A 450,341-nucleotide genomic window follows, 5' to 3' on the forward strand; every position below is an offset into this window, starting at 1 on the left:
GAGCGTGCCGACCATGGGGTCGCCGGCCATGCCCGCGGAGACCTGCTCGAGCACCTCGTAGATGTACCAGTGCTGCACGACGAGCTGCGTGTAGTCGTCGAGCGTGCCGGTGCCCTTCATGAGGTCGGTCATGAAGCCGGCGCCTTCGCTCTGTCCGTGGCTGGCCCACGTACGTTCACGAAGGGCCTGCGAGAAGGGGATCGATTCGGCCACGGAAACTCCAGTTAGGTAAGGATGCCCTAACCATAGCGGAGTGACCCGCGCCCACCGCAAGGGTGTTCCGGCTCTTGGACCGAACGGATGCCCGTGGCTAGTGGGGCCGCGGCTCCAGGCCCAGCTCGGCGCACGCGCGGTCGTAGATGACGACGATCTCGCGGCGAATCTCGGCGCGCTCGCTGATGGTGGTCGTCCATGGCACGCCGAGGGGATGCTCCTCGCCGCCCACGGTGTACGTCCAGCGGCCCTCGTGTTCGCTGAGATCGACCATGGTCGCGGACTCCGCGGCGCGGTCGCCGAAGGCTCGCGCGATGAGGAGGTTGTCGTCTCGGTGGTCATCGTTCATGTGATGCAGCACGGCGGCGACCACCTCGGGGGAGAAGCTTGGCATGAACGCTACGGTACTCGTTCGCCCTGAGTGCCAAGATGAGTTATGCCCATCACCCCTGACACCAAAGACTGGACCTGGGTGCTCTCGCGCCCCTGCGCCGAATGCGGCTTCGACGCTACATCCTTCGCGGCCGCTGACGTGCCCACCATCATCCGCGACAACGCTCGGGCGTGGCCCGACCTGCTCGATCGACCCGATGTCACACAGCGACCGGATGACTCGACCTGGTCGCCGCTCGAATATGGCGCTCACGTGCGCGACATCTATCGGCTCTTCCACGAGCGCCTGCGACTCATGCTCGCCGAGCACGACCCGCAGTTCGCGGACTGGAGTTCGGATGATGCGGCGCTCGCCGGCCGCTACAGCGAACAGGATCCGAAGACGGTCGCGCGGGAGATCGTTGAGGCCGGGGAGTCGATCGCCGACGCCTACGACGAACTCGCGGATGAGCAGTGGAGCCGCCCCGGGCGGCGCAGCAACGGGTCACTCTTCACGGTGGAGACCCTCGGCAAATACATGCTGCACGACGTGGTGCACCACGCACACGACGTGCGCCGCTAAGTGCCTGCACAATTCAGGAGTCTTGGCATCCGAGGTCCTGAGTTGGGAAAGCCAAGTCCTGAGTTGGGAAGGCTCAGGCTCGGGCGAGTTCCGCGCGGAGCGGCCAGTTCTGGTTGTCGAGGATGAACTGGGCACACGCGCCCGTGCGCGAGTTCACGACGATGGGTGCCATGAGGTTTGTCGTGGTGGTGCCGTCGGTGCCGGGGTTCGCGACGACGAGCACGAGCGCATCATCCGGTGACAGCAGCCCGAGGCTCGCCACCTGCTGGTCGCTGAGTTCCGGCGTGTAGGCGGGCAGGTAGGCGCCAGCGTCGAGCACGTAGAGGCGCAGTGCGCTTTCCGCCGCGGGGCGGAGCGTGAACAGCCCGACGGCACCCTTCACCTCGTCGAGCACGAAGTCGACGTGCGGTGCGAAACCGGGGGGCGGGACGACGAAGGTGAGGGTGGCGGTCATCGCAGGAAGTCCATCAGGGTCGGTTGGAGCACTCGGGCGGTCACCGCGAGCGCGGACTGGTAGGAGACCTCCTGCATCTGGAGGTCGAGCACAGCCTTGGCGAGGTCGATGTCCTCGATGCCGGAGCGCTGCGTCTCGAGCGAGACGGACTGCAGCAGGTTTGTCTCTTCGGCGCGCATCATCTGGGCGTGCCGGGTTCCGATCGTGGCACGGTGCCCCTTCATGACTTCGAGTCTCGCATCGATCTCACCAAGCTTCGGCCCGATGTTGGTGCCGGCACGAAGGTCGGTGACGATGGAGTCGACGAGGGCGAAGACGGATGCGCCCGCGCTGCCGAAGATCGCGCCGCCATCGGCATCCACCCGCACGGTCGTCTCCGAGTCGATACGTCGCTCGACTGTGCTGCCATCTGCGCCCGCGAAGGCGTAGGGGGTCGCCGTGTCGGCACCCTGGAAGGCGTGGCCAGCATCCGAATTGCCGGCGAAGATGTTGCGGCCCAGGTAGGAGGTGTTCGCCTGGGCGAGGAGGTCGTCGCGGAGGCTCTCGAGCTCGACCGCGATGGCTTCCTTCGCGGTGGGCGACATGGCGCCGTCGTTGGCTCCCTGCACGGTGAGGTCGCGCACGCGGTCCATGAGCCCGGCGACGTTGGTGAGGGTCGAGTCGACCGTCGTGAGCCAGCCGAGGCCGTCGCTGATGTTGCGCTTGTACTGGTCGTTGGCCCGCTGTTCCGCGCGCACCTGGAGTGAATTGGCGGCGCCGATGGGGTCGTCGGATGGCGCGTTGATGCGCTTGAGGGAGGTGGCGCGGTCGCGCATCTCGGCGAGCCCACCCATGACACCTTGCAGGTTCTGCTGGGCGGAGCGCATGAGCGCCGTGCTTGTGACTCTTGTGATCACGGTCTACCTCCCGACCACGCCGGTGCGGTTGATGAGGGTGTCGAGCATCTCGTCGACGGCGGTCATGACGCGCGCGGCGCCCTGGTAGGCCACCTGGTAGGTGAGCATGTTGATGTTCTCCTCGTCCATGTCGACGGCGGAGGCCGAGAGCTGGGCGCCGACTGCGGCATCCGCGCTGATGTCGGCGAGGGCGGACTGCTGGGCGGCCGTGCGGGAGGCGACGCCGATGCCGGTCACGATCGACGACCAGAGCGCATCCGGACCTTCGGGGTCGAGACCGACCTGGGCGATCGCGTCGGCGATCGTGCCGTCGTAGGCACCGGCGCCCGGGGTGCTGGAGGCGATGCCGTTCATGTCGGTCGGAATCACCGTCAGTCCGCGGGCGGCGGGAAGCCCGGCACTGAAGTCGAAGAAGTTGCCGCCGGACACGCCCTGATTGGTCTCGCCCGTCGTGTGGATTGCGTTGACCTTGTCAGCGAGGGCCTGCGCGAAGACGTTCAGCGCCTCGGCCGCCTCGGCGAAGGTGCCGCCCGTGCCGTTGCCGTCGATTGGGGCGAGGATGGCGACGGACGCCGCCAGCTCGCCACCATCGAGGGCGATCGCCGCTCCCGGCCGGTGTGCCCATTCGAGCTGCACGGCGCTTGTGAGCCCGTCCTGCATCCGGAGCCCGCCCGCGACGGCGACGGGTCGGAAGCTGTCGCCTGAGACGATCGCGTTGCCGCCGACAAGCACCTCGACGGTGCCGTCTGCGGTCTCGCGTGCGGTTCCACCGGCGAGGCTCGCGATCGTGGCGGTGAGGGTGCTGCGCTTGTCGAGCAGTTCGTTGACGGAGCCGCCCGCCGCGATGGCGGAACGGATGCGGCCGTTGAGGTCGGCGACCTGCTGGGCCGCCGAGTTGAGCTCCGACACCATGCCGTCGGTGCGGGCACGCATGCCGGCCCACTCGTTCTCGATGTCGGTGTAGGCCTTGCCGATGCGGGAGGTCAGCACGCCGGCCTGCTCGAGCAGCACGCCAGCGGATGCGGGTTCGCCCGCGCGGTTGGAGACGTCCTGCCAGGCGGCCCAGAACTCCGAGAGCTGGGCCGAGATGCCGTTCTCGCCGGGCTCCTGCAGGATGCCCTCGATGTTTGAAAGTGCGCGTGCGTTGAGGTTCCAGAACCCAGCGGATGCCGCGGAGGAGCGCACCTTGGAGTCGACGAAGAGGTCGCCGAGGCGGGCGATGCCCTCAACCGAGACGCCCTGGCCGACGCGCGTGCCGTGGGAGAGCGGGCCGGTCTGGGCGACGCCGCCGATGGATGAGGTCGTCAGGCGCTGGCGCGTGTAGCCCTCCGTGTTGACGTTGGCAATGTTCTGGCCGACGACGTCGAGGCCCTGCCGGGCGGCGTTGAGTGCGGTGTAGGCGGTGTTCAGCCCGCTGAAGGTGCTCATGGTCAGAATCTCTCGTCGATCAGGCGGGCACTGCCGGTGTCGATGGCCTCGCCCGTGGAGCCATAGGTGCCGGTGTCGCCGCCGAGGTTGGCGAGGGTCTCCTGTGTCGACCGCAGGGCGGAGCGCAGGAACTGCTCGTTGATGTCACGCAACTGGCCGATCTGGGCAGTCAGTTCCGCGAGGGCGGTGAGGTGGTTTGCGAAGATCTCGGCCCAGGGCCCGTCGACGGGGGCAGCTGCGACGAGGTCGCGGAGCGTGGCATCCGCCCCTGTACCCCACTGCTCGGCGAGCTCGGCGACCTCAACCGTGCGGGTGAGGCCGAGGGCGCGGAGGCGCTCGAGCACCTGCTCGACCTCACGCGTGGCATGGGGAAGCCAGCGGGTCTTGCCGGTCGTGAGCAGCAGCTGCTCCTCCTCGAGCTTGAAGAGCAGGAGTTCGAGGAGCTCACGCTCGCGCCACAGGGTGGCGGAGACTTCGTTTGCTCCCACGGTGCTCTCCGTTCATCTGGTCTCGGGTGTCGCCACGGTGGACTGTCGGCACCGGGGCCGCTCCGGTAAGGCGAATCATCCGGAAATTTCTGTACCCCGGCTGAAAACCCGGCGTACCCCAGTTGTGGGGATGTGCTCCCCCCTAGGGGGGACAAGGCGCTAACTGAATAAGCCGAACCGGCTTCCGTGGCCTCGCGTTCCCTCCATAGAGTCTCCACTGTCGCTCGGGTCAGACCCGGGAGACACCAACCGAGTTCGAGGCGCGCAGGGTCCCGAAGCCCCGCGTCATCCGAGTCTCCTTCCCGGTTGAGACGTGGCCCGTCACCTCGCTTACCCGCGAACGCAAATGCAAGAAACCGAACCAAACGGGGGTACAGCTGTGGACAGAGCCACACGCAATGCACTGGTGGTGGAGAACCTGCCGCTCGTCGGCTACCTCGTCTCCGAGCTGTGCGCCCGCGCCACTCACCTCTCCCGCGACGACCTGGCATCGGCCGGCGCCATCGGCCTCATCACGGCCGCCGAATCCTTCAAGCCCGAGCTCGGGATCCCCTTCGGCGCCTACGCCCGCAAGCGCATCCTCGGTGCCTTCTCCGACGAGCTGCGCTCGGAGGACTGGGCGAGCCGCGGCACCCGCAAGCGCATCAAGGAGACCCTCGCGGTCGAGGAGCAGCTCACGGCGGCCCTCGGTCGCCGCCCCTCCGCAGACGAGGTCGCCAACTCGCTCGGTGTCACCCGCGACGAGGCGCAGCAGGCGATGGCGGATGCCTCACGCCACGTCACGACGCTCGATGACGTCACCTCTGACCAGCTTGTCGCCGAGACCGTGCTGCCGGAGGAGCAGCTGCTCGAGAACGAGCGCACCGTCTTCGTGCGCTCGGCCGTCGATGTGCTGCCCGAGAAGATGCGCCACATCATCACGGCGATCTACTTCGAGGACCGCACGGTCAAGGAGGTGGCCGAGGAGCTCGGCATCACCCACTCGGCCGTGTCGCAGCAGCGCTCGGAGGCGATCCGCCTGCTGAGGGACGGGATGAACACGCACTTCGCAGACGACGAGAGCGAGCACGAGCCGCAGTCGCGCATCTCGGCCGCAAGCCGCAGCGCCTACCTTGCGCGCCTCGCCGACCAGGCCTTCAGCGGCATGTCGCGGGCGGCCCTCCCGGCCCCCCAGCTTCTGAATTCAGAAATCGCCTAACGGATGCCACGAGGCAGCCGATAGCTAGAGTTACCGGCCCATGGATGGGCCGGCGAACACCACCCACATCACGGAGGAAAACACCATGGGTATGCAGATCAACACCAACGTTGCGGCGCTCAACGCGTACCGCAACCTGTCCAACACGCAGAACGACCTCTCGAAGTCGCTTGAGAAGCTCTCCAGTGGCCTCCGGATCAACCGTGCTGCAGACGACGCGGCTGGCCTCGCAATCTCCGAGGGCCTGCGCTCGCAGGTCGGCGGACTCAAGGTTGCAGCCCGCAACGCTCAGGACGGCATCTCGGTCATCCAGACCGCGGAGGGCGCCCTGACCGAGGCACACTCCATCCTGCAGCGCATGCGTGACCTCGCGGTGCAGGCTGGTAACGACTCGAACAACGCGGAGTCACGCAAGGCGATCGAGACCGAGGTGACCGCGCTGGTTTCCGAGCTCGACCGCATCGGTAAGGGCACCAACTTCAACGGCATCAACCTGCTCGATGGCAGCGAGTCCAGCCTCAAGTTCCAGGTCGGCGCCGATGGCGATGCGAACAGCCGGATCTCGGTGGACCTGAGCGGCGCGAACGTCGAGAGCATCGCGAACGAACTCTCAACCGGTGCTCTGGCCGTCGGCGGCACGAGGTTCGACATCGCGGATGCCTCGGCTGTCACGGGCACGCTCACCTTCTCGGCCACTAAGGGCGGCGAGGTCACCGAGGTCACGACTGGCGCCCTCGCTGGCGGATACACCAGTGTCGAGGCTGTCGCCTCTGCCCTGCGTAACGACGCTGCGTTCTCGGCAAACTTCTCGGTCACGGTCGAGAAGGACGCGAACGGTGCTGGAACGGGCATCATCGTCAAGGCCAACAACGGTGGCGACCTTGTTGCTGCGGACAACGCGACGGTCGGCACGGGCCTCGCCGCGGGCGCGCAGGTCGCGACCGGTATGGTCGGCCTGCAGTTCGGCACGGCCGATGAGGCTCAGGCGTCGATCAACGCGATCGACGAGAAGATCACGGCTATCTCGACCGCGCGCTCGAACCTCGGTGCGCAGCAGAACCGCTTCGAGTCGGCAATCAACTCGCTCAATGTCTCAAGCGAGAACCTCGCCGCTGCCGAGTCGCGCATCCGCGACACGGACATGGCGTCGGAGATGGTCAACTACACCCGCGCGAACATCCTGTCGCAGGCTGGTACCGCCATGCTCGCGCAGGCGAACCAGTCCAACCAGGGCGTTCTCCAGCTCCTCGGCTAAGCCACGGAGTAGCTAGACCACACCTGGTGGTGCTCGCGCGCGGAACTGGACCTCTTCGCGCGGGTACCCCAGGTGTCTTCCACATCCAGCACCGAAACTTGGGGGAGTGACACATGGGCATCAGCCTTCCTGGCCTTGCCAGCGGCCTCGACAGCGCCACGCTCATCGAGTCCCTCATGCAGCTTGAGGCGATCCCGCAGAGCCTTCTCAGGCGGAAGGCGACCGTCACCTCCAGCACAGTCACGGTGCTGCAGGCGCTCAACCAGAAGTTCGCCTCCCTCGCCGAGACTGCAAAGTCTGCCGCGAAGCCCGACTCCATCGACCTGCACAAGGCCACCGCAAGCGCCGACAGCATCACGGTTAAGGCAGAGAAGGGCGCAGCACCAGGCTCCCTGGATCTCGTCGTCAAGGAGCTCGCCACCAAGCAGACCTCCGTCTCGGATGCCATCACCGGCTGGAGCGGGGACCTCACGCTCGAGAACGCGAGCGGCCCCGTCACCGTCACCGCCGACTCCATCGACGCTCTCGTCACCGCGATCAACGGGTCCGAAGCGGGGGTCACGGCCATGAAGGTCTCGGCAGGGAAGGACGAGTTCGGCGAGAATCTGTACCGCCTACAACTGACGTCCACCGAAACCGGCGCGGACTCCGCCTTCACCGTCACCGGCCTCGGCACGACGGAGACTGCGGCAGCCCACGACGCGGAGGTCGCGCTGTGGGCTGGCACCGATGCCGAGCAGGTCATCACCTCCAAGACGAACACCTTCAGCGACCTGCTCCCAGGCGTCTCCGTCACGGTCGCCAAGAAGTCGGATGACCCGGTCACCGTGACCGTCGTGCGGGACACGGCCGGCGCATCGGCCGTCGCGAAGGGCCTGGTCACCGCGGTGAGCGAGGCGCTCGCCTTCATCGACGTGCGGACCAAGGTCACCAACAGCACCGACGCCGACGGCAACCCCATTGTCTCGGGCGGCTCGCTCACAGGCGACAGCACCGTGCGCTCCGCGCGTCAAAGCCTCGTCTCGGCGATCTCGATGCCGGTGGGCGGAAAGTCTCCGAGCGAGTACGGCATCACCCTCACCAAATCGGGCACGATCGAGTTCGACGCCTCGAAGTTTGAGGCGGCCCTCACCGCGGATCCGGAGACGGTGCAAGCCGCGATCACGGAACTTGCCACACGCGTTGACGCCGCCGCGACCACTGTCTCCGACAAGTACACGGGCACCCTCACGACCAAGATCACGGGCCAGCAGTCGCTCGTCACCAACTACAACGAACAGGTCGCCGCCTGGGACAACCGCCTTGCGACCCGCCGCGCCACCCTCGAGCGTACCTACGCCGCGCTCGAGGTGCGCATGAGCGCCCTCAACTCCCAATCCAGTTGGCTCAGCTCTCAGATCGCCTCCCTCCCGACGTATGAAGGCAGCAAGAAATGACGATGTACGGAATTGACGCCCGCCGTGCCGACTACGCGCGCGAAGCCATCCTCAACGCCTCGCCCGCGCGCCTGCTCACGATGCTCTACGACCGGCTCATCCTCGACCTGCAGCGCGCCGAGATCGCGCAGGACATCGAGGACTGGGATTCGGCGTCGAAGCACCTGCTGCACGCGCAGGACATCCTCGCGGAGCTCACCTCCTCACTCAAGGTCGACGAATGGGACGGCGCCGACGCCCTCCTCGGCGTCTACACCTTCGCGACGAAGGCGCTCATCTTCGCCAACATCCACCGCGACGTCGAGAGCACGCGCGTGTGCATCACACTGCTCGAGCCGCTGCGCCAGACCTGGCACGAGGCGGCCGCGCAGGCGCCCGACACCGCAGCGCCCATCGTCGAACGTGCCGTCGGCGGCACCCTCGGCGTCGCGTGAGCATGGCGATGCCCGACACGAGCTTCAATGCCTGGGTCGACGCGCTCGACGAACTTGAGCGCGAGCTCGAATGGGCCGACGACGTCGTCAGCGGGCGCAGCGCCCAGTGGACCCCGCCGCAGGGCCTCGGCACGATGCCGGCAGAGCTCGTCGACCGGGCCGCCCGCATCCTCGACGCGCAGCGAAACCTCATGACGCGGCTCGACGAGGGACGCCAAGACGTGGGTCGGCACCTCGCCGCGCTGCGGAGTGTGCCTGCGGTGACGGATGCCGCGGCATCCGTCTACCTCGATGTCGCCGGATAACTGAAAAACACCTAACGGCTGCGGCAACGATGCCGATAGCTGAACAAGAGCAGGGATCGCTCGCACCCCAGGCCATGGATCGGCCGGAACCACTCATCCATGAAATGGGATTCACGCAGTGTTTGAATCTGTGACGTCACTTGCCCTCGGCAGCGCCCTCGATGGTCTCTCCGAGCGCCAGCGAGTGATCGCCAACAACATCGCGAACGTCAACACCCCCGGCTACAAGGCCCAGCGGGTGCTTTTCGAGGATGCCCTCGCCAAGTCGGTGCGCCAGGGTGACGGTGCCGTCGCCGCGACCGTCGCCGACTCCCTCGAACCCACCCGCCTCGACGGCAACAACGTGAACCTCGACACCGAGACGCTCTCCAACGTCGACACCCTCCTGCGCTACCAGTTCGCTGCGCGCGCGGTCGAGGGGCAGTTCACGAGCGTGCGCACAGCCCTGAGAACGAACTAGGACAGGGGACACACTCATGACCTTCGACGCAATCGGCATCGCCGGCACGGGACTCACCCTGCACCGCAAGTGGCTCGACGCCGTCTCCGACAACCTCGCCAACGTCAACACGGTGCGCGGCACCGACGACGAGGCGTTTCGCGCGCGGTACGTCGTCGCCCAGGCGGGCGAAGGCGCGACGGGCGTGTACGTGCAGGGTGCCGCCTACGGCGACGCCGAGGGCCGGGTCGTCTACGAGCCCGACCACCCCCTCGCCGACGAGGCCGGCTACGTGCGCTACCCCGAGATCGACATGGCCAGCCAGATGAGCCAGCTCATCATGGCCCAGCGCGGCTACCAGGCGAGTGCCGCGGTCGTCGACCGCGCCAAGGAGGCCTACCAGGCCGCAATCCAGATCGGACGTGCATGATGGCCATCCCCGCGATTCCCGCCCTCGGCGGCAGCGGTGCGTTCAGCATCGGCGAGCACGACCTCTCGATCCGTGGTGCGCTCGCCGCGACATCCGGTGCCGGCTCCGTGCAGTCGACGGATGGCGCGGCCTTCGGTAGCTCCCTCGCGGGGGCGATCGACGGCCTGCAGTCGCTGCAGTCGACCTCGAACGAGCTCGCGATCAAGGCCGTGACGGGTGACCTCAACGACATCCACGACGCCACCATCGCATCCACCCGTGCCGCCGTCACGCTCGAACTCATCGCGGCCGTGCGCAACAAGGGTGTCGACGCCTTCAACGAGATCATGAGGATGCAGGCCTAATGCCCACCCAGGTCACCTCCGCCTTCAAGCGGCTCGTCGCGGGCATTCGCGAATTCACGATCGCGCAGCGCACGCTCGCCCTCATCGGCGTCGCCGTGCTCGTGCTCGGTGCTGCCGGGCTCGGGCTGTGGCTCAGCAAGCCCTCCTACACGCCGCTGTTCACGGGTCTCGCGGCCGGTGACGCGAGCACGATCGTCGAGCAGTTGCAGGCCGACAGTGTGCCCTACGAGCTCACCGCGGGCGGCGCGACCATCCTCGTTCCCGAGGAGCACGTCTACGACCAGCGACTCAAGGCGGCCTCGGCCGGCCTGCCCTCCTCGAGCACTGGCGGCTACTCGCTGCTCGACGACATGGGCGTGACCTCCTCGGAGTTCCAGCAGTCCGTCACCTACAAGCGCGCCCTCGAGGGCGAGCTCGCATCGACGGTCGCCGCCCTCGATGGCGTGCGCACGGCATCCGTTCGTCTCGCGATCCCCGAGGAGACCGTGTTCGTGGCGCAGACGGCGTCGCCCACCGCATCGGTCTTCATCGAGACCGAGCGCGGCGTGAGCCTCAGCAGCGACCAGGTCGAGGCGATCGTGCACCTCACCTCGGCCTCGATCGAGGGCATGAAGGCCACGGATGTCGCGGTCATCGACGCCGCCGGAACCGTGCTGTCTGCCGTGGGCGTCGGCGCATCCGGCTCCACCTCGAAGCAGGCGAGCGACCACGAGGTGCGTGTGCAGGGTGCCGTGCAGGCCATGCTCGACCGCGTCGTCGGCCCCGGCAACGCCAGCGTCGCCGTGGCAGCCGACGTGAGCTACGAGTCCGCGGAACGGCTCGAGGAGTCGTACTCGGCGCCCGAGGAGGTTCCCGCGCTCAACGAGCAGATCGACCGCGAGACCTATACGGGCAGCGGCGACGGCACCCTCCAGGGCGGCGTGCTCGGCCCCGACAACATCGCCGTGCCCGGTGGCGCGGGCGATGGCGCCTACGAGAGCGAGTCGACCAACCGCAACAACGCCGTCAACAAGGTGACCGAGTCGCGCACGATCCCTGCCGGTTCCATCACCCGCCAGACCGTCTCGGTCGCCGTCAACGAGGAGGCCATCGGCGGCCTCACGGTGCCCGCGATCCGCGAGCTCGTCGCGGCTGCCGCCGGCGTCAACGTCGAGCGCGGTGACAACGTCGCGGTCGAGGTCGTGCCCTTCAACGCGACGGGAGCCGCGGCCGCCGCCGAAGCCCTCGCCGCAGCCGAAGCTGCCGCTGCCGCCGACCGCTGGATGGCCCTCGCGACCGTCGCCGTGATCGTCGCCGGCATCGCCCTCCCGGTCGTCATCGGCCTCGTCATGGTCTCCCGCAACCGCCGCCGGGCCCGCGAGGCGGGAGAACTCAAGCAGCTCTCCGACATCCTCGACGGCACGACCGTGCCGATGCAGCTGCAGATGCCGACGGAGCCCGTCGCCCCCATCGCCGCACCGACCGCTCCCGCCGGCCTGCCGAGCGGGGACGAGGAATCCGCACGCCGCCGCGCCGAGATCGAGGCGCTCGCCGCCGCCGACCCCAAGCGCACCGCCGAGTACCTGCGCGGCCTCATGGATGACGTGAGGACGCCATGACCGACGTGCAGACGCTCGGGCTGACCGGCACCCAGAAGGTCGCCGTCGTGCTCATGAACCTTGAGCACAATCGCGCCGCCGAGGTGCTCAAGCAGTTCACCGAGACCGAGGCCGAGGAGATCGTCGCCGAGATCGTGCGCATGAAGCGCGTCGACGCGATGGTCGCCGATCGGGCGCTCACCGAGTTCCACGAGGTTGCGACCCGCGGCACCGCCAATGCGCGCGGTGGCCGTGACATCGCGGTCGGCCTCCTGGAGGCATCCTTCGGTGCGGAGCGCGCGGCGGGCGTCATGAACCGCGTCGCCTCCTCCATGGCGGGCAAGGCCTTCGAGTTCATCGAGGCGGTCGAGCCTGGCCAGATCATCACGCTGCTTGAGGGCGAACTCCCCCAGACCGTCGCCCTCGTGCTCGCGCACCTGCGCCCGGAACAGGCATCCGCCATCCTCTCCGGCCTCGACGATGACGTGCGCACCGAGGTGGCCCACTGCATCGCGACCATGAACAGCGCGACCCCCGAGGCCGTGCGCGTCGTCGCCGACACCCTCAAGTCCCGCGCCGGCGCGGTCGTCTCCACGCGTGACGCCGTCGAGATCGTCGGCGGCGTGCAGCCCCTCGTCGACATCATCAACCGCTCGAGCGTCGCGACCGAGAAGGCGCTGCTCGACGCCCTCGACGAGCGCGACCCCGAACTCGCAGAAGAGGTGCGCTCGCGGATGCTCACCTTCGCCGACATCGTCAAGCTCGAGAAGCGCGACGTGCAGCAGGTGCTGCGCGGCATCGACGCCGCCGTGCTCGCGATCGCCATGAAGGGCAGCCCCGAGACCGTCATCGAGGTCATCCGCTCCAACCTGTCGGAACGCAACCGGGAGATCCTCGACGACGAGACGAAGGCGCTCGGGCCGCTGCGGCTCTCGCAGGTCGAGGAGGCGCGCTCGCAGATCGTGCGCGCCATCCGCGACCTCGAATCGGAGGGCGCCATCACGGTGCAGCGCGCCGAGGAGGAAGACTATGTCTACTGAGGCCGCCTTCTCACCGCTCAGCTTTCCCGCCCTCGGCAGCACCCCGGGACTCGTCGAGGCGCAGGCGCGCACGCGCGGCCACGCCTCCGGCTACGCCGCCGGGATGCGCGCCGCGGAAGAGACCCTGCAGGCGCAGCGTGAGCGTGCCGCCGCCGAGCACGCCGCCCTCATGGCGGCGACCCGCGAACGAGCGGATGCCCTGACGACTCTCCTCAGCAGCGCACTCACGGCCGTCAACGACCGGACGGCCCCCGTGCTCGCCGACGCACAGAACGCCATCGCCGAAGCATCCGTGACCCTCGCCGAGGCGATCATCGGCGTCGAGCTCGCCGACGGGCCCACGAGCGCCCGCGCCGCCATCACGCGCGCCCTCGAGCAGGTCGACCCGGCCGTCGTCATCGCCGTGCGTTTGCACCCCGACACGCTCGCCGCGCTCGACAACCTCGAGGCGGGGCACCTGCCCGAGACCATCAGCTTCATCGCCGACCCCAGCCTCGCCCCCGGCGACGCCGTCGCCGAACTGCCGGACGGTCACCTCGACGCGCGCATCCGCGCCGCCGTCGACCGTGCCCGCACGGCACTCCTGGACGGACCCGCATGAGCAGCCCCGCGCCCGCCGCGGTGAGGGCGCCGCGCTCAACAGCTCCGGGTGGGGTGGCCGCGCCCGCCATACTCGGCGCGCGCCTGAATGAGGCCGTGCGGGCTGGCCGTCCGCAGCGCGTCGGCCGCGTCGCATCCGTCGTCGGCCTCGGCCTCGAGGTCATCGGGGTCGACTGCGCCGTCGGCGACCTCGTCACGATCGGCGACCACACCCCCGTCGAAGCGGAGGTCATCGCGACGACCCGCGACGGTGTGCGCTGCATGCCGTTGGGCCGCCTCACGGGAGTGCAGCCGGGCGCCGCCGCCAGGGCCAAGGGCCGGCCCATGCTCGTGCCCGTCGGCCGTGGCCTCCTCGGCCGTGTCATCGACGGCCTCGGCCGCCCCATCGACGGCAAGGGGCCGATCGACGCGAAGGAGTGGGTTCCCCTCCACAATGACACCCCGCCCGCCATGCAGCGGGCCCGCATCGACACGCCGCTCTCGCTCGGCGTGCGGGTGCTCGACACGCTCACGACGGCGGGCCGCGGCCAGCGGCTCGGCCTGTTCGCCGGTTCCGGCGTCGGCAAGTCGTCGCTGCTCTCCATGATCGCCCGCGGCACCGAGGCCGAGGTCAGTGTCATCGCCCTAGTGGGGGAGCGCGGCCGCGAGGTGCGGGAGTTTCTCGAGGACGACCTCGGCGCGGAGGGTCTCGCCCGCTCGATCGTCGTCGTCTCGACCTCCGACGAGCCCGCCCTCATGCGCCTGCGCGCGGCTTTCGTCGCGACCCGCATCGCGGAGGGCTTCCGCGAGCACGGCGCCGACGTGACGCTCATGATGGACTCCCTCACCCGCGTCGCCATGGCGCAGCGCGAGATCGGGCTCTCCGTCGGCGAACCACCGGCCACGCGCGGCTACCCGCCATCGACCTTCTCCCTGCTCGCGCAACTGCTCGAGCGGGCCGGCACCGCGGCATCCGGCTCGGTCACCGGCATCTACACCGTGCTCGTCGACGGCGACGACCACAACGAGCCCATCGCGGACGCCGCCCGCTCGATCCTCGACGGGCACGTCGTGCTCGACCGCAAGCTCGCCGTCAACGGGCATTTCCCGAGCGTCGACGCCCTCGGGTCCGTCTCGCGCGTCGCCAGCCGCGTGACGACGGATGCCCGTGCCAAAGCCGCGACGACACTCCGCCGTGTGCTCTCCGCCCGCCGCTCCGCCCAGGACCTGCTCGACGTCGGCGCCTACCAGCGCGGCAGCAATCCGCTCGTCGACGCTGCCGTCGACCACGAGGCATCCATCAACGCATTCCTGCAGCAGTCGATGGGCGAACGCGCCACGGCCGAGGAATCGTGGCATCGCCTCGAGCGTCTCGTCGCCGCACTGGGGGTGAGCGCATGAGCAAGGGATTCTCGCTCGCCGGCCTCCTGAGGCTGCGCCACCTGCAGCAGGAACTCGCCGCAGGCGAACTCTCGAGCGCTCGCGGACGCCTCGACGAGAACTCGCTCGGCATCGAGCGTGCCCGCATCGCCCTTGGCGCCACGAGCACCGACGTCACCAGCACGGCCGTGCTCTACGCGGTCGCGGCGGGGCGCGCATCCCTGCGCAGCACCCTCTCCGACCTCACGGCCCTCGATGGCCAACTGCAGGGCGATGCGGATGCCGCGGCCGCCGCCTTCGCCGACGCCCGCGCCCAGACGATCGGGCTCGAGAAGCTCGAGCAGAAGCACGCCGAGGGGGTCGCTGCCGATGAGCTCAAGGCCGAGCAGGACGCCCTCGACGAGCTCGCCTCGACCGCGTGGCACCGCGACACGGAAGGAACCGAGTCATGAGCATGCTGAACCTCCTCGCCGGTGGGGTTGCGCGGGGTGGCGCTGCTTCTCCCTCATCTTCGGGCCCGAGCGACGCCGAGGGCTTCGGCGCCGCCATGCAGAGCGCCGTCGACCTGCTCGGCTCGGGCGTGACATCCGCTGAGACGACGGAATCTGTCGTTCCGGAGGCGCAGGAAGCACAGAATGCGTCCACTCAGGCGCCGACGGATGCTCCGGCGCCCCTATCGCTCGGGTCCGCGGTCCTCGCCCTCGGCGTGCCCGCTGGTGCCACAGTGTCGGGCGGCTCGGCGATCGCCGCGAGTACTTCGAGCACGGATGCCACCGCCATCAGCAGCACGTCCCCGGCCCTGTCTGGCGCGGCTGAGGCCGGAAGCGAGTCGTCTTCGCACCACGCTGCCGCGGCACCTGGCATGACTGCGGCGATGCCGGCCACCCCTGCAGCTGCAGGGGCGACTGCGACTGTCGTGCCTTGGGGTGCTGCCGTGGCATCCGTGGTTCCAACCGCTGGGATCACCGGTGCTGCCGCGTCGGCCGCGTCGACCACGAGCGTCGCCGCCGCTTCCGCGGTTGCGCCTGCCCGGGTCGCCGGCGTCGCCGACACCGACGCGCGCGGCCTCGCCAGAACCGCCACGGTGCTCGCCGACACCGAGACAGCCCCGGGCACCCGCCCGACGACTGCCGGGCAGTCCCCGGTGGCCCACGCTGCCGCCGCAACGTTCACACCGTCCGCCTCGCCGACCCACGCCGCCGCGAGCGCCAGCGCTGAGCCTGCACAACGCGGCCCAGAAGCCGCGAGTGCCGACGCTTTGCGCAGTCTCACGCGAGTCGACGGGGCCGGGGCGGCCGTCGCACCGGGTGCCGCGACATCCGTCAGCCAGGCGAGCCCAGCGCCGGCCCCCGCGCCGACACCCGTGCCCCAGGACTTCTCGGCGCAGCTCGCCCGGCCGATCGCCAACATCCGTAGTGCGGGCGCGGGCGAACACGTCATCACCGTCAACGTGACCCCCGAGAACCTCGGCCCCGTCACGGTGCGCGCCCACCTCGGCGCCGACGGGATGCGCATCGAACTGCTCGCGCCGAGCGAGGCAGGGCGGGAGGCCCTCAAGGCGATCCTCGGCGACCTGCGCCGCGACCTCGCCGGACTCGGCGTTGCCACCCCGTCGCTCAGCACGGGCGGGCAGAGCGGCAACGCCACCCTGAACCTCGGCGACAGTCAGGGCCAGACGCAGGGCGGGCAGGCCCAAGGCGGACAGACACCGGGCGGGCGCGACGGGCAAGGCGCCGCTGCGCGCAACCCGGGCGCCGCCGCTGGCAACCACGGGGATGCGCTGGCATCCGAGACGACCCACGACCGCGGCATCCGCGGCCTCGCCACCGGCATCGACGTGCTGGCCTGAGGCACCGGACCCGAGAAAGAAGGAACAGTATGGCAATCGAACCCGCCGCGGCCGTCACAGCGACGAGCATGTACACCGCCAACGCCGCCACCCGCGCGCCTAAGCAGACGATGGACAGCGAGGTGTTCCTCTCGCTCCTCGTCACGCAGCTGCGCAACCAGGACCCCAGCTCGCCCATGGACACCAACCAGATGATCAGCCAGACCACCCAGCTGGCCTCCATGGAGCAACTCACCACCCTCACAACGCTGAACGAGGAGAACTTCTCGTTGCAGATGCGCATCGCCGCGGCATCCCTTGTCGGCAAGGAGGTCTCCTACGAGAAGGACGGCAAGACCGTGACAGGCATCGCCGACAAGGTCTCCTTCGCCGACTCCGTGCCCACCGTCTCCATCGGTGGCGTCGAGATCGCCCTCGACTCCATCTCCGGCGTGACCACCAAGTCCGCCGCCTGAACTTCACGAACCCACCACTGAAAGGTCAACCACCATGCTTCGCTCGCTCTACTCCGGCATTTCGGGCCTCCGCTCGCACCAGACCATGCTCGACGTGACCGGCAACAACATCGCCAACGTCAACACGACCGCGTTCAAGTCGTCGGCAACCCAGTTCCAGGACACGCTGTCGCAGCTCACGCAGGGCGCCGCGGGCCCGCAGGCGGAGCAGGGCGGCACCAACCCGGCCCAGATCGGCCTCGGCGTGCGCGTCGCCGGCATCTCCACCAACTTCGCGCAGGGATCCGCACAGGCCACCGGCCGCTCGACCGACATGATGATCTCGGGCGACGGCTTCTTTGTTACCCGCTCCGGCGGCGACACCCTCTACACGCGCGCCGGCAACTTCGACATCGACCCCCAGGGCCGCCTCGTCACGCCCGATGGCTCCATCGTGCAGGGCTGGACGGCGCAGAACGGCGTCATCCAGGACGGTGGCGCGATCGGCAACATCAGCCTGCCGCTCGACAGCCTCTCGCCCGCCGTGCCCACGGGGACCGCCACCTTCGGCGGCAACCTGCCCTCCGAGGCCGAGCTCGGCACGACCCTGGTGCGCGACACCGAGATCTTCGACGCTGACGGCAACGCGGCAACGCTCACCTTCACCTTCACCCGCTCCGCCGCCGGGTGGGATGTCTCGGGCGACGGTGGCACCACGACCCTCGGCACTCTCGAGTTCACCGAGGGCGCACTCACCTCCACCGGCAACGTCTTCAACGTCGGTGGCATCGACGTGGACATGACCCAGTTGACCGGCTTCGCTGGCCTGACCACCGCATCCGTCACCAACCAGGACGGCCGCAAGGCCGGAACGCTGCAGTCGTTCACCCTCTCGGCTGACGGCACGCTCGTCGGTTCGTTCAGCAACGGCGCATCCGAGGCCATCGGCCGCATCGCGCTCGCGAACTTCGCCAACCCGGGCGGTCTCGAGAAGGCCGGCAACTCGTCGTACCGCGCGACCTTCAACTCGGGCAACCCCGAGCTGGGCACCGCCGGCAATGGCGCGCTCGGCAAGCTCACTGCCGGCGCGCTCGAGATGTCGAACGTCGACCTCTCGCAGGAGTTCACGAACCTCATCGTCGCGCAGCGCGGCTTCCAGGCGAACGCCCGCATCATCACGACCTCCGACGAGGTGCTGCAGGAGCTCACCAACCTCAAGCGCTAACCCTCGTTCACGGCGCCGTCCTCACCTCCGGGTGGGGGCGGCGCTGTTGCGTTCCAGACGTGAAGACGTCAGTCACCACCTAACGGATGCGCGCCCCCGGCCGACAGTGTCCTGTGCATGCCCAGGATGGGCAGCTGAGTACGAGACCTATGGATGGGCCCGATGATTGTCGTTACGCGTTTGAACGATCGCCAGTTTGCGATCAACCCTGATCTCATCGAGCGCATCCACGCGAGCCCCGACACGACCCTCGTCATGGTCGACGGCGCCAAGTACATCGTGACCGAGTCGATGACCGAGGTCATTGAGCGCATCGCCCTCTACCGGGCCCGCGTCATCGCCCTCGCCCACTCGAACTCCGCGGCCGAGCCTTCCGCCCCCCACCTCGGCATCGTGACGGATGCCGACGCCGACGAGGCCGTCGCCCGCATCTCCGGCCCGAGGAAGATCTGATGGATCTCGCAACCATCATCGGCATCGGGCTCGCTTTCGGTGCCCTCTACGCCATGATCACGATCGAGGGCGCCCATGTGAGCTCCCTCCTGCTGCCGGCTCCCATGATCCTCGTGTTCTTCGCGACGATCGCGATCGGCGTCGCCGGCGGCACGATCAGGGATGCGATCAACTCCTTCAAGGAGGTGCCCGCAGCGTTCAAGGGCGGCGCGACCTACAAGCCGCAGGAGGTCATCGACCAGGTCGTCGGCCTCGCCGAGAAGGCTCGCAGCGAGGGCCTGCTCGCCCTCGAGCAGGAGGCCGAGCAGATCAAGGACCCGTTCCTGAAGGGGGCCCTGCAGAACATCGCCGACGGCACCGATGGCGAGGAACTGCGCATCATGCTCGAGGACGAGATGGAGTCCCGCGCGAGCACCCGGCGCACGGCAGCCAAGTTCTTCGGCGCCCTCGGCGGCTACGCCCCCACGGTCGGCATCATCGGCACCGTCGTCTCGCTGACGCACGTGCTCGAGAACCTTTCGCAGCCCGATGAGCTCGGCCACATGATCGCGGCGGCCTTCGTGGCGACCCTCTGGGGACTGCTGTCGGCGAACTTCATCTGGCTGCCGATCGGCACCCGCATCCGTCGCCTCAACGAGATCGACCAGGAGCGCATGACGCTGCTCATGGAGGGTGTGCTCGCCGTGCAGGCGGGGAGCCAGCCGCGACTGCTGGGCGAGCGGCTCAAGGCCATGGTGCCGGCGGATTCGCTGAAGGGCGCGAAGACGAAGGATGCCAAGGGTGACGCGGGCAAGAAGGCGAAGGCGCCCAAGGCTGCGAAGGCAGACAAGGCGGCAGCATGAGCATGCCGCGGCGCCGCAAGAAGCACGTCGAGCCGGAGCATGAGGGCCCAGACGAGCGCTGGATGGCGTCGTACATGGACATGGTCACGGTGCTCATGTGCCTCTTCATCGTGCTCTTCGCGATGTCGGCGGTCGACCAGGAGAAGTTCAACGCCCTCAAGAACTCGCTCGCGACGGGGTTCGGCCAGGAGGAATCTGAGAACCGGGATGTCTCGACCGGCGTCGTCGTGCCCGCCGATCTCGTCTCGGAGGAGGGTGAGGGGTTCACCGACATCCAACTCGCCCTGGAGGAGGTCGAGGAGCTTGAGGCGCTGCGCGAGCAGATCCGCAGCAATCTCACCGCGAACGGCCTCCAGGACACCGTGTCGTTCACGATCGACGAGCGCGGCCTGACGGTGCGCCTCGTCGGTTCCGAGACCTTCTTCGACACCAACCGCACGGAGCTCGCCCCGACGGCCGTCGGCGTGCTCAACGCGACCGGTCCCGCCATCGCAAAGAGCCGCTACAGCGTCTCCGTCGAGGGACACGCGGATGCCCGGCCCTCCGTCGCACCCTTCCCCACCAACTGGGAGCTCGCGTCCGGCCGGGCCACGACGGTGCTGCGGTACCTCGTCGAGGCAACGGGGGTGCCGGCACAGCGCATCGGATCGGTCGGCTTCGGTGCGGCGCGGCCACTCGTGCCCGAGACATCCGCCGCGGCGCAGGCCACCAACCGCCGCGTCGACATCGTCGTGCTGTCGGCCTTGCCCGAGGCGGTGCGCTCACTCATCCCCTCGATCGTCGCGGAGGGCGCCGGTTGAGCTGATCTCGTGACCTGTTGAGTGTGGTTGCCGCACCACCGAGAACCGGCGACTTACCGTTCCATGGCGCCTGCCGATAGTGCTCCTTGTGACGGTCCAGAAACATGATGGCGCGAGCGTGTCCTCGCGCACCCAGGGCACGGTCGAGGTCTACGACTTCCGCCGCCCCACGACGCTCGTGCGCGAACACTCGCGCGTGCTGGAGCTCGCCTTCGAGACCTTCGCCCGCCAGTGGGGCACGCAGCTCACCGCAAAGGTGCGCGTCTTCTCGCAGGTCACCTGCACGCAGGTGCTGATGTTCACCTACGACGAGTACGCGGCATCCCTCCCGTCGACGACGGCCATGGTGCTCGTGACGGTCGAGGGCGTGACGCCTCGCGCGGTCATCCAGTACCCGACATCCGCTGCCCTCACCTGGGTGAGCTGCATGCTTGGCGGCCGCGGCACGGTCGTGACCGAGGAGCGCCAGTTCACCCAGATCGAGCGTGAGCTGGTCGGCCGCCTCATGGATGACGCGCTCGAAGATCTTCGCTACTCACTCGGCTCGCTGCTCGTGCGCCGCATCGCGGTGGGTGGCTTCCAATACAACTCGCAGTTCGCGCAGGCCGCCGCAACGACGGATCTCATGATCGTCGCGAGCTTCACGATCAAGGTCGGCGAGTCGGTCTCGGCCGCGACGGTCGCAATTCCGGCCGAAGTGCTGCTGCCGCAGCTTGGCGAGGCCAACCCCACGAGCTCGATCGAGGATGCGCCGCGCATCATGCGCGAGCAGGTCGTCTCGACCCCCGTGTCGGTCTCGCTTCGCCTCGAGCCGGCCATGGTGCGGCCCTCAGCCGTGCTCAACCTCGCGGTGGGCGACATCCTGCCGATCCCACACCCTCAGCACCGCCCGCTCGAGGTCGCCGTCGAGGGCACCCCGCTCGCGCGTGCGGCCGTCGGGGCCAACGGTTCACGCCTCGCGTGTGTCGTTGTCGGCACCGACTGAGCCGCCCACCCTTTCGACTTCTTCACCACCACCGCCGGAGAGAACATCATGGCCACCACGACACCCACCCTTCAGTCCGCCGCAGCCGACGCGCTCGTGCAGCACCTGCCGACGACCGGCATTCTCGTGCCGTCGATGCTGCCGAGTGGCGTCTCCGCCGCATCGCGCGCCTCGTCGGCGCTGACGGCGTCGTTCGTCGGCGAGCAGGCGGCCGACCTCGCCCTCGTGCTGCTCGACGCGCAGTCCCTCCAGGAGGCCGCGGGCAGCGACACGGTCGTCTCGAGCGGCGACGTCGTGCGTCCCGCCCTCGAGGCTGCCGCCGAGGTGCTCGGCAGCGGCGTGCTCGGCGACGTGTCGGAGTCGGATGCCTCTGCCCTCTTCTCCGACCGCAACAGCACGGTCTTCGAGCTCACCGCCGACGGTGTCGCGGTCGGCTGGTTCGCGATCCGCATCCGCGAGGGCGGGGCGGTCGTGGGCGCGAGCCGCAAGTCCAACGAGGAGGTCGTCGGAAAGCTCGGGCGCATCAACAATGTCGAGATGGCGCTCACGGTCGAGATCGGCCGCACCCGCATGTCGGTGCGCGACGTGCTCGGCCTCGAGCCGGGCGCCGTCATCGAGCTCGACCGCTCCGCCGGCGCCCCCGCCGACATCCTGCTCAACGGCCGACTGATCGCGCACGGCGAGATCGTCGTGATCGACCAGGACTACGCCGTGCGCATCACCACGATCCTCGACGTCGCCGACGGCCTCAGCTGACATGGATGCTGTCATGATCGGGCTCCGCGTGCTCGTGAGCCTCGGGGCCGTGCTCGCGCTGCTGTGGTGGCTGCATCGCCGGCTCACCGCCGGCCCGCGCGCCCGCGCCGCGTCGCCCGTCTCGGTCGTCGCCAAGCAGGGCATCGGGGCAAAGGCATCCGTCGTCGTCATCGATGTCGAGGGCAGCCGGCTCGTGCTCGGCGTGACCGAGCAATCGGTCAGCGTGCTGCAGTCGGGTGAGACGCCCGCGCCCGCCGTGGAGTTCGCCAAGTCGATGGATGCCGCAACCTCGAGCGGTCCCGCGCCGATCGAGCTCTTCGGGAGCCCGAAGGGTGCCCAGTTCACGCCGGCCCAGTTTGCCCGTCGAGCGGGGTTCGGTTTCTTCAACCCGACTTCGCAGGCTCAGTCGGCGCTGGGGTCGCGCGATCGCTGGCGCGATCGCCTTAGCTCCACCGCGCAGGCCGCGACGACCCTCAGGCGTGCACGGTGAGAGCAGTCCCGCCCACGGCGCTGCGCACGGTCGCGTTCGGCGTCGTTGCCGTCGCCGGCCTCGCGGTCGCGATGAACCTCGGGGCGCAGCCGGCCTACGCCGCCCCCGAGATCAACCCCTTCGACGAGGGCACGCCGGGCGTCTCGGTCGAGATCAACGGCCCCAACGGCACCCCGTCGTCATCGATCGTGACGCTCCTCGGCATCACGCTGCTGTCGGTCGCCCCCGCGATCCTGCTCATGATGACGTCGTTCACCAAGATCTTCGTCGTGCTTGCGATGACGCGAAACGCGCTCTCGCTGCCGAGCATCCCGCCCAACCAGGTGCTCGCCGGCCTCGCGCTCTTCCTCAGCCTGTTCATCATGGCGCCCGTCGTCGGCGAGATGAACGAGGTCGGCGTGCAGCCATACCTCGCGGGGACCATGACGTTCGGGCAGGCGCTGGAGGCGGCATCCGAACCCCTCCGCGCGTTCATGCTGTCGTTCACCCGCGAGGAGGACCTCGCCCTCATGACCCGCGCGGCAGGGCTCGAGAACCCGGAGGACCCGTCGACCGTTGAGCTCACGACGCTCATCCCCGCCTTCATGATCTCGGAGCTGCGTGCGGCCTTCATCATCGGCTTCGTCATCTTCGTGCCGTTCCTCGTGATCGACCTCGTCGTCGCGGCAGCCCTCATGTCGATGGGCATGATGATGCTCCCGCCCGTCATGATCTCGCTGCCCTTCAAGATCCTGCTCTTCGTGCTGGTCGACGGCTGGGGCCTCATCATCACCTCCCTCATCGAGAGTTACCGCTGATGGATGCCGGCGCAGTCCTCGACATCGCGATGCAGGGCCTCTTCGTGGCGGCAAAGCTCGCGGCCCCCATCCTCGTGACGGCACTCGTGGTCGGCTTCGCGATCTCGCTGCTGCAGTCGATCACGCAGATCCAGGAGGTGACCCTCTCGTTCGTGCCCAAGGCCGCGGCGGTCGGCGTCGCCCTCCTCGTGACGGGACACTGGATGATCAGCGAGATCATCGGCTTCACCCACCGCATCTTCGACATGATCCCCGCGCTGCTCGGGGGATGACATGGTGATGCTGGAACTCGCGTGGCTGGAGGCGGTCATGCTGGCCGCGGTGCGCATGACGGCGTTCATCGTCATCGCGCCACCGTTCTCCTACCGTGCGTTTCCCGCCCGGGTGAAGGCCATGCTCGCGGTCGGGCTCGCGCTCGCCGTGTCGCCGCGGGTCACCGCCGACTACGTCTCGCTGGATGACGCGGCCTTCTTCGGCGCGCTTGTGCAGGAGATCATCACGGGGGCGCTGCTCGGATTCCTCGTCTACGTGATCTTCTCGGCCGTGCAGTCGGCGGGAAGCCTCATCGACATGTTCGGTGGCTTCCAGATGGCGCAGGCCTACGACCCCGGCTCGATGGTCAACGGTGCGCAGTTCTCGCGGCTCTTCCACATGTCGGCGCTCGCCCTCATGATGAGCTCGGGCGCACACCTGCTCATCCTCTCCGGTCTCACCCGCTCCTTCACCGCCCTGCCCATCGGCGGCGCGATCGACCTCGCGTCCTCGGCCGAGTCCATCGTGCTCGCGGTCTCCGAAATGTTCCTCGCGGCCGTGCAGATCGCAGGCCCGCTCCTCGTCGTGTTGTTCCTCGCCGACGTCGGGCTCGGGCTCCTCACGCGAGTGGCGCCCGCCCTCAACGCCTTCGCCCTCGGCTTCCCGCTCAAGATCTTCCTCACGCTCACCCTCGCCGTCGTCGTCTTCGCGGCGCTGCCCGGGGTTGTGGCATCCCTCACCGACGGAGCCGTCGACACGCTCATGGGGGTGAGGTAGATGGCCGACGAGCCCGCAGGCGAAAAGACAGAACAAGCGACCGAGAAGCGCATGAAAGATGTGCGCGAGAAGGGTCAGCTCTCCAAGTCGCAGGACCTCACCGCGTGGCTCGGCATCGGAGCCGCCGCCATCATGCTCCCGGCCACCATCGCGCTCGGCTCGACCGCCGCGACGGAGCAGATGTTCGCGGTCGCGCGCGTGGCCAGCGATGCTGATCCACTCGCCGCAGTCGACGCCCTCTGGAGTGGAATGGGCTCAGTGCTCGCAACGCTCGCGCCCATGCTGATCGCCGTGCTCGTGGCCGTCGTCGTCGGCGCCGTCGCGCAGGGCGGTGTGCACCTCAAGAAGTTCAAGCCGAAGATGGAGCAGTTCAACCTCGTCAAGGGCGTGGGGCGCACCTTCGGCACCCAGGCGCTCTGGCAGGGCGCGAAGGCCCTCATGAAGACCGTCGTCGTGGGTCTCGTGCTCTACTTCGTCATCCAGAACCTCATGCCCGTGCTCATGGCATCCGGTGGCAACTCCGTGCACGCCGTGCTCGAAGCCGCCGCCGGGGGCGTCGCCGCAATGCTGCAGTTCGCGATCGTCGCGGGGCTCGCGCTCGCCTTCGCCGACGTCTTCGTGGTCATGAAACGCAACCTGAAGAAGACGCGCATGACCAAGAAAGAGGTCAAGGACGAGCACAAGAACTCCGACGGCGACCCGCTCATCAAGGGCCAGCGCCGTGCACGCCAGCTCGCCATGAGCCGCAACCGGATGATCGCTGCCATCGGTGATGCCGACGTCGTGCTCGTCAACCCCACTCACGTCGCTGTCGCGCTCAAGTACGAGCCGGGCAAGTCCGCGCCCCGGGTCGTCGCGAAGGGCGCGGGCAATATCGCCGCGCGCATCCGTGAGGAAGCCGAGAAGAAGGGCGTGCCCATGGTGCGCGACGTTCCCCTCGCCCGTGCCCTCCATGAGGCGTGCGAGCTCGGCCAGGAGATCCCGGTCGACCACTATGACGCGGTCGCCCGCGTGCTCGCCTTCGTCATGGCGCTCAAGAAGCGCGGCGCTGCCGCGGGCGTCCACAGCATGACGGCGCTCGCCGGCGCCCCCACACGCAACACCATCACCGCCGCGAAAGGCCTCGCATGAAACAGACAATGAAGATGCTCGCCGTGCCGATCGGTGTGGTCGGCATCATCCTGCTCCTCGTTGTGCCCGTGCCGGCGGGGCTGCTCGACATGCTGCTCATCGTGAGCATCCTCTTCGCCCTCGTGATCCTGCTCACGAGCATGTTCGTCAAGAAGCCGCTCGACTTCTCGGTCTTCCCCTCGCTACTGCTCGTCGCGACGCTCTTCCGCCTCGGCCTCAACGTGGCATCCACCCGCCTCGTGCTCGGTGACGGCTACGCCGGCCAGGTCATCGAGGCGTTCGGGCACGTCGCCGTCGGCGGCTCGCTCATCATCGGCGCGGTCGTCTTCCTCATCCTCGTCGTCATCCAGTTCGTCGTCGTCACGAAGGGTGCCGAGCGCGTCGCCGAGGTCGGCGCCCGCTTCACCCTCGACGCCATGCCGGGCAAGCAGATGGCGATCGACGCCGACCTCAATGCGGGACTCATCACGGATGTCGAGGCACGCGAGCGCCGGGCATCCGTCGCCGCCGAGGCCGACTTCTACGGCGCGATGGACGGTGCCTCGAAGTTCGTCAAAGGTGACGCGATCGCCGGCATCGTCATCATCATCATCAACGTCATCGGCGGCATCGCCATCGGCATGGTGCAGCGCGGCATGGAGATCGGCGAGGCCGTCGAGACCTACACGCTCCTGACGATCGGTGACGGGCTCGTCACGCAGATTCCCGCCCTCCTGATGGCGGTCGCGACGGGCATGATCGTGACGCGGGCCAACGCCGAGTCCGACATGGGTTCCACGGCCTCGCAGCAGCTCACACAGTCGACGCCCGCGCTGCGCATCGCGGGCGGTGCGGCCATCATCATGGGGCTCATCCCCGGGATGCCGATCCTCCCCTTCGCGATCGTCGGGATCACGCTCATCATCGCGGCCCAACGGATCAAGGCCTCCGAGAAGGCCAAGGCGCTCGCCGAGGAACAGGCCGCCCTCGCGCCGGCCGCGCCGAAGGCCGAGACGCCGGAGGAACTCATCGAGCAGATGCGGGTGCACGCGCTCGAGATCCTGCTCGCGCCCGACCTCGTCGACCTCGTGACGGGCTCATCCGATGACCTCCTCGCCCGTGTGCGGGCGCTCCGTCGCAAGATTGCCTTCGACCTCGGCGTCGTCGTACCGCCCGTGCGAACCCGCGACAGCGTCGAGCTGCCCTCGGGCACCTACGTCATCCGCATCGCGGGCGTCGAGGCGGGCCGCGGCATCGCGCCGCGCGGCCGCGTGCTCGCCCTCGGCGACACCCTCGACTCGCTGCCCGGCACCAGCACGGTCGAGCCCGTCTTCGGGCTCGCGGGCAAGTGGGTGCCCGCCGAGATGCGGCACAGCGCCGAACTCGCGGGCGCCACCGTGATCGACCGTGTCTCGGTGCTCGTCACGCACCTCTCCTCCCTCGTCACGGGCAATGCAGCCCGCCTCCTCACCCGCGAGGATGTGCGCGTGCTCACGGAGGGCGTCAAGAGCGTCAACCCGTCGGCCGTCGACGAGCTCGTGCCGTCACTTCTCAGCCTCGCGGAGGTGCAGCGCGTGCTGCAGGGCCTTCTCTCGGAGCAGGTCGCCATCAATGACCTTCCCCGCATCTACGAGGCCCTCTCGCTGCGCGCCAAGGTCTCGACCGACCCCGAGGGGCTCATTGAGGCCGCGCGCCATGCCCTCGGCCCCGCGCTCGTGAGCCGTCACCTCGACGGCGCACTGCTTCGGGTCATCATGATCGACCCCGTGCTCGAGCAGTCCATGCTCGAGAGCATGCGCCCCTCCGAGCTCGGCACCCAGTTGCTGCTCGACCAGAACGCGATCGAGAACATCCTGAGCTCCCTCAAAGACACGGTCGCGCGGCTCGAGGCTGCCGGCAACTCGGCCGTGCTGGTGTGCGCGCCGGCCATCCGTCCCGCCGTGCGCCGCCTCGTCTCCGCCCAGTCGAACGGCCTCCCCGTGCTCTCCTACCAGGAGGTCACGACTGCGAATGTCGACATCGAGACTGTGGGGGTGATCCGTGTCTCCGCGCAGATTCCGGCTTGACGGCACCTCGCTCGCCGAGCTGCGGCAGCGCGTCACCGAGGAGCACGGCCCGGATGCGCGCATCATCGCGGCGGAGCAGATCACGACCGGCGGCGTCGCGGGCTTCTTCGCGAGCCGCCGCTTCCAGGTCACGGTCGAGGTTCCCGACGGCCCCACGCCGGCCGCCGATGCTCACGACCTCTCCAGCCGACTGACGGGCATCGCCGCCCTCCTGGAAGAAGCGGATGCCGCGGAGAGCGTTCTCAGCGGCCCGCCCGTCGGCACGGTGCTGCGTGACGATCCGTTCCGTTCCCGTGCCGCGGCGTCGTCCCTGCCCGCACCCGCACCCGATCCCACTCCTGTGACCGCCCCCGAACCCGAGCTCGTCTCCACCTCGACCCGCACCTTCGCCGAGGTGCTGGAAGACCTGCAGGCGGTGACTGACCACGAGCATCCGCCCCTCCCCGGCATGATCACCTCGCGCAGCAGCGGGATCATCGCGCCCATGCCACCCCTCGCCGACGGGGCGGGAGACCTTGTCGCCGTCATCGGCCTGCCCGCCGACGCACTCGCGGTCGCCAGGGCCATGTCGTTCAGCGTGCAGGCCGAGGTCGTCGTGAGCGGCGCGGCCCTCGCGGAGGGGCTTGAGCGCCTCGACGGGCGCCGCGACGCCATCACGGCGCGCGCAAAGGCAGTGCAGCGGGAACGCATCGTCGTCGTCGCCCACGGCATGAGTGCCCACGAGCCGACCCCCGCGCAGGCGCAGGCGCTCGCCGAGCTCAAGCCAGACCAGGTCTGGGTGGCCGTCGACGCGGGACGCAAGCACGAAGACACCGCGCGCTGGGTCAAGGCCGTCGGCGCGGTCGTCACCATCGACGCCGTCGCGGCCATCGGGCGGGACGGCACGAGCACTCCCGACACCGTGCGAGAGCTGGGGATGCCCGTGAGCTGGGTCTACGACGGTTAGGCTGGAACAATGCTGGTCTTGACGCGCAAACCCGGTGAGAAGGTGCTCATCGGCGACGACATCGTCATCACCATCATCGAGAACCGCGGCGACGGCATCCGCATCGGCATCGACGCACCCCGCGGCATCTCCATCCAGCGCGCCGAGATCGTGCAGGCCGTGAGCGACGCCAACGTCGAAGCCACCCACGCTGCCGCCGACGCCGAAGAGCGCCTCAAGGCCGCCCTCGGCATCGTCAGCCCGCCACCCAACGAGGAACCCACGCCGTGAGAGAAGCAGACGTCACCGAGGTCGCCGCAGTCGAGTCGCCTGTCGTGATCGATGTGCGGGAGCCCGACGAGTACCGGGCGCTTCGGGCATCCGGAGTCATCCACATTCCTATGGGTGAGGTCATCGAGCGCCTCGACGAGATCCCCACTGACGACACCGTCTACGTCATCTGCGCGTCGGGCGGGCGCAGCGCTCGCGTCGCCGAATACCTCGAGGCGCAGGGCATCGACGCCGTCAACGTCGCGGGCGGCACCAACGCCTGGGCGCAGGCCGGCCTCCCGACCGAACAGGGCTGACTCTCCCAACTCAGGAGTTGGCTCACCTAACTCAGGAGTTGGCTCACTCAACTCAGGAGTTGCGTTGCTCAATTCAGGAGTTGGCCGCCCAAGTCTCCGTGAGTTCCTGAATTAGGGACGACAACTCCTGAGTTAGGAAAGCCAGATCCTGAATTGTGAAAGGGGCCCCACTCTCTCGCCCCGCGGGGTAACCATGGGGGTGTGGACATCGAGACGGCCGGCGCGGAGCTCTACAGCGTGCCCCTCGGCGAGTTCACCGCGCGCCGCACCGATCTGAGCCGTGAGGCAAAGGCATCCGGCGACAAGGAACTCTCGACGGCGATCGCGGGCCTGCGCAAGCCGACCACTTCGGCGTGGGTCGTCAACATGCTGGCCCGCCACCGGGCGGAGCGCGTTGAGGAGCTCGCCGCGCTCGGCGAGGAACTCCGCGACGCCCAGGACGCCCTCGACGCGCCACGCCTGCGCGAGCTCGGCAAGCAACGCTCGGCGCTCGTGCGTGAGGTCACGCGCGAGGCCGTCGCGGTCGCCGCAGAGCTCGGCACCGAGGCATCCGCTGCCGTCAGTGATGAGGTCGCCCAGACGCTGCAGACCGCCATGATCGACGCGGATGCCGCGGCGCTCGTCTCCTCGGGAACCCTCGTGAAGCCGCTCACCGCCGCCGGCTGGGGCATCGAGGAGGGTGGCGACGTGATCGCGTTCCCGACGGCGAAGCAACGTGCGGGGCGGCGGGCTGCGGACGCGCTCGCGAAGAGCGGCGGGTCGGCGGGGTCGAAGACGGCGAGTGGCGATGCGGCCCGCGGCGACGCGGCCCACGGCGGCAAGGAGGGGTCGGGCGCGGGGAGTGCGTCGGGTCGCGCGGGCTCGAGCTCGAAGGCGAGAGCGGATGCGGCACGCTCGAGTGCCCAGGAGCGCAAGCGGGAGGCCGAGCGCAAGCAGGCCGAACGGCACCTCGCGAAAGCGGAGGAGGCGCTCGCGGAGGCGCGGGCGGAGGCCGAGGAACTCCGAGCTTCAGCGGAGGCGGTGGCCGAGCGGCGGGCGTCCCTGCGGGAGGAGGTACAGGAGCTGACGCGGCAGCTGCGTGAGGCGGAGGGCGAGCTGGCCGACGCCGAGGGGGAGGCCCGCGGCATCCGTCGTTCGCGTGATGAGGTGAAGCGTGCCGTCACGGCGGCCGAGCGGGCCGTCGCGCGTGCCCGGCGGCGGCTCGACTGAGCGCTCCGCCGCGTTCCCGGCGCAGGGACTGCGGCGATCAGCAACACTTTTGGCGAGACACGCCGTCTACTCGCGACGCGCACCGGCGTGTCGCCCCAAAAGTGCATCAGAAACCGCAGCCCACGGAGCACAGCAAGTCCCGCGCCCTACGTCACCTCGCGGTAGTGCGCCAGCAGCTCGCGCGTGAACTCGTCGGGCCGGATCGCCGGCACGACGTGGCTCGCGCCGGGGATCGTCACGAGCCGCGCATTCCGGGCCGCGGCGAGGTAGCGGCGGGCGTGGGCGCGGACGTGGTCCCACTTGCCGTTGATGAAGAGCACGGGTTCCTCGATGCGGCGGAGGCTCTCGATCGGCGTGAACGCGAGCAGCGCGCGGATCGAGTCATCCATCACGTCGAGCGCGACGCCGCCCGAGATGACGTCGTTCGCGCCGGGCTCCGGCACGAACAGCCGCACGGCGAGGTTGTTGAGCGCGAGGCCCCGGTCGGGGAACCTCCCGATCACGGCGGCGATGCCCCGCCAGGTGTGCATGACGATCGGATGCGGCACGGTCGCGCAGGCCGCCGCGAGCAGGCCCGAGACGCGGCCGGGGTTGCACGCGACCCACTCGATGCCGAGGTAGCCGCCGAGCGAGAACCCCACCAGGTAGGGCTTGCCCGGCGTGACCCCCTCTGCCTCGGCGCGCTTGGCGTCGGATGCTTCGGCCTCCGCGATCGCGTCACCGATGCTGCTCAGGGCGCCGTCGAGGGTGAACCGTTCCCCGATGCGCCGCCCGTGCCCCGGCAGGTCGATCGCGAGGGTCGGAATCCCCTCCCGTTCCAGCGCCTCCACCTGGCGCCGCCACAGGCTGTGCGAGGTGCGCAGCCCGTGCACGAGGACGACGGTGGGGCGCATGTGCCGAGTGTATGCGCGCTGGCTTGCACGTGTGCGGTCAGGCCGCGACGTACTCCTGCCGCAGTCGGCCGCCGGTTGCTGTCGCAATGTGGCTGAAGTCACGGTCGGAACTCAGGAGCACGGCGTCGTTGGCAATCGCATAGGCGGCGATAAGGCAGTCGAGGGCGTCCGCTGCTCGCACGAGACCGGCACGCCAGAGCGCCTGTTGCACATCGAGGGCGAGTGAGGTCGACGGATGCTGCGGCGCTTCCAAGAACGCCTCCATGTCGCTCCTCAGATCGTCGTGCTCTGCGGGTGTTCGCGCGGAGTGACAGTACTCGAGTATCTGCGGCGGGCAGGTGATGATCAGCTGCTGTGGGGAGAGTTCGCGTAGACGCGCGGCAATCAGCGGACTGCGGCCGGCCTTCTGCCAGACGCTGTTGTCGACGAGATAGACGGTCACTCGGCTGAGGGAGAATCGATGGGTGCGTCGATTTGCTCGTCGGTGAAGGCACGGGCGATGATGCGCTCGACGGCCGCGGGCTGGCTCCTGACTGCCACAAGAGTGCGGAGCGCGAGGTCGACTGCTTCTCGGTTGCTCGCCGCCCCCGTGAGTGCCTTCGCCCGGCGGAGCTGCTCCGCGTCGATATCTATCGATGTGATGGCCATGGCTCGCCTCCTATATAGGCGAGTATATAGAGTGCTGGGCATGTGAGGAACCGTAGCCTGCTTGCGTGCACCGGTAGTGGCATCCGCTCTTCCGTGTGGATAGCGTGTGGCCACGCTGACGGTGGTGGGGGAACGTTCGCGGCCATGGCGTGCCGTGCTCGGCGGCCCTCGTGCTTAGAAATGCGTCCGCGGCCCCGCGCGATTCCGCCCCGGTGCGAGAATCGTCGTATGACCCTGTACCTGACTGGTGACCCCGCCGCCGACGAACTGCTCGAGCATGACGACCTCGCTCTCTTGCTCGGGATGCTCCTCGACCAGCAGGTGACGATGGAGTCTGCCTTCGCCGGTCCCGCGAAGATCCGCGACCGTATGGGCGTGCTCGATTCCGCAAAGATCGCCGACGCGAACCCCGACGAGTTCGCCGAGCTGTTCAAGCAGAGCCCGGCGGTGCACCGCTTCCCGGGATCGATGGCCGGTCGCGTGCAGGCCGTGTGTGAGGCGGTGCGCGAGGAGTGGGGCGGCGAGGCATCCGCCATCTGGACCCGCGGCGAGCCCGACGGCAAGGAAGTGCTCAAGCGGCTCAAGGCCCTGCCCGGTTTCGGCGAGCAGAAGGCGAAGATCTTCCTCGCGCTGCTGGGCAAGCGGCGCGGGCTGACGGCTGAGGGGTGGCGCGAGGCATCCGCCCCCTACGGCGAGGAGGGCGCGCTCATGTCCGTCGCCGACATCACGAGCCCCGAGACGCTCGCGAAGGTGCGCGAGGCGAAGAAGGCCATGAAGGCGGCGGCGAAGGCGGCGAAGCAGTAACCGTGCACTCCGGCGCGGGCGAACGGCAACTGGCGACGGTCGACGGCGGTGACTGGCGCGCTGTCGACGCCGCGGTGCGCGAGCGCTTCGACGGTGACGGTCCCGCCCTCTATCTCGGCACGGGCGAGCATCCGGAGCTGGTCGCCGCGAGCACGGCCGCGGTCATCGAGACCTCCGGTTCGACGGGCATCCCGAAGCGGGTCGTGCTCAGCGAGGCGGCACTGCGGGCGAGCGCGGATGCCACGGCGCACGCCCTCGGCGGCCCCGGCCAATGGCTGCTCTGCCTGCCCGCCCACTACGTCGCCGGGCTCCAGGTGCTCGTGCGGTCCCACCTCGCGGGGCTTCCCGTGGAGTGGGTGGAACCCGGCTTCGACGCGGAGGCCTTCGCCGCGGCATCCGCTCGCCTGACGGAGGAGCGGCGCTACGTCTCGCTCGTTCCTGCCCAGCTGGCCCGGCTAGTTGAGGCGGGCGAGCAGTCCGAGGCGGTGCGCGCTGCGGTCGCCCGCTTCGACGCGCTGCTGACGGGCGGGCAGGCGATGCCGGCGGCGCTCGCCGACCGTGCCCGCGCGCTCGGCTACGCGGTCGTGCGCTCCTACGGCTCGTCCGAGACGGCGACCGGATGCATCTACGACGGCTACCCCGTCGGTGCGACCCGCACGCGGCTCGTCGACGGCGTGCTCGAGATCGCCTCGCCGACCCTCGCCGACGGCTACCTGGACGCACCGGAACTGACGGATGCGGCCTTCCGCGTCGAGGGCGGCACGCGTTGGTACCGCACGGGCGACCGCGCGCGCATCCACGCCGATGGGCGCGTCGAAGTGCTCGGCCGCGCCGACAACGTGATCGTGTCTGGCGGCATCAACGTGGCGCTCGACCGGGTCGAGACCGCCGTGCGGGAGGTGCCCGGCTTTGAGGGGGCGGTCGTCGTGGGGGTGCCGTCGGAGAAGTGGGGGCATGTTCCCGTGGTTGTCGTGGGTGGAGCGCTCGCGGGTGCCCTCGCCGACGACCAGGGCGCGGGCGACGTGCTCGCGAGCATCCGTCGCCTCGTGCGCGAGTCGATCGGCGTGGCGGCGCAGCCCGAGCGGATCACCGCAATCGAGCGGATGCCGCTGCTCGCGTCTGGCAAGCCCGATCGCCGCGCGGTCACCCGGCTCGTGGCATCCGGCGACTGATCGCCGCGGCCGCCTTAGTCGCCCGGCTTCTGCCGCGGGATCTTCGTGCCGCGAATGGATGCTCGGGCCGTCTCTGGCACGAACAGCAGCGCGACGAGGCCCACGACGCAGGCGCCCATCATGTAGTACGCGGGGATGAGCAGGTCGCCCGTCGCGTCGATTAGGGCCTCGTTCACGAGCGGCGCGGTGCCGCCGAAGAGCGAGGTCGCGACGTTGTAGGTAATCGCGAAGCCCGCGTATCGCACGTGCGTCGGGAACATGGCTGGGAACGTTGCCGAGATCGTTGACAGCTGGATGACATAGAGCAGACCCAGGATGGCGAAGCCGACGAGCGCCCCAGCGAATCCGGTGCCCATCAGCAGGTAGAGGGGGATGGCGCCGAGGAAGAGTCCCACCATGGAGACGAACCAGAGCGGCTTGCGGCCGACCTTGTCGGAGAGTCGCCCCGCGAAGGGGATGACCGCCATCATGGCGAGCTCGCCGATGAGGATGAGCCCGAGCGAGCCGTCCTGGCTGATGCCGATCTGGGTCTCCAGGTAGGTGGGCATGTAGGCGAGGAGCGTGTAGTTCGCGACGTTGAGTGCGATGACCAGCCCAGCCATCGCGAGGAGGGGGCGCCAATACTTGCGCACGAGGTCGCGCAGTTCCGTCGTGGCGTTCGGCTCCTCGGCACCCTCGCTTTCGAGTTCGCGGAACACCGGGGTGTCCTCGACCTTGCTCCGCAGGTAGAGGCCGATGAGGCCCATGGGCGCGGCGATGAGGAACGGGATGCGCCAACCCCACTCCATCATCTGCTCGTCGTTGAGGATGATCTGAAGGAACAGCACGACCGCCGTGCCGAGCACGAAACCGAAGAGGGTGCCGAACTCGAGGAAGCTGCCGAAGAATCCGCGCTACTTGTCGGGCGAATACTCCGCCATGAAGGTCGCCGCGCCGCCGTACTCGCCACCCGTCGAGAAGCCCTGCACCATGCGCAGGAAGACGAGCAGCGCGGGTGCCCACCATCCGATCGCGTCGAATGTCGGCAGGAGCCCGATCGCGAAGGTCGCCCCCGACATGATGATGATCGTGAGGGCGAGCACCGCCTTGCGGCCGAGCCGGTCGCCGAGCGGGCCCCACACGAGCCCGCCGAGCGGTCGAACCAGGAACGAGATCGCGAAGGTCGCGAGCGCCCAGACGGTGCCGCCGGGAAAGAAGTTCGCCGTGATGTAGGTGACCGCGACCGCGTAGACGCCGTAGTCGTACCATTCGGTGGCGTTGCCGATGGCGGATGCCCCGATTGCCCGTCTGATCGTCTGATCGTCTTGCGACCCTCGACCGTCTCCGTCTTCGGTGTCGCGAACTCGCCTGACATGGTTCTCCCTTAAGCGCGTCCGCCGCGTGCTGGCTGGGGGCGGCTCGCGGAAAACGGGTGTAGAACGCGCCTCAGACTGCGCAATCTGCACCGGCGCGGGCGATTCAGTGCAACTTGCGCAGTCTCACGGGCGACGGATGCTGCGGGGTCGGACTTACTGCGAACGCCACCGAAGCCGCGAGTCGGTGCTGGTCGTAGTGCAGACCATTGGCACACCCTTCTTGCTGAGGCCCGTGGAACCCGCCCCCGAGCAGAATGCGCCGGGGTGGACCGTTGCGGGCGCGGGCGCGGGCGCGGGCGCGGGAGCCGGAGCGGGAGCGGGCGCAGGCGCGGGCGCAGGGGCAGGCGCGGGTGCCGGAGCCGGGGCGGGTGCCGGCGCTGGAGCCGGAGCCGGTGCCGGAGCAGGCACGGGAGCGGGCGCCGGCACGACCGCCACGGGGGCGAAGCCGGAGCGCAGTGCGGGCTGGCTCGGGCATCCGCTCAGGATCGACGCGATGGCATCGTGCTCGGCCTGCGTCACCCATAGTCCGTAGTTCGCCTTGACCGACACCTGGCGCGCGACATATTCGCAGCGGAACGTCTTTGCCGCAGGCAGCCAGGTCGCCGCATCGCCGGCGCCCTTCTGAGAGTTCGAGCGCCCGTCGACAGCCAGGAGGTTGAGGGGGTCGTTCGCGAAGGAGATGCGCTGCTGCTGCGTGAGCTGCTGCGCCCCCTTCTGCCAGGCATCCGCGAGCGCGACGACGTGGTCGATCTGCACCATGCTCGAGGTTCCGTTGCCGCGCACGAACGCGACATTCTGGCCCGTGTAGGGGCTGAGCAGGGTGCCCGTCATGACCTTGCACGGCCCCGACTTCGTGATGCCCGTGAGGTCGCGGGCGAGCATGTCGTTGCGGGTGTCGCAGCCGTTGCGGTCGACGTCGAGCCAGCCGTTGCCGAACTTCGCGTCACGGTCGTAGCCCGTCTTGGGTGCGCGGCCCTTGATGGGCAGGGTGTCCAGCAGCGCGAGCGCGGTGTCGGGCAGCGGCTCGGTGCCGATGGCGACGGATGCCTCGCCCTTGGGCTGTACGGCAGTCGCCGGGTCGCTCGGCGACTCGTCGGTGAAGCCGCCCTCGGAGGGTGACGGCGACGGACTCGGGCTGGGGGTCGGACGCGAGCTTTCGGATGCGGCGGGGCTCGCGACATCCGCCGGCTTCGTGGCTGGGGCGGGCGCGATGGCGCTGCCGAGACCCGTGACGAGGATCGCGCCGACCAGCACGAGGGCCGCCGCGGCGCGCGACGGGATCGCCGCCCACGAGCGCCGGCCCATGACGAGCGTGTAGAGGGCGGTGAAGAAGGCGACGAGGCCGAGCATGATGAGCACGCCGTAGAAGCCGGTCGATGCGCCAGCGAGCACGAGCAGCAGCACGACGGCGGCGCCGCCGATCCACGTCGAGAGTGTGGGCTTGGCCCAGCGCAGTGATGACATGTTTCCCCCAGAGTCGTGCCCGTCAACGCTACGGGGTCGCAGGGGAGCGGGTGAGCCCCAGTGCAGGGGCAGAAGTCGCACTCTCGTTGCGTGCGGGATGTCGCGACTCGACGTACCGTCGCACGCATGAGCCCGCAGCATCCGGTCGCCCGCGTCGGCATCTCCGGCTGGCGCTATGTTCCGTGGCGCGGCGACTTCTACCCGAAGGGGCTCGCCCAGCGACGTGAGCTCGAGTACGCCTCGCGCCAGCTCGACACGATCGAGATCAACGGCTCCTTCTATTCGCTGCAGAAACCGCAGTACTACGAGGCGTGGCGCGACGAGACGCCCGAGGGCTTCGTCTTCGCGGTCAAGGGTGGGCGCTTCATCACGCACCTGCTGCGGCTCAAGGGCGCTGAAACCGCGCTCGCCAACTTCTTCGCCTCCGGCGTGCTCGCGCTCGGACCCAAGCTCGGGCCCTTCCTCTGGCAGCTGCCCGAGCGGGTCACTTTCGACGCCGAGGTGCTCGACGCCTTTCTCGCGCAACTGCCCAGGACGACGACGGATGCCGCGGCGCTCGCCGCCCGCCACGACTCCCGCCTCGACGGCCGCGCGTGGCCGCATGACGAGTCCCGCGGCATCCATGACTCCGTGGCCGAGGCGCCCCTGCGGCACGCCCTCGAGGTGCGGAGCCACAGCTTCGACACCCCGGAGTTCTTCGAGATCCTGCGGCGGCACAACGTGGCATCCGTCGTCGCAGACACCGCCGGCAAGTGGCCGCAGCTGTGGGAGCAGACGGCCGACTTCGCCTACGTGCGCCTGCACGGCGAGAGTGAGCTCTACGTCTCGGGCTACGACGAGGCGTCACTCGACCGCTGGGCTTCGCGGGTGTGCGGATGGCTCGGGGAGGGCCGCGACGTGTACGTCTACTTCGACAACGATGCGAAGGTGCGGGCGCCCTACGACGCGATGGCGCTCGCATCCCGTCTCGGTCGCGCATAAAGGCGCGTATCCAGACCACCGACGCGAGAGTGGGCAAACGGTCACTGTGCGAGTCCCGGAAGAGCCATCTGCCCACTCTCGATTGAGGCTTCGCTGCTGACATCGCCGCCGCAGCGGCGTACCCTCGTCGCCATCGAGCAAGGGAGCACGATATGGCCGGAGAGGTGTCATTCATTGAACTCGGTGGGGAAGATCCCGAACGAGGACGCGCCTTCTACTCCGCCCTCTTCGGATGGCAATGGAATGAGGCGCCAAGCGGCGGAACGAGCGCGGATGTCGGCGGTCTCCAGGTAGGCATCCACGGAGGCGACGCCAACGCCAGCCCCTACGTCTTCTTTCGCGTCGACGACATCGTGGAGGCGAGCGCCCGGGTGCGGGAACTCGGAGGCGAGGTGGACCCGACCGAGCTGGGTGGCACTGAGGAGTCGGTCGCCCGTTTCGGCAGGTTCGTGATGTGCCTCGACAGCCAGGGGTGCCGCTTCGGGCTGCACCAGCCACCCGCATAGTTCACCCCGCGAGGGACTCGGCCGTGCGGGTGAGTGCGTCGCGCACCGCGACGATGCCGGGGCTGCGCACGGTCGCCTGCCGCGCCGAGGTGAAGATCGTGCGGTGCGGGTCGCCGTCGAGGGGGAGCAACGTCACCGATCGGGAACGTTCCGTCCACACGAGGTCGGGCAGCAGGGCGACGGCGTTGCCCGACTCGATGAGGCGGATCTGCGCCTGGAGGTCCGCCGTCTCGAAGCGCACATCGGGTTCGAATCCGGCCTGGCGGCAGGCCTGTTCGGCCCAGTGACGTGAGGCCGCGCCGCGGGGTTCCATGACCCAGGCGGAGCTTGCGGCATCCGCTATCGAACGGATGGCTGACGAGGGCGCGACCGCAAGCGAGATGGCGTCGCCCGTGAGGCGCACCCGGTCGAGTTCCGGATGCCGCGGGGCGGCGTGTCCCGGATACTGCTCCGCGATCACGAGGTCGAAGTCGCGGGCCCACGTCTCGGTGAGCGCGGTCTCGGGTTCGCGCTGCGTCATCTCCACGCGCAACTGCGGATGCTCGCGGGCAAGGAGCGTGAGCGCGCGCGGCATGAGGGCCAGCGCCGCCGACTGGAACACCGCCAGCCGCACGACACCGGTCGCCGTCGTGAACGACTGGGCCAGCTCGGACTCGGCGAGCTCGAGTCGCTCGAGCACGGCCGTCGTGTGCTCGACGAGCAGCTCGGCCTGCGGCGTGAGGTGCACGCGCCGGCCGACCTTGCGCAGCAGTTCGACCCCGACTTCGCGCTCGAGTTGCGCGAGCTGCTGCGAGACGGAGGAGGGGCTCTGGTTGAGGGCGGATGCCACCTCCGCGAGTGTGCCGCGGATCGCGAGTTCACGCAGCAGCCGCAGGCGTCTGACGTCGAGCACGAGCCCTCCAGATGATGAAGCAAAAGTTACGAATATCCGTAAGAAAAGATCGCTTTACCTTACTGAATCTCCGGCCGATACTGAACGGCAAGGCCCCCGAGAGAGACAGGATGATCGTGACCATCAGCCAGACGCCCGTGATCCCCGAAATCGACCCCGCGCTCACGGACGAGGTGACGGCCCTCGTGCGCAAGTGGTTGGCCGAGGCATCCGAGATCCCGGTCGACGCCTCCGCCCAGCAGCTTGCCGGCGTGCTGCGCGACCCCAATGGCCTCGAGTTCACGGTCGGCTTCGTCGACGGCGTCGTGCGCCCCGACGACCTCGGGGTGGCCGCGCGGAACCTCAGTGCCGTCGCGCCCAAGGTGCCCGACTTCCTGCCCTGGTACATGCGCGGCGCCGTGCGGCTCGGCGGCATCATGGCGCCCCTGCTCCCCGGCGTCGTCGTGCCGATCGCGCGCGGGGTGCTGCGCCGCATGGTCGGCCACCTCATCATCGACGCCAGCGATTCCCGGCTCGGCGGGGCCATCGCCAAGATCCGCCGGCCGGGCATCCGCCTCAACATGAACCTGCTGGGTGAATACGTGCTCGGCGAGCGCGAGGCGAAGCGGCGACTCGATGGCACGCGCAAGCTCCTCGTCCGCGACGACGTCGACTACGTCTCAATCAAGGTCTCGTCGACGACCGCGCCGCACAACCCTTGGGCCTTCGACGAGGCGGTCGAGCACGTCGTCGAGAAGCTCACCCCGCTCTATCGGCTGGCCGCGAAGGCCACCAGCCCCAAGTTCATCAACCTCGACATGGAGGAGTACAAGGATCTCGACATGACGGTCGCGGTCTTCCAACGCATCCTCGACGACCCGAAGCTGTTGCACCTCGAGGCGGGCATCGTGCTGCAGGCCTACCTGCCGGATGCGATGGATGCCATGATCCGCCTGCAGGAGTGGTCGGCGGCCCGGCGCGCTCGCGGGGGCGCCGCGATCAAGGTGCGGGTCGTCAAGGGCGCGAACCTGCCCATGGAGCGGGTCGAGGCATCCCTCCACGGCTGGCCGCTCGCGACCTGGGGCAGCAAGCAGGAGAGCGACACCAACTACAAGCGCGTCATCAACTACGCCCTCCACCCCGACCGCATCGACAACGTGCGCATCGGCGTTGCGGGACACAACCTCTTCGACCTCGCGTTCTCGTGGCTGCTTGCGAAGCGCCGCGGGCTCGAGCGCGGCATCGAGTTCGAGATGCTGCTCGGCATGGCGCAGGGCCAGGCCGAGGCGGTGCGCCGCGACGTCGGCGGACTCCTCCTCTACACGCCGGTCGTGCATCCGAAGGAGTTCGACGTGGCGATCGCCTACCTGATCCGCCGCTTGGAGGAGGGTGCGAGCCAGGAGAACTTCATGTCGGCCGTGTTCGAGCTCGCCGACAGCGAGGAGCTGTTCGAGCGGGAGCGGCAGCGCTTCCTCGCGTCGCTCGCCAAGCTCGACGACACGGTGCCGCTGCCGAACCGACGGCAGGACCGCCGTGAGACCCCCGCCCTTTCACAACTCAGGAGTGACCTTTCACAATTCAGGAGTCCTGAATTGGGAAAGCCAAGTCCTGAATTGGGTGGGCCAACTCCTGAATTGGGAAAGGGGTTCGAGAACACCCCCGACACCGACTCCTCGCTCGCGGGCAATCGCGAGTGGGGCCGGGCCATCCTGTCGCGTGTGCCCACGAGCACGCTCGGCAACGCGACGGTCGAGGCCAACACGCTGACGACGACGGATGCTGTGGCCCAGGCGATCTCGACGGCACGCGAGCACGGCGCGGCCTGGGGTGCGATGAGTGGCGCGCAGCGGGCCGAGATTCTCCACCGTGCCGCCCTCGCGCTGGAATCCCGCCGCGCCGACCTCATGGAGGTCATGGCATCGGAGGCGGGCAAGACGCTCGACCAGTCCGACCCCGAGGTCTCTGAGGCGATTGACTTCGCGAACTATTACGGCGAGCTGGCGCGTGAGCTCGACGACGTCGACGGTGCCGTCTTCACCGCGACGCGCCTGACCGTGGTGACGCCGCCCTGGAACTTCCCCGTCGCGATCCCGGCCGGCTCGACCCTCGCGGCGCTCGCCGCGGGTTCCGCCGTCATCATCAAGCCCGCGCGCCAGGCGCGTCGCTCTGGCGCCGTCATGGTCGAGGCGCTGTGGGAGGCTGGGGTGCCGCGTGAGGTGCTGCAGTACGTGCAGCTCGACGGCTCGGGCCTGGGCCAGCAGCTCGTCGCCGATGAGCGGGTCGATCGCGTCATCCTGACGGGTGGCTACGAGACGGCGGAACTCTTCCGTTCCTTCCGCAACGACCTGCCGCTGCTTGCCGAGACGAGCGGCAAGAACGCGATCATCGTGACCCCGAGTGCCGACCTCGACCTCGCGGCGAAGGATGTCGCGTACTCGGCCTTCGGCCACGCCGGCCAGAAGTGCTCTGCGGCATCCCTCGTGATCCTCGTCGGCTCGGTCGCGAAGTCGCGGCGCTTCCACGACCAGCTGCTCGACGCCGTGCGCTCGCTGCAGGTCGGCTACCCGGAGGAGGCGACTCCGCGCATGGGCCCCATCATCGTGCCAGCCAAGGACAAGCTGCTCGAGGGGCTCACGGTGCTGCAGCCAGGCGAGCGCTGGGTCGTGAAGCCCAAGCAGCTCGATGACAGCGGGCGGCTGTGGAGCCCGGGGGTGCGGGCGGGGGTCAAGCGCGGCTCCTACTTCCACATGACGGAGTTCTTCGGCCCCATCCTTGGCGTCATGACCGCCGCGACCCTCGAGGAGGCGATCGAGATCCAGAACGAGGTCGAATACGGCCTCACGGCGGGTCTCCACTCGCTCGACCGTGCGGAGCTGGCACTCTGGCTCGACCGCGTTCAGGCCGGCAACCTCTACGTCAACCGCGGCATCACCGGCGCGATCGTGCGCCGCCAGCCCTTCGGCGGCTGGAAGAAGTCGGCCGTCGGTGCCGGCACGAAGGCGGGCGGCCCCAACTACCTGATCGGCCTCGGCAGCTGGGCGCCAAGGCCCGCGACAGCGGATGCCGCCCCCACCGCCGCCGCGAGCTCCCTGCTCGACGCGGCCGGGCTCGAGCATGCGGAGGTGCTGCGTCGCGCCTTCGCGAGTGACTCCGCCGCCTGGAGCAGCGAGTTCGGTGTCGCGAAGGATGTCTCCGGCCTCCTGGCCGAGCGCAACGTCTTCCGCTACTGCCCCACCTCCGTCACGGTGCGTCTCGCGGAGGCGGGATCGCTCACCGACCTGCTTCGCGTCATCGGCGCTGGCCTCACGGCCGGCGCGCCCTTCTCGGTCTCGTCGGCTGTCGCACTGCCCAAACCCGTCGCATCCGTGCTGGCCGATCGCGGCGTCACGGTGACGGTGCAGACGGATGCCGCGTGGCTCGCCTCACTCGCGGGTGTCGAGGGTCGTCGCATCCGCCTGGTCGGAGCCCCCGCGTCATCCGTCGCCGCGGCCACCGATGGGCGCCCCGACATTGCCGTGTACGCGGAACCGGTCACGGAGTCGGGCCGCATCGAGCTGCTGCCGTTTGTGCAGGAGCAGGCGGTGAGCATCACGGCGCACCGCTTCGGCACGCCGAGCAGCTTCTCGCGCGACGTGATCTGAGTGTCGGTGCTAGCGTGTGGGCCGTGATCGACGGACACTCGCCCCAGCACCCCGAGCCCGCTTCGGCCGGCGACTTCGCGTTTGTCGCGGGGCGGCGCAACAGCGCACCGCTCGCGACGGCGGCGCTGACCGTCGCGCTCGTGATCCCCGTGCTGAGGCTCGTGTTCACCGCGATCTCGGCGTCGGTGCTGGCTGCCCGCGACTTTCCCATGGTCTCCGTCGTCGCGGTCGTCGAGGGCATCGTCGTGTTCCTGCTGGCGGTCGCCGCGCTCGTGCTGGGCGCCATCGTGCTCGCCCGCCGTCGCAATGGCCGCGCGAGGGCGGGTGCCGCGATCGGCATCGCGGCCGTCGCGCTCTGGAACATCGTCGTCGGCCTCATCAACGGCGCGCTGCTGGAGGCCTTCCTCGGCTGACGGTCAGCGCTGGAACGTCGCGGCTGCCCGCTGTTAGCGTTGCCGGGTGAGACTCTGGTCGGTGCATCCGCGGTTCCTCGACCGGCAGGCCCTCGTCGCGTGCTGGCGGGAGGGGCTCCTCGCCCAGGCCGTCATCGGCAAGACGAGCGGCGGATACTCGCAGCATCCGCAACTCAGCCGGTTCCGTGCGACGCCCGAGCCGCTCGCGAGCCTGGGTGCCTTCCTCGCGGGGGTTGTCGACGAAGCGGATGCCCGGGGCTACCGTTTCGCCCGCGACAAGATCCTCAGGCATCCGAGCGGCGCTGTGCCGACACTCGACCTCACGGCGGGCCAGCTCGACTACGAATGGCGCCACCTCATGGCGAAGCTGGAGTCGCGGAGCCCCGACCGGGCCGCCGCCTTCGCCGGGGCGGCGCCGGAGCCGCATCCGGTCTTCACGGTCGTGCCGGGCCCCATCGAGCCGTGGGAGCGCGTCACGGCGCCGGAGTGACCTCGAGCTTCTCCTGGCGCACCGGCCACTTACGGAGCGCGACGAGTGCGACGATCGCGATCGCCATGACGATCCACCCCGGGTAGCCGAGCAGCGAGCCCGTGAGGTTGTCGTAGGACGAGCCGGCCGCGAGCAGGAGCACGGGCAGCCCGGCCGCGCCGTTGATGAAGCCGTGCGCGATGCCGGCCGTCCAGACGGTGCCGGAGCGGAGCGTGAGCCAGCCGAGGAGCACCGAGACGAGCGTCGTGAAGACGACCATGAGCAGGAGTGCCACGAACGGGTTCTGGCCGGGATAGTTGTAGCCGAGCAGCACGACGGGGGCGTGCCAGAGCCCCCACACGACGCCGGTGATGAGCACGGCGGGCCACTGGCCGAGCGGGAGCAGGCGTGCCTGCAGGAAGCCGCGCCATCCGATCTCCTCGCCCATCGCGGGGATGGCGTTGACGATCGGGATGAAGAGCAGCGTCACGAGCTGTGTGATGACGATCGCCTGCACTGGCACGCCGAGGTCCATCCCGCCGAGCGCGCCCTGGAGGGTGAGGGCGAAGCCGCTGAACTCAACGAGGTCGAGGCGGATCCAGCCGAAGGCGGCCGCGACGGCCGTCGCCGCGACGACGAAGACGATGGGCCCGAGCCAGGCGAGCAGGATGTAGCCCCACCAGTTGCGGAAGCGGCGACGGGGCCGCAGGGTCGTCTCGCGAAGGAAGCCCTCCGGCGAGCGGGCCACCCTGTGGGCGATGATGGCCGCGATCGCGGGCATGAACATCATCGCGACAAGCACGAGTGTCGCGAAAGGGGAGGCGAGCCCGTCGGGCGAGAACCAGAGTGGCAGGGCGACGAGCCAGGCGCCCACGAAGGCGATGGCGAGGAAGACGGCGACTCCGCGCCGGTCGGTGTGCGACATACGAATGCTCCTTGGTCGGATGCGGCCTGAATGAGGCTACAGGGCAGCGGTCAGCGCGGCGGGGACCCTCAGCGACACCCGCGTGACAGCTCGATCAACTCCTCTGAGGGCCTACCGTAGAGCGACTCGCCGTTGCCCTCCCGCTCGTAGCCCAGGCCGATGGCCCATGCCGTCGCGAACACCTCCGGCTGGCTGTCGAACCCATCGACGAAGAGCGCCATGCACTTGCTCGTGATTGAGTGCCCGACCTCGTGCGCGACGAGGGATGCGACCGAGGGGTTGCTGTGCCACTGGGCGGCGACGCTGTCGCTCAGGGTGATGGTCGAGTAACCCCCATGACCGGTGTTCCACGTGGCGGTGCCGCCGTAACTGCCGTTCGCGCCGTAGCCGTTGACGACGGGAGCCCAGTCGAAGTCGAGCATGACCCCGCCCGCGATCGATCGGGCGAAGGCCTCGACCTCCGCGCGGGCCTGGTACAGGGCGCCCGCCTTCTCCGCCTCCTCCGCGGCGTGCGACGCGGCGAGGATCGCGACGACGCTGGCGTAGGTCGAGACCTCGGCCGGGGCATCCGGACCCCAGCGCGCCTCGCGAAGCGATGCGGTGACCTCGCGGTGGGCGATGCGCGCCAGGTTCGCTGCCGATGCGAACCGCGCCTCGACGGATGCCGCGGCCTCCGGCAGTGCCGCCATGTACGCCTCACCGGCCGCCGTTGCCTCACCCGTCGCGGCCTCGAGTTCCGCCGCGCTCCTGCGCACCTCGGCCGCCCCCTCTCGGAACCCTTCCGCGTGCTCGCGCAGTTCCTCCGTCCCGGAGTCGGGCACCGTTGACGGCACCGGGACCGCGATCTGGTCGTCGCCTTCAAGCTGAAGCGTGAGGGCTTGAACCGCATCGCTCAGCGCGACAAGCGCATCCGGATCACCGTGCTGACCGTCGGCGGCCGCCAGCACGGCGTCCGCAAGCGACCGTGTCTCGTCTGCACGCTGCCACACCGTTTCGAGCGCAGCCGAGGCATCCCGAACCTCACCGGCGGCCGCCGTGTAATCGGCGCGGGCCGCCTCGAGTTGCTGCTGCGCCCACAGCAACGGGATCGCGATCGCCACCGCCGCGATGAGCGCCACCACGGCGAGCCAGATCGCCACGCGCCACCGTGGGCGAGCGACGGGTGGTTCGGCGGTCATGCCAGCACAGTATGCCGCGAGCCGCCGACACTCGGCTGGCGCGTCAGCGGGTCCGCCCGCGCGACGTGATGGCGAGCACCGACCCCGCGATCAGGCCGCCGAGGCCTCCGACCGCGACGTCACTCAGCGTGTCGAGGTACCCCACGTTGACGGTGTCGTCGATGTAGGTGTGGCCCCACCATTCGAGGAACTCCCACACGACCGAGAGCGCGAGGCCCAGCGCGGCACCCACAAGCGCACCGGCGACGACGGATGCCACGGTGGTGCGCCCCTGCGAGGGCGTCAGGCCAGAGGCATCCCACCGTTCCAGCATGATGCGGGCAAGGGCGGCGAGCACCGCGCCGACGGCGAAGTGGGTCGCGAGGTCGATCCACGCGACCTGCGCGTAGAGATCCGCCACGCTGAACCAGGCGGCGGCGAGGAGCACGGCGCAGGTCGCCCCGTCGAGCCCCGCGGGGAGGGCGGCGGCCCGCGCCAGCAGCACGCCGAGGAACACGAGCATCATGACGGCCGTCTCGACCCAACCGATCGCCAGGACCGCAGAGACGACCGAGATCGGCGCCAGTGCGCGGATGATGTCGGCGAGCACTGCGGCGAGCGAGCCGGGGCGCCTCAGAAGCCTGCCCACGAAGTCGAGTTCGAGGGTCGCGGCTCGACGTTCCTGCCTGCTGTGCATGGGTCCCCTCGGCATGCGCGGCGTTAGGCTTGATGCTGGCTTCAGCGCCGCGCGCATTCCTGTGCGTGCCGCGCACGAACAAGACTGCGCGTCACGCACAAACCTACGCGCCCCGGTGGCGGGGCGGCACCCAGGAGTCCCCATGCCCATCGGCGCCAAGGCGATCGACCGTTCGCGTTACCGCGACAACCCCTCCGTGCTGACGGCATTGCGCAGTCCCCGCATCCTCACCCGCGAGGTGCTCGCGGGCCTTGTCGTCGCCCTCGCCCTCATCCCCGAGGCGATCTCCTTCTCGATCATCGCGGGCGTCGACCCGCGCGTCGGGCTCTTCTCCTCCTTCATCATGGCCGTCACGATCGCCTTCGTGGGTGGACGGCCCGCCATGATCACGGCAGCGACCGGCGCCGTGGCGCTCGTCATCGCGCCGATCATGCGCGAGCACGGCTTCGACTACTTCATCGCGACGGTGCTCCTTGCCGGCGTGCTCCAGATCGTGCTCGCGCTGTTCGGCGTCGCGAAGCTCATGCGGTTCATCCCCCGCAGCGTCATGATCGGCTTCGTCAACTCCCTCGCGATCCTGATCTTCATGGCGCAGATCCCGCACCTGGTGGATGTCCCGTGGCTCGTCTACCCCCTCGTCGCGGCCGGCCTCGTGATCCTGTGGCTCATGCCCAAGGTGACCAAGGTCATCCCGGCGCCCCTCGTCGCAATCGTCGTGCTGTCGGTCATCACGGTCGTGTTCGCGCTCAACGTGCCAACCGTGAGCGACCAGGGCGAGCTGCCCGACAGCCTGCCGGAGCTGTTCTTCCCCGACGTGCCGCTCAACTGGGAGACGCTGTCGATCATCGGGCCGGTCGCGCTCGCGATGGCCCTCGTCGGCCTCATGGAATCCCTCATGACCGCGAAGCTCGTCGACGAGATCACCGACACGCACTCCGACAAGACGCGCGAGTCGTGGGGTCAGGGCGTCGCCAACATCGCCTCGGGACTCTTCGGGGGCATGGGTGGCTGCGCCATGATCGGGCAGACCATGATCAACGTGAAGGCGTCGCGCGCCCGCACGCGCATCTCGACCTTCCTCGCAGGCGTCTTCCTGCTCATCCTTGTCGTCGTGCTCGGCGACACGGTCGGCCTGATCCCCATGGCAGCCCTCGTCGCGGTCATGATCCTCGTGTCGGTCGGCACCTTCGACTGGCACAGCATCCGACCGTCCACCCTCAAGCGGATGCCCAAGAGCGAGACCGCCGTCATGCTCGCGACGGTGGTGGTGGTCGTCGCGACCGATAACCTCGCGATTGGCGTAATCGTGGGCGTCGTCGTCGCCATGGTGCTCTTCGCGCGGCGCGTCGCCCACTTCGCGACGGTGACCCGCACGGTCGAGGGCGACACCGCCCACTACCGGGTCATCGGCGAGCTGTTCTTCGCCTCGAGCAACGACCTCACGACGCAGTTCGAGTACACGGATGATCCGGAGCGCGTCGTGATTGACATGTCTGGCTCTCACATCTGGGACGCATCAACGGTCGCCGCTCTCGACTCCATCACGACCAAATATGAGCAGCGCGGCACGCTCGTCGTGATCGAGGGTCTTAACGAGGCGAGCTCGGCGATGCACTCACGTCTTGCGGGAAACCTCGGCGGGGAGTGACTCCCTGGCGCTTGCGCCCGTGCGTGAGCGTGTAGACGCCGATCGTCAGCACCATGAGCGCCGCGAGCCCCAGATACATGCCGTCATAGCCCGTCACGGGCAGCAGTGCCCCGAGGATGACGGGGCCGAAGCCGATTCCGGCGTCGGCCATGATGAAGAAGGTCGAGGTGGCGACGCCCACCCGCTCGGGCGTCGCAGCTGAGATGGCGGCGGCCTGCCCGCCCGGCATGAGCGACCCGAAGCCGATCGCAGACAGCACCGCCCCGACGATCGCGACAGGCAGTGTCGGCGGGATCGCGATGATGACGAGCCCGACGGCAAAGACCGCGAGGGCGGGGTAGAAGACGGCATTGTCACCGAAGCGGTCTTGGATGCGTCCCGCCACAAGCCGCACAACGAACACGATCACGGCGTAGATCGTGAAGAAGGCGCCGACCTCACCCGCGCTCCCTGTGGCATCCGCGTAGTTGAGATAGAAGGCGAGCACGCCAGACCAGCCGAGCCCGCCGAGGAGCATGATGATCGAGATCGGCATGGCCCGCACCTCGAGGAGGTCGGAGGCGCGGATGCGCCAGCGGGTGCGCAGCTCCTCCTCGCTCGGTTCACGCTCGGGTAGACGGATGAACAGGGCCGCCGCAAGCCCCAGGATCGACGCGACCGTGCCCGCCCAGAAGATGCCCTCGTAGCCTCCAGCGCCGATCACGAGGGTACCGATGAGCGGGCCGATGCCTGCCGCGACGGTTGCCGAGATGGAGAAGTAGCCGGAACCCTCGGCCCGTTTTGCGCGCGGGACGAGCATGATCGCGGAGGCGACGATCGCCGTGCTCGCCGCCCCGAACGCGAGCCCGTGCACGAACCGCAGGCCGATGAGCACCGTCAGGTCGGTGACGACGAGGTACAGCCCCGAGAGCACGACGAACGCCGCGAGTCCGAGGATGACGGTGCGGCGGCGACCCACGAGGTCGAGGTATTTGGACGTGAGCAGGCGCGACACGATCGCGCCGATCACGTAGGCGCCCGCTGTGAGGCCCGCGAGGCTGTCGTTCGCCATGAAGCGCTGGATGGCATAGAGCGCCATCGTCGTCATGAGCAGATAGAAGACGGCCGCGAGCGCAAAGTTGATGACGATCGCGAGGATGAAGTCCCGGCTCCAGATGCGGGTCGACGCCGAGCCTTTTGTTTGCATTGCTAAACAGTCTAGGCGCCTTCGGGTGGCGTGAGCAGCAGCTCGACTCGCTCTCGCAGGTACGCCTCGAACTCTGGCGCGGTCGCGACATCCGCCGTCGGGTTCCAGCGCACGAGCAGGCGGCCGTCCGAGATGAGGAGCGGGCCGGATGCCGCGGCCGAGCCCTCTTCGGTGAGCTCGAGCACCCGCGCGCCGAAGTTGACCACGGTGCCTTCGGGGTAGGCGCGATGCGCGGCGGCACGGTGCATCCGCCGCTCCTCGCCCGAGACGGACTGGTAGTTGGAACGGCCGGGTTCGACCGCTCGTGTGGAATGACCGGCGGCGTAGAGCGTGCCGCCAGCGTCGAGCAGGAAGACGCCGAGCCGCCACGCCCGCCCGATGGGTTTCATGCGGGGCGAGAGGGTGATGCCAAGCTTGCGGCGCTGCGGGGTGAACTCGGCGAGGGCCTCATCGGGCACGCCGGCGGAGCTCAGGCGTTCCGCGGCATCCGTCACCGCGCGCCGGGCCGAGTGGAGGGAGTCCATCCTCCAATCCTCGCACCGAGATTCGCCAGCGGTACTGCGGTCCCACCGCAACTACGGAGTTTCGGCGACACGCCGTCGGGTGCGGTCCCTCCGGCAGCGTGTCGGCCAAATCTCCGTAGTTGCGGTGCGCGAGGGCGCCTAGATGATCGGGCGACCTGCGTCGCGCGACTCCTTCCAGTCCTTCAGGAATCCGCGCACGAGCGTGAACAGCACACCCGCAACGATGACGGGCCAGACGAGCATGTAGATGGTGATGGCAGTGACCATGGGGTCCTCCTAGCGGGTCGGGCGAGCGGTGTCGGCGCTGAGGCCGTCGAGCTCGCGGTCGATGTCGTCGAGTTCGGACTCCGGGTCGAAGTCGCCCGTGCGCTCCTTAATGAGGTCGAAGTCGAAGTCCTGCGAGCTCCGGAACGACATGAAGTAGCAGATGATCGTGCTCACGGCGTAGGCGACGAGCGAGCCGCTCAGCACCGTGTAGTCGTGCAGGAACCCGATGACGAAGGGGGCGGATGCCACGGCTGCGACGATGCCAACGATCATGCCGGTCTTCTTGCCGAAGAAGCCGAAGGCCATGATGCCGAGCACGACGCCGATGCCGATGACGCTGAGCACGTCGATGAAGATGCCGTAGGCACCCGTGAGGGAGACCCACTCGAAGCGCACCGCGATGAAGACGAGCAGCGCGGCGAGCACCGAGATCGAGAAGGCCGCGTTCGTCACCTTCTTCCAGTAGAAGCTCGCGATGACGGGGAACACGAGCGCACCCCACAGCGCCCCGACAAAGACGAGCAGGTCGAGGATGTTGAACTGGCTCGTCGCGAAGAAGAGCGCGGTTCCTGTCGCGACGATCATCGTGATGCGACCGACGAGCAGCATCGTCTTGGGGTTCGCCTTGCCCTTGCCGGCGATGTTCTGGCCGTAGACATCCGCCATCATGATCGACGACAGGGCCGCCAGGTCGGAGTCGGCCGTCGACGACAGCGATCCGATGATCATGATGAAGAGGAGGCCGAGCAGCACGGGACCAAGGAAGGTGCTGGCGAGCTGCGGGATGAGGTTGTTGGTGTCGCCACCGACCGGCTCGATGCCGAGGTAGAGGGCCATGACCCCGAGCATGCCGACGCCGATGATGGTGGCGCCGTAACCGACGGTCGCGGTGATGAAGGTGGGCTTGATGAGATCCTCCCGCACGGCGAAGAGGCGCTGCGCGATCGTCTGGTTGCCGATCGCGTAGGCGAGCACCGCGGCGATGTAGGGCGCGCCCTGGTTGAGGAAGGCCTCGGAGGAGAAGAAGTTCGACTGCTCGGGCGTGAGGTTCGACGCGCCCTGCGCGATCATGTCGGTGCCACCAGCCGCGAAGAAGATCGCCGGCACGATGACCACGACGGCGCCGAGCATGGCCACGACCTGCGCGAAGTCGGTGAGCACGGATGCCCGGAAGCCCGACCACAGCGTGTAGAGCAGCACACCGCCCGCCACGAACAGGATGCCCTGGCCGAAGTTGAAGGGCGACAGCATCGAGATGACGGCACCACCGGCAATGAAGTTCGAGGTGAGGCTGATGACGCTGCCGAGCACGTTCGAGCCCGCGAGCATGAGCTGGCTGGAGCGGCCGTGGCGTGCCCGCATGACCTCAGCGAGCGTGTGGGCGCGAGGCGCAACGGCGCGGATGCGACGGCCGAAGGGGTAGATGAAGAGGATCATGAGGGCGCCCCAGAGCCCGTAGTGGATGGGGCCCGAGATGCCGTAGGTGTAGCCGGATGTCGCCGAGGCATACATCGAGGAGGCCCAGATCCAGGTTGCCGTCATGGAGGCGGCCGAGATGCCGAAGCCGATCTTGTTGCCGGCGGTCATGTACCCGTCGGCGTTCTCCCGCTTCCTCCCGATCATGACGGACATGATCATGGTGCCGCCGAAGAACAGAATGAGGAGCGCGATGATCAGCGGTCCCCCCAGTTGCTGCATGTCGGATTCCATCCGAATTCCTCTCTGTAGGCGCGGCGAAGCGTTTTCGGGCTCGCTTCACCGCGTTTTTGCGCGCGCTGAACCCCGGGTGGGGCCTCACACGATCCGCGAGCTCACAGACGATCGGTGATTTGTGGCGCTGCGCCGGCCCTACGCCGGCGCCTTAGGTCAGCCAACCCGGCACCTGCAACATTCGGCGGCATCCCGGTCTGGGACGCTCTGGCACGGACGGCTGGAACCGAGGGACAACGACCTCGAACCTCTCGACCATAGCAAAGTCTCAGCTAACGGTGCTAACTTCGCGGGCTTGCCCGGCGGCATCCGGGCTTGGACAATCGTCGCTATGCCTCAACTCCTGGTCGTGCACCACTCTCCCGGGCGGTCGATGACGGCCCTGCTCGACGCGGCGCTCGAGGGCACCCGCGACGAGCTGGTCGCGGGCGTCGATGTGGTCGTGCGCAATGCGCTCGAAGCCACCGCGGACGACGTGCTCGCCGCCGACGGCTACCTGCTCGGCACGACCGCGAACTTCGGCTACATGAGCGGTGCGCTCAAGCACTTCTTCGACAGCACTTTCCTGCGCATCGGCGGCTCCCTTTCGCCCTCCGGCGAGGCCGACGGCGAATCGCAGGGCGCGACATCCGGGCGCCCCTACGGTCTCTATGTTCACGGCCGTTACGACCAGACGGGGGCGGTGCGCTCGGTGCTTTCGATCACGGGCGCGCTCGGCTGGCGGCAGGCGGCGCGGCCCGTGACCGTCATGGGTGAGGTCACGCCGGATGCCCGGGGCGCCGTCTACGAGCTCGGCGCGACCCTCGCGGCCGTCGTGACGGAGGGGCTCTAGCGCCCACCCCACAAGCCAACTTGATCTAGTTCAACTAGAACAATAGGGTTGGCGCATGCTCATCCGACTGGACCCCGCCTCCGGCGTTGCGCTGTTCGACCAGCTCGCCGGCAACATCCGGGCGTCCATCGTGTCGGGCCGCGTGCGACCGGGCGAGCGCCTCCCCGCCGCCCGCGAGCTCGCCGCATCCCTCGACGTCAACGTGCACACCGTGTTGCGTGCCTACCAGGAGCTGCGCGACGAGGGGCTCATCGAGTTGCGGCGCGGGCGCGGGGCCGTCGTGGTCCACGACCCCCGCGACTACAGCGAGCTCACGGCGGCGATCGAGGCGCTCGTGGCGCAGGCCCGTGCACACGAGGTTCCACCAGCGGCGCTCGCCGCGCTCATCCGAGAGGCCTACCAATGATCGAAACCACAGCGGATGTCACGGCTCGCGCGAGCAGCACGAGGAGCCGCGCGATCACCGTCGGCGCGCTCGTGCCCATCGTCGTCACGGCCCTTGCCGCCATCATCACGGCGAGCTGGATTCCCGAACTGCCAGACCCGGTCGCCGTTCACTGGGCCGGTGACACCCCCGACGGCTACGGGAGCGTGTGGCTGTTCATCCTGATGCCGCTGGGCATCTGCACCCTCTTCGCGTTGTTCGTCGTCGCGATGTCGAGCAAGCCGACGGAAGCCGGCCTCCTCACCGCGAACCAGAAGTTCGTGCTCGTCACGAGTCCGTGGATGGCGGGGCTCCTGTCGGTCGGCCTGGGCGGCACGCTCTGGGTGCAGCGCGGCCTCGATGACGCATCCGAGGCATCCGGCGGTGCGATCTGGATGCTGTGGGGACTCCTCGCGGGCTTCGCGCTGGCCATCCCGGCATGGTTCCTGCTGCGGCCGAGCGACAAGACCGTCGTCTCGGGCGAGCCTCCCGCCGCGATGGACTTCGCGCCGACGGAGCTCGTCTCGTGGTCCCGCACCGCGAAGGTCGGCAGGGGTGCGCGCATCGTCATCGCCTCCGTCTTCGTGATGCAGTTCGTGCTGGCGTTCGTGCTGGCCGCGAACGGCGAACCGGCGTGGACAATACTGCTGATCGTTGTCGCCGCACTGCTCCTGCTCGTCGCCGCGACCTTATATTGGCGCGTCACGGTCGACCGTCGTGGGCTCACCGTGCGGAGCGCACTCGGTTGGCCCAAGACCACGATCCCTGCCGAGGAGATCACGGATGTCGCGGTCGTCGACGTGCAGCCCGTCGCCGAGTTCGGTGGTTGGGGCTGGCGCTGGGGTGCGGATGGCCGCACGGGGGTCGTGCTGCGCACGGGCGAGGGCATCCAGGTGACCCGCGCGAACGGTAAGCGCTTCGTCGTGACGGTCGACGACGCGGCGACGGGTGCAGCGGTGCTGGCGGGCGTGCGCTCGCGCAGCTGAGTCGCCGAAACTCGGCCCACCGCCGCGCCCCGCTGCCCTCTACGCTGAGAGACATGACTTCTTCCGCAGCCCTCGAGATCCGGGGGCTGCGCAAGTCCTTCGGGCAGAACGTCGCGGTCGACGGTGTCGACCTCACGGTGCCGCGCGGCTCCTTCTATGGCCTGGTCGGGCCCAACGGGGCGGGCAAGACGACGACGCTCTCGATGGCGACAGGCCTGCTGCGACCGGATGCCGGCACCATCACGGTGCTCGGCGTCGACGTCTGGCGTGACACCGTCAAGGTCAAGTCGCTCGTGGGCGTGCTGAGTGACGGCGTGGAGCTCTTCGACCGGCTCACCGGCCAGCAGCTGGTGACGTATCACGGCCTGCTCAACGGCATGGACCGCACGACCGTCGCGGAACGCACTAACGACCTGCTCGAGATGCTCGACCTGCAGGGCGCCGGCGGTACCCTCGTGGTCGACTACTCCGCGGGCATGACGAAGAAGATCGCGCTCGCGTGTGCCCTCATCCACGCGCCCCGGCTGCTCGTGCTCGACGAGCCCTTCGAGTCGGTCGACCCGGTCTCGGCGGCGAACATCCGAGACATCCTGCACCAGTTCGTGCGCGGCGGTGGCACCGTCATCGTCTCGAGCCACTCGATGGACCTGGTCGAGCGGATGTGCGACCACGTCGCCGTGATCGGCGCGGGTCGCGTGCTCGCGGCCGGCACGACCGATGAGGTGCGGGCGGGGTCGTCCCTCGAGGATCGCTTCGTCGAGCTCGTCGGTGGGCGACGCCAGCATGAGGGGCCGTCGTGGTTGCACACCTCCTGAGGCTCCGCTTCCGGCTGCTTGCGAACGGGCTCCTGCGGAGTCCGTGGGTGCTCATCTCCGTGATCCTCGGGGCGCTCTGGGGTCTCATGATCCTGGTCGGCGTCGTGATCGGCATGGTCTCGCTGTCGTTCACCGCACCGGATGTCGCGTGGACGGTCGCGGTGCTCGCCGGCTCCGTCACCCTGCTCGGCTGGATCGTGCTGCCGCTCGTGCTCCGCGGCCTCGACCAGTCCCTCAGCGTGAGCAAGCTGCGCAGTTTCCCGATCCCGCCGCAGCGACTCGTGGTGGCCCTCCTGTTCGTTGGACTTCTCGGGATCCCCGGTCTCGTCACCCTCATCGCGGCCCTGTCGACGACGCTCACCTGGCTGCGCGAACCCCTCGCACTCGTTGCCGCACCCTTCGCCGCCGTGCTCGCGGTCGTCACCTGCGTCGCGGCATCCCGCGCTTTCGAATCGGTCGGGGCGGCCCTCGCCGCTGGCCGGCGTTACCGGGAGGTCATGGGGGTGCTCGTCTTCGTGCCGCTCATGTTGATCGGGCCCATCATCGCCTTCGCCGGCACTTCCATCGCCGCCATCTCGGAACAGCTGCCCCGCATCGCGGCCGTGCTCTCGTGGACCCCGCTCGGGGCCGCCTGGTCGATTCCCGGCGACCTCGCCCTCGGTCGTCCCCTCGATGCGCTCGCGAAGCTCGGCATCGCGCTCGCGACCCTGGCCGTGCTCCTGCTGCTCTGGTGGCGCAGTCTCGGCCGGCTGCTCGTTGCGCCGCCCACGGCATCCGGTCGCTCGGGGCGTTCCAAGGGCCTGGGCTTCTTCAACGTGTTCCCGGCGACCCCGACCGGGGCGGTTGCCGCCCGCACGAGCGTCTACTGGATGCGCGACCCCCGCTACGGTGGCTCGCTCATCGTGCTGCCGCTCATCGCGCTGATCGCCGTGTTCCTCGCCTCCACCGGATCGACATGGATGCTCGTGGTGCTCGGCCCCATCGTCGCGGCGACCCTCGCGATCACCCTCTGCGCCGAGGTCTCGTACGACGGCACGGCCTTCGCCGCCCACCTCTCGACGGGCGTGAGCGGCGCCGCGGATCGCGCGGGCCGCGTGATCACCCTCGGCATCCTCGCGGTGCCGCTCGTCGTCGCGGCCACCGCGATCCCGCTCGCGATGCTCGACATGGCGCGCGACATCCCCGCCTTCCTCGGCATCGGCCTCGGCCTGCTGCTGACGGGCTTCGGGGTCTCGAGCGTCGCATCCGCTCGCTTCCTCATGCCCGTGCCCGCGGCGGGCGAGAGTCCTTTCAAGACGCCGCCCGGCACGACCTTCATGGCGCAGCTGTCGATGTTCGTGGCGTGGGCGATCGTGTTCGCGCTCGCGCTGCCGGAGCTTGTCCTGGGCATCATCGCGGCCACGACCGGCAACGCGGTGCTGGGCTTTGTGGCGCTCGCGATCGGTCTCGTGCTGGGCGCGGTGTTCATGCTCGTCGGCATCCGCATGGGCGGGGCCCTGCTCGAGCGCCGCGGCCCGGAACTCCTCGCGAGCCTCAGGAAGGCACGCGGCGCCTGAGCAACGCCACATCGCACCCATGACGCGCGGGTACCCTCTGCCGCATGGACGCCGCTTGGTTTGAGATATTCGTGCCGACCGTACCCGTGTGGGAGCTCGTCATCCGAGGCAGCCTGACCTTCCTTGGCCTGCTCATCCTGTTGCGGCTGGTGGGGCGCCGGGAATCCGGCGGGCTCGGGGTCACAGACCTCCTCGTGGTCGTGCTCCTCGCGGATGCGGCGGGCGCGGGACTGCGCGGTGAGGCGCAGTCCCTCGGCGACAGCGCCGTGATCGTCGGGTCGATCCTCTTCTGGAGCGTCGGAACCGACGCCCTCTCCTACCGCTGGCCCGCGCTCTCACGCATGATCAAGGCACGCCCGCGTGCGCTCATCCGCGACGGGAATCTCGACCGGCGGGTGATGCGGCGCGAGTTCATGACCTTCGACGAACTCATGTCGCAGCTGCGACTGCACGGCGTGACAGACCTGGCGGAGGTTGAGACCGCGTATCTTGAGCCGAACGGCATGGTCAGCATCATCCGACGCGATCATGGCGACATCGAGGAGCCGGCCAAGCCGTCCTACGAATGAGGGCGGGCTCGGCCGGCGTCAGGCGTCAGACGATCTCGTCGACCGAGGCCTGCGTGATCTCCTCGCCGACGATCTCCTGCGTCGACAGCGCGACGGCGGGATCCATGCCGGGAGCGCAGCGGGCAAGCTTCGCGAGGCGCTCCTGCAGCAGCTCGGGCGGCACGGGCGGCGAGTCGACGAGCGCCGTGACGGCGACGTAGGCGCCGCGGGCCGTCTCGAGGTGCTGGTGCAGGGTCTGCGCGATGCGGCCAGCGAGGGGCATCAGGTCGCTCTCCGGCAGGCGCGCCCCGTGCAACAGCACGACGAGGTGGCGAAGCTTCGGGTTTCGGGTCGACAGCGACTCAGCCTTCGCGGTGATGGCCTCGAACTTCTGTCGGGCGGCCTTCTTGCTTTCGACCTCCGTGAGGTCGACGCGGATGAGCGCCCCGCCTCCCGAGATCATCTCCGTGCTGATGCACGGGTCCGCGGTCTTCACCGCGGTCATTGTGGAACCCTGTCTCCACGACATGGATATGCCTTTCTCAACGCCCGTGCAGGCTCGGCGAGCTGCTGCTGGGCTGCGGCGTGCCGTCTGGCTGCGCGCGCGTCACCGGATGGATTCGGATGCTTCGAAGCGTGGGGGCGCGTTCGACGCCCCCATCCGGCCGGGCGGGGAAGCTGAGGAGTTGAGTGGCGATTCGGGTGTTGGCCCTGCGCCGCTGTGTCGGGATCGCATGGGGCCAAGCTCGATCGGGAGGATCGTTGCCATGCAGGTCACCATACTCTTTTGCGGCTGAAACGCGAATGCACCTGTGGAATGGCCCAGACGCGACCAGATGGTTAACCGCGAGTTGCCCACTTCTGTTGCTTCCGGGCATCCGGAAGCGGTCGAAGTGGGCAACTCGGTATCGCGTTGCGAGCTCCGTTACGCGGCCGACCAGCCGCCGTCGCTCGCGAGCACCTGCCCGTTGACGTTCACTCCATCGTCGCTGAGCAGGAAGGTGATGGATGCCGCGAGCTGGTCGCCCTCGGCGGCATCCGGCATGATCGCCATGCCATCGCGCACGCGCTCCTCGCCGAGCTTCGAACCGAAGGTCGCCTCGATGTTGGTGATGACGGGGCCGGGGGCAACGGCGTTGATGCGCAAGCCGCTCGGCCCGTACATGTAGGCGCTCGACTTGGTGAGACCGACGACGGCGTGCTTCGACGCGGTGTAGGCCGCACCGGCGGCGGAACCGCGGAGGGCGGCCTCGGATGCCACATTGACGATCGAGCCCTGCGCGCGCGCAAGCATGCTGGGCACAACGGCGCGCATGAGCTTCATGGTGCCGTCGACGTTGATGCTGAAGACGCGCTTCCAGGTGGCGTCGTCGACCTCGTGCACGGGCGTCATGTTGTCCATGACGCCGGCGACGTTGGCGAGCGCGTCGATTGTGTCGCCCGCCGCCTCGATGATGCGTGCGATTGCGGCATCGTCGGTGATGTCGGCCGTGACGGTGACGATGTCGGCGCCGGGGGTCTCGGCCACGAACTCGTCGAGGCGTTCCTGCGAGATGTCGACCGCGATGACGCGGCCACCCTCGCGGGCGACACGGGATGCCGTCGCGCGCCCGATGCCGGAACCGGCGCCCGTGACGATGACGGTCTTGCCCGTGAAGCGGCCCGTGCTGATGCGCTCGACCCACTCGGGGCGCTCCACCGCAGCCGGCGTCACGCCCTGCTCGGTCGAGGACTCACCCTGCGGGGAAGCGGATGCCGCGGCATCCGTGTTCACGTCGCCCTTCGCCGCCCGCTCGACGAGTTCGTCGAGCAGCTCCTGGCTGAAGCGGCCCTTGCTCAGCTTGACGAGGCGCTTGAGGGCGAGGCGACGCACGGGCTTGAGCACGCCCGCGTCCTGGCCGGCCTGGGTGAGGAGCTCGCGGAAGATCGCGCCGCCGATCGGGTCGTCGAGCCAGGTGCCGACGGAGGAGTCGCCTGTGAGGTGTGCCATGTGTGTCCTTTGCTGTTGGTCTGTAGTGGCGGGTGTGTTGTCTGTGTGCGTCGATCTCGTCAACCGGACAACACTGTCCGGTATTCCTCGTTACGCTAACACCGTGACGGCAAAGGCGAAAGGGAATCGCGGGCCCAGCGCGGGCCCCGAGAACCGCCGCGCCCTCATCGATGCGGCGCGAGAGATCTTCGCGACCGACGGGCTCAACGCCCCGCTCAGCTCGATCGCGCGTCGGGCGGGCGTCGGGCAGGGGAGCCTCTATCGGCACTTTCCCGACCGGCTCGCGCTCGCCGTCGCCGTCTTCGACGACAACATCGTCGACCTCGAGGCCGTCGTCGCCGACCCGGCCACCACACTCGACGACCTGCTCGACCGGGTCATCTCGCAGGCGCTCACCTCCACAACGCTCATCGACATGATGTTCGCCCACCGCGACGACGAGCGTGCGCTCCACCTCCAGGCCCGCGTGCGCGCCCTGCTCGCCGCGATCGTCGAGCGCGAGCAGGATGCCGGTCGCATCCGTGCCGAGGTCGCTGTCGACGACGTGTTGCTCGCGGTGTCGATGCTTGCCGGCCTCCTCGCAGGCACGGAAGCGGATGCTCGTGCCGACGTCGCCCGCCGCGCCTGGGGCATCCTGCACACGGCCTTCGCGCCGTAGCCTGCCCAGGGCTGTATCGAAACTCAGGCGAGCGCTACAGTTCCCGCCCCGCGCGACAGCACTCGCTGTAGCGGCGAGCCAAATTGTGTAGCGCGCCGCCGCCAGCCCTCCCCAGTTCAGCGGGGCACGGACTCGAGCGTGAGGGCGAGCCGCCCCACCTCGGCGGCGCAGGCTTGCGCCCTCGCGATGGCGCTGGGCACGAGCATCCGTTCGAGGCGGCCGATGGGGCAGGCGACCGAGATTGCCGCGAGGGGTGCCCCGCCGGGGGTGAGGATTGCGACACCGATGGCGCCGACCCCGTCTTCGCTCTCTTCGCGATTGACGGCGAAGCCGACCGAGCGCGCCGATCTCAGCTGCCCCATGAGGCGCTCGAAGGCGGCTTCGTCGAGGGCCCGTCCGGACGCCTCCGCGCTCCGGGAACGGTAGAGCGTCCGCACCTTCTCGGCCGGTTCGTGGGCGAGCATCATCTTGCCGCCCGAAGTGCGCAGTGCCGGCACGACACTGCCGGTGCGGTCGCCCACGCGCAGCACCGCCCTCGCCTCGATCGTGTTGAGGAAGCGGATGTCGGTGCCGACCCTGATGAGCAGGTTGACGGTTTCACTCAGCTCGGCACTCAACTGCTCCATGGGTCCCTCGGCGAGGTCGCGCAGCTCGCGGGTCCACGGTGCGGTGATCGCGGGGGCGTCCATCGCCGGTCCCGGCACGTAGCGCCGCTGCTCGTCCTGCGTTGCGAAGCCCCGGTAGACGAGCATGGAGAAGAGCCGGTGTGCGGTGGAGAGCGCGATGTCGAGTTCCGCCGCAGCATCCGTGACGCGAAGGCTGCCGGAGTCGCGCAGGAGCTGCAGGAGCCGAAGCACGTTGTCGACGGATTCGACGACGTAGGCGGGCCGCTCCTGGATGGTGGTTTTCTTCACAGAAGAAGTGTATTGCGGTGAGTTTTCTGCATCCCGAGAGTAGTCGTGGGCCAGCGCCCGCAGACGAAGGATGGGCATCGATGCAGTTCTATTTGAATGGCTATTACGCGGGCGATCCACACGTGCAGCCAGCTCCAGGCGATGCTGCGCGTGACGATGGCGCTGTCGACGTGCTCGTCGTCGGCGGCGGACCGGCGGGGCTCGTGCTCGGGGCGTCGCTCGCCCAGTTCCCCGAGATCACCACGATGCTGATCGACAAACGCCCCGGCCCGCTCGAGCTCGGCCAGGCCGACGGGGTCGCCTGCCGCACGATCGAGATGTTCGAGGCATTCGGTTTCGCGCACCAGGTGCTCGAGGAGTCGTACTGGGTCAACGAGGTCGTCTTCTGGCGACCCGACCCGGCCGATCCCAGCCGCATCGTGCGCAATGGCCGGGTGCGGGATGTCGAAGACGGCCTCTCGGAGATGCCGCACGTCATCCTCAACCAGGCGCGCATCCACGAGTTCCTCACCGACAGCATGGCGAACGGGCCGGCACGCCTCGCGCCGCATTACGGCACCGAACTCGTCAGCCTCGAGCAGGTGCCCGGCGACTCGCACCCCGTGCACGCGACGATTCGGGATGCCGAGGGTGCGACATCCGTTGTTCGCGCCAAGTATGTGGTCGGATGCGACGGCGCGCGCAGCACCGTGCGTCGCTCCTTCGGCGCTGAACTGCGGGGAGACTCCGCGAACCAGGCGTGGGGCGTCATGGACGCGCTGCTGACGACGGACTTTCCCGACATCCGGTTCAAGGCGGTCGTGCAGTCGGCGGAGCACGGCAACATGCTGATCATCCCGCGCGAGGGCGGCTACCTCGTGCGCTTCTACATCGAGCTCGACGAGCTGGCGGAGGGTGAGCGGGCGCGCGACCGCAACATCACGGCCGACGACCTGATCGCGGCAGCGCGTCGCGTGCTCGCGCCGCACGACCTCGACGTCAAGGAAGTCGTGTGGTGGTCGGTCTACGAGATCGGGCAGCGCGTCGCGGAGGCCTTCGACAACTCGGCGCAGACGGGCGGCCTGCCCAACGTGTTCGTGGCGGGCGACGCGTGCCACACGCACAGCCCCAAGGCGGGCCAGGGCATGAACGTGTCGATGCAAGACACCTTCAATCTCGGTTGGAAGCTCGCGGCCGTGCTGCGCGGTCAGGCGCCTGAATCGCTGCTGGGCACCTACGAGGAGGAGCGCCGCGGCGTCGCGCAAGACCTCATCGACTTTGACCGCAAATGGGCCGGCATGATGAGCGCCCAGGCGGGCGCGACAGGGGTCACCCCGGAGGCGCTGCAACAACAGTTCTCTGAGCAGGGTCGCTACACGGCGGGTTTCGGCACCAAGTATGCGCCGTCACTCCTCACGTCGGGTGATGCCCGCGGCCAGCTCGCGACCGGCCTGCCCCTCGGGGAACGCTTCCACTCCTCACCCGTCGTACAGGTGGCCGACGGCAAGCACGTGCAGCTCGGTCATGCCGCGCGCGCGGACGGGCGTTGGCGGCTGTACCTGTTCGGGGATGCCCGCGACATCCGCTCGCCTGAGTCGGCGCTCGCCGCGGCGTGCGGGGTGCTCGCGTCGACGTTGCTGCCCCGGTTCACGCCCGCCGGCGCCGACGTCGATGACGTGTTCGACGTGCGGGGCGTGCTGCAGCAGTCGCACCACGAGGTCGACGTCAGTGACCTGCCCGCGCTGCTCGCTCCGAGCAAGGGTCGCTACGGGCTCACCGACTACGAGAAGGCGTTCACGTCGGTCGTTGGCGGGCCCGACATCTACGACATCCGCGTGATCTCCCGCGACGGATGCATCGTGGTCGTGCGCCCCGACCAGTACGTGGCACACGTGCTGCCGCTTGAGGCGGCGGGTTCTCTCCCCGAGTTCTTCGAAAGGTTCCTGCTGCCGGTGGGGTAGGGCGTCGCGCCGGATGACTGGGTTTCGGGCAGATGAGCATGCCGCGGCACGATCATCTGCCCGAAACCCAGTCATGCGCGGGACCCTGTGGGTTGAACGTGCTCGGGGCACCGAGCCGAGGGCTGAGAAGGGCGCGGGGCACCCGAGTGGGGTGGCGCGCCAACGCAAACTCGGAGTTTTGGCGGACACGCCGTGGGAACGCGGCTCCAGTCCGGCGTGTCGCCGATTCTCCGAGGTTGCGTTGAGGCCGCTGGCCGCGTCGACGACTTTCCGGGCGATGGATGCTGCTCAATCTCGTCGACCACGGCACTCCGCGAGTGGGGATGCTGCGCCGGGCATCGTGGCGCTCGGCTCGGCCGTGCTCACGCTGTTCATCAGCGGACGTCGCACGGATGCCCCGCTCACTGACGCCGAGATCGATGAGGTCGCGGCGGTCGCCGACACGGCGGTGCCCACCGCGTAGGCAGGAGCTGCGGCATCCGTGTCAACAGTGCGGTGGTTTCTCATCAGCGCGCCCGAATATTCGGCCGCGCTGATTGAGAAACACCGCACTGTCGGCGTGGTTGCCTCAGTCGGTGATGACCTTCCCGGTGCTGGCGAGTTCTGCTGCGTGCCTGCCCGCCCGACGGCCGCTGAAGATGCAGTCGGCGAGCGCGAAGCCGCTGATGTAGCTGTTCGAGCACACCCCGACGGCGTTGCGGCCGGCGGCGTACAGCCCTGGAATGAGGCTTCCGTCGGCGCGCTTCACCGTGCCGCTGTCACCGTCGACGACGAGGCCACCGAGCGTCAGGCCGGGGATGGGCGAGAACGGCGAGGCGTCGTCGGAGATGTTAACGCCGTAGAAGGGCGCCTTGGTGACAGGCATGCAGAGTTCGGCTTCCTTGTGGGCGGGGTCGCCCGCTCCTGAGGTGATGCCGGCGTTGTATTCGTCGACGGTGCGACGGAGGCCCGCGGCATCCACCCCCATCTTTGCTGCGAGCGCCTCAAGCGTGCGGGCGCGTTTATGCCCGAGCGTGAAGGTGAAGAGCGCCTGAAGCTTGTGGAAGATCTGGGTCTGCGAAAAGAACTGGCCTCGCGCCTTCTTCCAGTTCGCGGAGTCGTAGACCGCCCAACCTTTGCCGCCGAACTCCCGCATGAGCACGTTGCCGTGGGTGGCGCCGTAGAGGTCTTCGTTCTTGATCCGACGCCCGTCGAGCCCGACCGTGACACCCTCGACGAAGGCGCTGGGCGGTGACAGGAACCGCCACGCCGTCACGTTGCCCATCTTGTCGACGGCACCGCCGGCCGACATACCGAGACGGATGCCACTGCCATCGTCTGCGGGCGTGCCGAGCGGCGAGATCTTGGTGAACTGAGGCGCGTGCTCGGCGATCCACTCCTTGTTGTAGATGAAGCCGCCCGCGGCGAGGATGACGGCGGATGCCCGTGCCGTGCGTTCCTCCGAGCCTTCCCGCCAGATCTTCTCGATCTTGTCGGTGGTGCCCTTCACGAGGTCGGGTGCCCAGTTGCCGATCTTGGCGGTGCGTTTGGTCATCGCGCGGTGCTGTGCGGCTTTCGGATGCTTCTGGTCGAGTACTCGGTAGGTGACGCCCGCGACGGCACCGTTCTCGATGACGAGATCGGTCACCTTCGCGAGGGGCACAAACGTGACGCCCTTGGCTTGAGCGGAGCGGCTGAGGTGTGTCCAGAGGGCCTTGCCTGAGGCGAGTCCCTTGGCGACCGTGCGGTGTCCGCGCGGTGCCGGCTCAGCGGTGAGTCGATAGGGGTGGGCCTTCTCGTTGCCAGAGAAGTAGAGGTAGTGCCGGTCGGTCGGGTAGGAGGTCTTGTAGGGCGCAACGCTCGAGCGGAACTGCGCCCCCTGCTTTTCGAGCCACGGAATCATGGCGGGGCTCTCCTCGCAGAAGCGCCGAAGGGTCGCGTCGTCGACGGCGTCGCCCACCTCTTGTACGAGGTAGTTATAGAGGTTGTCTGGGCTGTCGTTGTAGCCGGCCTCGCGCTGTTGCGCTGTGCCGCCGCCCGCGTAGACGACGCCGCCCGAGAGCGCGCTGGCACCGCCGCCGTAGGCGCGGTCGAGCACGAGCACGCGAGCGCCCCGGTCGGCCGCCTCGATTGCGGCTGCGGCGCCTGCATCGCCGTAGCCGACGACGATCACATCGAACTGTTCAGTCATCGGGGGCTCAGATCGTTTCGCCGGCGTCGGCGAGCAGCACGCTGCCGGTCATGATCATGGAAAGGTCGCTCGCGGCGAAGAGGGCGACACGGGCGATGTCATCCGGAGTTCCCGTGCGGCCGATGAGGCTCTGGTTCATGACATCCATCGGGGGCAGTTCGATGCCGGCCGCTGCGGCCTGCGCCATCATCTCCTGCGCCATGGCGATGTTGCCCTCGGTGGGCACGTAGCTGGGCGCAACCCCGAGCACGCGGATGCCGAGCGGGGCGAAGTCGTTCGCCATCGACTTGGTCATTCCCACGACAGCGTGCTTCGACGCGATGTAGGCGGCCATGCCCGGCCCGGCGACCTGGAAGCCCGCGGTCGACACGATGTTGACGATGACGCCACCCGTGCCGGTCATGCGCTTGGCGGCCTCACGGGAGCCGAGGAACACCCCACGACTGTTGACCGAGAACACCTGCTCCCATACTTCGAGCGGCATCTCGGTCGTGGGCATGGCCGGGAACAGGCCCGCGTTGTTGACCCACACGTTCAGTCCACCCAAGGCGGCGATTGTGTCGTCGGTGCCGGTGATGACGGAGGCCTCGTCCGAGACGTCCATCGCGATGCCGACGGCCTTCACCCCGTACTTGTCGGCCAGCTTCGCAGCGGCCGCGGCGGCGGCATCCGCCTTCAGATCGGCGACGGCCACATTGGCACCGGCTTCAGCGAGACGCTCGGCGATCGCGTAGCCGAGGCCCTGAGCGGCGCCCGTCACGAGGGCGGAGCGGCCCGCGAGCGAGAGAAGTTCGGTGATCGGTCGGTTGGAGACATCGGGGAAGGGAAAGGACATAGCGACCTCCTTGGCGCAGTGAACAGTTATGGCAGGCTATGCCATAAAGGTTGCCGGGACAAGCGTTACCGTGGGGCAATGACGACTCGAACGCCCCGGCGGGGACGCCCACCGCTGGCTGATATCGAGGAACTGCGCGCCCTCGCCCTCACGGAGATCGAGCGCCTCGGCTACGGAGACGTCTCCATGGCGGCGCTCGCCGAGGCCGTCGGGGTGAGCGTTCGCACACTGCACCGTTATTTCCCGGCGAAGGCCGACATCGTCTGGGGTGGCATAGAAAGCTCAATCGAGGCGCTGAAGGAAGCGCTCGACCAGGTTGACGACCACTTCAGCACCATCGACGCGCTCTACTCGGCGGTCCTCGGTGTCTTCGGGCGCGACTCCGGTGATGTCAGCATCCTGCGCGCCCGCCTGCGACTCATCGTGCTCTCCCCTGAGTTGCGCGCGTCGCAGTCCGCCACGTTCGAGGGATGGCGGGAGGCGCTCGTTGACTTCGTCGCGCGCAGGCGGGGGGAGGCCACGCCGAGTCTTGCGGCCTCTGCCGTGGGCGCGGCCGTGCAAACCGCGATCATGGAGGCCCTCTCCTGGTGGGCGGTCGCCGGCGACGATCGCGACGTTGCCGAGTGCCTCGCCGAGGCGCTCGGCGGATTGCGGGAGCTCGGGGCGTAGTCACGCCATGGGCCGCGGCATCCGCTGCGCTAACCGTGCGGTGTTTTCTCATCAGCGCGCCTGAACACTCGGCCGCGCTGATTGAGAAGCGCCGCGCTGTCGGCGTGCGGCTCCGTGGCAGGCTGGCCTCATGACGGGGTGGCTCGACGCGCGACAGGTTCCCCTCTACTTGGGTGCCATGGCGGCGGGGGTCGCGGTCGGGGCGCTGCTCCCCGGCGGCGCGCCGATTCTCGAAGCGGCGACGACCCCCGTGCTCTCGCTGCTGCTGTTTGCCACGTTTCTCGCGGTGCCGCTGGTGGAGATTGCACGCTCGCTCCGTGACATCCGCTTTCTCGGCGTCGTCGTCGGCGTGAACTTCTTGGTCGTGCCGATCGTCGCGTTTGCGCTGTCACGCTTCGTGACGGATGATCGGGGCCTGCTGGTCGGCGTGCTGCTGGTGCTGCTCACCCCCTGCGTCGACTACGTCATCGTCTTCACCGGGCTCGCGGGCGGTGACCGGGCGCGGCTGCTCGCGGCGACCCCGCTGCTGATGCTGCTGCAGTTGCTGCTGCTCCCGGCCTATCTGCTGCTGTTCGCCGGGCCGGACCTCGTGCGGCACATCGACCCTGCGCCGTTCGTGGAAGCGTTCTTGGTGCTAATCGTGCTGCCGCTCGCGGCCGCGGCGCTCGTGCAGGCGGTCGCACGGCGGCACCGGGCCGGGCGGACGGTCGAGGTGTCGATGGCGGCGGCGATGGTGCCGCTCATGATGCTCACCCTCTGCGTCGTGATCGCCTCGCAGGTGGCGGCGCTTGGGCAGGAGGCGGTCACGGCGCTGCGCCTGGTGCCGCTGTATGTCGTGTTCCTCGTGGTGATGATCGTCGTGGGCGTGACGGTGTCTCGGGTCGTGCGACTCGATGCCGCTCGCGCCCGTGCCGCCACCTTCGGCGTGGTCACGCGAAACTCGCTCGTCGTCCTGCCGCTCGCGCTTTCCCTCCCCCCGGCGTTCGCGCTCGCCCCGCTCGCCGTCGTCACGCAAACCCTCGTCGAACTGATCGGGATGGTCGTCATGGTGAGGCTCGTGCCGAAGTTGATCCCCGAGCGCGGGCGCGTGATCGCGCAACGGTAACGAGCGCCACGAACGACGGATGCCCGCCCAGCGACTCGCTGGACGGGCATCCGAATTCCTGCAGCGGGTTACGCCGCGATGGTCTCCTGCGAGACGCGCACAGAACGGAGGGCGTTGGCCCACGCGACGACCTGGCTGACCTGCGTCTGCAGCTCCTCGGCCTTGTTCTCGGCGGGCGTGAAGGAGGGGGCACCCTCGGCCATGCCGGAGAAGTCGGTGAAGAGGGAGAACATGACGTGCTGACGCACGTCGGCCATCTGCAGCTCGCCGAGCACCTGGCGGAGGTGCTCGCCGGCGCGAACGCCGCCCATGGAGCCGTAGCTCACGATGCCGGCGGCCTTGTTGTTCCACTCGGCGTTGACGTAGTCGAGCGCGTTCTTGAGCGCGCCGGGGATCGAGTGGTTGTACTCGCCCGTGACGAAGAGGTAGCCGTCGAACTCACCGATCTTCGAGGCCCAGGCGTTCGCCGCGTCGCCCTGGTAGTTGCCGGCGCCAGCGGGGTAGGCCTCTTCGAGGAGCGGCAGCTTGTAGTCGTGCAGGTCGACGAGCTCGAACTCGACGCCCTCGGCCGCGGCGTTCGCCTCGACCCAGTCGCCCACCATGCGGCCGAGGCGGCCCGGGCGGGTGCTGCCGACGATGATGCCGATCTTGAGGTCTGACATTGAAGTCCCTTCGTGAAAAGCTGTTGGCCACCATTTGGTGACGCGTCAACAATAACTCCTACTGGTTGACGCGTCAACTAAGCGGTACAATTGTCGAATCATGGCCGCAGCATCCGAGATCGACGACAGCGAATGGATGGCGTGGCGTGGCCTGCAGGTCATGCAACGCCAGCTTCACGCTGCCCTCGAGGAGCGACTGCAGGCAGATGCTTCGATCTCGAGCCCCGACTTCGAAGTGCTGTCCACGCTCGCGAGCGCCGAGGGCAACGCCCTGCGCAGCGGCGATATGGCCCTGCTCATGGGCTGGGAGAAGAGTCGCCTCTCACACCAGGTGCGCCGCATGGAATCGCGCGGCCTCATCCGCCGCCGCGAATGCGAGACCGACCTGCGCGGCACCTGGATCGAACTGACGGATGCGGGACGCGACGCCGTCTCCGCAGCCCTGCCCGACCACAGGGCCGCACTGCGCAGCCTCTTCTTCGACCTGCTCAGTGACGACGAGAAGGCGGCGCTCGCCGGGGTTGCCGACAAAGTCATCGGCGCGATGGAGCCTGGCGCGTGCGATCTCGCCGAACGCGTGATGGGGTCCCCGGAGCCAAACGCCGCACGGTGAGCCGCGGCATCCGCTCGTCTGCTGCCGATCGGGTCTGATCCTCGGCCGGGGCATGGAGCGGTGTCTTCGTGCCAACGCAACTTCGGAGATTTGGCGACACGCCGGGCGGGCGGACTCGATCCTGCGGCGTGTCGCCAAATCTCCGAAGTTGCGCTGGGTTGAGGCAGCAGGGCGACTCGGACATCTTCGGATGCTGTCGACGCGTACCTCGATAGCTACCTGAACCTCGGGGAGAGGCGAACGGCTAGACCAATCGCAGGGCGTTGGCCGCGGCCTCCAGCGCCCCCTCGGTGATGGCGTAGTAGGCCCACCGTCCACGCTGTTCGCGGGTGACGAGCCCGGCATCCGTCAGCAGCTTCATGTGGTGCGAGACGGTGCCCTGCGAGAGGCCGACGGGTTCGGTCAGGTCGCAGACGCAGGCCTCGCCGCGCTCGCCGGCGGCGATGAGGGAGAGCAGCCGAATGCGCGTGGGGTCGCCGAGCGCCTTGAAGACGCGGGCGATGCGCTCGGCTTCGTCGACGCTGATGGCTGGCGCTGCGCCGGTGGTGCAGCAGGCGGCATCGGTGACAGTGGCGGGCAGGGTCATGCCACCATCATCCCACGTATTGACATTCTTCGATAGATACCCCACAGTCGTCGTATTGAAGTTTCTCAATCTGAGGAGAGCGGATGTCGCAGCACCCCGTCATCGTCATCGGAGCCGGCCCACAGGGCCTCGCCGCCGCGGCGCACCTGAGCGAGCGCGGCCTCGACGTGATCGTGCTCGAGCGCGGCGCGACGGCCGGGGCTGCCGTAAGGGAGTGGGGTCACGTGCGCATGTTCTCGGCCTGGCCCGAGCTCGTCGATGCGGCGTCGCAAAGGATGCTCGAAGCGACAGGCTGGACGGCCCCCGCGAGCGGCTACCCGACCGGCGCGAAGTGGGCCAGCGAGTACCTCGTTCCCCTCGCGAACGCGCTGGGTGACCGCATCCGTTTCGGAACCCGGGTCACGGGAGTGAGCCGCCTCGGTCGCGACAAGGTCGCCGACCGCGGTCGCGCCGCCCAACCCTTCGTCGTGCACACGGTCGGCCCAGATGGCTCCGAGCAACGGATGCTCGCCCGAGCCGTCATCGACGCGAGCGGCACCTGGCAGCGCCCCGCCCCGGCGGGTGCCGACGGTCTCCCCGCGCTGGGGGAGCCGGGCAATCGCCGCGTCTCCTACCGGATTCCGGATGATGTCTCCGAGTGCGCCGGCCGTCACCTGCTTGTCGTCGGCGCGGGGCACTCGGCCATCCACGCGGTGCTGCGGCTCGCCGAGCTCGCCCGGAAGGCGCCCGGCACACGGGTGACGTGGGCGCTGCGCCGTGGCAGCGCAGGGAATGTCTTCGGCGGCGGTGGCGCCGATGGGCTCCCGGAGCGCGCCGCGCTTGGTGCGCGTGCCCGCGAGCTCGTGGACGCTGGCCTCGTCACCCTCGTGACGGGGTTCCGGGTGGCCGAGTTCCGCACCGCGAGCGACAGCGTGACCGTCGTCTCGGAGGATGGCCGCGAGATCGCGGACGTCGACCACGTCTACGCGCTCACCGGATTCCGCCCAGACACGAGCATCCTCTCGGAGTTGCGCATCGACCTCGACCCGGCGCTCGAGGCGGTCGCGGGCATCGCCGACGAGATCGACCCCAACATCCACTCCTGCGGCACGGTCGCGGCGACGGGCGCGCGGCAGCTCGCCCAGCCCGAACCGGGATTCTTCATCGTGGGCGCCAAGAGCTACGGCCGGGCTCCCACCTTCCTCGCCCTGACGGGCTACGAGCAGGTGCGCAGCGTCGTCGCGCACCTCGCGGGCGACCGGGAGGCCGCCGAACGCAACGAACTCGTGCTGCCCGAGACGGGGGTCTGCGGCGGTTCCGGCGACCTCGGCGAGACGGCGGCGGGCGGATGCTGCGCTCCGGCCACACTCCAGATTGGCCTCCGCCCCGGCGCGCCAGTGGGCGTGAACGCGTGAGCGTCGCGACGCAGCCCTCGCCCGTGGCATCCGCTGCTCGTCGCATGTCGACGCTCGACCGCTGGCTGCCCCTCTGGATCGGCCTCGCGATGGTCGGTGGGGTCGTGCTGGGGCGTTTCGTGCCTGGACTGTCGGAGCTGCTCGCCGCATTCGAGATCGGTGGCATCTCGGTGCCCATTGCCCTCGGCCTACTCGTGATGATGTACCCGGTGCTGGCGAAGGTGCGCTACGACAGGGTGGCTGCCGTCACGGGTGACAAAAGGCTGCTCGTGTCGTCGCTCGTGCTCAACTGGCTCGTCGGCCCCGCCCTCATGTTCGCGCTCGCCTGGCTGCTGCTGCCCGACCTGCCCGACTACCGCACCGGTCTCATCATCGTGGGGCTCGCCCGCTGCATCGCCATGGTCGTCATCTGGAACGACCTCGCCTGCGGAGACCGTGAGGCCGCCGCCGTGCTGGTGGCGATCAACTCGGTGTTCCAGGTGCTCGCGTTCTCGGTGCTGGGCTGGTTCTACCTCGCCGTGCTGCCCGGCTGGCTGGGGCTTAACACGCAGGGGCTCGACATCTCGATGGGCGAGATCGCCGTCAACGTGCTCATCTTCCTCGGCATCCCCCTCCTGGCCGGGTTCGCGTCCCGCTTCATCGGGGAACGCCGCAAGGGCCGCGAATGGTACGAGGCGAAGTTCGTGCCCCGTATCGGCCCGTGGGCGCTGTACGGCCTGCTCTTCACGATCGTGCTGCTCTTCGCGCTGCAGGGTGAGCAGGTCACGTCGCGGCCAGCGGATGTCGCACGCATTGCCCTGCCCCTCCTCGCCTACTTCGCCGTCATGTGGTTCGTGGGGTTGCTCGCGGGTCGCGCACTGAATCTCGGCTACGCGCGCTCGTCCACGCTCGCCTTCACGGCGGCCGGCAACAACTTCGAACTCGCCATCGCGGTCGCCATCGGCACCTTCGGTGCCACCTCCGGCCAGGCGCTCGCCGGGGTTGTCGGGCCACTCATCGAGGTGCCCGTGCTCGTCGGCCTCGTTTATGTGTCGCTCTGGCTCGCCCGCAAATGGTTCAACACCGACCCGTACGCCGTGCCATCCACCGCCTCGTCCACCCAGCAAGGAGCATCCGCATGACCGCAAAGCCCTCCGTCCTCTTCGTCTGCGTGCACAACGCGGGCCGCTCCCAGATGGCCGCGGGCTTCCTGCGCCACCTCGGCGGCGACCGCATCGAGGTGCGCTCCGCCGGGTCGATGCCGGCCGACCAGATCAACCCGACCGCGGTCGAGGCGATGGCGGAACTCGGCATCGACATCGCCGGCGAACAACCCAAGGTGCTGACGACGGATGCCGTACAGGAGTCGGATGTCGTCATCACGATGGGCTGCGGCGATGTCTGCCCCATCTTCCCCGGCAAGCGCTACGAGGACTGGGAGCTCGACGACCCGGCCGGGCAGGGACTGGATGCGGTGCGCCCGATCCGCGACGACATCCGCGCCCGCATCGAGCAGTTGGTGAGTGAGCTGGCCTGATCTGATTTGAACTGGCGGGTCTCCACCGCAACTTCGGAGATTTGGCGACACGCCGAGACGGCCGGTCAGATCCGGCGGCGTGTCGCCGTTTCTCCGTAGTCGCGGTGACCCCGTCGACGTGGCCTGGCGTACGGTCGAACTATGGACCATTCGGCGCAGGGGGTGCAGCTCGAGTTGTACACGTCCAGCTTCTGCGCCGCCTGCCGCCAGACCCGCACGGTGTTGCACCACGTCGAGCGGATGCTTCCGCAACTGTCACTCGTCGAGCGCGACATCGCCGCACACCCCGACCTGGCGGAGCGCGACAGCATCGTGGCGACGCCGACCGTGATCATCCGCTCGCCCGATGGTGCAGAGGTGCGGCGCGCGACGGGCGTGCCCTCGGTCGCGCAGGTGCTGCACGCGGTCGCGCTGGCGACGGATGATCCCCCTCAGGAGCCGGGGAGCCGCGCGTAGCCGAGGCGACCGGCGTGAGCCCCCAGCGCTCCAGGTTTCTGCGTTCCGCGGCTGACGTTTCAGTAGCGCGTGGCCAGAACCTGTAGCGAGCGCTGACCCGCCGCCTTCCGGCGGCGCCCCCAGCCTCACTCCGCCAGCACGACCACCTTGCCGACCGTGTGCCCGGCATCCACATGCCTGAGGGCATCGACCGCTTCGGGCATCCGGCACTCCCGCTCGATCACGGGCGTGAGCGTGCCGTCGGCGACGAGCTGCACGAGCTCGGCAAGCACCGCCTGCTTCGGCATTGCGGTGAGAGATTTCAACTTGCGCGATGACCCGATCGACCGCACGCCCGCCTGCAGGATGCGCCCGATCGGCCCGAGCACGCGACCGCCGGTTCCGGCGACCATTGAGAGCGCGCCGCCCTCACGCAGCAGCCGCTGCAGTGTCGGCAGGGGTGTCGTGCCGACGATGTCGATGATCTGGTCGAAGCTCGCGGCGTCGAAGGTGGCGAGGTCGGCGCCGCGGGAGTCGAAGGTGCGCGTGGCGCCGAGCGACTCGACGAGGGCGCTGTTGCGGGGGCTGCACAGCGCCCACACCTCCGCCCCGCGCAGGGCTGCGAGTTGCACCGCAAAGGTGCCGACGCCGCCGGATGCCCCGATCACGAGCACTCGCGACCCGGTCCGCACTCCGGCGCTCTCGAGTGCCTGCCAGGCGGTGCCGCCCGCGATGGGCAGCGTCGAGGCGAGGGGCGGGGATACCGCGTCCGGCCTCCGCACCAGCCGCTTGGCCGGGGCGATGACGTAGGGGGCGAGGCCGCCGCCCGGGAGTTCGCCGACGACCTCGTCGCCCACACTCCAGCCGTCAACGCCGGGCCCGATCGAGACGACCGTGCCCGCGACATCCATGCCCCGAACGGGCACGCGGGGGCGGCGCAGCCCGAAGACGGCCCGCACCAACATGGGGTCGCCGCGCATGAGGCGGATGTCGCCGGCGTTGATGCTCGTCGCGCGCACCCAGAGCAGCACTTCGCCCTTGCCCGGCGCGGGGACCTGCACCGTTCGGCTCGCGACTGTTTCGGGGCCGCCGTACTGGGACTGTGCCCAGGCGGTCATGGTGGTGGGGGTGGTGGCCTGGGCATTCATTGCTAGTCCTCCGTGCTTGTCGGGTACTGGAATACGTCGTCGAGTCCTACGCCGAAGACGCGGGAGATCTGGAAGGCGAGCTCAAGCGAGGGCGAATACTTGCCCTGCTCAATCGCGATGAGGGTCTGCCGGGTGACGCCGACGCGGCGGGCGAGTTCGGCCTGCGTCATGTCGTCGTTGTCGGCGCGAAGTGCCCGGATGCGGTTGGTCACCCGGGTCGGCTTGCCGCCCATCAGAAGCCCCGCCGGTAGGCGATGAGGCGGGCGAGGCCGCCGAGAAGGGCTGAGAGCAGGAACCCCAGGAAGAGCGCATTGCCTATCCAGAACCGGTGGGCATCGAGCATCACGAGGGCGAGCGCCCCAACCCCGCCGAGCACCAGGAACGCCTGCCCGACCCGGTCGCCGAGCCATCCGATCTCGCGGTCGCGTTGGTCGGAGGCGGATGCGTCGTCGCGGTTCACCATGCCCGCGACGATCCCCCACAGGATGCTCACGGCGATCGACACGACGATGGCGCCGCCGATCGTCCACAGCATGGGCGCGATCCAGCCGATCTCGTCGATGGGTCGCGTCGCGAGCTGTGGCAGCACGATCGCGAAGTACATGATGCCGCCGCCGAGGCTGGCGATCATCTGTGCCCAGGTGTTGCGTTCGATGTAGCCCACGATGCCCTCCGGATGTCTAACTTTCTTTACATCGGACAGCATGCGCCTCTTTGCGGCGCGTGTCAAGAATTTTTTACATGGTCCTCTGCGACCGTGGTCAGCACGTCGTGGGGGAACAGGTGGTCGCGGATGAGTCGCGCCGCCTCGTCACCGTCGCCAGCCGCGATCGCCGCCGCGAGTGCGAGGTGCTCCTGCTTGCTCTTCTCGCGCACGCCGTCATTCGTGCGCACCGCCGCGGCGAGATAGATGGAGGAGATCTGTCGCAGGTTCGTGAGGATGTTCACCAGGAGGGACGCCCGCGCACTCTCGATGACGGCCATGTGGAAGCGACGGTTGGCGTCGAGCCACTCGACCTCCGTCTCTGCGGCGACTGACTCCTCGGCGAGCGCTCTGATCGCTGCCACGTTCTCCGGCGACGCATGGGTCGCGGCGAGCTTCGCCGCGAGGGGCTCGAGCAGCAGCCGGATCTCGTTGACCTCCCGCGCCTCCTTGGGGTCGAGGTTGCGCACGCGGGCCACCCGCTGGGGGTCGACGACGACGAGGCCCTCTGTTGCGAGGTCTCGCATCGCCTCGCGCACGGGGGTGACGCTGACCCGCAGTTGGGCGGCGAGTTCGGTCTGCTTGAGCGGGTGGCCGGGTCGGTAGACGCCGCTCAGGATGTCTTGGCGCAGTCGTTCTCGCACCCAGACGTGGGCGGTGCGGGGTGGGGCTGCGTCGAGCTGCGTCATCGTGCTCCCTCGCTCTTTCTCGAGCCGTTGTCTTCCGTCTAGGCCGAAACACTCTGTTCACGAAACGGCACCAGCGCCGGAAACATTCGCCCTGTTCTATGGGGTCTATAGATTATAGATCCTTCATTGGAGGTCCCGCGTGACTATTGCACCCTCGCCAGCGCTTCCGCCCATGGATGCGATGAGTCCACCGTCCGCCCAGCTTGTCGTCGACGATGTCTCGCGCTACTTCCAGAGCCCGGACGGCTCGCTCGTGGAGGCACTCGTGGGCGCCAACCTTCAGGTGCGCGAGGGCGAGTTCATCTCCCTGATCGGTCCGAGTGGTTGCGGCAAGTCGACGCTCTTCAACCTCATCGCCGGCCTTGACGAGCCCTCCTCCGGGAGCATCGTCGTGGACGGCGTGGAGCGCAACGGCCAGCAGGGGCTCGTCGGGTACATGCTGCAGAAAGACATGCTGCTCCCCTGGCGCACGGTGCTCGACAACGTCGTGCTCGGCCTCGAGATCGGCGGCGTCAAGAAGAAGGAGGCATACGCGATCGCGAAGCCCCTCCTCGAGACCTACGGCCTCGGCAGCTTCATGGACCGCTACCCCAGCCAGCTCTCCGGCGGCATGAAGCAGCGGGCGGCCCTCCTGCGCACGATCCTTTTTAACCGCGACATCATCCTGCTCGACGAGCCCTTCGGTGCTCTTGACGCGCAGACCCGTGAGCACATGCAGGAGTGGCTGCTCGACCTCTGGGACGACTTCCAGAAGACGGTGCTGTTCGTGACGCACGACATCGACGAGGCGATCTACCTGTCCGACCGCGTCTTCGTGATGTCCGCCCGCCCCGGGCGCATCGTCGCGGAGATGCCCATCACGCTGCCGAGGCCCAGGCACAGCTCGATCTCCACGAGTCCCGAGTTCGTCGCGCTGAAGGCCGAGGCGCGCGAGTACCTGAACAGCGCGCACCGTGTCGGCGGCCGCATCGTCGTGGAGGACTGAAGATGACTGAAACAGCGGTCCGGATGCCCAACGCGCCACAGCTGGCGCCCGGCACGGAGCAGGCCCTCAGCAGGCTCTCTGAGCTCCGCAAGGCGCCCGTCCTGGCGGCGCGACGGCGGCGCAGCACCAAGGAACCGGCCTCGTGGTGGGTGAACACCCTGCGCATCGGGGTCGTCGTGGCCGTCTTCGCCCTCTGGGAGATTGGTGCCAGGGCCGGCTGGATCGACACCTTCTTCTGGAGCCAGCCGAGCCGCATCTGGGACACCGCGCTCATCACGATCCAGAACGGCGACCTCTTCGTCAACGCACGATTCACCTTCGGGTCGACGATCGCCGGCTTCCTCATCGGCGTCATCGGAGGTGTGAGCATCGGCCTCTCGTTCTGGTGGTCACGCACCTACGCCCTCGTCGCGGAGCCCATGGTGATCGCCTTCGAGGCCATGCCGAAGCTCGCGCTCGCCCCCATCATCGTGCTGGTCCTCGGCATCGGTATCTCCTCGAAGATCGCCATGGCGACGGCCATCGTGATCGTGATCCAGATCCTGAACACCTACACGGCAGTCCGTGCCGTCGACAAGGACCTGATCACCCTCCTGTACTCGCTCGGCGCATCCAAGTGGCAGGTCTTCCAGAAGGCCGTGTTCCCCTCCGTCATCCCGTGGGTCATCTCGAGCCTCCGCATCGCGATCGGCCTCGCGCTCACGGGTGCGGTCGTCGGCGAGTACATCGGTTCACGGGAAGGCCTCGGGCGCATGATCCAATACGCCGGCTCCACCTACGACATCGCCCTCATCTGGGTTGGCGTGTTCACGCTCGCCCTCCTCTCCGCGCTCCTGTACGTCGTCGTCTCGCTGCTCGAGCGCTGGCTCATCAAGGGCGTCGTGCACAGCAACTGATGCACGCGCGGGCGTGAGCCCCGAAGCATCCGCTCGACTGTCCTGCCCCATCCCGCACCCAACACCCTGCATCCGCGTTCCACGAAAGGAATCACGTGACTCACAAGAAGTTCGCCCTCCCCAGCGTCGGCGCCGCCCTTGCCCTGACCGCCCTCGGCCTCACCGGCTGCACCGCCCCCGCGGGCGGGGCTCCCAGCGCGAACGGTGACGAACACGTCACCCTCACGATCGCGGAGCCGGTGCACGGCGTCGGGTACCTGCCGCTCTACGCCGCCATCGACAGCGGCGCGTTCGAAGACGTCGGCATCACCGTGGAGGTGACCACGCTCACGGGCGGTGGCCACGTCAACTCGGTGCTCTCCGGCGAGGTGTTCGGCTTCATCGGCGGTGTCGAGTCCGGTGCCGTCGCGAACGTGAAGGGCGCCAGCCTCAAGGGCGTCGTCAACGTCGTCAACCGCGGCAACGTCTACTTCGTCGCCCCCGAGGGCGAGGAGCCCGCAGCGGGCGACGATCTCGGCGACTACTTCGCCGGCAAGACCATCGTCGGGGGTCGTCACGGCGGCACCCCCAACGCGATCCTTCGCCACATCCTGATTGAGAACGGCATCGACCCGGATGCCGACACGGTGCTCCAGGAGCTGGAGGACTCCTCCGCCATCCCGGCCGCGATGTCGGCGGGATCCGCTGAGATCGCCGTCGTCGCCGACCCGCAGCTGGGGATGGGCGTCTCGCAGGGACTGTGGTCGGAGCCCTTCCTCAACGTGCCGCAGGAACTCGGCCCCTACGCCTACTCGTCGATCGTCGTGCCCGAGAAGACCATCGATGAGAACCCTGAACTCGTGCAGCGCTTCGTCGACGCGCTCATGAAGGGCCAGGAGCTCATCGAAGGCGACCCCGAGTACGCCTTCGAACTCGCCAAGACCGAGTTCCCCACGCTCGACCCCGAGGTGCTGCAGGCAACGCTCGACCGCACCTACGCCGACCTGCTCTGGGACGGCAGCTGCCTCTCCACCGAGGCGATCGAGACGAACCTCAAGGTCGCGCGCGCCGGCAAGATCCTCGACGACTCCGACGTGCCGCAGTCCTACGACACCGTCGCCACCACGAAGTTCACCGGCGACTGCTGAACCCCAGAAGAGGAGAAACCGACATGACCAGCTACTCCGCAGAGCGATTCGCTCCCGCAACCACCGCCCTGATCGTCGTCGATGTGCAGAACGACTTCTGCCACCCTGAGGGAGTCTCCGCCCGCAAGGGGCACGACGTCTCAGCTGCCGTCGAAATGGTTCCCCGTCTGCAGGCGCTCCTCGACGAGGCGCGGGCCGTCGGTATGCCGATCGTCTTCATCCAGACGACGCACGACCTCAGCGTCGACTCCGAGGTGTGGAACACGCGCATGGGAGACATGGATACGCCTGAGTACGACCCGAACTGCCGCACCGGCACGTGGGGTGCCGAGTTCTACGTCGTCGCGCCGGAGGAGGGGGAGCTCGTCGTCAACAAGCATCGCTACTCCGCATTCGCCGGCACCGACCTCGACATGGTGTTGCGCACGGCCGGGGTCAAGACGATCCTGCTGACGGGGGTCGCGACCAACGTCTGCGTCGAGTCCACGCTGCGCGACGGCCTCTTCCTCGACTACAACGTCGCCCTCGTGCCCGACTGCTGCGCCGCGTACTCGCCGGAGCTGCACCAGGGCACGATCAACAACGTGCGCGGGATGTTCGGGGCGGTGCTCGACTCGGGTGACCTGATCGAGATGTGGCCCCCCGTCGCGGCGGCCGCGCTCATCGCCTGATCACGTGGCACGTCGTCACGGCGCCGGGGCCGCGGTCTTCGCGGCCCTCGGCGTCTTCTACTGGACCGCCCACTCGATGATGCGACCGCTCGTCGGCACGTATGTGCTGAGTCTCGGTGGCACGGAGGTCGATGCGAGCATCGCGCTCGCATCCTTCTCCATCTTCCCCACCGTGCTGGCCGTGCTCATCGGCGGCTTCGTGGACAGCTGGGGCGGCAGGCCGCTGCTGATCGCGGGCGGCTCGCTCATGTTGACTGGCGGCGCCCTCATGGTCATCCCCGACCTGACCACCGTCGTCATCAGCCAGGTGCTCCTCGGCCTGGGAACGCTCTGCGTGTGGGTGAGCCTGCAGGCATCCATCACCAGCGCGACGGGGGGCCTCTCGCGCGACGATCGAGCCCGACGCATCGCGACCTTCACCGTGTTCGTGTCGTTCGGCCAGATGGTGGGCCCGGCGGTTGGCGGCGCGCTGCAGAGTCTCGGCGGCTATGTCGTCGCCTACTCCGCCTACGCAACGCTCTCCCTCGCGCTCCTCATCGTGGCCATCGCCGCGGCGCCCCGCTCGACCGTGCAACGCCAAGGCCGTGGCATCCCGATCATCAGGCCGTACGCCGAGGCCGCCGCCCTCCTGAAGAACCGCCCAGTCGTCATCGCCGTGTTGCTGAGCTTCACGGCCCTCATGCTGCACGACATCCGCTCGGCATGGCAGCCGCTCCTGCTGCACGGTGCCGGGCTGGAGCAGTGGCAGATCGGGCTTGTCATCAGCGCGAGCGCGCTCGCCGGATTCGGGGCTCGCCCGTTCTTCGCCCCCTGGCTGCGGGTGCTCGGAGTGCCGCTCTTCGCAGGCCTCGTGGTGGTCATCGGAGCGACGACGGCCATGCTCGCCACCGTGGCACCGGGGAACATGACCTTCCTCATCGCAATCGGCGTCGTCAACGGGCTCGCCGTCGGGTTCGCCCAGCCGCTCTCGCTGACGCTGCTCTCCGACGAGGTGCCGCCGACGCAGCTGGGAATCGCGTCGGGCCTGCGTTCCGCTGGCAACCAGGCAGCGCTCCTCGCGAGCCCGGCAGCCTTCGGCGCGGTAGCGGCCCTCTCCAGCCTGAGCGTGGCCTTCCTCGTCGTCGGAGGCGCTGCCGCACTCGTCGGGGTCGTGAGCGCCGCCCTCCTCCACTTCCACCGCCCCGCGTCGCCGCCCGACGGCGCACTCGACCTTCCACCGTCCGGAGCCCTCGACGTGCTCGTCGAGGGGCAAGCATCCCTGCAGAAGGAGACACGATGACCGTGGCCAAAGCGCGCATCGCGCACCTCAGCGGCCCGACCGCAACCATCCAGAACACGCCGCCCCTCGTGACCTCGAACAAGGCGCGCTCGCAGCGCGGACTTCCGCTGCTGACCGACGCGGCGGGGGAGCGGTTGCGTTTCGATGCGCTCCGATCCCAGCGGCTGGCCCTGCCGGCAACCGTGTATGTCGAACAGTTCTCGGCGCACCCCTTGGAGGCGGATGCCGCTGAGCTCTACGGCCCGCCGGATGGGTGGGTCGGTACCGACGGTGTCGTGCGCGATGAACCTTCGGCGGAGGGTGACACCCCCGTGTATGCGATCGAGCTCCGCCCCGAAGACGGCTTCTACCCGCTGCCCTATATGGCCGTGCAGGCAGACGGCAGCGCCTGGGAGGAGGAGATGGCGGTGCCGCTCGGTTCGGCATCCGCGGCGCGGCAGGGCTTCTTTCCAGACGGTTCGTGGAGCTTCGAGGAAATCGACCGCCTCGGCATCGAGGAGGGGGGCACCGCGAGCGCGATCTCGTCGCGCGCCACCGTCGACTTCTACCGGGTCGCTCCTCCGGCCGGCTACAGCAAGGGGCTTGCCGCAGCCAAGCGCACCGATGTCGGCGAGGGTGACATCCCAGCGGAGATTCGTGGCCGACACTTCAACGCCTACAAGCCCGTGCACCTCTCCTCGGTGCCGGCACGTCCCGCGCTCGCCAAGATCACGAACGATGTGCAGGCGATCGCGTCATCCGGCGACTACGACGGCCTCATCTGGACCCAGGGGAGCCCACAGGTGGAAGAGACCGCGTACTGGATGAGCCTGCTCATTGACACGACGCTCCCCATTTGTGGCAACTCGGCGCAGCGCCCGCAGGGCCTCATCAGCGCCGACGGGCCCAAGAACATCGTCGATTCGGTCTCCTTCATCGCGTCGGGTCGCTGGGCCGACGCTGATGGCCGCAATCGCTGCGGCGTGGTCGTGATCGAGGAGCAGCAGTACTTCGCGGCGCGGGAGGTCTACAAGTCCGACGCGCGGCCGGGCAACTACCGTGCCACTGGAGGCCACGGCGGCATCATCGGGCAGACAACCCACACCGGTGCCATCCACCTCACCTACCTCCCCGCCTACAAGCACACCTATCTCTCAGAGATGCGCACCACAGTCCTGCCGAGCACGGTCAAGGCCGCAGCTCTGGTCGACGGCTCGCTGCGATTCGTCGAGGTGGAGGTCAAGGATGCCGAGGGTCGCATCACCGAGCACGCCATCCCCTCCGTCTCAATCGTCAAGGAGGGCGGCTACTTCGACGAGGAGTGGGATGCCACGGCTGACGACCTTCCGGTACTGCAGGCGATCATCGAGCAGAAGCTGGCCCTCCGCCGACTCGGGGGTATCGTCACCGAGGGGCTCGTGCCCTACGGACGGCTGCCATCCAAGGCATCCGCAGCACTCCTGGAACGAGCCGTCTTCAGCGGCATCCCCGTGGTCGGTGTCGGCCGCGGAGCCCCCGAGGGCTTTGCCGACCCAACTCCACTCGTGGTCGCCGGGTCGAACCTCACCGCGATCAAGGCGCGCCTGCTGCTCATGGCGGCACTCATGAAGCTCGGCTCCCTGCCCATCGCGAAGGATCCGACAGCCCCGACCGCGGAGGAGCGCGCGGCGACGATCTCGGCGGTCAGGGCCTACCAGGAGCTCTTCGACACGCACTGACCCTCGCGCACCGCCCCTCGCCCGCACCGCTGCTCAGTGAAGTGGAGCAGGCGCCCTGCTGCTCGCCTTCAGCCTTCACGGCCGTGCGGCTCCGCCGCGCTGCAACCACCCGCAAGGCGTAGTCGAAGCGTGACCGGGGCGGGCCATTGCGTGTCGGCCCCGGTCACGTATCGTGTGTACTTACGCGATCGAGGGAGGTCCACATGGCCGAGGGCCTGCGGGAGCGCAAGGTGCGCCTCACTCGACGACGGATAGAGAAAGCTGCCGTCGACTTCGCCTACGAGGGCGGCATCAAGAGTGTCACGGTCGAGCAGATCTGCGACGCGGCGATGGTCTCGCGCAGCACCTTCTTCAACTACTTCTCCTCGCTCGACCAGGCCATCTTCGGGCCGCCCCTCGAATACGATCCAGCGCTCACCGAGCGACTGCTGACGACCCACAGCGACGACCTGGTGGTCGCGGCATCCCTCATCGTGACCGAATCAGTGCGGGGCCAGACGGATGACGCGGTCACACGTCGGCGCCTCGCCCTGTTCGCCCGCGAACCGGGCACGACATCGGCCGTGTCCTGGGCCGCCCACGACAGTCGCGAGCGTCTCGTCGCCGTCATCGCCGCGTGGCTCGACTCCCACCGCGAACTGGCCCGCCTCCCCGATGACGACAGTGAGACGGAGGCGCGACTCATTGTGGCGATGTCGATCACGGTCGGCGACGAGGGAATCCGCGACCTGCAGGAGGTTGACGGCGAGCTCGTCATTGACCCGGCGCCGTACATCCGCGCGCGACGCCGCCTGGCTGCGGTGCTCGCCGACTGAACGCGCGGTCGATGCTCTGCGGAGGCCCTGACTGAGCGGATGACGGGAATCGAACCCGCGCTATCAGCTTGGGAAGCTGAAGTTCTACCATTGAACTACATCCGCATTTCCGGCGAACCGGACGCTCCCATACTAGCGAGTACCCTCGGATCGTGAACGACCTGCTCTTCAGAACTGCGATGGACGCTGACATTCCCGCGATCGTGGAGCTCGTGACCTCCGCCTATCGCGGCGATGCGAGTCGCCAGGGCTGGACCACCGAGGCCGACCTGCTCGAGGGGCAGCGCATCGACCCCGAGGTGCTCGCGGAGGACATCGCGCGGCCCGACAGCGTCGTGCTCTTGGCGGAACGGGACGGCACCCTCGTCGGCTGTGCCCACATCACGCGCGCGGGCGAGCGGGCGGCCTACTTCGGCATGTTTGCCGTGCGGCCAGACGGCCAGGGCGGGGGTCTTGGCAAGCGGATCCTCGCCGAGGCCGAGCGTCGAGCAACGGAACTGTGGGGCGCCACGGCCATGGAGATGACGGTGATCGAGCAGCGTCCCGACCTCATCGCCTTCTACGAGCGACGCGGCTACGGCCGCACGGGGGAGTTCCGCGAGTTCCCCTACGGCGACGAGCGTTTCGGCATCCCGCTCCGCGACGACCTGCGGATGCTCGTGCTCGCCAAACCCCTGCGGTAGCGCCCCGGGCGCCCCGCCCGACGAATGACTGCCTTTCGGACAGATGACTGCGCCGCGGCACGGTCATCTGTCCGAAAGTCGGTCATCTGCGGCCGAGAGGACCGCGCGACCGCGCCCGAGCATCCGTCCAGTAGTCTCGGTTCCATGCTGCTCTCCGACCGCGACATCAACGCTGAACTCGCCTCGGGCCGCATCGGCCTCACCCCCACGGAACCCGAGATGGTGCAGCCCTCGAGCGTCGACGTGCGGCTCGACCGCTACTTTCGCCTCTTCGACAACCACAAGTACCCCTACATCGACCCCGCCGAGGACCAGCCCGAGCTGACCCGCCTGCTCGAGGTCGACGCCGACAAGCCCTTCATCCTGCACCCGGGCGAGTTCGTGCTCGGGTCGACGTATGAGCAGGTCACGCTGCCCGACGACATTGCGGCCCGGCTCGAGGGCAAGAGCTCGCTCGGGCGCCTCGGCCTCCTCACCCACTCGACCGCCGGCTTCGTCGACCCCGGCTTCTCGGGCCACGTCACGCTCGAGCTGAGCAACGTCGCGACCCTGCCGATCAAGCTCTGGCCGGGCATGAAGATCGGGCAGCTCTGCTTCTTCAAGCTCACCTCGCCCGCCGAGCGCCCCTACGGCTCGGGCGCCACGTTCTCGCGCTACCTGGGGCAGCGGGGGCCGACGGCGAGCCGCTCGCACCTGAACTTCCACCGAACGGATGTCTCGGCATCCGACCTCGGACGCGTCGGCGGCTGACGTCCCGCTAAGCCCGCGCGGCCCACAGTGCGAGCCGCGTCATGAGCTCGCGTCGTCCCCCCCCGACTCGTAGGACTTCTCGTCGTGCCCCAGCGTGTCGACCGCGGCACGTGACGCGCCCACCTCGCGCACCCACGCCGCTGGCGCCGTGTCACCCTCGTGGTGGTGCTCGGCAACCGTGTGCCGAGGCCCGAGCTCTTCGAGCGCCAGGTAGCGTTCGTCGAACACGTCGAAGTCGCTGATCGGGGTGCCGTCGGGCAGGGCCAGCCCCGTCACGTGGGCGGTGTCGATCGGGGGATGCCACGAGACGTCCTGCACCCACCTTCCGCCGACCGTGCTCGCCCACTCGGGGTAGTCGGGCATCGACGAGAGCGCGCAGTGCACCGCGAGGATGCCGATGCCCCGCTCGAGCGCTGAGGCGAAGCCGTCGATGGACTGCTGCGGCGTTGTCCCCGGTCCGGACTCGGATGGCCCACCCGCGTTGAGTACGAGCAGCGCGACGCCGTCGAGCCGGGCCATCGCGGCATCCACGTCGTCGTCGATCTCGACGCTGAACCCGGCGGCCGTCAGTACCTCGGCGATCAAGGGCGAGGTGCGGGGGAACGGATGCCACGGGTCGGCGTAGCGACCCGAACCGGATGCGATGAGCGCCTTCATGCCGTCCACCATGCCCCAGAAGGTGTGCGCGCAACAGGAGGGCGGGTTGGCTCAGAGCAGGCGCACGTGTTCGGTCATCGGGCTGTCCACCCCGGAGACGAATGACATCACGGCATCCAGCGTCACGTCGGCCGAGAGGATGCGCCGGTGCCCGAGTCCCTCGGTGAGCACAAGTGTTGACCGGCCCGCGTGGACGGCGTGAAGTTGCTCCGACTGTGACGGCTCGACCACGGTGTCTCCCCGGTCGTGGGTGAGCAGCAGGGGTACCTCCGGCGGTAGCGGATTGAGCAGCGCCGAGTAGCGGTCGACGATTCCCGGGTGGTGTGGGAACACGCGCTGTTCGAAGAGGCGCCTCAGATGCGACTTGGTCTCGGCGCTCAGGCCCAGCATCCGACCGAACTGCTGCAGAAGGTGCGCTGGCTCGGCCACGCCCGCAATTCCGACGACACGATCGGTGACGACGCCATCGACGACGGATGCCACGGCCGAGGGCAGCCCGAAGGAGTGTGCGACGATCGCGCCGAAGCCGCCGTGGCGACGCTCGAGCTGACGGATGGCGTCGCTGTAGTCGAGCACGTGGGTGCGTCGGCCGCGGGAGTCGCCATTGGCGGGGGCGTCGAACGCGACGACGCTGTGCCCTTCGCTCCGCAGTTCCCGGATGAGCGGGGCGAACTGCGACGCCCGTCCGCGCCATCCGTGCACGAGGAGTACTGGGCGCTCGCCGTCGCCCCACGCGTAGGTGGTGACGCGGTGCCCGCGCACGGTGATGGTGCCGCGCCGCGCGGCATCGTGCGTGGCCATGTCCCTGGGGTGCACGGGGAGGCGGGGGCCGACCCGCCGGAACAGCGGCAGTGCAGCGTGGGCGGCGACGCGGGGCGAGAGGGCTTGGATGGCGGCGAAGGCGGTGCGGATGCTCACGGAGACTCCTCAAACAATACGAACGACCGTACATATAAAACAACACGGACGAGCGTACACTTAAACCATGAAAACGGGGAAGTCCGACGGACGGCGACTTCGCGGAGATCGTTCGCGACGCGCGGTGCTGGAGCGCGCGATGCAGATTGCGTCGACGGACGGTCTCGAGGGCCTCTCGATCGCTCGCCTCGCGAGCGAAGTCGAGGCAAGCAAGAGCGGAGTCGCCGCCCTATTCGGGTCCAAAGAGCAACTGCAGCTCACCACGATCGAGGCGGCGCGCGCGCTCTTCATGGACGTGGTGATCGACCCCGTGCGGGCGCACCCAAAGGGCGCGGCCCGCGTCGCTCGGCTCGTGCGCGCCTGGCTCGACTACTCCGAGCAGCGGGTCTTTGATGGCGGATGTTTCTTCCTCGCCGTCTCGGCAGAGTTCGACTCTCATCCCGGCCCTGTGCGAGACGAGATCGCCCGCGCCATCGCCGATCGGGACTCATACTTCATTCGCACGATCGACCATGCCATCGCGGCGGGTGAGCTGCCGAACTGCTCCGACGCCGAGCAGCTTGCCTTCGAGCTGACGGCGCTCGTCGAGACGGCCAACTCTCGATCCCTCATCTCAGGGTCGTCAGCACCCTACGGGCGAGCGGCCCGCGCCGCCGCCACCCGGCTCGAAGCGGCGGGTGCGGAGACGCGGGTCCTGGACCTGCTCTCGACCTAGCTTCGCGCCTCGACCCGCTCCTCGGCCTCGGCGATCGCCTCGGCCGAGTCCTCGACGGGTGCCGGCTCGGCCGCGCTGTGCTGGCGCATCCGTCCGTGGCGGGGCCACCAGAACCAGTCGCCCAGCATGAAGGCGAAGGCGGGCACGATGACGGTGCGCACGAGGAGCGTGTCGATGAGCACGCCGACGCAGACGATGATGCCGATCTGGGTGAGCGTGATGAGGGGCAGCACGCCGAGCACGGCGAAGACGGCGGCGAGCAGGATGCCCGCGCTCGTGATCACCCCGCCCGTCGCGGAGAGCGCCCGCACCATGCCGCGGCGTGTGCCGAGCTTCTCGGCCTCCTCCTTCGCCCTGGTGACGAGGAAGATGTTGTAGTCGACCCCGAGCGCGACGAGGAACAGGAAGCTGAACAGCAGCACCGAGGTGTCGAGTGCGGGGAAGTCGAAGACCGACTGGAAGAGCAGCCACGACGCCCCGACGCTCGCGAAGAACGAGCCGACGACGGTCAGCAGCAGGATGATCGGGGCGAGCAGCGAGCGCAGCAACAGCACGAGCACGACGAACACGACCACGAGGATGAGCGGGATGACGAGCATCTCGTCACGCTCCTGTGCCGCGGCCTGGTCGAGGCTCTCGGCGTCGATGCCGCCCACGAGCGCATCCGCGCCCTCCACGGAGTCGAGCTCGGTGCGGAGCTCCTCGACGAGCGCGAAGGCTTCCTCCGTCTCGGCGGCGACATTGAACTGCACGTTGACCTCGGCGATCTCGTCGTTGGAGTCGACGATGCGGGCGCTGTCGACCCCGTCGATCTCGAGCGCCGCCTCGACGACCTGCTCCGCGGCATCCGCGTTGGCGATCACGATCGCGGGGGAACCGCTGCCCGCCGAGAAGGCCTCGGCGATGATCTCCTGGCCGACGACGGCCTCCGGGGTCGACGTGAAGCGCTCGGTCTGCGCGAGCCCGACCTTGACGCCGGGCACGGCCGTCGCGAGGCCAGCCAGGATCGCGATACCGATGACGGCGACGATCGCGGGACGCTTCGAGACGAGCGTGCCGAGGCGGAACCAGAAGCCCCGCGCGAGACGGTCTTCCGACGTGACCTTGGGCACGTAGGGCCAGAAGAGCCTGCGGTCGAAGAGTACGAGCGCGGCCGGAAGCACGATGAGGGCGAACACCATCGCGACGACGATGCCGGCGGCGCACGCGATGCCGAGGGCACGATTGCCGGTCAGCTCGGCGAAGATCAGGGTCGCGAGGCTGAGGGCGACGGTGCCGCCGGAGGCGAGGATGGCGGGCCCGGCACCCTTGAGGGCGATGCGCATGGCTTCTCGCCGGTCCTCATGGATGCGCAGCTCGTCACGGTATCGGGCGATCAGGAGGAGGGCGTAGTTGGTGCCCGCGCCGAAGACGAGCACCGAGAGGATGCCGGTGATCGAGGCATCCAGTTCTACATCAAGCGCGGAGGCCACCATGTTGGCGATGACGGCCGCGACCGTGTCGGCGAGGCCGACGACCGCGAGGGGCACGAGCCAGAGCCAGGGGCTGCGGTAGGTGACGATCAGCAGGATGGCGACGACGATGACGGTCGTGCCGAGGAGCGTGAAGTTCGCGCCGGCGAAGACGCCCGCGAGGTCGACCGCGAAGCCTTCGCCGCCCGTCATGTAGGCGGCGAGGCCCTCGGGCAGCCCGTCATTGGCCGTCGAGCGGATGTCTGCGGCCCGGTCGGCGCGTTCGCCGACGTCGTCGATCACGTCGAGGGGAACGGGGAGGAGTGCCGCGGTGCCGTCTTCAGAGGCGGTCGCGGGCGGGAGGAACTCGCTCGAGGAGAACTCGATGAGTTCCTGCGAGCGCTCCATGATGGCGGCCATGTCGTCGTCGGTGAGCTCGTCGTCGTCGCGCGTGAACACGATGAGGGCGGAGCTCTCGTCGGCGCCGGGCAGGTCTTCCTGCAGCGCGGCCACCTTCGCCGATTCGGCGCTCTCGGGCAGGCCGGTCGCCGGTGCTCCGCCGTCGCTCTTGGCGCCGAAGGCGAGCAGCGCGGCGCTCGCGAGTGCGGCGACGACGAGCACGATCCATGACGTGCGCGCCGACGTGATGAAGTGCCTGAGTGCCTTCATGGCCTCTTCCCTTGTTGTCTGTGGTTGCGTGATCGGCCTGCGTCATCGGATGCCGAGGAAACTATATACCTAAACGCTTGGATTGCTAGATTATTTAGCAATCTAGAAGATAAGATACCTGCATGAACGCGAGACCCGACTTCGGTTCCGTGCACGAGAGCACGAACCTCCTGCGAGAGGTGATTCAACTCAGTGACGACTTCGAGCGATCACTCGCGCGGGAACTCACGGTCAACCAGACAGACCTGCAGGCCATGGAACACCTCATCCAGTACGGTCCGTCGAGCCCGACCGAACTCGCGCGTGCCCTCGGCATCAGCACCGCGGCATCCACCGTCGTCATCGACCGCCTCACCAAGGTCGGCCACGTCACCCGCGAACGCCACCCCACCGACCGGCGTGCGGTCAGCGTCGTGCCCGCCCGCGAGTCAGTCGCGCGCGCCTTCCAGCACCTCATGCCGATGATCATGGGCATCGACGCCGTCATCCGCGACTACACGCAAGAGGAACAAGACGTCATCACGGACTATCTCAGGAAGGTCGTGCACGTTTACCGTGGGAGCATTCCGTCGGGCGCCGGCCCGGCCGGCATGCCAGGCGAGAGGAGCCCGGATGCGTGACACCGTCGACAGGCACGCGTCACGCCCCAGGCCACTGCTCCACCTGCATCACGAGCCACGGGCTGAACGCGAATGGCGTGGCCCGCACCGCCGCGACGAGCGCCTCGGGGCTCACCCACGCGTGCTCGGCGATCTCGTCGGCGGCCGGGTCGAGCCCGCCCACGATCCTCGCGCGGTAGACGGGGCACACCTCGTTCTCCACGACCCCGGATGCATCAACCGCCCGGTAGCGAAAGTCGGGCAGCACGGGCTCGACCTCGACCACGTTCGCCCCAAGTTCCCTGCCCGCACGGCGCACGATGGCCTCCTCGAAGCCCTCGTCGGGCCCGGGATGTCCGCAGAAGCTGTTCGTCCACACGCCGGGCCAGGTCGCCTTGCCGAGCGCCCGCCGCGTGACGAGCACCTCGCCGGTGTCGTTGTAGAGGTGGCAGGAGAATGCGAGGTGCAGCGGGGTCTCGCTCGTGTGCACGGTGGCCTTCTCCGCAGTGCCGACGCGGGTGCCGTCATCCGCCAGCAACACGACCAGTTCGGGGGAGGCATCCATGCTGCGTAGTCTGCCCCATCCTGATGAGCAGGCGCTCGGAGGCGCCCTTCGCTATCGCGCCGTGGTCGACGCCCTCGAGGAGTTCTTCGATGCCTCCGGCGCTCGCGCTGCTGCGTACGGCCCGCAGTATGTGGAGTTGTGGCGGGAGCTCCGCCGCAATACGACGGGCGGCAAGCTGTTCCGCCCGCGGATGGTCATCGCCGCATTCGACGGCTTCGGCGGCCCGAACGATGACGCCGCCGGCGCCGTGCCCTGGGTCGGTGCCGCATTTGAGCTGCTGCACACCGCCCTGATCGTGCACGACGACGTCATCGACCGCGACTTTGTGCGCCGCGGCAAGCCCAACATCTCGGGCACCTACCGCGACCGGGCCCGTGCCGCGGGAGTGTCGGAGCAGGATGCCGAGCATCGGGGTCTGAGCGCCGCGGTCGTCGCCGGCGACCTCGCTCTCTTCTACGCCTACCGGCTCGTCGATCGCAGCGGCGTCGACGAGGCGCGGCGCGGTCGACTCCTCGACCTCATGGACGAGGCGCTCTTCGCGAGCGCGGCGGGCGAACTCCTCGACCTCGACTACTCGGGTGCGATCCTCATTCCGACGGTCGACAACATCCTGTCGATGGCACGGCTCAAGACGGCGGTCTACTCCTTCGAGGTGCCCCTCAAGGCGGGCGCCGTGCTCGCTGGTGCCCCGGACTCCGTCATCCAGGCGATGGGCGACTTCGGCCGCGAGGTCGGCACGGCCTATCAGATCGTCGACGACCTCCTCGGGGTCTTCGGCGACACCGAGGAGACCGGCAAGTCGAACACGAGCGACCTGCGCGAGGGCAAGCGCACGGTGCTCGTCGCCCACGCGGCGGCGACGGCGGCGTGGGCCGAGATGGCGCCGCTGTTCGGTTCCGCCGAACTGTCGGAGGCGGATGCGCAGGCACTGCGTGCCAAGCTGGAGCAGAGCGGTGCCCGCGCCTACGCCGAGGACCTCCTCGCCCAGCACGTCAACCGTGCCAGGGCGGTGCTGGCCCGCCCCGAAGTGCCGGAGTCGCTGCGCCGTGAGCTCGAACCCGTCATCGACATCGTGCTGAGGAGGGGCCGTTGAGCAACACCTCCCTGCAGCGCCTCGACATCTACACGCGGGTCTGCGAGCGGGCCGCTGCCCTCGTCATCCGCGAGTACTCGACCTCCTTCGGCGCCGCCTCCCGCCTGCTCGAGCCGGCCGTGCGGCGACACGTCGCCAACATCTACGCGCTCGTGCGGGTCGCGGATGAGGTCGTCGACGGGGCATCCGATGACGCGGGGCTGACCCCCGAGCAGGCCGCCGTCGCGCTCGACGAGCTGGAGGCCCAGACCGACCTGGCGCTCGAGCGGGGCTACTGCACCAACCCCATCGTGCACGCCTTCGCCCGCACGGCCCGCGAGGTCGGCTTCGGGCGGGAGCTCACGGCACCCTTCTTCGCCTCCATGCGCGCCGACCTCGAACAGGCCGTGCACGACCCCGAGAGCTTCACGCGCTACGTCTACGGCTCGGCCGAGGTCATCGGGCTCATGTGCCTGCGCGCCTTCCTCGTCGGGCATTCGCGCAGCGATGAGCAGATGCTCGAACTGCAGGCGGGCGCCCGCGCGCTCGGCGCCGCGTTCCAGAAGGTCAACTTCCTCCGCGACCTCGCCGACGACTACCAGGCGCTCGGCCGCAGCTACTTTCCCGACGTGGATGTCGAGACCTTCAGCGAGGACGACAAGACGCGCATCCTGGATGACATCGACTCCGACCTGAGGGTGTCCCGCGCCGCCCTGCCCCTGCTTCCACCAGGCAGCCGCAAGGCTGTGTGCCTCGCGCAGTCGCTCTTCGCCGAGCTCGCCCGACGCCTGCGGGCCACCCCCGCTCGTGACATCCTGGCCGCCCGACTGAGCGTGCCGACCCCCGTCAAGGTGCGCCTGGCCGCGGCCGCCGCAGCGGGACGGATGCCTCGCGCATGAGCTCCTCGTCTGAACCGCAGCGCGTCATCGTCATCGGCGGCGGCATCACGGGGCTCGCGACCGCCGGCCTCCTCGCCCGGGAGGGGCACTCGGTGACGCTGCTCGAGAAGCAGCCCGCCGTCGGCGGCCGCGCTGGCCTCCTCGAGGTTGACGGCTTCCGCTTCGACACGGGCCCCTCCTGGTACCTCATGCCCGAAGTGTTCGACCACTTCTTCCGGCTCATGGGCACTTCCTCCGCCGAGCAGCTCGACCTCGTCAAGCTGGACCCGGGCTACCGCGTCTTCTTCGAAGACGTCGCGGAGCCCATCGCGATCACCTCCTCGCGCTCGGCCAATATCGAACTGTTCGACTCGATCGAGCCGGGGGCGGGGCGGCGCCTCGCCCGCTACCTCGACTCGGCGGCCGACACCTACGAGATGGCCAAGCGGCGCTTCCTCTACTCGACCTTCGAGTCGTTCCGGCCCCTCCTCACGCCAGACGTGCTGGCCCGCCTGCCCAAGCTGGCGCGGCTGCTGCTGCGCTCGCTCGACTCGCACGCGGCATCCGTCACCCGCGACCCGCGCCTGCAGCAGATCCTCGGCTACCCGGCGGTCTTCCTCGGCTCCTCGCCCTTCGATACGCCGAGCATGTACCACCTCATGAGCCACCTCGACATGACCGATGGCGTGTACTACCCGCGCGGCGGATTCACGAAGGTGATCGAGCGGATCGCGGCCGTCGCAGCGGATGCCGGTGCCGAGATCCGCACCTCGGCGCCCGTCGCGCGCATCCTCACCTCGGGTGGTGTCGCGATCGGCGTCGAGCTCGAGAACGGTGAGGTGCTCGACGCCGACCTGGTGGTCTCGACAGCAGACCTGCACCATTCCGAGACTCGCCTGCTGCCGCGCGAACTCCAGACCTACCCCGCCGAGTACTGGGAGAAGCGCGTCGCCGGCCCGGGCGCCATGCTGCTCTACCTCGGCGTCGAGGGCGAGCTGCCGCAACTCGAACACCACACACTGCTCTTCGCGCGGGACTGGCGCGAGAACTTCGATGCGATCTTCGGTGACAATCCCGAGATTCCGGACGTGCCAAGTCTCTACGTCTGCAAGCCCTCCGGTGTGGACCCGGATGTCGCGCCCGCGGGTCACTCGAACGTCTTCGTGCTCGTGCCCATCCCCGCCGACCCCACCTTGACGGAACTCAACGAACTCGGTGACCGCGTGATCGAGCAGATCGCATCGTGGACGGGCATCCCCGACCTTGCCTCCCGCATCGTCGTGCGTCGCACTGTGGGGCCCGCCGACTTCGCGGCCGACCTCAACGTGTGGAAGGGTTCCGCCCTCGGGCCGGCGCACACGCTCAAGCAGAGCGCCTTCTTCCGCGGGGCCAACGTGAGCAAGCATGTGCGCGGGCTCCTCTACGCGGGCAGCTCGAGCATCCCGGGTATCGGCCTGCCGATGTGCCTCATCAGCGCGGAGCTCGTGCTCAAGCGGCTGCGCGGCGACACCTCGACGGAGGCCCTGCCGGAGCCGCCGCCGGTAGAGCCTGTCGAAACGTCGCGGGCAGAGCCTGTCGAAACCGAGGAGCCCTGATGCACCTTGCCTATCTCGCCGCGCTCATCGTCTCGCTCTTCTGCATGACGCTCCTCGACCGCCGCTTCACGCTCTTCTTCTGGCGGGACTGGCGTCGCGCCACCATCGTCATGGCGATCGGCATCGTCTTCTTCGTGATCTGGGACTTCGCGGGCATCAGCCTCGACATCTTCTACCGCGGCAACAGCCCGTGGATGACCGGCATCGAGATCGCCCCCGAGATGCCGATAGAGGAACTCTTCTTCCTCGCGTTGCTCTGCTACGTGACGATGGTCGCGTATGGCGGTTTCGATGCGCTCCTTCGTCGCTACTCAACCCCCCGGGCCAGCGGGTTGAGCAAGCCCGCCAGGACTGTATCGAAGCCCGGGATGGATAGCGCGCGATGACCTACTGGGCGCTCAACGCGGTGTTCCTCGCGGTCGTCGTGCTCGTGGCATCCGCTGCCCTGCTCGCCCGGCGCTCGCCACAGTGGCGCTCGCTCGGCCTCGCGGCCATCGCGGTGCTCGCGTTGACGGCCGTCTTCGACAACGTCATGATCGCGGTCGACCTGTTCGGCTACAACGATGACCGCATCTCGGGTGCCTTCCTGGGGCTCGCGCCCCTGGAGGACTTCGCCTACGCGATCGCGGCGGTCGTGCTGCTGCCGTCGCTGTGGCATCTGCTTGCGCGGCGGGGCGCGCGTGCGAACGCCGAGCCCGCGACATCCGGAGCCACCGCGCCCGAGCGCGCAGCATCCGACACCGCCGCATCCGACGCCGAACGGGGTCGCGCGTGACCGCACTCAAGACGCTCATCCTGTCGTCGCGGCCGCTCAGCTGGATCAACACGGCGTTCCCCTTCGCGGCCGCCTACCTGCTGACGACGCGCGAGGTCGATGCGGTGCTCATCGTCGGCACGATCTACTTCCTCATCCCGTACAACCTCGCCATGTACGGCATCAACGACGTCTTCGACTACGAGTCCGATCTCGCGAACCCGCGCAAGGGTGGCATCGAGGGTGCACTCCTCGATCCGTCGCTGCATACGCCGACGCTGTGGGCCGCGGCGCTCACGAACATCCCGTTCCTGATCTATCTCGTCGCGGTCGGCGGACCCCTCTCCTGGCTCGTGCTCGCGGTCAGCATCTTCGCCGTCATCGCGTACTCGGCGAAGGGCCTCCGCTTCAAGGAACGCCCCATCCTCGACTCCCTGACCTCCAGCACCCACTTCGTCTCGCCCGCGCTCTACGGGCTCGTGCTCGCGGGGGCGGAGTTCACGCCCGCGCTGTGGCTGATCCTGGCCGCGTTCTTCCTCTGGGGGATGGCGAGTCACGCATTCGGTGCAGTGCAAGACGTGATCGCCGATCGGGAGGGAGGAATCGCCTCCATCGCGACCGTCTTCGGCGCCCGCGCCACGACACGGCTCGCCATCTGTCTGTACCTCGCGGCGGGCATCCTGCTGCTCTTCACCGGATGGCCGGGCGCGCTCGCCGCCGTGCTCGCCCTCCCCTACGTGTGGGCGTGCTCACCCTTCTGGAACGTGACGGATGCCACGGCCGAGACCGCCAACCGCGGCTGGCGCAAGTTCCTCGCGCTCAACTTCGCCTGCGGCTTCCTCGTGACGATGCTGCTCATCCTCTGGTGGAACCTCTCGGCGTAGCCTTTCGAGCTTCGGACCCAGTCCAGCCGGCTGTCCCGAGTTCCGGCGAGGCCGGGAGCATACCCAAACAGACATGGGAACCAACGCGAAAAGCATTCGACTAACATGCCCTTTGAACGCAGACTGGGGCACCAGAGGTTAGCGATGACGCTTATCTGCCCCAGAAGGGGTGGGCTGTCATCGGCTGGGAGTCGGAGGAGCAGGTGACAGTGATGAACACGGTGACGGAGGCACGGGTCACGAGTCGCCCAGCCTTGCGCTCACCGAAACTCGTCCAGCTGAAGAAGCAGCGCAGCGTCCTGTTCGGCGTGCTCGGAACCCTGGGGTTCCTTGTGCTCTGGCAGATCGTCGTGCAATTCGAGATGCTGCCCCGCAACTACCTCCCGTCGGCGATCGACGCGCTCGTCACTGCCGGTGGCCTGCTCACTGACGCTCAGTTCCTGGGGCACGTTGGCAGCACTGTGGGGGTCGCCTTTCTCGGCCTAGGCATCGCCTTCCTGATCGCTGTTCCTCTCGGCCTCCTCCTTGGCATCTCCGAGCGGCTGTTTGCCCTGACCTCGACGGTCGTTGAGCTTCTGAGGCCCCTACCGCCCATCGCCTTCGTGCCGCTCATGGTGCTTGTTGCAGGGCAGGGCGTTGAGATGAAGGCCACGATCGTCGCCCTCGGCTGTGTATGGCCGATGCTGACCAACACGATTCATGGAGTGCACTCGACAGAGTCGGTGGCGAAGGCGACCGGCGCATCCTTCGGCTGGGACAAGTGGACCATCATCCGACGTGTCGTATGGCCCTCATCGCTTCCCTCGGTAATCACTGGCGTGCGCATCACGGTATCGATCGCGCTCATCCTCTGTGTTGGCGCCGAATTCATCGGCGGGAGCACGAGGGGCATCGGAAGTTGGCTGCTGCAGCAGAGCATGTTGCCCGGCGGAATGCTCTCGGTCACGGCCGGCGTGCTCATTGCCGGAGCGCTCGGAGTGGTCGTGAATGCCATTGTTGCGCTGCTCGATCGCAAGTACGCGGCCTGGGCGCGTCGAGGGGAAAACTAATGAACATCGACTGGACGTCACCGAAGACGCGAGCACTGCTTGGGTGGGGCGTCGCCGTACTCCTAATCCTGGCCTGGCAGGTGGCCGCGGCGACAAGCGACTCCCTCTACTTCCCACCGCCATCAGAGATCCTGGCCAAGGCGTACGAACTCTGGTTCTCGGCAGGTCTCGGCGCCGGTATCGTCACGGACACTTTCCATCGAGACGTCATGTCGAGCCTGCAGCGCCTGCTGATCGGCCTCTTCTATGCCATCACGATCGGCATCGTCCTCGGCGTTCTCATCGGTCGGATGCGCGTCGTGGCAGAACTCATCGAGCCAATCCTGCATTTCATGCGGGCACTCCCCGGTCCCGTGCTCCTGCCGATGGCCCTCGTGCTGCTCGGCACCGGCGACTCGATGCGCATTGCGCTCATCGCGTTCGGTTCCGTCTGGCCGGTGCTGTTCAACACCTTCAGCGCCGTGAGGCAGGTGCCGGAATCCTTCCTTGACACGGCCATCGTGTCCCGCCGGTCGCGGGTGTCCACCCTGTTCCACGTGATCCTGCCTGCTTCGGCCACCGGCATCTTCGCCGGAGTTCGAGTCGCAACAGGGCTCGGCATCATCCTCCTCGTGGCAGCGGAGCTTGTCGCCGCCGCAGAGGGAATCGGGTTCGGGCTCACCCAGTCGCAGCGCTCCTTCCAGTTCGTAGAGATGTGGGCGTTCATCCTCGCACTCTCCGTGCTTGGGTACCTGGCCAACATCCTGCTGACGCTATTGGAAGGCGTGATCCTCCGCTGGCATCGGCTTTACAAGGCAGTAGTTGCCTGATGGGAGAAAACATCGTGAACCAACCGCTTCTCGCCGTCGATGAGCTTCGGCACCTCTACAAAACAGACGAAGGCGAACAACTCGTACTCGACGGCATCTCCTTCGTCGTGGAACAGGGTGAGTTCGTCTCCATCGTCGGTCCCTCCGGATGCGGAAAGACGACCCTGCTTCGGTCCCTTTCGGGCCTGCTGCAGCCGACGTCGGGCACAGTCGCTCTGAACGGCACCCCGATCAATGGGGTTCCCAAAGGCCTCGCGATGGTGTTCCAGGACTATCGCGGCTCCTTGTTCCCCTGGCGCAAGGTGGGCGCGAACGTCGAGTTTCCATTGCTCGGCGTCGTTTCGAAGGAGGAGCGGGCGAAGCGCGTACGGGAGTCCCTCGCCGCCGTCGGTCTGGAGAAGTCTGCGAACCGATACCCGTGGCAACTCTCCGGCGGGATGCAACAACGCGTCGCAATCGCGCGCGCACTCGCCATGCAGCCGCAGCTCCTGCTGATGGACGAACCGTTCGCCTCGGTGGATGCCCAAACTCGTTCCGAGCTCGAAGACCTGCTTCTGCGGGTCCGCGACCAGTTCGATATGACGATCCTCTTCGTCACGCACGATGTCGACGAGAGCGTCTACCTCAGCAGCCGTGTTCTCTCGCTCAGCAAGGCACCTACCGTCGTGACGTCGAGCGTGCCGATCCCGTTGCCGACGCCGCGAGACCAGATCGGTTCCCGCGAGGATCCCCGCTTCGTGCAGCTCCGAGGCGAAGTTGCTCGACTGATCCGCAGCGCGGCTCCGGGAGGTCTCGTTGAGACCAAGACCGGCACGGTTGCAACCGCCCTCTGACCCCAAGGCAACACCCAAGAGAAAACAAGGAAACCGATGAAACGAGTCACACGCTTCACCGCCATCATGGCCGCCGCCGCTGTCGGCCTGACGCTTTCAGCATGTTCGCCGGAGCAGGAGGCGAGTTCCGATGAGAGCTCGGGCTCGCTCGGCAAGATCACCGTGTCGATCCCGCCCGTTGCTGACTCCCTGCCGGTATTCGTCGCAATTGACAATGGATACTTCGATGACCTGGGGCTCGAGGTTGAGCTCGTCCCTGCCGCCAATGGTGCGACGGCGGTCAACTCCCTCGTCTCCCAGAGCACGGATGTCGCGCTCGTCTCGGTCCCGACCCTCATCTCAGCGAAGGCTGGAGGTCTTCCCGTCACCATTGCTGCCCTGGGTATCGAGGGCGTGGATGACTACGAAGCGGCGATCTATGTGCTCGAGGACTCGCCCATCGACGACCTCGAGGGCTTGATCGGCAAGAAAATGGCGACGCCATCCCTTAAGTCCATCGGCGACATCTTCGCCCGGGGCGAACTTCTCGATGCAAACCAGGACCCCGAGGGCGTGCAGTATGTGGAGCTGCCGCAGTCGAACATGGCCAGCGCGCTGTCAGCGGGTGACGTCGATGCCGCGTTCATAACCGAGCCGACCCTCAGCGAGATTCGCAAGACACTCGAACTGCGACCCCTCGCTGTGCAGAACGGTCCGCAGGGCCTCTTCGCGACGTCAGAGGACACGCTTGACGAGCGTTCCGACGCGATCAAGGCCTTCCGCGAGGCCATCGCGAAGGGCGTCGCCGACATCGAGGAGGATCCCAGCGGGGTCGCGGAGGCAACCATGCCGAACCACACTTCCATGGACGCCAACACCGCAGCCAACATGAAGCTGCCGCGCTACGTGACCGAGTTCGACCCATCTGGCTTCCAGGACATGGTTGACCTGATGCTCGAGGTCAAGCTCATCGAGAAGAAGATCGAAGCGAAAGACTTCTACCGCTCGCTGTAGCCAAGCAACACCGAGCGGCCCCGACCCGACTGATCGGGGCCGCTCGCGTAAGGAGAGCAATGACCAACGTGTCCGTCGTGTCCGCAGCCGAAACCGCATACACGCGGCATCCGGATCCCTACGTCACGACCCACTCTGTCTTGGCGGATGCCGTGCGCCAAGCGGTTTCACAGGCCGGGCTTAGGCTCAGTGACATCGACGGCTTCGGAGTCTCAAGCTTCACGCTCGGGCCGGATCACGCCGTCGACCTCGCTTGGCGACTGGGTCTCCGGCTTACCTGGCTCATGCAGGACACCAATGGTGGAGCCAGCGCCGGCGGCATGTTGCAACACGCCGTGCGCGCGGTCGAAGCCGGGGATGCCACGGCGATCGTGCTTGTGGCGGGAGATCGCATGGACGGGCCGGCCTTCGAGGAGCTCGTGCGGCGGTACAACGTCGCGACGGAGGAGCACCTCTCTCCGCTGCCCATGCCCGGACCGAACGCCGCATTCGCGATGCTCACCCAGCGGCAGATGCAGAAGCACGGCCTCTCCCGCAGCGATTACGGACGGATTGCTGTCGCGCAGCGCGGATGGGCGGCCCTGAACCCCGGTGCGGTCTATCGCAGCCCGCTCGCACTCGAGGATTATCTTGAGGCGCCAATGGTCGCTGATCCGCTCGGCCGCTACGACTGCGTACCGCCGGTCACCGGCGCTGACGCCGTGGTCGTGATGGCGGATGAGCGCGCGAAGGGACGCAAGCGGGCGCGCGTGCTTAGCGTGGCGGCGAGCTACAACTACGACGACCAGTCCGGTGACGGCCTCGTGACTGGGCTCGCGGTGTGCGCGCCGACTGCCTGGCACGATTCGGGGGTCAGCCCCGCCGATGTCGGCGTCGCGAGCCTCTACGACGACTACCCGTCGATGGTGGTCGCGCAGGCGCAGGATCTCGGCCTCTTCGGTGACAAGTCGCCGGTCGACTTCATCAGGGACGACATCATGGAACGAAATTTCCCGTTGAACACGTCTGGCGGTCAGCTCTCCGCCGGGCAGGCGGGCTCTGCGGGCGGGATGCACGGCCTCGTCGAGGTCGTGCGACAACTCAGCGGACAAGCCGGGGACCGCCAGGTTGACGCTCGGATCGGAGTGGTCAGTGGCTACGGCATGGTGCTCTACCGTTACGGTGCGTGCGCGAATGTCGCCGTCCTGGAGGCGGCGTCGTGAGCGTCGTGGTGCAGGAATGCAGCGGATGCAGGCGCAAGTTTTTTCCCCGTCGACTCCTGTGCGGCGACTGCGACTCGGCGGCGTTCCGTGATCTGGTTGTGGCTGACGCCGTCGTCGAGGAATTCACGCACGTTTCCGGGGGTCGGTGTCTCGGCTCAATCCGCTTGCTGGGCGAGATCACCGCGATGGCGGCGCTCATCGGGATTGAGCCCGAGCGTGGCATGTCGATCCCCGTTCGGGCATCCGACGCCGAAGCGTCGTCAGGCTACGCATTCATCCCTGGGATAGCAGCATCCGAAGCATTCGAAAGGACCACACAATGACGCAGCAACCCGCCGGATGGCCCCTCAGGGAGTGCACAATCCCCAGCATGCTGGAGCGACGGGCGATCGAGCACCCGGACCGACCACTCGTGCGGTTCGGCGAGCACCGTCGCACAGTGCGGGAGGTGCGCGACGACGCTGCTCGGGTGGGCGCAATGCTGCTTGCTGAGGGCGTGCAGGCGGGTGACCGGGTTGCTCTCTTGATGGGCAACCGGCGTGAACACCTCGACCTCATCCTCGGATGCGCTTGGATCGGCGCCATTGCGGTTCCCATAAACGTCGCTGCGCGTGGCGTGCAGTTGCACCACATCCTGAAGAACTCCGGTGCTCGTGTGATCGCTATCGAGAGCGAGCTCATGGAGCCGTTGCTCGCGCTGCCTGACCTGGCTGCGCTCACGGATGTGTGGACGCTCGGCACACCCTCGGTCGCGTTGGATGGCGTGCGGGTCCGCGACCTCCCTCGGCGCCCGAACCGGGTGCCACCCGCGGAGGTCCGACCATCTGACACAGCAGTCATCCTCTACACGTCGGGCACCACGGGTGCCGCCAAGGGGGTCATGTGCCCCCAGGCGCAGTTCTTCTGGTGGGGCTATAACGTGTCGACCCAGTTCGAACTCAGCGAGCAGGACGTGCTGCACACGGTTCTTCCGCTCTTCCATACGAATGCGCTCAACGCCTTCTTCCAAGCCCTGTACTCCGGCGCGGAGATCGTCTACGGCCGGCGATTCTCGGCATCCGGATTCTGGGCAGAGGTCACAGAATCCGGAGCAACCTTCACCTACCTCCTCGGCACCATGGTCTCCATCCTGATGGGGCGGCCGCCGAGCGACTCCGACCGGGCGCACTCCGTCGCGGCAGCGCTCGCACCGTCGACCCCGCCTGCTGTCTTGCAGGCGTTCGCTGAGCGCTTCGGTGTCGCTTTGATCGATGGGTACGGTTCAACCGAGACGAATTCGGTGCTCGCCGCGAGTCGGTCTGAGCAGCGTCCCGGCTACATGGGCACCGTACAGCCCGGATTCGTGGCGAGGGTGATCGACCACGAGGGGGACGACGTGCCTCTCGGCGAGCCCGGCCAGTTGGTCCTTCGCAACGAGCAGCCCTACGCGTTCGCGACCGGATACTTCGGTATGGCGGAGAAGACGGTCGAAGCTTGGAGCGACCTCTGGTTTCACACCGGGGACCGAGTCACGGTGGAGGCCGACGGCTGGATGCGGTTCGTGGACCGCATGAATGACCTGATCCGTCGGCGGGGAGAGAACATCTCCTCCGTTGCCGTCGAGGAGGCACTCCGTCTTCATCCGGACGTGTCCGAGGTCGCGGTCTATGCTGTCGATTCCGAGCTTGGAGAAGACGAGGTGATGGCCGCGATAGTGCCCAGGCCGGGTGCGGAGATCGATTTTGCGGAGCTCACGGCATTCTGCGAGCCCAGGCTCGCCTATTTCGCGATCCCGCGATTCTTCTCACTCCTCGAAGCCATGCCACTGACTGAGAACGGAAAGGTGCGCAAGGGACCGTTGCGGGAGGCAGGTGCAGCTGCAGCCCACTGGGACCGCGAGGCTGCAGGCGTTGTCCTGAGTCGTCGATGACGATGGTGGAAGGAGGAGGATCGCACTCCCTCCTTCCACCGATTCCGTTAAGCGTGTCGCACTGTCACGGGAATATTGCCCGATACCGCCCTTGAGTACGGGCATTTCGCGTGGGCGCCCTCGAGCAGACGACCTGCGATTGCCGAGTCCACTCCCGGAAGGTCCGCGACGAGCTCGACCGAGAGGCCGAAGGCCTCACCGTCGTGGGCGATTGTGACGAAAGCCGTGACCGAGGCGTCGACTAGTTTTACCCTCTCCTGGCGCGCGACGGTTGAGAGGGCCGACATGAAGCAGGCGGAGTAGCCCGCCGCAAACAGTTGCTCCGGGTTGGACACGTCCCCGCCGGCGCCGCCGATCTCCTTAGGAATGCCGAGTCGGAGGTCGATGAGGCCGTCATTCGTGCGAACTGCGCCGTTCCGGCCGTTGCCGTCTGTGGTTGCTTGTGCCGTGTACTTCATGAGATTCCTTCGGTGTGGTGTGTAGTGCGGGGGTCAGTTGAGAGGGGCCATGGGGGGAGCGTGCACGATCGCCGCGAGCTCGTCGACCGCCTGACGCGATGCCTTCGCGAAGGTCGATCCGCGGGAAACGGGAGTGCCGAGCTCCTTTGCGATTCCCACGGAGGCTTCCGCCTGCCGCACCGCCAAGAGCGTCGGATTCGCCACCATCGCATCCGGAACATTGAGTTCGTTGTCTCGCGAACTCAGGAGCGCGAAGAGGCCCCCCGCCGACATCACGACGTCGACACCGCTCGCCTCCACCATCGTGCTCGCGAGCCCAACGAACGTCTGCTTGATCGAGGCATACGCCTCAGGATCGTCGAACGCCGCCACGGCGAGATCCGGCGTGATCGTCATCGCCGCGACGTTGACCACTCGGTTTTCCAAGCCGTAGTGACGGATCTGTTCGCGGTGCCAGGGGATATACACGGGGTCGATCGAGATGATGCCGATTCGCCCTCCGAGCATGCAGGCCTGCATCATGCTCGCCTCGCCATGACCTATTACAGGGATGTCCACCGCTGTGCGCGCCTCATACAGGAGCGAGTCCTGGAAATGACCGATCAGCACCGCGTCGAAACCCTCACGCTCTGCCTCGATGACCCCCTGGAGTGAGTTGAGCCCACACCGCAACTCGCTGATTCGCCCCAACTGCGTGTCGGCGGGACGCATTCCGCGCACCTCATACGCGACCCCCGGGCCGGCGATCTCTTTGAGGTACTCGCTGAGGCGCCGCAGGTACGGTGCGTGGCGGTCGGGATCGGTGAAGCTTTGATAGAGGATGCGCATAGGCCTAGCCATCTTTCTGTGAGTGGTCGATCGTCAGCAGGAGCTTGCCGAGATGGCTGGATTCCTCCATGAGGCGGTGAGCCTCCATCGCCTCTGCCAGGTCGAACGTTCGATATGTGGTCGCGCTCGCAGCCCCGGAAGCGAAGAGCGGCCATACGTGTCGGCGGAGTTCGGAAAGAATCCGTGTCTTCTCGTCACGGGGACGCGTCCGCAGGCCTCGTCCGGTGATCGTGAGGTTCCGCTGGAGCAGGGGCTCAAGCGCCACGGATGCTCGAACGCCGCCCTGCAAGCCGATGATCGCCAAGTGGCCACCACGATCGAGGAGACCCAGATTGCGGTCGACGTAGTCGCCGCCCACCATGTCGAGGATCACATCGAAGCTCTGTCCACTTGCCGCGAAGGCCTCGGCGAAGTCCACCTCGCGGTAGTTGACAATGTCGTCGGCGCCAAGCCTCCGGCAGAAGGCCGCCTTCTCGGCGGAACCAACGGTCGCCGAGACGGCTGCGCCGAAGGCTCTCGCCATCTGGATCGCCATCGACCCGATGCCGCTGGAGCCGCCGTGCACCAGCACGCGAATGCCTGACGCCAGCGGGCGCAGGGCGAACACGTTCGACCACACCGTCGCGGCTGCCTCAATGATGCCGGCAGCGTCGAGAAGACTCACTCCTTCGGGAACAGGGAGGACGTGCTCGGCCGGCACGCTCACGTACTCGGCGTAAGCGCCACCAGCCAGTAGGGCGCAGACCTCCGCTCCAAGCAGTCCAGGGTCGACATCCTTGCCGGCGGCGACGATCGTACCGGAACATTCGAGCCCGAGGATCTCCGTCTCTCCGGGGGGAGGGTCGTAGTTTCCCTTGCGCTGCATGACATCGGCCCGGTTGACACCCGCCGCTGACACCTTGATCAGCACGTCCCCGGCGTGCACCAAGGGGATAGGAGCCATGATTATCTCCAACTCGCGGTGTTCGGCCGGGCCGGTGGCGACCACAGCGCGCATCCCGTCGGCCTTGCTTAGTCTGCACGGGTCATTGGGCACTCTCCGAGTCTGGCTGAGGAACCCCGTCGGGGCCTATGCCTCTTTTGGCTCAGTCCATGCCCGCCGAACTATGAGCCACTCGCGCGAGCCGGTGGTGACTACAGCGCGCATCCCGCCGCGTCCCGCCGAGGATGTCGCTACAGTTTCCTCCTCCGGCTACAGAGAAAGCTGTAGCGCCGAGCAAGAAGTTGCAGCGCCGGGCGCAACCCGGAGGTCGCGCGCCTAGTCTGTGTACCCGAGGTTCCGCGCCATCCGCTCAAGCGAGCGCACGGTCGCGCGGTACTCCTCCTCCGTCAGGTCTTGCGCGAGCGAGTTGCGCAGGCCGTCGACGACCTCGCTCAGTCGCGTAAAGGCGACCGTGCCGCGTTCGGTGATCGCGTACTCGCCAGCGTCGACCGTGACCCAGCCGCTCTCGCGCAACTCACCGAGGTGCTCGGTCGCCGACTCGGTCGCGCCGGGTTCCGCGAATGGGGCGATGGCGCGGTCCAGTTGCTCGATCGTGGCGCTGCTCGCCGACAGCATGCTCAGCAACTGCCATTGTCGCCGCGTGACTCCGTGCTCTTCGATGATGGCCGCGAAACGCTCGTCGATCAGGCGGTCGACGAGCTTCAGCCAGTATCCGATCGGTCTCTCAGCCATGCCGACACCCTAGCCACGAGGCATCCGCCCGACAACGGATGTCTCAAGCCAAGCCGCCGGCACGGCGCCACTAAGCCGCCCGCGCCGCGCCACCGCCCCGCGAATGACCGCCTTTCGGACGGATGACTGCGCCGCGGCACGATCACTTGTCCGAAACCCAGTCATGGGGCGGAAAGCGGTGGGAGCGGCGGGCGCCCCCGGGCTGCGGGCACCTTCGAGCTGCCGGCACCCCCGGGCTGTGGGCACACTCGGGGTGCGGGGCACCCCCGGGCTACGAGTACGCGTGAGCCGCGGGCACGCCCGACCTGCCTGCGGGCAGGCCCGAGCAACCCCTAAAACGCGAAGCCGAGTTCCTCCGGGTACGGGCCGAGGCGCACGAGCTGCGCGGCGGCATCCTGCAGGTGCGCGAGTGTGAGCCCCATGGTGCCGGGGCCGAAGCTCACGCGGGCGACGCCGAGTTCGGCGAGACGCTTGAGGGGCACGCCGCCGGGCGTGCCGATGACGGAGATGAGTCCGTTGACCTCGTCGAGGGCGCGCTTGACCAGGTCTTCGTTCTTGAGGCCGAGGAAGAAGATGCAGTCGGCGCCCGCCTCGAGGTAGGCGTTGGCCCGTTCGACGGCCTCGTCCCAGTCGCCACCGGGTGCCGCGAGCGTGTCGACTCGGGCGTTGATGACGATGGGGATGCCCGAGACCGCGCCAGCGGCTCGAGCGGCGGCAACGCGGTCGGCTGCCTCGGCGATGGGGAACTGCGGTGCCTTCTCCGGCCCGACGCTGTCTTCGATGTTGAGGCCCGCCGCGCCCACCTCGATGAGGCGTGAGACGTTCTCCTCGACACCCTTGGCTGTGTCGGAGTAGCCCTTCTCGAAGTCGACCGACACGGGCAGCTCGGTCGCGCCGATGATGGGCTTGAAGGCCTCGAGCGCCTGATCGACCGTCATGCCTTCGCCGTCGGGCAGCCCGCGGGCGAAGGAGATCGAGTGGCTCGCGGTCGCGAGGGCCTTCATGCCCGGCACTTCGCTCACGATCCGTGCGGTGACGACGTCCCAGACGTTGGTGACGATGAGGGGGCTACCGGGCACGTGGAGGGAGCGCAGGAGCTCGGCCTTGACGAAGGTGGGGTTGGTCATGCCCTAAGAGTGGCCCCACTCCGCGACATCCGCCACCCCTGCCCTTTCATAACCCGGCCCTTTCACAACTCAGGACTGGCCTTTCATAACTCAGGAGTCAGGTGCTGTGACGGCCGGCCTCCCAGGTGACTCCTGAGTTGGGAAAGGGGTGAGGTGTTCGTCGAGGAAACCCGCGATGAGCGCCATGACGGATGGCGTCTCGAGTGCCGGGTCTTCGTGCCCCGCGCCACCGACGATGTGGAGGGCGGATGTCGCCCCGAGGCCGACGAGGGCGTCGTGCAGTGCGCGGCTGTGTTCGAGGGGCACGACGGCGTCGCGGTCGCCGTGCAGCAGCAGGTGCGGCGGGGCGTCGCGGTGCGCCCGCCAGCGGGGGCTCGCGGAGCGAAGCGCCGCATCCGCGTCGGCAGCGGATGTCTCGGAGTCGAGCCCGAGGTAGCCGTAGGCGCTCGGCGCCTTGAGGTAGCGCGCCTCGAAGGGCGAGCGTGCGGCGCTCATGACGAGGTCGGTCGGCGGGTACCAGGCGACGACGGCCCCGACACTGCTCGGCTGGTCGAGATGGTCACCGACAGGGCCGCTCTCGTCTGCCGTGAGCGCCGTGAGCGACGCGAGGTGCCCGCCCGCGGATGCTCCCCCGAGCCCGATGCGCGCGGGGTTGATGCCGTGCTCGGCAGCGTTGGCCCGCAGCCACCGCACGGCCGCCTTGACGTCGTGCACTGCGGCCGGGTGGAGGGCGTCGCCGCTGAGCCGGTAGCTGGCGCTCGCGACGACGAATCCGCGCTCGACGAGGGGCAGCATCCGCCCCTCGACGTCGTCACGCTTGTCGCCGACCGACCATCCCCCGCCGTGCAGGTAGATGAACAGCGGATGCTGCGCGGCACCGTCGTCAGGCACGTACAGGTCGAGCGTGACGTCGCGTTGCGGGGTGCTCGCGTAGACGAGGTCGTGCCGTGTCGTCACCATGAAGGCCTCCCGGAGCTAGGTGAGGCGCTCGTGCTTCGGCAGCCGCACGAAGAGCAGCATGATGAGGCCGATCAGCAGCACGAGGCCGATGCCGAGCACACCATAGATGATGCCGCCGAACGCGGCCAGGAAGAGCGACCACGCGAGGGGGGAGAGGAAGCTCGCGACGCGGCCCGTGGTGGCGTAGAGGCCGAAGATCTCGCCCTGCATGCCGGCGGGGGTCACGCGGGTGAGCAGTCCGCGGCTGGCCGCCTGGGCGGGCCCGACGAAGGCGCACAGGATGAGGCCGCAGACCCAGAACACGATCGTGCCGAGGTCGCGGAGGGCGAAGACGGCGACCGTCATGAGCACGAGCCCCACCAGCGTCGCGACGATGAGGCGCTTCGGCCCGATCACGTCGTCGATGCGTCCCGCGAAGATGGTCGAGACCCCGGCGACCAGGTTGGCGGCGACGCCGAAGATCATGACCTCGATTGTGCTGAAGCCGAATCCCTGCGCGGCAAGGATCGCGCCGAAGGCGAAGACGCCCGCGAGGCCGTCGCGGTAGACGGCGGCGGAGAGCAGGAACCAGAACGTCGAGCGGTTGTGCTTGAAGAGCTTGCCCAGGTCTTTCGCGAGCACGACGTAGGCGCCGAAGAACGAGGCCCGCTGGGCATCTGCGTAGGCGGGCGACTCGGGCACGTTCTTGAACATGGGGATCGCGAAGAGGATCGTCCACACGGCGCACACGACCGCGACGAGCTTGAACGCGAGGGCCTGGTCGGTGCCGATGCCGAAGATGAGCGGGATGCACAGCACGAGCGCGAGGATGCCGCCGATGTAGCCGAGGCCCCAGCCGAGCCCCGAGATGCGCCCAACGTTTGCGGGCGTCGAGACTTCGGAGAGCATCGCGTTGTAGCTGACGCCGCCGATCTCGCTCACCACCGCGCCGATCGCGACGGCGAGGGCGCCGAACCAGAAGTACTTGGGGTCAGCCTCGACAAAGAAGAGCGAGAACTGGATGAGCGCGATCGCGATCGTCGCCCCGATGAGCCACTTCTTCTTGTTGCCGCGCGCATCCGCCTGCTGGCCGAGCACAGGCGCGAGCACGAGGATCAGGATGCCCGCGGCGAAGTTCGCCCAGCCCCACCATTCGGCGAGGTCGGTGAGCCCCTGGCAGTAGGCGGTGCCCATGTTGTCGGCGAGGGCGCAGCTGAGCCAACTGCCGTCGGCCTGCTGGCCGGATGCCGCGACATCCGGTTCCAGGAACTGCCGCGAGGTCAGGTAGAGCGACACCCACACGAAGGTGAGGATGACGGTGTTGAAGGGCTGCATGGCCCAGTCCCACATGGCCCAGGAGCGAACGACCTTCTTGGGGACGGGTTCCCCGCGTACTCCGCGGCCGATGGCGCCGAGCGCCTGGGTGTTGGCTGCGGTTGGGGGAGCGGGAACGGCATCCTTGCCTTGATCCGTGGTCATGCGCTCAGGCTAATGGCGTTGGGTGAACTTTCGGTGCCTCCCATGCGGGGGTCGGATGCCGCAAATCTTGAGCCTCATCGACTCAATTCTGAGTTTTCCGACTTGACATGACTCGGCTCAGGTCTAGAATTGAGCGTGCCCGACTCAACTTCGGGCCGCAGACTTTCGAACGACCAACGCACTATAAGGAGAACACGCATGGCTCGTGCAGTAGGAATCGACCTCGGAACCACTAACTCGGTGGTCTCCGTCCTGGAGGGTGGAGAGCCCACCGTCATCGCGAACGCTGAGGGCTTCCGCACGACCCCCTCGGTCGTCGCCTTCACCAAGGACGGCGAGACGCTCGTCGGCGAGACCGCCAAGCGCCAGGCCGTCACCAACGTCGACCGCACGATCGCGTCAGTCAAGCGCCACATGGGCACCGACTGGAACACCGACATCGACGGCAAGAAGTACACGCCGCAGGAGATCTCGGCCCGCATCCTCGCCAAGCTCAAGCGTGACGCCGAGCAGTACCTGGGCGAGCCGGTGACGGATGCCGTCATCACCGTGCCCGCGTACTTCAACGACTCCGAGCGCCAGGCCACCAAGGACGCGGGTGAGATCGCCGGTCTCAACGTGCTCCGCATCATCAACGAGCCCACCGCGGCAGCCCTCGCCTACGGCCTCGACCGCGGCAAGGAAGACGAGCTCATCCTCGTCTTCGACCTCGGTGGCGGAACCTTCGACGTCTCCCTCCTCGAGGTGGGCAAGGACGACGACTTCTCGACCATCCAGGTGCGCGCGACCGCCGGTGACAACCGCCTCGGCGGCGACGACTGGGACTCCCGTGTCGTCGACTACCTCATCAAGCGCTTCAAGGACACGACGGGCGTCGACGTCTCGAACGACAAGATCGCCAAGCAGCGCCTCAAGGAGGCTGCGGAGCAGGCCAAGAAGGAACTCTCGTCGTCGACGAGCGCGAGCATCCAGCTGCCCTACCTGTCGCTGACCGAGAACGGCCCCGCCAACCTCGACGAGACGCTCTCGCGCGCCAAGTTCGAGGAGCTCACCAACGACCTTCTCGAGCGCACCAAGCGCCCCTTCAACGATGTGATCCGCGAGGCCGGCGTCAGCGTCAACGACATCGCACACGTGGTGCTCGTCGGTGGCTCGACCCGCATGCCCGCCGTCACCGACCTGGTGAAGTCGCTGCTGGGTGGCAAGGAGCCCAACAAGGGCGTCAACCCTGACGAGGTCGTCGCCGTCGGCGCGGCCCTGCAGGCTGGCGTGCTGAAGGGTGAGCGCAAGGATGTGCTCCTCATCGACGTGACCCCCCTGAGCCTCGGCATCGAGACCAAGGGCGGCATCATGACGAAGCTCATCGAGCGCAACACGGCCATCCCGACGAAGCGCAGCGAGACCTTCACGACCGCCGACGACAACCAGCCGTCGGTCGCGATCCAGGTCTTCCAGGGTGAGCGCGAGTTCACGCGCGACAACAAGAACCTGGGCACCTTCGAGCTCACGGGCATCGCCCCCGCTCCGCGTGGCGTGCCGCAGGTCGAGGTCACCTTCGACATCGACGCCAACGGCATCGTGCAGGTGCACGCCAAGGACAAGGGCACCGGCAAGGAGCAGTCGATCACCATCACGGGCGGCTCGGCCCTCTCCAAGGAGGACATCGAGCGGATGGTCCGTGAGGGCGAGGAGCACGCGGCAGAAGACAAGAAGCGCCGCGAGGCTGCTGAGGTGCGCAACGCCGCCGAGCAGTTCGTCTACTCGACCGAGAAGCTCATCAAGGAGAACGACGAGAAGCTCTCCGAGGGTGTCAAGACCGAGGTGCAGGCCGACATCGACGCCCTCAAGACCGCGCTCGCGGGCGAGGACGACGACGCCATCAAGACGGCGCTCGACAAGCTCAACGAGAGCCAGCAGAAGATCGGCGAGGAGATCTACGCGGCCGCCCAGGCCGAGGGTGGCTCCGAGCAGCAGCCAGCCGGCGAGTCGACCAGCGGTGACGACGAGGACATCGTCGACGCCGAGGTCGTTGACGAGGACGACAAGAAGTAACCATGGCTGACAAGAATCACGACAAGGACCAGGGCGCGGACGTGCCCGAGCCCGACGTCGGTCGCGAGGATCTCGAGGAGGCCGCTGACGGCCTCCTCGAGGCCGAGGGCCCCGATGTGGAGACCTCGCTCGACGACGCGGACCTCTCGTTCCTCGAGCAGAATGCCAACGACCTCGCGGCGGAGCGTCTCGCCGACCTGCAGCGTCTGCAGGCCGAGTATGCGAACTACCGCAAGCGGGTCGACCGCGACCGTGAGGCCAACCGCCTCCAGGCGGCGCAGGACCTCGTGGCCTCGCTGCTTCCGGTGCTCGACGACCTCGACCTTGCCGAGTCGCACGGAGACCTGCAGGAGGGTGGCCCGTTCACCCTCATCGCGCAGAAGCTCCGCACGACCCTCGAAAGGACCGGTCTCGAGCGGGTTGGCGCAAAGGACGACGAGTTCGACCCCAACCTGCATGAGGCGATCGCACAGATCCCCAACCCCGAGGTCACCGTCATGACGGTGCTCGATGTGCACAAGGTCGGCTACCGCATGGGTGACCGCCTGCTTCGCGCGGCGCAGGTCGCCGTCGCGGTGCCGCAGGACTAGCAGCGGGCTTTGAGCGTCGGGAACCTGCGTCACCGCGACAGTGTGTGCCGCAGGTTCTCGACACTCACCCGCCATGTACTTACGAAAGGAGTCTGATGGCCAGTCAGGACTGGTTGGAGAAGGACTTCTACAAGGTGCTGGGCGTCTCCAAAGACGTCTCGGATGCCGAGCTGAAGAAGACCTATCGCAAGCTCGCGCGCCAGTACCACCCCGACTCCAACCCGGGGGATGCGAAGGCTGAGGCCCGCTTCAAGGAGATCAGCGAGGCCCACGCCGTGCTCGCTGACCCCGAGACGCGCCGCGAGTACGACCAGGTGCGCGCGATGGGCATGGGTGCCCCGCGCTTCACGGCGGGCGGCCGCGGTCAGGCGGGCGGCTTCGAGGACATCTTCGGTGGCATGTTCGGCGGCGGCGCTCCCGGTGGCGCCCCGGGCGGTGCCCGCGGCGGCTACCAGTCGGCAGACTTCAGCGACATCTTCGGCGGGATGTTCGGGGGTGGCGGCTTCAATGGTGGCGGCTTCCGCGGCGCCCAGTCGAAGGGACGGGATGTCACCGCCACGACGACGCTCGACTTTGTCTCGGCCATCAACGGCGACACGGTGCGGCTGCAGGGCGTGGGCGGCAAGCCCATGACCGTGCGCATCCCTGCTGGCGTCAGCGACGGCCAGAAGATCCGGCTCAAAGGCAAGGGCGAGCCGAGCCTCGACGGCGGCCCGGCCGGCGACCTGACCCTCACCGTCACGGTCAAAAAGCATCCGGTGTTCACTCGCGACGGCGACAACCTGCGCGTCGACGTGCCCGTCACCTTCGTCGAGGCCGTGCAGGGCGCCACGATCGAGGTGCCCACCCTGGGCGGCGAACCCGTCAAGCTGAAGGTGCCGCCGGGCACGCCAAGTGGCCGGGTGCTGCGGGTCAAGGGCCGCGGGGTGACCGTGGGCGGAGCATCCGGTGACCTGCTCGCGACCGTGCAGGTCGTGGTTCCCAGCCACCTGACCCCCGATGCCGCGAAGGCCGTCAAGGCGCTCGCGAAGGCCCTGCCCGATGAGAACCCCCGTGATGACCTGATCGCCAGGGCGCGGAAGGGGTGAGCATGGATCCCGCCGCTCCCCTCTTCGCCATCGCCGTCGCGGCGGAGCTGGCGGGCATGCACCCGCAGACGCTGCGGCAGTATGACCGTCTCGGGCTTGTCAGCCCCAAGCGCACGAGCGGCAAGTCGCGTCGGTACTCGATGCGGGATGTCGTGCAGTTGCGTGAGATCGCGGCGCTCGGGGCCGAGGGCGTCAGCCTTGAGGGCATCCGTCGCATCATGTCGCTCGAGAATCGCGTCATGGAGCTCTCGGAGCGGGTGCGTGAACTCGAGACGGCGCTCGCGGACGAGATGCTGAAGCAGTCCGGCCGTCGGGTGTTCGCGGCCGACGAGACCGGTGCCGTCGTCTCGCTGCGCGCGGGGGAGCGCGTGCGCCGCGCCAACCAGGTCGTCGTGTGGCGGCCCCTCGAACGCGGCCAGTCATGACCGGGTTCGCCTTCGAGCGGCTGCGCCGTCGGCCAGACCTTGAAGCGCCCAACCTGTTCGCCTTCGATGCGAGCGACCGGCTGATCCTCGACGAGGCGGCCTCCGACATCGCCGCGCATCCTGATGCTGTCGTCACGATCGGCGACCGGTACGGGGCACTGACGCTCGGGGCCGCGGCGCTGCACGGTGCCACGGCCATCCGCTCGCACCAGGACGCCCTAATCGGCGAGCGCGCCCTCGACGCGAACGCCCACGAGCTGGGACTCGACGGATGCTTCACGCACCACGAACTCGACGCCGAACTGTTCCGTGGCGCCCGCACCGTGCTCATGCAACTCCCCAAGAGTCTCGACCAACTCGACGAGGTCGCCGGGCTGATCGCCGCCCATGCCGACCCGGCCGTCGTCGTCTACGCGGGCGGACGCATCAAGCACCTCACCCCCGCCATGAATGAGGTGCTCGGGCGCCACTTCGGCTCCGTGAACGCGACGCTCGCGCGCCAGAAGTCGCGCGTGCTCGTGGCCCGCGCGCCCCGCGCTGGCGAGAGCGAGTGGCCGAAGCACGAGTTCCACGCCGAGCTCGACCTGTGGGTGTGCGCGCACGGTGGCGCCTTCGCGGGCACGCGGCTCGACATCGGCACGCGCTTCCTGCTGCAGTTCCTCGACCGGGTGAAGGCGGATGCGCGCACGGCCATCGACCTCGGCTGCGGCACGGGCATCCTTGCGGCGGCGCTCAAGCGTTCACGGCCCGAGCTTGAGGTGCTCGCCACCGACCAGTCGGCGGCGGCCGTGGCATCCGCTCGCGCGACCATGGCGGCCAACGAGCTCGACGTCACGGTGATGCGAGACGTGGGGCTTGCTTCGAGGCCGGATGCCTCAGCCGACGTTGTGCTGCTGAACCCGCCATTTCACGCGGGGTCGACCGTGCACTCGGGGCTCGCCCAGGCGCTCTTCGCTGACGCGGCGCGGGTGCTGCGCCCCGGCGGGGAACTGTGGACCGTGTTCAACTCGCACCTCGGCTACCGGCCGGCGCTGCAGCGCACGGTCGGCCCGACGCGGGTTGTCGGTCAGAGCCCGAAGTTCACCGTGACGGTGTCGACGGCTGGCCTTCACCACGACCTCGCGAAACGTGATGTACGTTCAATGTCAAGCGCGACAGGAGACTGAGATCTTGACCGAAGAGCATGGCGAGTCACTGTCGGCTGCCGCCACAAGGGCTCCCTCCCGGCTCAGCTCGCAGCGACTGCTCGTGACGATGCTTGCGGACTACAACTTCGCCCTTGCGGGTGCCGTGCCATCAGCCGCCATCGTCGAACTCCTGGGCGAGTTCGGCATCAGCTCGGCCGGCGCTCGCGTCGCGCTCAGCCGCGTGGCCAAGTCAGGGATGCTCGTGCAGTCGCGTTCGGGTCGCAAGACGGCCTACTCGCTCAGCGAGCACGGGCACGAGGCGCGCGAGAAGCGGCTCAAGGGCTACCTCGATTTCGGCGCCGTCGACCGCGAGTGGGATGGCCGCTGGACCATCGTCGTGTTCTCGATCCCCGAGGAAGACAAGGGCTTGCGCCCGCGGTTCCGGCGAGAGCTGGAGCGCCTTCGCTTCGCCCCACTCACCGACGCCGTGTGGCTGCAGCCCAACGACTGCGGCCGCGAGATCGCCAGCGCCGGCGCAGAGGTGGGAGTCGGGTTGGCCGTGGTGCGTGCCGAGTTCCAGCACACCGAGTACTCGAGGCTCTCGCCCGTCGATGCGTTCGACCTGCCTGCGGTCAGGGCTCGCTATGAGGAGTACCTCGACGAGTTCGGCCCCTGGGTCGAGCGGATGAGGGCGGGACAGATCGCGCCGAACCATGCGCTCGTGCTGCGCACCAACGTGCTGGCGTCGTGGAGTGAGATCGCCCGGACGGATCCAGACCTTCCCGCAGAGCTGCTCCCGGAGGATTGGCCCCGCACCCGCACCCGTGAGCTGTTCTTCGAGCTCTGGGAGGGGCTGGGGCAGATCGCGCTGCATCGCCTTCGTGAGATCGTCGGCCGACACGACAACGGTGCGGCCCAGCGCTTGAGCGTGCGCATCCGCTGACGCTTCACGGGGTGAGGATGCTGGGGAGCTCCTCGCGCAGGTTCTCGGCGTCGGCGATCGACAGGATGCGGTCTGCCAGTGCGCCCGCGCGCTCCGCGCCAGGTGCAGTGATCGAACGGGTGACGCACTCGACGAACTTCTCGCGAAGCCCGGCCATCCCGAGGGGGGAGGTGGGGTTGCCGCGCGGCGTGGGTATGTCCTTGTGGAGGCGACGCCCGTCTCGAAGGATCACGGTGATCTCCCCGTGCGTCATCGATTCGTCACGTGCCTTCGCCGGGTCGGGAACGAAGTCGATGCGGTCAGCGAGTGCCAGTACCTCGGGGTCCGACAGCGCCGCGGGCGTGTAGGAGTCGAAGGTGACATCGCCGTGCACGAGTGCGCTCGCCACGGTGAAGGGCAGGCTGAACTTGGCGTCGATCGCCTCAGAGGGCCGTCGTTTCGAGTCGATGGGCTCGGCAAGCATGATGTTGACGGGCGCGCCGAGGAGCTCCACCCGGTCGATGTCGAGGAGGGGCGCCTGCTCGCGCAGGTCGAGCGCGCCTTCGACGAAGGAATGGGTTCCGCGGCAGCTGGGCCAGGGCTTGAAGCTGACCTGGGTGCCCCAGAAGCTGCTCCCCAACCCGCGCAGCAATGCTTCGCGCTCATACTCCCCGCCGGCGAAGGTGGCGAAGAAGCCCTTCTTGCCCTCAAGCGGGGCGTCGAATCCGGTGATGCCTCGCTCCGCCAGTTCGACGGACCGCACTGCGACGTGAGAGGCGAAGCCGTCGCGCACGGCGCGGACAACGGAATGCGGGCTGTGCTTCACCTCGCCGCTGGCCGTGCTCTGCGAGATGGCGAGTGAGAGCGCGTCGAGGGTCTGCGCGGCGCTGAGCCCCAGCAGGTTGGAAGCGCCGACCGTCGCCCCCAATGCGCCGAGGATGGGCGGCGGGTACCAGCCGCGGTCGCCGATGGCGGTGCCCGCGGCCTGGGCGAGGCGCCCCGACACGTCGCACGCGATCGCCATGGCGCAGATCAGTCGTTCGCCCGAGATTCCGCGCTGCTCGGCCACCGCGAGCAGGGCAGGGATCGACTGGGCGTTGGGATGGATCGGAAGGTTGTCGATCGAGTCCTCGAAGTCGAGAGCGTGGGAGAGGGCACCGTTCGCAAACGCGGCTGATGCAGCGGGCACTCGCTTCCCGGTCCCGAACACCGTGGCGTCCTGCCTGCCTCCCTCGTCGAGCACCAGCTCAGTGAAGCGGCGGGGCCCGCCGGGTTCCGATGTCGCTGCGAGGGACACACCGAGGCCGTCCAGCAGTGAGAGAGTGGCTGCCCGGCGCACATCGGGTTGCAGGTCAGCGTAGGTGAGTGCCGAGGTGATTCCCACGAGTTCGGCGGAGAGAGTGCTCAATGGTGCTCCTTAGGTAGCCCTGGACCGTGGTTGGATCGCGGGCGGATGGTCAATGTATAACAGATTGACAAACGACAGCAATCGCTGGTGATATGTAACTGCTCGTCTGGCGAGCGGGTCCTCAGAGCTGAGGGCAGGATGGCGCGGGAGGAGGCCGAGTGGTCCGGTTCGTGATGCGGCGTGCATTGTTCGCGGTACCCGTCATGCTGGTCGTCACCGTGCTCAGCTTCGTGCTGACGGCATTCGTGCCCGGTGACGCGGCGCGCACCATCCTCGGACCCGATGCCACCGACGAGGAGTATGCGAGGCTCCGCAGCGAGATGCGGCTCGATGACCCTCTCGTGGTGCGCTACATCGTGTGGCTCGGTGCGCTGCTGCGCGGCGACCTCGGCCGATCGCTGCTCAACAACCAGCCTGTCGTGGATGCGCTCAACCAGCGACTGCCCGTCACCCTCAGCCTCATCGTCGTCGCTGCGCTCGTCACGGCGATCATCGGCGTGGCCTTCGGCATCGCGAGCGCGGTCAAGGGAGGCGCCCTCGGCCGTGGGCTCGACATGCTGGCCTCCTTCGGCCAGGCGGTGCCGGACTACTGGTTGGCCCTGCTCCTCGTGATCGTCTTCGCCGTCAACCTCGGCCTCTTTCCCGCGACCGGATGGGTGCCGCCGGGTGAGTCGGTCAGTCGTTGGGCCGAGCGGCTCGTGCTTCCCGTCGTCGCGCTCGCCGCGGGAGGCATCACGGGGATCGCCAAGCAGACGAGGGACTCGATGCTCTCGGTCCTCGCGAGCGAGTACATCCTGTCTCTCAGGGCGGTGGGTGTGCCGATGTCGAGCATCATCTTCAGGCACGCGTTGCGGAACGCCGCGATGCCCGTCCTGACGGTCATGGGCATGATCTTCGTCGGTGCTGTCGGCGGCACGGTGCTGATCGAGAGGGTCTTCGCCCTCCCCGGGCTCGGCGGCCTCGCGGTGTCGTCGACCCTGTACGGCGACATCCCGGTCGTCCAGGGCCTGGTGGTCTACTTCACCGCCATCGTGCTCGTCGTCAACCTGTTGGTCGACATCGCGTATGGCCTGCTCAACCCGAAGGTGAGAGTGAGATGACTCCCAAACCGTCCCCCACGAAGGCCCCGACGCGTCGGGACGTGACCGTGAGCCTCGCGACTGTCACGAATTCCTCGCCGGCCGTGGGTTCCGCGCGGAGCGCCGAGGACCGCGTGCTGTCGTCTCGTCGTAGTCCCGGCACGATCGTGCGTCTCCTCCTTCGCCGTCCCGTTGCTGTGATCTCCCTCCTCTGGATCGCGCTGGTCTCGATCGCCTCCTTCGCCGCGCCCCTCCTGATGCCGCGTGATCCATACGAGACCAACCTCTCGAAGGCATACCAAGGACCGTCGCTCGAGAACCTGCTCGGAACCGACCAGCTCGGTCGCGACCTGCTCAGCAGGCTCATGATCGGCGGTGTCGAGCCGCTGAGCGGCGCGGCTGTCGCGCTGTCGATCGCCGTCGTCGTCGGCGCCACCGCCGGCATCCTCGCGGGCTACCTGGGCGGCGTGTTCGACTGGGTGAGCAGCCGCTGGGTCGAGATCAGCATGGCGATGCCGGGGCTCATCGTGCTGCTCGTCGTCCTGGCCGTCTTCCCGGGCAACACGATGGCGGCCATGGTCGCCTACGGCTTCCTGATCGCCAATCCGGTCTATCGCGTGGTGCGCGCCGCGACGTTCGCCGTCACGCCCGAACTCCACGTCGATGCAGCGAAGTCAGCCGGCCTCGGTGCCCTCCGAATCCTTCGTCGTCACATCCTGCCCCGCATCATGGGCCCGCTCATTGTGCAGGCCACTCTCGTTGCCGGCGTGAGCATCCTGCTCAATACGGGACTCGGCTTCCTCGGCTTCGGGCCGAAGCCTCCCGCCACCTCCTGGGGTGCGCTGATCACGGAGGCATCGCAGCTCATCGTGATCCACCCGTGGATGCTGGTGCCGACGGGATTCGTCATCATCCTCACGGTGCTCGCGCTCCACTCGATAGGCGACACCGTGCGCGACATCACGAACGAACGCTGGGCAGGGATGCCGCGTCGTGCGCGCCGCCGCCAGGTGCCGGCCGAGGCGGCGGTCGTCGACCAGCAGCCTGTGGCGGGACCCGAGGGCTCGGCGCTGCTGGAGGTGCGCGATCTCACCGTCGCCTTCGGCGACGACAGGGTGCGTGTGGTGGAGGGCGTCTCATTCGCGGTCAACGCGGGTGAGATCGTCGGTCTTGTCGGTGAATCCGGATGCGGCAAGAGCGTCACCGGACGGGCTCTGGTTCGCCTCCTGGCCGAGGGAGGCGAGATCGTCGGCGGCAGTATCCGATTCGACGGCAAGGACATCGCGAGCATGAGCGAGCGCGAGGTCAACGCCCTTCGTGGCAGCGAGATCTCGTACATCTCGCAGGATCCGATGATGGCTCTCGACCCGAGCTTCACGATCGGCACCCTGGTGGGCGAAGCCGTGCAGCGGCAGGAGGGGCTGCGAGGCTCGGCGCAGAAGCAGCGGGTGCTCGAGCTGTTGGCCGCGGTCAAGCTACGCGGCCCCGAAGAAACGATGCGCCGTTACCCGCACCAGATCTCTGGCGGCATGGCGCAGCGGGTCATCATCGCACGGGCTCTCGCAGGGCGGCCCCGCCTCCTCATCGCAGACGAGCCGACCACGGCCCTCGATGTCACGGTGCAGGCAGAGATCCTCGACCTGCTGCGGGAGTTCCAGTCGCGTTTCGGGATGGCGATCATCTTCGTCACACACGACTGGGGGGTGGTTGCCGACATCTGCGAGAGAGCCATCGTGATGTACGCGGGCCAGATCGTTGAGGCGGCGCCCATTCTCGACATCTTCGCGGCCCCCAAGCATCCCTACACAGAGGGGCTTGAGGCATCCAACCCGCACCATGCGACGCGAGGCGTGCCGCTGCCAGCCCTGGCAGGATCCGTGCCCGCGCCTCGGGATTGGCCCACCGGGTGCCGCTTCGCGGCCCGGTGTCCCTACGCCACGCCGGACTGCAAGGAGGCGCCCATCCCGCTCCTCAGTCCGGGCCCGGAGCGCCTCAGTAGGTGCATCCATATCGAACGTGTCGGCACGCGCGAAGGAGTGACGAAATGACCGTCCGGGAGCATCTCCTCGATGCGCGTGACCTCCGCGTCGTGTTCAAGGGTCGGAGGGGCAAGCCGCCCGTGGCCGCCCTCGATGGCGTGAGCATCACGATCGGAGACGGCGAGACCCTCGGCCTCGTCGGCGAGTCCGGCTCTGGCAAGTCGACGCTTGGCCGTGCCATCCTCGGCCTCAACCGCGTGCAGTCCGGAAGCATCGCCTTCGACGGCCATGACCTGTTCGAGTGGCGTCGACGGAATGCGCGCGAGGTCGCCGCAGCGCTCCAGGTCGTGTTCCAAGACCCGTACAGTTCGCTTAATCCCACCCAGACGGTGGGCCAGATCCTGGCCGAGCCGCTTCAGGCCCACGGGATGAGGGACAGGTCGGAGTTGGCGCGCCGTGTCTACGAGATGCTCGACCGGGTCGGGCTGGCCTCCGAGTATGTCGACCGGTATCCCCGTCAGTTCTCGGGAGGGCAGCGCCAGCGAATCGCCATCGCGCGGTCGCTCATGCTGGGGCCCAAGCTGATCGTCTGCGACGAGGCGCTGAGCGCGCTGGACCTCTCAGTGCAGGCCCAGGTCGCGAACGTGCTCATGGAGCTCCAGCGCGAACTCGGACTGAGCTATCTCTTCATCGCCCATGACCTCTCGATAGTCCGGTTGATGGCCCACCGCACGGTCGTGATGCGCCACGGCCAGATCGTGGAGCAGGGGCCTACGGACGAGCTCTACTCGGCGCCGAAGCATCCGTATACCCAGGCCCTCCTCGCGGCTGAACCCGTGCCAGACCCTGTGGAGCAGCGACGGCGAAGGCAAGCGCGCGCAGCGCTCGCGCAGCGCGGCCCGATGGCAACCGCATGAACGCGCCCGTCGTCGAGACAACCGGGGGTCGCGTCGAGGGGGTTTCACTGGGAGGGGCACACGCGTTCCTTGGCGTGCCATACGGCGCAAGTCCAGCGGGCGCGAACCGCTTCAAGCCGTCCGTGCCCGTGGCCCCGTGGGGCGGGGTGCGCGCGGCCGCTGAGCCGGGGCCCCTCGCCCTCCAGTCGCGCACGGGCCCGGGAACGCGACCCGACAACCCCGCGCCCATGGACGAGGACTGCCTGTCGCTGAATGTCTGGACGGCATCCCTCACCGGGGCGAAGCCCGTGCTCGTCTGGTTCCACGGGGGAGGATTCTCGGCGGGCCAGGCCATCACGCCGTACTCGCACGGGGCCGCGCTGGCGTCGCGAGGCGATGTCGTGGTTGTCAGCGTGACACATCGCCTCGCCCTCTTGGGATTCCTTAACCTTGAGGAGCTGGGTGGCGATGACTACGCCGGCTCTGGCAATGCCAGCCTGCTCGACCTGCAGCTCGCCCTCGAGTGGGTGCGAGACAACATCTCTCGCTTCGGCGGCGACCCCAATGCGGTGACGATCCACGGCCATTCCGGAGGTGGCGGCAAAGTGGCTGCCCTGGCGTCGATGCCGGGCGCTCGCGGGCTCTTCCGCGCCGCGGTCGTGCACGGAGGCCCGCCCTTCGGGTTCAAGGATCACTCCACGGCAACCCGCACGGCGGAGGAGGCGTTGTCGCTTCTAGGCGTGCGTGCCGATCGATTGGATGCCCTGCAGGACATCCCCGTGGGGCACCTGATGCACGTGCAGGAACAGCTCGCAGGAACGGGAGGCCCAGGCCCGAACGGCATGCGATTCGCTCCCGCCGTGGGCACGCCCGTGCTGCCGGCAGACCCCTACCAAGCATTCGCGGCGGGCGCCGCGAAGGACATCTCGTTCATGACGGGGACCGCCCGCGACGAGGCGAGGGCCGCGATACATGCCTTTCCCCACTACCTGGACGATCCAGACCTGTCCGTCTCGCAGCTCGTGGACCGACTGCGTCCCGGCCTCGACCACCAGGACGACGCCGAGGTCCTCGTCGAGCGCTATCGGGACGTCGATCCGCAGGCCTCGAATACTCAGATCTTCTTCAACGTGCTGAGCGACCAGTTCACGATCAGGACGCGACGACTGGCTCAGATGAAGCGACTCGGCGACGGGCAGGACTCCTGGGTGTACCTCTGCTCGGTCAACCAGGGCACCTCGTACGGCGCCTACCACGGTGTCGAGATGCCGCTCTTCTTCAACAACGCCACGCCGACCACGCCTGGGGCGGCCGCGGCCTCGGAACTGAGCGCGGAGCTCGTGCGATTTGCCAGCGGCGATATGGCCGCGTCTGACGCCTGGCACCCATCCGGAGGCGACATCTCTCGCATCTACGAGATCGACGACACGGGCGGTCGGACAGTCCCCGACCCGCTTGCGAACCGGCTGTCTGTATGGGACGGCATCATCGTCACGCCGCGCACCGACCCGTGGACGACCCTTTGGCTGTAACAGCCATTGACAGACGATCGGGCAATCAATACTGTTCATGCAACGTTGCGATCGTGGTAAGTAGTGAAATGCAAATCCGCGTCGCTCACAGCCATCAAGGGAGATAGCAATGAATCACTCGAAGTCCCGGCGCCGTCGCGTCGGAGCCGCAGTCGCCATGGCCGTGGCCATGGCGCTCGTGGGAGCCGGATGCTCCAGCGACGCCGGCGACGGAGCCGAGGCCGGCGCCGTCAATCTCGCGTACCAGTTCGTGGGCCCGCCCCTTGCAGGCCTTAACCCTGCCAAGACCGGCGGCACGAACTCCTCCGCGATGTTCAATGTGCCTGCGTACAGCTCGCTGCTCTTCCAGCGACCCGACGGGAGCATCGTCGGTGACCTCGCGACCGAGTGGGGCTACCCCGAGGGCGACAACCTGACCTTCAACGTGACTCTCCGCGACGATGCCGAGTTCGCAGACGGCGGTGCGGTGGATGCTGCCGCCGTCAAGAAGTCCCTCGAGTACGTGCGCGACGGAGGGTTCTACCTCAGCCCCCGCTTCGCGAACTTCGAAGACATCCAGATCGTGGATGACTACGAGCTCAGCATCAAGCTGTCGGCTCCCGTTGCGGCGCTGCCGTTCGCGCTCACCCCTGCCGGTGGCGCGGGCTTCATCATCAGCCCGGAAGGTGTCGACAACCCTGACATGCTCGACAACGCGACGGCAGGTTCGGGGCCGTATGTCTACAACCCCGAGCGCAGCATCATCGACACGACGTATGTCTTCGAGCGCAATCCGAACTACTACAACCCGGATGCGGTGAAGGCGGAGACCCTCACCGTCCAGGTGATCACCGACCCCAACACGGCGGTGTCGGCCCTCCAAACCGGCCAGGTGTCAGTGGTCTCAGGCCGAGCGACCACGGCCCCGGCGGCCGAGGCTGCGGGCATGGACGTCTACGCGGTCGGCGGATCAGCCCACGGCATCGGCATCATCGACAGGGAAGGCGCGGTCGTGCCGGCATTCGCCGACGTGCGTGTTCGCCAGGCGATCAACTACGCGATCGACCGTGAGGCACTGACGGAAGCCATGCTGCCCGGCGGCTTCGGCACGCCCACGGAGCAGATCCTGGCTGAGGGCCAGCCCGGATACAACCCGGACCTCGTCGGAAGGTACGCCTACAACCTCGACAAGGCCAAGTCCCTCCTCGCCGAGGCCGGCTACGCCGATGGTTTCGCCTTCGACCTTCTCTGCTCCGAGACGGTCGGCAACTGCCCCGCCGCTGAGGCGGCCGCGGGTGACCTGGCCCGAGTCGGCATCACCGTGACCGTGGAGATGGTGGGAGTCAGCACGAGCGCCTTCGACGAGAAGGCCGCGAGCGGCCAGTACGGCGCAGCAATGCAGCGCCTCCGCACAGTCGCGTCTGAGTTTGCTCCGCTCCTGCTGCCCGACGCCGGCGGTTCCTCGAACCCGTTCGAGTCGGAGGACCCCGAGATCACGCGCCTGTGGGAAGAGGCGCTCGCCGAGACGGATCCCGATGCGCAGGCGGAACTGTGGTCGCAGATGTCGGAGCGGGTGGCGGAACTCGCCTGGTTCGCTCCCCTGTACATCGCGAAGTTCGTCTACTTCGTGGACCCGGACCTCAAGGGCTTCAAGGTGACGAACGAGAACGCCATCTACAGCCCCTTCGACGTCACTGGTGAATACAGCTGGACCAAGTAACCCGGTAACCATGCGATGCCGCCGACCGGGCCTCCGGTCGGCGGCATCGTCATGTGGAGCGAGCGCCTGGCTACCAGTGAGCCTCGGCGAGGTACTCATCGGCATCGGGCCGAAGCACGTAGCCCAGCTCCACGAGTTCATCGAGGCACGCGGCGACGCGCATCCGATACGCGTCCTCGGTGCCGTAGAGGGCGCGTAGCTTGTGCGGAGGGAACGGCTGCTCGCAGCCATTGAGCCAGGCCGCACCGGGGCCGCTGATGGCAGAGATCGTGGAGGTGGGCACATCCACGTGTGGTGTCCGCAGTCCTCCCGTGACATTGCCGTGCTCGTCACGCGCGAGCTTCCCGTCGCGATCGAGGGTGAAGACCGCGCCAGGCGGCGGTTCATGCCCGTCGCGTGCCCAGCGGACGAGTGAGGCCAGCGCGGCCGCCACCACGTGGCTGCTGGGAAAGGTGCTCCAACGCTGGCCCGGCACGAGTTCGCCCGGATGCTGCGGCGGATGATCGCGAGTGTCGGCGTGCGACATCCCGGCCACCTCGTACAGACGGAACCGGTGCGAGTCCGCGCGTCGATGCGTGAACGCCACGGTCTGGCCGGGCAGCAGATGGCTCACGCGCAACTGCTCCATCTCGGACTCTGCGAGCAGCTCGATGATGGGCACGTCGAGATCGGGAAGGGCATCGCCGCCCGAGCACATCGGCAGGTAGCCGTCGAAGACGGGGTGCGTTCCCGACAGGGCTGCGTGATGTGCCATTGCAAAATTGCGGGTGAAGCCTCCCGTCTGGGAGAGCCCGGTCAGAAGAACCGTCGACACGGACCCCACCGGACCTGCGCCGGAACGCAAGGCGTCGGCGAACTGCCCGAGTATCTCGGGTGCCTGCACCGCGGCGGCGAACCATCGTCGCCTGAACTTCTCGGACTCGCGCCGCACATCGTCCATCGTGCGCCCGGTGGCGGCGTCTGTGCCGATGCTGGCCGTGCTCGGGGCATCCGGGCCTGCTCCATCGACAAGGGCGACCGAGGCGTAGCGATCAGCGTCGAACGAACTGAGGATGCCGACCGCGCTGGGCTGGCAGGACACCTCGGCCCATACATGCCCCGCGCGCACGGTCTCGCGCTGGATGACGGGCCAGGCGGAGCGGCCTCCTGCAAAGTGCATCGGCTCGACCACGGCCACGCCGCTCGCGCGGGAGAGGTCAATCGGGTGCCGCAGGAGTGCGCGCACCGTGAATGGCTCGTTCGCGGCGACTCCCGCGAGCAGCAGTTCGGTCTGTGCGTAGCCGGCGTCCATCAGGCGGTCCACGCCCCAGTCGTCGCCACCGAATGCCCGCGACGTGGTCGTCTCGGCGAGGGTCCTGATCTTCATGGCTGGGGTGGCCATGGCTCCTCCAGCCTCCTAGGCGCGTACGAAGTCGAGGGGCACGGAGCGGGTTCCCCATTCGGCCCAGATGGCCATTTCGGGGTCGCCGGCGGCGGTGAAGCTGCTGCTGCGGGCGAGCGCTTCTTCCAGGGTGATGATCATCATCATGCGGGCGAGGGGGGCGCCGGGGCAGCTGTGGGTGCCGCGGCCGAAGGAGATGTGTTTGGCGATGTTGGGGCGGTTCAGCACGAATTTCTCCCCGTCGGGGAAGACGGTCTCGTCGCGGTTGGCCGAGGTGTAGACCAGGGCGATGGGGTCGTCCTTGCGGATCAGCTGCCCCTCGAGCACGACGTCTTCGCGGGCGGTGCGGGCCATGCCGCGGTAGGGGGAGTAGAGGCGCAGGAACTCCTCCACGGCGGCGGGGATCAGGGTGGGTTCTGCCCGGAGGGTCTCTTGCAGGTCGGGGTCGGCGGCGAGGTGGACGAACATGTTGCCGATGAACACGCTGGGGGCGACCATGCCGGTGACGATGAGCTGGCGCACGGTGCCGAGGATCATGGCGTCTGGTAGGGGTTCGCCGTGGGGGCGGGCTGCCAGAAGCGCGGCGGTGAGGTCGTGCTCGGGGTCGTATCCACCGGCCTTGCGGTCGTCGATGATGCCCTGGGCGATCTCGTAGAGGCGGCCGCTGAGGCTCTTGACGACGTCGTGGTTGAGCACCTGGATGGCGTCGACGTAGGTGCCGGTGACCGACTTGATGGTCTGGGAGGTCTCCACGTCGAGGTTGAAGAAGTCGGCGAACACGTAGGCCGGGAACTTGTGGGCGTACTGGGAGCACACATCCGCCCAGCCGGCATCGATCAGCGGGTCCAGCAGGGAGACCGCCGAGGCCCGCACCCGCGGCTCCAGGGCACGCATCTTCGGCGGCGTGAACGACTTGTTGATGATGCGTCGGTACTCGGTGTGCTCCGGCGGGTCCAGGTGCAGCGGCGGGCGCACCCCGGTGAAGGCGAACTTGGGCACCGCGTTCTGCTTCGAGGTCGTGAAGTGCTCAATATCGGTGATCACCTTCAACACGGCGTCATAGCTCAGGGCAGCCCAGAACCCGTCATACTCCTGGCTGCGGGCGACCGGATGCTTCGGCCGCAACTGGTGGAACTCCTCGTGCGCACTCGTGAAGGTCTCACCCGGCCGCACTGGGTCAAAGTCGTGCGCAGTGCGCCGCTGGTCCGATTGCATCGAGGCTGCTGTCGTGTCCATGGCGTAACCGTAACATCTTGCACCTCAAGTGTGACGAGATATGTTATCTATGTGTCGCACCGGTGCGGCGCGGACCTGAGGGGCATACATGATTCGTTTCACAGCAGTTGGCGACGTCGGTCCTGAGCGTAGGGATGTCGACACGCTCTTCGAGAAGGTGGCAGGGTACATACGTGAGGCCGACGTGGCCTTCATGCAGTTGGAGATGACGCTCACTGATCGAGGGCAACGGGTGCCGCAGACCAAGCACACGTCACGGACATCGCCCGAGGCCGCGCACGCGTTCCGACGTGCCGGGTTCACGCACGCGGGGTGGGCCAGCAACCACTCCCTGGACTGGGGTTACGAGGGCTTCTTCGACACGATCGAGGCGCTGGAGGGAGCTGGACTGGTTCCCCTTGGAGTCGGGCGCACCCTGGGCGAGGCCCGCGAGATCCGAGTGGTCGAGGTCGACGGCATTCGAGTCGCGATACTGGCGTACTGCAGCATCCTGCCCGCGGACTATTGGGCGACCCCGAACAGGGCTGGGGTCGCGCCGCTGCGCGCGTTCACGGTGCACGAGCCCGCCGAACCGGACCAGCCGGGCACTCCGCAGCGCATGTTCACCTTCCCGCATCCCGATGACGAGCAAGGCATGGTCGACGACATCGCCCGCGCCCGCGAGCTCGCCGACGCCGTCATCGTCTCCGCGCACTGGGGAATCCACTTCACCCATGCCCAGCTCGCCGACTACCAACGAACCCTCGGCCATGCCGCGATCGACGCCGGCGCAGACCTTGTGATCGGCCACCACGCGCACATCCTGAAGGGAATCGAGGTCTACCGTGGCAAGGCCATCTTCCACAGCCTCGGAAACTTCGCGATTGAGCTGCCGATGGATGAGGAGCACGCGAACCGGCCCAGCTTCCGCCACCTGATGAGCCTGCATCCGGGCTGGGAGCCCGACATCGGTGGCATGTTCAACTTTCCGCCCGACTCCCGCAAGTCGATGGTCGTCAGTTGCGAGATCGATGCATCCGGCGTCTCTGGCCTGCGATTCCGTCCCGTGATGATCGACCGGATGGCTGTTCCCGAGATCCTGCCCTCGAGCGATCCGCGATTCTCCGAGGTGCTCGACTACGTGCGCACCATCACGGCGGATGCCGGGCTCGACACCACCTTCACGGTCGATGGCGACGACATCCTGGTTGATACGGGGGAGCGCCGGATGTAGCTGTCAGCGAACTCGGCCTGGGTGCTCTTGGCTGCGGGGTGCTCTTCCACTAAAGTTGAGTCAAGTCGACTCAATTGGGAGAGAAATGGCCAACATGCAGGGCGCTCCGGCCAGCGACCAGGAGCAAGAGTCCGCCCTCGAGCAGTACGGTGTCGACCTCACCGAGATCGCCCGCACCGGCAAGCTCGACCCCGTCATCGGGCGCGACGCGGAGATTCGCCGCATCAGCCAGGTGCTCACGCGGCGCACCAAGAACAACCCCGTCATCATTGGCGAGCCCGGCGTCGGCAAGACCGCCGTCGTCGAGGGTCTCGCCCAGCGCATCGTCGCGGGTGACGTCGCCGACTCGCTCAAGGACAAGCGACTCGTCTCGATTGACCTCGCCGCCCTTGTCGCCGGCGCGAAGTACCGTGGCGAATTCGAGGAGCGACTCAAGGCCGTGCTCAAGGAGATCAACGACTCCGACGGGCAGGTCATCACGTTCATCGACGAACTCCACACCCTCATGGGTGCTGGCGGCGGCGAGGGATCGGTCGCGGCCTCCAACATGCTCAAGCCCATGCTCGCGCGCGGCGAGCTGCGCCTCATCGGTGCGACGACACTCAACGAGTACCGTGAATACATCGAGAAGGATGCCGCGCTTGAGCGCCGCTTCCAGCAGGTCTACGTCGGCGAGCCATCGGTCGAAGACACCGTCGCGATCCTCCGCGGGCTCAAGGACCGCTACGAGGCACACCACCGCGTCGCGATCGCCGACAATGCCCTCGTCGCGGCGGCCGCCCTCAGCAACCGCTACATCACGGGCCGCCAGCTTCCCGACAAGGCGATCGACCTGATCGATGAAGCCGCGAGCCGCCTCAAGATGGAGATCGACTCCTCGCCCGTCGAGATCGATGAGCTCAAGCGCGCGGTCGACCGCATGCGCATCGAGGAGCTCGCCCTCAAGAAGGAGAAGGATGCGGCATCCAAGGCCCGTCTCGAGAAGCTCCGTGAAGACATGGCCGAGAAGCAGCAGACGCTCCTCGCCCTCGAAGAGCGGTGGCGCAACGAGAAGTCGGCGCTGCAGGATGTCGGTGAACTCAAGAACCAGCTGAGCGACGCCCGCATCAAGCTCGACCTCGCCATGCGCGAGGGCGACTACCAGGCGGCGTCAAAGCTCAACTACGAGGTCATCCCGCGCATCGAGCAGAGCATCGCCGACGCAGAACACGCGGAGGTCAGGGATGACCGCATGGTCAACGACCAGGTCACCGACAGTGACATCGCGGCCGTCGTCGCCGCCTGGACTGGCATCCCCGTCGGGCGCCTTTTGCAGGGCGAGAGCGAGAAGCTCATCCACCTCGAGGCCGAACTCGGCAAGCGCCTTGTGGGCCAGAAGAAGGCGGTCGGCGCGGTGTCGGATGCCGTGCGTCGTTCCCGCGCCGGCATCGCCGACGAGGGGCGGCCGACGGGCTCGTTCCTGTTCCTCGGCCCGACGGGTGTCGGCAAGACGGAGCTCGCGCGGGCCCTCGCCGAGTTCCTCTTCGACGACGAGAAGGCCATGGTGCGCATCGACATGAGCGAGTACGGGGAGAAGTTCTCCGTCTCCCGCCTCGTCGGCGCCCCTCCCGGCTACATCGGCTACGAGCAGGGCGGCCAGCTGACGGAGGCCGTGCGTCGGCGCCCGTACTCGGTGATCCTGCTCGATGAGGTCGAGAAGGCGCATCCGGAGGTCTTCGATGTGCTGCTGCAGGTACTCGACGACGGTCGCCTCACGGATGGCCAGGGTCGCACGGTCGACTTCCGCAACACGATCCTCATCCTCACGTCGAACCTCGGCAGCCACTTCCTGACGGATGCCACCATGACGCCCGAGATGCGTGAGGAAGCCGTGCAGCTCGCGGTGCGCCAGACCTTCAAGCCCGAGTTCGTCAACCGGCTCGACGACATCGTCATCTTCTCGCCGCTCTCGCGCGAAGACCTGTCGGCGATCGTCGAGCTCTACATCGACCGGCTCGTGCGTCGCCTGAGCGACCGCCGCCTCGAACTGGGCGTGACCCCGGATGCCCGTGCCTGGCTCGCCGAGCGCGGCTACGACCCCATCTACGGCGCCCGCCCGCTTCGACGGCTCATGCAGAAGGAGATCGACGACCGCCTCGCCATGGCCATCCTCGCCGGCACGATCAAGGACGGCGACACGGTGCTCGTCTCGCTCGACCGCGAGGGCGACGCCCTCGAGGTGAACCGCGCCGAGCTGGAGTAGCGCGGGCGGCACGCCGCTGGCGCAGGCGGGGCCTCGCTCACGCGGCGGCGAATGCTGCGGCGGACAGCAACACTTTCGGCCGACGCGCCGGGTGTGCGGTCCGTACCGCGGCGTGTCGCCGTAAAACGTTGCTCTTCGCCGCACGCCCCAGCGGGTTGAGTAGGCCCGCCAGGGTCGTATCGAAACCCGGGCCGCTCAGCGATCTGCGAGCAGCTGCTGTTTCACCTCGCGCCGCAGCACCTTCCCGATCATCGACCGCGGCAGCTCGTCGACGGCAACGACGATGCGCGGCACTTTGTAGGCGGTGAGGTGGCGTCGGCAGTGCTCGCGCACGCCGGCCACGTCGAGGGATGCACCTGGTGCGAGCACGACGGCGGCCGCGACATCCTCACCGCCGCTCTTCGAGGGGATGCCGACAGCGGCGGCTTCGGCGATCGACGGATGCGTGAGCAACGCCTCCTCCACCTCGGAGGGTGCGACGTTGAAGCCGCCCGTGATGATGAGTTCCTTCATGCGGTCGACGATCGTGATGTAGCCGTCGTCGGAGACGCTCACGATGTCGCCCGTGCGCAGCCAGCCGCCGGGGAGCAGCACGGCGCGGGTCTCGTCCGGCTTGCGCCAGTAGCCCTGGAAGACCTGCGGGCCGCGAACGAGCAGCTCGCCCTCCGCGACATCCGTCGACGGGTCGGAGGGGTCGACCACCCGGATCTCCGTCGAGGGGAACGGCACCCCGACCGTACCCGGCCGCCGCGTCGGCCCCATGGGGTTGCCGGCCGCAACGGGCGAGGTCTCGGTCATGCCGTAGCCCTCGATGAGCAGGCCGCCGGTCGCCTTCTCCCACGTCTCGACCGTCTCGACCGGCAGGTTCATGGCGCCCGAGATGGCGAAGCGGATGCCGCGCAGGCTCACCCTCTTCTTCGCCGCCGCATCCGCGAGGCGCGCGTAGATGGGCGGCACGGCGGGCAGGAAGGTCGCGGGCGTGCGCTTTATGGCGTCGAGCACGAGCTTCTCGTCGAACTTGGGGAACAGCACGAGCCGGGCCCCGATGCTCATCGCGAAAGTCAGGCACAGTGTCAGGCCATAGGCGTGGAACATCGGCAGCACCCCGTAGACGACCTCGCGCCCCGGCTTCAGGCCCTGCACCCACGCCTCGCCCTGCATGGCGTTGACGCGCAGGTTCGCGTGGGTCAGCACGGCGCCCTTGGGGGTGCCGGTGGTGCCGCTCGTGTACTGCAGCACGGCGGTGTCGCCGAGCGACGGTGCCGGATGCGATCGGCGCAGCGGGCGGGCATCTGTCAGTGTGCTCCATGCCACGGTGCCGGGCACACGCTTGCCGACGGTCAACGAGGAGCGCGACCTGCGGGCGGCGGGAAGGGGCAGCCGCAGCGCGAAGCGGGTCCCGCGCGGCATGGCGCGGGTCACGTCGACCGAGACGACGTGCTCAATGCCCATATCGTCGGGGAAGTCGACGACGGATGCCGCGACCTTGTCCCACACGATGGCGACGCTGGCGCCGTGGTCCTCGAACTGGTGGCGGAGTTCGCGCTGCGTGTAGAGCGGGTTGTGTTCGACGACGACGGCCCCGAGGCGCAGGACGGCGTAGAAGGCGACGATGTGCTGGGGACAGTTCGGCAGCACGAGCGCGACCCGGTCGCCCTTGCGCACGCCGAGCTTGCGCAGGCCGTTCGCGACGCGCTCGACCTGCTCACCGAGTTCGCGGTAGCTCACGCTCGCGCCGAAGAAGTCGAGGGCGGGCCGTCGGCCGTGCCGCTTGATCGTGGCGGCGAGCATCTCGACGAGGGTCTGCGTCGGCGCCGCGACGTCGTGCGGCACGCCCTTCGCGTACGACGACAGCCAGGGGCGGGTGGAGAGATCGCTCACACCCCCATTCTTCTGGGAGTTCCTGGGGTGTTGGCTGTGAGATGAAGGCTCAGCGTGTAACCCGCCGTCACACTCACGCGTCACAATTCGTCGCACCCGTTCCGGAGCTTCATCCGATCTTTAGGTTGGGTTTCTGCACCCACCCAAGACGATCGACACGGGAACAAACGACATGACACTGCGCCCCCAACTGGCCATCGCCGCACTCGCCGCCAGCCTGCTACTGACCTCGTGCGCCGCGGGCACGGCCGCCACCACCGACTCCGACGGCACCCCGAAGGAGGGCGGTGAACTGGTCGTAGCTGTAGGTCCGTGGGAGCCCGCCTGCCTCGACCCGCTGGTGAACTCCATGGCGGGCGTCATCACGTCGCGGCCCTACTCCGATTCCCTCTTCTGGCAGAACGAAGACGGCGAGTTCGAGCCGTGGCTCGCCACCGGTTACGAGGTCAACGACGACGGCACCGTCTACACGCTCGGCATCCGCGAGGGGGTCACCTTCCACGATGGAGCAGCGCTCAATGCCGAGGCCGTCAAGGCCAACTTCGACTACATGGTCGACCCGGCTACGAAGTCGCAGCTCGCCGGCGCCTACCTGAAGCCATACGACCACTCCGTCGTCGTCGATGAGTACACGCTCGAGGTGCACCTCAAGCAGCCGTACAGCGCGTTCATCAACATCCTCGCGCAGAGCTACTTCGCACTGCTCTCGCCCGTGCAGATTACGGAGGCTCCCGAGACGACGTGTGAGGCGCCCATCGGTTCGGGCCCGTTCAAGGTCACGAAGTGGACGAGGGGCCAGAGCATCGAATACGCGCGCAACGACGACTACAACTGGGGTCCTCCCGGTAGCCATGAGGGTGCCGCCTACCTCGAGAAGCTCAAGCTGCTGCTCGTGCCCGAGGACCAGGTGCGCTACAACGCCCTTCTCGCGGGTGAAGTGGATGCCATCGTGCCGACCCCGGCCGAAAATGTCGCCGCGATCGAGGCAAGTGCCGACTTCGAGTACCAGTACCTTGTGCGACCGGGCACGGCGTACTCGCTCCACCTCAACAACTCGCGCGCTCCCTTCGACGATGCGCGGGTGCGGCAGGCGCTCGCCGCATCCTTCGACCGCGAAGAGGTGGTCTCGGCGATCTCGTTCGGCGTGCTGGATGTCTCGGACTTCCTGACCGACAGCACTCCCGACTTCGCGCCCGACCTTACGAAGCAGATCACGCACGACACCGATCTGGCGAACGACCTGCTCGACGACGCTGGATGGACTGAGCGTGACAGCGACGGTTACCGCATAAAGAACGGCGAGCGCCTGAGGGCGGTCGCTCCCATCGTCGGCGAGCGGGCGAGCGAGAAGCGCGCGGTCGAGCTCGTGCAGGCCGAGGCGAAGAAGGTCGGCATCGAGATTGCTATTGACCTCGTCGACGCGACCACCTTCACGAATCGCCACTGGGCGGGCGACTACGACATCTACAGCGGACTGTGGTCGAGCAACACGGCCGACATGCTGTGGCTGCGCTGGTCGTCTGCCAACATCTCGACGCCCGAGGTGTTGGGCCAGAACGCCGCGAAGTTCAGTGATCCCACCTTCGATGCACTCGTCGAGGATGCTCGCAGGTCGACGGATGACACGGAACGCAACGAGCTCTACCGCGAGGCGCAGGAGCGCCTGACTGAACTGGTGCCGAGCATCCCCCTCTATGCGGCTCGGGTCGACACCTCGTACCCGAACTACGTGAAGGGTGTGCACTACGACCGCGCCTACATCCAGCCGGTGTGGTTCGACGTCTGGCTGGACCGCTGATGCTGCGCCAGGTGGTGCTGCGGCTGCTCACGGGAGTCGTGGTCGTGCTCGGGGCCGCCACGGTGACGTTCGCCGCCGTGCGGCTGATCCCCGGCGACATCGCCCTCGCCATCGCGGGCGGCCCGGAGACGCAGCCGACGCCGGAGGTGCTGGAGGTGATTCGGGCGGAGAACGGACTCAATGAGCCGCTCATCACCCAGTACCTCGGCTACCTCGGTCGGCTGCTGACGGGAGACCTCGGTACCTCGTACCGGCTCGGGTCCCCCGTCGCCCAGGCGATCGGCGAGCAGGTCGGGGCGACCCTCCTGCTCGCGGGCGCCGCCCTCCTCGTGGCCGTCGTCATCTCGTTCACCGTCGCGCTCCTCACGGCGGGGCGGTCACGGCGAGCGCGGGGCCTCTCCTCGACACTTGAGCTGCTCTTCGCCTCGACTCCCACCTTCTGGCTCGGGCTCATCCTGCTGAGCGTGTTCTCCTACTGGCTCGGCTGGTTGCCGTCGATCAGCAGCGCGAACCCGCTCTCGCTCATCCTGCCGGCCGTGACGCTCGGGCTGCCGATCGCGGGTCTCCTCACGCAGGTGCTCCGGGGTGCGCTCGAAGATGCCCTTGAGCAGCCGTTCATCGTGAGTGCGCGCGCCCGCGGCCTCGGTGAGACCGGCGTGCGCGTCGGGCATGCGCTACGGCACTCCCTCGTGCCCTATCTGACGATGTCCGGGTTCGTGGTCGGTGCGCTCCTCGGGGGCGCGGTCATCACCGAGACGCTCTTCGCCCGCCAGGGCATCGGGCGCCTGCTCCTCACCTCGGTGCTCAGCAAAGACCTCCCCGTGGTGATCGGCATCGTGCTGCTCAGCGCCGCCGTGTTCACGATCGTCAACCTGGCGGTCGACCTCGTGCACCCCCTGCTCGACCGACGACTGAAGGCGGTGACACTGTGAGGATCGCTGAGAAGCTCGCCCTCCTGGTACTCGCGGTGTTCCTCCTGGCGGCATTCGCCCCCGGAGTGCTTGCACCCTACGACCCCGCGGCAACCGACACCTCCAACATCCTCGGGGCACCGAGCGTGCAGCATCCGTTCGGCACCGATGAGGCGGGCCGGGATGTGCTCAGCCGGGTCATCTTCGGCACCGCCAACTCCCTGCTCCTCGGTTTCGGGGCCGTCGCCATCGCCCTCGTGGGCGGAACAATTGTGGGCCTCTCGGCCGCGCTCCGGCATCGCTGGTCAAACGTCGTGCTCATGCGCTTCGTCGACATCGGCCTTGCGTTCCCCGAGATGCTGTTGGCGCTGCTGGTCATCTCGATCGTGGGCACCGGGCCCGCACCGGCACTCTTCGCCATCGGCCTCGCCACCATCCCGAGCTATGCGCGCCTCATCAGGGCCGAGACGCTCTCGGTGCGTGACTCCACCTATGTGGAGGCGGCCCACGCGCTGGGGCTCACCCGTGCACAGGTGCTGTTGCGCCACGTGCTGCCCAACGCCGTGCGCCCTGTGCTGGTGATCGCCACGATCGGCATCGGCACGGCCACCCTCGCCGGCGCCGCGCTCAGCTTCATCGGCCTCGGCGTCGCACCACCCACGCCCGAATGGGGCTCCATGCTCTCGAGCGCCCGCAACTTCCTCCAGCTCGCCTGGTGGTACGGGGTGTTCCCGGGGCTCGCCATCACAGGTCTTGTCATCAGCACGACGGTGCTGGGGCGTTCGCTGCAGGGACGACTGGAAGGACGACACGCATGACACTGCTCCAGGAGACACTCCAGACGCGAGAGGTGGCGACCCCGGCGGTTGCGGCCCCACTGCTCACGGTGGACGGATTGCGGGTGCGATTCGGTCGCGACACGACCGTCGTCCACGACACCTCCTTCACGATCACGCGGGGCAAGTGCCTCGCGATCGTCGGGGAATCCGGCTCCGGCAAGAGCGTCACCGCGAGGGCCCTCATCGGCCTCGTCGGCGGTGAAGCGACGGTGGAGGCGCGGCGGCTCGAACTCGACGGCGTCGACCTCTCCCGGGCGAGCCAGAGGCAGTGGCGTGACATCCGCGGCAACCGCATTGGTTTCGTGCTGCAGGATGCCCTCGTCTCACTCGACCCCCTTCGCACGGTCGGCGCAGAGGTCGACGAGGCCATCCGCGTGCACGCCCCGGAGCTCACCAAAGCCCAGCGGAGGGAGCGCGTGCTGCACCTGCTCGAGCGGGTGGGCATCCCCGACCCCGAGGCGCGGTCGGCCCAGCTCCCCCACGAACTGTCGGGCGGCCTGCGGCAGCGTGCCCTCATCGCCACGGCGCTCGCCGGTGACCCTGAGCTCCTCATCGCCGACGAGCCGACAACGGCACTGGATGTCACGGTGCAGGCGCAGATCATGGAGCTCTTCGAGAGCCTCAAGGCGGAGGGTCGCGCCCTTCTCGTCATCAGCCACGACCTCGCGGTCGTCGGCAGGCTCGCCGACACGATCGCCGTCATGAACCAGGGGCGCATCGTCGAACAGGGGCCCGCAGAGGACGTGCTGTTCCGCCCCAACGACGACTACACCCGCCTGCTCATCGACTCCGTGCCCGAAGCTCGGCCCGAGCGCGCCGGCACACCGCCCGGTGAGATCGTGGCGGATGTCGCGGGGGTGACCAAGCGCTACCCCTCCGGTGACGGCTCTACTCGCACGGTCGTCGACGACGTGAGCTTTCAGTTGCGGGTGGGTGAGACTCTCGGCATCGTGGGCGAATCCGGATCCGGCAAGACCACCACCTCGCGCATCCTGCTCGGGCTCGTCGAGGCCGACGCCGGCCGGGTCGAGATCGACGGCCGCTCGTGGGACGAGCTGGCCCGCCGCGAACGGGTGGCGCTGCGCCGCAGCATCCAGGTCATCTATCAAGACACCCTGGGCTCCTTCGACCCGCGCTACTCCGTCGAGCGGGTGCTCGAGGAGTCGCTCGGTGTCGCCGGGGTCGAACGCTCGCGCCGGGCCGCAGCGGTCGGGCAATTGCTCGACTCAGTCGGCCTCCCGGCGACCGTGCGTCGTCGGCGGCCGCTCGAACTCTCGGGTGGCCAGCGACAGCGAGTCGCGATCGCCCGAGCGCTCGCACCGCGCCCGCGGGTGCTGGTGTGTGACGAACCCGTGTCGGCGCTCGACGTCTCGGTGCAGGCGCAGGTGCTCGACCTGCTCGCCGACCTCCAGCGCGAGACCGGCGTCGCCTACGTGTTCATCTCGCACGACCTCGGCGTCGTCAGCCACGTCAGCGACCGCGTGCTCGTGATGAAAGACGGCCGGGCCGTCGAGCAGGGGCCTGTGCGCCAGGTGTTCGACAACCCAACACACCCCTATACGACACAACTCATCGCCGCGATCCCGCAACTGCGGGCACCGGCAACGCACAGCTCGACGACACACAGCTCGACCACACACAGCTCGACCACAGGCAGGGAGCAGGCATGACCATCACCGAGCAGCACAGGCCCGCAGCGCATTCGGGGCAGCAGACGCTGGCCGAAGCGCCGAGCGACACCGAGCTCGAGGGCATCTTCGCCCCCGTCTTGGCACAGATCGCAGAGGGCGCGGTGCGGCGCGACCGGGAGCGCGAGTTGCCGTTCGACGCCATCGCCGCCCTCCGTGAGGTGCGCTTCGGCGCCCTCCGGGTGCCGGTGGAGTTCGGTGGCTACGGGGCAAGCGCCAGGCAGTTCCTCTCGCTCCTCATTGACCTTGCGCAGGCCGACCCGAATGTTGCCCACATCTTTCGCGGCCACGTCGCTGTCGTGGAGGAGAAACTCGCCGCTCCGGACAGCGAGGAGCGGGAGCTCTGGCTCCGGCGGCTGGGGCGCGGCGACATCGTCGGCAATGCCATGACGGAGCCGGGCAATGGCGCATTGGGCAAACAGCAGACGACGCTCCTGCCCCACGGCGACCACTACCTGCTGAACGGGCACAAGTTCTACTCGACCGGCAGCATCTTCGCCGACTGGACCGACGCATCCGCGAGCGACGCCGACGGCGAATGGGTCAGCGCACTAGTGAAGCTCGACCAGCCCGGCGTTGAGCTGAGCGACGACTGGGACGGGTTCGGCCAGCGGCTCACGGGCACGGGCACCTCGCGCTTCTCCGACGCCGCGGTCGAGGCGCACGCCGTGCAGGCGCGCGGCGACCGGGTCAGCTACCTCACCGCGGTGTACCAGACCGTGCTGCTCGCGACCCTCGCGGGGATCGCGGGTTCCGTGACCTCCGAGACCGTGGCGATCGTGCGCGAGCGGAAGAGGGTCTACAGCCACGGCAATGCCGACCTCGTGCGGGATGACCCGCAGATCCAGGCCGTCGTGGGGGAGGTCTCGGCGGCCGCCTACGCTGCGCGGTCGCTCGTGCTGGGGCTCTCCCCCGCGATCGAGGAAGCGCTTGACATCACCCGGACGCTGGGGCGCGAGGCCGCGGTCGATGCCTCGAATCGTCTTGACTACGAGGTCTACCGCGTGCAGGTCGTCCTCGCCGATCTGGTACCGGCCTCCGCCACCAAGCTCTTCAACGCCCTCAGCTCCTCCGCGGTGCGCGAGGGGGTCGGTCTTGACCGGCACTGGCGCAACGCCCGCACGATCGTCTCCCACAATCCGGTCATCTACCGCGCTCGCCTTATCGGCGAACTTGAGATCAACGGCACCATCCCCGACCGCGGGCTCGGCATCGGCGTGGCCGCCTCAACCCTCGTCAACGAGCCGACCGCATGAGCACGCCCCTGTTCTTGCCGACCCTCCAGGAGGAGGTGCTCGCGTAACGGTGGGGCGGCGCCGGGTGCCGCCCGCAGCGCTGGTACTGTGGCCGACGATGAGCCACGCACTCGCCGAACGCCGGCGCCAACGCCCCGCGCCCGCCAAGCACTTCGAGGCACACATCCAGGGCCTGCGCGCGGTCGCGGTGCTGCTGGTGGTGCTGTTCCACTTCTGGCCGGGGCGCCTCTCGGGCGGCTACATCGGTGTCGATATCTTCTTCGTCATCTCGGGCTTCCTCATTACGGCGCACCTCGTCCGTGAGCTGACGAACACGGGGCGCATCAGCCTGCCGCAGTTCTGGGCGAGGCGCGCTCGCCGACTGCTGCCGGCATCCCTCGCCGTGCTCGTGTTCTGCTCGGTCGCGACGCTGCTCTGGCTGCCGCTCAGCGGTCTCGGCGACACGGTGCGCGAGATCCTCGCGAGCACGTTCTACTTCGAGAACTGGCTGCTTGCGGCCGACTCGGTCGACTACCTCGCCGCCTCCAACAACGCGACGATGGCGCAGCACTACTGGACCCTCTCGCTCGAGGAACAGTTCTACGTGCTGTGGCCGCTCCTCCTCCTGCTGGGTGTCGGCGCGGGAGCCAAGTTCTTCGCGAGCGGCCAGCGCGCCGCCCTCATCGGCACGATCGTCGTCATCACCGTGCTCTCGCTCGTCTTCTCTGTCGTCTACACGGCGCTCGAGCCGGCACCCGCATACTTCGTCACCTTCACGCGCATGTGGGAGTTCGGGATCGGCGCGATGCTGGCCCTTCTGCCGACCTTGCGACCGCGCAGCGCATGGGCAAACTTCGTGCTCGGCTACGGCGGCCTCTTCGCGATCCTCGTGGCGGGCTACTTCTACGACGCGACGACGCCGTTCCCCGGCTACATGGCACTCGTGCCCGTGCTGGGCGCCGCCGCCGTGATCGCCGCCGGTCGTTCCGAGCGCTGGTGGGAGGCGGGCAGCATCCTGAGCCTGCGCCCCGCCCGCTTCATCGGTGATATCTCCTACTCGCTCTACCTCTGGCACTGGCCGCTCATCGTCATCGCGCCCTACGTGCCCGGTTGGGGTCTGAGCACGGCCCACCGCCTGACACTCTTCGTGCTCTGCTTCGTGCTCGCCTGGCTCACCAAGAAGTTCGTGGAGGATCCGGGCCGCCAGTGGCGCTTCCTCACGAGCCGCCGCCCGCGCGTCACGGCCGCCTTCGCCGTCATCCTCATGGCGATCTCCGCCGCCTTCGCGGGTGTCGCCTACATGGTCAACCAGCCCAAGTACGAGGCCGCGGCGGCCGAACTCCAGGCGATCCGCGAGGACTTCCCCGAGTGCTTCGGCGCCCTCTCGCTCGACGGCTGCGAGAACCCCGAGCTGGCCGGCATGATCGTGCCGAGTCCCGGCTTCGGCAACGCCGACTCCCCCGAGCACGAGGACTGCTTCGTGCAGCTCAACAACTCAGAGCTCGTCGGTTGTGAGTTCGGCAGCGACGAGGCGGATGCCCCGCGCATCGCCCTCATCGGCGACAGCCACGCCTACCAGTACATCGAGGCGATGATCCAGCTCGCCGACGAGCGCGGTTGGGCACTCACGACCTATCTCAAGGGCGCCTGCCCCTGGAATGCAGCCGAGGTGGGCGGGCCGAGCGCCGCCTTCACGGCATCCTGCGTCGCCTGGAAGCAGAACCTCCAGGACGAGCTCGAGTCGGGCGAGTCCTTCGACGCGATCTTCACCGCGGCCCTCGCGACGACCCCCTACCCGGGTTCCGACGCGGATGCGCAGGCCGCCGGCTTCACGGAGGCCTGGGGCTGGGCCGGAGACACCCCCATCGTCACGATTGTCGACAACCCAGACCTGGCCGACGACCCCAACAAGTGCCTGCGCCAGAACGACGCCTCAGCCTGCACCGAGCCGCGCGACAGCGTGTTGGTCGAGCGTGACCCGATCGCGCTGGCGGGAGCCGAGGCATCCGAGCTCCTCGACCTGACCGAGCTCTACTGCGACGACGAGGAGTGCTTCCCCGTTGTGAGCGGCGCCAACGTCTACCGCGACCAGGACCACCTCACCGTGACCTGGACGCTCAGCATGCGCGACCACATCGGCGACGCGATCGAGCGGGCGCTCAGCTCGCGCTAGCCCCGAAGACCGAGCGGATGTCGCGCGCGAAGGCGCCGACGTCGGCCTCCGTCGTGTCCCACGAGGTCATCCAGCGCACCTCACCGCGGGCGGCATCCCAGTCGTAGAAGTGGTGCGTCTCGCGGAGGCGAGCTGCGGCATCCGTCGGCACAATCGCAAAGAGCGCGTTGGCATCGGTCGCCTGCGTGAACTCGACGACGCCCTCGAGCTGCTCGCGAAGTCGCGCCGCCATCGCGTTGGCGTGCTGCGCCGACCGCAGCCAGAGCTCGCCTTCCAGCAGCGCAATGAGCTGGGCCGACACGAAGCGCATCTTCGACGGCAACTGCATCGTGTACTTGCGGATGTAGGGGATGCCGACGGATGCCTCGGGGCTCAGCACCACGACGGCCTCGCCGAACAGCAGCCCGTTCTTGGTGCCGCCGAAGCTCACGACGTCGACGCCCGCATCCGTCGTCAGTGCGCGCAGTGGCACATCGAGGGATGCCGCGGCGTTCGCGAGGCGGGCCCCGTCGAGGTGCACGCGCATCCCGAGGGAGTGGGCATGCTCGCACACGGCGCGCAGCTCTTCCGGCGTGTAGACGGTGCCGAGTTCGGTCGACTGCGTGACGCTCACGACGAGCGGCTGGGCGCGGTGCTCGTCGCCGCGGCCGCCCGCCTGCCGGTCGATCAGTTCGGGGGTGAGCTTGCCGTCGGGGGTGTCGACCGTGAGGAGCTTGATGCCCGAGACCCGCTCGGGGGCGCCGTTCTCGTCGGTGTTGACGTGCGCCGTGCCGGCAGTGATGACGGCACCCCAGCGGGGGAGCATGCTCGTGAGGGCGACCACATTGGCACCCGTGCCGTTGAAGACGGGGAACGCCTCGGCCGTGTCGCCGAAGTGGCGGCGCATGACGCCCTGCAGGTGTGCCGTGTAGGCATCCGCCCCATAGGAACTCTCGTGGCCGCCATTCGCCTCCGCGATCGCGGCGAGCAACTCGGGATGCACCCCCGCGTAGTTGTCGCTGGCAAAGTGACGCTGCTCAGGGTCGTGGAGTCGCATCCGTCAAGTCTGGCAGGTCAGCCCTTCAGCGCCTCCTTGAGCTTCACGCGCGAACCCATGCGCAGCAGCCCGTTCTCGTAGATGCGCGCGCCCAGCATGATGATGAGGGCGGTCGCGCCGAGGAGGATCGCGAGCGAGAGCAGCGGCTCCCACCATTCGGCCCAACCCATGAACACACGCATGGGCATGCCGACGGGTGCCGAGAAGGGCACGTACGACATGATGCCGAGCACGAGCGGGTTGTCGTTGAAGAAGATGACCAAGAAGTAGGGGATCATCACGAGGTAGACGAGCGGCGCGGTCGTGACGCCCATGTCCTCCTGTCGCGACACGAGCGCGGCGGCCGCGGCGAAGAGTGCGGCGAGGAGCACGAAGCCGAAGAGGAAGAACACCACGAACCACACGAGCGACGGCCCCACCTCGGCGAGCAGGATGTCCTGACCGGATGCGAGCATCCCGACACCGGCCGCAGCCGCGATCAGCACGATCTGGCCGAGCGCCAGGATGCTGTTGCCGATGACCTTGCCCGCGAGGAGCGCCTTCGGCGAGACGGTCGCCAGCAGGATCTCCACGATTCGGGTCTGCTTCTCTTCCACGACACTCTGGGCGATGGCCATGCCGAAGGTCATGGCGGAGCTGAGGAACACGAAGCCGAAGGCCAACGCGACGAGGTAGACCAGGAAGCCGTCTGGGCCCTCGCTCTCCTCGAGCAGCACGACCTCTGGCGTGACGCTGAGCAGTTGCAGCACGTCGCTTGGCGCCTCCGTGAGCGCGAGCACCTCGACGCCAGTGGGGGCGTCGGCGGGGATCACGGCCGCCTCGACCTCCTCATCACGCAGCAGTTGCTCGGCTTCGGCGCGTGATGCGACCTCCGTGACCTCCAAGGCTCCGGAGGCCTCGGCCACGGCAACGCCCTGGCCGACCGCCGCGACCCGGGTCAGCGACGGGTTGGCGCTCATGATGCCGCCGACGACGACGGCGGCGACGATGCCCAGCACGAGGATCGCCGTGCTGATGAGGAACGCCTTGCTGCGCAGCCGCATCCGAATCTCCCGGTCGGCGATCAGCCAGGTGGCGCTCGCAAAACCGAGGGGGCGAATGTCGCGGTCTGAGGTTGTCGCGGTCACTGGATGACCTCCTTGAAAATCTGGGAGAGAGACGGATGCTGCGGGGTGAAGTTCTTGACGGGGCCAGCCGCCATCGCAAGCCGCAGCACGCGCTGCGCTGTGTCGGCGGAGTCGGCGTCGAACACGGCGTAGCCGCCATCGAACTCCGCGACCTCGACGCCCGGCTCGTCACGCAGCCAGCCGAGGTCGCCGTCGACCTGCAGCTCGTAGCGGTTGCCGGAGTGCTCGGCGCGCAGGCCCTCGCGGGAGCCGCTCGCGCGGATGCTGCCATCCGCGATCACGACGAGGTCGTCGCAGAGCCGCTCGACGATGTCGAGCTGGTGGGAGGAGAACAGCACCGGGGCGCCCTGTGAGGCGTAGTCCTTCAGCACGTTCAGCACGACCTCGACCGCGATCGGGTCGAGGCCTGAGAAGGGCTCGTCGAGGATGAGCACGCTCGGCTCGTGCACGAGGGCCGCCGCGATCTGCGCGCGCTGCTGGTTGCCGAGCGAGAGGCTCTCGACGGCGTCGTTCGCGCGCTCGCCGAGGCCGAGCCGCTCGAGCAGGCCATCCGTGTTGGCTTTCGCCCGCTCGGTCGAGAGACCGTGCAGCCGGCCCAGGTAGGTGATCTGCTCGGCGACCTTCATCTTGGGGTAGAGGCCGCGCTCCTCCGGCATGTAGCCGAAACGGGTGCGGGCATCCTTGCTGATGGGCTGGCCGTCGAGCGTGACGGTGCCGGAGTCAGGCGTGAGCACGCCCATCATGACGCGCATGGTCGTGGTCTTGCCGGCGCCGTTGCCGCCGACGAAGCCGGTCATGCGGCCGCGCGCGACCGAGAACGAGACGTCGTGCAGCACCCGGCGCTCGCCGAAGGAGCGGGTAATCGAGTTGAGTTCGAGCATGACTCCAAGCTACGGACGCCGCGTGGCCGAGACATCCGCCGCCCGGCTGGTTTCGCCTCTCCCCCGCGCGGATGACCTTTCCCAATTCAGGAGTGGACTCTCCTAATTCAGGAGAGTGCACAGACGATTCGGCCTTCGGCCCTGACCGCCTGGGCACTCTCCTGAATTAGGAAAGCGCTAGCCGGCGAGGCCGTGCTCGTAGGCGAAGATGACCGCCTGGATGCGGTCGCGCAGTCCGAGCTTCATGAGCACCTTCGACACGTGGGTCTTGACGGTCGCCTCGCCGACGTAGAGCCTGCCGGCGATCTCGGAGTTCGAGAGTCCGGCGGCCATGAGCTGCAGCACCTCGAGTTCGCGATCGGTGAGGTCGCGCACGGCCTCGGTGTCGACGGTCTTCGCGGGAGCCGCGGCTGCCGCGGGCGGCTCCGCCGTGAACCTCGAGATGACGCGCCTCGTCACGGTCGGCGAGAGCAGGGCATCCCCGCGGGCGACGATCGTGACGGCGTCGATGAGTTCCTCGGCGCGGGCGTTCTTCAGCAGGAACCCGGATGCCCCGGCCTGCAGCGCCTCGAACAGGTAGTCATCGCGGTCGAAGGTCGTGAGGATGAGCACCCCGGCGGTGACGGATGCGTCGGCCACGAGCATCCGCGTCGCCTCGAGCCCGTCCATCCCCGGCATCTGCACGTCCATGCAGATCACGTCGGGCTGGAGTTCGCGCGCCCGCTCGATCGCGTCGGCGCCGTTGGCGGCTTCGCCGACGACCTCGATGCCGGGCTCGCTCTGCAGGATGGTCTTGAATCCGGCCCGCACGAGGTCCTGGTCGTCGACCAGCAGCACGCGGGTCACGCGGTCGCCCCCGCGAGCACGGGCTGGGGTGCCGCGGTGCCGCCGAGGGGAACGACGGCGCGCACGAGATAGCCGCCACGCGAGCGGGGACCGGTCTCGAGGGTGCCGCCGACGGCGGTGAGACGCTCCCGCATGCCGAGGTGTCCAAGCCCTGAGCCGCGTCCTCGGCTGAGGCCGCGTCCGAGTCCAGTGTCGGTGACCTCCAGTTCGACGCGGTCGCCGAGGTAACGCAGGCGCACCTCCGCTGTCGCCCCGTCGCCCGCGTGTTTGCGCACATTGGTCAGGGCCTCCTGCGCAACGCGGTAGAGCGTGAAGCCGACGATGGTGGTGACGGGGTGCGGTTCCCCGACGATCACAAGCGACGTGGGGGTACCCGCCGCGCGAGTGGACTCGACGAGCTGCTCGAGCTGCTCGAGACCGCGCGTCGAGGAGGCCTCGGCCGCGGCATCCGTCTCTCCCGCCTCGGCGGAGCCGGGATCGCGCAGGGTCGTGAGCAGGCGGTGCAGCTCGTCGACGGCGGAGCGGGCGCTCGACTCGATGACCTCGAGTGACTCGCTCGCCATGGCGGGGTCCCGCTCGAGCACGCGCCGGGCCGCGCCCGCCTGCACACCCATGACGGAGACGTGGTGGGCGACGACATCGTGCAGTTCGCGGGCGATGCGCACGCGGTCGAGCGCGACGGCCTGATGCATGCTGTGCTCCCGCTCCTCGGCCAGCTCGGCCGTGCGGCGCCGCAGCTCGGCGCGCTCCCGGGCGGCCGCCCACATGTGGTTGCCGAAGTACCAGGCGCCACCGAAGTAGAGCACGTTGGTGGCGAAGTTGATGAGCGCGAATGAAGCGAACGCCGAGAAGACGCCCGAGCGCGAGACATCCGGCAGCAGTTCAGGGTCACTGACGGTGATGATGAGGTTGACGGCGACCCAGCCGAACATGAAGACCACGATGAGTAGGCGCACGATGTTGGCGGCCCGGCGACTGCGTGACCATGCGCCGACGCTGTAGATCGCAACGAACATGACGATCTGGCTCACGAGCAGTTCGGGCACCGCGAACTGCTGGCCGAGGTAGAAGGCGATCGCGACGACCACGACGACCGCCTCGGGGTAGCGGCGACGCAGTGCGAGCGGCAGGGTGAGCGCCGCGATGACGATCGCACTGAGCCAGACGGGCGCCGGCTCCTCGAACATGCCGACGCGCGTGTAGAGCATGAGGCTCAGCGTCGCGCCGATCGCCATCGCGAGCGCCCCGAGGGCGTCCCGGCGCACGCCGGCGCTGTCGGGCAGCGGCCGCACCCAGTCGTCAGTCATCCCTCAAGGCTAGCGAGCAGCGGATGCCGCGGCATCCGTCACCCGGACTACGCCGCCCTGCTGACGTTCACAACTCGGGACTTTGCTCTCCTAATTCAGGACCTCCTGAATTGTGAGAGCCAAGTCCTGAATTAGGAGAGGGCCGGGGCTCAGAGGTCGTGCTCGGCGAGCCAGCGCCGCAGCACCCGCACGAATTCCTCTGGCTGCTCGACCGAGGGGAGGTGCGCCGTGTCGGGGAACCGCACCCCATCCGCATTCGGCAGGGCCGACAACTGGTACTCGTAGTTGACGAGCACCTCGCTGAGATCGTGGTCGCCCACCATGACGAGCGCGGGCACCGTCACGTCGACAAGCCGGTCGTAGGCGGGCGGCTCGAGCGGCACGGGCACAGGCTTCTCGAGCACGTGCGCGAGGTTCGGCTGGTTCAGCTGGTAGGCCGCGCGCACGAAGTCGGGGTCGAGCGAGCCCTGGTCACGGCGCACCCCGAGTGCCCAGAGCTCGACCTCGAGGCGGTTCAGCGTCTCCCACTCGGCCTGCTCGAAGGCCACGTCCATGCGGTCGACGACCTCGTCCTCCTCCGCCGTGAGCTCGATGTCGGGAAATCCGCTCACCCCGCCACCGACCGTCACGACGCCGCTCACACGCGACGGGTACTCGACCGCCGTGTCGAGCGCGATCTGGCCGCCGCGCGAGCACCCCACGAGGGTCGCCCGGTCGACCTTGACGTGGTCGAGGAGGGCGATTGCGTCGGCACGGTTCGAGAACTCGACGTCGTCGCTTGTCGTCTCGCCGAAGCCACGGCAGTCGAACCGGATCACATGGTGATCGACGGCGAGCGCGGGCACGACCGGGTCCCACATACGGAGCGTCGCGATGCCGGCATGGATCAGGAGGAGCGCGGGGGCGGCGGGGTCCCCGTCGGTCTCGTAGTGGATCGAGGCGCCGTCAACGTCGAATCGTGCCATACCGAGAGGCTAGGCGTGGGGTCCCGTGAATGCCACCCCTGCGGCTGGCGTCAGTCCTGCGGAATGCGGATGTCGCGCAGTCCCGCGATCACAGCCACCGCAGCATCCCGGTCTCCCACCCTGATGGCGGCGAGGAGCTCACTCTGCAGGCGCGAGAGCCGGGAGACGTCGATTGCCTCCGGCAGGTGCATCGACCCGAGGCGCACCATGTGCACGACGCTCGTGATCGAGCGGGCGAGCACCTCGTTGGTGGTGAGGTGTGCGAGGCGGTCGAAGAAGGCGAAGTTGGCGCGGGCCATGCCGACGAAGTCGCCCGACGCGAGGCTTGCGTTGAACTCGTCGTGGTCGCGCTCCATGCGCTCGGCGAGCTCGGGGTTGGGCTCCGTGATGACCTCGAGGACGAGCGCGGAGTAGAGGGCCACCCACACCGTCATCGCCTTCGCGGTCTGCGGGGGAGTGACGACAGCGACGCGCGTGAAACGGTTCGCGGATGCCTCGATCACTCCGATATCGCGCAAGCGCTGGATCGCTTCGCGCACGGGGGTGCGCGAGACCCCGAACTCGCCTGCGAGCTGGGCGTCGCTGATGCGATCGCCCGGTTCGAGGGTGCCCTCGGAGATGGCACCCAGGAGGTGCGCGTAGATCGTGTTTACGACAGGGCTCGTCGTCACTTCCGCGTCGTCAATCACGGGGCTGATCCTACTCGCCAGCCCGGTGATCGTCGCTGCTTTCCACAATCGCAGCGATCATGCCGGGCACCGTCGAATCCTGCAGTGAGGTGACGTCGCCGAGCGGCCGCCCGTCGATGATGTCGCCCAGCAGTCGCCGCATGATCTTGCCGGAGCGGGTCTTCGGCAGATCGGGCACGATGACGATGTCGCGCGGTTTCGCGACGGGTCCGATCTCGCGCGCGATGTGCGCGCGCAGGATTGCCGCGAGCTCGTCGTGGTCGATCGTGCGGGCGGGCACGACGAAGGCGGCGATGGCCTCGCCGGTCGTGGCATCCGTCGCCTTCGTCACCCCCGCTTCGCCGACGAGCGGATGCGCGACGAGCGACGACTCGATCTCGATCGTCGAGAGGCGGTGGCCCGAGACGTTGATGACGTCGTCGACGCGGCCGAGCACCCACATGTCACCGTCGGCATCCGCTTTGCCGCCGTCGCCGGAGAAGAAGAATCCCTGCTTGGCGAAGCGCGCCCAGTAGGAGTCGAGGTAGCGCTGCGGGTTGCCCCAGACCGTGCGGGCCATGGACGGCCAGGTGCCCTCGACGACAAGGTAGCCGCCGGCACCGGGTGCGACATCCGCACCGTGGTCATCGACGACGCGGGTGCTCAGGCCGGGCAGGGCGCGGCTGACCGAGCCGGGCTTGAGGGTGGTCACGCCGGGGAGCGGCGCCATGATCGCCGAGCCCGTCTCGGACTGCCACCAGGTGTCGACGATGGGGGCCTGCCCCGCACCGATGTTCTCGCGGAACCACACCCACGCCTCCGGGTTGATCGCCTCACCGACCGATCCGAGCAGGCGGATGCTCGACAGGTCATAGCCCGTCAGCCCATCCGGGAACCACGTCATGTAGGTGCGGATGAGCGTCGGCGCCGTGTAGTAGACGGTCACGCCATAGCGTTCGATGATCTCGAAGTGGCGGCCGGGCGCGGGGGTGTCGGGCGTGCCCTCGTACATGACCTGGGTGACGCCGTTCGAGAGCGGACCGTAGATCGCGTAGGTGTGGGCGGTCACCCAGGCGAGGTCAGCCGTGCACCAGTACACGTCGTCGGGCTTGCTGTCGAAGATCGCCCAGTGGCTCCACGAGGTCTGCGCGAGGTAGCCGCCGCTCGTGTGCACGAGGCCCTTGGGCTTTCCCGTCGTGCCGGACGTGTAGATGATGAAGAGCGGATGCTCGGAGTCGAAGTATTCGGGCTCGTGCACCTCGGGCTGCCGGTCGACCACGTCGTGCCACCAGACGTCGCGGCCGGGCGTCCACGGGACATCCGCTTCGGCGCCTTCTATGAAGCCCGTGCGCTTGACGACGAGCACGTGCTCGAGCTGGTTCTCGCCGCTCGCCGCCTCGTCAGACGCCGCCTTGACGGGCACGGCCTTGCCGCGGCGGAACTGCCCGTCGCTTGTGACGAGCAGCTTCGCGCCCGTGTCCTCGATGCGGAACCTGAGCGCCTCCGCGCTGAACCCGCCGAACACGAGCGAATGCACGGCCCCGACGCGGGCGATCGCCAGCGTGATGATGGTCGTCTCGGGGATGACAGGCAGGTAGACGACGACCCGGTCGCCCGGCCCGATGCCGAGTTCCGTCAGTGCGTGTGCGGCCTTTGCGACCTCCCGCTGCAGCTCGGCATACGTGATCGTGCGGGTATCGCCGGGTTCACCCTCGAAGTGATACGCGACCTTGTCGCCGGCACCGGATGCCACGTGCCGGTCGACACAGTTCACGGCGACGTTCAGGCGGCCCCCCGCGAACCACTCGGCCTTCGGCGGCTGGAGCGTGCCGTCCTCGCGAAGCGCGGGTTCCCACGTGTGCGCCGTGTGCCAGGGCTCGTGCCAGTCGAGCCTCGCGGCGGCGGCCTCCCAGAACGCGATCGGGTCGGCCGCGGCATCCGCCCACGCTTCGGCGGAGACATTGGCGCTCGCCGCGATGTGCGCGGGCGCGGGATAGCTGCGGGTCTCAACGAGGAGTTCGCGGATGTTCGTGCTGGTGCTCACGTCCCCAAAGTACGTCTACGGACGATCTCGCTCGAATCGTGTCGTCACACAACGCAACGCGCCGGTGGCCGCCCCCGGCCGCTATCGTCGTGCAATGGCACAGGTACTCGTCTACGCCCATCGCGAGGCTCTTGACGGTCGGCGAGAAGCACTCAGCGACGCGATCCACGGCGCCGTCATGGCCTCTCTCGGCTACCCACCCGAGAAGCGCTTCCACCGCTTCATTGCCCTCGACCGCGAGGACTTCGTGCACCCGGATGACCGGGGCGACGACTACACGATCGTCGAGATCTCCATGTTCGAGGGTCGCTCCGAGGCGGCAAAGCGGGCGCTCATCGCGGAACTCTTCGCACGCATCCAGACGATCGGCATCCAGCCACACAGTCTTGAGATCACGATCAGCGAGACCCCAAGGGTCAATTGGGGCATCCGGGGCCAGAATGCCGCCGACCTCACTCTCGACTACGCGGTGGAGGTGTAGGCCATGTTCGAGCGGATGCCTGTGGCACTGGGCGACCTCGTCTTCGACGTGCGCGTGGCAGGCCCCGAAGACGGCACCCCGGTCATGCTCCTGCACGGCTTTCCCGAGACCTCGCGCAGTTGGACGGCCGTCGCCGAGCAACTCGCCGCCGACGGGCTGCGGGTCATCGCCCCCGACCAGCGCGGCTACTCGCCGGGTGCCCGCCCGGTCGGCGCGCACGAGTACGACATCAAGGAACTCGTCGCCGACGTGCTCGGCCTCATGGAGGCGCTCGGCCTCGACTCGGCGCACCTGGCCGGCCACGACTGGGGTGCCTCCGTCGCCTGGGCGGCCGCGGCGTGGCATCCGGAGCGGGTCCGTTCGCTCGTCGCAGTCTCGGTGCCTCACCCGGTGTCGCTCACCTGGGCGATCGACAACGACCCCGACCAGCAACGCCGCTCGGCCTACATCACGCTGTTCCGCGATCCGGGCAAGGCGGAGAAGACGCTGCTCAAGGCCAACGCGGCGGCCTTCCGGGCGCTCTTCGGCACGCACATCGCCAAGGAGGCGGTTGACGAGTATGTCGCCCACCTCAGCGAGCCGGGGGCACTGCTCGCGGCGCTCAACTGGTACTGCGCGATGACGCGCGAGTTCGGCGAGATCCCCGCCGTCACGGTGCCCACCACCTACCTCTGGAGCACGAGTGACCCCGCGCTCGGCGAGGTGGCCGCCCGGCGCTGCGAGCAGCACGTTGAAGGGGATTACCGCCTGATCGTGCTCGACGGCGTCTCGCACTGGGTGTCGGAGGAGGCGCCCGCCGCGGTGGTCGCCGCGATCCGCAGTCGGGTGGCGGAGGCGCCACCGAATACGCTGCTGGGATGACTTCCCACGTTTTCGACGACGCCGTCGCACTCGAAGCACTTGGCGACGGACGCTTCCGCGGCCACACGCATCCCGCCTACGCCAACATGGTGGGCCCCTTTGGGGGCATCACGGCGGCGACGCTCCTGCGCGCGGTCGAGCAGCATCCGGACGTGTTGGGCGCGCCACTCTCGCTCACGGTCAACTTCGCCGGGCCGGTCGCCGACGGTGAGTTCGAGATCGAGGCAGTGCCCGTGCGCACCAACCGCTCGACCCAACACTGGTCGCTGGCCATCACCCAGGGCGGTGCCATCGCCACGACCGCGACCGCCGTCTTCGGGCAGCGCCGCGAGACCTGGTCAGACAGCGAGACCCCCGCCCCTGGTGCGCCCGCGCCCGAGAGCCTCGAGCAGCAGCGGATGCCCGACATCGTCGTCTGGGCCGGTAACTATGAGATGCGCTTCATCGACGGCATCATGACGCCGGGTGCCCAACAGGAGAGTTCGTCGTCGACCCTGTGGATGCGCGATTCCCCCGCGAGGCCTCTCGACTTCACGTCGCTGGCGGGCCTGTGTGACATCTTCTACCCGCGCATCTACCTGCGCAGCGGCCAGATGACGCCCGCCGGCACCGTGACACTCACCATCTATTTCCACGCGGATGCCGCGGCTCTTGCTGCCCAGGGCGACGACTATCTGCTGGCCACGGCAAAGGGCCACCGCTTCAACAACGGCTTCTTCGACCAGTCGGCCACGATCTGGGGTCACGACGGCCAGCTACTCGCGACCACGCACCAGCTCGTCTACTTCAAGTCCTGAGCGGGCTCACTCCGCGCTCATCTCACGAGCTCGAAGGCTAGGGGATGAGCACGATGCGGATGGGGTTGCCTTCCTTTTCTTCGAGCATCCGGATGGCGTCGTGCGCTGCTGAGAGCGGCACGCGTGCGCTGACCGAGCGGGCGAACTCGACCCTGCCCTGGGCGACGAGGTCTACGAGCTGCTCGACGTGGTGGTCCTCAGAGCCGTAGTGGCCGAGGATGCTCTTGCGCATGTGGGTGAACTTGTTGCTGTTCGCAATCGTGATGGGCGTACCGCTGAGGCCCACGAGCACGAGCTTGCCGCCCACGCCGAGTGAGGAGATCGCCTGGGCGCGCACGGCATCGACGCCCGCGAAGTCGAAGGCGACATCGAGGCCTGTGCCGCGCGTCGCATCCCGCACCTTCTGGCGGAACTCCGGGTCGCTGGGGTCGAGCACGACATCGGCGCCGAACTCCGCGGCGCGGCCGCGGGCCTCCGCGAGGGGGTCGATCGCGATGATGGGCGCGGCGCCCGCGAGGCGCAGCAGCTGCACGGCGTGCGCGCCGAGCCCGCCGACGCCCCACACGCCGACCGCCTGGCCGGGGCGCACCTGCGCCGTGTGGTCGATCGCGCTCCACGGTGTCGACACCGCATCGGGGATGATGGCGGCCTGCTCAAAGGGCATGGCGTTCGGGATCGCGACGAGGTTCTCCTGCGGGGCGACGAGGTACTCGGCCCATCCGCCGTCGTAGTCGACGCCCATCGTGTGCACCTCGGTGCCGCGGCTCATGCCCGCCTTGACGATGACGCGGTCGCCGGGCTGCCACCCCGCGACATCCGCCCCCAAGGTGTCGACCGTGCCCGCGACCTCGTGACCGAGCGTGACGACGTCTCCCTGCAGGAGCGAGGGGTTCAGGATGCCGTCGATCAGGTGCGCGTCGGAGAGGCACACCCCGGCAGCACCCACCTTCACGAGTACCTCGCCCGCGGCAGGGGTGGGCACGGGGATGCGCTCGAGCGCGAACTCCCGGGTCGAGATCGTCAGGCGGCCAGCGAGCATCGTCTTCTCGGTCATGCGCCCATCCTGCCGAGCGGATGCTGCGGGGTGAACCTTTTCTCGGAAACCCACTGCATGGCGCCTCCCGCATGCAGGCCCCTCGTTCGCCCCCACGACTTTCAGAATTCAGGACCGCACACGGGCGACTGGCCGTTCCGGCCTGATCACCGTGCGGTCCTGAATTCTGAAAGCACTCGATGACGAACTGTTTCGCGGCTGCTCGCACTTTGCGTGACGGCGGCGCAGCATGGTGTCCCGAGCGAAAGGCCGAGCCCATGACCCGACAGATCCGTTTCAACGCCTTCGACATGAACTGTGTCGCCCACCAGGCATCCGGCCTGTGGCGTCACCCGCAGGACCGCTCGCGCGACTACAACAAGCTCAGCTACTGGACCGAGCTGGCCAAGCTTCTCGAGCGCGGCCGTTTCGACGGCATCTTCATCGCTGACGTCCTCGGCACCTACGACGTCTACGGCGGCAGCAATGAGGCGCCCATCAAGCACGGCGCGCAGGTTCCCGTCAACGACCCGCTCATGCTCGTCTCGGCGATGGCATCCGTCACGGAGCACCTCGGCTTCGGGGTGACCGCCGGAACGGCCTACGAGCATCCGTACCCCTTCGCGCGCCGCATGACGACCCTTGATCATCTGACGAACGGCCGGGTTGGCTGGAACGTCGTCACGGGCTACCTGCCGAGCGCCGCCCGCAACATGGGGCACGACGACCAGATGGAGCACGACGAGCGCTACGCCCACGCCGACGAATACCTCGAGGTGCTCTACAAGCTGTGGGAGGGCTCCTGGGAGGATGACGCGGTCGTCGTCGACCGCGAGTCCGGCGTGTTCACCGACCCGTCGAAGGTGCACGACATCGGGCACGAGGGCAAGTACTTCACGGTCCCGGGCATCCACATCTCGGAGCCGTCGCCGCAGCGCACTCCCGTGATCTACCAGGCGGGTGCATCGTCGCGCGGCATCGAGTTCGCGGCGGGCAACGCGGAAGCCATCTTCGTGGCGGCACCGCACAAGACCGCCCTCAAGGAGACGGTCGGGTGCATCCGTGACGCCCTCGAGGCCGCCGGTCGCGACCGCCACTCGGCCCGCATCTACACGCTCCTGACCGTCGTGACGGATGCGACGCCCGAAGCCGCGCAGGCGAAATACGAGGAATACCGTTCCTACGCGAGCCCCGAGGGTGCGCTCGTCTTCATGTCGGGATGGATGGGCATCGACCTGTCGCAGTTCGACCTCGACGAGCCCATCGGCAACGTCAAGAGCAACGCGATCCAGTCGAGCCTCGAGAACGTGCGGCGGGCGGGCGAGGACGGTCGCGTGCGCACCCTCCGCGAGCTCGCCCTCGAGAACGCCATTGGCGGACTCGGGCCGACCATCGTCGGTTCGGGCGAGGAGATCGCCGACCAGCTGCAGGAGTGGGTCGAGGAGACGGATGTCGACGGCTTCAACCTCGCCTACGCCGTCACGCCGGGCACCTTCGAGGACATCGTCGAGCACGTGATTCCCGTGCTGCAGGCGCGCGGGCTCTACCCCACGGAGTACGCAGAGGGCACGCTGCGCAACAAGCTCTTCGGGGCGGGCGACTCGCTCCCCGAGTCGCACAAGGGTGCCGGCTACAAGGTGGGGCAGCGGCTGCTCGCGGGGTGAGTGCCCCGGGGTGAGACACTTGACCCGTGGCAGGGGTCTTGGTGGGGTTCGCGATCATCGCGGCGATCATCGCCACTGGCTATGTGCTCGGGCGCATCCGTCTGCTCGGGCCGCACGCGCCGCTCGTGCTCGCGCGTCTCGTGTACTTCGTACTGGCCCCGAGCCTGCTCTTCACGATCCTCGGCACGACCCCGGTCGAGCGGCTCTTCTCCTCGGAACTCGCGATCGCTGCCGGCGCGGCGATCGCCGCGATGACGGCTTTCGCGCTCGTGTCCCGCTTCGCGTGGCGGCGCCCGGCGCCTGAGGTTGTCATCGGCTCGCTGTCGGCGGGCTACGTCAACGCCAACAACATCGGGATTCCGGTCTCGCTGTATGTGCTGGGGGATGCCGCGGCATCCGCGCCCGTCATCCTGTTGCAGCTGCTCATTCTTGCGCCGGTCGGGCTTGCGTTGCTCGACATGACGACATCGGGGCGCCGTTCGTTGCTCGCGACGGTCACGCAACCGCTCAAGAACCCCATCCTCATCGGCTCCGCTGCTGGGGTGATCGTGTCGGTGACGGGCATCGAGATCCCGGCGCCGGTGATGGAACCGTTCCTCATTGTTGGCGCGGCCGCCGTGCCGCTCATGCTCTTGAACTACGGCATCTCGCTGCACGGCCAGCGCATCCTCGAGCCGGGCTCCGGTCGCCGCGATGTGCTCCTCGCGACGAGCATCAAGCTCGCGCTGATGCCGCTCAGCGCGTGGGCACTCGCCCGCTTCGTGTTCGGTCTCGAGGGACACGAGCTCTTCGTCGCGGTTGGACTCGCCGCACTGCCGACCGCGCAGAACGTGTTCAACTACGCGCAACTCTTCGGGCGAGGCGTCATCGTCTCGCGGGACACGATCTTCATCACGACGGTCGGCTCCCTGCCGGTGCTGCTGCTGATCGCGGCCCTGCTGAGCTAGAAGATCATCGGCCGATCGTCGTCATCGCCCGCGATCTCGAGGTCGACGACGACAGGCACGTGGTCGCTGGGGGCGTCACCCTTGCGCTCATCGCGGTGGATCGAGGCATCCGTCACCAGGTCGGCGAACTCCTCGTTGCCGAGGATGAAGTCGATGCGAAGCCCCTCGTTGCGCGGGAACTTGAGCTGCTTGTAGTCCCAATAGGTGTAGCCCTCGGGCACGATCGGCCGCACGACGTCGCTGATGCCGGCCGACTCGAAGGCGAAGAACGCCTCCCGCTCGGCGGGTGAGACGTGCGTCGTCACGCCGACCTGCAGCCCTGGGTCGCCCACGTCGGAGTCGAGCGGCGCAACGTTCCAGTCGCCCATGAGCGCGAGGGGAGTGCCCGGATGCTCCGCCATCCAGGCCTCGGATGCCTCGCGCAACCGCCCCAGCCAGTCCAGCTTGTAGACGTAGTGCGGGTCGGTGAGCGAACGCCCGTTGGGCACGTAGAGGCTCCACAGTCGCACGTCGTCCACCGTGACGCCGAGGGCGCGGGCCTCGAGCGGCTGGTCGGGTCCCTCGTGGCCCTTCAGGAAGCCGGGCTGGCCCGCGAATGAGGTCTCGACATCCGTCATCGGGAGGCGGCTCGCGAAGGCGACGCCGTTCCACTGGTTGAGGCCGTGCGCGATGATCTCGTAACCGGCCTCCTCGAAGGCGGCGACGGGGAACTGCTCCGGCTTGCACTTGATCTCCTGCATGCCCAGCACGTCGATGTCTTCGCGCACGAGCCAGTCGACGACTCGGCCGTATCGGGTGCGGATGGAGTTGACGTTCCAGGTGGCGACACGCATGCCACCACGCTACCGGCCCCGTCGGCATCCCCAATTCAGGATCCAGGCTTTCCCAATTCAGGAGTTTTCTTTCCTAATTCAGGACCATATGCCGCTCTGGGCACATGGTCCTGAATTAGGAAAGTCGCAGGTAGGCGAGCTGGGTGGCGACGGATGACTCGGCGGCGAAGCGCACGGCGGGATCCACGTCGGCATAGACGAGGTCGGTGACGGACGCGACCTCGGCGGATGCGGCATCCGTCGACAGTTGCTGCAGTGCCTCGCGGATCTGCTGCAGCCGTTCGTGCCGGTGCTCGCGCAGCGCCTGGCAGACCGCTACCAGATCGGGAAGCTCCGGGCCGTGGGCCGGCAGCACGGTCACGGGGCCGAGCGCCTCCAGCCGGTCGAGCGAGTCGAGGTAGGCGGCGAGGGAGCCGTCGTCGTTCATGAGCACGGTCGTGCCGCGCCCGAGGATCGTGTCTCCCGTGAGCACGCCGACCTTGCCGTCCGCCTCGACGACGAAGCTGAGCGAGTCGGCCGTGTGGCCGGGCGTCGCGAGCACGCGGATGCTCACCCCGTCCACCTCGATGATCTCGCCGTCGACGAGTGGCTCGGCGTCGTGGCAGTAGGCCGGGTCAAAGGCGCGGACGGGCGCCCCCGTGCGCTCGCGAAGGCCCGGGATGCCGGCCGTGTGGTCGGCGTGGTGGTGCGTGATGAGGATGAGCGCCACGCGGCCCGCCGCCGCGAGCGCGTCGAGATGGCCGGCGTCGTCGGGCCCGGGATCGACCACCACGAGTTCGTCGGGGCGTCCCAGGAGGTAGCTGTTGGTGCCGTCGAGCGTCATCGGGCCGGGATTGGGAGCCAGCACGGGCCTCACGAGGTCGCTGAACTGAGTGTCCATGGCGCGACCCTACAGCGGGAACTCCGTGATGCCGTAGCCAGCCTCCGCCGGAATGATGCTGACGCGCGTGCCGTCGGGGCGCGTCTCGGCGCGGGCGTGGACGGCGAAGCGGGGCCGCTCTGCTGCCTGCCGGAGCGCATCCGTCGCCGTGCCGCTCTCCGCAAGCCGCAACAGGTTCGCGTAGGTGGGGAACATGATGTTCCGCTCGCCCTGCTCCGCGCGCCGGATGAGGGCACTGGGCGCCGCCCACTTGACGTTGACCGCCTCGGTGCCGTCCGCCGTCGCGGTCTGGTTGCGCGGTGCGCGCGCGAGCAGGAAGTGGGTGTCGAAGCGCTTCGGGTTCGTGGGCGGGGTGATCCAGTGCCCGAAGTGCACCACCTTGTCGAGGCGAAGCCGACCCCCCGATTCGCGCACCGTGTCGATGAAGCGGGGCGCCGCAGCATCCGGCTGCTCCACATGGCCGCCGTCAACGTGCTGTGCAAGGAGGAGGCCCGCCTCCTCGAAGGTCTCCCGGATGCCCGCGATACGGATGCCACGCTCGAAGCGATCGAGGTGCTCGGCGCCGGTGAGCAGCGGCAGCCACTCGTCGTCGCCGTCGTCGGGGTCGACGACCCCGCCCGGGAACACGATCGCCGAGGCGAAGGTCGCGCCGGCGTGCCGCTGCACGGTGAGCACCTCGAAGGGATCGTCACGGACGAGCAGGATCGTCGCGGCGAGCCGCAGGGCAGCATCCGTCGAACCGTCTCTCGTCACGACACCAACCTACGGTCTTTCCCAATTCAGGAGGTGCCCTTCACAATTCAGGACCGGGGCAGGCCCGGTCCTGAATTGCGTGAGCGGTCAGCGGCCGGCGAGGAGGTTGACGCCGAGCATCCCGAGCACACCGAAGGCGATGCCCCACAGGATGATCGAGATCGTCTGCCAGAGGATGACGGCGCTGCGCGAGGCGCCCCAGCCGACCATCGCACCCGAGGTGATCTGGCTTGGCAGCACGGTCTGGCCGAGCAGGCTCACGCCGGCGACGCCGAAACGATCGAAGCGATCCTTGAACTTCTGCTTGCGGGGGCTCAGCTCCTTCTCGTCGGAGCCGCGCACGTCGCGGATCTTCTTGAAGAGCAGCACGACGAGCACCATCGAGATCCAGTTGCCGACGACGGCCGCGATGATCGCGACGATGACGGGCACACCCGCCAGCACGCCGACGAGCGCGCCGCCGTAGGACTCGACGAACGGGATGGCGCTGATCAGGATCACCGCCGCCCACTGCCAGAACGGGTGTACGGACTCGGTGAACGCCTGGAGCGCGTCGATCACGGGTGGTGCCTTTCGTTGGGGGTGTGCGTCAACGGTAGCGAGTGGCCCAAGCCCGTGACATCCGCCGTCCGAACGACCCCGTGCGGGGGATCTGTACACATTCCTGCAACACGACGGGAGTAGTGTCTGGCCATGCTGAAACTCGGCCTCAAGGCATCCGCTGAACAGTTCGCACCGCGAGAACTCGTCGAGTTGGGCGTGCTCGCGGAGGAGCACGGCTTCGACAGCGTCACGGTGAGCGACCACTTCCAGCCGTGGCGCCACAAGGGTGGCCATGCGCCGTTCTCCCTCGCATGGATGACCGCCGTGGGCGAGCGCACCGAGCGCATCACGATCGGCACCTCGGTCATGACACCGACGTTCCGCTACAACCCGGCGGTGGTCGCGCAGGCCTTCGCGACCATGGGCTGCCTCTACCCGGACCGCATCTTCCTCGGTGTCGGAACCGGCGAGGCCCTCAACGAGATCGCGACGGGCTTCGATCGCGAGTGGCCCGAGTTCAAGGAACGCTTTGCACGCCTGCGTGAGGCGGTCGACCTCATGCGGCAGCTGTGGGTCGGCGATCGCGTCGACTTCGAGGGCGAGTACTACCGCACGGTTGGCGCCTCCATCTATGACGTGCCGGATGGCGGCATCCCCGTCTATGTCGCGGCGGGCGGCCCCCTCGTGGCTCGCTATGCGGGTCGGGCGGGCGACGGCTTCATCTGCACTTCGGGCAAGGGCATGGAGCTCTACACCGACTCGCTCCTCCCGGCTGTCGCGGAGGGTGCCGCGAAGGCGGGCCGCAGCATGGACGACATCGACCGGATGATCGAGATCAAGCTCTCCTACGACACCGACGCGGATGCTGCGCTGGAGAACACGCGCTTCTGGGCGCCGCTCTCGCTCACGCCCGAGCAGAAGCACTCGATCGATGACCCCATGGAGATGGAGGCGGCGGCGGATGCCCTCCCCATCGAGCAGGTCGCGAAGCGTTGGATCGTCTCGAACGACCCCGAGGAGGTCGTCGAGCAGGTGCGTCCCTACGTTGAGGCGGGACTCAATCACCTCGTGTTCCACGGGCCGGGCCATGACCAGCGCCGCTTCGTCGAGCTCTTCGAGCGTGATCTCGCGCCGCGCATCCGCGATCTCGCTTGAGTATCACGCGAATTCCGGGCACTGAGAGGTCGACTTCATCAACCTGCGCACGATGCAATACTTTGAGCGGCGGCACAGAAACTGTGTACGCAGGGACGCCCACAGCCGAGACATCCCACAGATGATCAGGTGCTGCATCGCGGGACGGGTAGTTTGGTATCCGGAGATGCCCCTGGGGTGACGACGACAAGGAGATATCAGTGAAGATTGCCGTGCTCATCAAGCAGGTGCCTGACACGTATGGCGAGCGCAAGCTGACGCCGGAGGGTCTGGTTGACCGCGACGCTAGTGACGCGATCATCGACGAGATCAGCGAGCGCGCGATCGAGGTGGCGCTGCAGCAGAAGGATGCTGACAAGAGCGTCGAGGTCGTTGTCGTCTCGATGGGTCCGGGTGAGGCGAAGGATGCGCTCCGCAAGGCGCTGTCGATGGGTGCCGACTCGGCGATCCACGTGCTCGATGACGCGCTGGTCGCATCCGACGCGGGTTGGACGGCCACGACGCTGGCGGCCGCCATCCGTCACATCGGCGGCGTCGACCTGGTCGTTGCCGGTGACGCTTCGACCGACGGTCGCGGCGGTGTCGTCCCGGCGATGATCGCCGAGCACCTGGGCATCTCGTGCCTCAACGGTGTCGATGGGCTGACGATCGGCTCCGAAGTGAGCGGTTCGCAGGCGACCGAGTCCGGCACCCGTGCCGTGCACGCTCCGCTGCCGGCGATCGTCTCGATCACTGAGAGCGCCGACGAGGCTCGCTTCCCCAACTTCAAGGGCATCATGACGGCCAAGCGCAAGCCGCTGACCGTGGTCTCCCTCTCCGAGCTCGGTGTGGACCCGTCGTTCCCGGGCCTTGCTCGTTCGGTCGTCGTGAGCACTTCTGAGCGTCCCGCGCGTGCCGCTGGCCGCAAGGTCGTCGACGAGGGCCAGGCCGCCGAAGAGCTCGTCGAATTCCTCGCCGCCCAGCGCCTGATCTAGTCACGACCTCATCTAAGGAGTATGCAGATGTCGAACATCCTCGCTTTCATCGAGGTCTCCACCACTGGCGAGATCCGTGGTTCCGCCCAGATGCTGCTGAAGGCAGCCGCCGACATGGGCACGCCCGTCGCGGTTGTCGCGGTGGCACCCGGCACGGGCGCCGGCCTCGTCGAGCAGCTGGGCAGCCTCGGCGCCCAGCAGGTCTACGTCGCTGAGACGGATGCCGCGACCACGACCGTCGCAGCCGGCCAGGTTGCCGCGCTCGAGGCCGCTGTCGCCGAGTTCAGCCCCACCGCCGTGCTTGCCGCGCACTCGCCCGACGGTCGCGAGATCGCGGGTCGCCTTGCGGTGCGCACCAAGGGAGCGCTCCTCGTTGACGCGGTCGGCGTGAAGGCTGACGGCGACCGTGTCGTCGCGACCCACTCCGTCTTCGGTGGCGCCTACACGGTCGAGGCAACGGTCGAGGGCGGCCTGCCCATCGTCACGCTGCGCCTCGGCGCGATCGACGGCCAGGCTCCTGCCGGCTCGGCGACGGCGCAGACCGCGCAGGTCACGCCCGACACGAGCGTCGCGGCCACGATCGACTCCGTCAACGACGAGACCGTCACCTCCACCCGTCCCGAACTGCGTGGTGCGCAGAAGATCGTCTCGGGTGGTCGCGGCCTCGGCTCGAAGGAGAACTTCGTGCTCGTCGAGCAGCTCGCCGACGCCCTCGGCGCAGCCGTGGGTGCCTCGCGTGCCGCGGTCGACGCCGGCTACGTGCCGCACTCCTACCAGGTTGGCCAGACCGGCATCACGGTCTCCCCGCAGCTCTACATCGCCCTCGGCATCTCGGGCGCGATCCAGCACCGCGCGGGCATGCAGACGGCCAAGACGATCGTCGCGATCAACAAGGACGAGGACTCGCCCATCTTCGAGATCGCCGACTTCGGCATCGTCGGTGACGTCTTCGAGGTCGTTCCGAAGGTCATCGAGGCGATCGAGGCTCGCGGCAAGTGAGTACCTCCACCTCCAAGGCGACGCCGTCCAAGAAGGGCGGGAACCGCAGCAAGTGGTTCCCGCTCGTCTGGGTCATCCCGGTCGCCGTCGTGCTGCTGGCCGCCGCCGTGCTCGGCGCCCAGTGGCTGCGCACCCTGCCTGAGGTCCAGTCGTTCCTCACCGACTACCCCGGCCATGTCGAACGCGACGAGGCCCAGGGCTTCCCCGTGTGGGTGCAGTGGTCGCACCTGTTCAACATCCTGCTGATCGTGCTGATCATCCGCTCCGGATGGCACGTGCGCACGCGGCAGCGCCCGCCGGCACACTGGACCCGCAACAACACGGGTCTGATCAAGACCAAGGGCAAGCCCACCAAGATCAGCCTCGACCTGTGGCTGCACCTGAGCCTCGACGCCCTCTGGGTGATCAACGGCCTAGTGTTCTACATCATGCTGTTCGCCACCGGCCAGTGGCAGCGCATCGTGCCGGCGTCGTGGGAGCACATCCCCAACGCGCTGTCCGCCGCGCTGCAGTACGCGTCGCTGGACTGGCCGCACGAGAACTCGTGGGTGTCGTACAACAGCCTGCAGATCATCGCCTACTTCGTGACGGTCTTCATCGCGGCGCCGCTGGCGATCGCGACGGGCATCCGGATGTCGGGCGCGTGGCCCAAGGATGCGGCGATCAACAAGGTCTACCCGGTCGAGGTCGCCCGCGCCATCCACTTCCCCGTCATGCTCTACTTCGTGGTGTTCATCATCGCCCACGTCACCCTCGTGTTCACGACGGGTGCCCTGCGCAACCTGAACCACATGTTCGGTGGACGCAACGAGGAGTCGTGGTTCGGCTTCGGGATGTTCGCCATCACCATGGTCGTGCTGATCGCACTCTGGTTCGCCGCACGACCGCTCATCCTGCGCCCGATCGCCAACCTCATGGGCAAGGTCAGCAAGTAACCTCTGGAGGTCCCCGCCGTGGCTGTACCCGCGCTTTCCCGCCGCGACCTGGACTTCCTGCTCTACGAATGGCTTGACGTCGAACGTCTCACGGAGCGCCCGCGCTTTGCGGAGCACTCCCGTGAGACGTTCGACGCGGTCCTCGACCTGAGCGCCGACGTGGCGACGAAGCACTTCGCGCCACACAACAAGAAGTCCGATGCCAACGAGCCCGTCATGGCGGAGGACGGCACCGTCACCCTCGTGCCCGAGATCGCCGAGGGCCTCGCGGCCTTCACCGAGTCGGGCCTCTTCGCCGCCTCCTTCGACGAGGAGATCGGCGGCCTCCAGCTGCCCATGTCGGTCATGCGGGCCTGCATGGCCTGGTTCCAGGCGGCGAACGCGAGCACCTCCAACTACGCCTTCCTCACGATCGGCAATGCGCACTGCATCGTCGCCCACGGGTCCGAGGAACAGGTCGACGAGTGGGTGCAGCCCATGCTCGAGGGTCGCTACTTCGGCACCATGGCGCTCTCGGAGCCGCAGGCAGGCTCGTCGCTCGCCGACATCACGACCATGGCGGTGCCCCAGGACGACGGCACCTTCCGCCTCACGGGCACCAAGATGTGGATCTCGGGCGGCGATCACGAGCTGAGCGAGAACATCGTGCACCTCGTGCTCGCGAAGACACCCGGCGCTCCCGCGGGCGTGAAGGGCATCTCGCTCTTCATCGTGCCCAAGTACCTGCACGCATCCGATGGTTCGCTCGGTGAGCGCAACGACGTGGTGCTCGCGGGCCTCAACCACAAGATGGGCCAGCGCGGCACGACCAACACCCTCCTGAACTTCGGGGAGGGCAAGTACACGCCGGGTGGCTCGGGCGGTGCCGTCGGCTACCTGCTCGGGGAGCTGCACAGCGGCCTCGCCTACATGTTCCACATGATGAACGAGGCACGCATCGGGGTCGGGATGCTCGCGACATCCCTCGGCTATGTCGGCTACCGGCAGGCGCTCGACTACGCGAAGGTGCGCACGCAGGGCCGCGGGCTCGGCGTCAAAGACCCGAGCACGCCACCGGTGCCGCTCATCGAGCACGCCGACGTGCGACGGATGCTGCTCGAGCAGAAGGCCTACGTCGAGGGCGGCATGGCGCTGGGCCTCTACTGCTCCACGCTCGTCGATGAGGAGCAGACGGCGGAGAGCGAGGAGGAGCGCACGCAGGCGACCCTGCTGCTCGACATCCTGACGCCGATTGCCAAGAGCTGGCCCTCGCAGTGGGCGCTGCGCGCGAACGAACTCGCCATCCAGGTGCATGGCGGCTACGGCTACACGCGCGACTTCGACGTCGAGCAGTTCTACCGCGACAACCGGCTCAACCCCATCCACGAGGGAACCCACGGCGTGCAGGGCCTCGACCTGCTCGGCCGCAAGGTCACCATGAAGGGCGGGGCGGCACTTGCGCTGCTGCTCGGCCGCATCAACGGGACCGCGGCGCGAGCACTCGAGGCCGGCGGCGAGGCTGCAGAGCAGGGGCGGATGCTGCAGGCCGCCGCCGCCCGCATCCAGCAGAGCACCGAGCGGCTGTGGGGCCAGGGTGACCCGGCCGTCGCGCTCGCCAACTCATCCGTCTACCTCGAAGCGGTCGGGCACGTCGTGGTCGCGTGGCTGTGGCTCGACCAGGCGCTCGCGGCGGGCGACAGGGCTGGCGAGTTCTACGAGGGCAAGCGGCGCGCGGCATCCTTCTTCTTCGCGTGGGAGCTGCCCAAGACGGGCCCGCAGTTCGACCTGCTCGACAGCCTCAACCGCGACACCCTCGACATGGAGCCCGCCTGGTTCTGAGCCAGTAGTCAACCCGCGGGGCGGCGCACCCGCAGCACCGTGTCGGCGATCGCCATCCGCGTGCCCTTCCAGGTCATGGTGCGTTCGAAGACCCCGTTCGTCTCGACGGTCCAGTCGGCTGGGAGCGCCAGCGAGGCGAGCACCTCGTCGGCGGTCGGCGGGATCTCGTGCGCGTGGTCCGGCTCGGTCGAGCCGGGCGGCGGGGCGCCGTGTCCGACGATGAGAAGCCGCCCGCCCGGCGCCACCGCGGCCACCGCGCGGCGGAGGATCTCCTCGCGCGGGAGCTCGACGGGCGAGTGGAGGAACGCCGCCGTCACGAGGTCGAACTCGGCACTCGGATGCCACTGCGCCAGGTCGGCCTGCAGCCACGTCACGCGGTGCGAGAGTCCGCGAAGCTGTGCTTCCTCGGCGGCGACCGCAAGGGCATTGGCGGAGATGTCGATCGCGGTCACGGTCCACCCGTGACTCGCGAGCCACAGGGCGTCGCCGCCTTCGCCGCTGCCGAGTTCGAGGGCGGTGCCGACAGGGAGGCCAGCCACCTCGTGTTCGACGGCGGCGTTCACGCGACCGCTCCACATCCGCCCACTCTCGCCGCGGTGACTGACGTAGCGCTCCTCCCAGAACGCGGCGGGGTCGTGCGCTTGTCGTTTCGTCATGGTTCCAGCGTGCGGCGTGCTAGCTTGACTGGCAACTATCCGTGCTGAATTGGCAAGAAGGGGGCGCCATGGCCGAGAACTCCGTCAAGCTCGTGGGTCCGCGGCTCAAGAGCTGGCGCGAGAAGCGCAGCATGACGCTCGCCGAACTGTCGCGCATCACCGGCATCTCCGCCAGTACGCTGTCGCGGCTCGAGGCAGGCAAGCGCGCGCCCAACCTCGAGCTCGTCGTGCCCATCGCGCGAGCCCTTCGTCTGGAGCTGGACGACATCGTTCCGCAGGCCGCACCCGACCCCCGGGTGGCCCGCACGAAGAAGCGAGTGGGCGAGATCCAGTACGAGACGCTCTCGCCCGAGTCGAGCCCCGTGCAGACCTACAAGGTCACCCTCCCGGCCAATCCGGACGGCGCGACGGCCGTGCCTGATCCGCGGGTGCACGATGGCCACGAGTGGCTCTATGTGCTCTCGGGGAGGCTGCGCCTCGTGCTGGGCGACCAGGAGGTCACGCTCGGCCCGGGCGAGGCCGCGGAGTTCGACACGCGGCTCCCGCACTGGCTCTCGGCGACGGGCGCCGGGCCCGTCGAGATGCTGTCGATCTTCAGCAAGGAGGGCAAGCGCATTCACCTGCGTGCCCGCCCTGCAGCGAAGTAGCCCGGGGGCTGGCAGGATTCACCTATGACTCGCGCGCGCATCGGCTACGCCGCCATGCTGGAACAGTTCGCGCCCTCCGAGGCGGTCGCGCTCGCCGCGCACGCCGAGGCGCACGGCTTCTCGGGAGTCATCGCCGCAGACCACTTCCAGCCGTGGGTTCCCGCGCAGGGCGAGTCGTCCTTCGTGTGGAGCGTGCTCTCGGCCCTCGGTGAGCGCACCGAGGGCAGCTTCGGACCTGTGACCTCGCCGACCTTCCGGATGCACCCCGCCGCCGTGGCGCAGGCATCCGCGACCCTCGCCAGCATGTACCCGGGTCGCCACTGGCTCGGTGTGGGCTCGGGCGAGGCGCTCAACGAGCACGTCGTCGGCCAGTACTGGCCCGAGGCGCCCGAACGCATCGACCGGATGTTCGAGGCTGTCGAGGTCATCGGCAAGCTCTTCGCAGGTTCGCTCGCGGGCCGTGACGTGCGGCACAGCGGCACGCACTTTCGCCTCGAGTCGGCGCGCCTGTGGACCATGCCCGAGGTCGCGCCCCAGGTGCTCGTCGCGACATCCGGACCCGTGACCGCGAAGCGCGCGGGACGGGTCGCCGACGGCATCATCACGACCAATGCGCCGCTCGAGAAGCTCGAGCAGCTGCTGCGCCGCTTCGAGGAGGGGGCCCGCGCGGCCGGCCGGGACGCGACATCCGCCCCGCGTGTGCTGCGCCTGCACCTCAGCTGGGCCGACACCGACGAGCAGGCCATGGCGAACGCCCTGCGGGAGTGGCCCAACGGCGCCATGCGGTTCTCGCAGGCCGATGTGCGGTCGCCCTACGAGTTCGAGCAGCTGGCCAGGCTCGTGCGGCCCGAGCATTTCGAGGGGCGGATGCTCGTGAGCGCCGACCTCGACGCCCACCGTGAGCACATCCAGCGCCACCTCGACCTCGGGTTCACTCACATCCACCTGCACAATGTGGGTCGCAACCAGCGCGAGTGGATCGAGGCCTTCGGGCGCGATGTGCTGCCGAAGCTGGTGGCGTGATGGCGTTGGTTCCAGGCCTCGCGGTCTTCGGCGTGGCGGGCATCCCCGAGGTGCGGCCGGGCGACGACATTGCGGCGCTCATCCTCGCGGCGGGCGCCGAACTGGAGCACGGCGACATCCTCGCCGTGACGAGCAAGGTCGTGTCGAAGGCCGAGGGGCGCGTCGTCGCGGCGGCCGACCGAGAGCAGGCGATCACCGACGAGACCGTGCGCGTGGTGGCATCCCGCGAGCATCCCGGCGGCGTCACCCGCATCGTCGAGAACCGGCAGGGCCTTGTGATGGCGGCGGCCGGCGTCGACTCGAGCAACACGGATGACGGCACCGTGCTGCTGCTCCCCGAGGATCCGGATGCCTCGGCCCGCACACTCTGCGCCGCGCTCCGCCGCGCGACCGGCCTGCGCCTCGGCGTCATCATCACCGACACGGCGGGGCGTCCCTGGCGGCAGGGACAGACCGACATTGCGATCGGTGCGGCGGGGGTGCGGGTCATCGACGACCTGCGGGGCACCACGGATGCCGCGGGGCGTCCGCTCACCGTCACGGCGGCGGCCATCGGGGATGAGGTCGCTGCGGCATCCGATCTCGTCAAGGGCAAGACCAGCGGCATGCCCGTCGCGGTCGTGCGGGGACTCGGCCGCTACGTCGCCGAGCTCGACGCACCGGGCGCGCGCTCCCTGCAGCGGCACGGCGACGCCGACATGTTCAGCCTGGGCACCGCGGAGGCGCGGGCGGAAGGCTTTGCGGCGGGGCGGGCCTCGCTACTCACGCCGCCGTCGTCGGCGTAGCGTGGGGGCATGCCACTCAGCGGAGACTACGAACCCAGCACATCGAAGCGCACCGCCGACCAGGTTGCCCTCTATGAGAGCTCCGGCGGCACGGAGGGCACGACCCTGGGCGGCAGGCCCGTCGTGATCGTCACGTCCGTCGGCGCAAAGTCGGGCAAGCTGCGCAAGATCGCGCTCATGCGGGTCGAACACGAGGGCGAGTATGCGCTCGTCGCATCGATGGGCGGGGCGCCGAAACATCCGGTCTGGTACTACAACCTCGTCAAGGAGCCGCGCATCGAGCTGCAGGACGGCGCCGACCGCGCCGACTACGAGGTGCGGATCGTGGAGGGCGAGGAGAAGGCGGCCTGGTGGGAGCGCTGCGTGGCCGCGTTCCCGCCCTACGCGGAGTACCAGCAGCGCACGGAGCGGGAGATCCCGGTGTTCGTGGCGCGGCGCATCGCGGAGTAGCAAGCTCATGGTTGCCGAACCCGCACATCGTCGGCGGCTCACTACACGTCGTCGGGCGTCGCCTCGTGATGCGGGGCGCCGTGCGTGCGGCGGTCCTCCTTCATCTCGGCCTCGAAGAGGTGCCGTCGGCCGCCAGCGAGCTGGTCACGGGCATCCTTCTCGACCTGTTTGAAGGTGGCGTAGTAGTTGTCGTCGTAGTCCTCGACGATCTGGAAGGTCCAGCGACCGCCGACGACGTTGCGGCCTACGACCTCGCGGTTGATGCGCTCGGCGAGCTCGTCGTGCCCGGCCTTGCGGAGCGCCTCGACCGCGTCGCCGAGGTGCAGGTCGGCCGTGCCGGTCAGCCGGTGGAAGCCATACAGCAGCCCCCGCGCATGCTCGACGACCTCGAGCGCCTCCGACAGTTTGCCGAGTGCCTCGACGGTCGCGTCGTCGAGTCCGTCTGGGCGCTGGTGGGCGGCATCCGGTCCGTCATGCGTCTCACTCATGCCCCGGATGTTGCCCCCGCCGCCCGAGAATTCGCCCAGTTGCGTGAGCCGGTCTTGAGTGAGATCCGACAAGTGCACCTTCCCGACGGCGCGGAAGGTGCATTTGTCGGATCTCACGCGAGGAGAAGGGAGGGGATGCGCGGGCGGCTAGGAGAAGACGATGACCGGGTGGCCTGTGCGCGGGTTGGTCAGCACGTCGCAGTCCACGCCGTAGACGGCGCTGATGGTGGCGGGCTGCAGCACCTCGGCGGGGGTGCCGGCGGCCACGAGGCATCCGTCGTCGAGGAGCAGGATGCGGTCGCAGTGGGCGGCCGCGAGCGTGAGGTCGTGGAGCGCCATGACGGCCGTGACGCCGAGCCCGCGCACCTGCCGCAGGAGCGACAGTTGGGCGTGCACGTCGAGGTGGTTGGTGGGTTCGTCGAGCAGGAGCACGCCCGGCTCCTGGGCGAGGGCCCGGGCGACCTGCACGCGCTGCTGCTGGCCGCCGCTCAGGGTGTGCCAGTGCCGCTCGGCGATGTCGGTCGCGCCCGCGGCCGCGAGGGCGGCGTCGACCGAGGGGGCGTCGGTGGAGCTGAGGAGTCCGCGGCGGTGCGGGATGCGGCCGAGCTGCACGACCTCACGGGCGGTCAGGTCGGTCGAGGGGGTGGCGTTCTGTTCGAGGAGGGCGATGCGGCGGGCGCGCTCGCGGCGCGGGAGGGCGGCGAGGTCGGTTCCGTCGATTGCGACGGTGCCGGCATCCGGGGCCGTGATGCCGCCGATGACCCGCAGGAGGGTGGACTTGCCGGCGCCGTTGGGGCCGAGCAGGCCCGTCACAAGGCCGCTGGGGGCGCTCGCCGTGATGTCGCGAAGCACGGGCCGACCGTCGATCGAGACGGAGACTCCGCTGAGCTCGAGCCCCGCGAGCCGGGTCTGCGTCGTCGTCACGCCCATGTTGCCCCCCTCTTGCGCGCGAAGAGGAGCACGAAGACGGGCACGCCGATGACGGCCGTAATGATGCCGACCGGCAGCTCGCGCGGGTCGAAGACGGTGCGGGCGAGGGTGTCGGCGACGACGAGGAAGAGGGCGCCGGCGACGACCGCGAGTGGGAGCATCCGTACGTGCCCGGGGCCCGTGACGCTGCGCACGACGTGGGGGAGGATGAGGCCGACGAAGCCGATCGCCCCGCTCACGGCCACCATCGCGCCAGTGAGGAGCGCGACGCCCGTGAGCAGCAGCCAGCGGGTGGCCTCGACGTTGATGCCGAGGGATGCGGCGGCCGTGTCGCCGAAGGTGAAGGCATCGAGTCGCGGCGCGGCGAGCACGAGCGCGGTGCCGACGACGGCGAGGGCGATGCCCGAGATTGCGACGGTCGACCAGTCGCTGCCCGCGAGGGACCCGAGCAGCCAGTTGAGGATCTCGCGGTAGGAGTCGCCCTTGGCCGACCAGAAGATGACGAAGGAGGTCGCCGCCCCCGCCAGTTGGGCGATCGCGAGCCCCGCGAGCACGGCGCGCCCCGGCGTGATGGCCCCTCCCGCCCGCGCGATCGCGAGGGACGCGACGAGCGCGAGCAGGGCACCCGCGAAGGCGGCGACGGGCAGCAGGATGCCGAGCCCGAGGATCAGCACGGCCACCGCGCCGAGGGAGGCGCCCGAGGAGAGCCCGAGCAGGTAGGGATCGGCGAGGGGGTTGCGGGTAACGCTCTGCATGACGGCGCCGCTGAGGGCGAGTCCGGCGCCGACCGCCGCGGCGGTCAGCACGCGGGGCAGTCGCAGCTCCCACACGATCGCGTCGGTGAGGGGCGGCACGGCGGCGACAGGCAGTCCCAGGTGCCCGGCGACGCTCGCGAGCACATCACCCACCCGGATGTCGGCGGGCCCGATCGTGATGGCGACACAGCAGACGATGAGCAGGGCCGCGAGCGTGCTGAGGAGCGCGGCCGCGTGGGACACGCGACGGCGGGGGTCGCGCATCCGCTTCTCCGCCGGCGGGCGGGTGTCGAGGGTTACCAGCCGAGCCCCCTGAGCTGTTCGATGGCGGATGCCGCGGCCTCCACATTGCGGATGCCCGCCTCAGTCGCAGCGAACGGCAGCACGACGTAGCGGCCCTCCCGCACGGCCTCGAGGGAGGCGGTCGCGGGATGCCCCTCGAGCACCTCGATCTTGGAATCGGCGGTGTTCCACGCGGAGTCGACGAGCACGATCACGTCGGGGTTGTGGGCGACGACGGTCTCCCAGCTGACGGAACTCCAGGTGTCGTCGAGGGAGGAGAAGATGTTGGAGAGTCCTGCGGCATCCATGATCATCTGCGGCGCGCCGATGCCCGCGCCGACGTAGGGGGTGTCTCGGCCGCTCGAGTACCAGAGCGCGGTGGGGGCGCCATCGACGGGGCGAAGCGCGGCGAGCGCGGCCTGCTGTTCGGCCACGAGCTCGGTCGCGGCGGCCTGGGCGTCGAAGATGCGGCCCGCCTCGGTGATGCTGTCGAAGACCGTCTCGAAGGTCAGCGGTCGCGGCATGTAGCCCTCGCCCTTGCACGCGGGTGGCGCGACGTAGCTCGCGATGCCGAACTGCGCGAGCCGGTCGCGCTCGCCGGCGCCCTCGACGCTGAAGTTCGACTCCCAACCGGCGTAGACGAGGTCGGGCTCGAGGGCGAGCACGGCCTCCTGCCCGGGCACCGAGTCGCTCAGCACCTCGACCTCGGCGCCGTCCGGGAGGGGGCCGTCGAGCGCGGAGGCGCCCACGATCCGCTCTCCCAGGCCAAGCGCGAGCAGCAGCTCGGTCGTGCTCGACTTGATCGTGACGACGCGCTCCGGCGGGCTGTCGAGGGTGAGCTCGAAGCCGCAGTTGTCCACCGTGAGGGGGTAGGCGGCGGCTGGCGCGGGTGCGGCATCCACATCATCCGCAACGGATCCGGCGGTGCATCCCGCGAGCAGGAGGAGCACGGCGGATGCGGCGGCGAGGGTCGCTGGGCGGCTGCGAGTTGTCATGATGGTCGGCCTCGATCGGGAGCGGCCCGGGCGCGGGTGCGCGAGGGCTTCGTGAGGGCACGCCGACGTGGGCGTGCGGGCACGGCATGACGCCGATCGACAGGCCGCCCAATGCCTGGGCGGCTCGACCCGGTCACAGCCGACCGGGGGTCTGCCAGCAGACTACGCCCATCTGGCGCCCGGCGCGCGGTCTGCGGCTGATCTCGGTGCGGCGGTCGCGGCGAGGGCCGCGGCGATCTCGCGCACCTCGCCGCGGATCGCGCCGACGGTGATGCGCAGGTGGGGTTGCTGGTTCTCGTCGACGGCGAGGAAGGGTGTGCCTCCCGCGACCCGGATTCCGGATGCCGCGAGCTGGAGCATCGCCTCATGCTCGTCCTCGACGGCAAGCCAGGTGTTGATGCCGTCAGCGGGGCCGGTGGTCACGCCGAGCTCGCTGAGAGCCTCGGCGAGTTCGTGCTGCCGGGTGGCGTACTCGTCGCGGGCGCGCGCCACCTGAGCGACGCTGCGCTCGTCGACGAGGAGGTCGTGGAGGATGGTCTGCAGCATGCGGCTCGTCCAGCCGGGCCCGAGCATCCGTCGAGCGACGACGCGGTTCACGAGGGCGGCAGACCCGCCGAGCGCCGCGATCCGCAGGTCGGGTCCGTGGGACTTGGAGTAGCTGCGCACGTGCAGCACGCGCTCGGGCAGCCATTGGCCGATGCTGACGTCGTCGGCCGTGCTGATCTGCCCCGAGTGGTCGTCTTCGATCACGATCGTCTTGGCCGCCCGCGGGTCGTCCTGCAGCATCCGGGCGAGCTCTTCGGCGCGCGCGGCGGTCATGGATGCGCCCGTGGGGTTGTGTGCCCTCGGTTGGAGGATGACGGCGGAGGGGCCCTTGGCGAGGGCGGCCGCGAAGGCGCTGGGCTCGAGGCCGTGCTGGTCGACGGGCACGGGCAGGCGCTCGACGCCGAGTTGGTCGAGCAGGTCGTAGAAGGGCGGGAAGGTGGGGTTCTCGATGATGACCCGGTCGCCGAAGCGCACGACCTCGTCGAGGCTGCGGGAGATCGCGTCGAGGGCACCGTTGACGACCGTGATGGCGTCGACGGGATACGGCCACGATTGCTGCAGCACGTCCAGGAGCTCGGGGATGACGGGAAGGTCCTGGTAGCTGGAGGTGACGGCGCGTTCCGAGATGCGGGAGAGCGACGGGCCGAGGGCGGGGAGCAGCTCCGGGTCCGGGATGCCGCGGGAGAGGTCGATCCGCGAGTCGACCCGTCGCCCCGCCATGACCTTGCTGCGCGCGGGCAGCCACTCCTGGGCGCGCTCCGACACGAAGGTGCCGCTGCGTCCCCGCGACACGATGAGGCCCGCGGCGCTGACGGCCTGCCAGGCGTGGCTGACGGTCGCGGGGCTCACCCCGAGGTCGCCGGCGAGCTGGCGCACGGTGGGAAGGCGGGTGCCCGGGGCGAGGCGACCGGAGCTGATGAGCCTGCCGAGCGCGGCCGAGATGCCCGCGGGCGTCGGCTCATCGATCTCGTCGACCAGAGGATTCATGGGTCAACCTTGGCCAATCTCTTGCCCCTAGGGGGATTGCTCGTCAGGATGATTAACGAATGCGTCACTCAGAGAAACACAACAGAAATGTTTACGTCGAAGAATAACAAAACCGGACGACGTGGTCCTGGTTTTTCGACTCAGTAGCTCGGTGCCTGCGTAACTGGTGGGCCCGACCCGTTTCGTGGAGGTTCACCTTGACCGTAGTCCGAGCCGCCATCACCCAGACCACCTGGACTGGCGACAAAAAATCCATGCTCGACAAGCACGAGCAGTTCGCGCGGGATGCCGCGGCCGAGGGAGCGCAGATCATCTGCTTCCAAGAGCTCTTCTACGGCCCGTACTTCGGCATCACCGAGGACAAGAAGTACTACCGCTACGCGGAGCCGGCCGACGGCCCCATCGTGCAGCGCTTCGCGGCCCTCGCCAAGGAGCTGGGTCTCGTCATGGTCCTCCCGATCTATGAGGAAGACATCACGGGCGTCTACTACAACACCGCCGTTGTGGTCGACGCCGACGGCACGATCCTCGGCAAGTACCGCAAGCACCACATCCCGCACTTGGACCGCTTCTGGGAGAAGTTCTACTTCCGCCCCGGCAACCTCGGCTACCCCGTCTTCGACACGGCCGTCGGTAAGGTCGGCGTCTACATCTGCTACGACCGGCACTTCCCAGAGGGATGGCGCGAGCTCGGCCTGAACGGCGCCCACATGGTCTTCAACCCCAACGCCACCAAGCCGGGTCTTTCGAACCGGCTGTGGGAGGTCGAGGGGCCCTGCGCCGCCGTCGCGAACGGATACTTCGTGCTGCAGCCCAACCGGGTCGGCCGTGAGGACAACGAGTACGGCGAGCTCGCCGTCGACTTCTACGGCACGAGCCAGGTCATCGACCCCCGCGGCAACTTCGTCGGGGAAAAGGGCTCGGGCGACTCGGAGGAGCTCATCATCCGTGACCTCGACCTCGACATGGTGCAGCAGATGCGCGACGACTGGCAGTTCTACCGCGACCGCCGACCCGACTCGTACACGAGCATCCCGAAGCCGTAGGGAGACGACCATGAAGACCCTCATCAAGAACGGCACCGTCGTCTCGGCGACCGGCCGCGTGCAGGCCGACGTGCTCATCGACGGCGAGACGATCGTCGCCGTGCTCACACCGGGCTCGACGCTGCTCGGCACCGACCTGGCCGCCAACGTCGACACGGTGATCGACGCGGCGGGCAAATACGTCATCCCCGGCGGGATCGACGCCCACACGCACATGGAGCTTCCGTTCGGCGGCACCGCGGCATCCGACACCTTCGAGACCGGCACCCGCGCTGCCGCGTGGGGCGGCACGACGACGATCATCGACTTCGCGGTGCAGACCTACGGCCAGCGGGTAATGGACGGCCTTGCCACCTGGCATGAGAAGGCGGCGGGCAACTGCGCGATCGACTACGCCTTCCACCAGATCATCGGCGACGTCACCGACGACTCGCTCCAGGCCATGCGGGCGCTCCCCGAGGAGGGCGTCTCGAGCTTCAAGCTCTTCATGGCCTACCCGGGCGTCTTCATGTCGGATGACGCGCAGGTGTTCAAGGCGATGCAGGTCTCCGCCGACACGGGGATGATGACGATGATGCACGCCGAGAATGGCCCCGTCATCGACGTCATGGTCAAGCAGCTGCTTGAGCAGGGCAAGACCGACCCGTACTACCACGGGGTCGCCCGCGCCTGGCAGATGGAGGAGGAGGCGACGCACCGCGCCATCATGCTCGCCAACCTGACGGGCGCACCCCTCTACGTCGTGCACGTCAGCGCGAAGCAGGCGGTCGAGCAGCTGGCGGCGGCGCGGGATGTGGGCCAGAACGTCTTCGGCGAGACCTGCCCGCAGTACCTCTACCTTTCACTCGAAGACCAGCTCGGGGCATCCAGTGACGAATTCGGCGCCTTCGAGGGTGCCAAGTGGGTCTGCTCGACGCCGCTGCGCTCCAAGCATGAGGGGCACCAGCACCACATGTGGCAGAGCCTGCGCACCAACGACATCCAGATGGTCTCGACCGACCACTGCCCCTTCTGCATGAAGGGCCAGAAGGAGCTCGGCCTCGGCGACTTCTCCAAGATCCCCAATGGCATCGGCTCGGTCGAACACCGCATGGACCTGCTCTACCAAGGCGTCGTAGACGGCCAGATCAGCCTCGAACGCTGGGTCGAGATCACCTCGACGACGCCCGCCCGCATGTTCGGGCTCTATGGCAAAAAGGGGGTCATCCAGCCCGGGGCCGACGCCGACATCGTCGTCTACGACCCCAACGGCCACACCTCGATCGGCGTGGGCAAGACCCACCACATGAACATGGACCACTCGGCGTGGGAGGGCTTCGAGATCGACGGCCACGTCGACACCGTGGTCTCCCGTGGCAAGGTCATCGTCGACGAGAGCGGCTACATCGGCACCAAGGGTGACGGTCAGTTCGTCAAGCGCGGCCTGAGCCAGTACCTGATCTGAGGGGCGATCAATGGATTTCGGAGCAGTACTGCAGACCAACCCGCCGTCGGCGCGCACCGTGCAGCTGGCGAAGCTGGCGGAGGCGCACGGCTTCAGCCACGTGTGGACCTTCGACTCGCACCTGCTGTGGCAGGAGCCCTATGTGATCTACAGTCGCATCCTCGCCGAGACCGACAAGGTCATCGTCGGGCCGATGGTGACGAACCCGGCGACCCGCGACTGGACGGTCACGGCATCCACCTACGCGACGCTCAACGAGATGTACGGCAACCGCACGATCTGCGGCATCGGCCGCGGCGACTCGGCAGTGCGGGTCACGAACGGTGCCCCGACGACCCTCAAGACGCTGCGTGAATCGATCCACGTGATCCGGGAGCTCGCCAACAGCCGGCCCGTCGAATACAACGGCGCGACGCTGCAGTTCCCCTGGAGCAAGGGGTCGAAGCTCGACGTGTGGGTCGCCGCGTATGGTCCCCTCGCGCTCAAGCTCACGGGCGAGGTCGGCGACGGCTTCATCCTGCAGATGGCCGACCTCGATGTCGCCGAATGGATGATCAAAACGGTGCGGGATGCCGCCGCCAACGCCGGCCGCGACCCCATGTCGATCAAGTTCTGCGTCGCGGCGCCCATGTACATCACCGACGATGCGGATGCTGCGCGGGCGCACATGCGCGACCAGTGCCGCTGGTTCGGTGGCATGGTGGGCAACCACGTCGCCGACATCGTGGCGAAGTACGGGGAGGGCTCGGCCGTGCCGAAGGCCCTCACCGACTACATCAAGGGCCGGGAGGGTTACGACTACAACGAGCACGGGCGGGCGGGCAACACGCACGCCGACTTCGTGCCCGACGAGATCGTCGACCGCTTCTGCGTGCTAGGCACGGCATCCGATCACATCGAGAAGCTCAAGGCACTCGCGGAGCTCGGTGTCGACCAGTTCGCCGGGTACCTGCAGCATGACAACAAAGAGGAGACGCTGCGGGTCTACGGCGAGACCGTCATCCCCGCGCTCTCCGAGCACATCGTCGCGAAGGCGTAGGGCCGGGAGATGGCCGACGGGCTCAGCCGCACAGGGCAGATCGCGACCCCGGGCCTGCGTCGTCGCCGTGGAGCGCCCGCCCGCGAGCTCGCCCGCTGGGGTGCCGGGGCGCTCGGCATCGTCGTGCTCGTGGGCATCTGGGAGCTCTACAAGCTCCTCGGTCCCGCCGACGGGCTCGTGCTCTTCGGTAACCGCGTGCTGCCGCGCACGAGCGACCTCGCCATGCCGCACAGCTGGGACATGCTCGCCCGGCTGCTCGAACCGGTCACGCGAGCGGACGGCGCGCGGCCGCTCTGGCTCGAGGTCGCCGTCGCGGCGACCCTCACGCTCGGCATCGCCGCGGCGGGCTGGCTCACGGGGCTCGTCGTGGGCGTCGGCCTCGCGCTCGTGATGCAGCGGTGGAAGCTTGCCGAATGGGGCCTGCTGCCCTGGATCATCCTCAGCCAGACCATCCCCCTCATCGCCTTCGCCCCCGTCGTGCGCAGTTGGGGCTCGCGCATCGAGATCGGCGCCTTCGAGTGGCAGGACTGGATGTCGGTGGCGCTCATCGCTTCCTACCTCGCTTTCTTCCCCATCGCTGTCGGCGCGCTCAAGGGCTTGCAGTCGCCCGACACGATCCACGTTGAACTCATGAAGACTTACGCGGCCGGGTGGTGGAAGACCCTCGTGCGCCTACGCCTGCCCGCCGCCGTGCCCTACCTGCTGCCCGCGCTCAGGCTCGGCGCCGCCAACGCCGTCATCGGTGCCGTCGTCGCCGAGGTCTCGACAGGGCTGCAGGGCGGCATCGGGCGCATCCTCATCCAATACGCCGGCCAGGCGAGCGGAGACCCGTCCAAGGCGTGGGGGCCCATCTTCGGGGCCATCGTGCTGGGGCTCGTCGCGGCCGGATCAATCGCACTGCTCGGCGCCATGCTGGGCCGCTACAGGAGAGTGGAGATCAGCGGATGACGCAGATGACCGGTGGTACGGATGCCGTCAGCATCGCGGGGGTCGACAAGGTCTTCGAGACCCGCAGCGGGCAGGTGCAGGCGCTCTCGGGCATCGACCTGACGGTGGCGGCGGGTGAGTTCGTGTCGCTCATCGGCCCCTCCGGCTGCGGCAAGTCCACGCTCATGCGCCTCATCGCCGACCTCGACCAGCCGAGCACGGGCACCGTGTCGGTGTTCGGCAAGCCGGCGAAGGATGCCCGCATCGCCCAGGACTACGGCATCGCCTTCCAGCAGGCCGGCCTGCTGCCGTGGCGCACGGTCGAGGAGAACATCGAGCTGCCCCTCTCCCTCCACGGGGCGCCGAAGGCCGAACGTGCGGCACGCGTCGCCGAGCTCGTCTCCCTCGTGGGCCTCGGGGACTTCGCCGACCGCTACCCCGACCAGCTCTCGGGCGGCATGCAGCAGCGCGTCGCGATCGCCCGGGCGCTGGCGGAGAAGCCGCGCCTGCTGCTCATGGATGAACCCTTCGGCGCCCTCGACGAGATGACGAGAGAACGGATGCAGTCGGAGCTCGTGCGCATCTGCGCCGAGACCGGCGCGGCCGTCGTGTTCGTGACGCACTCCATCCCCGAAGCCGTGTTCCTCTCCGACCGGGTCGTCGTCATGTCGCCCCGGCCGGGTCGCATCCAGGAGATCGTGACGATGCGGCTCGCCGCCACCGCCGACCGCGAAGAGGGTCTGCGCGAGCAGCACGAGTTCTTCGACATGATCACGGCCGTGCGCGAGGCCCTCCACCAGGGCTCGCCGGTCGCCGCGGTGCGTGGAGTGGAGACGCGCTGATGGGCCGGGCCGTGACGATGAACCCGCGGACGGAGGTCGCCGCTCGCACCATCGCGCCCATCGTCGTGGGCCTCGTGGTGCTCGGCGGCTGGCAGCTCGCCGTGACCGTCGGGGGCGTCGACGACTATCTCCTGCCAGCGCCCGCCTCCATCATCGACCAGCTCGTGGAGTTCGCCCCCTCGATGCTCAGCGCCGGGCTCATCACGGGCACCAACGCCCTCATCGGCCTGCTCGTGGGGGCCGTGCTCGGCATCGTGGTCGCCCTCTTCGCGGCATCCGCTCGCCTCGTCGACTGGATGGCCGCGCCCGTCGTCGCGGCGCTCGCCGTCATCCCCATCGTTGCCCTCGCACCCGTGCTCAACACGATGTTCGGTGCCGACTCGCAGTTCGGGCGCCAAGCCATCGCGGCGCTCGCCGTCTTCGTGCCCGTCTTCATCAACACTCTGCGCGGCCTGCGGCAGGCGCTCCCCGTGCACCGCGACCTCATGGCCGTGTACGCCGCGAAACCCGGCCAGGTCATGCGCACCGTGACGCTGCCGACGGCGACGCCCTTCGTCTTCACGGGCATCCGCATCGGCTCCTCGCTCGCCGTCATCTCAGCGCTCGTCGCCGAGTACTTCGGCGGCCCGCGTGGCGGTCTCGGCGGCCTCATCTCCACCTCTGCGGCATCCAGCGCGTACCCGCGTGCCTGGGCCTACGTCATCATCTCCATCGTGCTCGGCCTGGCCTTCTATCTCGTGACGCTCGGCGCTGAGCGACTCGCGGTGCGGAGGCGTAGCTGAACCCGACGTCCTCCCGTCCTCCGGGCGAGATGGCCGACCACACAGGCACCAACGACAGGAAGGCACCGACATGAAACACAGCACACGTCGTGCGGCGAGCATCGCCGCGACAGCACTCGCGGCAGGGCTCGTGCTCTCGGCCTGCTCAGGCACCGGGGGCGACACCGATTCCGACACGGGTGGCGATGAACTCACCGAGGTGAAGCTGCAGCTGCAGTGGCTGCCGCAGGGGCAGTTCGCGGGCTACTTCGCGGCGCAGGAGCAGGGCTTCTTCGAGGAGGCAGGCCTCGACGTCGAGATCATCCCGAGTGGCGGCGACATCGTGCCGCAGGATGCCCTCGCCAACGGTGACGTCGACTACGCGATCGCCTGGGTGCCGAAGGTGCTCGGCTCGATCGGGGCCGGCGCCAATGTGACCAACATCGCGCAGATCTTCCAGCGCTCCGGCACCCTGCAGGTGTCGTGGGCCGACTCCGGCATTGAGTCGGTCGCCGACTTCGAGGGCAAGAAGATCGGCAGCTGGGGCTTCGGCAACGAGTGGGAGATCTTCGCCGCGATGGCGGAGGAGGGCCTCGACTCGACGACCGTCGAGATCATCACGCAGGACTTCAACATGAACGCCTTCCTCTCGGGCGACATCGACGCAGCCCAGGCGATGACCTACAACGAGTACGCGCAACTGCTCGAGGCGGTCAACCCCGACACGGGAGAGCTCTATACGCCGGAGGACTTCACCGTTATCAGCTACGAAGACACGGTCGGCGCGATGCTGCAGGACGCAATCTGGGCCGACACTGAGCGCCTCGAGAGCGACGAGGAGTACCAGGAGACGACCGTCGCCTTCCTCAAGGCGGTCATCAAGGGCTGGGCCTACGCCGCCGACAACCCCGAGGAGGCGTCGGAGATGACCATCAACGCCGGCTCCGGCTGGGGTGCGAGCCACGAACTGTGGATGGTCAACGAGACCAACAAGCTCATCTGGCCGGCAGAGAACGGCATCGGCTACATCGATGAGGCCGCATTCGAGGCCACCGTTGCGGCCGCGCTGAGCGCCACCAACGAGACCGGCGCGAGCCTCATCACCGAGGAACCGCCCGCCACCGCGTGGACCAACGAATACATCGAGCAGGCACTCGCCGAACTCGAGGAGGAGGGGGTCGACGTGAAGGGCGACGACTTCGAGCCCATCGAGGTCGAGCTGCTCGAGGGCGGCGCCTAGCAAGCATCGGCCGGGCGGCCGAGCACACCTCGGCCGCCCGGCCACCAAACGTCAACAGAAAGAAGGCGTGAACCGATGAACGACCGCACCAGCATCCCCAATGAGCGCATCGTCGCGCTCGACCGCGCCCACGTCTTCCACTCCTGGTCTGCGCAGGGCGCCCTTGCGCCGCTCGTCATCTCGGGAGGCTCAGGGACCCGCGCCTGGGATGACGAGGGCACCACCTACCTCGACTTCTCGAGCCAGCTCATCAACCTCAACATCGGCCACCAGCATCCGGCGGTCATCGCGGCAATCGCGGAGCAGGCGCGCCAGCTCACGACGGTCGCCCCCGCCACCGCCAATCTTGCCCGCGGGGAGGCCGCCAAGCGCATCGTCGCGCGGGCGCCCGCGGGCTTCAACAGGGTCTTCTTCACCAACGGCGGTGCGGATGCCAACGAGAACGCCATCCGCATGGCCCGCCTGCACACGGGGCGCGACACCGTGCTCTCGACCTACCGCTCGTACCACGGCAACACGGGGGCCGCGATCGTCGCGACGGGGGACTGGCGACGGATGCCCAACCAGTACGCCCGCGGGCACGTGCACTTCTGGGGGCCCTACCTCTACCGCTCCGAGTTCTGGGCAACGACGCCCGAGCAGGAGTCGGAGCGGGCACTGCGACACCTTGAGCGCACGATCCAGGGCGAGGGACCGCAGACGATCGCGGCGATCCTGCTCGAGACGGTGCCCGGTACCGCCGGCATCCTGCCGCCGCCCCCCGGCTACCTGGCGGGCGTGCGGGAGCTGTGCGAGCGCTACGGCATCGTCCTGATCCTCGACGAGGTCATGGCGGGCTTCGGCCGCACGGGTCGCTGGTTCGCGTTCGACGGCTACGACGTCGTGCCCGACCTCATCACCTTCGCCAAGGGGGTCAACTCGGGCTACGTGCCGGTCGGTGGCGTCATCATCTCCGACGAGATCGCCGCAGACTTCGACGAGACCGTCTTTCCCGGCGGGCTCACCTACAGCGGGCATCCGCTCGCCATGGCGTCGATCATCGGTGCGCTCGACGCGATGGAGCGCGAGGGCATCGTCGACAACGCCGCCCGCATCGGCGCGGAGGCAATCGGGCCGGCGCTCGAATCGCTCGCGCAGAAGCATCCGATCGTCGGCGAGGTGCGGGGTGAGGGCGTCTTCTGGGCGATCGAGCTCGTCGCCGACCGGGAGACCCGCGAACCCCTGCCCGCCGAGACGATGGGCCGCATCAAGAGCGAACTGCTCGCTCGTCGCCTGCTCGCGATCGTGCAGGACAACCGCATCCACGTCGTGCCCCCCTGCGTCGTCACCGATGACGAGGTGGCGGAGGCCGTCGCGATCTACGACGAGGTGCTCGCGCTCGTCGGCTGAATGGCCGCCCGCGGCCGCAGAACCCACGTTTCTCCGAACAAAGGAACCACAATGACCACCACGCTCAACCACTGGATCAACGGGGCTGACGCCGAGGGCACCTCCCCGCGCACCTCGCCCGTCTTCAACCCCGCCCGCGGCGAGGTCAGCAAGAATGTGCGGCTCGCGAGCGTCGCGGATGTCGACACCGCCGTCGCCGCCGCGCGCGAGGCCTTCCCCGCGTGGCGGGATGCGTCGCTCGCCAAGCGGCAGGGCATCCTGTTCACCTTCCGCGAGCTGCTCAACCAGCGCAAGGGCGAGCTGGCCGACATCCTCACCTCGGAGCACGGCAAGGTGACCTCGGATGCGCTGGGCGAGATCGCGCGCGGCCTCGAGGTCGTCGAGTTCGCGCTCGGCATGCCGCACCTGCTGAAGGGTGACTACAGCGAGAACGTTTCCACGGGCGTCGACGTGTTCACGCTGCGGCAGCCGCTCGGTGTTGTGGGCATCATCAGCCCCTTCAACTTCCCCGCCATGGTGCCGCTGTGGTTCTTCCCAATCGCGCTCGCGGCCGGCAATGCGGTCGTGCTGAAGCCGAGCGAGAAAGACCCCTCGGCGGCGAACTGGATGGCCTCGCTGCTCGCGGAGGCCGGCCTGCCGGCGGGGGTGTTCAACGTGGTCCACGGTGACAAGGAGGCGGTCGACGCGCTTCTGGAGCACCCGGATGTCGCCTCCATCTCCTTCGTCGGCTCCACCCCGATTGCCAAGTACATCTACGAGACCGCGTCGTCGCACGGCAAGCGGGTGCAGGCCCTCGGCGGTGCCAAGAACCACATGCTGGTGCTGCCGGATGCCGACCTCGACCTCGCCGCGGACGCCGCCGTCAACGCCGGCTTCGGCTCGGCGGGCGAGCGCTGCATGGCGATCAGCGTCATCCTCGCGGTCGAACCGGTCGCCGACGAGCTCATCTCCCGCATCACCTCCCGCATGCAGGGCCTCAAGGTCGGCGACGGGATGCGCGGATGCGACATGGGCCCGCTCATCACGGAGGCGCACCGCGACAAGGTCGCCTCCTACATCGACATCGCCGAGAACGACGGGGCGACCGTCGTGGTCGACGGGCGCGGCGTGGAGATCGATGGCGAGGCATCCGGGTTCTGGCTCGGCCCGACCCTCTTCGACAGGGTCTCGACCGACTCGGCCGTCTACCGGGACGAGATCTTCGGCCCCGTGCTGTCGATCGTGCGGGTCGCCTCCTACGACGAGGGGCTCGACATCATCAACGGCTCCCAGTACGGCAACGGCACCGCCATCTTCACGAATGACGGCGGGGCGGCGAGGCGCTTTCAGAACGAGGTGCAGGTGGGCATGGTCGGTATCAACGTGCCCATCCCCGTGCCCGTCGCGTACCACTCCTTCGGCGGATGGAAGGACTCACTCTTCGGTGACGCCAAGGCCTATGGCCCCTCGGGCATCGCGTTCTTCACGCGCGAGAAGGCCGTGACGTCACGCTGGCTCGACCCCTCCCACGGCGGCATCAACCTGGGCTTCCCGCAGCATGACTGACCGCCGCTAGAATCGCCGGGTGACGGATGCCAGGCAGCAGCTCATTGAGTACATCAAGACCGACGCGGTCTTCCACGGGGACTTCACCCTCACGAGTGGCAAGAAGGCGAGCTACTACGTCGACCTGCGCAAGGTCAGCCTCGACCACCGCGTCGCGCCCCTGATCGGCCAGGTCATGCTCGACCTGATCGCCGACATCCCGGATGTCGCAGCCGTCGGCGGCCTCACCATGGGTGCCGACCCCATCGCATCCGCGGTGCTGCACCAGGGTGCCGCGCGCGGCGCCGCCTACGACGCCTTCGTCGTGCGCAAGGAGCCCAAGGACCACGGTCGCGGCCGCCAGGTCGAGGGGCCGGATGTCGCGGGCAAGCGCGTCATCGTGCTGGAAGACACCTCCACCACGGGTGGTTCCCCGCTTAAGGCAGCCGAAGCCCTCGAGAAGGTCGGCGCGATCATCGCCGGCGTCGCGGTCGTCGTCGACCGGGACACGGGCGCCAAGGAGATCATCGAGAAGGCTGGCTACCCCTACTACGCGGCCATCACGCTCGGCGACCTGGGCCTGACGAAGGAGTAGCTCGTGGGCAAGCGCGAAGAGGACGACGCCGCCGGCGGTGGGCTCGACGACCTCTTCGGTGCCGACAACTTCCGTGAGTACGACGACAGCATCAACCCGTTTGTTGCGCCGCCGCCGACCGCGCCGGTGAGGGTCGTGACGCCGGACCATCCGCTCCCCGCGGAGGAGCCCGCGCCCATCCACGACCGTTTCTCGGCGACCGTCGCGATGCCGGTGGTGGAGGAGGAGCGCAGCCCGATCCATGACCGTTTCTCGCCGACCGTCGCGATGCCCGTTGTCGGTGAAGAGCGTGGGCCCGTGCACGACCGCTTGTCGCCGACCGTCGCGATGCCCGTTGTCCAGGCGTCCGGAGCTCCCTCTGGTGACGAGACCGTGGCAATGCCGGTCACGCCGCGTGCGGATGCGGCCCCGGCGACCGGTGTCAGCCCCACGGCGGCGGCTCCAGAGCCCGGCGGCAGTCTCTGGATGCGCCTCGGCACCCGGGCCCGCGTGCTCGTCGGCGTCGGAGGCGGCGCAGCCCTCGCCCTGTTCATCGTCGGGCTCTACGCACTCGGCACCGCGCTCGCCGGCGGCCCGGATGCGGCGACCGCCGATGGTGCGGGAGCCGAGGCATCCGTCACCGCCCTCGAACCGGGCGTGCACCCTTGGGCCGCGCTGCAGGGCGGCGAATGCCTCGACCCGCTAGAGAGCGTGTGGGCCGAAGAGTTCACGGTCGTCGAGTGCGACGCGCCCCACGCCGGGCAGTTCCTCCACCGCGGGGAGGTCGGCCCCGAAGTGACCGTCTATCTCGACGCCGAGGGCTGGCAGGGGCTCACGACCACCCTGTGCGACGCGGGCGAACTGCTCGACCTCGACGCGGCATCCGCCATCACCGACCTCCAGTGGCAGCTGACCTACGCGGGCGACGCGACCGAGTGGGCGAACGGCGACCGCAGCTACGGATGCTTCGTCAGCCGCACCTCGGGCGAACCGCTCACGGGGTCGCTGCTCGCGAGATAGTGCGGCTCCTGGCTTGCGTCTCGCGTCTCGCGTATTGCCGCTCCGCGGGCCTCGCTGTGTGCCGCGCCCTCGACGCCTGGCGGCTCGCGGCGCTCGCTTTTCGGCGGGATGCTCACGTCGCAGCATGAGCATCCCGCCGAAAAGCGAGCGTGCGCACCCTAATCGCTGGAGCGCGCTCCGACTTGTCAACGACGCTGGGGTTTGCGTTCTACGGGGTGCTACTGGTTGCCGTGGCATCCGCCGCCGCAGTTTCCTGCACTCGCGCCAGAAATTCCTGTAGCGTCACGCCCAAACCTGTAGCGTCACGCTATCGCAGCGGGTCCTCCGCGAGGTCACGCACGTAGTAGAACTCGTTGTCCCAGAGGGCGTAGATGAGCCAGGTGGGCAGGATGTAGGTCTCCTGCATGTAGTTCTCCTGCGAGGCGTGGATGGCCCAGCCCTCGTGCTTCTTGCCCACCTCGGCCGGCATGGAGTGGGTCGGCGCGGGCTGGTTCTCGGCGACGAACGCCCCTGCTTTTCCGCCGAACATCGTGAGCGCCTTTGTGGGGCTGATCGTGTAGACGATGTGCTCGGGCCCCTTGTATGCCGCGTCATCCTCCGCGACCTCGAGGATCGCCAGCTCGGTGATGCGACCCGTCTCCATGTGGTCCTTGTGGCCGGTGGCTCCGCTCTCGGGCCAGAAGGCGACCACAACATCCGGTTTCTGCTGGCGCAGCACGTCGGCAACGCGCTCGACGAGCTCCTCCTCCTCGGACTGCGGCACCCCGCCATCCGGGTAGTCCCACACCTCGTGGCCGTCGACGCCCATGTTGAAGCTGTTCTTCAGTGACTCGGCCATCCGCACCGCGCCGAGATCCTTCTGCCGTGCGACGACGGGCACCTGCGTGCCCGCCTCGCCCCGCGTTGCCGTGACCATGTAGGTGTACGCGTCATCGTGAGTCTTGGCGCGGGTGAATAGGCCGTTGACGGTCTGCTCGTCATCCGGATGAGCGAAGACTCCGACCACGCGTGTGCCGCCCACCTCGCCGATCACCGAGTCGACGCCCTGCGCACTCGGCTCATGGAACAGGCTCCGCCCGAACCAGTACACGCCGGCGACGGCGACGATCAGGATGCTCGCGACGATGATGAGCGCGACGGTGCGCTTGCGCATGGGTGACTCCGTTGTCTCGGGATGTCCGCCCATCCTGCCAGCGCGGGCGCGCATGCGGCAGGCCCTCGAAGGGGTGCGGGCGGCGTGGCGTGGCGCGTGCCTGCGGTCGCCGTTGCGGGTCTCGAGGGCTACAGTTTCCGCCGCGCGCTACAGAAGTTGCTGTAGCGCGCGGCGGAAACTGCAGCGCCAGCGTTCAGGTGCGAGCAGGGATACGCCCTCGCGGGAACGCAGGAGGGCCCGCCGCGCCGAAGCGCGAGCGGGCCCTCCTAGGTGGAGTGCGTCAGTCGGTGCCGGCGTCGAAGGCGGCCCGGTCGAGAGCCTGCTCGCCCTCGGTGTCGATGCCCTCGCCGCCCGCGATCTCGTCGGCGCCGCCCTGCTCGAGCTGCCCCATGAGCTTGGCGGTCTCGCCCGACACAATGCCCTGGGCGGTGTACTGCTCGAGGCGTGCGCGCGAATCGGCGATGTCGAGGTTGCGCATGGTCAGCTGGCCGATGCGATCTTCGGGGCCGAAGGCGGCATCCGTCACTCGCTCCATCGACAGCTTGTCGGGGTGGTAGCTGAGCGCGGGGCCCTCCGTGTTGAGGATCGTGTAGTCGTCGCCGCGGCGCAGGCGCAGCGTGACGGTACCGGAGACGGCGGAACCGACCCAGCGCACGAGCGACTCGCGCAGCATGAGCGACTGCGGGTCGAGCCAGCGTCCCTCATACATGAGGCGCCCGAGGCGGCGGCCCTCGTTGTGGTAGTTCGCGACCGTGTCTTCGTTGTGGATCGCGTTGAGCAGGCGCTCGTAGGCGATGTGGAGGAGCGCCATGCCGGGGGCCTCGTAGAGGCCGCGGCTCTTGGCCTCGATGATGCGGTTCTCGATCTGGTCGGATGCGCCGAGGCCGTGGCGGCCACCGATCGCGTTCGCCTCGAGGACGAGGGCGACAGCATCCGCGTATTCGGTGCCGTTGATGGCGACGGGGCGGCCGCCATCGAAGGTGATGGTGACGTCTTCGGTCTTGATGTCGACATCTTCACGCCAGGACGCGATCCCCATGATGGGTTCGACGATCTCGAAGCCGGTGTCGAGCTGCTCAAGGCTCTTGGCCTCGTGGGTGGCGCCCCAGATGTTGGCGTCGGTGCTGTACGCCTTCTCGGATGACGCGCGGTACGGCAGGTCGTGCGCCTGCAGCCACTCGCTCATCTCCTTGCGGCCGCCGAGCTCCTCGACGAACTTCTGGTCAAGCCAGGGCTTGTAGATGCGCAGGCGCGGGTTGGCGAGCAGGCCGTAGCGGTAGAACCGCTCGATGTCGTTGCCCTTGTAGGTGGAACCGTCGCCCCAGATGTCGACGCCGTCTTCCTTCATGGCGCGCACCAGCATGGTGCCGGTGACGGCGCGCCCGAGGGGGGTCGTGTTGAAGTAGGTCTTGCCTGCGCTGCGGATGTGGAACGCGCCGCACTGCAGGGCAACGAGGCCCTCCTCGACGAGCGCGCTGCGGCAGTCGACCAGTCGGGCGATCTCGGCGCCGTACTCCTTGGCGCGGTCCGGGATGCTCTCGATATCGGGCTCGTCTGGCTGCCCGATGTCTGCCGTGTAGGTGCAGGGCACGGCGCCCTTGTCGCGCATCCAGGCGACAGCTACCGAGGTGTCGAGTCCGCCCGAGAAGGCGATACCGACGCGCTCGCCGACGGGCAGGCTTGTGAGAACTTTCGACATGGTGTCAATCGTAGGGCTTCGGATGCCGTGTCAGCGGCCCTCAGGACCCGTAGGTGTCGTCCATGCGCTGGTGGTGTGCGAGATCGACGACCTTCATGAACTCGTCGTAGCTGAACGAGGCCGCTGCATTGCTGAAGCCCGTGCTTCGAAGCGTCGCGAGAGCGGATGCCGCTGCCGCTGTCGCCGCAAAGAGCGCGTCGAGCGGATGCAGCACGATGGAGTACCCGAGGTCGCGGGCGTCATCGATCGTGAGGCTGGCCGCTTCAGTGCCCGTGATGAGGGCGATGACCTTGGGCCCCTCGAGCTTCGTGCCGATGGCTTCAGCCTGGGCGAGCGTCTTGACGCCGTCGATGAAGAGAAGGTCGGCTCCGCTGTCGCGGTAGCGGCGGGCTCGCTCGAGTGCCACGTCGAGTCCCTCGACGCCGAGCGCGTCGGTGCGGCCGATGATGAGCAGGTCGTGATCGCCCCGGGCGTCGACCGCAGCCGCGATGTGGCGCGCGGCGCGGAAGTCCTCCATGAGGTGCACGCCCGCCAGCTGGCCGCAGCGTTTGGGACTCGTCTGGTCTTCGAGGTGGAGCGCCGCGACATCCGCCTGGATGTACTCGTGCACCGTGCGCTCGACATTCGACGGACCGCCGTAGCCGTTGTCGGCGTCGGCGATCACCGGGATGCCAGCCGCGCGCACCATGTTGCGTGCGGCATCCGCCATCTCGGTCTGGGTGAGGAGGCCGAGGTCGGGCATGCCGAGTCGTGCCGCGGTCACCCCGAAGCCGGTCATATAGACGGCGTCGAAGCCGGCTTGGCGCACGAGGCGCGCAGTGAGCGGATCGGCTGCGCCCGGGGCCTGCACGAGTCCCTGGCTGAGGAGTGCGCGGAGGTGAGCTGCGTTGGTCATCCTGTTCCTTCTTCGATGTCGGGGTGGTCAGCCGACGGTGAGACCGCCGTCGATGTTGATCGACTGGCCCGTCATGTAGTCGGAAGCGGGGGATGCGAGGAAGGCGGCGAGGCCTGCGACATCGTCGCTCGTCTGCGGCCGACCGAGTGGCACGGCTGAGGTGCGGGTCTTCCACGCCGTGCCGGTCTCCCACCCTTCCACGGCAGACCACTGCTCGTCGATGAGCTTCCACATGTCGGTCTCGACGAGTCCCGGGCAAATCGCATTGACCGTGATGTGGGGCGCGAGGCTTGCGGATGCGCTGTGCGTGAGGCTGATGACGGCTGCTTTGCTCGCGCGGTAGTGGGGGATGATGGGCGCCATCGGGCCGGCCGCGTAGCGTCCCGCGATCGACGCCATCGCGACGATCTTGCCCTTCGGTCGTCCGGCCGCCATGGGCTCCTGCGAGAGCATCTGTCGTGCGGCCGCCTGCATCGTGAGCAGGGTGCCGGTCACGTTGACGTTCATGGTGCGGTTCCAGTCGTCGGCCGTGACGTCGAGGAACGGCTTGACCTGCACGATGCCCGCGTTGCAGACCATCATCTCGAGACTGCCGAACTCCTCGACCGCAGCCTCGACGAGGGAGGTTGTGTCGGCGGCAACCGTCACGTCCGCCCGCACATGGATGGCCGATGCCCCCGTTGCGGAACGCACCTGGGCTGCTGCCTCAGCGGCCTTCTGCTCGTCGATGTCGCTCACGACGATGTTGGCGCCCTGGCGGGCGAGCCGGTGTGCCATGGCGAGGCCGATGCCCTGCCCCGACCCCGTGATGGCAACGGTCATGTTGGTGAGTGATTCCACTGTGAAACTCCGCCTTCGCTCGTGCATGCCTCGCTGGCATCTCTCTTGTATACAAGATTTCTCCACCAATGTGTACATGAGGGCGCGATTTCGTGTATACAAGTGTCAGCACGTCCGTCAATGCCGACAGCGAGAGGAAGTAAGGCGATGCCCAACACCCCCAGCGGTTCCCTCGCTGATCGCGTTGCCACCCAACTGCAGGACGCCATCATCTCGGGCACGCTCGACCTCGGTGAAACCCTCTCCGAAGAGGCGATCGCAGACGCCCTCGAAGTGAGCCGCACGCCAGTGCGCCAAGCGCTGCAGCTGCTGCAGTCGCGCGGGCTCGTGCAGATCCGTCCCAGATCGGGCACGTTCGTCTTCGAGCCGAGCGAGAAGCAGATCGCCGAGATGACCGAGTTCCGCGTCACCCTGGAACTGCAGGCAGCGCGCTGGGCGTTTGAGCGGCGCCGAAAGGAGAGCGCGCGGGGGCTCGCTGAGGTCGTCGAAACGATGCAGGCGGCGATCGACGAGCGCGACATGAACGCCTACGGCCGGGCCGACACCGCCTACCACGAAGTGTTCTTCACCGGATGCGACAACAGCTTCCTCTGGAACACCTACGTCTTCACCTTTGCGCAGATCGCCGCACTGCGGACACACCTCGCCACGTACACCGATGCGGAGCCGCTTCGGTCATTCGCTGACCACGAGGCCATGCGCGACATCTTCGACTCCGGCAGCGCCGACGACATCGAAGCGATCCTCGTGCCACACATCCTGCGCACGAGGGAGAACTACACGACGACGCTCCGCCAGCGGCAGGAGCGCCAGTCAGAGAGCCGGATCGAGCACCTCAGGCGGGCGTTCGAATCCCAAGGGCCGCGTGCCGAAACGGCGCTGGGCCAAGCACCACACCGAGAGGAAAGCAAGTGAACACTGTGAAGAAGAGGCGCGGCCTCGCTGTCGCCGGCACCCTGTTGGCCGCAGCAATGGTCGTCACCGGATGCTCGGCATCCGGCGGAGGAGCGGAAGGCGAAGAGACCTTCGACCTGACCTGGACCTCGTACACGACTCCAGAGGGCTACTACAGCATGGCCATGGACGAGTGGATCGAGATCGTCGAGGAGCGCACCGAGGGTCGGGTCACGATCGAGCCCTTCTACATGGGTTCCCTCTGCGCGACGATGGACGGACTCGCCTGCACCAAGGATGGCCGCGCCGACATCGCCTACACCTCGGCTGCATTCCACCCGGCAGAGTTCCCCCTCGCGAACGTCGTCACGGTGCCGTTCGTCGCGAAGGACCCCGTTGCGCAGACCGCGACGGCGATGTCTCTCTACAACAACAACGAGGCTTACGCGGCCGAGTTCAAGGCACAGGGCGTGCACGCGCTCTACTTCGCCCCAGTGACGACCTCGATCCTCGGCACGACGACCGAGGCGAGCAAGTTCGAGGACCTCAACGGTCTCTCCGTGCGCGGCACCGCTCGCATGCTGAAGGCGCTCGAGATGGCAGGAGCGAACCCCTCCGCCATCGCCGTGAGCGAGATCTACGAATCCATCGAGAACGGCGTCATCGACGCATGGTCGTCGACCGGGCTCGAGTCGGCCATCACCGAGTGGAACCTCGGTGAGGTCACGTCCCACATGACCGACACCCAGTCGGGCTCCTTCATCAACGTGGTTGCGATCATGAACGATGAGGTCTGGAACTCGCTGCCCGAAGACATCCAGCAGATCATGCTCGAGGCGAGCGAAGAGGTCTGGGGCGGGCTCTCGGGCGACTACCTCGACGCGATCTTCACCGAGACGTGTGACCGGGCTGAGGAGCAGGGTGTCGAGCTCAGCGTATGGAGCGACGAGGAGACCGCGAAGTGGGAGGCCGCCGTCGGTGACACCCTCGTCAACGACTGGAAGGCCGAGGCCGAGGCTGCTGGCGCGACCGACGTCGAGGGCTTCTACGCCGACTACCTTGCCGAGCTCGAGACCGCGACCGAAGAGAGTGACTACGTTGCTCCCGTCGAGTACTGCCTGAGCCGCTAACCATGATCATGGTCACACTGTGGGACCGGGTGTTCCGGCCGGTGACGAAGGCGTTTGCCGTCGTCTCCGCGGTGCTCTGCGGTGCCCTCGCGCTGCTCCTCACGGCTGAAGTCGTGATGCGAGCCACGACAGGGGGCTCCATCCGGGGCCTCTTCGAGATCGCAGAGCTCGCCCTCGTGATGACCGTGTTCCTCGGCTTCGCGCAGGCGGAGGTGAACGGCACGCACGTCCGCGTCACCCTGCTGACCGACCGGCTGCGGCCGGCCGTCGCCAACCGCCTGCGCGGAGTCGCCCTGCTCCTGGCGTGCGTATTCCTGGCCTGGATGAGCATCGAGCTCGTCGAGCGTGCCATGAACTCCTTCGTCGGGGGCGAATACCGCACCGGACTGTTGAACTTCCCGGTATGGCCATCGCGGGCATTCGTCGCCTTCGGCACGAGCCTCCTCACGATCGTTGCGCTCGCGAAATCACTCGTCCTCCTGACCGGTCGCACGCCGTCCGGTCTCACCGAGACCACAGAGGGGGGTGCTGTCTGATGTCGGCAGAACTCATCGTCGTCATCGTCCTGGCGCTCTTCTTCCTGATGCTCGCCATCGAGGTGCCCGTCGCATTCGCGCTCGGCTTCTCCGGCATCATCGGCGCCGTCATGCTCCACTCGTTCCGAGTCGCCGACAGCGTGCTCGCCAACGTGCCCTACGAGTCCACCGCCAAGTTCTCGCTCATCGTCATACCCCTCTACATAATGCTCGGGGCGATGGCGACACAGGCGCGGATTCCCGAGCGCGTCTACACCGTGATCAACAGGGTCGCGGGCCGCTTCAAGGGTGGTCTCGCGATCGCAACGATCGGCGCCAGCGGCGGCTTCGCTGCCGTCTCAGGCTCGAGTGTCGCCACCGCCGCCACGCTCGGCAAGATCTCCGTGCACCAGATGATCCGCCACGGCTACTCGGCCCAGCTCGCCACCGGCATCGTTGCGATCGGTGCGACCCTCGGCATACTGATCCCGCCCAGCATCATCATGATCATGTACTCGATCATGAGCGGCGAGTCGATCGGGCAGCTCTTCAGCGCGGGCATCATCCCGGGCATCCTGTCGGCGGTCGCCTATGTGATCACCGCACTCATCCTCGTCAAGCGCGAGGGGTCCAAGGTCACCGACAACGCCGAGGTGCTGGAACGCATCGGCGCCGCAGAGGCTGGCGAACCGGTCGTCGCGGGCAGGCCGGCCACCACGCGCGCCGCAGGCGGCTCCGACCTCGCCGAGTCGAAGTCGAGCTCGCTCTTCGCCGAGATGCGCAGCCTGGTCTGGCTGGTCATCATCGTCGGCGTCGTCGTGCTGAGCATCTTCACGGGCCTCACGACCCTGTCGGAGTCCGCCGCCGTTGCCGCCCTCGTGGCCACCATCGCCGTGATCGCCGAACACTTCCGTTCGGGCCTTCGCTCGGTCGTGGCGCGCATCCGTGACGGGCTCGCGGAGGCGGCATCCGTCACCAGCATGGCTTTCGCCGTCGTCGTGGGAGCGGGAATCTTCGCCTACTTCTTGGTATCTGCTCGCGTGCCGAACAACCTGTCGCGATTCCTGTCGGAGCTGGACGTGCCGCCGATGCTGATCGTCGTGCTCATCCTGCTGCTGATGGTGCCGCTTGGCATGTTCCTCGACTCCCTCGCGGTCGTCGTGATCGTCGTGCCGATCGTCTACCCGACGATCATCGAGCTCGGCTTCGACGGGGTGTGGTTCGCGATCCTTCTCGTCAAGATGATCGAGATCGGCCTCCTCACGCCGCCCGTCGGCATGAACTGCTTCGTCATCTCGGGAGTCACCGGTATCAAGTTGGAGACGGTATTCAAGGGTGTCGCGCCGTTCCTCCTCTGCGAGGCGGTCATCGTCGGCATCCTGCTCGCCTTCCCCGACATCGTGCTCTGGTTGCCCGAGATCGTCGCAGCATCGAGATAGGAACAACATGGTCATGCTGAAGCACGACGAGACTCGAGCGCCGCTCGTCGGCGGCTGGCTCGGCACGCGTTCGCCCGCCGTGGTGGATGCGTGCCGGGAGGCAGGGCTCGAGTTCGTCGTGCTCGACACCCAGCACAGTGCCCTCACCCTGGGGGACTGTGCCGAGCTCCTCGCCGGTGTCGAGGCCGACGACTTCTCGGTGCTCGTGCGCGTCGATTCGAATGACCACGCACAGATCGGCAAGGCGCTCGACTTCGGCGCATCCGCTGTCATCGTGCCGCTCGTGGAGACTGCCGAGCAGGCTGCCGCCGCCGCGAGCGCATGCAGGTTCCCGCCGCTCGGCACGCGCAGCTACGGACCGGTGCGTCGCGATATCTCTTCGGCATCCCCAACGGAACTCGACGAGCGGGCATCGCTCTTCGTCATGATCGAGACGACGCTGGGGCTGCAGAATGCGGCCGAGATTGCCGCGACCCCGGGCGTCGACGGCATCTTCGTCGGTCCGGCGGACCTCTCCATCTCGCTCGGGCTCGCGCCGCACCGCGCCTTCGACACCGACCAGCTCGAGGAATATTTCAGGGCGTTGCGGCGCTTGGCCGACGAGAACCGCCTCATGCTCGGCACGCTCGGCCTCGACGCGGATTCGACTCGCAAATGGCTGGACTACGGATGCGACCTGGTCGCCGTCGTGACAGCTGAGCGACGTCTGCTCGGCGATGCGGTCACCCGGCTGGCGGGCGACATCCGGGTTCGCGGTAGCGTCGAGGGGTGACCGAGCCGAACCCCACCCACGAGCTGTCGACCCATGGTGTCGGGCCGTGGCAGGGAGAGTGGCCCACCGAAGAGCACTACGACCCCGAGCTGCTCGAGCGCGGCGACACCCGAAACGTCATCGACCGCTACCGCTATTGGCGCATGGAGGCGATCGTCGCCGACCTGGACGAGCACCGGCATCCGTTCCATGTGGCGATCGAGAACTGGCAGCACGACATGAACATCGGGTCGATCGTGCGCAGCGCCAACGCCTTCGCCGCCGACAGCGTGCACATCATCGGCCGCCGCCGCTGGAACAAGCGCGGCGCCATGGTCACCGACCGCTACCAACACGTCCTGCATCACGAGGATGTCGCATCCTTCGTCGACTGGGCCCGCAGCGAGGGCCTGCCGATCATCGCGATCGACAACGTCGAGGGCAGCGTCATCATCGAGACCTTCGACCTGCCGGAGCGCTGCGTGCTGCTCTTCGGGCAGGAGGGGCCGGGCCTGTCGGAGCCCGCGATCGAGGCGGCGGATGCCGTGGTCGAGATCTCGCAGTTCGGCTCGACACGGTCGATCAATGCGTCGGCGGCGGCCGCTGTCGCGATGCACGCGTGGGTGACGCAGCACGTGGAGTTCCCCGGCTGACTTTCCCAACTCAGGAGTGTCTGGCCGGGCCGACCGTCACGGCACCTGACTCCTGAGTTATGAAAGGGGGCTCGCTCAGGTGCCGCAGAAGGTCTGGTAGGTGCCGAAGTCGTCGGCGCCGGGGGCCGCGTAGTGCTCGAGCCCGGCGCGCTCCGTGTAGGGATCGGACACTGCAGCGAGGAGACCTTCCAGGGCCGCGAGGTCGCCGTCGGTCGCCGCGGCCAGAGCCTGCTCGACCAAGTGATTGCGAGGGATGTAGAGCGGGTTGACTCGGCGCATGAGCTCGGCATCCGGCCCGAGCATCCGCCACTGCTCCACCCAGGCGTCGAAGGCCGTGGGGTCGAGGAAGAGCTCGCGCGCCGGCCCGACATCACCGCTGGCGGCGGCGCCGAGGCGGCGGAAGAACGAGGTGTACTCCACCCGGTGCGCGCCCAGGATGCCGTGGAGTTCCGCAACGAGCGGCGTCGGCTCGCTGAGTCCCAGCTTCTGCAGCATGCCCGCCTCCCACGCGGCCGTGTACTCGCCGCGGAACGCGCCGAGCGCCTCGACGGCAAGCTCGATCGCGCGCTCCTCCTCCTCGTGGAACAGCGGCAGCAGGGCCTCGGCGAAGCGGGCGAGGTTCCACTCGCCGATCGCCGGCTGGTTGCCGTAGGCGTAGCGGCCCTGCTGGTCGATCGAGCTGTAGACGGTCGCGGGGTCGTACGCCCCCATGAATGCGCATGGGCCGAAGTCGATGCTCTCGCCCGAGATGGTCATGTTGTCGGTGTTCATGACGCCGTGGATGAAGCCCACGAGCATCCACCGGGCGATGAGCGACGCCTGCGCCGACACGACGGCGCGATAGAGGGCGAGGTACGGATGCTCGGCGCTCGCCGCATCGGGATAGTGCCGGCTGATCGCGTGGTCGGCGAGGCGCCGCAGCAGCTCGGTGTCGCCCGTGCCGCGCGCGTACTGGAAGCTGCCGACGCGCAGGTGGCTGCTCGCGACGCGGGCGAGCACGGCGCCGGGGAGCACGGTCTCGCGCTGCACGGGGCGGCCCGTCGCGACGACCGCGAGCGAGCGGGTCGTGGGGATGCCGAGCCCGTGCATGGCCTCGCTGATGATGTACTCGCGCAGCATCGGGCCGACGGCGGCGCGGCCGTCGCCGCCGCGCGCGAACGGTGTGCGACCCGAACCCTTGAGGTGCAGGTCGAGGAGCCGGCCGTCGACCTCGAGTTCGCCCAGGAGCAGCGCCCGCCCGTCTCCCAGCCGGGGCGAGTAGCCGCCGAACTGGTGGCCCGCGTAGGCCTGCGCGACCGGGGTGGCTCCCTCCGGCACATGGTTGCCCACCAGCATCCGGAGCCATTCAATGCTCCGCAACTCCTCCGGGTCGAGGCCGAGCTCGGCGGCGAGGGGTTCGTTGAGTGCGAGCATCCGCGGTTCCGGGGCCTCCTCGGCCTGCCATTCGATGGCCATCTCGGGCAGTTCGCGGGCGAAGCGGTTGCCGAGTGCGATGTTCAACTGCGTGGTGGCGCTCATGCGTGCGACGATACGCCGCGATGGTGACCTCCCGCTGGGTGCGGGACTAGGGTGACGAGCATGCGAAGCGTGATCGTTGTTGGGGCGGGGATCGTCGGCCTGAGCACAGCGTGGTTCCTGCAGGAGCGCGGGGTCGAGGTCACGGTCATCGATCGCGGCGAGGTCGGACTCGGGGCATCGTGGGGCAACGCTGGCTGGATCGCCCCGGCCCTCACGCTGCCGCTGCCGGAACCCGCGATCTTCCGTTACGGCGTCAAGGCTGTCGTGAGCCCGAGCTCACCCGTGTACGTGCCGCTCGCGGCTGACGCGAAGCTGCTGCGCTTCCTCGCGGGCTTCGCCTGGCACTCCACCCCGCGCAAGTGGCGGGCCAACATGGAGACCTTCGCCGAGATCAACAAGTGGAGCGTCGACTCCTTCGACGTGCTCGCCGACGGAGGCGTCGAGGACCGCACCATCACGGCCGATCCCTTCCTCACCGGGTTCACGAGCGAACGCGACCGCCAAGGTCTTCGACACGAGTTCGCCGAGATCGAGAAGCGCGGCGGCGAGGTCGACTACGAGCTCATCTCCGGCGAGGAGCTGCGTGCGCTCGAGCCGGCCATCAGTGCGGAGGTGACCCACGGCATCCGTATCGCGGGGCAGCGCTACATCAACCCGCCCCTCTTCGTGCGTTCGCTCGCCGACGCCGTCGAGGCGCGCGGGGGCACCATCATCACCTCAACCACCGTGACGGATGTCACGGACACCGGTTCGCACGTCTCTGTCGAGGTCGACCAGCCACAGGCCGGTGGCGCATCGCCGTGGGAGCTCCAGGCCGACGCCGTCGTGATCGCGAGCGGCACGTGGTTCGGCGCGCTCACGGGCCGCTACGGTGTGCGGCAGGTCGTGCAGGCGGGGCGTGGGTACAGCTTCAGCGTGCGCCCGGACGCCGTGCCGGAGCATCCGATCTACTTCCCCGCACAGCGGGTCGCGTGTACGCCCCTCGGCGATCGCCTGCGGGTCGGCGGCATGATGGAGTTCCGACCCGCGGACGCCGCGCCCGACCCGCGTCGCATCACGACGCTCGTCGAGGCGGCCCGGCCGCTGTTCGAGGGCGTCGACTGGGACGCCCGTGAGGACGAGTGGGTCGGCTCGCGTCCCTGCACGGCAGACGGCCTGCCGCTCGTGGGCGAGACGCGCTCGGCGCGGGTGCACGTTGCCGGCGGGCATGGCATGTGGGGCGTGACCCTGGGCCCGCTCACGGGGAGGATCGTCGCGGATGCGATGACAGGCGGGCCGCGGCATCCGCTGCTGGATGCCTTTGATCCGCTGCGCTAGCTGGCGCCCTCATCGGATGCGCCGGGATAGAGGTCGCTGTTCTCCTCGACCGTGCGGCGCCCGAGGTCGGTGAGAACGAGGGAGTCGTCCACCGTCTCCACCATGCCGGCGGTCAGCAGCATTGTCACGGTTCGCGGGTTGAGGCTCGTGCGGGCGGGGTCGGCGAGGATCGCGAAGGGGGGACGCTCTGGGGTCCTTGGCTGCCAGGCATCGAGTCCCCAGCGGTCGATCTGCGCGAGCGTGAAGACGGATGCGATTGACAACTGCGAGGTGGAGCGGATGCGGCGGCGCGTACTGAGCAGGCTGGGGGCGGACATGTTGGTGCGTGTGCTCCTCTCGCGGGGTGCGGCCCGGGGGCGGCCGCCGCTTGTCGGCATAAGTGCCGACACAGTCTGTACCCCGATATAACACACGATAGCAGGTTGATCCTGAGTCCATACCACCGGTATGGGCGCCGCATCCAGGCGGTGGTGGCGTGGGTGCAGTTGGCGCGGAGAACGCCGCATTAGCCCCGGCGTACCCCGTTTGCGCGAAGCGCCAGGCGCCCGGACGGGGCTCAGGCGGCGATGGCCGCGCGGCGCCCGTCGAGGTCGTCGATGCGCAGCTGGAGGGTGCGGCGGTTGACCGTCAGCACGGTGCGCTCGGGGATGGCCCGCCATCCCTCGCGCTCCCAGCCGCTTGAGGCGACCGTGAAGAGTCCATCGCGCTCGAGGTAGGAGAGCGCGTAGTAGTCGGCGCCGACGAAGGCGGGCGCCTTCACGTGCTCGTCGGCGACGATGATGAGTTCGTCGGGCGTGAGGAGGAGCGCGTTGATGCTCGCCTCGACCGCAACCTCGCTAAGGCGTGCGGCGACCGTGCGCACGGCGTCGACTGGGGACGACCGGCGCAGTTCAGAGACGAGCGCGAGCATGTAGCGCTCGCTGTCGGTGTCGCCCTGGATGCCACGGCGCAGGTCGGCGTCGATGACCTGCTCGATCGCGGCGATCTCGCGGATCGAGCCGTTGTGGGCGAACGACAGGTCGCCGTGCACGAAGGGGTGTGTGTTGCGATCCGCGACGGGCAGGTCGAGCGTCGCGGCCCTCAGGTGCGTGATGGCACTCGAAACGGGCACGGAGGTCGCGGCCCGATAGTGGGCGCTGCTGTGAGCCGCCTCGGCAGCCCGGGTGATCGTGCGCTTGCCCGCGTGCTCGGCGGCCACGCCCCAGCCGTCGCCGTGGAGGCCAGCCGAGAGGGCGGTGAAGGCGTTGAAGTCGGCGCCAAGGGCATCCGGAATCGTCGTCTCATCGCGAGACACGAGTCCAAGGAGGCGGCACATGGTTATCACCGTATGCAGCCGTGACCGGGTGCCCAAGTCGCGCCGTCATGCTCCGTAATACAGGTCAGGGCTGAGGCATCCACAGCCTTTCTAGGCCGCTGTGAGCCGGAGCGGGTAGAATCGGGTGTCATCCCCCTCCATTTCTAAGGATTTCGCATGCCCGCAATCGTGCTCATCGGTGCCCAGTGGGGCGACGAAGGTAAAGGCAAGGCGACCGACCACCTCGGCGACCGGGTCGACTACGTCGTCAAGTTCAACGGCGGCAACAACGCTGGCCACACGGTCGTGGTCGGCGACGAGAAGTATGCGCTGCACCTGCTGCCCTCCGGCATCCTCTCGCCCGGCGTCGTGCCGGTCATCGCCAACGGTGTCGTCGTCGACATCGAGGTGCTCTTCGAGGAGCTCGACGCGCTCGCCGCACGAGGGGTGGATGTCTCGCGCCTCCGCGTGAGCGCCAATGCCCACGTCATCACTCACTACCACCGCACGCTCGACAAGGTCACGGAGCGCTTCCTCGGCAAGCGCCAGATCGGCACGACCGGGCGCGGCATCGGCCCGACGTATGCCGACAAGATCAACCGCGTCGGCATCCGCATTCAGGACCTCTTCGACGAGAACATCCTGCGCCAGAAGATCGAGGGCGCCCTCCACCAGAAGAACCACCTGCTGGTGAAGATCTACAACCGTCGCGCCATCGAGGTCGACGAGATCATGCAGGAGCTGCTGCAGTTCGCCGAGCGCCTGCGCCCCATGGTCGACGACACGGCCCTGCTGCTGCACCGCGCCCTCGACGAGGGCAAGACCGTGCTCTTCGAGGCTGGTCAGGCGACGATGCTGGATGTCGACCACGGCACCTACCCATTCGTCACGTCGTCGAACGCGACCTCCGGTGGGGCTGCGACCGGCTCTGGGGTCGCCCCCAACCGTTTCGAGCGGGTCATCGGTGTCGTCAAGGCGTACACGACGCGCGTGGGTTCCGGCCCGTTCCCCACCGAGCTGTTCGATGAGTCGGGCGACTTCCTGCGCAACAACGGAGGGGAGTTCGGCACGACGACCGGGCGTCCTCGCCGCTGCGGCTGGTATGACGCGCCCATTGCGCGCTACTCGGCCCGCATCAACGGTGTTACCGACTTCGTGCTGACCAAGCTCGACGTGCTCACGGGTCTCGAAGCGATCCCCGTCTGTGTCGCCTACGAGGTCGACGGCGTGCGGGTCGACGAAATGCCCGTCTCGCAGTCGGACTTCCACCACGCGAAGCCCATCTACGAGGAGTTCCCCGGCTGGTCAGAAGACATCTCCGGTGCGCGCCGCTTCGAGGAGCTCCCGAAGAACGCGCAGGACTATGTGCTCGCGCTCGAGAAGATGAGCGGCTCGCGCATCTCGCTCATCGGCGTCGGTCCCGGCCGCGACGAGATCGTCGTGCGCCACAGCCTCACGGACTGAGCGGCGCTACGGTCCGCCGCCAGGCATACGCACTGTTGCGCTACAGTTTCCGTCCCCCGCTACTGCGATCCCTGTAGCGCGGGACGGAAAGTGTAGCGCTGAGCTGACCGCTTGGCGCGTGGCCGCGGCATCCGCTCGCGTTAGACCGTCGTGAAGCCGGGCGGCAGCTGCGCGCGGCCAGTGAGCGCCATGAGCAGGGTCACGCCCTGGCCCTTGTGCGCCGCAGTTCCCGCGAGGAGGCTCACGGCCGTCGCGATGCCCGCGGCGGGCGGCGTGTAGTCGGCACCGATGGCCCGGGCGAGATCGATCGAGTGCACGACGAGCTCGACGACGCGGGTGCGCAGGTACTGGTCGAGCAGGATGCCCATGCCACCGATCGAGACGATGCGGTCGTCGGGCTGTGCCGCGATGAGCGTGCGCGTGCGGGAGAGCGCCTCCGAGACCTGCGCCACGGGGTCGGCGCCCAGCCAGGCGCCGGCCTCGACACCGCGGGCCTCGATCGAGGCGTGGTCGGTGAACTGCTCGAGCACCTCGTTGTAGTAGTCCTCGGCCGAGGGGATGGTGACGGCGCCGGGTTCGTCCTGCCCGAGGTAGCTCTCCACCGTGAGGATGGCGCGGGCGGTGTGGCCGGCAAGGCTGCGCACCGTCCACGTCCCGAGGGCGGGCTGCTCCCACTGCTCGGCGCGAACGCGAGCGAGCAGTTGCACGAACGATTCTGAGGCATCGAGAAAGAGGGTCGTGTTGCTCACGCGTCCATAGTTGCACTTCCCGTGACAGACTGCATTTCATGCCCGCCTCCCGACCCGCTGCGGCGCCCCTTGGTGGCCGATTCGTTACGCTCCGACCGCTTGGCGCGGCCGACTTCGGCGACCTCTTTGCCGCGATCGGGCATCCGGAGGTCTTCGCCGGCGGCTACGGCGGGGGCGTTGCCGCCCTCCGCGACAGCCGGGATGACTTCGCAGAGTGGCTGCGCGGCTACCTGCCCTGGCAGACGGGCCTCTCCTTCGGTGTCTATCTGCGCGGCGGCCCCCATGACGGCGAGCGCGTCGGCACGACCTCGCTCGCCGACCTCGACCTGGCGCACGAGGGTGCCCACATCGGGTGGACGGCCTACGACCCGCGCGTCTGGGGTTCCGTCGTCAACGCCGAGGCGAAGCTCCTGCTGCTCTCGCTCGCGTTCGAACACGGCTTCAGCAGGGTGCGGCTGCAGGCGGATGCCGCCAACGAGCGTTCCCGCGCCGCGATCCTGCGTCTCGGCGCCACCTTCGAGGGGGTGCTGCGGCACGACCGGCGACGGGCGGATGGCTCGTGGCGCGACACGGCCGTGCACTCCGTGCTCGTGGAGGAGTGGCCGCGCGTGAGGGATGGCCTTGAGGCCAGGCTGGAAGCTCAGGGCGAGCGACCTGTGCTCTTCCGGGGCGCGCACTGAGCGGACCGTGTGAGCATACCGACGGTCGGTCGAGTGCTCAGCCTGCCGCGGCTATGGTCAGAATCATGGATATCGCATACACTGCAGTTGCACACGCGTCGGGGGGTGGCCGCGACGGCCACGTACGTTCGGATGACGACCGCATCGATTTCGAGGTTCGCCCGCCCAAGGAGATGGGTGGCTCGGGCGAGGGGATCAACCCGGAGCAGCTCTTCGCAGCCGGTTACTCCGCCTGCTTCCTGAGCGCCGTGCACGGTGCCGGCAAGCAGCTGGGTATCGACACGAAGGATGCCGCAGTGTCGGCCAGCGTCGGCATCGGCAAGAACGACAAGGGCGAGGGGTTCAACATCGCCGTCGAGCTCGACATCCACGTGCCGAACGCCGAGCAGGACCGCCGTCAGGAGCTCGTCGAGAAGGCGCACCGCCTCTGCCCGTACTCCAATGCGACGCGCGGCAACGTCGAGGTCACCCTCACGCTCGTCGACTGATGGCCACGAGCTTTCCTAATTCAGGAACAGAGTTCCTGAATTAGGAAAGCAAGTTCCTGAATTAGGAATGGAAGGCCGCTGCCGCCGTCGCGATGCGCAGGTCTTCCTCCGGGTGGGCGCCGCTCACCCCGATGCCGCCGACCACGGGGTCTCCCAGCGGCACGCCGCCGGGCAGCGTCGTGGCCCGGAACGCAAGCTGGTCGTCGATGTGCAGGAACAGCTCGGGGTAGTCCCCTTGGAGCTTCGCCAGCGAGTCGCTCGGCCGCTTGAACGTTGCCGCTGTCTGCGCCTTCGCGCGTGCGACGCCCAGCGTGAACCAGTTTGCGCCGTCCATGCGCGCAGCGCACACCTCGAGCCCGCGGTCATCGACGATCACGACGCTGATGCGCTTGTCGCTTTCTCGCGCGATGCGCAGGGCCTCATCGAGCGTGGCGCGGGCGGCCTCGAGGGTGAGGGTCATTGCGGTTCCTTCCATGCTCAGGATGCCTCGGGCGCGGGTATTGGCAGCACGCTCCGGATGCCCGCCGCCATGAACTCGGCGAGCACCCAGGTGTAGGCCGTCATGGAGTCGGTGCCGCCCGCGATCTGCTGGGAGATGAAGAGACCATCCGCGACGGCCGCGTGCACCATCGCGACGCTGTGGGCGAGCGCCTCGTTGTCCTCGAGCTCCGGGAACAGGCGGGTGTATGAGTCCTGCCATTCGCGGCACAGTTCGGCGCGCACGCGGAGGCACTCCTCGCGGGTGACGGAGTGCGTGTCCTCGCTGTGGAGGAACAGCATGAGCGAGATGCGCATGAGGTTCGCTGCCCCCGAGTAGCGCCACAGGCAGTGCGCCATCATCTCCAGCAGTGGATCGTCAGACCACGGGGTCTCCACGCCGCTCGTGCGGGGATGGGTGTCGATCCAGTCCTCGTGAAGGAACTCGATGAGGGCTTCGAAGATGGCGTCTTTGTCTTTGAAGAACCAGTAGATCGACGTGGGCGAGCATCCGCATTCCTTGCAGATGCGCGCGATGCTCGCCGCGTCGATGCCGATATCGGATGCGACGGACTCTGCGGCACGCAGAATCTGGATGCGGGTGGAGGTCTCGTCGTGCTGGGTCGGGCCGGCGGGCGGGAGCGAGGCGACGGCGCGTGCCGCCTCCGGCGGGAGCGCAACGGCGGCTGACGGTTGCTGCTCGAGGCGGGTGGCGACGCCTTCGAGCCCCGCCACGATGATGTCGGTCGTGATGTCGCGGTCAAGCTCAGAGGTCATCGAGTTGATGAACCGCCCATCGACGGCCGAGAGGGTCAGGTTGCCGAGGAGTTCGGCCGCCGCCATCCGCTCGATTGCATCGTCGATGCGCAGTGAGCGATCCCACCACGCCGTGATGGCCGAGAGGGTGCGCCCGCGGAACTCGGTGAAGCGAAGTCGCGCCGTCGGCTGCACGGGCCGGCTCTCGAGACCAAGCATGAGACCGAAGGTGCGGTACTCGGTGCCCTCAGCGCTTGGCGGGGTGAGCCCGAGCGCATTGTGCCGGAGTGCGAGCGCCCGCTTCTCCGGGGGGACGACCTCGCTCCAGGAGGGAGACGTCGCACGCCGCTTGCGGTAGCTGTATTCGAGGGCCTCAGCGAAGAGGCGATCCTTGTTGCGGAAGTGCCACAGGATGAAGCTCTCCGAGAGCCCCGCCTCTTTCGCGACCGCGGCAATTGTTGTCGCCTGATACCCCGAGCGGGTCACGAGCGTCAGCGTCGCCTCGAGGGCGCGCGAACGCTGCTCCTCGGTCTCGCTGCGCGTAGTGCTGTCGGTCATGGCCCCGTCCGGTCGTCCTCGCGGAGGAATCCCATGATGAGGGCCTCGAACTCGCGAGCGCGTTCGAATGGTACCCAAAGCCCGGTCTTTCCGAACACGTGCAGGCGAACATCCGGAATCTGGTTCAGCATGAACAGGGCGTTGTCATAGCCCTGGATGCGGTTGTCGCGACCCCAGACCACGAGCGTCGGTGCCTCGATGCGATCGAGGAGGGTCCAGAGCGGTGGCCCCTGGTCGGGCTTTCGCTGCCCGCGTCCCTCCGGCGCCTTGGCCATGAACTCGGGGTCGATGCTCGCCTGATAGCGATCCTGCACGACATCGTCGGTGATGAGCGACTGGTCGTACATCATGACGGAGAGGTAGTTGCGCATTTTCTCTTCTGACGGCCCGTCGCCCTTGTAGTAGGACTGGATGACTTTCTGGCCCTCGGTGGGGCGCGTGCTGAAGAGAGGGAGCCCGCCCATGGAGCTGACGAGAATGAGCCGCTCGATGCGCTCCGGCGCCGCGACAGCCATCTTGATTGCGGCACCACCGCCGGTGGCGAGCCCGCACACACTCGCCGTCTCGATCGAGAGGGCGTCCATCATTGCGAGGAAGGTCTCGGCGTAGAAGGCGTTGCGATCGCCCTCAACCTCGGGCTTGTCGGATTTTCCGTAGCCGGGCAGGTCCACGATGATCGTGCGGAAGTGCTGCGAGAGCGCCTCAAGGTTCTGGCCGAAGTTACCCCAGCCGTAGGCGCCGGGGGCGCCGCCGTGCACGAGCAGCAGCACCGGGCCCGCGCCTGCCTCGTGATAGTGGATGCGCACGCCCGCGGCATCAACGGTGCGGCTCGTCTCTTCGGCGGTGAAGGTCACAGCGGTGTCTCCCGGGATGGTGATCGGATGCGTGCCGCACCATCGTCGCGGCGGTGCGGCGGTGCGGCGACCGGGTCGGTCGGGGCGAGGCTAACACGGTGCCCGAGTGTCGGAAGAGCGCGTGCCGCCGTCTGGAACGCCGAGGTGGGATGCGGCATCCGAAGCCTGTTTGATGGCATCCGAACTACCCTCGCAAGGGGGCGAATTGAGCGACGTAGCTTGAGAAGGAGGCCGTGTGACATACGCAAAGGTCATCGCCATGAGGGCAGTGCATCTGTTGGTCGTGCTGCTCGGCGTGAGCTTTCTCGTCTACCTCCTGCTCGACCTGCTGCCGGGCGACACCGCCGAGGTGCTCGTCGCGTCGAGCTCCAACCCCACGCCGGGCGCGGTCGAGGAGATTCGCAAGGAGCTCGGACTCGACCAGCCCTTCATGGTGCGCTACGTGCAGTGGCTCGGCAACGCCATCACGGGTGACCTCGGCGTCTCCTTCCGCACGGGGCAGCCCGTGACCGAGGCGATCGGCGAGCGGCTGCCCGTCACGATCCAGCTGCTCATCATGGCCGAGATCATCTCGCTCGCGATCGCCGTGCCGCTCGCCGTCGCCGCCGCCCGCCGCCGCGACCAGGCCTTCGACCGCGTCGTCTCGGTCTTCACCTTCACGCTGCAGTCGATCCCCAACTTCGTGGTCTCACTCGTGCTCATCGTGATCTTCGCGGTGACGCTGAACTGGTTGCCGGCCATCGGCTTCGTGCCGCTGCAGGAGGACGTGCTTGGCAACATCCGCTCGCTCCTCATCCCGTCGATCGCCCTGGCCTCGGCGCTCGTACCCCTCTATATGCGGGTGCTGCGCAACGAGATGATCCGCACGCTGCAGGAGGACTACATCCTCGTCGCCCGCTCGGTCGGGTTGACGCAGCGGAGCGTGCTGTTCCGCTACGCACTCAAGCCCTCGCTGCCCACGCTCGTGACGGTCGTCGGCATCAACATCGGCACACTCATCGGCGGCACGCTGCTGATCGAGCTCATCTCGGGCCTGCCCGGCATCGGCACGCTCATCTACAGCGGCATCAACAACCGCGACTACGTGCTCGTGCAGGGCCTCATCCTCTTCATCGCCTGCGCCTACGTGCTTGCCAACTTCATCGTCGACATGATCTACCCGCTACTTGACCCAAGGGTGCGCGTATGAGTTTCACAACCAAGACCAGGTCCCAGCGCACGGTCGTGCCGGGCAGCCCGCCCATCGGTGGGCGCGGACTCCTCGGCCGCTCACGCAGGGGGGTGCCGCCCTGGGCCGTCATGATCTCGGTCGGATGGCTCGTGCTCCTCATGGGCAGCGCCCTGCTGTTGCCCGTGCTGCCGCTGCCTGACCCGTCGCGTTCCGACTACGGCGCCATCATGGCGCCCATGTTCAGCCCCGGGCACATCCTCGGCACCGACGAGGTGGGGCGTGACATCCTCGCCCGGCTGCTGTCGGGCGCGCAGGTGAGCCTCTTCGTCGGCGTGGCCTCGATCGCGCTGGCCGTCGTGCTCGGTGCTCCGATGGGCATCCTGGCCGGCTACTTCGGTGGCTGGGCGAACCGCTTCATCGTCGCCGGGCTCGACATCGTGCTGTCGTTCCCCAACCTCGTCGCGCTCATCGCCCTGAGCCTCTTCCTCGGCCCCGGCCTCTGGACGATCGTGGTCGGCATCGGCATCATCGCCTCGGCCCCCGTCGCACGAGTCGCCCGCTCGGCGACACTGACCTTCGTCAACCGTGACTTCGTGACCGCCGCGCGCGGCATGGGCTTCGGGCACGCTCGCATCATCGTGCGGGAGATCCTGCCCAACGTGGTCGTGCCGGTGCTCGCCTACGCGATCGTCGTCATCGCGGTTGCGATCGTCGCCGAGGCGAGCCTCAGCTTCCTCGGCCTCGGCATCCAGCCACCGGATGCCAGCTGGGGCTCCATGATGGGCACCGGCCGGGCGAAGCTCACCCAGGCGCCGCACATCGTGCTGCTGCCGGCATTCACGATGGCCCTCTCCATCCTTGCGATCAACTTCCTCGCCGAGCACTTCGCGAAGCGATTCGACATCAAGGAGTCTGCGCTGTGACGGTCGAGCCCATCCTCGAGGTCAAAGACCTGCGAATCCAGTTCAAGACACCGCAGGGCATCGCGGAGGTCGTCAACGGGGTCAACCTCTCGATTGCGCCCGGCCGGGTGCACGGCCTCGTCGGCGAGAGCGGTTCGGGCAAGTCGGTGACGGCGCGCGCCGTGCTCGGCATCCTTCCCCGCAACGCCCTCCACAAGCGCGAGGGCAGTGTGCGCTTCGCCGGTGAGGAGATCCTCGGCCTCAGCGAGGACGAGATGCGCAAGCGCATCCGTGGCCGCCGCATCGCCATGGTGTTCCAGGACCCCATGACCGCCCTCAACCCCGTCATGCGGGTGGGTAAGCAGCTCGTGCTGCCCATGCGCCGCCACCTCGGCATCAGCGGCAAGGAGGCGAAGGCGCGCGCGATCGACCTGCTCGGCCAGGTCGGCATCCCCGACCCGGAGGAGAAGTTCAAGGCCTACCCGCACCAGCTCTCGGGCGGGCAGCGCCAGCGCATCATGATCGCACTCGCGCTCTCGTGTGACCCGGAACTGCTCATCGCCGACGAGCCGACGACGGCACTGGATGTCACGGTGCAGGCGCAGATCCTCGACCTGTTCGACAAGCTGCGGCGGGAACGCAACCTCGCGGTGCTGCTCGTCTCGCACGACCTGAGCCTTATCGCCGAGCGCTGCGACGAGGTGTCGGTCATGTATGCGGGACGCGTCGTCGAGACGGGCTCGGCCATCAGCACCTTCGAGGCGCCGCAGCATCCGTACACCAAGGCACTTGAGGAGGCCCGGCCGAACCTCGAGAACCCGCCGCACACCGTGCTGCGCACGATCCCCGGCCGTCCTCCCCAGCTCACGAACCTCCCGCACGGGTGCTCCTTCGCCAACCGGTGCCCCCGCATGACGGAACTCTGCCTCGACGTCGACCCGCCCCTCGAGCCGGGGCCCGCCGGTCGACCCGTCGCCTGCCACCATCCCGTCGCCGGCCCCGACGAGCCCCTCGGGGTCTCGGTCACCGCCGCGAAAGAGAGGATCTCCTGATGACCGACACGGCAACAGCTCCCGCAGTCAGGGACTCGTCCGGAGATGACATCGTGCTCTCGGCAAAGGGCCTCGTGGTCGAGTACCCCGTGCCGGGCAAGAAGCCCGTGCGGGCCGTGCACGGCATCGACATCGAGCTGCGCCGGGGCGAGACCCTCGGTCTCGTGGGGGAATCCGGATGCGGCAAGTCGTCGACGGGTCGCGCGCTCGTCATGCTGCCCCCGCCCACGGAGGGCGAGGTCATGCTCGGCGACCTGCGCCTCGACGGCCTCACACAGAAGCAGCTGCGCAAGCACCGCAAGGAGCTGCAGCTGATCTTCCAGGACCCGATCTCCTCGCTCAACCCGCGTCGCACGGCGCTCGAGATCGTCATGGAGCCACTGACCTTCCTCAAGCACCCGAAGCCGAAGGAGCGCGCGCTCGAACTCCTGCAGGAGGTGGGCGTCGACTCGGCCATGGCCAAGCGCAAGCCGCACCAGCTCTCGGGTGGGCAGTGCCAGCGCGTCTCCATCGCGCGCGGCGTTGCGCAGCAGCCATCCGTCATCATCTGCGATGAGCCAGTTTCGGCCCTCGATGTCTCGGTGCAGGCCCAGGTGCTCAACCTGCTCGAGCGTATGAAGGATGAGCACGACCTCTCGCTCGTCTTCATCTCGCACGACCTCGCCGTCGTCAAGAACATCAGCGACCGCGTCGCCGTCATGTACCTGGGGCGGATCGTCGAGCTGGCCGGCTCGGAGGACATCTACCAGCATCCGAGGCACCACTACACGGCGCTGCTACTGAGCTCGATCCCGCAGCCGAACCGTCCGGAGAAGCTGCAGGATGTCGCGAACGAGGGCGAGATCGCCACGAGCCCCGCCCCCAGCAGCGGGTGCCCCTTCGCGTCACGGTGTCCCGCCGCGACGGAGATCTGCCGCACCGTCATGCCGCCGCTCGCGGAGCTTGCGCCCGGGCACCGGGTGGCCTGCCACCACCCCATTCCCGTGGAGGCGGAACCGGACCTGCGTTCGGCGAGTTGAGCGGGCCCGCTGAGGAGGGCGGCACGCCCCGCCGGGGACCGTTCAGCGCGCTGCGGCACCGGCGCTTTGCGATCTTCTGGGTGGCCGCCGCGGTCTCCACGACGGGCACGTGGCTGAGCAACCTCGCCGTGCCGTTCGTCATCTTCGAGATGACGCACAGCGCCACCTGGGTCGGCATCGGCGCGGCGGCACAGTTCATCCCCAACGTGCTCATGGGGCCCTTGGGCGGGGCGTGGGCTGATCGCTTCGACCGCAGGCGGGTGCTGATCGGCACCCAGATCTTCGGCAGCGTCGCCGCCCTGATCCTCTTCTTCGTCGTCGCCTCCGGCACGCAGAACCCGCTCCTTGTCATCCTGCCCGTCACCCTGCAGGGCATCTTCGGCGGCCTCAACCTGCCCAGCTGGCAGGCACTCGTGCACGACCTCGTGCCGCGGGAGGACATCCAGTCGGCCGTCACCCTCAACACGATGCAGTTCAACGTGGGCCGGGCGCTTGGCCCCGCCCTCGCGGGCATCCTCATCGGGACGCTCGGGCCCAGCCCCGCCTTCCTGCTCAACAGTGCCTCGTTCGTGTTCGTGCTGGTCGCGCTCATCGCGATCGGGGGCGGCGCGCGGCGGGCGCTCGCGAAACCGCGCATCAGTGCGCTCAGGAGCTTCGGCACCGCGCTCTCCTACATCCGCCGCCAGCGTGGGATCGCGGTGTCGATCATCGTGTCGATCGCGATCGGCATCCTCTTCAACCCCGTCTTCAACCTCACGATCATCCTTGCGGCCACGGTCTACGACGCCGGCGGACTCGAGCTCGGCATCATGACCGCCGCCGCCGGGGTGGGGGCACTCGTCGCGGGTCCGATTGTCGCGTCGTCGAAGCATCCGCTCTCCCTCGTCACGCTTGCCGGGATGCTGGGCGTCGGCGCGGCCGTGCTCGTGTTGGGGGCCGTCGAGAACTACATCGCCGCCGTCGCCGCCCTCGTCGTCGCCGGCGCTGGCTTCCTCACCGTCATCGCGGGCGTCAACACCGCCATCCAGTTGATCGTCACTGACCGGATGCGCGGCAGCGTGATCGCCGTGCGCATCATGCTCTACACCCTGTCGATGGCGGTCGGCGCGCTCATCATGGGCGGCATCGCCGACTGGCTTGGCGTGCGCGAGTCGCTCATGATCGCGGGGGCCGCCATGCTGCTGCTCGGGCTGCTGCTCCTGCTGCGGCGCGACGCGGGGATCGGCCGGCTCGACGACCCGCAGGACGAGCAGTAGTTCCAACCACACGCCACATCACTCGCACCAAGAGGAGCGTCATGTCCCCTGGACTTCACGCAACCCCATCGGATGGCGGACTGCTCAGCGCCGCCGAGGCGCGAACGCGGTTCCTTGAGGAGGCGGCCGCGATCGTCGGCGCCGACAACGTCGTGGGATCACACCAGGAGGGTGCCTATCGTGACCCCTACCCGCTCGTGCAGGGCCGCACGCCGTTCCCTGGCGTGATGCCGAAGACCACTGAGGAAGTCCGTGCGCTCGTGCGCCTCGCCAATAAGACCGGGGTACCGCTGTGGACAATCTCGCGTGGAAAGAACAACGGATACGGCGGGCCTGAAGCCCGGGATCCACACTCCGTCATCCTCGATTTGCACCGCATGGATCGCATCATCGAGGTCAATGACGAACTCGGTTACGCCGTCCTCGAGCCCGGCGTGACCTTCTTCGCACTCGCCGAATACATCCAGGAGAACAATCTCAAGGTTTGGCCCTCAGTCCCGTCGCTCGGATGGGGGTCTGTGGTGGGCAACACGCTTGACCGCGGATGGGGTTACACGCCCATGGGGGATCACTCCAATCAGCAGTGCGGAATGGAGGTCGTGCTGCCCGATGGCGACCTGGTGCGCACGGGAATGAGCGCCATCACAGACTCGCCGGCGGGCCCGATCTTCAAGGGCGGCTACGGACCTGGCCTTGATGGCCTCTTCTTCCAGTCCAACCTCGGCATCGTCACGCAGATGGGAATCTGGCTGCTCCCGCGTCCTGATGCGTTCTTCGCTGGAAGTGTCATCACCAACGACGAGAGCATGCTGCCGGTGCTGATCGACGTGCTAGCTGATCTGCGGCGCAAGGACATCCTGCAGAACAACCCTGTCGTCGGCAACCCGGTGCGTTCGGCTGCCAACGTCAGCCCGCGTGCGCGGTGGTTCGATGGGGAGGGCGTGTTGCCTCCCGAAGCGATCGAAGCCATCAAGAGCGACCTCGGCATCGGCGAGTGGAATGCCCGCTTTGGGCTCTACGGCGACCGCGAGATGATTTTGCGCCGCTTTGAGATCATCAAGGAGCGGTTCAGGGACCTGCCCGAGTTCACGGTCACGGGCGAGATGTTTGAGGGTGCCGACGGCACCGTGCCCAGTGATATCGCCGAGCAGCACCGCAATGTGCAGGCGGGGCATCCCGGGTATTACGGGCTGCAGTGCGTGAAGTTTCGAGGCGAGAACGGAGGGCACATCGGTTACGTGCCCATTATCCCCGCGACTGGTGCCGCGGTCGGAGAGTTCTATCAGGAGAGCAGGCGCATCATTGCCGAGCATGAACTCGACTTCTTCGCGGGCTTCCACGTGTACCCGCGCCACGTCGCCCACACTGTGATGATCATTTTCAACCAGGACTCAGAGGAAGACCGCCGCCGTTCCGACCTGGCGTTTCGTGAGCTTGCCGCTGTGGCAAAGCGTTACGGCTACTCGGAATATCGGGCGCACGTCGACTACATGGACCTGGTCGCCGAGCAGTATGACTTCAACGACCACGCCTTGCGGCGAACGCAGGAGCGGATCAAGGATGCGCTGGACCCCAACGGCATCCTCTCGCCGGGCAAGCAGGGTGTCTGGCCGGAGCGGTACCGCGCGTAGGCGCTCGATCTACACCCCTTGCGAAGCCTCTTCGCAGGGGGGAGCGCTTCGTGGCCTCTGTCCCCATTTCTCAGGACACAACGGGGGACTTTCCGCAGTGCGGAATCTAATTCCGCTGAATAGGTTTCGCGACTCCAAAATGATTCGATGTGGTCAATCCTCTCTGGATGGCACACAACAAGGAAGTTGGAGGGGGAGCTATGCGCTCTTCACGCAATCACACTCGTCGCAAGCTGATCACGCTTGTGTCGCTCACCGCAGTCGCCAGCCTCGCCCTGAGCGGCTGCACCGCCGCCGCTGACGGCAATGAGGCAGCGGACGGCCCCACGAAAATCTCAGTCGTCTTGGCATCGATCGCATTCGAGAACGCATACCAGGCGAAGGAGCAGGGCTTCTTCGAGGATGAGGGCCTCGACGTGACCCTGGTACCCGGCGGCGACCCGGCGGCGAACCTGGCCCAACTGGTCTCAGGTGAAGTCGACTTCGCCATGGTGGGCGGATCGACGGCAGTCACCGCCGTCACGAACGGTCTTCCGGTGAAGGTCGTGCTCAACAACGAGTCCATCGACCCCGAAGCGGGCACGTCGGGCCTCGTCTCGGCCCCCGGCAGCCCCATCACCTCGATGGAAGACATGAAGGGCAAGTCTGTTGCGGTACTTGGACTCGCGACGGGAGCGGAACTTCAGCTCTACGAAGCTGCCGAAGACGCCGGAGTCGCCTTCGACGCGATGCAGCTCGTGGTGACTCCGCTCCCCGGAATGCTCGAGGCTGTCGGCGCAGGCCACGTTGACACCGCGCTGATCTTCCCGCCCTTCTACGACATTGCGAAGGCACAGGGCTTCACGGTCATCGGGGAACCGACGCGTGAGTACGGTGGCGGCATGCCGAACACAGTGTGGGTGGCAACCGAGAACACGGTCGAGACCCGCTCCGACGTGGTGGACCGCTTCCGGAGCGCAATGAGCAAGGCTGCGGACTTCTACAACGAGAACTACGAAGACGCCCGTCGCATCACGGGAGAGCAGACCGAGATTCCCGCGGAGCTCCTCGAGAACCGCGTGTACGTCGAGCGCGACCCGGCCGTGTACGTCGAGCGGTACCAGTACCTGATCGACACGATGGTGCGCTTCGGCCAGGTGGAGAACTCGCTGAGCGTTGAAGACGTCCTCGCCGAGGGAACGCCGACCCGCTAGTCCGGCGCAGTCCCGAAGAAAGTAGAGCAGTAGTGAGCACCAGGCCACATGACGCGCCCCCGGGCGGCCGGAAGCACTCCGGCCGCCTGGCGGCTCGGCCATCCGCAATAGCCGTCGGAGTCAGGCGTGCGATCTTGGTCGCAATCCTTCTCGGCGCATGGCAGGTGGCGGTCGTCACGGGCGTAGCTCCGGGGCTGCTCCCAACCGTGGACAGCGTCGCTGTCGCCTTCTTTGGCATCTTCGCCCGCCCCGAGTTCTGGCAAGCACTCCTCCAGACGATCTCCGCCGCCCTCGCGGGCGTGGGGATCGCCAGCGCGGTCGGCGTGCCCGTAGGGCTCCTCCTCGGAAGCATCCCGGTCGCGGAGCGCGCTTCACGGTTGGTGCTCGACTTCGGTCGCTCATTCCCCGTCATCGCCCTGCTCCCGGTGCTCATCCTCGTCATGGGTGCGTCATGGCGCATGGAGGTGCTGGTCGTGTCGCTCGCCGCCGTGTGGCCCATCCTGGTGCAGTCGCTGTATGGGGCCCAGCAGATGACATCCGCCTCTCGCGAGATGATCCGGAGCTACAGGATCCCGCGGGCACTGGCATTCCAACGGGTGCTGCTCCCTGGAGCCCTCCCGATGATCTCCACAGGCCTCCGCATTGCGGTCGCGATCGCGCTTCTCGTCGCGGTCGCCGTCGAAGTACTCAGCCAGACACCGGGACTCGGACGGCTCATCACCCTGGCCCAGGGCGGAAACCGCTGGGACCTGGCGGTCGCCTACCTCGTGCTCATCGGACTCTTCGGTTGGGCCGTGACATCCGCTCTCGCGTGGGCCGAGAGCCGGCTCCTTCGCTGGAACAGGCGGGGCGAAGCATGACCCGGATAGCGCAGTGGAGTCACGGAAGGAGGGGCCTGTAATGACCATCGTGCTCCGAATAGCAGAGCGAATCTGGCTCCCAATCGTGCTGGTCGCGCTGTGGTGGGTGCTGTCGGCAAACAGCACCTCCATCTTCTTCCCGCCCCTCTCGAAGATCATGGAGGCGATGGTCACAGACCTCACCACCGGCACCCTGCTTCGAGACATCGGTGTCAGTCTCACCAACCTCTTTGCAGGGCTCGGAATCGCCATCGTGATCGGCGTCGTCGTCGGCGTCCTGCTCGGGGAGCTTCCGCGAGTTCGCGAGACCGTTGACCCCCTCATCCACTTCTTTCGCGCCGTGCCCCAGACGGCACTCGTGCCCCTCGTGATCGGCGCGATGGGAATTGGAGCCGCCCCCAAGATTGCGACCATCGCATTCGCGTGCGTGTGGCCAATCATCCTCAACTCGATCGACGGAGTCCGGAGTGTCGAGCCTGCCGTCCGCTCGCTGTCGCAGGCCTACCGGATCCCGCCGCTGCTGCACTTCGGCAAAGTGATCATCCCCTCCGCCCTGCCCCAGATCGTGGCGGGTGTGCGCGTCGCTCTCCCCATCGCCGTGGTCGTCATGGTCGTGAGTGAGCTCTTCGCGGCGGAGGAGGGCATCGGCTACTACATCCTCAGGTCATCCAGCGTCTTCCAGCTGCCCCAGACCTGGGCGGGAGCGATCCTCGTCGGAGTGCTGGGCTACGTGTTAAGCGAACTGTTCAACGTGCTGGAGAAGCGCCTGCTGCGCTGGCACTACCGTTCGATGAACCCGACCCAGACGAAGTCACTCTCGACGATGACGAAGTCGCTCACGACGGTGACGAAGTCACTCACGACTCAGAGAAAGAAGTAAGTGGACATGAGCGAAACTGCGACGGCGGCAGCGCGAAGCCTGCCCAGCCACCCTGACGGCCGCACCCTGAGCGTGAAGGGTCTTGGTAAGAGTTACGGCACCGGGGCGCAGGAGAACTGGATCATCAGGAATCTGGATCTCGAGGTGCCCCCGGGCGAGTTCGTGGCCATTGTTGGCCCATCCGGCGTCGGCAAGACGACGCTCCTTCGAAGCTTGAGCGGCCTGGTTCCGCCCACCGAGGGCGGCGTCTTCATCGACGGTGCGCCATTGGCCGAGCCGCACCCGGAGGTGGGCGTTGTATTTCAGGACTACAGCCGCTCGCTGCTGCCCTGGATGACGACCCTCGACAACGTCGCGTTTCCGCTCCAAGGAAAGGGAATGAAGAAGGCTGAGCGCCTCGCCATTGCCGAGAAGAACCTCGCAGCGGTGGGTCTGGCCGGAAGGGGTCACCTGTACGCGTGGGAAATGTCGGGCGGCATGCAGCAGCGAGTCGCGATCGCCCGCGCACTCGCCTACGACTCCAAGATCCTCCTCATGGATGAGCCCTTCGCTTCGGTCGATGCCCAGACGCGACTCGACCTCGAAGATCTCGTGGTGGACCTGCACGTGAACCTCGGCGTGACGATCATCCTGGTCACCCACGACATCGACGAAGCGCTGTATCTCGCCGACCGCGTGGTCGTGATTGCAGACAAGCCAGCCCACGTCGTCGATCAGATCGAGACGGGTTTTGGCAGCCATCGCGACCAGGTGGAGACGCGCGCTGACCCGCGCTTCGCAGAGGCTCGTGGCCGAATCCTCACGCGCCTGCGGGCGTGAGGATCGCCGGTGCCCTCATCCCTGCGGTGAGGTGATGAGGGCGCGGAGCCTGCTCTGCACTTCTGCAGCCACACCCCCCAAAGCATGTGCGAGAGGGATGGCGTCTTTCGCCGTGGTGAGACGGGACATCGGCACCGATACCGACAGTGCCGCCTTCGGCTGACCCGTCGAATCGGTGAGCACATGGCTCACGCTCGCGATGCCGACCTCCAATTCGCCGAACTCAACGGCCCAGCCGCGCTTGCGCGTGCGGTCGAGTTCGGCCGTGAAGGCCACCCAGTCGGAGATCGTGCGAGCCGTTCGCTTCTCGAGAGAGCGCGTCGGAAATCGGCGCGAAACATCCTCTGAGCTGAGGCGAGCCAGGATCGCGCGGCCCGCGCTGCACGCGTGGGCGGGCTGGACTTGGCCGAGAAGCGACGACACCCGGATGGCGCGGTTACCTTCGAAGGACTCGACGAAGCGGCACTGGCGTCCCTCGAGGATGGCGATCGACACGGTCTCGCCGAGGTCGCGCGCTGCCTGCTGCGCGAGTTCTCCGCTTGCCTCCCGGAGTCGTGGCGCGCCGCTGGCTGCCAGCGCCATCTCGTGGAGGGCAGGTCCGGCGAAATAGGCCCCGCCCACGGCCTCCTGCCGCACGAAGCCCAGTCGACGGCATGCAGCGAGAAGACGGTGGGCCGTCGAGTCCGCCACTGCGAGCTCGTTCGCCACCTCGCGCACCGTGAGCTGGCCGCGCTGACTCATGAGCTGGATGACGAGAAGTGCGTTCTCTGCCGAACTCACACTGGCCTCCTCTCTTTCGCAGGGGGCAGTCAGATCAAGGCCCTGAAGCCGGTTCCAGTCTACCGTTTCCGCAGAGTGGAATGATCTTCTGATTCTTAGGTGGCGGCCCCTCGGGCTGATTGAGTGTGCCTTATTCGGGCCAAAGCTGCCGCCGGATATCGGGGCGTGGCTGGTCTCGAGACTGCTCGGTTGTTTCAACCAAGGCAGTGAGATTGACGACTGACGGAGAACCTATGTCCCATCAAAACGACCCCTCGGAAGACGCCAGGGCGGAGCAGCTGGCCTGGGTACGAACAACGCCGAAGGCGCCTATCCCGACGCCGTCGCCTTACCCGATGATTCGCTTCGCTGAGCCCGCGCATCCCTTCGACAGGCCCGTTCGCGTCGAAGCTGACATCGACGGGCTCGAGTGCGTGCAGGGTGCCATCCCGGCGCATTTGGACGGCACGTACTACAAGGTCGTGAGCGACCGCCAGTTCCCGTCGTTCGTCGAGAACGACCTCGGCTACTTCAACGACGACGGCATGGCCCTGGCGTTTCGCTTCCACGACGGCAAGGTGACCTACAAGAGCCGATTCATTCGCACGCCTCGGTTCCAGGCCGAGCGCGCGGCCGGTCGCTCGCTGTTCGGCAAGTACCGCAATCAGTTCGACGACGACGCGATGGTCGAGGGGATGCTGCGCGGGAACGCCAACACCAACCTCTTCTTCCACGGTGGCAAGCTGTATGCGGCCAAAGAGGACTCGCCGCCCATCATCCTCGACCCTGACACGCTCGACACGCTCGGTGTGTACGACTTCGAGGGCTCGCTGACATCCAAGTCGTCGACGGCGCATCCGAAGGTCGATCCGCTCACCGGCGAGATGGTCTTCTTCGGCTACGCAGCAAAGGGTGACACGACGCGGGACATCGCCTACTACGAGGCCGACAGCACCGGCCAGATCATCCATGAAACCTGGTTCAAGGCTCCCTACTCAGCGATGGTGCACGACTTTGCCGTGACCCAGAACTACGTCATCTTTCCGATCATCCCCCTCCGGAGTGAGCGGGAATGGATCGAGGAAGGCAAGTCGGCCTTCCAATGGGATGCGAGCGAAGACGTCTACCTCGGTGTGATCCCGCGGAAGGGAGACGGCGCGGGCATCCGATGGTTCCGGGGCCGGTCACGCTTCTCGAGCCACATCCTCGGTGCCTTCGATGACGGACGCTACATCTACATCGACAGTCCCGTGTCAGAGAGCAAGTACTTCCCCTGGTTCCCCAATATGGACGGGTCGCCCCACGACCCTGTCAAGGGGCAAACCACCCTCACGAGATGGACGATCGACCTCCACGACGGCGCGGACGGGTTCACTGAGTCGCAGATCTCGAAGCTTGGCGTCGAGTTCCCCCGCATGGATGACCGCTTCGAGACCATGAAGCACACCTGGGGAGCCATGGCGGTGAGCGCGGTGCCCGGCATTGAGGTGCAGGGGCATGGCTTCCGCTGGATCTCAACCATCGACTATGCGACTGGTGAGCAGAAGCTCTACTACCCGGGGGACGGCTCGACCGTCGGCGAGCCGGTGTTCGTGCCGGGCAGCGCGAATGCGCCGGAGGGACACGGCTACGTGTTTGTGCTGGTGTCGCGTCGCGATGCCATGCACAGCGACCTCGTGGTGCTCGACGCGCAGAACATCGACAAGGAGCCCGTCTGCACCCTCCGCATGCCGCTTCGGGTTCCGAAGGGACTTCACGGCAACTGGGTTTCGGCTGAAGAGCTCGCCCAGCGAACCGACTGAGTCACCTGCGCCCAACGACGGGCACCTGCGGAACACCTCTCAACCACTACGACCTCACGGAGAAGAACACATGGCACTACTGGACTCCAGCATTTGGGACGGAAAGCTCTTTGTCGGCGAATGGATCGACTCAGACGCCAGCATTGATGTAGTCGAGCCGGCCACGGGACGGGTCCTTGGCCGCGTCGGGAAGGCGACCCCCGACGACGTGCTCGCCGCAGCACGGCGCGCAGCGGCCGCCCAGCGCGAGTGGGCGGCGAAGCGTCCCGAAGAGCGCGCGGCGGTCCTGCGTCGCGCGGGAGCGCTCTGGGAGGAGCACGCCTCAGAGATCGAGCAGTGGATCATCCGTGAGTCCGGTGCCATCCTGCCGAAGGCGCAGCTCGAGACCCACATCGCCGCTGCTGAGTGCTTTGACGCGGCGGCACTACCGAATCATCCGCGCGGTGAGGTGCTCTCTACCAACGAAGACCGCTGGAGCGTTTCGCGCCGCGTGCCTGCCGGTGTCGTCAGTGTCATCGCACCGTTCAACTTTCCCCTCATCCTGTCGATTCGCTCGGTCGCTCCCGCGCTCGCCCTTGGCAACGCGGTGCTGCTCAAGCCGGACCCCCGCACGAATGTCTCCGGTGGCATCGCCCTGGCACGGATCTTCGAAGAAGCCGGGTTGCCTGCTGGCCTGCTGCAGGTGCTCACGGGAGGGGTCGACGTGGGTGAAGCGGTCGTCGCCGCGCCCGAGGTGCGGATCATCTCCTTTACGGGTTCCACCCCGGCAGGACGCAAGGTCGGTGAGGCGGCGGCGCGTCACCTCAAGCGGGCGCACCTTGAGTTGGGCGGAAACAATGCCCTCATCGTCCTGCCGGGCGCTGACCTTGCGAAGGCAGCGTCAGCGGGCGCCTTCGGTTCGTTCATGCACCAGGGTCAGATCTGCATGACCTCAGGTCGTCACCTCGTGCACGAGAGCCTGCACGATGAGTACGTGGCGGCCCTCAAGGAAAAGGCGGAGCATCTGCCGGTTGGTGATCCTGCCAGCGGCCAGGTGGCGCTGGGCCCGATCATTGACAGCGGCCAGGTTGAACGCATCCACGCGATCGTGACGGACTCGGTCGAGGCGGGGGCTCGTCTCGAGGCGGGTGGCACCCACGACGGTCTCTTCTACAAGCCCACCGTGCTGTCGAACGTTACCCGCGATCACCGGGCATGGTCCGAGGAGATCTTCGGCCCGGTCGCCCCCGTCATGTCGTTCTCGACCATCGAGGAGGCGATCGAGATCGCTCGCGACACCGAGTTCGGACTGTCGCTGGGCATCCTGGGCGACGTCGGCATGGCGATGCAGGTGGCCGACGCCATCCCGAGCGGAATCGTTCACATTAATGAGCAGACCGTCTCAGATGAATCGACCGCCCCCTTTGGCGGTATCGGTGCGTCAGGCACGGGCTCACGCTTCGGTGGGGCGCAGGCCAACATCGAGGCGTTTACCGAGACGCAGTGGCTGACCCTGCGCTCAGACATCGCACCCTACCCGTTCTGACGGGTGCTGCGAGGCTTGCAGGAGACGCCATGACGAACACTGTTGAAGAGACGACACCGGGACTGGCCGCTGCCATCGCACGGTTCACCGAGGCGCTCGGCGAGGAGGCAGTGCTTCTCGACTCGGCCAGGGTTGACGAATTCCGCGACCCCTTCGAAGGGCCAGGGGCTACCGAGCACCAGCCGTCCTTCGTCGTGCAGCCCGGATCGGTCGAGGAGGTTCAGGATGTCGTTCGAATCGCGCGTGAGTGCGGCGTACAGCTGTGGACGTCATCGATGGGCCGCAACTTCGGATACGGCGGGTCTGCGCCCATCGTTGGAGGCTCGGTCGTCGTAAGCCTGCGCCGGCTCAATCGCATCCTCGAGATCAACGAGGAGGTCGGCTATGTGTTGCTTGAACCCGGGGTGACCTTCTTCGAGCTCTACGAGGAACTCCAGCGACGAGACGTGGCCCTAGCAATGTCTGTGCCCGATCTCGGCTGGGGCAGCGTAGTGGGAAACGCCCTCCAGCACGGGTTCGGCTATCACGAGCATGGGATCCATGCGGATGCTGTCTGCGGCATGGAGGTCGTGCTCGCGAACGGCGAGGTCCTGCGCACCGGGCAGGGCGCGAATTCGCGCAGCACACTGTGGCAGGCGCACAAGCGTGCATTTGGTCCATCGCTCGACAGTCTCTTCATGCAGTCAAACTTCGGCATCGTCACGAAGATGGGGCTGTGGCTGACGCCTCGCCCCGAGGTGATCGTGACCGGAAGCATTGTGTGCGAGGGGGAAGATGACATCCTCCCGCTGATCGACCTGCTTCGCCCCCTCGTGCGCGACAAGACCGTGCAGGGACTGCCGCTGTTGTCGGCGACCCGCATGGTCGATGACTCGGCAGAGGGTGAAGCTGCGGACCGGGCTCGCAAGCTCAGGTCGATCATGCGACCGGGACGGTGGAACGCGCGAGTGTCCATGTACGGTCGCGCGGCGGTCGTCGCAGCCCAGCGTGCTGTCATCGAGGAGCAGGTTGCGAAGGTCCCGGGCGCTCGACTCGAGCTCCGCACGTATGCGGGCGATGCCAGCGTTGACGACGTCCACCCTCGCGACCGAGTCCCTGCCGGCATCCCGACGATGGTCTTGCTCGACCTCATCAAGGAGGCTTTCTACGGCGATGACACCGGTCACATCGACTTCGCGCCAGTGATCCCGTTCGAGGGCGCAGCAGCCGCGCGTCACGAGCAGATGGTGACGCGCGTGCTCGAGGAATTCGGGCTCGCGGGGATGTTCGCGTGGATCGTGAATCCGCGCAGCATGGTCGGCGCATGCATGGTGCTGTTCGACAAGACCTCGGCGGAGCAGGTCGCTCGCGCGCACGCCGCAGTTCGCAAGATGTGTGACCTGGCCGCGGAGTGGGGCTGGACCGAGTACCGCGCGCATATCTCCCTTGCGGACGACGTGGCGCAGAACTTCGATTTTGGAGACCACGCGCTCTCCCGCACCTACTCGAGCATCAAGAACGCACTCGACCCCGATGGCATCCTCTCCCCGGGGAGTCACGGAATCTGGCCCGCCGCCACCTAGGAAGCATCGAGCGTGGCCCGGGTCGCGGCGAGGTGAGTCTTCGCCAGCTGCAGGGCCATGTGAGTCGTCAAGGGGCGCCCCAGCGGGTCCCGCCCCATCGCGGCGGCCATCTTCTCGAGCCGATACGCGACCGTGTTGCGGTGCACGTAGAGTTCTTCCGCCGCGCGGCGAATGTTGCCCAGGTTTCGCAGCAGCACCTCGAGCGTGTGCCGCAACTCCTCGCTCATTGAGTCGTCGCCAAGGAGTCCATCCAGTTCGTCTTCGACGAGCAGGTGTGCCAGCTCGGCTCGGGCCGACAGCAGCGCGAGATGCCCTTCATCGGCGAACGTGGAGACTGGGGCTGCCACGTTCGAGGAGCGCCTCGCCATGTGAAGCGCCTGCGCCGAGGTGTGGGCTGCTCGTATTCCCGCCAGGTCGCGGCGCGCAACGCCGATACTCATGATGAGCCAAGGGGTGTGCTCCGCAACTGGCGTGAGCGTGCTCACGACGGCGTGGACCGACAGGGTAGGGGCGCTCACCAGAATCCACGCCGACGTGCCCTCCTGAGGGACGAATGCGGCCTGGTACCCGCCGAGCGCCTTCTCGCAAGCCCGGCGAAACGTGGAGAAGTCGCTGGGTGACACCGCACCCTCATGTGAGGCCCGAGCCGAGAGCACCACGCAGAGATGTGTTTGCGACAGATCCAAGTCGAGAACCTGGCCCGCTTCAGCGGGAGAGGTGACGTCTCCGGAGATGATGCGGTCGAGCATCCGGCGTTGGTCCATCATCCGCATCTCGAGCATGCGGGAGGAGGACTCGTGATAGCGGCGAGTGTTCTCATCGATCACGGTCGCAAAGGCGGCGGAGATCCGGTCGCTCATTGCGCTGAGCAGCGAGATACCGACACCGTCCTGAAAGTTCGGGATGACCAGTTCGATGGCCGCGCGCCGCCAGGCGGTCTCGAGATGCCGAAGCCCACGCGTCACTGGCTCGATCGACACGCCGTCTCGTGCCGCAGCCAGGACCACCTCGCGCTGCCCATCTGACATACGGATGCTCGCTGGGTTCGGGATGGCCCCGCTCAGCACTCCAAGGATGTCGAGGGATATGGATTCGATCGCCGCGGAGGTGGGTGCGCCGAACACGTCGAAGCGCGAGGGAGACATCTCCTTCTGCACCACCTCGCGTGCGGCCTCCCCAACTGCGAGTGCCCAATTCACGAGGCGCTCGCCGTGAGCGGCGCGCGCTGTGTCGACTTCTTCGATCTGGAAGACCCGCACAGGGGCCCCGGGGTCGGCGACGAGATCCAGGGCATCCGTGAAGTCGTCAGGCATGCCCCAATTATGCATTATGCCCAATGGGGCGGCGCGAGTCTGTCTAGCGTTCATCATGACTCCGGGCCCAGCCATTCCTAGGCTTGGAAGGCACCTCGCGATGGCGCACGGTGTGAATTCGAGCAGAGAGACTCCCGCATGACTGCGACTATGACTGCCCAACCTCCCCGCTTGGACGCTGCATTTGATACGCGCGCGTTCAGGGATGCCTGCGGGCGTTTTCCCACCGGTGTCACCGTGATTTCGACGCCCGCTGTGGATGGCCGGCCAGCGGGAATGACCGCGAACGGCTTCATGTCGGTCTCGCTCGATCCAGCCTTGGTCTTGGTGTCGATCGGCCACAACGCCCGCACGTACGAGCGTCTGATGGCGAACGACATGTACGCCGTAAGCGTGCTGCGACACGACCAGAAGGATATCGCCTCGCACTTCGCGAGCCGCGAGAAGAACACTGACCCTCCGTTCGATATGCACAACGGCCACGCGTTCGTGCCCGGTGCCATCGCTCGGATCGGGTGCCGAATCGTCGACCGCGTTCCCGCGGGCGACCACACCTTGTTCCTGGGCGAGGTCGAGACCTTCGACCAGACGCCTGAAGTGCTTCCCCTGGTCTTTGCCTCGGGGCGGTTGTTCTCACCCATTCACGACGAGGAGTTTGCACGATGACCACGATCGATCAGTCCGCGCCCGCCCAAGCGGTGCCTGAGGGCACAGGCCGCCTCCTTCCGCAGACCGGCGACGAGTACCTCGAGAGCCTCCGCGACGGGCGCGAGGTATGGATCTACGGGGAGCGTGTCGACGACGTCACCACACATCCCGCGTTCCGCAACGGTGCGCGGTCGATGGCGCGACTGTACGATGCTTTCCACAAGCCCGAGACGGCGGGCTCCATGCTCCGCCCCACCGACACGGGCAGCGGAGGGCAGACGCATCCGTTCTTCAAGGTTGCGCGCAGCAAGCAGGACCTTCGGGACTGCGTTGAGGCCATCCAGACCTGGCAGGACATCGGCTTCGGTTGGATCGGGCGTTCTCCCGATTACAAGGCCGCCATGCTCACCTCGCTCGGCGCGATCCCCGAGTGGTACGGCGAATACGAGCCGAATGCCCGCTTCTGGTACAAGGAAGCGCAGGAGAAGGTGCTGCACATGGCCCACGCCATTGCGAACCCGCCGGTCGACAGGGGCCTCCCGGTAGAGGACACCCGCGACGTGTTTGTGCACGTGGAGCGTGAGACTGACGCTGGGCTGATCGTCAGCGGGGCGAAGGTGGTCGCCACCGGGTCGCCGCTCACCCAGAACATCTTCGTGAGCCACTTCATGGCTCCCGTGCAGGACAAGGCCTTCGCCCTGACCTTCATCGCGCCGTCTGCTGGCAAGGGCATCAAGTACCTCGCCCGTGCGTCCTACGAGCAGGCGGCCGCAACGGCTTCGAGCCCGTTCGACTACCCGCTTTCGAGCCGTCTCGACGAGAACGACGCGATCCTGATCTTCGACAACGCCCTGATCCCCTGGGAGAACGTGCTGGTCTACGGTGTCGACAAGGTGCAGGAGTTCGGTGCGGCGACGCGATGGACAGCGCGGGCAATTCTGCAGTCATCGGTGCGCTTCACGACGAAGCTCGAGTTCGTCATCGGCGCGATTCAGAAGGCGGTGCATGTCACGGGCATGCGGGACCCGAAGGCCGTCCAGGCCCAGATCGGTGAGCTGATTGCGGCGCGCAACATGCTCGTGGGTCTGCGCGACGGCATGATCGAGGGTGCCGAGCCCGGCCCAGGCGGGGCGATTGAACCGAACCAGAAGTACACGCGGGCCTACGCCGCCCATGCCCCCGGCATCTACCGGCGGATGCGTGAAGTCGCCCAGACGGTGGTCTCTTCCGGTCTCATCTACCTGAACTCCCACGCGACTGACTTCTCGACGCCCGAGATCAGACCGCTGATCGACCGCTTCATGCGCGGGTCCAACGGAACGACCGCGATGGACCGTTCGCGGATCATGAAGACGCTCTGGGATGCTGTCGGCAGCGAGTTCGGTGGTCGACACGACCTCTACGAGCTCAACTACTTCGGCCAGCCGCAAGCGCACCACCTTGCCAGTTTCGGTGGCGCGATGACCGACGGGACGATGGCCAGGATGGAAGGTCTCGTGGATCGCTTCCACGAGGACTACGACATCGACGGATGGACGGCGCCCGACTTGATCGCCCCCGACGACGTTCGCACCATTCAGAACTGACCCGAAGACTGGTCATCCGGCCAATAAGAAAGGTGGGCCCCTGCTGATGCAGGGGCCCACCTCGTTGTCTTCGTATGAGGCCTACGGGCGCGCGATCACCGGCATGGTCAGCTCGCCGACCTCGGGGATCGTCAGCACGACGGTGTCGCCGGGGACGATCTGACCAACGCCCTCAGGGGTGCCGGTGGCGATGATGTCGCCGGGCTGCAGCGTCATGACCTCGGAGTAGACCTCGATCAGCTTGGCGATGCCATAGATGAGGTACGAGGTGTTGGAGCGCTGGCGCTCCTCGCCGTTGACCGTGAGCCAGAAGTCGAGCGCCTCGGGGTTCGCAACCTCGTCGGCCGTCACGATGTACGGGCCGATCGGCGTGAACGTGTCGAAGGACTTGCGGTAGGAGCGGTCCTCCTCGCCGCGCAGCGTGATGTCGAGCAGCGGCGTGTAGCCGAAGACATAGTCGAGGGCGTCCTCGGCGGAGACGCGGCTCGCGGTCTTGCCGATGATGACACCGATCTCGGCCTCGTGGTCGAAGCGGCGGTCCTCCCAGGGCAGCTCGATGGATGCGTCGGGGCCGACGATCGAGGTGACCGCCTTGAGGAAGCCCTTGCGCACCTCGGCGGTGAGGATCTGGCGGTCCTTGTAGACGCCGCCCTCGCCACCCATCTCCTGCTGGTGCTTGTGGTAGTTCACCGGCGCCGCGAAGAGGTTGACGGGGCGGGGCTGCGGGGCGCGCAGCGTGGCATCCGCTTCTGCAATGCCGCCGCCGGCCGCAGCGCGCTCCGCGACGGTGCTGCGCACGTCATCCCACTTCGAGATGAGCGCGTTCATGCGGTCGTGCGTGGGTACGTGCTCCGAGACGAGGTCGCTCAGGTCGACGATCGTCTTGTCCTCAGCGAGGACCCCAAGCTGGTTGTCGTTGAAAATGCAGATGCGCATCAGGCGTCTCCTCGTTCGCGCCAGAGGCCCAGGGCGGTGATCGCCGGGCGGTCGGTGTAGGAGAACAGGATGGCGTCCTCCGACGTGTTGTTGTGGTGTGAGTGCTCGTACCAGAGCGGGATGGCCAGGGTGTCGCCCTTGGTCCATTCGATCTTCTGGCCGTCGACGATCGAGTAGCCGCTGCCGCTGACCACGTGGTAGACGGTGCTGTGCGTGTGGCGGTGCGACTTGGTGTCGACGCCGGGGCGCACGAGCTGCAGGTAGGCCGAGATCGTCGTCATGACGGGGCCGCCGGTCGTGGGGTTCTTGTACTCGACGATGATGTCGTCGTAGGGGTCACCCTCGCCGTCGCGCAGGTACTCGAGTGCCTCGAGGGCGTCGGCGAGCTTGTAGACGAGCGGCTGCGTGAGCGCGTGGGGCTCCCCGTAGGTCTTGCCGAGCATCCCCTGCAGGTATGCCGCAGGCATGGCCTTGTCGGGCTCGGTGGGGTCGCCGGCCTCGTCGATGATGTACTGGTTGAGGCGGCTGATGAGCGGCGAGTCGAGGCCGTCGAGCCAGATCATGGGGCCGTCACCCTCGTGGCCGTGCTCGTGCCAGTGCAGCGACGGGGTGAGGAGGAAGTCGCCGACCTCCATGGGCACCCGCTGGCCGTTGACGGTCGTGTAGGCGCCGTCGCCCTCGACAATGAAGCGGAGGGCCGAGGGGGTGTGGCGGTGGGGCGGTGCGACCTCGCCGGGGAGCACGAGCTGCAGCGCGGCCCAGAGCGAGTCGGTCGCGCCGGTGCGCTGGCTGGGCAGGCTGCCGGGGTTGCGGAAGCCGAGCACGCGACGAAGGGCGTGCTCAAGCGGCACGACGTCGCCAGCTTTCATCATGAGGGCGCGGGCCTGCTCGTAGCGCCAGATGTGCGGCACGAGGTTGGTCTTCGCCTCCGAGCCGATGCCTCCCATGAGCTGCCACAGGGGCGAGTAGTGGTTCTCGGCGAGTTCGGCGTAGAAGGCCTCATCCGCAGTTGTGTCGGCCATATCCGCTCCATTCTGTAATGCAGACTTGTATTCCTTCTTCTAGAATACCTTGACTGGGCTGCCAATCGTCAAGGGGCCAGTGATCGGCTAGCATTTCGGTTGCCTGTCCCTACAAATCAGGGGCATCGGCAGGAGGTTCCATGTCCGACAGCGACGCCCGCGATGACCCCAGGCGCAGCGTCGTGGGCCGAGCCCTCGAGATCCTCGACTGCTTCGCTGGTGGCACCGAGATGAGTGTGGCCGGCATCTGCGAGCGCACGGGACTCCCGCCCGCGACGGTGCACCGGATGCTCGCTGCCCTCGTCGAATGGGAGGGTGTCGAACGCGTCGGGCGCGGCCGCTATCGGCTGGGTACTCGCATCTGGCGCCTCGGGGTGGGAGCACCTCAGGTGCGCCGCCTGCGCGAGCTCGCCCAGCCCTACCTTGTCGACCTGCATGTTGTGACCCGCGGCACCGTCTACTTGGGGGTGCGCGACGGCGGCGATGCCGTGTTCGCCGACCGCATCACCCGCGTGAAGCCGACGGCGAAGTCCGTGCGGGCCACGAGGCGGATGCCGCTCCACGGCACCGGCTGCGGCCGCGTGCTGCTGGCCTACAGCGATGATGCTTGGAGCCTGCTGCAGGAAGACGCCGAGCACTCCGAGGCGGTTGCCGAGATCATGCCGGCGCTCCGTCGGGAAGTCGCCGAGATCCGCCTCGCGGGACACGGCATCACGCAGAACGACGGCCTGCCCGGGCGCACGACGGTCGCGGCACCCGTGTTCTGGGAAGGCGGCGCAATCGTCGCGAGTGTTGCCGTCTCATTCCCGCAGACTCGCATCCCCGACCCGCGGTCGATCGTGCCGAGGGTGCTGACGACCGCGCGGGCCATCAGCACCGACCTTTCGCGACGTTCCGGGGTCGGGCTCACCTGAGGTGCTAGTGCCGGTCGAGGTCCTGCAGCGTGTCGATGATTGTTGCACGCAACCAGGCGCCCGCCGCAGAGCGCACTGAGCGCCGCAGCATGTAGAGCGACACCTCGGCGAGGGCGGTCTCGAAGGGGAGGGTGAATGCCCTCGCGGTGCCGGTGGCTTCCAGGCGCTCCGCCGTCAGCTTGGGGGCGAAGCCGAGATACTCCGTCTCGGCGATGATGCCGGGCAAGGCCATGAAGTTGGGCACGGCGATCGCGACATCCAGTTCCCGCCCGAGGGTCGAGAGGTGATCGGGCACGACCGTATGGCCGGCCTCGCGGCTGATGGAGACGTGTCGCTCGGCGAGGTACTCCTCGAGGGTTGGATTGTCGCCGATGCGCGGATGTGACGGAGCGCGCACCCCGGCATAGCGCTGCATGAAGAGGATGTCGCGGGTCAGGTCTTTCGACGGGATCTGCGGCGTGCAGATCACGGCATCGATTCTGCCGGCGATGAGGTCGTCAGCGGCGCTAGAGAGGTGCAACGGCTCCACGTGCAGCGACACTCGAGGTGCCTCGGCGGCGATCGCCTGGATAAGCCGAGGCACGAGGCCGATCAGGCCGATGTCGGTCGTGACGAGCGTGAAGGTGCGGGTGGATGTCGCGGGGTCGAACTCGAGCGGCTGCGCGAGCACCGAGTCGAGCCGGCCGAGCGCGTCGACGAGTTCGGGGTAGAGCGACTCGGCGAGTGTCGTGGGCTCCATGCGGCCGTTGCGCTTGTGGAAGAGCGGGTCGTCGAAGAGGCGGCGCAGCTTTCCCAGGTTGTAGCTGATGGCAGGTTGCGAGACGTGCAGTTGCTCGGCTGCGATGCCGACGCTCATGGTCTCGAAGACGGTGACGAAGGACCGCACCATCGCGATGTCGTAGCTGCTCATCCCGCAAGCATAAACAGTTTTGAATCTCTAAGTGAAGACTGTTTATTGGATTTATTTTCTCTCGCCTGCTTGTCTGGTGGAAGCCCGCTTGGAGCGCTGCGAGAGCGCAGCGGGCCCCTCGAAAGCAACGGAGCAAAATGAGAATCGACTTCACCGGAAAGATCGTCGTCGTCACGGGAGGGGCCGGCGGCTTCGGCTCCGCAACCGCCCGCACGTTCGCTGGAGCAGGCGCCCGCGTCGTCGTCTCGGACATCAACCTCGAGAAGGCGCAGGCCGTCGCATCCGAGCTCGAAGGTGCCATCGCAGTGCGCACCGACGTCACGTCGCCCGAGTCCATCACGGAACTCTTCGAAACCGTGCGCACCGAGTTCGGCGGCCTCGACATCCTCGTCAACAATGCGGGCGCCCCGACCCCCAAGCGCGACCTCGTCGACACCTCGCTCGACGACATCAACTGGCTCATCAACATCAACTACCGCAGCACCGTGCTCGCCTCGCAGGCCGCGCTGCCCCTCATGAAGGGCCGCGAGGGCGCCAACATCGTCAACGTCGCCTCCATCTCGGCACGTCGCCCGCGGCCGGGCGGCACCGTCTACAACTCGACCAAGGCGGGCGTCGAGTCGTTCACGCTCGCACTCGCGGCCGAGGTTGCCCCCGAGGTGCGCGTCAACAGCGTCAGCCCCGTCATCTCTGAGACCGGCTTCATCACCAGCATCTACGGTCACAACGACCTGAGCGACGCCGACCGCCAGCGCCTCGTCACGGGCATCCCGCTCGGCCGCACCGCGGACACGCAGGATGTCGCCAACACGATCGCCTTCCTCGCATCCGATCTCGCCAGCTTCCACACGGGCGTCAACCTGCAGGTCGACGGCGGCCGGAGCATCAACTGATGAAGACCGCAGAGCTCCTCGGCGAGTACGGCCATTGGATCGACGGATGCGCCGTGCCCGGCGGCGACGAGCGCCTTGAGTCGACGAGTCCCGTCACGGGCGAGCCCGTCGCATCCATCGCCCTCGGTGGCAGGGACGAGGTGGATGCCGCGGTGCAGGCCGCGCATCGCGCCGGTCCCACCTGGGCCGCGCTCAAGCCCATCGAGCGAGGGCGACTCATGCTCGCCCTGGCCGCGAGGATCGTCGAGGAGCGTGAGCGCCTCGCGGAACTCGAGGCAGGCGAGACGGGACACCCAGCACACCGGGTGCCAAACGAGATCGCCAACTCGGCCGCGTACTTCGAGTTCTACGGCGGGCTCGTGAACTCGGTGCAGGGCGAGACGATCGACCTCGGCCCGAGCTACCACTCCTTCACACGGCGGGAGCCCTTCGGCGTGATCGGCGTCATCACCCCGTGGAACGTGCCGCTCGGCCAGGCCGCCCGCGCCGCCGCCCCCGCGCTCGCAGTCGGCAACACGGTCGTGATCAAGCCCTCCGAATACACCTCGGCCACGACGGTCGAGCTTGCCCGCCTCGCGACCGAGGTCGGCATCCCCGACGGCGTCATCAACGTCGTCACGGGACTCGGCGACTCGGTCGGCGCCGCGCTCGTCGAGCACCCGCTCGTGCGCAAGGTCTCGTTCACCGGCTCGCTTCGCGCTGGACGCATCGTGGGCCGCGCGGCCGCGGAGCGCATCCTGCCCCTCACGCTCGAACTGGGCGGCAAGTCGGCCAACGTCGTCTTCGCGGATGCGAACCGCGAGTCCGCCGTCAAGGGTGCCGTCACGGCGTTCACCGCCAACGCGGGGCAAGCCTGCACGGCCGGCACCCGCCTGCTCGTGCAGCGCGAGATCCACGACGAGTTCGTCGCAGACCTCGCCGAGGCGGTGAAGGCGCTCAACGAGAGTGGCACGCTCGGACCCATGACCACGGCGGAGCAGTTCGCCAAGGTGCACGAGTACTTCGAGATCGCGAAGCAGGATGGGGCGGAAGCCGTCGTCGGCGGCGCCCCCACGAGTGCGGGCGGTTCCGATGGCTTCTTCGTGCCCGCGACCGTCTTCTGCGGCGTCGACAACACGATGCGCATCGCGCGCGAAGAGGTGTTCGGGCCCGTGCTGAGCGTCATCCCCTTCGACACGGAGGAAGAGGCGATCGCGATCGCGAACGACTCCGACTATGGCCTCGCGGCCGCCGTGTGGACGGCTGACATCTCGCGCGCCTTCCGCGTCTCCGCCGCGCTTGAGGCGGGGCAGGTCTACGTCAACACCTGGATGGGCTCGATCGTTGAAACCCCGTTCGGTGGTTACAAGATGAGCGGCTACGGCAAGGAGAAGGGCGTCGAAGCCCTTCAGCACTACACGCAGGTGAAGAGCATCACGTTCGGTCTCTGACCGATGCAACAATCGCTCGATGGTGAGGGAGAGAAATGACCATGACTGACCCGGCGATGGCCGCGACGCCTCGGGCGGCGAATGATTCGCTGCCCGAGCGTCTGCCCATCAACGCGGTGCCCGTGCGGCACTGGAAGCAGTGGATCGCCGCCGCGATCCTGATCGTGCTGCTTGCGGCGACGCTCTTGAGTCTCGCGACGAATGACAACATCCACTACCCGACGATCGGCGAGTACCTCTTCAACCCGTCGATCCTGAAGGGCCTGGGGGTCACCTTCCAGCTGGCGATCATCGCCATGCTGGCGGGCATCGTGATCGGCATCCTGGTGGCGGTGGCACGCATGTCGACCAACCGCGTGCTCAATGCGGTTGCCGAAGGGTACATCTGGTTGTTCCGAGGAGTGCCGCTGCTGGTGCAGCTGCTGCTCTTCGGCAACTTCGCCCTGCTCGCACCGGAACTCGGCATCGCGATTCCCTTCACCGACACCGTGCTGCTCGGCATGGACACCAACAAGATCATCACACCCTTCGTGGCGGCGATCCTGGCGCTCTCCCTCCATGAGGGTGCCTACATGGCGGAGGTCGTGCGCGGCGGGATCCTCGCGGTCGACAAGGGGCAGAGCGAGGCGGCCACGGCCGTCGGCATGACCCGCGGCCTGGCCATGCGCCGCATCGTGCTGCCGCAGGCGCTGCGGGTCATCATCCCGCCGACCGGCAACCAGTTCATCACGCTGCTCAAGGCGACCGCGCTCGTTGCGGTAATCGCGGGCCACGACCTCATGAGCACCGCGCAGAACATCTCGGCACAGAACTACCGCACGATCGAACTGCTGCTGGTCGCATCCGTCTGGTACCTGGCGATCGTCTCCATCCTGAGCTTCCTCCAGCGGATGCTCGAGCGTCGCCTTTCTCGAGGAGTTGAACGATGACCACGACCACCCCCACCGGGTCGATCCTGTCGGTCGACCAGAACCCCGACGCGATGGTGTCGATCCGGCGCGTGCACAAGTCCTTCGGCGACAACGAGGTGCTCCGCGGAATCGACCTCGACGTGCGGCAGGGCGAGGTGCTCTGCCTGCTCGGCCCGTCGGGTTCCGGTAAGTCCACGCTCCTGCGGTGCATCAACACGCTCGAGACGATTGACGAGGGACGCATCTGGGTCGACGGTGACCTCATCGGCTACCGCGAGCGCGCCGGTCGACTGCGTGCGCTCAACGCCAAGGAGATGGCGGCACAGCGGCGCCACATCGGCATGGTGTTCCAGCGTTTCAACCTCTTCGCGAACTTGACGGCGGTTGAGAACGTCATGGAGGCGCCCGTACACGTCGCAGGTCGCAAGCGTGCGCAGGCCCGTGCGAAGGCCCTCGAGCTGCTTGACCGCGTGGGGCTCTCGAGCCACGCGAACCACTACCCGGCGCAGTTGTCGGGTGGCCAGCAGCAGCGCGTGGCGATCGCGCGTGCGCTCGCGATGGAACCGCGCCTCATGCTCTTCGACGAGCCCACCTCGGCGCTCGACCCTGAGCTGGTGGGTGAGGTGCTCGAGGTCATGCGCGGCCTCGCCGAGTCGGGCATGACGATGATCGTCGTGACCCACGAGATCGCCTTCGCGCGTGACGTGGGCGACTCCCTCGTCTTCATGGCCGACGGCCGTGTCGTCGAGACGGGGCATCCGCGCGAGGTCATCGACAACCCCAAGACCGACCGGATGCGCCAGTTCCTGGCGGTGCGCAACGCCGTTTAGCGCGGTCGCCGGGCGCGCAGTGCCATCCTCAGGTGTGAGGGGCGTCCGGTGCCCCGCCGAAGCGTTGTGCGACTTTGGTGGCAATGAGCACGCTTGAGCGCGCACACAGCAACCAAAGTCGCACAACGCCACGCGGATGCTACGTGAGGCGCTGCAGCGCGCCGTAGCGCTCCCAGTCGCCCGGGTCGTGGGCGACCCAGAGCTCGGCGCCGCCCGCTTCGAGGCCGCGCAGCATCCGGAGCGATTCGACCGCGAGGGCCGGGTCGTCGTCGGTCGAGGCCGGCACGAGCCTATCGACGCCCTCGCGCAGGTGTGCGGCATCCGCCGTCAGCACGACCGTGCGGGTGGGCAGCGTGACCTGCAGGCTCAGGTGCCCCGGAGTGTGCCCGGGGGTGTGCAGCACGATGATGCTGCCGTCGCCGAGCAGGTCGTGCCGGGGGGTGTCGACCGTGGTCCAGTCGTAGCCGAGCGCGGGCTCGAGCTGCTCATGCCACTTGATGTACGGCGCTCCCGCTGGGGACGGCGTGCGCGCCCAGTCGAGCTCGCCCGGGCCGACGTAGAGGCGGGCGTGCGAAAAGCGGTGTAGGTCGCCCGCGTGGTCGGAGTGGCAGTGCGAGAGCACGACGTGCGCGATGTCGCCGCACGAGTATCCGAGCGCGGCCAGTTGGCGGTCGATGCGCTTGTCGGCCGTGAACCCGGATGCGAGGTGCATGCGTCCGGCGAAGTAGCCGTCTGGGTCGTCATAGGCGCGCGGCGACAGTCCGGTATCGAAGAGCACGAGCCCGTCGCGGTGCTCGATGAGGAACGCCGGAAAGGGGATGCTGCAGACGCCAGTTGCGCCGACGACCTGCTCTGCGGCGTCGACGGTGAGACGGCCGGAGTCGAGGGCGGTCAGCGAGAGTGCGGTCGAGTCGGCGTTCATGCTGCTCCTGGATGTGCTTGTCGTGCAAGGCCAAAGGGCCGGAGCGCAGCAGCGCCCCGGCCCTTCACAGTGGTGCGCTGGCTTAGAGCTTGCCGGCGCCGACCCCGTTGATCATGACCTCGTCGGGCGTCAGCTCGTACTTCTCGGCGTCGTAGGCCGCGAAGACCTTGCTGTACTCGCCGTTGTCCATGATCTGGCGCACGGCCTCCATCATGGCTTCCTGCAGCTCGGTGTCGCCCTTGGTGAAGGCCATGCCGTAGATCGACGGCAGCACCTGCACGTCGTGGACCTCGAACACGGCCCCGTCGTTGAGGGCCTTGGCCGCGTAGCGCTGGATCAGGTCGATGCCGAGCAGCACCTCGATCTGGCCCGACTGCAGCTGGGCGGTCGCACCCGAGGAGGTGTCGTAGAGGCGCAGGTCCATGGGGTTACCCGCTGCCTTGCAGTCCTCGGCGAAGTTCTCGAGGAAGATCTGGATGCCGCCGCCAGCGATCGTGCCGACCACGTGCCCGCACATGTCCTCGGGTTCGTTGAGCTCGATGTTCTTCGACTTGAGGGTCATGGGGCTCGCGGCGGAGCGCATGTAGGACGCGAGGTCGACGACCGCTTCCGTGTCGGCGTTGTCGTAGGTTGCGCCCCAGACCATGTCGACCTTGCCGGCCTGCAGCGCGGCGATCTGGCCCGTGTAGGGGGTGTCGACGATGTCGATGTCGATGCCGAGCATGGGCTCGGCGGCCATCGCGAGTTCGGGAATGAGGCCCGACCACTTGCCCTCGGCGGCGGCCGAGTAGGGGGGAGCGGTGCTCGCCATCGCGATGCGGACGACGCCGCTGTCCTTGAATTCCTGCGGCAGGAGGTCGTAGGCGGGTGCGTCGGTGTTGCCCGCGGCGGGGGCGGAATCGGCTTCGCTGGCGTCTCCCGAGGAGCAGCCGACGAGGAGGGCTGCTGCTGCGAGGAACGCGGGGACGGCGAGGCGGCGACTGAAGGAGGCCATGGTGTCTACTTCCTTGTAGGGGTGATTCTGCTAGGTGGATATTGATTCCATGGCTAGGAAATCAGGCTCTAGAAGATAAATCCAATCAACATTTCTTCATGTCTAGATTAGCGAGATCGATTCAGCGGAGGGCTTCGACGATGGTTCGCCGAAACCAGTCGAACTCGGCAGAGGGCAACTCCCGCCGGATCGTGTAGAGCGCGATCTCACTCACGGGCACCTCGAAGGGCAGCGGAAAGGTGCGCACCCCGCCCTGCCGCACGAGCCGGTTCGCCACGCTCGTGGGTGCATAGGAGAGCAGGTCGGTGCCCTCCATGAGGCTCGGGAGGGCGGAGAAGGTCGGCACGACAAGGGCGACGGTGCGCTGCACGCCGAGTTCTCGCACCTTCTGGTCGAGGGCCGTGTGCCCCGTGGAGATCGCCACCGTCACGTGCTTCTCCGCCTCATACTCCGCGAGCGTCGGGTGCTCCCCGATGCGTGGGTGATCAACGGGGCAGATGCCGATGTAGCGCTGCTTGAAGAGGGACTCGCGCAGGAGATCCGGTGCGTCGAGCCGGGTCGAGAAGATCGCGGCATCCGTGCTGCCCGCCCGCAGCTCCTGCACGATGCTCGGCAAATTCAGGAGTTCGACCTCGAGGGCGACATGCGGTGCCTCGCTGCGGATGCGGTGCAGGATGCGGGGGAGCAGGCCGCTGATGCCGACATCCGTCATCCGCAGCCTGAAATGGCGCCGCGACGTTGCGGGCGAGAAGGTGGCAGAACTCGCCATGATCTCGTCCATCGACTCGAGGATGCGGCGAAGCCGTGGGTAGATCTCGTCGGCTACCGGGGTGGCTTCGAGCCGCTGGCCGTTCCGCTGGAAGAGCACATCGCCGAAGTGGTTGCGCAGTTTGCGCAGCGTGTAGCTGACGGAGGGCTGGCTGATCGACATGCGTTCCGCCGCGAGCGTCGCGCTGCCCGTCTCATAGATGAGTACGAACACCCGGAGCATCCCGATGTCATAGGCCGCCATGTACCCCAGCCTAATAGACGGCATCTATGACCCGATTGACATTTCCTCTTCGCGCATACCGCTCCCTAGTGTGGATCCACTACCCGCACGCGGGTGGATGCACCAGCGTTTTTCAGACCAAGGAAGTTCGATGACGACGATCCGCGAGGCAACCTACGAGCTGCTCCGTCAGCACGGCATGACGACGATGTTCGGCAACCCCGGATCGAACGAGCTGACGTTCCTCAACGAGTTCCCCGAAGACTTCCGCTACGTCATGGGCCTGCACGAGGGCAGCGTCCTGGCGATGGCAGACGGCTATGCCCAGGTCACGGGCACCTCGCCGCTCGTGAGCCTTCACTCCGCTGCCGGCACTGGCACCTCCATGGGAGTGCTTGCCAACACGGTGGTCTCGAAGTCCCCGGTGGTCGTGCTCTCGGGCCAGCAGGTGCGAGACATGATCGGCCAGGAGATCATGGTTGCGAGCACCGAGGCCGCACAGCTCCCCAAGCCGCTCACCAAGTTCAGTGCCGAGCCGCTCTCGCCGAAGGATGTCGTGCGCACGATCGCGCAGGCGATCCACATCGCGAACATGCACCCCAAGGGGCCGGCGCACATCTCGGTGCCCTACGACGACTGGGATCAGCCGAGCGACGAGAATACACCCCTCACGGTGCAGCGGCGGGTTGTCGACGCGACCGCCCTGTCGGACTCGCAACTCGCTGAGCTCGCCGCCCGTATTGACGCCGCAACGTCCCCCGTTCTGGTGCTCGGCCCCGAGGTCGACGCGACTCATTCCAACGCTGACGCCGTGCGGCTCGCCGAGCGACTGGGCGCACCAGCGTGGATCGCACCCTCGCCGCCGCGCTGTCCGTTCCCCACGACGCATCCGCTCTTCGCGGGCCTGCTGCCGCCGAACATCGCGGGCATCGCCGAGCTGCTCTCCGGCCACGACCTCGTGATCGTCGTCGGAGCACCCGTCTTCCGCTATCACCACGACCGCCCGGGGCGCTACCTCGCGGAAGGCTCAAGCCTCGTGCACATCTCGCAGGACCCGGCTGAGATCGCCCGGGCCCCCTTCGGCGACTCCTTCCTCGCGCCCGTCGCCGATACTCTCGCGCGACTCCCGGAGACCGTCGCGCCCAAGGAGACGCCGGCCTCTGCGCGCGCAGAGCGCACTCCCGGCGTCGACCGCGAAGACCGGATGCACCCCGACACCGTCTTCCGCGCCATCACCGAGCTCGCGCCCGACGACGCCGTGCACGTCGTCGAGTCGACGTCGACCGCCGACTCGTTCTGGAACACCGTGCGGCTGGAGTCACAGGGTTCGTACTACTCGGCCGCAGCTGGAGGCCTCGGCTTCGGGCTCCCCGCCGCTGTCGGCATCCAGTTGGCCAATCCTCAGCGCCGCGTCGTAGCCTCAATCGGTGACGGATCCGCCAACTTCGGTATCACCGGGCTCTGGTCAGCGGCCCAGCAGAACACGCCGGTCGTCTTCGTGATCCTTCGCAACGACACCTACGGCGCGATGGTCAATTTCAACAAGCGACTGGGGACCAACAACACCCCCTCGGTCGAGCTCCCTGGCATCGACTTCGTTCAAGTGGCCGCAGGGTACGGCGTACCCGCCGAACTCGCCACCACCGAGGCGGAACTTCGCCTCGCCCTCACGCGCGCCTTCGCCTCCGATGGCCCGACGCTCATCGAAGCGCGCACCTTTCACGACTGAGATCTGACACTGAGAACAGGAACATCACCATGAAGATCACGATCGAGAACCTGCAGCTCCGCTACGGCAAGTTCACCGCGATTGACGACATGCAGCTGGAGATCGGCGACCGGGAGTCGGTCGTGCTGCTCGGCAAGTCGGGCTGTGGCAAGACCAGCACGATGCGCTGCATCGCGGGACTCGAGGAGCCCACCGCGGGCCGCATCACGATCGGCGACACGGTCGTCTTCGACGCGGAAAAGGGCATCAACCTGCCGCCCAACAAGCGCAACGTGGGCATGGTCTTCCAGTCCTACGCCGTGTGGCCGCACATGACGGTGTTCCAGAACGTTGCGTACTCCCTCAAGCTGCAGAAGCTTCCCAAGGATGAGATCAAGACCCGCGTCATGGAGACGCTGGAGCTCGTCGGCCTGGAGGCTTTCGCGGAGCGTGGCGCGAGCCTCCTCTCGGGTGGTCAGATGCAGCGCGTCGCCCTCGCTCGCAGCCTCGTGATGCGTCCCTCCGTGCTGCTGCTCGACGAGCCGCTCTCCAACCTCGACGCTCGCCTCCGCGACCGCCTGCGCATCGAGCTCCGCGAGATCCAGCTGCAGATGGGGCTCACGACGGTCTACGTCACGCACGACCAGCAGGAGGCCTTCGCGCTCGCCGACCGGATCGCACTCATGCAGGACGGCATCATCGTGCAGATGGACAAGCCGACCGCCATGTACAACGAGCCGGTCAGCGCCTCGATCGCCCACTTCCTTGGCGTCTCCAACGTGCTGCCCGTGACGGCCTCGGCCGACGGCAACTTCACGCTGACGGATGCGCCGCTCACCGTGACCACGAGCCAGACGCGTCCGGCGCCCGGTGCGCAGGACCTCAAGGCATGCATCCGCAGCGAAGACCTCAAGCTCGCGCGAGCGGGTGTCGCGGGCGCCAACTCGTGGGAGGGCATCGTGCGCGTCGCGAGCTTCCAGGGCAGCAGCATCCGTTACGCCGTCGAGGTCGGCGACGTGGCCCTCGACGTCGTCGCCCCCAAGGGTTCGGATGACTTCGCCGTCGGTGACACCGCCTGGGTGACCGTCAGCCCGGCCGCCGTGCAGGTGCTCCCCGAGGCCGTGGCCAAGCGCGCCGACCTCACCGTCGGGGCGGTGGCGGCATGACCTACACGCTCCCGCCCAGCGAGCAGCAGGATGAGCAGTCCACTCGCGCGGTCGCCACGAGTCGTGGTGTCGAGTCGCCGGCCGCCAAGGGCCGCAACCGTGGCCGCATCGCCTTGAAGAACCTCCGTCGCGAGATCCCGTCGGGCGTGCTCGCGATCATGTTCATCTTCTTGATCGTGCTGCCGATGATCTTCATCATCATCGCGGCGTTCTCGACCGCCGTGCCGCGCCCCGGCAACCCAGATGTCGGAACCTTCACCTGGGAGAACTTCGCGATCCTCGGCACCGAGCGGGGCGTGCAGAGCATCATCAACTCGATGATCATCGGCACCGGCGCCGGGCTCCTCTCCCTCATCATCGGTGCGCTGCTCGCCTTCATTGCGGCGCGCACGGATGCTCCGTGGAAGCGCTTCATCTACATCGCCGGCATCGCCCCGATGTTCCTCCCCGCCCTCGTGGGTGCCCTCGCGTGGTCGATCCTCGCGAGCCCCACCTCGGGTCACCTCACACTGTTCCTGAGGGACATCGGCCTCGGCGGCGGAATCAACATCTACTCCTACGGCGGCATCATCTTCGTGTTGGGGCTGTACTACGCGCCCTACACGTTCATGCTGACCTACAGCTCCTTCGCGATGATGAACGCCGACCTCGAGGAGGCGGCCTCGGTGCACGGCGCCGGGCTGCGCAAGCTCTTCGGCAGCGTGACCCTGCCCCTCGCCGTGCCAGCCCTCGCGGGTGCCGCCATCCTGAGCTTCACGCTCGCGATGGAGAACTTCCCCGTCAACGCGATCCTCGGCAACCCCGCCGGCATCGAGACACTGCCGACCTACATCTACGGCCTCATGGTCGGCGACCCGCAGCCGAACGCTGCCGCGGCGATCGCGATCGCGCTGACCGCGGCGGTTGTCATCGTCACGGTCATCCAGCAGCGGGTGGTCAACCGCAAGCGCTTCACGACGCTGACGGGCAAGGGCAACCGCCCGCGCCCCGTGCCCCTGCGCGGCCTGCGCTGGGTCGCGACGGGCTTCGCGGTGCTCTACTTCACCCTCTCCGTCGCCATGCCGATGATTGCGCTCGTGCTCACGGCCACGTCGAAGAACGTCTACATCAACCGCTTCATGGACCTCTTCGAGGGCTTCTCCTTCGACCGCATCGCGCAGGCAATCGGGCAGAGCGACTTCCGCGAGTCGACGATGAACTCGATCATCATGGCCGTCGCCGCCGCGATCATCGGAACGCTCATCGCGTTCCTTGCCTCCTACGTGCGCTACCGCAGCACCTCCCGCCTCGGGCAGCTGCTCGAGCAGATCGCCATGTCGCCCCTCGCAATCCCGCAGGTCGTGCTCGGTATGGGCATCCTGTGGGTGTGGCTGAGCCTGCCGTTCCCCGTGTACGGCACGATCGCGCTGCTCGTTATCGCGACACTCGCGGTCAACATGCCGCAGGGCTACCGCAGTATCTCGTCGTCGATGCTGCAGCTCGACGGTGACCTCGAGAACAGCGCCGTGATGCTCGGTGCCGGCCGCATGCGCGCGGTGCGCAACGTCACGATCCCGCTCATGCGGACGGGCATCGTGTCGACGCTGCTCCTGCTGCTGATGCTCGGCCTGCGTGAGATGAGCGCCATCCTGTTCCTCTACACGTCCGACACCCGGGTGCTCTCGATCCTTGTCTTCCACAGCTTCGAGAACGGCAGCATCAGCTACTCCGCGGCCATCAGCCTCGTCTTCGTGCTCCTCATCGCCGTCGTGGCGATCGCCACCCAGGTGATCGGTATCCGCGAGCGGAAGTTCAAGGACGCATCCCTGTAGGCGGCAGTGACGCCTTCTACCCCCACCAAGAAAGGAAACAGCATGCGAATCAGGAACACCGCATTCGCCTCGATCGCCATTGCCGCGCTCGCCCTCACGGGCTGCGCGAGTGGCGACTCTGACTCGGTCGTCAGTGGTGACGCCGACGTCAACGTCGAGGACGGCCTGGTCATCGACGGCGAGCTCATCGCCGACAAGGAGACCTACGAGGCAGCCAAGGAGCAGACCCTCTCGCTCTACACGGGCTACCAGGACGCCAACCAGAAGGCCTTCAACGACGCCTTCACCGCCGACACGGGCATCAAGGTCGAGTACGTGCGCGACGTCACTAACAAGCTCAGCGAGCGTGTGCTCTCTGAGCACGGTGCCGGCCGCCTGCCCGCCGACGTCATCATCACCTCCGACTACAAGGTCGCCAACGAGTTCGGCGAGGCGGGCATCTGGGAGTCGTACACCCCGCTGCCCATCGAGGGTGAGGACGAGCTGCAGCACAACGGCGGCGACTTCACGACCTTCGCGAACGTCGCGGTCACCTTTGCCTACAACACGCAGCTCGTGTCTGAAGAGGACGCGCCGAAGTCGTGGATGGACCTGCTCGACCCGGCCAACGAGGGCAAGATCGGCCTCACGACCGGCACCGCCGGTGGCTCGTCCATCGCGCTGAACCGCTTCATCCAGGAGGAGGTCGACCCCGACTACTGGACCAAGATGGCGGCCCTCAAGCCGACGGTCTTCGACAGCGGCGGCCAGCGCCAGGAGGCGCTCGCGCGTGGCGAGCTCAACGTCGCGACCGCGGGTACGGCATCCGTCAACGTTGCTGTGACGCAGGACAACGCGCCGATCATGATGGTCGTGCCCGAGGAGGGGCTCGTGCTCTTCAGCTTCTTCGCTGGCAAGGTTGCCGACGCGAAGAATTCCGAGGCAGCCGAGGTGTTCCTCAACTACGCGCTCTCGAAGCGTGGCCAGTCGGCCATCTCGCAGGTCGGTGACTACGCGGCCCGCGCCGACGTCGACCCGCCCGTCTCGGCCGGCATCGACCTGCCGCCGCTCGACTCCGACCAGGTGTGGGTCATGCCCGCCGAGTCTGAGCTTGAGTACGGCGCGGCTGACGCGGAGATCTGGAAGTCCGCTTTCGGTCGCTAAGTAGCAGCACTCCTGAACTCGGGAGCCCGGCACACGGTGTCGGGCTCCCGAGTCCTGTGTTCCGTCTCATCTTCGGCAGTCAGGAGAGCCTGTGTCAGCAGTAGCCGGTGCACCCCGCGGGGGCGCCCTGAGCGCGTTTCGCCACCGCAGTTACTCGATTTTCTGGGTGGGCGCGCTCATCTCGAGCACGGGCACGTGGCTCGGCAACCTCACGGTGCCCTACGTGCTCTACCAGATGACCGGCAGCGCCGTGTGGGTGGGCGTCGCCGCGGCGGCACAGTTCGGCCCGGCCTTCGTGCTCTCGCCGCTGGGCGGCTCCCTCGCCGACAACCGGGACCGGCGGATGCTGCTGCTCTGGACGCAGGCGGGTCTCGGTGTCATCACCCTGCTCATGTGGTTGCAGTGGGCCTCGGGGTTCCATGTGCCCGTCGTGCTGGTGGGGCTCCTGACGCTCTTCGGCATCCTGAACGGCATCAATAACCCGGCGTGGCAGTCGCTCGTCAACGACCTCGTGCCGCGGGAGGATGTCGTCTCGGCGGTCACGCTGAACTCGCTGCAGTTCAATCTCGCCCGCGCGCTCGGACCCGCGATCGCCGGCGTGCTGCTCGCGACGCTGGGGGCGACGTGGGCCTTCTTCTTCAACGCGCTCTCCTTCGTGATCGTGGTCGTGACCCTGCTCTTCGTGCGGCCGCATATCTCGCGCATCCTCGTGCCGGTCGGCGGCGGCTTCGCCTCCCAGTGGCGTGACGCGATCGCCTACATGGCCCGGAGTCGCGCGATGCTCCTCGCGATCGCGCTGTGCTGCGTCGTCGGCCTGCTCGGCAACCCGATCTTCACCTTCACGGTCGTCTTCGCCGAGACGGTCTTCGAGACCGGCCCCGTCGGCATGGGGATGCTGACGGCATCCCTCGGCATCGGTGCGGTGCTCTTCGCGATCTTCCAGTCCGTCATCCGCGGTCGCGGCGGGTCGTTCGGGCGTCGCGCGGCGACCGCGCTCGTCGCGCTCGGCGTGGCCCTCATCATCATGGGACTCGTGCCGACCCTCGGGTGGGGCATCGCGGCGGGGCTTGCGGTGGGCGCGGCGTTCCTTGCGGCGTTCGCGACGCTCAACAGCGCCATCCAGCTCATGGCCGCCGATCACCTGCGCGGCCGGGTCATGGCCGCCCGTCACATGGTCTTTTCGGCATCGATCGCGGTGGGCGTGCTCGTGTCGGGCGTGCTGGCGGAGGAATGGGGCGTGCAACTCGCCACGATCATCTTCGGTGCTGGCCTCATCGCGATCGCCGCGATCGTGATGCTCGTGCCGGGTCTGGGGTTCCGCCTGCTCGATGAGGCGGATGCCGACCCGCGGGATGTGCCGCCGCTCGACCCGGAAACGTAGCGCCGCGGCATCCGCCGCTGCGCGGGCGACCCGGCCCGCGCCCATTGAGTGGGAATCGCATTCTGTCCCCTAGAATCGCAGCATGTCCGAGCAACCCGAGCGGGACCAGCCTGCCTACCCCATCGGCTCCGTCGACAAGGCCCTTCGCCTTCTCATGCTTGTCGCTGAACGTCCCGGCGGTGTGCGCATCGGTGAGGCGGCAGCCGCCCTCGGTGTCGCCGCGTCGACCGCGCACCGGCTGCTGCAGATGCTTGCGCTGCACGGCTTCGCGCGGCAGGACCCCGCGACCAAGGTCTACCACCCGGGCGACGCCATCGATCGCCTGACGAACCCCATCGAGCGGGTCCGGCAGTTGGCGCTGCCGCTGCTGCGCGAGCTCGTCGAGGAGTGCGGCGAGACCGTGCACCTCGCGGCGCTCGAGGATGGCGCGGCGGCCCGCACCCTCTTCTCGGTGGAGAGCCCGCACCTGCTGCGGGTCGGCGACCGTTCGGGCCACACGCAGCCTGCCCACCTGAGTGCCATGGGGCGCGTGCTGCTGTCAGACAGCGACCCCGCGGAGGTCGCCAAGGCGGTGCGCGCGGCCGGCTCGGAGGCGGATGTCGCGGCGATCGAGCAGCACTTCGCGGCCATCGCCGAGAGTGGCTACATGCAACAGCACGGTGAGGTCGAGTCGGGCGTCAGCGCCCTCGCGGTGCCCGTGCGCGGCGCCTCTGGCGCGGTCGAGTACGCGATCGGCGTCACCTACCCGACCGGTCGCATCCCGGCGGATGCCGTGCCCGAGCTGGCAGAGTCCATGAAACGAGCAGCGGCGCAGCTCGAGAACGAGCTGCGCCGCTGAGGCTCCTGGCTGTCGCCTAGGCCGGGTAGTTCCGCACCTTCGGCGCCTTGTCGAGGGGCATGAACATCCAGTCGAGGTTCGAGAAGTCCTTCGGGTCGTGGTCCTTGAAGGCGTAGTTGCGGATCTCGCGACCGATGCCCTCGATGTGGAACAGCTCGCCGGCAACGCGCGCGAGGCGCTGGATGTTGTTGGCGTGCACGACACGGCGGTCCTGGTATTCCGCGAAGGCATCGGAGGTGTTCTCCGAGCTCAGCAGCGCGCCGGCCATCGCGATCGAGTCGTCGAGTGACTGCGCGCCACCCTGCGCGAGGTACTGCACCATGGCGTGGGCCGCGTCGCCGATGAGGGCGACGTTGCCGTCCACCCAGTTCTCGGCGGGCTCGCGGTCGTACATGGGCCAGCGGATGTCGCGGCTCAGGTACTTGCCGGCGTTCTGCACGCTCTCGCAGCAGACCGAGAAGCGGGCGTCGAGTTCCTCGGGCGTGCCCCAGTTGTCGTGGTCGGGGCTGTAGCTGTCGGACTTGAAGACGGCGACGTTGTTGTAGACCTTGCCGTTGCGCAGCGGGTACTGGATGAGGTGCATGTTGGGGCCGAGCCAGCAGAGCACGGAGGGCGAGGAGGTGATGTCCTCGCCGACGATCTCGGTGGGCACGGTGCCGCGGTAGGCGACGTACTTGGTGGGCACGAGCTCGTCGCCGATGATCGCGTCACGCAGCGGCGAACGGATGCCGTCGGCGCCGATGACCGCGTTGGCCAGGTAGGTCTGGCCCTTGAGGGTCGTGACGAGCACCTTGCCGTCGGGCTGGTTGACGGCGCTGACGACCTCGCGGTCGGTCTCGACCTCGACGATGCCGCTCTCGCGGCATCCCTCGAGGAGGGAGCTGTGGAGGTCGGCGCGGTGTGCGACGACGTAGGGGTAGCCGTAGTGCTTCACGAACTCGTCACCGAGGTCGATGATGCCGATCGTCTTGCCCGTGACGGCGTCGAGGTAGACCTTGCGCTCGGGGAAGACGGCATCCTTCAGCACCTTGTCGAGCACGCCGAGGCTGTCGAGTGCCGAGAGGGCGTTGGGGGCGAGCTGGATGCCGGCACCCACCTCGCCAAGTTCGGGAGCGCGCTCCAGGACGTGCACCTTGCGACCTCCCCGGGCGAGTCCGAGTGCGGTGGCGAGGCCGGCGATGCCGGCGCCGGAGACCAGGACATCGACTTCGGTGGGCTGTTCTGACATGGGCCCTAACTCCTTGGGACGGGCCGACACGGTGTGAGTCGGCGTTCGGTTCAATTCTGTAAGAAAGAATGTGATTCGGTATGCCAGAATAGATACCGCACGCCGGGTTCGTCAACCGGGCAGCGAAAACCTCGTCTCAGCAGGTGAGAGCATGCCTTCACCTCAGGACGACTCGCGCCTACGCTGACCCCGAACGATCGAGAGTTGGGAGATCCATCGTGACCACCACCCCCGCAGCCGACGAGAGGTCGGGTGATTCGGCGCCCCGCCGCGGTCCCCTCGAAGACCTCAAGGTCATCGACATAGCAACCCTCTTCGCGGGCCCGAGCGCCGCGACGATCTTCGCCGACTTCGGCGCCGACGTGCTCAAGGTCGAGCACCCCACGCGCCCCGACGGTGCCCGCACCCACGGCAAGAGCAAGGACGGCAAGGGCCTCTGGTGGCTCATGCTCGGCCGCAACAAGCGCACCGCCACCCTCAACCTCTCGAACCCCGAGGGCAAGGAGGTCTTCCTGCGTCTCGTGCGTGACGCCGACATCGTGATCGAGAACTTCCGCCCCGGCACCCTCGAGAAGTGGGGCCTCGACTACGAGACCCTCTCCGCCGAGAACCCCGGCCTCATCCTCGTGCGCATCACGGGCTTCGGGCAGACCGGCCCCATGTCGCGCCGCCCCGCCTACGGCACGCTCGCGGAGGCCATGAGCGGCTTCGCATTCTCGACGGGCCAGCCCGACGGGCCGCCCACGCTGCCGCCGCTCGCGCTCGCCGACAACATCGCGGGCCTCGCCGCCGCGATCGCGACCCTCACCGCCGTGCACAACCGCACGCGCACGGGCAAGGGCCAGGTCATCGACCTCGCGATCATCGAGCCGATCCTCGCGATGCTCGGCCCGCAGCTGCTCGCCTACGACCAGCTCGGCTACATCACGCGCCGCTCGGGCAACCGTTCCGAGAACAACGCGCCCCGCAACACCTACCTGACGGCCGATGACCACTGGGTCGCGATCTCGTCGAGCTCGACCTCGATCGCGGAGCGCGTCATGCGCCTCGTGGGCCGCGCCGACATGGTCGACGAGCCCTGGTTCGGCTCCGGCGTCGAGCGGGCCAAGCGCGCCGACGAGATCGACGGCGCCGTCGCCGACTGGATCCGCGCCCGCCCCATGGGCGAGGTCATCGCCGAGTTCGAGAAGGCGGAGGCGGCGATCGCCCCCGTCTACGACATGTCGCAGGTGATCGAAGACCCACAGCTCAACCACATCGGCACGATCGCCGCCGTGGACGATCCCAACCTCGGCCGGGTGCGCATGCAGAACGTGCTCTTCCGCATGTCGGAGACGCCAGGTGGCATCCGCCACACGGGTCGCGGGCACGGCGCCGACACCGACGAGGTGCTCGCCGGGCTCGGCTACAGCGCCGAGGAGATCGCGCGACTCCGCGAGGAGGGCGCCGTCTGATGTCCGCCGACTGGGAACTCGCACTCGCCTGGCTCTATGTGCCGGCGACGCGCACCGATCGCTTCGCGAAGGCCGCGGCATCCGCTGATGGTGTCGTGATCGACCTCGAGGATGCCGTGCACGCCGACGAGAAGGCCGCCGCCCGTGCGGGCCTCGACGCCGCCGTCGGTGATGGCCTCGGAGTGCCCACCGTCGTGCGCGTGAACGCACCCTCGACCGAGCACTTCGACGCCGACATCGCGGCCGTGACGCCGCTCGTGCGGCGCGGGGCCGTCTCGGCCATCCGCGTCGCCAAGGTCGACAGCGCCGACGAAGCCCGCCGTGCCGCCGAAGCGACCGCCCACTGGGGCATCGAGCGCCGGCTCATCGTGCAGCTCGAGACCGCGCGCGCCATCCGTGACGCCCATGAGATCGCCGCCGTCGAGGGCGTGCACTCGCTCATGCTGGGCGAGGCCGACCTGCGCGCCGACCTCGGCCTGGGCCGCGACCTCGCGAGCGCCGACGGCCTGCTGCTCTCGCGCCTCACGGTCGTGCTCGCGGCACGCGCCGCCGGGCTCCCCTCGCCCCTCGCGAGCGCCTTCGTCAACGTCACCGACACGGATGCCCTCGCCGCCGACTGCGCACGGCAGCGTGAGCTCGGCTTCCGTGGCCGCAGCTGCATCCACCCCAAGCAGGTCGAGACGGTGCGTGCCGCGTTCCAGCCGAGCGCGGCCGACGTCGAGTGGGCACGCTCCGTGCTCGAGCGCGCCGAGGGCATGGACACCTCGGGCAGCGGCGTCGCAACCCTCGCCGACGGCTCCTTCATCGACATGCCTGTCATCCGCCAGGCCCAGACCATCGCGGCCCTCGCCGAAAGGAGCGCATCGTGACCTCGCGACTGCACCACGGCACGCGTGCCAACGGCTCGCGCGTCGAGATCGTCGACCTCGGCCACCAGCTGCACCAGGCCATCCCCACCTCGCCCAGCCACCCGGGCTACCGGCACGCCCTCATGCGTCGCCACGGCGACAGTGTGCGCGTCGACGGCACCTCCGGCGCCAACGACATGCTCTTCCTCGGCACCCACACGGGCACGCACGTCGACGCGCTCTCCCACATCAGCGCCGACGGGATGCTGCATGACGGTGTCAGCGCCGAGGAGGCGCAGAGCACCGGCCGCTTCACGAGCCACGGCGTCGAGACCATTGGCCCGGCGATCGTGCCGGGCGTGCTGCTCGACGTGCCGCGTGCGCTCGGGGTGCAGCGGCTTGATCCCGCGCATCCGGTGACCGCTGACGACCTCGCGGCGGCCGCGGCACTCCTGCCCGACGGTGAGGACTCGGTGCCCAAGGGTGCCGCGCTGCTCGTGCGCACCGGCTGGACCCAGCTCTGGGAACAGGGTGCCGCCTTTGTCGGCCACGACTCGGGCGTGCCCGGCCCCAACCTCGACGGCGGCACCTGGCTTGCCGGCCACGAGCCGCGCTTCGTCGGCAGCGACACGACCGCCTTCGAGCACATCCCCGCGGGGGAGGGCCACGCGCGCCTCCCCGTGCACCGCCTCATGCTCGTCGAGCAGGGCGTGCCCATTATCGAGATGCTCAACCTCGAGGCGCTCGCCGAGCGTGGCGAGCGCATCTTCGACTTCATCCTCTCCCCCCTGCCCCTCCTGGGCGCGACCGGTTCGCCCGTTCGCCCCATGGCCGTCTTCGAGGTGACCGAATGACCGACGTGACAACCCTCAGCGCTCGACTTGCCGAGTTCGCGGTGGCGACCGCCGCCGAGCTGCCGCAGCGCATCGCCGACGACTCGCGCGATCGCCTCATCGACACGGTCGGCATCTCCATCGCGGCCCGCGACACCGAGCCCGTGCAGGCCGCCGTCGCCCTCGCCCGCGAGTGGGGTGGCAACCCGCAGGCCACGCTCCTCGGCTTCGCCGACCGCGTGCCGGCGCCGACCGCCGCGCTCGTCAACGGCACGGCCGCCCATGCACTGGACTTCGACGACACGCACCTGCCCTCGATCCTGCACCCCAGCGCATCCGCCGTTCCCGCCGCGCTCGCCGCAGCCGAGGTGGCGGATGTCGACGGCCGCACCCTGCTCGCCGCCGTCGCCGCCGGCAACGAGATCGCGATCCGACTGGGCAACGCGGCGGACGACCCCGAGCTCGGCAACAATGTCTTCTTCGAGCGCGGCATCCACGCGACCTCCCTCTGTGGCGCGATCGGTTCCGCTGCGGCCGCGGCGGTCGCCCTCGGACTGGACGCCGCGACCACGCGTCACGCACTCGGCATCGCCGCCAGCATGGGCAGCGGCATCCTGGAAGCCAATCGCAACGGCGGCTCGGTCAAGCGCGTGCACTGCGGATGGGCCGCCCACGCGGGGGTCACGGCAGCACAGTTCGCACGCCAGGGCATCACGGCACCCGACACCGTGCTCGAGGGTCGCTTCGGCTTCTTCCAGGCGTTCACGGGCCTGCACCCCATCGACGAGGGCTTCATGGCGGGCCTCGGCGAGGAGTGGGAGCTCGACAAGTGCTTCATCAAGCCCTATCCGACCAACGTCTTCACCCACACGGGAATCGACGCGGCCATGCTGCTCTCCAAGCGCGGCATCGATATCGACTCGATCGAGCGCATCGACCTCTCCGTGCCGATGTCGGTCACGCGCACGATCGCCGAGCCGCGTGAGGCGAAACTGCGCCCGCAGAGCCCGTACCACGCCCAGTTCAGCGGGCCGCTGACCTTCGCGATGGCCTGGCGGGGCGGCTCCGGCCTGGGGCTCTACCTCGACGACTTCACGCAGGAGGCGCTCGACGACCCCTTCGTGCGCACCCTCTCCGAGAAGGTGCACTACGTGCGTGACGAGGAGGTCGAGTCGCTCTACCCCGAGCGCCTGCCCACGATCGCACGCGTGCACATGGCCGATGGCTCGGTCATCGAGGAGCGGGTCATGGCCAACCTCGGCACCGCGCTGCGTCCCATCCAGCCGGAGCAGGTGCAGCTCAAGTTCGACCTGAACGTGCGCGCGCTCGGCGAGCAGCGCGCGGGCGCCCTGCGCGACGCCATCACGGGCCTCGATGGCGCGGCGAGCGTTCGCAGCGTCTTCAGCGGCCTCGACTTTGCAGAATCCAATTCCGCAGCGTGATACGCGCGCTTTGATCCATCGCGAACCTCCGGTTCGCTTACCGTAACCACCCCTGTAAAGGAGCACCCCATGGCAGACAAGATCGAGTCCTCCGCGTTCAGCCTCACCGAAGAGCAGATCGCCATCCGCGAGGCCATCGACGACCTGTGCGAGCCGTTCGACAACGAGTACTGGCGCAAGCACGACGCTGACAGCACCTACCCCGAGGAGTTCGTCGACGCCGTCTATGAGCAGGGCTGGATGAGCATGCTCATTCCCGAGGAGTACGGCGGGGGTGGCGCCGACATCCGCGACGCCGCGGTCGTGCTCGAGCAGATCGAGCGCAACGGATGCCACGCTGGTGCCGTCCGCGCGGGCATGTACACGATGGGCGCCATCCTGCGCCACGGCTCCGACGAGCAGAAGGCGGAGTACCTGCCCAAGATCGCCTCCGGTGAGCTGCGCCTGCAGTCCTTCGGTGTGACGGAGCCCGACGCCGGTTCCGACACGACCCGCATCAAGACCTTCGCGGTGCGCGACGGCGACGAGTACGTCGTCAACGGCAACAAGATCTTCATCTCCCGCGTGCAGCACTCCGACCTGTTGCTCCTCCTGACGCGCACGACCAAGCGCGAGGACGCGACCAAGCCCTCCGACGGCTTCACGGTGCTGTTGGTCGACCTCAACAAGGCGATCGAGAGCGGCCAGATCGTCGCGACCCCCATCAAGACGATGGTCAACCACGAGACCAACGAGCTCGCGATCCGCGACCTCCGCGTGCCCGTCGCCAACCGCATCGGCGAGGAGGGCAAGGGCTTCAAGGTCATCCTCTCGGGCATGAACTCCGAGCGCGTCATCGTCACGAGCGAGTACATCGGCGCCGGCTTCTACCTGCTCGACCGCGCCGTGCAGTACGCCAACGAGCGTGAGGTCTTCGGTCGCAAGATCGGCATGAACCAGGCCATCCAGATCCCGATCGCCCGTGCCTACGCGCAGCTGCAGGCCGCCTCGCTCATGCGCTGGCGTGCCGCCGAGATGTACGCGGCGGGCGACAACCCCCGCTTCGAGGTCAACGGCGCGAAGCTCCTTGCTTCCGAAGCACTGTGGGCTGCCGCCGAGGCCGCGTTCGACACCTTCGGTGGCTACGCCGCGGCAGAGGAGTACGGCATCGAGCGCGCCTGGCGTGGTGCTCGCCTGCCCCGCACGGCGCCGATCAGCAACAACATCGTGCTCGCGGGTATCGCCCACGGCACGCTTGGGCTGCCGAAGTCGTTCTGATCACCATGGTCGAATCAGCCACCGAACCGGGAGCGACGGAGGTCCTGGCGGAGTTCGCCGTCTCAGGGGTCCTCGCATCCGAAGATCACAGTGAGGCCGTGACGCGTGCGCTGGTCGACACGGTTGCGGTCTCCCTCGGCGCCTCAGGCGCGGAGGGAGACCGCATCCTGCGCACCTGGGCGCGACGCGAGTCGCCCTACGGGCCGTCGACCGTCTGGACGTCGGGGGAGACCACGACGCCCTCCATGGCGGCACTCGTCAACGGCAACGCCGCCCACCTGCTCGACTACGACGACATCTCGCCGTCGATGCCGCTGCATCCGGCCGCCGTGCTCATGCCCGCCCTCGTCGCGGTCGCTGAGGCGCGCGGCACGAGCAGCGAACGCTTCATCGAGGCCTACGAGGTCGGCTCCGCCGTCTTCCGTGCCGTCGCCGACGTGCTCCCGCAGCACGTGCACTACGCGCGCGGCTGGCACTCCACCTCGACCGTGGGTCGCCTCGCGACGGTCGCCGCACTCGGGCGACTCGTCGCATCCGATGCCGGCACCGTCAGGAACGCCCTCGGCATCGTCGCCTCGCTCACGGCGGGCAGCCGCGTCAACTTCGGCACCATGACCAAGCCCTTCCACGCGGGTGCCGCCGCCCGCGACGCCGTCATGGCACTCGAGCTCGCCGAGGACGGCTTCACCGCCAACCCGGATGAGCTGGATGCGCCGAACGGCTTTCTCGAGCGCTACGGCGACCAGGAGGTCGCGCCCGTCGGTTCCGCCGGGCAGGCGTTGGGGGAGCGCCTCGAATACTGGGCGGATGCCTGGCCGAGTGACGCCGGCCTCAAGCGCTACCCGAGCTGCTACGGCACCCACCGCAGCATCGACGCCATGCTCAGCCTGCGCGAGACCGCGCCGCTCGCAGCGATGCCGACGCGCATCACCGCAACGGTGCATCCTCGGGGCACGCGGGCGCTCCGCCCCGGCCTTCCGGCGACCGGCACGCAGGGCAAGTTCAGCCTCGAGTACACGCTCGCGGTCGCGTGGCTGCGCGGTGACGTGACGCTCGACGACTTCACCGACGCGACCTTCGCCGACGAGGAGGCGCAAGCGCTGCTGCGCCGTGTCGAGATCGGCGAGAGCGCCGTGCCGCCCCACGGCCCGGCCGAGTTCGACACGGGCTACTCCGTCGTCGAGGTCACCTTCCCCGACGGCAGCACCCAGGTCTCGCGCACCGAGGTCACCCACGGGCTCGCAGCCGACCCGCTCAGCGATGACGAGCTCCGCGGCAAGTTCCTCGACTGCTGCGCGGCCGGTGGTTACGACAGCGAGACGGCCGACCGCATCATCGCCGCCATCAGCGCCGAACCGGGCGCCGCATTCACATCGTCCATCCCGAAGAGGAGCACCGAATGACCAAGGGACGACCCACCATCAGCATCCTCGAGGAGGGGATGCGCGAGGGCATGCAGATCGAGAGCGCCGACATCCCGGCCTCCGAGAAGATCCGCCTGCTCGACGCGCTCTCTGCGACCGGCCTCAAGCGCATCCACGTCGGTGCCTTCGTGAGCCCCAAGTGGACGCCGCAGATGGCGAACGTCGACGAGGTGATCGCCGGCTTCACCCCCGTCGAGGGCGTCACCTACACCGCGATCGTGCTCAACCAGAAGGGCGCGGAGCGGCGCGACGCCTACGGCGAGAAGCTGAGCCTGCCCGACCCGACGCTCGGCCGCAGCAAGATCCACCTGTGCGACGTCTTCGTGCGCCGCAACATCAACATCAGCCAGCAGGACGAGATCGACGCGCTCGGGCGTGCCGTCGCGACCGCCAAGGAGAAGGGCGTCACGCACGCCGAGATCTCCGTCAACGCGGCGTGGGGCTCGAACTGGCTCGGCGAGTTCAGCGAAGACGAGCGGATGCGCCTGCTCCAGTTGCAGTACGACGCGTGGACCGAGGCGGGCGTGCCCGTCACCCGCATCCACGTGGGCGACCCCATGAGCTGGAACACCCCCTCGGCCGTGCGGTCGATGATGCGCCGCCTCGTCGCCACTTGGCCCGAGGTGAAGGACTACCACCTGCACCTCCACGACGCCCGCGGCATGGCGATGCTGTCGGCCTACGTCGCGATGGAGGAGCTCGATGAGCGCCACACCCTCCAGATCGACACCGCGATCGGCGGAATGGGCGGATGCCCCTACTGCGGCAATGGCCGCGCGACCCGCATGATCCCGACCGAGGACTTCGTGCACCTGCTCGAGTCCGAGGGCGTCGAGACGGGCGTCGACCTCGCGAAGCTGATCGAGGCCGGCGTCATCGCCGAGGAGGTCGTCGGGCACGAACTGTGGTCGAAGGTCACCGCCGCGGGACCGCGCCCCACGGGGGCCGACGTCTACCCCATGGACATGCCCTTCATCGAGACCTTCGAGCAGGCATCCCACTTCCGCAAGGGACCCTCGGTCTATGAGGGCGCCATGTCGCCCTACCGCGAGCCGGTGAAATCCCCCGCTCGCGACGAGTACGAAGCGCGGCTCGCCGCAGAGAAGGAGAGCAACTGATGAGCACGCCAGGTTCCCTCAAGGGGATTCGCGTCATCGAGATCGGCACGAGTGTCGCGGTGCCCTACGGCTGCCAGGTCCTCGCCGACTTCGGCGCCGAGGTCATCAAGGTCGAGCGGCTCGGGGGCGGCGACGACGCCCGCGCCTGGGCGCCGCTCAGCAAGGGCGTCTCGGTCACCTTCCTCTCGCTCAACCGCAACAAGAAGTCGGTCGTCGTCAACTACAAGGACGAGAAGGGCAAGAAGGTCCTCGAAGACCTCATCGCCTCGGCCGATGTGCTCGTGCAGAACCTCCGCCCCGGCGCACTCGCCAAGGCTGGCTTCTCCTGGGAGCGGATCCACGAGATCAACCCCCGTGTCATCTACGCCGACATGAGCGGCTACGGCCGCACGGGCCCCCGCGCCGAGCAGCCCGCCTACGACGCGATGCTGCAGGCCTACTCCGGTGTCGTCGCCATGACGGGCGAGGAGGGGGGCGCGCCCGCCCGCGTGCCGCTGTCGATGATGGACATGGGCACGGGCATGTGGATCGCGCTCGGCGTTTTCGACGCACTCCGTCGCCGTGACCAGACGGGTGAGGGCGTGCACCTCGAAGTTTCGCTGCTGCAGACCGCCCTCGCCTGGGTCGCGACTCCGCTCATGAGCGTCGCGGCAGGAAGCCCCGTGCCCAAGCGCCTCGGCTCCGGCTTCCGCGGCAACGTGCCCAACGGCGCCTACCCGGCATCCGACGGCTACGTCTTCCTCTCCTGCGGCAACAACGACACCCTCTACCGCCTCCTCGACGCGATCGAGGCGCCGGAACTGAAGGATGTGCCCGAGTTCGCCGACAACGTCACGCGCGTCAACAACCGCGGCGTCGTCAATGAGCGACTCGGTGCGGCCACGTCGCGCTTCACGATGGACGAGCTCATCGAGCGGCTCGACAAGGCCAACGTGCCCCACGCGGCCGTCAACACGCTCGACAAGGTCATCGTCGACCCGCAGGTGCAGGCCATCGGCCAGCTGGAGGAGATGGAGCACCCGCAGCTCGGCGAGTTCACGATCGTCAACACCCCCATCACCTTCGACGGGGAATACCTTGAGCACACCAACGCGCCCCCGGCCGTTGGTGCTGACACGGCCTCCGTGCTGGCAGAACTCGGCATCGAGGCATCCGACATCGACGCCCTCCTTGAGGCGGGCGTCATTGAGATCGCAGAAGGAGACGCAGCATGAGTGACGGACTTATCGCTGGCACCCCCGACGAGGTGCTCTACGAGGTCACCGACCACGTCGCGCGCATCACGATCAACCGCCCCGAGCGGCGCAACGCCATGAGCCGTCACACCGTGCAGCTGCTGCTCGAGGCCTTCGTTGAAGCGGGCGAAGACCCGGATGTCTGGGCCGTCGTCATCACGGGAACCGGCGACAAGGCGTTCTGCGCCGGCGGTGACCTCAAGGAGATGAACTCGATCGCCAAGGCCGGCCGCCAGGTGCACACGCCCATGACGGGCGTGCACCGCGCCATGCTCGAGGTGATCGTCGAGACCTACAAGCCCGTCATCGCCGCCATCAACGGGCACGCGCTCGCAGGCGGATGCGAGATCGCGCTCGCCGCCGACATCCGTATCGCCGTCGAGGGCACGACGATCGGGCTCACCGAGGCGAAGCGCGGCATGGGGGCCAACTTCGGCTCCATCGTGCTGCCCCGCCTCGTTCCCCGCGGCTACGCGATGGACATGCTCTACACGGGCCGTATGGTCCCCGTCGAGGAGGCCGCCCAGATCGGCCTCGTCAACAAGGTCGTCTCGCGGGAATCCTTCGAGGAGGAGGTCGAGGCCTACGTGCGCAGCATCGTCGCGAACTCGCCCGTCTCCACGCGTCGCTACAAGGAGATGGCCGTCAAGGGCTGGGGCCTGCCCCTCGCCTCGGCGCTGCGCCTCAACGTGGGCCCCAACCCCTACACGAGCGAGGACCGCGCCGAGGGCGTCGCCGCGTTCGTTGAGAAGCGCGCACCCCAGTGGAAGAACAAATAGGAGACGTCATGAGCCTGCTCGACGCAGACGTGTGGACCGGCAAGATCGCCGCGGGCGGATGGGTCGCCGGTGACGGCGAGCCGCTCGAGGTGACCGAGGCTGCGACGGGTGCCGTGATCGGCACTCTTGGCACCGCCTCGCTCGAGCAGGTCGCCGAGGCCTCGCGCCGTGCCGACCGCGCACAGCGCGAGTGGGCTCGCATGACGCCGGCCGCCCGCGCGACCGTGCTGCGCAAGGCGGGCGACATCTTCGAGCGGGATGCCGAGCTCATCAAGCCCTGGATCGTGCGCGAGAGCGGCGGCACCTGGGCCAAGGCGGGCACCGAGGTGCTCGCCGCCATCAGCGAGTGCCGTGAGGGGGCGGCCCTGCCCGCCCACCCGCACGGCGAGGTGCTCACGACCAACAAGCCGCGCTGGTCGATCGCGCGCCGTGTACCGGCGGGGGTCGTCTCGGTCATCGCACCGTTCAACTACCCGCTGACGCTCGCGATCCGTTCCGTCGCCCCCGCGCTCGCCCTCGGCAACGCGGTGCTGCTCAAACCGGACCCCCGCACCTCCGTGTGCGGCGGTGTCGTCATCCAGCGCGTCTTCGAGGAGGCGGGCCTCCCCGAGGGCGTGCTGCAGGTGCTGCCCGGTGGGGCGGATGTCGGTGCTGCCGTCGTGAGCGCCCCCGAGGTGCGCGTCATCTCCTTCACGGGCTCGACCGCGGCCGGGCGCCACGTGGGTAAGGCCGCAGCCGAGCACATGAAGCGTGCCCACCTCGAACTGGGTGGCAACAACGCCATCATCGTGCTCCCCGGTGCCGACCTCGACAAGGCGGCGGCGGCGGGCGCCTTCGGGTCGTTCCTGCACCAGGGCCAGATCTGCCAGGCGGCCGGTCGTCACCTCGTGCACGAGTCGCAGGTCGACGAGTACGTCGCCAAGCTCGGCGCTATCGCAGACGCCGTGCGCGTGGGCGACCCCTTCGCCGAGGAGGGCGTGCAGATGGGCCCCATCATCGACGACCGCCAGTTCTCGGCCGTGCGCGGCATCGTCGATGACGCTGTCGCGGGCGGCGCGCAGCTGGTGACAGGAGGCCCCGCCGAGGGGCGGTGCTTCCGCCCGACCGTGCTGAGCGGGGTGCGCCCCGAGATGTCGGTGTGGAAGGACGAGATCTTCGGACCCGTCGCCCCCGTCACCTCCTACAGCACGATCGAGGAGGCCATCGAGCTCGTCAACGCGAGCGAATACGGTCTCTCGGTCGCGATCCTGGGCGACGCGGGACTCGCGATGGATGTGTCCGACCAGATCCGCAGCGGTGTCGTGCACGTCAACGAGCAGACGGTCGGCGACGAGGCGAGCGCGCCCTTCGGCGGCATGGGAGCATCCGGAAACGGCTCACGCTTCGGCGGGCCGGGCGCGAACTTCGAGGCCTTCACCGAGACCCAGTGGGTCACGGTGCGCTCCGAGATCGAGACCTACAAGCTCCCCTCTTAATTAAGAGGAGAAGGGGTCGGCATCCACTGGATGCCGGCCCCTTCCGCTTTCCCAATTCAGGACTTGGCTTTCTCAATTCAGGAGTTGGCCTTCATAACTCAGGAGGTCCTGAATTAGGAGAGCCAACTCCTGAATTGTGAAAGCGGGGCCTGAGCCCTACGCGAAGGTGACCTCGAGGTCGCCCAGTTCGCCGAAGGTGGCGCGGATGCTGTCGCCCGGCGCAATCGCGACGGCCGCCGTGATCGACCCCGCCATGACGACCGAGCCTGCTGCGAGCGTCGTGCCGAGGGCGCCGAGCGTGTTCGCGAGCCACACGATGCCCTCGATGGGGTGACCGAGCACCGCGGCACCGACCCCCTCGCCGACGGTCTCACCATTGCGCTCGAGGGTCACGGGCAGCTCGGCGAGGTCGACCGCGTCGAGCGCCGCCTTCTCGCCGAGGATGAGGGCACCGGATGACGCGTTGTCCGAAATCGTGTCCGCGAGCGTGATCTTCCAGTCGGCGATGCGGGAGTCGATGACCTCGAGCGAGATGACGGCGTGGTCGATCGCCTCGGCGACATCCTCGCGGCTGAGCCCCGGTCCCTTGAGGTCGCGGCCGAGCACGAAGGAGATCTCCGGCTCGATGCGGGGCGCGATGAAGCGGTCGAGACTCACGGGAGCCGAGGCATCCAGCACCATGTCTTCGAAGAGGTGACCGAAGTCGGGCTGGTCGACGCCCAACTGCTCCTGCATCGCCTTCGAGGTGAGGCCGACCTTGTAGCCGACGATGCGGCGGCCGGATTCCGTCCACTGCTTCACCTGGTGGAGCTGCACGGCGTAGGCGTCTTCGATGCTCAGCCCGGAGTGGGTCGAGGTGAGGGGAGCGATGGGGGTGCCTGTCTCGTAGGCGCCCAGCAGCGCGTCGCCGAGGGTGGCGTGGTAGACCGAGTCGCGCTCGATGCTCATGCTGCGTCCTTCTCCTTCAGCAGGTCGAGGGCCACGTCGACGATCATGTCCTCCTGGCCCCCCACCATCTTGCGCTTGCCGAGCTCCATGAGGATCTCGATCGTCGGCACGCCGTAGCGAGCGGATGCTCGTTCCGCGTGCAGCAGGAACGACGAGTACACCCCGGCGTAACCGAGCCCGAGCGTCTCGCGGTCGACCTGCACAGGGCGCACCTGCAGCGGGCGCACGATCTCGTCGGCCGCGTCCATGAGGGCGAAGACGTCGGTGCCGTGGTTCCAGCCGAGCTTGTCGGCGACGGCGATGAAGACCTCGAGCGGGGCGTTGCCCGCACCCGCGCCCATGCCCGTGAGCGAGGCATCCACCCGGTTGACGCCCGCCTGCACGGCGGCGACCGAGTTGGCGACGCCGAGCGAGAGGTTGTGGTGCGCGTGGATGCCGATCTCGGTCTCGGGGTTGAGCACGTCGCGCATCGCGTTGACGCGGTCGGTCACGTCGCCCATCGTCTGGGCGCCGGAGGAGTCGACGACGTAGACGCACTGGGCGCCGTAGCCCTCCATGAGCTTCGCCTGCTGGGCGAGGTTCGCCGGGGTCGTCATGGCGCTCATCATGAGGAAGCCGGTCGTGTTGAGCCCCAGCTCGCGCGCCGTCTCGATGTGCTGCGCCGAGACATCCGCCTCGGTGCAGTGGGTCGCGACGCGCACGTAGCTGACGCCGGCGGATGCCGCGCGCTTGAGGTCATGGATCGTGCCGACGCCCGGCAGCAGCAGGGTTGCGATCGCGATGTTCTCGGCGACCTCCGCGGCGGCCTCGATGAGCTCGACATCCGAATGGCGCGCGAAGCCGTAGTTGGCGCTTGATCCGGCGAGGCCGTCGCCGTGAGCGACCTCGACGCTGTCGACGCCGGCCTTGTCGAGCGCGGTGACGATGTCGCGCACGTTCTGCACCGTGTACTGGTGGCCGACGGCGTGGCTGCCGTCACGCAGCGTGACGTCGGAGATGAAGAGCTTGTCCTTGGTGGGGTCGAACATGTCAGGCCGCCTTCTCTGCCTGCGAGCGCAGGGCGATTGTTTCGGCGGCGCGCATCGCCGCGGAGGTCATGATGTCGAGGTTGCCGGCGTAGGCGGGCAGGTAGTGGGCGGCGCCCTCCACCTCGAGGAACACGCTCGTCTTCAGGCCCGTGAACTCGCCGACGCCGGGGATGACGATGGGCTGCTCGATGAGGTCGAACTGCACCTTCTGCTTGAGGCGGTAGCCGGGAACGTAGGCGTTCACCTTGGAGACCATTTCCTCGACGGCCGACTCGATGGCGGCCTGGTCGCCGGGCTCGGAGAGCGTGAACACGGTGTCACGCATCATGAGGGGCGGCTCGGCCGGGTTGAGCACGATGATGGCCTTGCCGCTCTCGGCGCGGCCAACCGTCGTGAGGGCCTCCGAGGTCGTCTCGGTGAACTCGTCGATGTTGGCGCGGGTTCCGGGGCCGGCCGACTTGCTGGCGATGGATGCCACGATCTCCGCGTACTTCACGGGAACGACGCTCGAGACGGCCGCAACCATCGGGATCGTCGCCTGACCGCCGCACGTGACCATGTTGAGGTTCGGGGCGTCGATGTGCTCCTCGAGGTTGACGACGGGCACGCAGTAGGGCCCGATCGCCGCGGGGGTGAGGTCGATGAGGCGGATGCCGGGCTTCGCCGCGAGGAGCTTCTCGGCGTTGTAGACGTGCGCCTTGGCGGAGGTGGCGTCGAAGACGATGTCGATGTCGGCGAAGACGGGGTCGGCGATGAGTCCGTCGACGCCCGAGGAGATCGCCGTGACTCCCATGCTCGCTGCGCGGCGCAGGCCGTCACTGTCGGGGTCGATGCCGACGAGCGCGGCCGCCTTGAGCAGCCCCTTGCCGCGCAGGATCTTGATCATCAGGTCGGTGCCGATATTGCCGGAGCCGATGATGGCGACGTGGATGGGCTCGGCCATTCCAGTACCTTCTCTCGATAGCGTGTGGGCCGATCTTGTTCGAAGTTTCGGCACTTGTTCTATATATCGAACAATGCGAGAGGCGAGATGTCAAGCGGATGTCGCGGACTCCCAGTTTGCGCTCCACCCCCCAGGCCGAGTATCCATAGGGAATGGCCCGCCTCACACCCGCCGTCGTGCGCACCCTCGACATCCTCGAGTTGTTCCTCGACGCCGACGGGCCCATCACGGCGCCAGAGGTCGTCCGTCGCACGGGCGTGCCACGCACGACGGCCCACGAACTGCTCTCGACGCTCGTCGCCCGCGACTACCTGCAGAAGGACGACGGCGGCGGCTTCCGGCTCGGGGTGCGACTCCTGCACCTCGGCAACGCATACTCGGCCCGCTTCGACATGCTTGCCGCCGCGAACGAGGCCGCCCGCTCGCTGTCTGCGAAGACCGACGAGACCGTGAGCGTTGCCCTGCGCGAGGGTGCCGACGTCTTCTACCTCGCCAAGGTCGAGCCGAGGGACACGCTGCGCCTCCCGTCCAGCATCGGCCAGCGACTCCCCGCCAACGTCACGGGGCTCGGCAAGGTGCTGCTCGCCTACGTGTCGCCGACGACCCTCCGCGAGCTGTTTCCAGATCCGGATGCGCTGCCGCGGATGACGGAGCGCAGCATCCGCTCTCTCGACGCGCTTGAGCAGGAACTCGAGGGCGTGCGCGAGACGGGGGTCGCGTTCGAGCGCGAGGAATCGACCCCTGGGGTGTGGTGCGTCGCTGCCCCCGTGCGGGACTCCTCGGGCGCGGTGGTCGCGGCCATCAGCCTGTCGGTGCCATCCGCTCGCTTCTCAGAGCGCGCCGACAACGACTGGGCCGAACTCGTGCGCGCGGCGGGCGACGACCTCTCGTCGAGCCTCGGCTACGCGGCTCCCTAACTCACGCCCAGCCCGGCTTTCCCAATTCAGGACTTGGCTCTCCTAATTCAGGACTTTGCCTTCCCATCCCAGGAACGACCTCGCCACCTCCTGAATTGTGAAAGCCACCTCCTGAATTGTGAAAGCCAGGTCCTGAGTTGGGAAAGCAGGGCTGGCATGCCAGCATCGTCCATACTGGATGGATGAGCGACGTCGACAATCAGCGCAGCAGGGGGCGGCTCTCGGGCCAGGTGTACGAGACACTCAAATCGCGGCTCCTTGATGGCGACTACCCTGCGGGCTCCCGTGTCTCGGTCGAGACCGTGCGGGCCGAGTTCGGGGTGAGCAAGCAGCCCGTCATGGAGGCCCTGCGCCAGTTGGCCGCCGACGGCATCGTCGAGATCCTGCCCCAGATCGGGTGCGTCGTGAAGAGCTATTCACCGCGCGACGTCGTCGACTTCTTCGAGGTGTTCGCGGCCTTCGAGGGAGCGATGGCGGGGGCGGCAGCCAAGCGCGGCACCCCTGAGGATGTGCAGCGCCTCGAGTCGATCATCGCGGCGGCAACGGCTCGCGATCACCAGCCGGGCGCCGACGAGTCCTCCGCCTACCGCCGGGAGAACCGCGACTTCCACTCCGCGATCCACCGCGCGGTGGCCTCGCCGATCATGTCGGAGTCCAGCCGGCGACTCTGGGACCTCAGTGACTTCCTCATCAACACGGCGGGCCGCCCGCTCCCGCTCGGCTACGTGACGGAGGAGCGGCACAGTGAGCACGCCGAGATCGTCGCCGCCATCCGTGCCGGCGATTCCGAGGAGGCCCGCCGGGTGATGGAGGCGCACATCCGCTCGACCCCCGCCCTCATCCTCGGCGATGTTCTGGCCGACCAGGGGGCTGCGCGATGATCGAGATCCTGACTCCGGCCGAGATCGCGCAGGCGCGCACGAGTGGCGCGCTCGTCGCCGAGATCCTGCACACCATCAAGGGCCGCGCCCGCGTCGGCACCAACCTGCTCGAGATCGACCGCTGGGCCAAGGAGATGATTCTCGGCGCGGGTGCCGAGTCCTGCTACGTCGACTACGCGCCATCCTTCGGCCGCGGCCCCTTCGGCCACTACATCTGCACGGCCGTCAACGACGCGGTGCTGCACGGGATGCCGCACGACTACGCGCTCGCCGACGGCGACCTGCTCACGCTTGACCTCGCGGTACTCACGGGCGGGATCGCGGCCGACGCGGCCATCAGCTTCATCGTGGGCGACTCGCGCCCGCCCGAGAGCGTCGCCCTGATCGACGCGACGGAGCGTGCCCTCGCGGCCGGCATCGCGGTGGCCGGTCCGGGTGCCCGCATCGGCGACATCGCGCACGCGATCGGCACCGTGCTGGAGGGGGCGGGCTATCCGATCAACCTGCAGTTCGGCGGCCATGGCATCGGCTCGACCATGCACCAGGACCCGCATGTGCCCAACACGGGCCGCCCCGGTCGCGGCTTCACGCTGCGCCCAGGGCTGATGCTCGCGATCGAGCCTTGGGTCATGATCGACACCGACGAGCTGGTGACGGATGCCGACGGCTGGACCCTCCGCAGCAAGACCGGCTGCCGCACGGCCCACAGCGAGCACACGATCGCGATCACCGACGACGGGGTCGAGATCCTCACCCTCCCGCGGTAGCGCAACGTAAGGCAGGCGCTGGGTGAGACATCCGGTGTCTGGGTTCCGCGTCCGCTCTCCAACGCAACTTCGGAGTTTTGGCGACACGCCGGCCGAGCGGCTGAGATCCGACGGCGTGTCGCCGTTTCTCCGAAGTTGCGTTGGTGAACGAGCTGCAGGGCCCTGGGGAGTCCAGGGCCCTGGCTCAGTTAGTTGTTCTCGAGCGCGTTGTTGGCGTCGTTGCGGAACGCCGCTTCCTTGCGTCCCCATCCGCCGGGGATGACGGCGACCGACACGACGGAGATCGCGCAGACGATCATGAGGTAGACGACGACCGCCTGCCATCCGCCCGCTGCGAGCAGGGCGACGGCGATGGTCGGCGCGAAGGCGGGTCCGGCGATCTGGGAGATCGTGTAGCCGACGGATGCCCCGGTGTAGCGCACCTCGCGCGTGAAGATCATCGCGAACAGCGAGCCGGTGACGCCGGCCGAGGGGGCCATCGCGATGCCGAAGATGAGCGTGACGGCGAGAGCGAAGTTCCACGGGTTGCCCGTGTTGATCAGCAGGAAGCCGATCGGGGTCGCGATGAGCATCAGCACGGCGCCGAGGAAGTACATGGTCTTGCGCCCGTACTTGTCTGACAGCGAGCCGAACACGGGGTAGAGCACGGTTGCGACGATGGCGGCGAAGCAGATGCCCATGAGCGCGGCGGTGCGGTCGATGCCGACGCCGCCGCTGTAGTTCACAAGGAACGCCATAGTGATGTATGCGAGCACGCCTTGGCTGAGGTAGGTACCGGCGACCATGAAGATCTCGCGCCAGTGCTTGCGGAAGGCGACGACGAGCGGCACCTTGACGATCTCAGCCTTCTCACGGGCAGCGGCGAACGCGGGGCTCTCGCTGATGGAGAGGCGGATGAAGAGGCCGACGCCGACGAGCAGGATGCTCGCGATGAAGGGGATGCGCCAGCCCCACGCGAAGAACTCGGGGTCGGGCAGCTGCGAGACCATGAGGAAGGCGAGGGTCGCGAGGAAGGTGCCTGCGGGCGCGCCCATCTGCGGGAAGGCGCCGTAGAAGCCGCGCTTGCCGAGGGGTGCGTGTTCGACCGCCATGAGCGTCGCGCCGCCCCATTCGCCGCCGACCATGAGTCCCTGCAGGAGGCGGAGGACGGTCAACAGGATGGGGGCCCAGATGCCGATCTGCGCGTAGCCGGGGAGGAGGCCCATGAGGAGGGTCGCAAGCCCCATGCCGAGTAGGGAGATGACGAGCATCTTCTTGCGGCCGACGCGGTCACCGAAGTGGCCGAAGATGATGCCGCCGAGGGGGCGCGCCAGGAATCCCACGCCGAAGGTGGCGAAGGAGAGCAGGGTGCCCATGAGTGGGGTCGACTCGGGGAAGAAGATCTGCGGGAACACGAGCGCGGCGGCGGTTCCGTAGATGAAGAAGTCGAAGTATTCGACCGTCGTGCCGACGAAGCTGGCGCTCGCGACCTTCAGGGGTGATGTCTTGGCCGTCGGAGTCGCGGGCGGCTGTGTCGTCGTTGTCACGGTTTTCCTCTCTGAAAACTAACTCGCATGCTAGCGGGTCAGTAGAGAGTATGCGCGTTCGGCAGTTAATTGCAAGTGGATCGCTACTGACAGGCGTGCTAGCATGCCAGTTGGAGGCGTTCACGCGTCCACCCGTCCCACATCTCGAGGAAGAGAGCGATGCCAGAGAACGCTGAATTCGACACCGACGTGATCGTCGTGGGCACGGGCCCCGCCGGCGCCACGACAGCCCTTGCCTTGGCCAAGTACGGTGTGCGCACCCACATGGTGTCCAAGTGGAACTGGCTCGCGAACAGTCCCCGCGCGCACATCACGAACCAGCGCGCCATGGAGGTGCTTCGCGACCTCGGCGTCGAAGACGAGGCCAAGAAATACGCGACCCCGTGGGAGTACATGGGCGACACCATGTTCACGACGAGCCTCGTCGGCGAAGAGATCGCGCGCATCCGCACCTGGGGCACGGGTGATCAGCGCTACGGTGACTACCTCAAGGGCAGCCCGTGCGGCATGCTCGACATCCCGCAGACCCTCATGGAGCCCGTGCTCGTCAAGAACGCGGCCGCCAATGGAGCGGATGTCTCCTTCAACACCGAGTACCTCTCGCACGAGCAGGACGCCGACGGTGTCACCGTACGACTCCTCAACAAGCAGAGCGGCACCGAGTACACGCAGCGCGCCCGCTACCTCGTCGGTGCGGATGGCGCGAAGTCGAAGGTGGCCCAGGAACTCGACCTTCCCTTCGAAGGCGAACTCGCCCGTGCGGGCACCGTCTACATCCTCTTCACGGCCGACCTCCGCCAGTATGTCGAGCACCGGCCGAGCATCCTGCACTGGATCATGAACCCGGCGGCGGGCATCGGCGAGATCGGCATGGCCACCTTCCGTGCCATCCGGCCGTGGGACCAGTGGATCCTGGGCTGGGGCTTCGACATCTCGGCGGGCGAGCCCGACCTGAGCGAGGAGTTCCTGCTCGGCCAAATTCGCACCCTCACGGGCATCCCCGACCTTGAGGTCGAGATCGACCGCGAGATGATCTGGTACGTCAACCAGCAGCACGCCGAGCTCTACCACCGCGGTCGTGTCTTCTGCGCGGGCGATGCCGTGCACCGCCACCCACCGAGCTCGGGCCTCGGCTCCAACACCTGCATGCAGGATGCCTTCAACCTGGCATGGAAGCTCGCCTTCGCGGTCAATGGCTGGGCCGGGCAGGGGCTGCTCGACAGCTACTCCGACGAGCGCGTGCCCGTCGGCAAGCAGATCGTGGCCAGGGCGAACCAGTCACGCAAGGACTACGCGCCCATCCGTGCCGCCATCAGCGTGCCGGGCGCCGACGACCCCGTTGCCGCGGGAGTCGAGCGCCTCAAGTCGGGCACGCCCGAGGGGGTCGCCGCCCGCAAGGCACTGTATGAGGCCCTCGAGCTCAAGAACACCGAGTTCAACGCCCAGGGCGTCGAGCTCAACCAGCGCTACGAGTCGAGCGCGGTCATCCCCGACCCGACCCTCGGCGACGAGGTCTGGCAGCGCGACCGCGAGCTCTACCTGCAGGCGACGACGCGGCCGGGGGCGAAGATCCCCCACGCGTGGCTCGTCAACGAGAAGGGCGTGCGGGTCTCGACGCTCGACGTCACGGGCGGCGGCCGGATGTCGCTGGTGACGGGTCTTTCGGGAACCGCCTGGGCCGAGGCATCCGCTCGCCTCGACGCACCGTACCTGCGCACCGTCGTGATCGGCGCACCCGAGCACGCCGACCTCTACGGCGACTGGAACGCCGTCAGCGAGATCGATGAGGCCGGCGCGCTGCTCGTGCGGCCCGACGGCTACATCGCCTGGCGCCAGCCGGCAGGCGTGCACGACACCGATGAAGCAGAGCGACAGCTCACCGCGGCACTCGCGGCAGTCCTCGGCGCGGCCGAGGGGAATGGAGAGAACTCATGACCGAACGACCCTTCGCATCAGTCTGGTCTGACCTGGCCGCCCTCGAATTCAGCCAGGGCTACATCGACGCTGGCGGGCACCGCACCCGCTACCTTCACGCTGGCGACACGTCCAAGCCCGCGCTCATCATGCTCCACGGCATCACGGGCCACGCGGAGGCGTACTCCCGCAACCTGCGATCGCACTCGGAGCACTTCTCCTGCTGGGCGATCGACTTCGTCGGCCACGGCTACTCGGCCAAGCCCGAGCATCCGCTCGAGATCAAGCACTACATCGACCAGGTGCTCGCCTTCATGGACGCGATCGGTGTCGAGAAGGCCTACTTCACCGGCGAGTCGCTCGGCGGCTGGGTCACGGCCAAGCTCGCGCAGCTGCACCCCGAGAAGGTGGAGCGCATTGTGCTCAACACGATGGGCGGCACGATGGCGAACCCGGCCGTCATGGAGCGCCTGCTGACGCTCTCGACCGAGGCGGCGAACGACCCGTCGTGGGAGCGGGTCAAGGCTCGCCTTGAGTGGCTGATGGCCGACCCGAGCATGGTGACGGATGACCTCATCAAGACCAGGCAGGCGATCTTCCAGCAGCCCGACTGGAAGATGGCGTGCCAGATGAACATGGCGCTGCAGGACCTCGAGACCCGCAAGCGGAACATGCTCTCGGATGATGACCTGGCCGCGATCAAGGCGCCCGCCATGGTGCTGTGGACGACGAAGGACCCCTCCGGCCCCGTCGACGAGGGACGTCGCATCGCCTCGCTCATCCCCGGCGCGAAGCTCGCCGTCATGGAGAACTGCGGTCACTGGCCGCAGTATGAAGACACCGAGACCTTCAACCGACTGCACCTCAACTTCCTGCTCGGCAAGGATGACCCCCAGGTAAAGGATCCAGCATGACCCTCGCGCTGGTCACGATGTCCCACAGTCCGCTGCTGGAGTTCGTGGACCCACCCGCCGAGGTCAAGGCGGAGGTGGAGGCGGCCTTCGAGGCGGCCCGCGCCTTCGTCAAGGACTACGACCCCGACCTGGTCATCAACATCGGGCCCGACCACTACAACGGCTTCTTCTACGACATCATGCCGCCGTTCTGTGTCGGTTACGAGGCGACCGCGATCGGCGACTTCGGCACGCAGGCCGGGCCGCTGGATGTTCCGACCGACATCGCGCGCGACCTCACGTCGTTCCTCATGGAGCGCGACATCGACATGACGGTCTCGCTCAAGATGGAGGTCGACCACGGCGCCGTGCAGCCCATGGAGCTCATCTATGGCGACATCGCGGCGAAGCCCGTGCTGCCGATCTTCGTCAACTCGGTGGCGCCGCCCTTCACGCCGCTTCGCCGCATCCGTCACCTCGGAGAGGGGATCGGCGCATTCGTGCGCGAGAAGCTCGCCGACAAGAAGGTGCTCGTGATCGGCTCCGGCGGGCTCTCGCACGAGCCGCCCGTGCCGCAGATCGCCACGGCGACCCCCGAGGTGCGCGCGACGCTCCTCGGCGGCGGCCGCAACCTGACGCCCGAGGCTCGGGATGCCCGCCAGCAGCGAGTCATCACTGCTGCCCGCGACTTCGCTGCGGGCATCAACGTGGTGAAGCCGCTCGCGCCCGAGTGGGACCAGGAGCTCATGCGCATCCTGGCCTCGGGCGACCTGTCGCCGATCGACGCGTGGTCACCCGACGAGATGACGGAGATCGCGGGCAACTCGTCCCACGAGGTGCGCACGTGGATCGCGGCGTATGCGGCGCTCGGCACGCTGGGCGAGTACACGGTCGACTACTCCTTCTACCGGCCGATCCCGGAGTACATCGCGGGCTTCGGCGTCACCGTCGCAACGCTCAACACCTAAGCGGCATCGTCCCGCCCCCACTGAGGAGACGCAGAATCGCCTTCCCACTCCCTTCGCAGGGGGAGGGGAGGCGATTTTTCGTCCGTTCAGCGGCGGTCGCCGCACGGGCCGCCGGGGATCAGGCGGGAAGGGCCAGCCCGCGCTCCGACATGATCTCGTGGGAGTGCCGGTAGTGGGCGGCCAGCAGTTCGGCGGTCCGGTCGCCGTCCCGGTCGAGGGCAGCCTGCAGGATCTGCGAGTGTTCGTGGTCGATCTCGCTGTGGGCGGGGCCATATGAGGGGGCTGCCCAGCGACGATAGAGCTCGGTTGCGTCGAAGACGGCGGCCGCAACCTGCTGCACGATGTCGATGCGGCATGCCGAAAGAAGTGCGAGGTGGAAGGCCCGGTGCGCATCCGTCCATTCCAGGCGGGTCACCGAGGGGTTGAGCGAGTCGCGGCGCGGTACGCGCGAGAGTCGGTGATGCGTCGTGATGATGAGGTCTTCCCAGTCGAGCGTCCCTCGCTCCACCGCTAGGCGTATGCCGAAGGTGTCGTTGTTGAGTCGGACCAGCGCAAGGTCGTTGAGTTCTTCCATCGACAGCGTCTGCACGAAGAAGCCGCGCTGCGGGATGTTGGTGACGAGCCGCTCGGTCGACAGGCGGGTGAGTGCCTCCCGCACGACAGTGGTGCTCGACTCGTATTTCTCTGCCAGCGCGGCGGTTTGAAGCCGGCTGCCGGGGGTGAGATCGCCCATCAGGATCGCGTCGCGGATCTGCGCGTACATGCGTCCGCTGAGGGTCGCCGCTGATCCGTTGGGGTTCACTCGGACAACGTAGCAAATCGATTGAAAATGCGCGACAGTTTGACGAATGCATTTTCTGTCCATAATGTGGTGGCTCGCACAGCGTGGTGGTCGAAGAGCGGATGGAAATGCAGTTGCGAAAGCACTTATTCAGAACGACGAGCGTCGTCATCGTCTTGGCGGCGCTTGCCTGCGTCGTCTACAGCCTGAGCTTGCCCATGGGCTCGCTCGCCAGCCCCGGCGCTGGCATGTGGCCGTTTCTCGTCAGCTGCGGCATGGGCATTGCCGCGCTGGTCACCCTGGTGACCGAGAAGGATGCCTCGGCCTATGAGCCGCTCAGCAAGCGCACCTGGATCATCGTCGCCGGGTTCGGACTCATGATCGCGTTCATCTTTGCCTTCTCCGCCGTCGGACTCACGCTCTCCTGCCTGGCCCTGACGATCGTCTGGCTGCGCTGGATGGCGCACGAGTCGTGGGCCGTCACCCTCATCCTCGGCGTTGGTCTCACCGCCCTGTTCGTCGTCGGGTTCGACATCCTCCTCGGGGTGCCGATGCCCAACGACATCCTGCTCAACATCATCACGGGAAGGGGCTTCTGATGAACTTCGAAGAGGTACTCCTCGGGTTCCAGGTAGCCCTGACGCTGCAGAACCTGCTCTACGTCTTCATCGGCGTCGTCATCGGCATGGTCGTCGGAATCCTCCCGGGCCTCGGGCCGGCCCCGACGATCGCGCTCATGCTGCCGCTCACCTACGTGCTGCCGGCCGACTCCGCCGTCGTCATGCTCGCCGGCATCTACTACGGCGCCTACTACGGCGGCACCATCACCTCCGTGCTGCTGCGCCTCCCCGGCGAGGCCGCGAGTGTCGTCACCGTCTACGACGGCCACCAGATGGCGCTCAAGGGTCGGGCCGGCCCCGCGCTCGGTATCTCGGCCATCGGCTCCTTCATCGGTGGCCTCGTCGCGATCATCGGCCTCATCTTCCTCTCCCCGCTCATCGCAGGGTTCGCGGTCAAGCTCGGCCCGCCCGAGTACGCGATGCTCGCAATCGCCGGCATCCTGATGGTGTCTGCGCTCGGCGAGTCCAAGCCCAGCAAAAACGTCATCGTGGCGTGCTTCGGCCTGCTCATCGCGACCGTCGGCATCGACGCGGTCACCGGTGTCTCCCGCTTCACGGGCGGCAACGTCGACCTGCTGAAGGGCATCGACTTCGTCGCCGTCGCCATGGGCCTCTTCGGGCTCGGCGACGTGCTCTACGACCTCGAACAGAAGCACAAGGGCGCTCGCATCGAGGGCAAGCTCGGCCGCGTCCTCCCCACCAAGCAGGACATGAAGGACTCCTCCGGCGCCATCGCCCGCGGTTCCGTCATCGGCTTCGTGCTCGGCCTCCTGCCGGGTGGCGGTGGCGTCGTCTCCTCGCTCGCCTCCTACGCGACCGAGAAGAAGGTGTCAAAGAACCCCGAGGAGTTCGGCAAGGGCGCGATCGCCGGCGTCGCCGGCCCCGAGACCGCCAACAATGCGGGCTCGACCGCTTCCTTCCTCCCGCTGTTGTCGCTGGGCATCCCGTCGAACGTGATCCTCGCGCTCATCTTCGGCGCGCTCCTCATCCAGGGCATCACCCCCGGTCCCCAGCTGGTCAACGACCACCCCGAGATCTTCTGGGGCGTGCTCGCCTCGATGGTCGTCGGCAACCTGATGCTGCTCGTGCTGAGCCTGCCGCTCGTGGGCGTCTTCGTGAACCTCATCAAGGTGCGCATCGGCATCCTGTCGTCGATCATCGTCGTCGTCACCATGGTCGGCGTCTACAGCGTGAACAACAACGTCACCGACATGTGGGTCATGTTGGTCTTCGGCATCGTCGGCTACGTCATGCGCAAGACCGGCTACGACCCCGGCCCGCTCGCGCTTGCGCTCGTGCTTGGGCCGCTCCTCGAGTCGTCGTTCCGCCAGTCGCTGCTCATGTCGGGCGGCAACCCGGCGATCTTCGTCGAGCGACCCTTCTCGCTCGCCGTCGTCATCCTGCTCGTCGCGGTCGTCGTCTTCCAAGTCATCGCACGCCGTCGCAGCAAGCTCACGGCCAAGTTCGACGACACGCTTCATCACCCCAACCCCAAGAGCCTGGCGCTGCACGGCGACGAGCCTGCCGAGATCCTGCCCACCGTGGCATCCGATCTCGCCGACCTTCGCAGCCGCGACGCCGACCCGGCATCCGTCACCTCGACGGATGCCACCCCCACAACCAAGGAGAACAAGGATGTCTAACCGCTTCCGCGCATCAGTCGCCGGCGTCGCCGTCGTCGCCGGCCTCTCGATGCTGACCGCCTGCAGCAGCACGGCCTCGACCGCTGACGGCGCAGCCGAGCCCGATTTCCCGACCAAGGACATCACCATGGTGGTGCCCTACGCCGCCGGCGGCCCCACCGACATCGCCGCGCGGGCACTCGCGAAGGGCATGGAGGAGACCCTCGAGACGACCATCATCGTCGAGAACAAGCCGGGCGCCTCGGGCATCACGGGGCTCTCCGAGCTCTCGTCGAAGAAGAACGACGGCTACACGATCACCTTCACCCCGGGTGACGCCTTCGTGCAGTCGGAGCTCCGCACCGCGCCCTACACCTTCGACAGCTTCGACCCCGTCGCGGGCATCATGACGCAGCCCTACATCGTGGTCACCAGCAAGGACTCCGGCATCAAGGAGTTCGACGACCTGCTTTCGGGCGACCGCTTCACCTACTCGGTCAGCGGTATCGGCACTCCCCCGCACATCAACGCGGCCATTCTCGGCGACGACCTCGGCGCGAACTTTGCCGTGGTTCCCTTCGACGGTGCTGGCCCCGCCACGCAGGCCGCGGTCGGCAACAATGTCTCCTTCGCCATGCTCGACGCCTCCGGCGTCATGCCCTTCATCGAGAGCGGCGACCTGCTGCCCCTCGCGGTGCTGACGAGCAACGGTGAGCGCCTCGACTACCTCCCCGAGGTGCCGACGCTCAACGAGCTCGACGTCGACGTCGACGACATGACCCTCACCATCTACGGTGTCGCGACCGTCGCCGGCACGGATGAGGCGGTCATCGAGGTCCTCCGCGAGGCTGCCCTTGAGGCGACCACGTCGAAGACCTTCGCCGACTTCGCCGAGCAGAACTACGCCCCCATGCTCGACGAGGAGACCGAAGCCACCTGGTACGACTCCCTCAAGGCAACGGCCAAGACGACCGTCGCCGCGCTGAAGAAGTTCGGAATCGAGCTCCAGTAATCATGACCGACCTCACCAACACTGTGGCCGTGGTCACTGGCGCCGGCACCGGTATCGGTGAGGCAATCGCTCGGGCGCTCGCGACAGCGGGCGCCCGGGTGGCGGTCACCAATCGCAGCCCCGAACCCGCCACCGCGGTGCGCGACGACATCGTCGCGCAGGGCGGCGACGCGATCGCCCTGCGGCTCGACATCAGTAGCCGCGACAGCATCGCCGAGGGGCTCGATGCCGTCATCAGTCAGTACGGCCGCATCGACGTCATGGTCAACAACGCGGGCATCTCGGGCGAGATTCCGTTCATGGATGTTACGGGCGACGACTGGGATCGGATGCTCGACACCAACGGCCTCGGCACGCTCATGTGCATGCAGGAGGTCGCCAAGCGGATGGCTCCTGATGGCGGCAAGATCATCAACCTGACCTCGATCACGGGCCGCCAGGCGAACCCCACCTTCGCGCACTACTCCGCCAGCAAGTTCGCCATCAACTCCCTTATCCAGTCGGGTGCCCGCGCCCTCGCGAGTCGCAACATCACGGTCATGGGCCTCGCGCCCGGCATCGTGGCGACCCCGCTCTGGAACGGGGTCGTGGCCGACGACGAGGCCCGCGCCGCGAAGATGGCCGCCTACGAGAAGCGAATCCTCCTGAGGCGCGTCTCGGTCTCGGATGACCTTGCTCCCGCAGCCGTGTTCCTCGCGAGCTCCGGCGCCGACTACATGACGGGCCACGTCATGACGGTCGACGGCGGCCTCGTGCTCGTCTGACCCCGCGACATCCGAAACCAAAGGAACAGCATGCCCACACCACGCCGGTCTGAGCGCCTCGCCGGGAAGAACATCATCGTCACCGGTGGCGGCGGAGTCCTCGGCGCCGCCTTCGCCCGCCATCTCGCGGCCGCCGGCGCATCCGTTGCTGTCGCCGACATCGACGTGGATGCCGCGACCGCGGTCGCAATCGACCTGCGCAATGCTGGCTTCCGAGCCCTCGCGGTCTCGGTCGATGTCGTCGACCCGGAGTCGGTTCGCGCCATGTTCGATACGGCCGAGGCGGAGCTCGGCGAGATCTCCGTGCTGGTCAACAACGCGGGCATCCAGCTTGAGCAGCCCTTCCTTGAGGTCACCGAGGAGGAGTGGAAGCGCTCGCACAGCGTCAACGGCAAGGGCACCCTCTTCGCGACGCAGGAGGCTGCGCGCCGATTCATCCCGCGCGGGGGCGGCAAGGTCATCAACACCTGCTCGAGCCTCGCGCGCCAGGCCAGCCCCGACCTCGCCGCGTACTCCGCGAGCAAAGCCGCCACGCTCTCGGTCACCCAGTCGTCCGCCCGCGCGCTCGCCCAGCACGGGATCACCGTCAACGCCATCGGGCCGGGAATCATCGACGCCGAGAGCGCAGCCGACCCCGCGGCATCCGCTCAGCACCCCCAGATTCTGCTCGGCCGCGCAGCACACCCCGACGACATCGCGCCCACCGCGGTGTACCTCGCCAGCTCGGACTCGGACTACATGACCGGCCAGCTGCTCATCGTCGACGGCGGCATCGTCGTCCAGTAGTCGCGCCTCATTTTTCACCGCAACACCCTTATAAGAAGGAGCACACACGCCATGACCGAACGCCCATTCACGAGTGTCTGGTCCGACCTGGCTCAGGTTGAGTTCAGCCAGGGATACCTGGAGGCGGGCGGGTACCGCACCCGTTACCTGCACGCGGGCGACACCTCGAAGCCCGCGCTCATCATGCTCCACGGCATCACGGGTCACGCGGAGGCGTACTCGCGCAACCTTCGCTCGCACTCGGAGCATTTCTCCTGCTGGGCGATCGACTTCATCGGCCACGGCTACTCGGCCAAGCCCGAGCATCCGCTCGAGATCAAGCACTACATCGACCAGGTGCTCGCCTTCATGGACGCGATCGGTGTCGAGAAGGCCTACTTCACCGGCGAGTCGCTCGGCGGCTGGGTCACGGCCAAGCTCGCGCAGCTGCACCCCGAGAAGGTGGAGCGCATTGTGCTCAACACGATGGGCGGCACGATGGCGAACCCGGCCGTCATGGAGCGCCTGCTGACGCTCTCGACCGAGGCGGCGAACGACCCGTCGTGGGAGCGGGTCAAGGCTCGCCTTGAGTGGCTGATGGCCGACCCGAGCATGGTGACGGATGACCTCATCAAGACCAGGCAGGCGATCTTCCAGCAGCCCGACTGGAAGATGGCGTGCCAGATGAACATGGCGCTGCAGGACCTCGAGACCCGCAAGCGGAACATGCTCTCGGATGATGACCTGGCCGCGATCAAGGCGCCCGCCATGGTGCTGTGGACGACGAAGGACCCCTCCGGCCCCGTCGACGAGGGACGTCGCATCGCCTCGCTCATCCCCGGCGCGAAGCTCGCCGTCATGGAGAACTGCGGTCACTGGCCGCAGTATGAAGACACCGAGACCTTCAACCGACTGCACCTCAACTTCCTGCTCGGCAAGGATGACCCCCAGGTAAAGGATCCAGCATGACCCTCGCGCTGGTCACGATGTCCCACAGTCCGCTGCTGGAGTTCGTGGACCCACCCGCCGAGGTCAAGGCGGAGGTGGAGGCGGCCTTCGAGGCGGCCCGCGCCTTCGTCAAGGACTACGACCCCGACCTGGTCATCAACATCGGGCCCGACCACTACAACGGCTTCTTCTACGACATCATGCCGCCGTTCTGTGTCGGTTACGAGGCGACCGCGATCGGCGACTTCGGCACGCAGGCCGGGCCGCTGGATGTTCCGACCGACATCGCGCGCGACCTCACGTCGTTCCTCATGGAGCGCGACATCGACATGACGGTCTCGCTCAAGATGGAGGTCGACCACGGCGCCGTGCAGCCCATGGAGCTCATCTATGGCGACATCGCGGCGAAGCCCGTGCTGCCGATCTTCGTCAACTCGGTGGCGCCGCCCTTCACGCCGCTTCGCCGCATCCGTCACCTCGGAGAGGGGATCGGCGCATTCGTGCGCGAGAAGCTCGCCGACAAGAAGGTGCTCGTGATCGGCTCCGGCGGGCTCTCGCACGAGCCGCCCGTGCCGCAGATCGCCACGGCGACCCCCGAGGTGCGCGCGACGCTCCTCGGCGGCGGCCGCAACCTGACGCCCGAGGCTCGGGATGCGCGCCAGCAGCGGGTCATCAACGCCGCGAAGGAATTCGCGGCGGGCATCAACGTGGTCAAGCCGCTCGCCCCCGACTGGGACCAGGAGCTCATGCGCATCCTCGCCTCGGGCGACCTGTCGCCCATCGACGCGTGGTCGCCCGAGCAGATGACGGAGATCGCGGGCAACTCCTCGCACGAGGTGCGCACGTGGATCGCCGCCTATGCCGCGCTCGGCGAGGTGGGGGAGTACACGGTCGACTACTCCTTCTATCGGCCGATCCCGGAGTACATCGCGGGCTTCGGCGTCACGACGGCACGCCTCGCCTGACGGCTCCTACGGAAATTCAGGAAGCTCGCTGCAACAAGAACGACCCCGCCTCCCTATATATAAGGAGGCGGGGTCGTCTTGTTCAGGGAGGTGGGACTGTTCCTGAGTTTCCGTGCCTTTCACAATTCAGGAGTTGGGAGGGCCCGTTCCTGAATTGGGAGCGCCAGATCCTGAATTGGGAAAGCGTGCTCAGTGCTCGGCGATGAAGCCGGCCACGACGCGGTTGAACTCGGCGGCGTGCTCAAGCTGGGCCCAGTGGCCGCAGCGGTTGATGAGCAGCAGGCGTGAGTTGGGGATGAGGCTGTGCAGGCGCAGCGAGTGCTCGAAGTGCACGACGCGGTCGTCGCGCCCGTGGATGAGCAGCGCGGGAGCCTTGATCCCCGCGATCTTGCTGGGCTCAAGGGTGTGCCGTGCGCGGTCGTTGCCGAGGCCGTCAACGAAGTTCTTGAGGTGGTCGGGCCGTGAGCTCGCGATCTCGGAGCGCTGCTTGATGAGCTCCTCGGTCGCGAAGGCGGGGTCGAAGGTCATGATGCCGACAAGCTTGCGCATGCCCTCGATCGACGGGTCGCGGTAGGTCGCCTGCAGGATGCGCAGTCCCTCTGTGAGGCCCGCGGGGCCGAACATGCCGGGAGTGCCGCTGCCGGGGCCCATCGTGATGAGGTGCGAGATGCGGTCGGGGTGCGTCGTGGCGAAGCGGGTGGAGGTCATGCCGCCCATGGAGTTGCCGACGAAGGCGGCCTTCTCGATGCCGAGTGCGTCGAGGATCTCGAGCGCCGTCTGCACATGGTTGCGCTTGTCGACCGTGACGGTGTCTGAGTCGCCCCAGCCGGGCATGTCGGGCGCGATGACGCGGAACTGCTTGGCGAGGTACTCGATGTTGGGAGCGTAGTTGCTCCAGCCGGTGGCGCCGGGGCCCGAGCCGTGCAGGAGGAGCACGGGGTGACCTTCGCCGGCCTCGATGTAGTGGATCTTGCCGCTGGGGGTCTCGATGTCGTGGGCGGTGACGCCCGCCGGGAGAGCTGCCATTGTGTGGGTGGTCCCTTTCGTCGTGGTGGAGGTGTCAGGCGGCGGCGAGTGCCGCGGTGATCTGGGTGCTGACGGCGCGCACGGTTGCCGCGAGGGCGCGCTCGTTGAAGGCGGTGGATGCCGTCGTGATCGAGACGGCGCCGATCGCACGGCCGCCCGCGAGCACGGGGGCGGCGACGCTCGAGAGGCCCGAGTGGCATTCCGAGATCTCGACGGCGACTCCCGAGCGGCGCGAGATGGCGAGGTGCTCGACGAAGCTGCGTGCGTCGGTCACAGAGCGCTGCGTGCGCGACTCGAGCGGCGTGCCGAGGTATTCGGCGATCTCGGTGCGGCTGCTGAAGGCGAGCATGACCTTTCCGAGTGCCGTGCAGTTGGCGGGCAGACGGTCACCGACCGAGTCGGGCACCCTGGCGCCGCCGACCGGATGCAACTGTTCGAGCAGCACGACGTCGCTTCCGTCGAGCATCCCGAGCTGCACGACCTGGCGGGTCTGCGCGAAGAGTTCGCAGAGGTAGGGGAAGGCGACCCCGATGACGTTGCGGTTGCGCACCTCGCGCACGCTGCATCCGAGTTCGAAGGTGCGAAGGCTGAGCTGGTAGTTGCAGCCGACCCGCTCGACGAAGTTGCCGGTCTCGAGGGCGCTGAGGAGACGGTAGGCGGTCGACTTGGGGAGGCCGGCGCGGCGGGCGAGTTCGCTGACACCGACGGGGCGCTTGAGGCCCGTGAACGCTTCAAGCAGTTGGAGCGCCTTGCGCACGGAGGTGCCGGGATTCTGCGCGGAGTCGATCCCGAGAGGGATGTTTGCGAGCGCCTGTTCCTGGGGGAGGACAGGTGCCGGGGCGAGGGTTGTCGTCATTCGTGCCTCCTTGGCTTCATTGCCATGCACGCGAGTTCTGTAGTGCGTGCTCTGGAGACTGTAGTGGTTACTCTGTCACGAAGGCAAGCATCCAGCAGAAATCGATTCTCGGTTGCAGAAGATGCGTTCCGCAAAATGAGACGCCCGCATTGTTCGTGCCTGGCGCGCCCCGCATGATTGCGACCACGGCGCAGGCCCCGGCCAGCGCCCGATCTGCACCCTCGACTCAGAGCTGAGCCGAGCATGTCCCCTGCCTACACGGCACAAAAGGAGTGAATATGAAGATCTTCCGTCCCGCTATCGCGGTCGCGGCCGGAGCACTGTTGGTGCTCACGGGCTGCACCAGCGGTGGTTCCACCAATGGAGGCGGTGGCCAGGACAGCGACATCACCACGACGGCGTGGGGTGCCCAGGTCCTGGAACGCGGCGAACCCGAAATGGGTGGCAGCATCACGTACGGCCTGCAGGCCGTGGTGGAGTCGCTCGACCCCGCCGGCTCGGCAGTCAGCGGCAACCTCATCATGCGTTCCATCTACGGTGTGCTGTTCTCCTACGACGGCGAGCGCAACATCGTTCCCGACATGGCGGAGTCGATCGAGTCCGACGACGACGGTCTCAACTGGACCCTCAAGCTCAAGCCCGGCTACACCTTCACCGACGGCAACCCCTACGACGCCGAGGCCGTGAAGGCTCACTTCGAGCGCACGGCGGCAGAGGGATCGCGTTCGCGTTCGGCCGGCGACATGCGGCAGATCGCCTCCATGGCGGCGACGGATGCCACGACGCTCGAGATCACGCTCAAGCAGCCGTGGACGGGCTTCCCCAACACCCTCGTCGGCGCGTTCCCTGGTGGCCCCGCGATGGTTCCCTCGCCTGCCGCCGTTGCGGAGCACGGCGAGGCGCTCGCGACCAACCCGGTCGGTGCTGGCCCCTTCATGCTCGAGTCCTTCCAGCCGGGCGGCGACGTCGTGCTCGTGAAGAACCCCGACTATGCGGGCGAGGAGCCCTACCTCGACGAGATCACGTTCGTCACGGCGACCGACACGCAGTCGCGTATCTCGGCCGGCCTTGCGGGCGACATCGACATCGCACGCACGCAGTCGGCGGTCGACCTCCAGGCTGCGGCCGACGGTGGTCTGACCACGCTGGACCAGCCAGACTCGGCCTACTACAACCTGCTGCTGAACCTCACGCAGGCGCCCTTCGATGACATCCGGATGCGTCAGGCGCTCGCTCACGCGATCGACCTGGACGGCCTCAATGCGGCCGTCTTCGAGGGCAAGCACGACCCCATGGTCGGCTTCATGCCCAGCACGAGCCCCTTCTTCGAGGAGACCGAGTGGCCGAGCTTCGACCCCGACAAGGCGAAGGAGCTTGCTGAGGAGTACACGGCAGACACCGGCAACCCTGCCGCGTTCAGCCTGACCACGACGAGCCCGCCTGAGTTCCAGCAGCAGGCCGCCGTGCTCCAGCAGATGCTCGCCGACGCCGGCATCGACATGTCGATCAACGTGAGCGACCAGCCCACCATGGTCTCGGAGGCTCGCTCCGGCAACTTCCAGGCGCAGCACCGCTACCTCGAGATCAACGACGACCAGAACGCCCGCACGGCCTTCTACAGCACGTCCGGCGGCAACAACGGACTCGCGGGAGACCCGACGGTCGACAAGATCCTCGACGACATGCTCGTGGCATCCGAGTCGGAGATGAAGGGCCTCTACGCCGACCTTCAGCACGCCCTCACCGAGTGGCTGCCCCAGGTGCCGCTCGTGCTGCAGAAGAACGGCATCTTCGTGAGCGACCGTGTCGGCGGCTACCCCGGCAACATGGTCGGCACGCCTGACCCCGACTTCCGGCTCGTCTGGGTTCGCAGCGGCGAGTGACCTTCGGTGGCGGGGAGCCGCAGTGGCTCCCCGCCACCCCCAACACGATCAACACACACGAAAGGAACACCATGGCAAAGCCTCAGGTACGCGCCTTGGGATACGCGATTGTCGACTCCGCCGACCTCGACGGCTGGGAGCGCTTCGCCTCTGACCTCCTGGGTCTCCAGGTAGCCAACAAGTCGGACGACCTCATCGAATTCCGTGTCGACGAGAAGGAATACCGACTCGCCGTGCGCCGCAACACCGAGCGCGAGGGTGTCGCGATCCTCGGCTGGGAGACCTCCGGCCCCGTCGAGCTCGAGGAGCTCACTGCCAAGGTCGAGGCGGAGGGCTACGTCGTCACCCGCCACAGCCGCGAGGAGGCGCGTGAGCGCCGCGTCTCGAAGCTTGTGAGCTTCGACGACCCCGATGGCACCGTGCGCATCGAGCTCTACTACGGCCTGCGCGAGACCCTCGCCCCCTTCGTCTCCCCGACGGGCGCGAAGTTCATCACGAAGGGTCTCGGCTTCGGCCACGCCTTCCAGACGGTGAGCGATGTCGAGAAGTACTGGCGCCTCTACGTCGACATCCTCGGCTTCAACCTGAGCGACAACATCGAGGCCGGCCCCGACTTCATGGTCGACCTCAACTTCTTCCACTGCAACCGCCGCCACCACTCGATGGCCTTCGCGCACATCGCGACGTCGCAGCTGCGCGTCGGGCACCTCATGTTCGAGGTCGACAGCATGGACACGGTTGGTCTCGCCTGGGACCAGGTCGACGAGCACGGCGCCGCCCCGATCCTCTCGCGCCTCGGCAAGCACACCAACGACAAGATGGTGTCCTTCTACGTGCGCAGCCCATCCGGGTTCGGCATCGAGTACGGCACCGGCGGCATCGAGATCACGGACGACTGGGTGCCCACCCGCTACCCGGATGCCCACTACTGGGGCCACCAGCGCGTCAAGCCGATCGACCCCACCGACGCAGCAGACCACGGCTAGGAACACGCAACAATGACCAGTGCAACCACCACCCCCACCTTCGCGGAGTCGCTCATCGGCGACCCGAACGCGGGCCGCAAGGTTCGTGACCGGGTCGAGGAACTCACCGAGTTCTGGGCCTCGCAGGAATCTGGGTCCAATGAGCTCGGTCGTGTGACCGATGCGGCAGCCCAGGCGATCAAGGAGTCGGGCCTCGTACGGATGCTCCAGCCGGCGCAGTACGGCGGCTACGAGACGCACCTCAACGACTTCCTGCGCGCTGTGATGCACATCGGCACCCAGGCGCCGACGGTGGGCTGGGTCGCGGGAGTCGTCGGCGTGCACCCGCACGAGCTGGGTCTCGCCGACCCGCGACTGCAGGAGGAGCTGTGGGGGGAGAACCCCGACATCTGGGTCGCCTCGCCCTACGCCCCCATGGGCGTCGGCGTTCCCGTCGAGGGCGGGTTCCGCTTCACGGGTCATTGGAAGTTCTCCTCTGGCACCGACCACTGCCAGTGGGTCATGATCGGCGGCTTCGTCGGCAACCCCGACGGCAGCCCCATCCACAGCGACGTGCGTCACTTTGTGCTCCCGCGCAAGGACTACGAGATCCTTCAGGACTCGTGGCAGGTCATGGGCCTGCGCGGCACGGGCAGCAAGGACCTCGTCGTCAAGGACGTGTTCGTGCCCGACTACCGCGTGATTGCGCAGGACGAGATCCAGGCTGGCACCGCCGGCAAAGCGATGGGCCTCGACAACCCGCTCTACTCGCTGCCTCGTGCGAGCGTCTTCTCGGGCGCGATCACGGCGGGCACCCTCGCGATCGCCCAGAGCGTCGTCGCGGAGTACATCAAGTGGACGCGTGGTCGCGAGAACCGTCGCGGCAAGGCGTCGCTCGACCCGTTCAAGCTCGCGACCCTGGGCGAGGCGATGGCCGACATCGAGGCGAGTGTGACGCACGTGTTGAGCGACATCGACCGGCTCTACGACATCGTGGGCGCCGGCAAGGTCGTCTCGCTCGAGACGCGCTTCGAGGTTCGTCGCAATCAGGTGCGCGCGGCACGTCGTGCGGTGGATGCCGCCGACCGCCTGTTCATGCACGGCGGTGGGGCTGCGCTGCACCTCGATCAGCCGCTGCAGCAGCGCTGGCGTGACCTCCACGCCGCGATGAACCACGCCTCGAACGTTGCGGAGCCCGTCTACCAGCACGCGGCAATGCTCGAGTTCGGCCACGAGCTTCCCCCGGGAGCGCGGGCCTGATCATGGCGGAGACGACGATGGAGACCGAGATCCGTTCACGGCGGGTCACCCTGCCCAACGGTTCGATCGCCCACTACTCCGAGGCGGGGGACCCGGCGAATCCCGCCGTGGTCCTCCTCCACGGGGGCCTGCACGGCGCCTCCGGCTACGCGGGCTGGGTCAAGATGATCCCGCGTCTCGTCGCCGAGGGCCTCTATGTGGTCGCGCCAGACCGGCCTGGTTTCGGCAAGGCCGACACCCGCGAGGAGTTTTGGCCGACCGAGGGGCACCTCAGCTGGATCCGCTTCGTCCGCGACTTCGTCGACACGATCGGCCTCGACCGTTTCGGCATTGGCGGCAACTCGCAGGGCGCCCAGCTCGCCGCCTATGTCGCCGTCGAGATGCCGGAGCGGGTCACGCACCTGGCGCTCATCGCATCCGCTGGGTTCAATCATGCCCTCGACATCGACCGCGCACTGCTCAAGGAGGGCGTGCCCTTCCCGCGCTGGGACGGCACGGTCGATGGGATGCGCGAGATCCTCAAGACGATCGCCCACAAGCCGGAGGGTGTCACTGACGAGGTCGTGCAGATGCGCGCCGAGGCGGCGGCCCAGCAGAAGGATGCCTGGGCGGCCGCATCCAAGTTCAACCGCGAGGCATTCAGCGTGCCGGAGCACCGCGAGAAGCTGCTGCTCACGGGCAAGCTGGAGAAGCTCACGATCCCGGCGATCTACCTCTACGGCCAGGATGACGTGCTCGGCCCGGTCGAGAACGCCTACCTGCAGGAGGACGCTATGCCCAATGTGCAGTTCTTCTATCCGGAGAATTGCGGCCACCAGGGGCAGACTGATCGCCCCGAGCTTTTCGGGCAGGTGTTCGCCGAGTTCTTCTCGACGGGCCGTGTCACCCGGGCGACCGCGCGCGACGCGGGAGTCTCATCACGGCGGAGCCCCCTCCCCGTGGTGTCCGACTGAAAGGAACCACCATGACGCAGGATGCGACGGCAGTGCAGCCGATCGACCCGGCCCGCTTCCGCCAAGTGCTCGGCCACTATCCGACGGGCGTCGTCGTCATCACGGCGATCCGCCCCGATGGGGAGCCGCTCGGCATGACGGTCGGCTCCTTCAGTTCGGTGTCGCTCGACCCGATGCTCGTGAGCTTCATGCCCACGACCGCATCGAAGAGCTTCCAGGCGCTGCGGGAGGCCGACTGCTTCTGCGTCAACGTGCTCGCGGCCGACCAGGAGGGCCTCGCGAGACGCTTCGCCCGCTCGGGCCCCGACCGCTTCGAGGCCGTGCCTTGGTCGGTCGCCGAGAGCGGCGCACCCGTGCTCGACGGCACCGTCGCTTCCATCCACTGCACCTTTGACTCGATCGTCGAGGCGGGGGACCACTACATCGTGCTTGGCGCCGTGCAGGGGCTCGAAGTGCACCGGCCGGTCTCGCCGCTGCTGTTCTTTCAGGGCGGCTACGGCAAGTTCTCGCTGCTCGCGGTCGAGGACCGTTCGCCGAGCGAGATGATCGAGAGCGTGCGGCTCGTGGAGACCTTCCGCGGCAGCATGCAGGACGTCGCGGATGCGGTCGGTGCCGAATGCAGTGCGCTCACGGTCATCGGTTCAGACTTGACGGTCGTAGCGACCGCCGCGGGCACGGGGCTCACTCCGCAGGGTGCCCTCGGCAGCCGCATCCCGTACATGCCGCCGCTCGGGGAGCTCTATGCCGCCCTCGACACCGACGAGTCGGCCCTGCGCTGGCTCGGGCGTGCGGCATCCCTTGAGGACGAGGATGTCATGGACCGCTACCGCGAGCGCCTCGACCTGGCGCGCGAGCGCGGTTGGTCGATGTCGTTCGCGGGCGAGTACCCTGATGTGGCACTGTTCGACGCCCTCCGCGACTACTCCGGCGGCGATCTGACACCTGTGCGCCTGGCTGAGATCCGCGAGGTCATCCGCTCGGCGAACAAGTACTACGAGCACCGTGACCTGGTGGAGGGGGAGCGCTATGACGTCACGTCGATCGTCGCGCCAGTCATGTGCGACGGCCTCATCCGTTTCGTGCTGCGCCTCCGCCAGCTGCCGACGCAGGCCACTCCGGCCCAGATCAGTGGCTGGATCGATGCCCTCACGGATGCCGCGGCCAAGGCCAGCGAGACCCTCTCGGCTCACGGCTCCTGCCGCTGAGCGGGTGATGCCGCGATGACGGCGCCCGTGAGCGCGGCCGAGCTCGACGCGCACCGGGAGGGCCGCCTGCCCGCGATGGAACGCGTCGTCGAGGGGGTCTGGACGGTCCCGCTTGCGATCCCGCCCGGGCACATGCCCTACACGCTCTCCTACCTGATCGAGGATGCGCGCGGCGGCGTGCATCTTGTCGACCCCGGGTGGGACCTCGACGAGAACCTCGACGCTCTGGAGCTCGCGCTCGGGCGCATCGGGCGTGGCTGGGCGGATGTCGCATCCGTCATCGTCACGCACCTCCACCCCGACCACATCGGTCTGGCGGGGCGCGTGCGCGCGCTCCACGGCGTGCCCGTCGTGCTGCACCGGCTCGAGCACGAGGCGCAGCAGCGGGTCGCCGCACTCGAGGCGCGGCCCGAGCATGTGCACGACGAGCTGACCCGCTGGGGCGTGCCGGCCGAGCGGTTCGACGAGGTGCGCGGCTACGCCACCAAGGGCGCGCGGGTCATCGTCGAGGGCGACATCCTCGTGCAGGACGGGCAGCTGCTCGACGTGCCGGGGCGACGCATCCGGGCCCTGCACACGCCGGGGCACACACCCGGGCACATGTGCCTGCTCGACGAAGGCGATGGGCTGCTCTTCACTGGCGACCACGTGCTGCCGAAGGTCGTGCCCGGCATCGGGCTCGGCGGGCCCGTCGACTACAACCCGCTCGAGCGTTACCTGCACGGCATGGCCGACATCGCCAGGTACGACGGATGCGAGGCGCTGCCCGGTCACGGATACCGCTTCCGCGGGGTCACGGCGCGCGCCACCGAGATTGCACGACACCACCTCAAGCGCACGGCCGAGGTGGCGCGGCTCGTCGAGCACGGCGACCCGGGCTCAACCTGGGAGACGGCCTCGCGGCTCACGTGGTCGCGCGGCTGGGAGAACCTGGCCCGGCACTACCTCATCGCGGCCCTCAGGCAGACCGAACTGCACCTCGAACTCGTGCGCGGCGGCGGTCACGTCGAGCTGCTCGAACAGTGGGGCGTCGGGGCTCCGGTCGCCGAATAGAGTTGGAACCGTGAATTCTGTGCCCCCAGAGCTGCTCTCCCTGCGCAAGAGCATCGACAACGTTGACGCCGCCATCATCCATATGCTGGCGGAACGCTTCAAGTTCACCCAGCAGGTCGGGCGCCTGAAGGCTGAACACGGCCTGCCCTCGTCCGATCCCGAGCGCGAGCGCGTGCAGATCCAGCGCCTCCGTGAGCTCGCGACCGAGTCGACCCTCGATCCAGAGTTCGCGGAGAAGTTCCTCAACTTCATCGTCGCCGAGGTCATCCACCACCACGAGCGCATCCGCGACGAGTCCTGACGCCGACCGTAGGAGCGAAGCTGCTCCTGATATTCCTGGGACCCGACGTGGCGGGCGAACCCCAATTCAGGAGTTGGCCCTCCTAATTCAGGACTCCTGAATTGTGAAAGCCAACTCCTGAATTGTGAAAGCCAACTCCTGAATTGTGAAAGTGGCCTAACCGCCGACGATCGCGCCGAAGTGCTCGGGCAGCGTGCCGCGGTGCGTCGCGCGCAGTTCCTCGACCGAGACGGTGAACTGGTCCTGCACCTCGAGCTCGCCCGAGTCGACCGTCACGCCGACGCGCAGCACAGGGTAGCCGCGGCCCTCGCACAGTCCGACGAAGCGCACGTCGTCTTCACGCGGCACGCTCACGAGTACGCGACCGGTCGATTCTGAGAAGAGGGCGGATGTCGCATCCACCCCGTCGCGCTGCTCGATGCCGCTCGTCCAGACGCGCGCGCCGAGGCCGAAGCGCACGACCGACTCGGCGAGGGCCTGCCAGAGGCCGCCGTCGCTGAGGTCGTGCGCGGAGGAGAGCAGGCTGCCCATGGACGCCGAGTGCAGGAGTTCCGCCAGCTGCTTCTCGGTCGCGAGGTCGACGGCCGGCGGGCGGCCGCCCAGGTGGTCGTGGATGACGCCGGCCCACGCGGAACCGTCGAGCTCATCGCGCGTCACGCCGAGCAGGTAGATGTTGTTGCCCTCGTCCTGCCAGCCGCTCGGCACGCGCCGGGCGACGTCGTCGATCACGCCGAGCACGGCGACGACGGGGGTCGGGTGGATGGGCACGTCGCCCGTCTGGTTGTAGAAGGAGACGTTGCCGCCCGTGACGGGGATGCCGAGCTCGAGACATCCGTCGGAGAGGCCCTCGACGGCCTGGCTGAACTGCCACATGACCTCGGGGTTCTCGGGGGAGCCGAAGTTGAGGCAGTCACTGACCGCGACGGGCTTCGCACCCGTCGACGCCACGTTGCGGTATGCCTCGGCGAGGGCAAGCTTGGCGCCCTGCGCGGGGTCGAGCTGGCAGTAGCGCCCGTTGGCGTCGGTCGCGACCGCGAAGCCGAGGCCGCTCTCCTCGTCGATGCGCACCATGCCGCCGTCATCCGGGAACGACAGCGCAGTGTTGCCGCCCACGTAGCGGTCGTACTGGTTGGTGACCCAGTCCTTCGCCGCGAGGTTCGGGCTGCCGAGCAGCTGCAGCGCCTGGGTGCGAAGCTCGGAAGACGAGGATGCCCGGGGCAGGCGACTCGAGACATCCGCCTGCAGCGCGTCGAGCCATGCCGGGTAGGCGACGGGTCGGTCGTAGACGGGGCCGTCGACCGCGACGGTCGTCGGGTCGACGTTGACGATCTCCTCGCCGAAGTGGGTGATGATGAGGCGGTCGCCGTCGGTGACCTCGCCGAGCACACTCGTCTCGACGTTCCACTTGTCGACGACGGCCATGAAGGCGTCCAACTTCGAGGGGTGCACGATCGCCATCATGCGCTCCTGGCTCTCCGACATGAGGATCTCCTCGGCCGTGAGCGTGGGGTCGCGCAGCAGCACGTTCTCGAGCTGGATGCGCATGCCGCCGTCACCGTTGGCTGCGAGCTCGGAGGTGGCGCACGAGATGCCGGCCGCGCCGAGGTCCTGGATGCCCTCCACGAGTTCGTTCTTAAAGAGCTCGAGGCAGCACTCGATGAGCACCTTCTCGGCGAAGGGGTCGCCGACCTGCACGGCGGGGCGCTTGGTCGGACCGCCCTCGTCGAAGGAGTCGGAGGCGAGGATGGACGCGCCGCCGATGCCGTCGCCACCCGTGCGGGCGCCGAAGAGCACGACCTTGTTGCCGACGCCGCGGGCGTTGGCGAGGTGCAGGTCTTCGTGGCGGAGCACGCCGACCGCGAGTGCGTTGACGAGCGGGTTGGCCTGGTACACCGGGTCGAACCAGGTCTCGCCGCCGATGTTGGGCAGGCCGAGGCAGTTGCCGTAGAAGCTGATGCCGCTCACGACGCCGTGCACGACGCGGGCCGTGTCGGGGTCGTCGATCTTGCCGAAGCGCAGCGCATCCATGACGGCGACGGGGCGGGCGCCCATCGAGATGATGTCGCGCACGATGCCGCCGACGCCGGTCGCCGCACCCTGGAACGGCTCGATGTAGGAGGGGTGGTTGTGCGACTCGATCTTGAAGGTGACGGCCCAGCCCTCGCCGACATCCACAACGCCGGCGTTCTCGCCCATGCCCACCATGAGGTTCTTCTTCATCTCATCGGAGACCTTCTGGCCGAACTGGCGCAGGTACTTCTTCGACGACTTGTAGGAGCAGTGCTCGCTCCACATGACGGAGTACATCGCAAGCTCGCCCGAGGTGGGGCGGCGGCCCAGGATGTCGCGGATCGCCTGATACTCGTCAGGCTTCAGTCCGAGCGCCGCGTAGGGCTGCTCCTTCTCGGGGGTGGCCTTGGCGTTCTCGACGGTGTCGGCGACGTGGCGGCGGGCGGGGGTTGAGACGTCGGTCACGAGGGAGCTCCTGGGCGAGACGGATGCCACGGCTCGCACAGCCGGGCACCCCCGAGTCTACCGGCCAGCCCTGTCCCACCCGTTGCCCGCCTCTGCCCCGTCGCCGCGAAAAGCTCTTGACGCGCCCCGGAACCAGGCGTAACGTACAACCAAATGGTTGCACAACGAGATGAACGAGAAGAGCTGAGCGATGCCGAAGTCGATCGCGTGTTCCAGGCGCTCGCCGCAGCGACGCGGCGTGACATCCTGCGCCGCACGATCGACCGCGAGCAGTCGGTCTCAGACCTCGCCAGCGAATACGACATGTCATTCGCGGCGGTGCAGAAGCACGTCGCCGTGCTCGAGGCCGCCCATCTCATCGTCAAGCGCGCGGAGGGTCGGGAACGACTCGTCCGCGCGAACCCCGAAATGATCGCCCGCGCGCGAGCCCTCCTCGCGCACTACGAAGCACTGTGGCGTGGACGCGTCGATCGCCTCGACGCGCTGCTCGCCGAGAATCCCTGAGGAGAACGCAATGCCTGTCACGGATGTCACGACCGACCCCGAACAACTCACCATGACGTTGACCGCCGAATTCGAGGCATCCGTCGATCGCCTCTGGCAGGTCTTCAGCGACCCGCGCCAGCTCGAGCGTTTCTGGGGCCCGCCGACCTGGCCCGCCACCTTCACAAGTTTCGACGCTCGCCCTGGCGGGCACGCCGAGTACCACATGACCGGGCCGAAGGGTGAGCGCTCCTCGGGCCGCTGGGAGTTCCTCTCGATCGAGGCACCCCGCCGCTTCGAGGTCATCGACAGCTTCATGGGCGACGACGGTGCGCCCCTCGAGGGCTTCCCGTCGATGCGCATGACCTTCGAGTTCGAAGCGGATGGCTCGCGCGCCCGCCTGCGCAACACGACCTACTTCGATTCCGCCGAAGCGCTCGAACAGGTCGTCGCGATGGGGGCTGTGGAGGGCTCGACGACGGCGATGAACCAGCTCGACCGGGTGCTCACGGGCCTTCGCGAGTACGCGCAGGGCAAGGGCACCCGCGTGGAGGAGCTGAGTGACACGCTCGTGCGCATCACGCGCCTCATTGACGGCCCGCGCGACCTCGTATGGCAGGCCCATAACGACCCGGAGCTGATGCGGCAGTGGATGCTCGGCCCCGACGGGTGGACCATGACCGCGTGCGAACCGAGCCAGACGGTCGGCGACAGCTACCGATACGCCTGGGCGCCCCTCGAAGGCACGGAGGGTGAATCCTTCGGCTTCGAGGGCGAGGTGCTCGTCGTCGACCCGCCGCGCCGGGTTGTCACGACGGAACGCATGGCCGGCACCGACGGTCCCTCGACGATCAACGACAGTGTGTTCGAGGAGGAGGATGGCGCGACCCTCGTCATCCTGCACATCGAGTACCCCGACCGCGAGACCCGCGACATGATCCTCGCGACCGGAATGGCGGAGGGCATGGAGGCCTCGTACGCGCGACTCGAGACGGTGCTCGCGGAGTAACACCCTGCCGAAGCATCCGCCGCCTCCTTCAATCGGCATCCGTGTCCCCCTGACCTTTCGGCCGCAACGCGCCTACCGTGGGAGTCGGCCGGGAGGAGGCGCGGATGTTCGAATGGGTGTCGTGGCCCGGGATGGCGGCGGCCGCGGCGATCGCGCTCGTGGCGGCGGCGATCGTCATCCTGATCGTGACCGGTGTGGCGTCGGCATTCGGGCGCAAGTACCAGTTCGTGCGCAATCTCACCCGCTGGGGTCGCATGCCGTTCCGCGTGCTTGTCGTCGTCATCGCCCTGTGGTTCGCGGTGGGGCAGACGCTGCCCGACCGGGAACTGTGGCCGTATGTCTCGCACGGCTTCCTCATCGGCGTCATCATCGTTGCGGCCTGGCTGGTTGGCGCCCTTATCATCCTCGCGATCGACCATGCGATCTCCCGGTACCGCAACGATCCCGAGAGTCGTTCGGCGCGCACCGCCCGCACGCAGCTCGAGATCGTGCGGCGCCTCGTCATCGCGATCGTCATCGTGCTCGCGATCGCTGGCGTGCTGCTCACCTTCGACGCCGTGCGGGCGGTTGGCACGAGCCTGCTCGCCTCCGCCGGCATCATCAGCGTCATCGCGGGCCTCGCCGCCCAGTCGACGCTCGGCAACATGTTCGCGGGCATCCAGTTGGCCTTCAGCGAGGCGCTCCGCGTCGACGACGTCGTGATCGCCGAGGGACAGTGGGGCCGCATCGAGGAGATGACCCTCACCTACGTCGTGCTCAAGCTGTGGGATGACCGGCGCCTCGTATTGCCGTCGACCTACTTCACGACAACCCCGTTCGAGAACTGGACGCGTCACTCGAGCGACCTGCTCGGCGTGGTTGAGTTCGACCTCGACTGGAACCTCGACCTCGACGACATGCGCACCCAGCTCGACCGCATCCTCGCGGCGACAAGTCTGTGGGACCAGCGCGAGTCGGTGCTCCAGGTCACGGAGACGACGGGCCACACGATGCGCGTGCGCATCCTCGTCTCGGCCAGTGACTCGGGGCGCCTCTTCGACCTCCGCTGCCACGTGCGCGAGGAGATGGTGCGCTGGCTCATCCGCCAGGGTTCGCCCGGGATGCCGCGGCAGCGGGTCGTCATGCTCGACCCCTATGACCCGTCCGAGCGTGACGCCAAGACCGTCGAGATGCCGATGGTCGATGGCAATGTGGAGCCCCTGCCGGAGCGCCCCGGCCTGTTCACGGGCAGCATCGAGGCGGAGACCCGGGCGAGCGAGTTCACTCAGGCGATTCCGATCATCCGCCCCGACGACGATCACGAAGCGGAGCGGCAGGATCCCTAGGCTGGGGAGTTCACAAGCGAAGGGACACTGAATGATCGAGTGGAACAGCTGGGCTGGAACCCTCCTGGCGGTGGGCATCGCCCTCGTCGCCAACGTGGTGGTCGCGGTGGTGGTGCGCGTCATCGTCTCGCGGTCTGACGAGCAGAGCCGCTGGCTCCGCGCCCTCGTCGTCAAGCTTCACCCGCGCATCCAGCTTCTCGTCGCGCTCATCGCGTTCTGGGCTGCGGCCGGACTGACCGCTCCCGCACAGTTCGAGTGGTGGCCCACGCTGTCGCACGTCTTTCTCATCCTGACGGTGCTCGCGGGCGCCTGGTTGCTGTCGGGGCTTGCCTCCTTCGGCATCGAGCGCCTCATGGGCCGCTACTCGACCGAGGGTGAGAGCCTGCCCGAGATCAGGCGGATGCGCACGCAACTGCAGGTCATCCGCCGCCTTGCGAATGTGCTGATCGCGGTGGTGGCGATCGGTGTCGTGCTCTTCTCATTCCCCGAGGTGCGCGCCGTCGGCACGAGCGTGCTTGCCTCCGCCGGCATCGTCAGCATCATTGCGGGCCTCGCCGCCCAGACCACCCTCGGCAACCTGATCGCGGGCATCCAACTCGCCTTCAGCGACTCGGTGCGCGTCGGCGACGTCGTCGTGGTCGAGGGGGAGTGGGGCACGATCGGCGAGATCACCCTCTCCTACGTCGTCGTGAACGTGTGGGACGAGCGCCGCCTCATCCTGCCGTGCACGTACTTCGCGAGCCAGCCCTACGAGAGTTGGACGCGCCAGAGCCCCAGGATCATGGGCACCGTCTACATGGATGTCGACTGGCGCGTGCCGATCAAGGCGGTGCGCGAGCGGTTCATGGAACTGTTGCAGGGCACGGACCTGTGGGATGGTCGCGCGGGTGGGGTCGTCGTCACCGGCTCGCAGGGCGGCTTCGTGACGATCCGCTTCACGATCTCGGCGAAGGACTCGGGCGACCAGTGGAACCTCATGTGCCTCGTGCGCGAGGAGATGGTCACGTGGCTGCAGGAGGAGCACCCCGAGGCGCTCCCGACGACCCGCATCACCCTGCCCGAGCCGAGCACCTGATCGTCAGAAGATCGAGCGGCGGTTGGCCCTCACCTCGGTGTGGTTGGCGCCCTTCATCCGTGAGTTCGACAGGTTGCTCAGCGACCTGACCTTCGTGTCGACGGCGCGCACGTCGTGCAGGGTGGCGTGCGTCTCGACTTCGTGCCGGTGGCGCTTGTCAGTGTTCCGGTAGCGCAGGTACACGAAGACGGCGAAGGCTGGCCCCGACAGCAGGAGCAGGAGCGGCAGGATCGAGCCGTCATCGTCCTCATCGGAGTAGTACTCCGTGAAGACGGGCGGCACGAGGGAGGCGGGGTCGAGCAGGAGTTCGAGCATCATGACATCGTCACCATGAGCCCGATGCCGGCCGCAGTGCCGATGACCTGCGCGACGACGGCGCCGAGCGCGACGCGGCCCTTGTGCAGGGGCACGCTTCCCATGGTCTCTCCCGTCCTGCCATTGACGGCGACGTAATGCAGCAGGCTCCGCCCGCCGCCCTTCTGCTCGTAGTGGCTGTAGAGCCAGACGGGGAGGTATGCGGCGAGCCAGCGCTGCCCCTTGATCTCGATGTCTTCGTTGTCCCAGCGCACGCCACGGTCGTAGTGCGCGAGCGTGTCGATCGCCCTGTGGCGCGCGATGTCCTTCGCCTGTTCGAGCACGGCCGGGCCGAGTTGCTCGACGTTGCTGTCGCGCCGCTCCGAGGTGAAGTCGCTGAGGAAGTTGGAGTCGTAGCGCACGGCGTTCTCGACGTCGAACGGCATGATCGAGTTGATGATGTTGTTGGTGTTGTGACCTGTGCGCTGGTCGAGGCGTTCGCTCGATGACTCGATCGTGAGGTCGTCGATGTGGATGTCGAACTCGCGCTCGACGTCGAAGAGGTCGGCGTCATAGACCGTGCGCTCATCCTTGCCCTCGCCGGTCGTGCGGCGAGCCGTCTCGTGCTCGCCCTGGCCAGTGAGGAGCGCGTGTGCATTGACGTCGACGACCATGTAGGGCAGGTAGACGCCCATGACGTTGCTGGCGTTGAACTCGCGCTTGAACGCCGGGTGCGCGAAGAAGGTGCGCTTCTTCACGAACTCGTCGATGTGCCGCATCGCCTCCTCCTTCGTGACGGAGAAGGGCAGGATCATGTCCGGCACCGCGCCGTTGGGCATCTGCGCGTTGACCGAGAGCGTGTTGCGGCACCAGTGGCAGCGCGCCTGCGTGCTGTGCGCCGTGTCGACGACCACCTCGGCGCCACAGGCGCTGCACTTGAAGGTCAGCACCACCTCGGTCGACTCGCTGATGTCGCTGGAGCCTGAACCCACCACGAGTCCTGCGAGGTCGCCGATGTCGCCGCGCAGGTCGAAGGCCTCGTGGGCGTTCTCGCTCGACTGCTCGTGACGGCAGAAGGCGCAGCGCAGCATCCCGGTCGCCACGTTGAGCGCGATCTCGGTGGAGCCACAGCGCTGGCACTTCGTGAGGCCGTCCTTGGCGCCGAGGTCGGTCTGCACGACCTCGGGGGCATCGGATGTCGCGGGGGCGGCGTCGTCCCCGGGGGCGAGCTGGGTCATCCCTGCGCCTACAGGCCGAGGACCTTGGCCTTGGCGGCCTCGTAGTCCGCCTCGGTGATGAGTCCCTGGTCGAGGAGGCCCTTGAGCTGCGAGAGCTTGGCCGCCGGGTCCTCCGCGGCGGGAGCCGCCGTCGCCGCGGGTGCGGCCTGCTGGGCGAAGCCGGGTGCGGTGTTGGGCTGCTGGAAGGCACCCGCGGCGCCTGCCGCGGCTCCCATGCCCATGCCGAGGAACGCCATGCCGTCGCCCCCGCCGTTCTCGCCGGCGGCCTGGAAGCCGCGCGCGGCCGCCTGCTGCATGAAGGAGTTGCCCCGGGCGCCGCCGAGGGCATCCGCCTTCTTGACGTCGCTGAGGAGCGCGCGGGTGTCCTCGTCGTACTCGATCGACTGGATGGCGACCTTGACGATGGAGATACCGCGATCGCTGGTCCACTGGTAGCCGTCTTCGACGGCCTGGCCGAGCGACTGGGCGAAGCCGATCGCGTCGCCCTGGATGCGGGCGATGCGGTTCCCCTTGCTCGGATCGTTCGTGTAGTACGAGAATGCCGCCGCGAGCGATCCGACGACCTCGTTGAAGAGCTGGCTGGCGGCGTCGTTGTCGAGGTCGGTGAAGTCGAAGACCTTCGCATCGGGGCCGAGGTAGGCGAGCGGCACGAACTGCTTCACGAAGAGCACGGGGTCGACGATGCGCAGGGTGTAGGTGCCGCGCGTGATGGCGCCCACCTGGGCATTGAGGTAGGCGTCGTCCCAATAGATCTCCGACTGGGTGCCGAAGCGGTTGTTGGGGATCTCCTTGAGGTTGACGTAGAAGGCGAGCTGCTGCGATCCCGGCTGGCCGCCGAACTTGAAGCGCTCCCACGAGGTCTTGAGGGTCGAGCTCAGGATGCCGTCGCCCGCGAAGAACGACTGGGAGTTGGGGTCATCGGAGGTGTAAATGAAGCCGCCGGGCTCGGCGATGAAGCCGGTGAGCTGGCCGTCCTGGAACGTGACGAGGCCGTATCCCTCTGGCACCACGATGCGGCTGCCGTTGGTGATGATGTTGGTCGAGCCCTTGACGTTCGCGCCGCGCCCGGCGTTCTGGCCCTGCGGCACGGCGGGGAAGATCGCCGCCGTGGGGGCGAGGCCTGCCGGTGCGGTGAGGAAGTCCTTCCACTGGTCTGCGAAGGTGCCGCCGAGGGCACCGGTGAAGGCCTTGATGAAACCGAACATGACAGATCTCCAGAGCTGGGCGACACGAGTTGCGCCAGCATATCGGTCGGCTTCCAGTGGCGACAACGGCTCGCATTGTCTCCGGCTCCTCCCACTTCTGGGGTAGGAGTTTTCGTCCAGAGGCCTCTTCGGAAGACCTATCCGCGGCGAAGCCTAGTGGTCGCCCCCGGGCGGGCCGATCGCGAGTGCCGCGAAGAACACCGCAACGACGGCGACGATGAAGACCACGACAAGCAGGATCGGGCGCGCCAGGAACCAGCGCAGTAGCCGGTCGATCCAGCCCTTGTCGCGTGGGTCATCCGTCGCCTCGGTGCGCCAGTCACCCTCGAGTCGCCCGCGGCGATCCATCGCGATGTCGAACGGGATGGTCGCGTAGGGAACGACCGCGGTGACGACGCCGAGCGCGATGAGGGGGATGCTCCAGCGCTGGTTGAAGCCGACGATGATGACGGTCGCGGCGTAGGTGATGAACACGAAGCCGTGGATGGTGCCGCCGATGCGCACCGCGAGGTCGCCGGTTGCTCCCATCGTGAAGACGTATTTCATGAGGAGACCCGCGATGAGCATGGTCCAGGTGATCGCCTCGGCGATCGCGACGACGCGGAAGAAGCTCCGCGGCGTCACCCGCGTGGTCGTGCTCGTGGCGCTCACGCTGAGGCGAGCGCGTGCTGGATCGCGCTCGTGAAGATCGTGAGGCCGTCGGTGCCGTTGCGCATGGCGGCGTGGGTGTCGGGGCCGAAGCCCTCCTCGACCGCGTGCTCCGGGTGCGGCATGAGGCCGACGACGTTGCCGCGCTCGTTCGTGATGCCGGCGATCGCGTTGAGGGAGCCGTTGGGATCGACGTCGACGTAGCGGAACACGACGCGACCCTCACCCTCGAGGCGTTCGATCGTCTCGGCACTCGCCATGAAGCCGCCCTCGCCGTTCTTGAGCGGGATCACGATCTCCTGGCCCTGCTCGTAGCCGCGGCTCCAGTCGGTCTCGGTGTTCTCGACGCGCAGCACCTGGTCGCGGCAGATGAACTGGCCGTGGCTGTTGCGGATGAGGCCGCCCTCGAGCAGGTGTGCTTCGGCGAGCATCTGGAAGCCGTTGCAGATGCCGAGCACCGGCATCCCCTTGTTCGCGGCATCGACGACCTCCGCCATGATGGGGGAGAAGCTTGCGATGGCGCCCGCGCGCAGGTAGTCGCCGTAGCTGAAGCCGCCGGGCAGCACGAGTGCGTCGACGCCCTCGAGGCTGTGGGAGCCGTGCCAGAGGGCGACGGGCTCACCGCCCGCGAGGCGCACTGCGCGCTGGGCGTCCCGGTCGTCGAGCGAGCCGGGGAAGGTGATGACGCCGACGCGGGGTGCCATCAGTGGGTCTCTCCTGCTGCCGTGGACTCGGGGACGATGATGTTGACAACATCTTCGATGACGGAGTTCGAGAACATCTCCTCCGCGAGCTGTCGCACCTCGGCGACGACCGCATCGGTGACCTCATCGACCGTGATCTCGAAGCGCTTGCCGATGCGGACATCCGTGAAGTGCTGCTTGCCGAGCCGGTGCAGGGCGCCAGCAACGGCCTTGCCCTGGGGGTCGAGCAGTTCGGCCTTTGGCATGACCTCGACGACGATTGTGGGCACGGTGACTCCAAGGGGATCGCGCGGATGTGTGCTCCCAGTCTACCGGGACGCACCGCCTCAGGGTCGCGGGGGGAAGACCCCTTGGAGCGCGATGCAGTAGTGCAGTGTGAGGTAGGGCGGGAGGTTGTTGTGTGGCAGGCTGCCCCCCGCGGTTGTGAGCCCTCCCGGGATGCTGGTCGTACTCGCGGTGCCTAGGCCGTACGACGGTTCCGTGACTCGACCCGCTCGGGGAGACGCCCACGCTGCGGAGGCGGGCGTGTTGGTGTCACCAAGGTCATTGAGGGCCCGAGCCGAATGTCTGTGCGGCGGGAGTTCACTCTCGAGCAGCGTCACCGTGGCCTGCCCACCCGTGTCACCTAACCAGCGGTTTGAGAGTCCCGGTCCCTGCCCTGCCTGCAGTGGCATGCGGCCCTGCAGGTCAGGCAGTGCGAAGGTCGACTTGCCGTCGCCGCCGTAGGTCGTGCCGAGCAGGGAGAAGAGCGCCGTGTTCTGGGAGATCGGGAGAAGTTGGCCGTTGCAGAACGCCCAGCCCTTGGGGGCGAAGTTGAAGGGGAAGATGCGGATCTCCGCGACGAATGGGTCGGCCACGGGGCTCCTTTCGGCTGGATGGGGTGAGACGGGTGAGTCGCGGCCTAGTAGGCGGAGGGGAAGATGCCCTGGAGCGCGATGATGAAGGTGAGCGCGAGAAAGGGCGAGCGGTTGTTGTGTGGCTGGGATCCACCCGTGTTCTCGACGGACGCGGGGTGCATGGTCGTGGTGCGCGACGGCGCATAGGCTGGCTTGCCAGGCGTTGCGAGCCGGTTGTTGCCGGGGGTGGTGAGGGTCGCCTGCGCCGCGAGGGTGACGTCGTGGCTGTGCTGGGGCATCTCGGCGATCGAGAGCGTGTGGACCGAGTCACCCGCACGCTCGCCCAGCGTGTGCCCGTCGCCGACTCCGAGCGGATGCCGCCCCCGCAGGTCGGGGAGGGCGAAGTTCGTCTGCCCGTTTCCGCCGTAGGTGGTGCCGAGCAGGGAGAAGAGCGCCTGGTTCTGGTTGATGGGCAGCAACTGCCCGTTGCAGAAGGCCCACCCGTTGGGCGGGAAGTTGAACGATGCCAAGCGGATCTCGGCGAGGAATGGTTCTGCCATGGGTGCCTCGATTTCAGGTTTGGCTCGGGAAGATGCCGAAGAGGCTGATGATGAAGTTCAGCGCCAAGAACGGGGGCATGTTCTCGTGCGGCTGGGAGCCGCCCGTCGGCGCGACCGTGTCTGGGTGCAGTCCGGTGCCCGGCGCGTCGCTGCCGTACGGGAGGTCGCCGTAGGGTGCCCATACTCCGTTGGTGGGCTTGGCGGATGTCGCGGCATCCGTCGACGCGAACGGCGCATGCGAGTGGGAGGGGATCTGCTGCACTGTCAGGTGCTCGAACTCGGTGCCCCCGCTCTCCGCCAGAATGTAGCTAGGGTGCTGACCCGTGCCGTGGTGAAGGGGGCTGCGTCCGCGCAGATCGGGTAGCGAAAACCCGGTCTCCCCGTCACCGCCATAGGTGGTGCCGATCAGCTGGAAGAGGGTCTCGTTCTCCGCGATTGAGAGCGTCTGTCCGGCGCAGAACTCCCAGCCCGCGGGGGCGAAATTCCCCGCGAAGATGCGGATCTCGCCTACATAGGGTTGCGCCACTCAGTACTCCTCGGTCGGTGGGGCGGGCTGGGTGAAGACCGCCTGAAGCTGAATGTGGCCCTCGCCCGAGGCCACTGGGACAATGAAGACCGGTTCCCCATCGAGGTCGCCCCCCGTGAGCAGGTAGGTGCCCTGGGCAGTGATCTGTGTGGAGATGAAGCTGAGCGTGAAGGAGACGTAGCCGCCTGAGACGAGCAGCTCGCTACATCCGGTGAGTTCGAGCTCCGCTGTCTCTGTGCTTCCTGCGGCCACCGCCGTGTAGCGGGTGCCCTCGCGCCCCGCGAAGTTGCCGTGCCCGATCATGTCGCGAACACCGCTCTGGGCGCGCGCACAAGTTCAATGTGAGTCGAGGATTCGGCGCCTGCGACGAAGCCGAGACCGGAGTACCAGTTCAGTAGGGCGCCATCGTTCGCCCACGCCCGCACACGCAGCGGGACTCCAAGATGGTCGCTGCGCTCGCTGATCAGCTGGATCGCGGCGGTTCCGATGCCCTCTCCGCGCCGGGGTGGCACAACGGCGATGTCAACGACAGTGATCGCTTCCGCAGCGGTGGAAAGCAGAGCACGACCGACGGGGTGGCCCGCGCTGCGAAGGACGTGGTCGCTCGCGGTGGGGTGAGCAGCGAGGTAGTGGCGACGCTGTGCCGAGACTTGGAGGGCGAGCACCCGCTCACGCAGTTCGGGTTCGAGTGCCGCGAAGTTGTCGGCTCGGGATGCGGCGATCACGCCGTTGATGAAGGCGTCGTCTTCGGGTGTGGCGGGCGTGAGGGTGACCGGTGAGGCGAACACGGCCGTCACACTGACTGGTCCACGAGACCTTGGAGACGTCGCTCCCTTTCGGCCCCAATGGCGGATAGGAAGAGCGTCGCGGGTTCGGCGCCGTCGCGGGAGACCTGGTAGATGCCGTCGGTGACGGCTTTGCCAGTCTCTGTGAAGATCAGGTTGAAGCGCTGCTCGTCGCTGCTGCCGGCGCCGGGCAGGTCATCGATCCGCTCTAGCACGAGCGTATGGAGGGAATCGCCTGATCGTGCAGTGAAAGCCAGGCCGAGGTGCGGGGCGAAACGCGATCGGGCGAGCTTCACGAGCGTGGGGGTCGCTGCTGGGGTGCCAAGCGGAACGGTCCACGGAGACGTCGCCGCGGCGACACCGAGTGCCGCCATGCCCGCGACGCCGACGGCGCTGGCCACGACGGCGCGACGAGTGAGTTGCGCCACGATTCGACCCCCAGGAGTGTGTTGTAGAAGGCTCAATATACTGCAATACTTCTCGGGTGGCGAGGCCCGCTCGCCGCTTGAACTGGTACGTGGCCCGAACTCGAGTGCGGCGACACGTCGGCATGCTCTTGGGGGGCTCACATGCGTGCATTCGCGCGGCGGATGACAGCGGCCGGAGTCGCCTTCGCGCTTGTGGCCTTCGGTGTCATCTCGACGCCCCCCGCGGCTAGTGCGACGTCCCTCCTTCAAGTGACCTCGATCGCTGACAGCGACGTGAACGGTGCTTGCGTGTCTCCCGAAGTTGTCGAAACCGCGGCGCCCGTCACGCTGCGCAACGCCCTCTGCGTCGCCAACAACATCGGCGGGTCCGTGACGATCGCGGTGCCCGCGGGTGTCATCGAGCTCACCCTCGGCGCGCTCAAGGTGGGAACCAAGTCCGGAGCCGACATCACCATCACCGGCGCTGGCCCGTCAACCGTCATCGACGGCAACGGCGCGCAGGCGCTGATGCTCGACCCTGCCATGGTCGGCGGCGTCGCGGTCACCCTCGAAAGCCTCACGGTACGCGGCGGCAGTGACAGCGAGTACGGCGGTGGGGCGGTCATCGGCGGATCCGGCTACGGCACAACAGCGGACAGCCTGCTCGTGCGCAGTGTGACCTTCACTGGCAACACATCCAATGCCACAGGCACGGCCACCTACACGGTGGGCGGGGCCATCCAGTTCATCGGCGGCAGCCTCACGATTGAGGATTCGCGCTTCGAGGGCAACAGCTCCGGCTCAGCGGGTGGTGGCGCGGTTGCCTACCAGGCGACCGGTGCCACGGCCAATGAAGCGCTCAGCGTCACCAACAGCATCTTCCGCAACAACGAGACGGGGGCCGCCTCCGTGCAGAACGGCGGGTCCGCCCTCCTCATTGACGACGTCTCGCAGGGCGATGCCGCGTTGCGCATCCACGACAGTCTCTTCGAGGGCAATCGCTCGGCCGGGCCCGGCGCCGTCTGGGTTCGCGGAGGCGCCATCGAGGTGCTGCGCTCGACCTTCCTCGACAACACGGGTACAGGGGCAGCATCCGCCATCCACGCCGGCGCTGACGTAGCCCTGACCCTGCATGACAGTCGGTTCGTTGGCAACACCGGCACCTCCACCGTCACCGCGAACGCTGCCTCCGACGCCTCCGACAACTGGTGGGGCTGCCCCACAGGGCCGAATACGGCAGGATGCGCCGTGGTCGACGCCCGAGCCGGGGTCTCGAGCCCGTGGCTCACGCTCACAGCGGAAGTTGAGCCAGACGACATTCCGTTCGGCGGCACGAGCGCCGCCATCACGGCGGGGCTGCTCGTCAATTCGGATGGCGAGACAATCGCCCCAGAGCGACTCACCGCCTTCGCCGGGCTGCCCGTGGCCTGGGGGGCGGCACAGCCAGCACCCGCCACGCTGAGCGACGCCACCGTCGTACTGGCGGCCGGTGGGGCATCCGCCACCTTCGTCGCCAACGGTGCGAGGGGTGCTGGTTCCGTGAGGCTTCAGCTTGACCACGGCTCGATCACGATCCCGGTCGGCATGCTCTACCCGCCCAGTTTCACGAGCGAGCAGACCGCCGAGTTCACGGTGGGCACCGCGGGCAGCTTCACGGTCACCACCGACGCCTATCGCGCCGCGATCGTGACGGTCGACTCCGGCCTGCCGACCGGCCTCAGCCTGACTGCGGCGGCGGATGGCGCGGCAGAGATCCTGGGCACCCCTGCGGATGGCGAAGGCGGCACGCACCAGGTCGAACTGACGGCAGACAATTCGGTCGGCACGGCGGCGCAGCAGACCCTCGAGATCACGGTGCTTGAGGCGCCCGAGTTCACAAGCGACGCGACAATCGATACAACCCTCGGGGCGGCGATCAGTCATACCGTGACGACGGACGGTCACCCCGACGCCTCATTCACCGCGACGGGTCTGCCCGCCGGCGTCGAGTTCGCCGACAACGGCGATGGCACTGCCACGGTGAGCGGCCAGGTTGCGGGCGCTGGCCGCGGCGGCCTCTACGCCATTGTCGTCACTGCAGAGAATGGTGTGGGCGCCCAGATTGCGCAGACCATCGCGCTGACCGTGCGCGAGGCTCCCTCCATCGTCACGGCGCCGCTCGACCAGAAGGTCACGGCCGGGGCGACCGCGAGTTACACCGTCGAGGCACTTGGCTATCCCGCGCCCGACGTGGAATGGCACCGCTCGACCGACGGTGGTGCGACCTTCACCCTGATTCCGGATGCGACCTCCCTGAGCTACTCGGAGGTCACGACGCCCGAGCAGGCCAGCGTCGACACACTCCTCCGCGTGACGCTCAGCAATGGCACCGGTTCTCCCGTCGGCGCGACCGCGCAGCTCCTGGTCGGAACCGCGCCGGTCTTCACTTCGCCAGCCGCGACAGAGTTCGAGGCGGGCGAGGCGGGCAACTTTGTGGTGACGACGGAGAGCATCCCTGTCTCAGCGCTGTCCCTTGCAGGGGCGCCCGCCTGGCTCAGCCTCGAGGACGGCGGCGATGGCACGGCTCTCCTGAGTGGCAGCGCGCCCGCGCGAAGCGGTGGCGAGTACACCTTCTCGATTCTTGCGGGCAACAGCTTCGACCCAGATGCGTCTCAGGTCTTCACGCTGACTGTGACTGAGGCGCCCGTCTTCGATGCGAGTGACAGTGTCCAGCTTGTCGCTGGGCAGATGCTTGTGCTGCCCGTCGCGCCCAGCTTCGCGGGGTACCCGGGCGTGCCGAGCCTCTCGGTGGCTGGCGCTCTGCCAGCAGGCCTGACGCTTGTGGACATGGGGGACGGCACCGGTGAACTCCGCGGCGTCGTGAGCGGCGGTGAGTATGAGGTATCCATCACGGCGACGAACTCGGTCGGCGCCAGCACACAGCTACTGACGATCGAGGCCCTGGCGGCGCCAGCAGTGACGGAGCAGCCGAAGTCGGCGCGCGTCATCGCGGGCGAGGTGGCAATCTTCACGGCGGCGGCCAGCGGCTACCCCAATCCCTCCGTGCAGTGGCAGTTGTCCTCGGACGGAGGCACGGTCTTCGCCGACATCCCCGGTGCCACTGGGGTCGAGCTGACGGTCGCCACCACTCAGGATGACGACGCTCTCGTGTACCGCGCCGTGTTCACCAACGTCGCCGGCGTTGTCGTGACGGAGCGCTCTCTGCTCACGGTCGGCACTCCGGCCGACTTTACAAGTGGCACCACCGCGAGCTTCACCGTGGGCACGGAGGGCAGCCACAACCTGACAGGCTCGGGCACGCCCGCGGGTGTTTTCACGCTGGTGAGTGCCCCCTCCTGGCTCCAGCTCGTCGACAACGGCGATGGCACGGCCGAGCTCGTCGGAACCCCTCCGGCAGGAAGCGGTGGAGAGCGCACCGCCGTTGTCACCCTCTCCAATGGTTTCGGTGCAGAGGCGCAGCAGACCGTGATGCTTGCGGTCGGTGAGGCTGCCACGTTCACGAGCGCGGCGGATGCCACGGCCACGGTCGGCACGCTCGCCGACTTCATCATCACCACTGAGGGCGGGTTCCCCGCGCCGGTCCTGAGCCTCTCCGGAACCCTTCCCGCGGGCCTCTTCTTTGAGACGGTGGACGGGTCAGGTGCCGCACGCATCGCGGGGACCCCCGCGGGTTCCTCCGGTGGTCTCTACCCGCTCATCGTCACGGCCAGCTCGGGGGAGAACGACTCCAGTCAGATGTTCTCGCTCACGGTGATCGAGGCGCCCGTCGTCACGGTTGAGCCGGTGGATGCCCGTGGTGACGCTGGCACGCAGCTCAGCTTTGCTGCTGCCGCGAGCGGCTATCCCGCTCCTCAGGTGCAGTGGCAGTCGTCGGTCGATGGCGGCGAGACGTTCGCGGATCTGCCGGGTGAGACATCCGCGATCCTCACTGTGCTGGCGACGCAATCGGATGACGGCACCCTCTACCGGGCACACTTCAGCAATGCAGCAGGGTCTGTCGCGAGCGCTGCCGCGCTGGTGACGATCGGCACGGGCCCTCAGTTCACGAGCGAACCGGCAACGACCGTGCCCGTCGGCGAGGAGAGCACCTTCGCGGTGACGACATCGGCGGCGCCCACAGCGACCATCACGGTGTCGGGCGAGCTGCCCGCCTGGATCAGCGTCACGCCCGATGGGGCAGGCGGCGCGACCATCACGGCAACGCCTCCTGCCGGTTCGGGCGGCACGTACACGGTCGATCTCGGGGCGAGCAACGGCTTCGGGTCCGACGCCCTGCAGCGCTTCGTGCTGACGGTGGCTGAGGCGCCCGCCATTCCTGCGACGGCCTCTCACACCTTCCTCGCGGGTGCCGCCGGGTCGGTCACTGTCGCCACGACGGCGGGCTTCCCCATCCCCGCGCTCACAGTCGTCGGCACACTGCCCGACGGGGTGAGCTTCACGGACCACGGGGACGGCACAGGCTCTGTGTCGGGAACACCCACCGCGGCAGCCGCCGGCGTCACGAGCCTCACGGTCCGCGCCGACAACGGCGTGGGCGACCCCGCCGAGCTCCTGCTCTCGCTCACGGTCAACCGCACCGTCGAGATTGTGAGCGACCCCGTCGCGGCGCGTGTCGTCGCTGGGTCGATGGTGAGCTTCTCGACAACAGCGGTTGGCTACCCGGTGCCGACTGTGCAGTGGCAACGTTCGGTCGACGATGGCCAGACGTGGGGTGACATCGCGGGCGCGACCGCACCTGTGCTCTCGTTCACGGCGGCACAGTCCGACAACGGCGATCTTCTCCGCGCCGTCGTGTCCGGCGTCGGCGTGGTTACGACCTCGACGGCCCGCCTCACGGTGGGCACGCCGCCCGTCCTGACGAGTGGTGACTTCCTGCGAGTCGAGGCCGGTTCTTCGGCGACCTGGACGGTGTCGGCGGTGGGAACGCCCGCCGCGACGCTCACGCTTGCCGGTGCTCCCGCGTGGCTCAACCTGAGTGACAACGCGGATGGATCTGGGTTGCTTGTCGCGGCGCCACCCTCGAATGCTGCTGGGAGCTACACCGTGCACGTCACCGCGACCAATGGCTTCGGTGATGATTCGGTGCAGACGTTGACAATCGAGGTGACGAGCGCGCCCACCCCCGTGGGCCCCGCCCGCGCCACTGTGCAAGCGGGTGCAGCGGTGTCCATTGCGTTCGGCTCAACCGCCGGGGTGCCTGCGGTGACGGCGCTCGCGCTCGAGGGCGAGCTACCGAGTGGGTTGAGCTTCGTGGATCATGGTGACGGCACATCGACTATCTCGGGCACGGCGCTTTCCGGTGTCGGCGGCGTCTATCCCCTCACGATTGTCGCGAGCAATGCTGCTGGCCACGAGGGGCGCAGAGCCTTCGAGCTGACCATCACGGATGTCGCGGCCTTCACGAACCCGCATTCTGCCGCGTTCCAGAGGGGTGTCCAGACGAACTTCGCGGTCACTACGGCGGGTGCGTTCCCTGATGCCCCAGCGCTGTCGGCCACCGGAATGCCCGGCGGCCTCACCTTGACCGACAACGGTGACGGCACGGGCACCATTTCGGGCGTGTTGCTCGATGAGCCGGGCGAGTCATTCACTGTCACACTGCACGCGTCCAACTCGGTGGGCTCCGCTGCGCACACGTTCACTTTGACGAGTGTTGCGCTCGAGCCGCTGGTGCTTCCGGCCACGCTGCCGTTCGCGGCTGGGGGGCTCTTTGGGGTGCCATCGGCTACGGCACCCGGCGACGAGCTGGTGGTCTCGGGCACAGGCTTCGCGGCCTTCTCACCGATCACGCTGGGTATGTATTCGACGCCCTTGCGGCTGGGCATCGCGACGGCGGATGCAGCGGGGACCTTCTCCGCACGTATCACCCTTCCAGCTGGCGTGACGGGCAGCCATCATCTCGTGGCGCTCGGCGTTGCGAGTGACGGTGCGCAGCATGCTCTGGTTGAGAAGCTTTCCATCGCGGCAGCTGTCCCAGCTCCCGAGGGTGGCGCGCTCCCAGCGACAGGAGCCGACGGGGCTAGCTCGGTCACGGGTGCTGCACTGCTTGCGTTGGGGCTGATTCTCTTCAGCTTCGCTCGTCGCAGGCGGTCCCGCACGGTCTGAGGAAGTGCCGCCAGGGTTGTTTTGAATCATTCAAAACAACCCCTAGACTGGATGCATGCAAACGACGTCTCCGGGAGTGCTCGGCGAGCGCATCCGTGACGCCGGGCTCAAAGTCACCGAACCTCGGCTCGCGGTCATGCGGGCCCTCGAGACTCGGCCGCACGCCGACGCCGACGCGGTGTTCGGCGCGGTGCGCGGAGCACTGCCCGGCACGTCGATCCAGGCCGTCTATGGCGTGCTCGCCGCACTTGCGACGGCAGGTCTGCTGCGCAAGATCGAGCCGGCTGGCTCACCCGCACGCTACGAACTGCGCACGGGTGACAACCATCACCATGTCGTCTGCAGCGGATGCGGCGCCCTCGAAGATGTGGACTGCGTTGTCGGCCACGCCCCCTGCTTGACCCCCTCGGCTGACTCGGGCTTCGCGATCCACACGGCCGAGGTCACCTTCTGGGGACTCTGCCCCGCATGCCAGGCCTCAACAGACTCACACTGATCCAACCCCACACGAAGGAGAACCCTTGACCAACGTCAGCACAACCCAGGCAGGCGCGCCTATCCCGAGCCACACCCACTCGCTCACGACGGGACCGGATGGCATCACCGCCCTCCACGACCGCTTCCTGGTCGAGAAGCTCGCCTCGTTCAACCGCGAGCGTGTGCCGGAGCGCAACCCCCACGCCAAGGGCGGCGGCGCCTTCGGTGAGTTCGTCGTCACTGAAGACGTCTCGAAGTACACGAAGGCCGCCGTCTTCCAGCCCGGTGCGACGAGCGAGGTACTCCTCCGCTTCTCGTCCGTCGCCGGTGAGCAGGGCTCGCCCGACACGTGGCGTGACGTGCGTGGCTTCGCGCTGCGCTTCTACACGACCGAGGGCAACTACGACATCGTCGGCAACAACACCCCGATCTTCTTCATCCGTGATGGCATCAAGTTCCCCGACTTCATCCACTCGCAGAAGCGCATGGGTGCCTCTGGCCTCCGCAACGCCGACGCGCAGTGGGACTTCTGGACCCTCTCGCCCGAGTCCGCCCACCAGGTGACCTACCTCATGGGTGACCGCGGCCTCTCGAAGTCGTGGCGTCACCTCAACGGCTACGGCTCGCACACGTTCCAGTGGGTCAACGCCGAGGGCGAGCGCTTCTGGGTCAAGTACCACTTCGAGTCGCGCCAGGGCGTCGAGCTCATGGAAGCCGAGGATGCGGAGCGCATCGCCGGCCAGGACGCCGACTACTACCGCCGCGACCTCTTCGAGGCGATCCAGCGCGAGGAGTTCCCCACCTGGGACGTCTACGTGCAGGTCGTCCCCTACGAGGAGGCGAAGACCTACCGCTACAACATCTTCGACATGACGAAGACGATCTCCAAGAAGGACTATCCGCGCATCAAGGTTGGGCACTTCACGCTCAACCGCAACCCGCAGAACTTCTTCGCGGAGATCGAGCAGGCCGCCTTCTCGCCGTCGAACCTCGTTCCCGGCATCGACATCAGCCCCGACAAGATGCTGATGGCGCGCACCTTCGCCTACCCCGACCAGCAGCGTCACCGCATCGGTGCCAACTACAACCAGTTGCCGGTGAACCAGCCGAAGGCATCCGTCACGCGCAACTACCAGCACGAGGGACCCATGCGCTACGAGTTTAACGGCGCCGACGTTCCCGTCTACACGCCGAACTCCTTCGGCACCTCCGAGGCCGACCCCATCGCCGCAGGCGAGGGTGGCTGGGAGACGGATGGCGAGCTCATCCGTGCCGCCCAGACGCTCCACTCGGAAGACGGCGACTTCGTGCAGGCGGGAATCCTCTACCGCGAGGTGTTCACCGAGGAGTCGAAGGAGCGCTTCCTCAAGACGCTCGTCGGACAGTACCAGGCCCTCACGGTCCCCGTGATCAAGGACCGCTTCATGTGGTACTGGACCTCGGTCGACTCCGACCTGGGTGCGAAGCTCATCGACGCTGTCGGTCACGTGGCATCCGCTGACCCGGTCGGTGTCGGCGCATAAGCGACGCCAAGCAGACGGCCGGTTCCCTTCGGGGGGGCCGGCCGTTTCGCATGTTCTCACGGCTTCGGCAGTAGCGTGGGCGCATGGGCCTCTTCTCGCGCACACCCCAGCCGCCGCCTGTCGACCCGAACCTTCCCGCGTCCGAGCGGGCTCGTCTCCTCGACTCGCCGCGGCCGCTCTGGACCGACTCCCTCGGTCGCCTCGGCATCCGCAGCGCCCAGATCCTGCTGGTGCTCATTCTCGCCGGGCTTGTCGTCTACGCGTCGGTGCAGCTGAAGATCATCGTCATCCCGGTGCTCATCGCGTTGATCCTGGCGTCGGCGCTTTACCCGCTCGTGCGTTGGCTCGTGGACCATAGGGTGCCGAGGCCTCTCGCGACGATCGGCACACTCCTCGCCGGCGTCGCCGTGCTGGGTGGCATCATCACGCTGGTCGTCAATGGTGTGCGAAGCGAGTGGGCGAATCTCTCGGATGCGGTCACGCAGTCGATCGACACGATTCAGGAGTTCCTGGAGTCGGGCACGCTGCCGGTCGATTCCGAGCAGATCGCTGAGGCGCGAAACGCGATCGCTGACTTCCTGACGAGCGCGGAGTTCGGCTCCACGGCGCTCGCTGGCGCCGGCACGGTCGTCGAGCTCATCACCGGTGTCGTGCTGACGGTCGTGCTGCTGTTCTTCTTCCTGCAGGACGGCCCGCACATGTGGGAGTTCCTCCTGCGCCCCCTTCGTCCCTCGCGCCAACTGCGCGCCCGTCGCGTCGGTGACCGGGCAACGGGAGTGCTCGGCGGCTATGTGCGCGGCACCGCCCTTGTCGCGCTCGTCGACACGATCTTCATCGGCCTCGCGCTGTGGATCCTCCAGGTGCCGCTCGCGCTCCCGCTCGCCCTGCTCGTCTTCGTGGGTGCGTTCATCCCCATCGTCGGTGCGACCGTCGCGGGCACGGTCGCCGCCCTCGTCGCGCTCGTGACCAACGACCTGCTGACGGCAATCATCGTCGCGGCTGTCGTCATCCTCGTGAATCAGTTGGAGGGCAACCTCCTCGCGCCCGTCGTGCTCGGCAACGCCCTCAAGCTGCACGCGCTCGTCGTGCTGCTCGCCCTCTCGGCGGGCACGATTCTCGGTGGAATCATCGGCACCTTCCTCGCCGTGCCGCTCGCCGCGGTCGCGTGGGCGGCCATCAAGGCGTGGAACGATCCGGATGCCTCGAGGCTCGAGCTCGCTGCATCCGGTCGCTCCCGCCGCTGAGCACCTGCGCGACCGGCTAGGCCGCTGCGGTCACCCGCACCTCGTTGGCCCAGGGGTCGTTGAAGGTGAGCACTCGGCCGTCGTTGGCCTGCTGCACGCCGCGGGCGTTGAGTCGCTCGGCAAGGGCGCCGATATCGTCAGCGCCCGGCACCTCGATCGCGACCTGGCCGAGGCCGAGTGCGGGCGTGCGGGTGCCTGCGCCGGCGCTCTGCCACGTGTTCATGCCGAGGTGGTGATGGTAGCCGCCGGCCGCGACGAAGAGCGCCTGCGTGCCGTATTCGATCGTGATCTCGAAGCCGACCGTGTCGACGTAGAACTGCTTGGCCGTCTGGATGTCGCCAACCTTGAGGTGCACATGGCCGATGGAGGTGACGCCGCCGGTCGCGGCGGTGAGGCCAGCCTCCGTGAGGTTTTCCTGAAGGAACCGGTTGGGGTCGAGGTAGACGGTGCCCATCTTGACCTCGCCGTTGCTCCACTCCCAGGAGTCGCGCGGGCGGTCCCAGTAGAGCTCGACGCCGTTGCCCTCGGGGTCATCGAAGTAGAAGGCCTCGCTCACGAAGTGGTCGCTTGAACCCGTGAAGCTCTGCGGGTAGGCGCGGGCCGTCGAGTACACCGAGGAGGCGAGGTCGCGCTTCTCGGCGAAGAGGAACGCCGTGTGAAAGAGCCCAGCCGCGTTTGCGGGGGCATGCTTCAGTTCGGGGGCGACCTCGAGGATGAGGGCGGATGTGGCGCCGCGGCCGAGCACGGCGCTTGAGCCCTCCTGCGCGATCAGGTCGAGACCGACGCCGTCGCGGTAGAACGCGATCATGCGGTCGAGGTCGGCGACCTTGAGGGTCACGGCGGCCATGGCGGTGTCAGGGGCGAGGATGTCTGCGGTCATAGTTGTAGCAACAACCTATTTCGCCAGGTATTCCCGCCGCCTCGAACTCAGGAGAGCTGCTTGGCGTAGCAGACGCTCGAGTCGACACCCGCGTAGGGGCCGAAGTTCTCGATGCGGCTATACCCCTCGCGCTCATAGAACCGCATGGCGGCAGGCAGGCGGTCGCCCGTCTCCAACACAAGCCGGTGCACGCCGCGGTCGCGAGCGATCCCCTCCAGCGCCGAAAGCACGGCGGTGGAGACGCCAGTGCCGCGATGTGCCGGGGTCACATACATCCGCTTGATCTCGAACCCCTCATCGGCGACGGCGCGCAAGCCACCGCATCCGGCCGGCATGCCATCGGTGTAGGCGACGACGAACGCCGACACATTCTCTGAGGTCGTCGGCTCGCTCGGGTCGGAGTCCTGGTTGCCATAGGCTGCAGCGATCTCGGCCCGCTGTGCGGAGTGCAGCATGGTGGAGTCGGCGTGCTCGTACGGGAGTTCGCGCACCTCGATCGACTCGAACTCGGTCATGCAGTCAGCCTTTCGATCAGCTCGCGGTAGCGGGCGGAGGTGCGGTCGACGATCTCCTGCGGCAGGTCGGGCGGCGTGCCCTCACCGTCCCAGTTCGCGCTGAGCCAGTCGCGCACGATCTGCTTGTCGAAGCTCGACGCACGGTCACCTGCGGCGTAGCGCTCGGCATCCCAGTACCGGCTGCTGTCCGACGTGAGCACCTCGTCGGCGAGCGTGATGACACCGTGCGAATCGATGCCGAACTCAAACTTGGTGTCGGCGAGGATGACACCGCGCGAGAGGGCGTAGGAGGCCGCACGGGTGAAGATCGAGAGCGAGAGGTCGCGCAGGGCGGCCGCCTTCGGCTCGCCAATGAGAGCGGCCGACTGTTCGTACGTGATGTTCTCGTCGTGCTCGCCTGCGGGCGCCTTGAAGGCGGGCGTGTAGATCGGCTCTGGCAGGCGGTCACCATCGGAGAGGCCGGCCGGCAGTGGGATGCCGCACACGGTCTGCGACTGCTGGTATTCCTTCCAGCCGCTGCCCGTGAGGTAGCCGCGCACGACGCACTCGATGGGGAGCATCTCCAGCTCTCGCACGATCATCGACCGCCGCGCCACCACCTCCGGGATGTCATACATTCCCAGGTGGTTGGGCACCTCGGCAAGGAACTCGAACCAGAACAGGCTGAGTTGCGTCAGGAGCTCCCCCTTGCCGGGGATCTCGGGTGAGAGCACATGATCGAAGGCGCTGACGCGGTCGGAGGCGACCAGCAGCATCCGACCGGGCATGTTCTCGCACCGGTAGAGGTCTCGCACCTTGCCCGAGTGCGACTTGATCCAACCGTGCTGTTCGAGTTCCTGCGAGTACGTCATGATGCCACCACTCTCGCTGCGATGTCGGTGCGGAACTGTCCGCCCTCAAGGGTGATGAGCTTCATGGCGCGGTAGGCGCGATCACGCGCATCCGCGAAGTCGGCGCCGCGGGCGACCACGCTCAGCACGCGACCTCCCGACGAGACGAATCCGCCGCCGGATGCGGCGGTCGCCGCGTGCGCAATCGTCACGCCCTCGATCTCCAGTGCGTCGGCGATGCCCGTGATGGGACGGCCCGTGATGGGTGTCTCCGGGTAGCCCTCGCTCGCGAGCACGACCGTGACGCACGCGTCCGTTGAGAACTCGGGCCGCGGCTTCCCGCCGAGCCCGCCGGTCGCAGCGGCGAAGAGCAATTCGCTGAGCGGGGTCTTGAGGCGCGGCAGCACGACCTGCGTCTCGGGGTCGCCGAAGCGCGCATTGAACTCGATGACACGGATGCCGCGCTCCGTCACGATGAGCCCGCAGTAGAGCAGCCCGATGAAGGGGGTCTGCTCCTCGGCGAGCTGGCGCACGGTCGGGAGGGCGATCGTGTCGATGACCTCGTCGACGAAGGAGTCGGGCAGCCAGGGGAGGGGCGAATACGCCCCCATCCCGCCCGTGTTGGGGCCGGCATCCGCGTCGAGCAGTCGCTTGTAGTCCTGGGCCGGGGAGAGCGGGAGCACGTTGTGCCCGTCGGAGAGCAGGAAGAGCGAGACCTCCTGGCCGTCGAGGAACTCCTCGACCAGCACGCTGCCCTGCTTGAGGTAGAACTCGGCGTGGGCGACGGCGGCATCGCGGTCGCCCGTCACGAGCACACCCTTGCCTGCCGCGAGCCCATCGGCCTTGATCACGTGGGGGGCACCGTACTCGTCCATCGCGGCGATCGCCTCGTCGAGCGTGCCGGCACGGGTGGCGCGGCCGGTCGGCACGCTGGCGGCCTCCATGATGCGCTTCGCGAAGGTCTTGCTCCCCTCGAGCTGCGCGGCCGCCTTGCCGGGGCCGAAGACGGCGATGCCGGAGCGACGGATGCGGTCGGCCACGCCCTCGACGAGGGGCGCCTCCGGCCCGATCACGACGAGCTCGATGTCGTTGTCGACCGCGAAATCGGTCACGACAGTCGGGTTCGTGGGGTCGAGGTGGATGACAGGAACGTCCGCCGCGATGCCCGCATTGCCCGGGGCGGCGATGATCTCGTGGCTCGCCTCTTCCGCGAGGAGCGCGGTAATGATGGCGTGCTCGCGGGCACCGGAACCGAGGACCAGGATCTTCACGTCTGCAAGAGTACCGGTCGCGTTCGCCCTCTCGCCAAGGCGGTCGTCATTCGCGACCCCACAATCAGGCCAGCGCCCGGGTAGCGTGGAGGGCATGGGCAAGTCGAGGATCGTTCCCCAGGTCGGCGAGGCGGCCGTGCGCCAGATGCTCGGCGGTGCCGATGACCGGCAGGTGCAGGCGATGGCGGTGCGGTACCTGCTGCAGCTGCTTGCCGATGCGGCACCGGGCAACACGCTCGAGGTGCGCATCCCGCCGCACGGCGCCGTGCAGTGCGTCGAGGGCCCGAACCACACGCGGGGCACGCCGCCCAATGTGGTCGAGACGGATGCCGCAACCTGGGTCAACCTCGCGACCGGCAGCCTCACGTGGGCTGACGCGGTTGCGGCCGGCCGGGTCTCCGCGTCGGGCGCCCGCGCCGACCTCTCGGACCTCCTGCCCATCAAGTGGGACCGCGAGGCGCTCGCCGACACCCCGCCGCCCACGCCCGAGGTCTGAGTCACCGGCGCCCCTGTGTTCCTCCCGGGTCGCGTGCGGGAGAATGGACGCATGAGCGACATGAACCAGCCCCCGGCCGACGCGCAGCAGGTCAGCATCCGCCGCGCCCCAAAGGTGCCGGTGTTCCTGCTGCTCGGCGCGCTGCTCGGTCTGCTCGTGGCACTTGTGGCGACGGCGGCGTTCCCGGTCGACCCGCTCGTCGGCTTCGGGGCGACCTTCGGCTACCTGTGCGTGTACTTCATCCCGGCGGGGATCGTGCTCGGCGCGCTCGTCGCCCTCATCCTCGATGCTCGCTCGCGCCGCCGCGCCCGCACGATCACGGTGGACCACGAGTCGGTGCGCGATGAGGGCGACACCCCCGGAGCTAGCTGAGCTGGGTCTGCTCCACCCAGCGCAGGTACTCCTCGCTGACGGTGCCGGTCACGTAGTCACCCGTGAAGCAGCTCATCTCGAGGGCCGTGACATCCGAACCCTCGAGGATTGCCGCCTGGAGGTCTTCGACCTCCTGATAGATGAGGTTGTCGGTGCCGAGCTCCATGCCGATCTCGGGGATCTTACGGCCGTGGGCAACGAGCTCATGGCGTGACGGCATGTTGATGCCGTAGACGTGTGGGTAGCGCACGGGCGGCGCGGCAGAGGTGAAGGTCACCTTGTTGGCGCCCGCCTGGCGCGCCATCTCCACGATCTCCTTCGAGGTCGTGCCGCGCACGATCGAGTCGTCGACGATCAGGATGTTTTTGCCCCGGAACTCCGTGCCCATTGCGTTGAGCTTCTGCTTGACGCTCTTCTTGCGCTGGGCCTGTCCCGGCATGATGAAGGTGCGGCCCACGTAGCGGTTCTTGTAGAAGCCCTCGCGGTATTCGACGCCGAGCTTCTGGGCGACCTGCATGGCGGCGGGGCGCGAGGAGTCGGGGATCGGCATGACGACGTCGATGTCGCCCATGGGGGTGTGCTTCGCGATCGTGTCGGCGAGGCGGTCGCCCATGCGAAGGCGAGCCTCATAGACCGAGATGCCGTTCATGATCGAGTCGGGCCGCGCGAGGTAGACGTACTCGAAGGCGCAGGGCACGAGGCGCGGGTTGGGGGCACACTGCCGCGAGGTCATCGAGCCGTCGAGGCCGATGAAGATCGCCTCGCCCGGAGCCACTTCGCGCACGATCTCGTACCCGCCGCTCTCAAGCACGAGCGATTCGGATGCCACGACCCACTCGGTGCCGACGAGCCCCGCCGCGCGGCGTCCGAGCACGAGCGGGCGGATGCCGAAGGGGTCGCGGAATGCGAGCAGTCCGTGGCCGGCGACGAGCGCGATCGCGGCGTAGGAGCCCTCGACCCGCTCGTGCACGCGGCTGACGGCGTTGAAGAGCTGGTCGGGGTCGAGGTCTGCGCCGCTGACCTGCTCCTGCAGTTCGTGCGCCAGCACATTGACGAGCAGTTCGGTGTCTGAGGTCGTGTTGAGGTGGCGCCGGTCGACGCGGAAGAGCTCGTCGGTCAGCTCGCGGGTGTTGGTCAGGTTGCCGTTGTGCACGAGCATGATGCCGTAGGGCGCGTTGACGTAGAACGGCTGCGACTCCAGCTCATTCGCGGCCTCGCCCTTGGTGGCGTAGCGCACGTGGCCGAGCCCCATCGTGCCGAGGAGGGCCCGCATGTCGCGGGTGCGGAACGCTTCCCGCACCTGGCCCTTCGCCTTGTGCATGTGGAACATGGCGCCGTCTGCCGTGACGATCCCCGTCGAGTCCTGCCCGCGATGCTGCAGCAGGAGGAGGGCGTCATAGACGAGTTGGTTCGCGGGTTCATTCGAGACGATGCCGACAATGCCGCACATTCGGTGCAGACTCCAGACCGTAGAGTTGATGGTGGGTCCATTCTCCCATGTCGCACGACCGCCTCGTCACGCCCTGAAAGGGGTCCCATGTCAGACAGCTACGCCGCCGCTGGCGTCGACACCGCTGCCGGAGACCTCGCGGTCGAACTCATGAAGTCGGCGGTCGCCGCCACGCACGGGCCCCAGGTCATCGGGGGCGTGGGCGGCTTCGCCGGGCTCTTCGACGTGTCGTTCCTCACGTCCTACAAGAAGCCCCTCCTTGCGACGAGCACCGATGGTGTCGGCACCAAGGTCGCCATCGCGCAGGCCATCGACAAGCACGACACCATCGGGCAAGACCTGGTGGGCATGGTCGTCGACGACATCATCGTCGTCGGCGCGAAGCCAATGTTCATGACCGACTACATCGCGTGCGGCAAGGTGTTCCCCCACCGCATCGCGGCGATCGTCGAGGGCATCGCGAAGGCCTGCGCCGCGACGGGCACGGCGCTCGTGGGCGGCGAGACGGCCGAGCATCCGGGGCTCCTCGGTGTTGACGACTATGACGTCGCCGGCGCTGCCGTCGGCGCGGTCGAAGCGGATGACCTGCTCGGCCCGCAGCGCGTCGAGCACGGCGACATCGTGATCGGCATGGAGTCCTCCGGCTTCCACAGCAACGGCTACTCGCTCGTGCGCCACATCCTCGCGAGCGCTGACATGAGCTTCACCGACCACTCGGATGCCCTCGGCGGCATGGTCGGCGAGGTGCTGCTCGAGCCGACCCGCCTCTACACGGGCCCGCTCGTCGAACTGCTGGCCGCCCACCCCGGCGCGGTGCACGCGCTCAGCCACGTGACGGGTGGCGGCATCGCCGCGAACCTCGCGCGCGTGCTGCCGCAGGGTGCGTGGGTCGAGGTCGACCGCGCCAGCTGGTCGCCCCAGCCCGTGTTCCGCACGCTCGCCGAGATCGGCGGGCTCAGCCTCGGCGAGACCGAGGGCACCTGGAACCTGGGTGTGGGCATGTTCGCCGTCGTGAAGGCGGATGCCGTGGCATCCGTCATCGACTTCATGAACGCCGCCGGCATCCCATCGTGGGTCGCCGGCGAGGTCTCGACCGCGGCGCGCGACTTCGAGGGCTTCGAGCAGGGTGCGAAGGGTGTCGATGGCGGCGCCGTGCGCCTCGTGGGAGCCTTCGGCGCCTGATTGATCTCGCGGCATGCGGAAGGCCGGGGCACGGACATTGTCCGGCCCCGGCCTGCACGCTGAGACTCGTTAGGAGCGACGCTCCGTGTCGTCGCCCGCGAATTCGGGCCACTTCTGGAGATCTTCTTCGAGACGCTCCTCGTCGATCGCCTGCTTCTCGGCGCTCGTCAGCTCCCGAGCGAGTGCGTCATAGTTCGTCTCCGGGCTGAAGTACTTCAGCTCGCGAGCGACCTTGGTGTGCTTTGCTTTTTGACGGCCGCGCCCCATGGGTTTGACCCCCTTACGATTCCAGCCCGACGCCGTGTGACTTTTGCTCGGGATTGACCAACAAGGAACTACAAAAACTAACTGCTGAGTTTAGCATGCCGGGGTACACGCGCCTGCGGCCGTCGGCAGCGAGAGTTCAGGGCGAGCCGCTAGCCTTACCGCGTGACGAATGCGCCGGCCCGAACCTCCGTTGTCGTTGTCGGTGCTGGCCAGGCGGGTCTCTCGGTGTCGTACTACCTGCAGCGCCTGGGCCTTGAGGTGGGTCCCGGATTCGTCGTGCTCGACCGCGGTCCCGGCACGGGCGGCGCCTGGCAGGACCGGTGGGAGGCCCTCAAGATTGGCACCGCCCACCGCATCAACGACCTTCCGGGTCTCGACGAGCTCGGCCTCAGCTTCGAGACCGCCGACCGGCAGCGCCCGGCCCGCGAGGTCGTCGCCGAGTACTACGCGGCCTACGAGCAGCACTACGACCTGCAGGTCGTGCGTCCCGCGACCGTGCGCAGGGTGTTCAACCGCGGCATCGACCTCGTCGTCGAATACACGGATGCCTCGGGGCTGCACGAGATCGAGACGCAGGTGCTCGTCAACGCAACCGGCACGTGGGGTTCACCGTTCCGGCCCTGGTACCCCGGCCGCGACTCCTTCGCGGGCGAACAGGTTGACACGACCACCTACCGTGCGGCGGAGGACTTCGCGGGCAAGCGGGTCGTCGTTGTCGGCGGTGGCACGTCGGCGATCGGCTTCATGCTGGAGCTCGAGCACGTGGCATCCGACCTCACCTGGGTCAGCCGGCGCGGGCTCGAGTTCCGCGAGGAGGGCGAGCTCAACCTGGAGGACCGGCGCCACGCGGTCGCGGTGCAGGATGCCGCGGCGCGCGAGGGTCGCGCCCTGCCGAGCATCGTCAGCGGCACCGGAGTGCCCCGCACCCGTCGCATCCAGTCGGCGATCGATCGCGGGTTGCTGGTGCCGAAGCCCATGTTCTCGAGCATCGAGCCCAATGGCGTGCGCTGGGACGACGGCGAGTTCGTCGAGGCCGATGTGATCCTCTGGGCGACGGGCTTCCGCCCCGAGCTCCGCCACCTCGCGCCGCTCAAGCTTCGGGAGAAGGAGGGCGGCGTCACGGTTGGCAACGGCTCCTCCTGGAAGGACCCGCGCATCTTCTTCGCGGGCTACGGCCCGCAGGCCTCGACGATCGGGGCCAACCGCGCGGGCCGCACGATCGCGCGCCAGGTCATGCGCCAGCTCGCCGACTCCTGACCCCTCCCGCGCCCGCCCGCTGAGATCCGACTCGTGCAGCTTCGACGCGCTCAGGAACCTGCACTACTCGGATCTCATCCCGGAGCGGTAGCGTTCCCGCATGAAGCTCATGCTCCTCACGGCGGGGAGCCGCGGCGATGTCGAGCCATTCGCGGCACTGGCCCGCCACGCGGCATCCGCTGGTCACGAGGTCTTCTTGGGAGTGCCCGAGAACTCCGGCGTCGACCTCCCGCCGGTGGCGCGCGTGCCGCTCGACGTGGACTTCTCGCAGCTCATGGCCGAGCAGGGCGTCTCAGCCATCGCGGCTGCGCGGGCGTTCCGCTCCGCGATCCGTCCGGCGATGGGGCGGATGCTCGGGGCCGCCGTGCGGGCAATCCGCGACGTGCGCCCTGACGTTGTCGTGTACCACCCGAAGCTGCTCACGGCGGCTGCCGCGGCGGCCTCCGTCGGTGCCGTGCCGATCGTGGTCGAGACGGTGCCGAGCCTCACCCCGAGCCGGGAGTTCCCCATGCCGGGCACGGTGTCGCGCGACCTCGGGCCGCTCAACCGCATGACGTACCGCGTGGCGGGTGCGGCCGCGGGCATGTTCCGCCGTGAGGTCGCGGAGGCGCTGCGCCCGCTCGGCGGCCCCGCAGCATCCGCGCCGGTGGCGTCCCTCGTGCCCGTGAGCCCCGTGCTGCTCGAGCGACCCCGCGACTGGCCGCCCACCACGACCATCACGGGTGCGTGGGTCGCCCCGCCGCGTGAGACGGCGCTCGCTGACGAAGTGGCTGACTTCATGCAGGACGGTGCATACCTCTACGCGGGCTTCGGGTCAATGGCCTCGGGGGATGCGGTTGCGCGCGCCCGCGCCGTGATCGACGCGGCCAGGGCGAACGGGCTGCGGGTGCTGATGGCGGCGGGGTGGGGCGGACTCGAGCTCCCCCCGGGCGAGCGAGGTGGCGACGTGCTTGATGTCACGTCCGTGCCGCACGCCCAGGTGTTGCCGGCCGCAGCCGTCGCCATCCACCACGGGGGCGCGGGAACGGCCCACGCGGTCGTGCGTGCGGGCGTGCCATCCGTCGTCGTGCCCTTCACGGGCGACCAGCCGTTCTGGGGGCGTCAACTGCAGAATCGGGGGCTCGCCCCTGCGGCGGTCCCAGCCCGGCGGGTCACTCCGGAGCGGCTCGAGCGAGCGATCAACGTTGCGCTCAGCCAGCGAGACGCCGCGCGTTCGGCCGCGGAGTCGATGCGCCACGAGAACGGGGTCGCGCGCGCCCTCGATGTGATTGAGGCGACGCTCGCGCGCTGATTCCTGGAGTATCCCGGGCGTCACGTTTGCACCCGGAGCCTTCGCACACCGGCCATTCGGCGGCCGAGATGGCCCGTTTCTGCAGGCCCGCGTCAGCGCGTCAGCGCGTATGCTGCCGCCGCGGCACCGACGCCGAGCACGAGGCTCAGGGCGACGGTGCCGAGGGAGGCCCACGGCCTGCCCTCGAGTGCCAGCTCGACGGTCTCGACCGCGAAGGTGCTGTAGGTCGTGAGCCCGCCCGCGAAGCCCGTGACCAGGGCGAGACGGATGCCCGGATCCAGATCTCCCGCGAGGCCCAGCACCGCGCCCGCCACCGCCGAGCCGACGACGTTCACGAGCAACACCGCCCAGGGTCGCGCGAACAGCAGCGTCATGCCGTAACGGATGACCGCCCCGAGTCCGCCCGCCAGCACGACGGCCGCGACGATGCCGGGGGTCACCGTGTGCTCCCGCGGCGGCCCACGCGCAGGCCCAGGGTCGCGGCGCCGAGCCCGAGGACAAGGGTCGCTACGAGATAGGAGGCCGCGAGCATCCACTCGCCTTCCGTGCTCATGGCGACGAGCGACACGGCGACGGCCGAGAAGGTCGTGAAGGCGCCGAGCAGCCCGGGGCCGAGCCCCGCGCGAAGCCAGCCGGGGGCATCGAGCCAGGCGCGCCCGACGAGGAGTCCGAGCGCGAACGACCCGAGCACGTTCACGAGGAGGGTGGATGCCGCGAACTCGGCATCGCCATGTGGCATCGCGCTATCGATGCCGAGCCGCAGTGCGGTCCCGAGCATCCCGCCCACGGCGACGGCGACGAGCTCAGGCCATCCGACCCCCAAGGAACGCGAGGTGCCTGCCCGTGATGTCACGGGCCGAGACTACCGCTCCGCTCAGGCAACGACGGCGCGCAGCGCCTCCACCGCCATGTCGCGCAGGTCGTCCCGGGTCATGCCCGAGTCATCCGAGTCGACCTCGAGTTCGAGGAGTGCGTCGTCCGCGCACACGCGGAGCTCCCCGCTCGCATCGTTGTCGTCGTCGGTGACCCACCAGGCGCTGTTGCCGATGCCGTCGACGGGGCTGACGACGTCATCGCGGCCGTTTGGCTCGACGCACTCGACCGAGCCGCTCGCGAAGTCGCCCGCCTCCGAGTAGTCGAAGTCGATCTCAAGGTCACCCTGCTGGGCCTCCCAGTCGCAGCCGCGCACGCTGCGCTCGACGCCGTCGTCGTCGGAGTTGTCGTTCTCCTGGTCGGGGGCGCGCAGCTCTGTCCCGAACACGTCCGCGAGATGCTCCGTCGTGAGTCCGTAGCAGTCGGTCTCGGCCGGCGCTGAGGCCTGCGGCGTCGAGTCGTCATTCTGGGGAGCCTCCTCCGGGCCGACCGTGGAGGTGCATCCGGCGAGCAGCAGCGCGACGGCCGCCGCACCGGCGAGGGAGAGGTGGCGCATGGTGGATCCTTTCATCGGGGGTGCTGCCGACACCGTGCCACGCGGCATCCGTCTTCGCTCCCAGCGGGCGCACACTCTCAGCGAGCCATAGGATTCGGGCGTGGGGAAGAAGCGCAAGGTCTGGCTGTGGGCGGTGCTCGGCGTCGTCGTGCTCGCGCTCGCCTTCGTCGCGGTGCTGCTCGTTCCGATGCTCACCCACCAGGACCAGGGCAGCTCACGCCTCGTCGAAAGCGAGGAGGAGTGGCCGCTGGATGCCACGGCAGTCGGCGATGACGGCCGCACCCGCACGATCGACCTCCACCCGGCCGAGGCTGGCGGCGACCTCGACACCTCCGCGCTGCGCGAGGGCGACCGGCTCGTCGTCAGCGGTTCGGGCTTCGACGCGGGCCGCGGCATCTACGTCGCCATCTGCAGGATTCCGGATGCCGGCGAGAAGCCGGGCCCCTGCCTCGGCGGCGTGCCCTCCACCGAGGGGGAGGAGCAGGTCGAGGGCAGCGTGCAGTTCGCCCCCAGCAACTGGATCAACGACGACTGGGCCTGGCGGCTCTTCGGCGCTCGCGGCTACGACGACCGCGAGACTGGCACCTTCACCGCCTACCTCGAGGTGCCCTCGCCCGTCGGGGAGGGCATCGACTGCCGCATCGACAACTGCGCCGTCACGACCCGCAACGACCACACGGCGCTGAATGACCGAGTGCAGGACGTGTTCATCCCAGTCGGCTTCGCCGAGTAGCGCCCGTCACCTCACCCAAGGATCCGCGCGCGGACCTCACTCAACTCGGCTTCAAGGCGGGCGGCAGTTCCCGAGGGCAGGATGTCGCGGCCCGCGCGAGACCGCAGCTCGACCCGCAGCTCATTCCTGAAGTCTGCGAGCACCTGCTCGACCTGCGCGAGTTCGCGCCGACTGGAGGCGCGGGCATCTGGATCGGCGTCCGACTCGTGATCGGGTTGGGCTTCATCCTGCGGTGCGGGCGCGTCAGCGGTCGCGTCCTGCGCGGCGGGAGGCGGGGCATCCGTCACCGTCTCTTCGCGCGCCGTGCGATGAGGCACGGAGGTCTCGCCCGCGACCGCCGCGAGGTCGGCGCGCAGCGTGCGCATGGCATCCGCGACGCTGGCCCGCACCTCGTCGGCGAGGCTGCGCACGGTCGTTGTAACGCCGCGCTCGATCTCGTCGAGTTCCGCTTGGCGGGCGGCGAGTTCGGCGATGCCAGCATCCGTGATCGAGTAGACCGTCTTGCGGCCGTCGGCCTCGCGGCTGACGAGCCCCTCCTCGCCGAGCTTCGACAGGCGCGGGTAGATCGTGCCCGCGCTCGGGATGTAGGTGCCGCCGAAGCGGTCGCTGAGCGCCTGCATGAGCTCGTAGCCGTGCATGGGCCGCTCCGAGAGCAGACTCAGCAGGTAGAGGCGCAGGTGGCCGTGGCCGAAAACCGGGGTCACTGTGCTGCCACCGCGTGATGCACCGTGACGTCGCCCGTCACCGAGTTGACGCTGAACTCGAGCCACTTGCCCGAGAGCTCACCAAAGCTTCCGTTGTAGGTGCCGTGCACGATCGAGACGCTGGAGTCGTTGAGCTGCACGCGACCGGATGCCGTGGAGATCTTGTACGACGCCGCGACGCCCGGCGCGAGCCGCATCGACACGTCGCCCGACACGGTGTTGACCTTGACGCGATCGGGGGTGCCCTGCAGGTCGAGGAAGACGTCGCCCGAGACGCTGTCGTGCGAGACGCGGGAGATGGTGCCGCTCGCCATGAGCTCGCCGCTGACCGTGTTGGCCGAGATGTCGCCCGTGTGCTCGCGCACGGCGATCTCGCCCGACACCGAGTTGAGGTCGAGCTCGCCGATCACGCGGTCGATCACGACTTCGCCCGACACCGTGCTGATGCGGGCGACGGCGTCCTTGCCCGTCTTGCGGCTGAAGTCGAGGCCGCTGATGAGGGCGCTCGCCGTGACGACGCCGAACTTGAGGGCGATCGAGCGGGGGACCATGATGCTCACCTCGGCGGTCGCCTCGTTCTTGAAGAAGGAGAACACCTGCAGGAAGTTGTCCCAGGCGAGCTGAGGGTGGTCGATCTCGAGCACGCCGTCGTCAAGGGAGACCTTGAGCGGCTTGCCGGAGACGGAGTGCACCTCGACCCGCGCGCCGGGTTCGTCGTGGGCCACGATGTCGACCTGGCCGCCGATGAGGCCGACCTTCAGGGTGTGGATGCTGTCGAAGTCGATGGTCTTCGGACCTTCCAGCATCCATTTTTCGCGGGCCATGGTGTCTCCTCAAGTCGAGTTATATCGCGTCTGCAGAAGTCACGCTATATCGCGTTTAGTGCGAGCGCAACACGAAACTCTTGACATTGACGTTGCGTCAAGCTCTACCGTCGTCGACATGGATTGGTCGATACAGCAGGTGGCCTCGCTCGCGGGCACCACCAGCCGCACCCTGCGGCACTACGCCGACATCGGGCTGCTCGAGCCGAGCCGCGTCGGCACTAACGGGTACCGCTACTACGACGCAGCCGCGCTGACCCGGCTGCAGCGCATCCTGCTGCTGCGCGAACTCGGGCTCGGGCTGCCCGCGATCGCCGAGGTGCTCGAGCGTGAGACATCCGCCCCCACCGCCCTCGCGACCCACCTGCAACTGCTGCGCGAAGAGCAGCAGCGCCTCGACCGGCAGATCGCCGCAGTCGAGAAGACCATCACGAAACTCAACGAAGGAGCGCCACTCATGGCCGACGAGATGTTCGACGGATTCGATCACACGCAATACAAGGACGAGGTGACACAGCGCTGGGGCGCCGAGGCATACGCATCCGGCGACCGCTGGTGGAAGCGCCAGACGGATGCCGACAGGGCGGCATTCATGCAGCAGCAGAAGCAGATCCAGGCCGACTACGCCGCCGCCCTCTCGGCGGGCGAGCCCGCCGACGGCGACGTCGCGCAGGAGATCACCGCGAGGCAGGTTGAGTGGATCGCGATCGGCTGGCAGGGGCGCCCCGTCACGGCGGAGGCGATCCGCGGGCTCGGGCAGATGTACGTCGACGACCCCCGTTTCGCCGCCAACTACGGCGGCCCGGATGGCGCGGCCTACGTGCGAGACGCGATGGCCGTGTACGCCGAGCGCATGTGACGCACGCCCCGGTCCACGTGCGATGTTCGGAGGGACTGAGTGGACAAATCTTCCGCCTCCCCATCTTGAGTGGCCAAAGTTTCAGTCTCCCCTTCCCGGGTGACCCAAACTTTGGCCACTCGCACAGGTCGCGAGTCAAAGGCGTGCGTTTCGGCACGCCAATGCCGCAGCGCGCGCTTCCGTTCCAAGGGGCAGGAGTTGCATCCCCCGCGCACGCAGGAGCCTGTGCACATCGACTATGAATTCGAATGGGCGCTCGTCCAGGTCCTCCGCCGTCACACGTTTGACCCGCCATCCTGCGTCTTCGAAGCGCTCGCGACGCGCGATATCGCTTCGAAACCGCACCGGGTCGGTACGGTGTTCGTCGCCCTCGTACTCGAGCACCGTCCTGGCTTGGTCGTACTTGAGGTCTGGAGTTCCGACCTTGCGTCCCGCGGCATCCGTCACCACCTCGTTGACAACCGGTTCTGGCAGACCGGCCCGCACGAGTAGCATCCGCAGCTTCGTCTCGCGCGGAGAATCAACCCCGACGCGGATGTAGCAGAGTGCCTCCCGCAGAAGACGGCTACCCCGGATACCTGGATTGCCATCGACCGCCGCGCGCAACTGCTCGATGGTCGCCAGAGGTGCTTCCCGTATCCACTTGTTGCGGCGTCCAGAGATTTTGATGACGCGACCGGAAACCAGGAAGTCGCCGGCGGCGATGAGTTCGTCGACCGTCAACTCGGTGGCGAGATCGAACCATGTCGATACCGGATCAGAGACGGGCACGCCACCGTGGCGCAAGATCGTGATGCTTCTCTTCGGACGATGGCCGACGACGCCGGTAGTGCGGATGCGATTGCCCGGTACACGCGTCGATACGTGTAGAAGACGTGCGCGTTGCAGCACCAGCGGCAGCGGGATCCCGTGAAGGGCGGCGGCGGTCGAGTGGCTAAAGAAGTCGCCGACGCGCAGCCTCGGTAACAGAGCCTGGCACCGCCTGGAAGTCGTGGACGCGTCGAGTGCGACCGCGCGAACCCCGTAGTACGGGCGCTGCACATCGGGACCATGCAATCTTGCGTAGCTCAGACCCGCGGCGCGTTGGTCGCCCGGTGTGAACGCCTGGCCGACGAGCTGCGAGGGCAGTGGGACGAGTCGAGGCATCCAGAGAGTCTGGGCGGATCTTCGCGCCCGCGCCGTGTCTGACCGACGCTTCCGTGGACGCGTTCTGGACGCTCGCCCTGTGGAGGGGTGCGGACATGGCCAGTTGCCGCCTGCGTGTGGGACCCCGACTTGGCGAGTGGCCAAACTTTCGGCTTCCGCGCGCTCGGTGGGCGAAACTTTGGCCACTCGCGACGAGGAACGGCGAGACGCGAGGCACGAGATACGAGGCGCCAGAGTCGTGCCGAAACCCGGCCTACGGCAGCGGATAGTACACGACCGCGAGGCTCGGCAGGCGGCCGTAGCCGTCGCGCGCGACCGTCTCCAGGGTCGCAATCGCGGTCCAGGTGACGATCGCCGCGAGGGCCAGTGACAGGGCGAGGGCGGATGCGATCATGACGGAGCTCCTAGCGGTGTCGGGCTGGTGGGGGTCGGGTCGATGACCGGCGCCGCCCCGTCGGCGACGCGTTCCGCAAGCACAGTCGCGGTCGGGATGCCGGCGGTGTCGACGGGTGCTTCTGGCGCGGCGGCTGAAGCGGTGGCATCCGCTCGCCGTTCGGGCACGGTGAGGAGCGGGATCGTCACGCCGACCATGGGCCCGATGAGGAGCGCGAAGGCGAGCGTGCCGAAGCCGACGACGCCGCCGAGCAGCCAGCCGATGAGCAGCACGCTGCCTTCGAGGCCTGTGCGCACCGCCCAGATGGGCCACCCGGTGCGGGCGTGGATGCCGGTCATGAGCCCGTCACGCGGGCCGGGGCCGAAGCATGCCCCAATGTAGAGGCCGGTCGCGAGGGCCAGAAGGCACAGGCCGCCCGCAAAGAGGAGCACCTGCGCCCACAGCTGCTCGGGTGTCGCGATCACGAGCAAGCCGACGTCGGCGGAGGGGCCGACGAGGAGGGCGTTGAGCACAGTGCCGATGCCGGGCTTCTGGCGGATCGGGATCCAGAGCAGGAGCACGACGCCCGAGATGAGCACCGTCACGAGACCGAACTGGATGCCCGTCTGGCCGGAGGTGCCCTGCGAGAGCACGTCCCACGGCGTCGCCCCGAGCCCCGCACGCAGCATCATCGCGATGGCGATGCCGTAGAAGAAGAGGCCGAGAAGCAGCTGGACGATGCGGCGAGTCATACCGGTATCCAATTCGCTGAGTGGCCTTAACTCAAGAGGCCAATATGCGTATTGTGGCCCTATGGCATCCCTGGCTGCGCGTGCTTTGGCTTCACTTCTCGGCGATTGGCGCTCTTCGAGCATGCCCGCGTATGCCTCGCTCGCCGACCGCATCCGCCTGCTCATGCTCGACGGCCGCATCGTCTCGGGCACCCGCCTCCCCGCCGAGCGTGACCTCGCACAGCACCTCGGCGTCAGCCGCACGACCGTGACGGCGGCGTACTCCGACGTACGCGAGGCGGGCTACCTCGAAAGCGTGCGGGGCTCGGGCAGCATCGCCCGCCTGCCCGGCCGCGGCCCGCTCATGGTCGACCAGGCCGAGACGGCGCTCTTCGACTTCACCAAGGCGGCCATGCCGGCGATCTCGGGGATTGCGGATGCCGCCTCCCGCGCGATCGACGACCTGCCCCACTATCTCGGCCAGCACGGCTACGACCTCATCGGCATCCCGCCGCTGCGGGAGGCGATCGCCGAGCAGTACCGCAGGCGCGGGCTCGCGACATCCGCAGACCAGATCATGGTGACGATCGGGGCGCAGCATGCGATCGCACTGCTGGCCCGCACCCTGATCGGGCGGGGTGACAGCACGGTGATTGAGGTTCCCACCTACCCGCACGCCTTCGAGGCGATGCGGGGTGCGGGGGCGCGAGTGCTGCCGGTGAGCGTGACTGTGGAGGACGGATGGGATGAGCCCGCCCTCGAGCAGGCGATCCGCCGCAGCAGCCCCGCCATGGGCTACCTCATGCCCGACTTCCACAACCCGACGGGCCGCACGATGCCGCCCGAGCAGCGGGAGCGGGTCGCCCGCCTTGCCGCGCAGCACGGCACGCAACTGCTCATCGACGAGACCATGGCGGAGCTCGTGATCGACGACATCGAGCCGGTCGCCCCGTTCGCGAGCTTCGGTGATGCCGTGACGGTCGGTTCGGTCGGCAAGACGGTGTGGGGCGGCATCCGCATCGGCTGGATCCGCGCGGAGGCGCCCCTCATCCAGCGACTGTTCCGCAACCGGCATGCGGGTGACCTGGGCACCCCCATAATCGAGCAGCTCGTCGTGCTGCACCTGCTCGCCGACTACGAGCGCATCCTCGAGACCCGGCGGCGCCAGCTCCGCACGGGGCGTGACCACCTTGTGGGGTTATTGCGGGCGCGGTTTCCGCAGTGGTCGGTTCCGGATGTCGCGGGCGGCCTCACCACGTGGGTCAACCTCGGTGCACCCGTGAGTTCGCAGCTGACGCTCGCGGCCCGCGCCGAAGGGCTGCTCATCACGGCCGGCCCGCGCTTCGGCATCGACGGTGCCTTCGAACGGCACCTGCGCATCCCCTTCGGGTACACGCCGGAGGAGATGGATGCCGCGGTCGACGCGCTCGACCGCGCCTGGCGCTCGCTCGCGCACGGTGCGCCCGCGCCGGCGGAGGAGCTTTCGGTCGTCGTGTAGCGCTCAGCGGCCGCGCGGCCCGGTCGGGTCGTCCTCGGCGGTCGACGTCGCCACCGGCCCGCCAGGCACGAGTAGCTTCGGCATGAAGAAGTGCACGAGCGGCCCGATGAGCAGGGCGAAGGCGAGGGTTCCGAGGCCGACGTTGCCACCGAGCATCCACCCGATCGCCAGCACGACCGCCTCGATGCCGGTGCGGACGACCCAGATGGGCCACCCCGTGACCCGGTGCAGTCCCGTCATGAGCCCGTCGCGCGGGCCAGGCCCGAAGCGCGCTCCGATGTAGAGACCCGTCGCGACGCCGTTGAGCACGAGCCCGACGGCGAAGTACAGGATGCGCATCCACAGCTCGTCCGGTGCGGGAAACATCCACAGGCCCAGCTCGATGAACGGCCCGACGAGCAGCGCGTTGGCTACCGTGCCAATGCCCGGCTTCTGGCGAAGCGGGATCCACAGGAGGAGGAGGGCGACGCTGATGATGACGGTGAACATCCCGAAGGGGAGACCGAAGACGTTCACAAGGCCCTGGGTGAAGACATCCCACGGCGGCACACCCACGGCGGCGAGGAGCATGAGGGAGAGGCTGAGCCCGAAGAGCAGCAGTCCGATTGCGAGTTGGAGCACGCGGCGGAGCATGCTGGTTCTGAATGGCACACACCATTGTGCGCACATGTCAGCGGGCGGCGGCGCAGACCTGAAATACTGAATGTCCGTCGCCACCCAGGGAGAGTGCCCGTGCACCTGCTTTCCGTCTTCAGCCTGCGCAATCGGGCCCTGATCGCCCTCGTCACGATTGTGGTGGGCATCTTCGGCACGATCTCGCTGACGAGCCTCAAGCAGGAACTGATCCCCTCGATCTCGTTCCCGCAGTTGGCTGTCATCACCGCCTACCCCGGCGCGGCGCCCGAGGTCGTGAACGAAGACGTCAGCACCCCGATCGAGATCGCGATCCAGGGGGTCGCGGGCCTTGAGGGCACGACCGCGACATCCCGCACCAACATCTCGATCATCTCGGCGTCGTTCGAATACGGTACCGACCTGGCGACGGCGGAGCAGAAGGTCAACCAGGCGATCAACCGCATCTCCTCGACCCTGCCGGAGGACATCGACCCGCAGGTCATCTCGGGTTCCGTGGACGACCTGCCGGTCATCCAGATCGCCGTCACGAGCGACCTGGATGTGCGCGACCTCAGCGCGGCGCTCGAAGCTTCGACCCTGACCGACATCCAAGCACTGGAAGGCGTGCGCGAGGCGAGCCTGCTCGGCACGGTCGGCCAGCGCGTCACGATCACTCCCGACCGGGCGGCGCTCGCCGCGGCCGGGGCCAGCAACGCTGACATCACGGATGCGCTTGAGGCCAACGGCACGCTCCTTCCCGCGGGCGAGATCACGGAAGACGAGTCGACGCTCTCGGTGCAGGCCGGCTCCCGCATCAACTCCGTCGAGCAGATCTCCGCGCTTCCCCTGTCGGGAGTGCTCGACCCCGCCGGCGCACCCCTCACGATTGCCGACGTGGCGGATGTCGCGATCACCGACAACCCCGTCGAGGGCATCTCGCGCGTCAACGGCGAACCGGCGCTCACGATCGCCGTCACGAAGACGCCAGCGGGCAACACCGTCGCGGTTTCGGAGGCCGTGCAGGAGGCCATCCCGGAGCTCGAGGAGGCGATCGGCGAGGGCACCGAGTTCACGGTGGTCTTCGACCAGGCGCCGTTCATCCAGCAGTCGATCGAGAGCCTCACGACGGAGGGTCTCCTCGGCCTGATCTTCGCCGTCATCGTGATCCTCGTATTCCTGATGTCGATCAGGTCGACCCTCGTCACCGCGATCTCGATCCCGGCATCCGTGCTCATCACCTTCATCGGCATGCAGGCCTCTGGCTACACGCTCAACATCATCACGCTCGGCGCCCTCACGATCTCGATCGGTCGCGTCGTCGACGACTCGATCGTCGTCATCGAGAACATCAAGCGGCACATCGGCCTCGGCGAGGGCAAGCTCGAGGCGATCCAGACGGCCGTCAAGGAGGTCGCCGTCGCGGTGACCTCGGCGACCGTCACGACGGTCGCGGTGTTCCTGCCGCTCGCCCTCGTCGGCGACATCACGGGCGAGCTGTTCCGGCCCTTCGCCCTCACGGTGACGATTGCGCTCGCCGCGTCGCTCTTCGTCTCGCTCACGATCGTGCCCGTGCTCGCGTACTGGTTCCTCGGCAATGAGAGCGAGGCGGCCCGCCGCGAGCGCAAGGAGCGCAAGAAGGCGGCGAAGTCGGGCGCTGCGTCGACGGATGCTGCGCCGGCGGATGCCGCACCCGCCGTCGAGTACGTCGACACCAGCACGGCGGCGCTCCAGGCCCTCAACCCGGGCACCCCCGTGCCGTCGCGCCGCGCCCGGCGCGAGGCGGCGGCCGCGCAGGCCGAGGAGCGCGAGAAGCCCTCGCGCCTGCAGAAGGCCTACCTTCCGGTCATCCACTACACGCTGAAGCGCCCCGCGATCACACTCGGTGCGGCCGTGCTGGTGCTGCTGCTGACGGTCGCGATGCTGCCGTTCATGAAGACCAACTTCATCGGCGACAGTGGCCAGAACACCCTCACCGTCACGCAGACCCTCCCGCTCGGCTCGAGCCTGGAGGCACAGGATGAGGCGGCCACCGCGGTCGAGGAAGCCCTGCGCGGCGTCGACGGCGTCGAGACGGTGCAGCTCTCGCTCGGCTCCTCCGGCGGGTCGATCATGGCCGCGTTCGGCGGTGGCGGCGACGCGACCTTCTCCATCACGACCGATGCGGATGCCGACCAGGAGCGCGTGCAGTCCGACGTGCGGGCGGCCATCGCGGAGCTCGACGAGGTCGGCGAGGTCTCACTCGCGACGGCCGGCTCCGGCTTCGCCTCGACCGACATCGACATCGACATCGAGGCGCCCGGCCGAGACGCACTCGAGGAGGCGGCCCAGGCCGTGCTCGAGGAGGTGCGTGGCCTGGATGTCACGGCCGAGGCGAGCAGCAACCTTTCTGTATCCCAGCCGTACATCGGTGTCATCGTCGACCGTGAGGCGGCCGCCGCGATTGGTCTCAGCGAGATCGCGGTGGGCGGGATCGTGTCGCAGGCGATGCTGCCGCGCTCCGTCGGCACCGTCGTGATCGACGACAAGTCGCTCTCGATCTACATCGAGAACGAGACGGCGCCCGAGACGTTGGCCGAGCTGCGGGCGTTCCGCATCCCGAGCGCGGGTGGCCTCGTGCGGCTCGACTCGATCGCCTCGGTCGAGGAGGTCGATGGCCCCGCGAGCGTCACGACCATCAAGGGTGTGCGGTCCGCGACCGTGAGCGTCACCCCCAACGGTGACGACGTGGGAACCGCCTCGGCCGAGATCCAGGCGGCGGTCGACGCGCTCGATCTGCCCGCCGGTGCGGAGGCGGAGCTCGGCGGCGTCACGGCACAGCAGGGTGACGCCTTCCGGCAGCTCGGCATCGCGCTGCTGGTCGCCATCCTGATCGTCTACGTCGTCATGGTCGCGACCTTCAAGAGCCTGCGGCAGCCGCTGCTGCTGCTCGTGTCGGTGCCGTTCGCGGCGACGGGCGCGATCGCACTGCAGGTTGCGACGGGCATCCCGCTCGGCGTGCCGTCGCTCATCGGCGTGCTCATGCTCATCGGCATCGTCGTCACGAACGCGATCGTGCTGGTTGATCTCGTCAACCAGTACCGCGCCAAGGGCATGACGGCCTACGACGCCGTCGTGAAGGGGTCGAGCCGACGGCTCCGCCCCATCCTGATGACGGCGCTCGCGACGATCTTCGCCTTGCTCCCGCTCGGCATCGGCCTCACGGGTCACGGCGGCTTCATCTCGCAGCCCCTCGCGATCGTCGTGATCGGCGGGCTCGTCTCGTCGACGCTGCTCACACTCGTCGTGCTGCCGTCGCTCTACTACCTCGTCGAGGGGGCGAAGGAGCGCCGCGAGCAGAAGCGTGCCGAGGCGAAGCTGGTCGCGGAGGGCGACACGAGGGAACTCCCGACCTCGTAGCTTTCAGAATCAGGAGAGCGCGTCGCGCAGAAACTCCACGATCTCGTCGCGCAACGGCGTCGGTTCGCTCGTGCCGAGCAGCGCGATCGAGTGGGCGATACCCGGCACCTCGACGAGGGTGACGGATGCGCCCGCCTCGGTGAGCGCATCCGCGAGCGAGTGCGCGTGCCCGATCGGGATGTATTCGTCCACCGAGTGGGCGATGAAGAAGGGCGGGTCGGTCTGGTCGGCGTGCGCCTGGGGGGATGCCTCGGCGGCGACGGCGCAGGAACGGTAGCTCGAGCATCCGAGGTATTCGAGCTGCGTGCGGTCGAAGCCCTCGGGCAGTGCGCCGAGCTCGAGCCCCGCACGCGTGAGGTCGGTGGGTGCGCTGAGTTCGACGACGGCGGCGACGCGTGAACCGATGTCCCAGACACCGGAACCCGACGTGCCGAGCAGCGACACGAGGTTGCCGCCAGCCGAGCCGCCGACGGCGCCGATGAGCGCCGGGTCGTAGCCGTACGCCGCGACCTGCGCGGGCTGCCGCACCCACTCGACGGCGGCGCGCACGTCATTGATGGCGGCGGGGTACGGATGCTGCGGAGCGAGCCGGTAGTTCAGGTTGAAGACGACGAAGCCTTCCGACGCGAGCCATTCGCAGGTGCTGCGCCACCACGTCGAGGCCTTGTCGCCCTCGCGCCAGCTGCCGCCGTGCACGAGCACGAGCGCGCGGCGGGGTCCGTTGTTGATGGTGCTGGCCGTGACATCCGCCAGCTGGCAGACGTCGAGCAGCTGTGTGCCGCCGTCGCCGGCGGGGTAGGGCACGTCGGCCGTGACCGTGACGTCGGGGTAGATGGGCACCGTGTCGACGACGGATGCCGGCGCGAGCGCGGCGTCGGCGGTGGGCGTGCACGCCGCGAGGCCGAGCATGGCGGGCAGCATGACGGCGGCGCTGAGCGCGGTCGTGTGGCGTGCGCGCCGTCGGGTTCGGTGCATCGTGCGGATACTCTACGTGAGCCGCAGGGCGGCTGTTGCACCCCCGTTCGGGCCTGAGTGGGGGCTCATCCAGCGGGCATCCGGTTTGCGTGAAGCCGCTGTTCGGCGCGCGCTCGATTCGCGATCAGGATTAGGTCGCGAGCAGCACCGCGACCGGCGTGAGGATCGCGAGAATGATGCCGTTGGCCGCGAGCAGCACGAGGGCCGCGTAGCGCAGGTCTGCGGTTGGGGTTCCTTCGCGACGGTTGTCGTCGGCCATGGCGGCGGCGAGGGCGATGCGCGGGGGCGATGCGCCGACGGCCGGCCCGACGGCGGCATTCTGCGCGCCGAGCGCGACGATGGGCGAGGCATCGAGGGCGGTCGCGACGTGGGCGACGCCCGCCGAGAACATCGAGGCGACGGCCGTGTTGGAGGTCGTCGCGTAGCCCCCGATGAAGCCGAGCAGCGGCACGACGAAGAGGAAGCCCGGCCCGAGCATTGCGGCCCCATCCGAGAGTGCGGCGGCCATGCCGTTTGCGGCGAGTAGCGCGCCGAAGGTGATGAAGAGCACGGTCACGAACCAGAGCGGCCAGAAGGTGCGCATCCCCTTGCCGAACCCGACGCGCGTCGTCGCCCGGTCGAGGCCGAGCAGCAGCGGCGTGACGGCGGCGGTGATGACGAGCCACAGCGCGGGGCTCGCGAGCACTCCGGATGCCGCGCCCAAGGGCAAGAAGGATGTGAGCGCGGTCATGCTCAGCAGCCCCGTGACGAGCACCCCGTAGGGGAGGAGTGAGCGGGCGGTCGCGCCGTCCATGCGGGGGAACCGTCCGCCGCCGACGCGCGCGCAGAGCAGGAGCCAGAGGGCGCCGGCGAGTGCGCTGAGCACGCCGCCGAGGGGAACGCTCACCCACAGGTTGGTCGCCGTGAGCACGATCCACATGATCGCGACCATCGCGAGGAGCTCGCCCGATCGGCGCACGGCCGCGCGCCATCCGGAGCCGACGATCGCGACAGCGGCGCCCATCACGAGCAGCACGGGGAGGCTGAAGATGGCGGCCCAGGAGCCGACATCGCGGAGGGACTCCCCGCCGAGCCCGGCCGAGACGAGCAGGCCCGGTCCAAGGGATCCCCACGGTGAGATGACCATACCGAGGAGGGCGATCGTGGCGGCCTTCGTCGCCGAGAGCCCCAACTGGATGAGGAGCGGAACCGCGATCACGATGCCGATGCCCCAGCCGATGAGCGACTCGCCGAGGGGTGCGATCGCGAGGCCGATGAGCAGCACCGAGCGGTCATGGTCCCGTGCCGCCGCCCGCAACCACGAGCCGATGCGGGTCTGCGCCCCCGCGACCGCGAGGGTCTCGTTGAGCAGCACGCCACCGAGGATGATGAGCGACACGGCAACCAGCACGGGCACGAGCCGGTCGAGGCCGGAGGCGAGGGCATCCGTCGTCATGGGGAAGCGGAACGAGAGCGCGAGAGTCACCGCAAGGGCGCCGAGCACGACCGGGATCGGCTTGAGTCGGAAGGCCAGCAGGGTCGCGACCAGCGCGATGGGCAGCGCCGCGAGGGCGACGTCGATGGGGGAGATGGTGCGTGCCTTGTCTTCAAGAGGGTGGAGCCAACCTCAAGGCTACCCTCGCTTTCTCAGCTTCGCTCCTGTACCGTAGGTTGGTCGGCTCTAGACAGCGCGAGTTCTCGCGTATGGGTTTGTAAGTCTTTCGGGCCGGTTTCCACACACCATCTACTCCATGGTGTCCTCGGAAAAATCACGTATGTGAACGGTCCTGGCCAAAGATTGCCCGGGTTTCCTCAGTAGTGCAGCTAACGGTGCTGTGCCCTGCCATGCATTTAGAACAACCCGGAAAGCACCATGCCCAATTCAAAGAAATTCTCTGCACCCCGCGGCGCCAAGTCCGGCGCACGCGCATCCGGCGCCAAGTCGGGCAGTCGCAGCCCGGGACACCGCGGCTACAAGGCTGACGCCCCCGCCGCCGCACCCAAGAAGCGCTGGACAGCGGATGATCGTGCCGCCCGCACCGGCGACCGCCGCCCTGCTGGCGACCGCCGCCCCGACTGGACTCCCCGTGAGGAGCGCCCCACGAACGGCCGCGCGCCCTACGGTGACCGCGCCCAGCGCACCGAGCGTCCCTCCTACGGTCGCACCGAGCGTCCCAGCTACAACGACCGCCCGGCTCGTGGCGAGCGTCCCGCGTACAACCGCGGCGAGAACCGCGGCGAGCGTCCCTCGTACGGTGATCGCCCGGCTCGCGGTGAGCGCCCGTCGTACGGTGATCGCCCGGCTCGCGGTGAGCGCCCGTCGTACGGTGATCGCCCGCAGCGTGGCTCCTATGACCGCCCGCAGCGAGGCTCGGATGACCGCCCCAAGCGCTCGTTCGACGACCGCGCTCCCCGTCGTGACTTCGACGACCGCGCGCCGCGCGGCGAGCGTCCCTCCTACGGCGACCGCCCGAGCCGTGGCGAGCGCCCCGCATACAACCGTGGCGAGAACCGCACGGAGCGCCCCGCGTACAACCGTGGCGAGAACCGTGGCGAGCGTCCCTCCTATGGTGACCGTCCGGCCCGTTCCGAGCGCCCGTCCTACGGCGACCGCCCGCAGCGCAGCTTCGAGGACCGCCCCAAGCGCTCGTTCGACGACCGTGCCCCGCGTCGTGACTTCGACGACCGCGCGCCCCGTCGTGACTTCGCTGACCGCGCGCCGCGCCGCTCCTATGACGAGCGCCCGCCGCGTCGCGACAGCGACCTCTACCCGAAGCGCGAGACCCGCTCCTTCACCCCGCATGACGACGTCGTGCTCGAGAAGCTCGAGGCGAAGGTCATGACCGCTGGGGAGGTCGAGGGCAAGACTTTCGGCGATCTCGGTGTCGGCGACAACATCACGCGCCAGCTCGCGGCGATGGGTGCCGAGGCTCCGTTCCCCATCCAGGCGGCGACCATCCCTGACGTTCTTGCGGGCAAGGATGTGCTCGGCCGCGGCAAGACCGGCTCCGGCAAGACGATCGCGTTCGGCGTTCCTGTCGTCGAGCGCCTCATGGAGAACAACGGTGGCAAGGGTCGCAAGCCGGGCCGCAAGCCCCGCGCGCTCATCCTCGCCCCCACCCGTGAGCTCGCGATGCAGATCGACCGCACGGTGCAGCCCATCGCGCGCAGTGTCGGCCTCTTCACGACCACGATCGTGGGCGGCGTGCCGCAGCACAAGCAGGTCATGTCGCTCCAGCGCGGCGTCGACATCGTCATCGCGACCCCCGGTCGTGTGGAGGACCTCGTCGACCAGGGCCGACTCGACCTCAGCGAGGTCAAGGTCACTGTTCTCGACGAGGCCGACCACATGTGCGACCTCGGCTTCCTCGAGCCCGTGCAGCGCATCCTGCGCGAGACGATGGATGGCGGCCAGAAGCTCCTCTTCTCGGCAACCCTCGACAAGGGCGTTGCCCAGCTGGTCAACGAGTTCCTCGTCGACCCGGCCGTGCACGAGGTTGCTGGTGAAGACCAGGCGTCGAGCACGATCGACCACAAGGTGCTCCTCATCGAGCAGCGCGACAAGCGTGCCGTCATCGAGCAGCTCGCCGGTGGCGAGGGCAAGAAGCTCGTCTTCGCCCGCACCCGCGCCTTCGCCGAGGAACTCGCCGACATGCTCGAGGATGCCGGCATCCCCGCGACCTCGCTGCACGGCGACCTCAACCAGGGCCGTCGCACGCGCAACCTGCAGCTGCTCACGAGCGGTCGCGTGAATGTGCTGGTGGCGACGGATGTCGCGGCCCGCGGCATCCACGTCGACGACATCTCGCTCGTGATCCAGGCGGACGCGCCCGACGAGTACAAGACGTACCTGCACCGCGCTGGCCGTACCGGTCGCGCCGGCAAGGCCGGAACGGTTGTTACGCTGACGACCCGCAACCGCCAGCGCCGCATCGACGAGCTGCTCGGCCGCGCCGAGATCGACGCGACCATGCACAACGTGCAGCCGGGCGACACGCTGCTCGACCAGCTCGCGGGCCTGTAGCCCGCACCTCGCGGGTTGAGTACGCCCGCCAGGGCCGTATCGAAACCACACACCCCGAGGGCGCCTCATTGGAAACGATGGGGCGCCTTCCCCCGCGCAACATAATTGCGTGCAACACCGGCCCCACTTTGGGGCACTCGTTCCCGTGATCTCGGGGATCCTGCGAGCGTGGTGGAAGGAGCCGTCTCCCACGTATGGCAAGCTTAACGCCAGAATATTGGCCGAATGCAGACAGCCGGCCGATGACATACGGAACTGACGCGTGCGAAGGGGGTCGACTGTGAACCCGGTTCCTGGCGTACCCGACGGCTCTCCCGTGACGTTCTCCGGTGGACCCACCTCGCGTATCGCGGCCAAGTACATGTTGGATGCTTGCGCCTGGGTGGCGGCTGTGGTGCTCGCGCAGCTGTTGCGTTACGACTTCGAATTCCAACTGATTTCGTGGTCGTCGCTGGCGGTGTTGTCGGCGCTGATTATCGTCGCGCAGTTTGTCGCTGGCTGGATCTTCTACCTCTACCGTGGTCGCCACCCTTACGGGAGCTTCGATGAGGTGCTGGCGCTGGTGTGGACGGTCGCGTTGATCGCTGTAGTGGTGGGTCTCCCCGTGCTTGCGTTCGGTCTGTCGATGTCCATTCCGCGCAGCACGGTGTTCTTGGCAATGCCGATCGCCCTCGTGCTCATGTGTGCTGTGCGGTATTTGAGACGTCTGGTCGCCGAGAAGTCGGTCAATCATGTGTATGAGACGGAGCGCACACTCGTTTACGGTGCCGGTTACCTCGGCACGGCGCTGGTTAAGCGCATGCGGACGGACCCGCTCTCCTCTTTCTTTCCTGTCGGGTTGATCGATGACGATCCACGAAAGCGCCGGGTGCAGATCGCCGGCGTCAATGTCTTCGGCTCGTCTGAACAGCTGACGGAGATCGCACAGAAGACCGAGGCGACGGTCTTGGTCGTCGCGATTGGGCGTATCGATTCCGCTGGTCTCCGCCGCATTTCGGATGTTGCTGCGGATGCCGGGTTGCAGGTCAAGGTTCTTCCCCCGCTAGAGGATGTGCTCCGCGGTCGTTCGAGACTCCGTGACCTCCGGGACATCTCCATCGACGACCTGATCGGGCGGGAGGTGGTTGACACCGAGATCGAGTCGATTGCCGGCTACATCCAAGGTCGCCGCGTTCTTGTTACTGGCGCCGGGGGCTCCATCGGTTCGGAGCTGTGTCGCCAGATCATGCAGTTCCGTCCCGCAGAGCTGATGATGCTCGATCGCGACGAGACTGGCTTGCAGAGTGCACAGCTCTCTATCTCCGGGCATGGACTGTTGGACACAAAGGACGTTGTGCTCGCAGACATCCGCGATTCCGCTGCGCTCGAGCGGATCTTCGCGGAGCGTCGCCCCCAGGTCGTGTTCCATGCTGCTGCACTCAAGCACCTGCCGATGCTCGAGCAGTATCCACAAGAGGCATGGAAGACGAACGTGCTGGGCACAGTCAACGTGCTTCAGGCGGCGATGAAGGTGGGAGTCGACACCTTCGTGAACATTTCCACGGATAAGGCGGCTAACCCGACGAGCGTGCTGGGTCATTCGAAGCGCGTCGCAGAGAAGCTCACCGCGTGGGCGGCGGAGACAACGGGCGATCGCTATGTTTCAGTGCGCTTCGGCAACGTCATCGGAAGCCGCGGATCCATGTTGCCGACGTTCACGGCGCTGATTGAGGCCGGTGGTCCATTGACCGTGACGCATCCGGATGCGACCCGCTTCTTTATGACCATCCCGGAGGCTTGTCAGCTGGTCGTCCAGGCGGGCGGTATCGGGCGTCCCGCCGAGGTCTTGATCCTTGACATGGGCGAGCCAGTTCGGATTCTCGACGTCGCGGAGCGAATGATTGAAATGTCCGGAAAGGACATCGAGATCGTATTCACGGGCCTCCGTCCCGGCGAGAAACTTCACGAGGAACTGATTGGCATCAACGAGGGCGATGAGCGGCCGATCCACCCGAAGATCACGCACACGAGCATCCATTCGATCGCGCCGCAGAACCTTGACCTGACCGATTGGGAGGCGCGGTGCCAGAACGGAGACTTCGACACGCGCACCGTCGGTGTGGAGACCTCAACGAGCATGGATGGTTCTGGTGAATAGCCGCGTTCACATGTCGTCGCCCGACGTCGGTGAGTTGGAGGAGCAGTTTGTCGTGCGGGCGATGCGCTCCGGCTGGATCGCGCCCCTCGGGCCTGACGTCGATGCCTTCGAGCGGGAGCTCGCCGCGCGCGTCGGCGTGCAGCACGCTGTTGCGCTCAGCTCGGGAACCGCCGCGATCCATCTCGGGCTTCTCGGTCTCGGCGTCAAGCCGGGTGACATCGTGATCACCTCAACCATGACCTTTGCGGCGACAGCCAATGCGATCACCTATACGGGCGCCGCTCCCTTCTTCATCGACAGCGAATTCGACACCGGCAACATGTCTCCGGCGCTGCTGCGGCAAGCTTTGACCCAGCTCGTCGGCGCCGGTGAGCGCGTCGCCGCCATCGTGCCGGTCGATCTCCTCGGCAAAGCGGTGAATTACACGGAGATTTGCGCGATCGCCGACGAGTTCAATGTGCCGGTTCTCGCTGACGCGGCAGAGTCTCTCGGCGCGACGCATCAGGGGCGGGCTGTCGGTTCTTTCGGCCAGGCCTCGATCGTGTCTTTCAACGGCAACAAGATCATGACGACATCCGGTGGCGGAATGTTGCTCACCGATGACGAATCGCTCGCCACCCGGACACGCTACTTGGCGACGCAGGCGCGCCAGCCGGCGGTGCACTACGAGCACACCGACATCGGCTACAACTACCGGATGAGCAACCTGTTGGCTGCGCTGGGGCGAGCCCAGCTCTCGCGCCTCGACGAGATGATCGCGCGGCGCCGGGCGATGCGCGAGCGCTATCGCGAACTTTTCGCGACTGTGCCAGGCGTGGAAATCTTCGGCGGTGCGAACGATGATGGGGACAATTTTTGGCTTACATCGATCATCGTGGATACGGCCGTCACCGGCTGGATTCCGTCGGCTCTGAGTGCGGCACTGCTCGATGAGAACATCGAGAGCAGGCCGCTCTGGAAACCCATGCACCTCCAGCCGGTATTCAGGGGTGCGCGTACGCTGATCAGCGGAGCCTCCCAGACACTGTTTGAGACGGGACTCACGCTCCCGAGCGGGTCAGCGTTGAGTGATGGAGAGGTTCACCGGGTGATGTCGGCATTGCAGGATTTCGTGGGGGGTACTCGTTGGTGACGCAGCTCGGCGAGCAGAGGTTCTGCGTCTGGGACGCCGCGGATCCCGGGCAGGAAGCTCTGTGGGTCGAGTTCTGGAAAACGATGCCGAATACCGAGGTCTCGGCGCACCCAGGGTATGTGAAACGGTTCATTGAGCACGGCGAACGCGCTCTCTGTGCCGCCATGACAACAGAGAAGGGCGAACGGATTATGTTGCCGTTCGTTCTGCGACCGATCGAATCACTGGACGGGCTTGGCCCGCTTGCGGATATCTGCAGCCCGTACGGATATGGGGGGCCTTGGACTTGGGGCTCCGAGCACCATATCCCTACCGTTCGGTTCTGGCAGGAGTTCGACACGTGGGCGCGCGCGCATTCGGTGGTTTCGCAGTTCATACGTTTCAGTCTGGACGCTGGCGTTGAAGCTGATTTCCCCGGCATCGTTCGTGCGCGGACAAACAACATCGTGGTGTCACTCGCGCCCACGGAGGAATTTCTCTGGACGGGATTTGAGCACAAAGTCCGCAAGAACGTCAACAAGGCCCGTCGAAGCGGGATAACGGTCTCGATGGATGAGAGCGGCGATTCTCTAGACGATTTCTTGCGCATCTATGCGGAGACCATGCGCCGACGCGATGCAGACGCCGGGTATTATTTTCCGAGAGAGTTCTTCGAAGCGATCAACTCCGAGCTTGCTGGACAGTACGTTTATGCCAACGCCCTCCTCGACGGCGAGGTAGTTTCTACAGAACTTGTCCTGGTGTCCGGCGACACCATCTACTCGTTCCTCGGCGGGACCAGTGAACATGCCTTCAAATTTCGCCCAAACGACCTTTTGAAGTTCGAGGTAATGCTTTGGGCTAAGGCGCGAGGTAAGTCTCGCTTCGTCCTAGGAGGCGGTGCGTCACCCGGGGATGGTATCGAGCGATACAAGCGGTGTTTTGCGCCGACGGGGGTCGTTGAATTTCGTACAGGGGAGCTCATAGTCGCGCCGGACGAGTTCCAGAAACTGGTCGACAGACGCAAGTCGGACTTCAGCGTCGCTGACAAAGCATGGCCGTCGCAGTCAGACTACTTCCCGGCATACAGGATGCCGCTTTGACAACCAGCGTGACTCCTGTAGCTCGGCGCTCGCGAACGCGCCGTCGCCGTGTGTTGCTCCTAACCCAATGGTTTGACCCCGAGCCGACTTTCAAAGGCATGCTCTTCGCAAGGAAGCTCCGTGACCTCGGATTTGAGGTTCGCGTTCTCACCGGATTTCCGAACTATCCCGGCGGGAAGCTCTACGAGGGGTACCGGATCCGCCTCTTCCAGCGTGAGGTCGTCGACGGCATCCCGATCCTTCGAGTGCCTCTGTATCCCAGTCATGACAACTCCGGCATTCGCCGTGCTTTCAACTATCTCTCATTCGCCGTTACCGCCTCGATCGCGGTTCTCGGCGTTAGGCGCCCCGATGTCGCATATGTCTACCATCCTCCGGCTTCGATCGGGCTGCCCGCCCGGGTGCTCAAACTCGTCCGTGGCGTCCCCTACGTCTACGACGTCCAGGACCTTTGGCCCGACACGCTCGGTGCCACGGGAATGGTCCGTAGCCCAACCGCCCTGAGGATTGTGGCGGTCGCGATGTCGAACATCTACAGAGGTGCCTCGAAGCTAGTGGTTCTCTCCGAAGGCTTCCGGCGGACAATAGCGGCAAGAGGCATTCCCCAGGAGCGGATTGACGTAATACCTAACTGGGCAGATGAGGCGCAGATTGTACCCGCTTCCACTGGTCCGAAGTTGGCCGGAGAACCATTCACCGTTACGTTCGCTGGCAATATCGGACACGGACAGGGCCTGGAGACTGTACTAGAGGCAGCGGAACTACTGGCCAGAGACGGAAACGTCACGTTCCGGATAGTAGGCGGCGGCGTCGAGTTGCCAGCACTTCGGGAACTCGCCCTGTCCCGAAAGCTTACCAACGTCGAGTTTCTACCCCGTCGACCACTCTCGGAAATCGGCGAAGTCCTGAGCTCTTCAGATGCGCTTCTCGTTCATCTGCGTGATGACCCCCTCTTTGCCATTACGGTTCCTTCGAAGACGCAGGCGTACTTGATGGTCGGGCGACCGATTCTCATGGGGGTACGGGGTGACGCGGCAGACTTGGTCAAGCACGCCAAAGCGGGCATAGCGTTTGAACCGGAGAACGCCGCTTCCCTAGCGGATGCAGTCAAAGCGCTGACGCGACTTGACCCAGAGGAGCGTTCGACTATGGGAGCAGCGGGCCGCGAATTTTACGCCCAAGAACTATCGCTCGACGTGGGAGCTGCCCGCTTTTCTCGCGTTCTAGAAGAAGAAAGCTTCCTGCGGCCTCGCTTTCTCACCATGAAGCGACTATTCGACATTTCCATCTCATCTATCGGGCTCATAATCGCGGCGATTCCAATGGCAATCATCGCGCTCGTGGTGAAGCTCCGAATCGGCAGCCCCGTGATCTTCAAGCAGCCGAGACCAGGACGAGACAATGTGCCGTTTGTTCTATTGAAGTTCAGGACCATGACCGAGAAGACGGACACAGATGGTTCGATGCTGCCTGACAATCTTCGCCTCACTCGATTGGGCAGTTTCCTCAGGTCTTCGAGTCTCGACGAACTGCCAGAACTGTGGAACGTGTTGCGGGGGCAGATGTCTCTAGTCGGGCCTCGCCCGCTGTTGCTGCGCTATACACCTCATTTCACTCAACAGGAACGGCTTCGGCTTCGAGTACGTCCGGGAATCACGGGGTTGGCTCAGGTCAATGGGCGGAACACCCTGTCTTGGGACGACCGGCTCGCGCTCGACATCTCATACGTCAAAAACTTGTCCGTTATTCAGGACTTGAAGATCTTGTGGCTCACCGTCGGGAACGTTTTCGGCCGGCATGGTGTCGTAGTCGATGCTGAGTCCGTAATGCAGAATCTCGACGATGAACGCCGGACGGTGGTGTGACATTAACGGCATTGAGATTCGACCGCTCCGTCTTGATGACCTTGCCGCAGTAGCGCGCTTACTTAGTGATTCATTCGAGCCGCGGCTACGGCCTTACATGACCTACACGCAGGCGGGCATCGAGCATTTTCTGGAGGTCGGCGTTGCATATCCGACTGCTATGCCGTCTGTTGTGCGGCAGGTCGCCGTCGATCTCTCGGACGACAGCGTCGTCGGATTCGCGGATTTTCGGCTTCTTGATTCGCCGACAGCGCACCTCTCCTACGTTTGCGTCTCTCGCTCGGCTAGAGGCCGGGGCATTGCGACGTTGCTGATCGACCGATTCCGGTCTCTACACCGTGCGATCGAACGCATTCAGTTGGACGTTTTCAGCGAGAATGTTCCTGCACGCGCCCTTTATAAGAAGCTCGGCTTCGTCGAGGCGGAGCAGTCGCACTGGGTTACTCGCGAAATGCCTGCGGCAGCCGGGCACGCGACCATCACAAATCTGCCTTACGCACATGCGGCCTTCGAACGGTACGGATTCTGCGAGTTAGAGGTGAAGACGACTGGGGTGGCTAGGAAGCTCGGGCGTCTGGGTCACGGCGTCATCCGGGCATTCGACGTGGCAGCATTCGACGAGGATGAACTCCTGGCCTCTGTGCGAACACAATTTCCTGAAGCTTCGATCCGCTTCTGTATCGTGTCGGACTCCGCCTTCCGAATGCTCAAGGGGGCCTTCGAGCACCTGCTCACTAGCAGACGTATGGTCCTCACTCTTCTAGACGATTCGCCAGCACGGAACGGATTGATATTTTGACTGCCAGCCTCGAAAAGACCGCACGTCGCCGAGATACGAGCCGCACCCCTGCCTTCTTCTATCCCTCGGCTCGAGAAGGGATGAGAGACCTTCTTGTGAACTCGGCGGCCGCGCTGGAGAGGGGAGTCTTGCTCCCGGGATTTATCGGATGGTCCGCAATCGAAGGAAGCGGCGTTTTTGACCCTGTCCGTGAGGCGGAAGTCCAATACGGCTTCTACGGGCTGAATCCCGACCTGTCGGCAGATTTAGATGAGGTTGAAGCGCAGCTAAAGTCCGGTGGCTATGGCGTGCTTGTCATCATTCATTATTACGGGCGCTCAGAGCCACGGCTCCAGGAGTTGCGTCGGATGGCCGACGAGCACGACGTGATTCTCGTGGAAGATCTAGCGCACGGGTTCTTCACTTCTCAGTCGGAGAGCAGCGCTGGGCGCTTTGGTGATGTCCTTCTCTTTTCCCTGCACAAGCAATTCCCGCTGGCCGAAGGGGGAATGGCGCTCTACAGAAATGCCGGGTTGATTGAGAAGCAAGTCGGCACTCGTCCAGATCTTGCCGTTGAGGTCCTGTCGTACGACTGGCGCGAGATCGCTAATGCGCGTCGGCGCAACTTCAGCGTCCTAACTTCCCACTTGCTCGAACTCCCGGAGTGCGGCAACGAATTCACACTTCTGTGGCCAGAGCTGAGCGAAGGTGACGTGCCGCAGACACTACCCATCTGGGTGCACGGTGAGATTCGCGACAGCATTTATCGCAGGATGAATGCCGAGGGCTTTGGAATGGTCAGTCTCTACCACACTCTGATACAAGAGCTAGGCGGGGCCTTTCCTCGTCTTGAGAAACTGTCCCGCCACATCATCAACTTTCCGGTCCACCAAGACGTTGTCACCAACGAGATACCGTCGCTCGTTGATTCGTTCCGAGCAAGCCTTCACCAGATGACTGAAAAGCAGATTGGCGACTCCTAGCGGAGCGGTAGTCAAATGAGGCACACAACTAAGGAATTGGACTGACAGCATGAATCACGATTACACCGGTAGTCGCATCCTTGTAACGGGCGGGACAGGGTCCTTCGGCCATACCGTCGCGCGCAAATTGCTTGAGCGTGGCGTCGAGGAGATTCGCGTCCTTAGTCGTGACGAGGCGAAGCAGGACCAGATGCGGCACGAGCTGGGGGATTCGCGTCTCCGTTTCTATGTTGGCGACATCCGCGACTATCTGAGCGTGGAGCGCGCGATGAAGGGCGTCGACTACGTCTTTCACGCTGCGGCTCTCAAGCAGGTGCCCTCGTGCGAGTTCTTCCCCATGGAGGCCGTCAAGACCAACGTTCAGGGCAGCGAGAACGTCATTCGCGCGGCCGATCACGCTGGCGTCTCCTCGGTTGTCTGTCTGAGCACGGACAAGGCGGTGTACCCGGTCAACGCCATGGGCATGAGCAAGGCGATGATGGAGAAGGTCGCACAGTCGTTTGGGCTGAACAACCCGAATGCCGAAACGACGGTGTCCTGCGTCCGCTATGGCAATGTCATGTACTCACGCGGATCGGTGATACCCCTGTTCATCCGCCAGCTCAAGGCTGGCAAAAACCTCACGGTCACCAACCCCGACATGACGCGCTTCATGATGTCCCTGTCAAACTCTGTCGACCTGGTCGAGTTCGCCTTTCACAACGCGAATCAGGGTGACCTGTTCATTCGCAAGGCGAAGTCCTGCACGGTTGGCGATCTCGCGCAGGCGACGATCAACCTCTTCGAGGCACGGGCGAAGGTCGAGGTCATCGGTACCCGCCACGCCGAAAAGCTCTCCGAGGCGCTCGCGAGCAGGGAGGAGCTTGCCCGTGCGGACGATATGGGCGACTACTTCCGCATTCAGGCCGACAATCGGGATCTCAACTACAGCGTGTACGTCGACGAGGGCGACAAATCGCTGACCAAGTACGACGACTATGATTCGCACACCGTGGATCGCATGGACATCCCCGAGGTGGAGGAACTGCTGTTGACGCTCCCCGAAGTTCGTCGGGAACTCGCTGCCGCCGGCGCATCTCTCAGCCGGGTGAGCTGAGTGAGCGAACTCGCACACCAGGCGCTGACCGGAGCGAACGGTTTTCTCGGCTGGCATACCCGAGCTGCACTCGTCGAGGCTGGAGTTGAGGCCAGGAATGTCGCGGTGGGGGTAGGGTTCGACCAAATGACCGCGGCGGCCGCGATCTCAGGCGCCCAGCGCTTCGTGCACATCGCCGGCGTCAACCGCGGGACCGATGTCGAGGTCAAGGAGGGCAACGAACAGTTCGCGGCCCAGGCGGCTGCGGCGTTGCGGGCCGCCGACGCGCCACCGCCTGTCGTGGTCTTCGCCAACTCCACGCAGTCAACCAACGGCAGCGTCTACGGTGATGCCAAGGCTCGCGCGGCCGATGTCCTGCGGCGGGCGGCCGCCGACGTGGGCTCTGAGTTCCTGGATGTCGAGCTACCGAATCTCTTCGGCGAGCACGGCCGTCCCTTCTACAACGCGGTGACGTCCACCTTCTGCCACCTGCTCGCGTCCGGCGAGAGCCCCACGGTCGAGAATGACAAGGAGCTCACGCTCCTCCACGCGCAGGACGCCGCTGACCTTCTGCTTGGAACGGTGCCAACCGTGCGACAGCCCGAGCTCGAGGTGCACGAGACGGTCTCCGGGCTCCTCGAGCGTCTCTCGAGCTACGCGAGCACGTACTCTCTCGGTGAGATCCCAGATATCTCCACCGTGTTCGACCGCAATCTCTTCAACACGTATCGCTCGTATACGTTCCCAGCCCAGGCTCCCGTGCGGCTGACCAGGCATGCGGATGCCCGCGGCTCATTCTTCGAGATCATCCGCACGCATGGCGGGTGCGGTCAGTCGTCTTTCTCCACGACCGTGCCCGGCATCAGTCGTGGCGATCACTTCCACCGGCGCAAGGTGGAACGCTTCACGGTGCTGTCGGGTGTCGCGGTCATCTCGCTGCGCAAGCTCTTCACCGAGGAGGTCTTCGAATTCGAGGTGAGCGGTGACGAGCCCGCCGCCGTGGACATGCCGACGATGTGGTCACACAAGATCACCAACATCGGCTCGGAAATCCTGTACACGTCCTTCTGGACCAACGACATCTTCGACCCGGACGCACCCGACACGATCGCAGAGGCAGTGCACGTATGAACCAGAAACTGAAAGTCCTGACGGTCGTCGGCACCCGCCCGGAGATCATTCGCCTGGCAGCCACGATCAAGCGTCTCGACAAGTACACCGAGCATGTGCTGGTGCACACGGGCCAGAACTACGACTACGAGCTCAACGAGGTGTTCTTCGAGGATCTCGGACTGCGCCGTCCCGACCACTTCCTCAACGCGGAGACGTCCTCGCTGGGTGCCGTGCTGGGCTCGATCCTCACGAAGGTGGAGCAAGTACTCCTCGAAGAGAAGCCGGATGCCGTGGTCGTGCTCGGTGACACCAACAGCTGCATCTCCGCGGTGATGGCGAAGCGGATGAAGATCCCGGTGTACCACATGGAGGCGGGCAACCGTTCGTTCGATGAGAACGTCCCGGAAGAGACGAACCGTCGCCTCGTCGATCACGTCGCCGACTACAACCTCGTCTATACGGAGCACGCACGCCGCAACTTGCTCAGTGAAGGCATACATCCTTCCCGCATCCTGCTCACGGGCTCGCCCATGCGGGAAGTGCTCGAGGGCAACGCCGAGGCGATCGCCGCGAGCACGATCCTGGAGGCCCAGGGCCTCCAGGAGCGCGGCTACTTCCTCGTGAGCCTGCACCGAGAGGAGAACGTCGACAACCCGGAACGGCTCGAGTCCGTGCTTGAGGCCCTCGGTGCGGTCGCGTCGACCTACGATCTCCCCGTCCTCGTGTCGACGCACCCACGCACACGCAAGCGCCTGGAGGGCCAGCCCGAGGAACTCAAGCGCAACCTGATCTTCCATGCGCCGTTCGGTTTCAACGACTATGTGCGACTGCAGCAATCTGCTCGTCTCGTGCTCTCCGACAGCGGCACGATCAGCGAGGAGTCGGCGATCCTCGGGTTCCCCGGCGTCTCGCTGCGCGATGCGATCGAGCGGCCGGAAGCTATCGACACCGGTGTCACCATCACCTGCGGTGTCGAGTCCGCCAGCGTGCTCGGCGCCGTCGCCATGACCCTCCAGCAGTTCGAAGAGGACGAGCCGGCCGAAGTGCCGTTCGAGTACCAGATCGCAGATGCATCACGCCGTGTCGTCAACTTCATCCACTCGACGGCGTCAACGCATCACGAGCGCAGGGGAATTCGGCTCTAATGAGGTCTGGTTCCCTTAGCGTGTTGAGTCCGTTAGGCCGAGATTCTCTGAGAACTAGCAAGTCATGATTCGCGCGCTGATGGCAAGAGGCCCTCTCCTCGCGCGGGCCATCACGCTGGGGCTCAACCTATTGTTGGCCGTCGTTGTTGCGCGACTGTTTGGGGCGAGCGCATCCGGGGAGTTTTTCTTAGCGTTCACTCTCGTGAACTTTGCTGGGATGTTGGGGCGGCTAGGTACCGAAAATTACGCAGTAAAAGTGCTTCCGCGCTTGCTCCATTCGGCGGAGGTTCGTCGGGCGGGCGATATCCTCAAGGCGCTGAGGCGACGCTGCGCTTGGGGGACCGCCGTCGCTGCTCTAGCCATGACCGGAGCCGGACTGAGCACGTGGTGGGTGACCGGATCCGATTTCGGATTGCACCTTGCGATGCTCGCAATCTCCATTCCGTTCGCCTCGTTCGCCATTCTCAACTCCGTCGTCCTGCGGTCTGCTGAGCGCGTCTCGCGGGGAGCGTTTGCCGAAACGGGACTCACGCAGGGACTCACGATCGTGGTAGTCCTTGTCGCGTCCGCTTTTACCGACTTGAGTCCGATCTTCGTCTCGATCGCATATGTGTGTTCGTCAGTCGCGACAGGGTTAATCTCGCGAGTCTGGGTGCGTGGCGCCGCGCGCTGGCAGTCAGGCATGCCGTACGACAGGTCCGTGATTCAACGCACCGAGTCGATGTCAATGCTGACGATGATGGGTTCGTCGGTTCTCTTTTTCGCGCTTGCGTCGACGCCGCTTTTCGCTGTAGGAATCGCTTCGAGCCCCCGCGAGGCGGGCGTCTTCAACGCCGCTGCCCGTTTCGGAAACCTGATCGCACTGATTCCGGCGCTCCAAACCACTTACCTGATCCCGCGAGTTGCGCGGGGTCTGGAGTTAAACGATTCGCTCGCTGTCTCCCAACAACTCCGGCTTGCCAGTCGCCAAGCCACTATCGCGAGCGTCGTTGTGGCAAGCCTTATGATTGTGCTGAGTGAGCAACTTGTCCGGTTGTTCGGGGCGGGCTTCGAAGAAGCCTCAACGGCGCTGGTCGTGTTCGCGATCGGGCACGCGGTCATCGCCTCACTGGGACAAGTAAATCCGATCATGGCTATCGCCGGGCTTGAGCGCCAGTCGATGAGTCTTGTCATGGGATCGCTCGCTGTAGGAATTCCTGCGATGATCATCGCGGCTGCTTTCGGGGGCGCTAGCGCGGTGGCTGGCGCCTTCATGCTGGTTTCGATTGCTTACTCGCTGGCGTGCAGTATCTTGTTGTACAAGAGGGTGGGGATCAAGTGTTTCGTCCATTGAGCAGGGAGACGCGCTCCGAATCCGTCACCTCTGGACTTACAGGAATCTGGCGACCGGCAGTGGTGGTGTCGTTCGTTGTCACTCTTCTGCACATCAATCCGAAGATTCAGCTTGCGCCGTTGACGGCGGTTCCAGAATGGGGATGGTACCTAGTTCAGTTCGGTCCGCTGGGACTGGCGATTCTCGGTAATGTCCTGTCGGGTCCCCGATTTCGCTGGACATGGCTGAGCGTCTCTCTCGTTCTGCTCACCATATGGACGCTGGCTTCAACACTGTGGAGCGAGCACCGGGCGCAGACAATAGCAATGGGTTTGGTTTTCGCGTTCATCTGTCTCTTCCTCACCACGACGGTGGAGATGCGCTGGCGGCGTCGAGACGTACTCAATTCTGATCTCAAGTTTGTACTTTGGATGCTCTTCGCCGCGATGATCGCGGGCGCGCTGCTGTACACCGTCAGCTCCTCGGCTGCGACCGGCGAGCATCTGCAGTTCCAAGGAGTTTTTCCCAATCCAAACTACACCGCGAGTAGTGCAGCCTGCGCGATCCCAATGGCGGTGTGGGCCTCTCGACGCGCCCAGAATCGGATCTTTGTCTCCCTGTACGTGGTAATAGCTCTCGTGGCGCTTGTGACGATCGTAGCCACGGGTTCTCGCGGGGTGTTGGTTGCTGCCGCAGCTGGGCTAGTCGTTGCTATTGCGGTTTCCTTGCCCTGGAGGCTCGTGTGGCCGCCTCTAGTAGGGCTCGCCGTGCTCGCGGTAGGGCTACTTCTCGCCCGTTGGGACTGGTTCTTCGGGTACGGTGCGTTCTTCGACCGTAGCGATCAGGGTTCGGATTTCAGTTCAGGGCGATTTGAGATCTGGGGAAGGGTCGTCGAGCTTTGGCTTTCGCATCCTGTCCTTGGACTCGGCTATCGCACGGTGGAACTCTTGCCGGATTCCAAGACATTGAATGCACACAACATCTATTTGTCTGTGCTCGTCGAACTCGGGCTCGTGGGCTTTCTGCTATTTGTTGGTGTTATTGCAGCAATTTGCTGGCCTAGCGTGAGAATGGCTGCGCGTCACGACCTGCCGCTCTTCGGCGTGGTCGTGACTGTGCTCCTCGTCGAGATGACTGAGGCGTCCCTTTTTGGGTTTGGGGGCCCAACAGCCACCATCTCGTGGCTCTTGCTCTTGTCCTTCCCAGTGATCGCAAGAACCGGCCCGCAAGCAGACGAGTCTTTCAACTTCGGTAGTACCGGCGGGTCCGCTCCTGAAATCAGCGTCTGCATGGCCACTTACAACGGGTCCGCGCATGTCGGAGTCCAAATCTCGTCGATCCTGAAGCAACTCGGCCCACGTGATGAGCTCATAATTGTGGACGATGCTTCAAAAGACGACACAGTTGAGGTAGTCCGTCGAATCCGAGACAGTCGCATTCGGCTCCTCACCTCAATGCAAAACCAGGGTCATGTCAGGACGTTTGAGCGCGCACTGGTGCACGCGCGCGGACGCTTTATTTTTCTTTCTGACCAAGACGACGTGTGGATCCCGGGTCGTGTGAATGCCATGAAGTCTGGTTTATCTCAGGCAGCCTTTGTCGCAACGAACTGGCAGCTGAGCGGGGAGAACAATGTCAACGTTCCCGCGCTGCGCGAGGTGGACTCGTTTCGCAGAGCTCGAAACCTGGCCCAGATCTATTTGGGTAGAGCCCCCTACTTTGGCTGTGCGATGGCATTCCGACGTGATGGATTGGACTTGATCTTGCCGTTTCCTGCCGGGGTGGAGGCTCATGATCATTGGATTGCGATTGCGGGAAATGTCGCACGCTCAATGCGTCATTTGGAGGCGCCTAGCCTCCGGCGGACGATTCACGAGAATAATCTCACGCCTAAGTCTCGTCGACGAGTTCGCCTGGTCGTGCGAACCCGACTGATCATGGTCTGGATGACCACAGTCGCGATAGTTCGACTGTGGAACGTTCGTTCGATAAGTTCAGTCACCCCTGTGGCGGCACCCATTTCGCACCCCGCATCGCCGTCCAGTTCACCAACAGGGTCGATTCGGGCCAGCGATTGACACTGTCACCTCCGACTGCTCGTAACCTCCATGACACCGTCTATCCGTTAAAATTGCCCGCTCTGGCTACCGGCCCGGATGCGTCCGACGCGATCTTCGACCCCGATGGAGCTGGCAAGGTGCTCGAGGCTAAGAATACATCCATGGTGAACCGGCAACGGTAGCCACAGATCCCTTGCGCTTAGCGGGCCGAGCCGCGAATATGCCTGCATGACGCGTGGTTGAATTGTTGGATGCCCGAGACGCTGACCCGACGTAACTTGCGTGCCCGCTCGAGAAGGCGCCGCGTGTTTCGCACTTGGTGGTTTTGGTCCCTAGTCGCGGTACTGATTGTCGCGTTGGGTCTCGCCGTCTGGTTGGGCCTGAAGGTGCTCCAGGCGAAGGACGAGCTGGAAGCTGCCCAAAGCAAGATCAGTGTTCTCGCGTCTCAGGCATCTGCATTCGACATCGATGCTGCCCTTATGACGTTCGACGAGGTATCCGAACACATCGACCACGCGGTCGAGGCGAGCAGTGACCCCGTTTGGCAGATCGCGGAGAAAATCCCGGGCGTCGGCGTCAATCTGAGTGCAGTCCGTGAGCTTTCCGGTGCCGTGCAGTTCATACTGAGCGACGTGGCAGCACCCCTCGTGGGTGTTGCCGGAAGCCTGGACCCCTCGAGCTTGGCACCAAAGGATGGCGCCATCGACATCCAGCCTTTCATCGATGCGGTCCCGGCCGTCGCGGAGGCGCGCCACGGCCTGGACATGGCGGCTCCCCTTGTTGACGCCATAGAGACAGAAGGATCGGTCGCGCAAATAGTCGTGGCGCATTCGAAAGTCTCGGAGATGCTGGCGCAGATTGACCCTCTGCTGACGACTGCGAACACTCTCGTGCCTCTGCTTGCACCGACCCTCGGGTCTGAGGCACCGCGCAACTACGTGATCATGTTCCAGAACCCGGCGGAGGTCCGGCCGCTCGGCGGCACCGCGCTGTCATTCGCGGTCATCAACATGGATCAGGGGCGAATTCAGCTGACAGATACCGTTCCCGCAGGGTTCGAGAACTTCCTTGTCGGGGGCGGCAACGTAGTGCCGATCCCGCCCGGCGTGGAGGCGCTGTACGGGCCTGGTGCGTTCGGCGCGTTCATCGCCAACTCTACGATCCGCCCGAGCTTCACCTCGGCGGCCGAGATTACGCAGGCAACCTGGATTCGTGACCGCGGCTACGCCATAGATGGTGTGATCTCTATCGATCCCGTTGCACTTGGCTACATGCTGAGGGCGACCGGGCCGATCACGCTCTCAACCGGCGATGTGCTATCGAGCGAGACCGTTGTCCCGCTTCTGCTCAACCAGCTCTACCAGCGTTTCAACACGGGCGACAATGTCGCCGACAATGCCGCCCAGGACGTGGTCTACGGCGAAGCGGTTGGCGCGACGTTCGGCGCACTCACCGGAGGTGCACTCGACCCTATCCAGCTGGTGAGCGCGCTGATGCAGGGTTGGGAGGAGCGCCGCGTCATGTACTGGAGCGCACACGAGAACGAGCAGGCCACCATCGCCTCGTTCGGCCTCAACGGAGAACTCCCCGTGAGCGATGAGGCAACAGAGCGCATCGGTGTCTACTTCAACGACAACGTGGGCTCAAAGCTCAACTACTACCTGAACCAGGCCGTCACCCTCAGTACGGGCGCGTGCCGGGATGACGGGCGGGCGAACTATCGAGTCAGTATCGACCTCGCCAGCACTCTCACGCCAGAGGAGGCGCGCGGAATCTCACCTTCGATTGCTGGCCAGTGGAAGGCCGAAGGGCTTCGAAAAGGACAGCAGAGGATGCAGGTATTCCTGTACGCCCCGCCGGGTTCCACGATCACGGGTGCCACGGTCAACGGCCAGCCGGTGGAGCTCGCCCCGCACCACGACACCGACTACCCGGTGGGTAAGCTGACCGTGACCATCGACCCGGCGGCATGGGCGACCTTGACCTTTGACGTCGTAGCTGCAGAGCCGGGCGAAAAGAAGCTCGAAGCCTTGGTCACTCCTATGGTCCACGCAACCCCCATCGCGGAAGCGCCGCTGGACTGCGCTTCCGTCCCAGCTGCTTGATGGACGAGGGGCCGCGGGCATCACGTTTCAGGCGTCGCCTGACCCTCGCCGCGCTTGTGCTCTACACCGGGCTGGTTCTGGTGATCACCTTGACGCCGCGCATGCCCGGTTCGGGATTCGTCTCGCGCGTCGTCGACCGCGTGCTCGACTCGCTTCACGCCCGCGGGCTCTTCATGAGCGTTGACTTCCTAACGATCGAGTTCATCGGGAACATCCTGATGTTCGTGCCCTTAGGGATCTTTGCTGCGATGCTCATCAGCGCCCGGTATTGGTGGACGCTGTTGTTCTTGGGGACGATGTTTTCCGGTTTCATCGAACTCGCGCAGCGACAGTTTCTGCCTGATCGTTACCCTGAGATACGCGACCTGATCTCCAACTCGACCGGTTTCCTTATCGGCGCCACGATCGCCGTGGTGTTCCGTCTGCTCGTGGCGCATAGAGACCGCTTGGTAGAACGGGACAGGCTCGAGTTCGAGCAGCGCGCGCGCAGCGGACATTAAAGACACACCTCGTCTAGCTCAGGCGCCGCAACCTCTCCGGCATCGGGAACTCGAGCATGTACTCGACCAGCGGCACGTCGATCGCTCCCCAGTCTTCGCGCTTGACGCGGATCGCTTCGGTGGAGACTTCCGTGATCCGCACGCGCAGCCATCGACCGTCGTCGAGCTGCAGCTCGTAAGGCTCGGCGAGGTAGCCGATGCCCATCGCGTCCAGCGTTTCCTCGGCAGTGAACCAGTCGACTGGGCCGGTGATCTCACGCCCCAGGAGGTCCACGGCGACGAACCCCTCACCTTCGGGTCGCATCCAGCCGAGCCGCTCGCGATCGCCGCGCCGGTGTTCTATCCAGTCGGGGTTGAGGGGCACCAGCCGAGGCTACCGCGCCTCGGCGCGACGAGGGCCGGTTCCCCGCCCCGACATGTCGTCCGGGTGAACTCTCCGTGACGCAACATATGAGCACTTGTCCGTGTCGGCGGCCTGCGTTAGCGTCGCCTTGTCCCCCACTCGGGGAACCCCCAGACGGGGGAGTGAGCTTGCGCGTCGCACCGCTGGGACGCGCGTGACTTGGAGACGCATACCCATGCAGAAGCCCGCCGATTCGGCCCCCACGCATCGCTCAGCACGGAGGGGCCGGCTCGCGGCCCTCGCATCCGCCAGTGCTCTCACGCTCCTCTTCTCCGGCTTGGGCGCGACGAGCGCCACCGCCGCCGAGGTCACGCACTCGATCGCCGACGTGCAGGGCGCGGGCGCGAGCAGCCCACTCGTCGGCCAGACGGTCACGGTCGAGGGCGTCGTCACGGCCGACTATCGCGGCGCATCCGGCTACCGCGGCATGGTCATCCAGACCCAGGGCTCCGGCGGGGCGACGGATGCCACGCCCGGCGTCTCCGACGGCATCTTCGTCTTCCTCTCCAACGCGAACCCGGCTGTCGCGATCGGCGACCTTGTGCGGGTGACGGGCCCTGTCAGCGAGTACTTCGGGCTCACCCAGGTCAGCGCGACCGCCGCCGCCGCAACAGAACTCGTCGAGCAGGCCGTCGGCGTGCCCGAGGCGGCGCCGCTTGCCGACACGGTGGTCGGCGACGCGCGCGAGGCCTATGAGAGCCAGCTCGTCGCACCAACGGGCGACTACCTCGTCAGCTCGAGCCACCAGCTCTACAACTTCGGCACGCTCTGGCTCAATGTCGGCGACCTCGCCGTCAAGAGCACCGAGACGACGGATGCCGGCCCCGCCGCAGACGCGATCGCCGCCGCCAACAGGGCCAACCGCATCCTGCTTGACGACGGCTACAGCATCCAGGTCAACAACAACTCGCACCCGGGCGACCAGCCCTACTTCACGGCCAACGAGGTGGTGCGTAACGGCGACGCCGTCGACTTCACGACGCCGTTCATCCTCTCCTATGGTTTCGACGACTGGCGCCTCCAGCCGACGACGCCGCTGACCGACGCGAGCCCGGCTGAGGTGAAGCCCACCTTCACGACGAACAACCCGCGCCCGGCGACAGCGCCCGAGGTCGGCGGCGACTTCCAGGTAGGCAGCTTCAACGTCTACAACTACTTCACGACGCTGCGCTCCGAGAACTCGGATGCCCGCGGCGCCAGCACGGCCGAAGCCTTCGAGATCCAGAAGGGCAAGATCGTCGCGGCGATCAACGGGCTCGGCGCCGAGGTCGTGGCACTGCAGGAGATCGAGAACTCGGTCAAGCTGGGCGAGCCGCTCGATGAGGCGCTCGCCGACCTGGTCGACGGGCTGAACGCCGCTGCCGGCGCGGGAACCTGGGACTACGTGCGCACGCCCGCAGCGCTTGCAGACCCTGCGATCACCGACTTCATCTCCAACGCGATCATCTACCAGCCGGCCGCGGTAACGCCGGTCGGTGACTCCTTCACCGACCTCGACCCCGTGTGGGACATTGCACGCAAGCCGGTCGCGCAGACCTTCGAGTCGGTCGGCACCGACAAGGTCTTCACGGTCATCGCGAACCACTTCAAGTCGAAGGGCGGAGACGGTGAGGAGCCCGCCGATGGGCAGGGCCAGTTCAATGCGGAGCGCGTGGCGATGTCGGAGCGTCTCGCGGCGATCGTCGACGGCATCGCGGCCGACCCGGAGAAGTCCGAAGACGTCTTCCTGATCGGCGACTTCAACGCTTACACGGAAGAAGACCCCATCCAGGTGCTCACGAGTGCCGGCTATGTCGACCTCGTCGCAGCGCGCACCGTCGGGCAGTACACCTATACCTTCGATGGCGAACTCGGCTCGCTCGACCACATCCTCGCCACCCCGTCGCTCGCGGAGTATGTGACGGGTGCGGGCGTCTGGTCGATCAACTCTCCCGAGTGGTCCGACCGCGGCTACTCCTTTGGCGCGGCCGAGGCGGGCACGGTCTATCGCTCGAGCGACCACGACCCCATCGTCGTGGGCCTCAGCGCTGAGCTCGCCCCCGTCGAGATCGACATCCTCTCGATCAGCGACTTCCACGGCCGACTCGGCGCCGCGGCTCAGCTCGGTGGAATGGTGAATGCCTACCGCGCCGCGAACCCGAACACGTCGTTCGTGAGTGGCGGCGACTCGATCGGTGCCTCCACCTTCGACTCCTTCATCCAGCAGGACCAGCCGACGATCGATGTGCTCAATGAGATCGGTCTCGACGCGAGCGCGCTCGGCAACCACGAGTTCGACCAGGGTCGCGCCGACGTCGACGACCGGGTGCTCCCCGCGGTCGACTGGCCCTACCTCGCGGCGAACCTCTACGACACCGCGACGGGCGAGCCCGCCTACGAGGAGTTCTTCGTGCAGGAGTTCGACGGCGTGCGTGTCGGCTACATCGGCGCCATGACGGAAGACTTGCCGGAGCTCGTGAGCCCCGACGGCATCGACACCCTTGAGGTGCGTCCCATCATCAGTGAGGTCAACCGGGTCGCCGGCGAACTCACGGATGGCGATGACGCCAACGGCGAGGCCGACGTGCTGGTGCTCCTTGTGCACGAGGGTGCGGCTTCGGCCGACATCGCTGCGTCGACGGATGACTCGGACTTCGGTCAGATCGTCACCGAGCTCAGCCCCGAGGTCGACGCCATCGTCGCCGGCCACACGCACCTCGTCTACGACCACGAGGTCGAGGTCGAGGGCATGGACCGCCCGCGTCTCGTCGTCGGCTCCGGCCAGTACGGCGAGAACTTCGGCCACTTCGACCTCACGGTCGACCCGGAGACGGGCGAGATCGTCGAGTTCAGTGCCGAGGTGCTGCCGCTCACCGGCTTCGAGCCCGACCCCGAGGTTGCGGCGATCGTCGCCGAGGCTGAGGCCATCGCCGACGAACTCGGCTCGGTCAGCGTGGGGCAGATCGAGGAGTCGCTGACCCGCGCAGTGCAGTCGACCGGTTCCGAGAACCGGGGCGGCGAGTCCACCCTCGGCAACTTCGTCGCCGACGTGCAGCTGTGGGCCGCGAGCGAACTGGGTGCCGAGATCGCCTTCATGAACCCGGGCGGCCTGCGCGCCGACCTCGTCTACGAGTCGAGCGGCGAGGGCGACCCCGACGGCAACGTCACCTACGCGGAGGCCGCCGCCGTGCAGCCCTTCGCCAACACCCTGACGACGCTGACCCTCACGGGGGAGCAGATCGAAGCGGTGCTCGAGGAGCAGTGGCAGCCGGAGGGCGCGGCGCGTCCATTCCTCAAGCTCGGTGTCTCCGCGGGGCTCGCCTACACCTACGACCCCACGGCCGCGCAGGGTGAGCGCATCACGTCGATCACCCTCAACGGTGAGCCGCTCGATCCGGCTGCCAGCTACCGGGTCGTGGCGAACTCCTTCCTCGCGGCGGGCGGCGACAACTTCGCCACCCTCGCCGAAGGTGCCAGCCCCGCCGACTCGGGTCGCATCGACCTGCAGGCCATGGTCGACTACTTCGAGCAGAACGAGGTCATCGGCGTCGACTACGAGCAGCGCGCCATCGGCGTCACCTTCTCCGCCCCCGGCCCCTACGCGGCCGGCGATCAGGTCACCCTCGACCTGAGCTCCCTGATCTTCAGCCAGGGTGGGCCCGCGGATGCCACGGTCGAGGTGTCGCTCGACGGCGAGGTGCTCGCCACCGCTCCCATCGACCCGACGATCGTCGACACGACCGACGAGCAGGGCAGGGCATCCGTCACCGTCACGATCCCGGCCGGACTCTCGGGAGCCCAGTCGCTCGTGGTGTCGGTGCCGCAGACCGGCACGAGCATCGCGGTGCCGATCGAGCTCGCGGACGACCCCGCCGAGGAGGCCATCGAGTCGCTCAAGGAGCCCCGCATCACGGGTGCTGTGCGAGTCGGCAAGACGGTCAGCGTCAACGAGGGTCGCTGGAGCGTGCCCGGTGTCGAGTTCAGCTACCAGTGGAACCGCGACGGCGAACCCATCGAGGGCGCGACGAGTGAGCGCTACCGGATCGTGGCGGCGGATGCCGGCAGCGACCTGAGCGTCACCGTCACGGCCAGCGCGGAGGGCTACAGCGACGGCTCAGCCACTTCGGCTGAGCGAGAGGTGAAGCCCGCACCGCGCGGATTCTTCGGAGCCATCGCGGCAGCGATCGAAGACGCGCTCGCCGAGCTCGCTGACCTCCTGGAGTGGCTCTTCGGCTGACCCGCACGGCTTGGGTAGCGCAGCGTTCTCGCGGGTTGAACAGCGCAGCGTATCGAAACCCAGCCGCATAGAACCCGGCAGTGGCCGGTCTCCCCATAGGGAGGCCGGCCATCGCCGGGTCACGGTGCTGCAGTCATTCGGGCGCAAACCCTTGTATCGGTGCCGCAGCGTGGGTAACGTGACGACACTCGCGCGACGGCGTTTTCGGACTGCCACGGGGTTCCGCTCAATGAGGAGTCGAGAGCCATGGCTACACGTGAACTGTCATCTGGCCTTCTGAAGGGTGCAGCAACGTTGGGTGCCGCCGCCCTGCTGATGTTTGGTGCGGCCGCTCCGGCTGCAGCGGCGGTGGATGCCGTGTCTCCCGATGTGGGCCCGGTGGCGGGCGGTAATACCGTGACGATCACGGGTGATTGCTTCGCGGGGGCGACGGAGGTGTCGTTCGGCGGTGTTCCTGCACCCGCGTTCGCGGTAGTGAGTGACACGACGGTCACGGCCACTGTCCCGCCCGGTGCGAGTGGCACGGTCGACGTTGCGGTCTCAGGGGCGGGCGCCTGTGGAGTGAGTGAGCTGCCGGATGGCTACCGCTACACAAGCAACCCGATCATCTGGGCGCTTTCGCCTGCGGAGGGTCCGGTGGCGGGTGGCACAGCGGTGACGATCGAGGGGGCGAATCTCGCCGGAGTGACGGCGGTCTACTTCGGCGGTGTCGAGATCGCCGACTTCACGCTCGTGAGTTCCACACAGATCGTCGTGTTCTCGCCCCCCGGCGCGGTCGGCACGGTCGATGTCGTCGCGGAGGGCCCGTATGGCTCGTCGACCGCGCCCTTCTCGTATGTGCAGCCGGGTGGCGGTGCGCCGCTCGCGCAGCGAGTAGCCGCTAGCGCGATTGCGTTCGCAACGGATCGCATCCGCCTTCGGCTCGCGATTCGGTTCTTGCGGAGTGGGGGTTCGGCAACGGTGTCCGTCCGTAACCTTTTGCCGCTGCGCAGCATGCAAAGTTATGGTGTGTAGCGTCCCCTCCCCTCGACGGAAGCAGCTCACATGGCACGCATCTACGACAACGTCACCGACCTCATCGGCAACACACCGCTCGTGCGCCTCAACCGGGTGACGTATGGCGCGGAAGCGACCGTGCTCGCCAAGCTCGAGTTCTACAACCCGGCCAACAGCGTGAAGGACCGCATCGGCGCTGCGATCATCGACGCGGCCGAGGCATCCGGAGCCCTCAAGCCGGGCGGCACCATCGTCGAGGGCACGAGCGGCAACACCGGCATCGCCCTCGCCATGGTGGGCGCGGCGCGCGGCTACAAGGTCATCATCACCATGCCGGAGACCATGTCGAAGGAGCGCCGCGGCGTCATCCGCGCCTTCGGTGCCGAGATCGTGCTCACCCCCGGCTCCGAGGGCATGAAGGGCGCCGTCGCCAAGGCGCAGGAGATCGTCGCCAACACGCCCAACGCGGTGTGGGCCGACCAGTTCGGCAACCAGGCCAACGCGGAGATCCACCGCAAGACCACCGGTGAGGAGATCTGGGCCGACACCGACGGCGGCATCGACATCCTCATCTCCGGCATCGGCACGGGCGGCACCATCACGGGCGCCGGCGGCCTGCTCAAGGAGCGCAAGCCCGAGCTGAAGGTCGTCGCCGTCGAGCCGGTCGACTCGCCGCTGCTCACGGAGGGCAAGGCCGGCCCCCACAAGATCCAGGGCCTCGGCGCCAACTTCGTGCCCGAGGTGCTCAACCGCGAGGTCTACGACGAGGTCATCGACGTGACCCTCGACGAGTCGCTCGACTTCGCCCGCCGCCTCGCCGCCGAAGAAGGCATCTTCGTGGGCATCTCCTCCGGTGCCGCCGTCAGCGCCGCCGTGCAGGTCGCCAAGCGCCCCGAGAACGCCGGCAAGACCATCGTCGTCGTGGTCCCCGACTTCGGGGAGCGCTACCTCTCCACCGTGCTCTTCGAACACCTGCAGGACTAAGTGCCGACACCAGGCGTCATGCGCGAGGCCGGGCCCCGGATGTTGCGGGCCCGGCCTTTCGCGCGAACCCAAGCCGTGGCATCCGCCGCCGCCGTGGCTGCTTGTCGGCGGGACAGCAGGCCTGTCCCGCGAGAAGTGCCCTCATTCGGGCACCTCATGGGTGAGTTGCCCAGTTCGGGCCTTCCCGCCTGCGAAAGACCCCAGATCTGGGCAAGTGGAGGCACGTCAGAGGCGAGGACCGCCGCGTGAGCGTCTTCTCCCGCATCCGCGAAGACCTCGCGGCCGCCCGCCTGCGCGACCCCGCCGCCCGCAGCAACGCGGAGGTGTTCTGGCTCTACTCGGGCGTGCACGCCATCTGGTGGTACCGCATCGCGAACCGCCTGTGGCGCTGGCGCCGCTACTTCCTGGGCCGCGCGGTGTCGCAGCTCGCCCGCTTCCTCACGGGCGTCGAGATCCACCCGGGTGCGACGATCGGCCGCCGCTTCTTCATCGACCACGGCATGGGCGTGGTGATCGGCGAGACGGCGGAGATCGGCGACGACGTCATGCTCTATCACGGGGTCACGCTCGGAGGGCGGTCCTCGAAGCGGGCGAAGCGGCATCCGACGCTCGGCAACAACGTCACGGTGGGGGCGGGCGCCGCCGTACTGGGGCCCGTCACCTTGGGCGACGGATGCGTCGTCGGCGCGCATTCCGTCGTGTTGACGGATGCCCCACCCCGCACGGTGCTCGTCGGCAGCCCCGCCGTGCCCAAGACCCCCAAGCCGGTGCATGAGTTCGACGCGCAGTTCTTCGACGACAGCGGAAGTTACTCCATCTGATGCCCCGGACGTTCACCATCACCGTGCCCATCCGCTGGTCTGACCTTGACCTCAACGGCCACGTCAATCACGCCCGCATCGCGACGCTCCTGGAGGAGTCCCGGCTGGCGTGGCGTCGCAGCGCGGTCGCCAACGACGGAATCGACACCTTCGAGCGGGGCCAGATCGTGGCGTCCCTCACGATCGACTACCGCCGCCAGGTGGAGTGCGGCCCCGACTTCGACGTCACTGTCACGATCGGCCGCATCGGCACCAAGTCCTACGAGATGCTCTTCACCGCGACGCAGAACGGGCACGTGGCCGTCGAGTCGCGCACGACGATGGTGGTGATGGATGCCGCGGGCTCCAGCCGCCCGCTCGCCGACGCCGAGCGCGCCTACCTCGCTCTCTGGCAGGCCGAGCCAGCGTAGGCGCCCGCATCCGGCTCCGCCGCTACAGTTTCCTTCCCGCGCTGCGGGGTTTGCTGTCGCGTGCGAAGGAAACTGTAGCGCCAGCGGCCTCGACACCAGCTTCCTCGGCGAGCGGGGCGACAGCGCGCAGCGCCAGCCCCACGGCGCTCAGATCTCCGCCCCCGTAGGATCGTCCCGTGACCTACGACTACCACCGCCTCAACAAGTCCTGGCCGCGCTCGAGCTGGTGGAAACCGCTCATCACGGGGCTCATCGCCCTCGCGATCTACATCATCCTCACCGTGATCATCGCGCTGCCGGTGGTGATCTACGCGTTCTTCGCGGCGGAACCCGGCAGCGCCTTCGAGCGCCTCATCAATGAGGGCACGATCGACATGTCCGACCCCTGGATGCTCGCGTTCAGCCTCGCATCCGTCGCCCTCATGCTGCCGGCGATCATCCTGGCGACGCTCATCATGGGCCCGCGCCCCCTCGGCCTGCTCTCCTCGGTCACCGGGCGCCTGAGGTGGGGGTGGATGCTTCGGCTCGCCCTTCCGGCGCTCACGGTGTTCCTCGTGGTCTTCGCCGCCTACGTCTTCGTGCTCCCATTTGTCTTCGGTGAACCCGTGGCGGTGCCGGAGTGGGGTGCTGACTCGGCGCTCCTGATCGCGTTCACGCTGCTGCTCGTGCCGGTGCAGGCGACGGCGGAGGAGTACGTGTTCCGCGGCTACCTGATGCAGACGATCGGCACCTGGCTGAAGCATCCGGCGTGGGCGATCCTGCTGCCGGTGCCGCTCTTCGTCGCGGGCCACATCTATGACGTGTGGGGATCGCTCGATGTCGCGGTCTTCGCGATCTTCGCCGGCTGGATCACCTGGCGCACGGGCGGCCTTGAGGCGGCGATCGTGGCGCACGTCATCAACAACGGGCTCATCTTCCTCCTCGGAGCGGTCGGCCTCATGGACACCTCGTCGACCGAGGGCAGCCCCATTGGTGTTGCCGTCACGGCGGTGACCCTGGGCGTGTTCGGGTGGTGGACGGTCCGGATGCACGAGCGCCGCGGCGAGGCGCGGACTCGTGAGGTTGCTCCCGCGCCGCTTGTCGATGCACAACCGTAAAGACCCTGTGAGTTTGTAGACCTCCCACAGGCGTCGGCGGGGTGCCGTCGCTCGCCTTTGGAGGGCGGGAACCGCAGAATTCACCTCCCTCGGAGTCGTGCCTAGCGTGGAGGAACGCACGCCCCACGGTTCCAGGAGGTCCACGCCATGGTCGACATCGCCAACAGCACGTCTGCAGTCCCGCCCGCAGCCAAGGACGAGGCCGAACTCGAGCGCCACGTCGATGAGCAGCTCGACAACAGTTCGGAGGCGGCATCCGTCGACGTCGAGAAGCTGGGACGCCTGCTGCTCGGCACGTGGGCTGAGGAGCGCATCGAGTCGCGCAAGGCGATGGAGGACCCGCAGTTCCACCGCATCGACAACCTCACCAAGGAGGACCACCGGGAGCGGGCCCTCGGCCAGCTGAAGGCGCTCGCCGACAGTGGCCGGGTGCTGAAGGCGTTCCCGAAGTCGCTGGGTGGCGAGGAGAACCACGGCGGCAACATCGCCTCGTTCGAAGACCTCGTGCTGGGCGACCCGTCGATGCAGATCAAGGCGGGCGTGCAGTGGGGCCTCTTCGGCGCGGCTGTGCTCCACCTGGGCACCGAGTACCACCACCGCACCTTCCTCCCCGGCATCATGTCGATGGAGGTGCCCGGCATCTACGCCATGACGGAGACGGGCCACGGCTCGGATGTCGACTCCGTCGGCACGACGGCGACCTACGACGAGCAGACCCAGGAGTGGGTCATCAACACCCCCTTCCGCGGCGCCTGGAAGGACTACCTCGGCAACGCCGCCAAGCACGGCATCGCCGCCGTCGTCTTCGCGCAGCTCATCACGAAGGGTGTCAACCACGGCGTGCACGCCTTCTACGTGCCGGTGCGCGACGAGAACGGCGAGTTCCTGCCCGGCATCGGCGGCGAGGATGACGGCTACAAGGGCGGCCTCAACGGTATCGACAACGGCCGCCTCCACTTCACGGACGTGCGCATCCCCCGCACCAACCTGCTGAACCGCTACGGGGATGTCGCGGCCGACGGCACCTACACCTCGCCGATCGAGAGCCCGGGCCGCCGCTTCTTCACGATGCTCGGCACGCTCGTGCAGGGTCGCGTCTCGCTCGATGGGGCGGCGACCACCGCATCCGGTATGGCCCTCACGATCGCGATCACCTACGCGAACCAGCGCCGCCAGTTCGCGGGCGGCGACGGCGAGGAGCAGGTGCTGCTCGACTACGGCCGCCACCAGCGCCGCCTGCTCACCCGCCTCGCGACGGCATACGCCCAGTACTTCGCGCACGACGAGCTGCTCGTGCAGTTCGACCAGGTGTTCAGCGGCAAGGGCGACACCCCTGAGGCCCGCGAGGATCTTGAGACCCTCGCCGCGGCCCTCAAATCGCTCTCCACCTGGAATGCGCTCGACATCCTGCAGGAGGCGCGCGAAGCGACGGGTGGCGCCGGCTACCTCGCCGAGAACCGCCTCACGGGCCTGCGCAGCGACCTTGACATCTACGCCACCTTCGAGGGTGACAACACGGTGCTGCTCCAGCTCGTGGCCAAGCGCCTGCTGGGTGATTACGCCGCCCAGTTCAAGGGGGCGGATGCCGGCACCCTCGCCAAGTACGCCGTCGGCCAGGCGGCCGAGCGGGTCTACCACTTCGGCCTGCGCACGCTCGGGCAGCGTGTGAAGGACCTCGGTTCCACGCGTCGCGCCGTGAGCGAGGTGCGCGACACCGACGTGCAGCGCGAACTGCTCACCGACCGGGTCGAGACCATGGTGGCCGAGGTCGCGCAGAAGCTGCGCCCGGCATCCAAGCTCCCGCCGGTCGAGGCGCAGGCGCTCTTCAACCAGCACCAGAACGCCCTCATCGAGGCGGCTCGCGCACACGCCGAACTGCTGCAGTGGGAGGCCTTCACGACCGCGGTCGAGAAGATCGAGGATGCCGGCACCCGCCAGGTGCTCACCTGGCTGCACGACGTGTTCGGGCTCGGTCTCATCGAGAAGCACCTCGCCTGGTACCTCATGAACGGTCGTCTCTCGCCGCAGCGCGCGCAGGCCGTTACGGCGTACATCGACCGGTTGCTCGCGCGGCTCCGCCCCCACGCGCAGGACCTCGTCGATGCCTTCGGCTTCAAGCAGGTGCACCTGCGCGCGAAGATCGCTTCCGGCGCCGAGCAGGAGCGCCAGGATGAGGCGCGCAACTACTACGTTCGCCTGCGTGCTTCGGGCGACGCCCCCGTGCACGAGAAGGACTTGCGCAAGAAGGCCAAGAAGTAGGGTCGCTCGGGCTCGGGCTCGGGCTCGGGCTCGGGCGCGGGCGCGGGCGCGGGCGCGGGCTCGGGCTCGGGCTCGGGCTCGCGCTCCTGCTCGCGCGTTCGCGCTCCCGCGTCTCGCGAATGACTGAGTTCCGGACAAATGATCGTGCCGCGGCGCAGTCATTTGTCCGAAACGCGGTCATTCGGATGCTGCGCCTGGGCGCGGCGGCGGATGCTGCGGCGGATGTCAGGGGTGCGCAGTAACGTCGGCGCATGACGCGCATACTCTTCGATACGGCAACCACGATCAACGGCTTCATCGCGGATGAGCAGAACTCCCTCGAGTGGCTCTTTGCGGTCGAGGGTGGGGATCATCCCGATGAGGGACTCTTTCCGTCAGGCGCGGCCGTGCTGGTGGAGGGTTCGACCACGTATGAGTGGATCCTGCGTCACGACGCGGTGATCGAGCATCCGGAGAAGTGGGCCGAGTTCCACGGCGATCGGCCCGTCTACGTCATGACGACGCGGGAGCTGCCCGTGCCCGAGGGGGCGGATGTGCGATTCCGTTCGGGCGCGATCGTGGACCTGCTGCCGGAACTGCGCGAGGCAGCAGCGGACGGCGACATCTGGGTCGTGGGCGGGGGAGACCTCGCGGGGCAGTTCCTCGACGCGGGAGCGCTCGACGAGATCGCGCTGTCGGTAGCGCCCGTCGCGCTCACGGGTGGCGCGCCCGTGTTCCCGCGGCGCATCGAGTCAGAGCAGCTCTGCCTCGAGAGCGCCGAGAAGTTTGGCCAGTTCGCGCGCCTCGTCTACTCGGTGCGCCAGCCGTCCCGCCCCGCGAATGACCGGATTTCGGACAAATGATCGTGCCGCGGCACAGTCATTTGTCCGAAACGCGGTCATCTGCTGAGGGCGCAGAACGCGGGGAGGCAGAGTCTCCCCCTCCCCAGGGTGGTGGGCGACCGTTCGTCCACGCGGTCGGCGCGGGTGACGGATGCCACGGCTAGCCTTGAACGCATGACCCAGGTGACTTCTCCCGACGCCGCCCTCGAGGTGCTCGGCCGTGTCTTCGGCTACGAGTCGTTTCGCGGCGACCAGGCGGAGATCATCCGTCACGTTGTCGACGGCGGCGACGCGCTCGTGCTCATGCCGACGGGTGGCGGCAAGTCGCTCTGCTACCAGGTGCCCGCGCTCGTGCGTGAGGGCACCGGGGTCGTCGTCTCGCCGCTCATCGCCCTCATGCAAGACCAGGTGGATGCCCTCGCGGCCAACGGGGTGCGGGCCGAGTTCCTCAATTCGACGCAGAGCCTCGATGAGCGCCGCCGCGTCGAAGCCGCCTTCGTCGCGGGCGAGGTCGATCTCCTCTATCTCGCGCCAGAGCGGCTGGCGCTCGAGTCGACCGTCGCCCTCTTCGACCGCGCGCCGATCGCACTCTTCGCGATCGACGAGGCGCACTGTGTCGCGCAGTGGGGGCACGACTTCCGCCCCGACTACCTGCGGCTGTCGATGCTGCACGAGCGCTGGCCGAACATCCCCCGCATCGCCCTCACGGCGACCGCGACGCGGCAGACCCACGCCGAGATCGCCCACAGGCTGCAGCTGGACGACGCCCGTCATTTCGTCGCGAGCTTCGACCGCCCGAACATCCAGTACCGCATCGTGCCGAAGGAGCAGCCCGCCAAACAGCTGCTCGACCTGATCCGCACCGAGCATCCGGATGCCGCGGGCATCGTCTACTGCCTCTCGCGCGCCTCGGTCGAGAAGACCGCAGACATGCTCGTCGCGAACGGCATCCCTGCGCTGCCGTACCACGCGGGCCTGCCGGCGGAGGCGCGGGCCGCGAACCAGGCGCGCTTCCTGCGCGAGGACGGCCTCGTCATGGTCGCGACGATCGCGTTCGGCATGGGCATCGACAAGCCGGACGTGCGCTTCGTCGCCCACCTCGACCTGCCCAAGTCGGTTGAGGGCTACTACCAGGAGACCGGCCGTGCCGGGCGCGACGGCCTCCCCTCGACCGCATGGCTCGCGTACGGCCTGCAGGATGTGGTGCAGCAGCGCCGCATGATCGATTCCTCCGAGGGCGATCTCGCCCACCGGCGCCGACTGAGCGCGCACCTCGACGCCATGCTGGCCCTCTGCGAGACGGTCGAGTGTCGACGGATGCAATTGCTGGCCTACTTCGGCCAGGCGAGTGAGCCCTGCGGCAACTGCGACACCTGCATCACGCCGCCCGAATCCTGGGACGGCACCGTGCCCGCCCAGAAGCTCCTCTCGACGATCGTGCGCCTGCAGCGCGAGCGCAACCAGACCTTCGGCGCCGGCCAGATCATCGACATCCTCCGCGGCAAGGAGACCCCGCGCACCCGGCAGCACGGCCACGAGCAGCTCGCCACCTGGGGCATCGGGGCTGACCTCAGCGACCAGCAGTGGCGCGGCGTCGTGCGGCAGCTGCTCGCCCAGGGCCTGCTCGCGACGCAGGGTGACTACGGCATCCTGGCGCTGACGGATGCTTCGGCCGCTGTGCTCTCGGGCAGCCGCCCCGTCTCCCTCCGCACCGAGCCGGAACGTGCGGCTCGGCGCGCACCCAAGGCTCGCGCCGCCGTCGCCGACCTCGAGCCCATCCAGCTGGAACTCTTCGAGGCGCTGCGAGCGTGGCGCGCGGCGACCGCGAAGGAGCAGGGTGTGCCCGCCTACGTCGTCTTCGGCGACGCCACGCTCCGCGCGATCGCCACGGCCCGGCCCGAGACGCTCGCCGGTCTCTCCAGGCTGAGCGGCGTCGGGCAGAAGAAACTCGAGACCTACGGCGAACAGGTGCTCGCCGTCGTCGCGGCAGCATGAAGGGAACGACCATGAACGGCATCACCCCCGAGGCGCTCGCCGAGGTCGACCGCGTCTTCACACGCCAGCAGGCAAGCGGTGCTTCGCCGAGCGCGGCCTGGGGCGTCTTCGACCGCAGCGGACTCGTGCACAGCGGCTCGGCGGGGGCACTGCGGAGCGGCGCGACACCCGGCCCCGACACCGCCTACCGCATCGCGTCCTGCACCAAGAGCTTCACCGCGGCCGCCCTGCTCGCGCTGCGCGACGAGGGCCGACTCGGGCTCGACGACCCCGTCAGCGCGCACGTTCCCGAGTTCGCGGATGTTGCACTCCCCAGCGCAGACTCGCCCGCCATCACGCTCCGCATGCTGCTGACCATGTCGGGCGGCCTGCCGACCGACGATCCCTGGGGCGACCGCCAGGAGTCCATGACGGAGGAAGAGCTGAACGCGCTCCTCGCCGCCGGGCTCTCCTTCGACACGATTCCCGGCACGACCTTCAGCTACTCCAACCTTGGCTACGCCCTCCTTGGCCGCGCCATCGAAACCGCGTCTGGCACCGACTACCGCGCGTTCGTGCGCGAACGGTTCCTCGAGCCACTCGGGCTCAGCCGCACCGCCTTCGAGTCCGACCGCTACACGGGCGACGAAGCAGCCCAGGGCGCTCGCCACCTCGACGGCCAGTGGGACTACGTGCCCTTCTCGGGCCCCGGAGCCTTCTCCCCGATTGGCGGGCTGTTCAGTACGGTGGGCGACCTCGCCCGGTGGGCGGGATGGCTCGCGGATGCCTTCGACCCGGCTGGCAGCGATGAGCGCGTGCTCCGTCGGGCCAGCCGGCGCGAGATGCAGCAGGGGCAACGCATCGTGCCGGGCCGCTCCGAGCATCCGATGGGCTACGGGCTGGGGCTCTTCGTCGAGCACTACGAGAACCAAGGCCCCGTCGCATCGCACTCGGGCGGGTACCCCGGATGCTCCGCCCACATGCGCTGGTCGACCGAACTCGGGCTCGGCGTGGTCGCCTTCGAGAACGCGACCTTCTCGCGCGTGCCGCTCGCGACGACGAAGGCGTTCGACTCGCTGCTTGCGACGGTGCGCCCCACGCGCACCGGGTTCCAGCTCGAGCGACTGTGGCCCGAGACGCGCGAGGCGCAGGCCACGGTGACCGCGTTCCTCGCCGACTGGAACGATGACACCGCCCGCGGGCTCTTCACGCCGAACGTCGAGTGGGACATGCCCTACCCGCAGCGACGGGAGGCCCTCGCGGCCGCACTTCGTGCCGTCGGCGGGCTCACGGGCGCACCGGCGCGAGATGAGGCATCCGTCGCGCCCTCGCAAGTGTCGTGGTCGATGCCGGGTCACACGGGGGCCGTCAGGGTGCACATCCAGTTGACCCCTGAGCGGCCGCCCCGCGTGCAGAGCCTACGCGTCGAGACGATCGCGCCCGCCGCGGGGCCCATGCTGCGCTGAGTCACCCTCCTACTGCGCTCGACGGTTCAGCGTGAGCGCGCCCTCGAGCGTGGAGTTGGCGACGTTCACGAGCTTGGTCGTCGGCGGCACGAGCATGTTGCAGCTGAAGCGCGACTTGCCGAAGACGTTGCCCTCGATCGTGAGGCCCGCAATGGCACCCTTGCCCTTCTCGGCAACGTTGATGGAGCATCCGCCGCCGGAGATGCGGTTGTCCTTGATCGTGACATTGCCGACGCGGCCACGGTCCTGCGTGATCTGCACGGCAGCGTTGTGGGCGCCACTGATCGTGTTGCCGACGATGTGGATGTTGCGTCCCTGCTGGATCTGGATGCTGTCGTCGTGGCTCGGCCCGCCGCCGTGGGCCGGGTCGTTCGCGTAGTGCAGGTTGTCGCGCAGGCGCGAGTCGCTGATCGTGACGTCGTCGCCGAAGATGTGCACGGCGTCGATCACGTGGTGAATGTCGACTCGCGTCAGCGTGAACCCGTAGCCGTAGACACCGTTCGTGCGCGAGGTCTTGTGGGTGGGGGCGATCTCGCTGTCGATCACGCGAAGGCCAGCGGAGGTGCCGCTGCCCGCGTACAGCAGGATCGCGTTGCCATCGGTGGCCCGGCCGCGGATGACGCTGTTCTTGATCGTCACATTGGGTGCCTCGACACGCACGAAACCGCGGATGTCGAGCCCGTCGATCACGGCGCCCGGCGTCGCGATGGTGAGGTCACCCGCGTGCACCGTCAGCGACGTGCCGGCTGGCACGCCGACGGATGCCGCATTCGAGGTCGGCCTGGCGGGAGGCGAAGCGGGGGCCGTCTTCGCTGGGGCGCTGGCCTTCGCAGGCGCCGGAGCGGCGGGGCTCGCCGGTGCCGGCGCGGGCACTGGCACTGGCGCGGGGGTCGGCGCGTCAGGTGATGGCGCGGGGGTCGGCACAGCGGGGCCGGGAGTCGGCACAGCGGGGCCGGGTGTCGGCGCGGAGTCGGGAGACGGCACCGAGGAGTCGGGCGTCACGGGATCCCGCGGGGCAGGCGTGCGCACAGACCCTGCCTGGTCTCGGGCGTCGTCGCTGCCCTCAGGGGCGGTGTCGGCTGGCGCCTCCTCCTGCTCGCCCGGTTCCTGGCCACCCTCGGTGGACGGACTGTCGGCGCGCTCCGACGGGGTGTCACGAGTGGCAGCACCATCCGCGGTCAACACGGTGGTGCCAACGGTTGCGCCTGTCGAGAGGAGCACGCCGCTGAGGAAGAGGGTGAGAAGGGTGCGCCAACGGGCGCGGTCGAGTTGGGCCATGGCGAGCTCTCCGTCGGATTCGGGGGCGGTCGGGTGGGGTGCCGTGGTCATCGAGCTTCGGGAGCGGCTCGGGCGCGACGTAGATTACGGACCCAACCTGAGTATCCCCCGAAAGGGGGGTATTTGTTCAGAGGTCTTGGAGACGCAAAAAGGGCCGCCCCGACGGATAATCGGGGCGGCCCTTCTGTGCGAGCGGTGGCTACTGCTGGCGGCGGTCGACGCGCACGACCGAGTTGTCAGCCTTCACGTTGCCCTTGTCGTAGACGGGGGTCGTCGGCGGAATCAGCATGGAGCATCCGAAGCGCGATCCACCGAAGATGTTGTCGGTGACCTTGAGGCCCTGGATGGCGCCCTTGCCCTTCTCGGCGACGTTGACGGTGCATCCGCCGTCACCGATCCAGTTGTTGCTGAGGCGCACGTTGGAGACGCGGCCCTGATCCTGCGTTACCATGAGGGCGGCGTTGTACGAGCCGCTGATGTGGTTGTTCGTGATGACGATGTTGTTGCCCTTCTGCACCTGGATGCTGTCATCGTGGCTGCCATCGCGGTGGTTGGGGTCGTTCGTGTAGTGCAGGTTGTCGTGCAGGTAGGAGTTGGCGATCGTCACGTTGTCGCCGAAGACGTGCACGGAGTCGATGACGTCGTGGATGTTCACGCGGTCGAGCGTGAAGTCGAACCCGTAGATGCCGTTGGTGAGCGGCGTGGGGTAGCTGGGGGCGATCTCGACATTGCGGACCTTGAGGTTCTGGTTCTTGCCCGCGCCCGCATAGATCATGATCGCGTTGCCGGTGGTCTGGCGGCCCCGCACGATCGAGTTCTTGATCGTGACGTTCGCCGCCTCGACGCGCACGAAGCCGCGGATGTCGAGGCCGTCGACGACGGTGCCTGCGGTGCGGATCGTCAGGTCGCCGTTGTGCACCTTGAGCTTGGTGCCGGCGGGCACGCCGGTGCTGCTCGCGGTGGGCGTGGCGGTGGGTCCGGTGACGGCGGCGGCGCTCTCGGCGCTGCCGAGGACGGTTGCGCCGGTGACGGCGATTACGGCGGCGATGAACGCGGCGGCGAACCCGCGACGGCGCGCGGAAGTAGCGTGTGTTTTGGGCACGATGAAACGGTCTCCAAGAGAGTCGCGAAAAGGGGAAAGTAGGTGCCCTGACATGCGGAATGGACGTCGCAAGGGGCAATCGTCAGTATACGAAGGATTTCTGGAAGAGGGCTGAAAGTCATACGTCTACGTACGAATAATTCGTACGTAGACGTTTCACCAACCGGGCCTACGGAGCGGCCCGCCGCTCAGTTTGTGGCGACCCTGCTCGCCTCAAGCAGGTCCAGGGCGCGACGCAGGCGAGTGCTCGACGTGCCGTCCGTGTAGGGGAAGTACACGACCTCGACCCCCACGGCCGCGAAGGCGCGTTCGAGCGCAAGGCCCCGCTCGGTGCCCTTCCAGTCGTCACCCTTGAAGAAGTGGGTGAACCGCACCGACCGCCACGTCTCGAGCTTGTCGGGCACCACCTCCGCGACCGCCTCATCGACGAAGCGCACGCTTCGCACGATCTCGAGGCGCTCCTCGAGGGGGACGACCGGGCGCGCGCCCTTCGTCAGTTCGAGCATCTCGTCTGACACGACGCCGGCGATGAGGTGATCGCACAGCTCACGTGCGCGACGCAGCACGTTGAGGTGGCCGATGTGGAACAGGTCGAAGGCGCCCGCCGCATATCCGATCCGGATCGGGGGCAGGGGCTGCTGGGGGATGTCACTGTGCACGTCGATCTACCCTCACTGTGTCGTGGCCGTCGGCGCGGTTATCCGCGAGTTCGGCCTGGGTGGTCGGTGGGATGAGCATTGGGCAGGCATGGCGGGACTCCCCGAACTCGTTGCCGGTGATGACGAGGCCGGCGATCGGGCCGGCGCCCTTCTCGGCGACGTTGATGGAGCATCCGCCCCCGCTGAGCGTGTTGTCGCGAATCTGCACGTACGCGACGGGCCCGCGATCCTGCGTGATCTGGATGGCGGCGTTGTGGGCTCCGCTCAGCACATTGCCGATGATTCGGATGTTGCGTCCCTGCTGGACCTGGATGCCGTCGTCGTGGCTCGGGCCGCCGTCATGCGAGGGGTCGCTCTCGAAGTGCAGATGGCTGTGCAGGTGCGAGTGCTCGATCGTCACGTTGTCGCCGAAGATGTGCACACCGTCGACGACGTGGTGGATGTCGACACGGGTGAGCGTGAAGTCGGCGCCGTACACGCCGTGGGTGCGGTGCGTGTGGTGGCTCGGCGCGAACTCGGTGTCGATCACGCGCAGGCCGGGGGACCGGCCGGTGCCCGCGTAGAGCAGGATGGCGTCACCCTCGGTGGCCCTCCCGCGGATCACGCTGTTGCTGATCGTGACGTTCGGCGCTTCGACTCGAACGAAGCCCCGGATGTCGAGTCCGTCGATGACCTCGCCCGGCGTCGTGAGCACGAGGTCGCCGTGGAAGATGGCGCGCGGCGCCGCGGGAGCCTCGGTGGCGACCTCCCCGGGTGGTTCCCCGGTGCCCGCCCAGTGCGGGATCAGGAGCGCGGCGACGGTCGCGAGCGCCGCCGCGAGGGCGACCCACCAGGGTGGCAGCGGGAAGGAGTGGCTCATGAGTGACGCACCTCCCTGCTGGTGGCGAGCATCCGGATGCCGCGCAGCGAACCGCTGGCAGCAGCCCAGAGCGGCCGCCATGGCCGGTGCAGGAACTGCCTGCGCCCACCACGGAGCAGCACCCGCCGCGCATACGCGGGCGTGAGGAGCGCCCAGCGGATGACATCGCGCTGGGACAGGTGGCGGGCCGCGAAGAGGAGGCGGTTGCGGCAGTTGTAGTAGTAGTACGTGGCTGACTTGGCGCGCCCGCGCGCCTGGGTTCCGCCGGCGTCGTGCACGATGCGCACGTCGTCGCGCACGACGAGGTGCCCGCCGGATTCGGTGCAGCGCCAGGAGAGGTCGATGTCTTCCCAGTAGAGGAAGTAGCGGTCGTCGAAGCCGCCGAGCCGCTGCCAGAGCGAGTCATGCACCGCGATGCAGGCGCCCGTGAGCCAACCGCCGGGCGCCGAGCTGTCAGCGCCGCGCGTGATGGTGACGCCGCGCTCGACGAGCACCGTGCCGCCCGAGAACCAGACCTCTCCAGAGGGGGTGAGGATGGTGGGGCAGATGAGGGCGTCGGGCTCGGCACCGGCGTGCTCGGCGAGGGTCGTGAGGGCCGCGGCATCCGCCACCGCGTCGGGATTGAGCATGACGTAGCGGCGGAATCCGAGCTGCCGAGCCTCGGCGATGCCCGCGTTGACGCCGGCGCCGAAGCCCAGGTTGCCCTGGGTCACGAGGTGCCAGCCGCGCTCAGCGCACAACCAGCGCACGGCGTCGCGCTCCGACGCGCTCGAGAAGTTGTCGACGATGATGATGCCGAAGCCCTCGCTGAGCGTGGTGTCGAGGTTGGCGCGGAGCAGTTCGTGGGAGCCGTAGTTCACGACGACCACCGCGGTGCGTTCGGGGGTCACGGGCGCACCCCCTTGCGTGGCAGCATCCGCGCGATCGCGATGACCTCGACGAGGTCCCGGCGCACGCGCGGGATCACGAGGGCTGCGAACAGGTGCACCGCCGCGGCGGTGAGCGCGGCGGCGAGCAGCTGCAGTGCGAGGCCCAGCGCCGTCGTCGCGAGCACGACCCCCCAGGCGGATGCCGCGGCCACGGTTGCGAGCGCCAGCGCCCGCGCCGCCCCGCCGAAGAGGGCGCGCGTGGGGATCGCGGTACGGCGCGACAACCACCACAGCGAGAGCGGCCATGCGAGTGCGGGGGCGAGTGCGAAGCCTGCCGCGACCCCGACGATGCCCCACTGCGAACCGATGACGATGCAGGCGATGCGGATGCCCGTGCTCACCATGGAGTAGCGGAAGAGGTCGCCCGTGAGCCCGCGGGAGAGGTAGACCCAGTAGCCGACGTAGGAGAGCGTCTGCAGGATGCCAGCCACCGCGAGGAGCGCGAGGATGGGCGCGGCCGCGAGCCAGGGCTCGCCGAGGAAGAGCAGGGTGAGGGGGTCGGCCGCGCCGACGACGATGCTGAGCCCCGCGATGAGCGTCCACGAGAGCGCGAGCTGGCCTCGCAGGAGGAAGGCCCCGTAGCGCTGCTCGTCGCCGTTGAGGCGGCTGAGCACGGGCAGCGCGACGGTCGTCGAGGGGGTGCGCAACTGCGTGAGGGGCACCATGAGCAGCTGGTAGCCGCGGTTGTAGATGCCGAGGTCGACGGCCCCGAAGCGGATGCCGATGATGACGCTGTCGAGGTTGTTGCCGGCGTAGTTCACGAGCTGGGTCGCCACGAGGTTCCAGCCGAAGCGGAGGAGGCCCCGCATGGGGGTGCCGCGCCGGGGGAGGCCGGGCAGCCAGCGCGCCACGGCCGCGAGCAGCACGAGGAAGACCACGGCCTGCAGCACCTGCTGGGCCACGAGGGCCCAGTATCCCCAGCCGGCCATGGCCGCGACGATGGCGCCGAGGAGTGCGGCGGCAGGCACGACGACCTCGATGACCGCGAGGGGGCCGAAGCGCATCCGGCGCACGAGGTCGGCGCGGTACTGCGTCGCCATGCCGTTGAGCAGGAAGGTGACCGCGAGCGCCCTCGCGATGGGTTCGAGGGCCGGCTCGCTGTAGAGCAGGGCGACGAGGGGCGCCGCGAAATACACGACGATGGCGAGCACGAGACCGATGCCGGAATTGATCCACCAGAGGATGTCGCGCTGCCGGTCACTCAGCCGCTTCGCCTGGATCGCGGCCGAGGAGAGCCCGAAGTCGCGCAGGATCGTGCCGATGCCGATGATCGCGGCGACCATGGCGAAGAGCCCGTAGTCGGATGGCGCGAGCAGGCGGGCGAGCACCGAGACGGATGCCACCTGGATCACCATGCGCAGCAGCTGGCCCCCCACCGTGGCGCCCGCTCCCCGGGCGGCGCGTGTGCCGAGGCTCTCGCGCGCTGCGGTCGTCGCCGGCTCGGTCATGTGCGAGTCACCTCCCTCGTCGGGGACGCCGCCGCGCGCGCCGCCCGCTCACGCAGCACGCGGGTGCGCGTTCCGCGGGCAGTGCGGAGGGTCTCGATGGGGTGTGCGAGCGCGAGACGGAGCAGCCCGAAGCCGGGGTAGCGGGGCGTGGGGCGTCCGGCGAGGCGGGCGCCGAGCATCCGCCCCAGCAGGAGGGTGCGCCTGCGCACCTGGAGGGGCTGCACGGCGGCCAGGTCACCGATGGCGAGGGGGCGCGCGTCGAGCACTCCTGCGGTGATTGCGCGGGCGATGACGTCGGCGCCGCGCCGCGTGCGGGCGATGAGTGCCGAGACGCCGTCCTGCTCGTCGAAGACGGGGTAGCCGCGCTCGTCGCTGTTCCAGAAGTCCGCCGCGGTGATGTCGGACTGTTCGCCCACACCGTCGGGGCACAGCTTGCAGCGCCACTGGGTCGCGGGGCCGAGGTGGGCGCCCCATGACTCGTCGTAGCTTGCGCTCACCTCGGTGCCCTCGAGGCTGACGGCGGTGAAGCGGCCCGGCCAGCCGCGGCCGCGATACCAGAGCTCGCGGAGGGGTGCGTGACGCGGGATGCCGAGCTGCTCGACGAGCGCGTCGGTCGCCTGCTGGCCGGGCGTGCCCGCGCAGAAGAAGGAGATGAGGAGGGGAGCCGGCCCATCGGTCGTGAGGCTGCGGATGGCCGAGACCTCGCACGGCTTGCCGACGACCGCGGCGGCCGGGTCGAGGGCGCCCCGTACGGCCGCGTTGGACGTGGGCGCGTAGCGGGATCCCGCGGAAGCGAGCGCCTCCTCGCGCGTCTGGAGGGTGAGGCTCACGGTGCGTCGCGGTTCCACGGGGTCGGCGCGCGCCCCCACCACGCTGGCTGCCTCGCCCTGCTCGAGCAGCCAGGCGGTGAGGGCCGTGATCGCGCCGCCGCTGCTGCCGCGGTGACGGATGTCGCGGTCCGCCGCGCTCGCGGCCCACGCCGCCACGACGGGACCCATGGTGGGGTGGCGAATCGTGCTCGCGGGCCGCGCAGCCGGCATCCGGCGACCGGGGCAGGCCGCGTCGAAGCGGTCCACAGCCGCGGCGGTGGCGGTGCCGGCGACACGACGCGGCCGCGCGAAGCCCTCCTCCGAGAGCTCCATGCGGATGCCGGCATCCAGCTGGGTGCACGCCCCGCAGCCCGAGCAGTTGCCCGAGCGCACGACCTCGTCGATCGCGGCGTCTAGGGTCCGTGCCGAGCGCTTTGCCATCACACGACCCCCACGAGCGCGCGTTCCGCGTCGGCGAAGGCGGCGCGTGCTCGCTCGGCCACGTGACCGGCGTCGCGCGCCAGGTCGTGGCATTCGATCATCCGAATCACCGCGTCGACGGGCTCTGGATCACTGCGCAGGTCGACCGTCGCATACCACTCGAGGTCACCGAGGAGGGGCGCGAACTTGCGCGAGTAGGCGAGCGGGATCGCCGGCGTGCCCTGCGAGAGTGCGTTGAGGCACGCGTGCATGCGCGACGCGATCACGAGGTTCGCGGATGCCACGACCTCGCGCACATCGTCGAGGGAGCCCGGCACGAGGGCCTCCGCCCCCAGCTCCCGGGCGAGCTCCTGCACGACCGGCACGTCGTTGTCGGCGGCGGGCGAATCGAGCACATGCGCCAGCAGGGCCACCTCGCGCCCCGTCGCCGTGAGGCGCTCGTGCAGCTCGCACACGGTCTCCCGGTAACGCGCGAAGTCGACGTGGGGGTTCGGATGCCACAGCAGCCCAGACACGTTGAGCACGACATCCCGTTCCCCCGCTCGCGGCAGGGCGGGCAACGCGAACACGACGTCGCTGCTTCGCGCATCCACCGGTCGGCCATGGCGGGACGCGTACTCCGCGCTCGCCGAATCACGCGCGATCACGGCGTCCGCCCGCGCGAGCGCGCGCCGGCCCAGCCAGCGGCCGCGCCGCGAGGTGAAGGGGCCGATCGTCTGGGGCCCCAGGACGACGGGCACGCCCGCGCGAGACGCGCCCTCCGCGACCGCCGACATGATCGCCATCCTGCGGAGCCCGTAGCTGTCGGAGAAGCTGTCGCCCGAGCGCGTGTCGATCACGAGGTCGAAGCCCGCAAGCCACTCGGTCATGCCGCGACGGCGGGTCACGTGCTCGCGGGCCAGCGAACGCATCGACCCGATCGGCAACTGGGGGATGCGGTGGCCGAAGTTCTGGAACGTCACCTCGGCATGCGGCCACACCCGCCGCACGAGCGCCGCCGTGCCAGCGCCGAGCGCCCTCACGCCGAGGTTGGGGGACCGGTCATCGGCCCAGAGCACGAGCACGCGCATCCGTCACCACCTGCCCGTCGCGGTCGGGTGCATCTTGTGGTGCAGGGCGCGATGCAGCACACTGTGAAAACTTCTCGCGGACCGCCGCCGCGACCCAGGGATGCAGCCACTGGAGGGAACCCCGCCGCCATGAGCAGCCGAGAAACCTACCGCGACACCCTCGCCCGACTGCGCGCTGCCCAGAAGCCTGCGGCCCGCAGCGCGCCCGCCTACTCCCGCTTCGTCAACCGTCGGCTCGGCCGCTACCTCGCGGCGGGCGCCTACCAGCTGGGCCTGACGCCCAACGCCGTGACCGGAATCAGCGCCGTCTTCACCTTCACGGCGGTGGCCCTGCTCGCGCTCGTGCCGCCGAGCATCCCGCTCGGCATCGCCGTCGCGGTGCTGCTGCTGCTCGGCTACGCCTTCGACTCGGCCGATGGCCAGGTCGCCCGTCTGCGCGGGTCGAGCAGCCCCGCTGGCGAATGGCTCGACCACATGGTCGATGCCCTCAAGGTCTCGGCGATGCCGCTCGCCCTCGCGATCGGGTTCTCCCGCTTCGATGTCGTCGACGAGTTGTGGCTGCTCGTGCCCCTCGCCTCGGCCGCGGTCTCGGCCGTGCTCTTCTTCGGCATGATCCTGACCGAGCAGCTGCGCCGACAGCGCGGCACCGCCTCCCTCGCGAGCGACGCCCCAGGCAGCCCGTCGTGGGTGCGCGCCGTTCTCGTGCTGCCCATGGACTACGGGGTGTTGTGCCTCTCGTTCCTCGTGCTCGGCATCGTGCCGCTCTTCGTCACGATCTACACCCTGATCGTTGCCGCGACGACGCTGTTCCTGCTGGCAGCATCCGCCAAGTGGTTCCGCGAGATGAAGTCGCTGGGTGCCCCCAGCCCCACCGTCGTGAACGACTGAGACAAGGAGAGCGCGCATGAACGCGAAGAGCTGGTGGTTCGTCGCCGGTGGCGTGATGGTCGCCGCCATCATCGTCGCGGTCATCGCGCTGACGGTCACGAACGACACCGCCCCGTCGACCCCGGCGCCCGGAGCATCCGCGAGCGCGACTCCGTCTCCGGCCCCGAGCACGGATGCCACGGCCTCACCCTCCGCGCCGGCCGACGACGCTCCGCCGGCAGACGCACCCGTGCCCATCGGGGAGGAGGCGACAGCGGATGACGGGGTCACGGCCGTCGTCACGGCTGTCACATCCTTCACCGCGGCGGGCGGGGGCGTGGGAGAGGTGGGTGGCGACGCCGTGCGCGTCGACGTGACCCTCACCAACACGGCGGACGCGGCGCAGTCACTCAGCGCGGTCGTCGTCAACCTTGCGTACGGGGCCGAGGCGACACCGGGTTCACCCATCTTCTACGATCCTTCCGTCAAGGAGTTCAGCGGCGAGCTGGCACCGGGCGAATCACGCAGCGGAAGCTACGTCTTCAGGGTGCCGAGCGAGGAGCAGGGGTCGATCACGATCGAGGTGAGTCACACGCCCGCCTCCCCGCCCTTCGTCTTCGCGAAGTAGCCGAAGACTCCGGCGGGGCGTCGCTCAGGGGTGCCCGCCCCGGTGTCGGCATCCGCCTCGTCCCGGGGCTCGGCGAGTGAGTCTCGCGCCGCCGTTGCATCGTGCTTCGGCGTGTGGTCGCGATGGGTGCTGCCGGGTGCGTCAGCCGCCTGGGCGCGGTTGAGCACGACGCCCAGCACGGATGCCCCCACGCCGTTGAGCTCGTCCAGCGCCGCGAGCACGTGCCTCCCCTTCGCGTGGCGCGCGTCGACCACGAGCACGACGGCGTCCGCCGCGGGGTCCGAGGCCGTCGCAAGAGTCAGCGCCGCCGCGTCGCTCGCGACGGGAGGGGTGTCGACCAGCACAATGCTGCCCGAGGTGCGAGACTCGTCGATGGCATGCCGCAGGCCTTGCGTCTCGCCGTTCGCGATCTCGCTGCCACCGGCATCCGGCCGCCCCACGACACGGCCGCCGAGCGTCTCCGCGAGCCCACGGGCCAGCGCAGTCGTGCCGCCGCGGGGCGTAGCGGAGGTGAGGAGCACGACGCTGCTGCCCTCGGGCCCCTCGGGCCCCTCGGGCGCCCCGGTGGCACGGGTACTGGGTGCGTCAGCGTCGAGGGCATGGCGCAGTCGCACGGCAAGCCGCGTGAGGGAATCGAGCGACGGCGCGTCCCCGTGGCCGTTCCGCACCGCGCCGATCACGGGAACGGGCGCGATGGAGCTGAGGTCGGACCGCGTGCGGATGCGCGTGTCAGTGCTGTTGCGCCAGAACGCCAGCACGATCCCCGCGAGGAGCCCGGCCAAGCCCCCCGCCGCGATGTTGAGCGCCGTGTTGGGCGAACTCGGCCGGCTCGGGGCATCCGCCGAGTCGATCGTCGACACCGAGTAGAGGGGCCCCAACTCGTCATCGACGGGCGCCGTGGCGGTCACGTACTCGCGCACCTCGGCCGCGACCGCATTGGCGATGGCGGCAGCCTCGCCCGCCGAGGGGTGCGTCGCCGAGATCCGCAGCACCGAGGTGCCGGGTGGTGTGCTCACCTCGAGGCGCCCAGCGAGGCGGGCAACCGAGTCGTCGAGCCCGAGCTCCCGGCGCACGGGGTCGAGGATAGTCTCGGATGTCGCGAGCTCGGCGAAGGTCGGCACCTGCGTGAGCGTGTAGGCCGCGCCCTGGTTGGCGTCGGTAGCGCTGCCGCTGTAACCGAGCCCGAAGAGGAGGCTCGACTGGGCGGTGTAGCTCGGTGTGGCCGTCATCGACAGGGCGAGCGCTGCGGCAGCGCCGAGGGCTGCGGCTCCGGCTGGGATCCACCAGTGACGGCGGACCTGTGTTGCAGTGATCATCGGGAGGTGCCTTTCTTCGCGTCAACGGCCGGGATCGGCCGGTGCGAGCGGGGTGGGACCGACTCGCTGGGGGAGGGGAGGTGGAGCGGGGCATGCGTATTGGGCGCCCGTGCGTGCGGGCGTGCGGCCAGTTGTGTCGCGACAGCGAGGCCGACCATGAACCAGGTGAGGATCGCGTATTGGGTGATGAGCGCCGTGGTCGCGAAGGCGGGCACCTGGGCCACGACCGCGATCGTGGCCGGGGTGGCTCTCCCGCTCGCCACGAGCACGATGCCCGCGACGATCAGTGCGGTCGCGAGGCCGAGGGGAAGCAGCCCGTAGCGCAGCCCGAGCAGGATGAGCGCGCTGTCGATCGAGGTGAACTCGCCGAACCAGGCGGTGCCGTCGGGGGAGCGGTGGAAGGCCGGTGACTGCCCGAGCACCTGCATCTCTGAGACGAGGGCGATCAGGTCACTGCGGTAATCGGCGCTTCCTTCGGCCTCCGAGCCCGCGAGCTCGAACACGCGATCGACGAAGGGCGCCAGCGCTGCTGCGACGACGGCGCCCGCGACCGCGACGATGGCGGCGAAGCGCCGGCTCACGACATCCCGGGCGAACACGAGCGTGAGCACGAGGGCGATCGCGGCACACGCCATGGCGGTGCGGCTGAGGGTCAGGACCGTGGCGGTCAGCACGAGCACGAGCATCACCGCTCGGATCCAGGGTCGCAGCGGGGCGGCCAGCACGAGTGGCACGGCGAGCGCGAGACTCGTGCCGAGCGCGATCGAATGCCCGAACGCGCCCTCGACCCTCAGCACCCCGCCCCGCTCCTGGAGCGTGCCCCACGTGTCATAGAGGGCGCCGGGGGCTGAGAAGCCGACGAAGGGGTTGGTGGCAGTCGCGAACTCGAGGAGGGCGAGCAGTGAGACCCCCGTGAAGGCGAGCGCCATGACGAGGTAGATCCGGGGCACCGCGATGCGGGATGCCACGACGCGGCCCAGCAGGTAGCCGAGACCCCAGTGGCCGAGGAGCACGACGCCGCTCGTGAGCGACGCCTCGCCGAGCAGCGAGGCCGCGAAGTAGCAGGCGACGATGACCCCGACGACGGCGTCGGCGAGGCTCAGGCGGGGACGGCGGAGCGGGAGCAGTGCCGTCACGAGCAAGACGGTGAAGAGGGCCGAGATCGACCAATCGATGCCGAGACGGATGCCGAACCAGTAGGGCACGAGGCACACGATCGCGACCCACAGGCTGAAGCCCGCATTCGGGTAGCGGCGCACCGCGAGGAAGGCGAGCACGCCCAGGCCCCCGAGCAGCGCGAGCCGCAGCAGGGGGTCGATGAGCCCGAGCGCGCCGCTCACCTCAGGCTCCGTTCGGGGTGGCGCAACGCGGGCCGCAGGGGGTCGGTCGCCAGTCCCGGGGCGCGATGGTCGATGGGGCCCGAGAGTCCATCGACCGCCGTCTCAAAGGTCAGGCGGTCAGCCGCGAGGTGTTCCGCGAGGTGCACGAAGCTCGAGAAGTGCGGGCCGATGAGGTATCCGGATGCCGCGAGCAGGTACAGGTCCACGATCGACGACATGACCCCCTCGACGGAGTTGTAGGGTCCCTTGTCGCTCTGGGCGACGCATCCGGGGATCGTCTGCATGACGTGCGCCTGCACATCCGGCCGGTCGCAGGAGAGGTAGAAGGTCACCTCGGGGTCCGCCGAGCGGATCTCCTGCATACGGCCCAGGAACCACTCGACCGGCGAGGCCTGGAGCGTCTTGGCATGCGACACCTGGTGTGCGCGGATCATGACGCCCACGTAGTGCCGGCCCCGCAGGCGCTCGTCGAAGAGCCGCTCGACGCGCTCCGCGATCGGCGCGGCAGGCCGGAGCCCGCGGAATCGCTCCTGCCACGGACTGGCCTCGGGTGGCAACTGGAGCGGGCTGCCCGTGCGGATCTGCCAGAGCCACTCGCGACGCTTTGCGTCGCCCAGCCAGTCGAGCTTCTCGTCGACGTAGGGAAACACCTTGGCAAGCGCACGCGAGACCGCACGGGACACGACGGGGGCCCGGAAGTCCCACAGCTGCGAGAAGCTCGGTCCGAAGAGCCGGCCCGTGGGCCAGACGTAGGCGAAGGCGCGTCCCTCGAGCTCAGCAAGGCTCTGCGCGCCGAGCACGACGCGCACCCGGTTGCCGAGCCCCGAGTCGTAACCGTTGTAGGCGATGATGCCGGGGCGCAGCATCCGTTCGCCGGTGCGTGCGTTCATGCCGACACCGCCCCCCTGTAGTGTGGGGCCACTTCACGCGGATCGCGAGGGATGCTCCGGCCACCACGACAGGAAGGGGCGCCATGACACGGGCAGGCCACAGCCGCGACAGGCTCGTCGTGCTGCAGTCGATCAAGGCGCTGCGCGACACGACCAACCCCTACCTCGTGCAGCTCGTACGCTCGCTCGAGGGGGAGGCCGAGGTGCAGTTGTTCTCGTGGCGCCGCGCGCTCTTCGGCCGCTGGGACGTGCTGCACGTGCACTGGCCCGAGCTGCTCTTCCTGCGTGAGAGCCGGGCACGCACGATCGTCGGCGCCGCCCTGTGCACGGTGCTCGTGCTGCGGATGCGTCTGACGCGGCGTGCACTCGTGCGCACCGCCCACAACATCGCCCCGCACGACCACCGCGGAGTGCTCATCGATGCGGTGCTGGGCCTGCTCGACCGCGCCACGACCCGCTGGCTGCTGCTGAACGACTCGACGCCGGTTCCCGATGGCGCAGCGCGCGAGGTCATCCCGCACGGCCACTACGTCGACTGGTACGCCCGGCACAGCGTGCCGAGTCCCGTGCCGCGGCGCGTGCTCTGCTTCGGGCTCATCCGCGCCTACAAGAACGTGCCCGCCCTCGTGCATGCCTTCACCGGCATGGAGGATGCGACGTCGAGCCTCCATGTCGTCGGGCGACCCGATCCTGCCCGTCTCGCGGAGGAACTCCGCGACGCTGCGGGCGGCGACGATCGCGTCACCCTCTCGTTCGGCTACGCCGACGACGAGCGACTCGTCCGGGAGATGGGAGAGGCGTCGCTCGTGGCGCTGCCCTACCGCGACCTGCACAACTCGGGTGCGCTCCTGCTGGCGCTCTCCTTCGGGCGACCCGTGCTCGTCCCCGAGAACGGACCGACCGCGGCACTCGCCGCCGAGGTCGGCGAGGCGTGGGTTCGCCGCTACACGGGTGAGCTCACGGCGGAGGTGCTGCGGGCTGCGCTTGCCGAGGGAGTGCCGGACGGCACGCCGGATCTCTCCCGGCGTGACTGGGCCACGCTGGGTGCCGCGCACCTCGGCGCCTACCGCCGTGCCCTGTCCCAGTTGCGTCATGAGCGGCGATACTCCGAGTAGACGTGGCCCCAGGCGCCCGAGAGCATCCCGCTGCCACGCTTGAGCCTGCGCAGGCCCCGCGCCTGCAGGTGCTGCGCGCGCGTCACCTCCCCCATCACGCGCAGCGATCCGCCCGAGGCGAGTCGAGCGAGCCCCTCCGCAGTGAGGCGCAGGCGCGTCGTGGCGCGCTCGAGCGGTGTTCGCGCGAGACGGATGCTCGTGCGGCTCCAGGAGTTGCCGCTGCGGAACGCGCGTCCCAGCACCCAGTCGCGACTGAGACGTGTGGGCGGCACGACGTCGTGGACGATCGCCTCGTCACACCACAGCAGCCGGCCGCCGGCGTGCACGAGCTGACGGGTGAAGAGCGTGTCTGAACCGCCCGAGATGCCGAAGTCGGGGTCGAAGCGGAGCGCGCCGACCGCCCGCACGTCGAGCAGCAGGTTGTTGGTCGCCGCGACCGTCACGGCCGTTCCGGTGGGAAGGCGGCGTCGTTCGAAGAACCGCCCCGCGTTGATGAACTCCTCCGGCTCATGCGCGTACTGCGAGATGACGGGACCGACGACGCCAGCGGGCCGGTGCGTGCGGTACACCCGCAGCAGGCTCTCGAGCCATCCCGCAGTCGGTCGCTCGTCGTCGTCGATGTAGACGAGCACATCATCGCCCTGCGCGGCGTCGAGCGCGCGGTTGCGTGCGGCTGAGATGCCGGGGACAGGCTCGTGCAGGTACTCGATGCCGCGCTCGGCATATGCACGCACGGCCGAGGCAGCGCCGGCATCCGGATCGTTGTCGACGACCAGAATGCGCACCCCTTCGCGTGACGCATCTGCCTGCTCGCGGAGAAGCGGAAGCAGGGCCGCGAGGTCGTCATTCCGCCGGTAGGTGAGCACGGCGATCGCGACGCGGAGGGCAGTGGTCATGGCCGTCCTCCCGCCAGCACTGGCTCCTGGCTGCGGTCGGCAGCCCACGCGCGCGGGCGGAGCGACAGCACGGCATCGACGACCCTGCGGCGGTAGGTGGCGGGCGAATGCCGTTCCTCGGCGAGGGCGACATCCTTCCATGCCGCAGAGCGCATGTAGTGCCAGTTCGAGGCCATCTCGATGAGGCAGTCGGCGAGGGCCTCGGCGTCTCCCGCCGGAACCGTGCGCGAGGCCCGGTAACCGGCGGTGGCCTCCAGGAGACCACTCGTCGCGCTCGCGATGACGGGCCGGCCGCACAGGATCGCCTCGACGGCCGTGTTGCCGAAGGGCTCGTCTGCTCGCGATGGCACCACGACGACATCCGAACTCTCCACGTGCTGCCACACGGACGGCACGAATCCGTGGAAACGCACCCATGGTTCGAGCGCGAGCAGGCGCACCTCGTCGCGCAACTCCTTCTCGTACCACTCGTACCCGGTGAAGACGGTGCCCATGAGGTCCAGCCGCGCCGGCACACCGCGCCGGTGCAGGATCGACAGCGCCTCGACGGCGACGTCGACGCCCTTGCGCGGTGAGAGTCGACCGACATAGGCGATGCGAAGGGGCGTGTCGAGCGCCTGCCGCGCCTGTTGCCGGGAGTCCGGCCCGGGCACGCCGTTGTAGATGACGCTCGTCCTGCGGCCCAGCGAGGGGAATGACCCCGCGAGCACGCCCACGCTGAAGCGGCTGTTGGCCACGACCTCGTCGGCGAACAGCAGCGGTGCCGCGATCGCGGCACGCACGGCGGCGGATGCGGATGCCTCGCCCTCGTGCACGTGGCACAGCACCCCGATGCGACGAACCTTCGCGAGCGCGATCCACAGCGGCACCGTCAGCGTGCTGACATAGATGCGGTTGGGTCGTACCCGGGTGATCAGCCGCCAGCCATCCGCGAGTCCGCCAACCGTCGCCGCGAGGAACGCCGCGAAACCCCTCGGGGTGAGGGCGCTCTTTCGCAGCACGGGGCTGCGGCAGATCGTGACATCCGCCCCCAGGTCGCGAAGTGCGGGCGAGAGCGGGCCATCGCACGGAAGCGCGACAGCGATGCGCGCACCCGAGTCGAGGAGGCCCCGCACGCTCTCGAGCAGCATGCGGTCGGAGCCGTAGAGCTCCGCGCTCGGATGTGCGACGAGCACCGTGCCCGCCCGCAGGGCCGTCGCGCCGGGCGCCAGGCGGGTCATGGCGCCGTTCCCACCACGAGGTCGTCGAAGCGGGTGATGGACGGGCCGTTGGTCGTCGAACCGGCCATGTAGGTCTCGAGCGCGACGGCGCCTGCCGACTGCAGCGCTACCGTTGCACTCGTTGCGTTGACCTGCCAGCCGCTCGGTTCAGCGGCTCCGTCCTTCCACACGGAGGCGCGGATGGTCGTCGGCGAGCTGCCGAAGACCTGCAGGTGCACCTGCAGCCGCTCTCCGGCCGTGTACGTGACGTCGGGCAGGGTCACCGACTGGAGCACGGTGCCGCCCTCCGTCACCTGCAGCATGATCTGACCGGTCGCGAGGAGACGAATCCTCGCGCGGTAGTCGCCCGCCTCGAACTGCCGGCCGATGACGGAGACGTAGGCGCCGCCGCCGGTCGGGGGAGTGTCGAGGCTGAGAGCGACCCGCACATCCACGTCCGCCGCGCTCACGCTCGCGAGGGATGCGCGCCGCGTGCTGCCGGCCGGTGTCGACATGACACCGGTACCGGCCTCGACCGAGTAGTTCGACGCCGGGCCGATGAGCGCCCATGCGCCGCCGAGGTCGGCGGAACCCCACGCCCCCGGTGACGTGCGCTCGAACGCGTCGGCCGCGACATCCGCCCCCGTGGGGGGAGGTGCCGAGACCGTGACCGGCTGCGTGATGGAGGTGATCGCTCCCTCGTCGTCGGTCACCGTGAGGGTCACGTTGTAGGTGCCCGCGGCGGCGTAGGTGCGCGACGCCGTGACACCGGAGGCGGTCGTGCCGTCCCCGAAGTTCCACGCCCAGGCGGAGATCGCGCCGTCACTGTCGCTCGAACCACTGCCGTCGAACGAGGCGGCGAGGTCGCTCGTGCTCGCGGTGAAGGCCGCGACGGGCGCCACATTGCCGGGAGGCGGCGGTGCCGACGTCGGGGTCACGAGCAGGTCATCGAAGCGGGTCGTGATCGGACCGTTGGTCGCGGAACCCGAGATGAAGCTCTCGAGCGCGATGTTGCCCGCCGTCTGCAGGCCGGCCGTCGAGCTCGTCACGCTCGCCTGCCATGCGGCCGGTTCGGCTGCGGATGCCGGCCAGAGCTTCGCCTGGATCGTCGTGGGAGAGGTGCCCGTCACCTGCAGGCGCAGGTTGTATGCGGCATCCGCCGTGTGGCTCAGGCCGGGGACGGTGAGCGACTGCAGGGTCGTGCCGCCCTGGGTGAGCTGCAGCAAGACATCACCGCTTGCGAGCAGCCGCACGCGTGCGCGGTAGTCGAGTGAGCCCACCTGTCGGCCGATCGCCGAGAGGTACTCGCCGCCGCCCGTGAGCGCCTTGTCGGTCGAGAAGCGCAGCCGGAGGTCGACGTCATCCGAGGTGGCGCCCGGGAGGGACGCCCGGAGCGTCTGGCCCGCGGCCACCGTCATCAGTCCGGCGCTGCCCGAGACCGTGTAGCGCGATGCGGCGCCGACCAGGCTCCAGTCTCCGCCCAGGTCGGCGGTGCCCCATCCGGAGGACGAGGTGCGCGTGAAGCTGTCGGCCGCGATGCCGACGGGCGGCTCCGGCGGCTCGGTCGCCTCGACCGTCACGCTCGTCGAGTCGCTCGCGCCGCCGTTGTCGGTCACCGTGAGGGTCACGGTGTAGCTGCCCGCCTCGGCGTAACTGTGCGAAGCGGTTACGCCCGTGGCGGTGTTGCCGTCACCGAAGTCCCACGCGTATCCGGCGATCGTGCCGTCGCTGTCGGAGGACGCCGAGGCATCGACGCTCAGGTCGAGGTTCGACACGGTCTCGGTGAAGGCGGCCGCAGGTGCGGCGTTGGGCGGTGCCCCCGTCGTGCCAAGCGCGTAACGGGCAGCGACCGTCGAGCCATCGAGGGCCGTCGAGTAGACGGCGACCTCATCGATGAGGCCCGTGAAGTAGGGGCTCGACGAACCCCAGGTGTTGTCGCCTCCGATCTTCCAGTGGCCCGTGTAGTCCTGCGCCTGGGTCTGCGGATGCGAGCCCACGAGCACGCCGTCGACGTACAGCTGCATGCCCGCACTCGACTGCGTTGCGACCGCGTAGTGCCACGCGCCGTCGTTGTAGGAGCTCAACGTCGTGATGGTGTTGGCGGATCCCGTCCACGTGCCGAAGACCAGGAGGCCGTCATCCTGCATATAGAGGTGGCGGTCGTAGTTGCTCGACAGGCCGTTGCGCTGGTCACCGAAGCCGATGATCTTGCCGCCCGTTTCGCTCGAGGTCTGGAACCACGCCTCGAGGGAGTAGGTGCGCGGGTTGGCGAACGCCTTGTTGCTGCCGATCACGGTGTTGCCCGTGAAGCCCACCGCCTCGTCGTCACCGTCGTCGAGCGCGCCGGGCTGGCCGAGCGTCGCGGTGCCCGAATAGGTACCGGGCGTGTTCTGCATGCCCGAGTCGGCGGCCGTCGTGGCCGTGTCATCGGCGAGACGCCAGTAGAGCGTGGGGTCGTCGTTGTAGACCGACTGGCCGTAGGCGTCGGCCGGGGCGGGAGGCAGGGGAGAGGTGTTGCCCGCCGCGACGAAGTGGCTCACGACCTGCTGCCGGGAGAGCACGGTCGGGTAGACCGCAACCTCGTCGATGTCGCCGTTGAGGTAGTCGCTCGAGGGGCGCGAGGGCCAGCCACTCAGGTTGTCGCCGCCGACCCGCCACACGCCATTGAACTCCTGCCCGCTCGTGACATCGTCACGAGTGGCGACGAGCATCCCGTCGACGTGCAGGCGCATGCCGTTGGCGCCGAGGGACGCCGTGATGTGGTGCCACTGCCCGTCGTTGAACGACTGGCTCGAGTTGACCGTGCGGACGCCGCCCGGGTGCACGCCGAACCAGACGCGGCCGGAGTTGTCCATGTAGACGTGCCGGTCATAGGAGCCCGAGTTGCCGGTCGTGCGGTCACCGAAGCCGATGATCTTGCCGCCCCGGTTGGAGGTCGTCTTGACCCATGCCTCGAGGGTGAAGGCCGACGGTGCGGGCGCGGCGGACTGCGTGCTGCCGAAGCCATTCGAGGTGCCGCTCAGGTCGATCGCGGCACTCTCGCTGATGATGCCGTCCGCACCCCTCGCAGCTCCCGCCGCCAGGGTCAGGTCCTGTGCCCCTGCGTGGTCGTATGCGGTCGTGCCCGAGTCCTCGTCGAGCGGCCAGTAGGAGAGTGGTGCATCTGTCAGCACAGCCTGCGTGTAGTCGTTGCCGGCATTCTCCGTGGCGACATCCACCCAGATGGCGGCCCTGCTCGCCCAGTTCTCGAAGGCGTCGTAGGAGTGCACCCGATACAGGTGTCGCGCACCGGGGGTGAGCCCCGTGTCGGTGAAGGTCATGAGCGGCCTGGTCCACTCGTTGGAGGGCTGCGTGACGGTGTGCACGACGGCGCCGTCGCGTGTCACCTCGTAGCGGATGTTCTCGTTGTCACGGTCGTGGGTCGCCTGCCACGAGACCCTCACCTCGCCGGCCTTGAACGAGATCACGTTGGGAGTGAGCCCCACATTGGACTGCGGGCCGACGTCGTTGGGGGCGATATCGGCGGTCGCGAAGCGCACGAGGCCCTGCTGGGCGACACCGTTGACGACCGTGAACTCGCCGCCCTGCACGATGTAGTTGCCGTTGCCCGTGATGTGCCACGGCCCCTGGTTCTGCCCTGTGAAGGAACCCGCGTTGATCGTCGGGTACCAGTGCAGGAGGCTCGGGCGCGGGTGCCCCTCGAAGTTGAAGTAGCCGTGCGGGTCGCGGGTGATGGTGCCCGTCGCGGCCTTCGTGGTGGCGATGGCGCGGTAGAACGTCCAGGGCTCCGTCTGCGGGAAGCCGCCGATATTGCCGCAGTAGTGCGCGTGGCCCACCGAGTAGACGACATCGCCCACTGGGTAGACCGAGTGCGTGTCGCCGTGGCAATCATTGAGCCAGATGATCTCGCCCGTCGCTGGGTTCGCCGAGAAACTGCCCTCAAGGTTGCCGTCGTTGCGACCCCACGCCCACGCGGTGCCGTACACCGCATCATCCGTCGCATAGAGGCTCGTGAAGGCGGCGTTGGAGCCGGAGGCGTAGATCGTGTTGTTGATGGCCCACGGCAGCACAGCGCCCGTGACCGGATGCACGGCCGCAAGCCCGCGGATGGCGGTGCCCCCGAGCGCGGCGAACTTGCCGCCGACGACGACCTTCGAACCGTCCTTCGTGAGCGTGATCGCATTGACGGCGCTCTCGGCATTGGGGTTGAAGGCAAGCGTGGAGCCGTCGGCCGCGCTCACGGCCGCGATGCGGTTGCGGGCCACGCCATTGACGGTCGTGAAGTTGCCGCCCAGATAGACGGTGGAAGCAGTCGCGTGGACGGCTCGACCCTGGCTGCCGAGGATGGGCCGCCAGGACGTGATGAGTGCGCCTGTCGCGGTGTCGAAGGCGGCCGCCCGGGAGAGACCCGTGCCGTTCACATTCGTGAAGTCGCCGACCGCGTAGATGCGCGAACCATCCGGCGCTGCCGTCAGCGCAAGCACCTGGCCGTTGAGCGTCGGGTTGAAGCTGCTGATGAGCGCGCCCGTCGTCAGGTTGTAGGCGAGCAGGTGCGTGCGTGGCACCTCGTTGGTGCCGGGGGCCGCCCCGGCTGGCCGTGCCGCCGTGAAGTCGCCGCCCACATAGACGGTGTTGCCGACGATGACCTGCGACCAGGCGACCCCGTTGATCTGGGTCGTCGGCAAGCCGTCGGCCGTGACCGTCGGCGAGACCGCGGGATCCACCGGCGCCGAGTCTGCGACGGCCGGACTCGCCTGCACCAGCACGCCCGCCGCGAGCACGAAGGCGAGGGCCATCGCAACGACGCGAGACCTGGCGGCGGAGGAGGAGCGGGGCATGGTGATCATGGCAACCTCGGGATCGAATGGGAGGGACGCGGTGCACGGAGGGGAGAAGAGGCGCGAATCGTGTAGCCCGAGGCGAGGCGGAGCCCCAGTTCCTCGTAGCCACGACTCACGGCGTCCCAGTTGTAGAGACGTTGGGCCCGTCGCTGAAGGCGCCGCCCGAGCGCCACATGGCGTTCGGGCTCACTCTCAACGTCATCGAAATGGCGCGACAGTGCTGAGGCTGAACCGAAGTAGGCAGCCTCCTCACCGAGCACCTCCCGATTGAAATCGATGTCGTACGCGAGCACGGAAGTCCCACCTCCCATGGCGCGCAACAGCGACGGGTTGGTACCCCCGACCGAATGTCCATGGACATAGGCGAGGGCGTTTGCGTACAGCTCGTCGAGCTGCAACTGGTCGTAGACGCCGCCGAGCAGCCGGATGCGAGCATCCGACTCCGCGACCTGGCGAATCTTCTGCGTGTAGGCCGCCGCATACGGGGCGCTGCCCACGACCACGAGCGGCAGTTCCGCCGTACTCCGGTGGTAGGCATCGACGATGACGTCGACGTGGTTCTCGGGCTCGAAGCGGGCCACGACGAGGTGATAGCGCTTGGGTTCGAGGCCGAGGGGGCGGATGCGATCGTGCCCGGCATCGTCCTGCACCGCGGCCCCATAGGTGAGCAGCTCGGTCGGGGCAGCGAAGTTCGCGGCGTAGTAGTCGGAGATACCACGGGCATCCGCGATCAAGGCGTCGGCCCAATCGACCGCGAGCCGCTCGACCAGCCGGTAGTAGCGTCGGCCGAGGCCGTTCCACTTGGCGCGCTTCCACTCCAGCCCGTCGACGTGCACGGCGGTCGGGATACCGAGCGCGCGGAGCCACGGAACGAAGGGGGCGTTCGCGGCATTGAAGACGAACGCGACATCCGGCCGACGCCGGAAGGTCGCGTGGGCGACCGAGAGCGCGGTGTGGCTGAGCGTCTCGCCCACCTTGACCTTGACGGCGGGCAGGTGCACCAGCTGCATGCCGCGGTGGCGCCGGAGCGAGGCATCCGCGTTCCTGCAGTAAACCGTGACCTCGTGGCCGGCCTCGACGAGTCGTGCGCCGATCTCCTCAACCGCTGTCTCGAAGCCGCCGTACGCGGCGGGCACGCCTCGGGTGCCGATCATCGCGAACGAGAGTCGGGGCGGGGAGATGTGCGGTGCGTTCATCAGTAGGCCCCCACCGGGTGGCTCACCTGGCGCACAGTGCGCCACATGATGACGATGTCGCCGACGAGCGACCAGTTCTCGACGTAGTAGAGGTCGAGCTTGACGCTCTCCTCCCAGCTGAGGTCGGAGCGCCCGTTGATCTGCCACATGCCCGTGAGGCCGGGGCGGATGTAGAGCCGCCGGTGCACGTGGTCCTCGTAGTGCTCGACCTCGCGCGGCAGGGGCGGGCGGGGGCCGACGACGCTCATGTCGCCGACGAGGATGTTCCAGAGCTGGGGGAGCTCGTCGAGGGAGTGGCGCCGCAGCATCCGTCCCACCCGCGTCACGCGCGGATCGTTGCGCATCTTGAAGAGCACGCCCTTGCCCTCGTTGTGGTCGAGGAGGCCCGTGAGGTCATCGCTCGCGCTCGTCACCATCGTGCGGAACTTCCACATCGTGAACCGGCGGCCGTCGCGGCCCACGCGCTCCTGCGAGAAGAGGGCCGGCCCTGGGCTGTCGAGTCGCACCGCGAGGGCGATGACGGCGAAGACGGGCGCGAGCACGAGGAGCGCGACGCCCGAGACCGCGACATCGAAGGCCCGCTTGAGCACATGGCGGCCGCCCTCGAACTGCGGGATCTCCACGTGGATGAGGGGCAGCCCCTCCATGGGGCGCAGGTGGATGCGGGGGCCCGCGACATTCGCGAGGCTCGTTGCGAGCACCAGGTCGGTGGCGGTGCCCTCCAGCTGCCAGGAGAGGTCACGGATGAAGTCGGGCCGACCGGGCGGCGGCCCGGCGACCACGACCGAGTCGGCGCCCAGTTCGGCCGCCGTGGCCGCCACGGAGTCGAGGTCGGTGCTCGTGGGGAGCCCGGCAAGCTGTGCGGCAAGAGGTTCAGAGCCCGCGGCGTCGACCACGGCACCAACGACCGCGTATGCAGCCGTCGAGGCCCGCTCGATCTGCTTCGCGACATAGGTGACATCGCTCCGGTTTCCGACCACGAGGACCCTAGAGAGGCAGTGGCCTTCACGCCCGCGACTGATGAGCCACCTTCGCCACGACCAGCGACCGAGTACGAGCGCGACGAGGCCGAGGGGGAAGGCGACGAGGAATGGAGGGGCGATGGGGCCGACACCCGCGACGACGAATGCGATCGCGAGCAGGCCGATCACGAGGGTGCTCGCGCTCACGACCCGCTTGTATTCGGTGACCCCGACGCTCAGGATGCGGCAATCCCGCGTGCGGAAGATGCTGAGCACCGTGAACCACAGCAGCGCGATGCCAGCCGCGATCAACCAGTGCGCCGCGATCTCGGCGGGACTCCACGGTGACTGGGTGCTCCAGGCGATGAAGGGCCCGCTGACCGCGAGGCAGATGATGAGCGTGTCACTCAGGAGGAGACGCTGTCGGTAGCGGCGTGCCCACGCGGGTCCTGATTCCGCAGCTGGCGCATCGGATGTGACGGGCTCGACGAGTCGCAGCGCGTTGCGTGGGTGGGCAGAGAGCGGTCGACTCGAGGTTCCGAGGCTCACTCCTGAATGGGTCATCGGGAAGTCCTCCTGCAGGCACGGGAAGCACAGGTGGGGGGCACCCGCGGGCATGCGGGTACCACGATCAGGACGTCGTTGCCGCAGATCGCTACGGGGCGCAGGGCACAGCGGTGCAATGCCGCACGAAATGACGGCGAGCACGCACTGTCAGCAGCGCGGCGCGGTGTGCGCTGGCGCTGTACGGGTGCAGCGGGGGCTGCGACGGGGTTTCGCGTCGCCGTGGGAAGCGACGCGGTGTTCGGGTCAAGCTGGGCGGCCGGCATGCGGCGATCGCTGCGGGAACAACGATTGAGGGTCCGATGTCATGGTGCTGGCCGGCGACCGGCCCGACATCGGACTCCTGGGACTGCGTTCCTCCTCGGGGGAGAAGGAATGGTGCTGGGTGCGGGGCCGCTAGCGGGAACTGGTGACCCCCATCCACGTGCCCCCCGGAAGGGGGAGGTGAATGACTTGCTTACAGTAGCGTGGTCACCGACAGGTCCGGACCCCCCCTTTCGGGGGTGAGATTTCAATGGGTGGGAATCGCTTGCGGGGGTAGCGTCTGCCCCATGACCTTCAATGACAACGCGCGAAGCGGAGGGCCTCGGGCCAGCAAACGAGGGCGAGGCGCGGCGATCGCCGGTGGCGGCGGCATCGTGGGCCTGATTGCCGTCTTCCTGATCGCCCAGTTCACCGGCGTCGACGTGAGCGGCTTTCTCGGGCAGGGCCAGACTTCCTCGGGTCCCGTGAGCGTCGTCGAGGACTGCGAGACGGGTGCCGATGCCAACGAGAGCACCGAGTGCCGCGCAGATTTCGCCGCCCAGTCGATCGAGGCCTTCTGGGAGGGGGAGCTCGGCGCCTCCTACCGCCCGCCGGGCTATGTCTTCTTCGAAGCCCAGACGAACACCGGATGCGGCGGCGCGACGAGTGCCGTCGGCCCCTTCTACTGCCCCGCCGACGAGACCGTGTACCTTGACCTGTCGTTCTACAACGAACTGCAGTCGACCTTCGGAGCCGAGGGTGGACCGCTCGCGGAGATGTATGTCATCGCGCACGAGTGGGGACACCACATCCAGAATGTCACCGGCACCATGGGCCAGATCCAGCGCGGCGACGCCGGGCCGACATCCGATTCAGTGCGCCTCGAACTGCAGGCGGATTGCTACGCGGGAGCCTGGGCGGGCGCCGCTGCAACGACACGCGACGAGTACGGCACCGCATTCCTCGAGCCGCTCACGCGCGAGCAGGTGGCACAGGCGCTGGATGCGGCATCCGTCATCGGGGACGACCACATCCAGGAGACCATGCAGGGCGAGGTGACGCCGCACAACTGGACGCACGGCTCAAGCGAGCAGCGCCAGCGCTGGTTCACGACCGGCTACGAGCGGGGCACGGGTGCGTGCGACACCTTCGCGGTGAGCGGCCCCCAGCTCTGACCCTCTCCGAACTCAGGAGTTCGCTTTCCTAATTCAGGAGCTCAGGCCTGAACTCCTGAATTAGGAGAGGTTAGGCATTGCCCTCGGCCTCCTGCTGCGCGCGGACCTGCGCCCAGACGTGATCCATGTCGAGGCCCTTGACGGCCGTGATGACCTCCTCGAGCGCGGGGGCGGGGAGGGCTCCAGGCTGCGAGAAGACGAGCACGCCGTCACGGAATGCCATGAGCGTCGGGATTGACGTGATGTTGGCGGCGCCCGCGAGCGCCTGCTCCGCCTCCGTGTCGACCTTCGCGAACGTGACGTCGGTGTGCTGCTCGCTCGCGCTCTCATAGACGGGGGCGAACTGCTTGCAGGGGCCGCACCAGTCGGCCCAGAAGTCGACCAGCGTGATGCCGGGCTCCGTGACGGTCTTCTCAAAGTCTGCGGCCGTCAGGTCGATGGTTGCCATGCTGTCCTCGTTTCGTTTCTTGGGCGTCGTTCGAGCCTAGGTGCTGATCGGTTCGCGGCGGGCGGCGGTCGCGACGGAGCGCACGCGCGTGAGCGCGGTCACGGCAGCGACGGCGACGACCGCGACGATGGCGGCGATCGCCGTGGGCATGCTCTCGGGCTCGCCCGTGATGCGTTCGACCGCGACCCACGCGAGGCCCCAGCAGAGGGAGAGGGCGGGGGCCACGCGTCCGTTCGAGCGCAGGGCGTAACCGCAGCCGACCACGCCGGCCGCGAGCGCGAGCACGACGCCCCACGTGTCGGGTGAGAGGGGCCCGCCGTCGAAGCCGAGGTCGGCGAGCCATGCCGCGATGTTAACGATCGTCGCGACGCTCACCCAGCCGAGATAGAGACCTACCGTGCCGTCCGTCACGACGGCGTCGATTGGCCCATCGGATACGGTGTCTGCCGCGATGAGGAAGGCGATCACGAGTACCACGAGGAGCGCGATGATCGCGACGACGCTGAGGAAGACGCTGCCGGCCTGCACGCTGAGGATCCAGGCCGCATTGAGCAGCATGCTCGCAGCGATGGGGTAGCCGAGCCTTCGCTGTCGCGCCGCGTCGCGCTGGCCGGGCAGGAACTGCCAGACCGCGTATGCCGCCAGCCCGAGGTAGATGACCGACCAGATCGCGAAGGCCGGACCTGCCGGGGCGATCGTGCTTGTGTCGGTTTGCAGGGCGCCGTCAGCGGCATCCGCGATCTGTGTTCCTCCTGCGGCGCCGGAACCGATGAACCCGCCGACGAGCGCTATGAGCGCACTCACTGCGACCGTGATCTGGCGTGCGAGATCTTTTCCCCTGGCGGCTGTCATGGCTCCACAGTCCCTGCATCGCCTGAGTGTTCGCTGGCCGGGTAGGTCACGGTCGTGCCGTCGACGACTGCAAAGGAGGTCAGGGTCTCCTCGCGGGCGTTGGTGGGCGTCATGATGTCGGCGACGCGGATGCCGCGGGCGAGAAGTGCGTCGCCGACGAGCGAGCGGTGGCACCGCCACGGCACGGCCTCCGCACACATGATCGCGACGGTGTGCTCCTCGGTGAGGGCCACGAGCTCCGCGAGGGCGGCTTCGAACTCGGGGGTCTGCATGTAGTCGGCGTAGCCGCGGAACGAGAGGTTGCGCCAGGCATCGTTCGGCGAGTCCGCGCTGGTCTTGCGCAGCCCGCCGAGGCCAGCGATTCGGGTGTAACCGATGCCGTGCTCCGGCAGCGTCACCCGCATCGAGTCCTCCCAGTACTGCGGGTTTCGGCGCGACTTGGGCACGGTGCGGATGTCTGCGACGAGCGTCACCCCGTGGGCGCGCACGAGTGCCACGAACTCTTCGAGGCTCCTGGTTGAATGGCCGACCGTGAAGACCGGGGTGGTCATGGCGCACAGGATGGCAGCGCTGGCTGGGAGCGGAGTGGGATCGCCGCACTCGGCAGCCGGGTGAAGGATGCACCTTCCGGCATATAGGCCACCATGGCCCCCGCTTTGGTGGTGAAATGTCCCCCGGATGTCGGCACTTTGGCCGACTGGCCCCCGAATTCGGGGTATACCACGGTGTAGTTGTACCCCGTTTTTCCTACTGAAGGGAAGCGCCCCAGCCTAATCTTTGACTACTGCAGAGATTGCAGGCCCAGAGCACAGCACAAGGCAAACCCGAAGTGATTCGGGGACGCAAAGCCAACGGGGCCCGTCGGGGGTCGGCCGGGTTGCATCACCGATTGGAGTCTCACATGACCAAGTTCCTCCTCACCCTGCAGAGCTTCGTGGATGACCGCCTCGGGCGCGACGAGCGCGGCGCGAGCGCCGTCGAGTACGCGATCCTGATCGGCGTCATCGTCGTCGTCGTTGCCGCGGCGCTCTGGGCCTTCGGCGACCAGCTGTCCACCTTCTTCACGGGGATCCTCCCCGGCAGCGTGGGAAGCACCAAGCCCACCCCCTAGTCACGGTCATGCGACGACCCGGCCGGCGTCGGCCGGGTCGTTCGCGTATTCCCCGGGAGGGATGCATGCGACGGATGCGAGGCGATGAGCGCGGCGCGGTCGCGGTCGAGTTCGCGCTCGTGGTGCCCGTGCTCCTGATGGTGATCTTCGCGATCGTCGAGTTCGGGCTCATCTACAACGCGCAGATCCAGGTGACGGCGTCCGCGCGCGAGGGCGCCCGGGCGGCGGCCCTTGGTGCGCCGCTTGCCCAGGTGAAGTCGACGGCGGTCGCCGCGGCGCCGTCGCTCTCGCCCACGCTCACTGCGGCGAACGTCGCGGTCTCGCCCTCGACCTGCGCGCCCGGCAGCAACGTGACGGTCACGATCGTGAACTACCGGCTGAACTCGATCAGCGGGATGTTCACGGGGGGTATCGAGCTCAGCGGCAAGGCCGTCATGAGGTGCGGGGCGTGAGCCGCCGCGAGCGGTCCCTGGCGGCATGGGCGCGCCGTCGGCTGAGGGTGCTGCTCAACCTCCGGAGCGACGAGCAGGGTGCGACGGCCGTCATGGTGGCGATCCTCAGCGTGCTCATGCTGGGTATGCTCGGGTTCGTCGTCGACTACGGCGTCGTGGAGGCCAAGCGCAGCCAGTTGCAGGTCGCAGCGGATGCCGCGGCGCTCGCGATCGCGAACGACTGCAGTTCCGGCAACACGGCCCAGTGCCGAGCGAACGGCACGGGCCTCGCGCTGGCCACCCAGAACGAGGCAAGCGCAGCATCCGCGACGCTCGACACGACGTCGAGGCGTGTCACGGTGACCGCCGAGGGCTCCGTCAGCTTCTCGCTCATGCACACTCTGGGGATCATCGATGCCGACCTCGAGGCTGAGGCGACGGCAAGCTGGACCCCCTCGGTCACGAGTGCGGGAACCGTCTCTCGCGCCAACGTCTACCCGATCGCGCTCGAGGGCTGCCAGAAGCGCACCGAGCTGACGGTGCAACCGATCACCTACGGGCTCTCGAGTTCCTCCGTCTGCTACGGGAACGTCATCGCGTGGCCCAGGGAGGCCGTCTACATCGGCGGCCTGTTCAGTTGCGGCAAGGAGCGGATCACGATGGGCGAGCGCGTGCGCGCCGACATCCGCCTCTTCTCCTCGTGCAGCGTGCCCTCCTCGCCCGTCATCGTCGCCCTCTGGGACGACCCGAGTGGCATCCTGATCTTCAACAGCTACCGGGTCAGCGAGTTCGCCATCTTCGAGGTGACCCAGGTCAACAGCTCCCGCATCGTCGGCAGGTTCCTGCCGTGGAACCCCAACCACCCCGATATCGTCACATCTACCGGCGGCACGACAGTGCCCGGCTCCGCAAGACTGATTGGTTGACCACAGCACATGTTCAAGAACCGTGTCATCGCCGTCGTCGTCGCGGCGCTCCTCGCCGTCGCGGGGGCGATCCTCGTCTTCATCTACGCCTCGAATGCGGAACAGCGCGCCCTCGAAGGGGTCGAGCTGCGCCCGGTCCTGGTGGTGACGGAGTTCGTGCCAGCAGGCACGGTCGCTGCCGACCTGGGCACGAGCGTCGCGGTGCAGGAACTCCCGGCCCTGTCAGTCGCTGAGGGCACCGTGTCGTCGGTGGAGCAGCTCGGCGACCGCGTCGCATCCGCAGACCTGCTGCCGGGGGAGCAGGTCTTCGACGCGCGCTTCGTCGCGGCGGACGACAGCGACGCATCCGTGCCGGAGGGCACGCAGCAGCTGAGCTTCTCGCTGCCGACCCAGCGCGCGGTGGGCGGCACGGTGCAGTCGGGCGACCTCGTGGGCGTGTTCGTCTCGATCGCCACGGCGGAGGGACTGCCCTCGACGCAACTGCTGCTCGACGGTGTGCAGGTGCTGCGGGTGCAGGGTGGCATGTCGGATGACGGTGCCGAGGTCACCGAGACCGTGACGGTGACGCTCGCCGTCACGGCGGAGCAGGCGCGCAGCATCGTCTACTCGCTCGAGTACGGCAGCGTCTGGCTCACGGAACAGCCCGAGGACCTCGACGACACGGTCTCGGGAGAGCTGACGCGCGAGGGGCTGGCACAGTGAAGCACTACCTGGTCATCAGCGACGACACCGCGCTGCACGCCCGTGTCTCGGAGGCGCTCGGCGATGAGGCGACGGAGCTCGAGGCCTGGGCGCTCGCCGAGGCGGAGGCCGATGGGGGCGCGCGCATCACGGCGCCCATCCGGGGCAAGCACCCCGACACCGTCATCCTCGGCGCCGACGCCGTCGCGGGCTCCTTCGTGCTCGCGGACCGCATCGCGACGCACTGGCCGGGTGCCGCGCTCCTGCTCGTGAGTGGGGCGGATGCTGCGACCCTCCGTGCGGCGATGCGGGCGGGCATCCGCGACATCCTCGACCCGACCGAAGCGCCCGACGTGTGGGCCGAGACGATCGCGAGCGCTCGGGATTCTGCCCGCGAGCGGCTCAGCGCCGCCCTGCTCGAGGAGAGCTCGGCACACGCGGCGGAGGAGCCCGCATCGCAGCTCATCGTTGTCGTCTCGTCCAAGGGCGGCAGCGGCAAGACGACCATCGCGACGAACCTCGCGGTCGGCCTCGCGACGGCGGAACCCCGCTCAACCGTGATCGTCGACCTCGACATCGAGTTCGGCGACGTCGCGAACGCGCTGCGCCTCACCCCCGACCGCTGGCTGCAGGATGCCGTCTTCGGCCCCGCGCGCAACGACACGATGGTGCTCAAGACCTTCCTGGCCGAGCACGAGAGCGGGCTCTTCGCGGTCTGTGCGCCCGAGACCCCGGAGGGCGCGAGCGGCATCACGGCGGAACACATCTCTCACCTGCTCGGCCAGCTCGCGCACGAGTACCGCTACGTCGTCGTCGACACGGCCCCGGGGCTCAGCGAGCACACCCTGGCCGCGCTCGAGCAGGCCACCGACACCGTCTACGTCTGCGGACTCGACGTGCCGAGCATCCGGGGCCTGCGCAAGGAGTTCGACGTGCTGACGGAGCTCGGCCTGCGGGCGAAGCGTGAGCACCTTGTCATCAACAATGCCGACGCGCGCGCCGGACTGCTCGTGGCGGATGCCGAGAGCACGCTCGGCAGGTCGGCCGACGTCGTCATTCCCGCGCATCGTTCGGTGCGCCTCTCGACCAACGAGGGTGTGCCGCTTGTGGTTTCGGCCCGCCGGGGACGGATCGTGAAGCCGCTGCGCCAGCTCGTCGAGCTCATCCGCACTCGGCGAGGAGCCTTGCAATGAGCCTCGCCGATCGTCTCGCCGCCGCGCGCAGGGCTGAGCAGGCGCCTGCTCCCCAACCGACGGCCGAGCGGACAGGCGCGCTTCCGCCGCCACGGGAGGCCCTCGGCAAGCTCAAGGCGCGCGCGACGCAGGCGCTCTTCGCGAACCTCGGCTCCCGGCTGACCGACACGACCCTGACCCAGCAGCAGCTGCATGACCTCGTGCGGCGGGAGCTGGCCACGATCGTCGCGGCGGAGGAGCTGCCCCTCACGGCGGAGGAGCGCACGCGTCTCAGCCAGGAGGTCATCGACGATGTGTTGGGCTTCGGTCCGCTGCAGCGCTTCCTCGACGATGACGACGTGACCGAGATCATGGTCAATGGGCCGAACCAGATCTACATCGAGCGTTCCGGTCACCTCGAACGGAGCCGCGTGCGCTTCGCGTCGGAGCAGCACCTGCGCAACATCATCGAGCGCATCGTGCTCCGCGTCGGCCGCCGCATCGACGAATCGTCGCCCCTCGTCGATGCCCGTCTGGAAGACGGCTCCCGCGTGAACGCGATCATCCCGCCGCTCGCGGTCGACGGCTCGACCCTGACGATCCGCAAGTTCTCCCGAGACCCGTTCCAGACGCAGGACCTCGTGAACTTCGGCACCCTCACCCCGGAGCTCGCCACGGTGCTCGACGCCTGCGTCAAGGCGCGCCTCAACATCCTCGTCTCGGGCGGCACGGGCACGGGAAAGACGACGCTCCTCAACGTGCTCTCCTCCTTCATCCCCGAAGACGAGCGCATCGTCACGATCGAGGATGCCGTCGAGTTGCAGCTGCAGCAGCCCCACGTCGTGCGGCTCGAGAGCCGCCCGGCCAACATCGAGGGCCGCGGCGAGATCAGCATCCGTGACCTGGTGCGCAACTCCCTCCGCATGCGTCCCGACCGCATCATCGTCGGCGAGGTGCGCGGCGGGGAGAGCCTCGACATGCTGCAGGCCATGAACACGGGCCACGACGGCAGCATCTCGACCCTCCACGCCAACTCGCCGCGGGACGCCCTCTCCCGCCTCGAGACGATGGTGCTCATGGGCGGCCTCGACCTGCCACTGCGCGCCATCCGCGACCAGATCGCCTCCTCGATCGACGTCATCGTGCAGATCTCGCGCCTGCGCGACGGAACCCGCCGCGTCACGAACGTCACGGAGGTCGTCGGTATGGAGGGCGACCGCATCCTCCTGCAGGATGCCTTCGAGTTCGACCATGCGGCGGGCGTCGACTCCGAAGGACGCTTCCGCGGCACCGTGCGCCCCACCGGCCTGCGCCCCGCATTCGCCGACCGCTTCCAGGAACTCGGCATCGCCGTGCCAGCGGACGCGTTCGTTCCGTCCCCCCGGGCGGGTCGCTGATGGAGCTCGTGCTCGGGGCCCTGCTCCTTGGCATCGCCCTCGTGATACTCGTCGTCAGCGTCATCCTCCCGCCGCGCATCCACCGCTCGCCCGCGACGGATGATCCGGATGCCGCAGCCGAACCCGGCATCATCGCCTCGATCGAGCGGGCCACCGGAGCCATGCTCCCGAGCCGCTACCGTCGCTCCCTCACGGCTGACATCGAGCTCGCGGGCGGAGGCGTGAGTGCCGGCAGTGTCACCGCGCGCACCATCGCCGCGAGCATCCTCATCGGCGTCATCGTCGGGGCGCTCACCGTGCCGCTGCTCGGCGTGCTCGTGGCGGTGCTGGCCCCCCTCGGCACGCCGATTGCGCTGCGCATGAAGGCCGACAGCATCCGTCGCCGATTTGAAGACCAGCTCACCGACACGCTTCAGCTGCTCGCGAGCTCACTCCGCGCGGGCAACAGCCTGCTCAAGGCGCTCGACACGGTCGCAGAGGAGGCCGCCCAACCGACCGCCAAGGAGTTCGTGCGCGCCGTCAATGAGGTGCGTGTCGGCAGCGACCTCGGCGATGCCCTCGACAACATCGCCCAGCGGATGCACAGCACCGATTTCGAGTGGGTCAGCCAGGCGGTCGACATCCACCGTGAGGTCGGTGGCAACCTCGCCGAGGTGCTCGACCAGGTGTCCGAGACGCTGCGCGACCGCAACCAGATGCGGCGCCAGATCCAGTCCCTGAGCGCCGACGGGCGACTCTCGGCGTGGGTGCTCATGGCGCTGCCCCTCGTCGTGCCACTGCTTCTCACGCTCATCAACCCCGGCTTCCTCGCCCCCATGATCTCCTCGCCCATCGGGTGGGTGCTGCTCGGCGTCTCGGCCGTGCTCCTCCTGATCGGCGGCCTCTGGATCCGACGACTGGTGGCGATGCCGCTGTGATGCCACACGGGGGAGGTCGCTCATGCTGATGCTCGGCATGGCCGTGCTCGCACTCGGCGTGCTCACGCTCGGGTGGCTGCTGCTGGTCCCCGACGCGCACGCGCACGCCCGCGGCAACCTCGCCCGCGGAGCGGCGGATGCGGCGGCAGGCTCCGCCACGACGAAGTCGAGCCAGGGTGCCTCCCGGGGTGGTGTGCGCCGGCTCATGCCCGAGGCATCCGTCGACCGCATCACTCGGCTCGTCGACGCGGCGGGGCGCGCTGCCGATCAGGTCGACCGGATGCTCCTGCGCAAGATCGTGCTCGCCGTCGCCGGCCTCGTGCTCGGCCTGCTGATCGGCTTCGGCACGGCATCGCCGATCGGCTGGCTGCTCGCGATTGCGCTCGTCGTGCTGGGCTGGTTCGGCCCGGAGGTCTATCTCAACGGGCGGGCGGGCGACCGGCGCAAGGCGATCGACGCCGCGCTCGCCGACACGCTCGATCAACTCACCATCGCGGTGGAGGCGGGGCTCGGCTTCGAGGCGGCGCTCGCGCGCATCGTGCACAATGGGCGCGGTCCTCTCGCCGAGGAGCTCGGTCGTGCGCTCCAGGCCATGCAACTGGGTGTCACGCGCCGGGAGGCATACCGTGCACTCGCCGACCGGGTGCGGCTGCCCGACCTCGACCGTTTCGTGCGCGCCGTCATCCAGGCCGACGCCTATGGGGTGCCGATCTCCACCGTGTTGCGCATACAGTCGGATGAAGTGCGGATGCGGCGACGGCAGCGGCTGGAGGAGCAGGCGATGAAGATTCCGGTCAAGATCACCTTCCCGCTCATGCTGTGCCTCATACCGGTGCTCTTCATCATGGTGCTGGGCCCCGTGATCATCAACGCGGTGGGGGCCTTCCAGTGACGGGCGGCGTGTTCACCCTCGCGGCGGCGCTCGTGCTCGACAGCCGGGGCAGGGCACTGCTCGTGCGCAAGGAGGGTACGCACGCCTTCATGCAGCCGGGAGGCAAGATCGAGCCGGGCGAGACCGCGCGCGACGCCATCGTGCGGGAGCTTGCCGAGGAACTGACCCTCGAGGTCGACCCCGGCTCGCTCACGCCCCTCGGCCGTTTCTCCTCCGCGGCGGCCAATGAGCCGGGCTGGATGGTCGACTGCGAGGTCTTCACGCTCGTGACCGACGCCCCCGTCGCGGCGGCGGCCGAGATCGCCGAGGTGCGCTGGTTCGACCCCACCGACACGGGTGACGCCGAGATCGCACCGCTCACCGTCGAGCACGTGTTTCCCGCGGTTCCGCTCGTGAATGTTGGGGGAGTCGGCATCGATGACTGAAGAGCAGGGGATGTTCGAATGGCTCCCGAAGGGAGACATCGATGTCAGCCTGCTCTTCCGCGCACTCGACTCCATGGGCGACGGCATTGTTGTGACCGATGCGCAGGAGCGTATCGTCGCGGTGAATGACGCGATTGTGAGAACCACCGGCTACACGCGCGACGAGTTGATGGGTGCCAACTTCAGAATCCTGCAGGGCCGCGACACGCAGCGTGACGCAGTCAAAGCCTTGCGCGATGCCCTTGACCGCGGCGATCGCTATGTGGGCGAATTCGTCAACTACCGCAAGGACGGCAGCGCCTTCTGGAACGGCATCTCGGTCGCGCCGGTCATGAAGGCAGGGCGGCTCACGCACTGGGTGAGCATGCAGCGGGACATCACCGATTTCGTGGCCAAGCGCACCGCGATTGAACGCGAACACAGCACCACCACGATGATGCTGAGCGTCGCGAGGACGCTGAGCGAGCCGAGCGGCGGCCGCAACGTGACTCAGGTCATCGCGGATGCGGTGCCCGCCGTGTGGGGCGTCGACCGTTCGTCGTTCGTGCTCTGGGATGAAGTGGGCGAGAGGTTCGTCATCGCCTCCATGAGCGGCTGGGACGGTGTGCTCGCGGAACAGCTCATGAATTGGGAGGGGACGCGAAGCGAGAGCACCGACCTCACCCGGATCATGGATTCGGGGCAGCCCGCGCTCGTGACCCGGGCATCCTCCCAATGGGCGCGTTCCGTCATGGAAGACTTCGATGTCGACGCCATGGCGGTCGTGCCTGTCAAGATCGCCGACCGCTTCCTCGGCATCATCGCCGGCTATTGGTCGCTCAGTCCCGCGCCTCGCATCCTCGACGACACGCTCATCGATCGCATGACCGGCCTCGCGGGGCTCGCGGGCGTCGCCCTCGACCAGGCACGCCTGCAGCAAGCTATCGAGTGGAGCACGAGTCACGACCCCGTCACGGGTCTGCCGAATCGGCGGATGCTCGAAGAGCACGTCACAGAACAGCTCACCGCGCTCGCCGAACATGGGGGCGACGACGTCGTCGTGCTGGCCTGTGATGTCGACCGATTCACCGCCATCAGTGACAGCTATCCGACGGCCGTCGTGGACTCCATGCTGCGGGAGATCGCTGCACGACTGGTCAGTACGATCGGCGAAGACGGCTTCGTCGCTCGTCTGGGCAGGGACGACTTCATGGTTGCGATGCGCGCGCGTCCTGAAGACGCCGAGGCCCTCGTGAGCCGGCTCCTCGACGCCTTCCTGGCCCCATTTTCCGTCGGCGACGACACCGTTCACGCGGGCCTCAGTATTGGCGGAGCCGCGAGCGCTGACGTCGCACCTTCGCCCCATGAGCCCGTTGAAACGTTCGGCCCGACCGCGGGACAGCGACTCATCTCGCTTGCCTTAGCCGACCTGAACGCGCGCCGCATTGCAGAGGGCGCACGCCAGAACGCCGCGAATCCTGAAGACGCGGGGCTCGACTCCGACCTACGCTCGGCAGTGCGCAATGGCGAGATCGAGGTCTACTACCAGCCCCAGGTCAGGCTGGATGATGGAGCACTCGTCGGAGTCGAAGCCCTCGTACGGTGGAACCACCCGCGGCTCGGTCAGATCAGCCCCGTGCGCTTCATCCCCCTCGCCGAATACAACGGCTCGATCCGCGACATCGGGCTCTTCGTGTTTGAGACCGCGTGTGCGGATGCGGCGCGCTGGGCGGCATCAGGGCATCCGCTCGAGATGTCGGTCAATGTGGCTGTGCACCAGCTCGAGGACCCCACCTTCTCAGACCGCGTCGTGCGCACCGCCAGCACGCACGGGCTCCCCAATGAGCGGCTGACCCTCGAGGTGACCGAGACGCGACTCGTCTCCGATCGCAGCGTGCCCCAGGCGCAGCTGCACCGGCTGCGCGAGCTCGGTTTCGTGGTCTCGATCGACGACTTCGGCACCGGCTTCTCCTCGCTCACCCAGTTGAGCAACCTCCCCGTCGGCGAGCTCAAGATCGACCGGTCCTTCGTCTCGGGCGTGACCGCCGCCGACCGCTCCATCGTCGCGGGCCTCATCGGCTTCGCCCGGGGTCTCGGGCTGCGCGTCGTGGCAGAGGGTGTCGAGGATGCCGAACAGTACGAGGTGCTGCGGAAACTCGGATGCGACAGGGCCCAGGGCTACCACCTGGCGCGACCCATGCCAGCCGAGCAGTTCGAGCGGGAGTGGCTCAGCTGATCCACACGTGGCGGAGCTTCTCGGGGTTGCGCATCACATAGACCTCGGTGATGAGTCCACCATCAAGCAGGAACGTCGCCACGGTGTCGACCCCGTCCATTCCCACGGCGATGAGCGCGGCGCGGCCATTGAGCTCGCCGATGCGCAGCACGACGGGGGTATCCGGATTCTGCATGACGCCGAGGCCGAAGCGCAGCACCTTCTCCGCGCCGAAGATGGGACGCAGGGCCGCGCGGCGGAGTCCACCCCCGTCGCTGTAGAGCACGACATCGGGGGCGAGCATGCCCATGAGTCCCTCGATCGAGCCGCCGCTCGCCGCCGCGAGAAAGCGTTCCGTCACCTCCCGGTGCGTCGCCCGGTCGACCGGCTGGCGCGGCCTTCGAGCCTGCACGTGCTCCCGGGCACGGTGGGCGAGCTGGCGCACAGCGGCGGGCGACTTCTGCAGCGTCTCGGCGACCTCGCTCAGCGGCATCCCGAACACCTCGTGCAGCACGAAGGTGGCTCGCTCCGCGGGGCTCAGCGACTCCAGCACGACGAGCATCGCGATCGAGACCGACTCGGCGAGCTCCGCCGTGTCAGGCGCGTGGGTCACGGGTTCCGGAAGCCAGGGGCCCACGTATGCCTCGCGCCGCCGCTCCTGCGCGCGGGCGATGTTGAGCGCCTGCCGGGTCACGGCGGTGAGCAGGTAGGCGCGGGGAGACTCGACCTCATCGTGGTCGGCCGCCGCCCAGCGCAGCCACGTCTCCTGCACCGCGTCTTCGGCATCCGTCATCGTGCCAAGCACGCGGTAGGCGGCGCCGAGGAGCGCCTGGCGATGCTCGTCGAAGACGGCCGTGGCGTCCGTCACGCGCGCACTCCCGATGGGCTGAACTCGCACTGCTCCTTGAAGCCCTGGCTCGTGAGGCCCATGGCTGCGTTCGTGCGGGAACGCTGGTTCTCGAGCGCGACGAGCGCCGTCAGCTCGACGAGGGCAGCATCACCGAGCTCGGCACGCAGCGCGGCGACCTGCTCGTCGCTCACGGTCGGCGGGGTGGCGGTCATCGCGACCGAGTATTCCATGACGCGGCGTTCCAGCTCGGAGTAGAGCTCGCTCGTGTCGCGCCGCGTGACCTGCTCGAGCTTCGCCGGGTCGACGCCCTGGTTGTGTGACACCCAGTAACCGAAGTCGAGGCACCACGAGCATCCGATCTCCGCCGCGCTCGCCAGCAGGGCAAGAGCCGCGAGGGTGGGGTCGAGGCGGTTCCAGCGGGCGGCCGAGTTCTCGGTTTTCAGCATCGTCGAGAAGACACGCGGGTTGTGCAGGGCGACGAGCCCGGTGTCGAGCACCTTGCCGTAGGTGCGGCGGCTGTACGCCTCGAGGATGCGCACCTTGATCGTGCGGCGGTGAGTGAGCGGGATGCGGGCCATGGTGTCCTCCTTGTGGTGGTCGTTCACAAGGTCAGACACCGCTGGTCGCGAAAGTGTGACATCCGTCTTTTCGTGCGCTGGGGCGAGAGGGGCGCGCTGGTCCTCGCCGGCGGATGCGATGATCGACGGATGCCCGTGACCTTCCACTCCGCGCCCACCCGAGACCTCCCGGCCGAAGTGCTCTACCGCATCCTGTGGCTCCGGAGCGCCGTCTTCGTGGTCGAGCAGGAGGCCGCATACGACGACATCGACGGCCGCGACCTCGAGCCCGGCACGGTGCAGTTCTGGGCGGAACGCGACGGGGAGGTGCTTTCGACGCTGCGGCTTCTCACGGATCCGGACGGCATGCGCATCGGCCGGGTTGCCACGGCACTCTCGGCCCGGGGCCTGGGCCTGTCGGCCCGCCTGATGACGGATGCCATCGCGCGCTGCGGCGCCGCGGGCATCCGTCTTGACGCCCAGAGTCGCCTCGCCGAGTGGTACGCCCGCTTCGGCTTCGCGGTCGACGGCTCCGAGTACATCGAGGACGGCATCCCGCACCTCCCGATGCTTCGCCCGGCGGGGTGAGTGGCGTACGCGGCATCCCCGCCCCGTCTTCGTGGTCCGCGTTGCCGTTCCACAGGAGAAACTCCCCGACACGCCGCTGTCAGGTCCCCGTGCTCGGCGAGTCGAGGAAAATCTCCTGCAGTGCGCGGGCGGGGCGTGGGTGTACCGAAGCGGTTTCTACGCGTCCAACACCCGCAGCGTCAGCGCATCGAAGCGCTCACCCGTGCCATAGACCCCGTTGAAGAGGGGGGCTGCGTCCGGCAGCATCCGTGTCTCCACCTCGGCCCACACGATGTGTTCGCCCTCAAGTAGGGTCTCGGCGGCGCCGAGCGCGACGAGCGGCACGCGCCCCGTCACACCGGTGTCGGCGCTGATGACGGCGCCCCGTTCATCCGATTCGAGCCATGGCTCGGCGAGCGTGAGGTCGAGCGCGCCGAAGTGCCCCGAGAAGTGTGCGCGCCCGCCGAAACGAATCGTGCCCCGCGCGCTCGCCAACTCGAAATCCGATTGGTCCACGAGCGGAAAGAACAGAAGCCCGTCGACGGATGCCGCACCCTCCGCGACCCGCACGTTGCCACCCATGCCGCCCAGGTAACGCACAAAGCTCTCTTTGACACCCCACGTCAGGCCCGCGGCATCCGCTGTTGCTTGCATGCCCCGAGCCTACGGGCGCCGCGCGCAGCGATTGACAGCCACGATCGCCGAGACAAGCATGTGACCGCCGTCCCATCCGAACTTCGGAGATTCGGCGCCACGCCGCGGAATCCTGCCCTCAACGCCGGCGTGTCGCCAAATCTCCGAAGTTACGGTGGCGGAGGAGGAACGGAAGGCGGGACCGGAACGAGAGCAGAACCGGCTGCAAGACCGCCTCACGGCTGCAAGACCGCCTTAACGCAAAAGAACCCCCGCGATGTAGAAGCTACGCGAGGGTCCAGTGGCTCCGACCGGCGTCGATCCGGTGACCTTTCGATTTTCAGTCGAACGCTCTACCAACTGAGCTACAGAGCCGCACCTGGTGCGAAACCAGATGAAGAAGGCACGGAACACTGGCGAGAGTGTACCGTGCCTTGCGACCCTGACCGGACTTGAACCGGCGACCTCCGCCGTGACAGGGCGGCGCGCTAACCAACTGCGCTACAGGGCCAAGCTATGAAACTATGTTGTGTTGTGGTGACCCCAACGGGATTCGAACCCGTGCTGCCGCCGTGAAAGGGCGGTGTCCTAGGCCACTAAACGATGGGGCCGTGAAGAAACATCCTTCGTAGCTACCGAACGACAAGCATACGGATGCCGAGGCGATTTACCAAACTGAGCATCCGTTTTTATTTCGGGGCTGTCTGGGGGCGGCCCGAGGAGTCTCCGAGAAAGTGCGCGTTGCTCCCCAACGGGCGCCTTCTCGCGGGCTAGATTCGGGGCATCCGGTGCCCAGCATCCCGTCTGTGCACCGTCGGGGCGTGCCGCATTGCGGGAGCCCCACCCGATCTCATTGGCAGGAGTCGAGCAGCTATGGCGACGGCAAGCGTTCAGCCCCGGATGTCTCGGCTCCGACTCGTCCTGGCTGTTGCTGTCGCCGCGGCGGTCGCGGTGACGGGCGCCGTTGTGGGCGACCCTCGTCCGCTGCCGGCCGTGGCCGCCGACTATCCCAGCTGGGATGACGTGCTCGCCGCCCGTGACAACGAGGGCGCGAAGGCGGCCGAGGTGACGCGTATCGAGGCGTTGCTGAAGGCGCTCCAGGCCGACGTCAAGGCGAAGCAGGCGACGGCCGTGAAGCGCGGCGATGAGTTCTTCGTCGCCCAGCAGGCCTACGACGAGGCCGCGTACCGCGCTCAGCAGCTGCAGGCTCAGGCCGACGCGGCCCGCGTGGTGGCGGATGCGTCGATGCTGCAGGCAGGCCAGCTCGCGGCCCGCACCCAGCGCGTGGGCGGCCCTGACATCACGGCGACGCTCCTCTTCGGCGAGGGCAACACGGCGAACCTGCTGAACCAGCTGGGCATGGCCTCGAAGGTCAACGAGCAGTCGAGCGGCGTTTTCGCGAAGGCGAAGCAGGACGAGAACACGGCGCAGTCGCTCACCGACCAGGCGAATCTCGCGAAGGCCGCGCTCGAGGAGCTGGCGACGATCGCCCAGGAGAAGATGGAGATCGCGCAGAAGGCGGCGGATGCTGCGGCCGCGGCCCTCGAGGAGGAGCAGGAGAACAGGGCCCGCCTGCAGGCGCAGCTCGCCTCCCTCAAGGAGGACCGCATCGCGACCGAGGCCGAGTACACGGCCGGCATCAAGGCGCTCTGGGGTGAGGGTGCCGCGGGCGTCGTCTCGGCGACGGGCTGGGCTCGCCCGTCTGGTGGCTTCATCTCGAGCAGCTACGGATGGCGCGTGCCTCCGAAGCGCGGTGCGAGCACGCTCCACGGCGGAGTCGACCTGGCGCCGGGGTGCGGCGCCCCGATCTTCGCGGCCCACGCTGGCACGGTCGAGTACGCCGGCTGGAACGGCGGCTACGGCTACTACGTTCGCATCAACCACGGCAATGGCCTCGCGACCGCCTATGGCCACATCGTCGCGGGCGGACTGCGGGTGGGGGTCGGCCAGCGGGTCGGCCCGGGTCAGCTGATTGCGCACGTCGGCACGACCGGCACCTCGACCGGGTGCCACCTCCACTTCGAGGTGCGTCCGGGCGGCGGAACGACCGATCCGGTCGTCTTCCTCCGCGGCCAGGGCGTCAACATCTAGCGCCTGCCGCTAACCTCCGCCCCGCGGCATCCGACAGTCAATGGGGCGGATGTCTCCCGCTCCCGTTCAGCGAGAAGCTATTGCCATTGGGCAACGAGTTGTTATTGTTACTTGTGTTAACAGTGTGACGGGGGATTCCACTGTGATAGCCGAGGCCGGGATACGGGGACATATGAAGCAGCACACAACGAAGACGCGACGTTCGCGGGCGCTTGTCGCGACCCTCGCAGTCCTTGGAGTGCTGCTCACCGGCGGACTCACCGCGCAGGGCACCCAGGCTGCCCATGCCGCCGACTACCCCAGCTGGCAGGACGTGCTCGCCGCCCGTTCGAGCGAATCGGCAAAGAAGAACGAGATCGCTCGCCTTGAGCGCCTGCTCGCCCAACTCGAGGCCAACGTCGCCTCGACCGAGGCGGAGGCGATGGCGAAGGGTGACGAGTTCATCGCCGCCCAGCAGGCATACGACGAGGCCGCCTACCGGTTCGCGACGCTCGAGGAGCAGGTTGTCGCGGCGAAGGCCGCGGCTGACGAGTCGATGACAAAGGCCGGGCAGCTCGCAGCTCGACTGCAGCGTGCCGGTGGCGGCGACCTCACGGCGCAACTGCTCTTCACCGACTCGGATGACCTGCTCGGCCAGCTGGGACGGGCCACTAAGGTCGGCGAGCAGTCGAGCGGAATCTTCGCCAAGGCGAAGCAGGACGAGAATGCGGCACAGGCGCTGAGCGACCAGGCCAAGGTGGCCGAGGAGGCCCTCGCGGGGCTCGCGGCTGAGGCCGAGACCGCCATGATCGAGGCGCAGCAGGCAGCGGATGCCGCGAATGCAGCGCTCCAGGAGCAGGCCGGCAACCGTGAGCGGCTCGAGGCACAGCTGAGTGTGCTGCGCGAGAATCGCGCCGCGACCGAGGCAGACTTCGCGATCGGCGAGCAGATCCGGCTGGCGGAGGAGGCGCGCAAGCGCGCAGAGGAGGAGGCCCGCCGCAAGGCCGCGGCTGCCGCCGCTGCAGCGGCCGCCGCAGAAGCAGCCAAGAACCGGCCCAGCCCCTCGACCCCGGCGGCGCCGAGTAATTCAGGGTGGGTGCGCCCCTCAGGTGGCTACATCTCGAGCGCTTACGGGTGGCGCGTGCCCCCGACCAACGGTGCCAGCACCCTTCACGGTGGTGTCGACTTCGCACCCGGCTGTGGCGCCCCCATCTACGCGGCATCCTCGGGCACGGTGGTCTTCGCCGGCATGACGGGCGGTTACGGCAACTACGTCAAGGTCAACCACGGCGACGGTTCGCAGTCGGCCTACGCGCACATCCGCCCCGGCGGTATCGCGGTCGGCTACGGCCAGTGGGTCAGCGCGGGCCAGGTCATCGCCTACGTCGGCACAACCGGTATCTCGACGGGCTGCCACCTCCACTTCGAGATCCGTGTGGGCGGCTCGACGGTCGACCCCGTCCAGTACCTCCGGGCACGCGGCGTCGGCGTCTAACCGCCGCTGAGACGACATAAAAACACCCTCCCCGGCTCGGGGAGGGTGTTTTTTATTGTCTCAGCGAGGGGTCAGTGCTCCTCGGGAACGTAGGCGGCGTAGCCGTCCTGCACGATCTTCTCGGCTTCGTTCACGTCGCCCCAGCCCTCGGTCTTGACCCACTTGCCGGGTTCGAGGTCCTTGTAGTGCTCGAAGAAGTGCTCGATCTCCATGCGCTTGTACTCGGGGATGTCATTGACGTCCTGGATGTGCTCCCAGCGCGGGTCCTTCGCCGCGACCGCGAGGATCTTGGCGTCGCTGCCGCCGTCATCCGTCATCTTGAAGACGCCGACGACGCGCACGCGCATCTGGATGCCCGGGAACAGCGGGTACTCGCCGAGCACGAGCACGTCGACGGGGTCACCGTCGTCGGCAAGGGTGTTCTCGAAGAAGCCGTAGTCGGTCGGGTACGACATGGGCGTGTACAGCACGCGGTCGAGCACGACGCGACCGGTCTTGTGGTCGATCTCGTACTTGTTGCGGCTGCCCTTCGGCACCTCGATGATCACGTCATAGTCGGGCATGCGAGCTCCTGCTCCTCGGTTCGGCGAATGCTGGAATAACGTTACTGGATGCACGCTCGACGCCCCCGACTCACCCCGGCGATCGCTGACACCCGGCGGGCGGTGCGGGAATGCCTCGACGGCATCCCGGCCGATTCGCTCGTGCTCGTCGGGCTCAGCGGCGGCGCCGACTCGCTCGCGCTCGCGGCGGCGACCGCCTTCGAGGCGCCGAGGGCAGGCCTGCGTGCGGGCGCGGTCATCGTCGACCACGGCCTGCAGCACGGATCAGCGGATGTCGCTGCGCAGGCCGCACACACGGCAGAGCAGCTCGGGCTCGACCCCGTCGACGTGCGGCGGGTCGAGGTCGCGGCGCACGGTGGCCCGGAGGCGGCGGCGAGGGCCGCCCGCTATGGCGCGTTCGCCGACGCGGTGGGGGAGCACGGAGCATCCGCTCTCCTGCTCGCGCACACGCTCGACGACCAGGCCGAGACGGTGCTCCTGGGGCTCGCGCGGGGTGCCGGCGCCCGCAGCCTCGCGGGTATGGCAACGCGCACCGGGTTGCCCACTTCGGGGCAACCCGCCGCAGCAGCGCGCGCCTCGGATGCCGAGTTGCCCACTTCGGGCCTTGCAGGCGCGCAGGAAGGCCAGATCTGGGCAACTCGAGCCGCTGCAGGGCCTGTGCTGGTGCTGCGACCCCTCCTCGGCATCACGCGCGCCGAGACCGAGCAGGCCTGCGCCGACGCGGGTCTCGAACCGTGGAATGATCCCCACAACGCCGACCCGGCCTACGCGCGGGTACGGGCGCGGCGCGAGGTGCTGCCCGTGCTCGAACGCGAGCTCGGCCCGGGCATCGCGCAAGCACTCGCACGCAGCGCCGAGCAGCTGCGGGAAGACGCGGATGCCCTCGACCACTTCGCCGAAGAACAGATCGAGGAACTCGCGGAGCATGCCGAAGCGGGACTCTCGCTGCCCGTGCGGGCGCTCGAGGCGAACCCGCCCGCGCTGCGGCACCGTCTCATCCGTCTTGTCATCTCGGCGGAGTTCGGTGTCTCGCTCAGCCGCACCCACACGCTCGAGGTCGCACGACTCGTCAGCGACTGGAAGGGGCAGGGCGAGCTGCACGTGCCGGGCGTTAGGGTTGAACGCAGAGGCGCGCGCATCTTCTTCAGCGCGGCCGAGCGAGCCGCCGAGGGCGCCGGCGCCGCACCACACATCAACGAGAACGACCCCAGGGGCCGATAGGGAGCACGCGATGGAATCGCACGAGATCGAAGCCGACCTGACCAAGGTGCTCATCACGCAGCAGGAGATCCTCGACAAGATCGCGGAGCTCTCACGCCGCATCGAGGCCGACTACGCGGGGGAGAAGGTGCTGCTGGTCGGCGTGCTGAAGGGCGCCGTCATGGTGATGGCCGACCTCGCGCGCGAGCTCAAGCTCCCGATCGAGATGGACTGGATGGCCGTGTCGTCCTACGGATCCGGCACGAAGTCCTCGGGCGTCGTGCGCATCCTCAAAGACCTCGACACCGACCTGAGCGGCCGCAAGGTGCTCATCGTCGAAGACATCATCGACTCCGGGCTGACCCTCTCGTGGCTGCGCGCCAACCTCGAGAGCCGTGGCGCCGAGTCGGTCGAGATCTGCGCCCTCCTGCGCAAGCCCGAGGCGGCCAAGGTGCAGGTCGACGTGCGCTACGTAGGATTCGAGATCCCCAACGAGTTCGTCGTCGGCTACGGCCTCGACTACGCCGAGAAGTACCGCAACCTGCGCGACATCGGCGTGCTCGCGCCGCACGTCTACAGCTAGGCCCCGACCCCCGTTACGCCCCCAGCAAACACCGGGCGGGCGCAGAGGGGCTGCACGGTAGCCTTGCAGAACTATGAATCTGAAGAAGTTCCTGCGCGGGCCGTTCATCTACGTTGCAGCGGCCCTGATCATCGTCGCCATCGGCTTCGGCCTGCTGGGCAACTCTGGTGGGTTCCGCGAGATCAGCACGCAGCAGGGCCTTGAACTCCTCACTGACGACAAGGTCAAGACCGCGACGGTGGTCGACGGCCAGCAGCGCGTTGACCTCGTGCTGAAGAAGGCCGATGAGGAGCTCGGCGGCGCCCAGGTGCAGTTCTACTACGCACTCCCGCGCGGCGAAGAGGTCATCAGCACGGTCAATGGTTCCGCGCTCGAGAGCTTCGACGACGAGGTCGACCTCGGCAACTTCTGGACCTCGATGCTCGGGTTCATCATCCCGTTCCTCATCATCGGCCTCATCTTCTGGTTCCTCCTCTCCCGCATGCAGGGCGGCGGCGGCAAGGTCATGCAGTTCGGCAAGAACCGCGCCAAGCTCATGTCGAAGGAGACGCCCAAGGTCTCGTTCGACGATGTCGCTGGGGCGGATGAAGCGATCGAGGAGCTGCACGAGATCAAGGAGTTCCTCACCGACCCGTCGCGCTTCCAGGCCGTTGGCGCGCGCATCCCCAAGGGCGTGCTCCTCTATGGACCTCCCGGCACGGGAAAGACGCTCCTTGCGCGCGCGGTCGCGGGTGAGGCGAACGTGCCCTTCTACTCCATCTCGGGTTCCGACTTCGTCGAGATGTTCGTGGGTGTCGGTGCGAGCCGCGTGCGCGACCTCTTCAAGGAGGCCAAGGAGAACGCGCCGGCCATCATCTTCGTTGACGAGATCGACGCGGTCGGTCGGCACCGTGGCTCCGGCATGGGCGGCGGGCACGACGAGCGCGAGCAGACCCTCAACCAGCTCCTCGTGGAGATGGACGGCTTCGACGTCAAGACCAACGTCATCCTGATCGCCGCGACCAACCGTCCCGACATCCTCGACCCGGCCCTGCTTCGCCCCGGCCGCTTCGACCGGCAGATCGGCGTCGATGCACCCGACAAGAACGGCCGCCTGCGCATCCTCGAGGTGCACTCGAAGGGCAAGCCGCTCGCAGAGGGCGTCGACCTCGAGGTGCTCGCGCGCAAGACCCCGGGCTTCACCGGTGCCGACCTTGCCAACGTGCTCAATGAGGCGGCCCTGCTGACGGCCCGCTCGCACGCGCAGCTGATCGACGACCGCGCGCTCGACGAGGCGGTCGACCGTGTCATGGCGGGCCCCCAGCGTCGCACCCGCGTCATGCGCGACCAGGAGAAGCTCATCACCGCCTACCACGAGGGCGGCCACGCGCTCGTCGCTGCGGGCCTGAACCACACCGACCCCGTGACGAAGATCACGATCCTGCCGCGCGGTCGCGCCCTCGGCTACACGATGGTCATGCCGATCGAGGACCGTTACTCGGTCAGCCGCAACGAGCTGCTCGACCAGCTCGCCTACGCGATGGGCGGCCGCGTCGCCGAGGAGATCGTGTTCCACGACCCCACGACGGGTGCCTCGAACGACATCGAGAAGGCGACATCCACCGCCCGCAAGATGGTGACCGACTACGGCATGAGTGCCACGGTCGGCTCGGTCAAGCTCAGCTCGAGCGGCGGCGAGTTCTACGGCCGCGACATGGGTTCCACGCGCGACTTCTCCGAGAAGCTCTCGGAGCAGGTCGACCGCGAGGTGCGCGAACTCATCGAGGCCGCCCACGATGAGGCCTACGAGCTGCTGACGGTCAACCGCGACATCCTCGACCGTCTCGCGACGGAGCTGCTCGAGAAGGAGACGCTCGACCAGAACCAGATCGCCGAGATCTTCAAGGACATCAAGAAGCTGCCGCCGCGCCCCCAGTGGCTCTCGAGCGACAAGCGACCGGTCGACAAGCGGCCGCCGGTGCCGCTGCCCGAGAAGGCGCCCATCGACGCCGGTGTCGTCGACGGCGGTGTCGATTCGACGCCGGAGCCGAAGCCGAACCGCGGTCCCCGCACCTCGCCGGGCATCGCGACCGCATAGGGGAGGCACCCGTGCACGAGAGCAGCGCTGGGGTGCCGGACGGGAGCGTTGGGCCCCGGGCATCCGTTGACCGACCTCGCATCGAGGCCGCCGTCTCGGAGTTGCTGGCAGCCATCGGGGCGGATGCCTCGCGCCTGGCCGAGACGCCCCGCCGCGTCGCCGAGTCCTACGCGGAGTTCTTCTCCGGCATGGGGGTCGACCCCGCTGTGCACCTCGGCGACCTGATCGATCTCGACGACGGCCGAGAGGGCGAACTCGTGATCATGCGCGACATCGCGTTCCGCTCGATGTGCGAGCACCACCTGCTGCCCTTCGTGGGCCTCGCCCACATCGCGTACCTGCCAGGTCGCCGCGTCGTCGGGCTCGGCGCGCTGCCGCGGGTGGTCGACACCCTCGCTTCGCGTCCGCAGTTGCAGGAGCGACTGACCGACGAGATTGCGGATGCCCTTGCCGACACCCTTGACGCTCGGGGGGTGCTGGTCGTGCTCGATGCGCGCCAGGACTGTGTCTCGACGCGGGGCACGCGGCAGGTCGGCAGCACCACCGTGACGCTCGCGAGCCGGGGGGAGCTCGCCGACAGTGGACAGAAGGCCGCCGTGCTCGCCCTCGTGGGCGGTGCAGCGGCTGCAAGTGACAACCCAGGAGGCACTCATGGCTGACTCTCCCCTCATCATGGGCGTGCTGAACGTCACGCCTGATTCCTTCAGCGACGGTGGCGACTTCGCCCGCACCGAGGCGGCGATCGCCCACGCGGTGGAGCTGGTTGCGGCGGGCGCCGACATCATCGACGTCGGCGGCGAGACGACCAAGCCGGGCGCTGGCCGGGTGAGCGTGGAGGAGGAGCAGCGGCGCATCCTGCCGGTCGTGCGAGAACTCGTCGGGCGGGGCATCCGTGTCTCGGTCGACACCATGAACGCCGCGACGGCGGCCGCGACCGCCGAGCTCGGGGTCGAGATCATCAACGATGTCTCGGGCGGGCTCGCAGACCCGAACATGGCGCGCACGGTCGCCGACCTCGACGTGGATTTCGTCGCGATGCATTGGCGCGGCCCGAGCTCGGGCATGGACGGCCAGGCCGTCTACTCGGATGTCGTCTCGGAGGTGCACGCGGAACTCGAGTTGCGCGTCGCCGAGCTCATCGTCACGGGCATCGCACCCGAGCGCATCATCGTCGACCCGGGCCTCGGCTTCGCGAAGCGCGCCGAGCACACGTGGGAGGTGCTCGTGCACCTGCGGCGCTTCCAGTCCCTCGGTTCGCGGGTGCTCGTCGGCACCTCGCGCAAGCGATTCTTGTCGAGCCTGCTTGAGGCGGATGCCGGCCCGAAGCAGCGGGACCGGGCCACGGCAGTCACGAGCGCGCTCGCGGCGGAGGCCGGTGCGTGGGTCGTGCGTGTGCACGATGTCGCTTCGACGCGGCTGTTGCTCGATGCCTGGACCGCGATCGAGAGTGAGCAGCCGCCCATGCCCCACCGCGCCCGATCATCGTTCCGGCAGCCGCGATGACCGCGTCGGTGCCGCTCATGGAGCGCGACCACCTCACCCTGACGGGGCTCCGGGCGACCGCGCACCACGGTGTCTTCGAGCACGAACGCCGCGACGGCCAGGTCTTCGTGATCGACGTGGCCGTCTGGCTCGACCTCTCCGTCTCGGCCGGGAGCGATGATCTTGGCCGCACGATCCACTACGGCGAGCTCGCGAACGAGGTCGTCGCATCCGTCGAGCGAGACCCGGTCGACCTCATCGAGACGGTCGCGCAGCGGATCGCCGACACGGTGCTCGCGCATGAGGCTGCCGAGGTCGTGCGGGTGACCCTGCACAAGCCCTCCGCGCCCATCGAGGTGCCCTTCGACGACGTGTCCGTCACGATCACCCGGTGGCGCTCGTGAGCCTCCTCGACGTGCATCGCGAGCGGGCGGTCATCGCCCTCGGCAGCAACCTCGGCGACCGCGAGGCCACCGTCCGCTCGGCAGGGCTCGACATTGCGGCGACCAGCGCCCTCAATGTCGTCGCGGCATCCGGACTGTTCGAGACGCCCGCGCTGACCCTCGGCGGGGTCGACGAGTCAGCCCCCTCGTACCTCAACGCGGTCATGATCGTGGAGACGGCGCTCGCGCCCATCGCAATGCTCGAGCGCCTCAACGAGATCGAAGACGAGCACGGCCGCGTGCGGGAGGCGCGCTGGGGCGACCGCACGCTCGATCTCGACCTCATCGCCTACGGCGAGCTCACGCTCTCGACTTCGAGACTGACGCTGCCGCACCCGCGGGCGCACGAACGCGACTTTGTGCTCGTGCCGTGGCTGCAGGCCGACCCGGATGCCTCGCTCCCCGGCTTCGGCCGAGTGCACGACCTGCTCGCCCGGATGCCGGCGGGTGGCGTGACCCCAATCGCTGCCGCCCCGCTGCTTCCGGGCTCGGTGGGGGAGTTATGAAGCGCACCACACCAGCCCTCGTGCTCCTGCTCATCGCGATCGGTGCGGCCGTTGGCCTCCTCGCACAGCAGGGGCTTGCGATGTCGGGGCGCCCCGGCATCACCCCGCCCGTCACCCTCTCGATCGTGCTCATTGCGCTCGGCGCCATCGTCATCGTGCTCGCCCTGCCGGTGCGCCGCGCCGTCAAGGGGGAGCGCAAGCGCGTCGACCCCTTCTACGCCCTCCGGGTGCTCGTGCTCGCGAAGTCGAGCGCCCTCTGCGGCGCGCTGCTCGCGGGCGCGGCGATCGGCTCCGTCGTGTTCCTGCTGAGCCGCACCGTGCCCGCGCTCGGCGTCGTCGGATACTCGGTCGGCACGGCGATCGGCGGGCTCGTGCTGCTCGCGGGCGGCCTCGTCGCCGAGGGAATGTGCCGCATCCCGCCGCCCTCCGACGATGACGAGCAGGCGGCCGGCGCGGCCACGTGACCGGCACGCCGTCGCGCCCCGCTTGAGCCGCGACATCCGCCGCTCGGACTAGCCTGCGGGAGGGTCGCAGCGCCCGTCGACCGCCGGATAGGCTCGGTCGCGTACTCGCCCGGGTCGCCCCGCGGCGTCGCACGACAGTCTCAACACACGGATCGGAAAAGCAATGTCGACTCTCCTCGACCCTCCCGGCATCGAATGGCGGCGCGTCTCCCCGCGCTACGTCTGGGCTGAGGTCGTGAGCAACATCATCTGGTGGGGCGCGATCACGGTCGGCGCCCTCGTGCTGCGGTTCTTCGTCGACGAGACCTGGACGCTCTGGGTGGCCATCGCCGCCGTCGTCATGCTCGTGCTGAGCACGATCTTCACGGCACGCCAGGTGCGCGCCTACGGCTATCAGCTTCGCGATGATGACCTCATCGTTCGGCGCGGCATCATGTTCCGCCGCATCGTCGCGGTTCCCTACGGCCGGATGCAGCTGGTCGACATCAACCGCGGCCCCATCCAGCGCTGGCTCGGGCTCAGTGAGCTCAAGTTCGTGACGGCGGCCGCGGCATCCGCTGTGGTCATTCCTGGCCTTCCCGAGAGCGAGGCCGAGCAACTGCGCGACCGCCTCGTCGAGCTGGCCGAGAGCCGCCGGGCGGGACTGTGAGCGACCTCCCGATGCAGCCAGGTCCGGATGCCTCGGGCTCGGGCCCGAGCGAGGCCGCCGCCATCGCCCCCGAGGCCGTCCCCGTCGTGCAGACGGGGCTCGCCGACGGTGAGTGGCACCGCCTGCACCGGGCGTCGCCGCTCTTCAAGGGTGGCATCGCGCTCATCGCGATCCTCGGTGTGGTCGTCGCGAACCTCCGGGAGCGACTCATCGACCTGTTCCTCCCGGGCTACACGGAGGGCGACGACCCCGTCGACCTCGTGCTCGAGAACGGCTTCCTCGGCTGGGCGCTGCTCGCCGTCGCTGGGCTGCTCGTCGTGCTCATCATCGGCTTCTACATCTCGTGGCGCATGCACACCTTCCGCGTCACCGACGAGGTCGTCGAGGTTCGCTCCGGCATCATCTTCCGCACGCACCGCCGGGCGCCGCTCGACCGCATCCAGGGCATCAACATCGGGCGCCCCTTCATCCCGCGCCTCTTCGGGGCGTCGAAGCTCGAGATCAGCCAGGCGGGGCAGGACGCCAATGTGCAGCTCGCCTACCTGGGGTCTTCGGATGCGAACGACCTGCGGCGGGAGATCCTGCGACTCGCATCCGGCACCCGCGAGGAGCGCGCCGCCGCGCAGGCGCAGGCGGCGGGCGTCGAGGGCTTCATCGACGCGCGCGTGCAGGAGTTCCTGGCACCCGAGATCACCGACAACGATGCCCCGCCGGAGTCGATCGTGCGCATCGGCATCGGGCGACTGATCGGCTCGGTGCTGCTGAGCGTGTCGACCTTCGTGCTGATCGCGGTCATCATCGGAGCAATCGTCGCGATCGTGATCACGGGCGAGCTCAGCATCCTCTTCGGTGTCATCCCCGCGTTGATCGGTTTCGGCAGTTTCTGGCTGCAGCGCTTCACTCGGTCGCTCCGGTACTCGATCGCGGGCACGCGCGACGGCGTGCGAATCGGCTACGGCCTGCTCTCGACCACGAACGAGACCCTGCCGCCCGGGCGCATCCACTCGGTTGCGGTCGACCAGCCGCTGCTGTGGCGCTTCGCCGGCTGGTGGGAGATCAAGGTCAACCGCGCGAGCCAGGCGACCGCGCAGAGCGTTTCGGGCGCGATCGCGAACACCACGATCCTTCCCGTCGGCGACCAAGCCGACGTCATGAACGTCTTGCGCCTGCTGCTGCCCGATCTCGACGATGCCGGCCGGGAGCTGCTCGTGAAGGGACTTGCCCCGCGCGGTGAGTCCGGCGACGGATATGAGAACTCGCCCAAGCGGGCCGCCTGGCTGCGCTGGTTCTCGTGGCGCCGCAACGGCTTCGCGGTCACGCCTGACGCGTTCTTCCTGCGCCGCGGCGCCATCTGGCGCGAGCTCGTGATCGTGCCTGCGCCGCGTGTGCAGAGCACCGCGATCCAGCAGGGGCCGGTCGGGCGGATGGCGCGGCTCGCCACCATTCACCTCCACACCGTCATGGGTCCCATCACAGCAAGCCTCGGCGCGATCGACGTCGACAAGGCCATGGAGTTCTTCGCCGACACGAGCCACCGACTCGTGGATGCCGCGGCTCGCGACCGCTCGCACCGTTGGGCCGAGTCGAGCGACGAGCCACAGCTGGCCGTTACCGAACACGCCCAGCCCGAGCAGGATCCCCGCGAGTGAGCACCTCGGAACGTGCAGGTCGCCTCGGCATCGGCATCATCGGCGCGGGCCGGGTCGGGCCCGTCCTGGGGGCGGCGCTCGCCGCGGCCGGCCACGCCATCACGGGCATCACGGCCGTGTCGAACGACAGCTTCGACCGTGCCGAGGCGATGCTGCCCGGCGTGCCGATTCTCGACGTGCCGACGGTCGTCGAGCGCAGTGAGCTCGTGATCCTCGCGGTGCCCGACTCCGAACTCGAGAGCCTGGTCGCCGGCCTCGCCGCGACGGGCACGTGGCAGCCGGGCCAGCTCGTGCTGCACACGGCGCCAGGCTTCGGCACCTCGGTGTTGGCCCCTGCCATGCAGGCCGGTGCGATTCCCCTCGCGGTGCATCCGGCGCTCGCCTTCACGGGCACGAGCATCGACCTCTACCGCCTGCGCGAAGCCTTCTGTGCCGTCACGGCGCCCGCGCCCGTGCTGCCGATCGGGCAGGCGCTGGTCGTGGAGATGGGCGCCGAGCCCGTCGTGATCTCGGAGGGCAGCCGCGCCGCCTACGCGGAGGCCCTGGCGACGGCGACGACCTTCTCGACCGCCATCATCGGCCAGGCGATGCGCATCCTTGGCGAGATCGGCGTCGAGGTTCCCGGCGCCGTGCTGACACCGCTCGTGCGTTCCGCCGTCGAGAATGCGCTCGCGAGCGAGGAACTCGCCCACCGTGACATGCTCGCCGACGAGGTCGACCGCAGTGTCAACAGCGACCGGGCCCGTGACAGGTACAACACTCTCAACGACCCTGCCACTGACGGCCCCAGCCCGAGGAATGGAGACGAGGAATGACCATCGAGGTCGTGCATCACATCGCGGAGGTGCGCCGGCGGGTCGCATCCGCTCGAGACGCCGGCCAGACGGTCGCCTTCGTGCCCACGATGGGCGCCCTGCACGCCGGCCATCTCTCGCTGGTCGAGCGCGCGGCATCCCTCGGCGACCTCGTGGTCGTGTCGATCTTCGTCAACCCGCTGCAGTTCGGTGAGGGTGAGGACTTCGGCAAGTACCCGCGCACCCTCGACGCGGATGTCGCGAAGCTCGAGCAGCTCGGCGACGCCCTCGTCTTCGCGCCCGCCGTCGAGGAGATCTACCCGCACGGGCCGAGCGCGACGCGCGTCAAGGCGGGGCCGGTCGCGTCGCGCTTCGAAGGCGCCGTGCGACCGGGGCATTTCGACGGCACGCTGACGGTCGTCGCGAAGCTCTTCAACATCGTGCAGCCCGACGTCGCGGTCTTCGGGCAGAAAGACGCGCAGCAGGTGTTCCTCGTCACGCAGATGGTCGACGACCTCGACCTGCCCGTGCGCATCGACGTCGCCCCGATCGTGCGGGAGGAGGGCGGGCTCGCCCTCTCGAGCCGCAACCAGTACCTGTCGCAGACGGATGCCGCGGCCGCCCTGTCGCTCTCGAAGGCGCTCGCCGCCGTGGCCGATGTTGCCGCGGGTTTCCGCGGGGGGAGGGCGTCGGCGGCGATCGCCGCAGGGCGCGAGGTGCTCGAGGCAGAGCCGCACGCATCCGTCGACTACCTGGACATCGTGAACCCGGCGACCTTCACGCCCGTGCCCGACGAGTTCCGCGGTGAGGCGCTCGCGATCGTCGCGGCACGCTTCGGCACGACCCGGCTCATCGACAACCGGGCGGTCACGTTCGGCGAGCCGCCGAGCTGCTGACGGGGCCTAGCGGCTGAAGATTCGGGCGAAGAGGCCCTGAGCCGGCTCGTTCTCGTGGCCCTGGCACTGCTGCGCCCGGGGGACGTTTCGCATGACCTGGTCGACGTGCTGGCCGCATCCGGCCCAGGTGGTCTTTCCGCATCGGCGGCAGGTGACTGCTGAACACATGGTGGTGGGGGTTCTCCTTCGTGTGGGGTTGCTCAGGCGAGCATCAGGAAGAGCTTCTCGAGCTCTTCAGGGGTCATCTTGGTGTCGTCGTCGTCGTGACTGTCGGGGTTGAGGCATTCGCGCAGCGCTGACGAGACGATCGCGAATCCGGCGCGGTCGAGGGCGCTCGAGACCGCGGCGAGCTGCGTCACGACGTCTTTGCAGGGGGCGCCGTCCTCCATCGCGACGATGAGCGCGCCGAGTTGTCCCTGCGCTCGCTTGAGTCGGTTGACGATCTTCTTCTGGGCGGCCGCCGCATCGATCGCCTGCTGGGTCGTCATGATTCGGCTCCTTGCGTCGTGAGGATGTCGCGGCCGCCGTTGGGCAGCGCCGCCTTGAGGGTGAGGATGCCGCCCGAGAGGGTGGCGGAGTCAAGGCCGGCCTGCGCGAGCTGGCGGTGCGCGATGTTGGAACGCACCCCCGAGGCGCAGAGGGCACGCACGGGGCGACCGGCCGCAGCGTCGTGCACCTCGGGCATCCGGTCGCGCAGTTCCGTGTGGGGGATGTTGAGTGAACCGGGGATGTGCCCGCTCGCGAACTCCCCGCGGGAGCGCACGTCGAGCACGAGGGCGTCGGATGTCACGGCCTCAAGCTCGTCGGCGTGCCAGACCGAGAGGGTGCCCCTGAGCAGGTTCTCGCCCGCCATGCCGGCGAGGTTCACGGGGTCCTTGGCCTGGCCGTAGGGCGGGGAGTACGAGAGGTCAAGGTCGATCAGGTCATCGACCGTCATGCCCGCCCGCAGCGCGGTCGCGAGCACGTCGATGCGCTTGTCGACCCCGTCGGCGCCGACGGCCTGGGCGCCGAGCAGGCGGCCGTCGCCGGGGGCGAAGTGCACGATGAGGTGCACCTGCTGGGCGCCGGGGAAGTAGCCGGCGTGCTGGTTGGGGTGCAGGTGCAGCGTCTCGAACTCGATGCCGGCCTGCTCGAGCGAGGCGCGGTTGGCGCCCGTCATGGCGGCGGCCAGTTCGCCCATGCGCACGATGGCCGTGCCGAGGGGCGCGGGGATGGGGCGTGCCGTCTCCGGCCGCAGGATATCGTCGGCGACGAGGCGCCCGGCGCGGTTGGCCGGGCCTGCGAGGGCGACGGGGCGACGGATGCCCGTGACCGCGTCGGTGCTCACGACGGCGTCGCCGACGGCCCACACTCCGGGGGCCGAGGTGCGGCCGTGCTCGTCGACGACGATCGCGCCCCGCTCGACCTCGATCCCGGCGGCCTCGAAGGCCTCGGTGTCGGGGCGAACGCCCACCGAGAGCACGATGATGTCGGCAGGGATGCGGGTGCCGTCACCGAGCACGACGGTGTCGTGGGACTCACCGGGTTCGACGCTCTCGGCGCCGACACCCTCGCGCACGGTGATCCCGGCCCTGGACATCTCATCGCGGATGAGCGAGGCGAGTTCGGCCTCGAGTGGCGGCAGGATGTGCGGGGCGAGTTCGATCACGTCGACCTCGAGGCCCTGCATACGGAGTGCCTCGGCGGCTTCGACCCCGATGAATCCGGCACCGAGCACGACGGCGCGCTTCGCGCCGGACTCGACGCGCTCGCGGAGGGCGATGGCGTCGCCGACGGTGCGGAGGGTGCGCACGCGGGACGAGTCGAGCCCTGGCAGCGGGGGACGCACGGCGCGGGCGCCGGGGGAGAGTACGAGGGCGTCGTAGTCGATCGTGCTGGTGCCCTCGGCGGTGCGGACGGTGACCTGGCGGGCATCCGTATCGAGCGCGACGACGTCGTGGCGCACGCGCACATCGAGGTCGAGTGCCGCGCGCAGGCTCTCGGGGGTCTGCACGAGGAGCGCATCGCGGCTCTCGATCTCGCCGCCCACGTAGTAGGGGAGGCCGCAGTTGGCGAACGACACCTCGTCGCCGCGTTCGAGCACGATGATCTCGGCGGTCTCGTCGAGGCGGCGGGCTCGGGCGGCGCAGCTCATTCCCCCGGCGACGCCTCCGACGATGACGATTCTCTTCTCTGGCATGCAAGCGAGAATACCCCCGGGGGTATCGCTCCGCAAGTCGAGCCACATGCCGCCGCCCGGCTCGCGGGCACGCCGTAAGCTTGATGCGTGACTGAGACGACTGCGCCTGCCCTGACCCACGAGGAACTCGAACGCGAGGCCTCCGAGCAGACCCAGGTGCGGCTCGCCAAGCGGGAGCGGCTCATCGAGACGGGCGCCGAGGCGTACCCGGTCGCCCTCCCCATCACGACGACGATCCCGGCCGTGCGAGCGCAGTTCCCCGACCTCGAGCCCGATGCACAGACGGGCGAGAAGGTCGGGCTCGCGGGCCGCATCGTGCATCTCCGCAACACCGGCAAGCTGTGCTTCGCGTCGCTGCAGGCGGGCGACGGCTCGCGCATCCAGGCGATGGTCTCGCTCGCATCCGTCGGCGAGGAGTCGCTCGCCCTCTGGAAGGAACTCGTCGACCTCGGCGACCACCTCTTCGTCTTGGGCGAGGTCATCTCGAGCCGCCGCGGCGAGCTCAGCATCATGGTCGAGGAGTGGAAGGTCGCCGCCAAGGCCGTGCGCCCACTCCCCAACATGCACAGCGAGCTCAACGAGGAGACGCGCGTGCGCCAGCGTTACCTCGACCTCATCGTGCGCGAGCAGGCCCGCACGACGGTCGTCGCCCGCGCAACCGTCAACGCCTCCCTCCGCGAGACCTTCAAGGGCCACGGCTATCTCGAGGTCGAGACGCCCATGCTGCAGACGCAGCACGGTGGGGCATCCGCTCGTCCCTTCATCACCCACTCGAACGCCTTCGACACCGAGCTGTACCTGCGCATCGCGCCCGAACTGTTCCTCAAGCGCGCCGTCGTCGGAGGCCTCGAACGGGTCTTCGAGATCAACCGCAACTTCCGCAACGAGGGCGCCGACTCCACGCACAGCCCCGAGTTCGCGATGCTCGAGGCCTACCAGGCCTACGGCGACTACCACCAGATGGCCGACCTCACGCAGCAGCTGATCCAGGATGCTGCGCTCGCCGTCGCGGGCGGGCACGTCGTCACCTGGGCCGACGGCACCGAATACGACCTCGGCGGCGAGTGGGACCGTGTCTCGATGTATGACTCACTCAACGAGGCATCCGGCCTCTCGGTCACGCCCCAGACCCCCGTCGAGGAGCTTGTCGCCCACGCCGCCACGCTCGAGATCGAGGTCGACCACCCCACCCACGGCAAGCTCGTCGAGGAACTCTGGGAGCACTACGTCAAGGGCGGGCTCACGCGGCCGACCTTCGTCATGGACTTTCCCGTCGACACCTCACCGCTCGTGCGCGACCACCGCTCGATCGAGGGCGTCGTCGAGAAGTGGGACCTCTACATCCGCGGCTTCGAGCTCGCGACCGGCTACTCCGAGCTCGTCGACCCCGTCATCCAGCGCGAGCGCTTCGTCGAGCAGGCGAAACTCGCCGGCCGCGGCGACCCCGAGGCGATGCGCCTCGACGAGGAGTTCCTGCGGGCGCTCGAGCACGGCATGCCGCCGTCGGGTGGAATGGGCATGGGCATCGATCGCCTGCTCATGGCCATCACGGGCCTCGGCATCCGCGAGACGATCCTCTTTCCCCTGGTCAAGTGAGCGCGGTCAAGTGATGACCGACCCGAAGAAGCCACACAAGAAGGTGCCCCCGGCCCGCGTCGGCCTCTGGTTCATCATCGGCATCGTCGGCCTCTACTTCGTCATCACGGGCCTCGTCGGCATCCTCGGCGGCTGACTCCAAGCATCCGCAACGTAGACTGTCGCCGTGCTTGAGAACTTCTGGGCGAACGCCGTCTTCTCGGTGACGCCGACCATCCTGCTGGGTCTCGTCTTCTGGTTCGTGATCCGCGCGATCCTGCGCGCCGACCGCACGGAGCGGAAGGTCTACGCCACGATCGAGGCCGAGGAGCGCGCCAAGCTCGGTCTTCCCGTCAAGGACTGACTGTGCGCAGGCCCTTCTCTGCCGCGCTCGCCGCGGTGCTCGCGATCGCCCTCCTTTCCGGATGCTCGCTCATCGAGTCGACCGTGCAGCAGAGCGTCGACGGGGCCATCGAGAGTGCGCGGGAGCGCATCGAGGGCAGCCTTGAGGGTGCCTTCGAGGGCGTCACGGGCCTCGATGTCGAGGCGGGCAACGAGTTGCCGGCCGACTTCCCGCCCGAGGTTCCGTTCATCGACGGCACGGTCGTGCACGCCGGCAGCGCCACGGTGCAGGGCGAGGGCAACTGGATCGTCGGGCTGCAGACGGAAGCGACGGTCGCAGACGCCTTCGCGCAGGCACGCGAGCGGCTCGTCGGTGCCGGCTTCACCGCCTCCTTCGCGACGGAGACGGGGGAGCGCAGCGTGGGCGCGTTCGCTGGCGCTGGCCTCAACGTGCTCGTGACGGTGACGCCCGAGACCTCCGGCACCATCGTGAACTACGCCGTCACCCCACTCGGCGCGCAGCAGTAACGTTCAGCCGCGCGAGCGCAGCCGCACGGTCGGCATCGGCGGGGCCGGCAGTGACGGTCCGTCGTAGACGGTGTTGCCAAACCGCCCTTCTGCATTCGCGCCGCCGATGACGTCGCGCTGCCATTCCTCGCGGTAGGCGACGACCTCTTCGTGCGTGCGGCCGATGAAGTTCCACCACATGACGATCTCCTCGCCGAGCGGTTTGCCGCCGATGAGGATGACGCGCGCGCCCGCGTCGCCGGATGCGAGTGCGATCGCCGAGGCGCCGGGAGACCGGTAGGCGAGGTGGTCCGGCTCGATGGCGACGTCGTCGACCGTCACGGCGCCCTTGTCGAGCAGCACGCCGTGTTCGAACGCGGGGTCGACCGGCACGAGGATCTCGGTGTCGGGCGGCAGGTCGATCTGGGCGCCGACGAGCGGGCTGAACGCCGTGGCATCCGAGATCTGTCCCAGCAGGCTGCCGATGAAGACGCTGACCCGCGCGCCCTCGTGCTCGACGACGGGCGGCACGGTGTGCTCGAAGAAGGGTGCGGTGTGACGGTGCGGGTCGGGCAGCGCGGTCCACAGCTGCACGCCGTGGAGCACGTTGCTTCCGGATGCCCCGCCGCCCGTCGTCTGCCCGCCGATGTTGCCCGCCTCGACCGAGGCATCCGTCGGGTTCGGCGCTGACGGCTGGGCCCCCACCGAGACTTCCGAGTGCTGGATGCCCCGCCCCGCCGTCATGAGGTTGAGCTCGCCAGGACGCACCACAGCGTGGCCACCACTGGAGTCGCGGTGCTCGATCTCGCCCGCGAAGAGCCAGCTCACGGTCTGGAGTCCCGTGTGCGGATGCGGCGGCACGACCATTCCGCCGCTCTCGTTGACGTCGTCCGGCCCGTAGTGGTCGAGGAAGCACCACGCTCCGATGAGGGAGCGCCCGCGCTGGGGGAGCGTGCGGCGCACCGTCATGGCTCGCGGCCCGCCGAGCGGAACATCGCGTGGCTCCAACAACTCGATCGTGCCGTCGCCGCCGGGGACCGAGACGCAGAGCAGTTCCGTGGGGCGTTCGTCGAGGTCAGACATGACAGGAGCCTATGCCGCGGGGGTCTCCGGCGTCTCTTCCACCGGAGGTTCGGTGGGCTCCGGTTCGGGCTCCGGTTCTGGTTCTGGTTCTGGCTCCTGCGTCGGCGGTGCGGGCTCCGGCTCGACGGGAGGCTCGGGCGCCGGGGGCGCGGGTTCGACGGGCGCCTCCGTGGGCGTCTCAATGGGCGCCTCGCTCGGCTCGTCGTCGACACTGGGCGACGGCGGTGGGGTCACGGAGACGCTGGGCCGCGGCTTGGGCGAGTTCGAGGGCTCAGAGTCATCCGACCCGTTGTTGGCGAACGCGAAGGCAAGCCCGATGGCGATGACGGCGAGCAGCACGATGCCGACGATGATCCATGGCCACGGGGAGCCCCTGCGCTCGTCGCCCCCGGGTGGGGTCGGAGGCAGTCCGCCCGCGCCGCCGGTCGCCGCCGAGGCGGTCGCGATGGGCACGTGTGATGCGACGGGAGCCGTCGCTCCGCCGGAGAGGGGAGCGTTGTGGCCGCCGCCGTCGATGGCCTCGAGCCGTGTCGTCTCGGCCGCATCGTCGACCGGAGTGGCTGCCGGCGTGCCGACCTCCCGGGCGCCGCCCTCGTCTGGTGGCCCATAGACCTCCGTGCCGGGTTCGCCCGCCTGTTCCGCCTTCGGCAGTGGCTTGGTGGCGTCGAGGTCGTCGCCTCCCTGGCTGTTCACGTCGTCGTCGGGCATATCGCCGCTCCCATCGTCGGATGCCGTGCCCATTCGACGTTACCCCGGCGGGCGCGCGCCGGTCAGGGGTCGACGACGAGCAGCTCGCCGACCTCGCAGTCAAGAGCCCGGCAGATGGCGGTGAGGGTCGAGAAGCGGATGGCGCGTGCCCTGTCATTCTTCAGCACCGAGAGGTTCACGACGCTCACGCCGACGAGTTCGCTCAGCCGCGTCAGCGTCATCCCCCTCTGCTCGAGCAGCTCATCGAGCCTGCAGTGGATGCCCGTCTCCTCGTCGTCGGCGGGCGCCATCACACGAGTCCCTTCGTGTCATCCTGCAGCCGCTCGGCCCTGCGGAAGGCGAATGCGACCGCGGCGAGGGCGAGGCCGAGGAGCAGGGGCCAGAAGTCGAGCTGCAGCATGAAGTCGGGGTCGGGCAGGCCCGTGTGGAGTGGGTCGTAGGCCGTGCCGTCCCACTTCGGCTCGGGGACGTCGGGTCCCGGCGCGTCATCGCTGCCCCAGGCGCTCACAAAGAGGGCCTGGGTTGAGGCGATGTTGCCGCCGATCGCGAAGAAGATCTGCCACGCGATGCCGCCGATCATGACCGTGAGGCCGGACATGCTGACCGCCCGTGTGACGGCGGCGGTGAACCCGCTCCCGCTCAGCAGCCGCTGGCACAGGAGGGCGATCGTGACGGCGATCACGATGAAGGTCGCCCCCTGCACCGCGTGGCCCGCGGCGAGGAAGGCGCGAGCATCCATGCCGAGTCCCGTGATGAAGACTTCAGCGGAGCTGAAGCCGCCCCCGGTCACCTGGGCGCTCGGACCCTCCAAGAGTGTGATCCAGGGGTAGGGCTCTGGCCAGAACTCGCGCACCGGGATCGTGGCCTCGACCTGTTCTGCCGTGAGCGTCGTGATGACGGCGACCGCGGTGACGATCAGGGTGAGGCAGGCGTACAGTGCCGCGATGAGGCGGCCGGCGACGAGTACGAGAGGCCGTGACTCACCATTCGCGGCGCTGCGCCGACGGAGCAGCACGATCGCGACGATGATGATCGCGGCGATGACGAGCGCGATGATCGCGATGCGGATGCCGGCCATCAGACGAGCCCCTCGGTCTCGCGCTGCAGGCGCTCGCCGACCCCGAAGACGGTGCCGCCGAGGGCCGCCAGGAAGGCGACCGCGAAGAGCGGCATGACCTCGACCGACTGCACGACGTTGTTGAAGGTGCCGTCGGAGATCTGGGCGAAGGCACCGTTCGCGCCCATGTTCGCGAAGAAGGGGGCCAGGGCGGAACCCAGGAAGCCGGCGAAGCCTGCCGTGAGGATCAGCCGCGTGTTCGCGCGGCTGAAGACGCGGCCCCGGAGCACGTTCCAGAGGAGGGCAAGGAGGGACGCGATGACCGTGACGACGCTCGCCGCGATCAGCACCTGCTCGATCACGAGTGCCCAGACCGAAGCGGCAGGCAGTGCATCCGGCAAGATCCAGGCGGAGTCGAGTTCGACGACGCGGGCTGCGCCGCCGGGGCCGATGGGGGCATCCGCTGGCGTGCCGATGAACTCTGCGAAGACGCGCACGCCGTCGCCTGCCAGCACCTCGATCGTGCGCTGCACGCACTGCACGAGGGTCATGATCGCGAAGACTCCGCCCATCAGCATGAAGAACGCCATCGCGACGACATCCGCCCTCGAATGGTTGCTGCGGGTGTTGCCCGTCATGGCAGCCCCTCCTTATCGATAGTCGTTGTTATTGATAGTCGATAAGGTAACGACAATCGATATGGAGCGCAAGCCTCTCATCGCAAATATCCGCGTCACGCCCACGGCGAACAAGGGCAGTCCTTGAGGGGTTCCGTCGTTACCGTAGATGTACCGGCATCCACACCTGCCCAGATGCCAGAGGAGTTAGAGAATGTTCGAGAGATTTACCGACCGTGCTCGTCGCGTTGTCGTCCTGGCCCAGGAAGAGGCCAAGATGCTCAACCACAACTACATCGGCACCGAGCACATCCTGCTCGGCCTCATCCACGAGGGTGAAGGCGTCGCCGCCAAGGCCCTCGAGTCGCTCGACATCTCGCTCGACTCCGTGCGCGAGCAGGTGCAGGACATCATCGGCCAGGGCCAGCAGCAGCCCACCGGCCACATCCCCTTCACGCCGCGCGCCAAGAAGGTGCTCGAGCTCTCGCTGCGCGAGGCGCTCCAGCTCGGCCACAACTACATCGGCACGGAGCACATCCTCCTCGGCCTCATCCGTGAGGGCGAGGGTGTCGCCGCGCAGGTGCTCGTCAAGCTCGGCGCCGACCTCAACAAGGTGCGCCAGCAGGTCATCCAGCTCCTCTCCGGCTACCAGGGCAAGGAGCAGGTGCAGGTCGGCGGCAACGACCAGCCTGCAGCGCAGGGCGGCTCGCAGATCCTCGACCAGTTCGGTCGCAACCTCACGCAGGCGGCGCGCGACGGCAAGCTCGACCCCGTCATCGGGCGCGAGAAGGAGATGGAGCGGGTCATGCAGATCCTCTCCCGCCGCTCCAAGAACAACCCCGTGCTGATCGGTGAGCCCGGCGTCGGCAAGACCGCCGTCGTCGAGGGCCTCGCCCAGGCGATCGTGCGCGGCGACGTGCCCGAGACCCTCAAGGACAAGCAGCTCTACACGCTCGACCTCGGCTCGCTCATCGCCGGCAGCCGCTACCGCGGAGACTTCGAGGAGCGCCTCAAGAAGGTCACGAAGGAGATCCGCACGCGGGGCGACATCATCACCTTCATCGACGAGATCCACACCCTCGTCGGTGCCGGCGCTGCCGAGGGCGCAATCGATGCCGCGAGCATCCTGAAGCCCCTCCTCGCCCGCGGCGAGCTGCAGACCATCGGTGCCACGACGCTCGACGAGTACCGCAAGCACTTCGAGAAGGATGCCGCGCTCGAGCGCCGCTTCCAGCCCGTGCAGGTGCACGAGCCCTCGCTGCCGCACACGATCAACATCCTCAAGGGGCTCCGCGACAAGTACGAGTCGTTCCACAAGGTGTCGATCACGGATGGCGCGCTCGTCTCCGCCGCGAACCTCGCCGACCGCTACGTGCAAGACCGCTTCCTGCCCGACAAGGCGATCGACCTGATCGACGAGGCCGGCGCCCGCCTGCGCCTCTCGATCCTCTCGTCGCCGCCCGAGCTGCGCGAGTTCGACGACAAGATCGCCTCGGTGCGCGCCGCCAAGGAGGCCGCGATCGAAGACCAGGACTTCGAGAAGGCCGCCTCGCTCCGCGACGAGGAGAAGAAGCTCCTCGGTGAGCGCCTGCGCCTCGAGAAGCAGTGGAAGTCGGGCGAAGCCGGATCCACCGGCATCGTCGACGAGGGAATCATCGCCGAGGTGCTCGCCAACGCGACCGGCATCCCCGTCTTCAAGCTCACGGAGGAGGAGACCGCGCGTCTCGTCTTCATGGAGAAGGCGCTGCACCAGCGCGTCATCGGCCAAGAGCAGGCCATCTCGGCCCTCTCCAAGACGATCCGCCGCACGCGTGCCGGGCTCAAGGACCCGAAGCGTCCCTCGGGTTCGTTCATCTTCGCCGGCCCCACGGGTGTTGGAAAGACGGAGCTTGCCAAGGCGCTCGCCGAGTTCCTGTTCGACGACGAGGACGCGCTCATCTCGCTCGACATGTCGGAGTACGGCGAGAAGCACACCGTCTCGCGGCTCTTCGGCGCCCCTCCCGGGTTCGTCGGCTTCGAAGAGGGCGGCCAGCTCACCGAGAAGGTGCGCCGCAAGCCGTTCTCCGTCGTGCTCTTCGATGAGATCGAGAAGGCCCACCCCGACATCTTCAACTCGCTCCTCCAGATCCTCGAAGAGGGGCGCCTGACGGATGGCCAGGGTCGTGTCGTCGACTTCAAGAACACGGTCATCATCATGACGACCAACCTCGGCACGAAGGACATCACGGGTGGCCCCGTGGGCTTCACGATCGAGGGTGACGCAGCCCAGGACTACGCCGGAATGAAGGCGAAGGTCGTGGAGGAGCTGAAGAAGAACTTCAAGCCGGAGTTCCTCAACCGAGTCGACGAGACCATCGTCTTCCCGCAGCTCAACCAGGACGAGCTCCTGCAGATCGTCGACCTCTTCGTCAAGCGCCTGGGCGAGCGGATGCTCGACCGCGACATGACCGTCGAGCTCACGCCCGCGGCCAAGGCGCAGCTCATCAAGGTCGGCTTCGACCCGACGCTGGGTGCTCGCCCGCTGCGTCGCGCGATGCAGTCCGAGATCGAGGACCGGCTCAGCGAGCGCATCCTCCAGGGTGAGCTCAACGCCGGCGACCACGTGCACGTCGACTACGTCGATGGCGGCTACGTCTTCACGACGACGCGCCAGCCGGGCCGCGAGCCCGTCGAGGCTGCTGCCGCCGGCGCGATCGAGGGCACCATCATCAGCTAGCCACGCTCATGGGTTGAGTGAACCCAGCGAAGCCCGTCCCGCATCCCGCGGGGCGGGCTTCTCGCATCTTGACCTCGTGCGGTGACTGATGCACTTCCGCACGAACGCCCGGCGTGGCGACCCCGCCGAACGGCTCGTCGCCGCAGTTCTGCATCAGAAACCGCAGCCGGTGCGCGAGAAGGCGCCCGGCATCCGGCAGTAGCATCGAAGCGTGACCTCCGCCGCCCCAGCATTCACCGTGCGCCCCGCCCATACGAGTGACGTGCGGCAGATCCAGAAACTCGTCGAACCGCTCGTGCACCAGCGCATCCTGCTCGGCAAGGAGCTCGTCGTGCTCTTCGAGAGCCTGCAGGAGTTCCGCGTCGCGGTTGACGCCGATGAGCGGGTGATCGGATGCGGCGCCCTCCACGTGATGTGGGAAGACCTCGGCGAGGTGCGCACCCTGGCTGTGGCATCCGAGTGGCTCGGCCGTGGCGTCGGGCATGCCATCCTTGACTCCCTCGAGGAGCAGGCGCGGGAGCTGGGGCTGCGTCGGCTCTTCTGTCTCACCTTCGAGGTCGAATTCTTCGGTCGGCACGGTTTCGAGCCCATGGGGGAGCAGCCGATCGACCCCGAACTCTACGCGGAACTCCTCCGCTCACCCGATGAGGGTGTCGCCGAGTTCCTCGACCTTTCGCGGGTCAAGCCCAACACGCTCGGCAATACCCGGATGCTGAAGACCCTCTAGCTACGCTGGTCGCATGTCGACGCTCCGGAATCCGGTCGGGCCGCAGCCACCGCAGGTGTACTGGCGGCGGCGCCTCATGGTGCTGCTCGGCCTTGTCGCGGTCATCGTCGTCATCGTGTTGATCGTCGTGCGGCCGGGGGCGGATGCCAGCACCCCGACCGCCACGGAGGAACCGTCGAGCTCCGAGCAGCAGACCGAGGGCGACGCGTCGGACGAGCGGGACACCGTGAACGGGGAAGACGAGACTGCGGACGACGGCACCTGCAAGACGCAGAACCTCACGATCGAGGCCATCACCGACAAGGACGCGTACGCGGGCGGCGAGCTGCCGCAGCTGACGATGCGCCTGACCAACATCGGCACCGTGCCGTGCATCCTCGACGTGACGCCCAGCAAGCAGGTCTTCGAGGTGGGCAGCGGCGCCGAGGCCTACTGGACCTCGAGCGATTGCCAGGCCGAGTCGGAGGCGATCATGGTGACGCTCGCCCCCAACGAGCCCCAGTCGACCACACCACTCTCGTGGGATCGCACGCGTTCGCTGCCGTGTGACGCGAGCACGCAGCCCGTGCCCGCGGGCGACGCGACCTACCACCTGCAGGTGCGCCTGGGAGAACTCGAGTCGGCCAAGAAGCCGTTCCGGCTGCTCTAGGAATTCGAGCAGCGCCTGGCTGTTGCATCCGGTGTGAAGCGCATCGGATTCCTCTCCTTCGGCCACTACCAGGACGTGCCCGGCTCACTCGTGCGAACCGCGCGGGATGCCTACCAGCAGGCGATTGAGCTGGCCGTCGCCGCCGAAGAGGTGGGGGCGGATGGCGCCTTCGTGCGCGTGCACCACTTCGCGCCGCAGCATTCCTCGCCCATGCCGCTCCTCGCCGCGATGGCCGCTCGCACCTCGCGCATCGAGCTCGGCACGGGCGTCATCGACATGCGCTACGAGAACCCGCTCTACTTCGCGGAGGAGGCGGCGATCACCGACCTCATCAGCGACGGGCGACTGCAGCTCGGCATCAGCCGGGGCTCACCCGAACCCGCCCAGCACGGATGGCGCGCCTTCGGCTACCCCGACGATGGGATGCCGCGCGACAAGGCCGCGCTCTTCCTCGCCGCCATCCGTGGCGAGGGCGTCGTCATGTCCGACCCGGCTATGACAGGGGTCTCGCGCCCGCTCGCGATCGACCCCCTGTCTCCTGGCCTGCCCGACCGCATCTGGTGGGGTTCCGGCAGTCTGGACACCGCCGTGTGGGCGGCCGAGCAGGGCATGAACCTCATGAGCTCGACGCTCGTCTTCGGTGAGGCGGCATCCCTCGCCGACCTCCAGGCCGAGCAGATCGCCGCCTACCGCTCAGCGTGGGCCGAGGCGGGACACGACCGTTCACCGAGGGTTTCGGTGAGCCGCAGCATCATCCCCCTCGTCACGGAGGAGGACCACCACTACTTCGGGCTCCGTGCCCAGGCCGAGGCGCGCGACCAGGTCGGCGTCATCGACGGGCTGCAGGCGACCTTCGGGCGCAGCTACATCGGCGAGCCCGACAAGCTCATCGAACAGCTGGCGGATGACGCGGCCGTCGCCGAGGCGGACACGCTCCTGATCACCGTGCCCAACCAGCTGGGCGTCGAGTTCAACGCGCGACTCCTCGAGTCGGTCGTGAAGCACGTAGCGCCGGGACTCGGCTGGCGCTGAGCCGAGCCTTCGTCGTTGAGCCGGATCTCGGCGCCATGAGTCGGACCTCGGGCGTGCTTTCCGGGGCGTGAGTGGCCAAAGTTTCTGCCATACGCCGAGGGGTGGCTGAAAGTTTGGCCACTCGATGAGGACGCGGCGTCAGCGTTGCACGCGGTAGTGCAGAAACACGACCCCGTTGCCGAAGGTGCGGTTCTCCACGAGCTCGAGGTTCACCCGCTGCTCGTCGCGCGCGAAGAACGGCGTGCCGCCGCCGACAATCACGGGGAACACCCGCACGAGGTACTCGTCGATGAGTCCGAGCGTGGCCGCCTGGGCCGCGAGGTCGGCGCCGCCGATCGCGATGTCGCCGTCACCGGGTTCCGCGCGGAGACGCGCGATCTCTTCTGCGAGACCGGATGTCGCGAGGCGTGCGCCGCTACCCTCGACCGACGTGAGCGTCCGAGAGAACACGAGCTTCGGCAGCGGATTCCACAGGTCGGCCCACTCCTGCTCGAGGTCGTCGAACTCGTTGGCCGGGTCTTCACAGTAGAGCATCGTCTCGTAGAGCCGCCGCCCCATGAGGTGCACCCCGACGCTCTTGATCTCCTCGATCGAGTGCCGAAAGACTTCCTCACTGGGCGCGGACCAGTCGAACCTGCCGTCGGGGCCGATGATGTATCCATCGAGCGTCATGCCCATGGAGTAGGTGACCTTGCGCATCCGTTCGCCTTCCGTCGCGGTTGGGGGATACTACTGCGCGTGCCTCCGAGCGCGGTCTCCGGTTAGCCCAGGCTGAAGCCGCCGTCGCTGGTGAGTACCTGGCCGACGACCCAACTGCCGGGGGATGTCGCGAGCCAGCCGATGAGCTCGGCGGGGTCCTGTGGCCTGCCGACGCGTCCGAACGGGGTCGTCGCGACCCAGTCGTTGAGGCCCTCGAGGGGACGGTCGGTGGTGTCCGGGTCCATGTAGCCCGTGTTGACGGGCCCGGGGTTGATGGTGTTGAGGATGAGGCCGAGCTCGAGGAGTTCGGCGGCGACCGTCGGCGTGATCCCGGCGAGGGCGGCTTTGCTCGTGGCGTAGGCGACTTCGCCGCGCATGGGCCCGTGGAGTTGGCCCGAGGTCATCCAGAACACGTGGCCGCGCGGCGCCGCGTAGGGCTTGTCGCCCACGATGTGTTCGCCGGGACGCCGTGGTTCGCCGGTGCCGGGCGTCTTGCGTCGGGCGAACTCCGCGGTGAGGAGGAGTGTGGCCCGTGCATTGACGTCCCAATGGGCGTCGAGGCGTTCGGGGGTCATGTCGAGGATGCTGCCGTCGTCACCGCTCTTCGCGTGGTTGCACACGAGGATGTCGAGGGTGCCGGTGAGTGCCTCGCCCGCGTCGATGACGGTGCCGATCGAGTCGGCTGTGCTGAGGTCGGCGCCGACGTCGGTGAACTGCGCGCCTTGCCTGAGGTGGGCGCGGATGCCCTCGCGTACGGCGTCGAGGTCGTCGCCGCCCCACGGCTGTGTGAGGTCGTGTTCGCGGTGGTGGTGGATGGCGACGCTGGCGCCGAGCGAGGCGAGCTTCACGGCGACGGCGTAGCCGATGCCGCGCCGGCGGGAGACGCCAGTGATGAGGGCGGTCTTGCCGTCGAGGGGGAGTCCTGCGTGCACGGTCGCCTTTCGTTAGAACTGGGGAACGTCGGCCTGCACGGTCTCGGCGGTCGCGAAGGCGGTGCGCATTGCGTCGCGCAGGTGGGCGCTGTTGCTGTCGACGAGGGTCGTGAAGCCGAGGCGGCGAGCTTCGGAGGCGCGCTGCTTGGCGTGCGAGACGGGACGGATCTCGCCGGCGAGGCTGATTTCGCCGACGGCCGCGAGTGTGCCGGGGAATGACTTGTCGCTGTAAGCGCTCGCGATGGCGAGGGCGATCGCGAGGTCGGCGCCTGGCTCGGTGAGTCGGATGCCGCCGACGGTCGAGACGTAGACGTCGTTCTCGCTGAGCTTCATGCCGGCGCGGCGTTCGAGCACGGCGAGCAGCATGGCGACGCGCGAGGAGTCGACCCCGTTGGTGACGCGTCGAGGCTGAGGTGCCGAGCTCTTGACGATGAGCGCCTGCACCTCGACGGGGAGGGCGCGGCGTCCCTCGACCGAGATGGTGACGCACGTGCCGCTGACGGGGGCGCTGCCACGGCTCATGAAGAGGCCGCTGGGGTCGGCGACCTCGGCGATGCCGTCGCCCGTCATCTCGAAGCATCCGACCTCATCCGTCGGGCCGAAGCGGTTCTTGTGGGCGCGGATGAATCGGAGTGCGGTCTGCCGGTCGCCCTCGAACTGGCACACGACGTCGACGAGGTGTTCGAGCACGCGCGGCCCCGCGATGGTGCCGTCCTTAGTGACGTGACCGACGAGAAGCAGGGGGAGGCCCCGGTCTTTCGCGACACGGATGAGCGTCGATGCGACCTCGCGCACCTGGCCCGGCTGGCCGGCGAGGCCGTCATTGAGTGAGGAGGAGACCGTCTGCACGGAGTCGACGATGAGCAGCTGGGGCTGCACCTGGTCGACCTGTCCGATGATGGTCGCGAGGTCGGTCTCGGCCGCGAGGTAGAGGTTGTCGTGGAGGGCGTCGGTGCGCTGGGCGCGCATCCGCACCTGGTTCACTGACTCTTCGGCTGAGACGTAGAGCACGCGCTGCCCGCCCTGCGCCGCCTTTGACGCGACCTCGAGCAGCAGCGTGGACTTGCCGACCCCCGGCTCACCGCTGAGCAGGATGGTCGCACCGGGCACGATGCCGCCACCCAGCACGCGGTCGAACTCGTGGATGCCGCTCGGTTGGTGCTCCACTTCGGGCGCCGTGATCGCGGTGATCGGGCGCGCGACCCGTTCGTCGCTCACGGCGACGGGCTTCAGCGCGCGCGTGATGCCGGTCTGCTCGGCCGCCTCCACGACCGTGCCCCACGCCTGGCATTCGCCGCAGCGCCCGGCCCACTTGAGGGTGGTCCATCCACACTCGGTGCAGCGGAACGAAGCGGTTGTGCGGGCCATGTCTCAAGAGTAGAGGCGACCGCAGACATCGCTGCCGCCCTAGGCCTCCGAGAGCTCGCCCCGCACGATCGAGTCGCCCGAGTGAGCCGGGTCTCCATCGTCGGGCTCCAGCGAAACGTCGACCAGCACGTATTCGCTCAGATCGATGTCCTCGGGCACGGTGAAGGCACCGTCGGCACCCTCCATCACGCCGAGGCTGACGAGAGCGGAGGCGTCCCCGGTGATGAGCCAGACCTCCTTGTAACCCTGGTCGGTTTCACGGGAATCGAGTTGCACTCGTACCTGGCGCGTGCCATCCCGGTCTTCGACAACAACAGCTTCGCCCGCAGCATCCGGATGCGAGGGAAACGCTTCGAGGGTCGCCGCCGCGAGTTGAGTGGGCTGTTGGGTTTGCCAAGCGGCCCACGTGCCGCCACCGATCACTCCAACCGCCGCGATCGAGGCTGCCAAGGCAAACATGCGACGCCGCTGCTTGAACCGTGGGACGTGCGGATGCTCGCCGCCAGTTTCACGACCGCGCTCGGGGGCGGGTTCCGGCGCCGTGGGGGCGCTCCCGAGTGCGAGCTCTTGCGAGATGCGGTTCCAGACCGCTTCGGGCGGGGTCGCGAGCTCGCCCAAGCCGGCCGTCGATCGACCGACCGCCACCGTGTACTCCAGTTCGGCGAGTTCAAGCGCACACTGGTCGCACGTGTTGAGGTGAGTCTGCTCGGCCTCTGCGGCCGGCTCGCCGATGGCCAGGAGCGAGAGCCGCTCAGCATCAAGATGCTGCATGGCCAGCCTCCAATCGGTTGCGGAGTCTCGTCAGACTTCGACGTAGGTGGCTCTTCACAGTGCCGAGTGGCATCTGCAAGCGGCTCGCGATCTGCTCGTGGGTGAGGTCGTCATAGAACGCGAGCTGAACGACAGCGCTGGCATCCGGTTCCAGCCGGGTGATCTCATCCGCGAGCATCAATCGGTCACCGAGGTCGATGTCTGGGCCGATGAGATCATCGGGGTCAGCGAACTGCTGAAGCTGATCTTGCAGCGCTCGCACGCGCCGACGCGCATCGAGTGTGTCTGCGATGCGCCGCCGTGCGATCGCCACGAGCCAGGTGGACATCTGGGCCTTGTCCGGATCATAGGAGTCTCGCGACGTCCAGGCAGAGACGAAGGTCTTCTGGGTGATGTCTTCGGCGTCGCCGTGGTCGCCGACCGCCCGCAACGCGAGCGTGAACACGACGGGAGACCATCGCCGGTAGATTGCCTCCAACGCGCGCTCATCGCCAGCTCGAAACCTCTCATGAGGATCGCGTGACTGCGGGTCATCCACTCTCATGCCTCTCACGATCGTTCGCCGTTTACGCGGCCGGGGTCGCGATGACGACCACGTTATCTTCGTATCGTCCGATGCTGCTATCGAAGTCGCCGCCGCAGGTGATCAACACGAGCGCGGATGACCCGTCCCGGCCGAACAGTTCGGCCACGGGAAGCTCCTTCTTCGGATAGTAGGTCACGCTCTGCACCGAATAGAGGTGGCTGGTTCCCGCGGCATCCGTCACCTCTGTTGTTGCTCCCGCGCCCAGGTTGCGCAGCTTGCTGAACGGACCGATGGGGTAGTTGCCGGCGTCGACGTGGGCGGAGATCACCGTGTTGCCCTGCGGGCTGGATGGGTCTGAGCCGAATCGGTACCAGCCGGCGATGGCGGGGTTCTCCGGCAGCTCCATGAAGCCACCGGTTTCGATGCCGACCTCGACAACAGGGATGCTCACCCCGATGTCGGGGATCGCGACCTGCACGGGTGGCACCGGCTGCCGGGCGGGCTCCGGGGTCGCAGGCCTGACTGGCACCTCCACGGCTGGCGTGGGAGCCACCGCGGAGGGACTCGGCGAGGGGATCGCCGGCAGTGGTGCGGTGGGCTCCGTCGTCCCCGTGCAGGCCACCAGCGCAAGGGCGATCGCAAGAGCGCCAAGCGCTCCTGCGATCGTCCGCTTGCTCATGCTGTTCCTCAGCTGCCGACTCGTGCGCGTCGTGCAGCGACTGCCGTCGCGGCGCCGGCGGCGATCACAAGGCCTCCGAGCAGCAGCATGCCCTGGAGCATCATGTCGCGCTCAGCGAGCTGCCCGCCCGTTCCCGAGTTGACGCCTTCGGGAGTGGAGTGCAGACCCTCGATGGTCTGCACGGCGAGGGCGAGGTTCTCATCCTCGAGGCTGCCCCACGCGTAGACGATCGTGTGGACGCCCTCCTGCACGTTGACATCCGCCGGGCCGATCACCGGCTCCGTCGTACCCGCTGCGGCTACGGCTGCCGAGACCGTGCTGGCCGGCAAGGTCAGTGTCGCTTCGTCAGGGTTGGCGAGATCTTCGACCACGGGGGCACCGCCAGCGAGCACATCCACGGCGGGCGCTGCCGCGACGTGGCGCACCGTCAGCCGGCCCTGCCCTGCGGCGATGGTCGAGGTGTCGTTGACGAACGGGGTGACGGTGGGCGTTCCGGTTTCTCCCAAGTGAGCCACCGCCGTGTAGTTGGTGTCGGCTGCAAGGGAGACGGTCACAGGGCCAAGCACGGGAGAGCTGGCGTCGGTCGCGTCCGTCGCTGTCAGCGCCACCTCATAGTCGCCGGGAGCAAGGTCAAGCGGCCCGGCGAGGTCCCCCGGCTGGAAGTCATCGAGAGTCAGAGCGCCATTCACCCAGACATCGACGGGCGTCTCGGGAATGCCGTGAAGCACAGACAGCGAGGCGTTGCCGGGGGTGGCCGCGTAGGCGGGAGTCACGAGGCCGAAGCCGACGATGGCTCCTGCCGCAATCCCCGCGATGATCCTGTTTCGCATGGTGATTCTCCTTCATCGGGGCTGCTGTGTGCTGCCCATCGAAGAGGTGATTCCGGCCGAAGCCCTCATTTAGATGCACCTGCATGAAGAAAGTTTTTCGTGAGGCGCTTCGGGCTAGCGTTTCGACCCTTCGAGACCGTGCGCCGCCTCCCGCACGAGCGGCAGGAAGGCGCGCGCCCACACGCGGTAGCCACGGTCATTCGGGTGGAAGAAGTCGGCCGCCACCTGGTTGAGCGCATAGCGCAGCACGCCCGCGCGCCGGGTTTCCGCGTGCACGGGCGCGACGATGAGCCCGTGTCGCCTGGCCGTCTCGTGCAGGATCGCGTTCGCCTCGCGCACCCGCTTCTCGGCCGCGCCCACATAGAAGCTCGGGATGTCGCCCACGATCGTGTGCGGCGGCAGTGCCGAATACAACTCCTCGATCTCGCGCTCGAAGCGCTCCCGGTCGTAGGTGCCGATGTCGTTTGCGCCGATCCCAACCGTCACGAAGTCGGGCTCGCCCAGCTTGCGCAGCGCGGGCAACTGAAGTTCGAGAGCCTCGCGCAGGCGTGCCCCCGAGATGCTGAGGTTGACGACGCGGATGCTGCGGCCCGTGACATCCGCGAGTTCCCGCATGATGTCGCCGACGTATCCCCGGTGCGGTTTGCTCGCCCCGATGCCTTGCGCGGCCGAGTCGCCGAGGGCGACGTAGAGCAGCTCGCCCTCCTGCTTGGCGCGCTCCCGCCACCACTTGGAGTGCACGGGCAGTTTCTGGGCGAGCGCCTCCATGCCCTTCATGCGGCGCTGCTGCACGAGGGTCGTGCTGAGGGCGCCGGTTGCGGCAACGAGGGCGGTCGCCCCTGCCGCGATGATGACGCGCGTGGCTTTCATGCTCGAATCGTACGAATCCGTGCCTGTGAATGCGGCGCTAAGCTCAACCACCATGGCTCTCGGCGCGCTCATCCACACGTTCACCGTGCAGCTGGCAGACATGGATCGTGGCGTCTACGAAGACCTGATGCTCCGCGTGGCGCGGCACCCCTCCGAGACGGATGCCTACATGCTCACGCGCGTGCTGGCCTACCTGCTCGAATACGAGGAGGGCATTGCGTTCAGTGAGGGCATCTCCTCGACTGACGAGCCGGCCGTGGTCGTGCGTGACCTCACCGGCACCCTCACCGCATGGATCGAGGTGGGAGCCCCGGATGCTGCGCGCCTCCACCACGGCAGCAAGCTGGCAGCCAGGGTCGCCATCTACACGCACCGCGACCCCGCGAAGCTGCTCGCCGCGTGGGAGGGCAAGACCATCCACCGGGCCGAAGACATCACGCTTCGGAGCTTCGACGCCGGCTTCATCGACGCGGCCGTCGCGGCGATCGAACGGCGGAACGAACTCACGGTGACCGTGACGGAGGGGCAGCTCTACCTCGACGTCAACGGCACGAATCTGAGTTCGAGCATCCTGCAGCACCCGCTGCGCTGAGGCGCCCGCGTTCGGGTCGACCCTCCGGGTGTATTACACTTGTCCGCGGTGACGTGTCCGAGCGGCCGAAGGTGCAACTCTCGAAAAGTTGTGTAGTGAAAGCTACCGTGGGTTCAAATCCCACCGTCACCGCCAAATGTCCTGAGCCGCGACATCGTTGACAAACGAGTCGCGGCTCAGGAATTTTTGTCGCCGCGGCTACGGCGCGGCAACTCCGATGGAGACCGCAGCGAGCACCGCTGGCTCCTTGGTCGGGTTCATCCACGCGTGCTTCGTCGCGTTCTGGATGATCACGTCTCCGGCCTGCACGAGGGTCGGCTCACCGGTCTCCAGCGAGAGCAGGAGCTGCCCGCTCAGCACGATCTGGTAGTCGACGGTCTGTGTCGTGTGGAAGCCGGGCATGTCCGGGTCGAACGTGTCGGCGAGGCCAGGCAGCGCGATGGCCTCCTCCTCAGCGGCCGCGACCGGGTCGATGGTCTCGAAGACTGCGCTCGGAGGGAACTGCACGATCGTGAGACCGGAGCCGCCCGGTCCTGGCATGAGCGACGTCAGAGTGGGAGTGATGTCCTCCGGAGTGGGCGCGGGGGAGTCGGGCAACGCCCACACGACGGTGTTGCTGAACCCCGGAATCGCTGCGAAGTCGTGCGTGCGCGGGGCGGGCTGGTCGGAGATGACCGCACTGCGACCCTCCGCATCGAGGCCTGTAACGACACGTCGGATGTGCATGAATGGCTCCTCTCGGTTGCCGCCCTCCCTTGGACGACTCAGGTCAGCTTAACGAATGTCAGACGTTTATCAACTAATGTGGGCGGGACGACGAGGAGGTGGCCATGGCGACGATGCAGGCCGTGCAGATCCGGGGTGACTGGTCGCCCCGCCCGGACGCGATACTCACCCAGGCGGAGGTCGACGAACACTGGGCGTACGATGCGACCCGAGTCTGGCGGCATCCGGTCTGGGAGCTCGTAGACCGGCCCGTTCCACAGGTTCGCGACCCCCACGACGTGCTCGTGCGAAGCCGGGCCGTGGGCGTCTGCGGGTCGGATGCGCACCTGTACGAGACCGACACCGACGGCTACGTGCTGCTGCCATACCGGGTACGGCTCCCGGTCATCCCCGGCCACGAACTCGCAGGCGAGGTCGTGGAGGTTGGCTCGGCTGTACGCGGCCTCGCGCCCGGCGACGCCGTGGCGGTGACCACCTTGCAGTACTGCAGCGCGTGCGAGGCCTGCCAGGCTGGCCTGCCCGCCCACTGCACGGAGGCGGCGGACCGCGGCTTCAACATCGACGGCGGCATGGCCGAATACGTGGTCTCGCGCGACGTGAACCTGCGGCCGCTGAATGCGCTGCGCGAACGCTTCGACGAGCGCGAGGTCTTCGAGATCGGAGCGCTCTCGGAGCCCGCGAGCGTCGCATACCTGGGGATGTTCGATCGCGCAGGCGGCATCACGCCCGGTGGCGTGGCGGTCGTGCATGGCTGCGGGCCAATCGGCCTTGCGGCGGTGGCGCTCGCCCGCGCGGCTGGTGCCGCGCAGGTCATCGCCTTTGCGACAAACCCGGCCCGCTGCGAGCTTGCGAAGGCCATGGGTGCGGACGAGGCCTACGACGTGCGCGCGCTCGCCAACGACGGCATCGGCGCTGGTGAGGTCGTGCTCGACCGCACGAAGGGGCGCGGGGCGGACATGTCCATCGAGGCGGCGGGCAATGCGCGCACGGTGCTGCCGGAGATCGAGCGTTCGCTTGCTGTCGGCGGCAAGGTGGTGCTGCTCGGCTCGCAGTCGGGCACCGCGCCGATGCAGACCATGGCCTACATGGTCAAGGGCGCGAGCGTCTTCGGGTCGATCGGCAACATCGGCGGCACCGACCCCGTGATCGCCCTGCACGCGAGTGGTCGCATCGACCTGCGACCCATGGTGACCGACCGGTTCCCACTTACGGAGGCCGTTGCGGCGGTGCGCCGCGCCACGGAGAAGAGCGCCGCGAAGGTGCTGATCCTTCCGCACTGACCGCACACAGTGAAAGGGCGCCCGGGAGAAATTTGCCCGGGCGCCCTTTTCGTCGCGGTGTCGGACTAGCCGCGCATGGCCTTCGGCCAGATGCCCTGCTTGCCCGGCTGCAGGATGCCCTTCGGGTCGACCGCGTCCTTGATCGTCTCGACGAAGCGCAAGTAGGCGTGATCGTTGAAGTCGAACGTCTGCGCGACGGCATCCATCTTGAAGATGTGCGACCGGTAGAGGCCGTAGCCCTCGGCGGAGACGCGCGTGAGCATCGAGTCGTAGTTCGCATAGATCTGGCGCGTCTTCTCCTCGTCCTTCGGGTCGAAGAACATCACCGAGACGACGATGATCGAGTTGGGCAGCAGCATGCAGCCGGCAGCGTATGGCTCGCCGAACTCCTCGTAGAGCCCGCGCACCAAGCGGATCACCTTGAGCACCTCGGTGCCGATGAGCGGCGCGACCGGCGAGAAGTCGAGGTGGCCGGTGTCAGGGCCGAACGGCACCTTGTACAGGTCGAGCAGCTCCATGCCGGGAATGCCGGCCTGGACCTTGTCGTCGTGGATTCCCTCCTGCGGTCCCTCGCGATCGGTGCCGTCATAGACGGTGCGCCCGACCGTGACACCGGGGATGGAACCGATCACGCGCTCGACGATCTTCCACTTCGCCTCCACGATGTCTTCGTATCCGTAGAGCGCGAAGCGCAGCGCCCACGCCTCACTGGCGGCATCGAGGTCGGGCTGCCCCTCCTTGTTCGCAGCGACGCCGCGGCCGAGGAAGGGGTAGTTGTTGATCGTCTCGTCGAGCATGAGATCGCGCATCGCGTCGATCACGGGGACGACGATCTCATCGCCGTCGAAGTGGATCCAGCACGACGCATACTTCTCTGGGCGCTTCATGAGCTTCCAGCCGATCTGGGTCACGATGCCCATGTTCGACTGGAAGAAGAGCCCGTCAACCATAGGGCCGAAGCCAAACGGGTACGTGTGAAATGCGCGATTGTCGGTCATCGCGCCCATGCCGGTGCGCATGAGTTCGCCATTGGGAAGCACGACCTCCATGCCCACCACGTTCTCCGCGTGGGAGCCGATGCTGGTGTGTCCACGCCCATACTCAAGGCTGTTGCCGATGACCGAACCCCAGCCAAGGTCAGGAATGGATGACCACCACCCGCCGCCCGCTTCCTCGAGTGCGTCCACCAGGTCGAACCAGCGGACACCGGGCTCGACTACGGCATAGCCGAGCTCGGTGTTGATCTCAAGCACGCGGTTCAGCTTCGAGAGGTTGAGCAGGATGGAGCCGGGCACCCGCGGTGAGGAGCCGCCGTAGCCGTAGTTGCGTCCCTGGCTCACAGTCCACAGGGGAGCCCCATGGGTGTTCGCGATGCGGACTACAGTCTGGATCTGCTCGACCGTGCTGGGGAACACGGCCGCAGCGACGTCATTCGTGCTGTCGCCGAGCACCCAGAACGGGTCACGGTACTCGTCAAGATCGGCGCGTTCGGTGAACACTGCGTCGGCGCCGAGGGCTTCTCGGATCTCCGCGAGTGCACTCTGCACCGCTGCTGAGTCTGCGGGTGTGATCGTCATGCAACTGCTCCTCTTCGTTGAGTCGTGAGCAATGTCTATCAAATCGTCCGACATTTGGCTACTCTGACTGATTGATGTAGGAATATCCCGTGCCACTCACGACGTTCGCGTGAACGCGATCGCACAGGGCACGAAGAAATGCGCTTCAAGGGAGAAGGGTCGATCAATGGGCAAACAGACGGCTGCGGATGTGCCGGTCATCATCGCGGGAGGCGGTCCCGTCGGGATGTCGCTGGCGATCGATCTGGCCCAACGGGGAGTGGCCAGCATCGTCATCGAGCGCCGGGAGCGAGGCAAGCCGTTCCAGCTGCGCACCAACATGACCAATGTCCGCTCCATGGAGCACTTCCGCCGCTGGGGTATCGCGGATGCGCTGCGCAAGAACGACCCGGTGCCCGAGGACATCCGTCGCGACGTCTCGTTCGTGACGCGCCTCAACGGCGACCTCATCCTGAATCTGCCGAACTCGTACGAGTGGACTGAGCCGCTGCCGTTCGCCGGCGAGCGGGCGGAATGGGCGCCGAACGAGGGCATCGAAAAGACCATGTGGGAGCGCGTTGCGCAGCTGCCGCTCATTGACTACCGCAACGTCACCGAGGTGGACACGTTCCGGCAGGACGACGAGGGCGTGACGGTCGAACTGACCGGGCCGGACGGCCCGTACACGCTGCGCAGTGACTACCTCGTGATCGCTGACGGTAGTCGCGGCAAGCTGCGGCGCGAGGTGCTCAACGTGCGCCTCGAGGGCAACCCGAACCTCGCACCGAGCACGTCGTGGCATTTCCGTTCCACCCAGCTGAAGGAGATCTGGGAGAACGGTGCAGGACCCGTCGTGTCGATGGTCTACTTCTACAACGAGGATCGTGGCAGCGACCTGCTGACCGCCCAGGGCCCCGACACATGGCAGTACTTCGCCGGACCGGTGCCAGACGGCGTCGACGGCGACAACTGGGACCAGGTCAAGGAGTTGCTCTTCAAGGCGGTCGGCCAGGAGATCGACGCAGAGCCGCTCTCCGGAGGTGCCTTCGCGCAGCGCTCGCTGCTCGCACCCCGTTTCGACTTCGGTCGCGTCACCCTCGCAGGCGATGCCGCGCACCTCGTGTCGCCGCAGGGCGGCTTCGGCATGAACAGCGGCATCGGCGACTCCGCCGACCTCGGCTGGAAGCTCGCGGCGCTCGTCGACGGCTGGGGAGGGCCTGACCTGCTGCCGAGCTACTCGATCGATCGCCGCGAGGCCGTGCGATTCATCCAGCTCGGGTCAGAGGCCAACCACGCGATCGGCGCCCGCGAACTCGTGCGTGATGGTGTCGAGGAGTCCGGCGAAACGGGAGACGCGGTCCGCGAGGCCGTCAAGCAGGACATCCTCGACAAGAAGCTCGTGCAGTTCAAGCGCATGGGCGGGCAGCTCGGCTACCGTTACTCGCTCTCGCCGATCGTGGTTCGCGACGGCTCGGTCGAACCCGCGCCGACCTTTGCAGACTTCACGGAGAGCGCCGCGCCGGGCAATCGCGCGCCGCACCGTTGGCTCGCTGACGGCAGCTCGCTGTATGACCACTTCGGCATGGGGTTCACGCTGCTCGACTTCGCTGGCGCCGACGCCGCCGCGCTCTCCGCGCGGGCCGAGGAGCGGGGCATCCCGTTCACCGTGTGGGCACCGGGTGACGACGACCGCGCGGTGCTCGCGCCGCTGTACGAGCGCGGCGCCGCGCTTGTGCGATCGGACCACCACGTGGTGTGGCGAGGAGACGAACTGCCTGCCGATGTCGACCGCCTGCTCGACATCATCACGGGTCACGCCTCGACGGGTACGCCCAGGTAGCACCGAGCGCGCATGCGTGCGCGACAGCACAGCGATGCGGGAGACCGCACCGAAACCGACCGTGCGGATGCGTGCGGCCCGAGAAGGAGAGACGACATGACCACCAGCATCACGGCCGAGCAGAGCCAGCGCGAGCAAGCGTTGGTCGACCTCGTTGTTCGTTCGTTCGACACGTGCGAGGACGAGCGGCTCAAGTTCCTCATGCAGAGCCTCGTGAAGCACCTCCATGCCTACCTCCGCGAGGTCAGGCTCACGGAAAGTGAATGGGAGCGCGCAATCGAGTTCCTCACCCAGGCGGGTCACATCACCGACGACCGGCGCCAGGAGTTCATCCTGCTCTCGGATGTGCTCGGCCTGTCGATGCAGACGATCGCGATCAACAATGAGGCCTTCGCGAATGCGACGGAGGCGACCGTGTTCGGTCCGTTCTTCGTGGAGGGCAGCCCCGAGGTGCCGATCGGCGGCGACATCGCCTTCGGTGCGACCGGCCAGGCTTGCTGGGTGGAGGGCACGGTGACCGACACCAACGGCACCCCCGTCCCGGGCGCCCGGATCGAGGTGTGGGAGGCCGACGAGGACGGTTTCTATGACGTGCAGTACGACGATGACCGCACCTCAGCGCGCGCGCACCTGTTCGCTGACGCGGACGGTCGATACTCGTTCTGGGCGATTACGCCAACGCCCTACCCCATTCCTCACGACGGCCCTGTGGGGCAGATGCTCGAGGCGGTTGGGCGCTCGCCGTGGCGTGCCTCGCACCTGCACTTCATGGTCACGGCGCCGGAGATGCGTCGGCTCGTGACGCATATCTTCGTGAGCGGCGACGAGATCGGCTGGAAGGACAGTGTCTTCGGGGTGAAGGAGTCACTCATCAAGGACTTCGAGCTTCAGTCCGCTGGAACGCCCACGCCTGACGGTCGTGCGCTGGAGGGCGACTGGACGCGCGTGCAGTTCGACATCGTGCTCGCGCCCGAAGGTGCGTGACGCCGAGAGCCGGCGCGAGCTGGTCCTGCGCGTCTTCGGCGACCTGACGTCTGGGCGCATCCTGGCCGGGAGCGGCGACGCTCTCGACGCGCTCATCGCTCCGGAGGCCCGCCATCATGGCTCCCCTCCATCGTTGGTGGATGGGCCAGCTGGCGCGCGTCAGCGCTACCGTGAGCTGCACGCGCGGATGCCCGGAGTCGTGGCGACAGTGAAGCGAACCGTCGCTGATGGTGACCTCGTGGGCGTGCACTGGCACGCAGCGACGGACCCGAGTGACGAGTTCAGCGGCGAGTCCTGGTGTGAGTTCTTCCGCTTCGTCGGCGATCAGGTCGCTGAGCACTGGCAACTCCACGTCGATGTTCCCCCGAGCACCGTCAGCGGCAGGTCGGTGTTCAGTGATGCCTACCGCCCGCCTGCTGGCATGCAGTTTGGGGGACCTGCGAGGACCGCGACCAATCGGGAGGCTGCATCGGCGGCCTTTGCCCGATTTCTCGACTTCGATCCCACGGTTGTGGCTGACCATTGGGATGACGTCTACCTCCAGCACAATGAGAGCATCCCCGATGGCCCTGAGGCGCTCCGCCGTTCGCTCGAGGAGATCGGCAGTCTCCCGGAGCACTTCCGGCCGAGTTTTACCGTCATTGCCACCGCAGCGGAGGGAGACCTGGTGTGGTTTCTCGAGCGCGTGCGCGTCGGCGGCGAGTCCGGCTTCGGTGCCGACATCTTCCGGCTGGTTGACGGCCGGATCGTGGAGCACTGGGATGTTCCCGCGCTACGCCCCAGGGGCGGGGGAGCGGGGAGTGCCGGTCCAGGCACGTAGTCCGACAATTACGCAATGAACCGTCGTCCTACCGTTGACAGTGGCCGACGCGATCGATAGTCTCGCCAAGAGTCAGACAGTGAGGTCTGAATCAAAACTCAGACAACGGCGTCGTGAGTAGGCGCCGGACAGGGGCAATGCACATGTCAATGAAGAACCGCTGGCGCCCGCGCGTCATCACCGTGTCGGGCACGTTGCTGCTCGCGATGACGCTCGCAGCGTGCACTGGAACGGGAACACCGGACGATGACGGTCCGTCAGGCAACTCAGGTACAGGCGGAACCTTCACCGCGGCCCTGTCTGGGGACGTCATGAATCTCGACACCGCGAACTGCGTGCCGATCGTGTACTGCAGCGTCGCCTATGACACCCTCACCTACCTGTCCCCGGTCGACGGGGCGATCCAGCCCAACCTGGCGACCTCCTGGGAGTGGACCGATGAGACCCGCACCGTGCTTCGGCTGACACTGCGCGACGGCGTCGAGTTCGAAGACGGCACGCCGCTCAACGGCGAGGCCGTTGCCGCATCCTTCACGTCATATCTGACCGCCCCCGGGCCGTTTGCCGCGCTCAGCTATCCCATCGTCGGCGCTGCTGCCGCTGGCGAGGACCAGGTTGACATCACCTTCGGTGAGGCGCTGACGGATGAGTTCGCAACCTACCTCCTCTCAGGACCCAACGGGGTCAGCTACATCGTCTCCCCGGCCGCCGCCAAGGATCGGAGTCTCATCGCAGAAGACACCGCCGGCAGTGGACCATACGTGCTCGAGGCCTCGGAGACGACCAAGGGCGTGAAGTACGTCTACGTGCCGAACCCCAAGTACTACAACCAGGATGCGATCAAGTACGACAAGGTTGTGCTCCAGCCAATGATGGACCCCTCTGCGCGGCTCAACGCGCTCCGCTCCGGGCAGGTGACCTGGGCGTCGAACATCCCCCCAGCTGACGCTTCGGCGGTTGAAGACGCGGGCCTCACGACATCGCGTGGACCGCTCGGTGCGTTCGCCTCGCTTGCACTCGTCTCCCGCGACTCCGGCCCGCTGGCGGACAACACGGTGCGTCAGGCCCTGGCCTTCGCGACGCCGCGCGCTGACATCGCCAGCGCACTGTGGGGCGCGGAAGCCATCCCCACCAGTTCCTTCATCCCCGAAGGGGCAGAGGGCTTCAAAGAGGTGAACGGGGACATGTATGCCCACGACATCGACAAGGCCAAGGAACTGCTGGCCGAGGCTGGTTATGCGGATGGCTTCACGATCAGCGTGCTCGATCCCGCGTTCTTCGACCCGGGTGCCGCTATCGGCCAGGCGCTCAAATCGGCGTACGCAGAGATCGGTGTGACCCTGGATCTCGTTCCGTTCGACGGAGGTCCCGGCGAGGTGGCGATGCAGATGCCCAACCACGACGCAGTTGTCATGTCGAGCGGCGCCAACGGGCTCTCGCAGGGCATCTATGCACTGTTCCGACCCATGGGCGGCCTCGCTAACCCGAAGAACATCCCGCTCGACGAAGAGCTGGTCGCGAGACTCCAGGCCGCTGCCACGAACCCGGATGCTGCGGAGCAGAAGAAGCTCGTGCAGGATGCGACGACCAGGCTCGATGAGCTGGTGTATGCAGTATCAATCGCCAGCATCCCCACCCTCCAAGCGGTGCATGCCGACGCTGAGAACGTGCCGGCGAAGTACTGGACCATCGAGGCGAACCCGTTCAGCCCAGTGCCCGAGGAAGCCTGGCAGGGCTGAGTCGCCGACAGGCACGAGCACTCTTGCGAGCGCGCCGCTCTGGGCAGCTCGCAAGAGTGCTCGTCGCCTGATTCACATCCGGCAACAAACCAGCCTCCACTGTGAAGGAGCAGCATGACTGAGCGCCCGACCCTTGACCCGGTGGTCCTCAGCGACCTCACCACCGCACTCAGCGAGGATCGCGTAGTCATCGACGGTGCCAGCGTCGACGAGTTCAAGGACCCGTATTGGATCCCCGGCGACGACACCTACGTCGGCTCCGCAGTGGTCTTCCCGACGAGCGTCGAGGAGGTGCAGGAGGTCATGCGCATCGCAAACCGCCACGGTGTGCCCGTCTGGCCGCACGGCCAGGGGCGTGGCGGCTACGGTGGCCCCTCACCGGTGGTGCGCGGGTCGATCCAGATCAGCCTCCGGAAGATGAACCGGGTGCTCGAGATCAACGAGGAACTTGCCTACGCCGTCGTGGAGCCGGGTGTGCGGTGGATGGACCTCTACGAC

Annotated in this window: 436 protein-coding genes, 5 tRNA genes, 1 pseudogene and 1 riboswitch (2 of these 443 only partly in view); of the genes and pseudogenes, 276 read left to right on the forward strand and 166 right to left on the reverse strand. The window is 67.8% G+C overall.

Annotated features, from left to right (window positions below; all coding sequences use genetic code 11):
• Both ACIQK7_RS05035 and ACIQK7_RS05040 read right to left on the reverse strand, forming a co-directional pair.
• Positions 1-213: the 5' end (the start) of a heme oxygenase (biliverdin-producing) gene (locus tag ACIQK7_RS05035; RefSeq protein WP_403021893.1), read on the reverse strand. 441 nt of this gene lie to the left of the window's left edge; only the first 213 of its 654 coding nucleotides appear in the window; the start codon lies at positions 211-213; its stop codon lies off the left edge, out of view.
• 97 nt (positions 214-310) lie between these two features.
• Positions 311-607 (reverse strand): DUF2470 domain-containing protein, encoded by a 297-nt coding sequence (locus tag ACIQK7_RS05040; RefSeq protein WP_403021895.1) that lies wholly within the window; start codon positions 605-607, stop codon positions 311-313.
• A gap of 42 nt (positions 608-649) precedes the next feature.
• Here ACIQK7_RS05040 and ACIQK7_RS05045 point away from each other — a divergent pair, with 42 nt between their 5' ends.
• Positions 650-1,168 carry a DinB family protein gene (locus tag ACIQK7_RS05045; protein ID WP_403021897.1) on the forward strand — a complete coding sequence of 173 codons (519 nt, stop codon included), beginning with the start codon at positions 650-652 and terminating at the stop codon, positions 1,166-1,168.
• A 73-nt stretch (positions 1,169-1,241) separates the two neighbouring features.
• Here the strand turns inward: ACIQK7_RS05045 and fliW are convergent, their stop codons facing one another.
• From fliW to flgN, 4 genes are read right to left on the reverse strand one after another with little or no spacing between them, the layout of a single operon-like run.
• Positions 1,242-1,622 (reverse strand): flagellar assembly protein FliW, encoded by a 381-nt coding sequence (gene fliW, locus ACIQK7_RS05050; RefSeq protein ID WP_403021899.1) that lies wholly within the window; start codon positions 1,620-1,622, stop codon positions 1,242-1,244.
• Complete coding sequence (flgL, locus tag ACIQK7_RS05055) at positions 1,619-2,518, reverse strand: flagellar hook-associated protein FlgL (RefSeq protein WP_403021901.1); 900 nt, start codon at positions 2,516-2,518, stop codon at positions 1,619-1,621. Before flgL ends, fliW begins: the two co-directional genes overlap by 4 nt.
• A gap of 3 nt (positions 2,519-2,521) precedes the next feature.
• Positions 2,522-3,946 carry a flagellar hook-associated protein FlgK gene (gene flgK / locus ACIQK7_RS05060; protein WP_403021902.1) on the reverse strand — a complete coding sequence of 475 codons (1,425 nt, stop codon included), beginning with the start codon at positions 3,944-3,946 and terminating at the stop codon, positions 2,522-2,524.
• 2 nt (positions 3,947-3,948) lie between these two features.
• Positions 3,949-4,434: a flagellar export chaperone FlgN gene (gene flgN / locus ACIQK7_RS05065; protein ID WP_403021904.1), complete on the reverse strand. Its 486-nt coding sequence runs from the start codon at positions 4,432-4,434 to the stop codon at positions 3,949-3,951.
• Positions 4,435-4,813: 379 nt separating this feature from the next.
• Here flgN and ACIQK7_RS05070 point away from each other — a divergent pair, with 379 nt between their 5' ends.
• From ACIQK7_RS05070 to ACIQK7_RS05220, 31 genes are all read left to right on the forward strand, one after another.
• Complete coding sequence (locus tag ACIQK7_RS05070) at positions 4,814-5,632, forward strand: sigma-70 family RNA polymerase sigma factor (protein ID WP_403021906.1); 819 nt, start codon at positions 4,814-4,816, stop codon at positions 5,630-5,632.
• Between the two features lie 40 nt (positions 5,633-5,672).
• Positions 5,673-6,887, forward strand: a complete 1,215-nt coding sequence (locus ACIQK7_RS05075) for a flagellin (RefSeq protein WP_403021908.1) — start codon at positions 5,673-5,675, stop codon at positions 6,885-6,887.
• 113 nt (positions 6,888-7,000) lie between these two features.
• Positions 7,001-8,323 carry a flagellar filament capping protein FliD gene (gene fliD / locus ACIQK7_RS05080; protein WP_403021910.1) on the forward strand — a complete coding sequence of 441 codons (1,323 nt, stop codon included), beginning with the start codon at positions 7,001-7,003 and terminating at the stop codon, positions 8,321-8,323.
• Positions 8,320-8,757 carry a flagellar export chaperone FliS gene (gene fliS / locus ACIQK7_RS05085; protein ID WP_403021912.1) on the forward strand — a complete coding sequence of 146 codons (438 nt, stop codon included), beginning with the start codon at positions 8,320-8,322 and terminating at the stop codon, positions 8,755-8,757. Before fliD ends, fliS begins: the two co-directional genes overlap by 4 nt.
• Before the next feature lie 8 nt (positions 8,758-8,765).
• Positions 8,766-9,062 (forward strand): hypothetical protein, encoded by a 297-nt coding sequence (locus ACIQK7_RS05090; RefSeq protein ID WP_403021914.1) that lies wholly within the window; start codon positions 8,766-8,768, stop codon positions 9,060-9,062.
• 118 nt (positions 9,063-9,180) lie between these two features.
• Entirely contained in the window at positions 9,181-9,522 is a 342-nt protein-coding gene (locus tag ACIQK7_RS05095; RefSeq protein ID WP_325209825.1) for a flagellar basal body protein, read from the forward strand.
• 16 nt (positions 9,523-9,538) lie between these two features.
• Positions 9,539-9,931: a flagellar basal body rod protein FlgC gene (locus ACIQK7_RS05100; RefSeq protein WP_403021916.1), complete on the forward strand. Its 393-nt coding sequence runs from the start codon at positions 9,539-9,541 to the stop codon at positions 9,929-9,931.
• Positions 9,931-10,275 (forward strand): flagellar hook-basal body complex protein FliE, encoded by a 345-nt coding sequence (fliE, locus tag ACIQK7_RS05105; protein WP_403023988.1) that lies wholly within the window; start codon positions 9,931-9,933, stop codon positions 10,273-10,275. Before ACIQK7_RS05100 ends, fliE begins: the two co-directional genes overlap by 1 nt.
• Positions 10,275-11,873: a flagellar basal-body MS-ring/collar protein FliF gene (gene fliF, locus ACIQK7_RS05110; RefSeq protein ID WP_403021918.1), complete on the forward strand. Its 1,599-nt coding sequence runs from the start codon at positions 10,275-10,277 to the stop codon at positions 11,871-11,873. The genes fliE and fliF overlap by 1 nt, the downstream gene beginning before the upstream one ends.
• Positions 11,870-12,892 (forward strand): flagellar motor switch protein FliG, encoded by a 1,023-nt coding sequence (gene fliG, locus ACIQK7_RS05115; protein ID WP_403021919.1) that lies wholly within the window; start codon positions 11,870-11,872, stop codon positions 12,890-12,892. The genes fliF and fliG overlap by 4 nt, the downstream gene beginning before the upstream one ends.
• Positions 12,882-13,493, forward strand: a complete 612-nt coding sequence (locus ACIQK7_RS05120) for a FliH/SctL family protein (RefSeq protein ID WP_403021921.1) — start codon at positions 12,882-12,884, stop codon at positions 13,491-13,493. Before fliG ends, ACIQK7_RS05120 begins: the two co-directional genes overlap by 11 nt.
• Positions 13,490-14,872, forward strand: coding sequence for a FliI/YscN family ATPase (locus ACIQK7_RS05125; protein WP_403021923.1), 1,383 nt, complete (start codon positions 13,490-13,492; stop codon positions 14,870-14,872). Before ACIQK7_RS05120 ends, ACIQK7_RS05125 begins: the two co-directional genes overlap by 4 nt.
• A complete protein-coding gene (locus tag ACIQK7_RS05130) occupies positions 14,869-15,303 on the forward strand; it encodes a hypothetical protein (protein ID WP_403021925.1) in 435 nt (144 codons plus the stop codon). The genes ACIQK7_RS05125 and ACIQK7_RS05130 overlap by 4 nt, the downstream gene beginning before the upstream one ends.
• Complete coding sequence (locus ACIQK7_RS05135) at positions 15,300-16,700, forward strand: flagellar hook-length control protein FliK (protein ID WP_403021926.1); 1,401 nt, start codon at positions 15,300-15,302, stop codon at positions 16,698-16,700. Before ACIQK7_RS05130 ends, ACIQK7_RS05135 begins: the two co-directional genes overlap by 4 nt.
• A gap of 29 nt (positions 16,701-16,729) precedes the next feature.
• Positions 16,730-17,155 (forward strand): flagellar hook assembly protein FlgD, encoded by a 426-nt coding sequence (locus tag ACIQK7_RS05140; RefSeq protein WP_403021928.1) that lies wholly within the window; start codon positions 16,730-16,732, stop codon positions 17,153-17,155.
• Positions 17,156-17,189: 34 nt separating this feature from the next.
• Positions 17,190-18,359, forward strand: a complete 1,170-nt coding sequence (locus tag ACIQK7_RS05145) for a flagellar hook protein FlgE (protein WP_403021930.1) — start codon at positions 17,190-17,192, stop codon at positions 18,357-18,359.
• Between the two features lie 162 nt (positions 18,360-18,521).
• Positions 18,522-18,812 (forward strand): flagellar FlbD family protein, encoded by a 291-nt coding sequence (locus tag ACIQK7_RS05150; protein WP_403021932.1) that lies wholly within the window; start codon positions 18,522-18,524, stop codon positions 18,810-18,812.
• Positions 18,812-19,654: a motility protein A gene (locus ACIQK7_RS05155; protein ID WP_403021934.1), complete on the forward strand. Its 843-nt coding sequence runs from the start codon at positions 18,812-18,814 to the stop codon at positions 19,652-19,654. Before ACIQK7_RS05150 ends, ACIQK7_RS05155 begins: the two co-directional genes overlap by 1 nt.
• Entirely contained in the window at positions 19,651-20,454 is an 804-nt protein-coding gene (locus tag ACIQK7_RS05160) for a flagellar motor protein MotB (protein WP_403021936.1), read from the forward strand. The genes ACIQK7_RS05155 and ACIQK7_RS05160 overlap by 4 nt, the downstream gene beginning before the upstream one ends.
• A gap of 118 nt (positions 20,455-20,572) precedes the next feature.
• Positions 20,573-21,439, forward strand: coding sequence for a flagellar motor switch protein FliM (locus ACIQK7_RS05165; protein WP_403021938.1), 867 nt, complete (start codon positions 20,573-20,575; stop codon positions 21,437-21,439).
• 48 nt (positions 21,440-21,487) lie between these two features.
• Positions 21,488-22,195, forward strand: a complete 708-nt coding sequence (gene fliN / locus ACIQK7_RS05170; RefSeq protein WP_325209838.1) for a flagellar motor switch protein FliN — start codon at positions 21,488-21,490, stop codon at positions 22,193-22,195.
• Positions 22,196-22,208: 13 nt separating this feature from the next.
• Complete coding sequence (locus ACIQK7_RS05175; protein ID WP_403021940.1) at positions 22,209-22,685, forward strand: FliO/MopB family protein; 477 nt, start codon at positions 22,209-22,211, stop codon at positions 22,683-22,685.
• 71 nt (positions 22,686-22,756) lie between these two features.
• On the forward strand, positions 22,757-23,482 hold the full coding sequence (gene fliP, locus ACIQK7_RS05180; RefSeq protein WP_147722988.1) for a flagellar type III secretion system pore protein FliP: 726 nt from the start codon (positions 22,757-22,759) through the stop codon (positions 23,480-23,482).
• Positions 23,482-23,754, forward strand: a complete 273-nt coding sequence (fliQ, locus tag ACIQK7_RS05185) for a flagellar biosynthesis protein FliQ (protein ID WP_147719824.1) — start codon at positions 23,482-23,484, stop codon at positions 23,752-23,754. Before fliP ends, fliQ begins: the two co-directional genes overlap by 1 nt.
• A gap of 1 nt (position 23,755) precedes the next feature.
• Positions 23,756-24,511, forward strand: a complete 756-nt coding sequence (gene fliR, locus ACIQK7_RS05190; RefSeq protein WP_403021943.1) for a flagellar biosynthetic protein FliR — start codon at positions 23,756-23,758, stop codon at positions 24,509-24,511.
• The gene (locus ACIQK7_RS05195; RefSeq protein WP_403021945.1) at positions 24,512-25,642 is read left to right on the forward strand and encodes a flagellar biosynthesis protein FlhB; all 1,131 of its coding nucleotides are present in this window, start codon (positions 24,512-24,514) and stop codon (positions 25,640-25,642) included.
• A complete protein-coding gene (locus tag ACIQK7_RS05200) occupies positions 25,639-27,687 on the forward strand; it encodes a flagellar biosynthesis protein FlhA (protein WP_403021947.1) in 2,049 nt (682 codons plus the stop codon). Before ACIQK7_RS05195 ends, ACIQK7_RS05200 begins: the two co-directional genes overlap by 4 nt.
• Positions 27,662-28,633, forward strand: coding sequence for a hypothetical protein (locus tag ACIQK7_RS05205; RefSeq protein ID WP_403021949.1), 972 nt, complete (start codon positions 27,662-27,664; stop codon positions 28,631-28,633). The genes ACIQK7_RS05200 and ACIQK7_RS05205 overlap by 26 nt, the downstream gene beginning before the upstream one ends.
• Before the next feature lie 9 nt (positions 28,634-28,642).
• Complete coding sequence (locus ACIQK7_RS05210) at positions 28,643-28,903, forward strand: carbon storage regulator (RefSeq protein WP_325209845.1); 261 nt, start codon at positions 28,643-28,645, stop codon at positions 28,901-28,903.
• Positions 28,900-29,199 carry a rhodanese-like domain-containing protein gene (locus tag ACIQK7_RS05215; protein ID WP_403021951.1) on the forward strand — a complete coding sequence of 100 codons (300 nt, stop codon included), beginning with the start codon at positions 28,900-28,902 and terminating at the stop codon, positions 29,197-29,199. Before ACIQK7_RS05210 ends, ACIQK7_RS05215 begins: the two co-directional genes overlap by 4 nt.
• Positions 29,200-29,400: 201 nt before the next feature.
• On the forward strand, positions 29,401-30,408 hold the full coding sequence (locus ACIQK7_RS05220) for a hypothetical protein (RefSeq protein ID WP_403021953.1): 1,008 nt from the start codon (positions 29,401-29,403) through the stop codon (positions 30,406-30,408).
• A gap of 146 nt (positions 30,409-30,554) precedes the next feature.
• Here the strand turns inward: ACIQK7_RS05220 and ACIQK7_RS05225 are convergent, their stop codons facing one another.
• From ACIQK7_RS05225 to ACIQK7_RS05235, 3 genes are read right to left on the reverse strand one after another with little or no spacing between them, the layout of a single operon-like run.
• A complete protein-coding gene (locus ACIQK7_RS05225; RefSeq protein WP_403021955.1) occupies positions 30,555-31,301 on the reverse strand; it encodes an alpha/beta fold hydrolase in 747 nt (248 codons plus the stop codon).
• A gap of 37 nt (positions 31,302-31,338) precedes the next feature.
• Positions 31,339-31,743 carry a PIN domain-containing protein gene (locus ACIQK7_RS05230; RefSeq protein WP_403021956.1) on the reverse strand — a complete coding sequence of 135 codons (405 nt, stop codon included), beginning with the start codon at positions 31,741-31,743 and terminating at the stop codon, positions 31,339-31,341.
• Positions 31,740-31,949 (reverse strand): type II toxin-antitoxin system VapB family antitoxin, encoded by a 210-nt coding sequence (locus ACIQK7_RS05235; RefSeq protein ID WP_403021958.1) that lies wholly within the window; start codon positions 31,947-31,949, stop codon positions 31,740-31,742. Before ACIQK7_RS05235 ends, ACIQK7_RS05230 begins: the two co-directional genes overlap by 4 nt.
• 228 nt (positions 31,950-32,177) lie before the next feature.
• Here ACIQK7_RS05235 and ACIQK7_RS05240 point away from each other — a divergent pair, with 228 nt between their 5' ends.
• The gene (locus ACIQK7_RS05240) at positions 32,178-32,753 is read left to right on the forward strand and encodes an HhH-GPD-type base excision DNA repair protein (protein ID WP_403021960.1); all 576 of its coding nucleotides are present in this window, start codon (positions 32,178-32,180) and stop codon (positions 32,751-32,753) included.
• A gap of 2 nt (positions 32,754-32,755) precedes the next feature.
• Positions 32,756-33,925: an AMP-binding protein gene (locus tag ACIQK7_RS05245; RefSeq protein WP_403021962.1), complete on the forward strand. Its 1,170-nt coding sequence runs from the start codon at positions 32,756-32,758 to the stop codon at positions 33,923-33,925.
• A gap of 14 nt (positions 33,926-33,939) precedes the next feature.
• Here ACIQK7_RS05245 and ACIQK7_RS05250 read toward each other — a convergent pair.
• Positions 33,940-35,370 (reverse strand): annotated as a pseudogene (locus ACIQK7_RS05250) (MFS transporter).
• 63 nt (positions 35,371-35,433) lie between these two features.
• Positions 35,434-36,744 (reverse strand): HNH endonuclease family protein, encoded by a 1,311-nt coding sequence (locus tag ACIQK7_RS05255; RefSeq protein WP_403021964.1) that lies wholly within the window; start codon positions 36,742-36,744, stop codon positions 35,434-35,436.
• 126 nt (positions 36,745-36,870) lie between these two features.
• Here ACIQK7_RS05255 and ACIQK7_RS05260 point away from each other — a divergent pair, with 126 nt between their 5' ends.
• Together ACIQK7_RS05260 and ACIQK7_RS05265 are read left to right on the forward strand one after the other, a co-directional pair.
• Complete coding sequence (locus ACIQK7_RS05260) at positions 36,871-37,725, forward strand: DUF72 domain-containing protein (RefSeq protein WP_403021966.1); 855 nt, start codon at positions 36,871-36,873, stop codon at positions 37,723-37,725.
• Positions 37,726-37,877: 152 nt separating this feature from the next.
• Complete coding sequence (locus tag ACIQK7_RS05265; protein WP_403021968.1) at positions 37,878-38,231, forward strand: VOC family protein; 354 nt, start codon at positions 37,878-37,880, stop codon at positions 38,229-38,231.
• A 1-nt stretch (position 38,232) separates the two neighbouring features.
• On the opposite strand, the gene ACIQK7_RS05270 is transcribed toward ACIQK7_RS05265, so the two are convergent.
• Complete coding sequence (locus ACIQK7_RS05270) at positions 38,233-39,123, reverse strand: LysR substrate-binding domain-containing protein (RefSeq protein ID WP_403021970.1); 891 nt, start codon at positions 39,121-39,123, stop codon at positions 38,233-38,235.
• A 110-nt stretch (positions 39,124-39,233) separates the two neighbouring features.
• On the opposite strand from ACIQK7_RS05270, the gene ACIQK7_RS05275 reads away from it, so the two are divergent.
• Genes ACIQK7_RS05275 through ACIQK7_RS05285 form a run of 3 tightly spaced genes read left to right on the forward strand, consistent with a single transcriptional unit; the run spans position 39,234 to position 43,646 of the window.
• A complete protein-coding gene (locus ACIQK7_RS05275) occupies positions 39,234-42,743 on the forward strand; it encodes a proline dehydrogenase family protein (protein ID WP_403021971.1) in 3,510 nt (1,169 codons plus the stop codon).
• A gap of 23 nt (positions 42,744-42,766) precedes the next feature.
• Positions 42,767-43,156 carry a hypothetical protein gene (locus ACIQK7_RS05280; RefSeq protein ID WP_325209857.1) on the forward strand — a complete coding sequence of 130 codons (390 nt, stop codon included), beginning with the start codon at positions 42,767-42,769 and terminating at the stop codon, positions 43,154-43,156.
• A 46-nt stretch (positions 43,157-43,202) separates the two neighbouring features.
• Positions 43,203-43,646 carry a pyrimidine dimer DNA glycosylase/endonuclease V gene (locus ACIQK7_RS05285; RefSeq protein ID WP_403021973.1) on the forward strand — a complete coding sequence of 148 codons (444 nt, stop codon included), beginning with the start codon at positions 43,203-43,205 and terminating at the stop codon, positions 43,644-43,646.
• Here the strand turns inward: ACIQK7_RS05285 and ACIQK7_RS05290 are convergent.
• The 3 genes from ACIQK7_RS05290 to ACIQK7_RS05300 all read right to left on the reverse strand — a co-directional run bounded on the left by ACIQK7_RS05290 (position 43,630) and on the right by ACIQK7_RS05300 (position 46,404).
• Positions 43,630-44,550 carry a lysostaphin resistance A-like protein gene (locus tag ACIQK7_RS05290; RefSeq protein ID WP_403021975.1) on the reverse strand — a complete coding sequence of 307 codons (921 nt, stop codon included), beginning with the start codon at positions 44,548-44,550 and terminating at the stop codon, positions 43,630-43,632. The genes ACIQK7_RS05285 and ACIQK7_RS05290 overlap by 17 nt on opposite strands.
• 68 nt (positions 44,551-44,618) lie before the next feature.
• Positions 44,619-45,728, reverse strand: a complete 1,110-nt coding sequence (locus tag ACIQK7_RS05295) for a hypothetical protein (protein ID WP_403021977.1) — start codon at positions 45,726-45,728, stop codon at positions 44,619-44,621.
• A 43-nt stretch (positions 45,729-45,771) separates the two neighbouring features.
• Positions 45,772-46,404, reverse strand: coding sequence for a hypothetical protein (locus tag ACIQK7_RS05300; protein WP_403021978.1), 633 nt, complete (start codon positions 46,402-46,404; stop codon positions 45,772-45,774).
• 142 nt (positions 46,405-46,546) lie between these two features.
• On the opposite strand from ACIQK7_RS05300, the gene ACIQK7_RS05305 reads away from it, so the two are divergent.
• Entirely contained in the window at positions 46,547-48,052 is a 1,506-nt protein-coding gene (locus ACIQK7_RS05305; RefSeq protein ID WP_403021980.1) for a SulP family inorganic anion transporter, read from the forward strand.
• Here the strand turns inward: ACIQK7_RS05305 and ACIQK7_RS05310 are convergent.
• The 4 genes from ACIQK7_RS05310 to ACIQK7_RS05325 form a co-directional block, all read right to left on the reverse strand.
• Positions 47,994-49,238, reverse strand: a complete 1,245-nt coding sequence (locus tag ACIQK7_RS05310; RefSeq protein WP_403021982.1) for an MFS transporter — start codon at positions 49,236-49,238, stop codon at positions 47,994-47,996. The two genes, ACIQK7_RS05305 and ACIQK7_RS05310, sit on opposite strands and share 59 nt — an antisense overlap.
• 11 nt (positions 49,239-49,249) lie before the next feature.
• Positions 49,250-49,762 carry a hypothetical protein gene (locus tag ACIQK7_RS05315; protein ID WP_403021984.1) on the reverse strand — a complete coding sequence of 171 codons (513 nt, stop codon included), beginning with the start codon at positions 49,760-49,762 and terminating at the stop codon, positions 49,250-49,252.
• Between the two features lie 138 nt (positions 49,763-49,900).
• On the reverse strand, positions 49,901-50,029 hold the full coding sequence (locus tag ACIQK7_RS05320) for a putative transporter small subunit (RefSeq protein WP_403021986.1): 129 nt from the start codon (positions 50,027-50,029) through the stop codon (positions 49,901-49,903).
• A gap of 9 nt (positions 50,030-50,038) precedes the next feature.
• Positions 50,039-51,739, reverse strand: a complete 1,701-nt coding sequence (locus ACIQK7_RS05325; protein WP_403021988.1) for a sodium:solute symporter family protein — start codon at positions 51,737-51,739, stop codon at positions 50,039-50,041.
• A gap of 331 nt (positions 51,740-52,070) precedes the next feature.
• Here ACIQK7_RS05325 and ACIQK7_RS05330 point away from each other — a divergent pair, with 331 nt between their 5' ends.
• From ACIQK7_RS05330 to ACIQK7_RS05355, 6 genes are read left to right on the forward strand one after another with little or no spacing between them, the layout of a single operon-like run.
• The gene (locus ACIQK7_RS05330) at positions 52,071-52,571 is read left to right on the forward strand and encodes a flavodoxin family protein (RefSeq protein WP_403021989.1); all 501 of its coding nucleotides are present in this window, start codon (positions 52,071-52,073) and stop codon (positions 52,569-52,571) included.
• Positions 52,572-52,626: 55 nt separating this feature from the next.
• Positions 52,627-52,977, forward strand: coding sequence for a GntR family transcriptional regulator (locus ACIQK7_RS05335; RefSeq protein ID WP_403021991.1), 351 nt, complete (start codon positions 52,627-52,629; stop codon positions 52,975-52,977).
• Positions 52,974-53,981: a DUF1648 domain-containing protein gene (locus ACIQK7_RS05340; protein WP_403021992.1), complete on the forward strand. Its 1,008-nt coding sequence runs from the start codon at positions 52,974-52,976 to the stop codon at positions 53,979-53,981. Before ACIQK7_RS05335 ends, ACIQK7_RS05340 begins: the two co-directional genes overlap by 4 nt.
• Positions 53,982-54,034: 53 nt before the next feature.
• Complete coding sequence (locus ACIQK7_RS05345) at positions 54,035-54,796, forward strand: ABC transporter ATP-binding protein (protein ID WP_403021994.1); 762 nt, start codon at positions 54,035-54,037, stop codon at positions 54,794-54,796.
• On the forward strand, positions 54,778-56,352 hold the full coding sequence (locus ACIQK7_RS05350; RefSeq protein ID WP_403021995.1) for a transporter: 1,575 nt from the start codon (positions 54,778-54,780) through the stop codon (positions 56,350-56,352). Before ACIQK7_RS05345 ends, ACIQK7_RS05350 begins: the two co-directional genes overlap by 19 nt.
• 44 nt (positions 56,353-56,396) lie before the next feature.
• Positions 56,397-56,921, forward strand: coding sequence for a DUF421 domain-containing protein (locus ACIQK7_RS05355; protein WP_403021997.1), 525 nt, complete (start codon positions 56,397-56,399; stop codon positions 56,919-56,921).
• 25 nt (positions 56,922-56,946) lie between these two features.
• On the opposite strand, the gene ACIQK7_RS05360 is transcribed toward ACIQK7_RS05355, so the two are convergent.
• Positions 56,947-57,405 carry a hypothetical protein gene (locus ACIQK7_RS05360; RefSeq protein WP_403021998.1) on the reverse strand — a complete coding sequence of 153 codons (459 nt, stop codon included), beginning with the start codon at positions 57,403-57,405 and terminating at the stop codon, positions 56,947-56,949.
• 420 nt (positions 57,406-57,825) lie between these two features.
• Positions 57,826-58,890, reverse strand: coding sequence for an SDR family NAD(P)-dependent oxidoreductase (locus tag ACIQK7_RS05365; protein WP_403022000.1), 1,065 nt, complete (start codon positions 58,888-58,890; stop codon positions 57,826-57,828).
• A gap of 103 nt (positions 58,891-58,993) precedes the next feature.
• On the opposite strand from ACIQK7_RS05365, the gene ACIQK7_RS05370 reads away from it, so the two are divergent.
• Complete coding sequence (locus ACIQK7_RS05370) at positions 58,994-59,548, forward strand: TetR/AcrR family transcriptional regulator (RefSeq protein ID WP_403022002.1); 555 nt, start codon at positions 58,994-58,996, stop codon at positions 59,546-59,548.
• 116 nt (positions 59,549-59,664) lie between these two features.
• On the opposite strand, the gene ACIQK7_RS05375 is transcribed toward ACIQK7_RS05370, so the two are convergent.
• Positions 59,665-60,462 (reverse strand): IclR family transcriptional regulator, encoded by a 798-nt coding sequence (locus tag ACIQK7_RS05375; protein ID WP_403022004.1) that lies wholly within the window; start codon positions 60,460-60,462, stop codon positions 59,665-59,667.
• Positions 60,463-60,542: 80 nt separating this feature from the next.
• On the opposite strand from ACIQK7_RS05375, the gene ACIQK7_RS05380 reads away from it, so the two are divergent.
• Positions 60,543-62,402, forward strand: coding sequence for an FAD-dependent monooxygenase (locus ACIQK7_RS05380; protein ID WP_403022006.1), 1,860 nt, complete (start codon positions 60,543-60,545; stop codon positions 62,400-62,402).
• A 277-nt stretch (positions 62,403-62,679) separates the two neighbouring features.
• Positions 62,680-62,865 (forward strand): hypothetical protein, encoded by a 186-nt coding sequence (locus tag ACIQK7_RS05385; RefSeq protein WP_403022008.1) that lies wholly within the window; start codon positions 62,680-62,682, stop codon positions 62,863-62,865.
• A 105-nt stretch (positions 62,866-62,970) separates the two neighbouring features.
• On the opposite strand, the gene ACIQK7_RS05390 is transcribed toward ACIQK7_RS05385, so the two are convergent.
• On the reverse strand, positions 62,971-64,572 hold the full coding sequence (locus ACIQK7_RS05390) for an FAD-binding protein (protein ID WP_403022010.1): 1,602 nt from the start codon (positions 64,570-64,572) through the stop codon (positions 62,971-62,973).
• A gap of 7 nt (positions 64,573-64,579) precedes the next feature.
• On the reverse strand, positions 64,580-65,407 hold the full coding sequence (locus ACIQK7_RS05395; protein WP_403022012.1) for an SDR family NAD(P)-dependent oxidoreductase: 828 nt from the start codon (positions 65,405-65,407) through the stop codon (positions 64,580-64,582).
• 78 nt (positions 65,408-65,485) lie between these two features.
• Here ACIQK7_RS05395 and ACIQK7_RS05400 point away from each other — a divergent pair, with 78 nt between their 5' ends.
• Both ACIQK7_RS05400 and ACIQK7_RS05405 read left to right on the forward strand, forming a co-directional pair.
• Positions 65,486-66,076 (forward strand): TetR family transcriptional regulator, encoded by a 591-nt coding sequence (locus ACIQK7_RS05400; protein ID WP_325209885.1) that lies wholly within the window; start codon positions 65,486-65,488, stop codon positions 66,074-66,076.
• A gap of 130 nt (positions 66,077-66,206) precedes the next feature.
• A complete protein-coding gene (locus ACIQK7_RS05405) occupies positions 66,207-67,181 on the forward strand; it encodes a bile acid:sodium symporter (protein ID WP_403022015.1) in 975 nt (324 codons plus the stop codon).
• A 68-nt stretch (positions 67,182-67,249) separates the two neighbouring features.
• Here ACIQK7_RS05405 and ACIQK7_RS05410 read toward each other — a convergent pair whose 3' ends face one another.
• On the reverse strand, positions 67,250-67,843 hold the full coding sequence (locus tag ACIQK7_RS05410) for an NADPH-dependent FMN reductase (protein WP_403022017.1): 594 nt from the start codon (positions 67,841-67,843) through the stop codon (positions 67,250-67,252).
• A gap of 100 nt (positions 67,844-67,943) precedes the next feature.
• On the opposite strand from ACIQK7_RS05410, the gene ACIQK7_RS05415 reads away from it, so the two are divergent.
• Positions 67,944-68,456 carry a MarR family winged helix-turn-helix transcriptional regulator gene (locus tag ACIQK7_RS05415; RefSeq protein ID WP_403022019.1) on the forward strand — a complete coding sequence of 171 codons (513 nt, stop codon included), beginning with the start codon at positions 67,944-67,946 and terminating at the stop codon, positions 68,454-68,456.
• Between the two features lie 244 nt (positions 68,457-68,700).
• On the opposite strand, the gene ACIQK7_RS05420 is transcribed toward ACIQK7_RS05415, so the two are convergent.
• A complete protein-coding gene (locus tag ACIQK7_RS05420; RefSeq protein WP_403022021.1) occupies positions 68,701-69,042 on the reverse strand; it encodes an ArsR/SmtB family transcription factor in 342 nt (113 codons plus the stop codon).
• A gap of 83 nt (positions 69,043-69,125) precedes the next feature.
• Between ACIQK7_RS05420 and ACIQK7_RS05425 the strand changes: the two genes are divergently transcribed.
• The 4 genes from ACIQK7_RS05425 (at position 69,126) to ACIQK7_RS05440 (ending at position 72,408) form a co-directional block, all read left to right on the forward strand.
• Positions 69,126-70,436, forward strand: a complete 1,311-nt coding sequence (locus ACIQK7_RS05425; protein ID WP_403022023.1) for an FAD-dependent oxidoreductase — start codon at positions 69,126-69,128, stop codon at positions 70,434-70,436.
• A gap of 44 nt (positions 70,437-70,480) precedes the next feature.
• Positions 70,481-71,557 carry an ACR3 family arsenite efflux transporter gene (gene arsB / locus ACIQK7_RS05430; RefSeq protein WP_403023991.1) on the forward strand — a complete coding sequence of 359 codons (1,077 nt, stop codon included), beginning with the start codon at positions 70,481-70,483 and terminating at the stop codon, positions 71,555-71,557.
• Positions 71,554-71,952, forward strand: coding sequence for an arsenate reductase ArsC (locus ACIQK7_RS05435; RefSeq protein ID WP_403022025.1), 399 nt, complete (start codon positions 71,554-71,556; stop codon positions 71,950-71,952). The genes arsB and ACIQK7_RS05435 overlap by 4 nt, the downstream gene beginning before the upstream one ends.
• A gap of 141 nt (positions 71,953-72,093) precedes the next feature.
• The gene (locus ACIQK7_RS05440; protein ID WP_403022026.1) at positions 72,094-72,408 is read left to right on the forward strand and encodes a thioredoxin family protein; all 315 of its coding nucleotides are present in this window, start codon (positions 72,094-72,096) and stop codon (positions 72,406-72,408) included.
• Between the two features lie 125 nt (positions 72,409-72,533).
• Here ACIQK7_RS05440 and ACIQK7_RS05445 read toward each other — a convergent pair whose 3' ends face one another.
• From ACIQK7_RS05445 to ACIQK7_RS05460, 4 genes are read right to left on the reverse strand one after another with little or no spacing between them, the layout of a single operon-like run.
• Positions 72,534-73,535: an NAD(P)-dependent alcohol dehydrogenase gene (locus tag ACIQK7_RS05445; RefSeq protein ID WP_403022027.1), complete on the reverse strand. Its 1,002-nt coding sequence runs from the start codon at positions 73,533-73,535 to the stop codon at positions 72,534-72,536.
• Positions 73,536-73,537: 2 nt separating this feature from the next.
• Positions 73,538-73,768: a helix-turn-helix transcriptional regulator gene (locus ACIQK7_RS05450; protein ID WP_403022028.1), complete on the reverse strand. Its 231-nt coding sequence runs from the start codon at positions 73,766-73,768 to the stop codon at positions 73,538-73,540.
• Entirely contained in the window at positions 73,768-74,241 is a 474-nt protein-coding gene (locus ACIQK7_RS05455; protein WP_403022030.1) for a hypothetical protein, read from the reverse strand. Before ACIQK7_RS05455 ends, ACIQK7_RS05450 begins: the two co-directional genes overlap by 1 nt.
• Positions 74,242-74,261: 20 nt before the next feature.
• The gene (locus ACIQK7_RS05460; RefSeq protein ID WP_403022032.1) at positions 74,262-74,927 is read right to left on the reverse strand and encodes a GntR family transcriptional regulator; all 666 of its coding nucleotides are present in this window, start codon (positions 74,925-74,927) and stop codon (positions 74,262-74,264) included.
• 139 nt (positions 74,928-75,066) lie between these two features.
• Between ACIQK7_RS05460 and ACIQK7_RS05465 the strand changes: the two genes are divergently transcribed.
• The 7 genes from ACIQK7_RS05465 to ACIQK7_RS05495 all read left to right on the forward strand — a co-directional run bounded on the left by ACIQK7_RS05465 (position 75,067) and on the right by ACIQK7_RS05495 (position 82,397).
• Positions 75,067-75,912 (forward strand): ABC transporter ATP-binding protein, encoded by an 846-nt coding sequence (locus tag ACIQK7_RS05465; protein ID WP_403022034.1) that lies wholly within the window; start codon positions 75,067-75,069, stop codon positions 75,910-75,912.
• 2 nt (positions 75,913-75,914) lie between these two features.
• Entirely contained in the window at positions 75,915-76,808 is an 894-nt protein-coding gene (locus ACIQK7_RS05470; RefSeq protein ID WP_403022035.1) for an ABC transporter permease, read from the forward strand.
• Positions 76,809-76,903: 95 nt separating this feature from the next.
• Positions 76,904-77,935: an ABC transporter substrate-binding protein gene (locus ACIQK7_RS05475; protein WP_403022037.1), complete on the forward strand. Its 1,032-nt coding sequence runs from the start codon at positions 76,904-76,906 to the stop codon at positions 77,933-77,935.
• A 23-nt stretch (positions 77,936-77,958) separates the two neighbouring features.
• Positions 77,959-78,606 (forward strand): cysteine hydrolase family protein, encoded by a 648-nt coding sequence (locus ACIQK7_RS05480; RefSeq protein WP_403022039.1) that lies wholly within the window; start codon positions 77,959-77,961, stop codon positions 78,604-78,606.
• Positions 78,607-78,610: 4 nt separating this feature from the next.
• Positions 78,611-79,885, forward strand: a complete 1,275-nt coding sequence (locus ACIQK7_RS05485; protein ID WP_403022041.1) for an MFS transporter — start codon at positions 78,611-78,613, stop codon at positions 79,883-79,885.
• A complete protein-coding gene (locus ACIQK7_RS05490; protein WP_403022043.1) occupies positions 79,882-81,582 on the forward strand; it encodes an asparaginase domain-containing protein in 1,701 nt (566 codons plus the stop codon). The genes ACIQK7_RS05485 and ACIQK7_RS05490 overlap by 4 nt, the downstream gene beginning before the upstream one ends.
• 203 nt (positions 81,583-81,785) lie before the next feature.
• Complete coding sequence (locus tag ACIQK7_RS05495) at positions 81,786-82,397, forward strand: TetR/AcrR family transcriptional regulator (protein ID WP_403022045.1); 612 nt, start codon at positions 81,786-81,788, stop codon at positions 82,395-82,397.
• Positions 82,398-82,431: 34 nt separating this feature from the next.
• Here ACIQK7_RS05495 and ACIQK7_RS05500 read toward each other — a convergent pair.
• Positions 82,432-82,502 (reverse strand) — tRNA-Gly (locus ACIQK7_RS05500).
• 47 nt (positions 82,503-82,549) lie between these two features.
• On the opposite strand from ACIQK7_RS05500, the gene ACIQK7_RS05505 reads away from it, so the two are divergent.
• On the forward strand, positions 82,550-83,080 hold the full coding sequence (locus ACIQK7_RS05505; RefSeq protein ID WP_403022047.1) for a GNAT family N-acetyltransferase: 531 nt from the start codon (positions 82,550-82,552) through the stop codon (positions 83,078-83,080).
• 144 nt (positions 83,081-83,224) lie between these two features.
• Positions 83,225-83,830, forward strand: coding sequence for a dCTP deaminase (gene dcd, locus ACIQK7_RS05510; protein ID WP_325209907.1), 606 nt, complete (start codon positions 83,225-83,227; stop codon positions 83,828-83,830).
• A 39-nt stretch (positions 83,831-83,869) separates the two neighbouring features.
• Here dcd and ACIQK7_RS05515 read toward each other — a convergent pair whose 3' ends face one another.
• Positions 83,870-84,499 carry a ThuA domain-containing protein gene (locus ACIQK7_RS05515; RefSeq protein ID WP_403022049.1) on the reverse strand — a complete coding sequence of 210 codons (630 nt, stop codon included), beginning with the start codon at positions 84,497-84,499 and terminating at the stop codon, positions 83,870-83,872.
• A 39-nt stretch (positions 84,500-84,538) separates the two neighbouring features.
• Entirely contained in the window at positions 84,539-85,405 is an 867-nt protein-coding gene (locus ACIQK7_RS05520) for an alpha/beta hydrolase (protein WP_403022051.1), read from the reverse strand.
• A 67-nt stretch (positions 85,406-85,472) separates the two neighbouring features.
• Here ACIQK7_RS05520 and ACIQK7_RS05525 point away from each other — a divergent pair, with 67 nt between their 5' ends.
• Positions 85,473-86,120, forward strand: a complete 648-nt coding sequence (locus ACIQK7_RS05525) for a TetR/AcrR family transcriptional regulator (protein WP_403022053.1) — start codon at positions 85,473-85,475, stop codon at positions 86,118-86,120.
• Here the strand turns inward: ACIQK7_RS05525 and ACIQK7_RS05530 are convergent.
• Complete coding sequence (locus ACIQK7_RS05530; RefSeq protein WP_403022055.1) at positions 86,117-88,240, reverse strand: MMPL family transporter; 2,124 nt, start codon at positions 88,238-88,240, stop codon at positions 86,117-86,119. The genes ACIQK7_RS05525 and ACIQK7_RS05530 overlap by 4 nt on opposite strands.
• Positions 88,241-88,362: 122 nt before the next feature.
• On the opposite strand from ACIQK7_RS05530, the gene ACIQK7_RS05535 reads away from it, so the two are divergent.
• Positions 88,363-88,860, forward strand: a complete 498-nt coding sequence (locus ACIQK7_RS05535; RefSeq protein ID WP_403022057.1) for a MarR family winged helix-turn-helix transcriptional regulator — start codon at positions 88,363-88,365, stop codon at positions 88,858-88,860.
• A 19-nt stretch (positions 88,861-88,879) separates the two neighbouring features.
• On the opposite strand, the gene idi is transcribed toward ACIQK7_RS05535, so the two are convergent.
• Positions 88,880-89,404, reverse strand: a complete 525-nt coding sequence (idi, locus tag ACIQK7_RS05540; protein WP_403022058.1) for an isopentenyl-diphosphate Delta-isomerase — start codon at positions 89,402-89,404, stop codon at positions 88,880-88,882.
• On the opposite strand from idi, the gene ACIQK7_RS05545 reads away from it, so the two are divergent.
• From ACIQK7_RS05545 to ACIQK7_RS05605, 13 genes are all read left to right on the forward strand, one after another.
• Positions 89,403-90,497: a polyprenyl synthetase family protein gene (locus tag ACIQK7_RS05545; RefSeq protein ID WP_403022060.1), complete on the forward strand. Its 1,095-nt coding sequence runs from the start codon at positions 89,403-89,405 to the stop codon at positions 90,495-90,497. The genes idi and ACIQK7_RS05545 overlap by 2 nt on opposite strands.
• Positions 90,494-91,375 carry a phytoene/squalene synthase family protein gene (locus ACIQK7_RS05550; protein ID WP_403022062.1) on the forward strand — a complete coding sequence of 294 codons (882 nt, stop codon included), beginning with the start codon at positions 90,494-90,496 and terminating at the stop codon, positions 91,373-91,375. Before ACIQK7_RS05545 ends, ACIQK7_RS05550 begins: the two co-directional genes overlap by 4 nt.
• The gene (gene crtI, locus ACIQK7_RS05555; RefSeq protein ID WP_403022064.1) at positions 91,372-92,949 is read left to right on the forward strand and encodes a phytoene desaturase family protein; all 1,578 of its coding nucleotides are present in this window, start codon (positions 91,372-91,374) and stop codon (positions 92,947-92,949) included. The genes ACIQK7_RS05550 and crtI overlap by 4 nt, the downstream gene beginning before the upstream one ends.
• Positions 92,949-93,335, forward strand: coding sequence for a lycopene cyclase domain-containing protein (locus tag ACIQK7_RS05560; protein ID WP_325209917.1), 387 nt, complete (start codon positions 92,949-92,951; stop codon positions 93,333-93,335). The genes crtI and ACIQK7_RS05560 overlap by 1 nt, the downstream gene beginning before the upstream one ends.
• Positions 93,332-93,724 carry a lycopene cyclase domain-containing protein gene (locus ACIQK7_RS05565; RefSeq protein WP_403022066.1) on the forward strand — a complete coding sequence of 131 codons (393 nt, stop codon included), beginning with the start codon at positions 93,332-93,334 and terminating at the stop codon, positions 93,722-93,724. Before ACIQK7_RS05560 ends, ACIQK7_RS05565 begins: the two co-directional genes overlap by 4 nt.
• Positions 93,721-94,587, forward strand: a complete 867-nt coding sequence (locus ACIQK7_RS05570) for a prenyltransferase (RefSeq protein ID WP_403022067.1) — start codon at positions 93,721-93,723, stop codon at positions 94,585-94,587. The genes ACIQK7_RS05565 and ACIQK7_RS05570 overlap by 4 nt, the downstream gene beginning before the upstream one ends.
• A 212-nt stretch (positions 94,588-94,799) precedes the next feature.
• Positions 94,800-95,636: an ABC transporter permease gene (locus ACIQK7_RS05575; RefSeq protein ID WP_403022069.1), complete on the forward strand. Its 837-nt coding sequence runs from the start codon at positions 94,800-94,802 to the stop codon at positions 95,634-95,636.
• Positions 95,636-96,445: an ABC transporter permease gene (locus ACIQK7_RS05580; protein ID WP_403022071.1), complete on the forward strand. Its 810-nt coding sequence runs from the start codon at positions 95,636-95,638 to the stop codon at positions 96,443-96,445. The genes ACIQK7_RS05575 and ACIQK7_RS05580 overlap by 1 nt, the downstream gene beginning before the upstream one ends.
• Before the next feature lie 14 nt (positions 96,446-96,459).
• Positions 96,460-97,278 carry an ABC transporter ATP-binding protein gene (locus tag ACIQK7_RS05585; RefSeq protein WP_403022073.1) on the forward strand — a complete coding sequence of 273 codons (819 nt, stop codon included), beginning with the start codon at positions 96,460-96,462 and terminating at the stop codon, positions 97,276-97,278.
• A gap of 36 nt (positions 97,279-97,314) precedes the next feature.
• The gene (locus ACIQK7_RS05590) at positions 97,315-98,271 is read left to right on the forward strand and encodes an ABC transporter substrate-binding protein (protein WP_403022075.1); all 957 of its coding nucleotides are present in this window, start codon (positions 97,315-97,317) and stop codon (positions 98,269-98,271) included.
• Positions 98,272-98,330: 59 nt separating this feature from the next.
• Positions 98,331-99,473, forward strand: coding sequence for a thiolase family protein (locus tag ACIQK7_RS05595; protein ID WP_403022077.1), 1,143 nt, complete (start codon positions 98,331-98,333; stop codon positions 99,471-99,473).
• The gene (locus ACIQK7_RS05600) at positions 99,470-99,796 is read left to right on the forward strand and encodes a hypothetical protein (RefSeq protein ID WP_403022079.1); all 327 of its coding nucleotides are present in this window, start codon (positions 99,470-99,472) and stop codon (positions 99,794-99,796) included. Before ACIQK7_RS05595 ends, ACIQK7_RS05600 begins: the two co-directional genes overlap by 4 nt.
• 47 nt (positions 99,797-99,843) lie before the next feature.
• Complete coding sequence (locus tag ACIQK7_RS05605; protein ID WP_403022081.1) at positions 99,844-101,382, forward strand: ATP-dependent acyl-CoA ligase; 1,539 nt, start codon at positions 99,844-99,846, stop codon at positions 101,380-101,382.
• A 47-nt stretch (positions 101,383-101,429) separates the two neighbouring features.
• Here the strand turns inward: ACIQK7_RS05605 and ACIQK7_RS05610 are convergent, their stop codons facing one another.
• From ACIQK7_RS05610 to ACIQK7_RS05640, 7 genes are all read right to left on the reverse strand, one after another.
• A complete protein-coding gene (locus tag ACIQK7_RS05610; protein ID WP_403022083.1) occupies positions 101,430-101,840 on the reverse strand; it encodes an Ohr family peroxiredoxin in 411 nt (136 codons plus the stop codon).
• Positions 101,841-101,873: 33 nt separating this feature from the next.
• The gene (locus ACIQK7_RS05615) at positions 101,874-102,680 is read right to left on the reverse strand and encodes an aspartate/glutamate racemase family protein (protein ID WP_403022085.1); all 807 of its coding nucleotides are present in this window, start codon (positions 102,678-102,680) and stop codon (positions 101,874-101,876) included.
• On the reverse strand, positions 102,673-103,665 hold the full coding sequence (locus ACIQK7_RS05620; RefSeq protein ID WP_403022087.1) for an NAD(P)H-quinone oxidoreductase: 993 nt from the start codon (positions 103,663-103,665) through the stop codon (positions 102,673-102,675). Before ACIQK7_RS05620 ends, ACIQK7_RS05615 begins: the two co-directional genes overlap by 8 nt.
• Before the next feature lie 261 nt (positions 103,666-103,926).
• On the reverse strand, positions 103,927-104,343 hold the full coding sequence (locus ACIQK7_RS05625) for a MarR family winged helix-turn-helix transcriptional regulator (RefSeq protein WP_403022089.1): 417 nt from the start codon (positions 104,341-104,343) through the stop codon (positions 103,927-103,929).
• A gap of 332 nt (positions 104,344-104,675) precedes the next feature.
• The gene (locus ACIQK7_RS05630; RefSeq protein WP_403022091.1) at positions 104,676-105,470 is read right to left on the reverse strand and encodes an isocitrate lyase/phosphoenolpyruvate mutase family protein; all 795 of its coding nucleotides are present in this window, start codon (positions 105,468-105,470) and stop codon (positions 104,676-104,678) included.
• Between the two features lie 90 nt (positions 105,471-105,560).
• On the reverse strand, positions 105,561-106,430 hold the full coding sequence (locus ACIQK7_RS05635; protein WP_403022093.1) for an alpha/beta hydrolase fold domain-containing protein: 870 nt from the start codon (positions 106,428-106,430) through the stop codon (positions 105,561-105,563).
• Between the two features lie 15 nt (positions 106,431-106,445).
• Positions 106,446-107,888, reverse strand: coding sequence for an MFS transporter (locus ACIQK7_RS05640; RefSeq protein WP_403022095.1), 1,443 nt, complete (start codon positions 107,886-107,888; stop codon positions 106,446-106,448).
• Positions 107,889-108,086: 198 nt separating this feature from the next.
• On the opposite strand from ACIQK7_RS05640, the gene dnaK reads away from it, so the two are divergent.
• The 6 genes from dnaK (at position 108,087) to ACIQK7_RS05670 (ending at position 114,113) form a co-directional block, all read left to right on the forward strand.
• A complete protein-coding gene (dnaK, locus tag ACIQK7_RS05645; RefSeq protein ID WP_403022097.1) occupies positions 108,087-109,940 on the forward strand; it encodes a molecular chaperone DnaK in 1,854 nt (617 codons plus the stop codon).
• Positions 109,941-109,942: 2 nt separating this feature from the next.
• A complete protein-coding gene (locus tag ACIQK7_RS05650) occupies positions 109,943-110,530 on the forward strand; it encodes a nucleotide exchange factor GrpE (protein ID WP_403022099.1) in 588 nt (195 codons plus the stop codon).
• Positions 110,531-110,625: 95 nt separating this feature from the next.
• A complete protein-coding gene (locus tag ACIQK7_RS05655) occupies positions 110,626-111,618 on the forward strand; it encodes a DnaJ C-terminal domain-containing protein (protein WP_403022101.1) in 993 nt (330 codons plus the stop codon).
• A gap of 2 nt (positions 111,619-111,620) precedes the next feature.
• The gene (locus ACIQK7_RS05660; RefSeq protein ID WP_403022103.1) at positions 111,621-112,043 is read left to right on the forward strand and encodes a heat shock protein transcriptional repressor HspR; all 423 of its coding nucleotides are present in this window, start codon (positions 111,621-111,623) and stop codon (positions 112,041-112,043) included.
• On the forward strand, positions 112,040-113,209 hold the full coding sequence (locus tag ACIQK7_RS05665; protein WP_403022105.1) for a class I SAM-dependent methyltransferase: 1,170 nt from the start codon (positions 112,040-112,042) through the stop codon (positions 113,207-113,209). The genes ACIQK7_RS05660 and ACIQK7_RS05665 overlap by 4 nt, the downstream gene beginning before the upstream one ends.
• A 4-nt stretch (positions 113,210-113,213) precedes the next feature.
• Complete coding sequence (locus tag ACIQK7_RS05670) at positions 113,214-114,113, forward strand: PaaX family transcriptional regulator C-terminal domain-containing protein (protein WP_403022107.1); 900 nt, start codon at positions 113,214-113,216, stop codon at positions 114,111-114,113.
• A gap of 4 nt (positions 114,114-114,117) precedes the next feature.
• On the opposite strand, the gene ACIQK7_RS05675 is transcribed toward ACIQK7_RS05670, so the two are convergent.
• Complete coding sequence (locus ACIQK7_RS05675) at positions 114,118-115,500, reverse strand: MmgE/PrpD family protein (RefSeq protein ID WP_403022109.1); 1,383 nt, start codon at positions 115,498-115,500, stop codon at positions 114,118-114,120.
• A 158-nt stretch (positions 115,501-115,658) separates the two neighbouring features.
• On the opposite strand from ACIQK7_RS05675, the gene ACIQK7_RS05680 reads away from it, so the two are divergent.
• From ACIQK7_RS05680 to ACIQK7_RS05700, 5 genes are all read left to right on the forward strand, one after another.
• Complete coding sequence (locus tag ACIQK7_RS05680; RefSeq protein WP_325209931.1) at positions 115,659-116,600, forward strand: ABC transporter permease; 942 nt, start codon at positions 115,659-115,661, stop codon at positions 116,598-116,600.
• Positions 116,597-118,627 carry a dipeptide/oligopeptide/nickel ABC transporter permease/ATP-binding protein gene (locus ACIQK7_RS05685; RefSeq protein WP_403022111.1) on the forward strand — a complete coding sequence of 677 codons (2,031 nt, stop codon included), beginning with the start codon at positions 116,597-116,599 and terminating at the stop codon, positions 118,625-118,627. The genes ACIQK7_RS05680 and ACIQK7_RS05685 overlap by 4 nt, the downstream gene beginning before the upstream one ends.
• Entirely contained in the window at positions 118,624-119,475 is an 852-nt protein-coding gene (locus ACIQK7_RS05690) for an ATP-binding cassette domain-containing protein (RefSeq protein ID WP_325209933.1), read from the forward strand. Before ACIQK7_RS05685 ends, ACIQK7_RS05690 begins: the two co-directional genes overlap by 4 nt.
• Positions 119,472-120,986, forward strand: coding sequence for a carboxylesterase/lipase family protein (locus ACIQK7_RS05695; RefSeq protein WP_403022114.1), 1,515 nt, complete (start codon positions 119,472-119,474; stop codon positions 120,984-120,986). Before ACIQK7_RS05690 ends, ACIQK7_RS05695 begins: the two co-directional genes overlap by 4 nt.
• 109 nt (positions 120,987-121,095) lie before the next feature.
• Positions 121,096-122,685 (forward strand): ABC transporter substrate-binding protein, encoded by a 1,590-nt coding sequence (locus tag ACIQK7_RS05700; protein ID WP_403022115.1) that lies wholly within the window; start codon positions 121,096-121,098, stop codon positions 122,683-122,685.
• Between the two features lie 70 nt (positions 122,686-122,755).
• Here ACIQK7_RS05700 and ACIQK7_RS05705 read toward each other — a convergent pair whose 3' ends face one another.
• Entirely contained in the window at positions 122,756-124,066 is a 1,311-nt protein-coding gene (locus tag ACIQK7_RS05705) for an alpha/beta hydrolase domain-containing protein (protein WP_403022116.1), read from the reverse strand.
• A gap of 15 nt (positions 124,067-124,081) precedes the next feature.
• The gene (locus ACIQK7_RS05710) at positions 124,082-125,302 is read right to left on the reverse strand and encodes a cytochrome P450 (RefSeq protein ID WP_403022118.1); all 1,221 of its coding nucleotides are present in this window, start codon (positions 125,300-125,302) and stop codon (positions 124,082-124,084) included.
• Positions 125,303-125,390: 88 nt separating this feature from the next.
• Here ACIQK7_RS05710 and ACIQK7_RS05715 point away from each other — a divergent pair, with 88 nt between their 5' ends.
• Both ACIQK7_RS05715 and ACIQK7_RS05720 read left to right on the forward strand, forming a co-directional pair.
• Positions 125,391-126,515, forward strand: coding sequence for a CapA family protein (locus ACIQK7_RS05715; protein ID WP_403022120.1), 1,125 nt, complete (start codon positions 125,391-125,393; stop codon positions 126,513-126,515).
• A gap of 85 nt (positions 126,516-126,600) precedes the next feature.
• Positions 126,601-128,757 (forward strand): ATP-dependent Clp protease ATP-binding subunit, encoded by a 2,157-nt coding sequence (locus ACIQK7_RS05720; protein ID WP_403022122.1) that lies wholly within the window; start codon positions 126,601-126,603, stop codon positions 128,755-128,757.
• Positions 128,758-128,952: 195 nt separating this feature from the next.
• On the opposite strand, the gene ACIQK7_RS05725 is transcribed toward ACIQK7_RS05720, so the two are convergent.
• Entirely contained in the window at positions 128,953-130,638 is a 1,686-nt protein-coding gene (locus ACIQK7_RS05725; protein ID WP_403022124.1) for a long-chain-fatty-acid--CoA ligase, read from the reverse strand.
• Positions 130,639-130,810: 172 nt separating this feature from the next.
• Between ACIQK7_RS05725 and ACIQK7_RS05730 the strand changes: the two genes are divergently transcribed.
• From ACIQK7_RS05730 to ACIQK7_RS05755, 6 genes are all read left to right on the forward strand, one after another.
• Entirely contained in the window at positions 130,811-132,436 is a 1,626-nt protein-coding gene (locus ACIQK7_RS05730; protein ID WP_403022125.1) for an ABC transporter substrate-binding protein, read from the forward strand.
• Positions 132,436-133,368, forward strand: a complete 933-nt coding sequence (locus ACIQK7_RS05735) for an ABC transporter permease (RefSeq protein WP_403022127.1) — start codon at positions 132,436-132,438, stop codon at positions 133,366-133,368. Before ACIQK7_RS05730 ends, ACIQK7_RS05735 begins: the two co-directional genes overlap by 1 nt.
• Positions 133,365-134,165 carry an ABC transporter permease gene (locus ACIQK7_RS05740; RefSeq protein WP_403022129.1) on the forward strand — a complete coding sequence of 267 codons (801 nt, stop codon included), beginning with the start codon at positions 133,365-133,367 and terminating at the stop codon, positions 134,163-134,165. Before ACIQK7_RS05735 ends, ACIQK7_RS05740 begins: the two co-directional genes overlap by 4 nt.
• The gene (locus ACIQK7_RS05745; RefSeq protein ID WP_403022131.1) at positions 134,162-135,856 is read left to right on the forward strand and encodes a dipeptide ABC transporter ATP-binding protein; all 1,695 of its coding nucleotides are present in this window, start codon (positions 134,162-134,164) and stop codon (positions 135,854-135,856) included. The genes ACIQK7_RS05740 and ACIQK7_RS05745 overlap by 4 nt, the downstream gene beginning before the upstream one ends.
• On the forward strand, positions 135,853-137,130 hold the full coding sequence (locus tag ACIQK7_RS05750) for an acyl-CoA dehydrogenase family protein (RefSeq protein ID WP_403022133.1): 1,278 nt from the start codon (positions 135,853-135,855) through the stop codon (positions 137,128-137,130). The genes ACIQK7_RS05745 and ACIQK7_RS05750 overlap by 4 nt, the downstream gene beginning before the upstream one ends.
• 97 nt (positions 137,131-137,227) lie before the next feature.
• A complete protein-coding gene (locus ACIQK7_RS05755) occupies positions 137,228-139,282 on the forward strand; it encodes an acyltransferase family protein (protein WP_403022135.1) in 2,055 nt (684 codons plus the stop codon).
• Here ACIQK7_RS05755 and ACIQK7_RS05760 read toward each other — a convergent pair.
• From ACIQK7_RS05760 to acs, 8 genes are all read right to left on the reverse strand, one after another.
• On the reverse strand, positions 139,269-140,318 hold the full coding sequence (locus ACIQK7_RS05760) for a threonine aldolase family protein (RefSeq protein WP_403022137.1): 1,050 nt from the start codon (positions 140,316-140,318) through the stop codon (positions 139,269-139,271). The genes ACIQK7_RS05755 and ACIQK7_RS05760 overlap by 14 nt on opposite strands.
• A 17-nt stretch (positions 140,319-140,335) precedes the next feature.
• The gene (locus ACIQK7_RS05765) at positions 140,336-141,445 is read right to left on the reverse strand and encodes an ABC transporter permease (protein WP_403022139.1); all 1,110 of its coding nucleotides are present in this window, start codon (positions 141,443-141,445) and stop codon (positions 140,336-140,338) included.
• Positions 141,442-142,326 carry an ABC transporter ATP-binding protein gene (locus tag ACIQK7_RS05770; RefSeq protein ID WP_403022140.1) on the reverse strand — a complete coding sequence of 295 codons (885 nt, stop codon included), beginning with the start codon at positions 142,324-142,326 and terminating at the stop codon, positions 141,442-141,444. The genes ACIQK7_RS05765 and ACIQK7_RS05770 overlap by 4 nt, the downstream gene beginning before the upstream one ends.
• A 177-nt stretch (positions 142,327-142,503) precedes the next feature.
• On the reverse strand, positions 142,504-143,172 hold the full coding sequence (locus ACIQK7_RS05775; protein WP_403022142.1) for a response regulator: 669 nt from the start codon (positions 143,170-143,172) through the stop codon (positions 142,504-142,506).
• Complete coding sequence (locus ACIQK7_RS05780) at positions 143,169-144,479, reverse strand: sensor histidine kinase (protein ID WP_403022144.1); 1,311 nt, start codon at positions 144,477-144,479, stop codon at positions 143,169-143,171. Before ACIQK7_RS05780 ends, ACIQK7_RS05775 begins: the two co-directional genes overlap by 4 nt.
• Positions 144,480-144,628: 149 nt before the next feature.
• A complete protein-coding gene (locus tag ACIQK7_RS05785; protein WP_403022146.1) occupies positions 144,629-145,444 on the reverse strand; it encodes an alpha/beta fold hydrolase in 816 nt (271 codons plus the stop codon).
• 50 nt (positions 145,445-145,494) lie between these two features.
• Positions 145,495-146,133, reverse strand: coding sequence for a GntR family transcriptional regulator (locus tag ACIQK7_RS05790; RefSeq protein WP_403022148.1), 639 nt, complete (start codon positions 146,131-146,133; stop codon positions 145,495-145,497).
• A gap of 10 nt (positions 146,134-146,143) precedes the next feature.
• The gene (gene acs, locus ACIQK7_RS05795) at positions 146,144-148,156 is read right to left on the reverse strand and encodes an acetate--CoA ligase (RefSeq protein ID WP_403022150.1); all 2,013 of its coding nucleotides are present in this window, start codon (positions 148,154-148,156) and stop codon (positions 146,144-146,146) included.
• Positions 148,157-148,250: 94 nt separating this feature from the next.
• Here acs and ACIQK7_RS05800 point away from each other — a divergent pair, with 94 nt between their 5' ends.
• The 3 genes from ACIQK7_RS05800 to ACIQK7_RS05810 are packed head-to-tail and all read left to right on the forward strand — an operon-like array spanning position 148,251 to position 150,295.
• Positions 148,251-148,637: a tautomerase family protein gene (locus ACIQK7_RS05800; protein ID WP_403022152.1), complete on the forward strand. Its 387-nt coding sequence runs from the start codon at positions 148,251-148,253 to the stop codon at positions 148,635-148,637.
• A gap of 3 nt (positions 148,638-148,640) precedes the next feature.
• Positions 148,641-149,498 carry an alpha/beta fold hydrolase gene (locus ACIQK7_RS05805; protein ID WP_403022154.1) on the forward strand — a complete coding sequence of 286 codons (858 nt, stop codon included), beginning with the start codon at positions 148,641-148,643 and terminating at the stop codon, positions 149,496-149,498.
• Positions 149,495-150,295 carry an acyl-CoA thioesterase gene (locus ACIQK7_RS05810; RefSeq protein WP_403022156.1) on the forward strand — a complete coding sequence of 267 codons (801 nt, stop codon included), beginning with the start codon at positions 149,495-149,497 and terminating at the stop codon, positions 150,293-150,295. The genes ACIQK7_RS05805 and ACIQK7_RS05810 overlap by 4 nt, the downstream gene beginning before the upstream one ends.
• A gap of 37 nt (positions 150,296-150,332) precedes the next feature.
• On the opposite strand, the gene ACIQK7_RS05815 is transcribed toward ACIQK7_RS05810, so the two are convergent.
• On the reverse strand, positions 150,333-151,349 hold the full coding sequence (locus ACIQK7_RS05815) for a zinc-binding dehydrogenase (RefSeq protein ID WP_403022157.1): 1,017 nt from the start codon (positions 151,347-151,349) through the stop codon (positions 150,333-150,335).
• Positions 151,350-151,606: 257 nt separating this feature from the next.
• Between ACIQK7_RS05815 and ACIQK7_RS05820 the strand changes: the two genes are divergently transcribed.
• Positions 151,607-152,992, forward strand: coding sequence for an LLM class flavin-dependent oxidoreductase (locus ACIQK7_RS05820; protein WP_403022159.1), 1,386 nt, complete (start codon positions 151,607-151,609; stop codon positions 152,990-152,992).
• A gap of 26 nt (positions 152,993-153,018) precedes the next feature.
• Positions 153,019-153,939 (forward strand): AEC family transporter, encoded by a 921-nt coding sequence (locus ACIQK7_RS05825; protein WP_403022161.1) that lies wholly within the window; start codon positions 153,019-153,021, stop codon positions 153,937-153,939.
• Here the strand turns inward: ACIQK7_RS05825 and ACIQK7_RS05830 are convergent.
• The 4 genes from ACIQK7_RS05830 to ACIQK7_RS05845 form a co-directional block, all read right to left on the reverse strand.
• On the reverse strand, positions 153,936-154,772 hold the full coding sequence (locus ACIQK7_RS05830) for an exodeoxyribonuclease III (protein ID WP_403022163.1): 837 nt from the start codon (positions 154,770-154,772) through the stop codon (positions 153,936-153,938). The two genes, ACIQK7_RS05825 and ACIQK7_RS05830, sit on opposite strands and share 4 nt — an antisense overlap.
• Positions 154,773-154,887: 115 nt before the next feature.
• On the reverse strand, positions 154,888-155,652 hold the full coding sequence (locus ACIQK7_RS05835) for an MBL fold metallo-hydrolase (protein ID WP_403022165.1): 765 nt from the start codon (positions 155,650-155,652) through the stop codon (positions 154,888-154,890).
• Between the two features lie 9 nt (positions 155,653-155,661).
• Positions 155,662-156,405 (reverse strand): NUDIX hydrolase, encoded by a 744-nt coding sequence (locus tag ACIQK7_RS05840; protein ID WP_403022167.1) that lies wholly within the window; start codon positions 156,403-156,405, stop codon positions 155,662-155,664.
• 87 nt (positions 156,406-156,492) lie between these two features.
• Positions 156,493-156,966, reverse strand: coding sequence for a hypothetical protein (locus ACIQK7_RS05845; RefSeq protein ID WP_403022169.1), 474 nt, complete (start codon positions 156,964-156,966; stop codon positions 156,493-156,495).
• 132 nt (positions 156,967-157,098) lie between these two features.
• Between ACIQK7_RS05845 and fgd the strand changes: the two genes are divergently transcribed.
• The 5 genes from fgd to ACIQK7_RS05870 all read left to right on the forward strand — a co-directional run bounded on the left by fgd (position 157,099) and on the right by ACIQK7_RS05870 (position 162,829).
• On the forward strand, positions 157,099-158,103 hold the full coding sequence (gene fgd / locus ACIQK7_RS05850; protein WP_403022171.1) for a glucose-6-phosphate dehydrogenase (coenzyme-F420): 1,005 nt from the start codon (positions 157,099-157,101) through the stop codon (positions 158,101-158,103).
• A 200-nt stretch (positions 158,104-158,303) separates the two neighbouring features.
• On the forward strand, positions 158,304-159,077 hold the full coding sequence (locus ACIQK7_RS05855) for an electron transfer flavoprotein subunit beta/FixA family protein (RefSeq protein WP_403022173.1): 774 nt from the start codon (positions 158,304-158,306) through the stop codon (positions 159,075-159,077).
• 27 nt (positions 159,078-159,104) lie between these two features.
• Entirely contained in the window at positions 159,105-160,076 is a 972-nt protein-coding gene (locus ACIQK7_RS05860) for an electron transfer flavoprotein subunit alpha/FixB family protein (RefSeq protein WP_403022175.1), read from the forward strand.
• Positions 160,073-161,011: a cytochrome b/b6 domain-containing protein gene (locus ACIQK7_RS05865; protein WP_403022177.1), complete on the forward strand. Its 939-nt coding sequence runs from the start codon at positions 160,073-160,075 to the stop codon at positions 161,009-161,011. Before ACIQK7_RS05860 ends, ACIQK7_RS05865 begins: the two co-directional genes overlap by 4 nt.
• A gap of 18 nt (positions 161,012-161,029) precedes the next feature.
• Positions 161,030-162,829 (forward strand): acyl-CoA dehydrogenase, encoded by a 1,800-nt coding sequence (locus ACIQK7_RS05870; RefSeq protein WP_403022179.1) that lies wholly within the window; start codon positions 161,030-161,032, stop codon positions 162,827-162,829.
• Positions 162,830-162,837: 8 nt separating this feature from the next.
• Here ACIQK7_RS05870 and ACIQK7_RS05875 read toward each other — a convergent pair whose 3' ends face one another.
• Positions 162,838-163,485, reverse strand: coding sequence for an SAM-dependent methyltransferase (locus ACIQK7_RS05875; RefSeq protein WP_403022181.1), 648 nt, complete (start codon positions 163,483-163,485; stop codon positions 162,838-162,840).
• Positions 163,486-163,553: 68 nt separating this feature from the next.
• On the opposite strand from ACIQK7_RS05875, the gene ACIQK7_RS05880 reads away from it, so the two are divergent.
• Genes ACIQK7_RS05880 through ACIQK7_RS05895 form a run of 4 tightly spaced genes read left to right on the forward strand, consistent with a single transcriptional unit; the run spans position 163,554 to position 166,390 of the window.
• On the forward strand, positions 163,554-164,132 hold the full coding sequence (locus ACIQK7_RS05880) for a helix-turn-helix domain-containing protein (protein ID WP_403022183.1): 579 nt from the start codon (positions 163,554-163,556) through the stop codon (positions 164,130-164,132).
• A 24-nt stretch (positions 164,133-164,156) separates the two neighbouring features.
• The gene (locus ACIQK7_RS05885) at positions 164,157-165,155 is read left to right on the forward strand and encodes a TIGR03557 family F420-dependent LLM class oxidoreductase (protein ID WP_403022185.1); all 999 of its coding nucleotides are present in this window, start codon (positions 164,157-164,159) and stop codon (positions 165,153-165,155) included.
• Positions 165,155-165,940 (forward strand): coenzyme F420-0:L-glutamate ligase, encoded by a 786-nt coding sequence (locus ACIQK7_RS05890; protein WP_403023994.1) that lies wholly within the window; start codon positions 165,155-165,157, stop codon positions 165,938-165,940. The genes ACIQK7_RS05885 and ACIQK7_RS05890 overlap by 1 nt, the downstream gene beginning before the upstream one ends.
• A gap of 9 nt (positions 165,941-165,949) precedes the next feature.
• Complete coding sequence (locus tag ACIQK7_RS05895) at positions 165,950-166,390, forward strand: nitroreductase family deazaflavin-dependent oxidoreductase (protein WP_403022187.1); 441 nt, start codon at positions 165,950-165,952, stop codon at positions 166,388-166,390.
• A 41-nt stretch (positions 166,391-166,431) separates the two neighbouring features.
• Here ACIQK7_RS05895 and ACIQK7_RS05900 read toward each other — a convergent pair whose 3' ends face one another.
• The 5 genes from ACIQK7_RS05900 to ACIQK7_RS05920 all read right to left on the reverse strand — a co-directional run bounded on the left by ACIQK7_RS05900 (position 166,432) and on the right by ACIQK7_RS05920 (position 171,373).
• Positions 166,432-166,878: a hypothetical protein gene (locus tag ACIQK7_RS05900; RefSeq protein WP_403022189.1), complete on the reverse strand. Its 447-nt coding sequence runs from the start codon at positions 166,876-166,878 to the stop codon at positions 166,432-166,434.
• A gap of 147 nt (positions 166,879-167,025) precedes the next feature.
• On the reverse strand, positions 167,026-167,808 hold the full coding sequence (locus ACIQK7_RS05905; RefSeq protein WP_403022191.1) for an ABC transporter ATP-binding protein: 783 nt from the start codon (positions 167,806-167,808) through the stop codon (positions 167,026-167,028).
• Positions 167,799-168,827, reverse strand: a complete 1,029-nt coding sequence (locus ACIQK7_RS05910) for a putative F420-0 ABC transporter permease subunit (RefSeq protein ID WP_403022192.1) — start codon at positions 168,825-168,827, stop codon at positions 167,799-167,801. The genes ACIQK7_RS05905 and ACIQK7_RS05910 overlap by 10 nt, the downstream gene beginning before the upstream one ends.
• A 32-nt stretch (positions 168,828-168,859) precedes the next feature.
• A complete protein-coding gene (locus ACIQK7_RS05915; RefSeq protein WP_403022194.1) occupies positions 168,860-169,840 on the reverse strand; it encodes a putative F420-0 ABC transporter substrate-binding protein in 981 nt (326 codons plus the stop codon).
• A gap of 162 nt (positions 169,841-170,002) precedes the next feature.
• Positions 170,003-171,373: an aminotransferase class I/II-fold pyridoxal phosphate-dependent enzyme gene (locus tag ACIQK7_RS05920; protein ID WP_403022196.1), complete on the reverse strand. Its 1,371-nt coding sequence runs from the start codon at positions 171,371-171,373 to the stop codon at positions 170,003-170,005.
• Between the two features lie 197 nt (positions 171,374-171,570).
• Here ACIQK7_RS05920 and ACIQK7_RS05925 point away from each other — a divergent pair, with 197 nt between their 5' ends.
• The 11 genes from ACIQK7_RS05925 to ACIQK7_RS05975 all read left to right on the forward strand — a co-directional run bounded on the left by ACIQK7_RS05925 (position 171,571) and on the right by ACIQK7_RS05975 (position 183,179).
• Positions 171,571-172,419: a nitrilase-related carbon-nitrogen hydrolase gene (locus tag ACIQK7_RS05925; RefSeq protein ID WP_403022198.1), complete on the forward strand. Its 849-nt coding sequence runs from the start codon at positions 171,571-171,573 to the stop codon at positions 172,417-172,419.
• A gap of 10 nt (positions 172,420-172,429) precedes the next feature.
• Positions 172,430-173,863, forward strand: a complete 1,434-nt coding sequence (gene hydA / locus ACIQK7_RS05930; RefSeq protein ID WP_403022200.1) for a dihydropyrimidinase — start codon at positions 172,430-172,432, stop codon at positions 173,861-173,863.
• 10 nt (positions 173,864-173,873) lie between these two features.
• Entirely contained in the window at positions 173,874-174,902 is a 1,029-nt protein-coding gene (locus ACIQK7_RS05935; protein ID WP_325209975.1) for a TIGR03842 family LLM class F420-dependent oxidoreductase, read from the forward strand.
• A 9-nt stretch (positions 174,903-174,911) separates the two neighbouring features.
• Positions 174,912-175,850, forward strand: a complete 939-nt coding sequence (locus ACIQK7_RS05940; protein WP_325209976.1) for an ABC transporter permease subunit — start codon at positions 174,912-174,914, stop codon at positions 175,848-175,850.
• A complete protein-coding gene (locus ACIQK7_RS05945) occupies positions 175,847-176,671 on the forward strand; it encodes an ABC transporter ATP-binding protein (protein WP_325209977.1) in 825 nt (274 codons plus the stop codon). Before ACIQK7_RS05940 ends, ACIQK7_RS05945 begins: the two co-directional genes overlap by 4 nt.
• Before the next feature lie 17 nt (positions 176,672-176,688).
• Positions 176,689-177,453 carry an ABC transporter permease subunit gene (locus ACIQK7_RS05950; protein ID WP_325210144.1) on the forward strand — a complete coding sequence of 255 codons (765 nt, stop codon included), beginning with the start codon at positions 176,689-176,691 and terminating at the stop codon, positions 177,451-177,453.
• Positions 177,454-177,523: 70 nt separating this feature from the next.
• Complete coding sequence (locus ACIQK7_RS05955; RefSeq protein WP_403022203.1) at positions 177,524-178,672, forward strand: ABC transporter substrate-binding protein; 1,149 nt, start codon at positions 177,524-177,526, stop codon at positions 178,670-178,672.
• A gap of 75 nt (positions 178,673-178,747) precedes the next feature.
• Positions 178,748-180,061, forward strand: a complete 1,314-nt coding sequence (locus tag ACIQK7_RS05960; protein ID WP_403022205.1) for an aspartate aminotransferase family protein — start codon at positions 178,748-178,750, stop codon at positions 180,059-180,061.
• A 51-nt stretch (positions 180,062-180,112) separates the two neighbouring features.
• Complete coding sequence (locus ACIQK7_RS05965; protein WP_403022207.1) at positions 180,113-181,606, forward strand: CoA-acylating methylmalonate-semialdehyde dehydrogenase; 1,494 nt, start codon at positions 180,113-180,115, stop codon at positions 181,604-181,606.
• A gap of 19 nt (positions 181,607-181,625) precedes the next feature.
• Positions 181,626-182,180 (forward strand): orotate phosphoribosyltransferase, encoded by a 555-nt coding sequence (gene pyrE / locus ACIQK7_RS05970; protein WP_325209981.1) that lies wholly within the window; start codon positions 181,626-181,628, stop codon positions 182,178-182,180.
• 3 nt (positions 182,181-182,183) lie between these two features.
• A complete protein-coding gene (locus ACIQK7_RS05975) occupies positions 182,184-183,179 on the forward strand; it encodes a hypothetical protein (protein ID WP_403022210.1) in 996 nt (331 codons plus the stop codon).
• Between the two features lie 307 nt (positions 183,180-183,486).
• Here ACIQK7_RS05975 and ACIQK7_RS05980 read toward each other — a convergent pair whose 3' ends face one another.
• The 4 genes from ACIQK7_RS05980 to ACIQK7_RS05995 form a co-directional block, all read right to left on the reverse strand.
• Entirely contained in the window at positions 183,487-184,332 is an 846-nt protein-coding gene (locus tag ACIQK7_RS05980) for a PIG-L deacetylase family protein (RefSeq protein WP_403022212.1), read from the reverse strand.
• A gap of 280 nt (positions 184,333-184,612) precedes the next feature.
• Positions 184,613-186,031 carry an argininosuccinate synthase gene (gene argG, locus ACIQK7_RS05985; RefSeq protein WP_403022214.1) on the reverse strand — a complete coding sequence of 473 codons (1,419 nt, stop codon included), beginning with the start codon at positions 186,029-186,031 and terminating at the stop codon, positions 184,613-184,615.
• Between the two features lie 40 nt (positions 186,032-186,071).
• The gene (locus ACIQK7_RS05990; protein ID WP_403022216.1) at positions 186,072-186,926 is read right to left on the reverse strand and encodes an oxaloacetate decarboxylase; all 855 of its coding nucleotides are present in this window, start codon (positions 186,924-186,926) and stop codon (positions 186,072-186,074) included.
• Between the two features lie 27 nt (positions 186,927-186,953).
• Positions 186,954-187,766, reverse strand: coding sequence for a glucose 1-dehydrogenase (locus ACIQK7_RS05995; protein ID WP_403022218.1), 813 nt, complete (start codon positions 187,764-187,766; stop codon positions 186,954-186,956).
• A 147-nt stretch (positions 187,767-187,913) separates the two neighbouring features.
• Here ACIQK7_RS05995 and ACIQK7_RS06000 point away from each other — a divergent pair, with 147 nt between their 5' ends.
• From ACIQK7_RS06000 to ACIQK7_RS06025, 6 genes are read left to right on the forward strand one after another with little or no spacing between them, the layout of a single operon-like run.
• Positions 187,914-188,681, forward strand: coding sequence for a GntR family transcriptional regulator (locus ACIQK7_RS06000; protein ID WP_403022220.1), 768 nt, complete (start codon positions 187,914-187,916; stop codon positions 188,679-188,681).
• Positions 188,678-189,790 (forward strand): TRAP transporter substrate-binding protein DctP, encoded by a 1,113-nt coding sequence (gene dctP, locus ACIQK7_RS06005; RefSeq protein WP_403022222.1) that lies wholly within the window; start codon positions 188,678-188,680, stop codon positions 189,788-189,790. Before ACIQK7_RS06000 ends, dctP begins: the two co-directional genes overlap by 4 nt.
• Before the next feature lie 2 nt (positions 189,791-189,792).
• The gene (locus tag ACIQK7_RS06010; protein ID WP_403022224.1) at positions 189,793-190,326 is read left to right on the forward strand and encodes a TRAP transporter small permease; all 534 of its coding nucleotides are present in this window, start codon (positions 189,793-189,795) and stop codon (positions 190,324-190,326) included.
• On the forward strand, positions 190,326-191,744 hold the full coding sequence (locus ACIQK7_RS06015; protein ID WP_403022225.1) for a TRAP transporter large permease: 1,419 nt from the start codon (positions 190,326-190,328) through the stop codon (positions 191,742-191,744). The genes ACIQK7_RS06010 and ACIQK7_RS06015 overlap by 1 nt, the downstream gene beginning before the upstream one ends.
• A gap of 7 nt (positions 191,745-191,751) precedes the next feature.
• On the forward strand, positions 191,752-192,516 hold the full coding sequence (locus ACIQK7_RS06020; protein WP_403022227.1) for an HpcH/HpaI aldolase/citrate lyase family protein: 765 nt from the start codon (positions 191,752-191,754) through the stop codon (positions 192,514-192,516).
• Entirely contained in the window at positions 192,513-193,148 is a 636-nt protein-coding gene (locus ACIQK7_RS06025; protein ID WP_403022228.1) for a TrmH family RNA methyltransferase, read from the forward strand. Before ACIQK7_RS06020 ends, ACIQK7_RS06025 begins: the two co-directional genes overlap by 4 nt.
• Positions 193,149-193,223: 75 nt before the next feature.
• Here ACIQK7_RS06025 and ACIQK7_RS06030 read toward each other — a convergent pair whose 3' ends face one another.
• The gene (locus ACIQK7_RS06030) at positions 193,224-194,666 is read right to left on the reverse strand and encodes a protein adenylyltransferase SelO family protein (protein WP_325209987.1); all 1,443 of its coding nucleotides are present in this window, start codon (positions 194,664-194,666) and stop codon (positions 193,224-193,226) included.
• 60 nt (positions 194,667-194,726) lie between these two features.
• Between ACIQK7_RS06030 and ACIQK7_RS06035 the strand changes: the two genes are divergently transcribed.
• Positions 194,727-195,983, forward strand: a complete 1,257-nt coding sequence (locus tag ACIQK7_RS06035) for an NAD(P)/FAD-dependent oxidoreductase (protein ID WP_403022230.1) — start codon at positions 194,727-194,729, stop codon at positions 195,981-195,983.
• Here the strand turns inward: ACIQK7_RS06035 and ACIQK7_RS06040 are convergent.
• Together ACIQK7_RS06040 and ACIQK7_RS06045 are read right to left on the reverse strand one after the other, a co-directional pair.
• Positions 195,980-196,300, reverse strand: coding sequence for a hypothetical protein (locus tag ACIQK7_RS06040; RefSeq protein ID WP_403022231.1), 321 nt, complete (start codon positions 196,298-196,300; stop codon positions 195,980-195,982). The two genes, ACIQK7_RS06035 and ACIQK7_RS06040, sit on opposite strands and share 4 nt — an antisense overlap.
• 239 nt (positions 196,301-196,539) lie before the next feature.
• On the reverse strand, positions 196,540-197,298 hold the full coding sequence (locus tag ACIQK7_RS06045; protein WP_325209990.1) for a class II glutamine amidotransferase: 759 nt from the start codon (positions 197,296-197,298) through the stop codon (positions 196,540-196,542).
• Between the two features lie 156 nt (positions 197,299-197,454).
• On the opposite strand from ACIQK7_RS06045, the gene ACIQK7_RS06050 reads away from it, so the two are divergent.
• Positions 197,455-198,741, forward strand: coding sequence for an adenylosuccinate synthase (locus ACIQK7_RS06050; protein ID WP_403022233.1), 1,287 nt, complete (start codon positions 197,455-197,457; stop codon positions 198,739-198,741).
• Between the two features lie 140 nt (positions 198,742-198,881).
• On the opposite strand, the gene ACIQK7_RS06055 is transcribed toward ACIQK7_RS06050, so the two are convergent.
• Positions 198,882-199,490, reverse strand: coding sequence for a maleylpyruvate isomerase family mycothiol-dependent enzyme (locus tag ACIQK7_RS06055; protein ID WP_403022234.1), 609 nt, complete (start codon positions 199,488-199,490; stop codon positions 198,882-198,884).
• Positions 199,491-199,528: 38 nt separating this feature from the next.
• On the opposite strand from ACIQK7_RS06055, the gene ACIQK7_RS06060 reads away from it, so the two are divergent.
• On the forward strand, positions 199,529-200,170 hold the full coding sequence (locus tag ACIQK7_RS06060) for a GNAT family N-acetyltransferase (protein ID WP_403022236.1): 642 nt from the start codon (positions 199,529-199,531) through the stop codon (positions 200,168-200,170).
• 65 nt (positions 200,171-200,235) lie between these two features.
• Positions 200,236-200,658, forward strand: a complete 423-nt coding sequence (locus tag ACIQK7_RS06065) for an organic hydroperoxide resistance protein (RefSeq protein ID WP_403022238.1) — start codon at positions 200,236-200,238, stop codon at positions 200,656-200,658.
• A 61-nt stretch (positions 200,659-200,719) separates the two neighbouring features.
• On the opposite strand, the gene ACIQK7_RS06070 is transcribed toward ACIQK7_RS06065, so the two are convergent.
• Genes ACIQK7_RS06070 through ACIQK7_RS06080 form a run of 3 tightly spaced genes read right to left on the reverse strand, consistent with a single transcriptional unit; the run spans position 200,720 to position 203,303 of the window.
• Complete coding sequence (locus tag ACIQK7_RS06070) at positions 200,720-201,118, reverse strand: heme-binding protein (protein WP_403022240.1); 399 nt, start codon at positions 201,116-201,118, stop codon at positions 200,720-200,722.
• Positions 201,119-201,135: 17 nt separating this feature from the next.
• Positions 201,136-202,449: a TetR/AcrR family transcriptional regulator gene (locus ACIQK7_RS06075; protein WP_403022242.1), complete on the reverse strand. Its 1,314-nt coding sequence runs from the start codon at positions 202,447-202,449 to the stop codon at positions 201,136-201,138.
• Entirely contained in the window at positions 202,446-203,303 is an 858-nt protein-coding gene (locus ACIQK7_RS06080) for an alpha/beta fold hydrolase (RefSeq protein WP_403022244.1), read from the reverse strand. The genes ACIQK7_RS06075 and ACIQK7_RS06080 overlap by 4 nt, the downstream gene beginning before the upstream one ends.
• A 235-nt stretch (positions 203,304-203,538) precedes the next feature.
• On the opposite strand from ACIQK7_RS06080, the gene ACIQK7_RS06085 reads away from it, so the two are divergent.
• From ACIQK7_RS06085 to ACIQK7_RS06130, 10 genes are all read left to right on the forward strand, one after another.
• A complete protein-coding gene (locus ACIQK7_RS06085) occupies positions 203,539-204,492 on the forward strand; it encodes an ABC transporter permease (protein WP_403022246.1) in 954 nt (317 codons plus the stop codon).
• On the forward strand, positions 204,489-205,397 hold the full coding sequence (locus ACIQK7_RS06090) for an ABC transporter permease (RefSeq protein WP_403022248.1): 909 nt from the start codon (positions 204,489-204,491) through the stop codon (positions 205,395-205,397). Before ACIQK7_RS06085 ends, ACIQK7_RS06090 begins: the two co-directional genes overlap by 4 nt.
• Entirely contained in the window at positions 205,394-206,428 is a 1,035-nt protein-coding gene (locus tag ACIQK7_RS06095) for an ABC transporter ATP-binding protein (RefSeq protein WP_403022250.1), read from the forward strand. The genes ACIQK7_RS06090 and ACIQK7_RS06095 overlap by 4 nt, the downstream gene beginning before the upstream one ends.
• On the forward strand, positions 206,428-207,447 hold the full coding sequence (locus ACIQK7_RS06100) for an ABC transporter ATP-binding protein (RefSeq protein ID WP_403022252.1): 1,020 nt from the start codon (positions 206,428-206,430) through the stop codon (positions 207,445-207,447). Before ACIQK7_RS06095 ends, ACIQK7_RS06100 begins: the two co-directional genes overlap by 1 nt.
• Positions 207,444-208,703, forward strand: a complete 1,260-nt coding sequence (locus ACIQK7_RS06105; RefSeq protein WP_403022254.1) for an MFS transporter — start codon at positions 207,444-207,446, stop codon at positions 208,701-208,703. The genes ACIQK7_RS06100 and ACIQK7_RS06105 overlap by 4 nt, the downstream gene beginning before the upstream one ends.
• A gap of 41 nt (positions 208,704-208,744) precedes the next feature.
• Entirely contained in the window at positions 208,745-210,334 is a 1,590-nt protein-coding gene (locus tag ACIQK7_RS06110) for an FAD-binding oxidoreductase (RefSeq protein ID WP_403022256.1), read from the forward strand.
• 200 nt (positions 210,335-210,534) lie between these two features.
• Complete coding sequence (locus ACIQK7_RS06115) at positions 210,535-211,527, forward strand: ABC transporter substrate-binding protein (RefSeq protein ID WP_403022258.1); 993 nt, start codon at positions 210,535-210,537, stop codon at positions 211,525-211,527.
• A 134-nt stretch (positions 211,528-211,661) separates the two neighbouring features.
• Entirely contained in the window at positions 211,662-212,387 is a 726-nt protein-coding gene (locus tag ACIQK7_RS06120) for an ABC transporter permease (RefSeq protein WP_403022259.1), read from the forward strand.
• Positions 212,388-212,427: 40 nt separating this feature from the next.
• Positions 212,428-213,267, forward strand: a complete 840-nt coding sequence (locus tag ACIQK7_RS06125; RefSeq protein ID WP_403022260.1) for an ABC transporter permease — start codon at positions 212,428-212,430, stop codon at positions 213,265-213,267.
• Positions 213,268-213,273: 6 nt separating this feature from the next.
• Complete coding sequence (locus ACIQK7_RS06130; protein WP_403022262.1) at positions 213,274-214,086, forward strand: ABC transporter ATP-binding protein; 813 nt, start codon at positions 213,274-213,276, stop codon at positions 214,084-214,086.
• A gap of 15 nt (positions 214,087-214,101) precedes the next feature.
• Here ACIQK7_RS06130 and ACIQK7_RS06135 read toward each other — a convergent pair whose 3' ends face one another.
• Positions 214,102-214,866 (reverse strand): IclR family transcriptional regulator, encoded by a 765-nt coding sequence (locus tag ACIQK7_RS06135; RefSeq protein ID WP_403022264.1) that lies wholly within the window; start codon positions 214,864-214,866, stop codon positions 214,102-214,104.
• 335 nt (positions 214,867-215,201) lie between these two features.
• Here ACIQK7_RS06135 and ACIQK7_RS06140 point away from each other — a divergent pair, with 335 nt between their 5' ends.
• The 3 genes from ACIQK7_RS06140 (at position 215,202) to ACIQK7_RS06150 (ending at position 219,734) form a co-directional block, all read left to right on the forward strand.
• Positions 215,202-216,647, forward strand: coding sequence for a carotenoid oxygenase family protein (locus ACIQK7_RS06140; RefSeq protein WP_403022266.1), 1,446 nt, complete (start codon positions 215,202-215,204; stop codon positions 216,645-216,647).
• A gap of 70 nt (positions 216,648-216,717) precedes the next feature.
• Positions 216,718-218,172, forward strand: coding sequence for a benzaldehyde dehydrogenase (locus ACIQK7_RS06145; RefSeq protein ID WP_403022268.1), 1,455 nt, complete (start codon positions 216,718-216,720; stop codon positions 218,170-218,172).
• A gap of 29 nt (positions 218,173-218,201) precedes the next feature.
• Complete coding sequence (locus tag ACIQK7_RS06150; RefSeq protein ID WP_403022270.1) at positions 218,202-219,734, forward strand: FAD-binding oxidoreductase; 1,533 nt, start codon at positions 218,202-218,204, stop codon at positions 219,732-219,734.
• Here ACIQK7_RS06150 and ACIQK7_RS06155 read toward each other — a convergent pair.
• Positions 219,731-221,047 (reverse strand): PucR family transcriptional regulator, encoded by a 1,317-nt coding sequence (locus tag ACIQK7_RS06155; protein WP_403022272.1) that lies wholly within the window; start codon positions 221,045-221,047, stop codon positions 219,731-219,733. The genes ACIQK7_RS06150 and ACIQK7_RS06155 overlap by 4 nt on opposite strands.
• Positions 221,048-221,218: 171 nt before the next feature.
• Here ACIQK7_RS06155 and ACIQK7_RS06160 point away from each other — a divergent pair, with 171 nt between their 5' ends.
• A complete protein-coding gene (locus ACIQK7_RS06160; RefSeq protein ID WP_403022274.1) occupies positions 221,219-221,713 on the forward strand; it encodes a flavin reductase family protein in 495 nt (164 codons plus the stop codon).
• Positions 221,710-223,281: a 4-hydroxyphenylacetate 3-hydroxylase family protein gene (locus ACIQK7_RS06165; RefSeq protein WP_403022276.1), complete on the forward strand. Its 1,572-nt coding sequence runs from the start codon at positions 221,710-221,712 to the stop codon at positions 223,279-223,281. Before ACIQK7_RS06160 ends, ACIQK7_RS06165 begins: the two co-directional genes overlap by 4 nt.
• 81 nt (positions 223,282-223,362) lie before the next feature.
• Here the strand turns inward: ACIQK7_RS06165 and ACIQK7_RS06170 are convergent, their stop codons facing one another.
• Together ACIQK7_RS06170 and ACIQK7_RS06175 are read right to left on the reverse strand one after the other, a co-directional pair.
• The gene (locus ACIQK7_RS06170) at positions 223,363-224,217 is read right to left on the reverse strand and encodes a fumarylacetoacetate hydrolase family protein (protein ID WP_403022278.1); all 855 of its coding nucleotides are present in this window, start codon (positions 224,215-224,217) and stop codon (positions 223,363-223,365) included.
• Positions 224,217-225,239 carry a cupin domain-containing protein gene (locus ACIQK7_RS06175; RefSeq protein WP_403022280.1) on the reverse strand — a complete coding sequence of 341 codons (1,023 nt, stop codon included), beginning with the start codon at positions 225,237-225,239 and terminating at the stop codon, positions 224,217-224,219. Before ACIQK7_RS06175 ends, ACIQK7_RS06170 begins: the two co-directional genes overlap by 1 nt.
• 140 nt (positions 225,240-225,379) lie before the next feature.
• On the opposite strand from ACIQK7_RS06175, the gene ACIQK7_RS06180 reads away from it, so the two are divergent.
• On the forward strand, positions 225,380-226,153 hold the full coding sequence (locus ACIQK7_RS06180) for an IclR family transcriptional regulator (RefSeq protein ID WP_403022281.1): 774 nt from the start codon (positions 225,380-225,382) through the stop codon (positions 226,151-226,153).
• Positions 226,154-226,157: 4 nt separating this feature from the next.
• Here ACIQK7_RS06180 and ACIQK7_RS06185 read toward each other — a convergent pair whose 3' ends face one another.
• Positions 226,158-227,063 (reverse strand): LysR family transcriptional regulator, encoded by a 906-nt coding sequence (locus ACIQK7_RS06185; RefSeq protein WP_403022283.1) that lies wholly within the window; start codon positions 227,061-227,063, stop codon positions 226,158-226,160.
• A 137-nt stretch (positions 227,064-227,200) separates the two neighbouring features.
• Between ACIQK7_RS06185 and ACIQK7_RS06190 the strand changes: the two genes are divergently transcribed.
• From ACIQK7_RS06190 to ACIQK7_RS06205, 4 genes are read left to right on the forward strand one after another with little or no spacing between them, the layout of a single operon-like run.
• Positions 227,201-227,956, forward strand: coding sequence for an SDR family NAD(P)-dependent oxidoreductase (locus ACIQK7_RS06190; protein WP_403022284.1), 756 nt, complete (start codon positions 227,201-227,203; stop codon positions 227,954-227,956).
• The gene (locus ACIQK7_RS06195) at positions 227,956-229,386 is read left to right on the forward strand and encodes an aldehyde dehydrogenase family protein (protein ID WP_403022286.1); all 1,431 of its coding nucleotides are present in this window, start codon (positions 227,956-227,958) and stop codon (positions 229,384-229,386) included. Before ACIQK7_RS06190 ends, ACIQK7_RS06195 begins: the two co-directional genes overlap by 1 nt.
• Positions 229,387-229,421: 35 nt before the next feature.
• Complete coding sequence (locus ACIQK7_RS06200; protein ID WP_403022288.1) at positions 229,422-230,315, forward strand: amino acid ABC transporter permease; 894 nt, start codon at positions 229,422-229,424, stop codon at positions 230,313-230,315.
• A complete protein-coding gene (locus tag ACIQK7_RS06205; protein WP_403022290.1) occupies positions 230,312-231,127 on the forward strand; it encodes an amino acid ABC transporter ATP-binding protein in 816 nt (271 codons plus the stop codon). The genes ACIQK7_RS06200 and ACIQK7_RS06205 overlap by 4 nt, the downstream gene beginning before the upstream one ends.
• 139 nt (positions 231,128-231,266) lie before the next feature.
• On the opposite strand, the gene ACIQK7_RS06210 is transcribed toward ACIQK7_RS06205, so the two are convergent.
• The 3 genes from ACIQK7_RS06210 to ACIQK7_RS06220 form a co-directional block, all read right to left on the reverse strand.
• Positions 231,267-232,049, reverse strand: coding sequence for an N-acyl homoserine lactonase family protein (locus ACIQK7_RS06210; protein WP_403022292.1), 783 nt, complete (start codon positions 232,047-232,049; stop codon positions 231,267-231,269).
• Between the two features lie 82 nt (positions 232,050-232,131).
• On the reverse strand, positions 232,132-233,043 hold the full coding sequence (locus ACIQK7_RS06215; protein WP_403022294.1) for a transporter substrate-binding domain-containing protein: 912 nt from the start codon (positions 233,041-233,043) through the stop codon (positions 232,132-232,134).
• A 121-nt stretch (positions 233,044-233,164) separates the two neighbouring features.
• Complete coding sequence (locus tag ACIQK7_RS06220) at positions 233,165-234,055, reverse strand: LysR family transcriptional regulator (RefSeq protein WP_403022296.1); 891 nt, start codon at positions 234,053-234,055, stop codon at positions 233,165-233,167.
• Positions 234,056-234,185: 130 nt separating this feature from the next.
• On the opposite strand from ACIQK7_RS06220, the gene mdlC reads away from it, so the two are divergent.
• The 6 genes from mdlC to ACIQK7_RS06250 all read left to right on the forward strand — a co-directional run bounded on the left by mdlC (position 234,186) and on the right by ACIQK7_RS06250 (position 242,081).
• A complete protein-coding gene (gene mdlC / locus ACIQK7_RS06225; RefSeq protein ID WP_403022297.1) occupies positions 234,186-235,763 on the forward strand; it encodes a benzoylformate decarboxylase in 1,578 nt (525 codons plus the stop codon).
• Positions 235,764-235,792: 29 nt separating this feature from the next.
• Positions 235,793-236,908, forward strand: a complete 1,116-nt coding sequence (locus ACIQK7_RS06230; protein WP_403022299.1) for an ABC transporter ATP-binding protein — start codon at positions 235,793-235,795, stop codon at positions 236,906-236,908.
• Positions 236,905-238,719: an ABC transporter permease gene (locus ACIQK7_RS06235; protein WP_403022301.1), complete on the forward strand. Its 1,815-nt coding sequence runs from the start codon at positions 236,905-236,907 to the stop codon at positions 238,717-238,719. The genes ACIQK7_RS06230 and ACIQK7_RS06235 overlap by 4 nt, the downstream gene beginning before the upstream one ends.
• 42 nt (positions 238,720-238,761) lie before the next feature.
• Positions 238,762-239,862, forward strand: a complete 1,101-nt coding sequence (locus ACIQK7_RS06240) for an ABC transporter substrate-binding protein (protein ID WP_403022302.1) — start codon at positions 238,762-238,764, stop codon at positions 239,860-239,862.
• A gap of 91 nt (positions 239,863-239,953) precedes the next feature.
• A complete protein-coding gene (locus ACIQK7_RS06245; protein WP_403022304.1) occupies positions 239,954-241,243 on the forward strand; it encodes an MFS transporter in 1,290 nt (429 codons plus the stop codon).
• Positions 241,244-241,325: 82 nt separating this feature from the next.
• The gene (locus tag ACIQK7_RS06250) at positions 241,326-242,081 is read left to right on the forward strand and encodes an IclR family transcriptional regulator (protein WP_403022306.1); all 756 of its coding nucleotides are present in this window, start codon (positions 241,326-241,328) and stop codon (positions 242,079-242,081) included.
• Between the two features lie 16 nt (positions 242,082-242,097).
• On the opposite strand, the gene ACIQK7_RS06255 is transcribed toward ACIQK7_RS06250, so the two are convergent.
• Complete coding sequence (locus ACIQK7_RS06255; protein WP_325210026.1) at positions 242,098-243,309, reverse strand: FAD-dependent monooxygenase; 1,212 nt, start codon at positions 243,307-243,309, stop codon at positions 242,098-242,100.
• 218 nt (positions 243,310-243,527) lie between these two features.
• Here ACIQK7_RS06255 and ACIQK7_RS06260 point away from each other — a divergent pair, with 218 nt between their 5' ends.
• The 10 genes from ACIQK7_RS06260 to ACIQK7_RS06305 all read left to right on the forward strand — a co-directional run bounded on the left by ACIQK7_RS06260 (position 243,528) and on the right by ACIQK7_RS06305 (position 255,174).
• The gene (locus ACIQK7_RS06260) at positions 243,528-244,763 is read left to right on the forward strand and encodes a CaiB/BaiF CoA transferase family protein (RefSeq protein WP_403022308.1); all 1,236 of its coding nucleotides are present in this window, start codon (positions 243,528-243,530) and stop codon (positions 244,761-244,763) included.
• On the forward strand, positions 244,763-245,632 hold the full coding sequence (locus ACIQK7_RS06265; RefSeq protein ID WP_403022310.1) for an HpcH/HpaI aldolase/citrate lyase family protein: 870 nt from the start codon (positions 244,763-244,765) through the stop codon (positions 245,630-245,632). The genes ACIQK7_RS06260 and ACIQK7_RS06265 overlap by 1 nt, the downstream gene beginning before the upstream one ends.
• On the forward strand, positions 245,629-246,465 hold the full coding sequence (locus ACIQK7_RS06270) for a cyclase family protein (RefSeq protein ID WP_403022311.1): 837 nt from the start codon (positions 245,629-245,631) through the stop codon (positions 246,463-246,465). The genes ACIQK7_RS06265 and ACIQK7_RS06270 overlap by 4 nt, the downstream gene beginning before the upstream one ends.
• Positions 246,462-247,886, forward strand: a complete 1,425-nt coding sequence (locus tag ACIQK7_RS06275; RefSeq protein WP_403022313.1) for an MmgE/PrpD family protein — start codon at positions 246,462-246,464, stop codon at positions 247,884-247,886. Before ACIQK7_RS06270 ends, ACIQK7_RS06275 begins: the two co-directional genes overlap by 4 nt.
• Before the next feature lie 69 nt (positions 247,887-247,955).
• On the forward strand, positions 247,956-249,143 hold the full coding sequence (locus ACIQK7_RS06280; protein ID WP_325210031.1) for an acyl-CoA dehydrogenase family protein: 1,188 nt from the start codon (positions 247,956-247,958) through the stop codon (positions 249,141-249,143).
• A gap of 5 nt (positions 249,144-249,148) precedes the next feature.
• Positions 249,149-250,546 carry an MmgE/PrpD family protein gene (locus ACIQK7_RS06285; protein ID WP_403022315.1) on the forward strand — a complete coding sequence of 466 codons (1,398 nt, stop codon included), beginning with the start codon at positions 249,149-249,151 and terminating at the stop codon, positions 250,544-250,546.
• Positions 250,543-251,685 carry a citramalate synthase gene (locus ACIQK7_RS06290; RefSeq protein WP_403022317.1) on the forward strand — a complete coding sequence of 381 codons (1,143 nt, stop codon included), beginning with the start codon at positions 250,543-250,545 and terminating at the stop codon, positions 251,683-251,685. The genes ACIQK7_RS06285 and ACIQK7_RS06290 overlap by 4 nt, the downstream gene beginning before the upstream one ends.
• Positions 251,685-252,899: a CaiB/BaiF CoA transferase family protein gene (locus tag ACIQK7_RS06295; protein ID WP_403022319.1), complete on the forward strand. Its 1,215-nt coding sequence runs from the start codon at positions 251,685-251,687 to the stop codon at positions 252,897-252,899. Before ACIQK7_RS06290 ends, ACIQK7_RS06295 begins: the two co-directional genes overlap by 1 nt.
• Positions 252,896-253,699 (forward strand): enoyl-CoA hydratase/isomerase family protein, encoded by an 804-nt coding sequence (locus ACIQK7_RS06300; protein ID WP_403022321.1) that lies wholly within the window; start codon positions 252,896-252,898, stop codon positions 253,697-253,699. The genes ACIQK7_RS06295 and ACIQK7_RS06300 overlap by 4 nt, the downstream gene beginning before the upstream one ends.
• A gap of 8 nt (positions 253,700-253,707) precedes the next feature.
• Entirely contained in the window at positions 253,708-255,174 is a 1,467-nt protein-coding gene (locus tag ACIQK7_RS06305; RefSeq protein ID WP_403022323.1) for an aldehyde dehydrogenase family protein, read from the forward strand.
• Positions 255,175-255,330: 156 nt separating this feature from the next.
• On the opposite strand, the gene ACIQK7_RS06310 is transcribed toward ACIQK7_RS06305, so the two are convergent.
• Genes ACIQK7_RS06310 through ACIQK7_RS06320 form a run of 3 tightly spaced genes read right to left on the reverse strand, consistent with a single transcriptional unit; the run spans position 255,331 to position 258,093 of the window.
• Positions 255,331-256,122: a 2-keto-4-pentenoate hydratase gene (locus tag ACIQK7_RS06310; protein ID WP_403022325.1), complete on the reverse strand. Its 792-nt coding sequence runs from the start codon at positions 256,120-256,122 to the stop codon at positions 255,331-255,333.
• Complete coding sequence (gene dmpG, locus ACIQK7_RS06315) at positions 256,119-257,150, reverse strand: 4-hydroxy-2-oxovalerate aldolase (RefSeq protein ID WP_403022326.1); 1,032 nt, start codon at positions 257,148-257,150, stop codon at positions 256,119-256,121. The genes ACIQK7_RS06310 and dmpG overlap by 4 nt, the downstream gene beginning before the upstream one ends.
• Before the next feature lies 1 nt (position 257,151).
• Positions 257,152-258,093: an acetaldehyde dehydrogenase (acetylating) gene (locus ACIQK7_RS06320; protein WP_403022328.1), complete on the reverse strand. Its 942-nt coding sequence runs from the start codon at positions 258,091-258,093 to the stop codon at positions 257,152-257,154.
• 152 nt (positions 258,094-258,245) lie between these two features.
• Here ACIQK7_RS06320 and ACIQK7_RS06325 point away from each other — a divergent pair, with 152 nt between their 5' ends.
• The 3 genes from ACIQK7_RS06325 (at position 258,246) to map (ending at position 260,658) form a co-directional block, all read left to right on the forward strand.
• Positions 258,246-259,010 (forward strand): IclR family transcriptional regulator, encoded by a 765-nt coding sequence (locus ACIQK7_RS06325; RefSeq protein WP_403022330.1) that lies wholly within the window; start codon positions 258,246-258,248, stop codon positions 259,008-259,010.
• A 182-nt stretch (positions 259,011-259,192) separates the two neighbouring features.
• Complete coding sequence (locus tag ACIQK7_RS06330; RefSeq protein ID WP_403022332.1) at positions 259,193-259,891, forward strand: GntR family transcriptional regulator; 699 nt, start codon at positions 259,193-259,195, stop codon at positions 259,889-259,891.
• Positions 259,888-260,658: a type I methionyl aminopeptidase gene (gene map, locus ACIQK7_RS06335; protein WP_403022333.1), complete on the forward strand. Its 771-nt coding sequence runs from the start codon at positions 259,888-259,890 to the stop codon at positions 260,656-260,658. Before ACIQK7_RS06330 ends, map begins: the two co-directional genes overlap by 4 nt.
• A 188-nt stretch (positions 260,659-260,846) precedes the next feature.
• On the opposite strand, the gene ACIQK7_RS06340 is transcribed toward map, so the two are convergent.
• Positions 260,847-262,184 carry an MFS transporter gene (locus ACIQK7_RS06340; protein WP_403022335.1) on the reverse strand — a complete coding sequence of 446 codons (1,338 nt, stop codon included), beginning with the start codon at positions 262,182-262,184 and terminating at the stop codon, positions 260,847-260,849.
• Between the two features lie 159 nt (positions 262,185-262,343).
• Between ACIQK7_RS06340 and ACIQK7_RS06345 the strand changes: the two genes are divergently transcribed.
• Genes ACIQK7_RS06345 through ACIQK7_RS06355 form a run of 3 tightly spaced genes read left to right on the forward strand, consistent with a single transcriptional unit; the run spans position 262,344 to position 265,959 of the window.
• Complete coding sequence (locus ACIQK7_RS06345; protein WP_403022337.1) at positions 262,344-264,119, forward strand: FAD-dependent oxidoreductase; 1,776 nt, start codon at positions 262,344-262,346, stop codon at positions 264,117-264,119.
• Positions 264,116-265,012, forward strand: a complete 897-nt coding sequence (locus ACIQK7_RS06350; RefSeq protein ID WP_403022339.1) for an alpha/beta fold hydrolase — start codon at positions 264,116-264,118, stop codon at positions 265,010-265,012. Before ACIQK7_RS06345 ends, ACIQK7_RS06350 begins: the two co-directional genes overlap by 4 nt.
• Positions 265,009-265,959, forward strand: a complete 951-nt coding sequence (locus ACIQK7_RS06355) for a 3-carboxyethylcatechol 2,3-dioxygenase (RefSeq protein WP_403022341.1) — start codon at positions 265,009-265,011, stop codon at positions 265,957-265,959. The genes ACIQK7_RS06350 and ACIQK7_RS06355 overlap by 4 nt, the downstream gene beginning before the upstream one ends.
• A 118-nt stretch (positions 265,960-266,077) precedes the next feature.
• Here ACIQK7_RS06355 and ACIQK7_RS06360 read toward each other — a convergent pair whose 3' ends face one another.
• Positions 266,078-266,761, reverse strand: a complete 684-nt coding sequence (locus ACIQK7_RS06360) for a GntR family transcriptional regulator (protein WP_403022343.1) — start codon at positions 266,759-266,761, stop codon at positions 266,078-266,080.
• A gap of 107 nt (positions 266,762-266,868) precedes the next feature.
• Here ACIQK7_RS06360 and ACIQK7_RS06365 point away from each other — a divergent pair, with 107 nt between their 5' ends.
• The 7 genes from ACIQK7_RS06365 to ACIQK7_RS06395 are packed head-to-tail and all read left to right on the forward strand — an operon-like array spanning position 266,869 to position 273,436.
• Positions 266,869-267,339, forward strand: coding sequence for a tripartite tricarboxylate transporter TctB family protein (locus tag ACIQK7_RS06365; RefSeq protein ID WP_403022344.1), 471 nt, complete (start codon positions 266,869-266,871; stop codon positions 267,337-267,339).
• Entirely contained in the window at positions 267,339-269,003 is a 1,665-nt protein-coding gene (locus ACIQK7_RS06370; RefSeq protein WP_403022346.1) for a tripartite tricarboxylate transporter permease, read from the forward strand. Before ACIQK7_RS06365 ends, ACIQK7_RS06370 begins: the two co-directional genes overlap by 1 nt.
• On the forward strand, positions 268,996-269,994 hold the full coding sequence (locus tag ACIQK7_RS06375) for a Bug family tripartite tricarboxylate transporter substrate binding protein (RefSeq protein ID WP_403022348.1): 999 nt from the start codon (positions 268,996-268,998) through the stop codon (positions 269,992-269,994). The genes ACIQK7_RS06370 and ACIQK7_RS06375 overlap by 8 nt, the downstream gene beginning before the upstream one ends.
• Positions 269,995-269,996: 2 nt before the next feature.
• A complete protein-coding gene (locus ACIQK7_RS06380; protein WP_403022350.1) occupies positions 269,997-270,758 on the forward strand; it encodes an SDR family NAD(P)-dependent oxidoreductase in 762 nt (253 codons plus the stop codon).
• Between the two features lie 30 nt (positions 270,759-270,788).
• Positions 270,789-271,544, forward strand: coding sequence for an SDR family NAD(P)-dependent oxidoreductase (locus tag ACIQK7_RS06385; protein WP_403022351.1), 756 nt, complete (start codon positions 270,789-270,791; stop codon positions 271,542-271,544).
• Positions 271,545-271,595: 51 nt separating this feature from the next.
• Positions 271,596-272,492, forward strand: a complete 897-nt coding sequence (locus ACIQK7_RS06390; protein ID WP_403022352.1) for an alpha/beta fold hydrolase — start codon at positions 271,596-271,598, stop codon at positions 272,490-272,492.
• Positions 272,489-273,436 carry a 3-carboxyethylcatechol 2,3-dioxygenase gene (locus tag ACIQK7_RS06395; RefSeq protein ID WP_403022354.1) on the forward strand — a complete coding sequence of 316 codons (948 nt, stop codon included), beginning with the start codon at positions 272,489-272,491 and terminating at the stop codon, positions 273,434-273,436. Before ACIQK7_RS06390 ends, ACIQK7_RS06395 begins: the two co-directional genes overlap by 4 nt.
• 189 nt (positions 273,437-273,625) lie before the next feature.
• Here the strand turns inward: ACIQK7_RS06395 and ACIQK7_RS06400 are convergent, their stop codons facing one another.
• Together ACIQK7_RS06400 and ACIQK7_RS06405 are read right to left on the reverse strand one after the other, a co-directional pair.
• A complete protein-coding gene (locus tag ACIQK7_RS06400; protein WP_403022356.1) occupies positions 273,626-274,462 on the reverse strand; it encodes an alpha/beta fold hydrolase in 837 nt (278 codons plus the stop codon).
• Between the two features lie 34 nt (positions 274,463-274,496).
• Complete coding sequence (locus ACIQK7_RS06405; RefSeq protein ID WP_403022358.1) at positions 274,497-275,318, reverse strand: IclR family transcriptional regulator; 822 nt, start codon at positions 275,316-275,318, stop codon at positions 274,497-274,499.
• A 278-nt stretch (positions 275,319-275,596) separates the two neighbouring features.
• Between ACIQK7_RS06405 and ACIQK7_RS06410 the strand changes: the two genes are divergently transcribed.
• The 7 genes from ACIQK7_RS06410 to ACIQK7_RS06440 all read left to right on the forward strand — a co-directional run bounded on the left by ACIQK7_RS06410 (position 275,597) and on the right by ACIQK7_RS06440 (position 282,938).
• A complete protein-coding gene (locus ACIQK7_RS06410; protein ID WP_403022360.1) occupies positions 275,597-277,201 on the forward strand; it encodes an ABC transporter substrate-binding protein in 1,605 nt (534 codons plus the stop codon).
• Between the two features lie 71 nt (positions 277,202-277,272).
• Complete coding sequence (locus ACIQK7_RS06415) at positions 277,273-278,187, forward strand: VOC family protein (protein WP_403022362.1); 915 nt, start codon at positions 277,273-277,275, stop codon at positions 278,185-278,187.
• 12 nt (positions 278,188-278,199) lie between these two features.
• On the forward strand, positions 278,200-279,426 hold the full coding sequence (locus ACIQK7_RS06420) for a hypothetical protein (RefSeq protein ID WP_403022364.1): 1,227 nt from the start codon (positions 278,200-278,202) through the stop codon (positions 279,424-279,426).
• A 2-nt stretch (positions 279,427-279,428) separates the two neighbouring features.
• Positions 279,429-280,379, forward strand: coding sequence for an alpha/beta fold hydrolase (locus tag ACIQK7_RS06425; protein ID WP_403022366.1), 951 nt, complete (start codon positions 279,429-279,431; stop codon positions 280,377-280,379).
• Between the two features lie 11 nt (positions 280,380-280,390).
• On the forward strand, positions 280,391-281,584 hold the full coding sequence (locus ACIQK7_RS06430) for a flavin reductase (RefSeq protein ID WP_403022367.1): 1,194 nt from the start codon (positions 280,391-280,393) through the stop codon (positions 281,582-281,584).
• Positions 281,585-281,599: 15 nt separating this feature from the next.
• On the forward strand, positions 281,600-282,637 hold the full coding sequence (locus ACIQK7_RS06435) for an MBL fold metallo-hydrolase (protein ID WP_403022369.1): 1,038 nt from the start codon (positions 281,600-281,602) through the stop codon (positions 282,635-282,637).
• A gap of 10 nt (positions 282,638-282,647) precedes the next feature.
• Entirely contained in the window at positions 282,648-282,938 is a 291-nt protein-coding gene (locus ACIQK7_RS06440; RefSeq protein WP_403022370.1) for a chorismate mutase, read from the forward strand.
• Positions 282,939-283,094: 156 nt separating this feature from the next.
• Here the strand turns inward: ACIQK7_RS06440 and purL are convergent, their stop codons facing one another.
• Positions 283,095-285,413 (reverse strand): phosphoribosylformylglycinamidine synthase subunit PurL, encoded by a 2,319-nt coding sequence (gene purL, locus ACIQK7_RS06445; protein ID WP_403022372.1) that lies wholly within the window; start codon positions 285,411-285,413, stop codon positions 283,095-283,097.
• 153 nt (positions 285,414-285,566) lie between these two features.
• Here purL and ACIQK7_RS06450 point away from each other — a divergent pair, with 153 nt between their 5' ends.
• From ACIQK7_RS06450 to ACIQK7_RS06465, 4 genes are all read left to right on the forward strand, one after another.
• Positions 285,567-285,917 carry a metalloregulator ArsR/SmtB family transcription factor gene (locus ACIQK7_RS06450; protein ID WP_325210065.1) on the forward strand — a complete coding sequence of 117 codons (351 nt, stop codon included), beginning with the start codon at positions 285,567-285,569 and terminating at the stop codon, positions 285,915-285,917.
• A gap of 10 nt (positions 285,918-285,927) precedes the next feature.
• The gene (locus tag ACIQK7_RS06455; protein ID WP_403022374.1) at positions 285,928-286,905 is read left to right on the forward strand and encodes an SRPBCC domain-containing protein; all 978 of its coding nucleotides are present in this window, start codon (positions 285,928-285,930) and stop codon (positions 286,903-286,905) included.
• Positions 286,906-287,009: 104 nt separating this feature from the next.
• Positions 287,010-288,230 (forward strand): mechanosensitive ion channel family protein, encoded by a 1,221-nt coding sequence (locus ACIQK7_RS06460; protein ID WP_403022376.1) that lies wholly within the window; start codon positions 287,010-287,012, stop codon positions 288,228-288,230.
• Positions 288,231-288,261: 31 nt separating this feature from the next.
• Positions 288,262-289,305 (forward strand): mechanosensitive ion channel family protein, encoded by a 1,044-nt coding sequence (locus ACIQK7_RS06465; protein WP_403022377.1) that lies wholly within the window; start codon positions 288,262-288,264, stop codon positions 289,303-289,305.
• Positions 289,306-289,308: 3 nt separating this feature from the next.
• Here the strand turns inward: ACIQK7_RS06465 and ACIQK7_RS06470 are convergent, their stop codons facing one another.
• From ACIQK7_RS06470 to ACIQK7_RS06525, 12 genes are all read right to left on the reverse strand, one after another.
• Positions 289,309-289,620 carry a hypothetical protein gene (locus ACIQK7_RS06470; RefSeq protein WP_403022378.1) on the reverse strand — a complete coding sequence of 104 codons (312 nt, stop codon included), beginning with the start codon at positions 289,618-289,620 and terminating at the stop codon, positions 289,309-289,311.
• Positions 289,620-290,837 carry a TFIIB-type zinc ribbon-containing protein gene (locus ACIQK7_RS06475; protein ID WP_403022380.1) on the reverse strand — a complete coding sequence of 406 codons (1,218 nt, stop codon included), beginning with the start codon at positions 290,835-290,837 and terminating at the stop codon, positions 289,620-289,622. Before ACIQK7_RS06475 ends, ACIQK7_RS06470 begins: the two co-directional genes overlap by 1 nt.
• 8 nt (positions 290,838-290,845) lie before the next feature.
• Positions 290,846-292,042, reverse strand: a complete 1,197-nt coding sequence (locus tag ACIQK7_RS06480) for an SHOCT domain-containing protein (protein ID WP_403022381.1) — start codon at positions 292,040-292,042, stop codon at positions 290,846-290,848.
• 153 nt (positions 292,043-292,195) lie between these two features.
• Positions 292,196-292,693, reverse strand: coding sequence for a DUF3817 domain-containing protein (locus ACIQK7_RS06485; protein WP_403022383.1), 498 nt, complete (start codon positions 292,691-292,693; stop codon positions 292,196-292,198).
• Positions 292,690-293,394, reverse strand: coding sequence for a phosphoribosylformylglycinamidine synthase subunit PurQ (gene purQ, locus ACIQK7_RS06490; RefSeq protein ID WP_403022385.1), 705 nt, complete (start codon positions 293,392-293,394; stop codon positions 292,690-292,692). Before purQ ends, ACIQK7_RS06485 begins: the two co-directional genes overlap by 4 nt.
• Positions 293,394-293,663 carry a phosphoribosylformylglycinamidine synthase subunit PurS gene (gene purS, locus ACIQK7_RS06495; RefSeq protein ID WP_403022387.1) on the reverse strand — a complete coding sequence of 90 codons (270 nt, stop codon included), beginning with the start codon at positions 293,661-293,663 and terminating at the stop codon, positions 293,394-293,396. Before purS ends, purQ begins: the two co-directional genes overlap by 1 nt.
• A gap of 57 nt (positions 293,664-293,720) precedes the next feature.
• Positions 293,721-294,251 carry a phage tail protein gene (locus ACIQK7_RS06500; protein ID WP_403022389.1) on the reverse strand — a complete coding sequence of 177 codons (531 nt, stop codon included), beginning with the start codon at positions 294,249-294,251 and terminating at the stop codon, positions 293,721-293,723.
• Between the two features lie 44 nt (positions 294,252-294,295).
• Positions 294,296-294,790 carry a phage tail protein gene (locus ACIQK7_RS06505; protein ID WP_403022391.1) on the reverse strand — a complete coding sequence of 165 codons (495 nt, stop codon included), beginning with the start codon at positions 294,788-294,790 and terminating at the stop codon, positions 294,296-294,298.
• A gap of 13 nt (positions 294,791-294,803) precedes the next feature.
• Complete coding sequence (locus tag ACIQK7_RS06510) at positions 294,804-295,316, reverse strand: phage tail protein (RefSeq protein ID WP_403022393.1); 513 nt, start codon at positions 295,314-295,316, stop codon at positions 294,804-294,806.
• Complete coding sequence (locus tag ACIQK7_RS06515) at positions 295,317-295,619, reverse strand: DUF6916 family protein (RefSeq protein WP_403022395.1); 303 nt, start codon at positions 295,617-295,619, stop codon at positions 295,317-295,319.
• Positions 295,616-296,104 (reverse strand): GNAT family N-acetyltransferase, encoded by a 489-nt coding sequence (locus ACIQK7_RS06520; RefSeq protein ID WP_403022397.1) that lies wholly within the window; start codon positions 296,102-296,104, stop codon positions 295,616-295,618. Before ACIQK7_RS06520 ends, ACIQK7_RS06515 begins: the two co-directional genes overlap by 4 nt.
• 5 nt (positions 296,105-296,109) lie before the next feature.
• Positions 296,110-296,529 (reverse strand): DUF6916 family protein, encoded by a 420-nt coding sequence (locus tag ACIQK7_RS06525; protein ID WP_403022399.1) that lies wholly within the window; start codon positions 296,527-296,529, stop codon positions 296,110-296,112.
• A 288-nt stretch (positions 296,530-296,817) separates the two neighbouring features.
• Here ACIQK7_RS06525 and ACIQK7_RS06530 point away from each other — a divergent pair, with 288 nt between their 5' ends.
• From ACIQK7_RS06530 to ACIQK7_RS06545, 4 genes are all read left to right on the forward strand, one after another.
• Positions 296,818-302,613 carry a beta strand repeat-containing protein gene (locus ACIQK7_RS06530; protein WP_403022401.1) on the forward strand — a complete coding sequence of 1,932 codons (5,796 nt, stop codon included), beginning with the start codon at positions 296,818-296,820 and terminating at the stop codon, positions 302,611-302,613.
• A 55-nt stretch (positions 302,614-302,668) separates the two neighbouring features.
• Positions 302,669-303,109, forward strand: a complete 441-nt coding sequence (locus ACIQK7_RS06535) for a Fur family transcriptional regulator (protein ID WP_403022403.1) — start codon at positions 302,669-302,671, stop codon at positions 303,107-303,109.
• A gap of 25 nt (positions 303,110-303,134) precedes the next feature.
• Complete coding sequence (locus tag ACIQK7_RS06540) at positions 303,135-304,613, forward strand: catalase (protein ID WP_403022405.1); 1,479 nt, start codon at positions 303,135-303,137, stop codon at positions 304,611-304,613.
• An 83-nt stretch (positions 304,614-304,696) separates the two neighbouring features.
• Positions 304,697-305,857, forward strand: a complete 1,161-nt coding sequence (locus ACIQK7_RS06545; RefSeq protein ID WP_403022407.1) for an AI-2E family transporter — start codon at positions 304,697-304,699, stop codon at positions 305,855-305,857.
• A 16-nt stretch (positions 305,858-305,873) separates the two neighbouring features.
• Here the strand turns inward: ACIQK7_RS06545 and ACIQK7_RS06550 are convergent, their stop codons facing one another.
• Genes ACIQK7_RS06550 through purD form a run of 4 tightly spaced genes read right to left on the reverse strand, consistent with a single transcriptional unit; the run spans position 305,874 to position 309,353 of the window.
• A complete protein-coding gene (locus tag ACIQK7_RS06550) occupies positions 305,874-306,737 on the reverse strand; it encodes a VOC family protein (protein ID WP_403022409.1) in 864 nt (287 codons plus the stop codon).
• Between the two features lie 47 nt (positions 306,738-306,784).
• The gene (locus ACIQK7_RS06555) at positions 306,785-307,252 is read right to left on the reverse strand and encodes a GNAT family N-acetyltransferase (protein WP_403022411.1); all 468 of its coding nucleotides are present in this window, start codon (positions 307,250-307,252) and stop codon (positions 306,785-306,787) included.
• Entirely contained in the window at positions 307,249-308,103 is an 855-nt protein-coding gene (locus ACIQK7_RS06560; protein ID WP_403022413.1) for a phosphoribosylaminoimidazolesuccinocarboxamide synthase, read from the reverse strand. The genes ACIQK7_RS06555 and ACIQK7_RS06560 overlap by 4 nt, the downstream gene beginning before the upstream one ends.
• Positions 308,100-309,353: a phosphoribosylamine--glycine ligase gene (gene purD / locus ACIQK7_RS06565; RefSeq protein WP_403022415.1), complete on the reverse strand. Its 1,254-nt coding sequence runs from the start codon at positions 309,351-309,353 to the stop codon at positions 308,100-308,102. The genes ACIQK7_RS06560 and purD overlap by 4 nt, the downstream gene beginning before the upstream one ends.
• A gap of 94 nt (positions 309,354-309,447) precedes the next feature.
• On the opposite strand from purD, the gene ACIQK7_RS06570 reads away from it, so the two are divergent.
• The gene (locus ACIQK7_RS06570) at positions 309,448-309,849 is read left to right on the forward strand and encodes a sterol carrier family protein (protein WP_403022417.1); all 402 of its coding nucleotides are present in this window, start codon (positions 309,448-309,450) and stop codon (positions 309,847-309,849) included.
• A 51-nt stretch (positions 309,850-309,900) separates the two neighbouring features.
• A complete protein-coding gene (locus ACIQK7_RS06575) occupies positions 309,901-310,221 on the forward strand; it encodes a hypothetical protein (RefSeq protein WP_403022419.1) in 321 nt (106 codons plus the stop codon).
• On the opposite strand, the gene purF is transcribed toward ACIQK7_RS06575, so the two are convergent.
• Positions 310,214-311,671 carry an amidophosphoribosyltransferase gene (purF, locus tag ACIQK7_RS06580; protein WP_403022421.1) on the reverse strand — a complete coding sequence of 486 codons (1,458 nt, stop codon included), beginning with the start codon at positions 311,669-311,671 and terminating at the stop codon, positions 310,214-310,216. The two genes, ACIQK7_RS06575 and purF, sit on opposite strands and share 8 nt — an antisense overlap.
• 87 nt (positions 311,672-311,758) lie before the next feature.
• Here purF and purM point away from each other — a divergent pair, with 87 nt between their 5' ends.
• A complete protein-coding gene (gene purM, locus ACIQK7_RS06585; protein WP_403022423.1) occupies positions 311,759-312,853 on the forward strand; it encodes a phosphoribosylformylglycinamidine cyclo-ligase in 1,095 nt (364 codons plus the stop codon).
• A 69-nt stretch (positions 312,854-312,922) separates the two neighbouring features.
• Here purM and ACIQK7_RS06590 read toward each other — a convergent pair whose 3' ends face one another.
• Positions 312,923-313,120, reverse strand: coding sequence for a DUF3073 domain-containing protein (locus ACIQK7_RS06590; protein ID WP_147720107.1), 198 nt, complete (start codon positions 313,118-313,120; stop codon positions 312,923-312,925).
• A gap of 162 nt (positions 313,121-313,282) precedes the next feature.
• Between ACIQK7_RS06590 and ACIQK7_RS06595 the strand changes: the two genes are divergently transcribed.
• Both ACIQK7_RS06595 and ACIQK7_RS06600 read left to right on the forward strand, forming a co-directional pair.
• A complete protein-coding gene (locus ACIQK7_RS06595) occupies positions 313,283-314,377 on the forward strand; it encodes an NAD(P)-binding domain-containing protein (RefSeq protein ID WP_403022425.1) in 1,095 nt (364 codons plus the stop codon).
• Between the two features lie 100 nt (positions 314,378-314,477).
• Positions 314,478-315,668 carry a glycosyltransferase gene (locus ACIQK7_RS06600; protein WP_403022427.1) on the forward strand — a complete coding sequence of 397 codons (1,191 nt, stop codon included), beginning with the start codon at positions 314,478-314,480 and terminating at the stop codon, positions 315,666-315,668.
• Positions 315,669-315,760: 92 nt separating this feature from the next.
• Here ACIQK7_RS06600 and ACIQK7_RS06605 read toward each other — a convergent pair whose 3' ends face one another.
• The 3 genes from ACIQK7_RS06605 to ACIQK7_RS06615 are packed head-to-tail and all read right to left on the reverse strand — an operon-like array spanning position 315,761 to position 317,097.
• Positions 315,761-316,108, reverse strand: a complete 348-nt coding sequence (locus ACIQK7_RS06605; RefSeq protein WP_403022429.1) for a fluoride efflux transporter FluC — start codon at positions 316,106-316,108, stop codon at positions 315,761-315,763.
• Entirely contained in the window at positions 316,105-316,521 is a 417-nt protein-coding gene (locus tag ACIQK7_RS06610) for a fluoride efflux transporter FluC (RefSeq protein WP_403022431.1), read from the reverse strand. The genes ACIQK7_RS06605 and ACIQK7_RS06610 overlap by 4 nt, the downstream gene beginning before the upstream one ends.
• Before the next feature lie 21 nt (positions 316,522-316,542).
• The gene (locus ACIQK7_RS06615; protein ID WP_403022433.1) at positions 316,543-317,097 is read right to left on the reverse strand and encodes a hypothetical protein; all 555 of its coding nucleotides are present in this window, start codon (positions 317,095-317,097) and stop codon (positions 316,543-316,545) included.
• A 100-nt stretch (positions 317,098-317,197) separates the two neighbouring features.
• On the opposite strand from ACIQK7_RS06615, the gene ACIQK7_RS06620 reads away from it, so the two are divergent.
• On the forward strand, positions 317,198-317,830 hold the full coding sequence (locus tag ACIQK7_RS06620) for a hypothetical protein (RefSeq protein ID WP_403022435.1): 633 nt from the start codon (positions 317,198-317,200) through the stop codon (positions 317,828-317,830).
• A gap of 11 nt (positions 317,831-317,841) precedes the next feature.
• Here ACIQK7_RS06620 and ACIQK7_RS06625 read toward each other — a convergent pair whose 3' ends face one another.
• The gene (locus tag ACIQK7_RS06625; RefSeq protein WP_403022437.1) at positions 317,842-318,534 is read right to left on the reverse strand and encodes a PadR family transcriptional regulator; all 693 of its coding nucleotides are present in this window, start codon (positions 318,532-318,534) and stop codon (positions 317,842-317,844) included.
• Positions 318,531-319,358 (reverse strand): DUF4097 family beta strand repeat-containing protein, encoded by an 828-nt coding sequence (locus tag ACIQK7_RS06630; RefSeq protein ID WP_403022439.1) that lies wholly within the window; start codon positions 319,356-319,358, stop codon positions 318,531-318,533. The genes ACIQK7_RS06625 and ACIQK7_RS06630 overlap by 4 nt, the downstream gene beginning before the upstream one ends.
• Positions 319,359-319,476: 118 nt before the next feature.
• On the opposite strand from ACIQK7_RS06630, the gene ACIQK7_RS06635 reads away from it, so the two are divergent.
• Positions 319,477-320,217 (forward strand): MerR family transcriptional regulator, encoded by a 741-nt coding sequence (locus ACIQK7_RS06635; RefSeq protein ID WP_403022441.1) that lies wholly within the window; start codon positions 319,477-319,479, stop codon positions 320,215-320,217.
• 135 nt (positions 320,218-320,352) lie between these two features.
• Here the strand turns inward: ACIQK7_RS06635 and ACIQK7_RS06640 are convergent, their stop codons facing one another.
• From ACIQK7_RS06640 to ACIQK7_RS06650, 3 genes are all read right to left on the reverse strand, one after another.
• Complete coding sequence (locus ACIQK7_RS06640) at positions 320,353-321,363, reverse strand: hypothetical protein (RefSeq protein WP_403022443.1); 1,011 nt, start codon at positions 321,361-321,363, stop codon at positions 320,353-320,355.
• Between the two features lie 253 nt (positions 321,364-321,616).
• Positions 321,617-321,757 carry a hypothetical protein gene (locus ACIQK7_RS06645; protein ID WP_403022444.1) on the reverse strand — a complete coding sequence of 47 codons (141 nt, stop codon included), beginning with the start codon at positions 321,755-321,757 and terminating at the stop codon, positions 321,617-321,619.
• Positions 321,754-322,488, reverse strand: a complete 735-nt coding sequence (locus tag ACIQK7_RS06650) for a YitT family protein (protein WP_403022446.1) — start codon at positions 322,486-322,488, stop codon at positions 321,754-321,756. Before ACIQK7_RS06650 ends, ACIQK7_RS06645 begins: the two co-directional genes overlap by 4 nt.
• A 121-nt stretch (positions 322,489-322,609) precedes the next feature.
• Here ACIQK7_RS06650 and ACIQK7_RS06655 point away from each other — a divergent pair, with 121 nt between their 5' ends.
• Positions 322,610-323,965 carry a PLP-dependent aminotransferase family protein gene (locus tag ACIQK7_RS06655; RefSeq protein ID WP_403022448.1) on the forward strand — a complete coding sequence of 452 codons (1,356 nt, stop codon included), beginning with the start codon at positions 322,610-322,612 and terminating at the stop codon, positions 323,963-323,965.
• A 3-nt stretch (positions 323,966-323,968) separates the two neighbouring features.
• Here the strand turns inward: ACIQK7_RS06655 and ACIQK7_RS06660 are convergent, their stop codons facing one another.
• Complete coding sequence (locus tag ACIQK7_RS06660) at positions 323,969-324,598, reverse strand: YitT family protein (protein WP_403022450.1); 630 nt, start codon at positions 324,596-324,598, stop codon at positions 323,969-323,971.
• Positions 324,599-324,697: 99 nt separating this feature from the next.
• Here ACIQK7_RS06660 and ACIQK7_RS06665 point away from each other — a divergent pair, with 99 nt between their 5' ends.
• Positions 324,698-327,976 carry an efflux RND transporter permease subunit gene (locus ACIQK7_RS06665; protein WP_403022452.1) on the forward strand — a complete coding sequence of 1,093 codons (3,279 nt, stop codon included), beginning with the start codon at positions 324,698-324,700 and terminating at the stop codon, positions 327,974-327,976.
• Between the two features lie 9 nt (positions 327,977-327,985).
• On the opposite strand, the gene ACIQK7_RS06670 is transcribed toward ACIQK7_RS06665, so the two are convergent.
• Positions 327,986-328,951 carry an alpha/beta hydrolase gene (locus ACIQK7_RS06670; protein WP_403022454.1) on the reverse strand — a complete coding sequence of 322 codons (966 nt, stop codon included), beginning with the start codon at positions 328,949-328,951 and terminating at the stop codon, positions 327,986-327,988.
• A 130-nt stretch (positions 328,952-329,081) separates the two neighbouring features.
• Complete coding sequence (locus tag ACIQK7_RS06675; RefSeq protein WP_403023998.1) at positions 329,082-330,521, reverse strand: L-lactate permease; 1,440 nt, start codon at positions 330,519-330,521, stop codon at positions 329,082-329,084.
• Positions 330,522-330,803: 282 nt separating this feature from the next.
• Between ACIQK7_RS06675 and ACIQK7_RS06680 the strand changes: the two genes are divergently transcribed.
• The 14 genes from ACIQK7_RS06680 (at position 330,804) to ACIQK7_RS06745 (ending at position 350,241) form a co-directional block, all read left to right on the forward strand.
• Positions 330,804-332,954: a DEAD/DEAH box helicase gene (locus ACIQK7_RS06680; protein WP_403022456.1), complete on the forward strand. Its 2,151-nt coding sequence runs from the start codon at positions 330,804-330,806 to the stop codon at positions 332,952-332,954.
• Positions 332,955-333,270: 316 nt separating this feature from the next.
• On the forward strand, positions 333,271-335,091 hold the full coding sequence (locus ACIQK7_RS06685) for a polysaccharide biosynthesis protein (RefSeq protein WP_403022458.1): 1,821 nt from the start codon (positions 333,271-333,273) through the stop codon (positions 335,089-335,091).
• A gap of 10 nt (positions 335,092-335,101) precedes the next feature.
• Positions 335,102-336,223, forward strand: a complete 1,122-nt coding sequence (locus ACIQK7_RS06690; RefSeq protein WP_403022460.1) for a DegT/DnrJ/EryC1/StrS family aminotransferase — start codon at positions 335,102-335,104, stop codon at positions 336,221-336,223.
• Complete coding sequence (locus tag ACIQK7_RS06695) at positions 336,220-337,305, forward strand: lipid II:glycine glycyltransferase FemX (protein ID WP_403022462.1); 1,086 nt, start codon at positions 336,220-336,222, stop codon at positions 337,303-337,305. Before ACIQK7_RS06690 ends, ACIQK7_RS06695 begins: the two co-directional genes overlap by 4 nt.
• Entirely contained in the window at positions 337,257-339,170 is a 1,914-nt protein-coding gene (locus ACIQK7_RS06700; RefSeq protein WP_403022464.1) for a sugar transferase, read from the forward strand. Before ACIQK7_RS06695 ends, ACIQK7_RS06700 begins: the two co-directional genes overlap by 49 nt.
• The gene (locus ACIQK7_RS06705) at positions 339,148-339,969 is read left to right on the forward strand and encodes a GNAT family N-acetyltransferase (protein ID WP_403022466.1); all 822 of its coding nucleotides are present in this window, start codon (positions 339,148-339,150) and stop codon (positions 339,967-339,969) included. The genes ACIQK7_RS06700 and ACIQK7_RS06705 overlap by 23 nt, the downstream gene beginning before the upstream one ends.
• Entirely contained in the window at positions 339,966-340,931 is a 966-nt protein-coding gene (locus ACIQK7_RS06710) for a DegT/DnrJ/EryC1/StrS family aminotransferase (RefSeq protein ID WP_403022468.1), read from the forward strand. Before ACIQK7_RS06705 ends, ACIQK7_RS06710 begins: the two co-directional genes overlap by 4 nt.
• Before the next feature lie 49 nt (positions 340,932-340,980).
• A complete protein-coding gene (locus ACIQK7_RS06715; protein WP_403022470.1) occupies positions 340,981-342,027 on the forward strand; it encodes an SDR family NAD(P)-dependent oxidoreductase in 1,047 nt (348 codons plus the stop codon).
• On the forward strand, positions 342,028-343,137 hold the full coding sequence (locus ACIQK7_RS06720) for an NAD-dependent epimerase/dehydratase family protein (protein WP_403022472.1): 1,110 nt from the start codon (positions 342,028-342,030) through the stop codon (positions 343,135-343,137). It begins immediately after the preceding gene.
• Entirely contained in the window at positions 343,134-344,264 is a 1,131-nt protein-coding gene (wecB, locus tag ACIQK7_RS06725; RefSeq protein WP_403022474.1) for a non-hydrolyzing UDP-N-acetylglucosamine 2-epimerase, read from the forward strand. Before ACIQK7_RS06720 ends, wecB begins: the two co-directional genes overlap by 4 nt.
• Before the next feature lie 64 nt (positions 344,265-344,328).
• Positions 344,329-345,597, forward strand: a complete 1,269-nt coding sequence (locus tag ACIQK7_RS06730) for a lipopolysaccharide biosynthesis protein (RefSeq protein ID WP_403022476.1) — start codon at positions 344,329-344,331, stop codon at positions 345,595-345,597.
• Between the two features lie 59 nt (positions 345,598-345,656).
• The gene (locus ACIQK7_RS06735; protein ID WP_403022477.1) at positions 345,657-347,654 is read left to right on the forward strand and encodes an O-antigen ligase family protein; all 1,998 of its coding nucleotides are present in this window, start codon (positions 345,657-345,659) and stop codon (positions 347,652-347,654) included.
• Positions 347,655-347,887: 233 nt separating this feature from the next.
• Positions 347,888-349,741 (forward strand): DUF4012 domain-containing protein, encoded by a 1,854-nt coding sequence (locus ACIQK7_RS06740; protein WP_403022479.1) that lies wholly within the window; start codon positions 347,888-347,890, stop codon positions 349,739-349,741.
• Complete coding sequence (locus tag ACIQK7_RS06745) at positions 349,741-350,241, forward strand: VanZ family protein (RefSeq protein ID WP_403024000.1); 501 nt, start codon at positions 349,741-349,743, stop codon at positions 350,239-350,241. The genes ACIQK7_RS06740 and ACIQK7_RS06745 overlap by 1 nt, the downstream gene beginning before the upstream one ends.
• A 13-nt stretch (positions 350,242-350,254) precedes the next feature.
• Here ACIQK7_RS06745 and ACIQK7_RS06750 read toward each other — a convergent pair whose 3' ends face one another.
• A complete protein-coding gene (locus tag ACIQK7_RS06750; protein WP_403024003.1) occupies positions 350,255-350,545 on the reverse strand; it encodes a hypothetical protein in 291 nt (96 codons plus the stop codon).
• A gap of 274 nt (positions 350,546-350,819) precedes the next feature.
• On the opposite strand from ACIQK7_RS06750, the gene ACIQK7_RS06755 reads away from it, so the two are divergent.
• From ACIQK7_RS06755 to ACIQK7_RS06800, 10 genes are all read left to right on the forward strand, one after another.
• Positions 350,820-354,860, forward strand: coding sequence for an ExeM/NucH family extracellular endonuclease (locus ACIQK7_RS06755; protein ID WP_403022481.1), 4,041 nt, complete (start codon positions 350,820-350,822; stop codon positions 354,858-354,860).
• A gap of 246 nt (positions 354,861-355,106) precedes the next feature.
• Positions 355,107-355,874 carry an IPT/TIG domain-containing protein gene (locus ACIQK7_RS06760; protein WP_403022483.1) on the forward strand — a complete coding sequence of 256 codons (768 nt, stop codon included), beginning with the start codon at positions 355,107-355,109 and terminating at the stop codon, positions 355,872-355,874.
• Positions 355,875-355,904: 30 nt separating this feature from the next.
• Positions 355,905-356,840: a cysteine synthase A gene (gene cysK / locus ACIQK7_RS06765; protein WP_403022485.1), complete on the forward strand. Its 936-nt coding sequence runs from the start codon at positions 355,905-355,907 to the stop codon at positions 356,838-356,840.
• Between the two features lie 245 nt (positions 356,841-357,085).
• Complete coding sequence (epsC, locus tag ACIQK7_RS06770) at positions 357,086-357,661, forward strand: serine O-acetyltransferase EpsC (RefSeq protein ID WP_403022487.1); 576 nt, start codon at positions 357,086-357,088, stop codon at positions 357,659-357,661.
• On the forward strand, positions 357,661-358,071 hold the full coding sequence (locus tag ACIQK7_RS06775) for an acyl-CoA thioesterase (protein WP_403022490.1): 411 nt from the start codon (positions 357,661-357,663) through the stop codon (positions 358,069-358,071). The genes epsC and ACIQK7_RS06775 overlap by 1 nt, the downstream gene beginning before the upstream one ends.
• 176 nt (positions 358,072-358,247) lie before the next feature.
• Positions 358,248-359,168, forward strand: coding sequence for a lysostaphin resistance A-like protein (locus ACIQK7_RS06780; RefSeq protein ID WP_403022493.1), 921 nt, complete (start codon positions 358,248-358,250; stop codon positions 359,166-359,168).
• A 147-nt stretch (positions 359,169-359,315) separates the two neighbouring features.
• Entirely contained in the window at positions 359,316-361,427 is a 2,112-nt protein-coding gene (locus ACIQK7_RS06785; protein ID WP_403022496.1) for an acyl-CoA dehydrogenase, read from the forward strand.
• A 251-nt stretch (positions 361,428-361,678) separates the two neighbouring features.
• Positions 361,679-362,269 (forward strand): dihydrofolate reductase family protein, encoded by a 591-nt coding sequence (locus ACIQK7_RS06790; RefSeq protein WP_403022499.1) that lies wholly within the window; start codon positions 361,679-361,681, stop codon positions 362,267-362,269.
• A 153-nt stretch (positions 362,270-362,422) separates the two neighbouring features.
• Positions 362,423-364,243, forward strand: coding sequence for a DNA helicase RecQ (recQ, locus tag ACIQK7_RS06795; protein WP_403022501.1), 1,821 nt, complete (start codon positions 362,423-362,425; stop codon positions 364,241-364,243).
• An 11-nt stretch (positions 364,244-364,254) separates the two neighbouring features.
• Positions 364,255-365,688, forward strand: coding sequence for a serine hydrolase domain-containing protein (locus ACIQK7_RS06800; RefSeq protein ID WP_403022504.1), 1,434 nt, complete (start codon positions 364,255-364,257; stop codon positions 365,686-365,688).
• 9 nt (positions 365,689-365,697) lie between these two features.
• Here ACIQK7_RS06800 and ACIQK7_RS06805 read toward each other — a convergent pair whose 3' ends face one another.
• From ACIQK7_RS06805 to ACIQK7_RS06840, 8 genes are all read right to left on the reverse strand, one after another.
• Positions 365,698-367,017 (reverse strand): right-handed parallel beta-helix repeat-containing protein, encoded by a 1,320-nt coding sequence (locus tag ACIQK7_RS06805; RefSeq protein ID WP_403022506.1) that lies wholly within the window; start codon positions 367,015-367,017, stop codon positions 365,698-365,700.
• A gap of 148 nt (positions 367,018-367,165) precedes the next feature.
• Positions 367,166-368,068, reverse strand: a complete 903-nt coding sequence (locus ACIQK7_RS06810) for a hypothetical protein (RefSeq protein WP_403022509.1) — start codon at positions 368,066-368,068, stop codon at positions 367,166-367,168.
• A gap of 188 nt (positions 368,069-368,256) precedes the next feature.
• Positions 368,257-368,727 (reverse strand): adenylyltransferase/cytidyltransferase family protein, encoded by a 471-nt coding sequence (locus ACIQK7_RS06815; protein WP_403022512.1) that lies wholly within the window; start codon positions 368,725-368,727, stop codon positions 368,257-368,259.
• Complete coding sequence (locus ACIQK7_RS06820) at positions 368,717-369,586, reverse strand: right-handed parallel beta-helix repeat-containing protein (protein ID WP_403022515.1); 870 nt, start codon at positions 369,584-369,586, stop codon at positions 368,717-368,719. Before ACIQK7_RS06820 ends, ACIQK7_RS06815 begins: the two co-directional genes overlap by 11 nt.
• Positions 369,583-370,476: a glycosyltransferase family 2 protein gene (locus ACIQK7_RS06825; RefSeq protein ID WP_403022518.1), complete on the reverse strand. Its 894-nt coding sequence runs from the start codon at positions 370,474-370,476 to the stop codon at positions 369,583-369,585. The genes ACIQK7_RS06820 and ACIQK7_RS06825 overlap by 4 nt, the downstream gene beginning before the upstream one ends.
• Positions 370,473-371,963: a lipopolysaccharide biosynthesis protein gene (locus tag ACIQK7_RS06830; RefSeq protein WP_403022521.1), complete on the reverse strand. Its 1,491-nt coding sequence runs from the start codon at positions 371,961-371,963 to the stop codon at positions 370,473-370,475. The genes ACIQK7_RS06825 and ACIQK7_RS06830 overlap by 4 nt, the downstream gene beginning before the upstream one ends.
• On the reverse strand, positions 371,960-373,213 hold the full coding sequence (locus ACIQK7_RS06835; protein ID WP_403022523.1) for a Coenzyme F420 hydrogenase/dehydrogenase, beta subunit C-terminal domain: 1,254 nt from the start codon (positions 373,211-373,213) through the stop codon (positions 371,960-371,962). Before ACIQK7_RS06835 ends, ACIQK7_RS06830 begins: the two co-directional genes overlap by 4 nt.
• Positions 373,213-374,283: a polysaccharide pyruvyl transferase family protein gene (locus ACIQK7_RS06840; protein WP_403022525.1), complete on the reverse strand. Its 1,071-nt coding sequence runs from the start codon at positions 374,281-374,283 to the stop codon at positions 373,213-373,215. Before ACIQK7_RS06840 ends, ACIQK7_RS06835 begins: the two co-directional genes overlap by 1 nt.
• Positions 374,284-374,412: 129 nt before the next feature.
• Here ACIQK7_RS06840 and ACIQK7_RS06845 point away from each other — a divergent pair, with 129 nt between their 5' ends.
• Complete coding sequence (locus ACIQK7_RS06845) at positions 374,413-375,171, forward strand: CDP-alcohol phosphatidyltransferase family protein (protein ID WP_325210314.1); 759 nt, start codon at positions 374,413-374,415, stop codon at positions 375,169-375,171.
• 16 nt (positions 375,172-375,187) lie between these two features.
• Complete coding sequence (locus tag ACIQK7_RS06850; protein WP_403022528.1) at positions 375,188-375,778, forward strand: DUF4352 domain-containing protein; 591 nt, start codon at positions 375,188-375,190, stop codon at positions 375,776-375,778.
• Here the strand turns inward: ACIQK7_RS06850 and ACIQK7_RS06855 are convergent.
• From ACIQK7_RS06855 to ACIQK7_RS06865, 3 genes are read right to left on the reverse strand one after another with little or no spacing between them, the layout of a single operon-like run.
• Positions 375,739-377,094, reverse strand: a complete 1,356-nt coding sequence (locus ACIQK7_RS06855) for a hypothetical protein (protein WP_403022530.1) — start codon at positions 377,092-377,094, stop codon at positions 375,739-375,741. The genes ACIQK7_RS06850 and ACIQK7_RS06855 overlap by 40 nt on opposite strands.
• A complete protein-coding gene (locus ACIQK7_RS06860; RefSeq protein ID WP_403022533.1) occupies positions 377,091-378,434 on the reverse strand; it encodes a hypothetical protein in 1,344 nt (447 codons plus the stop codon). The genes ACIQK7_RS06855 and ACIQK7_RS06860 overlap by 4 nt, the downstream gene beginning before the upstream one ends.
• On the reverse strand, positions 378,431-379,324 hold the full coding sequence (locus tag ACIQK7_RS06865) for a hypothetical protein (protein ID WP_403022536.1): 894 nt from the start codon (positions 379,322-379,324) through the stop codon (positions 378,431-378,433). The genes ACIQK7_RS06860 and ACIQK7_RS06865 overlap by 4 nt, the downstream gene beginning before the upstream one ends.
• Before the next feature lie 83 nt (positions 379,325-379,407).
• On the opposite strand from ACIQK7_RS06865, the gene ACIQK7_RS06870 reads away from it, so the two are divergent.
• On the forward strand, positions 379,408-380,439 hold the full coding sequence (locus ACIQK7_RS06870; RefSeq protein WP_403022539.1) for a glycosyltransferase: 1,032 nt from the start codon (positions 379,408-379,410) through the stop codon (positions 380,437-380,439).
• Here the strand turns inward: ACIQK7_RS06870 and ACIQK7_RS06875 are convergent.
• Genes ACIQK7_RS06875 through ACIQK7_RS06895 form a run of 5 tightly spaced genes read right to left on the reverse strand, consistent with a single transcriptional unit; the run spans position 380,415 to position 390,097 of the window.
• Positions 380,415-381,335: a glycosyltransferase family 2 protein gene (locus ACIQK7_RS06875; RefSeq protein WP_403022542.1), complete on the reverse strand. Its 921-nt coding sequence runs from the start codon at positions 381,333-381,335 to the stop codon at positions 380,415-380,417. The two genes, ACIQK7_RS06870 and ACIQK7_RS06875, sit on opposite strands and share 25 nt — an antisense overlap.
• On the reverse strand, positions 381,332-382,555 hold the full coding sequence (locus tag ACIQK7_RS06880; RefSeq protein ID WP_403022544.1) for a glycosyltransferase: 1,224 nt from the start codon (positions 382,553-382,555) through the stop codon (positions 381,332-381,334). The genes ACIQK7_RS06875 and ACIQK7_RS06880 overlap by 4 nt, the downstream gene beginning before the upstream one ends.
• Positions 382,552-387,381: a LamG-like jellyroll fold domain-containing protein gene (locus ACIQK7_RS06885; protein ID WP_403022546.1), complete on the reverse strand. Its 4,830-nt coding sequence runs from the start codon at positions 387,379-387,381 to the stop codon at positions 382,552-382,554. The genes ACIQK7_RS06880 and ACIQK7_RS06885 overlap by 4 nt, the downstream gene beginning before the upstream one ends.
• Positions 387,378-388,571, reverse strand: coding sequence for a DUF1972 domain-containing protein (locus tag ACIQK7_RS06890; RefSeq protein ID WP_403022548.1), 1,194 nt, complete (start codon positions 388,569-388,571; stop codon positions 387,378-387,380). Before ACIQK7_RS06890 ends, ACIQK7_RS06885 begins: the two co-directional genes overlap by 4 nt.
• Complete coding sequence (locus tag ACIQK7_RS06895; protein ID WP_403022550.1) at positions 388,571-390,097, reverse strand: sugar transferase; 1,527 nt, start codon at positions 390,095-390,097, stop codon at positions 388,571-388,573. Before ACIQK7_RS06895 ends, ACIQK7_RS06890 begins: the two co-directional genes overlap by 1 nt.
• A 551-nt stretch (positions 390,098-390,648) precedes the next feature.
• On the opposite strand from ACIQK7_RS06895, the gene ACIQK7_RS06900 reads away from it, so the two are divergent.
• Complete coding sequence (locus ACIQK7_RS06900; protein WP_403022553.1) at positions 390,649-391,515, forward strand: neutral zinc metallopeptidase; 867 nt, start codon at positions 390,649-390,651, stop codon at positions 391,513-391,515.
• A gap of 70 nt (positions 391,516-391,585) precedes the next feature.
• On the opposite strand, the gene trxA is transcribed toward ACIQK7_RS06900, so the two are convergent.
• From trxA to ACIQK7_RS06915, 3 genes are read right to left on the reverse strand one after another with little or no spacing between them, the layout of a single operon-like run.
• Entirely contained in the window at positions 391,586-391,963 is a 378-nt protein-coding gene (gene trxA, locus ACIQK7_RS06905) for a thioredoxin (RefSeq protein ID WP_403022556.1), read from the reverse strand.
• Positions 391,964-391,999: 36 nt separating this feature from the next.
• Positions 392,000-392,815, reverse strand: a complete 816-nt coding sequence (locus ACIQK7_RS06910; protein WP_403022559.1) for a TspO/MBR family protein — start codon at positions 392,813-392,815, stop codon at positions 392,000-392,002.
• Complete coding sequence (locus ACIQK7_RS06915; RefSeq protein WP_325210300.1) at positions 392,812-393,366, reverse strand: DUF488 domain-containing protein; 555 nt, start codon at positions 393,364-393,366, stop codon at positions 392,812-392,814. The genes ACIQK7_RS06910 and ACIQK7_RS06915 overlap by 4 nt, the downstream gene beginning before the upstream one ends.
• A gap of 256 nt (positions 393,367-393,622) precedes the next feature.
• Positions 393,623-393,700, forward strand: a riboswitch (cyclic di-GMP riboswitch).
• Positions 393,701-393,716: 16 nt separating this feature from the next.
• On the opposite strand from ACIQK7_RS06915, the gene ACIQK7_RS06920 reads away from it, so the two are divergent.
• From ACIQK7_RS06920 to ACIQK7_RS06965, 10 genes are all read left to right on the forward strand, one after another.
• Complete coding sequence (locus ACIQK7_RS06920; protein ID WP_403022562.1) at positions 393,717-393,926, forward strand: Flp family type IVb pilin; 210 nt, start codon at positions 393,717-393,719, stop codon at positions 393,924-393,926.
• 65 nt (positions 393,927-393,991) lie between these two features.
• Complete coding sequence (locus tag ACIQK7_RS06925; protein WP_403022565.1) at positions 393,992-394,378, forward strand: TadE/TadG family type IV pilus assembly protein; 387 nt, start codon at positions 393,992-393,994, stop codon at positions 394,376-394,378.
• Entirely contained in the window at positions 394,375-395,283 is a 909-nt protein-coding gene (locus tag ACIQK7_RS06930) for a TadE/TadG family type IV pilus assembly protein (RefSeq protein WP_403022568.1), read from the forward strand. The genes ACIQK7_RS06925 and ACIQK7_RS06930 overlap by 4 nt, the downstream gene beginning before the upstream one ends.
• A gap of 9 nt (positions 395,284-395,292) precedes the next feature.
• Positions 395,293-395,985: a Flp pilus assembly protein CpaB gene (gene cpaB, locus ACIQK7_RS06935; RefSeq protein WP_403022571.1), complete on the forward strand. Its 693-nt coding sequence runs from the start codon at positions 395,293-395,295 to the stop codon at positions 395,983-395,985.
• Positions 395,982-397,157 carry a CpaE family protein gene (locus tag ACIQK7_RS06940; RefSeq protein ID WP_403022573.1) on the forward strand — a complete coding sequence of 392 codons (1,176 nt, stop codon included), beginning with the start codon at positions 395,982-395,984 and terminating at the stop codon, positions 397,155-397,157. Before cpaB ends, ACIQK7_RS06940 begins: the two co-directional genes overlap by 4 nt.
• Positions 397,154-398,533, forward strand: a complete 1,380-nt coding sequence (locus ACIQK7_RS06945) for a CpaF family protein (RefSeq protein WP_403022576.1) — start codon at positions 397,154-397,156, stop codon at positions 398,531-398,533. The genes ACIQK7_RS06940 and ACIQK7_RS06945 overlap by 4 nt, the downstream gene beginning before the upstream one ends.
• Entirely contained in the window at positions 398,533-399,450 is a 918-nt protein-coding gene (locus ACIQK7_RS06950; protein WP_403022579.1) for a type II secretion system F family protein, read from the forward strand. The genes ACIQK7_RS06945 and ACIQK7_RS06950 overlap by 1 nt, the downstream gene beginning before the upstream one ends.
• A gap of 22 nt (positions 399,451-399,472) precedes the next feature.
• Positions 399,473-400,342, forward strand: coding sequence for a type II secretion system F family protein (locus ACIQK7_RS06955; protein WP_403022582.1), 870 nt, complete (start codon positions 399,473-399,475; stop codon positions 400,340-400,342).
• Positions 400,339-400,767, forward strand: coding sequence for an NUDIX domain-containing protein (locus tag ACIQK7_RS06960; RefSeq protein ID WP_403022584.1), 429 nt, complete (start codon positions 400,339-400,341; stop codon positions 400,765-400,767). The genes ACIQK7_RS06955 and ACIQK7_RS06960 overlap by 4 nt, the downstream gene beginning before the upstream one ends.
• Positions 400,760-402,982, forward strand: coding sequence for an EAL domain-containing protein (locus tag ACIQK7_RS06965; RefSeq protein WP_403022587.1), 2,223 nt, complete (start codon positions 400,760-400,762; stop codon positions 402,980-402,982). Before ACIQK7_RS06960 ends, ACIQK7_RS06965 begins: the two co-directional genes overlap by 8 nt.
• On the opposite strand, the gene sigJ is transcribed toward ACIQK7_RS06965, so the two are convergent.
• Together sigJ and ACIQK7_RS06975 are read right to left on the reverse strand one after the other, a co-directional pair.
• The gene (sigJ, locus tag ACIQK7_RS06970; RefSeq protein WP_403022590.1) at positions 402,975-403,829 is read right to left on the reverse strand and encodes an RNA polymerase sigma factor SigJ; all 855 of its coding nucleotides are present in this window, start codon (positions 403,827-403,829) and stop codon (positions 402,975-402,977) included. The two genes, ACIQK7_RS06965 and sigJ, sit on opposite strands and share 8 nt — an antisense overlap.
• Positions 403,826-404,428 carry a carboxymuconolactone decarboxylase family protein gene (locus ACIQK7_RS06975; RefSeq protein WP_403022592.1) on the reverse strand — a complete coding sequence of 201 codons (603 nt, stop codon included), beginning with the start codon at positions 404,426-404,428 and terminating at the stop codon, positions 403,826-403,828. The genes sigJ and ACIQK7_RS06975 overlap by 4 nt, the downstream gene beginning before the upstream one ends.
• A gap of 90 nt (positions 404,429-404,518) precedes the next feature.
• Between ACIQK7_RS06975 and ACIQK7_RS06980 the strand changes: the two genes are divergently transcribed.
• Positions 404,519-404,956 carry a GNAT family N-acetyltransferase gene (locus ACIQK7_RS06980; protein ID WP_403022594.1) on the forward strand — a complete coding sequence of 146 codons (438 nt, stop codon included), beginning with the start codon at positions 404,519-404,521 and terminating at the stop codon, positions 404,954-404,956.
• A 156-nt stretch (positions 404,957-405,112) separates the two neighbouring features.
• Here ACIQK7_RS06980 and ACIQK7_RS06985 read toward each other — a convergent pair whose 3' ends face one another.
• From ACIQK7_RS06985 to ACIQK7_RS07000, 4 genes are all read right to left on the reverse strand, one after another.
• Positions 405,113-405,589 (reverse strand): HtaA domain-containing protein, encoded by a 477-nt coding sequence (locus ACIQK7_RS06985; protein ID WP_403022597.1) that lies wholly within the window; start codon positions 405,587-405,589, stop codon positions 405,113-405,115.
• A gap of 281 nt (positions 405,590-405,870) precedes the next feature.
• Positions 405,871-405,943 (reverse strand) — tRNA-Phe (locus tag ACIQK7_RS06990).
• Positions 405,944-406,005: 62 nt separating this feature from the next.
• A tRNA-Asp gene (locus ACIQK7_RS06995) sits at positions 406,006-406,079 on the reverse strand.
• A 24-nt stretch (positions 406,080-406,103) separates the two neighbouring features.
• Positions 406,104-406,179 (reverse strand) — tRNA-Glu (locus tag ACIQK7_RS07000).
• A 289-nt stretch (positions 406,180-406,468) separates the two neighbouring features.
• On the opposite strand from ACIQK7_RS07000, the gene ACIQK7_RS07005 reads away from it, so the two are divergent.
• Together ACIQK7_RS07005 and ACIQK7_RS07010 are read left to right on the forward strand one after the other, a co-directional pair.
• Positions 406,469-407,659, forward strand: coding sequence for a M23 family metallopeptidase (locus ACIQK7_RS07005; RefSeq protein ID WP_403022600.1), 1,191 nt, complete (start codon positions 406,469-406,471; stop codon positions 407,657-407,659).
• Positions 407,660-407,831: 172 nt separating this feature from the next.
• Positions 407,832-409,133: a peptidoglycan DD-metalloendopeptidase family protein gene (locus tag ACIQK7_RS07010; RefSeq protein WP_403022603.1), complete on the forward strand. Its 1,302-nt coding sequence runs from the start codon at positions 407,832-407,834 to the stop codon at positions 409,131-409,133.
• Positions 409,134-409,204: 71 nt separating this feature from the next.
• On the opposite strand, the gene ppa is transcribed toward ACIQK7_RS07010, so the two are convergent.
• Positions 409,205-409,696, reverse strand: a complete 492-nt coding sequence (gene ppa, locus ACIQK7_RS07015) for an inorganic diphosphatase (protein WP_403022606.1) — start codon at positions 409,694-409,696, stop codon at positions 409,205-409,207.
• A gap of 48 nt (positions 409,697-409,744) precedes the next feature.
• Here ppa and ACIQK7_RS07020 point away from each other — a divergent pair, with 48 nt between their 5' ends.
• The 12 genes from ACIQK7_RS07020 (at position 409,745) to panC (ending at position 420,439) form a co-directional block, all read left to right on the forward strand.
• On the forward strand, positions 409,745-410,917 hold the full coding sequence (locus ACIQK7_RS07020; protein ID WP_403022609.1) for an ATP-binding protein: 1,173 nt from the start codon (positions 409,745-409,747) through the stop codon (positions 410,915-410,917).
• 10 nt (positions 410,918-410,927) lie between these two features.
• A complete protein-coding gene (gene hpt, locus ACIQK7_RS07025) occupies positions 410,928-411,479 on the forward strand; it encodes a hypoxanthine phosphoribosyltransferase (RefSeq protein ID WP_403022612.1) in 552 nt (183 codons plus the stop codon).
• A gap of 73 nt (positions 411,480-411,552) precedes the next feature.
• Positions 411,553-413,556 (forward strand): ATP-dependent zinc metalloprotease FtsH, encoded by a 2,004-nt coding sequence (ftsH, locus tag ACIQK7_RS07030; protein ID WP_403022615.1) that lies wholly within the window; start codon positions 411,553-411,555, stop codon positions 413,554-413,556.
• 11 nt (positions 413,557-413,567) lie between these two features.
• A complete protein-coding gene (gene folE, locus ACIQK7_RS07035; protein ID WP_403022618.1) occupies positions 413,568-414,215 on the forward strand; it encodes a GTP cyclohydrolase I in 648 nt (215 codons plus the stop codon).
• Entirely contained in the window at positions 414,208-415,059 is an 852-nt protein-coding gene (gene folP / locus ACIQK7_RS07040; protein ID WP_403022621.1) for a dihydropteroate synthase, read from the forward strand. The genes folE and folP overlap by 8 nt, the downstream gene beginning before the upstream one ends.
• Entirely contained in the window at positions 415,056-415,442 is a 387-nt protein-coding gene (folB, locus tag ACIQK7_RS07045) for a dihydroneopterin aldolase (protein WP_403022624.1), read from the forward strand. The genes folP and folB overlap by 4 nt, the downstream gene beginning before the upstream one ends.
• Positions 415,430-415,987, forward strand: coding sequence for a 2-amino-4-hydroxy-6-hydroxymethyldihydropteridine diphosphokinase (gene folK / locus ACIQK7_RS07050; RefSeq protein ID WP_403022626.1), 558 nt, complete (start codon positions 415,430-415,432; stop codon positions 415,985-415,987). Before folB ends, folK begins: the two co-directional genes overlap by 13 nt.
• Positions 415,984-416,451: a DUF3180 domain-containing protein gene (locus tag ACIQK7_RS07055; RefSeq protein WP_403022629.1), complete on the forward strand. Its 468-nt coding sequence runs from the start codon at positions 415,984-415,986 to the stop codon at positions 416,449-416,451. The genes folK and ACIQK7_RS07055 overlap by 4 nt, the downstream gene beginning before the upstream one ends.
• Before the next feature lie 163 nt (positions 416,452-416,614).
• Positions 416,615-417,100 carry a PH domain-containing protein gene (locus ACIQK7_RS07060; protein WP_403022632.1) on the forward strand — a complete coding sequence of 162 codons (486 nt, stop codon included), beginning with the start codon at positions 416,615-416,617 and terminating at the stop codon, positions 417,098-417,100.
• Positions 417,097-418,749: a PH domain-containing protein gene (locus tag ACIQK7_RS07065; protein ID WP_403022635.1), complete on the forward strand. Its 1,653-nt coding sequence runs from the start codon at positions 417,097-417,099 to the stop codon at positions 418,747-418,749. Before ACIQK7_RS07060 ends, ACIQK7_RS07065 begins: the two co-directional genes overlap by 4 nt.
• Complete coding sequence (locus ACIQK7_RS07070; RefSeq protein ID WP_403022638.1) at positions 418,746-419,564, forward strand: Rossmann-like and DUF2520 domain-containing protein; 819 nt, start codon at positions 418,746-418,748, stop codon at positions 419,562-419,564. Before ACIQK7_RS07065 ends, ACIQK7_RS07070 begins: the two co-directional genes overlap by 4 nt.
• Positions 419,561-420,439: a pantoate--beta-alanine ligase gene (gene panC, locus ACIQK7_RS07075; protein WP_403022641.1), complete on the forward strand. Its 879-nt coding sequence runs from the start codon at positions 419,561-419,563 to the stop codon at positions 420,437-420,439. Before ACIQK7_RS07070 ends, panC begins: the two co-directional genes overlap by 4 nt.
• 200 nt (positions 420,440-420,639) lie before the next feature.
• On the opposite strand, the gene ACIQK7_RS07080 is transcribed toward panC, so the two are convergent.
• Together ACIQK7_RS07080 and ACIQK7_RS07085 are read right to left on the reverse strand one after the other, a co-directional pair.
• Complete coding sequence (locus ACIQK7_RS07080) at positions 420,640-420,927, reverse strand: metal-sensitive transcriptional regulator (protein WP_403022644.1); 288 nt, start codon at positions 420,925-420,927, stop codon at positions 420,640-420,642.
• Complete coding sequence (locus ACIQK7_RS07085) at positions 420,924-422,618, reverse strand: FAD-dependent oxidoreductase (protein WP_403022646.1); 1,695 nt, start codon at positions 422,616-422,618, stop codon at positions 420,924-420,926. Before ACIQK7_RS07085 ends, ACIQK7_RS07080 begins: the two co-directional genes overlap by 4 nt.
• A gap of 87 nt (positions 422,619-422,705) precedes the next feature.
• Here ACIQK7_RS07085 and lysS point away from each other — a divergent pair, with 87 nt between their 5' ends.
• From lysS to ACIQK7_RS07105, 4 genes are read left to right on the forward strand one after another with little or no spacing between them, the layout of a single operon-like run.
• On the forward strand, positions 422,706-424,214 hold the full coding sequence (gene lysS / locus ACIQK7_RS07090; protein ID WP_403022649.1) for a lysine--tRNA ligase: 1,509 nt from the start codon (positions 422,706-422,708) through the stop codon (positions 424,212-424,214).
• A 13-nt stretch (positions 424,215-424,227) separates the two neighbouring features.
• On the forward strand, positions 424,228-424,350 hold the full coding sequence (locus ACIQK7_RS07095; RefSeq protein ID WP_325210253.1) for a hypothetical protein: 123 nt from the start codon (positions 424,228-424,230) through the stop codon (positions 424,348-424,350).
• Between the two features lie 30 nt (positions 424,351-424,380).
• Complete coding sequence (locus ACIQK7_RS07100) at positions 424,381-424,557, forward strand: hypothetical protein (RefSeq protein ID WP_403022652.1); 177 nt, start codon at positions 424,381-424,383, stop codon at positions 424,555-424,557.
• 2 nt (positions 424,558-424,559) lie between these two features.
• The gene (locus tag ACIQK7_RS07105; protein ID WP_403022655.1) at positions 424,560-425,063 is read left to right on the forward strand and encodes a hypothetical protein; all 504 of its coding nucleotides are present in this window, start codon (positions 424,560-424,562) and stop codon (positions 425,061-425,063) included.
• Between the two features lie 3 nt (positions 425,064-425,066).
• On the opposite strand, the gene ACIQK7_RS07110 is transcribed toward ACIQK7_RS07105, so the two are convergent.
• The 5 genes from ACIQK7_RS07110 to ACIQK7_RS07130 form a co-directional block, all read right to left on the reverse strand.
• Complete coding sequence (locus tag ACIQK7_RS07110) at positions 425,067-426,125, reverse strand: pirin family protein (protein ID WP_403022658.1); 1,059 nt, start codon at positions 426,123-426,125, stop codon at positions 425,067-425,069.
• 9 nt (positions 426,126-426,134) lie between these two features.
• Positions 426,135-426,833, reverse strand: coding sequence for a hypothetical protein (locus tag ACIQK7_RS07115; protein ID WP_403022661.1), 699 nt, complete (start codon positions 426,831-426,833; stop codon positions 426,135-426,137).
• 62 nt (positions 426,834-426,895) lie between these two features.
• Positions 426,896-427,123 (reverse strand): helix-turn-helix domain-containing protein, encoded by a 228-nt coding sequence (locus tag ACIQK7_RS07120; RefSeq protein WP_325210248.1) that lies wholly within the window; start codon positions 427,121-427,123, stop codon positions 426,896-426,898.
• Complete coding sequence (locus ACIQK7_RS07125) at positions 427,123-427,911, reverse strand: hypothetical protein (RefSeq protein WP_403022664.1); 789 nt, start codon at positions 427,909-427,911, stop codon at positions 427,123-427,125. Before ACIQK7_RS07125 ends, ACIQK7_RS07120 begins: the two co-directional genes overlap by 1 nt.
• Positions 427,911-428,528 carry a hypothetical protein gene (locus ACIQK7_RS07130; protein WP_403022667.1) on the reverse strand — a complete coding sequence of 206 codons (618 nt, stop codon included), beginning with the start codon at positions 428,526-428,528 and terminating at the stop codon, positions 427,911-427,913. The genes ACIQK7_RS07125 and ACIQK7_RS07130 overlap by 1 nt, the downstream gene beginning before the upstream one ends.
• Positions 428,529-428,721: 193 nt before the next feature.
• Between ACIQK7_RS07130 and ACIQK7_RS07135 the strand changes: the two genes are divergently transcribed.
• The 4 genes from ACIQK7_RS07135 to ACIQK7_RS07150 all read left to right on the forward strand — a co-directional run bounded on the left by ACIQK7_RS07135 (position 428,722) and on the right by ACIQK7_RS07150 (position 433,631).
• Positions 428,722-431,223: an ATP-dependent Clp protease ATP-binding subunit gene (locus ACIQK7_RS07135; protein ID WP_403022669.1), complete on the forward strand. Its 2,502-nt coding sequence runs from the start codon at positions 428,722-428,724 to the stop codon at positions 431,221-431,223.
• Between the two features lie 211 nt (positions 431,224-431,434).
• Entirely contained in the window at positions 431,435-431,950 is a 516-nt protein-coding gene (locus ACIQK7_RS07140) for an amino-acid N-acetyltransferase (protein WP_403022672.1), read from the forward strand.
• Positions 431,951-431,963: 13 nt separating this feature from the next.
• The gene (locus ACIQK7_RS07145; RefSeq protein ID WP_403022675.1) at positions 431,964-432,599 is read left to right on the forward strand and encodes a hypothetical protein; all 636 of its coding nucleotides are present in this window, start codon (positions 431,964-431,966) and stop codon (positions 432,597-432,599) included.
• A gap of 33 nt (positions 432,600-432,632) precedes the next feature.
• Entirely contained in the window at positions 432,633-433,631 is a 999-nt protein-coding gene (locus tag ACIQK7_RS07150; protein WP_403022678.1) for an LLM class flavin-dependent oxidoreductase, read from the forward strand.
• Between the two features lie 138 nt (positions 433,632-433,769).
• On the opposite strand, the gene ACIQK7_RS07155 is transcribed toward ACIQK7_RS07150, so the two are convergent.
• The 8 genes from ACIQK7_RS07155 to ACIQK7_RS07190 form a co-directional block, all read right to left on the reverse strand.
• A complete protein-coding gene (locus ACIQK7_RS07155) occupies positions 433,770-434,330 on the reverse strand; it encodes a dihydrofolate reductase family protein (protein WP_403022680.1) in 561 nt (186 codons plus the stop codon).
• Positions 434,331-434,392: 62 nt separating this feature from the next.
• Positions 434,393-435,262, reverse strand: a complete 870-nt coding sequence (locus ACIQK7_RS07160) for an SDR family oxidoreductase (RefSeq protein WP_403022682.1) — start codon at positions 435,260-435,262, stop codon at positions 434,393-434,395.
• 12 nt (positions 435,263-435,274) lie between these two features.
• Complete coding sequence (gene radA, locus ACIQK7_RS07165; protein WP_403022685.1) at positions 435,275-436,630, reverse strand: DNA repair protein RadA; 1,356 nt, start codon at positions 436,628-436,630, stop codon at positions 435,275-435,277.
• Between the two features lie 39 nt (positions 436,631-436,669).
• Positions 436,670-437,401, reverse strand: a complete 732-nt coding sequence (locus tag ACIQK7_RS07170; RefSeq protein WP_403022688.1) for an anti-sigma factor — start codon at positions 437,399-437,401, stop codon at positions 436,670-436,672.
• Positions 437,388-437,879 (reverse strand): RNA polymerase sigma factor, encoded by a 492-nt coding sequence (locus tag ACIQK7_RS07175; protein ID WP_403022690.1) that lies wholly within the window; start codon positions 437,877-437,879, stop codon positions 437,388-437,390. Before ACIQK7_RS07175 ends, ACIQK7_RS07170 begins: the two co-directional genes overlap by 14 nt.
• A gap of 88 nt (positions 437,880-437,967) precedes the next feature.
• Positions 437,968-438,606 carry a sortase domain-bontaining protein gene (locus ACIQK7_RS07180; protein WP_403022693.1) on the reverse strand — a complete coding sequence of 213 codons (639 nt, stop codon included), beginning with the start codon at positions 438,604-438,606 and terminating at the stop codon, positions 437,968-437,970.
• Positions 438,607-438,614: 8 nt separating this feature from the next.
• Complete coding sequence (locus ACIQK7_RS07185) at positions 438,615-439,436, reverse strand: DUF4397 domain-containing protein (protein WP_403022695.1); 822 nt, start codon at positions 439,434-439,436, stop codon at positions 438,615-438,617.
• Positions 439,437-439,550: 114 nt separating this feature from the next.
• Positions 439,551-440,306: an SGNH/GDSL hydrolase family protein gene (locus ACIQK7_RS07190; RefSeq protein WP_403022698.1), complete on the reverse strand. Its 756-nt coding sequence runs from the start codon at positions 440,304-440,306 to the stop codon at positions 439,551-439,553.
• 52 nt (positions 440,307-440,358) lie between these two features.
• Between ACIQK7_RS07190 and ACIQK7_RS07195 the strand changes: the two genes are divergently transcribed.
• A complete protein-coding gene (locus tag ACIQK7_RS07195) occupies positions 440,359-440,898 on the forward strand; it encodes a YaeQ family protein (RefSeq protein WP_403022700.1) in 540 nt (179 codons plus the stop codon).
• 47 nt (positions 440,899-440,945) lie between these two features.
• Positions 440,946-441,033: transfer RNA gene (locus ACIQK7_RS07200), tRNA-Ser, on the forward strand.
• A gap of 63 nt (positions 441,034-441,096) precedes the next feature.
• Here the strand turns inward: ACIQK7_RS07200 and ACIQK7_RS07205 are convergent.
• On the reverse strand, positions 441,097-441,624 hold the full coding sequence (locus tag ACIQK7_RS07205; protein ID WP_403022702.1) for a cupin domain-containing protein: 528 nt from the start codon (positions 441,622-441,624) through the stop codon (positions 441,097-441,099).
• A 104-nt stretch (positions 441,625-441,728) separates the two neighbouring features.
• Between ACIQK7_RS07205 and iolM the strand changes: the two genes are divergently transcribed.
• Entirely contained in the window at positions 441,729-442,904 is a 1,176-nt protein-coding gene (gene iolM / locus ACIQK7_RS07210) for a scyllo-inosose 3-dehydrogenase (protein WP_403022705.1), read from the forward strand.
• Between the two features lie 65 nt (positions 442,905-442,969).
• On the opposite strand, the gene ACIQK7_RS07215 is transcribed toward iolM, so the two are convergent.
• On the reverse strand, positions 442,970-444,481 hold the full coding sequence (locus ACIQK7_RS07215) for an FAD-binding oxidoreductase (RefSeq protein ID WP_403022708.1): 1,512 nt from the start codon (positions 444,479-444,481) through the stop codon (positions 442,970-442,972).
• Positions 444,482-444,647: 166 nt separating this feature from the next.
• Here ACIQK7_RS07215 and ACIQK7_RS07220 point away from each other — a divergent pair, with 166 nt between their 5' ends.
• The 5 genes from ACIQK7_RS07220 to ACIQK7_RS07240 all read left to right on the forward strand — a co-directional run.
• On the forward strand, positions 444,648-446,300 hold the full coding sequence (locus ACIQK7_RS07220) for an FAD-dependent monooxygenase (RefSeq protein WP_403022711.1): 1,653 nt from the start codon (positions 444,648-444,650) through the stop codon (positions 446,298-446,300).
• A 96-nt stretch (positions 446,301-446,396) separates the two neighbouring features.
• Complete coding sequence (locus ACIQK7_RS07225; protein WP_403022714.1) at positions 446,397-447,284, forward strand: intradiol ring-cleavage dioxygenase; 888 nt, start codon at positions 446,397-446,399, stop codon at positions 447,282-447,284.
• Entirely contained in the window at positions 447,277-448,104 is an 828-nt protein-coding gene (locus ACIQK7_RS07230) for a nuclear transport factor 2 family protein (protein WP_403022717.1), read from the forward strand. The genes ACIQK7_RS07225 and ACIQK7_RS07230 overlap by 8 nt, the downstream gene beginning before the upstream one ends.
• A 143-nt stretch (positions 448,105-448,247) precedes the next feature.
• Positions 448,248-449,843, forward strand: coding sequence for an ABC transporter substrate-binding protein (locus ACIQK7_RS07235; protein WP_403022720.1), 1,596 nt, complete (start codon positions 448,248-448,250; stop codon positions 449,841-449,843).
• A gap of 114 nt (positions 449,844-449,957) precedes the next feature.
• Positions 449,958-450,341 carry the start of an FAD-binding oxidoreductase gene (locus ACIQK7_RS07240; RefSeq protein WP_403022723.1) on the forward strand. The gene runs 1,164 nt beyond the window's last position, so only the first 384 of its 1,548 coding nucleotides appear in the window; it begins with the start codon at positions 449,958-449,960; its stop codon lies beyond the right edge, outside the window.

This window comes from Salinibacterium sp. GXW1014 (genome assembly GCF_044769865.1).
In the GTDB taxonomy this organism is placed as follows: Bacteria; Actinomycetota; Actinomycetes; order Actinomycetales; family Microbacteriaceae; genus Homoserinimonas.

Excerpts from the sequence above, each read along its gene's own strand:
- ACIQK7_RS06285 (WP_403022315.1), top strand. The coding sequence starts at position 249,149 with ATGGTCGAATCAGCCACCGAACCGGGAGCGACGGAGGTCCTGGCGGAG.
- ACIQK7_RS06700 (WP_403022464.1), top strand. The coding sequence starts at position 337,257 with ATGGCCGTCGCAGTCAGACTACTTCCCGGCATACAGGATGCCGCTTTG.
- ACIQK7_RS05810 (WP_403022156.1), top strand. The coding sequence starts at position 149,495 with ATGACTTCCCACGTTTTCGACGACGCCGTCGCACTCGAAGCACTTGGC.
- ACIQK7_RS07010 (WP_403022603.1), top strand. The coding sequence starts at position 407,832 with ATGAAGCAGCACACAACGAAGACGCGACGTTCGCGGGCGCTTGTCGCG.
- ACIQK7_RS06535 (WP_403022403.1), top strand. The coding sequence starts at position 302,669 with ATGCAAACGACGTCTCCGGGAGTGCTCGGCGAGCGCATCCGTGACGCC.
- ACIQK7_RS05590 (WP_403022075.1), top strand. The coding sequence starts at position 97,315 with ATGAAACGAGTCACACGCTTCACCGCCATCATGGCCGCCGCCGCTGTC.
- ACIQK7_RS06790 (WP_403022499.1), top strand. The coding sequence starts at position 361,679 with ATGACGCGCATACTCTTCGATACGGCAACCACGATCAACGGCTTCATC.
- ACIQK7_RS06165 (WP_403022276.1), top strand. The coding sequence starts at position 221,710 with ATGACCACGATCGATCAGTCCGCGCCCGCCCAAGCGGTGCCTGAGGGC.
- ACIQK7_RS06680 (WP_403022456.1), top strand. The coding sequence starts at position 330,804 with ATGCCCAATTCAAAGAAATTCTCTGCACCCCGCGGCGCCAAGTCCGGC.
- ACIQK7_RS06750 (WP_403024003.1), bottom strand. The coding sequence starts at position 350,545 with ATGCGACCCGAAGGTGAGGGGTTCGTCGCCGTGGACCTCCTGGGGCGT.
- ACIQK7_RS05895 (WP_403022187.1), top strand. The coding sequence starts at position 165,950 with ATGCCACTCAGCGGAGACTACGAACCCAGCACATCGAAGCGCACCGCC.
- ACIQK7_RS06180 (WP_403022281.1), top strand. The coding sequence starts at position 225,380 with ATGTCCGACAGCGACGCCCGCGATGACCCCAGGCGCAGCGTCGTGGGC.
- ACIQK7_RS05415 (WP_403022019.1), top strand. The coding sequence starts at position 67,944 with ATGGCCGCAGCATCCGAGATCGACGACAGCGAATGGATGGCGTGGCGT.
- ACIQK7_RS05665 (WP_403022105.1), top strand. The coding sequence starts at position 112,040 with ATGACCGGGTTCGCCTTCGAGCGGCTGCGCCGTCGGCCAGACCTTGAA.
- ACIQK7_RS05615 (WP_403022085.1), bottom strand. The coding sequence starts at position 102,680 with ATGGCTAGGCCTATGCGCATCCTCTATCAAAGCTTCACCGATCCCGAC.
- ACIQK7_RS05260 (WP_403021966.1), top strand. The coding sequence starts at position 36,871 with ATGAGCCCGCAGCATCCGGTCGCCCGCGTCGGCATCTCCGGCTGGCGC.
- ACIQK7_RS05915 (WP_403022194.1), bottom strand. The coding sequence starts at position 169,840 with ATGACAACTCGCAGCCGCCCAGCGACCCTCGCCGCCGCATCCGCCGTG.
- ACIQK7_RS05320 (WP_403021986.1), bottom strand. The coding sequence starts at position 50,029 with ATGGTCACTGCCATCACCATCTACATGCTCGTCTGGCCCGTCATCGTT.
- ACIQK7_RS05455 (WP_403022030.1), bottom strand. The coding sequence starts at position 74,241 with ATGCTGTCCGATGTAAAGAAAGTTAGACATCCGGAGGGCATCGTGGGC.
- ACIQK7_RS05905 (WP_403022191.1), bottom strand. The coding sequence starts at position 167,808 with ATGGGCGTGACGACGACGCAGACCCGGCTCGCGGGGCTCGAGCTCAGC.
- ACIQK7_RS06060 (WP_403022236.1), top strand. The coding sequence starts at position 199,529 with ATGCCCGCCTCCCGACCCGCTGCGGCGCCCCTTGGTGGCCGATTCGTT.
- ACIQK7_RS07205 (WP_403022702.1), bottom strand. The coding sequence starts at position 441,624 with ATGCACATCCGACGTGTCGTTACAGGCCTCGATGCGGAGGGTCGCAGT.
- ACIQK7_RS05655 (WP_403022101.1), top strand. The coding sequence starts at position 110,626 with ATGGCCAGTCAGGACTGGTTGGAGAAGGACTTCTACAAGGTGCTGGGC.
- hpt (WP_403022612.1), top strand. The coding sequence starts at position 410,928 with ATGGAATCGCACGAGATCGAAGCCGACCTGACCAAGGTGCTCATCACG.
- ACIQK7_RS06600 (WP_403022427.1), top strand. The coding sequence starts at position 314,478 with ATGAAGCTCATGCTCCTCACGGCGGGGAGCCGCGGCGATGTCGAGCCA.
- ACIQK7_RS06265 (WP_403022310.1), top strand. The coding sequence starts at position 244,763 with ATGTCCGCCGACTGGGAACTCGCACTCGCCTGGCTCTATGTGCCGGCG.
- ACIQK7_RS06955 (WP_403022582.1), top strand. The coding sequence starts at position 399,473 with ATGCTGATGCTCGGCATGGCCGTGCTCGCACTCGGCGTGCTCACGCTC.
- ACIQK7_RS06755 (WP_403022481.1), top strand. The coding sequence starts at position 350,820 with ATGCAGAAGCCCGCCGATTCGGCCCCCACGCATCGCTCAGCACGGAGG.
- ACIQK7_RS06740 (WP_403022479.1), top strand. The coding sequence starts at position 347,888 with ATGCCCGAGACGCTGACCCGACGTAACTTGCGTGCCCGCTCGAGAAGG.
- ACIQK7_RS05175 (WP_403021940.1), top strand. The coding sequence starts at position 22,209 with ATGATCGGGCTCCGCGTGCTCGTGAGCCTCGGGGCCGTGCTCGCGCTG.
- ACIQK7_RS07180 (WP_403022693.1), bottom strand. The coding sequence starts at position 438,606 with ATGAGCAAGCGGACGATCGCAGGAGCGCTTGGCGCTCTTGCGATCGCC.
- ACIQK7_RS05690 (WP_325209933.1), top strand. The coding sequence starts at position 118,624 with ATGACCGTCCGGGAGCATCTCCTCGATGCGCGTGACCTCCGCGTCGTG.
- ACIQK7_RS07135 (WP_403022669.1), top strand. The coding sequence starts at position 428,722 with ATGTTCGAGAGATTTACCGACCGTGCTCGTCGCGTTGTCGTCCTGGCC.
- ACIQK7_RS07195 (WP_403022700.1), top strand. The coding sequence starts at position 440,359 with ATGGCTCTCGGCGCGCTCATCCACACGTTCACCGTGCAGCTGGCAGAC.
- ACIQK7_RS07020 (WP_403022609.1), top strand. The coding sequence starts at position 409,745 with ATGCACGCTCGACGCCCCCGACTCACCCCGGCGATCGCTGACACCCGG.
- ACIQK7_RS05440 (WP_403022026.1), top strand. The coding sequence starts at position 72,094 with ATGGACCATTCGGCGCAGGGGGTGCAGCTCGAGTTGTACACGTCCAGC.
- ACIQK7_RS05495 (WP_403022045.1), top strand. The coding sequence starts at position 81,786 with ATGGCCGAGGGCCTGCGGGAGCGCAAGGTGCGCCTCACTCGACGACGG.
- fliP (WP_147722988.1), top strand. The coding sequence starts at position 22,757 with ATGAACCTCGGGGCGCAGCCGGCCTACGCCGCCCCCGAGATCAACCCC.
- arsB (WP_403023991.1), top strand. The coding sequence starts at position 70,481 with ATGTCGACGCTCGACCGCTGGCTGCCCCTCTGGATCGGCCTCGCGATG.
- ACIQK7_RS05045 (WP_403021897.1), top strand. The coding sequence starts at position 650 with ATGCCCATCACCCCTGACACCAAAGACTGGACCTGGGTGCTCTCGCGC.
- ACIQK7_RS06760 (WP_403022483.1), top strand. The coding sequence starts at position 355,107 with ATGGCTACACGTGAACTGTCATCTGGCCTTCTGAAGGGTGCAGCAACG.
- ACIQK7_RS06635 (WP_403022441.1), top strand. The coding sequence starts at position 319,477 with ATGGATTGGTCGATACAGCAGGTGGCCTCGCTCGCGGGCACCACCAGC.
- ACIQK7_RS05640 (WP_403022095.1), bottom strand. The coding sequence starts at position 107,888 with ATGACCACGGATCAAGGCAAGGATGCCGTTCCCGCTCCCCCAACCGCA.
- ACIQK7_RS05625 (WP_403022089.1), bottom strand. The coding sequence starts at position 104,343 with ATGGCTGAGAGACCGATCGGATACTGGCTGAAGCTCGTCGACCGCCTG.
- ACIQK7_RS05525 (WP_403022053.1), top strand. The coding sequence starts at position 85,473 with ATGAAAACGGGGAAGTCCGACGGACGGCGACTTCGCGGAGATCGTTCG.
- ACIQK7_RS05745 (WP_403022131.1), top strand. The coding sequence starts at position 134,162 with ATGACACTGCTCCAGGAGACACTCCAGACGCGAGAGGTGGCGACCCCG.
- ACIQK7_RS05355 (WP_403021997.1), top strand. The coding sequence starts at position 56,397 with ATGGACGCCGCTTGGTTTGAGATATTCGTGCCGACCGTACCCGTGTGG.
- ACIQK7_RS05340 (WP_403021992.1), top strand. The coding sequence starts at position 52,974 with ATGATCGAAACCACAGCGGATGTCACGGCTCGCGCGAGCAGCACGAGG.
- ACIQK7_RS06925 (WP_403022565.1), top strand. The coding sequence starts at position 393,992 with ATGCGACGGATGCGAGGCGATGAGCGCGGCGCGGTCGCGGTCGAGTTC.
- fliF (WP_403021918.1), top strand. The coding sequence starts at position 10,275 with ATGCCCACCCAGGTCACCTCCGCCTTCAAGCGGCTCGTCGCGGGCATT.
- ACIQK7_RS06820 (WP_403022515.1), bottom strand. The coding sequence starts at position 369,586 with ATGAGCCACTCCTTCCCGCTGCCACCCTGGTGGGTCGCCCTCGCGGCG.
- ACIQK7_RS06365 (WP_403022344.1), top strand. The coding sequence starts at position 266,869 with ATGCAGTTGCGAAAGCACTTATTCAGAACGACGAGCGTCGTCATCGTC.
- ACIQK7_RS06275 (WP_403022313.1), top strand. The coding sequence starts at position 246,462 with ATGACCGACGTGACAACCCTCAGCGCTCGACTTGCCGAGTTCGCGGTG.
- ACIQK7_RS05875 (WP_403022181.1), bottom strand. The coding sequence starts at position 163,485 with ATGACGAAACGACAAGCGCACGACCCCGCCGCGTTCTGGGAGGAGCGC.
- ACIQK7_RS06210 (WP_403022292.1), bottom strand. The coding sequence starts at position 232,049 with ATGAACGCCGACTCGACCGCACTCTCGCTGACCGCCCTCGACTCCGGC.
- ACIQK7_RS06395 (WP_403022354.1), top strand. The coding sequence starts at position 272,489 with ATGACCCTCGCGCTGGTCACGATGTCCCACAGTCCGCTGCTGGAGTTC.
- ACIQK7_RS06230 (WP_403022299.1), top strand. The coding sequence starts at position 235,793 with ATGAAGATCACGATCGAGAACCTGCAGCTCCGCTACGGCAAGTTCACC.
- ACIQK7_RS05255 (WP_403021964.1), bottom strand. The coding sequence starts at position 36,744 with ATGTCATCACTGCGCTGGGCCAAGCCCACACTCTCGACGTGGATCGGC.
- iolM (WP_403022705.1), top strand. The coding sequence starts at position 441,729 with ATGGCGACGATGCAGGCCGTGCAGATCCGGGGTGACTGGTCGCCCCGC.
- ACIQK7_RS06855 (WP_403022530.1), bottom strand. The coding sequence starts at position 377,094 with ATGATCACTGCAACACAGGTCCGCCGTCACTGGTGGATCCCAGCCGGA.
- ACIQK7_RS05235 (WP_403021958.1), bottom strand. The coding sequence starts at position 31,949 with ATGGCCATCACATCGATAGATATCGACGCGGAGCAGCTCCGCCGGGCG.
- ACIQK7_RS06370 (WP_403022346.1), top strand. The coding sequence starts at position 267,339 with ATGAACTTCGAAGAGGTACTCCTCGGGTTCCAGGTAGCCCTGACGCTG.
- ACIQK7_RS05980 (WP_403022212.1), bottom strand. The coding sequence starts at position 184,332 with ATGCGCAAGCGCACCGTCGCGCTCATCATCGTCGCGAGCATCCTGATC.
- ACIQK7_RS06050 (WP_403022233.1), top strand. The coding sequence starts at position 197,455 with ATGCCCGCAATCGTGCTCATCGGTGCCCAGTGGGGCGACGAAGGTAAA.
- ACIQK7_RS07235 (WP_403022720.1), top strand. The coding sequence starts at position 448,248 with ATGTCAATGAAGAACCGCTGGCGCCCGCGCGTCATCACCGTGTCGGGC.
- fliN (WP_325209838.1), top strand. The coding sequence starts at position 21,488 with ATGGCCACCACGACACCCACCCTTCAGTCCGCCGCAGCCGACGCGCTC.
- ACIQK7_RS07095 (WP_325210253.1), top strand. The coding sequence starts at position 424,228 with ATGACCGACCCGAAGAAGCCACACAAGAAGGTGCCCCCGGCCCGCGTC.
- ACIQK7_RS06110 (WP_403022256.1), top strand. The coding sequence starts at position 208,745 with ATGTCCCCTGGACTTCACGCAACCCCATCGGATGGCGGACTGCTCAGC.
- ACIQK7_RS06220 (WP_403022296.1), bottom strand. The coding sequence starts at position 234,055 with ATGGCGGCCTATGACATCGGGATGCTCCGGGTGTTCGTACTCATCTAT.
- ACIQK7_RS06255 (WP_325210026.1), bottom strand. The coding sequence starts at position 243,309 with ATGTCAGAACAGCCCACCGAAGTCGATGTCCTGGTCTCCGGCGCCGGC.
- ACIQK7_RS05160 (WP_403021936.1), top strand. The coding sequence starts at position 19,651 with ATGAGCATGCCGCGGCGCCGCAAGAAGCACGTCGAGCCGGAGCATGAG.
- ACIQK7_RS06845 (WP_325210314.1), top strand. The coding sequence starts at position 374,413 with ATGAGCAGCCGAGAAACCTACCGCGACACCCTCGCCCGACTGCGCGCT.
- ACIQK7_RS05770 (WP_403022140.1), bottom strand. The coding sequence starts at position 142,326 with ATGCTCGAACTCAACTCGATTACCCGCTCCTTCGGCGAGCGCCGGGTG.
- argG (WP_403022214.1), bottom strand. The coding sequence starts at position 186,031 with ATGTCGAAAGTTCTCACAAGCCTGCCCGTCGGCGAGCGCGTCGGTATC.
- ACIQK7_RS06010 (WP_403022224.1), top strand. The coding sequence starts at position 189,793 with ATGATCATGGTCACACTGTGGGACCGGGTGTTCCGGCCGGTGACGAAG.
- ACIQK7_RS06910 (WP_403022559.1), bottom strand. The coding sequence starts at position 392,815 with ATGACAGCCGCCAGGGGAAAAGATCTCGCACGCCAGATCACGGTCGCA.
- ACIQK7_RS06155 (WP_403022272.1), bottom strand. The coding sequence starts at position 221,047 with ATGCCTGACGACTTCACGGATGCCCTGGATCTCGTCGCCGACCCCGGG.
- ACIQK7_RS07080 (WP_403022644.1), bottom strand. The coding sequence starts at position 420,927 with ATGACGACCCAGCAGGCGATCGATGCGGCGGCCGCCCAGAAGAAGATC.
- ACIQK7_RS05595 (WP_403022077.1), top strand. The coding sequence starts at position 98,331 with ATGACCAACGTGTCCGTCGTGTCCGCAGCCGAAACCGCATACACGCGG.
- ACIQK7_RS06195 (WP_403022286.1), top strand. The coding sequence starts at position 227,956 with ATGAAGACCGCAGAGCTCCTCGGCGAGTACGGCCATTGGATCGACGGA.
- ACIQK7_RS05545 (WP_403022060.1), top strand. The coding sequence starts at position 89,403 with ATGCTGCGTAGTCTGCCCCATCCTGATGAGCAGGCGCTCGGAGGCGCC.
- ACIQK7_RS05710 (WP_403022118.1), bottom strand. The coding sequence starts at position 125,302 with ATGGACACGACAGCAGCCTCGATGCAATCGGACCAGCGGCGCACTGCG.
- ACIQK7_RS07110 (WP_403022658.1), bottom strand. The coding sequence starts at position 426,125 with ATGTCTGACCTCGACGAACGCCCCACGGAACTGCTCTGCGTCTCGGTC.
- ACIQK7_RS06035 (WP_403022230.1), top strand. The coding sequence starts at position 194,727 with ATGCGAAGCGTGATCGTTGTTGGGGCGGGGATCGTCGGCCTGAGCACA.
- ACIQK7_RS07115 (WP_403022661.1), bottom strand. The coding sequence starts at position 426,833 with ATGCCCGACGACGACGTGAACAGCCAGGGAGGCGACGACCTCGACGCC.
- ACIQK7_RS06405 (WP_403022358.1), bottom strand. The coding sequence starts at position 275,318 with ATGACGACAACCCTCGCCCCGGCACCTGTCCTCCCCCAGGAACAGGCG.
- ACIQK7_RS06915 (WP_325210300.1), bottom strand. The coding sequence starts at position 393,366 with ATGACCACCCCGGTCTTCACGGTCGGCCATTCAACCAGGAGCCTCGAA.
- ACIQK7_RS05960 (WP_403022205.1), top strand. The coding sequence starts at position 178,748 with ATGAACGACCGCACCAGCATCCCCAATGAGCGCATCGTCGCGCTCGAC.
- ACIQK7_RS06900 (WP_403022553.1), top strand. The coding sequence starts at position 390,649 with ATGACCTTCAATGACAACGCGCGAAGCGGAGGGCCTCGGGCCAGCAAA.
- ACIQK7_RS07185 (WP_403022695.1), bottom strand. The coding sequence starts at position 439,436 with ATGCGAAACAGGATCATCGCGGGGATTGCGGCAGGAGCCATCGTCGGC.
- ACIQK7_RS05910 (WP_403022192.1), bottom strand. The coding sequence starts at position 168,827 with ATGCGCGACCCCCGCCGTCGCGTGTCCCACGCGGCCGCGCTCCTCAGC.
- ACIQK7_RS05195 (WP_403021945.1), top strand. The coding sequence starts at position 24,512 with ATGGCCGACGAGCCCGCAGGCGAAAAGACAGAACAAGCGACCGAGAAG.
- ACIQK7_RS06115 (WP_403022258.1), top strand. The coding sequence starts at position 210,535 with ATGCGCTCTTCACGCAATCACACTCGTCGCAAGCTGATCACGCTTGTG.
- ACIQK7_RS06300 (WP_403022321.1), top strand. The coding sequence starts at position 252,896 with ATGAGTGACGGACTTATCGCTGGCACCCCCGACGAGGTGCTCTACGAG.
- ACIQK7_RS05935 (WP_325209975.1), top strand. The coding sequence starts at position 173,874 with ATGGATTTCGGAGCAGTACTGCAGACCAACCCGCCGTCGGCGCGCACC.
- ACIQK7_RS06305 (WP_403022323.1), top strand. The coding sequence starts at position 253,708 with ATGAGCCTGCTCGACGCAGACGTGTGGACCGGCAAGATCGCCGCGGGC.
- ACIQK7_RS05785 (WP_403022146.1), bottom strand. The coding sequence starts at position 145,444 with ATGGCACGATTCGACGTTGACGGCGCCTCGATCCACTACGAGACCGAC.
- ppa (WP_403022606.1), bottom strand. The coding sequence starts at position 409,696 with ATGCCCGACTATGACGTGATCATCGAGGTGCCGAAGGGCAGCCGCAAC.
- ACIQK7_RS06140 (WP_403022266.1), top strand. The coding sequence starts at position 215,202 with ATGATTCGCTTCGCTGAGCCCGCGCATCCCTTCGACAGGCCCGTTCGC.
- ACIQK7_RS05750 (WP_403022133.1), top strand. The coding sequence starts at position 135,853 with ATGACCATCACCGAGCAGCACAGGCCCGCAGCGCATTCGGGGCAGCAG.
- ACIQK7_RS05265 (WP_403021968.1), top strand. The coding sequence starts at position 37,878 with ATGGCCGGAGAGGTGTCATTCATTGAACTCGGTGGGGAAGATCCCGAA.
- ACIQK7_RS05650 (WP_403022099.1), top strand. The coding sequence starts at position 109,943 with ATGGCTGACAAGAATCACGACAAGGACCAGGGCGCGGACGTGCCCGAG.
- ACIQK7_RS06420 (WP_403022364.1), top strand. The coding sequence starts at position 278,200 with ATGACCAGTGCAACCACCACCCCCACCTTCGCGGAGTCGCTCATCGGC.
- ACIQK7_RS05820 (WP_403022159.1), top strand. The coding sequence starts at position 151,607 with ATGACCCGACAGATCCGTTTCAACGCCTTCGACATGAACTGTGTCGCC.
- ACIQK7_RS05325 (WP_403021988.1), bottom strand. The coding sequence starts at position 51,739 with ATGGAATCCGACATGCAGCAACTGGGGGGACCGCTGATCATCGCGCTC.
- ACIQK7_RS06450 (WP_325210065.1), top strand. The coding sequence starts at position 285,567 with ATGGTTGCACAACGAGATGAACGAGAAGAGCTGAGCGATGCCGAAGTC.
- ACIQK7_RS05730 (WP_403022125.1), top strand. The coding sequence starts at position 130,811 with ATGACACTGCGCCCCCAACTGGCCATCGCCGCACTCGCCGCCAGCCTG.
- ACIQK7_RS06345 (WP_403022337.1), top strand. The coding sequence starts at position 262,344 with ATGCCAGAGAACGCTGAATTCGACACCGACGTGATCGTCGTGGGCACG.
- ACIQK7_RS05890 (WP_403023994.1), top strand. The coding sequence starts at position 165,155 with ATGGCGTTGGTTCCAGGCCTCGCGGTCTTCGGCGTGGCGGGCATCCCC.
- ACIQK7_RS06385 (WP_403022351.1), top strand. The coding sequence starts at position 270,789 with ATGCCCACACCACGCCGGTCTGAGCGCCTCGCCGGGAAGAACATCATC.
- ACIQK7_RS06630 (WP_403022439.1), bottom strand. The coding sequence starts at position 319,358 with ATGGCCCGCGAAAAATGGATGCTGGAAGGTCCGAAGACCATCGACTTC.
- ACIQK7_RS05380 (WP_403022006.1), top strand. The coding sequence starts at position 60,543 with ATGCAGTTCTATTTGAATGGCTATTACGCGGGCGATCCACACGTGCAG.
- map (WP_403022333.1), top strand. The coding sequence starts at position 259,888 with ATGATCGAGATCCTGACTCCGGCCGAGATCGCGCAGGCGCGCACGAGT.
- ACIQK7_RS06000 (WP_403022220.1), top strand. The coding sequence starts at position 187,914 with ATGCCCAACACCCCCAGCGGTTCCCTCGCTGATCGCGTTGCCACCCAA.
- ACIQK7_RS07120 (WP_325210248.1), bottom strand. The coding sequence starts at position 427,123 with ATGGCGCCCGCCGACGACGAGGAGACGGGCATCCACTGCAGGCTCGAT.
- ACIQK7_RS06730 (WP_403022476.1), top strand. The coding sequence starts at position 344,329 with ATGATTCGCGCGCTGATGGCAAGAGGCCCTCTCCTCGCGCGGGCCATC.
- cpaB (WP_403022571.1), top strand. The coding sequence starts at position 395,293 with ATGTTCAAGAACCGTGTCATCGCCGTCGTCGTCGCGGCGCTCCTCGCC.
- dmpG (WP_403022326.1), bottom strand. The coding sequence starts at position 257,150 with ATGTTCGACCCCACCAAGGACAAGCTCTTCATCTCCGACGTCACGCTG.
- ACIQK7_RS06870 (WP_403022539.1), top strand. The coding sequence starts at position 379,408 with ATGACACGGGCAGGCCACAGCCGCGACAGGCTCGTCGTGCTGCAGTCG.
- ACIQK7_RS06400 (WP_403022356.1), bottom strand. The coding sequence starts at position 274,462 with ATGGCAGCTCTCCCGGCGGGCGTCACCGCCCACGACATCGAGACCCCC.
- ACIQK7_RS06840 (WP_403022525.1), bottom strand. The coding sequence starts at position 374,283 with ATGCGCGTGCTCGTGCTCTGGGCCGATGACCGGTCCCCCAACCTCGGC.
- ACIQK7_RS05300 (WP_403021978.1), bottom strand. The coding sequence starts at position 46,404 with ATGCACAGCAGGCAGGAACGTCGAGCCGCGACCCTCGAACTCGACTTC.
- ACIQK7_RS06505 (WP_403022391.1), bottom strand. The coding sequence starts at position 294,790 with ATGGCAGAACCATTCCTCGCCGAGATCCGCTTGGCATCGTTCAACTTC.
- ACIQK7_RS06310 (WP_403022325.1), bottom strand. The coding sequence starts at position 256,122 with ATGAGCATCGAGCGCGACTCGGTCTACCACGCCACCCTCGGCGACGCG.
- ACIQK7_RS06460 (WP_403022376.1), top strand. The coding sequence starts at position 287,010 with ATGTTCGAATGGGTGTCGTGGCCCGGGATGGCGGCGGCCGCGGCGATC.
- ACIQK7_RS06690 (WP_403022460.1), top strand. The coding sequence starts at position 335,102 with ATGTCGTCGCCCGACGTCGGTGAGTTGGAGGAGCAGTTTGTCGTGCGG.
- ACIQK7_RS05685 (WP_403022111.1), top strand. The coding sequence starts at position 116,597 with ATGACTCCCAAACCGTCCCCCACGAAGGCCCCGACGCGTCGGGACGTG.
- ACIQK7_RS06075 (WP_403022242.1), bottom strand. The coding sequence starts at position 202,449 with ATGACCGACAGCACTACGCGCAGCGAGACCGAGGAGCAGCGTTCGCGC.
- ACIQK7_RS05755 (WP_403022135.1), top strand. The coding sequence starts at position 137,228 with ATGAGCCACGCACTCGCCGAACGCCGGCGCCAACGCCCCGCGCCCGCC.
- ACIQK7_RS05490 (WP_403022043.1), top strand. The coding sequence starts at position 79,882 with ATGACCGTGGCCAAAGCGCGCATCGCGCACCTCAGCGGCCCGACCGCA.
- ACIQK7_RS05800 (WP_403022152.1), top strand. The coding sequence starts at position 148,251 with ATGGCACAGGTACTCGTCTACGCCCATCGCGAGGCTCTTGACGGTCGG.
- ACIQK7_RS06290 (WP_403022317.1), top strand. The coding sequence starts at position 250,543 with ATGACCAAGGGACGACCCACCATCAGCATCCTCGAGGAGGGGATGCGC.
- fliG (WP_403021919.1), top strand. The coding sequence starts at position 11,870 with ATGACCGACGTGCAGACGCTCGGGCTGACCGGCACCCAGAAGGTCGCC.
- flgK (WP_403021902.1), bottom strand. The coding sequence starts at position 3,946 with ATGAGCACCTTCAGCGGGCTGAACACCGCCTACACCGCACTCAACGCC.
- ACIQK7_RS07055 (WP_403022629.1), top strand. The coding sequence starts at position 415,984 with ATGAAGCGCACCACACCAGCCCTCGTGCTCCTGCTCATCGCGATCGGT.
- ACIQK7_RS06430 (WP_403022367.1), top strand. The coding sequence starts at position 280,391 with ATGACGCAGGATGCGACGGCAGTGCAGCCGATCGACCCGGCCCGCTTC.
- ACIQK7_RS05410 (WP_403022017.1), bottom strand. The coding sequence starts at position 67,843 with ATGTCAGACCTCAAGATCGGCATCATCGTCGGCAGCACCCGCCCGGGC.
- folB (WP_403022624.1), top strand. The coding sequence starts at position 415,056 with ATGACCGCGTCGGTGCCGCTCATGGAGCGCGACCACCTCACCCTGACG.
- ACIQK7_RS05365 (WP_403022000.1), bottom strand. The coding sequence starts at position 58,890 with ATGGCACACCTCACAGGCGACTCCTCCGTCGGCACCTGGCTCGACGAC.
- ACIQK7_RS05395 (WP_403022012.1), bottom strand. The coding sequence starts at position 65,407 with ATGTCCTTTCCCTTCCCCGATGTCTCCAACCGACCGATCACCGAACTT.
- ACIQK7_RS05120 (WP_403021921.1), top strand. The coding sequence starts at position 12,882 with ATGTCTACTGAGGCCGCCTTCTCACCGCTCAGCTTTCCCGCCCTCGGC.
- ACIQK7_RS05835 (WP_403022165.1), bottom strand. The coding sequence starts at position 155,652 with ATGGACACTCAGTTCAGCGACCTCGTGAGGCCCGTGCTGGCTCCCAAT.
- fliR (WP_403021943.1), top strand. The coding sequence starts at position 23,756 with ATGGTGATGCTGGAACTCGCGTGGCTGGAGGCGGTCATGCTGGCCGCG.
- ACIQK7_RS06980 (WP_403022594.1), top strand. The coding sequence starts at position 404,519 with ATGCCCGTGACCTTCCACTCCGCGCCCACCCGAGACCTCCCGGCCGAA.
- ACIQK7_RS05200 (WP_403021947.1), top strand. The coding sequence starts at position 25,639 with ATGAAACAGACAATGAAGATGCTCGCCGTGCCGATCGGTGTGGTCGGC.
- ACIQK7_RS05530 (WP_403022055.1), bottom strand. The coding sequence starts at position 88,240 with ATGAAGGCACTCAGGCACTTCATCACGTCGGCGCGCACGTCATGGATC.
- wecB (WP_403022474.1), top strand. The coding sequence starts at position 343,134 with ATGAACCAGAAACTGAAAGTCCTGACGGTCGTCGGCACCCGCCCGGAG.
- dcd (WP_325209907.1), top strand. The coding sequence starts at position 83,225 with ATGCTGCTCTCCGACCGCGACATCAACGCTGAACTCGCCTCGGGCCGC.
- ACIQK7_RS06375 (WP_403022348.1), top strand. The coding sequence starts at position 268,996 with ATGTCTAACCGCTTCCGCGCATCAGTCGCCGGCGTCGCCGTCGTCGCC.
- ACIQK7_RS06130 (WP_403022262.1), top strand. The coding sequence starts at position 213,274 with ATGAGCGAAACTGCGACGGCGGCAGCGCGAAGCCTGCCCAGCCACCCT.
- purF (WP_403022421.1), bottom strand. The coding sequence starts at position 311,671 with ATGTGCGGCATTGTCGGCATCGTCTCGAATGAACCCGCGAACCAACTC.
- ACIQK7_RS06645 (WP_403022444.1), bottom strand. The coding sequence starts at position 321,757 with ATGATCGCATCCGCCCTCGCCCTGTCACTGGCCCTCGCGGCGATCGTC.
- ACIQK7_RS05405 (WP_403022015.1), top strand. The coding sequence starts at position 66,207 with ATGACGGGGTGGCTCGACGCGCGACAGGTTCCCCTCTACTTGGGTGCC.
- ACIQK7_RS05345 (WP_403021994.1), top strand. The coding sequence starts at position 54,035 with ATGACTTCTTCCGCAGCCCTCGAGATCCGGGGGCTGCGCAAGTCCTTC.
- ACIQK7_RS06650 (WP_403022446.1), bottom strand. The coding sequence starts at position 322,488 with ATGACTCGCCGCATCGTCCAGCTGCTTCTCGGCCTCTTCTTCTACGGC.
- ACIQK7_RS06465 (WP_403022377.1), top strand. The coding sequence starts at position 288,262 with ATGATCGAGTGGAACAGCTGGGCTGGAACCCTCCTGGCGGTGGGCATC.
- ACIQK7_RS05805 (WP_403022154.1), top strand. The coding sequence starts at position 148,641 with ATGTTCGAGCGGATGCCTGTGGCACTGGGCGACCTCGTCTTCGACGTG.
- ACIQK7_RS06895 (WP_403022550.1), bottom strand. The coding sequence starts at position 390,097 with ATGACCCATTCAGGAGTGAGCCTCGGAACCTCGAGTCGACCGCTCTCT.
- ACIQK7_RS06865 (WP_403022536.1), bottom strand. The coding sequence starts at position 379,324 with ATGAACGCACGCACCGGCGAACGGATGCTGCGCCCCGGCATCATCGCC.
- ACIQK7_RS05990 (WP_403022216.1), bottom strand. The coding sequence starts at position 186,926 with ATGACCAACGCAGCTCACCTCCGCGCACTCCTCAGCCAGGGACTCGTG.
- dnaK (WP_403022097.1), top strand. The coding sequence starts at position 108,087 with ATGGCTCGTGCAGTAGGAATCGACCTCGGAACCACTAACTCGGTGGTC.
- ACIQK7_RS05435 (WP_403022025.1), top strand. The coding sequence starts at position 71,554 with ATGACCGCAAAGCCCTCCGTCCTCTTCGTCTGCGTGCACAACGCGGGC.
- recQ (WP_403022501.1), top strand. The coding sequence starts at position 362,423 with ATGACCCAGGTGACTTCTCCCGACGCCGCCCTCGAGGTGCTCGGCCGT.
- ACIQK7_RS07125 (WP_403022664.1), bottom strand. The coding sequence starts at position 427,911 with ATGGCCGGCATCCGCATCGCGATCATCGCGCTCGTCATCGCCGCGATC.
- ACIQK7_RS06150 (WP_403022270.1), top strand. The coding sequence starts at position 218,202 with ATGACGAACACTGTTGAAGAGACGACACCGGGACTGGCCGCTGCCATC.
- ACIQK7_RS06185 (WP_403022283.1), bottom strand. The coding sequence starts at position 227,063 with ATGAGCAGCTACGACATCGCGATGGTGCGGTCCTTCGTCACCGTCTTC.
- ACIQK7_RS06175 (WP_403022280.1), bottom strand. The coding sequence starts at position 225,239 with ATGGCCGACACAACTGCGGATGAGGCCTTCTACGCCGAACTCGCCGAG.
- ACIQK7_RS05955 (WP_403022203.1), top strand. The coding sequence starts at position 177,524 with ATGAAACACAGCACACGTCGTGCGGCGAGCATCGCCGCGACAGCACTC.
- ACIQK7_RS05385 (WP_403022008.1), top strand. The coding sequence starts at position 62,680 with ATGGATGCTGCTCAATCTCGTCGACCACGGCACTCCGCGAGTGGGGAT.
- ACIQK7_RS05630 (WP_403022091.1), bottom strand. The coding sequence starts at position 105,470 with ATGACCAACCCCACCTTCGTCAAGGCCGAGCTCCTGCGCTCCCTCCAC.
- ACIQK7_RS06835 (WP_403022523.1), bottom strand. The coding sequence starts at position 373,213 with ATGGCAAAGCGCTCGGCACGGACCCTAGACGCCGCGATCGACGAGGTC.
- ACIQK7_RS06355 (WP_403022341.1), top strand. The coding sequence starts at position 265,009 with ATGACCCTCGCGCTGGTCACGATGTCCCACAGTCCGCTGCTGGAGTTC.
- ACIQK7_RS06030 (WP_325209987.1), bottom strand. The coding sequence starts at position 194,666 with ATGAGCGCCACCACGCAGTTGAACATCGCACTCGGCAACCGCTTCGCC.
- ACIQK7_RS05565 (WP_403022066.1), top strand. The coding sequence starts at position 93,332 with ATGACCTACTGGGCGCTCAACGCGGTGTTCCTCGCGGTCGTCGTGCTC.
- ACIQK7_RS05145 (WP_403021930.1), top strand. The coding sequence starts at position 17,190 with ATGCTTCGCTCGCTCTACTCCGGCATTTCGGGCCTCCGCTCGCACCAG.
- ACIQK7_RS05815 (WP_403022157.1), bottom strand. The coding sequence starts at position 151,349 with ATGACCGAGAAGACGATGCTCGCTGGCCGCCTGACGATCTCGACCCGG.
- ACIQK7_RS06590 (WP_147720107.1), bottom strand. The coding sequence starts at position 313,120 with ATGGGGCGCGGCCGTCAAAAAGCAAAGCACACCAAGGTCGCTCGCGAG.
- ACIQK7_RS05860 (WP_403022175.1), top strand. The coding sequence starts at position 159,105 with ATGTCGAACATCCTCGCTTTCATCGAGGTCTCCACCACTGGCGAGATC.
- ACIQK7_RS05900 (WP_403022189.1), bottom strand. The coding sequence starts at position 166,878 with ATGAGTGAGACGCATGACGGACCGGATGCCGCCCACCAGCGCCCAGAC.
- ACIQK7_RS06410 (WP_403022360.1), top strand. The coding sequence starts at position 275,597 with ATGAAGATCTTCCGTCCCGCTATCGCGGTCGCGGCCGGAGCACTGTTG.
- ACIQK7_RS07145 (WP_403022675.1), top strand. The coding sequence starts at position 431,964 with ATGTCGACGCTCCGGAATCCGGTCGGGCCGCAGCCACCGCAGGTGTAC.
- ACIQK7_RS07005 (WP_403022600.1), top strand. The coding sequence starts at position 406,469 with ATGTCTCGGCTCCGACTCGTCCTGGCTGTTGCTGTCGCCGCGGCGGTC.
- ACIQK7_RS05275 (WP_403021971.1), top strand. The coding sequence starts at position 39,234 with ATGATCGTGACCATCAGCCAGACGCCCGTGATCCCCGAAATCGACCCC.
- ACIQK7_RS06545 (WP_403022407.1), top strand. The coding sequence starts at position 304,697 with ATGGGCCTCTTCTCGCGCACACCCCAGCCGCCGCCTGTCGACCCGAAC.
- ACIQK7_RS05945 (WP_325209977.1), top strand. The coding sequence starts at position 175,847 with ATGACGCAGATGACCGGTGGTACGGATGCCGTCAGCATCGCGGGGGTC.
- ACIQK7_RS05040 (WP_403021895.1), bottom strand. The coding sequence starts at position 607 with ATGCCAAGCTTCTCCCCCGAGGTGGTCGCCGCCGTGCTGCATCACATG.
- ACIQK7_RS05920 (WP_403022196.1), bottom strand. The coding sequence starts at position 171,373 with ATGAATCCTCTGGTCGACGAGATCGATGAGCCGACGCCCGCGGGCATC.
- ACIQK7_RS06320 (WP_403022328.1), bottom strand. The coding sequence starts at position 258,093 with ATGGCCGAGCCCATCCACGTCGCCATCATCGGCTCCGGCAATATCGGC.
- ACIQK7_RS06475 (WP_403022380.1), bottom strand. The coding sequence starts at position 290,837 with ATGACCCAGCTCGCCCCCGGGGACGACGCCGCCCCCGCGACATCCGAT.
- ACIQK7_RS06020 (WP_403022227.1), top strand. The coding sequence starts at position 191,752 with ATGGTCATGCTGAAGCACGACGAGACTCGAGCGCCGCTCGTCGGCGGC.
- ACIQK7_RS06850 (WP_403022528.1), top strand. The coding sequence starts at position 375,188 with ATGAACGCGAAGAGCTGGTGGTTCGTCGCCGGTGGCGTGATGGTCGCC.
- trxA (WP_403022556.1), bottom strand. The coding sequence starts at position 391,963 with ATGGCAACCATCGACCTGACGGCCGCAGACTTTGAGAAGACCGTCACG.
- ACIQK7_RS06830 (WP_403022521.1), bottom strand. The coding sequence starts at position 371,963 with ATGACCGAGCCGGCGACGACCGCAGCGCGCGAGAGCCTCGGCACACGC.
- ACIQK7_RS06235 (WP_403022301.1), top strand. The coding sequence starts at position 236,905 with ATGACCTACACGCTCCCGCCCAGCGAGCAGCAGGATGAGCAGTCCACT.
- ACIQK7_RS05130 (WP_403021925.1), top strand. The coding sequence starts at position 14,869 with ATGAGCAAGGGATTCTCGCTCGCCGGCCTCCTGAGGCTGCGCCACCTG.
- ACIQK7_RS05390 (WP_403022010.1), bottom strand. The coding sequence starts at position 64,572 with ATGACTGAACAGTTCGATGTGATCGTCGTCGGCTACGGCGATGCAGGC.
- ACIQK7_RS06425 (WP_403022366.1), top strand. The coding sequence starts at position 279,429 with ATGGCGGAGACGACGATGGAGACCGAGATCCGTTCACGGCGGGTCACC.
- ACIQK7_RS05400 (WP_325209885.1), top strand. The coding sequence starts at position 65,486 with ATGACGACTCGAACGCCCCGGCGGGGACGCCCACCGCTGGCTGATATC.
- mdlC (WP_403022297.1), top strand. The coding sequence starts at position 234,186 with ATGACGACGATCCGCGAGGCAACCTACGAGCTGCTCCGTCAGCACGGC.
- ACIQK7_RS05885 (WP_403022185.1), top strand. The coding sequence starts at position 164,157 with ATGACTCGCGCGCGCATCGGCTACGCCGCCATGCTGGAACAGTTCGCG.
- ACIQK7_RS05880 (WP_403022183.1), top strand. The coding sequence starts at position 163,554 with ATGGCCGAGAACTCCGTCAAGCTCGTGGGTCCGCGGCTCAAGAGCTGG.
- ACIQK7_RS06890 (WP_403022548.1), bottom strand. The coding sequence starts at position 388,571 with ATGAACGCACCGCACATCTCCCCGCCCCGACTCTCGTTCGCGATGATC.
- ACIQK7_RS05100 (WP_403021916.1), top strand. The coding sequence starts at position 9,539 with ATGACCTTCGACGCAATCGGCATCGCCGGCACGGGACTCACCCTGCAC.
- ACIQK7_RS05225 (WP_403021955.1), bottom strand. The coding sequence starts at position 31,301 with ATGCGCCCCACCGTCGTCCTCGTGCACGGGCTGCGCACCTCGCACAGC.
- ACIQK7_RS06070 (WP_403022240.1), bottom strand. The coding sequence starts at position 201,118 with ATGACCCTCACCCTCGAGGCCGCCCGCGCCACGCTCGATGAGGCCCTG.
- ACIQK7_RS06215 (WP_403022294.1), bottom strand. The coding sequence starts at position 233,043 with ATGGCCTCCTTCAGTCGCCGCCTCGCCGTCCCCGCGTTCCTCGCAGCA.
- ACIQK7_RS05360 (WP_403021998.1), bottom strand. The coding sequence starts at position 57,405 with ATGACCGCGGTGAAGACCGCGGACCCGTGCATCAGCACGGAGATGATC.
- ACIQK7_RS06200 (WP_403022288.1), top strand. The coding sequence starts at position 229,422 with ATGACCATGACTGACCCGGCGATGGCCGCGACGCCTCGGGCGGCGAAT.
- ACIQK7_RS05515 (WP_403022049.1), bottom strand. The coding sequence starts at position 84,499 with ATGGTGGACGGCATGAAGGCGCTCATCGCATCCGGTTCGGGTCGCTAC.
- ACIQK7_RS05660 (WP_403022103.1), top strand. The coding sequence starts at position 111,621 with ATGGATCCCGCCGCTCCCCTCTTCGCCATCGCCGTCGCGGCGGAGCTG.
- ACIQK7_RS06670 (WP_403022454.1), bottom strand. The coding sequence starts at position 328,951 with ATGCACCGAACCCGACGGCGCGCACGCCACACGACCGCGCTCAGCGCC.
- ACIQK7_RS06455 (WP_403022374.1), top strand. The coding sequence starts at position 285,928 with ATGCCTGTCACGGATGTCACGACCGACCCCGAACAACTCACCATGACG.
- purM (WP_403022423.1), top strand. The coding sequence starts at position 311,759 with ATGTCAGACAGCTACGCCGCCGCTGGCGTCGACACCGCTGCCGGAGAC.
- ACIQK7_RS06965 (WP_403022587.1), top strand. The coding sequence starts at position 400,760 with ATGACTGAAGAGCAGGGGATGTTCGAATGGCTCCCGAAGGGAGACATC.
- ACIQK7_RS06125 (WP_403022260.1), top strand. The coding sequence starts at position 212,428 with ATGACCATCGTGCTCCGAATAGCAGAGCGAATCTGGCTCCCAATCGTG.
- ACIQK7_RS05305 (WP_403021980.1), top strand. The coding sequence starts at position 46,547 with ATGCCCATCGGCGCCAAGGCGATCGACCGTTCGCGTTACCGCGACAAC.
- ACIQK7_RS07130 (WP_403022667.1), bottom strand. The coding sequence starts at position 428,528 with ATGACGGGCAACACCCGCAGCAACCATTCGAGGGCGGATGTCGTCGCG.
- ACIQK7_RS06660 (WP_403022450.1), bottom strand. The coding sequence starts at position 324,598 with ATGCTCCGCCGCGTGCTCCAACTCGCAATCGGACTGCTGCTCTTCGGG.
- ACIQK7_RS05735 (WP_403022127.1), top strand. The coding sequence starts at position 132,436 with ATGCTGCGCCAGGTGGTGCTGCGGCTGCTCACGGGAGTCGTGGTCGTG.
- ACIQK7_RS06045 (WP_325209990.1), bottom strand. The coding sequence starts at position 197,298 with ATGTGCCGCCTCCTTGGACTCGTGTCTCGCGATGAGACGACGATTCCG.
- ACIQK7_RS06950 (WP_403022579.1), top strand. The coding sequence starts at position 398,533 with ATGGAGCTCGTGCTCGGGGCCCTGCTCCTTGGCATCGCCCTCGTGATA.
- ACIQK7_RS06805 (WP_403022506.1), bottom strand. The coding sequence starts at position 367,017 with ATGACCACGGCACCCCACCCGACCGCCCCCGAATCCGACGGAGAGCTC.
- ACIQK7_RS05720 (WP_403022122.1), top strand. The coding sequence starts at position 126,601 with ATGGCCAACATGCAGGGCGCTCCGGCCAGCGACCAGGAGCAAGAGTCC.
- ftsH (WP_403022615.1), top strand. The coding sequence starts at position 411,553 with ATGAATCTGAAGAAGTTCCTGCGCGGGCCGTTCATCTACGTTGCAGCG.
- ACIQK7_RS05295 (WP_403021977.1), bottom strand. The coding sequence starts at position 45,728 with ATGACCGCCGAACCACCCGTCGCTCGCCCACGGTGGCGCGTGGCGATC.
- ACIQK7_RS05445 (WP_403022027.1), bottom strand. The coding sequence starts at position 73,535 with ATGAATGCCCAGGCCACCACCCCCACCACCATGACCGCCTGGGCACAG.
- ACIQK7_RS05780 (WP_403022144.1), bottom strand. The coding sequence starts at position 144,479 with ATGACTGACGACTGGGTGCGGCCGCTGCCCGACAGCGCCGGCGTGCGC.
- fgd (WP_403022171.1), top strand. The coding sequence starts at position 157,099 with ATGCTGAAACTCGGCCTCAAGGCATCCGCTGAACAGTTCGCACCGCGA.
- cysK (WP_403022485.1), top strand. The coding sequence starts at position 355,905 with ATGGCACGCATCTACGACAACGTCACCGACCTCATCGGCAACACACCG.
- ACIQK7_RS05240 (WP_403021960.1), top strand. The coding sequence starts at position 32,178 with ATGACCCTGTACCTGACTGGTGACCCCGCCGCCGACGAACTGCTCGAG.
- ACIQK7_RS05700 (WP_403022115.1), top strand. The coding sequence starts at position 121,096 with ATGAATCACTCGAAGTCCCGGCGCCGTCGCGTCGGAGCCGCAGTCGCC.
- ACIQK7_RS06715 (WP_403022470.1), top strand. The coding sequence starts at position 340,981 with ATGAATCACGATTACACCGGTAGTCGCATCCTTGTAACGGGCGGGACA.
- ACIQK7_RS06090 (WP_403022248.1), top strand. The coding sequence starts at position 204,489 with ATGAGTTTCACAACCAAGACCAGGTCCCAGCGCACGGTCGTGCCGGGC.
- ACIQK7_RS07220 (WP_403022711.1), top strand. The coding sequence starts at position 444,648 with ATGGGCAAACAGACGGCTGCGGATGTGCCGGTCATCATCGCGGGAGGC.
- ACIQK7_RS05125 (WP_403021923.1), top strand. The coding sequence starts at position 13,490 with ATGAGCAGCCCCGCGCCCGCCGCGGTGAGGGCGCCGCGCTCAACAGCT.
- ACIQK7_RS06880 (WP_403022544.1), bottom strand. The coding sequence starts at position 382,555 with ATGACCCGCCTGGCGCCCGGCGCGACGGCCCTGCGGGCGGGCACGGTG.
- ACIQK7_RS05075 (WP_403021908.1), top strand. The coding sequence starts at position 5,673 with ATGGATGGGCCGGCGAACACCACCCACATCACGGAGGAAAACACCATG.
- ACIQK7_RS05830 (WP_403022163.1), bottom strand. The coding sequence starts at position 154,772 with ATGCGTGTCGCCACCTGGAACGTCAACTCCATCCGCACCCGATACGGC.
- fliW (WP_403021899.1), bottom strand. The coding sequence starts at position 1,622 with ATGACCGCCACCCTCACCTTCGTCGTCCCGCCCCCCGGTTTCGCACCG.
- ACIQK7_RS05610 (WP_403022083.1), bottom strand. The coding sequence starts at position 101,840 with ATGAAGTACACGGCACAAGCAACCACAGACGGCAACGGCCGGAACGGC.
- ACIQK7_RS05140 (WP_403021928.1), top strand. The coding sequence starts at position 16,730 with ATGGCAATCGAACCCGCCGCGGCCGTCACAGCGACGAGCATGTACACC.
- ACIQK7_RS06745 (WP_403024000.1), top strand. The coding sequence starts at position 349,741 with ATGGACGAGGGGCCGCGGGCATCACGTTTCAGGCGTCGCCTGACCCTC.
- ACIQK7_RS06350 (WP_403022339.1), top strand. The coding sequence starts at position 264,116 with ATGACCGAACGACCCTTCGCATCAGTCTGGTCTGACCTGGCCGCCCTC.
- ACIQK7_RS06785 (WP_403022496.1), top strand. The coding sequence starts at position 359,316 with ATGGTCGACATCGCCAACAGCACGTCTGCAGTCCCGCCCGCAGCCAAG.
- ACIQK7_RS06575 (WP_403022419.1), top strand. The coding sequence starts at position 309,901 with ATGAGCGACATGAACCAGCCCCCGGCCGACGCGCAGCAGGTCAGCATC.
- radA (WP_403022685.1), bottom strand. The coding sequence starts at position 436,630 with ATGGCCCGCACAACCGCTTCGTTCCGCTGCACCGAGTGTGGATGGACC.
- ACIQK7_RS07215 (WP_403022708.1), bottom strand. The coding sequence starts at position 444,481 with ATGACGATCACACCCGCAGACTCAGCAGCGGTGCAGAGTGCACTCGCG.
- ACIQK7_RS05965 (WP_403022207.1), top strand. The coding sequence starts at position 180,113 with ATGACCACCACGCTCAACCACTGGATCAACGGGGCTGACGCCGAGGGC.
- ACIQK7_RS06800 (WP_403022504.1), top strand. The coding sequence starts at position 364,255 with ATGAACGGCATCACCCCCGAGGCGCTCGCCGAGGTCGACCGCGTCTTC.
- ACIQK7_RS06065 (WP_403022238.1), top strand. The coding sequence starts at position 200,236 with ATGGATATCGCATACACTGCAGTTGCACACGCGTCGGGGGGTGGCCGC.
- folP (WP_403022621.1), top strand. The coding sequence starts at position 414,208 with ATGGCTGACTCTCCCCTCATCATGGGCGTGCTGAACGTCACGCCTGAT.
- ACIQK7_RS06295 (WP_403022319.1), top strand. The coding sequence starts at position 251,685 with ATGAGCACGCCAGGTTCCCTCAAGGGGATTCGCGTCATCGAGATCGGC.
- ACIQK7_RS06555 (WP_403022411.1), bottom strand. The coding sequence starts at position 307,252 with ATGACCGAGTTCGAGTCGATCGAGGTGCGCGAACTCCCGTACGAGCAC.
- ACIQK7_RS06875 (WP_403022542.1), bottom strand. The coding sequence starts at position 381,335 with ATGACCACTGCCCTCCGCGTCGCGATCGCCGTGCTCACCTACCGGCGG.
- ACIQK7_RS06380 (WP_403022350.1), top strand. The coding sequence starts at position 269,997 with ATGACCGACCTCACCAACACTGTGGCCGTGGTCACTGGCGCCGGCACC.
- ACIQK7_RS05090 (WP_403021914.1), top strand. The coding sequence starts at position 8,766 with ATGCCCGACACGAGCTTCAATGCCTGGGTCGACGCGCTCGACGAACTT.
- ACIQK7_RS06435 (WP_403022369.1), top strand. The coding sequence starts at position 281,600 with ATGACGGCGCCCGTGAGCGCGGCCGAGCTCGACGCGCACCGGGAGGGC.
- ACIQK7_RS06560 (WP_403022413.1), bottom strand. The coding sequence starts at position 308,103 with ATGACGTACTCGCAGGAACTCGAACAGCACGGTTGGATCAAGTCGCAC.
- ACIQK7_RS05760 (WP_403022137.1), bottom strand. The coding sequence starts at position 140,318 with ATGCGACTCCACGACCCTGAGCAGCGTCACTTTGCCAGCGACAACTAC.
- ACIQK7_RS05705 (WP_403022116.1), bottom strand. The coding sequence starts at position 124,066 with ATGGCCACCCCAGCCATGAAGATCAGGACCCTCGCCGAGACGACCACG.
- ACIQK7_RS06885 (WP_403022546.1), bottom strand. The coding sequence starts at position 387,381 with ATGATCACCATGCCCCGCTCCTCCTCCGCCGCCAGGTCTCGCGTCGTT.
- fliD (WP_403021910.1), top strand. The coding sequence starts at position 7,001 with ATGGGCATCAGCCTTCCTGGCCTTGCCAGCGGCCTCGACAGCGCCACG.
- ACIQK7_RS05155 (WP_403021934.1), top strand. The coding sequence starts at position 18,812 with ATGGATCTCGCAACCATCATCGGCATCGGGCTCGCTTTCGGTGCCCTC.
- fliQ (WP_147719824.1), top strand. The coding sequence starts at position 23,482 with ATGGATGCCGGCGCAGTCCTCGACATCGCGATGCAGGGCCTCTTCGTG.
- ACIQK7_RS05425 (WP_403022023.1), top strand. The coding sequence starts at position 69,126 with ATGTCGCAGCACCCCGTCATCGTCATCGGAGCCGGCCCACAGGGCCTC.
- ACIQK7_RS05620 (WP_403022087.1), bottom strand. The coding sequence starts at position 103,665 with ATGCGCGCTGTGGTCGCCACCGGCCCGGCCGAACACCGCGAGTTGGAG.
- ACIQK7_RS06280 (WP_325210031.1), top strand. The coding sequence starts at position 247,956 with ATGGCAGACAAGATCGAGTCCTCCGCGTTCAGCCTCACCGAAGAGCAG.
- purQ (WP_403022385.1), bottom strand. The coding sequence starts at position 293,394 with ATGGCACCCCGCGTCGGCGTCATCACCTTCCCCGGCTCGCTCGACGAC.
- ACIQK7_RS05560 (WP_325209917.1), top strand. The coding sequence starts at position 92,949 with ATGCACCTTGCCTATCTCGCCGCGCTCATCGTCTCGCTCTTCTGCATG.
- ACIQK7_RS05940 (WP_325209976.1), top strand. The coding sequence starts at position 174,912 with ATGGCCGACGGGCTCAGCCGCACAGGGCAGATCGCGACCCCGGGCCTG.
- ACIQK7_RS05535 (WP_403022057.1), top strand. The coding sequence starts at position 88,363 with ATGAACGCGAGACCCGACTTCGGTTCCGTGCACGAGAGCACGAACCTC.
- idi (WP_403022058.1), bottom strand. The coding sequence starts at position 89,404 with ATGGATGCCTCCCCCGAACTGGTCGTGTTGCTGGCGGATGACGGCACC.
- ACIQK7_RS06015 (WP_403022225.1), top strand. The coding sequence starts at position 190,326 with ATGTCGGCAGAACTCATCGTCGTCATCGTCCTGGCGCTCTTCTTCCTG.
- ACIQK7_RS06615 (WP_403022433.1), bottom strand. The coding sequence starts at position 317,097 with ATGCGCCACCTCTCCCTCGCCGGTGCGGCGGCCGTCGCGCTGCTGCTC.
- fliE (WP_403023988.1), top strand. The coding sequence starts at position 9,931 with ATGGCCATCCCCGCGATTCCCGCCCTCGGCGGCAGCGGTGCGTTCAGC.
- ACIQK7_RS05290 (WP_403021975.1), bottom strand. The coding sequence starts at position 44,550 with ATGTCGCACACCGACCGGCGCGGAGTCGCCGTCTTCCTCGCCATCGCC.
- ACIQK7_RS06945 (WP_403022576.1), top strand. The coding sequence starts at position 397,154 with ATGAGCCTCGCCGATCGTCTCGCCGCCGCGCGCAGGGCTGAGCAGGCG.
- ACIQK7_RS05335 (WP_403021991.1), top strand. The coding sequence starts at position 52,627 with ATGCTCATCCGACTGGACCCCGCCTCCGGCGTTGCGCTGTTCGACCAG.
- ACIQK7_RS07190 (WP_403022698.1), bottom strand. The coding sequence starts at position 440,306 with ATGAAAGCCACGCGCGTCATCATCGCGGCAGGGGCGACCGCCCTCGTT.
- ACIQK7_RS06205 (WP_403022290.1), top strand. The coding sequence starts at position 230,312 with ATGACCACGACCACCCCCACCGGGTCGATCCTGTCGGTCGACCAGAAC.
- ACIQK7_RS06640 (WP_403022443.1), bottom strand. The coding sequence starts at position 321,363 with ATGCCTCGACTCGTCCCACTGCCCTCGCAGCTCGTCGGCCAGGCGTTC.
- ACIQK7_RS06775 (WP_403022490.1), top strand. The coding sequence starts at position 357,661 with ATGCCCCGGACGTTCACCATCACCGTGCCCATCCGCTGGTCTGACCTT.
- ACIQK7_RS05135 (WP_403021926.1), top strand. The coding sequence starts at position 15,300 with ATGAGCATGCTGAACCTCCTCGCCGGTGGGGTTGCGCGGGGTGGCGCT.
- ACIQK7_RS05470 (WP_403022035.1), top strand. The coding sequence starts at position 75,915 with ATGACTGAAACAGCGGTCCGGATGCCCAACGCGCCACAGCTGGCGCCC.
- ACIQK7_RS06985 (WP_403022597.1), bottom strand. The coding sequence starts at position 405,589 with ATGCAAGCAACAGCGGATGCCGCGGGCCTGACGTGGGGTGTCAAAGAG.
- ACIQK7_RS07225 (WP_403022714.1), top strand. The coding sequence starts at position 446,397 with ATGACCACCAGCATCACGGCCGAGCAGAGCCAGCGCGAGCAAGCGTTG.
- ACIQK7_RS06515 (WP_403022395.1), bottom strand. The coding sequence starts at position 295,619 with ATGATCGGGCACGGCAACTTCGCGGGGCGCGAGGGCACCCGCTACACG.
- ACIQK7_RS05150 (WP_403021932.1), top strand. The coding sequence starts at position 18,522 with ATGATTGTCGTTACGCGTTTGAACGATCGCCAGTTTGCGATCAACCCT.
- ACIQK7_RS05450 (WP_403022028.1), bottom strand. The coding sequence starts at position 73,768 with ATGGGCGGCAAGCCGACCCGGGTGACCAACCGCATCCGGGCACTTCGC.
- ACIQK7_RS06550 (WP_403022409.1), bottom strand. The coding sequence starts at position 306,737 with ATGACCGCAGACATCCTCGCCCCTGACACCGCCATGGCCGCCGTGACC.
- ACIQK7_RS05635 (WP_403022093.1), bottom strand. The coding sequence starts at position 106,430 with ATGGTGACGACACGGCACGACCTCGTCTACGCGAGCACCCCGCAACGC.
- ACIQK7_RS06415 (WP_403022362.1), top strand. The coding sequence starts at position 277,273 with ATGGCAAAGCCTCAGGTACGCGCCTTGGGATACGCGATTGTCGACTCC.
- ACIQK7_RS06240 (WP_403022302.1), top strand. The coding sequence starts at position 238,762 with ATGCGAATCAGGAACACCGCATTCGCCTCGATCGCCATTGCCGCGCTC.
- ACIQK7_RS06190 (WP_403022284.1), top strand. The coding sequence starts at position 227,201 with ATGAGAATCGACTTCACCGGAAAGATCGTCGTCGTCACGGGAGGGGCC.
- ACIQK7_RS05695 (WP_403022114.1), top strand. The coding sequence starts at position 119,472 with ATGAACGCGCCCGTCGTCGAGACAACCGGGGGTCGCGTCGAGGGGGTT.
- ACIQK7_RS05950 (WP_325210144.1), top strand. The coding sequence starts at position 176,689 with ATGAACCCGCGGACGGAGGTCGCCGCTCGCACCATCGCGCCCATCGTC.
- ACIQK7_RS05310 (WP_403021982.1), bottom strand. The coding sequence starts at position 49,238 with ATGCAAACAAAAGGCTCGGCGTCGACCCGCATCTGGAGCCGGGACTTC.
- ACIQK7_RS06330 (WP_403022332.1), top strand. The coding sequence starts at position 259,193 with ATGAGCGACGTCGACAATCAGCGCAGCAGGGGGCGGCTCTCGGGCCAG.
- ACIQK7_RS05330 (WP_403021989.1), top strand. The coding sequence starts at position 52,071 with ATGCCTCAACTCCTGGTCGTGCACCACTCTCCCGGGCGGTCGATGACG.
- ACIQK7_RS06040 (WP_403022231.1), bottom strand. The coding sequence starts at position 196,300 with ATGTCCGCCCCCAGCCTGCTCAGTACGCGCCGCCGCATCCGCTCCACC.
- ACIQK7_RS06170 (WP_403022278.1), bottom strand. The coding sequence starts at position 224,217 with ATGCGCATCTGCATTTTCAACGACAACCAGCTTGGGGTCCTCGCTGAG.
- ACIQK7_RS05210 (WP_325209845.1), top strand. The coding sequence starts at position 28,643 with ATGCTGGTCTTGACGCGCAAACCCGGTGAGAAGGTGCTCATCGGCGAC.
- ACIQK7_RS05420 (WP_403022021.1), bottom strand. The coding sequence starts at position 69,042 with ATGACCCTGCCCGCCACTGTCACCGATGCCGCCTGCTGCACCACCGGC.
- ACIQK7_RS06655 (WP_403022448.1), top strand. The coding sequence starts at position 322,610 with ATGCCCGCGTATGCCTCGCTCGCCGACCGCATCCGCCTGCTCATGCTC.
- ACIQK7_RS06325 (WP_403022330.1), top strand. The coding sequence starts at position 258,246 with ATGGCCCGCCTCACACCCGCCGTCGTGCGCACCCTCGACATCCTCGAG.
- ACIQK7_RS07155 (WP_403022680.1), bottom strand. The coding sequence starts at position 434,330 with ATGCGCAAGGTCACCTACTCCATGGGCATGACGCTCGATGGATACATC.
- ACIQK7_RS06920 (WP_403022562.1), top strand. The coding sequence starts at position 393,717 with ATGACCAAGTTCCTCCTCACCCTGCAGAGCTTCGTGGATGACCGCCTC.
- ACIQK7_RS06705 (WP_403022466.1), top strand. The coding sequence starts at position 339,148 with ATGAACGCCGGACGGTGGTGTGACATTAACGGCATTGAGATTCGACCG.
- ACIQK7_RS06100 (WP_403022252.1), top strand. The coding sequence starts at position 206,428 with ATGACCGACACGGCAACAGCTCCCGCAGTCAGGGACTCGTCCGGAGAT.
- panC (WP_403022641.1), top strand. The coding sequence starts at position 419,561 with ATGACCATCGAGGTCGTGCATCACATCGCGGAGGTGCGCCGGCGGGTC.
- ACIQK7_RS05580 (WP_403022071.1), top strand. The coding sequence starts at position 95,636 with ATGAACATCGACTGGACGTCACCGAAGACGCGAGCACTGCTTGGGTGG.
- ACIQK7_RS06250 (WP_403022306.1), top strand. The coding sequence starts at position 241,326 with ATGTCCGAGCAACCCGAGCGGGACCAGCCTGCCTACCCCATCGGCTCC.
- hydA (WP_403022200.1), top strand. The coding sequence starts at position 172,430 with ATGAAGACCCTCATCAAGAACGGCACCGTCGTCTCGGCGACCGGCCGC.
- ACIQK7_RS05715 (WP_403022120.1), top strand. The coding sequence starts at position 125,391 with ATGATTCGTTTCACAGCAGTTGGCGACGTCGGTCCTGAGCGTAGGGAT.
- ACIQK7_RS07085 (WP_403022646.1), bottom strand. The coding sequence starts at position 422,618 with ATGCCAGAGAAGAGAATCGTCATCGTCGGAGGCGTCGCCGGGGGAATG.
- ACIQK7_RS05315 (WP_403021984.1), bottom strand. The coding sequence starts at position 49,762 with ATGGACTCCCTCCACTCGGCCCGGCGCGCGGTGACGGATGCCGCGGAA.
- ACIQK7_RS06145 (WP_403022268.1), top strand. The coding sequence starts at position 216,718 with ATGGCACTACTGGACTCCAGCATTTGGGACGGAAAGCTCTTTGTCGGC.
- crtI (WP_403022064.1), top strand. The coding sequence starts at position 91,372 with ATGAGCTCCTCGTCTGAACCGCAGCGCGTCATCGTCATCGGCGGCGGC.
- ACIQK7_RS05460 (WP_403022032.1), bottom strand. The coding sequence starts at position 74,927 with ATGACGCAGCTCGACGCAGCCCCACCCCGCACCGCCCACGTCTGGGTG.
- ACIQK7_RS05605 (WP_403022081.1), top strand. The coding sequence starts at position 99,844 with ATGCTGGAGCGACGGGCGATCGAGCACCCGGACCGACCACTCGTGCGG.
- ACIQK7_RS05480 (WP_403022039.1), top strand. The coding sequence starts at position 77,959 with ATGACCAGCTACTCCGCAGAGCGATTCGCTCCCGCAACCACCGCCCTG.
- ACIQK7_RS06480 (WP_403022381.1), bottom strand. The coding sequence starts at position 292,042 with ATGTTCGGTTTCATCAAGGCCTTCACCGGTGCCCTCGGCGGCACCTTC.
- fliS (WP_403021912.1), top strand. The coding sequence starts at position 8,320 with ATGACGATGTACGGAATTGACGCCCGCCGTGCCGACTACGCGCGCGAA.
- ACIQK7_RS06470 (WP_403022378.1), bottom strand. The coding sequence starts at position 289,620 with ATGCTCGAACTCCTGCTCGACCCCGCCTCCCTCGTGCCGCCCGTCTTC.
- ACIQK7_RS05575 (WP_403022069.1), top strand. The coding sequence starts at position 94,800 with ATGAACACGGTGACGGAGGCACGGGTCACGAGTCGCCCAGCCTTGCGC.
- ACIQK7_RS07060 (WP_403022632.1), top strand. The coding sequence starts at position 416,615 with ATGTCGACTCTCCTCGACCCTCCCGGCATCGAATGGCGGCGCGTCTCC.
- ACIQK7_RS06390 (WP_403022352.1), top strand. The coding sequence starts at position 271,596 with ATGACCGAACGCCCATTCACGAGTGTCTGGTCCGACCTGGCTCAGGTT.
- ACIQK7_RS06570 (WP_403022417.1), top strand. The coding sequence starts at position 309,448 with ATGGGCAAGTCGAGGATCGTTCCCCAGGTCGGCGAGGCGGCCGTGCGC.
- ACIQK7_RS07170 (WP_403022688.1), bottom strand. The coding sequence starts at position 437,401 with ATGCAGCATCTTGATGCTGAGCGGCTCTCGCTCCTGGCCATCGGCGAG.